The 461,373-nt window shown below is 61.2% G+C and carries 386 protein-coding genes, 3 tRNA genes, 1 other RNA gene, 1 pseudogene and 1 riboswitch (1 of these 392 only partly in view); of the genes and pseudogenes, 192 read left to right on the top strand and 199 right to left on the bottom strand.

Annotated elements, in window-relative coordinates; all coding sequences use genetic code 11:
• Positions 1-156: 156 nt before the first annotated feature.
• Complete coding sequence (locus ACVWYF_RS03880; protein ID WP_457064806.1) at positions 157-660, bottom strand: metallophosphoesterase family protein; 504 nt, start codon at positions 658-660, stop codon at positions 157-159.
• Positions 661-798: 138 nt separating this feature from the next.
• Between ACVWYF_RS03880 and ACVWYF_RS03875 the strand changes: the two genes are divergently transcribed.
• Both ACVWYF_RS03875 and ACVWYF_RS03870 read left to right on the top strand, forming a co-directional pair.
• The gene (locus ACVWYF_RS03875; RefSeq protein ID WP_457064804.1) at positions 799-1,500 is read left to right on the top strand and encodes an NUDIX hydrolase; all 702 of its coding nucleotides are present in this window, start codon (positions 799-801) and stop codon (positions 1,498-1,500) included.
• A 37-nt stretch (positions 1,501-1,537) separates the two neighbouring features.
• Positions 1,538-2,008, top strand: coding sequence for a hypothetical protein (locus ACVWYF_RS03870; RefSeq protein WP_457064802.1), 471 nt, complete (start codon positions 1,538-1,540; stop codon positions 2,006-2,008).
• A 6-nt stretch (positions 2,009-2,014) separates the two neighbouring features.
• Here the strand turns inward: ACVWYF_RS03870 and coaD are convergent, their stop codons facing one another.
• The 4 genes from coaD to ACVWYF_RS03850 all read right to left on the bottom strand — a co-directional run bounded on the left by coaD (position 2,015) and on the right by ACVWYF_RS03850 (position 4,856).
• Complete coding sequence (coaD, locus tag ACVWYF_RS03865) at positions 2,015-2,482, bottom strand: pantetheine-phosphate adenylyltransferase (RefSeq protein WP_457064800.1); 468 nt, start codon at positions 2,480-2,482, stop codon at positions 2,015-2,017.
• A 101-nt stretch (positions 2,483-2,583) separates the two neighbouring features.
• Positions 2,584-3,456 (bottom strand): DUF3822 family protein, encoded by an 873-nt coding sequence (locus tag ACVWYF_RS03860; protein WP_457064798.1) that lies wholly within the window; start codon positions 3,454-3,456, stop codon positions 2,584-2,586.
• 128 nt (positions 3,457-3,584) lie between these two features.
• On the bottom strand, positions 3,585-4,097 hold the full coding sequence (locus tag ACVWYF_RS03855) for an NUDIX domain-containing protein (protein ID WP_457064796.1): 513 nt from the start codon (positions 4,095-4,097) through the stop codon (positions 3,585-3,587).
• Positions 4,098-4,229: 132 nt separating this feature from the next.
• Complete coding sequence (locus ACVWYF_RS03850) at positions 4,230-4,856, bottom strand: DUF4126 domain-containing protein (RefSeq protein WP_457064794.1); 627 nt, start codon at positions 4,854-4,856, stop codon at positions 4,230-4,232.
• Between the two features lie 70 nt (positions 4,857-4,926).
• Here ACVWYF_RS03850 and ACVWYF_RS03845 point away from each other — a divergent pair, with 70 nt between their 5' ends.
• From ACVWYF_RS03845 to ACVWYF_RS03830, 4 genes are all read left to right on the top strand, one after another.
• A complete protein-coding gene (locus tag ACVWYF_RS03845; protein ID WP_457064792.1) occupies positions 4,927-5,370 on the top strand; it encodes a PaaI family thioesterase in 444 nt (147 codons plus the stop codon).
• A gap of 12 nt (positions 5,371-5,382) precedes the next feature.
• Positions 5,383-5,949, top strand: coding sequence for a hypothetical protein (locus ACVWYF_RS03840; RefSeq protein ID WP_457064790.1), 567 nt, complete (start codon positions 5,383-5,385; stop codon positions 5,947-5,949).
• A gap of 18 nt (positions 5,950-5,967) precedes the next feature.
• A complete protein-coding gene (locus tag ACVWYF_RS03835) occupies positions 5,968-7,404 on the top strand; it encodes an ATP-dependent DNA helicase (protein ID WP_457064788.1) in 1,437 nt (478 codons plus the stop codon).
• 166 nt (positions 7,405-7,570) lie between these two features.
• Positions 7,571-8,107, top strand: a complete 537-nt coding sequence (locus tag ACVWYF_RS03830; RefSeq protein ID WP_457064786.1) for a DUF1573 domain-containing protein — start codon at positions 7,571-7,573, stop codon at positions 8,105-8,107.
• A 79-nt stretch (positions 8,108-8,186) separates the two neighbouring features.
• Here ACVWYF_RS03830 and ACVWYF_RS03825 read toward each other — a convergent pair whose 3' ends face one another.
• From ACVWYF_RS03825 to ACVWYF_RS03810, 4 genes are all read right to left on the bottom strand, one after another.
• Entirely contained in the window at positions 8,187-8,564 is a 378-nt protein-coding gene (locus ACVWYF_RS03825) for a DUF423 domain-containing protein (protein ID WP_457064784.1), read from the bottom strand.
• A 59-nt stretch (positions 8,565-8,623) separates the two neighbouring features.
• On the bottom strand, positions 8,624-9,892 hold the full coding sequence (locus ACVWYF_RS03820; protein ID WP_457064782.1) for an aspartyl protease family protein: 1,269 nt from the start codon (positions 9,890-9,892) through the stop codon (positions 8,624-8,626).
• Between the two features lie 107 nt (positions 9,893-9,999).
• A complete protein-coding gene (locus ACVWYF_RS03815; RefSeq protein WP_457064780.1) occupies positions 10,000-11,070 on the bottom strand; it encodes an o-succinylbenzoate synthase in 1,071 nt (356 codons plus the stop codon).
• 39 nt (positions 11,071-11,109) lie between these two features.
• The gene (locus ACVWYF_RS03810; protein ID WP_457064778.1) at positions 11,110-11,373 is read right to left on the bottom strand and encodes a KGG domain-containing protein; all 264 of its coding nucleotides are present in this window, start codon (positions 11,371-11,373) and stop codon (positions 11,110-11,112) included.
• 274 nt (positions 11,374-11,647) lie between these two features.
• On the opposite strand from ACVWYF_RS03810, the gene egtB reads away from it, so the two are divergent.
• The 6 genes from egtB (at position 11,648) to ACVWYF_RS03780 (ending at position 18,141) form a co-directional block, all read left to right on the top strand.
• Entirely contained in the window at positions 11,648-13,012 is a 1,365-nt protein-coding gene (egtB, locus tag ACVWYF_RS03805; RefSeq protein ID WP_457064776.1) for an ergothioneine biosynthesis protein EgtB, read from the top strand.
• Between the two features lie 39 nt (positions 13,013-13,051).
• Entirely contained in the window at positions 13,052-14,026 is a 975-nt protein-coding gene (gene egtD / locus ACVWYF_RS03800; protein WP_457064774.1) for an L-histidine N(alpha)-methyltransferase, read from the top strand.
• Between the two features lie 42 nt (positions 14,027-14,068).
• Positions 14,069-15,181 carry a pyridoxal phosphate-dependent aminotransferase gene (locus tag ACVWYF_RS03795; RefSeq protein ID WP_457064772.1) on the top strand — a complete coding sequence of 371 codons (1,113 nt, stop codon included), beginning with the start codon at positions 14,069-14,071 and terminating at the stop codon, positions 15,179-15,181.
• A gap of 294 nt (positions 15,182-15,475) precedes the next feature.
• Entirely contained in the window at positions 15,476-16,822 is a 1,347-nt protein-coding gene (locus tag ACVWYF_RS03790; RefSeq protein ID WP_457064770.1) for an MATE family efflux transporter, read from the top strand.
• A 139-nt stretch (positions 16,823-16,961) separates the two neighbouring features.
• Complete coding sequence (locus tag ACVWYF_RS03785) at positions 16,962-17,540, top strand: DUF922 domain-containing protein (protein WP_457064768.1); 579 nt, start codon at positions 16,962-16,964, stop codon at positions 17,538-17,540.
• 247 nt (positions 17,541-17,787) lie between these two features.
• Positions 17,788-18,141, top strand: coding sequence for a tRNA-binding protein (locus tag ACVWYF_RS03780; protein WP_457064766.1), 354 nt, complete (start codon positions 17,788-17,790; stop codon positions 18,139-18,141).
• On the opposite strand, the gene ACVWYF_RS03775 is transcribed toward ACVWYF_RS03780, so the two are convergent.
• The gene (locus ACVWYF_RS03775; protein WP_457064764.1) at positions 18,138-18,560 is read right to left on the bottom strand and encodes a DUF4296 domain-containing protein; all 423 of its coding nucleotides are present in this window, start codon (positions 18,558-18,560) and stop codon (positions 18,138-18,140) included. The genes ACVWYF_RS03780 and ACVWYF_RS03775 overlap by 4 nt on opposite strands.
• Before the next feature lie 126 nt (positions 18,561-18,686).
• On the opposite strand from ACVWYF_RS03775, the gene ACVWYF_RS03770 reads away from it, so the two are divergent.
• The 3 genes from ACVWYF_RS03770 to ACVWYF_RS03760 all read left to right on the top strand — a co-directional run bounded on the left by ACVWYF_RS03770 (position 18,687) and on the right by ACVWYF_RS03760 (position 22,104).
• Complete coding sequence (locus tag ACVWYF_RS03770) at positions 18,687-19,589, top strand: DUF58 domain-containing protein (RefSeq protein ID WP_457064762.1); 903 nt, start codon at positions 18,687-18,689, stop codon at positions 19,587-19,589.
• Positions 19,590-19,688: 99 nt separating this feature from the next.
• Entirely contained in the window at positions 19,689-20,945 is a 1,257-nt protein-coding gene (locus tag ACVWYF_RS03765) for a DNA cytosine methyltransferase (RefSeq protein ID WP_457064760.1), read from the top strand.
• Positions 20,946-20,988: 43 nt separating this feature from the next.
• A complete protein-coding gene (locus ACVWYF_RS03760; RefSeq protein ID WP_457064758.1) occupies positions 20,989-22,104 on the top strand; it encodes a hypothetical protein in 1,116 nt (371 codons plus the stop codon).
• Between the two features lie 248 nt (positions 22,105-22,352).
• Here the strand turns inward: ACVWYF_RS03760 and ACVWYF_RS03755 are convergent, their stop codons facing one another.
• Complete coding sequence (locus tag ACVWYF_RS03755) at positions 22,353-22,697, bottom strand: hypothetical protein (RefSeq protein WP_457064756.1); 345 nt, start codon at positions 22,695-22,697, stop codon at positions 22,353-22,355.
• A 378-nt stretch (positions 22,698-23,075) separates the two neighbouring features.
• On the opposite strand from ACVWYF_RS03755, the gene ACVWYF_RS03750 reads away from it, so the two are divergent.
• The 10 genes from ACVWYF_RS03750 (at position 23,076) to ACVWYF_RS03705 (ending at position 36,835) form a co-directional block, all read left to right on the top strand.
• Positions 23,076-23,996, top strand: a complete 921-nt coding sequence (locus tag ACVWYF_RS03750; protein ID WP_457064754.1) for a hypothetical protein — start codon at positions 23,076-23,078, stop codon at positions 23,994-23,996.
• Between the two features lie 80 nt (positions 23,997-24,076).
• Entirely contained in the window at positions 24,077-25,099 is a 1,023-nt protein-coding gene (locus ACVWYF_RS03745) for a VWA domain-containing protein (RefSeq protein WP_457064752.1), read from the top strand.
• 161 nt (positions 25,100-25,260) lie between these two features.
• Positions 25,261-25,929: a YggS family pyridoxal phosphate-dependent enzyme gene (locus ACVWYF_RS03740; RefSeq protein ID WP_457064750.1), complete on the top strand. Its 669-nt coding sequence runs from the start codon at positions 25,261-25,263 to the stop codon at positions 25,927-25,929.
• Between the two features lie 132 nt (positions 25,930-26,061).
• Positions 26,062-27,246: a hypothetical protein gene (locus ACVWYF_RS03735; RefSeq protein ID WP_457064748.1), complete on the top strand. Its 1,185-nt coding sequence runs from the start codon at positions 26,062-26,064 to the stop codon at positions 27,244-27,246.
• A gap of 125 nt (positions 27,247-27,371) precedes the next feature.
• Complete coding sequence (locus ACVWYF_RS03730; RefSeq protein ID WP_457064746.1) at positions 27,372-28,346, top strand: alpha/beta hydrolase; 975 nt, start codon at positions 27,372-27,374, stop codon at positions 28,344-28,346.
• Positions 28,347-28,589: 243 nt separating this feature from the next.
• Complete coding sequence (locus ACVWYF_RS03725) at positions 28,590-29,195, top strand: phasin family protein (RefSeq protein WP_457064744.1); 606 nt, start codon at positions 28,590-28,592, stop codon at positions 29,193-29,195.
• Positions 29,196-29,340: 145 nt separating this feature from the next.
• Positions 29,341-31,023: an ABC1 kinase family protein gene (locus ACVWYF_RS03720; RefSeq protein WP_457064742.1), complete on the top strand. Its 1,683-nt coding sequence runs from the start codon at positions 29,341-29,343 to the stop codon at positions 31,021-31,023.
• Positions 31,024-31,198: 175 nt separating this feature from the next.
• Positions 31,199-33,352, top strand: coding sequence for a hypothetical protein (locus ACVWYF_RS03715; protein WP_457064740.1), 2,154 nt, complete (start codon positions 31,199-31,201; stop codon positions 33,350-33,352).
• Positions 33,353-33,478: 126 nt separating this feature from the next.
• Positions 33,479-35,872, top strand: coding sequence for a TonB-dependent receptor (locus ACVWYF_RS03710; RefSeq protein ID WP_457064738.1), 2,394 nt, complete (start codon positions 33,479-33,481; stop codon positions 35,870-35,872).
• Positions 35,873-36,010: 138 nt separating this feature from the next.
• A complete protein-coding gene (locus tag ACVWYF_RS03705) occupies positions 36,011-36,835 on the top strand; it encodes a DUF4249 domain-containing protein (RefSeq protein ID WP_457064736.1) in 825 nt (274 codons plus the stop codon).
• Positions 36,836-36,922: 87 nt separating this feature from the next.
• Here the strand turns inward: ACVWYF_RS03705 and ACVWYF_RS03700 are convergent, their stop codons facing one another.
• Entirely contained in the window at positions 36,923-38,659 is a 1,737-nt protein-coding gene (locus ACVWYF_RS03700; RefSeq protein ID WP_457064734.1) for a phospho-sugar mutase, read from the bottom strand.
• 120 nt (positions 38,660-38,779) lie between these two features.
• The gene (gene hppD, locus ACVWYF_RS03695; protein WP_457064732.1) at positions 38,780-39,913 is read right to left on the bottom strand and encodes a 4-hydroxyphenylpyruvate dioxygenase; all 1,134 of its coding nucleotides are present in this window, start codon (positions 39,911-39,913) and stop codon (positions 38,780-38,782) included.
• 164 nt (positions 39,914-40,077) lie between these two features.
• Between hppD and ACVWYF_RS03690 the strand changes: the two genes are divergently transcribed.
• From ACVWYF_RS03690 to ACVWYF_RS03680, 3 genes are all read left to right on the top strand, one after another.
• On the top strand, positions 40,078-40,464 hold the full coding sequence (locus ACVWYF_RS03690; RefSeq protein ID WP_168673388.1) for a hypothetical protein: 387 nt from the start codon (positions 40,078-40,080) through the stop codon (positions 40,462-40,464).
• Positions 40,465-40,619: 155 nt separating this feature from the next.
• On the top strand, positions 40,620-40,979 hold the full coding sequence (locus ACVWYF_RS03685) for a DUF952 domain-containing protein (protein WP_457064730.1): 360 nt from the start codon (positions 40,620-40,622) through the stop codon (positions 40,977-40,979).
• 75 nt (positions 40,980-41,054) lie between these two features.
• Positions 41,055-41,900, top strand: a complete 846-nt coding sequence (locus ACVWYF_RS03680; RefSeq protein WP_457064728.1) for a hypothetical protein — start codon at positions 41,055-41,057, stop codon at positions 41,898-41,900.
• Positions 41,901-42,208: 308 nt separating this feature from the next.
• On the opposite strand, the gene ACVWYF_RS03675 is transcribed toward ACVWYF_RS03680, so the two are convergent.
• Entirely contained in the window at positions 42,209-42,598 is a 390-nt protein-coding gene (locus ACVWYF_RS03675) for a GlcG/HbpS family heme-binding protein (protein ID WP_457064726.1), read from the bottom strand.
• Between the two features lie 13 nt (positions 42,599-42,611).
• Complete coding sequence (locus ACVWYF_RS03670) at positions 42,612-43,244, bottom strand: flavin reductase family protein (RefSeq protein WP_457064724.1); 633 nt, start codon at positions 43,242-43,244, stop codon at positions 42,612-42,614.
• A 78-nt stretch (positions 43,245-43,322) separates the two neighbouring features.
• On the opposite strand from ACVWYF_RS03670, the gene ACVWYF_RS03665 reads away from it, so the two are divergent.
• On the top strand, positions 43,323-43,790 hold the full coding sequence (locus ACVWYF_RS03665) for a MarR family winged helix-turn-helix transcriptional regulator (protein WP_457064722.1): 468 nt from the start codon (positions 43,323-43,325) through the stop codon (positions 43,788-43,790).
• 95 nt (positions 43,791-43,885) lie between these two features.
• On the opposite strand, the gene ACVWYF_RS03660 is transcribed toward ACVWYF_RS03665, so the two are convergent.
• Entirely contained in the window at positions 43,886-45,802 is a 1,917-nt protein-coding gene (locus ACVWYF_RS03660) for an ABC-F family ATP-binding cassette domain-containing protein (protein ID WP_457064720.1), read from the bottom strand.
• A gap of 132 nt (positions 45,803-45,934) precedes the next feature.
• On the opposite strand from ACVWYF_RS03660, the gene ACVWYF_RS03655 reads away from it, so the two are divergent.
• Positions 45,935-46,468: a hypothetical protein gene (locus ACVWYF_RS03655; RefSeq protein WP_457064718.1), complete on the top strand. Its 534-nt coding sequence runs from the start codon at positions 45,935-45,937 to the stop codon at positions 46,466-46,468.
• Positions 46,469-46,920: 452 nt separating this feature from the next.
• Positions 46,921-47,277, top strand: a complete 357-nt coding sequence (locus ACVWYF_RS03650) for a hypothetical protein (protein WP_457064716.1) — start codon at positions 46,921-46,923, stop codon at positions 47,275-47,277.
• Positions 47,278-47,379: 102 nt separating this feature from the next.
• On the opposite strand, the gene ACVWYF_RS03645 is transcribed toward ACVWYF_RS03650, so the two are convergent.
• Both ACVWYF_RS03645 and ACVWYF_RS03640 read right to left on the bottom strand, forming a co-directional pair.
• Positions 47,380-51,507, bottom strand: coding sequence for a T9SS type A sorting domain-containing protein (locus tag ACVWYF_RS03645; RefSeq protein WP_457064714.1), 4,128 nt, complete (start codon positions 51,505-51,507; stop codon positions 47,380-47,382).
• Positions 51,508-52,133: 626 nt separating this feature from the next.
• Positions 52,134-54,695, bottom strand: coding sequence for an ABC transporter permease (locus ACVWYF_RS03640; RefSeq protein ID WP_457064712.1), 2,562 nt, complete (start codon positions 54,693-54,695; stop codon positions 52,134-52,136).
• Positions 54,696-54,915: 220 nt separating this feature from the next.
• On the opposite strand from ACVWYF_RS03640, the gene ACVWYF_RS03635 reads away from it, so the two are divergent.
• Entirely contained in the window at positions 54,916-55,950 is a 1,035-nt protein-coding gene (locus ACVWYF_RS03635; RefSeq protein WP_457064710.1) for an OmpA family protein, read from the top strand.
• A gap of 41 nt (positions 55,951-55,991) precedes the next feature.
• Here ACVWYF_RS03635 and ACVWYF_RS03630 read toward each other — a convergent pair whose 3' ends face one another.
• Positions 55,992-56,669 carry an ABC transporter ATP-binding protein gene (locus ACVWYF_RS03630; protein WP_457064708.1) on the bottom strand — a complete coding sequence of 226 codons (678 nt, stop codon included), beginning with the start codon at positions 56,667-56,669 and terminating at the stop codon, positions 55,992-55,994.
• A gap of 271 nt (positions 56,670-56,940) precedes the next feature.
• On the opposite strand from ACVWYF_RS03630, the gene ACVWYF_RS03625 reads away from it, so the two are divergent.
• Entirely contained in the window at positions 56,941-57,645 is a 705-nt protein-coding gene (locus ACVWYF_RS03625) for an arylesterase (RefSeq protein ID WP_457064706.1), read from the top strand.
• Positions 57,646-57,998: 353 nt separating this feature from the next.
• Positions 57,999-59,684, top strand: a complete 1,686-nt coding sequence (locus ACVWYF_RS03620) for a cellulase family glycosylhydrolase (RefSeq protein ID WP_457064704.1) — start codon at positions 57,999-58,001, stop codon at positions 59,682-59,684.
• A gap of 180 nt (positions 59,685-59,864) precedes the next feature.
• On the opposite strand, the gene ACVWYF_RS03615 is transcribed toward ACVWYF_RS03620, so the two are convergent.
• Positions 59,865-60,092: a hypothetical protein gene (locus tag ACVWYF_RS03615; protein WP_457064702.1), complete on the bottom strand. Its 228-nt coding sequence runs from the start codon at positions 60,090-60,092 to the stop codon at positions 59,865-59,867.
• 127 nt (positions 60,093-60,219) lie between these two features.
• Between ACVWYF_RS03615 and murI the strand changes: the two genes are divergently transcribed.
• The 6 genes from murI to pelA all read left to right on the top strand — a co-directional run bounded on the left by murI (position 60,220) and on the right by pelA (position 72,213).
• Positions 60,220-61,068, top strand: coding sequence for a glutamate racemase (gene murI, locus ACVWYF_RS03610; protein ID WP_457064701.1), 849 nt, complete (start codon positions 60,220-60,222; stop codon positions 61,066-61,068).
• Positions 61,069-61,266: 198 nt separating this feature from the next.
• Entirely contained in the window at positions 61,267-64,104 is a 2,838-nt protein-coding gene (locus tag ACVWYF_RS03605; RefSeq protein WP_457064699.1) for a beta strand repeat-containing protein, read from the top strand.
• A gap of 326 nt (positions 64,105-64,430) precedes the next feature.
• Positions 64,431-67,718 (top strand): SusC/RagA family TonB-linked outer membrane protein, encoded by a 3,288-nt coding sequence (locus ACVWYF_RS03600; RefSeq protein ID WP_457064697.1) that lies wholly within the window; start codon positions 64,431-64,433, stop codon positions 67,716-67,718.
• Positions 67,719-67,749: 31 nt separating this feature from the next.
• Positions 67,750-69,537: a RagB/SusD family nutrient uptake outer membrane protein gene (locus ACVWYF_RS03595; RefSeq protein ID WP_457064694.1), complete on the top strand. Its 1,788-nt coding sequence runs from the start codon at positions 67,750-67,752 to the stop codon at positions 69,535-69,537.
• A gap of 154 nt (positions 69,538-69,691) precedes the next feature.
• On the top strand, positions 69,692-70,042 hold the full coding sequence (locus ACVWYF_RS03590; protein WP_457064692.1) for a cupin domain-containing protein: 351 nt from the start codon (positions 69,692-69,694) through the stop codon (positions 70,040-70,042).
• 116 nt (positions 70,043-70,158) lie between these two features.
• Entirely contained in the window at positions 70,159-72,213 is a 2,055-nt protein-coding gene (gene pelA, locus ACVWYF_RS03585) for a pectate lyase (RefSeq protein WP_457064690.1), read from the top strand.
• A gap of 100 nt (positions 72,214-72,313) precedes the next feature.
• On the opposite strand, the gene ACVWYF_RS03580 is transcribed toward pelA, so the two are convergent.
• The 6 genes from ACVWYF_RS03580 to ACVWYF_RS03555 form a co-directional block, all read right to left on the bottom strand.
• Positions 72,314-74,128 carry a hypothetical protein gene (locus ACVWYF_RS03580; protein ID WP_457064688.1) on the bottom strand — a complete coding sequence of 605 codons (1,815 nt, stop codon included), beginning with the start codon at positions 74,126-74,128 and terminating at the stop codon, positions 72,314-72,316.
• Between the two features lie 4 nt (positions 74,129-74,132).
• Positions 74,133-76,418: a hypothetical protein gene (locus ACVWYF_RS03575; RefSeq protein WP_457064687.1), complete on the bottom strand. Its 2,286-nt coding sequence runs from the start codon at positions 76,416-76,418 to the stop codon at positions 74,133-74,135.
• A complete protein-coding gene (locus tag ACVWYF_RS03570; RefSeq protein ID WP_457064685.1) occupies positions 76,415-78,028 on the bottom strand; it encodes a BatA domain-containing protein in 1,614 nt (537 codons plus the stop codon). Before ACVWYF_RS03570 ends, ACVWYF_RS03575 begins: the two co-directional genes overlap by 4 nt.
• A gap of 61 nt (positions 78,029-78,089) precedes the next feature.
• Positions 78,090-78,965: a DUF58 domain-containing protein gene (locus ACVWYF_RS03565; RefSeq protein ID WP_457064683.1), complete on the bottom strand. Its 876-nt coding sequence runs from the start codon at positions 78,963-78,965 to the stop codon at positions 78,090-78,092.
• 74 nt (positions 78,966-79,039) lie between these two features.
• Positions 79,040-80,017: an AAA family ATPase gene (locus ACVWYF_RS03560; RefSeq protein WP_457064681.1), complete on the bottom strand. Its 978-nt coding sequence runs from the start codon at positions 80,015-80,017 to the stop codon at positions 79,040-79,042.
• Between the two features lie 132 nt (positions 80,018-80,149).
• Positions 80,150-80,773 (bottom strand): DUF4159 domain-containing protein, encoded by a 624-nt coding sequence (locus ACVWYF_RS03555; RefSeq protein ID WP_457064679.1) that lies wholly within the window; start codon positions 80,771-80,773, stop codon positions 80,150-80,152.
• Positions 80,774-81,030: 257 nt separating this feature from the next.
• On the opposite strand from ACVWYF_RS03555, the gene ACVWYF_RS03550 reads away from it, so the two are divergent.
• Positions 81,031-81,660, top strand: coding sequence for a porin family protein (locus ACVWYF_RS03550; protein ID WP_457064677.1), 630 nt, complete (start codon positions 81,031-81,033; stop codon positions 81,658-81,660).
• A 121-nt stretch (positions 81,661-81,781) separates the two neighbouring features.
• Here ACVWYF_RS03550 and ACVWYF_RS03545 read toward each other — a convergent pair whose 3' ends face one another.
• From ACVWYF_RS03545 to ACVWYF_RS03515, 7 genes are all read right to left on the bottom strand, one after another.
• A complete protein-coding gene (locus tag ACVWYF_RS03545; RefSeq protein WP_457064674.1) occupies positions 81,782-83,107 on the bottom strand; it encodes a TldD/PmbA family protein in 1,326 nt (441 codons plus the stop codon).
• A 33-nt stretch (positions 83,108-83,140) separates the two neighbouring features.
• A complete protein-coding gene (locus ACVWYF_RS03540; RefSeq protein ID WP_457064672.1) occupies positions 83,141-84,790 on the bottom strand; it encodes a TldD/PmbA family protein in 1,650 nt (549 codons plus the stop codon).
• Between the two features lie 103 nt (positions 84,791-84,893).
• Complete coding sequence (locus ACVWYF_RS03535) at positions 84,894-86,078, bottom strand: carboxypeptidase-like regulatory domain-containing protein (protein ID WP_457064670.1); 1,185 nt, start codon at positions 86,076-86,078, stop codon at positions 84,894-84,896.
• A gap of 198 nt (positions 86,079-86,276) precedes the next feature.
• Positions 86,277-87,611, bottom strand: a complete 1,335-nt coding sequence (locus ACVWYF_RS03530; RefSeq protein WP_457064668.1) for a TldD/PmbA family protein — start codon at positions 87,609-87,611, stop codon at positions 86,277-86,279.
• A gap of 75 nt (positions 87,612-87,686) precedes the next feature.
• Entirely contained in the window at positions 87,687-89,339 is a 1,653-nt protein-coding gene (locus ACVWYF_RS03525) for a TldD/PmbA family protein (RefSeq protein WP_457064666.1), read from the bottom strand.
• Between the two features lie 91 nt (positions 89,340-89,430).
• Positions 89,431-90,750: a TldD/PmbA family protein gene (locus ACVWYF_RS03520; RefSeq protein WP_457065083.1), complete on the bottom strand. Its 1,320-nt coding sequence runs from the start codon at positions 90,748-90,750 to the stop codon at positions 89,431-89,433.
• A 150-nt stretch (positions 90,751-90,900) separates the two neighbouring features.
• Entirely contained in the window at positions 90,901-92,553 is a 1,653-nt protein-coding gene (locus tag ACVWYF_RS03515) for a TldD/PmbA family protein (RefSeq protein ID WP_457064664.1), read from the bottom strand.
• 227 nt (positions 92,554-92,780) lie between these two features.
• Between ACVWYF_RS03515 and ACVWYF_RS03510 the strand changes: the two genes are divergently transcribed.
• A complete protein-coding gene (locus ACVWYF_RS03510) occupies positions 92,781-94,895 on the top strand; it encodes a molybdopterin oxidoreductase family protein (protein WP_457064662.1) in 2,115 nt (704 codons plus the stop codon).
• A 101-nt stretch (positions 94,896-94,996) separates the two neighbouring features.
• On the opposite strand, the gene ACVWYF_RS03505 is transcribed toward ACVWYF_RS03510, so the two are convergent.
• From ACVWYF_RS03505 to ACVWYF_RS03475, 7 genes are all read right to left on the bottom strand, one after another.
• Positions 94,997-95,803, bottom strand: coding sequence for a phosphatase PAP2 family protein (locus ACVWYF_RS03505; protein ID WP_457064660.1), 807 nt, complete (start codon positions 95,801-95,803; stop codon positions 94,997-94,999).
• A gap of 182 nt (positions 95,804-95,985) precedes the next feature.
• Positions 95,986-97,437, bottom strand: a complete 1,452-nt coding sequence (locus tag ACVWYF_RS03500; RefSeq protein ID WP_457064658.1) for an efflux transporter outer membrane subunit — start codon at positions 97,435-97,437, stop codon at positions 95,986-95,988.
• 122 nt (positions 97,438-97,559) lie between these two features.
• A complete protein-coding gene (locus tag ACVWYF_RS03495; RefSeq protein WP_457064656.1) occupies positions 97,560-98,744 on the bottom strand; it encodes an efflux RND transporter periplasmic adaptor subunit in 1,185 nt (394 codons plus the stop codon).
• A 98-nt stretch (positions 98,745-98,842) separates the two neighbouring features.
• Complete coding sequence (locus ACVWYF_RS03490; protein ID WP_457064654.1) at positions 98,843-102,175, bottom strand: efflux RND transporter permease subunit; 3,333 nt, start codon at positions 102,173-102,175, stop codon at positions 98,843-98,845.
• Positions 102,176-102,356: 181 nt separating this feature from the next.
• Positions 102,357-105,551, bottom strand: a complete 3,195-nt coding sequence (locus tag ACVWYF_RS03485; protein WP_457064652.1) for an efflux RND transporter permease subunit — start codon at positions 105,549-105,551, stop codon at positions 102,357-102,359.
• Positions 105,552-105,586: 35 nt separating this feature from the next.
• A complete protein-coding gene (locus tag ACVWYF_RS03480) occupies positions 105,587-106,555 on the bottom strand; it encodes an efflux RND transporter periplasmic adaptor subunit (RefSeq protein ID WP_457064650.1) in 969 nt (322 codons plus the stop codon).
• Between the two features lie 124 nt (positions 106,556-106,679).
• Entirely contained in the window at positions 106,680-108,026 is a 1,347-nt protein-coding gene (locus ACVWYF_RS03475) for a TolC family protein (RefSeq protein WP_457064648.1), read from the bottom strand.
• A gap of 162 nt (positions 108,027-108,188) precedes the next feature.
• Between ACVWYF_RS03475 and ACVWYF_RS03470 the strand changes: the two genes are divergently transcribed.
• The 15 genes from ACVWYF_RS03470 to ACVWYF_RS03400 all read left to right on the top strand — a co-directional run bounded on the left by ACVWYF_RS03470 (position 108,189) and on the right by ACVWYF_RS03400 (position 127,570).
• Positions 108,189-108,866, top strand: coding sequence for a response regulator transcription factor (locus tag ACVWYF_RS03470; protein WP_457064646.1), 678 nt, complete (start codon positions 108,189-108,191; stop codon positions 108,864-108,866).
• A 118-nt stretch (positions 108,867-108,984) separates the two neighbouring features.
• Positions 108,985-110,301: a sensor histidine kinase gene (locus ACVWYF_RS03465; protein ID WP_457064644.1), complete on the top strand. Its 1,317-nt coding sequence runs from the start codon at positions 108,985-108,987 to the stop codon at positions 110,299-110,301.
• 58 nt (positions 110,302-110,359) lie between these two features.
• Positions 110,360-110,797, top strand: coding sequence for a PepSY-like domain-containing protein (locus ACVWYF_RS03460; protein WP_457064642.1), 438 nt, complete (start codon positions 110,360-110,362; stop codon positions 110,795-110,797).
• A 202-nt stretch (positions 110,798-110,999) separates the two neighbouring features.
• Positions 111,000-111,815 (top strand): SDR family oxidoreductase, encoded by an 816-nt coding sequence (locus ACVWYF_RS03455; protein ID WP_457064640.1) that lies wholly within the window; start codon positions 111,000-111,002, stop codon positions 111,813-111,815.
• Positions 111,816-111,966: 151 nt separating this feature from the next.
• Complete coding sequence (locus ACVWYF_RS03450) at positions 111,967-114,612, top strand: MGH1-like glycoside hydrolase domain-containing protein (protein ID WP_457064638.1); 2,646 nt, start codon at positions 111,967-111,969, stop codon at positions 114,610-114,612.
• Positions 114,613-114,779: 167 nt separating this feature from the next.
• Positions 114,780-115,406 (top strand): cyclase family protein, encoded by a 627-nt coding sequence (locus ACVWYF_RS03445; protein ID WP_457064636.1) that lies wholly within the window; start codon positions 114,780-114,782, stop codon positions 115,404-115,406.
• Between the two features lie 149 nt (positions 115,407-115,555).
• On the top strand, positions 115,556-116,032 hold the full coding sequence (locus ACVWYF_RS03440) for a DUF6799 domain-containing protein (RefSeq protein ID WP_457064634.1): 477 nt from the start codon (positions 115,556-115,558) through the stop codon (positions 116,030-116,032).
• 26 nt (positions 116,033-116,058) lie between these two features.
• Positions 116,059-118,263 carry a WG repeat-containing protein gene (locus ACVWYF_RS03435; protein WP_457064632.1) on the top strand — a complete coding sequence of 735 codons (2,205 nt, stop codon included), beginning with the start codon at positions 116,059-116,061 and terminating at the stop codon, positions 118,261-118,263.
• Between the two features lie 211 nt (positions 118,264-118,474).
• Positions 118,475-119,947 (top strand): CoA-acylating methylmalonate-semialdehyde dehydrogenase, encoded by a 1,473-nt coding sequence (locus ACVWYF_RS03430; protein WP_457064630.1) that lies wholly within the window; start codon positions 118,475-118,477, stop codon positions 119,945-119,947.
• 197 nt (positions 119,948-120,144) lie between these two features.
• The gene (locus tag ACVWYF_RS03425; protein WP_457064628.1) at positions 120,145-121,497 is read left to right on the top strand and encodes an aminotransferase class III-fold pyridoxal phosphate-dependent enzyme; all 1,353 of its coding nucleotides are present in this window, start codon (positions 120,145-120,147) and stop codon (positions 121,495-121,497) included.
• A gap of 123 nt (positions 121,498-121,620) precedes the next feature.
• A complete protein-coding gene (gene hydA / locus ACVWYF_RS03420; protein WP_457064626.1) occupies positions 121,621-122,994 on the top strand; it encodes a dihydropyrimidinase in 1,374 nt (457 codons plus the stop codon).
• 245 nt (positions 122,995-123,239) lie between these two features.
• The gene (locus ACVWYF_RS03415; protein WP_457064624.1) at positions 123,240-124,106 is read left to right on the top strand and encodes a nitrilase-related carbon-nitrogen hydrolase; all 867 of its coding nucleotides are present in this window, start codon (positions 123,240-123,242) and stop codon (positions 124,104-124,106) included.
• A 174-nt stretch (positions 124,107-124,280) separates the two neighbouring features.
• Positions 124,281-125,606, top strand: coding sequence for an FAD-dependent oxidoreductase (locus ACVWYF_RS03410; RefSeq protein ID WP_457064622.1), 1,326 nt, complete (start codon positions 124,281-124,283; stop codon positions 125,604-125,606).
• Between the two features lie 141 nt (positions 125,607-125,747).
• Positions 125,748-127,136, top strand: a complete 1,389-nt coding sequence (preA, locus tag ACVWYF_RS03405; RefSeq protein WP_457064620.1) for an NAD-dependent dihydropyrimidine dehydrogenase subunit PreA — start codon at positions 125,748-125,750, stop codon at positions 127,134-127,136.
• 110 nt (positions 127,137-127,246) lie between these two features.
• Complete coding sequence (locus ACVWYF_RS03400) at positions 127,247-127,570, top strand: hypothetical protein (RefSeq protein WP_457064618.1); 324 nt, start codon at positions 127,247-127,249, stop codon at positions 127,568-127,570.
• Positions 127,571-127,652: 82 nt separating this feature from the next.
• Here the strand turns inward: ACVWYF_RS03400 and purU are convergent, their stop codons facing one another.
• A complete protein-coding gene (gene purU, locus ACVWYF_RS03395) occupies positions 127,653-128,486 on the bottom strand; it encodes a formyltetrahydrofolate deformylase (RefSeq protein WP_457064615.1) in 834 nt (277 codons plus the stop codon).
• Between the two features lie 115 nt (positions 128,487-128,601).
• Here purU and ACVWYF_RS03390 point away from each other — a divergent pair, with 115 nt between their 5' ends.
• Positions 128,602-129,522, top strand: a complete 921-nt coding sequence (locus ACVWYF_RS03390) for a DUF6268 family outer membrane beta-barrel protein (RefSeq protein WP_457064613.1) — start codon at positions 128,602-128,604, stop codon at positions 129,520-129,522.
• A gap of 51 nt (positions 129,523-129,573) precedes the next feature.
• Here ACVWYF_RS03390 and ACVWYF_RS03385 read toward each other — a convergent pair whose 3' ends face one another.
• Positions 129,574-130,719 carry an XdhC family protein gene (locus ACVWYF_RS03385; protein ID WP_457064611.1) on the bottom strand — a complete coding sequence of 382 codons (1,146 nt, stop codon included), beginning with the start codon at positions 130,717-130,719 and terminating at the stop codon, positions 129,574-129,576.
• Between the two features lie 123 nt (positions 130,720-130,842).
• Here ACVWYF_RS03385 and ACVWYF_RS03380 point away from each other — a divergent pair, with 123 nt between their 5' ends.
• The 6 genes from ACVWYF_RS03380 to ACVWYF_RS03355 all read left to right on the top strand — a co-directional run bounded on the left by ACVWYF_RS03380 (position 130,843) and on the right by ACVWYF_RS03355 (position 136,175).
• Positions 130,843-131,715 carry a helix-turn-helix domain-containing protein gene (locus tag ACVWYF_RS03380; RefSeq protein ID WP_457064609.1) on the top strand — a complete coding sequence of 291 codons (873 nt, stop codon included), beginning with the start codon at positions 130,843-130,845 and terminating at the stop codon, positions 131,713-131,715.
• A gap of 77 nt (positions 131,716-131,792) precedes the next feature.
• Positions 131,793-132,674: an NAD(P)H-binding protein gene (locus ACVWYF_RS03375; protein WP_457064607.1), complete on the top strand. Its 882-nt coding sequence runs from the start codon at positions 131,793-131,795 to the stop codon at positions 132,672-132,674.
• 122 nt (positions 132,675-132,796) lie between these two features.
• Entirely contained in the window at positions 132,797-133,717 is a 921-nt protein-coding gene (locus tag ACVWYF_RS03370) for a helix-turn-helix domain-containing protein (RefSeq protein ID WP_457064605.1), read from the top strand.
• A gap of 189 nt (positions 133,718-133,906) precedes the next feature.
• Positions 133,907-134,788, top strand: coding sequence for an SDR family oxidoreductase (locus ACVWYF_RS03365; protein WP_457064603.1), 882 nt, complete (start codon positions 133,907-133,909; stop codon positions 134,786-134,788).
• A gap of 206 nt (positions 134,789-134,994) precedes the next feature.
• A complete protein-coding gene (locus ACVWYF_RS03360; RefSeq protein ID WP_457064601.1) occupies positions 134,995-135,495 on the top strand; it encodes a GNAT family N-acetyltransferase in 501 nt (166 codons plus the stop codon).
• A gap of 218 nt (positions 135,496-135,713) precedes the next feature.
• Positions 135,714-136,175, top strand: coding sequence for a hypothetical protein (locus ACVWYF_RS03355; RefSeq protein ID WP_457064599.1), 462 nt, complete (start codon positions 135,714-135,716; stop codon positions 136,173-136,175).
• Positions 136,176-136,298: 123 nt separating this feature from the next.
• Here the strand turns inward: ACVWYF_RS03355 and ACVWYF_RS03350 are convergent, their stop codons facing one another.
• From ACVWYF_RS03350 to ACVWYF_RS03340, 3 genes are all read right to left on the bottom strand, one after another.
• Complete coding sequence (locus ACVWYF_RS03350; RefSeq protein WP_457064597.1) at positions 136,299-137,747, bottom strand: TolC family protein; 1,449 nt, start codon at positions 137,745-137,747, stop codon at positions 136,299-136,301.
• An 89-nt stretch (positions 137,748-137,836) separates the two neighbouring features.
• Positions 137,837-141,025, bottom strand: a complete 3,189-nt coding sequence (locus ACVWYF_RS03345; RefSeq protein ID WP_457064595.1) for an efflux RND transporter permease subunit — start codon at positions 141,023-141,025, stop codon at positions 137,837-137,839.
• Positions 141,026-141,182: 157 nt separating this feature from the next.
• Complete coding sequence (locus ACVWYF_RS03340) at positions 141,183-142,268, bottom strand: efflux RND transporter periplasmic adaptor subunit (protein WP_457064593.1); 1,086 nt, start codon at positions 142,266-142,268, stop codon at positions 141,183-141,185.
• 677 nt (positions 142,269-142,945) lie between these two features.
• Between ACVWYF_RS03340 and ACVWYF_RS03335 the strand changes: the two genes are divergently transcribed.
• Together ACVWYF_RS03335 and ACVWYF_RS03330 are read left to right on the top strand one after the other, a co-directional pair.
• Positions 142,946-143,161, top strand: a complete 216-nt coding sequence (locus ACVWYF_RS03335; RefSeq protein WP_457064591.1) for a hypothetical protein — start codon at positions 142,946-142,948, stop codon at positions 143,159-143,161.
• A 63-nt stretch (positions 143,162-143,224) separates the two neighbouring features.
• Entirely contained in the window at positions 143,225-143,656 is a 432-nt protein-coding gene (locus tag ACVWYF_RS03330) for a hypothetical protein (RefSeq protein WP_457064589.1), read from the top strand.
• Positions 143,657-143,853: 197 nt separating this feature from the next.
• Here ACVWYF_RS03330 and katG read toward each other — a convergent pair whose 3' ends face one another.
• Positions 143,854-146,112, bottom strand: coding sequence for a catalase/peroxidase HPI (katG, locus tag ACVWYF_RS03325; protein WP_457064587.1), 2,259 nt, complete (start codon positions 146,110-146,112; stop codon positions 143,854-143,856).
• A gap of 206 nt (positions 146,113-146,318) precedes the next feature.
• Here katG and ACVWYF_RS03320 point away from each other — a divergent pair, with 206 nt between their 5' ends.
• A complete protein-coding gene (locus ACVWYF_RS03320) occupies positions 146,319-147,245 on the top strand; it encodes a hydrogen peroxide-inducible genes activator (RefSeq protein WP_457064585.1) in 927 nt (308 codons plus the stop codon).
• Between the two features lie 187 nt (positions 147,246-147,432).
• Positions 147,433-147,930, top strand: coding sequence for an ankyrin repeat domain-containing protein (locus ACVWYF_RS03315; protein ID WP_457064583.1), 498 nt, complete (start codon positions 147,433-147,435; stop codon positions 147,928-147,930).
• A gap of 128 nt (positions 147,931-148,058) precedes the next feature.
• Here ACVWYF_RS03315 and ACVWYF_RS03310 read toward each other — a convergent pair whose 3' ends face one another.
• The 3 genes from ACVWYF_RS03310 to ACVWYF_RS03300 form a co-directional block, all read right to left on the bottom strand.
• Positions 148,059-150,299 carry a xanthine dehydrogenase family protein molybdopterin-binding subunit gene (locus tag ACVWYF_RS03310; RefSeq protein WP_457064581.1) on the bottom strand — a complete coding sequence of 747 codons (2,241 nt, stop codon included), beginning with the start codon at positions 150,297-150,299 and terminating at the stop codon, positions 148,059-148,061.
• Positions 150,296-151,321: an FAD binding domain-containing protein gene (locus ACVWYF_RS03305; RefSeq protein ID WP_457064579.1), complete on the bottom strand. Its 1,026-nt coding sequence runs from the start codon at positions 151,319-151,321 to the stop codon at positions 150,296-150,298. Before ACVWYF_RS03305 ends, ACVWYF_RS03310 begins: the two co-directional genes overlap by 4 nt.
• A gap of 84 nt (positions 151,322-151,405) precedes the next feature.
• Positions 151,406-151,939 carry a (2Fe-2S)-binding protein gene (locus ACVWYF_RS03300; RefSeq protein WP_457064577.1) on the bottom strand — a complete coding sequence of 178 codons (534 nt, stop codon included), beginning with the start codon at positions 151,937-151,939 and terminating at the stop codon, positions 151,406-151,408.
• Between the two features lie 343 nt (positions 151,940-152,282).
• Here ACVWYF_RS03300 and ACVWYF_RS03295 point away from each other — a divergent pair, with 343 nt between their 5' ends.
• The 5 genes from ACVWYF_RS03295 (at position 152,283) to ACVWYF_RS03275 (ending at position 157,910) form a co-directional block, all read left to right on the top strand.
• A complete protein-coding gene (locus ACVWYF_RS03295; protein ID WP_457064575.1) occupies positions 152,283-152,963 on the top strand; it encodes a response regulator transcription factor in 681 nt (226 codons plus the stop codon).
• Between the two features lie 87 nt (positions 152,964-153,050).
• Positions 153,051-154,448 carry an ATP-binding protein gene (locus ACVWYF_RS03290; RefSeq protein ID WP_457064573.1) on the top strand — a complete coding sequence of 466 codons (1,398 nt, stop codon included), beginning with the start codon at positions 153,051-153,053 and terminating at the stop codon, positions 154,446-154,448.
• 121 nt (positions 154,449-154,569) lie between these two features.
• Complete coding sequence (locus ACVWYF_RS03285) at positions 154,570-156,216, top strand: SulP family inorganic anion transporter (protein ID WP_457064571.1); 1,647 nt, start codon at positions 154,570-154,572, stop codon at positions 156,214-156,216.
• A 58-nt stretch (positions 156,217-156,274) separates the two neighbouring features.
• Entirely contained in the window at positions 156,275-157,009 is a 735-nt protein-coding gene (locus ACVWYF_RS03280; protein WP_457064569.1) for a carbonic anhydrase, read from the top strand.
• Between the two features lie 160 nt (positions 157,010-157,169).
• Positions 157,170-157,910 (top strand): carbonic anhydrase, encoded by a 741-nt coding sequence (locus tag ACVWYF_RS03275; protein WP_457064567.1) that lies wholly within the window; start codon positions 157,170-157,172, stop codon positions 157,908-157,910.
• A gap of 105 nt (positions 157,911-158,015) precedes the next feature.
• Here ACVWYF_RS03275 and ACVWYF_RS03270 read toward each other — a convergent pair whose 3' ends face one another.
• Positions 158,016-160,475 carry a M1 family aminopeptidase gene (locus ACVWYF_RS03270; RefSeq protein ID WP_457064565.1) on the bottom strand — a complete coding sequence of 820 codons (2,460 nt, stop codon included), beginning with the start codon at positions 160,473-160,475 and terminating at the stop codon, positions 158,016-158,018.
• A gap of 218 nt (positions 160,476-160,693) precedes the next feature.
• Here ACVWYF_RS03270 and ACVWYF_RS03265 point away from each other — a divergent pair, with 218 nt between their 5' ends.
• Together ACVWYF_RS03265 and ACVWYF_RS03260 are read left to right on the top strand one after the other, a co-directional pair.
• Positions 160,694-162,673 carry a TonB-dependent receptor plug domain-containing protein gene (locus tag ACVWYF_RS03265; protein WP_457064563.1) on the top strand — a complete coding sequence of 660 codons (1,980 nt, stop codon included), beginning with the start codon at positions 160,694-160,696 and terminating at the stop codon, positions 162,671-162,673.
• A gap of 218 nt (positions 162,674-162,891) precedes the next feature.
• Positions 162,892-162,984: riboswitch (SAM riboswitch) on the top strand.
• 234 nt (positions 162,985-163,218) lie between these two features.
• Positions 163,219-164,676 (top strand): amino acid permease, encoded by a 1,458-nt coding sequence (locus tag ACVWYF_RS03260; RefSeq protein WP_457064561.1) that lies wholly within the window; start codon positions 163,219-163,221, stop codon positions 164,674-164,676.
• A gap of 41 nt (positions 164,677-164,717) precedes the next feature.
• Here the strand turns inward: ACVWYF_RS03260 and ACVWYF_RS03255 are convergent, their stop codons facing one another.
• Positions 164,718-165,182 (bottom strand): hypothetical protein, encoded by a 465-nt coding sequence (locus ACVWYF_RS03255; RefSeq protein ID WP_457064559.1) that lies wholly within the window; start codon positions 165,180-165,182, stop codon positions 164,718-164,720.
• A gap of 308 nt (positions 165,183-165,490) precedes the next feature.
• Here ACVWYF_RS03255 and ACVWYF_RS03250 point away from each other — a divergent pair, with 308 nt between their 5' ends.
• The 6 genes from ACVWYF_RS03250 (at position 165,491) to ACVWYF_RS03225 (ending at position 174,004) form a co-directional block, all read left to right on the top strand.
• A complete protein-coding gene (locus ACVWYF_RS03250; protein ID WP_457064557.1) occupies positions 165,491-166,363 on the top strand; it encodes a right-handed parallel beta-helix repeat-containing protein in 873 nt (290 codons plus the stop codon).
• Between the two features lie 174 nt (positions 166,364-166,537).
• Positions 166,538-167,251, top strand: coding sequence for a hypothetical protein (locus ACVWYF_RS03245; protein WP_457064555.1), 714 nt, complete (start codon positions 166,538-166,540; stop codon positions 167,249-167,251).
• 356 nt (positions 167,252-167,607) lie between these two features.
• On the top strand, positions 167,608-168,330 hold the full coding sequence (locus ACVWYF_RS03240) for a GAF domain-containing protein (RefSeq protein WP_457064552.1): 723 nt from the start codon (positions 167,608-167,610) through the stop codon (positions 168,328-168,330).
• 75 nt (positions 168,331-168,405) lie between these two features.
• Positions 168,406-169,032, top strand: coding sequence for an HD domain-containing protein (locus tag ACVWYF_RS03235; protein WP_457064550.1), 627 nt, complete (start codon positions 168,406-168,408; stop codon positions 169,030-169,032).
• Between the two features lie 108 nt (positions 169,033-169,140).
• Complete coding sequence (locus ACVWYF_RS03230; protein ID WP_457064548.1) at positions 169,141-171,717, top strand: DNA topoisomerase 3; 2,577 nt, start codon at positions 169,141-169,143, stop codon at positions 171,715-171,717.
• Between the two features lie 94 nt (positions 171,718-171,811).
• A complete protein-coding gene (locus ACVWYF_RS03225; protein WP_457064547.1) occupies positions 171,812-174,004 on the top strand; it encodes a TonB-dependent receptor family protein in 2,193 nt (730 codons plus the stop codon).
• A 26-nt stretch (positions 174,005-174,030) separates the two neighbouring features.
• Here ACVWYF_RS03225 and ACVWYF_RS03220 read toward each other — a convergent pair whose 3' ends face one another.
• Complete coding sequence (locus ACVWYF_RS03220; RefSeq protein WP_457064545.1) at positions 174,031-175,539, bottom strand: SDR family oxidoreductase; 1,509 nt, start codon at positions 175,537-175,539, stop codon at positions 174,031-174,033.
• Positions 175,540-175,679: 140 nt separating this feature from the next.
• On the opposite strand from ACVWYF_RS03220, the gene ACVWYF_RS03215 reads away from it, so the two are divergent.
• Positions 175,680-176,540, top strand: a complete 861-nt coding sequence (locus tag ACVWYF_RS03215) for a DUF2911 domain-containing protein (protein ID WP_457064543.1) — start codon at positions 175,680-175,682, stop codon at positions 176,538-176,540.
• 89 nt (positions 176,541-176,629) lie between these two features.
• Here ACVWYF_RS03215 and ACVWYF_RS03210 read toward each other — a convergent pair whose 3' ends face one another.
• The 8 genes from ACVWYF_RS03210 to ACVWYF_RS03175 form a co-directional block, all read right to left on the bottom strand.
• Positions 176,630-177,973: a T9SS type A sorting domain-containing protein gene (locus ACVWYF_RS03210; protein WP_457064541.1), complete on the bottom strand. Its 1,344-nt coding sequence runs from the start codon at positions 177,971-177,973 to the stop codon at positions 176,630-176,632.
• Between the two features lie 75 nt (positions 177,974-178,048).
• Entirely contained in the window at positions 178,049-178,810 is a 762-nt protein-coding gene (locus ACVWYF_RS03205) for a slipin family protein (RefSeq protein ID WP_457064539.1), read from the bottom strand.
• Between the two features lie 60 nt (positions 178,811-178,870).
• A complete protein-coding gene (locus tag ACVWYF_RS03200; RefSeq protein WP_457064537.1) occupies positions 178,871-179,413 on the bottom strand; it encodes a hypothetical protein in 543 nt (180 codons plus the stop codon).
• A 33-nt stretch (positions 179,414-179,446) separates the two neighbouring features.
• Positions 179,447-180,802: a M20/M25/M40 family metallo-hydrolase gene (locus tag ACVWYF_RS03195; protein ID WP_457064535.1), complete on the bottom strand. Its 1,356-nt coding sequence runs from the start codon at positions 180,800-180,802 to the stop codon at positions 179,447-179,449.
• A 211-nt stretch (positions 180,803-181,013) separates the two neighbouring features.
• A complete protein-coding gene (locus ACVWYF_RS03190) occupies positions 181,014-181,943 on the bottom strand; it encodes an enhanced serine sensitivity protein SseB C-terminal domain-containing protein (protein WP_457064533.1) in 930 nt (309 codons plus the stop codon).
• A gap of 231 nt (positions 181,944-182,174) precedes the next feature.
• Positions 182,175-182,576 carry a c-type cytochrome gene (locus ACVWYF_RS03185; RefSeq protein ID WP_457064531.1) on the bottom strand — a complete coding sequence of 134 codons (402 nt, stop codon included), beginning with the start codon at positions 182,574-182,576 and terminating at the stop codon, positions 182,175-182,177.
• Between the two features lie 150 nt (positions 182,577-182,726).
• Positions 182,727-183,422 carry an SCO family protein gene (locus tag ACVWYF_RS03180; protein ID WP_457064529.1) on the bottom strand — a complete coding sequence of 232 codons (696 nt, stop codon included), beginning with the start codon at positions 183,420-183,422 and terminating at the stop codon, positions 182,727-182,729.
• Between the two features lie 6 nt (positions 183,423-183,428).
• Positions 183,429-183,884: a hypothetical protein gene (locus tag ACVWYF_RS03175; RefSeq protein ID WP_457064527.1), complete on the bottom strand. Its 456-nt coding sequence runs from the start codon at positions 183,882-183,884 to the stop codon at positions 183,429-183,431.
• A gap of 371 nt (positions 183,885-184,255) precedes the next feature.
• Between ACVWYF_RS03175 and ACVWYF_RS03170 the strand changes: the two genes are divergently transcribed.
• A complete protein-coding gene (locus tag ACVWYF_RS03170; protein WP_457064525.1) occupies positions 184,256-185,248 on the top strand; it encodes an aldo/keto reductase in 993 nt (330 codons plus the stop codon).
• Positions 185,249-185,446: 198 nt separating this feature from the next.
• Here the strand turns inward: ACVWYF_RS03170 and ACVWYF_RS03165 are convergent, their stop codons facing one another.
• On the bottom strand, positions 185,447-186,895 hold the full coding sequence (locus ACVWYF_RS03165) for a diadenylate cyclase (RefSeq protein WP_457064523.1): 1,449 nt from the start codon (positions 186,893-186,895) through the stop codon (positions 185,447-185,449).
• Positions 186,896-187,089: 194 nt separating this feature from the next.
• Between ACVWYF_RS03165 and ACVWYF_RS03160 the strand changes: the two genes are divergently transcribed.
• On the top strand, positions 187,090-187,350 hold the full coding sequence (locus ACVWYF_RS03160) for a hypothetical protein (protein WP_457064521.1): 261 nt from the start codon (positions 187,090-187,092) through the stop codon (positions 187,348-187,350).
• A 117-nt stretch (positions 187,351-187,467) separates the two neighbouring features.
• Here ACVWYF_RS03160 and ACVWYF_RS03155 read toward each other — a convergent pair whose 3' ends face one another.
• From ACVWYF_RS03155 to ACVWYF_RS03145, 3 genes are all read right to left on the bottom strand, one after another.
• Positions 187,468-188,742: an NAD(P)/FAD-dependent oxidoreductase gene (locus ACVWYF_RS03155; RefSeq protein ID WP_457064519.1), complete on the bottom strand. Its 1,275-nt coding sequence runs from the start codon at positions 188,740-188,742 to the stop codon at positions 187,468-187,470.
• A 42-nt stretch (positions 188,743-188,784) separates the two neighbouring features.
• A complete protein-coding gene (locus ACVWYF_RS03150; protein ID WP_457064517.1) occupies positions 188,785-190,572 on the bottom strand; it encodes a chloride channel protein in 1,788 nt (595 codons plus the stop codon).
• A 186-nt stretch (positions 190,573-190,758) separates the two neighbouring features.
• Positions 190,759-191,301, bottom strand: a complete 543-nt coding sequence (locus ACVWYF_RS03145; RefSeq protein ID WP_457064515.1) for a TetR/AcrR family transcriptional regulator — start codon at positions 191,299-191,301, stop codon at positions 190,759-190,761.
• Between the two features lie 709 nt (positions 191,302-192,010).
• Between ACVWYF_RS03145 and ACVWYF_RS03140 the strand changes: the two genes are divergently transcribed.
• The 10 genes from ACVWYF_RS03140 to ACVWYF_RS03095 all read left to right on the top strand — a co-directional run bounded on the left by ACVWYF_RS03140 (position 192,011) and on the right by ACVWYF_RS03095 (position 201,490).
• Positions 192,011-192,589 (top strand): TetR/AcrR family transcriptional regulator, encoded by a 579-nt coding sequence (locus ACVWYF_RS03140; RefSeq protein ID WP_457064513.1) that lies wholly within the window; start codon positions 192,011-192,013, stop codon positions 192,587-192,589.
• Positions 192,590-192,591: 2 nt separating this feature from the next.
• Positions 192,592-193,671 carry a 1,2-phenylacetyl-CoA epoxidase subunit PaaE gene (gene paaE, locus ACVWYF_RS03135; RefSeq protein ID WP_457064511.1) on the top strand — a complete coding sequence of 360 codons (1,080 nt, stop codon included), beginning with the start codon at positions 192,592-192,594 and terminating at the stop codon, positions 193,669-193,671.
• 60 nt (positions 193,672-193,731) lie between these two features.
• Positions 193,732-194,682: a 1,2-phenylacetyl-CoA epoxidase subunit PaaA gene (gene paaA, locus ACVWYF_RS03130; protein ID WP_457064509.1), complete on the top strand. Its 951-nt coding sequence runs from the start codon at positions 193,732-193,734 to the stop codon at positions 194,680-194,682.
• Between the two features lie 143 nt (positions 194,683-194,825).
• Positions 194,826-195,113, top strand: a complete 288-nt coding sequence (paaB, locus tag ACVWYF_RS03125) for a 1,2-phenylacetyl-CoA epoxidase subunit PaaB (protein ID WP_457064507.1) — start codon at positions 194,826-194,828, stop codon at positions 195,111-195,113.
• Between the two features lie 11 nt (positions 195,114-195,124).
• Positions 195,125-195,928 carry a 1,2-phenylacetyl-CoA epoxidase subunit PaaC gene (gene paaC, locus ACVWYF_RS03120; RefSeq protein WP_457064505.1) on the top strand — a complete coding sequence of 268 codons (804 nt, stop codon included), beginning with the start codon at positions 195,125-195,127 and terminating at the stop codon, positions 195,926-195,928.
• Entirely contained in the window at positions 195,922-196,431 is a 510-nt protein-coding gene (paaD, locus tag ACVWYF_RS03115; RefSeq protein ID WP_198070356.1) for a 1,2-phenylacetyl-CoA epoxidase subunit PaaD, read from the top strand. Before paaC ends, paaD begins: the two co-directional genes overlap by 7 nt.
• An 88-nt stretch (positions 196,432-196,519) precedes the next feature.
• The gene (locus ACVWYF_RS03110; RefSeq protein ID WP_457064503.1) at positions 196,520-197,305 is read left to right on the top strand and encodes an enoyl-CoA hydratase-related protein; all 786 of its coding nucleotides are present in this window, start codon (positions 196,520-196,522) and stop codon (positions 197,303-197,305) included.
• On the top strand, positions 197,302-198,459 hold the full coding sequence (locus ACVWYF_RS03105; protein ID WP_457064501.1) for a 3-hydroxyacyl-CoA dehydrogenase NAD-binding domain-containing protein: 1,158 nt from the start codon (positions 197,302-197,304) through the stop codon (positions 198,457-198,459). Before ACVWYF_RS03110 ends, ACVWYF_RS03105 begins: the two co-directional genes overlap by 4 nt.
• Before the next feature lie 65 nt (positions 198,460-198,524).
• Positions 198,525-200,588, top strand: a complete 2,064-nt coding sequence (paaZ, locus tag ACVWYF_RS03100) for a phenylacetic acid degradation bifunctional protein PaaZ (RefSeq protein WP_457064499.1) — start codon at positions 198,525-198,527, stop codon at positions 200,586-200,588.
• Between the two features lie 140 nt (positions 200,589-200,728).
• Entirely contained in the window at positions 200,729-201,490 is a 762-nt protein-coding gene (locus ACVWYF_RS03095) for an enoyl-CoA hydratase/isomerase family protein (protein WP_457064498.1), read from the top strand.
• A gap of 93 nt (positions 201,491-201,583) precedes the next feature.
• On the opposite strand, the gene ACVWYF_RS03090 is transcribed toward ACVWYF_RS03095, so the two are convergent.
• Genes ACVWYF_RS03090 through ACVWYF_RS03070 form a run of 5 tightly spaced genes read right to left on the bottom strand, consistent with a single transcriptional unit; the run spans position 201,584 to position 206,055 of the window.
• Entirely contained in the window at positions 201,584-202,036 is a 453-nt protein-coding gene (locus ACVWYF_RS03090) for a nucleoside deaminase (protein ID WP_457064496.1), read from the bottom strand.
• A 27-nt stretch (positions 202,037-202,063) separates the two neighbouring features.
• Positions 202,064-202,483, bottom strand: coding sequence for a hypothetical protein (locus ACVWYF_RS03085; RefSeq protein WP_457064494.1), 420 nt, complete (start codon positions 202,481-202,483; stop codon positions 202,064-202,066).
• A 47-nt stretch (positions 202,484-202,530) separates the two neighbouring features.
• On the bottom strand, positions 202,531-205,551 hold the full coding sequence (locus ACVWYF_RS03080) for a PD-(D/E)XK nuclease family protein (RefSeq protein WP_457064492.1): 3,021 nt from the start codon (positions 205,549-205,551) through the stop codon (positions 202,531-202,533).
• A 45-nt stretch (positions 205,552-205,596) separates the two neighbouring features.
• Complete coding sequence (locus tag ACVWYF_RS03075) at positions 205,597-205,722, bottom strand: hypothetical protein (protein ID WP_457064490.1); 126 nt, start codon at positions 205,720-205,722, stop codon at positions 205,597-205,599.
• A gap of 24 nt (positions 205,723-205,746) precedes the next feature.
• A complete protein-coding gene (locus tag ACVWYF_RS03070; protein ID WP_457064488.1) occupies positions 205,747-206,055 on the bottom strand; it encodes a BLUF domain-containing protein in 309 nt (102 codons plus the stop codon).
• A 190-nt stretch (positions 206,056-206,245) separates the two neighbouring features.
• Here ACVWYF_RS03070 and ACVWYF_RS03065 point away from each other — a divergent pair, with 190 nt between their 5' ends.
• The 3 genes from ACVWYF_RS03065 (at position 206,246) to ACVWYF_RS03055 (ending at position 209,586) form a co-directional block, all read left to right on the top strand.
• A complete protein-coding gene (locus tag ACVWYF_RS03065; protein ID WP_457064486.1) occupies positions 206,246-207,190 on the top strand; it encodes a DUF3078 domain-containing protein in 945 nt (314 codons plus the stop codon).
• 151 nt (positions 207,191-207,341) lie between these two features.
• Positions 207,342-208,763, top strand: coding sequence for a hypothetical protein (locus tag ACVWYF_RS03060; RefSeq protein WP_457064484.1), 1,422 nt, complete (start codon positions 207,342-207,344; stop codon positions 208,761-208,763).
• Positions 208,764-208,785: 22 nt separating this feature from the next.
• Positions 208,786-209,586 (top strand): peptidoglycan recognition protein family protein, encoded by an 801-nt coding sequence (locus tag ACVWYF_RS03055; RefSeq protein WP_457064482.1) that lies wholly within the window; start codon positions 208,786-208,788, stop codon positions 209,584-209,586.
• Between the two features lie 751 nt (positions 209,587-210,337).
• On the opposite strand, the gene ACVWYF_RS03050 is transcribed toward ACVWYF_RS03055, so the two are convergent.
• The 8 genes from ACVWYF_RS03050 to ffs form a co-directional block, all read right to left on the bottom strand.
• Positions 210,338-210,532, bottom strand: a complete 195-nt coding sequence (locus ACVWYF_RS03050) for a nucleotidyltransferase domain-containing protein (protein WP_457064480.1) — start codon at positions 210,530-210,532, stop codon at positions 210,338-210,340.
• A 35-nt stretch (positions 210,533-210,567) separates the two neighbouring features.
• Complete coding sequence (locus tag ACVWYF_RS03045; protein WP_457064478.1) at positions 210,568-211,593, bottom strand: Gfo/Idh/MocA family protein; 1,026 nt, start codon at positions 211,591-211,593, stop codon at positions 210,568-210,570.
• 9 nt (positions 211,594-211,602) lie between these two features.
• Positions 211,603-212,754, bottom strand: a complete 1,152-nt coding sequence (locus ACVWYF_RS03040; protein WP_457064476.1) for a DegT/DnrJ/EryC1/StrS family aminotransferase — start codon at positions 212,752-212,754, stop codon at positions 211,603-211,605.
• A gap of 43 nt (positions 212,755-212,797) precedes the next feature.
• The gene (locus tag ACVWYF_RS03035) at positions 212,798-213,694 is read right to left on the bottom strand and encodes a glycosyltransferase (protein WP_457064474.1); all 897 of its coding nucleotides are present in this window, start codon (positions 213,692-213,694) and stop codon (positions 212,798-212,800) included.
• A gap of 34 nt (positions 213,695-213,728) precedes the next feature.
• Positions 213,729-214,412, bottom strand: coding sequence for a cell division ATP-binding protein FtsE (locus ACVWYF_RS03030; protein WP_457064472.1), 684 nt, complete (start codon positions 214,410-214,412; stop codon positions 213,729-213,731).
• A 4-nt stretch (positions 214,413-214,416) separates the two neighbouring features.
• Positions 214,417-214,620 (bottom strand): fructose-6-phosphate aldolase, encoded by a 204-nt coding sequence (locus ACVWYF_RS03025; RefSeq protein ID WP_168675501.1) that lies wholly within the window; start codon positions 214,618-214,620, stop codon positions 214,417-214,419.
• 107 nt (positions 214,621-214,727) lie between these two features.
• On the bottom strand, positions 214,728-215,384 hold the full coding sequence (gene fsa, locus ACVWYF_RS03020; protein WP_457064470.1) for a fructose-6-phosphate aldolase: 657 nt from the start codon (positions 215,382-215,384) through the stop codon (positions 214,728-214,730).
• 94 nt (positions 215,385-215,478) lie between these two features.
• Positions 215,479-215,576, bottom strand: an RNA gene (gene ffs, locus ACVWYF_RS03015) — signal recognition particle sRNA small type.
• Positions 215,577-215,841: 265 nt separating this feature from the next.
• Between ffs and guaA the strand changes: the two genes are divergently transcribed.
• Positions 215,842-217,377 carry a glutamine-hydrolyzing GMP synthase gene (gene guaA, locus ACVWYF_RS03010; RefSeq protein WP_457064468.1) on the top strand — a complete coding sequence of 512 codons (1,536 nt, stop codon included), beginning with the start codon at positions 215,842-215,844 and terminating at the stop codon, positions 217,375-217,377.
• Positions 217,378-217,555: 178 nt separating this feature from the next.
• Complete coding sequence (locus ACVWYF_RS03005; protein ID WP_457064466.1) at positions 217,556-218,245, top strand: type 1 glutamine amidotransferase; 690 nt, start codon at positions 217,556-217,558, stop codon at positions 218,243-218,245.
• A 323-nt stretch (positions 218,246-218,568) separates the two neighbouring features.
• Here ACVWYF_RS03005 and dgt read toward each other — a convergent pair whose 3' ends face one another.
• A complete protein-coding gene (dgt, locus tag ACVWYF_RS03000) occupies positions 218,569-219,951 on the bottom strand; it encodes a dGTP triphosphohydrolase (RefSeq protein ID WP_457064464.1) in 1,383 nt (460 codons plus the stop codon).
• Between the two features lie 294 nt (positions 219,952-220,245).
• Positions 220,246-223,257: a M1 family metallopeptidase gene (locus ACVWYF_RS02995; protein WP_457064462.1), complete on the bottom strand. Its 3,012-nt coding sequence runs from the start codon at positions 223,255-223,257 to the stop codon at positions 220,246-220,248.
• 164 nt (positions 223,258-223,421) lie between these two features.
• Here ACVWYF_RS02995 and ACVWYF_RS02990 point away from each other — a divergent pair, with 164 nt between their 5' ends.
• Positions 223,422-223,937 carry a DinB family protein gene (locus ACVWYF_RS02990; RefSeq protein WP_457064460.1) on the top strand — a complete coding sequence of 172 codons (516 nt, stop codon included), beginning with the start codon at positions 223,422-223,424 and terminating at the stop codon, positions 223,935-223,937.
• Between the two features lie 34 nt (positions 223,938-223,971).
• Here ACVWYF_RS02990 and ACVWYF_RS02985 read toward each other — a convergent pair whose 3' ends face one another.
• Positions 223,972-224,655: a DUF1361 domain-containing protein gene (locus tag ACVWYF_RS02985; protein ID WP_457064458.1), complete on the bottom strand. Its 684-nt coding sequence runs from the start codon at positions 224,653-224,655 to the stop codon at positions 223,972-223,974.
• Positions 224,656-224,806: 151 nt separating this feature from the next.
• Between ACVWYF_RS02985 and ACVWYF_RS02980 the strand changes: the two genes are divergently transcribed.
• The 5 genes from ACVWYF_RS02980 to ACVWYF_RS02960 all read left to right on the top strand — a co-directional run bounded on the left by ACVWYF_RS02980 (position 224,807) and on the right by ACVWYF_RS02960 (position 230,266).
• A complete protein-coding gene (locus ACVWYF_RS02980; protein WP_457064456.1) occupies positions 224,807-226,675 on the top strand; it encodes an ABC transporter substrate-binding protein in 1,869 nt (622 codons plus the stop codon).
• A gap of 81 nt (positions 226,676-226,756) precedes the next feature.
• Positions 226,757-228,055 (top strand): glutamate-1-semialdehyde 2,1-aminomutase, encoded by a 1,299-nt coding sequence (hemL, locus tag ACVWYF_RS02975; protein WP_457064454.1) that lies wholly within the window; start codon positions 226,757-226,759, stop codon positions 228,053-228,055.
• A gap of 28 nt (positions 228,056-228,083) precedes the next feature.
• Entirely contained in the window at positions 228,084-228,989 is a 906-nt protein-coding gene (locus ACVWYF_RS02970; protein ID WP_457064452.1) for a hypothetical protein, read from the top strand.
• Between the two features lie 59 nt (positions 228,990-229,048).
• Positions 229,049-229,588: a dCTP deaminase gene (dcd, locus tag ACVWYF_RS02965; protein WP_457064450.1), complete on the top strand. Its 540-nt coding sequence runs from the start codon at positions 229,049-229,051 to the stop codon at positions 229,586-229,588.
• Between the two features lie 174 nt (positions 229,589-229,762).
• Positions 229,763-230,266: a hypothetical protein gene (locus ACVWYF_RS02960; protein WP_457064448.1), complete on the top strand. Its 504-nt coding sequence runs from the start codon at positions 229,763-229,765 to the stop codon at positions 230,264-230,266.
• 112 nt (positions 230,267-230,378) lie between these two features.
• Here the strand turns inward: ACVWYF_RS02960 and gldC are convergent, their stop codons facing one another.
• A complete protein-coding gene (gene gldC / locus ACVWYF_RS02955) occupies positions 230,379-230,723 on the bottom strand; it encodes a gliding motility protein GldC (protein ID WP_168674320.1) in 345 nt (114 codons plus the stop codon).
• 137 nt (positions 230,724-230,860) lie between these two features.
• The gene (gene dnaN, locus ACVWYF_RS02950) at positions 230,861-231,985 is read right to left on the bottom strand and encodes a DNA polymerase III subunit beta (RefSeq protein WP_457064446.1); all 1,125 of its coding nucleotides are present in this window, start codon (positions 231,983-231,985) and stop codon (positions 230,861-230,863) included.
• 151 nt (positions 231,986-232,136) lie between these two features.
• Here dnaN and ACVWYF_RS02945 point away from each other — a divergent pair, with 151 nt between their 5' ends.
• Both ACVWYF_RS02945 and ACVWYF_RS02940 read left to right on the top strand, forming a co-directional pair.
• The gene (locus ACVWYF_RS02945) at positions 232,137-232,316 is read left to right on the top strand and encodes a hypothetical protein (protein WP_457064444.1); all 180 of its coding nucleotides are present in this window, start codon (positions 232,137-232,139) and stop codon (positions 232,314-232,316) included.
• On the top strand, positions 232,304-232,597 hold the full coding sequence (locus tag ACVWYF_RS02940) for a type II toxin-antitoxin system RelE/ParE family toxin (RefSeq protein WP_457064442.1): 294 nt from the start codon (positions 232,304-232,306) through the stop codon (positions 232,595-232,597). The genes ACVWYF_RS02945 and ACVWYF_RS02940 overlap by 13 nt, the downstream gene beginning before the upstream one ends.
• Positions 232,598-232,609: 12 nt before the next feature.
• Here ACVWYF_RS02940 and gldG read toward each other — a convergent pair whose 3' ends face one another.
• The 4 genes from gldG to ACVWYF_RS02920 form a co-directional block, all read right to left on the bottom strand.
• Positions 232,610-234,334: a gliding motility-associated ABC transporter substrate-binding protein GldG gene (gldG, locus tag ACVWYF_RS02935; protein WP_457064440.1), complete on the bottom strand. Its 1,725-nt coding sequence runs from the start codon at positions 234,332-234,334 to the stop codon at positions 232,610-232,612.
• A complete protein-coding gene (gldF, locus tag ACVWYF_RS02930) occupies positions 234,334-235,059 on the bottom strand; it encodes a gliding motility-associated ABC transporter permease subunit GldF (RefSeq protein ID WP_457064438.1) in 726 nt (241 codons plus the stop codon). Before gldF ends, gldG begins: the two co-directional genes overlap by 1 nt.
• A 143-nt stretch (positions 235,060-235,202) precedes the next feature.
• Entirely contained in the window at positions 235,203-236,111 is a 909-nt protein-coding gene (gldA, locus tag ACVWYF_RS02925; RefSeq protein ID WP_457064436.1) for a gliding motility-associated ABC transporter ATP-binding subunit GldA, read from the bottom strand.
• Between the two features lie 31 nt (positions 236,112-236,142).
• Positions 236,143-236,835 (bottom strand): SDR family oxidoreductase, encoded by a 693-nt coding sequence (locus ACVWYF_RS02920; RefSeq protein ID WP_457064434.1) that lies wholly within the window; start codon positions 236,833-236,835, stop codon positions 236,143-236,145.
• A gap of 42 nt (positions 236,836-236,877) precedes the next feature.
• Between ACVWYF_RS02920 and ACVWYF_RS02915 the strand changes: the two genes are divergently transcribed.
• The gene (locus ACVWYF_RS02915) at positions 236,878-237,660 is read left to right on the top strand and encodes a GIN domain-containing protein (protein ID WP_457064432.1); all 783 of its coding nucleotides are present in this window, start codon (positions 236,878-236,880) and stop codon (positions 237,658-237,660) included.
• Positions 237,661-237,692: 32 nt separating this feature from the next.
• On the top strand, positions 237,693-238,142 hold the full coding sequence (locus tag ACVWYF_RS02910) for a hypothetical protein (RefSeq protein ID WP_457064430.1): 450 nt from the start codon (positions 237,693-237,695) through the stop codon (positions 238,140-238,142).
• Positions 238,143-238,155: 13 nt separating this feature from the next.
• On the opposite strand, the gene ACVWYF_RS02905 is transcribed toward ACVWYF_RS02910, so the two are convergent.
• Positions 238,156-238,887 carry an SDR family oxidoreductase gene (locus ACVWYF_RS02905; protein WP_457064428.1) on the bottom strand — a complete coding sequence of 244 codons (732 nt, stop codon included), beginning with the start codon at positions 238,885-238,887 and terminating at the stop codon, positions 238,156-238,158.
• Positions 238,888-238,978: 91 nt separating this feature from the next.
• Here ACVWYF_RS02905 and ACVWYF_RS02900 point away from each other — a divergent pair, with 91 nt between their 5' ends.
• Both ACVWYF_RS02900 and ACVWYF_RS02895 read left to right on the top strand, forming a co-directional pair.
• Positions 238,979-239,710: an MlaE family ABC transporter permease gene (locus tag ACVWYF_RS02900; protein WP_457064426.1), complete on the top strand. Its 732-nt coding sequence runs from the start codon at positions 238,979-238,981 to the stop codon at positions 239,708-239,710.
• A 90-nt stretch (positions 239,711-239,800) separates the two neighbouring features.
• Positions 239,801-240,616, top strand: coding sequence for an ABC transporter ATP-binding protein (locus ACVWYF_RS02895; protein WP_457064424.1), 816 nt, complete (start codon positions 239,801-239,803; stop codon positions 240,614-240,616).
• Between the two features lie 75 nt (positions 240,617-240,691).
• Here ACVWYF_RS02895 and ACVWYF_RS02890 read toward each other — a convergent pair whose 3' ends face one another.
• The 4 genes from ACVWYF_RS02890 to ACVWYF_RS02875 all read right to left on the bottom strand — a co-directional run bounded on the left by ACVWYF_RS02890 (position 240,692) and on the right by ACVWYF_RS02875 (position 244,029).
• Positions 240,692-241,228 (bottom strand): YfiT family bacillithiol transferase, encoded by a 537-nt coding sequence (locus ACVWYF_RS02890; protein WP_457064422.1) that lies wholly within the window; start codon positions 241,226-241,228, stop codon positions 240,692-240,694.
• A gap of 119 nt (positions 241,229-241,347) precedes the next feature.
• Positions 241,348-241,980, bottom strand: a complete 633-nt coding sequence (locus tag ACVWYF_RS02885; RefSeq protein WP_457064420.1) for a bifunctional nuclease domain-containing protein — start codon at positions 241,978-241,980, stop codon at positions 241,348-241,350.
• A 217-nt stretch (positions 241,981-242,197) separates the two neighbouring features.
• Positions 242,198-243,175, bottom strand: a complete 978-nt coding sequence (locus ACVWYF_RS02880; protein WP_457064418.1) for an electron transfer flavoprotein subunit alpha/FixB family protein — start codon at positions 243,173-243,175, stop codon at positions 242,198-242,200.
• A gap of 113 nt (positions 243,176-243,288) precedes the next feature.
• A complete protein-coding gene (locus ACVWYF_RS02875) occupies positions 243,289-244,029 on the bottom strand; it encodes an electron transfer flavoprotein subunit beta/FixA family protein (protein WP_457064416.1) in 741 nt (246 codons plus the stop codon).
• Positions 244,030-244,183: 154 nt separating this feature from the next.
• On the opposite strand from ACVWYF_RS02875, the gene ACVWYF_RS02870 reads away from it, so the two are divergent.
• From ACVWYF_RS02870 to ACVWYF_RS02845, 6 genes are all read left to right on the top strand, one after another.
• Positions 244,184-244,522 carry a tetratricopeptide repeat protein gene (locus ACVWYF_RS02870; protein ID WP_457064414.1) on the top strand — a complete coding sequence of 113 codons (339 nt, stop codon included), beginning with the start codon at positions 244,184-244,186 and terminating at the stop codon, positions 244,520-244,522.
• A gap of 255 nt (positions 244,523-244,777) precedes the next feature.
• Entirely contained in the window at positions 244,778-245,557 is a 780-nt protein-coding gene (locus ACVWYF_RS02865; protein WP_457064412.1) for a DUF937 domain-containing protein, read from the top strand.
• A 119-nt stretch (positions 245,558-245,676) separates the two neighbouring features.
• Complete coding sequence (locus ACVWYF_RS02860) at positions 245,677-246,984, top strand: TolC family protein (RefSeq protein ID WP_457064410.1); 1,308 nt, start codon at positions 245,677-245,679, stop codon at positions 246,982-246,984.
• Positions 246,985-247,070: 86 nt separating this feature from the next.
• Positions 247,071-248,150: an efflux RND transporter periplasmic adaptor subunit gene (locus ACVWYF_RS02855; protein WP_457064408.1), complete on the top strand. Its 1,080-nt coding sequence runs from the start codon at positions 247,071-247,073 to the stop codon at positions 248,148-248,150.
• A 113-nt stretch (positions 248,151-248,263) separates the two neighbouring features.
• Positions 248,264-251,422, top strand: a complete 3,159-nt coding sequence (locus ACVWYF_RS02850) for an efflux RND transporter permease subunit (protein WP_457064406.1) — start codon at positions 248,264-248,266, stop codon at positions 251,420-251,422.
• A 189-nt stretch (positions 251,423-251,611) separates the two neighbouring features.
• Entirely contained in the window at positions 251,612-254,761 is a 3,150-nt protein-coding gene (locus tag ACVWYF_RS02845; RefSeq protein ID WP_457064404.1) for an efflux RND transporter permease subunit, read from the top strand.
• 79 nt (positions 254,762-254,840) lie between these two features.
• Here ACVWYF_RS02845 and ACVWYF_RS02840 read toward each other — a convergent pair whose 3' ends face one another.
• The 12 genes from ACVWYF_RS02840 to pseC all read right to left on the bottom strand — a co-directional run bounded on the left by ACVWYF_RS02840 (position 254,841) and on the right by pseC (position 268,229).
• The gene (locus ACVWYF_RS02840; RefSeq protein ID WP_457064402.1) at positions 254,841-256,331 is read right to left on the bottom strand and encodes a lipopolysaccharide biosynthesis protein; all 1,491 of its coding nucleotides are present in this window, start codon (positions 256,329-256,331) and stop codon (positions 254,841-254,843) included.
• An 80-nt stretch (positions 256,332-256,411) separates the two neighbouring features.
• Positions 256,412-257,776, bottom strand: a complete 1,365-nt coding sequence (locus ACVWYF_RS02835; RefSeq protein WP_457064400.1) for a DUF7033 domain-containing protein — start codon at positions 257,774-257,776, stop codon at positions 256,412-256,414.
• Positions 257,777-257,806: 30 nt separating this feature from the next.
• The gene (locus tag ACVWYF_RS02830; protein WP_457064398.1) at positions 257,807-259,114 is read right to left on the bottom strand and encodes a hypothetical protein; all 1,308 of its coding nucleotides are present in this window, start codon (positions 259,112-259,114) and stop codon (positions 257,807-257,809) included.
• Positions 259,114-260,157: a pseudaminic acid synthase gene (gene pseI, locus ACVWYF_RS02825; RefSeq protein WP_457064396.1), complete on the bottom strand. Its 1,044-nt coding sequence runs from the start codon at positions 260,155-260,157 to the stop codon at positions 259,114-259,116. Before pseI ends, ACVWYF_RS02830 begins: the two co-directional genes overlap by 1 nt.
• A 122-nt stretch (positions 260,158-260,279) precedes the next feature.
• A complete protein-coding gene (locus tag ACVWYF_RS02820; RefSeq protein ID WP_457064394.1) occupies positions 260,280-260,927 on the bottom strand; it encodes an HAD family hydrolase in 648 nt (215 codons plus the stop codon).
• A 135-nt stretch (positions 260,928-261,062) separates the two neighbouring features.
• On the bottom strand, positions 261,063-263,027 hold the full coding sequence (locus ACVWYF_RS02815; RefSeq protein ID WP_457064392.1) for an NAD-dependent epimerase/dehydratase family protein: 1,965 nt from the start codon (positions 263,025-263,027) through the stop codon (positions 261,063-261,065).
• Entirely contained in the window at positions 262,999-263,589 is a 591-nt protein-coding gene (locus ACVWYF_RS02810; RefSeq protein ID WP_457064390.1) for a GNAT family N-acetyltransferase, read from the bottom strand. The genes ACVWYF_RS02815 and ACVWYF_RS02810 overlap by 29 nt, the downstream gene beginning before the upstream one ends.
• Before the next feature lie 109 nt (positions 263,590-263,698).
• Entirely contained in the window at positions 263,699-264,442 is a 744-nt protein-coding gene (locus ACVWYF_RS02805) for a class I SAM-dependent methyltransferase (RefSeq protein ID WP_457064388.1), read from the bottom strand.
• A gap of 96 nt (positions 264,443-264,538) precedes the next feature.
• Positions 264,539-265,426: a class I SAM-dependent methyltransferase gene (locus tag ACVWYF_RS02800; RefSeq protein ID WP_457064386.1), complete on the bottom strand. Its 888-nt coding sequence runs from the start codon at positions 265,424-265,426 to the stop codon at positions 264,539-264,541.
• Positions 265,423-266,157, bottom strand: a complete 735-nt coding sequence (locus tag ACVWYF_RS02795; protein WP_457064384.1) for a cytidylyltransferase domain-containing protein — start codon at positions 266,155-266,157, stop codon at positions 265,423-265,425. The genes ACVWYF_RS02800 and ACVWYF_RS02795 overlap by 4 nt, the downstream gene beginning before the upstream one ends.
• A 107-nt stretch (positions 266,158-266,264) precedes the next feature.
• Positions 266,265-266,915 carry a pseudaminic acid biosynthesis-associated methylase gene (locus ACVWYF_RS02790; protein WP_457064382.1) on the bottom strand — a complete coding sequence of 217 codons (651 nt, stop codon included), beginning with the start codon at positions 266,913-266,915 and terminating at the stop codon, positions 266,265-266,267.
• 132 nt (positions 266,916-267,047) lie between these two features.
• Complete coding sequence (gene pseC, locus ACVWYF_RS02785) at positions 267,048-268,229, bottom strand: UDP-4-amino-4,6-dideoxy-N-acetyl-beta-L-altrosamine transaminase (protein WP_457064380.1); 1,182 nt, start codon at positions 268,227-268,229, stop codon at positions 267,048-267,050.
• A gap of 240 nt (positions 268,230-268,469) precedes the next feature.
• On the opposite strand from pseC, the gene ACVWYF_RS02780 reads away from it, so the two are divergent.
• Positions 268,470-270,275: a gliding motility-associated C-terminal domain-containing protein gene (locus tag ACVWYF_RS02780; RefSeq protein WP_457064378.1), complete on the top strand. Its 1,806-nt coding sequence runs from the start codon at positions 268,470-268,472 to the stop codon at positions 270,273-270,275.
• Positions 270,276-270,278: 3 nt separating this feature from the next.
• On the opposite strand, the gene pseB is transcribed toward ACVWYF_RS02780, so the two are convergent.
• Positions 270,279-271,298: a UDP-N-acetylglucosamine 4,6-dehydratase (inverting) gene (gene pseB / locus ACVWYF_RS02775; RefSeq protein WP_457064376.1), complete on the bottom strand. Its 1,020-nt coding sequence runs from the start codon at positions 271,296-271,298 to the stop codon at positions 270,279-270,281.
• Positions 271,299-271,448: 150 nt separating this feature from the next.
• Here pseB and ACVWYF_RS02770 point away from each other — a divergent pair, with 150 nt between their 5' ends.
• Positions 271,449-272,921, top strand: coding sequence for an MBOAT family O-acyltransferase (locus tag ACVWYF_RS02770; protein ID WP_457064374.1), 1,473 nt, complete (start codon positions 271,449-271,451; stop codon positions 272,919-272,921).
• A gap of 2 nt (positions 272,922-272,923) precedes the next feature.
• Positions 272,924-273,853 carry a hypothetical protein gene (locus ACVWYF_RS02765; protein ID WP_457064372.1) on the top strand — a complete coding sequence of 310 codons (930 nt, stop codon included), beginning with the start codon at positions 272,924-272,926 and terminating at the stop codon, positions 273,851-273,853.
• 217 nt (positions 273,854-274,070) lie between these two features.
• Here the strand turns inward: ACVWYF_RS02765 and ACVWYF_RS02760 are convergent, their stop codons facing one another.
• Positions 274,071-277,472, bottom strand: coding sequence for an FG-GAP-like repeat-containing protein (locus ACVWYF_RS02760; protein ID WP_457064370.1), 3,402 nt, complete (start codon positions 277,470-277,472; stop codon positions 274,071-274,073).
• Positions 277,473-277,529: 57 nt separating this feature from the next.
• Positions 277,530-278,849, bottom strand: coding sequence for a glycosyltransferase family 4 protein (locus ACVWYF_RS02755; RefSeq protein ID WP_457064368.1), 1,320 nt, complete (start codon positions 278,847-278,849; stop codon positions 277,530-277,532).
• A gap of 157 nt (positions 278,850-279,006) precedes the next feature.
• Here ACVWYF_RS02755 and ffh point away from each other — a divergent pair, with 157 nt between their 5' ends.
• The 4 genes from ffh (at position 279,007) to ACVWYF_RS02735 (ending at position 284,498) form a co-directional block, all read left to right on the top strand.
• Complete coding sequence (gene ffh / locus ACVWYF_RS02750) at positions 279,007-280,374, top strand: signal recognition particle protein (RefSeq protein ID WP_457064366.1); 1,368 nt, start codon at positions 279,007-279,009, stop codon at positions 280,372-280,374.
• Positions 280,375-280,700: 326 nt separating this feature from the next.
• A complete protein-coding gene (locus tag ACVWYF_RS02745) occupies positions 280,701-282,611 on the top strand; it encodes a CHRD domain-containing protein (RefSeq protein WP_457064364.1) in 1,911 nt (636 codons plus the stop codon).
• 313 nt (positions 282,612-282,924) lie between these two features.
• Positions 282,925-283,650, top strand: a complete 726-nt coding sequence (locus ACVWYF_RS02740) for a cytochrome b/b6 domain-containing protein (protein WP_457064362.1) — start codon at positions 282,925-282,927, stop codon at positions 283,648-283,650.
• A 14-nt stretch (positions 283,651-283,664) separates the two neighbouring features.
• Positions 283,665-284,498 carry a molybdopterin-dependent oxidoreductase gene (locus tag ACVWYF_RS02735; RefSeq protein WP_457064360.1) on the top strand — a complete coding sequence of 278 codons (834 nt, stop codon included), beginning with the start codon at positions 283,665-283,667 and terminating at the stop codon, positions 284,496-284,498.
• Positions 284,499-284,564: 66 nt separating this feature from the next.
• On the opposite strand, the gene ACVWYF_RS02730 is transcribed toward ACVWYF_RS02735, so the two are convergent.
• Positions 284,565-284,873 (bottom strand): hypothetical protein, encoded by a 309-nt coding sequence (locus ACVWYF_RS02730; RefSeq protein WP_457064358.1) that lies wholly within the window; start codon positions 284,871-284,873, stop codon positions 284,565-284,567.
• A gap of 91 nt (positions 284,874-284,964) precedes the next feature.
• On the bottom strand, positions 284,965-285,141 hold the full coding sequence (locus ACVWYF_RS02725; RefSeq protein ID WP_457064356.1) for a DUF2256 domain-containing protein: 177 nt from the start codon (positions 285,139-285,141) through the stop codon (positions 284,965-284,967).
• Between the two features lie 153 nt (positions 285,142-285,294).
• Between ACVWYF_RS02725 and ACVWYF_RS02720 the strand changes: the two genes are divergently transcribed.
• Positions 285,295-286,032, top strand: coding sequence for a class I SAM-dependent methyltransferase (locus ACVWYF_RS02720; RefSeq protein ID WP_457064354.1), 738 nt, complete (start codon positions 285,295-285,297; stop codon positions 286,030-286,032).
• 107 nt (positions 286,033-286,139) lie between these two features.
• Positions 286,140-286,568, top strand: coding sequence for a thioesterase family protein (locus tag ACVWYF_RS02715; RefSeq protein ID WP_457064352.1), 429 nt, complete (start codon positions 286,140-286,142; stop codon positions 286,566-286,568).
• 65 nt (positions 286,569-286,633) lie between these two features.
• Here ACVWYF_RS02715 and ACVWYF_RS02710 read toward each other — a convergent pair whose 3' ends face one another.
• Positions 286,634-287,206, bottom strand: a complete 573-nt coding sequence (locus tag ACVWYF_RS02710; RefSeq protein ID WP_457064350.1) for a DinB family protein — start codon at positions 287,204-287,206, stop codon at positions 286,634-286,636.
• Between the two features lie 157 nt (positions 287,207-287,363).
• Between ACVWYF_RS02710 and ACVWYF_RS02705 the strand changes: the two genes are divergently transcribed.
• Positions 287,364-288,767 (top strand): hypothetical protein, encoded by a 1,404-nt coding sequence (locus ACVWYF_RS02705; protein WP_457064348.1) that lies wholly within the window; start codon positions 287,364-287,366, stop codon positions 288,765-288,767.
• 77 nt (positions 288,768-288,844) lie between these two features.
• On the opposite strand, the gene ACVWYF_RS02700 is transcribed toward ACVWYF_RS02705, so the two are convergent.
• Together ACVWYF_RS02700 and ACVWYF_RS02695 are read right to left on the bottom strand one after the other, a co-directional pair.
• The gene (locus ACVWYF_RS02700; protein WP_457064346.1) at positions 288,845-289,828 is read right to left on the bottom strand and encodes a pyruvate dehydrogenase complex E1 component subunit beta; all 984 of its coding nucleotides are present in this window, start codon (positions 289,826-289,828) and stop codon (positions 288,845-288,847) included.
• An 83-nt stretch (positions 289,829-289,911) separates the two neighbouring features.
• Positions 289,912-291,720 carry a hypothetical protein gene (locus ACVWYF_RS02695; protein ID WP_457064344.1) on the bottom strand — a complete coding sequence of 603 codons (1,809 nt, stop codon included), beginning with the start codon at positions 291,718-291,720 and terminating at the stop codon, positions 289,912-289,914.
• A gap of 162 nt (positions 291,721-291,882) precedes the next feature.
• On the opposite strand from ACVWYF_RS02695, the gene ACVWYF_RS02690 reads away from it, so the two are divergent.
• Positions 291,883-292,101, top strand: a complete 219-nt coding sequence (locus tag ACVWYF_RS02690) for a PspC domain-containing protein (protein ID WP_168674221.1) — start codon at positions 291,883-291,885, stop codon at positions 292,099-292,101.
• Positions 292,102-292,245: 144 nt separating this feature from the next.
• Here ACVWYF_RS02690 and ACVWYF_RS02685 read toward each other — a convergent pair whose 3' ends face one another.
• The 4 genes from ACVWYF_RS02685 to hutH all read right to left on the bottom strand — a co-directional run bounded on the left by ACVWYF_RS02685 (position 292,246) and on the right by hutH (position 297,366).
• Positions 292,246-293,298 carry a glycosyltransferase family 2 protein gene (locus ACVWYF_RS02685; protein WP_457064342.1) on the bottom strand — a complete coding sequence of 351 codons (1,053 nt, stop codon included), beginning with the start codon at positions 293,296-293,298 and terminating at the stop codon, positions 292,246-292,248.
• Positions 293,288-293,626 carry a YbaB/EbfC family nucleoid-associated protein gene (locus tag ACVWYF_RS02680; RefSeq protein ID WP_168674222.1) on the bottom strand — a complete coding sequence of 113 codons (339 nt, stop codon included), beginning with the start codon at positions 293,624-293,626 and terminating at the stop codon, positions 293,288-293,290. Before ACVWYF_RS02680 ends, ACVWYF_RS02685 begins: the two co-directional genes overlap by 11 nt.
• Before the next feature lie 117 nt (positions 293,627-293,743).
• Positions 293,744-295,726, bottom strand: a complete 1,983-nt coding sequence (locus tag ACVWYF_RS02675; protein WP_457064340.1) for a T9SS type B sorting domain-containing protein — start codon at positions 295,724-295,726, stop codon at positions 293,744-293,746.
• Positions 295,727-295,872: 146 nt separating this feature from the next.
• Positions 295,873-297,366, bottom strand: a complete 1,494-nt coding sequence (hutH, locus tag ACVWYF_RS02670; protein WP_457064338.1) for a histidine ammonia-lyase — start codon at positions 297,364-297,366, stop codon at positions 295,873-295,875.
• A gap of 315 nt (positions 297,367-297,681) precedes the next feature.
• On the opposite strand from hutH, the gene ACVWYF_RS02665 reads away from it, so the two are divergent.
• Positions 297,682-299,040 carry a vanadium-dependent haloperoxidase gene (locus ACVWYF_RS02665; protein WP_457064336.1) on the top strand — a complete coding sequence of 453 codons (1,359 nt, stop codon included), beginning with the start codon at positions 297,682-297,684 and terminating at the stop codon, positions 299,038-299,040.
• A gap of 163 nt (positions 299,041-299,203) precedes the next feature.
• Here ACVWYF_RS02665 and ACVWYF_RS02660 read toward each other — a convergent pair whose 3' ends face one another.
• From ACVWYF_RS02660 to ACVWYF_RS02650, 3 genes are read right to left on the bottom strand one after another with little or no spacing between them, the layout of a single operon-like run.
• Complete coding sequence (locus tag ACVWYF_RS02660) at positions 299,204-299,911, bottom strand: LytR/AlgR family response regulator transcription factor (RefSeq protein WP_457064334.1); 708 nt, start codon at positions 299,909-299,911, stop codon at positions 299,204-299,206.
• On the bottom strand, positions 299,908-301,032 hold the full coding sequence (locus tag ACVWYF_RS02655; protein ID WP_457064332.1) for a sensor histidine kinase: 1,125 nt from the start codon (positions 301,030-301,032) through the stop codon (positions 299,908-299,910). Before ACVWYF_RS02655 ends, ACVWYF_RS02660 begins: the two co-directional genes overlap by 4 nt.
• Positions 301,029-302,198, bottom strand: a complete 1,170-nt coding sequence (locus tag ACVWYF_RS02650; RefSeq protein ID WP_457064330.1) for a sensor histidine kinase — start codon at positions 302,196-302,198, stop codon at positions 301,029-301,031. The genes ACVWYF_RS02655 and ACVWYF_RS02650 overlap by 4 nt, the downstream gene beginning before the upstream one ends.
• 259 nt (positions 302,199-302,457) lie before the next feature.
• Here ACVWYF_RS02650 and ACVWYF_RS02645 point away from each other — a divergent pair, with 259 nt between their 5' ends.
• Positions 302,458-302,829, top strand: a complete 372-nt coding sequence (locus tag ACVWYF_RS02645) for a hypothetical protein (protein ID WP_457064329.1) — start codon at positions 302,458-302,460, stop codon at positions 302,827-302,829.
• A gap of 58 nt (positions 302,830-302,887) precedes the next feature.
• Here ACVWYF_RS02645 and hisS read toward each other — a convergent pair whose 3' ends face one another.
• From hisS to ACVWYF_RS02610, 7 genes are all read right to left on the bottom strand, one after another.
• Positions 302,888-304,321, bottom strand: a complete 1,434-nt coding sequence (gene hisS, locus ACVWYF_RS02640; RefSeq protein WP_457064327.1) for a histidine--tRNA ligase — start codon at positions 304,319-304,321, stop codon at positions 302,888-302,890.
• Between the two features lie 353 nt (positions 304,322-304,674).
• The gene (locus ACVWYF_RS02635; protein WP_457064325.1) at positions 304,675-306,345 is read right to left on the bottom strand and encodes a M20/M25/M40 family metallo-hydrolase; all 1,671 of its coding nucleotides are present in this window, start codon (positions 306,343-306,345) and stop codon (positions 304,675-304,677) included.
• Positions 306,346-306,544: 199 nt separating this feature from the next.
• The gene (locus tag ACVWYF_RS02630) at positions 306,545-309,082 is read right to left on the bottom strand and encodes a TonB-dependent receptor domain-containing protein (RefSeq protein ID WP_457064323.1); all 2,538 of its coding nucleotides are present in this window, start codon (positions 309,080-309,082) and stop codon (positions 306,545-306,547) included.
• A gap of 568 nt (positions 309,083-309,650) precedes the next feature.
• A complete protein-coding gene (locus ACVWYF_RS02625) occupies positions 309,651-311,114 on the bottom strand; it encodes a toxin-antitoxin system YwqK family antitoxin (RefSeq protein WP_457064321.1) in 1,464 nt (487 codons plus the stop codon).
• Positions 311,115-311,237: 123 nt separating this feature from the next.
• Positions 311,238-312,422: an acetyl-CoA C-acyltransferase gene (locus ACVWYF_RS02620; RefSeq protein ID WP_457064319.1), complete on the bottom strand. Its 1,185-nt coding sequence runs from the start codon at positions 312,420-312,422 to the stop codon at positions 311,238-311,240.
• A gap of 151 nt (positions 312,423-312,573) precedes the next feature.
• The gene (locus tag ACVWYF_RS02615) at positions 312,574-313,581 is read right to left on the bottom strand and encodes a hypothetical protein (protein WP_457064317.1); all 1,008 of its coding nucleotides are present in this window, start codon (positions 313,579-313,581) and stop codon (positions 312,574-312,576) included.
• Positions 313,578-314,558 carry a VWA domain-containing protein gene (locus ACVWYF_RS02610; protein WP_457064315.1) on the bottom strand — a complete coding sequence of 327 codons (981 nt, stop codon included), beginning with the start codon at positions 314,556-314,558 and terminating at the stop codon, positions 313,578-313,580. Before ACVWYF_RS02610 ends, ACVWYF_RS02615 begins: the two co-directional genes overlap by 4 nt.
• A 228-nt stretch (positions 314,559-314,786) precedes the next feature.
• Here ACVWYF_RS02610 and ACVWYF_RS02605 point away from each other — a divergent pair.
• The 7 genes from ACVWYF_RS02605 to ppk1 all read left to right on the top strand — a co-directional run bounded on the left by ACVWYF_RS02605 (position 314,787) and on the right by ppk1 (position 321,976).
• Positions 314,787-314,874: transfer RNA gene (locus ACVWYF_RS02605), tRNA-Ser, on the top strand.
• Between the two features lie 79 nt (positions 314,875-314,953).
• Positions 314,954-315,027, top strand: a tRNA-Pro gene (locus ACVWYF_RS02600).
• Between the two features lie 21 nt (positions 315,028-315,048).
• Positions 315,049-315,122: transfer RNA gene (locus ACVWYF_RS02595), tRNA-Arg, on the top strand.
• A gap of 438 nt (positions 315,123-315,560) precedes the next feature.
• Positions 315,561-316,874, top strand: coding sequence for a T9SS type A sorting domain-containing protein (locus ACVWYF_RS02590; RefSeq protein ID WP_457064313.1), 1,314 nt, complete (start codon positions 315,561-315,563; stop codon positions 316,872-316,874).
• A gap of 236 nt (positions 316,875-317,110) precedes the next feature.
• Positions 317,111-319,105, top strand: coding sequence for a DNA topoisomerase (ATP-hydrolyzing) subunit B (gyrB, locus tag ACVWYF_RS02585; protein WP_457064311.1), 1,995 nt, complete (start codon positions 317,111-317,113; stop codon positions 319,103-319,105).
• A 66-nt stretch (positions 319,106-319,171) separates the two neighbouring features.
• Positions 319,172-319,552 carry a RidA family protein gene (locus ACVWYF_RS02580; RefSeq protein WP_457064309.1) on the top strand — a complete coding sequence of 127 codons (381 nt, stop codon included), beginning with the start codon at positions 319,172-319,174 and terminating at the stop codon, positions 319,550-319,552.
• A gap of 54 nt (positions 319,553-319,606) precedes the next feature.
• Positions 319,607-321,976: a polyphosphate kinase 1 gene (gene ppk1 / locus ACVWYF_RS02575; RefSeq protein ID WP_457064307.1), complete on the top strand. Its 2,370-nt coding sequence runs from the start codon at positions 319,607-319,609 to the stop codon at positions 321,974-321,976.
• Positions 321,977-322,162: 186 nt separating this feature from the next.
• On the opposite strand, the gene ACVWYF_RS02570 is transcribed toward ppk1, so the two are convergent.
• From ACVWYF_RS02570 to ACVWYF_RS02560, 3 genes are all read right to left on the bottom strand, one after another.
• Complete coding sequence (locus ACVWYF_RS02570; RefSeq protein ID WP_457064305.1) at positions 322,163-323,152, bottom strand: Ppx/GppA phosphatase family protein; 990 nt, start codon at positions 323,150-323,152, stop codon at positions 322,163-322,165.
• 103 nt (positions 323,153-323,255) lie between these two features.
• Positions 323,256-324,479, bottom strand: coding sequence for a BamA/TamA family outer membrane protein (locus tag ACVWYF_RS02565; protein ID WP_457064303.1), 1,224 nt, complete (start codon positions 324,477-324,479; stop codon positions 323,256-323,258).
• Between the two features lie 170 nt (positions 324,480-324,649).
• On the bottom strand, positions 324,650-328,369 hold the full coding sequence (locus tag ACVWYF_RS02560; protein ID WP_457064301.1) for a hypothetical protein: 3,720 nt from the start codon (positions 328,367-328,369) through the stop codon (positions 324,650-324,652).
• Positions 328,370-328,481: 112 nt separating this feature from the next.
• On the opposite strand from ACVWYF_RS02560, the gene ACVWYF_RS02555 reads away from it, so the two are divergent.
• Positions 328,482-329,975: an FAD-dependent monooxygenase gene (locus ACVWYF_RS02555; RefSeq protein ID WP_457064299.1), complete on the top strand. Its 1,494-nt coding sequence runs from the start codon at positions 328,482-328,484 to the stop codon at positions 329,973-329,975.
• A gap of 42 nt (positions 329,976-330,017) precedes the next feature.
• Here ACVWYF_RS02555 and ACVWYF_RS02550 read toward each other — a convergent pair whose 3' ends face one another.
• The 6 genes from ACVWYF_RS02550 to ACVWYF_RS02525 all read right to left on the bottom strand — a co-directional run bounded on the left by ACVWYF_RS02550 (position 330,018) and on the right by ACVWYF_RS02525 (position 334,046).
• The gene (locus ACVWYF_RS02550; protein WP_457064297.1) at positions 330,018-330,575 is read right to left on the bottom strand and encodes a metal-dependent hydrolase; all 558 of its coding nucleotides are present in this window, start codon (positions 330,573-330,575) and stop codon (positions 330,018-330,020) included.
• A gap of 173 nt (positions 330,576-330,748) precedes the next feature.
• Positions 330,749-330,991 carry a hypothetical protein gene (locus ACVWYF_RS02545; protein ID WP_457064295.1) on the bottom strand — a complete coding sequence of 81 codons (243 nt, stop codon included), beginning with the start codon at positions 330,989-330,991 and terminating at the stop codon, positions 330,749-330,751.
• Between the two features lie 78 nt (positions 330,992-331,069).
• Positions 331,070-331,753 (bottom strand): SIR2 family NAD-dependent protein deacylase, encoded by a 684-nt coding sequence (locus ACVWYF_RS02540; protein WP_457064293.1) that lies wholly within the window; start codon positions 331,751-331,753, stop codon positions 331,070-331,072.
• 186 nt (positions 331,754-331,939) lie between these two features.
• Positions 331,940-332,356 carry a pyridoxamine 5'-phosphate oxidase family protein gene (locus ACVWYF_RS02535; RefSeq protein WP_457064291.1) on the bottom strand — a complete coding sequence of 139 codons (417 nt, stop codon included), beginning with the start codon at positions 332,354-332,356 and terminating at the stop codon, positions 331,940-331,942.
• 116 nt (positions 332,357-332,472) lie between these two features.
• Entirely contained in the window at positions 332,473-333,186 is a 714-nt protein-coding gene (locus ACVWYF_RS02530) for a hypothetical protein (protein WP_457064289.1), read from the bottom strand.
• 296 nt (positions 333,187-333,482) lie between these two features.
• Positions 333,483-334,046, bottom strand: a complete 564-nt coding sequence (locus ACVWYF_RS02525) for a hypothetical protein (RefSeq protein WP_457064287.1) — start codon at positions 334,044-334,046, stop codon at positions 333,483-333,485.
• 470 nt (positions 334,047-334,516) lie between these two features.
• Between ACVWYF_RS02525 and ACVWYF_RS02520 the strand changes: the two genes are divergently transcribed.
• Complete coding sequence (locus ACVWYF_RS02520; protein ID WP_457064285.1) at positions 334,517-335,338, top strand: alpha/beta fold hydrolase; 822 nt, start codon at positions 334,517-334,519, stop codon at positions 335,336-335,338.
• Positions 335,339-335,487: 149 nt separating this feature from the next.
• Here ACVWYF_RS02520 and ACVWYF_RS02515 read toward each other — a convergent pair whose 3' ends face one another.
• A complete protein-coding gene (locus ACVWYF_RS02515) occupies positions 335,488-336,198 on the bottom strand; it encodes a pirin family protein (RefSeq protein WP_457064283.1) in 711 nt (236 codons plus the stop codon).
• Positions 336,199-336,360: 162 nt separating this feature from the next.
• Complete coding sequence (locus tag ACVWYF_RS02510) at positions 336,361-337,077, bottom strand: pirin family protein (protein WP_457064281.1); 717 nt, start codon at positions 337,075-337,077, stop codon at positions 336,361-336,363.
• Between the two features lie 168 nt (positions 337,078-337,245).
• Here ACVWYF_RS02510 and ACVWYF_RS02505 point away from each other — a divergent pair, with 168 nt between their 5' ends.
• The gene (locus tag ACVWYF_RS02505) at positions 337,246-337,914 is read left to right on the top strand and encodes an HAD family hydrolase (RefSeq protein ID WP_457064279.1); all 669 of its coding nucleotides are present in this window, start codon (positions 337,246-337,248) and stop codon (positions 337,912-337,914) included.
• Between the two features lie 3 nt (positions 337,915-337,917).
• On the opposite strand, the gene ACVWYF_RS02500 is transcribed toward ACVWYF_RS02505, so the two are convergent.
• A complete protein-coding gene (locus ACVWYF_RS02500; protein ID WP_457064277.1) occupies positions 337,918-338,766 on the bottom strand; it encodes a DUF4846 domain-containing protein in 849 nt (282 codons plus the stop codon).
• Positions 338,767-338,844: 78 nt separating this feature from the next.
• Positions 338,845-341,355 (bottom strand): type I DNA topoisomerase, encoded by a 2,511-nt coding sequence (gene topA / locus ACVWYF_RS02495; protein ID WP_457064275.1) that lies wholly within the window; start codon positions 341,353-341,355, stop codon positions 338,845-338,847.
• Between the two features lie 336 nt (positions 341,356-341,691).
• Between topA and ACVWYF_RS02490 the strand changes: the two genes are divergently transcribed.
• From ACVWYF_RS02490 to ACVWYF_RS02460, 7 genes are all read left to right on the top strand, one after another.
• Positions 341,692-346,017, top strand: a complete 4,326-nt coding sequence (locus tag ACVWYF_RS02490) for a HAMP domain-containing protein (RefSeq protein ID WP_457064273.1) — start codon at positions 341,692-341,694, stop codon at positions 346,015-346,017.
• Between the two features lie 41 nt (positions 346,018-346,058).
• Positions 346,059-346,589 (top strand): chemotaxis protein CheW, encoded by a 531-nt coding sequence (locus ACVWYF_RS02485; protein WP_457064271.1) that lies wholly within the window; start codon positions 346,059-346,061, stop codon positions 346,587-346,589.
• 71 nt (positions 346,590-346,660) lie between these two features.
• Entirely contained in the window at positions 346,661-347,047 is a 387-nt protein-coding gene (locus ACVWYF_RS02480; protein ID WP_168674249.1) for a response regulator, read from the top strand.
• Positions 347,048-347,152: 105 nt separating this feature from the next.
• Entirely contained in the window at positions 347,153-348,793 is a 1,641-nt protein-coding gene (locus ACVWYF_RS02475) for a chemotaxis protein CheA (RefSeq protein WP_457064269.1), read from the top strand.
• Between the two features lie 56 nt (positions 348,794-348,849).
• A complete protein-coding gene (locus ACVWYF_RS02470) occupies positions 348,850-349,482 on the top strand; it encodes a chemotaxis protein CheC (RefSeq protein WP_457064267.1) in 633 nt (210 codons plus the stop codon).
• Between the two features lie 173 nt (positions 349,483-349,655).
• Positions 349,656-350,747, top strand: a complete 1,092-nt coding sequence (locus ACVWYF_RS02465; protein WP_457064265.1) for an agmatinase family protein — start codon at positions 349,656-349,658, stop codon at positions 350,745-350,747.
• Between the two features lie 27 nt (positions 350,748-350,774).
• On the top strand, positions 350,775-351,113 hold the full coding sequence (locus tag ACVWYF_RS02460) for a phage holin family protein (RefSeq protein WP_457064263.1): 339 nt from the start codon (positions 350,775-350,777) through the stop codon (positions 351,111-351,113).
• 75 nt (positions 351,114-351,188) lie between these two features.
• Here the strand turns inward: ACVWYF_RS02460 and ACVWYF_RS02455 are convergent, their stop codons facing one another.
• From ACVWYF_RS02455 to ACVWYF_RS02440, 4 genes are all read right to left on the bottom strand, one after another.
• Positions 351,189-352,079 (bottom strand): DUF4349 domain-containing protein, encoded by an 891-nt coding sequence (locus tag ACVWYF_RS02455; protein WP_457064261.1) that lies wholly within the window; start codon positions 352,077-352,079, stop codon positions 351,189-351,191.
• 148 nt (positions 352,080-352,227) lie between these two features.
• The gene (gene murA, locus ACVWYF_RS02450) at positions 352,228-353,532 is read right to left on the bottom strand and encodes a UDP-N-acetylglucosamine 1-carboxyvinyltransferase (RefSeq protein ID WP_457064259.1); all 1,305 of its coding nucleotides are present in this window, start codon (positions 353,530-353,532) and stop codon (positions 352,228-352,230) included.
• 112 nt (positions 353,533-353,644) lie between these two features.
• Positions 353,645-354,394: a DUF4290 domain-containing protein gene (locus ACVWYF_RS02445; RefSeq protein WP_457064257.1), complete on the bottom strand. Its 750-nt coding sequence runs from the start codon at positions 354,392-354,394 to the stop codon at positions 353,645-353,647.
• 207 nt (positions 354,395-354,601) lie between these two features.
• The gene (locus ACVWYF_RS02440) at positions 354,602-356,851 is read right to left on the bottom strand and encodes an ATP-dependent helicase (RefSeq protein ID WP_457064255.1); all 2,250 of its coding nucleotides are present in this window, start codon (positions 356,849-356,851) and stop codon (positions 354,602-354,604) included.
• A gap of 102 nt (positions 356,852-356,953) precedes the next feature.
• Here ACVWYF_RS02440 and ACVWYF_RS02435 point away from each other — a divergent pair, with 102 nt between their 5' ends.
• Positions 356,954-357,532 (top strand): DUF3109 family protein, encoded by a 579-nt coding sequence (locus tag ACVWYF_RS02435; protein WP_457064253.1) that lies wholly within the window; start codon positions 356,954-356,956, stop codon positions 357,530-357,532.
• Between the two features lie 146 nt (positions 357,533-357,678).
• Here the strand turns inward: ACVWYF_RS02435 and ACVWYF_RS02430 are convergent, their stop codons facing one another.
• Positions 357,679-358,140: a peptidylprolyl isomerase gene (locus ACVWYF_RS02430; RefSeq protein WP_457064251.1), complete on the bottom strand. Its 462-nt coding sequence runs from the start codon at positions 358,138-358,140 to the stop codon at positions 357,679-357,681.
• A 193-nt stretch (positions 358,141-358,333) separates the two neighbouring features.
• Here ACVWYF_RS02430 and ACVWYF_RS02425 point away from each other — a divergent pair, with 193 nt between their 5' ends.
• Positions 358,334-358,969, top strand: coding sequence for a fasciclin domain-containing protein (locus ACVWYF_RS02425; RefSeq protein ID WP_457064249.1), 636 nt, complete (start codon positions 358,334-358,336; stop codon positions 358,967-358,969).
• A gap of 95 nt (positions 358,970-359,064) precedes the next feature.
• Here ACVWYF_RS02425 and rsgA read toward each other — a convergent pair whose 3' ends face one another.
• The 4 genes from rsgA to ACVWYF_RS02405 all read right to left on the bottom strand — a co-directional run bounded on the left by rsgA (position 359,065) and on the right by ACVWYF_RS02405 (position 363,359).
• Complete coding sequence (gene rsgA / locus ACVWYF_RS02420; RefSeq protein ID WP_457064247.1) at positions 359,065-360,039, bottom strand: ribosome small subunit-dependent GTPase A; 975 nt, start codon at positions 360,037-360,039, stop codon at positions 359,065-359,067.
• Positions 360,036-361,289, bottom strand: a complete 1,254-nt coding sequence (locus ACVWYF_RS02415; RefSeq protein ID WP_457064245.1) for a 3-deoxy-D-manno-octulosonic acid transferase — start codon at positions 361,287-361,289, stop codon at positions 360,036-360,038. Before ACVWYF_RS02415 ends, rsgA begins: the two co-directional genes overlap by 4 nt.
• Before the next feature lie 47 nt (positions 361,290-361,336).
• Positions 361,337-361,921, bottom strand: coding sequence for a redoxin domain-containing protein (locus tag ACVWYF_RS02410; RefSeq protein WP_457064243.1), 585 nt, complete (start codon positions 361,919-361,921; stop codon positions 361,337-361,339).
• Positions 361,922-362,054: 133 nt separating this feature from the next.
• Positions 362,055-363,359, bottom strand: coding sequence for an aspartate kinase (locus ACVWYF_RS02405; protein WP_457064241.1), 1,305 nt, complete (start codon positions 363,357-363,359; stop codon positions 362,055-362,057).
• Between the two features lie 217 nt (positions 363,360-363,576).
• Between ACVWYF_RS02405 and fbp the strand changes: the two genes are divergently transcribed.
• The gene (gene fbp, locus ACVWYF_RS02400) at positions 363,577-364,632 is read left to right on the top strand and encodes a class 1 fructose-bisphosphatase (protein ID WP_457064239.1); all 1,056 of its coding nucleotides are present in this window, start codon (positions 363,577-363,579) and stop codon (positions 364,630-364,632) included.
• A gap of 159 nt (positions 364,633-364,791) precedes the next feature.
• Here the strand turns inward: fbp and ACVWYF_RS02395 are convergent, their stop codons facing one another.
• The 3 genes from ACVWYF_RS02395 to yihA all read right to left on the bottom strand — a co-directional run bounded on the left by ACVWYF_RS02395 (position 364,792) and on the right by yihA (position 366,680).
• Entirely contained in the window at positions 364,792-365,394 is a 603-nt protein-coding gene (locus tag ACVWYF_RS02395) for a DUF5606 family protein (RefSeq protein WP_457064238.1), read from the bottom strand.
• Positions 365,395-365,517: 123 nt separating this feature from the next.
• Positions 365,518-365,976 carry an energy transducer TonB gene (locus ACVWYF_RS02390; protein ID WP_457064236.1) on the bottom strand — a complete coding sequence of 153 codons (459 nt, stop codon included), beginning with the start codon at positions 365,974-365,976 and terminating at the stop codon, positions 365,518-365,520.
• A gap of 83 nt (positions 365,977-366,059) precedes the next feature.
• Entirely contained in the window at positions 366,060-366,680 is a 621-nt protein-coding gene (gene yihA, locus ACVWYF_RS02385) for a ribosome biogenesis GTP-binding protein YihA/YsxC (RefSeq protein ID WP_457064234.1), read from the bottom strand.
• A gap of 434 nt (positions 366,681-367,114) precedes the next feature.
• Here yihA and ACVWYF_RS02380 point away from each other — a divergent pair, with 434 nt between their 5' ends.
• The 4 genes from ACVWYF_RS02380 to ACVWYF_RS02365 all read left to right on the top strand — a co-directional run bounded on the left by ACVWYF_RS02380 (position 367,115) and on the right by ACVWYF_RS02365 (position 371,862).
• Positions 367,115-369,367, top strand: coding sequence for an OmpA family protein (locus ACVWYF_RS02380; RefSeq protein WP_457064232.1), 2,253 nt, complete (start codon positions 367,115-367,117; stop codon positions 369,365-369,367).
• 178 nt (positions 369,368-369,545) lie between these two features.
• The gene (ubiE, locus tag ACVWYF_RS02375) at positions 369,546-370,274 is read left to right on the top strand and encodes a bifunctional demethylmenaquinone methyltransferase/2-methoxy-6-polyprenyl-1,4-benzoquinol methylase UbiE (RefSeq protein WP_457064231.1); all 729 of its coding nucleotides are present in this window, start codon (positions 369,546-369,548) and stop codon (positions 370,272-370,274) included.
• The gene (porT, locus tag ACVWYF_RS02370; protein ID WP_457064229.1) at positions 370,223-371,026 is read left to right on the top strand and encodes a type IX secretion/gliding motility protein PorT/SprT; all 804 of its coding nucleotides are present in this window, start codon (positions 370,223-370,225) and stop codon (positions 371,024-371,026) included. Before ubiE ends, porT begins: the two co-directional genes overlap by 52 nt.
• A gap of 89 nt (positions 371,027-371,115) precedes the next feature.
• Positions 371,116-371,862, top strand: coding sequence for an SDR family NAD(P)-dependent oxidoreductase (locus ACVWYF_RS02365; protein WP_457064227.1), 747 nt, complete (start codon positions 371,116-371,118; stop codon positions 371,860-371,862).
• Between the two features lie 57 nt (positions 371,863-371,919).
• Here ACVWYF_RS02365 and ACVWYF_RS02360 read toward each other — a convergent pair whose 3' ends face one another.
• From ACVWYF_RS02360 to ACVWYF_RS02350, 3 genes are all read right to left on the bottom strand, one after another.
• On the bottom strand, positions 371,920-372,573 hold the full coding sequence (locus ACVWYF_RS02360; protein ID WP_457064225.1) for an alpha/beta hydrolase: 654 nt from the start codon (positions 372,571-372,573) through the stop codon (positions 371,920-371,922).
• Positions 372,574-372,596: 23 nt separating this feature from the next.
• Positions 372,597-373,097, bottom strand: coding sequence for a cytidine deaminase (locus ACVWYF_RS02355; protein WP_457064223.1), 501 nt, complete (start codon positions 373,095-373,097; stop codon positions 372,597-372,599).
• 134 nt (positions 373,098-373,231) lie between these two features.
• On the bottom strand, positions 373,232-374,338 hold the full coding sequence (locus ACVWYF_RS02350; RefSeq protein ID WP_457064221.1) for a hypothetical protein: 1,107 nt from the start codon (positions 374,336-374,338) through the stop codon (positions 373,232-373,234).
• 139 nt (positions 374,339-374,477) lie between these two features.
• Between ACVWYF_RS02350 and ACVWYF_RS02345 the strand changes: the two genes are divergently transcribed.
• Positions 374,478-375,824, top strand: coding sequence for a saccharopine dehydrogenase family protein (locus ACVWYF_RS02345; RefSeq protein ID WP_457064219.1), 1,347 nt, complete (start codon positions 374,478-374,480; stop codon positions 375,822-375,824).
• 95 nt (positions 375,825-375,919) lie between these two features.
• On the opposite strand, the gene ACVWYF_RS02340 is transcribed toward ACVWYF_RS02345, so the two are convergent.
• Both ACVWYF_RS02340 and ACVWYF_RS02335 read right to left on the bottom strand, forming a co-directional pair.
• Positions 375,920-376,336 carry a hypothetical protein gene (locus ACVWYF_RS02340; RefSeq protein WP_457064217.1) on the bottom strand — a complete coding sequence of 139 codons (417 nt, stop codon included), beginning with the start codon at positions 376,334-376,336 and terminating at the stop codon, positions 375,920-375,922.
• Positions 376,337-376,428: 92 nt separating this feature from the next.
• Complete coding sequence (locus ACVWYF_RS02335; RefSeq protein WP_457064215.1) at positions 376,429-377,079, bottom strand: hypothetical protein; 651 nt, start codon at positions 377,077-377,079, stop codon at positions 376,429-376,431.
• 160 nt (positions 377,080-377,239) lie between these two features.
• Here ACVWYF_RS02335 and ACVWYF_RS02330 point away from each other — a divergent pair, with 160 nt between their 5' ends.
• Positions 377,240-377,395: a hypothetical protein gene (locus ACVWYF_RS02330; protein WP_457064213.1), complete on the top strand. Its 156-nt coding sequence runs from the start codon at positions 377,240-377,242 to the stop codon at positions 377,393-377,395.
• Between the two features lie 53 nt (positions 377,396-377,448).
• Here ACVWYF_RS02330 and ACVWYF_RS02325 read toward each other — a convergent pair whose 3' ends face one another.
• The 4 genes and pseudogenes from ACVWYF_RS02325 to ACVWYF_RS02310 form a co-directional block, all read right to left on the bottom strand.
• Positions 377,449-378,222, bottom strand: coding sequence for a TIR domain-containing protein (locus tag ACVWYF_RS02325; protein ID WP_457064211.1), 774 nt, complete (start codon positions 378,220-378,222; stop codon positions 377,449-377,451).
• A gap of 31 nt (positions 378,223-378,253) precedes the next feature.
• A complete protein-coding gene (locus ACVWYF_RS02320) occupies positions 378,254-379,018 on the bottom strand; it encodes a restriction endonuclease subunit S (protein WP_457065093.1) in 765 nt (254 codons plus the stop codon).
• 3 nt (positions 379,019-379,021) lie between these two features.
• Positions 379,022-379,528, bottom strand: a pseudogene (locus ACVWYF_RS02315) (restriction endonuclease subunit S); the annotation flags it as partial.
• Between the two features lie 98 nt (positions 379,529-379,626).
• Positions 379,627-381,699, bottom strand: coding sequence for an N-6 DNA methylase (locus ACVWYF_RS02310; RefSeq protein ID WP_457064209.1), 2,073 nt, complete (start codon positions 381,697-381,699; stop codon positions 379,627-379,629).
• 85 nt (positions 381,700-381,784) lie between these two features.
• Here ACVWYF_RS02310 and ACVWYF_RS02305 point away from each other — a divergent pair, with 85 nt between their 5' ends.
• Together ACVWYF_RS02305 and ACVWYF_RS02300 are read left to right on the top strand one after the other, a co-directional pair.
• Entirely contained in the window at positions 381,785-382,846 is a 1,062-nt protein-coding gene (locus tag ACVWYF_RS02305) for a hypothetical protein (protein ID WP_457064207.1), read from the top strand.
• A 38-nt stretch (positions 382,847-382,884) separates the two neighbouring features.
• Positions 382,885-383,577 (top strand): ATP-binding cassette domain-containing protein, encoded by a 693-nt coding sequence (locus ACVWYF_RS02300; RefSeq protein WP_457064205.1) that lies wholly within the window; start codon positions 382,885-382,887, stop codon positions 383,575-383,577.
• A gap of 69 nt (positions 383,578-383,646) precedes the next feature.
• Here the strand turns inward: ACVWYF_RS02300 and ACVWYF_RS02295 are convergent, their stop codons facing one another.
• The 5 genes from ACVWYF_RS02295 to aroQ form a co-directional block, all read right to left on the bottom strand.
• A complete protein-coding gene (locus tag ACVWYF_RS02295) occupies positions 383,647-384,372 on the bottom strand; it encodes a tRNA1(Val) (adenine(37)-N6)-methyltransferase (RefSeq protein ID WP_457064203.1) in 726 nt (241 codons plus the stop codon).
• 64 nt (positions 384,373-384,436) lie between these two features.
• Positions 384,437-384,901: a ribonuclease HI gene (rnhA, locus tag ACVWYF_RS02290; RefSeq protein ID WP_457064201.1), complete on the bottom strand. Its 465-nt coding sequence runs from the start codon at positions 384,899-384,901 to the stop codon at positions 384,437-384,439.
• Position 384,902: 1 nt separating this feature from the next.
• Positions 384,903-385,463 (bottom strand): MarC family protein, encoded by a 561-nt coding sequence (locus ACVWYF_RS02285; RefSeq protein WP_457064199.1) that lies wholly within the window; start codon positions 385,461-385,463, stop codon positions 384,903-384,905.
• Positions 385,464-385,576: 113 nt separating this feature from the next.
• Entirely contained in the window at positions 385,577-386,644 is a 1,068-nt protein-coding gene (locus ACVWYF_RS02280; protein WP_457064197.1) for an aminotransferase class V-fold PLP-dependent enzyme, read from the bottom strand.
• Between the two features lie 241 nt (positions 386,645-386,885).
• A complete protein-coding gene (gene aroQ, locus ACVWYF_RS02275; protein WP_457064195.1) occupies positions 386,886-387,332 on the bottom strand; it encodes a type II 3-dehydroquinate dehydratase in 447 nt (148 codons plus the stop codon).
• 175 nt (positions 387,333-387,507) lie between these two features.
• Between aroQ and xerD the strand changes: the two genes are divergently transcribed.
• The 8 genes from xerD to ACVWYF_RS02235 all read left to right on the top strand — a co-directional run bounded on the left by xerD (position 387,508) and on the right by ACVWYF_RS02235 (position 398,124).
• Positions 387,508-388,407 (top strand): site-specific tyrosine recombinase XerD, encoded by a 900-nt coding sequence (gene xerD / locus ACVWYF_RS02270; RefSeq protein ID WP_457064193.1) that lies wholly within the window; start codon positions 387,508-387,510, stop codon positions 388,405-388,407.
• A gap of 275 nt (positions 388,408-388,682) precedes the next feature.
• Entirely contained in the window at positions 388,683-391,694 is a 3,012-nt protein-coding gene (locus ACVWYF_RS02265; protein WP_457064191.1) for a DNA translocase FtsK 4TM domain-containing protein, read from the top strand.
• 212 nt (positions 391,695-391,906) lie between these two features.
• Positions 391,907-392,551, top strand: coding sequence for a LolA family protein (locus ACVWYF_RS02260; protein WP_457064189.1), 645 nt, complete (start codon positions 391,907-391,909; stop codon positions 392,549-392,551).
• A 148-nt stretch (positions 392,552-392,699) separates the two neighbouring features.
• Entirely contained in the window at positions 392,700-394,001 is a 1,302-nt protein-coding gene (locus ACVWYF_RS02255; RefSeq protein ID WP_457064187.1) for a DUF2851 family protein, read from the top strand.
• The gene (locus ACVWYF_RS02250) at positions 393,998-395,311 is read left to right on the top strand and encodes a hypothetical protein (RefSeq protein WP_457064185.1); all 1,314 of its coding nucleotides are present in this window, start codon (positions 393,998-394,000) and stop codon (positions 395,309-395,311) included. The genes ACVWYF_RS02255 and ACVWYF_RS02250 overlap by 4 nt, the downstream gene beginning before the upstream one ends.
• A gap of 129 nt (positions 395,312-395,440) precedes the next feature.
• Positions 395,441-396,073: a NeuD/PglB/VioB family sugar acetyltransferase gene (locus ACVWYF_RS02245; RefSeq protein ID WP_216688606.1), complete on the top strand. Its 633-nt coding sequence runs from the start codon at positions 395,441-395,443 to the stop codon at positions 396,071-396,073.
• 115 nt (positions 396,074-396,188) lie between these two features.
• Positions 396,189-397,133, top strand: coding sequence for an oxygen-dependent tRNA uridine(34) hydroxylase TrhO (trhO, locus tag ACVWYF_RS02240; protein WP_457064183.1), 945 nt, complete (start codon positions 396,189-396,191; stop codon positions 397,131-397,133).
• A 112-nt stretch (positions 397,134-397,245) separates the two neighbouring features.
• Entirely contained in the window at positions 397,246-398,124 is an 879-nt protein-coding gene (locus ACVWYF_RS02235; protein ID WP_457064181.1) for a nucleoside phosphorylase, read from the top strand.
• Positions 398,125-398,269: 145 nt separating this feature from the next.
• On the opposite strand, the gene ACVWYF_RS02230 is transcribed toward ACVWYF_RS02235, so the two are convergent.
• Positions 398,270-398,575 carry a hypothetical protein gene (locus ACVWYF_RS02230; protein WP_457064179.1) on the bottom strand — a complete coding sequence of 102 codons (306 nt, stop codon included), beginning with the start codon at positions 398,573-398,575 and terminating at the stop codon, positions 398,270-398,272.
• A gap of 107 nt (positions 398,576-398,682) precedes the next feature.
• Positions 398,683-399,696 (bottom strand): acyl-CoA reductase, encoded by a 1,014-nt coding sequence (locus ACVWYF_RS02225; RefSeq protein ID WP_457064177.1) that lies wholly within the window; start codon positions 399,694-399,696, stop codon positions 398,683-398,685.
• Between the two features lie 196 nt (positions 399,697-399,892).
• On the opposite strand from ACVWYF_RS02225, the gene ACVWYF_RS02220 reads away from it, so the two are divergent.
• Positions 399,893-400,243, top strand: coding sequence for a 4Fe-4S dicluster domain-containing protein (locus ACVWYF_RS02220; protein WP_457064175.1), 351 nt, complete (start codon positions 399,893-399,895; stop codon positions 400,241-400,243).
• Positions 400,244-400,322: 79 nt separating this feature from the next.
• Here ACVWYF_RS02220 and ACVWYF_RS02215 read toward each other — a convergent pair whose 3' ends face one another.
• Both ACVWYF_RS02215 and ACVWYF_RS02210 read right to left on the bottom strand, forming a co-directional pair.
• Complete coding sequence (locus ACVWYF_RS02215) at positions 400,323-401,453, bottom strand: hypothetical protein (RefSeq protein WP_457064173.1); 1,131 nt, start codon at positions 401,451-401,453, stop codon at positions 400,323-400,325.
• A gap of 201 nt (positions 401,454-401,654) precedes the next feature.
• Positions 401,655-402,569, bottom strand: coding sequence for a carbon-nitrogen hydrolase family protein (locus ACVWYF_RS02210; RefSeq protein WP_457064172.1), 915 nt, complete (start codon positions 402,567-402,569; stop codon positions 401,655-401,657).
• Between the two features lie 373 nt (positions 402,570-402,942).
• Between ACVWYF_RS02210 and ACVWYF_RS02205 the strand changes: the two genes are divergently transcribed.
• Entirely contained in the window at positions 402,943-405,573 is a 2,631-nt protein-coding gene (locus ACVWYF_RS02205) for a valine--tRNA ligase (RefSeq protein WP_457064170.1), read from the top strand.
• A gap of 72 nt (positions 405,574-405,645) precedes the next feature.
• Here ACVWYF_RS02205 and ACVWYF_RS02200 read toward each other — a convergent pair whose 3' ends face one another.
• The 16 genes from ACVWYF_RS02200 to ACVWYF_RS02125 form a co-directional block, all read right to left on the bottom strand.
• On the bottom strand, positions 405,646-405,843 hold the full coding sequence (locus ACVWYF_RS02200; RefSeq protein ID WP_457064168.1) for a hypothetical protein: 198 nt from the start codon (positions 405,841-405,843) through the stop codon (positions 405,646-405,648).
• Positions 405,844-405,979: 136 nt separating this feature from the next.
• On the bottom strand, positions 405,980-407,365 hold the full coding sequence (locus ACVWYF_RS02195; protein ID WP_457064166.1) for a dihydrolipoamide acetyltransferase family protein: 1,386 nt from the start codon (positions 407,363-407,365) through the stop codon (positions 405,980-405,982).
• Between the two features lie 383 nt (positions 407,366-407,748).
• Positions 407,749-408,144 (bottom strand): hypothetical protein, encoded by a 396-nt coding sequence (locus tag ACVWYF_RS02190; RefSeq protein WP_457064164.1) that lies wholly within the window; start codon positions 408,142-408,144, stop codon positions 407,749-407,751.
• A 60-nt stretch (positions 408,145-408,204) separates the two neighbouring features.
• Entirely contained in the window at positions 408,205-408,810 is a 606-nt protein-coding gene (locus ACVWYF_RS02185; protein ID WP_457064162.1) for a hypothetical protein, read from the bottom strand.
• Between the two features lie 303 nt (positions 408,811-409,113).
• A complete protein-coding gene (locus ACVWYF_RS02180; RefSeq protein WP_457064160.1) occupies positions 409,114-409,521 on the bottom strand; it encodes a hypothetical protein in 408 nt (135 codons plus the stop codon).
• 73 nt (positions 409,522-409,594) lie between these two features.
• On the bottom strand, positions 409,595-409,945 hold the full coding sequence (locus ACVWYF_RS02175; protein WP_457064158.1) for a hypothetical protein: 351 nt from the start codon (positions 409,943-409,945) through the stop codon (positions 409,595-409,597).
• 37 nt (positions 409,946-409,982) lie between these two features.
• Positions 409,983-410,384 (bottom strand): hypothetical protein, encoded by a 402-nt coding sequence (locus tag ACVWYF_RS02170; protein WP_457064156.1) that lies wholly within the window; start codon positions 410,382-410,384, stop codon positions 409,983-409,985.
• Positions 410,385-410,431: 47 nt separating this feature from the next.
• Complete coding sequence (gene accC, locus ACVWYF_RS02165) at positions 410,432-411,778, bottom strand: acetyl-CoA carboxylase biotin carboxylase subunit (RefSeq protein ID WP_457064154.1); 1,347 nt, start codon at positions 411,776-411,778, stop codon at positions 410,432-410,434.
• A gap of 113 nt (positions 411,779-411,891) precedes the next feature.
• Positions 411,892-412,353, bottom strand: coding sequence for an acetyl-CoA carboxylase biotin carboxyl carrier protein (gene accB, locus ACVWYF_RS02160; protein WP_457064152.1), 462 nt, complete (start codon positions 412,351-412,353; stop codon positions 411,892-411,894).
• Positions 412,354-412,436: 83 nt separating this feature from the next.
• On the bottom strand, positions 412,437-413,000 hold the full coding sequence (gene efp / locus ACVWYF_RS02155) for an elongation factor P (protein WP_457064150.1): 564 nt from the start codon (positions 412,998-413,000) through the stop codon (positions 412,437-412,439).
• Positions 413,001-413,137: 137 nt separating this feature from the next.
• A complete protein-coding gene (locus ACVWYF_RS02150) occupies positions 413,138-414,148 on the bottom strand; it encodes a beta-ketoacyl-ACP synthase III (RefSeq protein WP_457064148.1) in 1,011 nt (336 codons plus the stop codon).
• A gap of 150 nt (positions 414,149-414,298) precedes the next feature.
• Positions 414,299-415,240 (bottom strand): phosphate acyltransferase PlsX, encoded by a 942-nt coding sequence (gene plsX, locus ACVWYF_RS02145; protein ID WP_457064146.1) that lies wholly within the window; start codon positions 415,238-415,240, stop codon positions 414,299-414,301.
• Between the two features lie 119 nt (positions 415,241-415,359).
• Entirely contained in the window at positions 415,360-415,590 is a 231-nt protein-coding gene (rpmF, locus tag ACVWYF_RS02140) for a 50S ribosomal protein L32 (RefSeq protein ID WP_457064144.1), read from the bottom strand.
• Between the two features lie 67 nt (positions 415,591-415,657).
• A complete protein-coding gene (locus tag ACVWYF_RS02135) occupies positions 415,658-416,191 on the bottom strand; it encodes a YceD family protein (protein ID WP_457064142.1) in 534 nt (177 codons plus the stop codon).
• A 103-nt stretch (positions 416,192-416,294) separates the two neighbouring features.
• Positions 416,295-417,329: a 4-hydroxythreonine-4-phosphate dehydrogenase PdxA gene (pdxA, locus tag ACVWYF_RS02130; protein WP_457064140.1), complete on the bottom strand. Its 1,035-nt coding sequence runs from the start codon at positions 417,327-417,329 to the stop codon at positions 416,295-416,297.
• Between the two features lie 147 nt (positions 417,330-417,476).
• Positions 417,477-418,934, bottom strand: a complete 1,458-nt coding sequence (locus tag ACVWYF_RS02125; RefSeq protein WP_457064138.1) for a leucyl aminopeptidase family protein — start codon at positions 418,932-418,934, stop codon at positions 417,477-417,479.
• 219 nt (positions 418,935-419,153) lie between these two features.
• Between ACVWYF_RS02125 and rsmA the strand changes: the two genes are divergently transcribed.
• The 5 genes from rsmA (at position 419,154) to ACVWYF_RS02100 (ending at position 423,476) form a co-directional block, all read left to right on the top strand.
• A complete protein-coding gene (rsmA, locus tag ACVWYF_RS02120) occupies positions 419,154-419,987 on the top strand; it encodes a 16S rRNA (adenine(1518)-N(6)/adenine(1519)-N(6))-dimethyltransferase RsmA (RefSeq protein ID WP_457064136.1) in 834 nt (277 codons plus the stop codon).
• Positions 419,988-420,002: 15 nt separating this feature from the next.
• A complete protein-coding gene (locus ACVWYF_RS02115) occupies positions 420,003-420,968 on the top strand; it encodes an NAD(P)-dependent oxidoreductase (protein WP_457064134.1) in 966 nt (321 codons plus the stop codon).
• Positions 420,969-421,069: 101 nt separating this feature from the next.
• A complete protein-coding gene (greA, locus tag ACVWYF_RS02110; RefSeq protein ID WP_457064132.1) occupies positions 421,070-421,546 on the top strand; it encodes a transcription elongation factor GreA in 477 nt (158 codons plus the stop codon).
• A 160-nt stretch (positions 421,547-421,706) separates the two neighbouring features.
• Positions 421,707-422,537: a nuclease A inhibitor family protein gene (locus tag ACVWYF_RS02105; RefSeq protein WP_457064130.1), complete on the top strand. Its 831-nt coding sequence runs from the start codon at positions 421,707-421,709 to the stop codon at positions 422,535-422,537.
• Positions 422,538-422,639: 102 nt separating this feature from the next.
• Positions 422,640-423,476, top strand: a complete 837-nt coding sequence (locus tag ACVWYF_RS02100) for an alpha/beta hydrolase (RefSeq protein WP_457064128.1) — start codon at positions 422,640-422,642, stop codon at positions 423,474-423,476.
• A gap of 61 nt (positions 423,477-423,537) precedes the next feature.
• Here the strand turns inward: ACVWYF_RS02100 and ACVWYF_RS02095 are convergent, their stop codons facing one another.
• Positions 423,538-424,992: a DNA/RNA non-specific endonuclease gene (locus ACVWYF_RS02095; RefSeq protein WP_457064126.1), complete on the bottom strand. Its 1,455-nt coding sequence runs from the start codon at positions 424,990-424,992 to the stop codon at positions 423,538-423,540.
• Between the two features lie 105 nt (positions 424,993-425,097).
• Here ACVWYF_RS02095 and ACVWYF_RS02090 point away from each other — a divergent pair, with 105 nt between their 5' ends.
• Entirely contained in the window at positions 425,098-425,823 is a 726-nt protein-coding gene (locus tag ACVWYF_RS02090; protein ID WP_457064124.1) for a Bax inhibitor-1/YccA family protein, read from the top strand.
• A 355-nt stretch (positions 425,824-426,178) separates the two neighbouring features.
• Here ACVWYF_RS02090 and ACVWYF_RS02085 read toward each other — a convergent pair whose 3' ends face one another.
• On the bottom strand, positions 426,179-427,054 hold the full coding sequence (locus ACVWYF_RS02085) for an alpha/beta hydrolase (protein WP_457064122.1): 876 nt from the start codon (positions 427,052-427,054) through the stop codon (positions 426,179-426,181).
• 190 nt (positions 427,055-427,244) lie between these two features.
• Between ACVWYF_RS02085 and ACVWYF_RS02080 the strand changes: the two genes are divergently transcribed.
• Positions 427,245-429,815, top strand: coding sequence for an alpha-amylase family glycosyl hydrolase (locus ACVWYF_RS02080; RefSeq protein ID WP_457064120.1), 2,571 nt, complete (start codon positions 427,245-427,247; stop codon positions 429,813-429,815).
• A 191-nt stretch (positions 429,816-430,006) separates the two neighbouring features.
• Here ACVWYF_RS02080 and aspA read toward each other — a convergent pair whose 3' ends face one another.
• Positions 430,007-431,413 carry an aspartate ammonia-lyase gene (gene aspA, locus ACVWYF_RS02075; protein ID WP_457064118.1) on the bottom strand — a complete coding sequence of 469 codons (1,407 nt, stop codon included), beginning with the start codon at positions 431,411-431,413 and terminating at the stop codon, positions 430,007-430,009.
• Between the two features lie 236 nt (positions 431,414-431,649).
• Here aspA and ACVWYF_RS02070 point away from each other — a divergent pair, with 236 nt between their 5' ends.
• From ACVWYF_RS02070 to ACVWYF_RS02060, 3 genes are all read left to right on the top strand, one after another.
• The gene (locus tag ACVWYF_RS02070; protein ID WP_457064116.1) at positions 431,650-433,416 is read left to right on the top strand and encodes a DUF885 domain-containing protein; all 1,767 of its coding nucleotides are present in this window, start codon (positions 431,650-431,652) and stop codon (positions 433,414-433,416) included.
• Between the two features lie 107 nt (positions 433,417-433,523).
• Entirely contained in the window at positions 433,524-433,883 is a 360-nt protein-coding gene (locus ACVWYF_RS02065) for a thioredoxin family protein (RefSeq protein WP_457064114.1), read from the top strand.
• 29 nt (positions 433,884-433,912) lie between these two features.
• Positions 433,913-434,677, top strand: coding sequence for a YdcF family protein (locus ACVWYF_RS02060; RefSeq protein WP_457064112.1), 765 nt, complete (start codon positions 433,913-433,915; stop codon positions 434,675-434,677).
• A 140-nt stretch (positions 434,678-434,817) separates the two neighbouring features.
• Here the strand turns inward: ACVWYF_RS02060 and ACVWYF_RS02055 are convergent, their stop codons facing one another.
• A complete protein-coding gene (locus tag ACVWYF_RS02055; protein WP_457064110.1) occupies positions 434,818-436,212 on the bottom strand; it encodes an NAD-dependent succinate-semialdehyde dehydrogenase in 1,395 nt (464 codons plus the stop codon).
• Between the two features lie 274 nt (positions 436,213-436,486).
• Here ACVWYF_RS02055 and ACVWYF_RS02050 point away from each other — a divergent pair, with 274 nt between their 5' ends.
• The 6 genes from ACVWYF_RS02050 to ACVWYF_RS02025 all read left to right on the top strand — a co-directional run bounded on the left by ACVWYF_RS02050 (position 436,487) and on the right by ACVWYF_RS02025 (position 440,851).
• The gene (locus ACVWYF_RS02050) at positions 436,487-437,047 is read left to right on the top strand and encodes an RNA polymerase sigma factor (RefSeq protein WP_457064108.1); all 561 of its coding nucleotides are present in this window, start codon (positions 436,487-436,489) and stop codon (positions 437,045-437,047) included.
• 7 nt (positions 437,048-437,054) lie between these two features.
• The gene (locus tag ACVWYF_RS02045; protein WP_457064106.1) at positions 437,055-437,966 is read left to right on the top strand and encodes an anti-sigma factor; all 912 of its coding nucleotides are present in this window, start codon (positions 437,055-437,057) and stop codon (positions 437,964-437,966) included.
• A 133-nt stretch (positions 437,967-438,099) separates the two neighbouring features.
• The gene (locus ACVWYF_RS02040) at positions 438,100-438,639 is read left to right on the top strand and encodes a heme NO-binding domain-containing protein (protein WP_457064104.1); all 540 of its coding nucleotides are present in this window, start codon (positions 438,100-438,102) and stop codon (positions 438,637-438,639) included.
• A gap of 43 nt (positions 438,640-438,682) precedes the next feature.
• On the top strand, positions 438,683-439,219 hold the full coding sequence (locus tag ACVWYF_RS02035; RefSeq protein WP_457064102.1) for a rhodanese-like domain-containing protein: 537 nt from the start codon (positions 438,683-438,685) through the stop codon (positions 439,217-439,219).
• Positions 439,220-439,244: 25 nt separating this feature from the next.
• Positions 439,245-439,862, top strand: coding sequence for a TIGR04282 family arsenosugar biosynthesis glycosyltransferase (locus ACVWYF_RS02030; RefSeq protein ID WP_457064100.1), 618 nt, complete (start codon positions 439,245-439,247; stop codon positions 439,860-439,862).
• Positions 439,863-439,999: 137 nt separating this feature from the next.
• Positions 440,000-440,851 carry a hypothetical protein gene (locus tag ACVWYF_RS02025; protein WP_457064098.1) on the top strand — a complete coding sequence of 284 codons (852 nt, stop codon included), beginning with the start codon at positions 440,000-440,002 and terminating at the stop codon, positions 440,849-440,851.
• A gap of 130 nt (positions 440,852-440,981) precedes the next feature.
• On the opposite strand, the gene ACVWYF_RS02020 is transcribed toward ACVWYF_RS02025, so the two are convergent.
• From ACVWYF_RS02020 to ACVWYF_RS02010, 3 genes are all read right to left on the bottom strand, one after another.
• Complete coding sequence (locus tag ACVWYF_RS02020) at positions 440,982-442,343, bottom strand: hypothetical protein (protein ID WP_457064096.1); 1,362 nt, start codon at positions 442,341-442,343, stop codon at positions 440,982-440,984.
• Positions 442,344-442,359: 16 nt separating this feature from the next.
• Positions 442,360-443,832: a glycosyltransferase gene (locus ACVWYF_RS02015; RefSeq protein ID WP_457064094.1), complete on the bottom strand. Its 1,473-nt coding sequence runs from the start codon at positions 443,830-443,832 to the stop codon at positions 442,360-442,362.
• Between the two features lie 97 nt (positions 443,833-443,929).
• Positions 443,930-444,628: a glycosyltransferase family 2 protein gene (locus ACVWYF_RS02010; protein ID WP_457065081.1), complete on the bottom strand. Its 699-nt coding sequence runs from the start codon at positions 444,626-444,628 to the stop codon at positions 443,930-443,932.
• Between the two features lie 94 nt (positions 444,629-444,722).
• On the opposite strand from ACVWYF_RS02010, the gene ACVWYF_RS02005 reads away from it, so the two are divergent.
• Together ACVWYF_RS02005 and ACVWYF_RS02000 are read left to right on the top strand one after the other, a co-directional pair.
• Positions 444,723-445,178, top strand: a complete 456-nt coding sequence (locus ACVWYF_RS02005) for a peroxiredoxin (RefSeq protein WP_457064092.1) — start codon at positions 444,723-444,725, stop codon at positions 445,176-445,178.
• Positions 445,179-445,345: 167 nt separating this feature from the next.
• A complete protein-coding gene (locus tag ACVWYF_RS02000; RefSeq protein WP_457064090.1) occupies positions 445,346-446,338 on the top strand; it encodes an alpha/beta fold hydrolase in 993 nt (330 codons plus the stop codon).
• Positions 446,339-446,431: 93 nt separating this feature from the next.
• Here the strand turns inward: ACVWYF_RS02000 and ACVWYF_RS01995 are convergent, their stop codons facing one another.
• The 4 genes from ACVWYF_RS01995 to ACVWYF_RS01980 form a co-directional block, all read right to left on the bottom strand.
• Positions 446,432-446,839, bottom strand: coding sequence for a hypothetical protein (locus ACVWYF_RS01995; RefSeq protein WP_457064088.1), 408 nt, complete (start codon positions 446,837-446,839; stop codon positions 446,432-446,434).
• Between the two features lie 245 nt (positions 446,840-447,084).
• On the bottom strand, positions 447,085-448,443 hold the full coding sequence (locus tag ACVWYF_RS01990; RefSeq protein WP_457064086.1) for a 4Fe-4S binding protein: 1,359 nt from the start codon (positions 448,441-448,443) through the stop codon (positions 447,085-447,087).
• Positions 448,444-448,597: 154 nt separating this feature from the next.
• Positions 448,598-448,828: a hypothetical protein gene (locus tag ACVWYF_RS01985; protein ID WP_457064084.1), complete on the bottom strand. Its 231-nt coding sequence runs from the start codon at positions 448,826-448,828 to the stop codon at positions 448,598-448,600.
• A gap of 26 nt (positions 448,829-448,854) precedes the next feature.
• Entirely contained in the window at positions 448,855-450,186 is a 1,332-nt protein-coding gene (locus ACVWYF_RS01980; RefSeq protein ID WP_457064082.1) for an NAD(P)/FAD-dependent oxidoreductase, read from the bottom strand.
• Positions 450,187-450,565: 379 nt separating this feature from the next.
• On the opposite strand from ACVWYF_RS01980, the gene ACVWYF_RS01975 reads away from it, so the two are divergent.
• From ACVWYF_RS01975 to ACVWYF_RS01965, 3 genes are all read left to right on the top strand, one after another.
• Positions 450,566-451,360 (top strand): DUF547 domain-containing protein, encoded by a 795-nt coding sequence (locus ACVWYF_RS01975; RefSeq protein WP_457064080.1) that lies wholly within the window; start codon positions 450,566-450,568, stop codon positions 451,358-451,360.
• A 73-nt stretch (positions 451,361-451,433) separates the two neighbouring features.
• On the top strand, positions 451,434-451,862 hold the full coding sequence (locus ACVWYF_RS01970; protein WP_457064078.1) for a hypothetical protein: 429 nt from the start codon (positions 451,434-451,436) through the stop codon (positions 451,860-451,862).
• A 288-nt stretch (positions 451,863-452,150) separates the two neighbouring features.
• Positions 452,151-452,864 (top strand): carboxypeptidase-like regulatory domain-containing protein, encoded by a 714-nt coding sequence (locus ACVWYF_RS01965; RefSeq protein ID WP_457064076.1) that lies wholly within the window; start codon positions 452,151-452,153, stop codon positions 452,862-452,864.
• 122 nt (positions 452,865-452,986) lie between these two features.
• Here ACVWYF_RS01965 and ACVWYF_RS01960 read toward each other — a convergent pair whose 3' ends face one another.
• Positions 452,987-454,459, bottom strand: a complete 1,473-nt coding sequence (locus ACVWYF_RS01960; protein ID WP_457064074.1) for an APC family permease — start codon at positions 454,457-454,459, stop codon at positions 452,987-452,989.
• A gap of 80 nt (positions 454,460-454,539) precedes the next feature.
• On the opposite strand from ACVWYF_RS01960, the gene ACVWYF_RS01955 reads away from it, so the two are divergent.
• The gene (locus tag ACVWYF_RS01955; RefSeq protein WP_457064072.1) at positions 454,540-454,953 is read left to right on the top strand and encodes a hypothetical protein; all 414 of its coding nucleotides are present in this window, start codon (positions 454,540-454,542) and stop codon (positions 454,951-454,953) included.
• Between the two features lie 114 nt (positions 454,954-455,067).
• Here ACVWYF_RS01955 and ACVWYF_RS01950 read toward each other — a convergent pair whose 3' ends face one another.
• Positions 455,068-455,229, bottom strand: coding sequence for a hypothetical protein (locus ACVWYF_RS01950; RefSeq protein ID WP_457064070.1), 162 nt, complete (start codon positions 455,227-455,229; stop codon positions 455,068-455,070).
• A gap of 36 nt (positions 455,230-455,265) precedes the next feature.
• Complete coding sequence (locus tag ACVWYF_RS01945; protein WP_457064069.1) at positions 455,266-455,769, bottom strand: hypothetical protein; 504 nt, start codon at positions 455,767-455,769, stop codon at positions 455,266-455,268.
• A gap of 344 nt (positions 455,770-456,113) precedes the next feature.
• Here ACVWYF_RS01945 and ACVWYF_RS01940 point away from each other — a divergent pair, with 344 nt between their 5' ends.
• On the top strand, positions 456,114-457,610 hold the full coding sequence (locus tag ACVWYF_RS01940; RefSeq protein WP_457064067.1) for a DUF6056 family protein: 1,497 nt from the start codon (positions 456,114-456,116) through the stop codon (positions 457,608-457,610).
• 397 nt (positions 457,611-458,007) lie between these two features.
• Here ACVWYF_RS01940 and ACVWYF_RS01935 read toward each other — a convergent pair whose 3' ends face one another.
• Positions 458,008-458,601, bottom strand: a complete 594-nt coding sequence (locus ACVWYF_RS01935) for a hypothetical protein (protein ID WP_457064065.1) — start codon at positions 458,599-458,601, stop codon at positions 458,008-458,010.
• Between the two features lie 134 nt (positions 458,602-458,735).
• Here ACVWYF_RS01935 and ACVWYF_RS01930 point away from each other — a divergent pair, with 134 nt between their 5' ends.
• A protein-coding gene (locus ACVWYF_RS01930; protein ID WP_457064063.1) for a hypothetical protein crosses the window boundary here: on the top strand, positions 458,736-461,373 show its 5' portion. 125 nt of this gene lie beyond the right edge of the window; 2,638 of the gene's 2,763 nt are visible here — the first part of the coding sequence; it begins with the start codon at positions 458,736-458,738; its stop codon lies beyond the right edge, outside the window.

Raw genomic sequence — 461,373 nt, 5'->3', positions numbered from 1 at the left:
TTCCACTGGCCATTAATTTGGGGCCGAAGCAATTCGGCCGGTTTCAGAGGCCAGCCCAAAAATGCGACAAGCCCCGTTTCCTGTTCTGCAGGTCGCGGGGCTTGTTGGCTTTGCTGAAAGCCAGCACAATGGCGGGCGGCAATGCCGGACCGGGCCTCAGCTGCCGCGCTTGCCCAACTCCACGGCCTGCAAGTCCACTACCTTGCCGGCCTCAATGCCGAAGCGCAGCAGCGTGCGTATCTGGTGGAAGCCGTGCCGGCCGGCCGCGCCAGGGTTCAGGTGCAGCAGGTGCCGTCGCGGGTCGGGCATCACCCGCAAAATGTGCGAATGCCCGGTGATGAACAGCCCCGGCCGTACGCTGTCGAGCAAGGGCCGGGCAGCGGGCGCATAGTGCCCCGGGTAGCCGCCAATGTGGGTAATTAAGACCCGCAGGCCCTCAACTTCAAAGTCTTGGACCAGGGGTTGGGTGCGGCGTACGTCCGTGCCGTCAATATTGCCGTACACGCCCCGAAAGCGCGGCGCCAACGCCTGTAATTCGTCCACCACGCGGGCATCGCCAAAATCGCCGGCGTGCCATATTTCGTCGCAGCCGCGCAGATGATGCGCAATTCGCTCGTCGAGGTAGCCGTGGGTGTCGGAGAGCAGGCCAATGTGCGTCATGCCGCAAAGATGGGGGCGGCCGGCAAATCCGTCCGGTCCCGTATCTTGCAGCCGCTGCCACCGGCCAGACTCCTGATTTTTTTCCTGACTTCGGTAGCTTGCTTTTGCCCGAAGTCTTTTTTCAATTCGCTTCTTCCGATGAACATTTTCATCAACGACATTCCGCTGGTTATCAAGAAACTCAGCGAAAAAGTGTACAAACACAAATTTGACCTCATTCTCAGCCCCGACGATGATTTCACGTCGAAGGACCTGGTGGGGGACGTGTTGGTGCGCGACGCCGGCCCGCTATTCATCGACCGTCTGCTGCGCCTGATGGAGGTGAAAAAGCTGAAAAAGCTGAAGTCGCTGACTATGCTGGTCAAAAAGAAAAAATTCATCACCCTGCATTTTAAAGACCAGTTCAAAATCGCCAAAGCCGGCGGCGGGCTGGTGGTGAAAGGCGACCAGGTGCTGATGATTTACCGCCTCGGCAAGTGGGACCTGCCCAAGGGCAAGCTCAAGAGTGACGAGGACCAGGCCGCTGGTGCCCTGCGCGAAGTGGAGGAAGAAACCAACATCAAGCTAGAACTCGGCGAAGAATTACCGAGCACCTGGCACAGCTACGCCTACAAGGGCAACAAAATGCTGAAAAAGACCAGCTGGTACCTCATGAAGTGCTTGGATGATAGCCTGATGAAGCCCCAGACCGAGGAATACATCGAGGAAGTGCGCTGGATGTCGCCCCAGGAAGCCCTGGCCAAGCTGGAAGATTCCTACGCTTCCATTGCGCTGGTGGTGCGCCACTACCTGAGCGAGATGGCCGGCAAACCCACCAAAGAACCAGCGACGGGTAAATAACCGTACGTGTGGGACGATGCGTCATTTCCAGGCACTTTTGATTGGGGTACTTATGGTTGGGGTGGGGGCCTGTTCGGGCGCTCACGAGCCTACCCGTGACCGCGCCGCGCCCGCCGTGGCCACGGCGGCCCTGAAACTGCCCCGGCTGAATGTATCTGGCCTGCTGCCTCTCACCATTGACGAGATAGGCCAGATACTAGGCCCGCGCCTGCCAGTGCCGGATGCCCTGCTGGACCCGACGCGGGTGCCTTCCATCCACACCGATGAGCAGCCGGATTCAACCGTGCTGTTCCAGAGCCGGGGCCTGAATATCGTGGTGGCCTTTGATGCCCACACGCGCCGGGTGAATGAGCTATTGCTGATGGGCACCAACGAAAATGAGCTAATGGTGCGTAGCGGCTTGCAGCTCAACTCGTCGGAATACCTGGTGCTGCCGTTTTTCCAGCGCCAGCGCCCCATGCAGCTCATGGGCCTGCGGGTGCTGGCGCTGGCCCTCAGCCAGAACTAAAAGCAGCTACTGCGGCAAGGGCGGCAGCGAAAAAGGCAGAAACGCATCCACATTGCCCCCGAAGCGGTGGATATCCCGGATAATGGTGCTGCTGATGGCCCCGAGCGTGGGCGAGGTCAGTAGGAATACCGTTTCCAGTCCGGCATTAATATGTTGGTTGCCATAGGCGATGGGCTTTTCGTATTCAAAATCAGGGCTGTTGCGCAAGCCGCGCAGTAGGAATGCGGCCCCGGTTTCGCGGGCAAATTCTGCCGTGAGGCCTTTAAAAGTGCGAACCGAAACCTGGGGCTCGTTCTCAAAAAGCCCGGCAATCAGGCCCTGCATCTGCTCAACCGGCAGGTAGCGCTGCTTGCTGCTATTGGTGCCGATGGCAATGATGACGTGGTCGAACAGCGCCAGCCCGCGCCGCACAATGTCGAGGTGACCATTGGTGAAGGGGTCGAAGGAGCCGGGGAAAAGGGCAATGCGGGGCATTTGAGGGGGAGTTAAGAGTTAATAGTTAGATGTTAAGAGTTAGGGGTTCCCAATCCACATGATGACAACTCCTAACTCTCAACCCCTAGCTCTTAACTTTCCTACGCGAAGTGCAGGCTGAACAGGTCGAAATAGCGGTATTCAAACACGTCGTTGAGCCGGTAGCTGTACTGCACGTTGCCGGGCCGGGTGCCGAAATGCACGTTGCGCACATAGGTTCGCAGCAGGCTGAATACGGCCGAATCGGGCATGAGCTCGCCCCATACGGTCACGTCGTCCTGGTCGGGGTCGAGGGCCAGCTCCTGCATCACGAGGATGGTATAGTACACCACATCCTCGGCGGTGGAGCACGGGAACACGTTGCAGTATTCCAGGTGCTGGCCCAGCACTACGAGCGTCAACTCCTGCGGGCCGGGGTTGAGGTACAGCCGGCGAGGGGCCGCCGCGCCGCGCTGATGCACCAGCCCGGTTAGCAGGGCGCTGGTGTGGTGCAGCAGGCGGCCGGTGGCCCCGTACGTGGCCGTCAGCCACTCGGCCAGGGGGGCGTCGGCGGCAAATACGTTCACCAGCTCCAGGCCGGGGTGGGTGGTGTGGCGCACCACTTCGCTGGGCGTGGGGGTGTGGTGCAGGCGCAGGGCCGCGGCCTCATCGCCGGCCCGGAACAGCGGGGCCGGTAGCAGCGTGAAGGCCCGGCCCGTGACGGCCAGCCGCACCGCGTTCCAGCCCCGCAGGCCCAGGAAATCGTGCTGGGCAGCCAGGGCCGGCACGCCGCCGGCGGGCAGCTGGTAATCCTCCAGCACCACGAATTTGCGTCGTTCTACATCGGCTACGGCCAAGTGCAGGCGGGCCGGGCTGGCCATCAGGTACAGGTTGTAGGCCCCCAGGTTGGCGGGGTCGAACGTTTCGTCGCGCAGGCGCAACAGGGGCGTCAACGCCGTCGACGCAGAAGAAGCTGAAAGAGTAGGAGCAGGCACGAATCGAAGCTAAACAGGCCAACGGCCGGGGCTAAAGATAAGGCTGCGCTTGGGGAAGCCGCGAAAATCGGGACGGACCAGACCCGCTAATTCCCGCCTTGGTTTCGCCTTTATTTCCGCAGGATTAATCAGACAAAGCGTATCTGAGGCACAAACAGGTCGTCGGGGCTGAGCACCATGCGCAGCAGCGGATGCACCTGCGCCGGGGGTAATTGCATGAGTTGCCGGGGCGTAAACCACCTCAGGTCGGTGAGCAGCTGGTGGTCGGCTGCGTGTTCGGGGTCGTGGCCCAGGGTGGGCTGGGCGTCGGCATCGGCCACCACTTCAAAGAACAACTCCAGGGCCTGGAGCTTATCGGTGCTGAATTCGTGCAGGTGCAAAAAGCGCCCCACACGCACCGTCAGGCCGGTTTCCTCCCGAAATTCCCTCACCAGCGCTTCCTTCAGACTTTCGCCAAAATGCCAGCCCCCACCCGGCGGCGACCAGAACGGCGCGTCCTTCGGCAGCAGGCCCCGGTGGGCCGCCAGCAGCATCCCGCTATCGCGCAGCAGCAGCCCCCCCACCCGTACCCTTACTTTACCAGAATATGCATGAAGCAGCGTAGCGGGGGAAATATTCGGCGAATCGGGCAAATCGGACATAGCTCAGGCGGGGCGGTAAGGGAAAAAAGCTGTCGGGCGGTTTGGCAGCAGCATTGTACGGCTAACGCCCGTAAAACGCCATTGTTTCATCGATAATACCTGGCGCACGACAAGAAATTGTGGTCGAGTAGCTTACGAGTCCGCCGGCTGCCGGTTAAGCTCCAGTCGGGATGCGGCGGCCGTACGCCGCCGCATTCGCCAGCGCCGCAGCCGCGTTAGAATGTACACCAGCAGTAGCAGCACCAGCCCCCCCGCTACCAGCGGCAGCAGCAGCGTGATGGTCACCCCGCCCACGGCCAGCGTGTTTTCGGCGGTGGCCAGCACGGGGTTGGCCAGGCCGCCGGTGGTGGCGGTGGCCGCGCCCCGCAACAACGCGGTGCCGGTTTGCACCAGGCCGGCCGTGCCGCCACCCACCAGAATGCCAAGCGTCCAGCGCAGGGTGGGGTCGAGGTGGGGAAGGGCCGAGGTCATGAGAATAGTGCCCGCCACGAAGGAGGCCGGCGTGGTCAGCGTGTCCAGCAGGTGGTCGACCACGGGGATGTAGTAGCCTGCCACCTCCACCACCGTGGCCGTGGCCAACGTGAGCAGCGCCGCCCAGGTGCCCAACCAGGCAAAGCCGGCCGCCGGGGCCAGGTAGCCGGTGTGGTAGGCAATGCTGGCCGCTAGCAACGGCACAAATACCCGGAAGCCGCTGCACGCCGCCAGCCCCAGGCCCAGCGCGCCCGCTACCAGAAACTGCATTGCCGGGACCGGTTCCATCACCATTGCGAAAGCTGAATTGTGCCGCCGAAAGATACGGGCGCGGGGCGCAAGCCAGTACCTTTGGCCCATGGCTTCAGAAAACCACGCTCCCGTTTCCGCTACTACCACCGACCTCGAAATCCGCATCCGCCGCAAGCTGCTGGGCCAGGGCTTTATGCACCTCATCGGGGCCGACCTGACGGTTATCACCCCCGGCCGTGTCGAGGCCGAGCTTACTTTGGCCGGCCAGCACTTGCAGCAGCACGGCTTCGCGCACGGTGGCCTCATTGCCACGCTGGCCGATTTGGTGGCCGGCTTCGCGGCCGTAACGCTGGTGCCCGAGGGCGTGGGCGTGGTCACCTCCGATTTGAAAATCTCCTACCTGCACCCCGGCGTGGGCCGCCGGCTCCGCGCCATTGGCTGGGTGCTGAAACCCGGCCGCCGCCTGCACTTCTGCGAGGCCGAGGTGTGGTGCGATGACCTGATGATTGCCAAAGCCAGCGCCACGATGGCGGTGATTGAGCCGCGGTAAACGATTTAAGTAATGCAAAATGTAGTCAACAAGTATTATCCATATCGTGTGCGCTGGCAGCAAAGCGAGGGGTTTCTTCTGTGGCTGGAACGACCGGAACCGGAAAGAGAATCACTGTGGACTGATGCCCAAAATAAAGTGCCTATTTTCGAGACCTGTCAGCACCTGGGTTCCTTTGTGCTCGGTCTAGGAAAGCAGTTGCAGAATCAGGAAACCTCGCCAACTAATCTTGATGCTGTCGTTGCGTGGTTGACCAATGGCACTGAACAGCCAGCTGAGGAATGTTTGAGTGTCTGGAATCTGTTCGATGATTTGAGTGCGGGCGTTCAAAAGCTATTTGTAGGCAATGAGCACAACCCGGAGCGTGACCTGGTTTTTGACCTGCTTTATGCTCAAAGTGGTCCATACCTCAGCTCGGAAATTGCAGTGCCCTGGCGCATATATGGCCCGATGCAATGGCAACCAGAGCAACTACAGACCTTGCGCCATATCCTGACGCAAGGCCTTGGGTTATGGCAGCAAAGCACCTATTGGCAACGAGACGCTAAAAACTTGCCGCAACCCAGTGATAGCCGATAATTATTTTTCCGAATAACTGTGTCATTACTCTCCCTCCGCACGCCCTCCGTCCGCGACTACTTTCCTTACGAGCCCACCGACGACCAGGCCCTGCTCTTCACGCAGCTTGATGCGTTTTTGCGCGACCAGCTGCCGGGCCGTAAGGTGTTTGTGCTGCGCGGCTACGCGGGCACCGGCAAAACCACCGTGGTGAGCGCCCTGGTGCAGTGGCTGCACAAAATGCAGCGCAAATACACCCTGATGGCTCCTACGGGCCGGGCGGCGAAGGTGATGGCCGGCTACGCGGGCGTGGCCGCCAGCACCATTCACAAAAAGATTTACCGCCAAACCAGCGGCTCGCCCTCCGAGCGGCTCAACTTCCAGCGCCAGCCCAACCGCGCCGAGCAAACGCTCTATATCGTGGACGAAGCCTCGATGATTTCGGACGAGAAAGCCTTCGGTGAGAACGGGTTGCTGGATGACTTGATGGGCTTCGTATTCGAGAAAACCAGCAACAAGCTCCTCGTCATCGGCGATACGGCGCAGCTGCCGCCGGTGGGCCAGTTCCTGAGCCCGGCCCTCGACCCGGAGCTGCTGGCCCACCGCTTCCGCGCCGACGTGGGCAGCGTGGAGCTGCGCCAGGTGATGCGCCAGGCCCAGCAGTCGGGCATTCTGGTGAATGCGACGGAGTTGCGCGAGGAGCTGCGGGAGCAAGCGCCCAATATCCAACTGCACACCAAGGGCTTCCGGGATATTTTCAAGATGGGCGGCGACAAGCTGGAGGACGGCCTGCGCTGGGCCTACCGCCAGTACGGTCACGAAAATACCACCATCATCTGCCGCTCCAACCGCAACGCCAACCAGTATAACCAGCTCATCCGGCGGGCGTTGTTCGATGCCGAGGAGGAGATTGAGGGTGGCGACTACCTCATGGTGGTGCGCAACAACTACTACTGGCTGCCCAAGGACTCCGAAATTGGCTTCCTGGCCAACGGCGACTTCCTGCAAATCACGAAAGTGGTGCGGCGCGAGGAGATGTACGGCTTCCATTTCGCCCAAGCCCAGGTGCGGCTGGTGGATTATCCCGATGAGCCCGAAATCGAAGTCAAGCTGCTGCTTGACACGCTGCACACCGAAAGCCCGGCCCTGCCTTCGGACCGCAACAATGCCTTATACATGGCCGTGAGTGAGGATTATGCCCACCTCAAAACCAAATCCGAGCGCTACAAGGAAATGCGCAAAGACCCCTACCTCAACGCCCTGCAAATCAAATTCGCTTACGCCCTGACGTGCCACAAGGCTCAGGGCGGGCAGTGGCAGGCCGTGTTCGTGGACCACGGCTTTCTGAAGCCCGACGAGCCGCTGGCGGGCGAGTTTGCGCGCTGGCTCTACACGGCCATCACGCGGGCCTCGGAGCGGCTGTTTCTGCTCAACTTTCAGCAGAAGCTGATAAGCGACCCGGTGGAAGAAGACTAAGTGGTTGCGGCGCAGCGGAATTTTCTGGCGAACGTCTTCGTTTAGTTGGCTTCACCGTTTCTTCAGGTGTGGCCGGCTAGTTTGGTCAGAAATTTGCGAGTGCGCCCGAAAGCACTAAATTTGTTCATCCCTCAGCTCATCAACGTTTCATCCCCTTCTGATTTTTATGAAAAAAACCCTGCTTCTCGCCCTGAGCCTGACCGCTGCCGCCTACTCCGCCCAGGCCCAGGCCCCGGCTGCCAAAGCCGCCACTACGGCCGGCCCCGCTATCGTGTTTGAAGAAGTGAAGTACGACTTCGGTTCCGTGGTACAGGGCGGTACCGTCGACCACACGTTCAAGTTCAAGAACACCGGCACGGCTCCCCTCGTCATCTCCAACATTGGCGTGAGCTGCGGCTGCACCACACCGGAGTGGACCAAAGCCCCGATTGCGCCCGGCAAAACCGGTACCATCGCCGCCCACTTCAACTCGGCCGGCAAAATGGGCATGCAGAACAAAGTGCTGACCATTGAGTCGAACGCTACCGCTGGCAGCACCACCGTTTCGCTGGTTGGCGAAGTGAAAGAGGCCAACACGGCCGCTGCCAACGCCGCCCCCGGCATGACCATGACCGACACCACGCCCATGACGACCGTGAAAGACAACGGCAAGAAAGTGAAGGAGAAAATGGGTGACACCAAGCTCAAAGCTAAAGTGAAATAAGCTTTCGCTGAAACCGAAGCCCCATAAAAAAGGCCGCCTGCGAAAGCAGACGGCCTTTTTTTTCGTCTTGGCTAAAAATCTACAGCTCGCGCACGGCCAGCGCCAGGCTCACCCAGCCAGCCAAAAACAGCAGCCCGCCAATGGGCGCCACCGCGCCCAGCTTGGTCACACCCGTGAAGCACAGCGCGTAGAGCGAGCCGCTGAAAACTACGATACCGCCCAGCCAGAGCGCACCCGTGGTGCCCAGGCTACGCAGCTCGGGGCGGCTGGCCCAGAGTACGCCCACGGCCAGGGCCGCCAGGGCGTGGTAAAACTGGTAGCGCACGGCGGTTTCAAAGGTGTCGGCGCGGCCGGCCTTCACCAGCATATCGTGCAGGGCGTGCGCCCCGAAGGCCCCGATGGCCACGCCCAGGCCGCCAAAAATCGCGGCCAGCTGAATCAAAAGTCGAGCTGTCATAAAGAAAAATAGAGGAGAATGGAAGCACGAAGGTAGCCCGCTGGCCCGCAAGCCCGGCGTCAGATTTGCCGTTTGAGGCGCAGGGTGGCGGTGTGGAGGTTGCCATCGGGCCGGCGCAGCAGCAGCAGCAGCACGCGGCCATCTTCGGAATGCAGCATGCGGTCGAGCTGCGTGAGCGAGAACGTGCTGACCGGTAAAAAATTGATGCTGAGCAACTCTTCTTCTTCTTCGATGCCGGCGGTGGCGGCCGGCGAGCCGGGCATGACGCGCAGTATCAGAAACCGGTGGTAGTCCTCGCCGGTCGCCAGCAGGTCAATACCGGACATGTCGTGCTCAAACGGCTCCCGGAATTTGGTGTTGGGGCGGAGCAGCAGCCGGCGGTGCGGGTAGTCGATGACCAGCGAAAACCGTTTCAGCAACTCGTAGCCGATGTTGCCATTGCGCGGCACGTCGATGCGCCGATGCACGTCTTCGGCATCGGGGAAGGAAGTGAGGACCGAGCGCATGGTGTAGCGGCCCAGGTGCAGGATGGGCACCCGCCCCAAAAAGCCCCGCACCGTGCCCGAAAGCCCCCGGCCCAGGTCGGCCGGCAGGCGGTGGGCGGGGGCTGCCATGCGCGGGTCCGAGTCCAGCTCCAGCGACAGGGCATGGCTGGCCCCGGTATCGAGCACCAGCTTGAGCGGCATCGTGAGCGAGTCGTTGAGCTGCACGGGCGCGGTGAAATAGGCCTTGTTGTTTTCCAGCGAAAGCGGCAGGCTCGACCAGCGCTTGCCGCCGGGCGGGCGGTAGGTGGCCGGGTCGGTGAGCACCAGCTTGAACGTTTCCGAATGCACGGCCACCACGAAGCTGCGAAACAGCTCGGAACCCAGAATGCCACTGATGGGGATGCCCACGTAGCCCGAAAGATTGAGCACGTCCTGCGACATCACCAGCCAGCTCATGCGGGGGGCCACCGCGCCCGGTAGCTCCACGCGCACGCTGTCGGTTTGGTAGGCGAGCAGGCCGGTATCGGTGCCCCCCATGCCAATTACCCGGAAATACTGCCCCCGGTGCAGGCGCAGCGAGTCGGCCAGCTGCGGCGCGGTGATGATGGACGTGCCCACGCCCGAATCGAGCAGGAAATTGAAGGGCCCGGCCCCGTTCAGGCGCAGCTTCACCACCAGCAGGTTGCGCTGCACCTGGAAATTCAGGGTGGTCTGATGGTCGTTGGCGCGGGTGAAGCCGAAAGGGCCGGGCGGCAGCGTCACGGCCTGGGCGCAAACGGGTGCCCGCAGCCCCCCGCAAAGGACCCCGGCAACCAGCAAATACACCAAGCGCGGGCTACGCATAACCGGGACAATTCGAGCAGACCGGTAAATAAAGCGAAAAGACACGCCATTATTTACTTAGGGTGCAAATGCCGGCCCGGCCCGGTGCCTCGCCCGCTCGTGCGCGCCTACCCGGGAGCCTCCCATGCCCCCTCAGGCGCGTAGCGCAACGCCCCGCCGCTGATATGCAGCGGCGCAGCTAAGTTGTTGTGGTACAGCTGGCCCGTACCCAGGCCCTGGGCAAAGCCGCGTACGTCGTACTCGCCCGTGAGCTGGGCCACGGCGTTCAAACCCACATTCGACTCCAGGGCCGAAGTAATCCACCAGCCGATGCCGCGCGCCTCGGCCAGCGCAATCCAGTGGCGGGTGGCGGCATGGCCGCCCAGCAGCGTGGGCTTGAGCACGATGTAGGCCGGGCGCACCTCGTCGAGGAGGGCAGCTTGCTGGGCTGGGTTGGTCACGCCAATCAGTTCCTCATCGAGGGCAATGGGAATGGGAGAGGTGCGGCACAGGTCCGCCAGCGCTGCCAACTGGCCCGCCGCAATGGGCTGTTCGATGGAATGAATGTCGAACGCCGCCAACTGGGCCAGCCTGGCCGACGCTTCGGCCGGCGCAAAGGCCCCGTTGGCATCCACGCGCAGCGTGAGCTGCTTGGGCGGCGCTACGGCCCTTATTTCGGCCAGCAGGCCCAGCTCGGTGGTAAAGTCCAGCCCACCGATTTTGAGTTTCAGGCAGGAGTAGCCCGCCGCCAGCTTCTGTTGGATTTGCTCCCGCATAAAAGCCGCGTCGCCCATCCACACCAGGCCGTTGATGGGCAAAGCCGCCTCGCCCCGGCTGAAAGCGTTGGCATAAAGCTGATGCCGGCCGCCCCGCGCCAGGTCGAGCGCGGCGGTTTCGAGGGCAAACGTGAGGGCCGGAAGTCCCAGACCCACAAACGCCGGCGCATCGGCCGCTGTGAAAGCAGTCAATGCGCTGGCGCTGAAGCGTTGGCATAAATCGGCAACGGCCTGGGGAAACCCGGGGCCGTAATCAGAGCTGAGGCCCGCCAGGGGAGCGGCTTCGCCAATGCCCTCCACGGCGGGAAAAGCGTCGTCGGCCAGATGCAGGTACCAGGCGACGTGCTCGGCCAGGGCTCCCCGTGAGGTACGGGCCGAAAAGTTGAAGTGCAGCGCGCGCTGCGAAAAGCGAAGATGAAGCATGGCGCAAAGATGCGCGCCCGGCCCCGTTAGTGGTTCGCGCTAGTCGGCCTGGGCGCTTTTGCCGCGGCGGCTTACGAGGCCACCCTTGCGGCCGGCATCGCGGGCCTCATCGGCCGAGAAGCGGTGGCCCCGGCCACTGGCGTGCGAGGCCTTGCCGCCTTCGCTGGCAATGCGGCGCTGGGTTTCGGGGCTCATGGCGGCGAAGCCGCGGCGGCTTTTGGTGCCCACGCGATTAGCAGGGCGGGGGATGGCTTTTAGCGCTGGGGCAACGGATAACTCGACGGAAAGGGCAGCAGTTTTCATATGAATAAGGAAAGATGGTTTTGTGTGATGCAATGGTAGGATGGTTGGGTCACATTATTACCAATCTTGGCAGTATAAGTTATTTTTATTGCTGAAACGGTGAATAAATACCGCTTTTTACCGAGGAGCTTCTACGTAGTTTTCGCTACTTCTGTGTAATTAATTCCTGCAAACCCGGCTTTCACGCGCCCGGGATTTTTGAGTTTCGGCACAACCTCCGAACTGCTAATCCGGTTAGTGATACAGCCCCGACTATTTCCACGGCTATTTTGCTATGAACCAAGCCCACGTTTCACCAGCCGCCCCCCGCGTGGCCCCGGCCTGGCTGGCCCGCTACCGTGCCGTGCGCGCTCAAAGCCAGGCCCTGTGCGCCCCCCTGCTGCCCGAAGACACCGTGGTGCAGCCCATGCTCGACGTGAGCCCGCCCAAATGGCACCTGGCCCACACCACCTGGTTCTGGGAAACCTTCCTGCTAACGGAGTACGCGCCCGGCTACCAGTTGTTCCACCCGGAGTACGCATACCTGTTCAATTCCTACTACAACTCGCTGGGCTCGCGGGTGAACCGGGCCGACCGGGGCACGCTCTCGCGCCCGGCTCTGGCCGACGTGCTGGCCTACCGCGCCCACGTCGATGCCGCTTTTGCCCAGCTCCTCACCGGGCGGCGCGACCTGCCCCCGGTCTTCTTTGAGCTGCTGGAGCTGGGCCTCCAGCACGAGCAGCAGCACCAGGAATTGCTGGCCACTGACATCAAATACATCCTCAGCACCAGCCCGCTGGCCCCGGCTTATATCGGCGAGGAGTTAGCTGAGTTAAGAGTGAAGAGTGAAGAGTTAGGAGTTGATTCGGTCGATGCCATTGCCCCAACTCCTAACTCTTCACCCTTCACTCTTCACTCAAAAGAAGCGTCCTGGCTGCCCGTGCCCGGCGGCGTGCATCGGATTGGCTTTCAGGAAAATGGCTTTTGCTTTGATAACGAGCTGGCGGCGCACGACGTGCTGCTGGCCCCCTTTGAGCTGCAGAACCGGCTGGTGACCAATGCCGAATTTCAGGCATTCATGGAGGCCGGCGGCTACCGCGATTTCCGCTATTGGATGGGCGAGGGCTGGGACCTGGCGCAGGCCCAGGGCTGGGAAGCGCCCCTCTACTGGGTGCGGCACGCCGATGGCTGGCACCGCTTCACGCACCACAGCCTGCAGGCGGTGCGGCCCGAAGCGCCGGTCACCCACATCAGCTTTTACGAGGCCGATGCCTATGCCAACTGGGCCGGGGCGCGCCTGCCCACCGAGGCCGAATGGGAGACGGCCGCCCGCCATTTTGGGGCCACCACCGATGCCGGCACCTGGCTTGAAAGCAACCTCTTCGACCCGCAGCCCCTGCCCGCCGATGCCGACCCTACGCAGTGCCACCAGCTGCTGGGCGACTGCTGGGAGTGGACCTACTCGGCCTACCATGCCTACCCCGGCTACGCCCGTGCCGCTGGCGCGCTGGGCGAATACAACGGCAAGTTCATGGTGAACCAACTGGTGTTGCGCGGTGGCTCCTGCGCCACGCCCGAAAACCACATTCGCCTCAGCTACCGTAACTTTTTCCACGCCGACAAGCGCTGGCAGTTCACGGGCATTCGCCTGGCCCGCTAGGTGACCGTGGCCCATTCTTTTGTTTCTTCAATTCCCCCTATGCCCATTTCTTCTATCCTGAGCCCCACCGCAACCGAGCTGGCCCAGCACGTAGCCCAGGGCTTGCAGCGTGTGCCCAAGGCCTTGTCGTCGATGTATTTCTACGACGATGCGGGCAGCCGCCTGTTTCAGCAAATCATGGATTTGCCCGAGTATTATCCCACGCGGGCCGAATTTGCCATCTTCCGGGAGCATGGCGCGGCCATTGCGGCGGCCCTGAGCCCGGCCGGCGGCGGCGACTTTGCGCTGGTGGAGCTGGGGGCCGGCGACGGGGCCAAAACCAAGCTGCTGCTGCGCGAGCTGCTGGCCGCCGGCACCCCGTTCACCTATGCCCCGGTGGATATTTCGGCGGGGGCCATGACGGGGCTGGTGGCTGCCCTCAAGCGGGAATTGCCGGCGCTGAACGTGGCCCCCGTGGTAGAGAACTACGCCACGGCCCTCACCCAGCTGCGCACCCGGCCGGGCAGCAAGGCGGTGCTGTTTCTGGGCTCGAACATTGGCAATTTCGGCCCGGCCGAACGGCTCGATTTCCTGCGCCAGCTGGCCGCGCCCCTGGCCCCGGCCGACCGCCTGCTCATTGGCTTCGATTTGCAGAAGGACCCGCGCCGCATCCGGGCGGCCTACGACGATGCCCAGGGCGTGACGGCCGCCTTCAACCTCAACCTGCTCACCCGCCTCAACCGCGAGCTGGGGGCTGATTTCGACCTCGCCCACTGGCAGCACTACACCGACTATAGCCCCCTGAACGGAGCCGTTCGCTCGTTCCTTGTGAGTACCCGCGCCCAGCGAGTACGGGTGGCGGCCCTCGATGAAACCTTCGATTTCGCGGCCTGGGAGGTTATTCACACCGAAAACTCCTTCAAATTCACCCTGCCCCAGATTGAAGCCCTGGCCACCGAAGCCGGCCTGCAGGTGGTGGAATATTTCACCGACCCAGCCACCGATTTTGCCGATGTAGTACTGGCCGCTCAGTAGTGCGAACCACCGGTTCGCACTACATCATTCCTGACTCATTTTATGCTCAGCCTTGCCTCCGGCTACGGAAGTTTTACGGTACCCGCAGTAGCCCTGGCTGCTGCCGACGAAGCCCTGCGCCCTGCCCGGCAGCACGGCCAGCCGCTGCCCGTAAGCCCCGCCGCCGGCCTGCCCGAATTGCGCGAAGCCCTGGCCCACCGCTACCGCCAGCGCGGTGCTACCGGCGTCACGGCCGAGCAGGTGCTGGTGACGGCCGGAGCCAAAACCGGCTTGTTTGCCCTGCTCAGCGAAATGCTGCGGCCCGATGATGACGTGCTGCTGCCCACGCCCAACTGGTTCGGCTTTCACGAACTGGTGCGGCGGGCCGGCGGTATCCTGCGCCCGCTGCCGCTTCGTGCCGCCGATGATTACGCCTTCACCCCCGAAATGCTGCGGGCGGCCCTCACGCCGGCCACGCGGCTGCTCATTCTCAGCAACCCCAACAACCCCACGGGCCGCGTGTATTCACGGCGCGAGTGGGCGGCGCTGCTGGCCGTGACGAATGAATTCCCGGACCTGTGGGTGCTCAGCGACGAGATTTACGAAGGCATCCGCTTCGGGCCGGAGCCGGTGCCCACGCTGCTGGCCCAGCCGGGCCCGCACGAGCGGCATATGGTGGTGAGCGGCTTCTCGAAGTCGCTGGCGCTGGCGGGCTGGGGCGTGGGCTGCCTGGTGGCCCCGCCCGCGCTGGCGCGGGCCGTGGCGGCGCGGCTGTTTAGTACCGGGGTGGCCGTGCCCGTTCCTGCTCAGCGGGCCGCGCTGGCCGCCACGCAGCACGCCGAAGCCATTGGGGCGGCGTTGTGCGCGCAATTGCGGCCCACCCGGCAGCTGCTGCTCGATGGCTTGGCGGCCCTGCCCGGCGCGCCCGCCGTGGTGGCACCCGAAGGCACTTACTACATTTTTGCCGATTTCACCCGCTTCCTCGCGCCCGGTTTGCCAGCGGTGGAGGCCTCGGCCGCGCTGGTGCAGCGGCTGGCCGAAGCCGGCGTGGAAGTGGTGGACGGAGCCACCTGCGGCGCGCCCGGCTTCCTGCGCCTGTCCTACGCCGTGGCCGAAGCTGATTTGCGGTCGGCACTGGCCATTATCACGGCCACGGTGGGGGGTAGCGACGCATAATTGCGTCTCGTCGTTGAACGGCACCAACTGCGCAGCCCCTAAACAACGACGAGACGCAAGGATGCATCGCTACACCGGGCTTGCGAGTTCGTTTCAACGGCCTGCGAGTTCAATTTACATGGCTGCGAGCTCGGTTTACATGGTTGCGAGTTGACTTTACATGCCTGCGACTTCGCTTCAAAGGGCTGCGAGCTGACTTTACATGCCTGCAACTTCATTTAACATGCCTGCAACTTCGATTTAACGCCCTGCGAGCGGGCGGCCCGTACCTTTGCCGGGCTTTTTTAGAGAATTATGCTAAGTAATATTCGTCCTCATTTGCGGCCTACGCTGCTGCTGGCCTACCCGGTGGTGCTGTCGCAATTGGGGCACATCATGGTGAGTTTCGTCGATTCGGTGCTGGTGGGGCGCACGGGCACCGTGCCGCTGGCCGCCGTGAGCCTGGGCGTGAACAGCACCAACGTCATCATGATTCTGGGCATTGGCCTGAGCATGGGGGCCGTGCCCCTGGTGGCCGCCGCCGATGGCCGCCGCGACCTGCCCGACCTGGCCCGCCTCCTGGTGTCGTCTGTGTGGCTGAGCGTGCTGGCCGGGCTGGCCCTGGCCGGGCTGGGCCAGCTGGTGCCGCCGCTCATGCACTACCTCGGCCAGCCGCCGGCCGTGGAAGCCATGGCCGCGCCTTGGGTGCGGGTCATCAGTTGGTCGTTTTTGCCGTTGATGATTTTTCAGGGTTTCCGTGAATTTGCCGAGGGGCTGGGGCTCACGCGGCAGGCCATGTGGCTTTCGGTGCTGGCCAACGTGGTGAACGCCGCCCTGTGCTACGCCCTGGTGTTTGGTCACTGGGGGGCACCCCAAATGGGGCTAATGGGCTCGGCCTGGGCCACGCTCATTGCCCGCACGCTCATGGCCGGGCTCATGGCCGCGTATGTGCTGCTGGCCCAGCGCCTGCACCCGTACCGCGCCGCCGTGCATAGCTGGCTGCCCGACTGGGCCACGCTGGGCCGCCTGTTCGATTTGGGCGCGCCCATCGGCGTGCAGATGGCCTTTGAAGTGGGCGCGTTTGCCACGGCCGCCATCATGATTGGCTGGCTGGGCGCGGTGCCACTGGCGGCGCATCAGGTGGCCATCAACCTGGCTTCGATAACCTACATGGCGGCCAGCGGCATCGCGGCGGCGGCTACCATCCGAGTGGGCAAGCTGATGGGGGAAGGGGACATGCCAGCGGCGCGGCAGGCTGGTTTCGCGGCCTACGTGCTGGGCTTTGGGTTTATGGCCACCATGGCGGCGCTCTTTATTGCCCTGCGGCACCAGGCCCCGCTGCTCTATAGCCACGATGCGGCCGTGGTGGCGCAGGCCGGTACGCTACTGCTCATCGCGGCCCTGTTTCAGGTGTCCGACGGCTTGCAGGTGATGGGCCTGGGCGCGCTGCGCGGGCTGGAAGATGTGAAAGTGCCTTCGGTGGTGGCCCTGCTGGCGTACTGGGCGGTGGCGCTGCCGCTAGGGTATCTCCTGGGTTTCCGGCTGCATTTTGGTGCGCCGGGCGTGTGGTCGGGGCTGCTGCTGGGGCTCACCATCGTGGCGGGCGTGCTCATCGTGCGTTTCCGGCGCGAAACCGCGCCAGGCTACGTGCCCGCGCCGTAGCGCGAACTTTCCAACTCGCGTCCCCGAACGGCCCCCGAACGAATGGCGCGGGGACGCGAACTGGAAAGTTCGCGCTACGGTTCGCGCTGTGGTGGCCGGGCAGTTCGCGCCGGCCGCACGCTTCTCCTTATTTTGCCCCATGCTTTCTCTTCTGACTTCGCTCCTGACGGCGGCTGCGCTGCTGCAAGGCCCGGCCGTGAAACCCCAGCCGGCCCCTGCCACCAAACCCGCGCCCGCGCCGTCCATCCCGTGGTCGGCCACGCGGCGTCTCACGATGGCCGACTTCCAGGGCCACCCCGGCCCGTCGGACCGGCTGGCGGCCCTCACGTCGGCCGATATCAAGTCCAACGCGGCCTGCCGCGACTTCGTGTTCAGCGCCACCGTGGTGGCGGCGTTCGACCCCAATACCTCGTGGTTTCAGCACCCCAAACTGGCTTCCGAAGCCCTGCTGCGCCACGAACAGCTGCACTTCGATATCACCGAAGCTTACGCCCGCCTCATGCGCCAGAAGCTGGCCGCCTTCGCCGTCAAGGCCGATTGCAATAAGCTCCAGCCGGCTTTCAACAACGTGACCAAAGCCGTGTACGCGGCCTGGGACAACGAGCAGAACCGCTACGACGCGGAAACCGGCCACGGCCTGAACGCCGTGCGGCAAGCGTATTGGGAAAAGCAGACGCAGCTGAAACTAGAGCAGCTCAAGGCGTTTGCGGTGGAGTAGGGCAGGGGTGATTACTTGATATAGAACGGTCATGCTCATCTGGCGTCCGCGCAGCCGAAGCGTGACGTTTTTAAGTAGTCGTGCAGAAATAAGCGTATTCAATCTGAACGTCATGCTGAGCTTGTCGAAGCATCTCTACCGCTTCATTGAACGGCCCTGACGAAGCGGTAAAGATGCTTCGACAAGCTCAGCATGACCGCCTTTTTGCTATGGTTACTTCTGCTTGAATACTTATTTATTCCCAACCATGGATTCTCCAACTTCCGCCCCCCTTACCTGGGACGAATTCGAGCGCGTCGACCTGCGCGTGGGCATCATTCGGGAGGCCCGGGCCTTCCCGGAGGCGCGCCGGCCGGCGTATCAATTGCTCATTGATTTCGGGCCGGAAATCGGCCTGAAAAAATCCAGCGCTCAACTAACCCATCATTACACGACGGCAGAGCTGGTGGGCCGGCAGGTGCTGGCCGTGGTCAATTTCCCGCCTAAGCAGATTGGGAAATTCCGCTCCGAAGTCTTGGTGACCGGCTTTGCCGATGCCGACGGACACATTATACTGGCCGCCGTGGCCGGCCCGGTGCCCAATGGGCAGCGGCTGGTTTAGTTGGTTTTGGCCGGGGCAGGCCCCCACTGGTCGGCGGCGGCCTGGGTGGCGGTGGCGGGGTTGAGCCGGGCTTCCCGCTTATTCAGCGTGTCGAGGACGCCGGCGTAGATTTCGTTCAAATCCTTGCCGTGGATGCCGTAGTAGCGGTAGCTGCGCTGGAAGGTGGAGTCGGAGACTTCGTGCTTCCAGAGCAGGTTTTTCTGCTGCGCCAGAAACAGTGCCCGGGCCGAATCGGGCGAGAGGCGGCTGTTTTCCACCTGGGCTTCGAGCTGGTGCAGGTCGGCCAGCACCTGGGCCATGTGCTCGCGGGGGATTAGGTCGAGCGGGATGGGGGCTTCTTCGGGGCGCTGGCAGGCGGGCAGCGCCAGCAGGAGGGGGGCCAGCACCAGGCCCAGGCAGCAGCGGCGGAATGATTTCACGCCGCAAAGTTAGCCCCGCGCCGTAGCTTCGCCATTCAAGAGTCAAGAGTTAAAAGTTAGGAGTTAAGAGTTTTATTGCTTCACCCCTAACTCCTAACCCTTAACTCCTAACCCTTAACTCCTCCCATGAACCCCTCCGTGCCCTCGGCCCTCACCGACCTGGTGCGCCGCCTGCGCCACCTCGAAATCCGCATTCGCAAGGCGGTGGAGGCCCAGCTCCAGGGCGATTTCCACTCCGTGTTCAAGGGCACGGGCTTGGAGTTTGACGACGTGCGCCTCTATCAGTACGGCGACGAAGTGCGCGCCATTGACTGGAACGTGAGCAGCAAGGGCCACGGCACGTTCGTGAAAACCTACAAGGAGGAAAAGGAGCAGCAGGTGCTGGTGCTGCTGGACGTGAGCGGCTCGCTGGACGTGGGCGACGGCCAGCGCCGCAAGCTCGACGTGGCCCGCGACATTGCGGGGCTGCTGGCGCTCTCGGCTGCCCGGCAGGGTTCGGCGCTAGGCCTGTTCGCGTTTTCAGACCAGAAGGAGCTGTACCTGCCGCCCGGCAAGGGGCCACGGGCGGCTTATGCGCTCATCAGCCGGCTGTTTGGGCTGGTGCCGGTTTCGGCCCGTACGGGGGTGGGAGCGGGCATCCGGCAGGCGCTGGGACTGCTCAAGCGCCGCAGCCTGGTGGTGCTGGTGTCGGACTTCATCGACGGCAACTACGAGCGGGAGCTCACCATGCTGGCCCAGCGCCACGACCTGATTGTGGTGCAGCTGCAGGCCCCGCGCGAGCGCACGTTCCCGGCCCTGGGCATCGTGCCCCTGCGCGACGCCGAAACCGGCCAGGTGCGCTGGGTGAACACCTCCAGCCCCGATTTTCGCAACCGCATGGAAGCCCAGGCCGAGCGCCAGGAGGCCGAGTTGGTGAACATCTGCCGCCGCCACCGCACCGGCTTCCTGGCCTTAAGCACGGAGGGTGATTTCGTGCCGCAGCTGGTGAACCTGTTTCGCCACCGTCGTCAATCGGGCCGCAATGGGTAATGGAGGCGAAGAGATTTACATATGATTTGACAGCGCACGGCGCTGATTATTCCGGTAGATTTGTGTAGCTTGGCCAGATTGGCGTGAGTTGTATAGCGCATGAAACAACCAAAAGCAGCCAAAACAGTCCTTGACCTCTTTTGTGGAGCCGGTGGCATGGGACTGGGATTCACTCAAGCAGGATTTAAGATTTCCTTTGCAGTGGATAATTATACCGCAGCAGTAGAAACGTACCAAGCTAATCTTGGCGACCACATCCAAGCGCTTGACTTGGCAAATGAGATTGACTTGCCCAAAACTGATGTAATTGTCGGTGGGCCACCCTGCCAGGGATTTTCTTCTGCTGGTGTGCGGCGCGTCGGCGACGTGCGAAACTCGCTGGTTAGTCAATTCGCTAGCATCATCGTTCGGAACAGACCTTTAGCCTTTGTGTTCGAAAATGTGGAAGGCTTTTTAACTGCGGAGAACGGGGAGTGGGTTTTTGATTTATTAGCCCCACTCATTGACGCAGGTTATAACATTCACCTGCGCAAAATAAACGCCGCAGAATACGGTGTGCCTCAACATCGCAAGCGCGTAATTGGTATTGGAGGCTTGGGTTGGAATCCAATATTTCCCGCCCCAACCCATCGGCCTTTTGGGGCACCGGGGGTATTCGCCAAACACAAAAACCTGCCTCCAACGCCCAGCCTGGCCGATGCGCTAGCCGGCTTATGCGCTCCCGGCGCGAAAGCTCCCGGCCACCCACAAGGACACTTCACGAAGCCGCTTAGCCCAGCTGACGCGGCCCGAGCGGCCGTGTTGCAAGAGGGACAAACCATGCGCGACCTCCCGCCCGAGCTACGCCACGACAGCTACAACCGCCGAGCAAACCGTCGGGTGCAGGATGGCACAGAAACGGCGCGTCGTGGCGGGGCACCTACCGGTATTCGTCGGCTAAGGTTTGATGAGCCAAGCAAAACCATTACTGGTGGGGCACGAACCGAATTTTTGCACCCCACCGAACCTCGTAACCTCACCATCCGCGAATGTGCCCGCATCCAGAGTTTTCCCGACGATTTTATTTTCAAAGGTGCCCTGGCTGACCAAATTCAGCTTATTGGGAATGCTGTACCACCACAGTTTGCTAGGGTGATAGCAGAATCACTAGCCCGCCAACTAAATCAACTGCCTGCTCAACTCCCTTTTGCGATGGGTCCGGGCACGCTCCTTTCCTTCCAGCCTACTGACTCTCCCGGTTACAGCCCGGCCTTACGCAGCGTGACGGACCGGGTGCAACAGCTATTTAATACGCGTCCAGAATTGCCACGGCAAGCAGCTACACCAACTCCCGTATTCAAGCATGCCACCACGTAGCCCAAGAAATCAACCGCGTCGCAGATTTCCGCTGACGATATCATTGCGCACCTACCTAAACGAGGCGCAGGCGGGCGGCACCGAGCTGGGTATTGGGCTCACAACCGACCAATGCACGTATTTAATGCTGCGGATTGCGGAGGACTTGGGCCAGCGCCAACGCCTGGCAAATCCGGGCCCCGCCGAAATAGCGGCATTTTTCACTCCGGCCGACCCCTCAACCCTGGCGATAGCCGGGCGCGATGCTTACGAAGTGGAGGCGTTATTTGATGAGTTGGTAAGGCTGGTGCCAAATGCAGACACATACTTTCATTGTCTGTCGGCGCTGCAAAAGCGCCGGCTCAAGTACGCCCGTATTCTTCAATACCAGCCAATTCCCACCATTCTTCAAGTTGGACCACGGGGGCTGTTACAGTATGGAAGCCTGAGTAGCCGCGCCCTCAGCGCCCTGCTCTTCTGGCGCAAATGGATGTTCGATATTGACAATCGAGCCGGGCAAGAAACGGGTTACGTGTTTGAGCCGATTGTGGTACGTAGCATCGGGGGTACGCCCGCAGCCGCCAAAACGTCCCCCGTTCGTCGCCGGCTCAATCCGGCAAAAGGGCGTCAGGTTGACTGCATACTTGATGGCCGGGCTTATGAAATCAAGCTGCGCATCACGATTGCAGCATCTGGACAAGGCCGGTGGGGCGAAGAAAAGGACTTTCCCGCCGATTGTGTAGCATCGGGCTTTGTGCCGGTGCTCATCGTTTTTGATGATACGCAAGCCGATAAGCTGGATGAATTAACCGCGATTTTTGAGGCCGCCGGCGGCGAAGTGTACATTGGGGCCGCCGCCTGGCAACACCTGGAAGACCTGTCTGGTGAAACTATTGCCGTATTTGTTGAGAAATATGTGCGTGCCCCCTTGGCCGACTTACTGACCGAAGCCCCGGCCCGTGACGCCCTGCCTGACCTTTCAATTAGGCAGACCGCCGACAGGATAGTTATTACCATTGACGGGGAGGAGTTGTCCATCAACCGACCAAAGGACTTGCGGGGTGCAGCCGAAATTGCCAGTGACGATGTTGACGCCTTAGCTGTCCGTGGACAAGAGCAACCTGCCCCTCTTGACTTAAATTCTACACAACTAGGATTTGGCTTTGAGACAACCGGGTAATACCCACAATAGTAAAGAATGCCAATTTGGCAATAAAAATTTGTCATAACCCTTATTTTCTCTGCCATAACCCCCCTCCGAGGTACCATTTCGATGCTCGGAGAACCCACTTCGGAGCTCGGAGGCCCAAAATAGGCTCTTTGAGGTCCGATTCCGGCTTTCCGAAGGCCGGTTTCGGCCAAAAAAGGCCCGGTTCCGACCCTTGGATGGTAGAAGCCGGGCCTTTTTTGGCCGAAACCGGGGCTTTGCTAGCCTTTCAGGGCCTTGGGGGGCCGGCCGCTGCCACCGCCGGGAAAGCGCGTGCTCATGTCATCGTAGGCGGCCTGGGCCCCGGGCTGCTTGTTTTTGGCCAGAAACTTTACATTGTTGTAGATGATGAGTGCGGCGGCGTAGGCATCGGAGCCGGCCATCATCATCGTCGATTCCGTGTCGAGGGCCAGGGCGGCGAGCAGCTGCTGGATGGGGGTGAGGCCGGTGAGGGCAGCCGAGTCGCTGGCAAACTCTTCGAGGTCGAGAAAGCCAGGCACGAAGCTGGGGTTGTAGCTGGCGTGGTCATAGGCCTTCTGCACAAAGTCCACGGTTTTTGCACCCATTTTGAACATATTGGAACGCTCCTCCGGCGTTAGGGCCTCAAGGTAGGGCCGGAGTTCGTCGGCTCCCTACTGGAAATACCCCAGCGCCTTTTTCAGCATGGCCTCAGGAATAGCGGTAGAAAACAGATTCTGCATAAAAAAAGAAAGGTTTTTTTAGTGCCGGCAACGTTGCCGGGGCTTTACGAAAGGTAAGAGTCGGGGGCTTAGTAAACTAGCGCGGGGCTGGGAGAAAGGGGGCCGTAGCGCGACCTTTTCGTTCGCATCCCCGCGCCGTCAGTAAATTGTTGAAACGGTGCGGGAACGCGAACGAAAAATTCGCGCTACGTCGGGCCGGCCGCTACATTTGGGCACCGCCGCTCGTTGCCAGTCCCATTCCCTATGCCTTGTCACTTCCTTCCGCGTTTGGGCCGGCTGCTGCTGGGGCTGCTGCTGCCGGGATGGGTGGCGGCCCAAACCACGCCGCCACCCATCCCGCAGGGCCGTTTTCTGAAACAAACTACCTTGGTAGGCGAGCCGCTGGACTACGAGCTGCGCTACGCCCACGCCCCCGATTTGGAGGTGGTGTTCCCGGATTCGCTGGCCCGGTTTGCGCCGTTTGAGTACGCGGGCAAAACCTTTTACCCCACCCGCACCCGGGGCGGCGTCAGCCTGGACCGGGCCGTGTACCACCTGCGCACCTTCCGGCTCGATTCGGTGCAAGTCCTGGCCCTGCCCGTGGCCGTGCTCCAAGGCCCCGATACCTTAAGCGTGCTGCCGCTGCCCAGCCGGGTGCGGCTGTTGCGCACCGCCGCGCCGCCGCCCGCCGGGGCCGCCGCCCTACCCGCGCTGCGCCAAAACCTGGCCCTGGTGCCCGTCGAGCCTATTTTTAATTACCCGTATTGGCTGGCGGGGGCGCTGGCGGGGCTGCTGCTGCTGGCGGGTGGCGCGGCGCTGTTTCGGCGGGGATTGGTGCGGCGCTACTCGGCCTACAAGCGGCGCAAAAACCACGGCTACTTCCTGGCCCAGTTTGCGCGGCACGTCGAGCGGTTCGAGCTCTCGCGCTCGGCCACCAACGTGGAGCGGGCTGTGGTGCTCTGGAAAAACTACCTCGCCGGCCTGGAAAACAGCGGCCTGAACTCCTTCACCACCCGCGAAATCGTGGCCTATTTCGAAAATGATTCCGACGTAAGAAAGGCCCTGAATGCCACCGACAAGGTGATTTATGGCAACGTGCAAACCGAAGAAGCGGCCGAGGTCGACCGCGCCTTCCAGCGCCTGCGCGGCTTCGCCGAACGGCGGTATGCGTCGGTGACGGAGTAGTAGCGCAAACTTTCAGTTCGTGCCCGTCCTAGGCCGTCCGAACGGCCGCGAACTAAAAGTTCGCGCTACTTTCGCCCCGCTTGAACGACTTTTTCAACCTTCTGCGCTACACCACGCTGGCCGGCTACCAGTGGCAGCAGCCGCAGCTGCTGCTGCTCATCGGGGCCGTGCCGCTGCTGTTTGGGCTGCGTTGGGTGCTGGCCCGGCGGCGGGCGCAGGTGGCGGTGGCCTTTGCGCCCGGACCCGTGCGGCGCGACTGGTCGGCGGTGCTGCGCTTCGGGCCCGACGTGGTGCTGGGCCTCGCTATCAGCTTTGCCATCGTGGCTCTGGCCCGCCCGCAGCGCACCGATGAGCGCGTGGAGCAGTCCGGCCGGGGCATCGATATGGTACTGGCCCTGGATGTGTCGGGCTCCATGGAAATCGAAGACCTGCGCCCCAATCGTCTCGAAGCCGCCAAGCGCATTGCCACCGATTTCCTGAAAACCCGCGCCGGCGACCGCCTGGCCCTGGTGGCCTTCGCCGGCGAAGCCTACTCGCTGGCCCCCCTCACCACCGACTACGACCTACTGCGCGAAGACCTGGCCAGCCTGCGCGTGGGCATGGTGAAGCAGGACGGCACGGCCATTGGCACCGCGCTGGGCGTGGCCACCAACCGCCTGAGCGAGTCCACGGCCAAGTCGCGGGTCTGCATCCTGCTCTCCGATGGCGAGAACAACGCCGGCAGCCTCGACCCGCTGCTGGCCGCGCAGCTGGCCCACGCCTTCGGCATCCGCATCTACACCATCGGGCTGGGCAAGGACGGGTTCGTGCCCTACGGCCAGGACTCGCTGGGCCGTACCCGCTACGTGAGCACCCGCCTCGACGAAACCACCATGCGCCAGCTCGCCGCCGCCGCCGGCGGCCGCTTCTTCCGGGCCACCGATACGGGGGCGCTGCGCGAGATATTCGCCCAAATCAACCGCCTCGAAAAGTCCGAAATCAAGCAGCTGCGCTTTCGCAACACCAAGGATTTTTACCGGCCCTATCTGTGGGCGGGCATTGCGCTGTGGCTGCTGTGGCTGGCCCTGAAAGGCACGTTTCTGAACAACCCGCTGGAAGATTAGCGGGGTTGTATGTTAGTTGGTGGTCAGAAGCCCGTCATGCAGAGCGCAGCGAAGCATCTTTACCGTTTTACTAATCCTTTTGATTGAGTTTATTACTGCGGTAAAGATGCTTCGCTGCGCTCTGCATGACGGCCTGCGTTCGTTTATAAATAGAAAAACCCATGTCCATCGCCGCTAATATCCACCGCATCAACGCCGAGCTGGCCGGGACCGCCGCCCGCCTCTGCGTCGTCACCAAAACCCACCCCGTCGAGCTGCTGCAAGCGGCTTACGCCGCCGGGGCGCGCTGCTTCGGCGAGAACCGGCCGCAGGAAATGGCCACCAAGCAGCCCCAGCTGCCGCCCGATGTGGAGTGGCACCTCATTGGCCAGCTCCAGACCAACAAGGTGAAGCTGCTGGCCCCTTTCGTGCATACCATCCAGAGCATCGACAGCGGGAAGCTGCTGCGCGAAATCGACAAGCACGCTGCCGCCAATGGCCGCGTCATCAGCGGCCTGCTGCAATTCCACATCGCCGCCGAAGAAAATAAGTCCGGCCTCACCCTAGCCGAAGCCGAGGAAATCCTGACCTCTCCCGAGTTCCCGCAGCTGCAAAACGTGCGCCTCACCGGCGTGATGGGCGTGGCCACCTTCACCTCCGACGAGGCCCAGCTGCGGCAGGAGTTCCAGACCCTGCACGGCTACTTCAACCACCTCAAAGCCGCGTACTTCGCCGATGCCCCGGCTTTCCGCGACATCTCGATGGGCATGAGCGGCGACTACCCCCTGGCCGTGGCCGAGGGCAGCACGCTGGTGCGGGTGGGCAGCGCCATTTTTGGGAGTCGGGGGTAGGCGCGTTGGCCTTCCGCGAACCGCTGCGTTTTCCTCCGCGCCCGTTGCGGGAACCGACGCCAGAACAGCTTCCCAGACGCAACGGTAGAAATTCTTCTATCTTCCGTCCCTCGTCCGCCGCAAAATCCCACCATGCCCGCCACCACTGCGTCTTCGCCGCCTCCACCGGCCATTGTGGCCAACCAGCACATCTACGACGATTATTTCCGGGAGGAATTTACCCAGACCCTGGACGAGAATATTCTCCAGCTGCTCGACCGCGTATGGTTCCGCTCCGAACTGGTGGGTTTCGAGAATTATCCGCAGCGCAACAACCCCGACCGGCCGCTCATCTTCGCCAGCAACCATTCGGGCATGGCTTTTCCCTGGGATGCCATCGTGGCGCTGTCGCACCTGTGGCGCCATCTGCTGAATAAAAATGGCAATATCAGTGACTTGCCGCGCCCGCTTTCGGCCCCGCTGCTCTCCCAAACGGCCCTGATGAACCCCTACCTGGTGCGCGAATTCTGGAAGAAATGCGGCAGCGTGGATGCCACGACGCTGAATTTCGAAACCATGATGTACTACCAGGACCACAATCTAATGCTGTACCCCGAGGGGGTGCCCGGCATTGGCAAAGGGTTCAACCGCAAGTACCAGATTCAGCGCCTGGCCACCAGCATGGTCCGCCTGGCCCTGCAGCACGGCACCGACATCATCCCGTTCTACACCATCAACGCTGAATACCTCAATCCCTACGCCTACAGCTTCGAGCCCATCAACCGGCTGACCAAGAAAATTGGCATCCCGTTCCTGCCCCTCACGCTACTGCTGCTGCTGGTCATTATTCAGCCCTGGGCCTTTTACCTGGCTTTTCCGGCCAAGCTCACCTTCGTAATGGGCACCCGCATTCGGCCCGCCGACCTCACCAGCAAAACCGTTGACGAGCTGAGCCGCGAAGAATTCCTGGCCCTGAGCGAACAGGTTCGGCAAAAAATGCAGGCCGAAATGGACGCCGCCGTACTCGCTCACGGCCAAAATCCCTACCGCTGGGCCGAGCTCTGGCAGCGCATCAAAGAAAACCGCCGCTATTTCCCGTTTTTCCTACCCTTCGCCTGGCCAGCCATGTTCACCGAATTCGAGCGCCTCTACGTGAAAGAGGGCCGCCGCAGCTTCCGCATGCAGCTGGACAAGCCCGGCGCGTGGCTGAAAATGCTCTGGCGCAACCCCATAACCCTGGCCTATTTCATCCCGTTGATTGGCTGGATTCCGCTGGCCATCAAAGGCTACAAAGGCAATAAGCTGGGGCAGCAGCACAAGGCTTACCGCAGCAGCTAGCAGTAGGGTGCGGGGCTGGCCCCCGCCCGTCGTCGAACGAAATCGTTAAAACGGCGCAAACGACGGGCGGGAGCCAGCCCCGCACCCTACAAACGCCCACACCCTCCCTCCCAAATCCCACCCGAATGCCCTCTTTTCAACACCTGCTGCTCAAGCAGTTTCTTACGGCAGCCGCCGCGCCGTTGGCCCGCCGCAAGCCCAGCGTAGGCGCTATCCGCCTGGCCATGGAAACCGGCTCGCTCTTCCAGTTCATGCCCTGGAAGGTGAATCTGGAAAGCTTCAAGCTTGATAACCGCCTCGAAGCCGAGTGGCTGCGGCCCCGCGCCGCGCACCCCACCCGGGTGCTGCTCTACCTGCACGGCGGCGGCTACGTGCTGGGCTCCCTCAACACCCACCGCAGCCTGGTGGGCAGCCTGGCCCAGCGTACGGGCCTCAACGTGCTTACCATCAACTACCGCAAGGCCCCCGACCACCCCTTCCCCGCCGCGCTCGACGATGCCCGCCGCGCCTACCGCTGGCTGCTGCGCCACGGCCACCAGCCGCACGACATCGTGGTAGGCGGCGACTCCGCCGGAGGCGGCCTGGCTCTGGCTTTGCTGCTGGCCCTGCGCGACTCCGGCGAAGCCCTACCCGCCGCTGGCATCGGCCTCTCGCCCTGGACCGACCTGAGCCTGCCCACTGCCGCCCTGCGCCGCGTGGCTCGCGAGGAAGGCCTGTTGCTCGAAGCCCTGCAAATGCGGACCTGGGGGCCGCTCTATGCCCACAAAACGCCCCTCACGCATCCGCTGCTCTCGCCCGCACAGGCCAATTTGCACGGCCTGCCGCCGCTGCTCATTCAGATTTCCACGGCCGAAGTGCTGTACCAGGACGTGGTGAAATTCGCCCGCAAAGCCCGTGCCGCCGGCGTGCCCGTCACGCTCCAACCCTTTGAGGGACTGGTGCATTGGTGGCATCTGTTTTGGCGCGTGGTGCCCGAAGCCCGGCAAGCCCTCGACCAGGTGGCGGCCTTCCTGACGGAAATGTGGGCTCAGCCGCACGCCGCGCCCGTACGCCTGCCGCTGGCCGAGCGGCGCGTGCCCACGCGCCGCCGCGCCGCATGAACTGTCGCTGAACGGGTTGCTGAACACCGGAGCGGGCATCAAATATTCAGGAAATGGAAAAAATAAATTCTCTTTTTGATGATTTAAGGCCACTTTTGAGGAAATCCGGCGTACACGGCTCAACTATGTTGGCGAGTGTGCGTAGGTTTGCATCGAATTTAGTCGGCTTGCATACTACTTTGGTATGGCAACTGGCTTTTCCACAGTAGTTTCCCTTTTTTCTTTCACCTCATTTCCAGCATCATGGAAGATTTGTTTAAAAAGTTCGTAAATGCTGGCGTCGGCTACATCGCCCAAGGCAGCAAGTCGGTTCAAAGCACCATCGACAAGCTGGTGAAGGACAACAAGATGACCCAGGCCGAGGGCAAGAAAATCGTAGATGAGCTGCTGAAAAGCGGCGAAACCAAGCGCACCGAGCTCGAAAAGCAGTTCCAGGGCATTGTGGACCGCGCCAAAAGCAGCGTAGGCCTGGCCGACGCCAAGCCCGCCAAAGGCAAATCCACCGCCAAAAAGCCCGCCGCCAAAGCGGCTGCCAAAGCGGCTGCCAAGCCCGCTGCCAAAGCCGCCAGCGTAGTAAGCGCCGCTAAAACCACGGCCAACCAGGCCGCCAGCCGCGCTGCCGGTGCCGTGAAAAACGTGGCCGACCGCGTGAGTGCCGCCGCCGGCACCGCCCAGAAATCTGCCGCTGCCACGGCGGCTGCCGCTGCCAAACCAGCCCCAAAGCCCGCCGCCAAAGCCGCCGCCAAACCAGCCCCAAAGCCCGCCGCCAAAGCCGCCCCTAAGCCTGCTGCCAAAGCGCCGGCCAAGCCCGCCGCTTCGGCCACGGCCAGCGGCGAGAGCAACTCGTAGTTTCTGCTTGAACCAGGAAAAACCCCGTTTGCACTGCGCAAACGGGGTTTTTTTACGCAGTTGAGGCCCAGTGAAGCAGCTGGTACGGGCTTTCCAGCCCGCCAAAATCTGCGGAATCAGTTTAATCTGCGTAAATCTGTGGTCAATGTTTAAAAATACGATTTCCAACCTCTCCCGCATTCGGCAGGTGGCCGAGGTGCTGCTGCGCTACGGCTTCGAGGACGTGGTGACCACCACGCCGCTGCGCCGCCTCGTGAGCCAGGCGCGCCGCCTGAGCTGGCAGCGGGCCGACCGGCAGATATTTGAAACCACGCGCTGGGAGCGGGTGCGCCTCATTATTGAGGAGTTGGGGCCGACGTTCATCAAGCTGGCGCAGGCCATGAGCAACCGGGCCGACTTGCTGCCCGAGGCGCTGATTGACGAATTTGAGAAGCTGCAAAGCAACGTACCGCCCTTCGAAACGGCCCTGGCCCGCCAGATTATCGAGGAGGAGCTGGGGCGGCCGATTTCGGAGGTTTTCAGCGAGTTTGATGACGTGACGCTGGGCTCAGCCAGCATCGGGCAGGTACACCGGGCGCGGCTGCTCACGGGCGAGGAAGTGGTAATAAAAGTGCAGCGCCCCGGCGTACGCGAAAAGGTGCGCTCCGACCTGGCGCTGCTGCACGAGCTGGTGCGCCTCACCGCCGGCTTCCTGCAAAAACATGGCCTCGCCAACCCGCAGGACATCGTGGACGCCTTTGAGCGCAGCATGAGCAAGGAGCTGGATTATACGGCCGAAGCCCGCTCCATGGAGCAGTTTCGCAAGCTCTACGAGGACTACACCACGTTCTACGTGCCCAAGCCCTACCGCGAATTGAGCACGTCGCGCATTCTCGTGATTGAGTTTGTGAGCGGCTGCAAAATCACCGACAAGGCGCAGCTGCAGGAGTGGGGCCTGAGCCCGGCCGCCGTGGCCGAAAACGGCATGGACATCTACCTGACCCAGATTTTTGAGTTCGGGATTTTCCACGCCGACCCGCATCCTGGCAACGTGCTGGTGCGCCCCGACGGTACGGTGGTGCTCATCGACTTCGGCATGGTGGGCCGCCTTACCAAGCAGCAGAAATACGCCTTCGCGGGCGTATTTATCGGCATGGCGCGGCAGGATGCCCGCAGCATGGCGCTGAATTTCCGCCGCTTAGCCCTCACGGCCGAAATCCCCGACATGCGTGCTTTCGAGTCGGACCTCAGCCAGCTGATTGAGGATTTTGCCATGCTCGATGTGAAGGAGATGAGCATGAGCGACCTAGCCGACGCGCTCCAGAACATCATTTACAACTACAAGTTGCAGGTGCCGGGCGCGGTGTTCCTAATCCTGCGGGCGCTGGTGATTCTGGAAGGCATTGGTAAGGTTTTGCACCCCAATTTCAACACCTTCGAATTCGTGGCACCCTACGGGGCCAAGATTATCCGCGAGCAATACTCGCGTGAAAACCTGCTCACCGAGGCTGAATATACCGGCACGCAGCTGCTGGCCCTGCTCCAGACCCTGCCCGCCGACGTGCGCCAGATTGTGCGCAAAATCAGCAAAGGCGAGCTACGGCTCAAGTTTGAGCTGGTGGGCTACCAGACCCTGCTGCGCAAGGCCGACCAGCTGGTGAGCCGTACCATTCTGGCGCTGTTGGGCGTGGGCGGGCTGCTGTTTTCGGGCCTGTCGCTCATGGGCCGCTACTCGCCCGACATGCCCTACCACCGGGGCGTGCCCGAAATAACGTGGTGGAGCCTGGGTGCCACCGGCTTCCTGCTGCTGGTACTGTTGCTGCTGGGCACCCGGCGGCGCGAGAAATAGTGAGGCTGGTCTTTGCTAATGGTGCTACTGGCGCGAGTTTAGCGCAGCGTAACTCGTGCCAGCAGCGGCGCGAGAAGATAAGCTAAGCAGTGAATTTGGACGAAGGGTTTGGTGCCGGGCCTTGTGCGGCCCGACCTTTGCGGCCATGCGGTTGTATTTCGGACCGCCTGCTGCAATGTCTGCTTCCTTCATCGCCCGCGTCACATTTGCTGTTTTTGGGATTTTAGGGGGAGCGCTGCCGCATATTTCCGTTGCCCAGACGGCTCCGGCCGGCCCGCCGGTGCTACGCGAAGCCAGCCTGCGCACCGACACCGCCACTTACTTACTAAGCCGAAATACAGTAGCTGTACAGGGGGGGCCGGCGCTGTATTTCTGGTACCGGCGCGACGATGAAACCGTGGAGCTGCGCCTGTACCCGGCCAACGCCCGACCGCTACGCCTGCGCCGCAACCCTGATTTTCAGCAGCTCGACTCATTGACGAAAGAGGAGGACGGTGGTTTTCGCACCCGCCTCAAGTTCCAGAACCTGACCAGCAGCTGCTTCCTGCGCCTGGTGGTGGAGCAGGCCGCCGACTCGGCCGGGCGCGAACCGCGCCGCGAGGTGGTGCCGCTGCTGCCGCTGGTGCATACCACGCTGGCGCTGCGAATATCTGATAACGAATTGTTTGTGGGCGAGGAAAAGGTATTTGAGCTCACCAGCTCGAACGCGCGCAACGTGCATGCTACCGGCGAATGGGTGCGCGGAGCCGAATTCGACTACCGGCTGGTGGCCGAGGCCAATGGCACCCTGCGCCTGCACGTACTGCCCAACCAGCTGGGCCTGCGCACGCTGGCCGTGAAGCTGCAAACTGAGCGCCCGATATTACTGGCTGGCAACCGCATCAGCTACCAACTGCCGGTGCTGAAGCAGGAGTTCAACGTGAAGGCCAGCCGCTTGCGCTTTCTGTCGCCCGATAAGCGCAGCGTGACCATGGACGACGTGAGCCGCCGCAAAGGCACCGAGCTGATTCTGGATAATGGCCGCAGCTTCGAGCTGCATCGCACCTACCGCGTGGAGGACCAGGAAGAACCCGGCGGGACGCTCATCGCCGAAATATTCACCCGCCAGTTCCTTAGCAACGACCGGGTGCTGTGTTACCTGCGCCCCTACAACACCCACCGCCAGACCGAAGGCTACCTCTACATCAAGGAAAACGACGCGGCCCGCTACCTCACCAACCTTGATATCACGCCCCAAACCGTGATTCGGAACGTGCAGGTGCTGCACCGGGGCGGCGAGTGGACTGCCGGCCTGAGTGTAAGCCCCGGCGAAACCGTGGACGTGCGCATTGAAGGCGAGGGCCTGCAAAAAGCCCGCATCTCGTTCGAGGACTTGCCGGTTATTCCTTCTGATTCGTCGGTGCGGACCGATGCCCGGCTGGTGTACCGCGTGCGGGTGCCGGTGAGCTATGACCGGCGCAAGAGCATTGTTTATAATGCCGGGCAGCCTACCGGCTATACGCTGAACATTAAGGAATTTCAACGGCCGCACCCGCTCGATTTCGTGTCGGTGGCTTACGGCGACGCGGCCCGGCCCATCACCCGGCTCAACGGCCCGGTGCTGTATGACGGCACCATCCGAGACGTGGTGTTTCAGTTCAACCCCAACGCTATTGACACGCCCGATGTGCTGTTTGGCAAGCAATACCTGACGTTCGAAATCCGCACCCTCAACAGCAAGGGCGAGCTCATCGAGCTGCGCAACGTGGAAAGCCTGCTGGTGTGCCCCGGCGACAACTCGCCCCGCGCCACCTTCTACCAGGACAAGCAGTGCCGCACCGACCCGCTCAGCCTCAACTCCTTGCTGGGCCGCAAAACCTACGACCTCGACGAATGGAGCCGCATCGTGGTCACGGTCAAGCATCAATCCAGCCAGTACGCTGAGCCCGGCTACACCCAAACCGTGGAGCTGGTCCTCAAACGCCGCTACAAGTTCGACATCGACGTGAGCTTCCCGGCCGGCCTGCTCACCCGCAAGCAGGGCGATTCGGGCTTCGGCGATTTGGGCGGCATCTCGCTGGCCACGCTGGCCCAGTTCAGCTTCTACAGCCCCAACAAAATCAACCGCCTGCGGCCGTATAAAATCGGGGCCGGCTTCGTGGCCCTCAATGCCTTCAACCTGGGCAGCAGCAGTACCAACCGCGATTTGGGCGTGGTCATTCTGGGCTCGGTGTATCCCACGCGGCGCGAGGCGAAGTTCACATTTCCGCTGTACCTGGGCGGCGGGTTTTTGCTGGGCACCAGCCGGTGGTTCTACATGCTGGGGCCGGGCATTGGGGTGCGGCTGTAGCAGTAGCGCGAACTTTTAGTTCGCGCTACAGTGGCTCCGGTTCCGCTGCCCACCAATCGTCTGCCTTTTCCGGTCATTGGCAGAAAAAGCAGAAGGGTAGGGGCAATTCGGCGGTAATTTTGGGGTATGAAATCAACTCGTTCCGCCGCGCTATCCCTTTTCTGCCTGACTAAAGCCCTCCGCGGCGGCGGGCGCTGGCTGGCGGCCGGCATAATGCTGGCGGGTACCCTGCCGCAAACGGCCCAGGCGCAGGGCCGCGTCACCATCAGCGGCACGATTAAGGATGCGAAAACGGGCGAGGATTTGACCGGCGCTTCCATCCGCATCGTGGAGCTGCCTGGTACCGGCACGGCCGCCAATGCCTACGGCTTTTACACCCTCACGCTGCCGGCGGGCACTTATACGGTGGAGGCCAGCTTCGTGGGCTACAAGGCCCAGCCGCGCAAGGTGACGCTCGATAAAAGCCAGCGGCTCGATTTCAAGCTGGCCGGTGGGGGGCAGGAACTGAACGAAGTGGTGGTGACCGGCCGCAGCAGCCAGGCCAACATCAGCAAAGCCCAGGCCGGCGTGGAGACGCTGGATATGAAGCAGATTGCTAAGGTGCCGGTGCTCTTTGGCGAGAAGGACGTGATTAAAACGCTGACCTTGCTGCCGGGCATCAAAACGGCGGGGGAGGGCAGCAGCGGCTTCTCCGTACGCGGCGGCAACGTGGACCAAAACCTGATTCTGCTCGACGAAGCGCCCGTGTACAACGCCTCTCACCTGCTGGGCTTTTTCTCGACGTTCAACTCCGACGCCATCAAGGACCTCACGGTGTACAAGGGCGGGATGCCGGCGCAGTACGGCGGCCGGCTATCGTCGGTGGTCGATATTAAGATGAAGGACGGCAACAACCAGACGCTGCACGGCAGCGGCGGCATCGGGCTTATTGCCTCGCGCCTGGCGCTGGAAGGGCCGCTGGTGAAGGACAAAGGCTCGTTCCTGGTAACGGGCCGCCGCACGTATGCCGACATTTTCCTGAAGCTGTCGAACAATGAAACCACCAAAAGCGCCCGGCTCTATTTCTACGATTTCAACGCCAAAGCCAACTACACGCTCGATGCCCGCAACCGCATCTTCTTCTCGGGCTATCTGGGGCGCGATGTGCTAGGCATCAGTACTTTCGAGAACAACTACGGTAACCAGACGGCCACGCTGCGCTTCAACCACCTGTTCACCGACCGACTGTTTTCGAACACCTCGCTCATTTACAGCAAGTACGATTACCAGATAAAAATCCGGGCCAACGACTCGGATTTCAGTATCGATTCCAAGATTAAGGACTGGAACCTGAAGCAGGATTTCGAGTTCACGCCCAGCTCGAAGCAGACGCTGCGCTTCGGGGTGAATGCCATTTACCACACCATCACGCCCGGCCACGTCACAGCCGCCGCCGATGCGGCGGTGAATTCCACGGCCGATAAAACTAACTATTCACTGGAATCGGCGGCCTACGTGTCACACGATTGGGCCGCCACCGACAAGCTCGATTTCACCACCGGCCTGCGCCTCTCGGCCTTCAGCCTGCTGGGCGCGGGCACGTATTCGAACTACAATCTGGCCGGCACGGTGCTCAATAGCCGGAGCTATTCGTCGGGCCAGGTCATCAAAACCTACCTGAATCTGGAGCCGCGCCTGGCCGTGAGCTACCAGCTGTCGGACAATACCGCGCTCAAAGCCGGCTACGCCCGCAACGTGCAGAACCTGCACCTGCTAAGCAACTCGGCCGCGTCGTCGCCCACCGATTTGTACGTGCCCACCACCAACAACGTGAAGCCTGAGCTGGCCGACCAGCTCTCAGGCGGCTATTTCCGCAAGCTGGGGGCCAATCAGGGCTATTCGTTTTCGGCTGAAGTGTACTACAAGTGGCTGCAAAACCAGATTGACTACCGCGACGGCACCCAGCTGCGCGGCAACCAGGACGTGGAAAGCACGCTGCTCTACGGCAAGGGCCGGGCCTACGGCATCGAACTGCTGCTGAAAAAGGAAACCGGCTGCCTCACCGGCTGGGTGGGCTACACGCTGAGCAAATCGGAGCGGCAATTCGCCGAAATCAACAGCGGCAGCTGGTTCAACGCCCGGCAGGACCGGCCCAACGACCTGTCGGTGGTGGCCGTGTACCAGCTGTCGCCTGTCTGGAGCCTGTCGGGCACCTACGTGGCCAGCACCGGCAACGCCGTGACCTTTCCCGTGGGCAAATACTACGTGGCCGGCCAGCCCGTGAGCCTCTACGGCCAGCGCAACGCCGACCGCCTGCCCGGCTACCGCCGCCTCGACGTGGGCGCCACCCTCGAAAAGCCGCAGAAAGAAGGCCACCGCTTCCACCACAGCTGGAACTTCTCCATCTACAACGTGCTGGGCCGCGAAAACCCCTACAGCATCACCTTCCAAACCAACCCGGACGACGCCTCCCGCACGCAGGCCCTGCAAACGGCGCTGTTCCGCATGGTGCCCTCGGCGACGTATAATTTTAATTTCTAAAAGACCTATAATGACGCGATACGACTGTCATGCAGAGCGTAGCGAAGCATCTTTACTGCGCAAGTAATTAGAGTTAGTTACGCGATAAAGATGCTTCGCTGCGCTCTGCATGACGGGCTGTTAAATCCGATATTCACAATGAAAAACCGTTTCACCCTTCGCTGCCTCGCCGCGGCCGCTGCCCTACTGCTCGCCGCGTCCTGCCAGAAGGTCGTCACCCTCGACCTCAAGGAGAGCGCCCCGCGCCTGAGCATCGAAGGCAACCTGGCCGATGACGGGCAGCCCTGTACCGTGCTGCTGGCCCGCAGCGTGAGCTACACCGAAACCAACACCTTCCCGGCCGTGAGCGGGGCCGTGGTCACGCTGAGCGACGACGCGGGCGGCCTCGAAACCCTCGCGGAAACCAGCACGCCCGGCCAGTACCGGGGCCGCACCCTGCTGGGCCAGTCCGGCCGGCGCTACACGCTGCGTGTGGAAACCGGCGGCCAGGCCTACGTGGCCTTGTCCACGCTGCCCGCGCCGGTGGTGCCGCTGGCGGGCCTGCGGGCGCAAAAAGCGCCTATTGGTACCAATATTCAGGCCTTGCCGGATTATCTGGACCCAGCCGGCACGCGCAATTACTACCTGTTCCGGCAGTACCGCAACGGCCGCCTGAACAAGAATATTTACCTGCAAAACGACGAATTCACCGACGGTAAGGCCAACGTGCGGGGCCTGGGCGGTGGGGGTGGCGGCAATACCGATGCCGATAAACTAGTGGCCGGCGACAGCCTGCGCGTGGAAATGCAAAACGTGGACGCTGACGTGTACGAATACTTCCGCACCCTCAACCTGACTTTGCAGGGCGGCGGCATGGCCACCGCCTCGCCGGCTAATCCAAAATCGAATTTCACGGGCGACGTGCTGGGGTATTTCAGTGCGCATTCGGTGCGGCGGCGGACTATTCTGGTGCCGGTGCTGTAAGGGCATTTGCGGATTTTTAGTACAGAAATAAGAACGTCATGCTGAGCGGAGCTCAGCATGACGTTCTTTCGTTTGCGTTGAATGCGTTTACGCGAGCTTCATATCCGCAATTATCGCCTTGATTTTCTCGTGGCCCAGGCGGTTGGCCAGGTCATAATCAACGGCTGATTTTAGGGGCTGCTTCACGCTGAAATAGAACTTGATTTTGGGCTCGGTGCCGCTGGGGCGGGCCGAAATCTTGCTGCCGTCTTCGGTGAGGAACTGGAGCACGTTGGAGCTTTCCACGCCGGTGTCGGTGCTGAGGCCGGTGGCCAAGTCGTGGATTTTGCCGGTTTTGTAGTCGCGGATTTCCACCACTTTCAGGCCGGCAATGCTGGCGGGCGGGTTGGCGCGCAGGCCGGCCATCATTTCCTGGATTTCCTCGGCTCCGCGCTGGCCTTTTTTGGTGAGGGAAATCAAATCCTCCACGTATAGGCCATACTGGGCGTACATGGCCACCATTTCCTGGTAGAGGGTGCGGCCCTGGTCCTTGGCCACGGCGGCCATTTCGGCCACCAGCGCGCAGGCCGAAATCGCGTCCTTGTCGCGCACAAAATCACCGATGAGATAGCCGTAGCTTTCCTCGCCGCCGCCGATATATTTCTCCTGCCCTTCGAGGTCGCGGATGAGGCCGGCGATGTACTTGAAGCCGGTGAGCGTGCGGTAACTCTTCACGTTGTATTGACGGGCAATATCGCCCAAGATTTCGCTGGTCACGATGGTGTACACAATGAAATCCTGCGGCGTGCTCTGGCCGGCGCGGTGCCGGGCCGAGAGTAGGTAGTTGGTGAGCATGGCGGCCGTCTGGTTGCCGTTGAGCAGCACCCATTCGCCCTGGTCGTTTTTCACGCCCACGCCCACGCGGTCAGCATCGGGGTCGGTGGCCAGCACGATGTCGGCATTGGTGGCTTTGGCCTGGTCGAGGGCCAGCTGCATGGCGCTTTTCTCCTCCGGATTGGGCGACTGTACGGTGGGGAAGTTGCCGTCGGGCGTGGCCTGGGCCTGCACCACGTTCACGTTGGTGAAGCCGAATTCGCGCAGCAAACCGGGCACCAGCGTGATGCCCGAGCCGTGAATGGGTGTGTACACAATGTTCAGCTCGTGCTGGCGCTGAATGGCGGCCGGGTCGATGCTGAGCTTCTTAGACTCGGCGAAATATTTCGCGTCCATATCGGCTCCGATGCGGATAATTTTCGAATTATCGGCCGCGAATTTTACCTCGCTTGGGCTCGTGATTTTATTGACTTCGATAATAATATTGGCATCGTGCGGGGCCACTACCTGCGAACCGTCGTTCCAGTACACTTTGTAGCCGTTATACTCCTTCGGGTTGTGCGAAGCCGTTATCACACAGCCGCTTTGGCAGCCCAGCTCCCGAATGGCAAACGACAACTCCGGCGTGGGCCGCAATGCGTCGAACAAATACACGATGATGCCATTAGCCGAGAAAATGCCGGCCGCTATTTCGGCAAATTCGGGGCTGTTGTTGCGGCTGTCGTGTGCGATGGCGACTTTGATTTCCTGGCCCGGAAAGCTCTGCAATAGATAATTGCACAGGCCCTGCGTGGCCATGCCCAGCGTGTAGCGGTTCATGCGGTTACTACCCGGCCCCATGATGCCGCGCAGGCCGCCGGTACCAAATTCCAGGCTGCGGTAGAAGGCATCGGTGAGGGCGTCGTCCTGGCCGGCGGCCTGCATGTCGCGGATGGCCTGCTGGGTCTGGGCATCGTACTCGGGCGTGAGCCAGGTGCTGATGGTGTGTTGGATTTCAGGGGTGAGGGGCATGGGAGGGAAGTTAGATTTGGCGGTAAATGGTAAGACGCATATTCGCGCCTCGTCGTTGAACGGCCGGCAGAGCGGCGCGGACGACGAGACGCAAATATGCGTCTCTACGGCAGAAATAAATTACAAATTGCCCCGCAGTGCCTGCTCGCGCTCGATGCTCTCGAACAGGGCCTTGAAATTGCCCTTGCCGAAGCTCTTGGCCCCTTTGCGCTGGATAATTTCGTAGAATACCGTGGGCCGGTCCTCCACGGGCTTGGTGAAAATCTGGAGCAGGTAGCCTTCCTCGTCGCGGTCCACGAGTAGGTTCAGGGCTTTAATGGACGCCAAATCCTCGTCGATGGCTCCAATGCGGTCCAGCAGGTCGTCGTAGTACGCGCCGGGCACGGTCAGGAACTCCACGCCGCGGCGGCGCAGCTCGGTCACGGTGCTGCGGATGTCGTCGGTGGCAATGGCGATGTGCTGCACCCCGGGCGAGTGGTAGAAGTCGAGGTATTCCTCAATCTGCGACTTTTTCTTGCCTTCGGCGGGCTCGTTGATGGGGAATTTCACGAAGCCGTTGCCGTTGGAAACCACTTTCGACATCAGGGCCGAATACTCGGTGCTGATGTCGTCGTCGTCGAATGTGATGAGCAGCTTGAAGCCCATCACATCCTCGTAAAATTTAATCCACTGGTTCATTTCGCCCCAGCCCACGTTGCCCACACAGTGGTCGATGTGCAGCAGGCCCACCGGCACGCCCTGCGGCACAAGGCTGGTTTTAGCCACAAAACCGGGCATGAACGGACCGGTGTAATTGCTCCGCTCCACGAACGTGTGGATGCTTTCGCCGTAGGTGTAGATGCCAGCCAGCGTGACCGAGCCGTGTTCATCCTCAATGGTATAGGGCTCGAAAGCGGACTTGGCACCGCGCTTGGTGGTTTCTTCCCACGACTGGCGGGCATCGTCCACCCACAGGGCCATCACCTTCACGCCGTCGCCGTGCTGGGCCACGTGTTTCGTAATATCGGAATCGGGCAGGAGGGAGGTGGTGAGCACGATGCGGATTTTGCCCTGCTGGAGCACGTAGCTGGCGCGGTCGCGCAAACCCGTTTCGGGGCCGGCGTAGGCCACCAGCTCGTAGCCGAAGGCGGCCTGGTAGTAGTAGGCCGACTGCTTGGCGTTGCCGACGTAGAATTCGACGTAATCGGTGCCCTTGAGGGGGAGGAAATCCTGGGCGGGCTGGGCCAGCACTGCCGGCGAGGTCATGGTTTGCATGGGTGGGAAGGGAAAATGAGCGGGGTGAATGACTGGGTAAAAATACGGCTTTCATTGGTTTGGGGCGATAATTGGCCAAAACCAATCTAAACCCGAAGCCATAACGGCGCGCGTTCGGCAATTCATTCCCATTTTTGTGCCCAATCACCTGCCTTAGCGCTCCCATGAATACCGAAGAACTGAACCTCGCCCTCGTGGCCCTGATTGAAAAAAAGGCCGAGCTGCACACCCTTAAGTACGACGATGCCCGCTACGACGAAGTGGAAGAGGCCCTGCACGACCTCGAAGACGACTTCAACGACGAGTACGGTGACTTCCTCGAAACAGCGCTCGATAAAGTGCATACCGACCTGAAATCGGACACCGACGTGCTGCTGCCCACCGCCTACCTGCCCAGCAACCCCGGCTCCACGCCCACGCCCAAGGAAGGCGTGTGGGTTGACTCCGAGAAATACCCCGGCAAAGAAGCCCGCATTACCCTGATTCCTAATCCGGTTCGCATCATGCTCACCGTGGGCAAGCAGGTGCAGCAGGAGCTGTGGAAAGCGTAGTCTGACGGTTTCGTAATCGAACGAACCGAAAAAGAACGTCCTGCTGAGCGAAGCCGAAGCATCTCGCGTGGGGTAGTAATTCATTTACTATTGCGGTAGAGATGCTTCGGCTTTGCTCAGCAGGACGTTCTTGTTTCAACTTAAAACTCAAAAAAATGCTCTACCGCATTGCCGAGCCTGCCGACTGGCTCCACGCCCAACGAACGGGCTTTTTCGCCAGCGCCGACCTTGTGGCTGAGGGCTTTATTCATGCCTCCGAGCAACACCAGATTCTTGAAACGGCCCGCCGGTACTATGCTGGGCGGGCCGATTTGGTTTTGCTGGAATGGAACGAGGCCGCATTGCACGATGCCGGCGTGCGCGTGGAGCGCGAGTGGGTGGCGAGCCGGGAGCAGCATTTTGCCCACGTTTTCGGGGCGGTGCCGCTGGGTGCGGTGCGCCGTCATTGGCTGTTTGGGACCGATGAGCACGGTGAGTTTCAGCTCCCGCCGGCGCTTCTTGCTTTGGAGGAATAATTTTCCCGAGCCGTGCAACCCTGCCCGGACCGGGCGCATCTTCCGGAAGGAAGCTTTCACCAAATCGTCAGTTTTATGCTGCCTTTTTACATTCGTTCGTTGCGTTGGCTGGTGCTTGCCGGGCTGGCCACGGCCTGCGCGCCCATTTATCAGCTGGGCCTGAAACCCGCCCAGGCTACCGGCTTTTTTGTGGAAGGCCGCGAGCAGGCCCAGGCCGTAGCCGACAGCGTGGAAGTGCGCCTGAGCTTCGTGTGCTACGAGCCCACGCGGGTGGTGTTTGAGGCCGAATACCGCAACCCCACCCGGCGCACGCTGCTAGTGGACCCGGCGGCGTTTCAGTACGAAGCTAGTAGGGTACCCACTTCCAATTACGATTTGAAGGGAGGCCGCCGCCCCAAGCCGTTGCCGGGAACCGAAGTAACAGCCGCCGTGGCGGCGGCCAGCCAGTGGCTCATCTTGCCGCCGCTGCCCCCCGCGCCGGTAAAAGCATTCGACCCTGAGCCCGAGATTACCGCGCTGCACGACCGGGCAGAGAACGAAGCTGCCAAGGCCGCCCGCATCGACTGGTTCGGTATCGCATTGAGCGCGGCCAGCCTCGCCACCGACGTAGCCAGCATCGGCAAGCGCGAAACGCAGGCGCAGTACCAGAGCCGCGCCAGTATCCGCGACGCGGCGTTTACTTACAGCATCGTTTCGGCCGCTAATAAAGTTGAGCACGCCGTAGCCGCCGATGTGCTCCAGCAGCGCGCCGCCATGCTTCAGGACTACGCCCTGCGCAAGGTGACGCTGGAGCCTGGTCAGCAGGTACGGGGCTACCTGTACTTCCCGCGCTACGACGCTGCCGATGGCCTGGTCGTGAAGGCTCCGGTAGGCAGCCGCACGGTACCGCTGGAATTTGCGCAGGTGCGCCGGCGGCAATAAAAATTAATTGCTAAATGCAACGCCATTTGCTGTATCTTTCGATTCCTTTCCACGCTTTACTCTTTTACCAGCATGCAAACTTCGCCTTCTTCGTGGCTCATTGAAAGCGCCCGCCACCAAAAAAAATCTCAAAGAAGCGGATTGATACTGAGCGGAATATTGGTTGCCGCCGCCGTTTTAGTCCAGATATTCGGTTAACAAAAAAGCCCCGGCAAACTGCCGGGGCTTTTTTGTTGGCGGTGGTTTGGGAAAGGGTGATGCGACGAATTTCCAGGCGTCGTACCACCGCATTTTCTGGTATTCAGGGATTATAACCCGGCCAGGGCTGCCTCGCCGATGGTGCGGTCCTGCTCGAAGTTGCCACCGGATATTCCCAATCCGCCCACCACCGCCCCCTGCCAATGAACGGGAAAGCCGCCGGGCAGCCCCAAAATGTCGGGATTTGTCCGGAAAGAAGCTTCGAGCGCGGGAAACTTCTGGCCCAGCTCGGCCACCACATGGCTGGGAATGCGCAACTGTGAAGCCGTGACGGCCTTCCGGCGGCTGCTCTCAAGGGCAAAATAGCTGCAACCTTCCTGGCGCAATACCGCCCGGACGTGTCCCCCGGCATCGACCAGGGTGAGGGTGATGGCGAGGTTTAGCTGCCCGGCGGCTTCTTGGGCGGCTTGCAGAATTTGATTGATGAGGGACTGTTGCATTGTAAATGAAGGGCTAACGGGTGCCAGGAAAGAATTTTTCGTCGTCGAGCACAAAGGTGTCGGTGGTGCGGGCATAGCGGGAGCCGGCCATGCGGCCCAGGGCGCGCAGCTGCGCAAAGTCGATGCGGTAGTGCTCGTCAACCAGCCCGTCCTGGAAATGCAAATGCACCACTTCGCCGATAATCAGGCGCGAACGGCCCACTTCAACCACCTGCACCGTGCGGCACTCGAAGGCAATAGGTGCCTGCGCAATGCGCGGCGGCCGCACAACATGGCTGGCCACGGGCAGCAGCCCCGTCAGGTCAAATTCGGATTCGGTGGCTGGCAGCGGGCGGGCCGTGGTGGCCATGGCCGCCGCGTAGTGCTCGGTGGCGATGTTGACCATGAATTCGCCCGTGCCGCCCTGGGCCGGCAGCTGGGCATTGCGCAGCGAATCTTTCAGCGAGCCATCGGGCTTGGGACCGGCTACGGCGAAGGATAACGCCATGGGGGCATGGCCCACGATGTTGAAGTAAGAAAAAGGGGCCGCATTGAATATACCTTCGGGCGAAACGGTTGAAATAACCGCAATGGGCCGGGGAATCACGGCCCCGGTCAGCAGCTTGTAGCGCGCCTCAACGGGTAGCTGGTTGGGAGAGAAATGCATGGCGTGAGTGAATTAAGAGTGCAATAGTAAGCAATGCTTACCAGATAAGTAAGTACTACTGACTAAATTCGTCTGCCCATGAATCACATCACCCTCACCGACCACATCGGCCAGCGCAATCTGGCCGGCCACTTGCATCGGCTCTCCCGCACGCTAAGCGCCCTGAGCGAGCACCGCTGGGCCCACGACGGCTACTCTGACATGCGCAGCGCCCATGTCCAATTGCTGCGCAATCTGGACGAAAACGGCACCCGCAGTACCGTGCTGGCCCAGCGCGCCCAAGTGACCAAGCAGACCATGAGCCGGCTCGTGAAGGAGCTGACCGCCGCCGGCTACGTGGCCACCGCCCCCGACCCCCACGACAGCCGCGCCGCCCTGGTGGTGCTCACGCCGCGCGGCCAAGCATTTCTGCACTACCTGGCCACCACGCTGGTCGATTTGGAAGAGGCATTCAAGCGGGTATTGGGCGAAACCGGCCTGAACGAATTCGCCGCCGCCACCCAGCAGCTGTTGGCTTTCGCGGAAAAGCGCCAGCAGGAGCTTTAGGCTGCGCTAACTTAACTTCTCTAACCCTGCAAAACGGCAAAGGACCACGCAATGTCGCTGCGTGGTCCTTTGTTACTGCTGGCAAAAGCAGATTCTTACCCCAACTCGGCCAGTTCCAGCCAACGTTCTTCCTTCTCGCCCAGCTCTTTTTCGATAGCTGCCAGGCGGGCACCCCAAGCGGCGAAATCCTGCGGTGAGCCGCTGCCGCCGTTCAGCTTGGCGGTAATTTCCTCCTTCTCGGTTTCCAGCGTCGCCATGGCTTTTTCGAGTTGGTCGTACTCTTTTTTCTCGGCGAAGGTGGCGCGGCGCTTGGCGGGCGTGGGGGCAACGGCCGTGCTCACGGCTACGGGCGCGATGAGCTTGGCGGCGGCGCGGGCAGCTTTAGCGGCTTTTTCTTCTTCAACTATCGCGGCTTCGGCTTCGCGCTCTTCGAGGTATTCGCGGTAGTCGGTGTAGTTGCCGGGGAAGTTAAGGACGGCCCCGCCGGGCTCGAGCACGAAGAGGTGCTCGGCGAGGTGGTCGAGGAAGTAGCGGTCGTGGCTCACGATGAGCAGGCAACCGGTGAAGTGCATCAGAAAGTCTTCCAGGATGTTGAGCGTGCCCAGGTCGAGGTCGTTGGTGGGCTCGTCAAGAATGAGGAAGTTGGGGTTCTTGATGAGCACGCGCAGCAATTGCAGGCGGCGTTTTTCGCCGCCGCTCAGCTTGCTCACCAGCGTGTACTGCTGGGCGGGCGGGAACAGGAACAGGTTGAGAAACTGGCTGGCGGTGAGCACGTCGCCGTTGGCCAGCTCCACCACTTCGGCCACTTCCTTCACGATGTCGATGACGCGCTGGGTGGGGTCGAATTCCAGCTCGGTCTGGGTGTAGTAGCCGAACACGGTGTTGGTGCCCACCTCAATGGTGCCGCTGTCGGCCTGGAGCTTGCCCGTGAGCATGTTCATGAGCGTGGATTTGCCCACGCCGTTGGGGCCGACCAGGCCAATCCGGTCCTTTTTCTTGAACACGTAGTTGAAATCGTCGAGCACGGTGAGGTCGCCGAATTTCTTGGTCAGGTGGTGGGCTTCGATGATTTTGCCGCCCTGGCGGGTGGTTTTCACGCTCAGCTCAATCTGCTGCGTATTGAGGTTTGTGCTGGCCTTTTCCTTGGTGACGTAGAAAGCGTCGATGCGGGCTTTTTGCTTGGTGCCGCGGGCCTGGGGCATGCGGCGCATCCAGTCGAGCTCCTTTTTGAAGAGCTGGCGCGCCTTCTCCACTTCCACGGTTTCGCGCATTTCGCGGTCGGCCTTTTTCTCCACGAAATAGGCGTAGTTGCCCTGGTAGCGGTACATCTGGCCCTTGTCGAGCTCCACGATTTCATTGGCCACCTTGTCGAGGAAGTACCGGTCGTGGGTCACCATCAGCAGGGTGAGGCTGGGCGAGTTGAGGCGGTTTTCGAGCCACTCGATGGTGGCCAGGTCGAGATGGTTGGTGGGCTCATCGAGGAGCAGCACGTCGGGCTCTTCGATGAGGACGCGGGCCAGGGCCACGCGCTTGCGCTGCCCGCCCGAGAGCTGGCTCACGTTGCGGGTGAGCAGCTCGCCGAGGATGCCGAGCTTGCCGAGAATCTGCTGCACCTGGGCTTCGTAGTCCCAGGCGTTGAGGGCGTCCATGCGTTCGAGCACGCGCTGGAGGTCGTCGGACTTGTGGTCGGGGTCGTTCACGACGTGCTCGTACTCCTGGATGGCCTTGAGCGTGTCGTTCTGGCTGGCGAAGAGGACTTGCTCCACGCTCAGGCTTTCGTCGAACACGGGCTGCTGGCCCAGGTAGGTGACGCGGATGCCCTTGCGGGAGCTCACCAGGCCGGTATCGGGGGTTTCGAGGCCGGCCAGCACGCGCATGAGCGTGGTTTTGCCGGTGCCGTTGATGCCCACAAAGGCGATGCGCTGCCCTTGTTGCAGGCCGAAGTTGAGGTTTTGAAACAGCCAGCGGTCGGCGTAATTCTTCGAGATGTTCTCGGCGGATAACAGGTTCATAGGCCGCAAAGGTACGGCTGGGGCGGGCGGGGTTGGGTAGTTTTGAGCAAGCTCCTAGCAGATGCTTGCCTATGGGTGAGTGGTCAAAGAGCAAAGCCAATTCTCTGAACCGCACTTACTATTCTTTGAACAGTGAAAATGAAAACTAAACCGTGTAGGCTCATTGCTTACTGCGAAACGACAGGTGGCCCTGTTTGCATCAGCACTATAGCAGTTGCAGCCAAGTGGCACGGAACCGAACAGGAAGACAGCCTATACTGGGATGTTGTCAATCACATAGGCAAAAACCTGCTTTTTAAGTACAGCGAAGACTATACCTTCTTCAACTCTGAAACAGGAAATTTCGCCTTTTTTAAGTCTGATGATTCACTCGTAATTGCTGAAATTATCACAATTGAAGAAAAAGCTGCGATGCCTTGGAATGGAATAGTGTTCGATATTGAACCACATACCCAAGAGACGTTTAATCTAAAGGGTCTTACTTGTTTCTTCGATTCTGCTCTTTCGATTCAAGATAAAATTTTGCCTCAAGAGTCTCTAAATGATATCAGGCAAGGCTATGTATGGGATACTGCTATCCTAGACTGCGAATACAGCAAAACTTGTGAGGTGTTGTTCAAATCAGTAACGATGCACTTACAGGGCGTTTGCTTTCTGAAAGAATAGAGGAGAATAGAAACTGATGCCCTATCGCCGTTACTTAAGCCCCTTGTGCGGCTGCCGACACGGCCCGTCGCGGCGGGGGCGTGGGGGCCTATGCAAGTGCAAACGGCTTGCGGGTGCATGCGAATGGCTTGTTTGCTTGAGTAAGCAAGCCATTTGCTCAAGCAAACAGTCTATTCGTTCAAGCGAATGGCTTGATTGCTCGAACAAATGTCTTGATTGCTTGAGCAAATAGACTGTTTGTTCAAGCGAATGGTCTGTTTGCTCAAGCAAACAAGCCATTTGCTTAAGTGAATGGCTTGCTTGCTCAAGCAAATAGTTGATGCGGGCGCAGGACGGCGTAATAGCGCTTGTCGCCACGGGCTTAGGGCCGGCCCTGTGGCATCAGCAGCCGAAGAATAGATTCCGGGTATATTGCGGGGGTAAGTTTCTATCACTTCTTTTTTTACTCCCATATGGCCTTAAGAGCCCGCGAATCTGCCCCCATCACCAAAGCCCAGGCCCGCCTCGATGGGCTGGCCGCCATCGACCCCAAACTGGACCTGGGCGAAACCATTTCCGTCGCCGAAGGCAGCACCCGCGTCGCGGCGGCTGCCAAAACGCTCAGCGACTACAACAAGGCCCTGAATACGGCCGATGACCTCCTCAACCAACTGAAAAAGCAGGAAAAGGAACTCGGCACCTGGACCTCGCGCGCCCTGAACGGCGTGAAGTTCAAGTACGGGGCCGACAGTTCGCAGTACGAAATGGCCGGCGGCGTGCGACAGAGCGAGCGCAAGAAGCCCGTGCGCAAGGCCAAGAAGGCTGCATAGCGCGGCCCGGCCCTTCGATACAAACAGCTTCTGTAAGTGACCCAAGAAAAAGCGCCCCCGGAACATCCGGGGGCGCTTTTCTTTGATGCATTGCCTCGGCGGCTATTCCCGCGTCAGGAGTAGCGACTGGTTGATGGCCCCGCCGCGCACGCGCACCACGTAGGTGCCGGCGGCCAGCGGCTGCAAATCGAGCGGGTGCTGGCCCGCGCCGGGCAGCGAGTACAGCGCCACCTGGCGGCCGGTCAGGTCGAGCACCTGCACCGAGTAGTCGCCGGTGGGCAGGCCGCTCAGGTCGAGCGTGGCCGAGGAGCCGGCGGGGTTGGGGTACACCGTGGCGGCACTTTGCGCCCCGAACACGACGGCGCGCACCGGCGAGTAGCTGGTCGTGCCATCGACATCGACCTGCCGCAGGCGGTAGTACACGGGCTTGCCGACGGCCACGCTACGGGCCGCGCCGGCATCCATGAATTCGTAGTCGTTGGGCTTGACGCTTTCGCGCTGGCTGCGCACGGAGCCAATTTCGGTAAAGCGCTGGCCGTCCAGGCTGCGCTCCACCGCGAAACGGTCGCTGTTGTGCTCGCTGGCGGTCAGCCACCGCAGCTGCGCATCGGCGTGGGCGGCCACGGCCGTGAAACGGGTGAGCACCACGGGCAGCGGGGCCTGAATGGTGACGTTTTCGGGGGTGCCCGCGCCGCCGGCGTAGTTGCTGCCAATGGCGGTGCCCAGGCTGGTATCGGTGCCGCCGGCGTAGTTCTCGCCGGGCTGCACGGTGGCCGTAGCCCCGGACGTGCGCAAGGGGTTGTCGTAGCTCACCGTGGCCGAGGCCCGGTACGCAACGCCGTTCAGCGCCGTGGCATCAATCGTGGCCCGAAAAATGAGCGCGAGCGTAGCCCCAGCCGGGATGCTGAAGCCACTGAACACCGGCTGGCTGACGCCGCTGGCGGGCAGCGTGAAGGCGGTGGGGGTGGAGGTGCTGCCATCGGCCAGTGTGAGGGTGGCGGTGGGCGGGTAGGTGCCGTCGTACTTGAACAGGTTGTTGCGCAGGCTGCCCAGCAGGCTGACGCCCGTGGCCGTGCCGCCGGTGTTGGAGACGTTGAGAATGTACAGCGCCGGGGTTACCGGGCCGGCTGCCCCACTGGTGCGCGCCACGTTGGGCGTGGCCGTGCTCAGGGCCACGGTGAGGGCCGGCAGGCAGGCCGTGGTGCCCGAGCCGCTGGTAGCGGCATTGGTCATCACAATGCCGCTGGTACCCGCCGTGGCACCGAAAGCGTTGGTGGTGCCGCCGGTCGTGCCATTGGCACCACCCGCGGTTGAAGAGGCTGCGGCTACCGTGCCATCGGCCAGAATAACGCCGCCGCCGCCGCCGCCGCCGGGGCCGAAGGCCGCCCCGCCCATGTTGGCGTTGCCGCCGTGGCCGCCCCGGGCCGTCACCGTGAGGTTGCTCAGGGTGGGGGCGTTGCTCACCAGCAGCAGCACCGAGCCGCCAGCCCCGCCGCCCCCGGCCCCGTCGAGCGTGGTGGTGGCCGCGCCCAGGCCGTTGGCCCGCACCGCGCCCGTGCCGGCTACCGCGCCGGTACGCAGGATGATGATGCCGCCGCCGCTGTTGCCGCTGCTGGCCAGGCCACCGTCGTTGGCCACGCCGGCCCCGCCGCCGCCGCCCATCGTGAGCCGACCTTGCGAAGCACCGAACGCCGCCCCGCCAATGCCCTGGGCATCGTCGCTCACGTTGCCGGGGTAGCTGTTGCCGTAGCCGCCGAAGCCGCCTTCGCCGCCGTTGGCCCCGCCGCCGCCGCCGGTGTTGCGGGCGTTGTTGCTGGGCGAGAGGTCGGTGCCGCCGCCGCCGGCGTTGCCGGGCGCGCCCCGGCCGTTGCTGCCGTTGCGGTAGCCTTGCAGCAGGGTGTTGATAAGAGCCGTGCCGCCATTAACATAAGTGGGCGTGCCGGCGGTGCCTTCGCCCTTGGCTCCGCCCGCGCCCAGGGTCGTGGGGCTGCTCAGTTGGTTGAAGTCGGTGTTGGTGTATGCTGTGCTGGCTGTGCCGCTGTAGAGTTTGCCGCCGCCGCCCCGGAAGCCCCGGCCGGTCATGGTCAGGCGGGCGTTGGGGCCGAAGGTGGTGCGGCCGGCCACATCGAGGGCCAGCACGCCGCCCGCGCTGCCGTTCCAGGGCGCACCCGCCACCGAGTCGGCCACGGCCAGGGCCGAATACTGCGGTACCCGAACGACTTGGAAGCGCCGCTGCCCGGTGGGGTTGCTGGTAGCGTTGAAATCGAGGTTGTCATATGTATTGGTCAGGGCCTGATTCAGGGTGAGCACGCCGCCGGTAGTGCCCACGGTGCTGGTGGCCACCGCGTATTCGTAGAGGCCGGCCGTGAACTGGTCGGCGCTGCCGGTCAGGTTGCCTTTGCCCTGGCTGCCCCCGCTGCCGTAGCTGGCAGCGTTGGTGGTGTTGAGCACGGCCCCCTGCATCTGCATCACCAGCACCAAATCGCCGGCCGCGATGGGCAGGCTGCCGGCTCCCGTGCCGGTCAGGGCCGGCCCCAGCGTGATGCTGGTGGTACCGCCCACGGTAGTAGCCAGCAGGCCGGGGAAGTAAGTATTGGGGGCCGAAGAGGCCCCGAGGCTGGCCACGCCGTCGTTGCCGGGCGTGGCACACACGCCGCCCACGTTCACCAGGCCGCTCACGAGGGTGGTAATGGCGGCCGTGTTGTTGGCACTCACCGGGTCGGGCTCGGTGGCCGTGTTGGCTGTGGTGCCCGTCACCGAGCCGCTGGCCGGGGCCGTAAAACTGACCGTATTGGTGACCGGAGAAGCACCCGCCGCCAGGTTGGCAATGGCCCCGAACGTGACCAGCCCGGAGCCCGCCGCGTAGCTGCCGCTGCTCACCACCACGCCGGCCAGGCTGGCGGGAAGTTGCAGTTTGGGCACCACGTTGGTAGCCGGCAGCGAGCCTAGGTTGGCGGTGGTCATGCTGTACTGCACCTGGTTGCCGGGGGCCGTGGCCGTGGGGCCGCTGATGCTGTTGGCAATGTCGGCCCCGCGCACAATGACGGTAATATTGGCCGGAAAGCCCGTTTCTCCCAGCACATCGGTGGCCGTGTACGGAATGGTGACCACGCCCGCAAATGTGCCACTGGGCGTGAAAGTGACCACGCCCGCCGCCGTCACCGCAAACGTGCCCTGGCCCGGCACCGTCAGCGTCGGCTGCGTGCCGGCCTGGGTGATGTCCAGGTCCACGCTGCCCGGCGCGTAGTTGGCGTAGGAAAAAATGTCGTTGCTGAGCACGTTAATCGAAACCGCCTGATTGTAGACCGTACTGGCCACGTCGTCATCGAGCGTCGGCGTTTGCCGAATGGCCAGGTTGCGGATTTCATGCACGTTGGTGCTGCCGCCGGTCGAGCCCGCGAAGCCAACGCGCAGGTTGTTGGGCGGGCGGGGCACGGTAAAATTGCGCACGGCCGTTGCCACGGTATAGCCGTGCTGGATACGCACCGTGATGCGGTACGTGCCGTTGGTGGGCACTACATCAATGTAGGCCCGGCGGTAGTCGGCCGCGCCCGCCTGGGCCCGCACCGTGGGCACGTCGAGTTGGAAGGGCAGCGTGGGCGTGCCGGTCAGGTACGGGTATTCGGTCGTTGCGCTGCCATTGCCCGCGCCGCGCAGGGCCACTGCGTTGGGCGTCAACTCGGGCGTGTTGATGCCGCCCACCCGGCCTTCGGTGGCGTTGGAGTAGTTGCCAAACTCATCAATGCCAATGCCGATGTAGCCAAAAGGCACCCCATTGCTGAGCGGAGCCGCCGTTTTCTGGGCGTAGCCCAGCGAGCCGCCCGAGGCCCCCGGCGTAAAAGTGGATGCCGAGGTCTGGTCGGCATCCACGAGAAACACCGAAAAGCCGTCGGCCCCGGTGCCGCCGTAGGCAAAGAACTCAAACGAGATGCTGAAGCCGTTGGGGGCCGGAAAAGCACCTTGGTCGATGGCAAAGCCCGATTGGTTGGTGGTGGCCCCGGTCAGGCGCAGGTAGCCCGCGCCGTTGGGGTCGGTGCTGGTTGCGGCCGTGAGCGTGGCCGCACCGCCCAGCGTAAAGCTCGCCGCCGTGTTGTTCTGGAACGATTCGACGCGCGGAAACTGGGCCTGGGCGTGGTAGCGGTTGCCCAGCAGCAGGGCCAGCAGCAGCAAGGCCCGGGAGTGAATCGGCCGCAGTAGCGACGACCGGTGAATACAGGAGAATTGTTTCATGTTGAGAAGGATTTGATTTAGTACTAAATGCAGTTGAAATGGTAGTCTTGCAAATTTTACCAAGAGAAGCTGCACAAGTATAGGAGGCCAAATCAGTATTGTGTTATATCAGGTGAAAAACACAATCAATAAAAAGGTAATATGCCTGTAGTTCAGTAGTAAGCTCATCTATTCACGAAAGTAATTAAATTTTATATTTTCAATTATTTATGGTGTTTACCATTGATAAGTGGCCGATTAATTCGATTTTTTGACTAATATTTATATTGAATTAATAGTCTTAATCAAAGAACGCCGCTATGCTATTTTTTTGTGAACCTGCCGGCGATTCGGCTTGGCAGCGTGGGGGGCAGGGTGGCCGCGCCCCTGCTTCCTTTCTGCCCGGCAATGCGTTGGAATACCTGCCGCCACCGCAGGAGTACGGGCGCAAAGCCGGGCCATTGCAAAGCCCTGCGGGCGTGCGGTGCAGCTGTTCCCCGAAGTATTTTGGCTTCCTACGATGGTACCCGAAAAGGCACGGAAGCTCGTCCCGGGACCGGCGCAAGCCAGACCGGCGAAGGTAGATTGGGGGCCACGTCGTGCCCCCGTCCCAGACGGTTTGCAGCAAGTGGCAGGAGTGCTGCGCCTTAGCCCTCGGCGCGCAGCACTTCCAGCGGCGAGCGGCGCAGCACGTCGCGGCTATTGAGCAGCCCGATGCCCGCTGTGAGCGCCGTGACCAGTGCCGCTAGCCCCAGCAGCGGCAGCACCGCTGGTCCGAAACTGGCCTCGAACACGAAAACCGCCAGCGCCCAGGCCGCCAGCACCGCCAGCCCGATGCCAGCCAGTGCCGCCAGCAACCCCAGTAAGCCATATTCAACCAGGGTAATCCGCAGAATCTGCGCTCGGCTGGCCCCCAGCGTGCGCAGCAGCACGCTTTCGCGCACCCGCTGGTAGCGGCTGATAACGACGGAGCTACTGAGCACCAGCAAGCCGGTGAGGATGCTGAAGCCCGCCATGAAGCGAATTACGAAGGAAATCTTGTCGATGATGTCGTTCAGCGTGGTCAGAATCAGGCCCAGGTCGATGGCCGACACGTTGGGGTACTGCTTTACTAGTTGTTGCTCCACGGCGGCCAGGGCGGCCGTGTTGGGCGTGCGCGTGAGCACCACCTGGAACTGCGGCGCGCCTTCGAGCACCCCGGCCGGGAAAATGACCAGGAAGCTGGGCTGCACCCGGCTGCGGTCAATCTCCCGCGTGCCGCCGATGATGGTGCGCTGCGGCAAGCCCTGCACGTTGAAATCGAGCGTGTCGCCGAGGCTGAGCTTGACGCGCTCCAGGTAGCCTTTTTCGACCGAGATGCGCGGGATTTTATCGGGCCCAATGGTGGGCAGGGTGCCGGCGGTGAGCTTTTCGGAAGAGTTCAGCGAGTCGCGGTAGGTCACGCGGTACTCGCGGGTGAGGGCCCAGGCGGGGATGCCCCGCGCCGTGTCCTTCTTGATGACGGAAACCGACTGGCCGTTGATGGCCGTGAGGCGCATGGTCACGATGGGTACGCGCTGGAGCACGGGCAGCTTTTGGGCGGTGAGCAGAGCCTCCACGCCGGCGCGCTGCTCGGGCTGAATGTCGAAGAGCACCAGGTTGGCGGCCGATTTCTGCCCGGCTACCTGCACCCGGCCCAGCAGCATGGCCTGGGTGAGGAAGAGCGTGGCCAGCAAAAACGTGCCCAGCCCGATGGACGTGACCAGCGTGAGCGTCTGGTTTTGGGGCCGGTACAGGTTGGCCAGGCCCTGCCGCCACACGTAGCCCCAGCCGGCGGGGAAAAAGCGGCGCACGGCCCCCATTAGCAGGCGGCCCAGGCCGGCCAGGGCCGCAAATGCCACCAGCAGCCCCGCCCCGAAGCCGAGGGTGAGCTTCCAGTCGCGGGTCTGGCCGTAGGCGAAGGCCAGGATAAACAATCCAATCACGCCAATCACGATGCCCCGCACCGGGTCGGGCGCGGCGGTATCGTCCTCAAACGCCGTGCGCAGCACCCGCAGCGGCGATACCCGCCGGATGCTCAGCAGCGGCAATAGCGCAAACAGCACGGCCATCAGCAGCCCCGTGAGCAGGCCCGTGCCAACGGCGGTCCACGAGACGCTCACCTTGATATCCACCGGCAGGAAATCGCCCAGCACGCGGGGCAGCACCGTTTGCACGGCCGCGCCCAGGGCCGCGCCCAGCACCGCGCCCACGAAACCGAGGCCGGCCGTTTGAATCAGATAAATCAATAATGCCTGCTTCCCGCTGGCCCCCAGGCAGCGCAATACGGCCACGGCGGCCAGCTTTTCACGCACGTACAGATTCACGGCGCTGGCCACGCCCACGCAGCCCAGTAGCAGCGCCACGAAGGCCACGAGGCTGAGGTAGCGGGTGAGGTCGGCGAAGGCGCGGCCAGTACTTTGCTGGCGGCTGGCCACGGTATCGGTGTCAATGTCAGCCGCGTCGAGGCGGGTTTGCAGGGGCTTGAGAATGGCGGCCACATCGGTGCCCGGCGCAAACTGATAGCTGCGGGCGTACTTCACCCGGCTGCCGCGCTGCACCAGGCCGGTGGCCGTGACCTCGCCCAACGGCAGGAATACCGTAGGAGCCACTGCCGTGGTAATTCCGGACTGCCCTGGCGTCTTCAACACCCGCCCAATGATAGGCAGCACCACCTGACCCACCTGCACCGAATCGCCGATTTTGGCCCCGAACTGCACTAGTAATGCGTCATCTACCAGCGCGCCGGGGGCGGCCGTGGTATCGGCGAAACGGGCGGTGGCGGCTTTCGGCTCGGTGTCCCAATCGCCGTAGAAGAAGCCGCCGTCCCGCGCCCGCACCTGCGCCAGCCGCGTGCCCCGGCCCGGCCGGAACTGCACCAGCGAGGCAAAAGCCACCTCCCGCGTGCGGGCTGTGCCAAAGTTTTGCAGGGCCGGCTCCAACTTGGCTTCGAAAGGCTGGTTGGCGCTCAGCACGAGGTCGGCCCCGAGCAATTCCCGCGCCTGCGAGCTAATGCTGCGGGCCAAGTTGTCACCGAAGGAATTGATGCCCACCAGCGCCGCGATGCCCAGAATAATACTGGCCATAAAGAGCAGCAGCCGCGCCCGGCTGCGGCGACTGTCGCGCCACGCCATGCGGAAGAGCCAGGAGGTGGCAACTGGGGACGAGGTAGGGATGGAAGAAGGCTGCACGAAAAGAAATTGGTTTGTCAGGAATTGGTAGAAAAGGCTTTATTCAGTGACAATTTATCGTCACTGAATAAAGAAGTAACTGGCAAATGAGGCTGTGACTTCTACTTCATCAATCATTTCTAATGGATAACGAATCAGTTAGGACAGTGATTGAAATTTGAGGTGTCAAATGGCAAAAGTTCTTTTATAGTTTTAGCTTACAGGCCAACTCAAGAGAATTATGACCAATTGTCTGCAACAGGTAAGAGTTGCTGTTATCGTATTTGGCCCCCTTACATGGCGAATACTAAGCTTACTGGTGAAGTTGTTTGGGGCTTGCACTGCACTATTGGCGTGTCAGACTGCTCGCCCACTTTCGTCAGACAATTTCCCGTCTTTACAGCCAGTTACAGTTCATTTGGCTGAGCGGCCTACTACTATCCGCGGTTTTGTTCACCTTTCTAGAGATAGTGTAATTGTTATTCCAGGTACGGAGCTGGCATTTACAAACTGGCAGCGAGACGATGCTACGCAAAGTTGGCGCACCGTTACGCGGCCTGATGGTTCTTATCAGTTAGATGTGCTCTCAAACCACAGCTACTGGGTTGCATTGAATAAGGATGGCCTCAATGTGGATACGCAACGGGTTGACGTGCCCGTAATGCCTTCTGATACGAGCATTCTGATTAAGGATTTCTACATCAACTACATCGACTCCTGTTGTTGGGATGATTTTGGAACCCGAGCTATTTATTTTGATTCCAAGCGCGCTGTGTTACGGCCTGAGTCCTATGCTTCAATGGATGATTTTTTGAGCAGATTCAACCAAGCTTCTGGAGTGGTGATTGAAATCCAAGGTCATGCTGAGCCACAGGAAGTTTCTCGTAGCGAACCCAACCGCAAACAGTATTTGGTGCAGCTCGGCCTGCAACGGGCAAAAGCAGCTTATGATTATTTGATAAATAAGGGTGTGTCACAAAGCAACATAGTGACGGTAAGCTATGGCGGCGACCACCCCGCTGCGCCTAATGACAGCCCTGAGAATGGGCAACTCAACCGTCGGGTTGAAATACGATGGATATTGGTTGAGGACTTGAATTACTGGTATGAAAGTAGGAGCGGAGGTAAGATAGGAGTATTCTCAACCCGTTCCACCAAATCCGGCAAGAGATATACCTCGGGCTCTCAGGCCCGAAGTAAGCCGCGAAGCGTATCGACTAAAGATATTAAAACAGGCATTCAGCAACCTTCAAAAACAACGCAGAAAAAGAAGTGAAACGCAGTGCTCCCGCAAGCTTTAAAGTGTTGTGGGTTGGCTCAACTCAACACTTCCTCCACCACTTTCCCGCCGCGCAGCCGGAGCGTACGCTGCGTTTTGGCGGCCAGTTCCAGGTCGTGCGTCACCAGCACGAGCGTAGTGCCGGCTTCGCGGTTGAGCTCGAATAATAAGTTCACTACCCGCTCCGCGGTGTCGGGGTCGAGGTTGCCGGTGGGCTCGTCGGCGAAGAGCACGGCCGGGCGGTTGGCGAAGGCGCGGGCCAGGCTCACGCGCTGCTGCTCGCCGCCCGAAAGCTGGGCGGGGTAGTGGCCGGCGCGGGCAGCCAGGCCCACGCGGTCGAGCAGGTCGAGGGCGGTTTTAGTGGCCCCGCGCTGGCCGCGCAACTCTAGCGGCACCAGCACGTTTTCGAGGGCCGTGAGGGTGGGCAGGAGCTGGAAATTCTGGAAGATAAAGCCGACGTGCTGGTTGCGCACGGCGGCGCGTTCATCCTCGCTCAGGTTATCCAACTGAATGCCATTGAGCCACACGCTGCCCGAGGTGGCGCGGTCGAGCCCGGCGCAGAGGCCTAGCAGGGTGGTCTTGCCCGAGCCTGAGGAACCCACAATGGCAAAAGTGTCGCCGGCAGTCAGTTCGAAGCTGACGCCGTGCAGCACCGTGAGGGGCTGGCCGGCGCTGGGGTAGGTTTTGGTGAGGTTATCGACGCGGAGGATGGACATTCTTGGTTAGGGTAGGAGGGTGGGGGTAGGCGGGTGGTAAGGAGAAAGACAGAAAAAGAACGTCATGCTGAGCTTGTCGAATCATCTCTACCGCAGTAGTAATCAGGCACTCTCGCGGTAGCGATGCTTCGGCTCCGCTCAGCATGACGTTCTTGCGGCGGCTGTGGTACCTGCCCGCTGCACAACCGCGCCGCTGCCCGTTCGTTACCAAAGACGTGGAAACCTCCGGCATGTTTTCCGGCTTTACGGTTTCGTGCCCAAATCGCTGTATATGAAATTCCTCCATTTGCCCCTGGCTGCCCTGCTCGGGCTGGCCCTCACGGCCTGCAATTCCGGCCCCACGACCGAAAAACCCGCTACCACTTCGGCCGTGCCTGCTACCCCGGTGCCGGCTGCCAAAGCCGCTACCAAGCGCCTGCTCTTCTTTGGCAACAGCCTCACCGCCGGCTATGGCGTGGAACCCGAGCAAGCCTTCGCTGGCTTAATCGGCCAGAAAATCGACTCACTTAAACTGGGCTATGAGGTAATAAATGCCGGCCTGAGCGGCGAAACCACCGCCGGCGGCCGCAGCCGCGTGGGCTGGATTCTGAAGCAGCCCGTAGACATATTCGTACTGGAGCTGGGCGGCAACGACGGTTTGCGCGGCCTGCCCCTCGCCGCTACCCGCGAAAATCTGCAGGGCATCATCGACACGGTGCGCCGCCGCAATCCCGGCGCGCAAATCGTGCTGGCCGGCATGCAGATTCCGCCCAACTTAGGCCAGGTGTATGCGCAGGATTTCAAAGCCCTCTATCAGGAAATGGCCACCAAAAATCACCTCGTTCTCATTCCCTTCCTGCTGCAAGGCGTGGGCGGCGACCGCACCCTGAACCAGGCCGATGGTATTCATCCCACGCCGGCCGGGCACCGCATTGTGGCGCGTACTGTATGGGCGGTGCTCCAACCGCTACTAAACAGAGCCACGCGTCCCGAATAACAGAACGTACCGAAAACGTTGCGCTCAACTGGTTCCGTCAATTTTCTGAATAGCTTTTGTGGCCTATCCCAAATTGGGATGGAGCAATGGGTTTTTGCCAAAAATGGCGGATAGCAATGGGAGCAAGAACGATATTGATTTCCCGTTCTTGTTCTAAAACGATACACTGGTACTGTTGCGGTGGTACAACTTCTGTAATGAACTAGGATTTATAGAAAAATTGTGTAACTTGTTGATTAGTAACAAAAAATAAATTTCTGACGATTTGTATTTGTTGCTGATTGCCTTTTTTAACGCTTACCTAACTTTCTATCAAATCCATGAAAATAACAAATTCATTCCCGATTATTTCCTTGCGGTCCCGGCTGCTTGGCGTGTGGCTGCTCATGGCCGTGGTGGGCGGCTGTTTGCCGGCTGCCGCACAAACTCCCGTGTCCCGCTACGGTGCGCTGCGCGTGCAGGGCAACCAAATTCTGGACAAGACCAACCTGCCGGTGAGCCTGGCGGGCAACAGCCTATTCTGGAGCAACAGCGGCTGGGGCGGCGAGCGCTACTACTCGGCCAACGTGGTGGGCTGGCTCAAAAACAACTGGAACGCCAGCATCGTGCGGGCCGCCATGGGTGTGGACGAAGCCGGGGGCTACCTCGAAAACCCGGCCCGCGAAAAAGCCAAAGTGAAAGCCGTGGTGGATGCTTGCATAGCTGCCGGCCTCTACGTCATCATCGACTGGCACTCCCACCACGCCGAGCAGCACCAGGCGGAGGCCATTGCTTTCTTCCAGGAAATGGCGACCACCTACGGTACCACCCCCAACGTGATTTATGAAATTTACAACGAACCCCTGCAAGTGTCGTGGACGGGCGTGGTGAAGCCCTACGCCCAGGCCGTGACCAACGCCATTCGCGCCATCGACCCCGACAACCTGATTGTAGTGGGCACGCCCACCTGGTCGCAGGACGTGGACGTGGCGGCCAGCAGCCCCGTGACTGGCATCAACGTTGCCTATACCCTGCATTTCTACGCCGCCTCGCACAAAGCCGCGCTGCGCAGCAAGGCCAGCACGGCCCTCAGCCGCGGTGTGGCCTTGTTCGTGACGGAGTACGGCACCTGCGACGCTTCCGGGGGCGGGGCCGTCGATGCAACTTCTACCCAAGAGTGGATGGATTTTATGCGGGCCAACAAGCTCAGCCATTGTAACTGGGCACTGAATGACAAAGGCGAAACCGCCTCGGCGCTGCTGCCGGGCACGAGCCCCAGCGCGGCTTGGTCCGACAGCTACCTCACCGCCTCGGGCCGCTTGGTGAAGGGCTATATCCAGGGTTGGAGTGGCACTGCTACCGCCACGCCGCCCACTACTACCCCACCCACTACCACGCCGCCCAGCGGCGGTGCGGCCACCAAGGTAAAAGCCGAAAGCTACCACATCATGTCGGGGGTGCAAACGGAAACTACGGCCGATACGGGCGGCGGCCTGGATGTGGGTTGGATTGATACCGGCGACTGGATGGTGTACACCGTCACCGTGCCCACGGCGGGCCCCTACACCATCCAGTACCGGGTTTCCAGTCCGAATAGTACCGGGCAAATCCGGCTGGAACAAAATTCAGGCACCAAGGTGCTCGGCACCGTGGCCGTGCCCAACACCGGCGGCTGGCAAAACTGGACCACCATCACCAACACCATCACGCTGGCGGCGGGGCAGCAGGATATTGCCATTGGCGTGCCGGCAGGGGGCTACAACATCAACTGGTGGAGCTTTGCGCCGGCTGCTGCGGCCCGCCTGGCGGCTCCCACTGTTGCTGCCGCACTCTACCCCAACCCCGCCCAGCAGCAACTGCACCTGACGCTGCTCCAGCCAGACCAGGCTGCTACCATCGTCGTCTTCAACGCCCGTGGCAAACAGGTGCTGAGCCGCCAGCTCCCCGCGAGCGCTACCACGGATGCCAGCGTCGCCATTGGCGCGTTGGAGCCCGGCCTCTACACCTTGCGTGTAGTGCAGGCCGGCCAGGCTACATCGACCAGATTTGAGAAAGAGTAATAGCTCAATTCCGCTTAATATTGAAAGAGTCCCACCAGGTCAGGTTCTGGTGGGACTCTTTGCATTTTTGCTTGACCGCAGAGCGGCGCGACCGACTCGCGGGCTGACATTGCGACTGTTTGCGGCCCAAAAGCATGTTCCGCCTCCCCAAAGCCATCAGCAAAACGTGCGTGAAGTGGATTAAATGACCCGCAGCCCGTCAAGGTTTACTTCGTCGCGCAGCAACTCCAGGTGGCGGTAGGCGAGGGGGCGCCCGGCGTCGGTGCTGAGGTCGGGGAGGGGCGCGCGGGCCGCGTCGAGGGTGAGTTGAGTGAGCTTGCGTTCGCCGAGGTAGATGGCCACGGGGCGGCCCAGGCGGGCGTCGTGCGCGGCCAGGGCTTGGTCAATTTCGGCCAGAATGGTGCTCATAATAATTAAAGTGAGCTTGAAGGGAGCGGAAATATAGTGTTTAGTTAGCAGTTGCTCGTGCCTGCGCACAACTGTCTTCATCGTATTGCTAACTACTAAGGAGCAACTCCCCGGCTACCTTTGCCCCATGACTACTGCTGCTCCCACGCTGGCCGTTGCGGCGGCCCTGGCCGCCCGGCCCATTGGCATGTTCGACTCCGGCATTGGTGGGCTCACGGTGGCGCGGGCCGTGGCCCAGCGTCTGCCCCATGAGCGCATCGTATACTTCGGCGACACCGCCCACCTGCCCTACGGCGACAAAAGCACCGCCGCCATCCAGGCCTATTCCGTCAAGATTTGCGACCTGCTGCTGCGCCAAAACTGCAAGCTGATTGTCATTGCCTGCAACTCGGCCTCAGCCGCTGCCTATGAGCTGGTGCGCGAGTACGTGGGCAGCAAAGCCCAGGTGCTGAGCGTGATTGACCCCATTGTAGCGCACCTGGGCCGCGCCTATGCCGGCCACCGCGTGGGCCTCATCGGCACGAAGCAAACGGTGAACTCCAACGTCTATAAAAAGAAAGTCGACGACCTTGACGCGGGTGTGGACCTGCACTCGCTGGCCACCCCGCTGCTGGTGCCCATGATTGAGGAGGGCTTTTTCCGGAACTCCATTTCCGATGACATCATCGGCACCTACCTCGGCAATCCGGCCCTGGCCGACATCGACGCGCTGGTGCTGGCCTGCACCCACTACCCGCTGATAAAAGAACAGATTGCGCGTTTCTACGCCGGCCGCGTCGACGTGCTGGACGCGTCGGATGTGGTGGCGGCGGCGGCCGAAGCGTACTTAGCGGCCCACGGCCTGCTGGCTCCGGCGGCGGCCACGCCGCCCGCGCACCACTTCTACGTGTCCGATTTCACCCGCTCTTTTGAAGAGAGCACGCGGATATTCTTCGAGCGGGAAGTTCACCTGGAACATTACCCGCTGTGGGAGTAAAAAAACGGCTCCCCCAGTTGTAAAGCGCAAGGCCCGGGCCGGCAGCCAATGGCCGGGGCCGTCTGGTTTTGGGTAGGAGATAAATCCATAACTTTCCAACCGCGCCGTCTCTCTCTATCTTTGGGGCGTACTAGCGCGGTTGCGATACTTACGGTACTCACTTTTTTCACCTTCCTTTTTCACTTTTATTTCTTTTCTATGAAGCATTTTTTCACAACGCGGTTACTGGCTTGCCTGGTAGTGCTGCTTGGGCTGTGGCCGTCGCTGACGATGGCTGCGCCTTTCACGCCGGGCAACCTGGTGGTAGTTCGCATCGGCGATGGCTCGGCTACTGCGCCGGCCAGTGGCTCGGCGGTTGCTACCTTTTTGCTTGAGTATACGCCCGCGGGCGTTCTGGTTCAAACGATTGCGTTGCCCGTGGCCGATGCCGGTACCAACCAAACGCTGACCAACACCAGCTCATCCAGCTCGGAGGCCGTGCTTACCCGCTCGGCCGATGGCCGCTATCTGGTTGTAACAGGCTACGATACGGCTCCCGGTACTGCCGCCGTTGTCGCCACGGCTTCCGCTACCACCAGCCGCATTATCGGCCTGGTAGCGGCCGATGGCACCGTGAATACTTCTACCGCCATCAGCGATGCCTTCAGTGCGGGCAACATCCGCTCGGCGGCTACGGTGGATGGCACCAACTTCTACGCGGTGGGCTCTAACACCGGCGTGCGGTACCTGCCCCTGGGCAGTACGGGCACCAGCACGGCCCTCACCACGGCTGCTCCAACCAACAACCGCGCTGTCAATATTTTCGGCGGTAACCTGTACGTTTCGGCTGCTTCGGGCACCTTCCAGGGCGTTAGCCAGGTAGGCACGGGCCTGCCTACCACCGGCCCACAGACCATCACCCAACTGCCGGGTTTTCCTACGGCGACCGGGCCTCAGCCTTACGCCTTCTTTTTTGCCGACCTGAGCACTGCAGTGGCCGGGGTAGATGTGCTGTATCTGACCGATGACCGCACGACGGTTGACGGCGGCATTCAGAAATGGAGCCTGGTGGGCGGTACCTGGGTGCTGAACGGTGTCATTGCCAGCAGCCCCGCCCTCTCAATTCGCGGCATCGATGGCGTGGTTTCCGGCACGGCGGTTTCGCTGGTGGCCAGCGGCAACGGCGGCCTGTATGTAGTAGCGGATAATGCCGGCTACAACGCTGCTCCCAGCACGACCACGCTTTCAGCTCCTATTGCTACGGCTGGTACCAACAACGTTTTCCGTGGTGCCACCTTCGCCCCGGTAGCGGCTGTCGTGATACCCGCCCCCACCATCACCAGCTTCACGCCCGCCACGGGCCCGGCCGGTACCACCGTCACCATCACCGGTACTAACCTGACCGGCGCTACCGCCGTCACCCTCAACGGCGTGGCCATCACCGGCTTCACCGTGGTGAACGGCACCACCATCACCTTCACCGTACCCGCTACCGCTACCACCGGCACCATTGCCGTGACTACGCCCGGCGGCACGGTTACCAGCACCGGCACCTTCACGTTCGTGCCGGCGGCTTCTGCCCCCACTGTCACCAGCTTCACGCCCACCAGCGGCCCCGTGGGCACTACCGTTACCGTAACGGGTACCAACTTTACGGGTGCCACCGGTGCTACGCTCAACGGCTTGGCCGTGGCCAACTTCATGGTGATGAGCGCCACTTCGGTGATGTTCGACGTGCCTACCGGCGCGACCAGCGGCCTGATTGCCGTGACTACGGCGGCCGGCACCGGCACCAGCACTGGCACGTTCACGGTATCAGCCCCGGTGGCAATTCCCACCATCACGTCCCTCACGCCCAATGCGCAGGTAGTGGGCGGCCCGGCCGTCACCATTACCATCGCGGGCACGGGCTTCACGCCGACCTCGACGGTGAACTTCAACAGCGTGAGCTACCCGCAGACGAGCAGCACGGCTACCTCGCTGGTGGTCACTATTCCGGCCAGCGCCGTGGCCACGGTGGGTAACTACGCCGTGACGGTGACCAACACCGCCGGCACTTCCAATATTAACACCTTCACAGTGAGCAACCCCAGCACGGCCGGTGCTTTCGAAGATTTCGAAGCCGGTACCAAAGCGGCCTATGCCGCCGCTCCGGTTACGCTCACCAGCGGGGTGTGGAATTTCTCGGATGCCCTCATCGGCACCGGTTTCTCCGACCGCTTCAACGGCCTGAAATCGGCCCGCATCCGCGTGGGCTTCATCGCCATGAGCTTCGATAAGCCCACTGGCGCCGGCACCGTAATCGTGAACGCCGGCCTGTACGGCATCGACACGGGCGCGACGTTCATCCTCGAGAAATCGACCGACGGCGGCACTACCTACACCACCGTGCCCGGTGCGCCGGCCACGCTCACGGCCACGCTCACGCCTTACACCTTCACGGTGAACCAGGCCGGCAACGTACGCTTCCGCATCACGAGCACCGCCACCCTCACCACGTCGCGCATCAGCATCGACGACATTTCCATCTCGAACTACACGGCCCCCGCCACGCCCACTATCACGAGCTTCACGCCCACCACGGGCGGCCCCGGCACGGTGGTCACCGTCACGGGTACCAACTTCACCGGCGCTACCGCCGTGCGGATTGGCAATTTCAACGTACCCAACTTCACGGTTGTTTCGGCTACGAGCATCACCTTCGTGGTGCCCGCCGGCACGGGCAGTGTTACGGGCGTAATATCAGTCGTAACGCCCGGTGGCACCGCCACCAGCACCGCGACCTTCAACCTGGTGTCGGCCGTGCTGGCCAGCCAGACCCTGCCCGGCCTGTCGGTGTTCCCGAACCCGGCTACCGACCGCATCACCGTGGCCCTGCCCACGGCGGGCGCTGCTACGGTAGCCCTGCGCGACCTCACCGGCCGCGTGGTGCTGGCCCCGACCACGCTGGGTGCCGACAAGCAGCTGGTGCTGCCGGCCACGCTGGCCCGCGGCATCTACCTGCTCGAAGTGAAGCAGGGCGACGTGCTCGCCGTGCGTCGCATCGAGAAGAACTAAGCTTCAGTGTAAGCTGACCAAAACCGGTCAGTAGCTGTGAAAAAGCCCCCGCCTGTGCGGGGGCTTTTTTTGTGCCCGGCATTTGAATAACGGTTTTGGGGTGGATGACGGACGGAGAGAAGCGCGTTGGCATCGTTCCCGGCAACGATTGCACAACTAAAAAAGCCCATTTGCTTGGCGTATGACGAATAAAACCAGACTTTTAGAAGGCTGAAAAGAAATAAAATAGCTATTTGTAGATATTTTATTTGGAAGTAGCGGCATAGCTACTGCCACCAGCCTCGTCCACCTTCACTTTGCCAATTCTCACCCAACCCCTTCCTCTAATGAAAAACCGCTACTTTCTACTATTCTGGCTGATTTTAATCAGCAGCCTGGCCCATGCCCCGCGGGCCTGGGCGCAGGCCACGCGCCGCCTCACGGGCACCGTGCGGGCCTCGGACTCCAAAGAAGGCCTGCCCGGTGTGACGGTGCTGGTGAAGGGCACCAACAACGGGGCCTCGACAGGGGCGGATGGGGGATACGAGGTAACCGTGCCCGCCACGGGGGCCGTCACGCTCAGCTTCAGCTTTGTGGGCTACGCTAATAAGGAAGTGGCCGTGGGCAGCCAAAGCCAGATTGACGTGACGCTGGCCGTGGATGCCAAGCAGCTCGACGACGTGGTGGTGATTGGCTACCAGGCCGTGCAGCGGCGCGACGTGACGGGCTCGGTATCGTCGGTGAGCGCGCAACAGATTAAGGACGTGCCGGTGAACTCGGCGGCTGAGGCACTGAGCGGCCGGCTGGCCGGCGTGCAGGTGACCAGCTCGGAAGGCACGCCCGGCAACCAGAGCGTGAACATCCGCATTCGTGGTGGCGGGTCCGTGACGCAGGACAATTCGCCGCTGTATGTGGTGGACGGCGTGCAGGTGGAAAACGCCCTGAACGTGATTTCGCCCCAGGATATTCAGTCCGTGGACGTGCTGAAGGACGCCGCCGCCACCGCCATCTACGGCGCGCGCGGCGCTAACGGCGTGGTCATCATCACCACCAAGGGCGGCAAGGAAGGCAAGCTGGTGGTGGCCTACAACGGCTTCGCGGGCGTGCGCCAGCTCTCACGCAAGCTGAGCGTGATGCAGCCCGCCGACTTCGTGAACTACCAGTACGAGCGTGCGGTGAACGTTGACCGCGTGGCCGGCAATACCACCACGTTTGGCGGTCTGAACACCTTCAAGCCGTTCTTCAAATCGAAAAACTACAACAGCGACACGCTGAACCAGAGCCGCAACTCGCCCTTTCTCGACTGGCAGGACCAGGTGTTCGGTCGTGATGCTTTTCAGCAGACGCACAATATTTCGCTCTCGGGCGGCGGCAACAATTCGACCTACGCCCTGAGCCTGACCCGCAACAACGAGGACGGCATTCAGCTGGGTTCGGGCTTCACCCGCAACCTGGTGAACTTCCGCTTTGACAACAAGGCCACCGAGAAATTCCGCTTCGGCATCAACGTGCGCTTCAACGACCAGAAGGTGGAGGGCCTGGGCACCTCGTCGCAGCTCTCGACCACCACCACGCGCCTACGTAACTCCATCGAATACATTCCGCTAGCCATCAACCTGCCCGGCGGCTTCGACCCCAGCACGCTGGACGAAAGCTTCTCCACCAACACCTCGCTGGTAAATCCCATTCTGGCCATCGGCAGCGACATTCGGCACGATAAGCAGCGCACCCTGAACCTGGCCGCCAACGCCACCTACAACTTTACAAAGGACGTGGCCTTCCGCTCCACGGTGGGCTTCGATTTTGGCAATTCGACCCTGGAAAACTTCTCGGGGCGCAATTCGCCGGCCATCCGGCAACCGGGCGGCGGCTTCAACCTGCAGCCGTTCGTGTCCATTGCCACCGGCTCGGCGCTGTCCATCAACCAGTCGAACGTGCTGACCTACGCCCACCAGTTTGGCAAGCATTCGGTTGATGCCTTGCTGGGCCAGGAAATCTATCAGCAGAGCAGCCGGATTCTGACGGTTCAAACCAACTTCCTGCCGCTCGACATCACCGCCGACCAGGCCATTGCTAACATCAACCAGGGCGTGCTGCCGTCGGCCTCGTTCCAGCAGCCCACGCCCACCAGCGACAACCCCACGCTCCAGCACTTGCTGTCGGGTTTCGGGCGGTTGAATTATGCTTATGACGATAAATACCTGGCCACGTTAACGTTCCGGGCCGACGGCTCGTCCAAGTTTGCCGCCGGGCGGCGGGTGGGCTACTTCCCGGCCGCCTCGCTGGCCTGGCGCGTGTCGAAGGAGGATTTCATGAAGTCCTTGTCGAACACGATTTCGGATTTGAAGCTGCGCCTGAGCTACGGCCTGGCCGGCAACAACCGCATCAACGACTTCGGTTACAGCGAGTATTACCGCACCGGCTTAGGCCAGTACTCGCTCAACCATTCCATCTCGCTGGGCACTGTGGTCACGGGCCTGCCCAACCCGTTTTTGAAGTGGGAAACCACCACCGCCCGCAACGTGGGCGTGGACCTGGCCCTGTTCAACAACCGCGTGCAGCTCTCCGTGGATGCCTACTACAATTCGACCCACGACCTGCTCGTGAACGTACCAATTTCGCCTACCCTGGGCTACCAGACCCAGTTCCAGAATGTGGGCTCAACCACCAACCGGGGCCTGGAATTCCAGTTGGCCGGCACCGTGCTTAAGACGTCGGACTTCACCTGGTCGGCCAGCGGCAACGCCTCCATGAACCGGGGCCGCATTGAGGAGCTCGGTCCGATTACCGCCATTCCCGGCGTGTATTCGGGCTGGGCCAGCACACTCATTGCCAGTGATTTCCTGGCCCGGGTGGGTGACCCGGTGGGCATTTTCTACGGCTACCAGACCGATGGCTTCTACACCGCCGATGACTTCACCGGCTACAATGCCGCCACCCGCACCTGGACCCTGAAGCCCGGCGTGGCCAACGACGTTGCCGTGCAGGGCCAGCCCCTGGCCCCCGGTATCATCAAGCTGAAAAACGTGGTGGATACGCCCGGCGCGGCCACCAACATCGTGGATGCCAACGACCGCACGGCCATCGGCAACGCCAACCCCAAGGTGACGGGCGGCATCAACCAGCAGTTCACTTACAAGGGCTTCGATGCCAGCGTGTTCTTCAACTTTATTTATGGCAATCAGGTGTTCAACGCCAACAAGGTGGAGTTCACCACGGCCGTGAACCCATTCAGCAACCTGCTCACGATGATGAACGACCGGTACCGCACCGTCGACAACAACGGCGTGCCGATTACCGACCTCGAAACCTCGCGCAGCCTCAACCAGAACGCCACCATCTGGCAGCCTACCCGCACGCTGTTCGTGCACAGCTGGGCCATCGAGGACGGCTCGTTCATCCGCCTCAACAACCTCACGCTGGGCTACTCGCTGCCCAAAGCCCTCATTGCGAAGGCCAAGCTCACGCAGCTGCGCTTCTACGTGACCGGCAACAACCTCTACACCTGGACCAAATACAGCGGCTACGACCCCGAAGCCAACACCCGTCGCGCCTCGCCGCTCACGCCGGGCGTGGACTACGCCGGCTATCCGCGCAGCCGCGTGCTGCTGTTCGGCGTGAACCTGTCGCTGTAATTCTTCCCACCGAAAAAATTCCCATCCTCCGATGAAACCCATATTTTTCCGTTCCACCCTGGCCGTGGCCGCCACGCTGGCCGCTGCCGCCGGCCTGTCCGCCTGCAAAGACTACCTCGACGTGAAGCCCGACTCGCTGTACACCAACGAGCAGGCCTTCAGCAGCGTGGGTAGTGCCACCAGCGCCGTGATTGGGGCCTACGACATGCTCTCGGGCGATACCGGCTACGGCACCCGCCTGAGCACGTATTACCCGTACGACACCGACGAGATGCAGGGCGCGCCCGGTCCGTTCGACGGCCGCTCGCGCAGCATCTCGCGCTACACCGCCGAGCCCTCGAACCCCGAAGTCACCAACCCCTTCAACAACTTGTACCAGGGCGTGGAGCGGGCCAATATCTGCATCCAGAGCATCCCGAAAATGGCGCTCTACACCACCGGCTCCTCGGCCGATACCGCCGCGCTGCACCGCCTGTATGGCGAGGTGCTGACCTTGCGGGCGCAGTATTATTTCGAGCTGATTCGGAACTGGGGCGACGTGCCCACGCCCCTGGTGCCCACCTTCACCACGGCCCTGGCTGGTGGCGAGCTGACCCAGCCCAACACCGACCGCCTCGCCACCTACGACCGCCTCATTGCCGACCTGCTGATGGCCGAGAAGCTGGTGCCCTGGCGCTCGGCCGCTGGCACCACCAACGAGCGCATCACCAAGGGCGCGGTGAAGGCCCTGCGCGCCCGCCTGGCCCTGTTCCGGGGCGGCTACTCGCTGCACGGCCTCCAGGTGACGCGCCCCGCCGATTACCTCGCATCCTACGCCATTGCCCGCCAGGAGTGCCTGGATTTGATGAACAAGCGTAGCGAGCACACGCTGAATCCGAGCTTCCGCGAGCTGTTCAAGAGCATCAACGAGCTGCGGTCGGAATCTTCGAATGAAATCATGTTTCAGGTGGCGATGGGCGGCTCCAGCATCTCGGGCGATAGTAAGCTGGGCTACTATAGCGGCCCGCTGCTGAGCGCCTCACCCATCTACGGCAGCACCCAGGCCCAGATTCGGCCCCTGCCCACCTACTTCTACGCCTTCGACTCGACCGATGTGCGCCGCGACATCACCCTGACCACCTACAGCATCGACGCGAACAATAACCAGAAAGGCGTGCTGCTGAGCGCCCTCACCGACGGCAAGTTCCGGCGCGACTGGCGCGTGCCCACCCTCAACGGCGCGGGCAACTACCTGGGTTACAATTGGCCCCTCATCCGCTTTGCCGATGTGCTGCTGATGTTTGCCGAAACCGACAACGAAATCAACGGGGTCACGCCCGCTGCCCTGGCCGCCCTGCGCGAGGTGCGCCAACGCGGTTTCGGCGGCAGCACCACCCTGGGCCAGCTGCCGACCCCGGCCGACAAGGCGGCGATGTTCAACGCCATTGCCAACGAGCGTTTCCTGGAGTTTGGGGGCGAAGGCATCCGCAAATACGACCTGCTGCGCTGGAACATGCTCGGCACTAAAATCACCGAGGCCCGCGCCAACCTCACCCTGCTCATGAACGGGCTGGCCCCTTACGCCTCCGTACCGGCCAATATGTACTACCGCGTAACTGGCGGGCAGGTGGTGTGGGCGCGCTCATTCTACCGCCCTTCGCCGGCCACCACGCCCGCCAATACCACCGCCGTAACCTGGCGCACGGCCGTAACTGCGGCCCTCATCGCCAACGTGGCCTCGGAGTATGCGCCCGGCAAGGGTAAAGAGCTGCTGCCCTTCCCGCAGGGCACCGTGGACACGAACAAAAATGCCGGCTTCAAGCAGAACGACGGGTACTAAAAGGGTAGGGTGCGGGGTCGTACCCTACTTCGTTTACGCTGTATCAGCCAACATTCTCGGGAACGATTGCGCAATTAAAAAGCCCGCTACCCTTGTCGGCGCTCCAAACAGGTCGGACTTTTAAGGTCCGACCTGTTCTTTTTATTACGATACCATGACGCCACAACCTCCTGCCCAACCCGCCTTCGTGACCGATGCCGACGCCACTTGGGAAACCACCGGTCCCGGCGTGCGCCGCAAGGTGCTGGCCCACGGCCCCGACCTGATGCTCACCCGCGTAGCCTTCGAAACCGATGGGGTGGGAGCCCGCCACCAGCACCCCCACGCCCAGCTCAGCTACGTGGAAAGCGGCGCGTTCAAGTACACCATCGAAGCCGAAACGCAGACCCTGCGCTCCGGCGACAGCTGCTACGTGCCGCCGCTGGCCTGGCACGGCGTGACCTGCACCGAGGCCGGCGTGCTGGTTGATGCCTTTACGCCCCGCCGCGACGATTTTTTGAGCTAACAGTAGCGCGGACTTTGTAGTCCGCGACTCCGTACCGGTCGCATCGGTGCAGGTTTTCCCCACAGGTACGGACTACAAAGTCCGCGTTACAATTTGCCTCAAGTCCTTTCTTTCCAATGAAAACGACCTTCCTGCGTCTGCTGGGCCTGGCCATGCTGCTGTTGCTGGGCCTGTGCCTGCTGCCAGCCCGCGCCCAGACCATCACCGTGGCCGCCGATGGCTCGGGCAGCTTCCGCACCATTCAGGAGGCCATTAATAGCGTGCCGGAAACGGCCGCCAAGCCGCGCACCATCTTCATCAAAAACGGCACCTACCGCGAGAAAGTCTTCATTGATGGCAAGAACAACTTGGTACTCAAAGGCCAGAGCGAAGCCGGCGTAATCCTGACCTACCCGCAGGCCCGCGACGAGTGGAGCTGCGGCCCCGGGGCTACCGCCGGCGACTGGGGCGTGGCCACTCTCAACCTGCGCAACAGCCCCGACCTCACCCTCGAAAGCCTCAGCGTCATCAACAGCTACGGCTTCGATGCCACGGGTGAAGTCACGATTGACTGCCCCACCGCGCCCACCGGCAAAAAAACCGTGAGCAAAACCGGCCACCAGATGGCCCTGCGCGCTCTGCCCGGTGCCACCCGCCTCATCGTGCGGCATTGCACCTTTCGGGCCCTGGGCGGCGACACCGTGAGCCCCTGGGACACGGAGGCCGGCGCGTATTATTTTAAGGACTGCACCATGGAGGGCGGCGTGGATTTCTACTGCCCGCGCGGCTGGGCCTATGCCGAAAACTGCCGCTTCATCTGCCACAGTAAAGAGGCCGCCATCTGGCACGACGGCTCGGGCAACCGCGACTCGAAAACGGTGCTGCGCCACTGCACTTTCAGCGGTGATGACGGCTTCAAGCTCGGCCGCTTTCACCGCGAGGCGCAGTTTTATCTGGTTGACTGCCAGTTCGCGACCAACATGGCCGATGCCGACATCTACCACGCCGTGTCGGGGCCGGGGGCGAAGCTCTGGGGGCGGCGCGTGTACTACGCCGGCTGCCACCGCACGGGCGGCGATTACGCCTGGATGAAGGATAACCTGAGCACCGCTGAGGGCGCGCCGAAAGCAAAGGATATCACCGCCGCCTGGACCTTCGGCGGGCGCTGGAACCCGCTGACCGGGGCCGTGCGCGCTACGCCGCCCATTCCCGCCGCCCAAATCGACACCATTGCCGAAAAGATGCTGCTCTACCAGCGCGCCGTGGGCGGCTGGCCCAAAGCTTTGGGCGAAGTGAAGGTGAATTACGCCGCCCGTCTCAGCGCCGGGGCCCGCGCCGGCCTGCTCGATAGCAGGAACCTGAACGACGCCACCATCGACAACGACGCCACGACCCGCGAAATCAATTACCTCGTCGTCGCCTTCCAGAAAACCAACAACCCCGCCTACCGCAAAGGGGCCGAAAACGGCATCCGCTACCTGCTCAAAATGCAGTACCCCAGCGGCGGCTTCCCCCAGTTTTACCCCGACCTGAGCGGCTACCACAGGGAGATTACCTACAACGACGACGCCATGATTCGGGCCCTGACCGTGCTGCGCAACGTGGCCCGCCAGCAGGGTGCCTTTGCCACCGTCGACCCCGATTTGGTAGCTCTTTCCAAAGCTGCCTTGAGCCGGGGTATTGCCTGCATCCTCCAAACCCAGTACATGAGCAACGGTCAGCCCACCGCCTGGTGCGCCCAGTACGATGAAGTGAGCCTGCTGCCGGCCAAGGCACGCGCCTTCGAGCTGCCCTCGCTCAGCGGCGAAGAATCCGTCAGCATCGTGCGCTTTCTGATGGATATTGAGCAGCCCAGCGCCGCCGAAAAAGCCGCCATCGAAGGCGCTGTTCGGTGGTTCGAGAAAGTGAAAATGCCCAACCTGGCGTTGAAGGAAATTGCCGCGCCCAATGAGCCCCGGGGCCGCGACCGCATCATCGTGGCCGCGCCCGGCGCGGTGCTCTGGGCTCGCTTCTACGAGCTGGGCACCGACCGGCCCATGTATGTGGGCCGAGACAGCCAGGTGCATTATCAGCTCACCGAAATCGAAAACGAGCGCCGCGCCGGCTACCTCTACGCCGGTACCTGGCCCGCTGAGTTGCTGGCCCAGGACTATCCGGCCTGGCAAAAGCGTATGGCCGGCGCGGCGAAGTAGAGACGCAATATTTTGCGTCTCGTCGTTGCTTAGTCTGTGCATTTGTTAATGTGCTGCGTGGTTCCGCTCGTTCAACGTAGAGACGCAAAATATTGCGTCTCTACAGCTTTTCTTCCAGCCACAGATAGCCGGCCGCCAGCAGAAACAACCCGAAAAACCAGCCCGCCGGCCACGGCTCCGTCACCGTTGCTTGAGTGGCCTCAGACACTTTAAGGCCATTGGTTTCGACTGCCAATTGCGCCGCCGCCTGCTGGCGCTCCCGCAGCTCCGGCCCCCGCCAGGCCGTGGGCGGGTACACGTAGAAATTATGGCTGATGCGGCCCGGGCCGCGTACCTGGTACCAGCCCATCTCGCCGGGCCAGAACTGGGCCGTGCTCCACTCGGGCAGGCGGGTGTCCTGGCGCAGGGCGAGGCGCACGGCGGGGCCGCCGGCCAGCGCTGCCACAGTGGGTGGAACGGTGGGAAAAGCCGCCGCCAGATGCAGCGTGAGCGGCTGGGCCGGCCGGGGCCAGCGGCTGCCCGTGTGCCAGGTGGCCTCGGCCGGAGCAGGCGGGACGGCCGCTGTGAGCAGCCGGCTCCAGAACGATGCATAAACAGCAGTGTGTCCCTGAAGCCCCCAGCGAAACGTTTCGGGCACCACCGACACCACCACGAAACCCAGCCCCACGCGCCGGCTGGCCGTCAGCAGCAAGCCCCGTGGTCCGGTGATGATGGTTCGCAGTGCCGGGTTGGCTTGCAGCTGGGCGGGCAAGGCGGCGCGGGCCTCGCCGGGCTCATCGGGCCAGGCGAGGGGCTGTGGAGGTGCGTTGGCCGGCCGGAGCTGCACCGTGAAATCGGGGCGGGCGGGCGCGGTGCGGGGCAAGGGCGCGGCTTCGGCCAGGGTGATGAGGCCGAGGCGGCCGGCCCGGATGGCTGCTTGCAGGGCCTGAACCTCAGCAGCAGTAAGGGCTGCTACCGTAGCAGCATCGGCAATCAGGACCGAATAATGAGCCAGCAATGCGGGCGTGAGGCGGTCGAGCGGCTGGGCCGGCTGGTTCACGAAATCGGTCTGGACCAGGCCCCGGCTCACGCTCGTGCGCAGGGCCACCGGGTAGTGGGCCTCGGCCAGGTAGTTTTTCAGGAACTTGAACTCGAACGACGGCGCGGCCGTGAGCAGCAGCACGGCCGGCAGCGCGGGCGCGGTGATTTCGACCGGCACCGGCTCGGCCAGCAGGGGCTGGCCCGGCCGGCGCAGCAGCAGCTCGTAAGTCGCCAGCCCGGCCGTTTTGGGCTGGTAGCGCAGCCGGAATGGCCCGCCGCCGGTAGGCAGCCGCATCGAATCGCGCCCGGTACCAGCAGCGCGCAGCACTACCCACATGGCGGCCGGGCGGCCCGGCGCAACCGCCGTTCCTTCCAGCCGCAGCGTCTCGCCCAAAGCCAGTTTCGCCGGCCAAAAAGCGGTGCCGATGCCCGCAAATGGCGCGCCCGGGTGCAGCCGCACCGCCAGCGAATTCAGCAGCGGCAGCTCGGCGGCGGGCAGGCCGCTGCCCAAAATGTGCAGGCGGCGCAGGGCCGGCCGCTGCTCGGCCAGCGTGAGCAGGCTGGCCAGTGGGCGCGCATTGGCAGGGAGTTCCGCGTTGCCATAAGCCCACACCGGAGTGCCCGCGCCCAGCCGCTGGCGTAGCTGCCGCAGCGTATCGGACGAGTAGCCGGGGGTGAGCAGAATAGCTTCGGCGCGGGCAGCGGGCAGGTGGCGCAAAGGCGGAAAAGCGATGAACCACAGCGCCGCCCCAGCCGCCACGCTGGCCAGCAACCGGGCCGCCCGCTGTCGCCGCCGGGGCCGCCGCCAGGCCAGCATCAGCAGCCCGAGGCTCAGCAGCAGGCAAAACGACAGCAGGCCGTAGTAAAGAACCGGGTTCGGGGCTAAAATAGGCAACGGCTTAACGGCTTAATTCCTGGAAATAGCGGCGTGCCAGCCGGTCGGGAGCGGGCGGGGCTGCGGGTGTGGGGGCGGGCGCGGCCAGCAGGTCGGTGAGGGCGCGGGCTACGGGCGCACGGCTGACGGCGCGGGTGGGGCGGCCGGCACGCAGGTCGGCCCCTAACTCGCGCAAAGCCCGCAGGGCCGGCAGGTAAAAGCCCGGCCGGGTGAGGGCCGCGCCGGCCAGTACGGTCCCGGCCTGGTCGAGCACGGCGGCATCGGCGGGGCGCGGGGGCTGTCCGTTATCGGCGGCGGCCAGCCAGCGCAGGGCGGCCCGAATGGCGGGCTGGGTAGCCGGGGTGGGCAGTTTTTGCTGGCGCTGGGGCACGGCGGCCCCGGCCAGTTCGCCGGTGAGGCGCAGGGTGGCCTCGGGCATGGGCGGCGGGCTGAAACCGGCTTTTTTGACGAAGGCGCGGGTTTGCTGCTGCACTTGCTTGAGCAGGCGCAGGGCGCGGTACTCGTAGGGAAGGGCCTCGCGGAGTTGGCCGGTGCGCAGGCGCAGTTCGGCCGCCCACATTTGGTCGAGTACGGCGCGGAGCTTGGCCTTCACGGCGGGCTCCAGGAAATCGGCGGTTTCGGCGTCGTCGTGCTTATGGATGTAGGGGTCCATCAGGGCATCGGTTTCGGCGGTGGGCGAGGCCTTGGCGGGCGACACGGAAGCGCCGCCGTGGTCGTGCTCGTCGTGTTCCGGGGCTTCGGCGGTGGGGGCAGCGGGCGCGTCCTCATCCTCGGCGATGGGTGAATGCTGCGCCTCCGCCCCAATGCCGGGCTCCGCTTCCTCGCCCATAAACTTGCCGTAGCGCAGGCGCAGGCTTTGCTGGTCGAAGCCCAGGGCGTTGGCCCGGCTGGCCACGGTAGCGGCGTCGAGCTTCGCTTTTTCGGCGATGAGCTTTTCGGTGTCGATGATAATCTGGCGCTCGCTGCGAAAGTAGGCCGGGGCTACTTTCACGCCCATGCCCATGCCCATGTCGATGGCCCCGTCGGCCACGGCGGTGTCCTGCCACTGCACGAGGTAAGAATCGGTGCGGGCGGTGTGGCCGTGGTTGTCGCGGGCCGTAAGGTAGAAGTAGAGTTCGTCGCCGTAGGTCAGGCCCAGCTTGGGCAGGTTCAGCACGCTGTTCAGGCTGGCTTGTGGCTGCCCGCCCAGGTCCCCGCTCAGGTCCCCGCTCAGATCGCGCCGCAATTCCCGAAACTTCACCGCCTCGCCCTGGCCCTGGGCCACGGTGATGACCAACTCAGCACGGCTCAGCCCATAGTCGTCGCGCATGGTGGCCCGGATGGTCACCTCCGGCCGCTGCCCCAGGGCTGCCACCAGCGTGTACGGCTTCGGTGTAATGATGCGCAGCACCGGGGCGAGGTCGGGCCGCACGTCGACGGCGTAATCGTCCGAAACCGTGCCCGCGTAGCGCAGCCGGTACAGCGTGGAGGCACTCATGACTTGCTCGATAGCAAACGTGCCCGGCTGCCCGGCCACGGGCTGCAAGCGCCGCCGCTGCGTTCCCAGTTCCAGCTCGGGCGCGGGCTGGCGGGGCCTACTCACGCGCACCTGCCACCGCACCCGCGCCCCCTGCGGACATTGGAACGAGGGCTGGGCGGGCGCGAATTCTGCCAAGTGCGTATAGGCCGGAGGCATGACCAATAACGTGGTTTCGGTGATGCGGGGCGCGGCTGCCGAAGCCGTTGCCGGCCGCCGGGCAGCGGGCATAAAATGCATGGCCAACGCCTGAGGCTTTGCTGTTTGTGGCGAGGGAAGCAGCACTACGGCCGCCGCTCCCAGCAGCAGGCTCGCGCTCAGTACCAAGGGTCTCTTAAAGGAAACCGGCAGCAGGGCCGGGCCGTCGGCCGTTAGCTGCGCCAGCTGCCGGGCCACGCGCCGGAACTGCAGCTGCCCCAGAAACGGCAGACTAGCCGGGTGCTCCAAAAGCAGGCCGGTACTGTCCTGCAACTCGGCAAACTGTCGGTCCAGCCGCCGGGCCACGGCCGCACGGTCCAGCCGCCGCAACGGCAGCAGCCCCCAAACTGCCGCTACCACCAAGCCCGATAGCGCCAACCCTGCCCAAATTGCCGGTACGGCCGGCCAGTGATGAAACAGGGCTACTCCCAGCGTGCCGGCCGCTATCAGGGGCAACAGTGCGGCCGTGCCACGGCGCAAGGCGTAGCTCCGTCGCACCGCCAGTAGCTGGGCAGCGGCCGGACCCTGCGCGCTAAGCAGGCTGGTTTCGGATGAGTTATCGATGGTTTGCATCATCCCGCCGCAGGTAAAGAAATTTCTGCTTGCCGCCGGGCCAGCAGGCGTTCAAAGAGCAGGAGCAGCCCCGCCAGCAGCACCAGCCAAGGCCGCAGGTCGGTGGTCCGAAAAGTCGGTTCCGGGGCATTCGTTGCGGCCGTCTTGGGAAGCATGTGCTTGCCGATGGGCAACTGGGCCGGTGCCAGGACCCGACGGTCGTACACGGCTTCGAGTTTGGCCAGCCGGGAAAGGCCGCCGCCGTAATGGGCTACTTCTGGGCGTAGCAGTTCCAGCAAGCGCGCCGGGAGTTGCGGGTCGTCGGCCAGCCCGCTCCACGCGGGGTCCAGGCGGGTGTGCAACTGGTACACGCTGCCCCGGCCCAGCAGCTGGCGCGAAAGAATGGGCCGGCCCAGGCCATCGGCCCACACTGTTGCTAGGCCTACTGGGGGCAGGCGAGCAGCCCGGCGAAACACCGTGAAGGTTGCTGCGCCCGTGGTGGCGGCGGCAAGGCGCGCGGTGTCCGCCATGCCCGGCGCAGCGGCCTCCCGCCACAGCTGGCGAGCGTTTCTGGCCACATCCTCCCGCCAGCCCTGCGGCAACGGCTCATCCGAAAGCCAGAAAATCCAGTTCGCATTCAGGCGTTCCGGCCGTGTTTTTATCCGGCGTAGCACGGGCGGAATGGGGATTCCGGCCGTGGCGGCCCGTAGGCCCGCTTCCAGATAGCGGGCATCGGCGGCGTAGGCTGGGGAGGCATACATTTCGATGACCATTGGCACAACCTCAATTCCAACCCCATTCCCTGCTCGTGGGGAGGCCGCTGGAACTAGCCAGAAGGCTTGCCCACCGCTTGTAGTTGACTGAAGGCGTACCGGGGCCAACCCTGCCACTTGAAACGGCTGGCCGTCGCGTCGAGCAAGTGCTTTTTTTCGCTGGTAAGTCGTCTGCGTTTCGCTGCTTCGGCCCACCAGAAGCTGCAGGCTGTCGCCCACCTGCTCGGCCGCGCCCAGCCAGGAACCAGTCGTGGAATCGGGCAGTGCCTGCCAGCGCACGGCCGCCGGCAGCGGCGCATGGCTGCCCTGGAAGTTACGTAGCGCGGCACTCGTCACCACAACCAGCGGCTGACCCGGGAATACATCAACGGCCTGCTGCACCCGCGCCCAAGCAAACGTCCTGACCCCGTCCGCTACCGAATCGGGGGGCACGCTCGGCCGGGCCGTCGCCAGTGCCCGCCAAGTGGCTCCCGATATCCGAGGAAAACCGGCCGCCAGCCAGCGCAGTGCATAGCCTTTGCGGCGCAGGGAGTCGATGGTGGTTTTCAGCCCCGCCAGCGCCGGCAGGCGCGCCGCCTCGGCACTCAGCAGCACCACGCCCCGGCTGGTGGGCAATGCCGTGCGCCACACCGGCCCGGCCACGGCCACGGCCAGCACCGCCAGCAGCGCGGCCCGTAATAGCAGCAGCCACAGCTGCTCCGGCTTCAGGTTGCGCAGGCGGCGATTGGCACCGGCGGCCAGCCAGCGCAGGCTGCCCACGGCTACCTCGCGGCCCGGCCGGCGGTTCCAGAGATGAATGGCCACCGGTACCAGCAGGCCCAAAAGGGCCAGCAGCGCGGCAGGGGTGAGGAGGGTAAACAAGGAATTACGGAATCAGAATCGGAACGATAGATGGTAAGTCAGGGGTATGGGTGGCTTCGGATTACCTGCTGAGGTTGCGCCGCCGGAGAAATTCCCGCAGCGCCGCATCGAGCGGCTGCGAGGTATCCAGCAGATGATAGTCAAAACCCTGGCGGCGGGCCTGCCGGGCCGTTTCGCTCAGCCACGCTTGCAGCTGCTGCTGGTAAGCGGCGCGTTGCGGCCCAGCATCGATTTGCAGGGTCTGGCCGGTTTCCAAATCCCTAAAAGTAACGGCCCCCTGATAGCTGAATTCCAGCTCGTTATGCGCCATCAGGTGCAGCAGCAGCACATCGCCGCTGGTGGCCCGCAGGCGCGTGAGCAGGGCATTTATTTCGGTGCCTTCCTCGTATAGGTCGCTCACGCACACGGTGAGGGCGCGCTGCCGCCGGGCCGTGAGCGGAGCCAGCGTTTCGGGTGCGGGGAAGTTGCCGGTGGCCTCAGCCGTTTCCAGGGCGTGGTAGAGGCGGGGCAGCTGGCGGGCATCGGCGCGGGGCGCAAGGTGGCGCAGGCCCGTGGTACTAAGGATGCTTAGGCCCACAGCATCACCCTGCTGGGTGGCCAGGTAAGCCAGTGCCCCGAGCAGCAGCCGGGCGTAGTCGAGCTTGGTCAGGCCGTTGTCGTCGCGGTGGTTCATGCTGGCGCTGGCATCGAGCAGCAGATGCACGGTCAGGCTGGTATCGATTTCCGACTCGCGCAGGTAGTAGCGGTCCGAGCGGGCGGCCAGCCGCCAGTCGAGGCGGCGCAGGTCGTCGCCGGGCTGGTAGGGGCGGTACTGGCTGAACTCCATGCCCGCGCCGTGCCGCCGGCTGGCGTGCGCGCCGTTGAGGAAGCCCTCGGCCGCTTGCCGGGCGGCGAGGGAGAGGTTGCGCAGGCCGTGCAGGAGTTCAGGAGTGAGCATGGGGTAGCGCGGACTTTGTAGTCCGCGAATTCAACGATTTAAGGGGGGATATCCTCGGGGACTACAAGTCCGCGCTACACCGCCACCGCTTTCAGCAACGCTACCACCGCGTCATCCGGCGTTATATTTTCGGCTTCAGCGTTGAAATTCAGCAGCACCCGGTGGCGCAGCACCGGCGGGGCCAGCGTCCGGATGTCCTCCAGCGTGGCGGCAAAGCGGCCGTGCAGCAGCGCCCGCGCCTTGGCGCACAGTATTAGCGCCTGGCCGGCCCGTGGCCCCGCGCCCCAGCGCCCGTAGTCCTTGATGAACTTGACCTCCGACGTGGCCGGGCGGGTGGCCCGCACCAGCCGGTTCACAAAATCCATCAGCTCGGGGCTGAGGCTCACCTGTCGCACCAGCGCTTGCAACGCCCGAATATCGGCCCCGCCCAGCACCGGCTGCACCGCCTGGCCGGCCGCGCCGGTGGTGCCGCGCAACACCGCCAGCTCCTCCGCAGCCGTGGGGTAGCCAATGCGCACGTACAACAGAAAACGGTCGAGTTGGGCCTCGGGCAGGGGGTAGGTGCCGCTTTGCTCGATGGGGTTCTGGGTGGCCAGCAGGAAGAACGGCTTGGGCAGCGCGTGTTCCTGCCCGGCGTAGGTGACGTGGCCTTCCTGCATGGCTTCCAGCAGGGCGGCCTGAGTTTTAGGCGGCGTCCGGTTGATTTCATCGGCCAGCACAAGACTGGCGAAAATGGGGCCGGGATTGAACTTGAACGACCGATGACCAGTGCCGTGGTCTTCCTCCAGCACTTCGGTGCCAAGGATGTCCGTCGGCATCAAATCGGGGGTGAACTGGATGCGGCGGAAGGGCAAGTCGGTGGCGGCGGCCAGCGTGCGGACCAGCAGGGTTTTGGCCAGGCCGGGCACGCCCTCCAGCAGGGCGTGGCCGCCGGCCAGCAACGCCACCAGCACTTCATCGAGCACGGTTTCCTGGCCCACGATGACCTTGGCGATTTCGGCCTTCAGCACGGGTAGCTTGGCGAGGAGCGTGGTTACTTCTTGTTCGGTCATTGGGTGTTAAGGTCGTGTCGCAAGAAAGTCATGCAGAGCGCAGCGAAGCATCTTTGCTGCAATGGTAAATGAATTACTTGAGCGGTAAAGATGCTTCGCTGCGCTCTGCATGACATGCTGTTTTATAAATCATCAAGTCAGCGCATACAGCAAAATATTCACCCCAAATTTCGTGTTGTCCTCCGCCAGAAAACGCTTGTTGCGGAAGTCGTAGTCCCACTCGCAGCCGTAGTCTTTGTTGGAGTACAGCACGCCGATGCGGCCTTTAATTTCCACGGCCTTCAGGTAGTCGTGTACAAGGTCATCGCCCCAACCGTTGAGCTCGAAGCCGGTGTTGGGCGGGCCGTCCTTGAAGGTGAAAAACTGGGAATATATCGGGTGAGTTTTGGGGATTTTCTTCAGGGCAGTGGCTCCGAAGCACTGGCGCATCTGCTCCTCGAAGGAGCGGGCGAACAGGCCGTCGATGTCGTGGTTGCAATCGTCCACGAACACGAAGCCGCCGTTGCGCACGTACTGGATAAAGTTCTGTTTCTCAGTGCCTGAGAACTGCACCAGCCGGTGGCCCGAAAGGTAGCAAAAGGGGTAATTGAACAGCTCCGGGCTATCCAGGGCCACCACTTTTTCCTTGGGGTCGACGGGCACTTTGGTGTACTGCACCAGCGAGTGCAGCAGGTTGGCGGGCATGCGCTCGTCTACTGCGTCCCAGTCGCCGGAGTGGTATTTCAGGCGCACAAATGTGAAGGGGGCAGCGGGCACAGCGGAAAAGGGAGCAGCGGAATAAAAACGAAGAAAAGCAGACGGGCGCTAGCCCGATAGTCGGCCGGGAAATAAATCGGTTGCGCCAATCGTTGAAATCAGCGACAATAAAGCAGGGTCTCGGCCTAAACCGCAACCTTTTATCCGCCTCCAACTGTATTGGAAGGGGCTGCTTCCGGTCCCGTCGTTGCCGAAGCTACGCCCGAAATCCCGGATACCTTCGGCTTATTACCCTCATCCAATATCCTTTATTCCCTATGAAAAAGCTGCTGATAATCGCATTGCTGAGTTTTGGTCTGCTGCCGCTGGCGCACGCCCAGTTTGGCATCAAAGGCGGGCTGAACGTGGCCGAGATGACCGGCCGCGACGGCGAAAGCGCCTCGTATAAGCCCTTTTACCATGTCGGGATTTTCTATCAGGCCAATATCCTGGGGCCGCTGTCCATTCAGCCCGAGGTGCAGTATTCGGTGGCCGGCGGCAACCTAAAATCGGCCATCACCAACTACGACAGCGAGTTGCATTACCTCACCGTGCCCATCCTGGCCAAGCTCACCCTGGGGCCGGTGTTTGTGGAGGCCGGGCCACAGTACGGCGTGCTCCTCAGCGCCAACCAGTCAGGCCAGATGCAGGTGGGCTTCACCGCCGATGGCCAGCCGATGTACGGCAACCAGTCGCGGTCGGCCAGCAGCCAGTTTAAGCGCAACGATTTTAGCGTAGTAGGCGGTGTAGGGCTGAAACTGGCCAGCGGCTTCTCGCTGGGCGGCCGCCTGGTAGCGGGCCTCAACGATATCAACGACGCCAAAAACCTGTCCGGCATCAACGACCCGCGCCTGCAAAACCGGGTGTTCCAGGTGTACGCGGCGCTACAGTTTGGCGGGAAAAAGTAATGTAGCGTGGACTCTGCGAGTCCGCGAGCGAGCGTAGCGAGCAATGGGATTCGCGCCAGATGCGCCAGATGCTTGATGTTCGCTACGTTCACTCGCGGACTCGCAGAGTCCACGCTACATGCTAAATCGCGTCCGACAGGCTCGTGAACGTGAAGTCCCGGATTTTCAGCGGCGGAATCAGGCAGCCGGCCAGGCGCTGGGGGCGGCCGATGGCCTCGATATTATTCAGCATAATAATCGGGCTTTCGTTGAAGCGCAGGTTTTTGATGGGGAATTTGATGGCCCCGTTTTCGATGTAGAACGTCCCGTCGCGGGTGAGGCCGGTGTAGAGCAGCGTCTGCGGGTCGACTTCGCGGATGTACCACAAGCGCGTGACCAGAATGCCTTTGGCGGTGCTCTTAATGAGCTCGGCGGTGCTCTGGGTGCCGCCCGCCATGATGAAGCCGCTGGGGAAAGCCGTGGCGGCCTGCTTGTTTTTCTCGGCCCAGAAGCGCGAGTAATACAGCTGCTTCACCACGCCTTTTTCAATCCAGCTCAGGCGCTTGGTGGGCAGGCCGTCGCCGTCGAATGCGCTGCCGGGCACCTCGGCATTCATCGGGTCGGAATATATGTTGATGCGCTCATCGAAAAGCTTTTCGCCCTTGCGGTTGCCGCCGCCTTTCTTGGTCATGAAGCTGCGGCCCTCGTCGGCCGAGCGGGCATCCAGCCCATACATTAGCCCGCCGAGCAACGACAAATCACCGCCGTCCATCAGCGCGGCCGGCTCCAGAATCACGGTGTATTTGCCGGGCTCAATGGCCTTGGCGTTCACCGAGCCCAGGGCTTTGTCGGCGGCGCGCTGCGTCAGGGCTTTGGCGTTGAGCTTGGCCGGGTCCGTCACGTCGGCAATGGCGTAGCCCGAGCCGCGCCCGTCGGCCGTGCGGACCGTCACTGAAAAATCGGTGTTGGTGGACTGTTGGTAGGCCTCTAGGCCCTTGGAGTTGCGCAGGGCCTGGAAGCGGGTGCCGCCGTCGAGGAAGCCGGCGGCGGTGAGGTTTTTGGCGGCGCACAGGGCCATGCTGTCGGCGGCGGCCTGGGCACGGGTGGCGGCCGTGAGCAGCGTGGTGGCCGTGGAGGGCGGGCTCACGTAGGTTTGCGGGCCGAGCAGGGGCACGTATTCGGGGCTTTCGGGGGCGAGCTTCGCGATTTCCTCGGCCCGCTGCACGCAGCGTTTCAGGGTGGCGCCGTCGAACTCGTTGCAGGTGGCAATGCCGCTGCGCTTGCCAAAGCGGCTTTCGACGGCCAGCGACACGGAGTTTTGCGCGCCGGCCGTGCTCACGCTGTTGCGGGCGTAGCGGATGTTGCCGGTGGTGCGCCCGTTCAGTGACACCGCGCACTCGTCGGCAGTGCTGTAGCTGAGGACTTTCTTGAGTAAAGCCTGGGCTTCGTCTTTGGAGAGAATAGCCATGATGATTTGCAGAAATGTGGGGGAAGGAATAGGCTAAACTTTGCGGGCCGTATTAATCACGTTCACGCCATTAAAGCGCGTGGTGGCCGAGCCGTGGCTCACCGACGACACCTGGGCCGGCTGGCCCTTGCCGTCGAAGAAGGTGCCGAACAGGCGGTAATCCGACTGGTCGCACGAGCCCGCGCAGGCCCCCCAGAATTCCTGGGTGTTCGACTGGTAGGCCACGTCTTCCAACTGCTCGGTGATTTTGCCCTTCTCAATCGCAAAAAACAGCTGCCCGCCAAACTGGAAGTTGAAGCGTTGCTGGTCGATGGAGAACGAGCCCGCGCCCGCAATGTAGATTCCTTTGTCCACGCCCTTCACCATTTCGTCGGGACTCATTTTGGCGGTGCCGGGGCGCAGGCTCACGTTGGGCATGCGCTGGAACTGCACGTCTTCCCACGACTGCGCGTAGGCGCAGCCGTCCGATTCCTTCTGGCCCACGATGTGCGCCTGGTCCCTGATTTTCTGGTAGTTCACCAACTTGCCGTCCTTGATGAGGTCCCACTCGCGGGTTTTTACGCCCTCATCGTCGTAGCCTACGTTACCCACCGAGCCGGGCTGTAGCTTGTCGGCCACGATGTTGACTTCCTTCGAGCCGTAGGGCAGGTTTTTAGCCTTCCATTCCAGCGTGGCAAAGCTGGTGCCGGCGAAGTTGGCCTCGTAGCCCAGCACGCGGTCGAGCTCCGTGGGGTGGCCGACGGATTCGTGAATTGTGAGGCCCAGATGCCCGGGGTCGAGCACCAAATCGTACTTGCCGGGCGTGACGGATTTCATCGTCAGCTTGGCCTTGGCCTGCCGGCCGGCCAAGGCGGCATCGGCCAGGATGTCGTAGCGCAGCTTGTAGCCGATGGTATCGGTGCCCTGCGGCCCGCGCACCTGCTCGGCCGCGCTCGGCGTTAGGTATTCAAAACCCAGCCCCACCGGTGCGCTCAGCGACTCCCGCGAGCGGAACTTGCCCGATTTGGTATCCACTGCCGTGGCCGAGAAGGTGGGCCAGAGCCGGTGAATATCCTGGTCGATGTACGACCCGTCGGTGCTGGCGAAATACTTCTGCTCATTCACCTGAAACAGAGCTGAGTTGATGTAGCTGGCCCCGGCATCGAGCGCGGCGGCGTTGGCGGCCAGCAGTAAATCCACTTTCTGCTTGATGGGCACCTCGAAGGCGCTTTGCTGAATGGGCGTTTTCCAGCTCACCTCGCCGTAGCCGGTTTGCGCGGCCAGCTGCACGGGCTCCTTCATTACCAGGCGGTTGGCTTTGGCAATGCTCACGGCCTCGCGGGCGGTGGCGGCCAGGTTGGCCTCCGTCACGACGCTCGTGGAGGCGAAGCCCCAGCAGCCCGCTACCAGCACCCGGATGCCCACGCCGTAGCTCTCGGTGCTCACGATATTCTGCACCTGCTTCTCGCGGGTGAACACGTACTGGTTCAGTGAACGGCCGATGCGCACGTCGGCGTAGTCGGCCCCGGCGGCTTTGGCGGCGTTCAGGGCCGAGTCGGCGAGGCGCTTTTTGATGGCCACGTCGGCGCCCGGCTCCAGCAGGCGGGCGGGGTCGACGGGCGTGTGGCCGAAGCCCGGCAGGCTCGGCAGAAACAGAGCTCCGGCAGCAAGGCCGGTGAGGCCCACAAAGTCGCGTCTTTTCATAGGTTGCAGAGGGAAAAAGGTGTAGCGCGGACTTTCAGTCCGCGAGTGAATGGAATGAATTCAGGCGGCCGCGTACTCGCGGACTAAAAGTCCGCGCTACAAGCTACGGCGTGAGCATGGTGCCAAATGCGCCTTTCTGCTCGAAGGATTTCATGACTTGCTCCTCCAGCGGGGTGCGTTTCACCACCGCGTTGTTTTGCCAGAAAACGGGGTCGTAGGTGGTTTTTTTGATGGCAACCAAATCGACGGTGCCGCCTTTGGCAGGGGTATAGGTCACGCCCGTCTCGGGGATGGGGCGGCCGTTGTAGAAGTAAGTAAAGGACGAGGCATCGATGGGCAAGTTGCTTTTCAGCGGCCGGCTCATCGAGGTCTGGTAGTTGACTTTCAAGTACTCCAGAGCCGCGGCACCACCTGATACGGGCCTAAATACCCATTCCACGCGCGTCAGCTCGTCGTGGAATTTGAACATGGGATTGTTCGACTTGGTGTGCAACTGGGTCGTTTCGAGCCGCAGCCGCAGTACCTGGTGCGTAGCCGCGTCGATAATGATAGTGCCCTGCCGGGTACGGGAGGTGGGGTCCTTGCTCACGCAGCTGATTTCGGCCAATTGCTGTTCGCCATTCTGCGTCAGGCTCAGCAATTTGAGTTGGAACTTATCGGCTGGGTGCAGGCTAATGATGCCCTTATTGCTGGTGCTGTCTTCGGCTGTATCGAAAAAGGTGACTGCTTTGGTGTAAATCGAAAAATCGTTGAAGGCAATCGAGGCCTTTTTCTTCGCGAAGCGCCCCTGCGCGAGTGCCGTACCCTCGACCCGGGCATTGCTGGTTTGGGCGTGCCACACCATCTCCTGCACTTCGGTAGGGTCGCCGTCAAGTTTGGTTATCTGGCGGTAAAAGGCTTGACCGTAGGTTTTCTGAGTGTTGGTGCGCTGTAATTCGCGGTAAGCGCTTTTGATGAGCTCCTCGGTGTAAGTGCCCGTCGTCACTTCGGGCAGCTCCACAGCCGCCGGTTGCAGGCGCACCAGCAGCGGCGCGGCGGCGGCCACGGCCACCGTGTCGCGCCGGTGGCCCAGCTCTGAAATTACCAACCGGCCCGGCAGCAGCGTCTTTAGTTCAAACTCGCCCTCGGCGTTGCTGGTGGTGCCGGAAGTAGAATTAAGCACCGAAATACTGGCGTAAGGTACTGGCTGGCCGGTGGCGGCATCCAGGATTTTGCCGGTCAGGCGCTGCGCGGCGGCGGGTAGGAAGGCAGCCGCCAGCAGCAGGCCGGCTAACAACGGGTACTTCATAGCAGAAAGGAGGAGAGGAGGCCGCAAGATAAGAGCGGAGAGTTAGTAGCCAACCGTGCAGATGCGGCAGGCTGCTGGGAAGTTGCTCACGCCTTATCAGGAAAGTAAAAAGCCACCAGCCTGTATCGACCGGTGGCTTTCAAAAATATGCGTTTTCAACGTCGTTCACGCGCGGACTCGCAGCGTCCACGCTACAAATTACACCGCGTCCGACAAGCTCGTGAATGTGAAGTCCCGGATTTTGAGTGGTGGCACCAAATTCCCGTTCAACCGCACCGGCTTGCCGATGGCCTCCAGGTTATTCAGCATAATGACCGGGCTTTCGTTGAAGCGGAAATTCTTCACCGGAAACTTGATTTGGCCGTTTTCGATGTAGAACGTGCCGTCGCGGGTGAGGCCGGTGAAGAGCAGCGTCTGCGGGTCGACGGGCCGGATATACCACAGGCGCGTGACGAGAATGCCCTTGGCCGTGCCCTTGATGAGGTCGGCGGTGCTTTGGGTGCCGCCTTCCATAATCCAGCCGTTGGGCCGGGGCAGGTCGGGGATGCCGGCCTTCTGCGCCCAAAAGCGACTGGAATACAGGTTTTTCACCACGCCCTTTTCAATCCAGGTGGTGCGCTGCTGCGGCCGCCCGTCGCCGCTGAAAGTCAGGTCGCTGATTTCCGGGTTCAGCGGGTCTGAGTAGATGGTAACCCGCTCATCGAAAAGCTTTTCGCCCTTGCGGTTGCCGCCGCCTTTCTTGCTAAGGAAGCTGCGCCCTTCGTCGGCATTGCGGGCATCGAGGCTCTGCATGAGCGCGCCGATGAGCGAGGTATCCACGTTGGAAAGCAGCGCATTCGGCTCCAGAATCACGGTGTATTTGCCGGGCTCGATGGCCCGCGCCTTCATCGAGGAAGCGGCTTTATCGGCCGCGATTTTTGTGAAGCGGGCCGCGTCCATCTTGGCCGAGTCCACATAGTCGCCCGAGGCATAGCCCGAACCGGTGCCATCCGGCGTGCGCACCGTCACCGAAAACGTGACGTTGCTCACCTGCTGGTAAGCTTCCAGCCCCTTGGAGTTGCGCTTGGCCACGAAGCCGTGCGAATCATCCAGAAAAGCGGCCGAGCTCAGCTTGCGTTGGTCGCAGAGCGCCATGCTGGCTCCAATTTGGGCGGCTCGGTAGTCGGGCGTGATGCCGGCCGTGGCCGCCACGAACGAGCGGCTGCCATCGAGGTACTGCTGCGGCCCAAGCAACGGCATGTATTCCGGGCTTTCGGGAGCGAGACGGGCGATTTCCTCGGCCCGCTGCACGCAGCGGCGCAGCGTGGCCTCGTCGAACTCATTGCAGGTGGCGGTGCCGGCGCGCTTGCCGAAGCGGCTTTCCACGGCCAGCGACACGTTGTCGGAGGCTCCCGCCGTGCTGATGGAGTTGCGTGCCGAGCGCACGTTGCCGCCGGTGTTGCCGCTCAGCGTGGCGTCGCACTCATCGGCGGTGCTGAAGCTGAGGACTTTTTTAAGGATGGTCTGGGCTTCGTCTTTGGAGAGAATGGCCATGAGGAATGTTTGCGTTTTGGGTGTTGAGGGCTGAGTGAATATCAGTCCCCTCCTCAGCTGAGGAAGGGAGACGTTTTACCCAATTTTCCGCGCCGTATTAATCACGTTCACGCCGTTGAACCGCGTGGTGCTGCTGCCATGGCTCACCGCCGAGCTCTGGCTGGGCTGGCCCTTGCCATCATTGAAAGCGCCGAAGAAACGGAAGTCGCTTTCGTCGCAGGTGGCGGCGCAGCTGTTCCAGAATTCCTGGGTGTTGGCCTGGTAAGCCACGTCTTCCAGCATTTCGGTGATTTTACCCTTCTCGATGGCGTAGAAGACCTGGCCGCCGAACTGGAAGTTGAAGCGCTGCTGGTCGATGGAGAAGGAGCCGTTGCCGGCGATGTAAATGCCCTTGTCCACCTTGCTCACCAGCTCGTCCACGCTCAGCTTGGCTTTGCCGGGCTGCAGGCTCACGTTGGGCATGCGCTGGAACTGCACGTCCTGCCACGACTGCGAGTAGCAGCAGCCGTCCGAATGGTCCTGGCCCACGACGTGCGCCTGGTCCCGGATTTTCTCGTAGTCCACCAGCCGGCCTTCCTTAATCAAATCCCAGCGGCGGGTTTTTACGCCCTCGTCGTCGTAGCCCACCGCGCCCAGCGTGCCGGGCGTCACCTTGTCGGCCACAATGTTCACCACTTTCGAGCCGTAGGGCAGGCCCTTGGCCTTCCACTCCAGCGTGGCGAAGGAAGTGCCCGCGTAGTTGGCCTCGTAGCCCAACACGCGGTCGAGCTCCAGCGGGTGGCCCACGCTTTCGTGGATGGTCAGGCCCAGGTGGTGCGGGTCGAGCACGAGGTCGTACTTGCCGGGCGTGACGGACTTGGCGGTCAGCTTCTGCTTCACCTGCTTGGCGGCCGAAGCCACGTCTTCCAGCATGTCGTAGCTGTTGCGGTAGCCGATGATGTCGGAGCCCGCCGGGCCGGCCACCTTGTCGGCTGCTTTGGGCGTGAGGTACTCGTAGCCCATGCCCACGGGCGAACTCATGGCCTGCCGCGAGCGGAATTTGCCGCTGGCCCGGTCAATGGCCGTGACCCCAAACGTGGGGTAAATCCGGTGTACATCCTGGTCGATGTACGAGCCGTCGGTGCTGGCAAAATATTTCTGCTCGTTCACCTGAAACAGCACTGAGTTGATGAACGACACGCCCAAATCCAGCGCCTTGGCGTTCACGCCCAGTAGCAAATCCACCTTGTCCTTGATGGGCACCTCAAACGCATTCTGCTGAATGGGGGCTTTCCAGCTTACCTCGCCGTAGCCGGCCTGCGGGGCCAGTTGCACCTTTTCCTTCTGGACTTTCGAGTTGGCCTTGGCAATCTGCACGGCCAGCTGGGCGGCTTTGGCGATGCCCGCCTCGGTCACGTTGTTGGTCGAGGCGAAGCCCCAGGTGCCGTTGGCAATCACGCGCACGCCCACGCCGTAGCTCTCGGTGCTGGCGATGTTCTGCACCTGCTTTTCACGGGTAAAAATGCCCTGGTTGAGGTAGCGGCCGATGCGCACGTCGGCGTAGCTGGCCCCGGCGGCCTTGGCGGCGTTGAGGCCGGCATCGGCGAGGCGTTTTTTCAGGGCCACGTCGGCCCCGGGTTCCAGCAGGCGGGCGGGGTCCACAAGGCTGCCGCCCAGGCTGGGGAAGCTGGGGAGGAAGAGGGCCCCGGCCGCCAAGCCGGAAAGTCCCACAAAGTCGCGTCTTTTCATAAGGTTGAATGTAGCGCGGACTTTGTAGTCCGCGATTGAAGGCTAATGAATAAGTGAATGATGCACAGGCTCGCGGACTACAAAGTCCGCGCTACACCGCGTCCGAGAGGCTGGTGAAGGTGAAGTCCCGAATCTTGAGCGGCGGTACGAGGCTGCCGTTCAACCGCACCGGTTTGCCCAGTGCCTCCAGGTTATTCAGCATGATGACCGGGCTTTCGTTGAAGCGGAAGTTTTTCACCGGGAATTTAATGACGCCGTTTTCGATGTAGAACGTCCCGTCGCGCGTCAGGCCGGTGTAGAGCAGCGTCTGCGGGTCGACGGCCCGAATGTAGTAGAGGCGCGTCACCAATATGCCTTTGGCCGTGCCCTTGATGAGGTCGGCCGTGCTCTGGGTGCCGCCGGCCATCATCCAGCCGCCGGGGGGCGGGATGTCCGGCACGCCCGATTTCTGGGCCCAGAAGCGCGAGGTGTAGAGGTTTTTCACGATGCCCTTTTCCACCCAGGTCACTTTCTGCTGCGGGCGGCCGTCGCCGGCGAAGGTCAGGTCGGGCACGTCGGGGTGGGTGGGGTCGGAGGAGATGGTGACCCGCTCGTCAAATACCTTTTCGCCCTTCTTGTTGCCGCCGCCTTTTTTGCTCAGAAAGCTGCGGCCCTCGTCGGCGTTGCGGGCATCCATCGCGCCCATCATGTTGTTGAGCAAATCGATGGCGGCGGCCGGCTCCAGAATCACGGTGTACTTGCCCGGCTCGATGGCCTTGGCATTGACTGACGATGCCGCCTTATCAGCGGCAACCCGCGTCAGCCGGGCCGCGTCAAACTTCGCCAAATCGGTATAGTTGGCAATGGCGTAGCCCGAGCCGGTGCCATCGGCCGTGCGCACGGTGATGGAAAAATCGACGCTGCTCACTTGCTGGTAAGCCTCCAGGCCCTTGGAATTGCGCTTGGCCACGAAGCCCGCCGAGTCATTAAAGAAGCCGGCGGAGCTTAGCTTTTTCGTCTCGCACAGCGCCATGCTGGCCCCAATCTGCTCGGCCCGGTAATCCGGCGTAATGGCGGCCGTGCGCGCCGCAAACGAGCCTGGCGACGTCAGGTAGGTTTGTGGCCCCAGCAGTGCCACGTACTCCGGCGACTCCGGCGCGAGCCGGGCAATTTCCTCGGCCCGCTGCACGCAGCGGCGCAGGCTGGCCTCGTCAAACTCGTTGCAGGTGGCGAGCCCGCTGCGCTTGCCAAAGCGCGACTGCACGGCTAGCGATACGTTTTCGCTCGCCCCGGCGGTGCTGATGGAGTTGCGGGCCGAGCGGACGTTGCCGCCCGTGCTGCCGTTCAGGGTGGCCTCGCACTCATCGGCGGTGCTGAAGGCGAGGACTTTTTTGAGGATGGTTTGGGCTTCGTCTTTGGAGAGCATGGCCAGGGATAGTTCTACTGTGGAGTTGCTAAATGAATTTAGACCGTCATGCCGAGCGCAGCCGAGGCATCTCGCGTAGGGAGTAATTCAATTGTAAAAAAGGATTAGTGTTGGCACGCGAGATGCCTCGGCTGCGCTCGGCATGACGTTCAGGTGTTACCCAATTTTGCGGGCGGTATTTATCACGTTTACCCCATTAAACCGCGTCGTGCTGCTACCGTGGCTCACGGCCGAAACTTGGCTGGGCTGGCCCTTGCCGTCGAAGAACGAGCCGAACAGCCGGTAGTCCGATTCGTCGCAAATCGCGGCGCAGGAATTCCAGAATTCCTGGGTGTTGGCCTGGTAGGCCACGTCCTCAATCATGCCCGTAATCTGTCCTTTTTCGATGGCGTAGAACACCTGCCCGCCGAACTGGAAATTGTAGCGCTGCTGGTCGATGGAGTAGGAGCCGCGCCCGGCGATGTAGATGCCTTTATCCACATTTTTAATCAGCTCATCCACGCTCAGCTTGGCTTTGCCGGGTTGCAGGCTTACGTTGGGCATGCGCTGGAATTGCACCGAATCCCAGGAATCGGCGTAGCAGCAGCCGTCTGATTCGGCCTGGCCGACGATGTGGGCCTGGTCGCGGATTTTCTCGTAGTTCACCAGCGTACCATCTTTGATGAGGTCCCAGCGCTTGGTTTGCACGCCTTCGTCGTCGTAGCCCACCGCGCCCAGCGAACCCGGTTGCAGCTTATCGGCCACGATGTTCACCAGCTTCGAGCCGTAGGGAATCTGCTTGGCCTTCCACTCCAGCGTGGCGAAGGAAGTGCCCGCGTAGTTGGCCTCATAGCCCAGCACGCGGTCCAGTTCCAGCGGGTGGCCGATGCTTTCGTGGATAGTGAGGCCCAGGTGGTTGGGGTCGAGCACGAGGTCGTACTTGCCGGCCGTGACGGACTTCGCGGTGAGCTTTTCCTTTACCTGCCTGGCGGCCAGGGCGGCGTCTTCCAGCATGTCGTAGGAGTTGCGGTAGCCGATGAGGCCGGTACCCGCCGCGCCCGGAATCTTGTCGGCGGCCTGGGGGCTGAGGTACTCGTAGCCCAGGCCCATCGGCGCGCTCAGGGCATCGCGGGAGCGAAATTTACCGCTGGCCCGGTCGATGCCCGTGACCGAAAACGTGGGCCAGATACGATGCACGTCCTGGTCGATGTAGGAGCCGTCGGTGCTGGCGAAATACTTCTGCTCATTGATTTGGAAGAGCGAAGAGTTGACGAAGCTCGCGCCGTTGTCGAGAGCCTTCGCGTTGGCGGCCAGCAGCAATTCCACCTTTTGCGCCACCGGCACTTCAAAAGCGTTCTGCTTGATGGGCGTGTGCCAGGTTACCTCGCCGTAGCCGCGCTGCGGGGCCAGCTGCACCTTCTCCTTCTGCACTTTGGCGTTGGCCTTGGCGATGGACACGGCCAGTTGGGCGGCTTTGGCGAGACTGGCTTCGGTTACCACATTGGTGGCCGCGAAGCCCCAGGTGCCGTTGGCCAGCACCCGCACGCCGGCCCCGAAGCTCTCGCCGCTGGCGATGTTCTGCACCTGTTTTTCGCGGGTGAAAATGCTCTGGTTGAGATAGCGGCCGATGCGGACATCGGCGTAGCTCGCGCCGGCGGCTTTGGCGGCGTTCAGGGCCGCGTCGGCCAAGCGTTTTTTCTGGGCGGGGTTGAGGCCGGGCTCTAGCAGGCGGGCGGCGTCTACGGGCGTGCCGCCGAGGCTGGGGAAGCCGGGCAGGAACAGGGCCCCGGCGGCCAGGCCGGACAGTCCTACAAAGTCGCGTCTTTTCAAAAGAGAGTAGGGATTCGGGTGATAGGGAAAGCAGATTCGTAAAGATGGGACGAAATCTTAATGAAAAAGACAGGAAGGCAAGGCGAATGTTGCAAGGGCGTACCGTGGACTCTGCGAGTCCGCGCGTGGACGGTCAATTCCCACTAATCCTATTCTGCCCGTTACCTTTCGCACCATTCCCTTCCCGCCCACACGCGGACTCGCAGAGTCCACGGTACATTCCCGCCATGCCCGTCGAAACCCACTACCGCGCCTGCAACCTCTGCGAAGCCATCTGCGGCCTCGAAATCACCCATGAAAACGGCCAGGTGCTTAGCATCGTCGGCGATGCGCGGGACCCCTTCAGCCGGGGCCACATCTGCCCCAAGGCTGTGGGCCTGAAGGATATTTACGAGGACCCCAACCGCCTGCGCCGCCCCCTGAAGCGCACCGCCGACGGCTGGCAGGAAATCGAATGGGAAACTGCCCTCGATGAAGTGGCCGCCGGCCTGCGCCGCCAGCGCTCCGCCCACGGCCCGCACGCCACCGCCTGGTACGCCGGCAACCCCAGCGTACACAACTCGGGCACGCAGCTGGCCGCGCCGGGCTTTCTGCGGGCACTGGGCTCGCGCAGCCTGTTCTCGGCCTCTTCGGTCGACCAGCTGCCGCACCATTTCGCGGCCTGGCAGCTCTACGGCCACCCGCTGCTGCTGCCCGTGCCGGACCTCGACCGCACCGACCACTGGCTCATCCTCGGCGGCAACCCCTTGGTAAGCAACGGCAGCCTGATGACCGCGCCCGACGTGGCCAAGCGCCTGCAAGCCATTCAGGCCCGCGGCGGCAAAGTGGTGGTAGTGGACCCGCGCCGCTCCGAAACCGCCGCCAAAGCCGATGCCCACCACTTCATTCGCCCCGGCACCGACGTGTTTTTGCTATTGGCCATGACGCAGGTGTTGTATGCGGAGCAGCTGCTGAAACCGGGGCGGCTGGCGGAATTCACCGACGGCATCTCCGAGCTTGGTGCGGCCGTGGCGGATTTTATGCCCGAGCACGTTAGCGCCATTACGGGCATCGCGCCGGTTGATATCCGCACGCTGGCGCGGGAGCTGGCGGCGGCTGAAAGGGGCGTGATTTACGGCCGGGTTGGCGTGTCGGTGCAGGAGTTTGGCGGGCTGTGCCTGTGGTTGATAAATGCGCTGAACCTGCTCACGGGGCACCTCGATGAACCGGGCGGCTACATGTTTGCCACGCCCGCGCTGGATATTCTGGGCAAGCCGGGTATCTACACGAAGTACGACCGGTACCGGAGCCGGGTGCGGCAGGCCCCCGAGTTCATGGGCGAGCTGCCGGTGGCCTGCCTGGCCGAGGAAATGCTCACGCCCGGCGATGGCCAGCTGCGGGCGCTGGTCACGAGCTGCGGCAACCCGGTACTCTCTACGCCCAACGGCGCGCAGCTCGACACCGCCCTGGCCGGCCTCGATTTCATGGTTTCCATCGACATCTACCTCAACGAAACCACCCGCCACGCCCACTACATCCTGCCGCCCGCCACCGGCCTCGAAACCGCGCACTACGACGTGAGCTTCCACGCCCTGGCCATCCGCAACACCAGCCGCTACTCCGAGCCGCTGTTCGACAAAGGCCCGGATGCGCGCTACGACTGGGAGATTTTCGAGGGCCTGCGCCAGCGCCTAGAAGCCGACGAGGCGTTCGATGCGGCCACCGCGCCCGCCCCCGAAAACCCCGAAACCAAAATCGACCTCGGCCTGCGCTACGGCGCCTACGGCCGCACCGGTTTATCCCTTTCAACCCTCCGCGAAAATCCCCACGGCGTTGACCTCGGCGAGTTGCACTCGCGCCTGCCCGCCGCCCTGCGCACCTCAACCCAGCGTATCAATCTGGCTGCCCCGCTGTTCCTGGCCGACCTTGACCGCGCCCGTCGCATGCTGGCCGCCGCGCCCGTGGCGGCCGAGAATCAGCTGCTGCTCATCAGTCGGCGCGAGCTGCGCTCCAACAACTCCTGGATGCACAACCTGCCCCGCCTCATCAAAGGCCGCAACCGCTGCACCCTGCAAATGAACCCCGAAGACGCGGCCACTCGCCAACTCGCCGACGGCCAGCCGGTGCGCGTACGTTCCCGCGTGGGAGAAGTGGAGCTACCCGTCGAAATCACGTCCAACCTCATGCCCGGCGTGGCCAGTATGCCCCACGGCTACGGCCACGCCCGCCTCGGCACGCGGCTGGCCGTGGCGCAGGCCCACGCCGGGGTCAGCATCAATGACCTGACCGATGATGCCCGGCTCGATGAGCTGACGGGCAACGCTGCGCTATCGGCCGTGCCGGTGTGGGTAGAGAGGTGTTGAATGTTGAGGGCTGAATGAGAAATGGATAAGCCCCGGAAAAGCGCCTGTAACAGGCGTTAATCCGGGGCTTATTTAACTCAAAACGCAACCTTCAAAACGTATTATTTCGTGGGCCGCCACGAAAGCGTCATGCCCGAGGCACCGTTGCCGAAGTAGGCCGGAGCCATGCCAATGTCGCGGCCGATGGACTTGCGGCCCCAGCGGTTGCGGTGGCTCAGGTAGGCTAAGTGGGCGGAGAGGATGCCGAAGCCCGCGCCGGCCACCACGTCGCTCTGCCAGTGCTTGTCGTTAATCATACGCAGGGCGGCCACGCTGGTGGCAATGGTGTAGGCACCCACGCCGTACCACTGGCTTTTATCCCGAAACTCGGTATGCACGATGCTGGCCGCCAGAAATGCCTGCGCCGTGTGCCCCGAGGGAAACGACAGGTTGTCCATCTGGTTCGGCCGGGTTTCGCCGCGTAGGTACTTCACCGCAAAAGTGGAGGCCAGCATGATGGCCTCACCCTTGGCAATGATGAGCAGCGTGTTGATGCGGTCGTTGCGAGACTCCACGCCGGCCAATGCTACGGCCCCGAGCTCAAGGTAGGGCAGGAAAATCACGGTGTTGTCAATCATCGTATTGACCGGCCGAAACTGTTTCCGCACGAACTCCTGACTGCTGTGGTTGATACCCCCATCGCCTTGGGCCGTAATGGCCCCGTAGGTTATCAGCACGGCGGGAATGGCCACCGCCTTGAACAGCTTGCTCTTGAAAAAGGGAGCCTTCACCCCCGAAGAAACGCCGCCGGGGTTTTGATATTTTTCGGTCGTATCGGCACGGGTCGGTTTGACCTGGGCCTGAACCGGATGGAGCGCACCGAATAATAGCGTAACGGCGGCAAAGCGGGTAATTAAAAAGGAGCGCATGAAAGAAAAAATGGAGTCGGATAAATGGCGAGTTCGTTATTACGCACCCAATAACATAAACGTAACGTTGGATTCTGGTGAAAATCTTAATCAGCTGATTTGACGCTGATTGTTGTTGCAAAAAAATCCCCGATTGGTTAGCGGGGATTTTCAAATCTGTGCGAAATCTGTTGATTCAGTGGCTATTCCCAGCCGCCGCCCAAGGCCCGTACCAATGCCACGCTGGCCCCCAATAAATTGCTCTGCGCCTGCGTGAGCAGCGTGGCCGCGTCTAGTGTCTGGCGGTCGGCATCCACCACTTCGAAGTAGGTGGTGAGGCCGGCGCGGTACCGCTCCTTGGTGAGGGCGCTGGCGAGGCGGGCGGCGCGGTAGGCCCTCTGGCGGGCCGCCGCCTGGGCTTGGTACTGGCGCACGTCGGCCTGGCTGGTTTCCACCTCCTCAAACGCCACCAGGGCGGCTTGGCGGTAGTCGGCCACCAGGGCTTCGGCTTCGGAGCGGGCCAACTGCTCGTTGGCACGGTTGCGGCCACCGTTGAAAACGGGGATGCTCACGCCGCCGCCCACGTAGTAGGTGTAGTTATCGGCCACGCGGGCCAGGTCACCGATTTTGGCGCTTTGGGGGCCGAGGTAACCGTTGAGGCGCACGGTGGGCAAGCGCGTGAGTTTGGCCACGTCCACGCGGGCGCTGGCGGCGGCGAGGCGGCGCTCGGCCTGCTGCAAGTCGGGCCGGCGGGCCAGCAGCGACGCGGGCAGCGAGGCCGGCACCACCGGCGCGGCCAGCGGCCCGGCCTGCGCCGCCACCGCGAAACCGCTGGCCGGCTGACCCAGCACCGTCGCCAGCGAGGCTTCGAGGCCCAAGCGCTGCCGGCGGGTTTCGATGACGCTGGCATCGACGTTGGCCAACTCGGTTTCGGCGCGATGCACGGCAATCTCATTATCGACGCCGGCCTGGTAGCGGGCGCGGGTCAGCGCCAGGCTGCGCTGGCGGTCCAGGCGGGCGGTATCAAGCACGAGCAACTGGGCATCGAGCCCGCGAATGTTGAAGTAATAAGTCGCGGCATCGGCCGTGAGGGAAAGCAACACGGTGCGGCGGTTGGCTTCCTGCACCTGCGCATCGGCCTCGGCGGCCCGGATGCTGCTGCGAATGCGGCCCCACACGTCGAACTCGTAGCTGGCGTTGATGGGGATGTAATACTGGGTCTGAATGATACCTAGGTTGTTGGTAGCCACCGGAAACGGCAGCGGCCGCAGCCCCGAGAGCCGCGAGCGGTACACCTGCGGGTCCACCGTGACGAGGGGCGAGCGGTAAGAACTGGCCACCCGCACGTTGGCGCGGGCTTCCTCCACGCGGGCCAAAGCGGCTTGCAGGCTAAAGTTCTGGGCGGTGGCCTGCTGCTCCAGCGTGTTCAGACCGGCATCGTTGAAGAGCGTCCACCAGCTGGCGGGCGCGGGCGGGTTGTCGACGGTGGGCGGCGTGCTGCTGGCCACGGCGGCCGGCGGCGTGGCGGCGGTGAGGCTGTCGGCCGTGTTTTTCCAGGCCACGGGCGTGGGCAGGCTGGGCGGCGCGTAGCTGGGCGGCCGCACGCAGCCGGCCAGCAGCGCGATGAGGAGAAAAGGGGAGAGGCGGAGGGTCATTGCGGAGGGGCATTTCGCCCGGTCGGACCGCCCTAAGCGGTCCGACCGGTTATCGTCAGGCGGCATCGTTATTACTTCAACCGGTCGGACCGCTTAGGGCGGTCGGACCGGGGCAACGGCCTCTACTTCACCGGCGACGACACGCGGGGAGCGTCGGGGTCGTTGAGTCGGGGCTTGGCGGGCGGCGGGCCAGCGGGCTTGGCGGGCGGAGTGAAGGCTTTGGTCTGCACGGCTTCGCCTTCGCTGAGGGTTTCGGCGGGGTTCAGCACCAGCAGCTCGCCGCCCTTCAGGCCCTGCGATACTTCGAGCTGGTTGCCAAAATCGCGGCCCGTGGTGATGGGCTGGTAGTGGATTTTGCCGTCCTGCACGGTGGCGACGCGGCTGTCGGTGCCGCCGGGCACCAGCGCGTTGGCCGGGATGATGACGCTGGGCGCGGTGCGCGGCAGGAAGAATTTCACCTGGGCATAGGAGCCGGGCCGCAACTGACCACTTGGGTTCGGAATCTGAACTTCGGTGAGCAGGGTGCGGGTATTGGGGTCGAGGGCCCCGGCGTTGCGCACTACCTTGCCCTTGAAGGGTTTGCCCACGTATTCGGGAACGAGATAGTCGGCCGCCATGCCGCTTTTGATGGAGGGGGCGAAGTTCTGCGGCACCTGTACGAAGGCACGGAGCGTGCCGGTCTGCTCAATCTTGAACAGCTGCGAGCCCGTCGCGTTGCTGCTGCTCACGAGGCTGCCCACTTCCACGTTCCGCTGCGTGACGGTGCCGCTGAACGGAGCCGTGATGCGCCGGAAGTTCTGCTGCGCCAGCAGCTGCTGCAACGCCGCCTGCTGTACCGAAAACTGCGATTTGGCCACATCCAGCTCCTGCTTGGAAATAGCACCGGGCAGGGCCACGCCGGCCAGGCGGTTGTAGCTGGTTTTGGCCAAGCCGAGGTTGGCGCGGGCCTGGGCCACTTGCTGGTCAAGTTCGGGCGTGGTGACTTCGGCCAGCACCTGCCCGGCGTGGACTTTCTGGCCAATGTCAGCGCTCCACGATTTCACGAAGCCGTTGGCCTGGGCAAAAACGAAGGTTTCGCGCAACGATTTAGTATCGGCGGGCAGGGTGACGGTAGTGGTATCGGGAGCGATTTTGGCTTTGGCGACGGTCACGGTCGGTGTGGCGTCGGTGACTTGCGCGGCTTCGGCGTTGCGGGCTTTTTCCTGCTTGTGGCGGGGCATGTAGCCAAGCACGAACAGGCCGGCGAAAACGCCCAGTACAATGAATATTATCAGCCAGAACCGGCCGGAAGATTTGGAATCGGACATGGATTTAATAAAATTTCACGCAGTGTTCCGCAGTATTGTACTTGCATATGAGCACTGCGAGACACTGCGCTTGACACTGCGGAACACTGCGTGAAAAGCTAAGCCGTTTGCGCCCGCACAGGCTTGGCTTTTTTCAAATACGAAAACATTATTGGCACAAAGAACAGCGTCGTCACCGTCGCCAGCATCAGTCCGCCAATTACGGCGCGGCCGAGCGGGGCGTTCTGCTCGCCGCCCTCGCCCATGCCCAGTGACATGGGCAGCAGGCCGATAATCATGGCCAGAGCCGTCATTAGCACCGGGCGCAGGCGGGTGAAGCCGGCATCCAGCGCCGCATCGCGGGGGCTCAAATCCGGTTCTTCCTCGCGGCGTTCATTGGCAAAAGTCACTAGTAGAATAGAGTTGGCCGTGGCCACGCCGATGCACATGATGGCCCCCATCAACGCCGGGACGCTCAGCGTGGTTTGCGTCACGAACAGCATCCACAGAATGCCGGCCAGCGCGCCCGGCAGAGCGGTGATGATAATGAGCGGGTCCATCCAGCTCTGGAAGTTCACCACCATCAGCAGGTACACCAGAATGATAGCCCCGGCCAGGCCCAGGCCCAGCCCGGCGAAGGACGTCCGCATGGAATCGGCCTGCCCGCGCAGGGCCAGCGTGGTGCCTTTGGGCAGCGTTTTCTCGGTGTCGGCCAGAATTTTACGGATATCCTTACTCACGCCGCCCAGGTCGCGGCCCGAGACGCTGGCGTACACGTCCACGGTGCGCTGAATGTTGTAGTCGGAGGCCACGGCGGTGGTCTGGGTGCGGCGCGTGGTGGCGAAGCTGCTGAGTAGCTGGGCCTGGCCCTGGCCGGCCCCGGTCACGCCGATATTGCCTACTTCATCGAGGGTGGAGAGGGCTTTGGGCGGGGTTTGAACGGCTACCGTGTAGCTTACGCCGGTGGTGGGGTTCAGCCACTGGTTGGGACTGGTCTGGGTGCTCGATGAGAGGTTGACCAGCACGTTGTTGGCAATGTCGCGCTGCGAAAGGCCGGCTTCCTGGGCCCGCACCCGGTCGATGTCGACGCGCAGCTGGGGCTGGTCGAATGCCTGGTACACGAAGGCATCGACGAGGCCGGGAATCTTCACGATTTTAGCCTTGATTTCGCCGGCAATGCGCTGGTTGGCTGCCTTGTCGCGGCCAATTACCTGAATATCAATCGGGGCGGGCAGGCCGAAGTTCAGGGTCTGATTCACGATGTCGGCCGGCTGGAAGAAGATGGTCAGGTCCGGGTATTGCTTATGAATCTGGCGGCGGATTTCGTTGATGTAGTCGCCGGTGGGGCCGTGCTCCTCCTTCATGCTCACCAGTATTTCGCCGTCGCCGGCCCCAATGGTCGGGTTGTCGCTCAGCAGCAGGTTGATGGGAATCACGGGCAGGCCAATGTTGTCGAGCACGAGGTCCAGCTCTCCGGCCGGAATCACGCTACGAATCACATTTTCGACCTGCCGGAAGCGCACTTCCGTTTCCTCCAGGCGCGTACCGGTGGGCACCCGGACGTGCAGGCGGAGCTGGCCAGCATCCACGGTCGGGAAAAAGTTCTGGCCGATGAGCGGAAACAGCCCCAGCGAGCCGATGAAGAGCACCGCGAAGGCTAGCACCACCTTCGGCCGGTTGCCCAGCGCCCAGGCCAGCGCCCCGCCATACACCGTCCGGAACTTCTCAAACTGGTGCTCGAAGCCCTTGTGCAGCTTCCAGACCCAGGTTTGGGTGATGCCCTCGGCCGACTTCCGCTCCGAATCGGTAATCTCGTCCTCGGCTTCTTCCTCGGGGGTGCCGCTGGGGTGGGCCTTCTCGAACTGCTCGCGGCGGATGCGCTCCAGGTCGCGCTCTACCTGGCTCACGGGCTGGCCATCGCGGGTGTGCTGGCTGGGCAGGTCGGGCTCCTCCTGAGCGTGGTAAATGGGCAACTCCTTGCGTAGCAGGAACATCACCAGCGTGGGCACCAGCGTCCGGCTGAGGATATAGGAGGCCAGCATGGCGAAAATTACGGCGGTGGCCAGCGGCGCGAAGATGGCCGAGGCCACCCCGCCCAGAAAAAACACCGGCACAAACACAATACAGATGGCCAGCGTGGCCACCAGCGCCGGCGTGGCAATCTGCTGCGCACCATCGAGAATGCTGCGCTTAAGCAGCTTCTTCATGCCCATGTTGCGGTGAATGTTCTCGATTTCCACCGTCGCGTCATCCACCAGAATGCCCACGGCCAGCGAGAGGCCACCCAACGTCATGATATTCAGGGTCTGCCCCAGAATATTCATCATAATAATGCTGACCAGAATCGAGAGTGGAATACTCGTCGCAATAATCAGCGTAGAGCGCCAGGAGCCCAGGAACAGCAGAATCATCAGGGCCGTGAGGGCCGCCGCGATGCAGGCTTCAATGATAACGCCCTTGATGCTGGCCCGCACAAAAAACGACTGGTCGAACAGCAGTTTGATGTTGAGGCCGGGCGGCGCGTTGGCCTGGATGTTGGGCAGCGCCTTCTTGATTTTGTCGATGATGTCAAGCGTGCTGGCCGCCCCGCTTTTCAGAATCGGAATAATGGCGGTACGGCGGCCGTTCTGGCGCACGATGTTGGTTTGCACAGCCGCTCCCTCATGCACAAAAGCCACGTCCCGGATGTACACCGTGGTGCCGTCCGTCGTTTTGATGGGCAGGTCGTTGAGCGAGGCAATAGCATCGGGGCTGGAGTTCAGCTTCACGTCGTATTCGCGGTCGCCGATTTTGGCCGAGCCGGCCGGGATAATGACGTTCTGGGCCAGCAGAGCGTTGACCACGTCGTTGCCACTCAGGTTTTTGCCGGCCAGCTTATCCGGGTCGAGGTCGACCATAATCTGCTTGGGCTTGCCGCCATTCGGCAGTAGCACCGAAGCGCCCTGCACCACCGCGAGGCCCGGCCGGATGAAGGCGTTGGCCGCGTCGAACAGGTCGGACTCGCCCAGCGTTTCGGAGCTGAGCGAAGTCTGCGCAATTGGCACGTTGGAGGCCGAGTAGCGGATGATGAGCGGCGGCGTAATACCGGGCGGCAGCACCCGCAGTAGCGTCTGGGTGATGGCCGTGAGTTGGGCTACGCCGGCATCGGGGTTGGAGCCGGGCTGGAAGAACACCTTAATCAGGCCCACGCCTTTCAGGCTCTGGCTTTCCTGGTGCTCCACATTGTTCACGGTGGTGGTGATGGCCCGCTCTACCGGCACGATGATGCGCTGGTTCATCTCCTCGGGGGCCATGCCCGAGTAGCCCCACACCACGCCCACTACCGGAATCGGAATGTCGGGGAAAATATCCACCGCCATGCGCTGAATGGTGAGCGCGCCGCCCACGAGAATCAGCAGCGCCATTACCACGAATGTGTAGGGGCGCGCCAGCGCTAGTCTAACTATCCACATATTATGTTCGGCTACTTCTGCATTTGCCTTTTCGGCCGCAAGGGTCTTTAACCGGTCGGGCCGATTAATGGTTGGCTTGCAGGGGTAAAATTAACCCCTCATTAATGCAAAAGGCCTTCTTCATCGACCAGCACGGGGTATTTCACCGACTGAAAAGGGGCATTGGAGGACCGGAGCAACCTTAAGCCACCGCCGTGCCTACAGCTGGTTTTTCCGGCAACGTTTTTGGTTCGTAAGCCAGCCGTAACAGACTGGGTAGCACCACCAGCAGCAACGGCAGGGCCAGCAGCAGCCCGCCAATTACGGCAATGGCCAGCGGCTGGTGCAGTTGCGCGCCCGCCCCGATGCCCAGCGCCAGCGGGGCCAGCGCCGCGATGGCCGAAAGGGCCGTCATCAGCTTGGGCCGCAGGCGGGCCGCGATGGCGTAGCCCACGGCCTGCTCCACGGGGTTGCCCTCGGCCAGCACCTCAAAAAACTGCTGGAAGGTGAAAATCGCATTTTCACCGATGATGCCCACCACCATAATCAAGCCGGTGTAGGAGCCCACGTTCAGCGGTGTGTTGGTGAGGTACAGCGCCAGCGAGCCGCCGGCCGGCCCCAGAATTGCAATGAGCAGAATCAGGCCCGCTGCTTTTAAGTCCCGAAATAGAAACAGTGCCACCGCAAACACCAGCAAACAGGCCGTGCCCAGAATCGTGAGCAGCTCCTGAAACGACTGCTGCTGCTCGGCATACGAGCCGCCGTACTGGACGAAGTAGCCGGGCGGCAGCGGCACTTCCTTATCGAGTTTCTGACGAATTTCGCTCATCGCGCCGCCCAGGTCGCGGCCGTCGAGGCGGGCCGTGACGGCGGTCATGGCCTGGAGGTTCTCGCGCTCCAGTTCGGCGTCGCCGGCGGTCACGCGCACGGTGGCCAGCTCATCGAGGCGGCGGCGCTGGCCGTTGGGCAGGAACACGGGCTCGCCGCGCATCTGGGCCAGGGTGGCCTGGGCGGCGTTGGGGTAGCGCATCCGAATGTTGAGGAGCTGTTCGCCTTCGAGCACGTTGCCGGCCGTGGTGCCGGCCAGCTGGGTTTGCAGCTGGGTCTGGAAATCGGTGGCGGTGAGGCCGTACTGGGCCAGGCGGCGCGGGTCGGGGCGCACGTCCACGCTCGGGCCCATCCGCACAATGCCGTCGAATACGTCGGCGGTGCCGGCCACGCCTTCCACCACTTTGGTTACCTGGTTGGCTAAGGCGTAGCGCTTGGTGGCATCGGGGCCAAAAACCTTGATTTCGATGGGCTGTACGGTACTCATGAGGTCGCCCAGCATGTCGCCGATTACCTGGCCGAAGTCGATGGTGAGGGCTGGCTGGGTGGCTTCGATGCGCGTGCGGATGTCGGAAATGACTTCCTCAGTGCTGCGCTTGCGGTCGGTTTTGAGGCGGATGAGGTAGTCGCCCCGGTTGGGCTCAGTGATGAAGAAACCCATCTGGGTGCCGGTGCGGCGCGAGTAGCTGGCCACTTCCGGCACTTTCACAATGAGCTTTTCGGCCTGGCGCAGCATGCGGTCGGTTTCCTCAATGCTGGTGCCGGGCGGCGAGTTGTAGTCGAGCACGATGGCACCCTCGTCCATGTCGGGCAGGAAGCCGGTGGCCAGGCGCGGGATGATGAGCACCATGCTGCCAATAAGCACCAGAATACCGATAATGGAATAGGCTGGGTGGCGGATGACGGCCTTCACCCAGGGGATTTCGTGGTGGGCGGAATCGACTTTAGCGGCCGCTTCGGGGGTGACCGAAGCCGGGGTGGGCGCGGCTGCCAGGGCGTGGGTTTCGTCGGCGAAGTAGGGGTCGTTGGTCGTCGATGGGCTGCCCGTGGCGTGGGGCGTCTCAGTTGCCACCACCTCCGCTTTGCGCTTACGGCTCAGCAGCAGATAAATCACCGGCAGCCCCAGCCACGCCACTAGGAAGGAACACACCAGCGCCACTACCATCGTCGTAGCCAGCACCTTGAAATATGCCCCCGCCACGCCGCCCAGCAGCGCAAACGGCAGGAAAATCACAATCGTACTCAGGCTCGACCCAATTAACGCGGGCAGCAGATGCCCCACCGACCGCCGCACCACTTCGCCGGGCGTGGCATCGGGGTGTTCCTCGCCCACGCGGTGCAACTGCTCCACCATCACCACGGCGTCATCAATCATCAGGCCGATGGCGGCAGCGATGGCCCCCAGCGTCATAATATTAAAGGAGTAGCCCAGGCCGAAATACAGCACCGCGATGGTGAGCGCCAGCGCCACCGGAATGGCCCCGAGAATCGTCATCGTGGCGCGGAAGGAGCGCAGGAACAGCGCCGTGACCACGAGGGCCAGCGCCAGGCCAATCCAGAGCGCATCCTGTACAGACTTCACCACTTCGGCCACGAAATCGGCCTGGTCATAGTAAGGAGCCAGGCGCACGCCGCGCGGCAGGCCCGATTGCAGGGCCGCCACCTTGGCCTTCACGCCATCGGAAACGAGGACGACGTTGGCATCGGGCTGGCGGAGGATGGAGATGAGCACGGCATCGGAGCCATTGGCGTTGATGCGGGTGTACTCGGGCTGCTCGCCCAGGCTCACGGTGGCCACGTCGGCGAGGCGCACGATGCGGCGGCCGTCGTTGCGGAGCACGATGTTTTCGAGGTCCTCTTTTTCAAGGATGGTGGCGTCCGTCACCGTGAGGTAAAGGCGGCGGTAGTCGCTGAGGTAGCCGTTGCTCTGTACGAAATTGGTGGCGGTGAGGGCCTTCGTGATATCATCCGGCCCCAGGGCCAGGGCAGCCAGCTGGTCGGGCAGCAGCTGCACCTGATACTCCTTCGTGCGCCCACCCTGAATCTGCACCGACGACACGCCATCGACCTGCGACAAAAACGGCTTGATGGTATAGAGGGCCAGCTTGCGCAGCTCCAGCGCCGAGCGGCCCGGCGCTTCCAGCGTGTAGCCCATTACCGGCAAAATGGCCGGGTTCATGCGCTCCACCGAGATTTGCACGGTGCCGGGCAGGTCGCCCCGAATCTGGTTCAGGCGCGACTCAATCAGGGTCTGGCTCTTGGCCACGTCCACGCCCCAGTCCAGGAACGCCGAGATTTCGCAGCTGCCCCGGCTGGTGGTGCTGCGCAGCAGCTTCAGCCCCGGCACCCGCTTGATGGCGTCCTCCATGGGCTTGGTCACGGTCACCATCATGCGGTTCACGGGCTCCAGGCCATTCTCAGCAATCACCTTCACCTTCGGAAACGTCACCTCCGGGAACAGGGCCACGTTGATGCGCCGGTAAGCCACCGTGCCCAGCGCCAGGGCCAGGGCCAGCAGCACCGCGATGGGGGCCTTGTAGGCTTGAAAGATGGAAGGACGGTTGGGCATTGGGTTGAACTGGTTGTTACGCTGGCGCGCCGTTGCTACTCTTTTTCCGCCGCTACCGGCCGCGTCACTTTCACGGCGGCCGTGTCATCCAGCCCAAAATTTCCGCTGAGCAAAATTTTGTCTTTGGGACTAAAGGCCGGCTGCTTGATTTCGATGTGGTCCTTTTCCTGCGCGCCTACCGTCACCGGGACCTTCACAGCGGTGGAGTCATTTAGCAGCTTCATCACCCAGAATGTGGTTTGCGTCTCATCCGTGAGCACCGCGCCGCGCGGTAGGGTGCGGGCCAGGTGCGGCGCGGTTTTATCGAGCTCAACCTGCACGGCCAGGTTCTCCGGCAGCTCCGGCACCGGGCCAGTGGGCCGGATGGTGTAGCGCTGGGTCTGAATGCTGACATCGGCGGTGGCCAGCACCTCGGCCACGCGGCCGTTCAGCACGCGGCCGTCGGGCAGGATGATGCGGCAGGTCTGGCCGGTATGCACGTAGCGCAGCTGCGTCACGGGCACGTCGAGGATGAAGCCGAAGCGGTTGCGGTCGTAGGTGAGGCCGAGCTGCTCGCCGTCCTGCACGTAGTCGCCGGCCAGCTTGTCCACCGTGGCCAGGATGCCCGTGCGGGCCGATTTAATCTGAATGATGCCGCTGAATTTCAGGCGCGGGTCGCCGGTAAGCTTGTCGAGGTGCAGGGTTCTCGACTCTTTGGTCTGGATAGTGAACACCGTTTGGCCGGCCCGCACCAGCTGGCCCACCACGGGCGTGGGTTGCAGCACGTAGCCGGTGGTGGTGGCCCGCAGCGCATCCTTTGCCGGAAAGGCCGAAACGGCGCTCAGGCGTAGCACGTCGGTAAGGGTATCGGTTTGCACGGTGCCGATGGTGACCAGGGCCTTCGGTTTCACGGCGGGCTCTTCCTCGCCATCGGCGGGCGCGGCGGCATCGCCGGCGGCGGCGGGGTCTTTCGCGCCGCAGGCCGCGAGAAAGGGGAGGAGCAGGAGGAAGCGAAAACTATTCATAAGGTAAAATAATGTAGCGTGGACTCTGCGAGTCCGCGAGCGCGCGCAGCGAGCATTCGGAATCCTTACGTTTGCTCAACGCCGGATGCTCGCTGCGCTCACTCGCGGACTCGCAGAGTCCACGCTACTGCTCGGCCAGGTAGTCCAGGGCAAACCGGCTTCTCAGTTGGTCGGTCTGCGCCTGGGTCAAACTAAACTGCAAGGTCCGGTAGCTGGTCACTAGGTTCAGGTAATCGAGAATGGCCACGTCGCCCGTCGCCAGCTGCTGGCGGGCCGCGCCCACCAGCGCATCGGCCACCCGCAGCTGCTCCCGGATGCGGCCCAGCAGCGCATCGGAGGCCTGAATCAGGCCCTCCAGCTGCTCGTACTGCTGCTGCCGCTGCACGGTAATGAACTGGCGGTAGCCGCGCCGGCTCTGCTCGCTCAGCTCAATGCGTTGGTATTGCAGCTGGCGCTGGTGCCCATCGAAAATAGGAACGGTAAGCTGCAGGCCGCCCCCGATGCCCACGCTATGGGCCAGCGCCACAGGCAGGTAAGAGGAAGATTGCAGGCCGCCATCGAGCACGGCGCTCACTTTGGGTCGGTAATACGCATCCACGGCCCGCCGGTCGAGCAGCAAGCGGAGGCTGTCGAGGGTGTACTGGCGCTGCGCCGGGGCAAGCAGGCCGGCCAGCGGGCGGTGGGTGGGCGGGGTAGGGGCTTCGATGCTCACCAGCGCCGTATCGGCCACGCCAGCCAAGGCGCGCAGCGTGCCCAGCTCGCGGCGGTAGGCCAGCAGGTTTTGCTCCACGGTCACCTCCTGGGTGCGGACCGAGAGGTAGAAGCTCAGGTACTGGGTTTGCTTGAAAATGCCGCCATTCACCAGCTGGCGCAGCATTTCATCCTGCTGCCGCAGCTGGCCGAGCAGCGTGCGGCTGAAGCTGAGCTGGGTTTCGGCGGCGTAGGCGGTCAGGAACTGGTCGGTGATGTTGCGGCGCAAATCCAGCGCTGACAAGCGCCCCGTATTGCGCAGCACTTGGCCCTGGCTGGCGATAATCTGATAGTCGTTTTGAAGCTGGAAGCGGTTGAGAATGGGCTTGGTGGCCTGGGCAAAGGCCGCGTAGTTACCGCCGTTGGAAATGGCGTTGTCGTAGCCCAGCACGCTTTCGCCTTGGCTATTCGTTATTGAAGGATAATAGAGCGCCGACCCGATGCCCCCCACCTGCACGCCGTTCTGGCGGGCGCGGACCAGGCTGTCGATGCGGTTCTGGCCGACCTGATTGGCGGTTTCGCGCATCAGCGGGCTGTTGCGGCGGGCCACCAGCAGGAACTCATCGAGGCGGCGTGGGCTGGCGGGGGCGGTGGCCACGGCCGGCAGGGGCGCGAGCACGGCCGGGGCGGGAGCCGTCTGGGCACGGGCGGCCCCGGCAAATAGCGTCGGCAGGCCCCCAAGGGCCAGGCACCAAATCAGGCGGGGAAGGCGAGCGAACAACAGAAGGGGGAGGATGGTAAGCGCCACAAAGCTGCGGGGTAATTCTGAAGAAAATCGGCCACTTGCCCGGCAGCCGGCCTTCATACGCATAACCTCACAGAATATATACAAACTTTGGGCCTTCCTTCGCGGCCGGGCCGCCCGCCACTCAGCCTCCTGCTTATGAAAATTCTCCTTGTTGAAGACGAAGCTGCCCTGCGCACGGCCCTCATGGGCTCGCTGAAGCAGGCCGGCTACCTGGTCGAAGCCGCCGCCGACTTTGCCCAGGCCCACGAAAAAATTATGCTTTATCAGTACGACTGCGTGCTGCTCGACTTGACCCTGCCCGACGGCTCCGGCCTCGACCTGCTCCGCGCGCTCAAATCGGATGGTTCGCCGGCCGGCGTACTCATCATCACCGCCCGCGATGCGCTCGACGACAAAATCGCGGGCCTCGACCTCGGGGCCGACGACTACCTCATCAAGCCCTTCCACCTCTCCGAGCTCAACGCCCGGCTGCGGGCCATCATCCGCCGCCGGCAGTTCAAAGGCCAGCAGCAAATCGTGTTCCGCGACCTGCTGGTGCTGCCCGAGCTGGCCGAAGTACACGTCCGTGGCGAAGCCCTCACCCTCACCCGCAAGGAGTACGACCTGCTCCTGTACCTGCTGGCCAATCCCGGCCGCGTGCTCACCAAAGAAGCCATTGCCGAGCACCTCTGCGGCGACGCGGTGGACGCGGCCGACTCCTTCGACTTCATCTACACCCACCTCAAAAACCTGCGCAAGAAGCTTCAGGAGAAGGGGGCCGAAAATTATATTCGAACCATGTATGGCGTTGGGTATAAGCTTAGTCACGACTAAGCAACGTCGGGCTTATCTTTCCGAAGCCGATGAGGTGTACAATCGAAAGATTGCGGGTGGCTGTTAAGCCTTTAGCGGCGCGCCTGCGAAACCGTACCGCCCCTTTGTTTTAGCCTGCATGAACCTGCTCAACGCTACTACCCGCTACTATCTCCTGCTGGCCCTGCTCTTGTTTGTGGGAGGCAGCCTGGGTCTGTATTACGGCATCAATCTGGCGCTGCGCACGGAGGTAGGGGAGCAGCTGGCCGACCGCCGCCGGGAGCTGCTGGCCAAAGCCCGCGCCAACGAGCTGCCGCCCGTGAGCCAGCTGGCCATCCTGCTCGACATCAGCCGCACGCCCCGCCCGCTGGGTTTCCGCGATACGATGCTGCTCGACCATACCGAAAATGAGCTAGTGCCGCACCGGCAGCTCACGTTCCCGCTCACGGTGCGCGGCGAAGGGCCGGTGTGGGTCACGCTGCGCAAGTCGCTGGTGGAGGCCGAGGACCTGCTGGGCGTGGTGCTGGCCGTGATGCTGAGCGTGCTGGCCCTGCTGCTCGGCGGCATGGTGGCGCTGAACCGCTGGCTGTCGGCCCGGCTCTGGGCACCCTTCCGGCACACATTGGCGGCCCTGCGCGAGTACGATTTGCAGCAGCACCGGCCCCTGGCGCTGCCCGCGCCGCCCGTGGCCGAGTTTGCCGAGCTGAACCAGGCTCTGAACGGTTTCAGCCAGCGCTTGGTGACCGATTATGAGAGCCTGCGCGAGTTCACGGCCAACGCCGCCCACGAAACCCAGACGCCCCTGGCCATCATGCAGGCCCAGCTGGAACAGTTGCTGCAAGTGCCCGCCCTGGCCGAAGACCCCGCCGCCGCCCCGCTCGTGGCCGACCTCTACGGGGCTACGCTGCGCCTCTCGCGCCTGCATCAGGCCCTGAGCCTGCTCAGCAAAATCGAAAACCGGCAGTTTGCCCAAGCCCAACCCGTGCGCCTCGACCAGTTGCTGGAAGAGCGGGTGGCCCAGCTCGAACCCCTGTTTGAAGCCCGCGAGCTGCGCTACGGCCTCGACATCAGTAGCGGCCCCGTGGTGGTACAGATGCACCCCGGCCTGGCCGACTCGCTGCTCCAAAACCTGCTGCAAAACGCGGTGAAGCACAACGTGCGCGGCGGCGAGTTGGTCGTTTTTTTATCTGCGAGTGAGCTGAAGGTCAGCAACACCGGACCGGCCGTGGAGGGCGACCCGGCCCGGTTCTTCGAGCGTTTCCGTAAGCACAACGCCGCCTCCGAGTCGCCGGGCCTGGGCCTGAGCATCGTGCAGCAAATATGCGGCTACTATGGCTTCGGGGTCGAGTACTCGATGGCGAAGCAGGGCACCCGCCACACCCTGCGCGTCGTGCTGAAACCCACGGCCGAGGTGCCCGCGAAAAAAAGCAGCGTGGCCGTTGTTGCCACAGAGTAGCTCCAGAATGGCCGGCTAGATTTGGTGAGACATTCACCTTTTTAATTCCTGCAATTCTATGAAAAAGCAACTCTTGCTGGTCGCTACGGCCGTGCTTACTGCTGGTGCCGCCCACGCTCAGAAACTGGCCGCCGCACAAGTGCCGGCTGCTGCCACCGCCACGTTCAAAAAAACCTTCCCCACCGTGAAAACCGTGAAATGGGAGAAGGAGGGAGCCGACTACGAAGCCGGCTTCGACATGGGCAAAGCCGAAATGTCGGCCGTCATCACCGCCGCCGGTGTGCTGAAGGAAACGGAGACGGAAATGGCCGTGGCCCAACTGCCCGCCCCCGTGCAAAAGGCACTGGCCACCAGCTACAAAGCCTATAAAATCACGGAGGCCGCCAAAATCGTAACTGCCGCTACCGGCGCCACCACCTTCGAGGCCGAAATCAGCCAGGCGGGCAAGCACCGCGATGTGCTGTTCAACGCCGACGGCACCGAAGTGAAGAAATAGCGGCTTCCCGTTTTTCTCTGCGCTAACCGCCCGGTTGCCTTTGCGGCGGCCGGGCGGTTTTGTTTGATAATAAACCCCGCCGGATGGGGCGCGTATGCCATTTGTAAGCTTTTCGGCGGCTTCTCGTCTTCATCAAAAGCACAGGCCGCGCCGGTAGCATTACGCCTTCAATCGTTTCTCCACCAATCCCCCATTTCCCCGCATGGCATCTCCCGACCCCCGGCGTCTCGCCAATCAAATTGCCCTCGTCACGGGGGCCAGCTCCGGCATTGGCGTGGCCGTGGCCAAGGGCCTGGCCGCCCACGGTGCCAAAGTAGTGGTGAACTACGCCCACGACGAAGCCGGGGCCAATGCCACCGTGGCCGCCATCGAGGCGGCCGGCGGCAAGGCCCTGGCCATCAAGGCCGACGTGAGCCAGGAAGCCGAGGTGCAGGCCATGTTCAAGCAGGCCATCGAGCACTTCGGCACCATCCACATTGTGGTGGCCAATTCCGGCATTCAGCAGGATTCGGCCTTCATTGATATGACCCTGGCCCAGTGGCAGAAGGTGATTGACGTGAACCTGACCGGCCAGTTCCTGTGCCTGCGCGAGGCGGCCCGCGAGTTTATCCGGCGCGGCGTGCAGCCCGAAATCTCCAAGGCGGCCGGTAAAATCATCTGCATGAGCTCGGTGCATGAAGTCATTCCGTGGGGCGGGCATGTGAACTACGCGGCCAGCAAGGGCGGCATTATGCAGCTCATGAAAAGCGTAGCCCAGGAGCTGGCTCCGCATAAAATCCGGGCCAACAGCATCGGCCCCGGGGCCATTGCCACGCCCATCAACCTCACGGCCCGCGACACGCCCGAAGAGGAAAAAGCCCTGCTCACCCTCATTCCCTACAACCGCGTGGGCGACCCCGACGACGTGGGCAACCTCGCCGCCTGGCTCGCTTCGGACGAAGCCGACTACATCACCGGCCAAACCATTTTCATGGACGGCGGCATGACCCTGTACCCCGGGTTCGCCTCGGGCGGCTGAGCAGGGGAGAAGCAGATAATAAAGACCGTCATGCAGAGCGCAGCGAAGCATCTTTACCGCGCAACGCAATCCAACCAAAAGGGTTAGTGACTGCGGTAAAGATGCTTCGCTGCGCTCTGCATGACGGTCTGTTAATTCAATTAGCCAAAGCATGAACCCCGAACAAACCCGCCTCGCCGAAGCCAACGCCGGCACTAAGCCCTGGCGCAAGTTCGGCCCCTACGTGGCCGACCGGCAGTGGGGCACCGTGCGCGAGGACTACAGCGCTGGCGGCGACGCCTGGAACTTCACCACCCACGACCAGGCCCGCAGCCGCGCCTACCGCTGGGGTGAAGAGGGCCTGGCCGGCTTCTGCGACGATGAGCAGCTGCTCTGCTTCGGGTTGGGCCTGTGGAACGGGCAGGATGCTATTCTGAAGGAGCGGCTGTTTGGGCTGAGCGGGCCGGAGGGCAACCACGGCGAGGACGTGAAGGAGGTCTATTATTACCTCGACGCCACGCCCACGCATTCCTATCAGCGGATGCTGTATAAGTACCCGCAGCACGCGTTTCCTTACGAGTGGCTGGTGCAGGAAAATGCCCGCCGCGACCGCACGAAGCCCGAATTTGAGCTGATGGACACGGCCATTTTCTCGGAGCACCGCTACTTCGATGTGTTCGTAGAGTACGCCAAGGCCGATGCCGAGGACGTGCTCATCCAGCTCACCGTCATCAATCGTGGCCCGGCCGAGGCCACGCTGCACCTGCTGCCGCAGCTCTGGTTTCGCAATACCTGGGCCTGGGGCGAGGATGCCTACCGGCCCCGGCTGGCTGCTACGCCCGCCAACAACATCCACGCCGAGCACCGCGACCTGGGCACCTTCACGCTGTATTGCGACGAAGCGCCCAGCCTGCTCTTCTGCGAGAACGCCACCAACAGCGGCCGCCTTCACGCTGCCCCTTCCACGGAGCAGTTTTTCAAGGATGGCATCAATGACTACCTGCTCCACGGGCAGGCCGGGGCCGTAAACCCCGAGCGTACCGGCACCAAAGCCGCCGCGCACTACGAGCTGGCCGTTGCGCCGGGCGCTACCCGAGTGGTGCGCCTGCGCCTGGCCGCGCCGGACCTGGAAAACCCCTTCGCTGATTTTGACCAGACCTTGAAGCTGCGCCTGACCGAAGCCGACCAGTTCTACCAGGCCCTGCAATGCGACATGCCCAGCGCCGATGCCCGCAATGTGCAGCGCCAAGCTTTTGCCGGAATGCTCTGGAGCAAGCAGTTCTATTATTACGACGTGCCCCGCTGGCTAGCCGGCGACCCTGCCTTCCCGCCCCCGCCGCCGGAGCGCCTCGAAGGCCGCAACAGCACCGGCTGGACGCACCTCAACAACCAGCACATTATCTCGATGCCCGATACCTGGGAATACCCCTGGTACGCGGCCTGGGACCTGGCATTTCACTGCCTGCCGCTGGCCCAGCTCGATGCGCAATTTGCGAAGGAACAGCTGTTGCTGCTGTGCCGCGACTGGTATATGCACCCCAACGGCCAGCTGCCCGCCTACGAATGGAAGCTGAGCGACGTGAACCCGCCGGTGCATGCCTACGCCACCTGGCGCGTCTTCAAAATGGACCAGAAAGCCCACGGCGGCCACGGCGGCCACGGCGACGTGAAGTTTCTGGAAACCATTTTCCACCGCCTGCTCATCAATTTCACCTGGTGGGTGAATCGCAAAGACCGCGACGGCCGCAACATTTTCGAGGGCGGCTTCCTGGGGCTGGATAACATTGGCGTGTTCGACCGCTCGGCTCCGCTGCCTTTCGGCGGCTACCTGGAACAGGCCGATGGTACCGCCTGGGTGGCCATGTACGCGCTCAACATGATGCGGATTGCGCTCCAGCTCAGCCAGACCAACCCGGTTTATCAGGACATGGCCAGTAAGTTTTTCGAGCATTTTCTCTACATTTCTGAGGCCATGACCAACATGGGTAACGAGGAAATGGACCTCTGGGACGACGAGGACGAGTTTTACTACGACGCCCTGAACACGCCCGACCGCGGCCACGAGCTGCTGAAAGTCCGCAGTCTGGTGGGGCTGATTCCGCTGTTTGCGGTGGAGGTGATTGACGAGGATTTGCTGGCCGGCGCGCCGGAGTTTCTGGCCCGTATGAACTGGTTTCTGGACAACCGGCCCGCGCTGGCCGCGCTGGTGTCGCGCTGGCAGGAGCCCGGCAAGGGTGCCCGCCACCTGCTCTCGCTGCTGCGCGGACACCGCGTGAAGCGCTTGCTGGCCAGAATGTTGGACGAAGCCGAATTCCTTTCGCCCTACGGCATTCGCAGCCTCTCGCGCTACCACCAGGACCATCCGTTCATCTTCCGGGGCACCGAAACCCAGTTCACCGTCAACTACGAGCCGGCCGAGTCGCAGACCAGTCTTTTCGGCGGCAACAGCAACTGGCGCGGCCCCGTCTGGATGCCCATGAACTTCCTGCTCATCGAGTCGCTCCAACGCTTCCACCACTACTACGGCGACGATTTCAAGGTGGAATACCCCACCAACTCCGGCCAGACCGTGACGCTGCTCGAAGTGGCCGACGCGCTCACCACGCGCCTCACCCAGCTCTTCCTGCGCGACCCCGAAACTGGCCGCCGCCCCTGCTTCGGCGACGACAAGCAGCTGCAAAACGACCCCAACTTCCGCGACCATCTCTGGTTCCACGAATACTTTCACGGCGACAACGGCCACGGCCTCGGCGCGAGCCACCAAACCGGCTGGACGGGGTTGATTGCGAAGCTCTTGCAGCCGAGAGGCGGGGCGTAATCGAAACCAATATGTAGAACGTCACAGAGAACGTCACGCTGAGCGCAGCCGAAGCATCTCTACCGCAACACTATTCATTACAATTGAAATTAGTTGCGCGATAGAGATGCTTCGGCTGCGCTCAGCATAACGTTCTTTAGTAGTTCTCAATTCCAATCCCAACCCTCATGCCCACCCCCGCCCCCTGGCTCGACGCCACCACGCCCATCCGCGACGGCATGGTGCATTGGCCCGATAACGCCCCCGTCCACGTCAAAAAGACGCTTAGCATCGCCACCGGCGCGGCGGCCAACGTCACCGAAGTATCGATGAGCGCCCACACCGGCACCCACGTCGATGCCCCGCTGCACTTCACCGCCAATGCCGGCGACACCACCACGCTGGACTTGGCCCGCCTCATGGGGCCGGCCCGCGTCGTGGCCATCACCGACCCCAAAAGCATCAGCCTGGCCGAAGTGCAGCGCCTGGCAATTGAGCCCGGAGCCCGGCTGCTCTTCCGCACCCGCATGTCGGATTCGGAGTGGAGCACCCTGCCTTTCCAGCCCGATTTTGTGGCCCTGGACGGCGATGCGGCCGTTTTTCTGCGCGATGCGGGCGTGGTCTGCGTCGGGGTCGATTATCTTTCTGTAGGCAAGGCCGACGCCCACCACGCCCTGCTCGATGCTGGCATCTGCGTGATTGAGGGTTTGGCCTTGCAGCACATCGCGCCCGGCGAATACGAGATGCTGTGCCTCCCGCTGAAAATTGTGGACAGCGACGGAGCCCCCGCCCGCGTCCTGCTGCGCCCTCAGTAACAGCCCGAAACAAACCGGAATATTTCCGGTCGGCGTTTTGGTCAACGCGGGATAATCATGCCCGAAGCAGCCTGGCTTCGTATTTGACGTATACGGCCTGCCGCCGGCTCCCGGGCCGTGCGGCTTCGTCTATTCAGGGTACTTCATTTATGTTTTCGCGCATCTTTTGGCTCTGCGGGGCCGTGGCCGGCCTGCTGGCACTGCACGGTCCGGCGCACGCCCGGCAAACGCCCAACAACGACGGTTTCCAGCGTCGCAACGGCCAGATGCAGGTGATACGCAACGGGCAGGCCCGCTCCATGACCCGCGACGCCCACCTGCCCACCGGCGCTACTGTCACCAAAGACGGCTTTGTGGTGAGCCCCACCGGCCAGCGCACCGAACTGGGCGAAGGCCAGGGCTGCGACCTGCGCGGCCGGCCCGTAGCCGTGCGTACCGCCGCTAATGGCGCGCTGGCGCTGGGCGCACCCTCCGCGCCGGCCTCCGTTCGCAGCGCCCGTCCTGTGCCCGCGCCTTCGCTCCTGGAGCAGGTATTTGGCTCGGGCGATGACGAAGGGGAATTCAAGTTTAAAAAGCATAAAAAGCACCACGGCAAAGGCCACGGCCGGGGCAAGGGCGACGACTAGCGGCCGGCCGCGCATTTCAGTATTTCATGGTTCATTGTTTCCTCGCTTCCCCTTTTATTGATGCGGCCCGGGCGGCGCAGTTTGCCGCCGTGCAAACCACGCTGCAAGCCGAGGCCAGCCCCGATACCCTCCTGCTGGGCAATCTGGTACTGGCTGATGGTGCCGCCCCGCTCGATGCCGTGGTGGTGCGCCCGCACAGCATCACCCTACTGGTGTTCGTGCCCCGTGGCGGCCGACTGAACATTCCCGCGCTGGACTACGGCCGCTGGCTGCTTAATGGCGTACCCGTGCTTGGCTCAGACGATTTCGACAATCCCTACGAGCAGTTCCGGCAGCAGAAAGCAACGCTGACCGACTGGCTCCAGCCGCGTTTCACTGCTGAGCAGGTTGATTTGGGCTTTGTTTCAGGATTGGTGCTGTTTGAAACACTGGTTGAGTTTGGTTCCGATGTAAAAGCTGCTTTGGAAGAAGCCCCGGCTGGCTTCCTGATTGCTAACAGCCTAGCCGACTTGCCGGGCTGCTTGCGGGATTTGGCTACTCCTAAAATTGACCTCACTGCTGATGATATAGCCGAGTGGGCCGCCGAATGGGCGGATTTCGTAGCAGCGCCACTCGCAAGCGAAACCAATGAAGATGCGACCAGCGCCGCCAGCAGTTTTCTGGGGCAGAAAGCCCGCGCCCTCTGGGGCTGGCTCGGGGCCAACGACGTGCCCGACGACGACCTGCCCTACGGCTACGCCAACACCCTGAGCGCCCGCAACGAGGAAAAACAGCAGCTCGAACACCTGCGCCAGCAAATGCAGGCCGACCTCAGCACCCAGCTCCAGGCCCTGGAAGCCCGCGAAGCCGCGCGCGAGCGCAGCATTATCCAGCTTCGCACCGAGTTGGCCCAGGCCCCGCCCGTAGCCGCCGAAGCCACCGCCCTGGTATCGCGCCTCAGCGCCGAAACCCGCGAAAAAGCTGCCCTCGAAGCAGAAATGCAGGCTTCCCGCGCTGAGTTGGCCGCCCGCAACCAGGAGTTGGATGCCAAGATTCAGCAGCTCGGCCAGCTCATCGGGCAGCTAAGCGCCGGTCCGGTCACTGCCCCGCCAGCAACGGTTCCACCAGTAGCAGTCCCGGCCGCGCCAACAACGGCTGCGCTATCGCCAATAAGCCCGGTTGCCACGCCAGTCGCATTTGCCCCGCTAGTTGCTGAAAGCAAGCCCACTGCTGCTATAGCGCCGGTCAAGGCCCCGCCAGTAGCATTCGTTGTTACACCGGCAGCTACAGCGCCGGCCGCTGCCACTGACATACCCGCCGCCATCATTCCGCCGGCTGATGCCGTTATTCCAGCGGCTACTGCTGCCTTCGGGGCGGCCAGGACTGCGCTGGCTGGCAGTGCGCTGGCGCCTACTGGCGCTGCTTCGGCGGCACCAGTTCCGAGCATAGCCGCCTCCGAGGCCCCGTTGCGTGCCGCCATCGCAAGTCGCTTCGAACCGCTGCGCACCCGGGCGCAGGCTGCCGCTACTGCGCTGCGGCCTCGGTTGCGGCAGGTGTGGGAGTGGGGACAGGCCCAGCCTCGGGCCGTATTGGCCGCCGCCGGGGTAGCCGTGGTGGGTCTGGGTATCTGGGGCCTGAGCCACGCGGGCGGTTCGCCGCCCGTTCCTTTCCAGGAAAACGGCCGTTGGGGCTACGCCAATGCCAGCGGCCAACCAGTAATTCCGGCCCAGTTCACGGCCGCCAGTCCGTTTGAAAAAGGGCAGGCCGTGGTGGCGAAAGATGGCGCGTACGGGTTCGTGGATGAAAAAGGCCAGGAGATAATTCCCACTGCCTACGACGCCCTCAACCCTTACGCCGACGGCTACGCCCGCGCCCGGGTGGGCGACGCCTACACTTTCATCGATGAGGACGGCCAGGAGTTCGACCATTATTATTTCAACGCTCTCGACTTCGCCGAAGGCCACGCCGCCGTGCTCGACCACCGGGGCTGGCACTACATCAACGGCCCCACCGAGCCCGATACGCCGCCCGTCGTCTTCAAAGAAGCTTACTCCTTCGCCGACGGTTTGGCTCGTGTGAAGCTGCCTGACGGCTACACCTTTATCGCCGCCGATTATCTCGCTAACCCCGGCCAAGGCACCAAACCCTTCGGCCGCTACCAGCAGGCTGCCGATTTTGCTGATGGCAAAGCGCGGGTGAAACAAGCGGGCCGCAGCTTCACCATTAACAAGGACGGCGAAGAAGTGAAGTGACGTAATCCCCTCCAAAGCGGATAAAATATTCAGGCGCAGGCAGGCTACCATTGGTGGTCTTCCTGCGCCTGATTACTTTAGGTAGATTTTTCAGGCGAAATAGACGGCTGAATGTGAGCTTGTTTGAAAATACTTTCCTCGGAAACGATTGTGGGATTACTCCATATCCCACAAAACCCTTAGCTTGCACCCCGCTTAACAATTAGGTAACATGGAAGTTCAAACCTTGAAGTATCCGGCCATTCGCAACTACGTGGCTGGCCAGTCGGTAGAAAGTGTCGCTACGCCCACCATGGACGTATTCAGCCCCCTTAGCGGGCAATTGATTTCCACCCTGCCGCTCAGCAATGCCGCCGGTCTAGACGCCGCCGTGCAGGCCGCTAAAGCCGCCTTCCCCGCCTGGTCGGCCATCCCGATTAAGGAACGGGTTCAGATTTTTTACCGCTATAAAACCCTGCTGGAGCGCGACATGAAAGCCCTTGCCGACCTCGTACGCGAGGAAAACGGCAAAACATTCGACGAGGCCCGCGCCGAAGTTGAAAAAGCCATTGAGCTGACCGAGTTTGCCTGCTCCATGCCGCAGCTCATCCAGGGCGAATTTCTGGAAGTGAGCAAGGGCGTGGAAGCCCGCGCCGAGCGCAAGCCGCTGGGCGTGGTGGCCAGCATCGCCCCGTTCAACTTCCCCAACATGGTGCCCCACTGGACCATTCCGAACGCCATCGTGCTAGGCAACACCATGATTCTGAAGCCCTCGGAGCAAGTGCCCCTAAGCGCCGTAAAAATCGCCGAGTTGCTGAAAGAAGCCGGCATGCCCGACGGCGTGCTGAACATCGTGAACGGCGACCGGGAAATCGTGGAAGCCATCTGTGACCACCCCGATATTCAGGCCGTGAGCTTCGTCGGCTCCACCAAAATCGCCAAAGTTGTGTACATCCGCGCTACCAGCAACCTCAAGCGCTGCGTAGCCCTAGGCGGGGCCAAAAACCACCTGATGGTACTGCCCGATGCCCACCCCGAAATGACGGCCTCGAACGTGGCTGCCTCCATGTCGGGCTGCGCGGGCCAGCGCTGCATGGCCGGCTCCACCATGGTAGGCGTGGGGGCCATTGATGGCATAGTGGCCAAAATTGTGGAAGAAGCGAAGAAGATTGTGGCCGGCCAGAACCTTGGCTCCGTCATCAGCAAAGAGGCCAAGGAGCGCATCGAAAAGCACATTACCGAAGCTGAAGCTGCCGGGGCCAAAGTCCTGCTCGACGGCCGCAACGCCGTGGTGCCCGGCCATGAGGACGGCTACTACGTGGGGGCCACCGTCATCGACTACGTGACGCCCGATATGCGCATCGCCCAGGAAGAAGTCTTCGGCCCGGTGCTAGCCATCATGCGCACCAATACCTTGGACGAGGCCCTGGCCATCGAAAACGCTAACCCCTACGGCAATGCCGCTGCCGTTTTCACCAGCAGCGGCAGCAGCGCCCGCTACGTCATGGACCACGCCAACGCCGGCATGATTGGCGTGAACATCGGCGTGCCAGTGCCCCGCGAGCCCTTCTCCTTCGGCGGATGGGGTGATTCGAAATTTGGGGCCTGCGATATCACGGGTAAGAGTTCGATTGAATTCTGGACGCAATTGAAGAAAACCACAACGAAGTGGAACCCCGAGTCGCGGGTGAACTGGATGAGCTAAGGTGTTCGAACGTTCGCCTCACCCCCTAGCCCCCTCTCCGAAAAGGAGATGGGGACTAGTTTATAGTCCTAGATTTTATAGTCCTAGATTTTTTTGTTTTTAATAAATCAGCCTGCCTGCATCTAGCCTAAAGCTAGAAACTAGTTCCCCTCTCCATGGGAGAGGGGGCTAGGGGGTGAGGCGAACGTCAGCACATCATGGAAACCACCTACGACCTCGATAAAGACCAAATCCTGCACGACAACCTTGACCACACGCTCTTCTCGTGGTCGAAGCAAACGGGCCTGAACCCCATCAATGCCGAGCGCGCCGAAGGCGTGTACGTGTATGACCGCGACGGCAAGCGCTACCTCGACTTCTCGGCCCAGCTGATGAACGTCAACATCGGCCACGGCGACCAGCGCGTGACCGAAGCCGTGACCGCCCAGATGCGCGAGCTTAGCTACGTGTACCCTGGCATGATTACCAAGGCTCGCGGCGACCTGGGCAAGCGCCTGGCCGAAATTACCGCGCCCAACCTCACCAAAGCGTTTTTCACGCTGGGCGGGGCCGAGGCCATCGAAAACGCCATCAAACTGGCGCGGGTGTACACCGGCCGCCACAAGATTGTGTCGCTGTACCAGTCGTTTCACGGGGCCAGCTACGGCGCCATGAGCGTGGGCGGCGACCCCCGCAAATTTGCCGTGGACAGCCAGGCCATGCCCAGCACCATCCACGTCGAAAACCCGTTTTTTTACCGCTGCCCCTGGCACAGCTCCACGCCCGAGGAGTGCGCCCAGCGTGCTGCCGATGCCATGGAGCGCATCATCGGCTACGAAAACCCCGGTAGCGTGGCCGCCATTGTGCTCGAAGGCGAGTCGGGCACGTCGGGCTGCATCAAGTACCCGCCCGGCTACTGGACGCGCATCCGCGAAATCTGCGACAAGCACGGCATCCTGCTCATCGCCGACGAGGTAATGTCGGGTTTCGGCCGCACCGGCAAGTGGTTCGGTTCCGACCACCACAATGTCAAAATCGACCTCATGTGCGTGGCCAAGGGCATCACCGCCGGCTACCTGCCCCTGGGTGCGGTGATGGTGGACGAAAAAATCGCCAAATCCTTCGATGACAAGCCCTTGCCGCTGGGCCTCACGTATTCGGCGCACCCGGTGTCCTGCGCCGCCGCCGTGGCCGTGCTCGATATTTACGAAGAAGACAACCTGCTCGAAAACACCGTGAAAATGGGCGAGTACATGGATGAGCAAGTGGCCCAGCTCATGCGCCACCATCCCAGCATCGGCGACTGGCGCAACACCGGCCTCTTCGGCTGCATCGAGCTGGTGAAAAACCGCGACACCAAAGAGCCCATGGCCCCCTGGAACGCCACCAACGACCAAATGGCCATCATGAATCAGGTCGCCGCCAAAATCCGCGAACTCGGCATGTACACCTTCGTGCGCTGGAACTACATTTTCATCTGCCCCCCGCTGACTATAAATAAGGAGGAAATTGACGAGGGCTTGGCCATTATTTCGGAGGCTATTAGCATCGCGGATAAATACGTCAACTAACTCTGAACGTCATACCGAGCGCAGCCGAGGCATCTCGCGTGCGGCAGTAATTCTCACAGATTGCAACGAAACGAGCGAGATGCCTCGGCTGCGCTCGGCATGACGTTTTCATAATTCTCTATCATGTCCATCCTTCTCAAAAACGGCCGTGTCGTCACCGCCGATTCGGACGCCGTCTGCGATATTCTGATTGAAGGTGAAACCATCGTTTCTATCGGCCGCAACTTATCAGCCGATGGCGCGGAGGTGATTGACTGCACCGGCAAACTCATCGTGCCCGGCGGCATCGACCCGCACGTGCATCTGGAAATGCCCTTTATGGGTACTTTCAGCAGCGATACCTACGAAACCGGTACCCGTGCTGCCCTGCACGGAGGCACCACAATGGTCATCGATTTTATCCTGCAGAAGCAAGGCAGTTCGCTGCGTTCGGCGTTTGATGAGTGGAGTGGCCGCGCTACCGGCAATGCCGTGGGCGACTACAGCTTCCACATGGCTGTGACGGATTTCAACCCCAGCACTAAGGAGGAAATCAAGGACATGATTGCCGAGGGCATCACGTCCTTCAAAACGTTCATGGCCTACAAGGGCGCGCTCATGATTGACGATGCGCAGATGGTGGGCCTGATGCAGGAAGTGAAGAAGCACGGCGGCCTCGTAACGGCCCACGCCACCAACGGCGACATGATTGACACGCTCATCGCCCAGCACCGGGCGCAGGGCAAACTCACGCCGCTCTACCACTACCTCTCGCAGCCTGAAGTAACTGAGGCTGAGGCATCGGGCCGCTTTGCCGACATTGCAAACTACACCGGCGTGAATGCCTACATCGTACACCTCACCTGCGAGGGCGCGCTCAATCAGGTGCGCCGCGCCACCGAGCGCAACCAGCGCGTGCTGGTCGAAACCTGCATTCAATACCTGCTGCTCGATGCACGACTGTACGAGGACGAGGCCAACGGCGCAAAAGTGGTAATGTCGCCGCCGTTGCGCGAGAAAAAGGACCAGGCCACGCTCTGGGCTGGCATAAACCAAGGGCTGGTGAATGTGCTCGGTACCGACCATTGCCCCTTTTTGTGGGAGCAGAAACTGCTGGGTAAGGACGATTTTTCGAAAATCCCAAACGGCCACCCAGCCGTGGAGCACCGCATGGAATTACTGTTTTCAGAAGGTGTAATTAAAGGGAAAATCACGCTGAATAAATTTGTGGAAATAACTTCCACCAATGCCGCAAAAATATTCGGCATGTTTCCGCGCAAAGGCACCATTAGCATTGGCGCGGACGCGGATTTAGTGATATTTGACCCGAACAAAAAGCATACGATTTCGGCCGATACGCACCACATGAATTGTGACTATTCAGCCTACGAAGGGTGGGAGCTAACGGGTAAGATTGACACCGTGTTGCTACGTGGAAAAGTGGCCGTAGATGCCGGGGAAGCCAAAGTAGGCAAAGGCTACGGACAGTTTATTAAGCGCGGTAAAACCAACTTCTAACAGGCAGTTGTCATTGCCAGCGGGGTATTTGTCATTGCGAGTGCGTGCAGGCATGGCTTTCTTGCTGTGTATTAACGTGTAGCGCGTACAAATACCCAATTTTTTGCTTAATTTAAAGCCCGTTTTGGGCTGTTTAATCCGAATTAACATTCATCACAACTCAAAGCGTTGTGCCTTGCCGGGAATTTCTGCCCTACGACACTCGCAACGACCAAATTCAACTTTATTTACCCTCACCCCGAACCATGCCCAGAATTATTAAATCCGGCCTCATTCAGATGAGCCTACCGATGACCGAAGGCGAAGGCACGATTGCCGAAATCATGCAGGCCATGGAAGCCAAGCACATCCCGCTCATTGAGGAAGCCGGCCGCCAGGGCGTGCAAATCCTTTGTTTGCAGGAAATATTCAACACCCCGTATTTCTGCCCCGGCCAGGACAAAGCCTGGTACGCCTCCGCTGAAGCCGTGCCCGGCCCTACCACTGAGCGCATGGCCGAATACGCTAAGAAGTATAACATGGTGATGATTGTGCCCGTGTACGAGCGCGAGCAGGCCGGTTTCCTCTACAACACCGCCGCCGTAATTGATGCCGACGGCACCTACCTCGGCAAGTACCGCAAAAACCACATTCCCCACACCACCGGTTTCTGGGAGAAGTTTTTCTTCAAGCCCGGCAACCTGGGCTACCCGGTATTCCAGACTAAATACGCCAAAGTTGGCGTGTACATCTGCTACGACCGCCACTTCCCCGACGGTGCCCGCATCCTGGGCCTAAACGGCGCCGAAATCGTGTACAACCCCTCGGCCACCGTGGCCGGCCTCTCGCAGTACCTCTGGAAACTGGAGCAACCCGCCCACGCGGCCGCCAATGGCTATTTCATGGGCTGCATCAACCGCGTGGGTGAAGAAAAGCCCTGGAACCTGGGCCGCTTCTACGGCACGTCCTATTTCGTGGACCCGCGCGGCCAGATTATTGCGCAGGCCGACGAATACAAGGATGAATTACTGATTGCCGAATTCGACCTCGACATGATTGAGGAAGTGCGCAATACCTGGCAGTTCTTCCGCGACCGCCGCCCCGAAACCTACGAGAAACTGGTGGAACTGTAGGTGCCTGAATGCCTGAAGTGACGTCATGCAGAGCGCAGCGAAGCATCGTGCTAGAAGCATTAACTCAATCGTTGAAACGAAATGAATTAGTGGCCGTGGGCAAGATGCTTCGCTACGCTCTGCATGACGTCTTGGCTTTTCCTTTAAATAATTCCGAATAACCCTGCCCATTTCATGGCTGAATTTTCTACACCTACCACCGAGCAGCAATTCGCGGAAAATTTCGCGCAATTGAAACCGGTGATGAACCGCACCGAGGCGCTTTATGAAAGCTCCCGCTGTCTCTTTTGCTTCGATGCGCCGTGTATAAAAGCGTGCCCGTCGGGGATTGATATTCCGCAGTTTATCCGCCAGATAAATTCGGGCAACGATACCGGCGCGGCCCGCACCATTTACGAGGCTAACTACTTCGGTAATGCCTGCGGAAAAGTGTGCCCGACGGAAGTGCTCTGCGAAGGTGCCTGCGTATATAACTTACAGGAAGTGAAGCCGATTGAAATCGGCCGATTGCAGAGTTACGCCACTACCAAGGTAATTAAGAGTGGTGAAAAGCTATTCGGTCCCGGCGCGGATAATGGGAAGCAAGTAGCGGTAATTGGGGCGGGTCCGGCCGGTATTTCGGCGGCCTGCGAATTGCGGGCACTGGGCTATGGTGTTGATGTTTTTGAGGCTAAAGCGCAGCCTTCGGGCCTAACGGTATACGGCGTGGCACCCTATAAAATTACCAACGAAGAAACGCTGGCTGAAATGGCCTATTTGCAGGCGCAGTTCGGTTATAATACGCATTTCAATTCGGCTATTTCTTCGCGCGAGGAGTTGGTGAAACTGGAGGATAAATACGACGCTGTTTTCCTGGGAATTGGCCTTGGTAAAACCAATGAATTAGGCTTACCGGGCGAAGATAAAATCAATTGTACAGGCGCAGTAGAATTTATTTCGGAATTGCGGCAGCATCACCACGAAGTAGCGGTGGGTCGCAAGGTAATTGTGCTGGGCGGTGGCAACACGGCGATGGATGCCGCTTCGGAATCATCCCGACTCGGGGCCGAAAATGTGATTCTGGCTTATCGCCGTGCCAAGGAAGAAATGGGCGCTTATGAGTTCGAGTACGACCTGGCCAAAGGGGTAGGAGTAAAGGGCTTGTTTAACGTGGCACCGGTAGAAATTATCGGCAACGGCTATGTGTCGGGCGTGAAGTTTATCCGAACCGAAACCAAGGATGGCCGGGTGCAGGAAATTGCCGGTTCCGAGTTTGTGGAGGAATGCGACATGGTGATTAAAGCCACGGGCCAGGCTAAGCAAACGGAATTCCTGAGCTTGATTCCGGGTCTGAAGCTGGATGGCAAGGGCCGCATCATCGCCAACGCGCATACCGGACAGACCGGCAATCCGAAGTACTTCGCTTCCGGCGATGCCTGGAATGGCGGCGCGGAAGTGGTGAACGCGGCTGCCGAGGCGAAGCTTACGGCCCGCGGTATTCACGCTTATTTGAGCAAGTAGCTCAAGTTTTTCTAACAAAAAGCACGTCATGCTGAGCGTAGCCGAAGCATCTCTACCGCTTCGGTGCAACAGCATTGATTACTGCTGCACGCGAGATGCTTCCACTGCACTCAGCATGACGTTCTATTGACTCTAATATCCATGCCCGACCTCTCAATAAATTTTGCCGGCATCAAATCGCCGAACCCGTTCTGGCTGGCTTCGGCCCCGCCCACCAATTCCGGCTACCAGGTGATGAAAGCCTTTGATGCCGGCTGGGGCGGCGCGGTGTGGAAGACGCTGGGTGTGCCCGTTGTGAACGTATCGAGCCGCTACGGCGGCGTAAATTACCGCGACAAGCGCCTGGTGGGCTTCAATAACATCGAACTGATTTCGGACCGCTCGCTGGCCGACAACCTGCGCGAGATTGAGGAAGTTAAAAAGCGCTTCCCCAACCACGCCGTTATCGCCTCCCTCATGGTGCAGACACGCCAGGAATGGCACGACATCGTGCGCCAAAGCCAGGACGCGGGAGCCGACGGTTTTGAGCTGAATTTCGGCTGCCCGCACGGCATGTGCGAGCGCGGCATGGGCTCGGCAGTGGGGCAGGAGCCCAAGGTTCTGCAGATGATTGTGGAGTGGGTGATGGAAGTGGCCACCAAGCCCGTTATCGTGAAGCTCACGCCCAATATTTCCGATATCACGGAGCCCGCCCTGGCAGCGCGGCGCGGCGGGGCCGATGCCATTTCGCTCATCAACACGATTCAGAGCATCGTGGGGGTTGATTTGGACCAGTTTGCGCCGTACCCGATTGTGGACGGCAAGGGTAGCAACGGCGGCTACTGCGGCCCGGCCGTGAAGCCCATTGCCCTGAACATGGTGAAGAATTGCGCCCAGCATCCCGACATCAAGCTGCCCATTTCAGGTATTGGCGGGATTGAAAACTGGCGCGACGCGGTAGAGCATATCCTGCTGGGAGCCAGCAGCGTGCAGGTGTGTACGGCGGCTATGCACTTCGGCTTCGGCATTATTCGCGAGATGACTTCCGGGCTGGAGCAGTACATGGTGGAGAAGGGGTTCAACACCATCTACGACATGGTGGGTAAGGCGCTGCCCAACGTGCTGCACTGGGAAGACCTGAACATGAAGTACAAGGTGACGGCCAACATCCATAAGGACAAGTGCATTGGCTGCCAGCTGTGCTATACCGCCTGCGAGGATGGTGCCCACCAGGCCATTCGGCTGAATGCCGGCACGCGGGTACCCGAAATCATCGAGGAAAACTGCGTGGGCTGCAACCTGTGCTCGCTCGTGTGCCCCGTGGAGGACTGCATCACGATGGACCGCACCGACGACGGCACCCAGCACCTGACTTGGAAGGAGCGCACCGCCGCCGGAACCGCGCCCACTGAATTCAACGACGAAAAGGCCGGCGGCCGCCACCACTGGGTACCCGAACCCGGTGCTGCCCTCGGCAAGGAGCGCCACAAAACCCTGCCCGGCAAAGCCCGGCTTTATTCCGGCGAAACGGTATTGCCGACCGAGGCTTAAACAGGGCGCATGCTATGGCGGGCAGGCACTAATTCTGGTCCACATTTTGTTTACAGACGTAGAAGTACATCCACCTGTAAATCGACGTGTTTCGGCACGCTGCCTATATCATGAAGACCAAATCAACCATTTTCGCCTTGAGCATCAGCCTGCTTATGTTGGGCGGCTGCGTTGCTGCCGGCCCGGGCTACGGCCCCGATTACGGCTATTACCCGCCCGCCCAGCCGTATGGCTACGGCTATGCGCGGCCGTACTACGCCCCGCGCCCGGTGGTGGTGCGGCCGGTATACCGGCAGTCTTACCGGCCCGGCTACGGGGGCTACCACGGTGGTGATGGTGGCCGCCGGGGCGGTGGCTACCAGGGTGGTGGCTACCACGGCGGCAATGGTGGTGGTGGCTACCACGGCGGGGGCGGCCACGGCCGCAGCCACTAATTGCAGCAATTAAATTGAAAGGGGGCTACTCGCTGATGAAGCGGGTAGCCCCCTTTTTTACGGCTTTGTGGTAGCTGGCTTCTCAGTCGAAAATCACGGTTTTGTTGCCATGCACGAATACCTGCTCGTCGAATACCATTTTGAGGGAGCGGGCCAGCACAATTTTCTCCACGTCGCGGCCGGCCTGGGCCATTTCGTGGGCGCTTTGGGTGTGGTCGATGGGAATGACGTTTTGGGCAATGATGGGGCCCTGGTCGAGTTGCTCGTTCACGAAATGGGCGGTGGCCCCGATGATTTTTACGCCCCTAGCGTACGCCTGCGCGTAGGGGCTGGCCCCCACGAAGGCCGGCAGAAACGAATGGTGAATGTTGATGAGCCGGTTGGAATAATGCGCTACGAACTCAGGGGTCAGGATGCGCATGTACTTGGCCAGCACCACGAAATCGGGCTGGTAGCGGGCCAGTACGGCCAATACTTCGGCCTCGTGCGTTTCGCGGGAGCGGTCGGCGTGGGGCAGGTAGTGGAAGGGGAGGTTGAACTTGCGGGTGAGGTCGCCGAGCACTTCGTAGTTGCTGATGATGGCCAGCACGCGGGCATTCAGCTCGCCAAACTCGTGGCGCACCAGCAGCTCGCTGAGGCAGTGATGCTCCCTGGTGGCCATTAGCACAATGTTTTTGGGCTGGTTGGTGGTGAGGCGGATGACGGCCGATGGGGGCAAGTCCGTTTGCAAATCGGCCTGGAAGGCTTCCGGGTCGAACGCACCGGCTACTTCGGTCCGCATGAAAAAGTGGTTGCCATCGCGCTCCACAAACTCGCCGTTGCGGATGATGTTGAGGCCGTGCCTGAACAGCACGCCCGTGATTCTATAGACCAGGCCCGGCTCGTCGGGGCAATGAATGAGCAGCAAATGTGCCATGCGGGAAATAATCAGGAGCCAGTGAAACCGGCAAAAAGTGGAGCTGCAAAAGTAGAGTGCCAGCTATTGGATAATTGCGCTTTTATTTGTTGCTGAATTCTGCCAAAATTATTACGTGATTATACCTCTACCCGCCCGGCTGCTGCCGGTTCTGCTGCTAGGCAGCGGCGTTCTCATCCCCGCCATCAGCCGGGCGCAGGGCTACGCCGAAGGCATCGGCCTGAGCTACGAAGTGCTGCCCCTGAAACAAGCCAGCGGTAGTGGAGCCTCGTTTAGAGGCGATGTTTTTCGGGCCAATATCATTGTACCGATAGCCGTGGCCGCCGACACCTCACACGCCATCCTGGCCGGCCTGAACTTCGAAACCCTGCGTTTCAGCGGCAACCGGCCGGGATTTGAGGTGCATAACGTGTACGGCATTACCCCGGTGCTGGGCTACCGCCAGCGCCTCTCGCCGCGCACGGAGCTGACGGCCCTTGTGCTGCCCGCCCTCAACTCGGACCTGCGCGAGGTGCGCGGGGCCGATGTGACCTGGGGCGGCGTGGTGCGGGCCACCTACCGCAGCAATGCCCGCCGGGCCTACCGCCTCACGGTGGGCTACCGGCAGCAGTTCTACGGGCCGCAGTACGTGCTGCTGCTGGGCCTCGACTGGCGGCTGGGGCAGCAGTGGCGGCTATTTGGCGACCTGCCAACTACGTTCAACATCAGCTACGCCGCCACGCCGCGTGTCAATGTGGGCTTTAACCTGAACGGCATCAACACGGCTTACCGACTGCAGGAGCAGGACCGGTATTTTCAATACCAGCAAGGTCATTACGGCCTGTTTGCCGAAACTTACCTGAGCGCCCATTGGGCGCTGCGGGCCACGGCCGCCTACGCCGTGACGCGGCGCATGGAAGTGTACGCCAGGGACGACCAATGGCTCGCCACCATCGACTACATTGGGCTAGAAGCCGCGCCCAAGCCGCTCAGCCCACTTCTGGAGAAAGGCCTTGCATTCCGGCTGGCGTTGAGCTACCGGGTACCAGGCCCGTGATTGTGACATACGCTTTTACTTGTGCATGGCCTGATGGTGCGCAAGCGGAAGCTACACTACATACTCAGTTTTGGGCGAGTCAGCATGAATAGCCGCCGTCGTATCGCGGAGGTGTTGCGGCTGCCGCTTGTTCTTCACGGCTTGGATTTCGGCTACAATGACCAGCGCGATTTCCTCCGGTGTCTCGCCGCCCAGGGTCAGGCCAATGGGGCTGTGCAGGCGGCTTTGCAGCGCATCTGCCCTTTCAGCTTCTGATAGATTCAATTCATCTTCACCCAGCAGTCGCCCCGCTTTGGCACGCGGCCCCAGCAGGCCAATGTAGGGCGCGGCTGTAGGCAGCAGCGTTTGCAGCGCGGCCAGGTCGTAGGCGTAGTTGTGGCTGAGCAGGACGTGGTAAGCCCCCATGTCGGGTGCCTGGGCTTCCAACTCGCGCACCGGCACAACACGCACCTCGGCCGCCTCCGGGAAGCGCGCCGCCGTGGCCAGGTTGGGCCGGCCGTCCAGCACCGTGATGTGCCAGCCGAGCGAGGCGGCCAGATGCACCAGCGGCTGCGCATCGTTGCCCGCGCCGTAGACGACCAACCGCAGCGGCGGCACCAGCACCTCCAGCAGCGCCCGCACCGGGCCGGCATCGGTTTCGATATCGAGCACCCGCGAAAGGCCCTGCACCAGCGTGGAGCGGGCGGCTTCGGCCAGCGGGCTGGCCAGCAGGGGAGTGCCGCGCAGCGCGCCGGTGGCTGACAGTAGCACACGCTGCCCCACGGCCGCTTTCAGGCCCGAGGCATCCGTTTCGAATACCGTGGCCAGTACGGCCGGCTCGGGGTGTTGGGCGAAGCCGCGCAGCAGTTCCACGGGGTTGTTGGGCGCGGCAAAATCCAACGGTTCCAGCAGGATGCGGACCACGCCCTGGCAGCCGGGGCCGAGGCCGTGGCGTGGGTCGTCCTCGTCGCGGGTGTCGTAGGTGACCAGGGCGGGCTGGCCCCGAAAAATAGCTTGGCGGGCCCGCTGGCGGGCATCGCCCTCCAGGCAGCCCCCGCTGATGGCCCCGGTCAGCTCGCCATCCTCGGTCACGAGCATCCGGGCCCCGGGGCGGCGGTAAGCCGAACCCAGCACCTCTACTACCGTGGCCAGGGCGCAGGGGCGGGCCTCGGCGCGGTGGCGGTCGTAGGCGAGGAGCAAGCGTTGGAGTTCGGTCATGGGGTGGCAGTGAGTTGACGGAAATACGCCCTGGGGCGGGGCGGGGTTATGTAAACTCCGGACCGGGAAGCGCGGTTTGGTTTTGGTAGTGAGCCGCCGGCCAGCGGCGCGTATATTGAGCTTATGACCGCCGCAATTCCCCTGTATCAATTAAACACCCTCTCCGAAACGGCGGCAAAGCCGGCGGCAGTTTTCTTTCTGGGGCCGAATTCCGCGCCGTCTCACTTGCCCATCGACCTGCCCTACCGGAGCAATTACTACAAAATCGGCCTCTGCCTGCGCGGTAATGCCCGCCTGAAAGTCAACCTCGAAACGTACGATATTGGCCCCAATTCTTTGATGCTATTATCGCCATACGTCATCAAGCAGTGGCCACTTATGTCGGCTGATTTTGAGGGGTTGAGCATCTTTTTTACCCGGGAATTTATTTCGGCTAATAATAGCCTGAATCTGGATGCTTTCGCCTTTTTTGAGCAGGATGCTAAACACGTATTTCAATTAACCGTTACGCAGACCGAAAATATCGCCGCGCTGCTGCATTCCATCGAGCTGAAATACGAAGCACCGCACGCTTATCGGGAAGAAATTCTGCGCAGCCTCATTCACATTCTGCTGCACGAAACCGCGCCCATCTACAGCGCGCAGCACGTTTCAGCCAAGGCCGTCCAGACGCGTAGCCAGCTGATTGCCGCTGAATTTAAGCAGCTGGTAAACCGCCACTACGCCACCGAGCGCAGCCTGGGCTTTTACGCCGATAAGCTCTGCATTACCTCCAAGCACCTGGCCGAAACCGTGAAAGAAGCCAGTGGCAAGCGCGCCGTGGAGTGGCTGGCCGAAGCCGTGCTGCTGGAAGCCCACGTCCTGCTCCAAAACCCTGCCCTGACTGTCGGCCAGATTGCCGACACGCTGCATTTTGCCGACCAATCTACGTTTGGCCGGTTTTTTCGGAAAAGTGCGGGGGTTTCGCCGGCCATGTACCGGCAGCGCTGGGCGTAGCGCGTTGCCGCACTTTGGCCCAATCTTCCCGCCGTTTCGCCCTTTCGTGGGGTTGAAAGCGGGCAGAGCTTTGCCTTATGAAAATAATCCTTACAGGTTCCCTCGGGAACATTAGCCAGCCCTTGGCCACCGCGCTGGTGCAGCAGGGCCACGCCGTCACGGTCATCAGCAGCAAGCCGGAAAAGCAGCCGGAAATTGAAGCATTAGGAGCCCGCGCCGCCATTGGTACGGTGGCCGATGTCGATTTCCTGACGGCTACTTTTACCAGTGCCGATGCCGTGTACCTGATGGTGCCGCCCCACTTCGCCGTGGCCGATTCGCGGGCTTACCACCAGCAAATTGGCCGCAATTACGCTCAGGCCATCCAGCAGTCGGGCGTGCGGCGGGTGGTGCAGCTCAGCAGCTGGGGCGCGCACCTAGCGGAGGGCACTGGCGGCATTCTCGGTTCGCACGATGTGGAAGTTATGCTACGCGCGGTGCCCGGCATTGCCCTTACGCACCTGCGGCCCACGTCTTTTTACAACAACCTGTACAGCTCGGTGGGCATGATAAAAGGGCTGGGCATGCTGGGCGCTAATTACGCGGGTGATATCAAAGTAGCCTTTGTGCATCCGCGCGACATTGCCACCGCCGCCGCCGAGGAACTGGCGCAACCATTCACGACAGCCGGCCAAAACGTGCGCTACGTGGCCAGCGACGAGCGCACCGCCGATGAAGTGGCCCACGCCATCGGCACGGCCATCGGCCAGCCCGACCTGAAATGGGTGTCCTTCAGCGATGAGCAAATGCGGGACGGCATGGTGAAAAACGGCGTGCCCGCCCACCGCGCCGCCGAAGTCGTGGACATTTACGCCAGCATCAACAGCGGCAGGCTGGGTGAGGATTACTGGCAGCATCGCCCCACTTTGGGCCAGGTGAAGCTAGAGGATTTTGCCAGGGAATTTGCGGCGGCTTTTTAAACGAGTAGGGTGCGGGGCTTACCCCCGCACCCTACTTTTTACAGTCTCGCACACGGAATGATGGCATAAGAATGTATGGGTAACCGATGTTGGTTTACCTTTGATTTTTACAACCAATCGCCATGCCACCCCGCCCGCTCTCCGAACTGTACACCAAGCTGTCTCCCGAGGCGGCCGAAGGCTTGTTGCTGCCGGAGCGCCCCCGCGAAGTCGGCCACTTCAACGTCTTTAACGTGGCCGACCTGATGCTCGCCAACCGCGACCGGCCGCCAATGACCTTCGACCGGCGCTCCTTCTACAAAATCAGCCTGATTCGGGGCCGTAGCCGCATCGAATATGCCGACCAGACGGTTGAAGTCGAAGCCAGTGCCCTGTGGTTTGCCTCCTCGCGCGTGCCTTACCGCTGGCTGCCGCAGAACGCGGACCAGACCGGCTACTTCTGCATTTTCACCGACGAGTTCCTGCTGCCCGCCAAGGGCCGGGTGGCGCTGGAAGACCTGCCGTTTTATCAGCCCGGCGCGTACCCCGTGGTGCAGGTGACGGATGCCGAATTTGCGGCTATTGCGGCTATTTTCCGGAAGATGGAGCAGGAAATTGCTTCCGACTACGCCTTCAAATACGACCTGCTGCGCGCCTACCTGCTCGAGATGATTCACTACGTGCAGAAGCTGCAGCCCTCGCAGACTTGCCCACCGGCCCACAATGCCTCGGCCCGGCTGGCCGCCCAGTTTGCCGACTTGCTGGAACGGCAGTTTCCCCTGGAATCGCCCCAGCAGCGCCTGCGCCTGCGCACCGCCACCGACTACGCCGCCCAGTTGGCCGTGCATGTCAATCACCTCAACCGGGTACTCAAGGAAACCACCGGCCACACCACCACTGCTCTCATTAGCAGCCGGGTAGCGCAGGAAGCCAAAATCCTGCTGAAGCAAACCAGCTGGAACATCTCGGAAATTGCCGACAGCCTGGCCTTTGCCGACGCGGCGCATTTCTGCAATTTCTTCAAACGCCAGAGCGGGCTGACCCCGGGGGATTTCCGGGGGTAGGTACGTCGGGTGAGGACGTTATGGAGCGCCACACGCGAGATGCTGCGCTACGCTCTGCATGACCGGCTCAGTCAAACAGATTAAATTGTTTGAATTGTTCAGCAAACGGTTTGACCTGCGCAATTTCGCTGTAACCTGCCTGCCGGACCTTTGTGGAGTAATCAAACCTCCCATTTAAACGACCATTACATGCGTGTTTTCGTAACCGGCGCGTCGGGCTTCATCGGCTCCGCCATTGTTCAGGAATTACTTGGCGCGGGCCATCAGGTGCTTGGCCTCGCCCGCTCCGATGCCTCCGCGCAGGCGCTTACTGCCGCCGGAGCGGTGGTCCACCGGGGCTCGCTCGACGACCTCGACAGCCTGCGGCGCGGCGCGGCTGCCTCGGAGGGCGTCATCCACACCGCTTACAACCACAATTTTGTGGAGTACGAGGCCGCCGGCCAGACCGACCGGCACGCTATTGAAGCCCTCGGCGTGGCGCTGGCGGGCTCCGACCGTCCCTTGCTCGTCACGGCCGGGCTGGCGGGCTTGGCTACGGGCCGCCTCGGCACCGAAGAAGATACCCCCGGTGCCTCGCCCCGCATGTCGGAAGTAGTGGCCATGGAACTGGCCGTGCGAGGGGTACGTGCGATGGTAATACGCCTGGCGTCATCGGTGCACGACCGTGGCGACCACGGCTTCGTGCCTACGCTCATCGACATTGCTCGCCAAACGGGCGTGGCGGCCTACGTGGGCGATGGCCGCAACCGCTGGCCCGCCGTGCATCGGCTCGATGCAGCCCGCCTCTACCGGTTGGCGCTGGAGCAGGGCACCGCCGGAGCCCGCTACCACGGCGCGGCCGATGAAGGCATCCCGATGCGCGACATCGCCGCCGTTATCGGCCGGTACCTGAACCTGCCGGTCGTATCCAAAACCCCCGAGGAGGCCGCCGACCATTTCGGCTGGATGGCCCGCTTCGTCGGGCTGGACATGCCGGCCTCCAGCATTCTCACGCAGCAGCGGCTGGGCTGGCAGCCCACCCACCCAAGCCTGCTGGCTGATTTAGAGGACGGGGATTATTTTGGAAAGTAAGATTGACGCAAAAGCAACGCCCCGCAACAAATTCGTTGCGGGGCGTTGCTTTTTTTGGCCGGGGAAATGAAGTGTCTTGAATCGGAAAAGCCGTTATTTAGCCAATTTTGGGTAGATTGACCCAACGAAACTACGTATTGAGCGTCGGTATGAATGCCATTTGCTATTCCAGTTTATTGCCAAACGACCCTCGAATTAACAAAACCATGTTAGATTTCAGCGTAATGACAAAACACAATATCACACTGACTGAAACTAGTAAAGCCGACTTAGAAACGCTGTTTTTATTTCAGCTTGACGAAGAAGCAATCCGTTTAGCTGCGTTTACCCCGAAAGACCCGAGCGACAAAAATGCCTACATTGAGAAGTACGCAAAGCATTTAGCCGACCCGACAATAAATAATCAGACAATAAGAGTTGACGGTGAAATTGTAGGTAGCATAGCAAAGTTCGTGATGCACGGTAAAGCTGAAATTACTTATTGGATTGATAAGAAATTTTGGGGGCAAGGAATTGCCACGACGGCCCTGAAGGATTTCTTGGAAATTGAACAAGCCAGACCAATCTATGGCCGTGTAGCCTTCGATAATTATGGTTCACAAAAGGTTTTAGAGAAATGCGGGTTTATAAAAACCGGAGAGGATAAAGGATTCGCCAATGCCCGGCAAACAGAGATTGACGAGTATATTTATAAACTTTCAGATTGAAATAGCTATCCGCATTGGCAATCCTACCAAATCCTGCCGCTCACCGCATGAACTGTGAGTCGCGGGCAAGGCCACTAGTTAGTAGGGCTACTTCCGAAGTAGCTAAACTCCATGAAGGAGCACCTTGAGCAACTGAAGCAACTTGGGATTGTGGCAATTGAGGATTGAGTAAGAATTTAGTATTGGGAATTGAAAAATGCTTATACAACAAGAAAACGATGACAACTCAAGAAGTGAAACAGACTTTGAAAAACCTAGAACAAAAAATGCATGGTCACAATTGCGAAGTGCATTTTGGAATAGAAGTTCTTGATAATTGCATGACAATAGGTGAAGCATGTAGAAAATTGAGTGTAAAATATTCTGATACCAGAATTTATGAAGTAAAGCCCAGATTAATCGATGAGCCGTATTTATGGGATTCCATTGGCTATGGCTTTGCATATCGCGGAGACGATGCAGCAGGATTGAAATTAACTGGTAAGCAAGAAAAATCCTTATCACTAGAAGTGAAAAAATACGAATTACTCATTCGGCAATATCTCACGAAGACAACAGAGCTATTCAGTTATCCAGACGAATCAGGCGTGCCATACGTATTCGTGTTTTGGGGGTATTCATTTATCCTTTTTAATGTCAATGAAAAACCCCTTTTTATTTACAGCTTGTCGTCTGATTAAGTAGCAATAATTCCTTGCGCTTTTGTTGAGTATTTTTCTTCCAACTAAAAACGCCCCGCAACAAACTGTTGCGGGGCGTTTCTCTTTGCGGCAATAGCTGCTACAGCTACTCGTGGGGCTTGATTACTTCCAGCCGCCGCCTAGGGCCCGGTACACGTTCACTGAGGCGTTGAGCTGTTGCATGCGGGTTTCGATGAGGTCGAACTTCGATTCCAACGCGTCGCGCTGGGTGAAGAGAACTTCCGTGTAGTCGGCGCGGGCGTAGCGGAAAAGGCTGTTGGAAATATCCACCGACTGATTGAGGGCGGCCACTTCCTTGGCTTTCGCGTCGTAACTCTGGGCCAGGTTACTGATGTTGGAGACTTGATTCGAAACCTCGACGTAGGCGTTCAATACCGTCTTTTCGTACTTGTACACGGCCTGCGTTTGCAGAGCGTTGGCGTTGTAATAGAACGCCTTGATGCCGTTGCGGTTGAACAGCGGGCCGGCCAAATCGGCCCCCAGCGCATACAGCAATGACTGCGGCGAGGACACCAGCAGGCCGGGCGTGAAGGCCGCCAGCCCAACGCCGCCCGTGAGGCCCAGCGACGGGTAGAAGTTGGCGCGGGCCACCTGCACGTCGATTTTGGCGGCGGCGAGCTGCTGCTCTGCCTGCCGGATATCGGGGCGATTGGCCAATAGCTGCGCGGGCGAGCCGGCCTGCGTCACGAAGGGCGGAAGCTCGTTGAACGACTGCGTATTGCGCGCCACCGGCTGCGGGTAGCGGCCGGCCAAATAGTTCAGCTTGTTCTCGGTTTCGACGATGCTTTGCTGGAGCTTGAACTGCAGGGCGCGCGTGTGCTGCACCTGGGCCTCGAAGCGTTTCACGGCCAGCTCGGTGGCACGGGCCGATTCCTTCTGGAGTTTCACCAGCTCCAGCGCATTGCTCTGGATGCCAATGTTCTGCTGCACGATGGCCAGCTGATTGTCATAGGCCAGCAGTTCGTAGTACGAGTTGGCTATTTCGGCAATCAGGTTGGTGACCATGAAATTTTTGCCCTCCACGGTGGCCAGGTAGCGGATGGCAGCCGCCTTCTTGGCGTTGCGCAGCTTATGCCAGATATCGACCTCCCAGGTGGCAAAAGCGCCCACCTGGAAGTTGGTGAGCGGGTCGGGCGTGCGGCGGCCTTCCTTGATATCGATATTTTCCTCCGTCGCGCCTTGTAGCGTGTATTTGCCTACTTTTTCCACATCGGCCCGGGCCCCGAGGCGCACGAAGGGCAGGTACTCGCCCTGGCGGGCGCGGATTTCGTTTTTGGCAATCTCGATTTCTTGGAGCGTGATGTTAAGCTCCTGGTTGTTTTGCAGGGCGGTTTCAATCAGCCCTTGCAGGTTGGGGTCGGTGAAAAACTGCTTCCACTGCACGCGGGCGGTGGTGGCGCTGTCGAGGGAAGCGGCCGGGGTAGAAGTGGAATAGCTGGCCGGTATGTTGCGGCTTTCATTCTTCACCACCAACTCGGGCGTTTTGCAGGCCCCCACGGCAAGGGCCAGGCTGGCCGCGCCGAGGCATTGATAAATTCGTTTTTTGAGCATACTAGTGCGGTAAGCTTTTGCTTGCCGTAATGGTGCAAATGTTTATTATTCAGCGGGATAAGGTAACGATAAGCTAAAGCTTACCGCACTTATGCGTAAGGCTCCATTTCCTCCAGCGTCACGCGGGGCTCCACGCCTTCGAGGATGGGCGACTCGTTTTCGTCCCGAATCAGTTTGCTATTGCCGGCCAGGGTGCCGAAGAAGTAGTACAGGCCGGGGATGATGATTACCCCGAATACGGTGCCAAACAGCATGCCGCCCAGCGCCGAGCTACCAATGGTCCGGTTGCCGATGGCGCCTGCGCCGGTAGCCACCACCAGCGGAATCAGGCCGGCGATGAAGGCGAACGAGGTCATGAGAATCGGGCGGAATCGCACCTTGGCTCCTTCAATGGCCGCGTCGCGCACCGACATGCCCTCCTCGTGTTTCAGGGCCGCGAATTCCACAATCAGTACCGCGTTTTTACCCAGCAAACCGACCAACATTACCAAGCCTACCTGCGCATAAATATCGTTGGCTAGGCCCGTGAGCTTGATGAACAGGAACGACCCGAACACGCCCGCCACCAGCGAGAAAATAACGGCCAGCGGCAGCAGGAAGCTCTCATACTGCGCGGCCAGCACTAGGTACACGAACACCAGCACGACCAGGAAAATCACGGTCGATTCGTTGCCGCGGCCCACTTCGTCTTTCGACAGGCCGCCCCAGTCGATGTCGTAGCCGTGGGGCAGGGTATTGGCCACTTCCTGCACTGCTTTCAGGGCCTCGCCGCTGCTGAAACCTTCCGCCGCGCCGCCCCGGATGGAGGCCGTGGTGTACATGTTGTAGCGGTTAATCTCGTTGGCTCCCTGCGACTTCACAATTTTCATGAAGGCCGAGAATGGCACCATTTCGCCCTTGTCGTTCTTGGCCCACATATTCAGCACGTCCTGCGGCAGCCGCCGGTATTCGGGCGAAGCCTGCACGTACACCTTGAAAAAGCGCTGGTATTTGATGAAGCCCAGTTCGTAGGTCGAGCCCACCATAATGCTCAGCGTGTTCATGGCGTTGCCGATGCTCACGCCTTTCTGCATGGCCAACTCGTTGTCGATTTTCAGCTCGTACTGCGGGTATTCGGCCGAGAAGAAGGTGAAGAGGCCCGCCAGCTCCTTGCGCTTTTTCAGCTGAACCATGAACTCATTGTTCACTTTTTCCAGCGCCTTGTAGTCGCCGGAGTTTGTTTTATCCAGCAATTGCAGCTGGAAACCACCCGCCGCGCCGTAGCCCGGCACAGCCGGCGGCTCGAAGAATTCGATGGTCGCGCCCGGAATCTGCTTGGCCTTTTTTTCCAGGTTGCCAATGATGTCGGCAATGGATTCCTTGCGCTCCGACCACGGCTTGAGGTCAAGCAGCAGAGTACCGGCGTTCGAGCCCCGGCCTTCGGTGAGTACTTCATAGCCCGCCAGCGAGGAGATATTGGCTACGCCGGGAATGTCTTTGGCCAGGTCGGCTAGCCGGCGCGATACGGCGTTGGTTTGTTCCAGCGTGGTGCCGGGCGGCGTCTGCACAATGGCGTAAATCAGGCCCTGGTCTTCGCTCGGAATAAAGCCGGCCGGCAGCTTCGCCGTGATGGCCCAGATGCCGAGGCCGAAGGCCAGCAGCATTCCAAAGGTGATAAGGCGGTTGGCCACAATGCGCGTCAGCAGGCCGGTGTAGGCGTTGGTCAGCTTCTCGAAGCCCCGGTTGAACCAGTCGAAAAAGCGTTGCAAAGGCGTTTGCTTCTTGGGCTGGCCGTGGTGGTTTTTCAGAATCATGGCGCAAAGCACCGGCGTCAGGGTGAGGGCCACGATGCCCGAAATCACAATGGCAGTAGCCATCGTAATGGAGAACTGGCGGTAGAAAATGCCCACCGGGCCGCTCATAAACGATACCGGAATGAACACGGCCGTCATCATAATGGTGATGCCGATAATGGCCCCGCTGATTTCGCCAACTACTTGCCTGACTGCATTATAGGGCGATAGATGCTGCTCGTCCATCTTGGCGTGGACCGCCTCAATTACCACAATGGCATTGTCGACCACAATACCGATGGAAAGCACCAGCGCAAACAGCGTAATCATGTTGATGGTGAGGCCGAACGCCTGCATCGCCATGAACGAGCCCACCAGCGATACTGGCACGGCCAGCGCCGGTATCAGCGTCGAGCGCCAGTCGCCGAGGAACAGGAATACCACCAGGGCCACCAGAATGAAGGCGTCGCGCAGGGTGTGGATTACGTTCTCAATCGAGGCGTCGAGGAAATTCGACACGTCGTAGGTGATTTTATAGTCCATGCCCGGCGGGAAGGTTTTCTTCAGCTCATCCAGCTTGGCTTTCACCTCTTTAATCACGTCCGACGCGTTCGAGCCGTAGGTCTGCTTCAGCACGATGGCCGCCGACGGGTACTGGTTCAGGTTGGAGTAGATGTCGTAGAATTCCGAGCCCAGCTCCACGTTGGCCACGTCCTTCAAATGCAGGCTTTCCCCGTTAGGATTAGCCTTGAGAATCACGTTTTTATATTCCTCCACATCGTTGAAACGACCCTTGTAGCTGAGCACGTATTCCAGCGACTGCGCCTGCCCGCCATCGGAGCGGCCAATACGGCCCGGCGAGCCAATCACGGACTGCTCATCCAGCGACTTCATCACGTCATCAACCGAGATGTTGTAGGCCCGCATCCGGTCGGGTTTCAGCCAGATACGCATGGCGTACTGCCGGCTACCCAGGATGCTGGCCCGGCCAATACCGCCGAGGCGCTGCAACTCGGGTATCATGTTCACGCCGGCGTAGTTGAACAGGTACTTCATGTCCGTGTTCTTGTCTTTCGAGTACAAGTTCACGTACATCAGCATGTTAGGTACCACGCGGTTCACAATCACGCCCTCGCGCTGAACCAGTATCGGGAGGCGGTTGAGCACCTGCGCGATGCGGGTGTTCACGTTCACCACGGCCTGGTCGGGGTCGGTGCCCAGGTTGAACACAATCTGGATGTTGGCCTCACCGGCGCTCACGGCGTCGGAGGTCATGTACTTCATGCCCGGCACGCCGTTCACGGCCTGCTCCAGCGGAATTAGTACCGACTCGGTGAGCACCTTGGCGCTGGCACCGGGGTAAGCCGCACTCACCATCACGAGCGGCGGCGAAATCTCCGGAAACTGCGACGTCGGCAGCTTCATAATTGCCAAGCCGCCCATCAGCAGAATGACAATCGAAATAACAATGGCAAATACTGGCCTACGAATGAATTTACTAAACATATCAGGACGGTTCGTTTGGGAGGACTATTTGGTAGTCAATCAGCAGTAGTCGTATGCTCCGGTCCGACCGCCCTAGGCGGTCCGACCGGTTGAAAGGCGAACGAGTCGTTATGGCGGCAACCGGTCGGACCGCCTAGAGCGGTCGGACCGGCGGGCGTTACTCGCTGTACACCTTCAAATTCGAGATGACCGACTGCGGGGCGCGGAAGTCGTACTTCACCTTGTCGCCATCCTTCACCTTGCGCAGGCCTTCCAGCAGAATGCGGTCAGTTGCCGTAATGCCGGATTTAATAATGTACAGGTCAGGCATTTCGGAGGCAATGCCCACTTCGCGCTGATGCACCACATTGTCCTTGTCAATCACGAAAACGTATTTCTTCTCCAGAATCTCGAACGTGGCTTTCTGCGGGATAATCAGGGCTCCTTTCAGCGGCACGGTCATGAGCACGCTGCCGGTTTCACCGTTGCGCAGCAGGCCATCGGGATTGGGGAAGGTGGCGCGGAAGGCGATGTTGCCGGTTTCGTTATTGAAGTCGGCCTCAATGGTTTGCACCACGCCAGTTTGGTTGAATACTTCGTTGTTGGCCATCAACAGCTTCACATGCGCTGCCTTGTCGCTGGTCTTGGCGTGCTGCTTATAGGCCAGGTACTCGGCTTCAGGTACGTTGTAGTACACCCACATTTTGCTGTTGTCGGAGAGCGTGGTCAGCAGGTCGCCTTCGTCTACCAGACTGCCCAGGCGGCCCTGGAAGTGGTCCATGATGCCGCTGAACGGGGCCTTTACCGTGGTGAATTGCAGGTGCGTTTGGGCCAGCGATACGTCGGCGTTGGCCTTGTCGTACTTGGCCTGCGCCAGGGCCAGCTCGCTGCCCGACACAATGTTCTTATCGGCCAGCTTCCGGGTATTCTGATATTCCATCTGCACGTAGTGCGCCTCGGCCTGCGACTTTTTCAGCTCGGCTTGGTATATCGTGGGCTTAATCTGAAACATGGTCTGGCCCTGCGAAACGTGCTGGCCCTCGTCCACGAAAATCTTCTCCAGGTAGCCTTTTTCCAGTGCCCGCAGCTCAATGCGCTGGTAGGAATGCACCTGCGCCACGTACTCTTTGGTGATGGTGGTGTCTTTCGCCAATGGACTGGTCGCGACCAGCTTAATCTGTTCTTCGACTTCCTTTTTCTCTTCCTTGCAGGCCGTGGTGTAGAACAAAACACCGCAGCTTAGCAGTATGAACACTCTTTTCATCAGGACATTGGGTAACGTGACAGGCGATTGGTATGGCATAGGGAATAACATTTTTAGTGGATGGCGTGGAGCGGCTGGCCGGACCCGTGATGCGTTAGGAAGGGACACGCGCGCCGAGCGGCGGAATCAGGCAGTGGCGCTGGCCGGTGGCCCCTTGGAAATTCAAGGGGAGCATTTCACAAAAGCCATCGGCCCGAGGCCACTTGATTGGGGGATATTCATACTTCGCGGCAGGCTTCACTCAAACAGCAGAACGCCCTTGGCCCCCAGCAAACCTGCCGGGGCCAAAACAAGCCGAAAGCGCGCATCGAAGGGTGGGAGGGGCGATGCAACGCAGCTTGTGTCGTGGGATTGACAGTACAAACTTGCCCCCACCGGCATGAAGCGTAAATGAAGCTTTCCCGCCATGCGCTTAATTTTCCGGCCCGCATCTGCCGCGTCCAGAGGCACTTTTGGGGCTGGGGGTGGGGCTGGTTGTAAGAGAAATGAAGCCGCTACGAAATGTTTTTGTCACCATTCATAAGTGGTTGCCAGATTCGACATTCCCTTTGGCAACCTATCCAGTAAAAATATATAATAAATAAAATATTAAAAAAATGATTATATTGCTGTCGGATTGTATTGCTTATGGAAATTGCTTGCAGTCAGAATTCTAAAAGACAAATTGCTCATTAATCATGAAAACTGATTTCAAATTAGTAAAAGCTTCTGTTTTAAGAGAAGCCGAACTTATCAAAGCTTTATTTTGTGTATTTCTGATAGCTTTAATAACTGTTCTATTCTATTTTAATTTAAATAATTATGAATTGACGGCAAGCAAGATAACATCGGCATTTAAATCAAAGGATTTACTGCTCGAAGAAAAAATTAAAAGTATTTCTGAGCCTATTTAGGGTGTTGAAAGATTAAAGTCTCAATTTTTTATACTGAAAGAGATTAAAAAACCCTATCTGCAAATGGCTGTAAACGCGAACACTATTCTGTATACAAGTGCAAATCTGTTTGCAATGAGTTCGATTTTAGTAGGTATATTGGGTTTTTTGCTAGCTAAGCAAGGGTGGGATAATAATAATTTTTATTTAAAATCATCCTTTCTGATACTTTCCTTTGCTTCAACTTATTTTGGATTGGTTCCTGTTGTTTTCAATAATAAAGAAATTGGAAAATTTAATACTGCAAAATATCTTGAATGCGACAAATTGCAAATTCATATTTACGGTCTGCTAAATGATGCTAGTATTTTGGCTCAAGATAATAATAATCAATACACTAATCTAGATTCAATTGTATCTGAAATGAATTTAAAAATAGAAAATATAAACAATGTTAGCTTTGATATTTATACTGAGAAAGTGCCTGCTGATTATAAAATAATTTCTAACAAGTAATGTGGCTCTTGTAAAATAAAATGGGTGGCTCCATTGAGTCTACCGTATTTAGAGGGTATTTAAGTATATACTATATACTTTCGCCTATTGCAATCATTTATAAAAGAAACGCCCCGCAACGAATTTGTTACGGGGCGTTTCTTTTGAGGCACTAGCGACTTCCGCACCTCACGGGGCGGAAGCGCTAGCGGGCGGCATTACGCTTGGGCCAGGCCGAAGCGGCCGAGGTTCATCACTTTGGCCCACACGGCTACGAAGTCCTTCACGAACTTCTCCTGCGAGTCGGCGCAGGCGTACACTTCGGCCAGGGCGCGCAACTCGGAGTTCGAGCCGAAAATCAGGTCGACACGGGAGCCGGTCCACTTCGTCTGGCCGGTTTTGCGGTCGCGGCCGTCGAAGAGGTTTTGGGCATCCGAAGTGCTGGCCCAGGTGGTGTTCAGGTCGAGCAGGTTGAGGAAGTAGTCGTTGGTGAGCGCACCGGCTTGGGTGGTGAACACGCCGTTGTTCGAGCCGTCGAAGTTGATGTTGATGGCGCGCAGGCCACCGAACAGGACGGTCAGCTCGGGGGCGGTTAGGGTCAGCAGATTCGCTTTATCAATCAGCAGTTCCTCGGCGGCGGCGCGGTGGTGCGTTTTCAGGTAGTTGCGGAAGCCATCGGCGGCCGGCTCCAAGGCCTGGAACGATACCACGTCGGTTTGCTCCTGCGAGGCATCGGCGCGGCCGGGGGTGAAGGGCACTGTCACCGAGTGGCCGGCATTCTTGGCGGCCTGCTCGATGCCGACCACGCCGGCCAGCACGATGAGGTCGGCCATCGAAACCTGCTTGCTGCTGGTTTGGGCCTTGTTGAACTCCTGCTGAATGCCGCCGAGCTTGTTCAGGATGGTCGACAGCTGCGCGGGGTTGTTCACTTCCCAGTAGCGCTGCGGGGCCAGGCGCAGGCGGCCGCCGTTGGTACCGCCGCGCTTGTCGGAGCCGCGGTAGGTGGAGGCGGCAGCCCAGGCGGTGGACACCAATTGCGGCACTGTGAGGTCGGCGGCGGCAATCCAGTTTTTCAGGGTAGCCACGTCCTGGTCGTCAATCACCTGGTAGGTAACGGCCGGGATGGGGTCTTGCCAGAGCAGCTCTTCGGTGGGCACTTCGGGGCCGAGGTAGCGCTCCTTGGGGCCCATGTCGCGGTGTGTCAGCTTGAACCAGGCGCGGGCGAAGGCATCGGCAAACTGGTCGGGGTTTTCGTGGAAGCGGCGCGAAATCTTCTCGTACGCCGGGTCAGCGCGCAGGGCGATGTCCGTGGTTAGCATGAAGGGGGCGTGCGTCACGGCCGGGTCGTGGGCATCGGGGATGGTGCCGGCACCGCCGCCGTTCACGGGGCGCCACTGGTGCGCGCCGGCGGGGCTCTTGGTCAGCTCCCACTCGAAACCGAAGAGGTGGTCGAAGTAGTCGTTGCTCCACTTGGCGGGCGTGGTGGTCCAGGCGCCTTCGAGGCCGCTCGTGATGGTGTGCTCGGAGTGGCCTTTGCCGAAGCTGTTGCGCCAGCCCTGTCCCAACTCTTCGATGCTAGCCCCGGCGGGCTCGCGGGCCACAAATTTGGCGGGTTCAGCCGCGCCGTGGGTTTTGCCGAAGGTGTGGCCGCCGGCAATTAGGGCCACGGTTTCTTCGTCGTTCATGGCCATGCGGCCGAAGGTTTCGCGGATGTCGCGGGCCGAGCGCTCGGGGATGGGCTCACCGTCCGGGCCTTCGGGGTTCACGTAGATGAGGCCCATCTGCACGGCGGCCAGCGGGTTTTCCAGCTGCCGGTCGTCCACGTAGCGCTTGTCGCCGAGCCACTCGGTTTCGGGGCCCCAGTACACGTCTTCCTGCGGCTCCCACACGTCGGCACGGCCACCGGCGAAGCCGAAGGGCTTTAGGCCCATCGATTCGAGGGCGCAGTTGCCGGTCAGAATCATGAGGTCGGCCCAGGAGATTTGCTTGCCGTATTTCTGCTTAATGGGCCACAGCAGGAGGCGGGCCTTGTCGAGGTTGGCGTTGTCGGGCCAGCTGTTGAGGGGGGCGAAACGCTGGGCGCCCGCGCCCGCGCCGCCGCGGCCGTCGGCAATGCGGTAGGTGCCGGCGCTGTGCCAGGCCATCCGGATGAAGAAGGGGCCGTAGTGGCCGTAGTCGGCCGGCCACCAGTCCTGCGAGTTGGTCATCAGCTCGAACAGGTCCTGCTTCACGGCATTCAGGTCCAGCTTGTTGAACTCTTCAGCGTAGTTGAAGTCCTTGTCCATGGGGTCGACAAGGGGCGAGTGCTGGCGCAGGATGCTCATTTTGAGCATATTGGGCCACCACTCGCGGTTGGTGCGGCCGCCACCGGCCGTTTGCTTCACCGCGCCATTGATAAAAGGACACTGGGCAGCGTCCGCGTTCAGGTCGTGGAGGATGGAGTTGTCTGCGGGGAGGTCGTGCAGGTTGGCGCTCATCTTGAAAGTGGTTTTATGTGTCAGCCTACTAAAAGGCCGGGTGAATTAAAAAGGTCGCGGACTTATCTGGAAAGCAGCTTTAGCGGCTGAAACAGGGCCGTGAATAGCAGCTTTGCACAAAGCTACTTGGTGTAAATGCATAATCAAAATCGATTTTATTTATAACTTTATAATCAAAACCTATTACTGCGCGCTTCTTACCCGCCATGAATCTTCAACAACTCAGCTACCTAGTGGCCCTGGATACGCACCGCCAGTTCGGCCTGGCCGCCGAAAAAAGCTTCGTGAGTCAGCCCGCGCTAAGCGTGCAGGTACAAAAGCTGGAAGAGGAGCTGGGCGTACTGCTGTTCGACCGCACCCAGCGCGGGGCCGAGCCCACGGCCATCGGGGTCCAAGTCATTGCCCAGGCCCGACGCGTGCTCCACGAAGCCCAGCAACTGCGCGAGCTGGTGCAGGTCGCTAAAGGCGAGGTGGTGGGCGAGCTGCGCCTGGGCGTCATCTCCACGCTGGCCCCGTACCTGGTGCCGCGCTTCCTAGTGGGCCTCAGCACGGCCTACCCCAACCTGCGCGTCCACATCGAGGAACTGCGCTCGGAGGAAATCATGCTGCGGCTCAAGGACTACCGCCTAGATGTGGGGCTGCTGGTCACGCCGCTCGATGACCGGCTGCTGCACGAATTGCCGCTGTTGGACGAGCCTTTCCTGCTGCTCGCCTCCGAGGGCCACCCGCTGGCCGACCGCGCCACCGTGAGCCCGGCCGACCTGGCCAGCCCCGGCCTGTGGCTGATGCAGGAAGGCCACTGCTTCCGCAACCAAGTCCTGAACCTGTGCGGCCGAACGGCTTCCACCGGCGCGGTGGCCTACGAAAGCGGCTCCATCGAAACGCTGAAAGAGCTGGTGCGCCACCACCACGGCTACACGCTGGTGCCCGAGCTGGCCGTGCTAGACGAAGTCGATAGCAACCCGCTCCTCAAGCGCTTCGTGGCCCCCACCCCAGTGCGCGAGGTGAGCCTGGTGGTGCATCACGGCTTCGTGCGAACGACGTTGCTCACCGCTTTACGGGATTTGATTCTGGCTAGCGTGCCCGCCCGGTTGCGCGCGGGCAAGGCGGGGGAGAAGGTTAGGTGGCGGTAGGGATTGAGCGGGTAAAGCGGCGTAGTGCCATTGTGCAACAAGCGCAGTAAAGCATCCGGGGAGTAATGGTGGGTATCCAGCCAATGGTGGGTAAATTGCAGCCACTAACCTGCCTGCTAAGCGCCTATTGCCGCTATATGCTGTTGCGGAAATCCGGATGTTGTAGGCAACCAAAACAACCATTCCTATGGCACATTCAGGGAGACCCCGCAAATGCGACCCTAAAGTAGATGAGTTGAGAAGCAACATTAGACAAGGGGACTACACGAAAGCAAAGGCAACGCTATCTGAATTTGGGATTGATGCAGCGGATGGCGACGGCAGAACTGCTCTTATCAGTGCGGTAATTGAAAGTAAAGAAGGCTTTATAGACTGGTTACTTCAAAATGGAGCGAACATCAATCATCAGGACAGGATTGGTTATTCAGCTTTACATTTCATTGCCCAGAACAAGCAATTAGAAATAGCGGCGAAGTTTCTTAAAAGTGGAGCAAACCCTAATGCGACAGATGTTCACGGCAATACGCCTCTTTGGACGGCCATTTTCAGCTCAAAGGATGAAAAAGGTGTGGTGAAGTTGCTATTGGAATATGGAGCCAACCCTGACATCGTTAATAAGCATGGCAAGTCTCCTAAAGAAATGTTTGAAACGTTCTATAAGAACGATATATCCGAAATTGTATAGTGCAGTTGGCCTTCTGTAGACTGTCTACAACATGGCGTTTCTAAAACGTTAATACACAAAAAGGCCCCGCAACCAACCAGTTGCGGGGCCTTTTTGTGTCACTTCAGCGGCACCAGCCGCCAGAGTTTCTACAGTAGCTTGTCAATCGTCACGGGCAGGTCGCGCACGCGCTTGCCGGTGGCGTGGTAGATGGCGTTGGTCACGGCGGCGGCTACGCCCAGCAGGCCCACTTCGCCCAGGCCTTTGATGCCGAGGGGATTGACTTTGTCGTCTTCCTCGCTCACGAAAATTACGTCGATGTCGTGGATGTCGGCATTCACGGGGACGTGGTATTCGGCGTAGTTGTGGTTCATGTAGCGGCCGAAACGGTGGTCCATCACCGATTCTTCCATCAGGGCCGAACTGATGCCCCACACGACCGAGCCGAGGACCTGGCTGCGGGCCGTTTTCGGGTTGATGATGCGGCCGGCGGCCACGGCATTCACCACGCGGGTGACGTGGACAGTCATCAAATCGGGGTCCACTTTTACTTCCACGAACACGGCGTTGTGGGCGTGCATGGAGTATTTCGGCGGCTTTAGCATTTCCAGCTTGGCCAGCACCGTGGAGTTTTCGGCTTCGATTTTGGGCTCGCCGCTGGCCTGCACAAGGTCGCGGAGTACTACGGCTTGCGTTTCGTCGGAGCGCAGACGCAGTTGGCCGTTGGCGAATTGCACGTCGTCGATTTTGACGTCTTTGAAGGCGGGGTGGTCCATTTTCTGTGCCTGTTTCAGCAGGGCTTCGCCGAGCTTGGTGCAGGCTTCCACCACGGAGTTGCCGACGGAGGCAGCCGTCCAGGAGCCGCCTTGAAGGGGCGACTCGGGCAGCGTAGTGTCGCCCAGCACGAAGGTGACGGCTTCGATGGGCAGGCCCATGCTTTCGGCCGCAATCTGCGTCATGATGGTGTAGGTGCCGGTGCCGATTTCGTTGGTGCCGCTGCTCACCGTGAGGTGGCCGTCGGCGTCGAGGCTGGCTTTGACGGTGGCGGGCATCTTGGAAGCATCCCAGATGCCGCCGCCCATACCCCAGCCGACCAGCAGGTTACCGTCGCGCATCGAGCCAGGCTCGGCGGTGCGTTTTTCCCAGCCGAATTTGGCCGCGCCCTCGGCATAGCATTTGCGCAGGGCCTTGCTGGAGTAGGGGAGGTCCTGGTACTGGTCGAAATCGGAGTAGTTGCGGAGGCGGAATTCGAGCGGGTCGAGCCCGGCGGCGTAGGCCATTTCGTCCATCGCAATTTCCAGCGCGATGGAGCCCGAGGCCGCGCCGGGTGCGCGCATATCGAGCGGCGAAAACACGTCGACTTTGGCCAGGCGGTAGCCCAGCTCCACGTTTTTGCAGTCGTAGAGCGTGCCGGACCAGCCCACCACGTTTTCGGTGAAGTCCTCAAACTGCGAGGTTTCGGCTACGGCAAAGTGGTTGATGCCCGTGAGCGAGCCGTCGGCGGCGGTGGCCAGGGCTACGTGCTGCAAGGTTTCGGGCCGGTGGCCGAAGCTGAACATCTGCTCGCGGGTGAGCGACACGCGCACCGAGCGCTCCAATTGCAGCGAGGCCATTACGGCCAGAAACAGCTGGTACTGGGGCCGCAGGCCGGAGCCGAAACCGCCGCCGGTGTACTTTGAAATCACCCGCGCCTGGTCGCTGTTCAGCCCGAAAACCTTCTTCACCACCTGCTGGCTGTTAAAAACACCCTGGGTTTTGTCGTAGATAGTCAGGTTCTTATCCCCGAGCCATTCCACCGTGGTGGCGAACATCTCCATGGGGTTGTGGTGCTGGGCGTGGTGCGAATACTGCGCCTCCATGTGGGCCACGCCCTCCTTCCAGCCCTTGCCGAAGTTGCCGCGCGATTTCGGCGGCTTGTAGCCGGCTTTTCCGCTGCCGGGCTCGTAAGCTTTGTCGATGTGCTTGCTCAACTCAGTTTCGTGCGCTACTTCCTCATACTCGATATGCAGGATGGATGCGGCGTAGCGGGCCAGCTCAAACGTGTCTGCCACGACCAGCGCCACGGGCTGCAGGCTGTACTTGATTTCGGCATCGTGCAGCGGGCGGAAGGGCGAGCCGCCGGGCGCAATCTGGTCCTTGTAGCTGCGGTCGAGAAAGGCGTAGTGCGGCACGTTCTCGTGCGAGAACACCTGCTGTACGCCGGGCAGCGCCAGCACCGGCGCGGCGTCAATTTTCGTGATTTTGCCCTTGGCAATCGGGCTGCTCACCACGTAGCCATAGAGCAGGTTAGGCACATTGAATTCGGCGGCATACTTGGCGTTGCCGGCCACTTTAGCTGGGCCATCGACGCGGTTGGTGGGTTTGCCGATATAGTCGGTGGTATGGCTCATGGGTTGGAATTTTGGAAGGCGTTGGTGTCTACTACCTCGTTCATTTCAGTGGCTTGCTTGAGGGCGCGCACAATGGCGCGCTTGGCCAACTCAATCTTAAACGTATTGGCCCCGTAACCTTTGGCGTTTTCGAGAACTTTAGCCGCCACGCGGCGGAAGGTGTCGGCGGTGGCGGGCTGGCCGACGAGCATCGCCTCGGCCTCCTTATCGCGCCAGGGCTTGTGGGCCACGCCGCCTAGCGCTAGGCGGGCATCGGTGATGGTGTTGCCGTCGAGTTCCAGCGCGGCGGCCACGCTTATCAGGGCGAAGGCATAGCTGCTGCGGTCGCGCAGCTTCAGGTAGCTGAAATTCTGGGCGAAACCCTTGGCGGGCAGGTCGAGGCTGGTGATTAACTCGCCGGGCTCCAGGGTATTGTCGCGCTCGGGGTGGTTGCCGGGCAAGCGGTGGAAATCCTCAAACTTGATGGTGCGCTCGCCGTTGGGGCCGCTCACGCGCACCGTGGTGTCGAGGGCGGCCAGGGCCACGCACATATCCGAGGGATGCGTGGCGATGCACTGGTCGCTGGTGCCCAGAATGCCGCACACGCGGTTGTAGCCGCCGATGGCCGAGCAGCCCGAACCGGGCTCGCGCTTGTTGCAGGGCGTGGCCAGGTCGTAGAAATAGTAGCAGCGGGTGCGCTGCATGAGGTTGCCGCCGTCGGTAGCCATGTTGCGCAGCTGCGGGCTGGCCCCGGCCAGAATGGCCTGGTTCAGCAGCGGGTAGCGTTTCTCCACTTCGGGGTGCCAGGCGGTGTCGGCGTTGGTGGCGAGGGCGCCGAGGCGCAGGCCGCCCTCAGGCAGGGTTTCGATGGTATCGAGGCCCAGCTTTTTGAGGCCAATGAGGTGCGTGGGGCGGGCCACGTTCTCCTTCATCAGGTCAATAAGGTTGGTGCCGCCGCCGATGTAGGCCGCGTCGTCGTGCGCGGCTTTGTCCTGCACGGCGCTGGCCACGGCGGTGGCTTGGGTGAAAGTGAAACTGTTCATTATGTAGAGCTTAGATGTTAGAGCCAAGAACTTAGAGCTCAAATGGCTGATTTTACCAATTCCGAAATCGACTTTGTCTAAGCTCTATGTTCTTGGCTCTGATTTCTGAATATTCACCACTTCCATCACCGCGCTCAAAATGTTGCTGTAGGCCCCGCAGCGGCAGATGTTGCCGCTCATCAGCTCGCGCACTTCGGCTTCAGTTTTGGCCTTGCCTTCGTTAATCAGCCCTTGGGCCGAGCAAATCTGGCCTGGTGTGCAGTAGCCGCATTGAAAAGCGTCGTGGTCGATGAACGCCTGTTGCAGCGGGCTTAACTTGTCCTCAGTACCGAGGCCTTCGATGGTTGTGATTTGCGACTCGTCGTGCATCACGGCCAGCGAGAGACAGGAATTGATGCGCTTCCCATCGACCAGCACTGTGCAGGCCCCGCATTGGCCGTGGTCGCATCCTTTTTTGGTGCCGGTCAGGTCGAGGTACTCGCGCAGGGCGTCGAGCAGGGTGGTCCAGGGCGCGATTTGCAGGGTGTGCGTCTGGCCGTTGATGTGGAGGCTGACGGGCTGGGTGGGGGCCAGGGGCACCGGCGGGCGTCCTAGCGGGGCTTGGGTAACTTGGCTCATAGGGGCGGAAAAGCTAGAGGTTGTGGATACTGCTATTTGCCTACGGCTGCTTTTCGTCTGTGTTTTGTCAAGGGTGGGAATTGATAAAGTCGTGGCATCGGCTAAGCACAACCGGTGCGCGGTGGACGATTAGAAATCAAGGGGAATGAAGCTGGGATGAAATTCTAGTGGGCACTTCAAAACTTAAGCCGCGAGGGATACGGGAAGTGATAAATCGGCTGTATTGCCATAAATACAACGCTTTTAACGGTTGAAAACGTTGGCCTAAATACCCGCTATGCGCTGGCCCGCCAATAGCCACCCACGCGGCCCGTTTTCCGAAACGGCGCTACCTTCCCGTCCCATGAAAATCCTTTTAGTTGAAGACGAACCCTCGGTAGCGGCCTTCCTGCACCAGGGCCTGACGGAGCAGGACTACACCGTCGACCTCGCCGCCGACGGCCTGCTGGGCCTGCGCCGCGCTCAGTCAACCCGCTACGACTGCCTGATACTGGACCAGATGCTGCCCGGCCTCAGCGGCCTCGAAGTGTGCCGGCAGGTGCGCGCCCACGACTCCGGCGTGCCCATCCTCATGCTCACCGCCCTGGGCGAAACCGACGATAAAATCCGGGGCCTCGATGCCGGCGCCGATGATTATCTCGTCAAGCCCTTCGCCTTCGATGAGCTGCTGGCCCGCCTGCGCGCCCTCGTGCGCCGCCGCACCGAAGCCCCCGCCCCCAAAGCCGTCCTCCACCTCGCCGACCTCACCCTCGACCCCAGCGCCAAGCGCGTGGAGCGCGCCGGCCAGGCCATTCAGCTCACGGCCCGCGAGTTTGCGCTGCTGGAGTATCTGCTGCGCAACCAGAACCGCGTGGTTTCGCGGGCCGATTTATTGGAGCACGTCTGGGATTTGAGCTTCGATACGGGCTCGAACGTGATTGACGTGTACATCAATTTCCTGCGGAAGAAAGTGGATAAGGGCTTCGAGCCCAAGCTGATTCACACGCTGGTGGGGATGGGGTACGTAATGAAGAATGAGGGGTGAAAGGTTGATGCATAAATAAAAAAGCAGAACGTCATGCTGAGCGCAGCCGAAGCATGACGTTCTGCTAATCCGTAAGCCACCCCGTCCATGTCCATTCGCCTTCGCCTTGCGTTGCAGTTCGGGTCCATTCTGGCCGTGACGCTGCTGCTGTTTGCGCTGGTAATCTACTTCGCCACCCAGCAGTCGCGCCGGAATGAGTTCACCCAGAGCCTGTTCAAGCGGACGCTGGTGGTGGGGCACGCCTACGTGGCCGGGCAGGAAGGCCGCGCCGATGCCGGCGAAGAAGCTTCCTACCGGCGCTACCTGCGCCAGCTCTACCGCACGCTGCCCGCCGAGCAGGGCCGCGTGTATAACGCTAAAAATCAGCTGGTTTTTCGGGAAGGGCAGGGGGCGGCCCGGCCCGCGCCGCCCGCCTGGCTGGCCGAGGTGCGCCGCACCGGCCAGGCCGTGCTCGAACCCGAAACCAACTACCACGAAACCGTGGGCCTGCTCTACCGCGATGCCAGCCGGGGGCCGTTGGTAGTGGTGGCCTCGTCGGTGGATGAGGACAGCCGCCAGCAGCTCGACGAGCTGCGGCGACTGCTGGCGCTAGGGTTTCTGGTGGCGGTGGCGGCGGCGGGGGCGGGCAGCTGGTTTTTTGCCGGACGGGCGCTGCGCCCACTGCGCCGCATGGTGCGCGAAGTAGACGGCATCACGGCCACCGACCTGAGCCAGCGCCTAACCCGCACCGGCGAAACCTCGGATGAAATCGGCCTGCTCACCCAGCGCTTCAACCGGTTGCTCGACCGCTTGGAAGCGGCTTTCGTGGGCCAGCGCACCTTTGTGCGCGATGCCTCGCACGAGCTGCGCACGCCGCTCACTGCCCTCATCGGCGAGTTGGAAGTGGCGTTGCTGCAAGCCGAGCGGCCGCCCGCCGAGTACCGCCGCGTGCTGCAAAGCACCCTCGATTCGGCCCGACAGCTCAACAGCCTCACCAATGGCCTGCTGCAAATTGCCCGCGCTTCCGATGACCCCTCGCAGGTGCCCATGGCCGCCGTCAGCCTCGATGACCTGCTGCTACAGGCTCACGAGCAGCTGCTGCGCCGCCACCCCACCTGCCGCGTCGACCTCGATTTTGGCGAGGCCGAATCCTTTACCGTGCGCGGCAACGAGGCGTTGCTGCTTTCGGCCATCCTCAACGTGCTGGACAATGCCTGCAAGTTTTCGACGCAAGCCGGCGGCACCGTAACGGCCACGCTGGCCCGCCGCCGCAAGAATCTTTCGCTGCTGGTTAGCGACGAAGGACCGGGCCTCTCCGTTGCGGATTTGCAGCAGGTGTTCGTGCCGTTTTTCCGGGCGGCCTCGGCGCGGGCGGTGCCGGGGCACGGCATCGGGTTGCCGCTGGCGGCCCGCATCATGGCGTTGCACGGCGGTACGGTGCGCGTGGAAAGTGAGCCTGGCCAGGGCACGCAGGTGTGGATGGAATGGCCGATTCCGTCTAATTAGGACCTGTTTTCTGGTTTTAACTTCCTTTTAATTTGCCTTTAATTCGGCCTTAATAACGTCCGCGTAACCTTGTGTCGAGAAAGTCTTCCAGCTGTTGGCGGGCTATCTGTAAACAAAGGTTATGACTCAGGTAATTTCTTCGCCGGCCCGCACCGGTACGCCCATCGCGCCGCCCGGCCCCCCGGCTACCCCCCAGCCCAAGTCGTCGCTGTTCAGCACCATTGGACAGGATGCGCCGGCGGGGCTGGTGGTGTTTCTGGTGGCGCTGCCGCTTTGCTTGGGCATTTCGCTGGCCTCGGGTGCGCCGCTGCTGGCGGGCGTGATTGCCGGCATCGTGGGCGGGCTGGTGGTGAGCTTGCTCAGCGGCTCGGCGGTGAGCGTGAGCGGGCCGGCGGCTGGCCTCACGGTGGTGGTGCTATCGGCTATTTCCACCCTGGGCTCGTGGCCGGCGGTGCTGGCGGCCACGGCGGTGGCGGGCGTAATCCAGATTATTCTGGGGCTGGCCCGGGCGGGAATCATTGCCCTTTACTTCCCGGCAGCCGTTATTCGCGGTATGCTGGCGGCCATTGGCATCATCCTGATTTTGAAGCAGATGCCGCACTTCTTTGGGGCCGATGCTGACTATTTCGAGGACATGAACTTTCTGCAGTTCAATGGGCTAAATACGTTTTCAGCCATTGGCGCGGCCATGAAAGGGCTGAGCCCCGGCTCGGTGCTGGTGGGCGTGGTGTCGCTGGTTATCTTGCTGCTGTGGAATACCGCCCCGATTCGTCGGCAGCCCTGGGCGCGGCTGGTGCCGGGCGCGCTGGTGGCCGTGCTGGCCGCCGTGGGCATCAACCAGCTCCTGAAAGCCGTGGCCCCCGACCTGCAGGTACGCCCCGAGCACTTGGTGAAGCTGCCGGTGCTGTCGTCGCTGGGCCAGCTGGCCGGCGAAATGACTTTCCCCGATTTCAACGCTCTGCGCAACCCCGCCACCTACGGCGTGGCCTTCACCATCGCCATCGTGGCCTCGCTCGAAACGCTGCTCAGCGTGGAGGCCGTGGACAACCTCGACCCGCAGAAGCGCCACACGCCCACCAACCGCGAGCTGCTGGCGCAAGGCGCGGGCAACCTGGTGAGTGGGCTGCTGGGCGGGCTGCCGCTCACGGCGGTTATCGTGCGCTCGTCGGCCAACGTGGCGGCCGGCGCGCAGAGCAAGATGTCGGCCTTCATCCACGGCCTGCTGCTGCTCACGAGCCTGCTGTTTCTGGGCGCGGTGCTGAACCTGATTCCGCTGTCGGCGCTGGCGGCGGTGCTGCTGCTGGTGGGCTTCAAGCTGACCACGCCGGCGCTCTACCGCAAGCAGTGGCAGCTGGGCCGCGAGCAGTTCATTCCCTTCATTATCACCATTGTGGCCGTGCTCTTCACCGATTTGCTGAAAGGCGTGAGCATCGGGCTGGTGCTGGGTTTCTTCTTTATTCTACGCGATAATGCCAAGGCCGGCTCCTATTTGCGCCGCGACGAGGCGGCCGATGCGGCTGAAGGCGAGGAAGGTGGCCTGCTCCACCTGCGCCTGCCCGAACACGTTTCTTTCCTCAACAAAGCCAGCATCGTGACCACCTTGGAGCAGTTGCCCACCAACAGCCGCGTCATCCTCGACGGCACCCGCTCCGACGTGATTGACCATGACGTGCTCGAAGCCATTGAGGCTTTCCGGCAAGCCGCCCCGGCGCGGGGCATCGAGCTGGAGCTGCGCGGCATCCGGCGGGTAGCGCTGGGGGCGCATTAGGAGCCGGGTTGTAGCTGCATTAAAATTACCATTATCACCTCTCACTTTTCCTGTTTCTATGACTGCCATCAATCAGCTGCTGGAAAAAAACCACCGTTGGGCGGCTAAGAAAACCAGCCAGGACCCGGCCCATTTCACCAAGCGCACCGCCGGCTCCGCCCCAAAATACCTGTTCATCAGCTGCTCCGATTTGGGCGTGCCGGCCAGTGAGTTGCTCGGCCTGAAGCCCGGCGAAGTGCTGACCCACAGCAACGTGGCCAACCTAGTGGTGAACTCCGATATGAGCCTGTTGAGCGTGCTGCAATACGCGGTGCAAAACACGGATATTGAAGATGTTATCGTGTGCGGCAATTACGATTGCGCCGGGGTGGCTGCGGCCATTTCGTACCAGCAGTTCGGCCTGCTCGATAGTTGGCTCACGCACGTCCGCGATGTGGTGCGGCTGCATGAGAAGGAACTGCTCCGCATCGGCGACGACGCGGCCCGCCTGCGCCGGCTGGTGGAGCTGAACGTGGTGGAGCAGGTGCGCAACCTGGCCAAAACCAACCTCATCCAGAATGCCACGCAGGACGGCCGCACGCTGCGCCTCCACGGCCTCGTGTACGACCAGACCACCGGCCAGCTCCGCAACCTGAACGTCGATTCGCGGCTGCTCGCCGGCTGGGCCAGCATCTACGAAACGCACCCGGTGGCGGCGGTGCCCAAGCTCACGATTTCGCGCGGGACGTGGCCGCTCATCACCAGCCGCGCGGCCAATGGCAGCCTCAGTGGCTACCGCCGCCGCAGCGCCTGAACGGTGCGGCCGGACTTTCCGTAAAATTCAGGCAAAACGAATTGGCGCTACCTTGCCGTCGCATTAGCCTACTGTGACCGGGCCGCTCAGGCTCGGGCGTTTTCTGAGGCTGGTAGTCTGCCCCGGCGGCGGCCAGCTTTCAACTTACCTACTTTTTACTATGGCTGGCATCAGCGAAATTCTCGAAAATAACAAGCAATGGGTGGCCTCGAAAAATGCCGAGGACCCCGAATTTTTCCAGCGCCTGGCCAACGGGCAGAAGCCGAAGTACCTGTTCATTGGCTGCTCCGATTCGCGGGTGCCGGCCTCCGGCATCACCGGCACGGGGCCGGGCGAGATGTTTGTACACCGCAACATCGCCAACCTGGTGGTGCATTCCGACATGAACCTGCTGAGCGTGCTGCAATACGCCGTGGAAGTGCTGGGCGTGCAGGATATTCTGGTGTGCGGCCATTACGGCTGCGGTGGGGTGGCGGCGGCGGCGGCCAACAAGCAATATGGCCTGATTGACAACTGGTTGGTGAACATCCGCGACGTTATCCGGCTGCACGAAACCGAGTACCTGCGCGAGAAGGACGAAACCTCGCGCCTGCGCCGCCTCGTGGAGTTGAACGTGATTGAGCAGGTGCGCAACCTAGCCAAAACCAACATCATCCAGAATGCCATGCGCGGCGACAACCCGCCCCGCCTGCACGGCCTCGTCTACGACATCGCCGATGGCGTGCTGAAAGACCTGAACGTAGACGGCGAGGATGTGATGACCGACATGGAGCACATTTACGCCACCGAGGCCATCGACCACGACCACGAAGGCGACAGCGACCAAAAAGACGAAGACGCCAATGCCTACGCAGGCCCCAAGCACGACCCGGCCCCGGAAGAATCAGTCGAAAGCAAGTAAGCCAATTCAACGTTCCGTTTTCTCCGATAGCTACCAACTACCCACAAAAAAGGCCTGCCGCGCATTGCGGCAGGCCTTTTTTGATGTTCGGACAGGTGAGCCAGATTACTTGGCGGCTTGTAATTCCTGAGTGGCTTTGTCGACGGCGGCCTGGGCTTCGGCGGCGTGGGCGCGGCCAGCCTGGGCTTTGTTGGCGGTCTGGAGCAGGGTCGTCACCATGCGGTCGGCCCCGTAGGACTTGTATTTCATGCCAAGGTCGCGCAGGCGGGTTACGCCTTCGGCAAAGGCAACCGGGTCTTCGAGGCGGCCCATCATGCCGGCCATGGGCTCGGCTAGGCTGAACTTGGCCTGGGGGCGGGCAGCGTCGAACTTGTCGCGCACGTAAGCCCATTCGGCGGCACCGCCAGCCTGAGCATAAGTAGCCACCACGGCTTGCGCGAGGGCACTTTGGCTGTCATTTTCCAGTGCTTTGGCACGGGCCAGGGCCTGGGCCGGCTGCACCACGGCCAGGGCACGCAGGGCAGCACCCTGCACGGTGTAAGATTGACTATTAAGCTGTTGCGTGAATAGCTTTTCGTCTTTCTTGTCCTTCAGGACGGCCAGGTCCTTCAGCAGCTGAGCTACAACGGCTGGCGTTTTCTCAGTAGCTGCCAGCTTGCGTAAGGCGGGCGTCGTGGCTTTGGCAACGGCTTTGTCGTCGAGCTTCAGCGCTTCCAGGCTGCCAAGACGAAGTCCTGAGAACTTATCGTTGAGGGCAGCCAGTAATATGCCACGGGCGGCAGCATTGGTGGCTTGCTCCTTAGCGCCCGCTACGATGGCTTCCAGCCGGTCCACGAACAGGGGCGCGTGGGCGTACTGGAAGGCGTATTCGGCCACTGATTTATTGTCGGTTTTCAGCCACAACGTTTTCTTGTTGGCGTCCACGTTCACCAGGTCGGGCTTGGCCGAAAGGGGCATGGTGAAGGTCTGGGTGGCCTCCGTCATGGTCACGGGCTGGTGCAGCACCTTGCCGCCCGCGTAGTAGTCGATGGTGAAAGGCAGGCGGAAGGTCTGGCCGGTCTGGGTCTGCTTCACGGTTACGGTTTCGGCCTTCTTGGCCGCATCCCAGGCGTAGTCGATGGTGACGACCGGGTGGCCGGGCGCGAAGTACCACTGGTTCCAGAACCAGTTCAAATCCTGGCCCGATACGGCCTCAAACGCCAGGCGCATCTGGTGCGCCTCGCCGTTGCCGAGGGCGTTATCCTTGAGGTATTTCTGGAGGCCGGCGAAGAATACGTCGTCGCCCAGGTAGGTGCGCAGCATGTCCATGATGGCCCCGCCTTTCTGGTAGCTCACGAGGTCGAAAACTTCCTCCTGCTCGTCGTAATGAAAGCGCACCAGGTTTTTGGTGGCATCACGGGGCGAACTCAGGTAGCGGCGCAGGTAGCGGTAGTAGTGGGCATCGGCGGCATCCTTGCCGTACTTGTGCTCGGCGTAGAGGCCTTCCGAGAAGTCGGCCATCGTCTCGTTCACGGTGATGTTGGACCAGCTTTCGGCCGTCACGTAGTCGCCGAACCACTGGTGAAACAGTTCGTGCGCAATCACCGATTCGGAGCCGTATTCGCGGTCAATCAGCTCGCGGTCGGTCATTTGCACCTGCTCGCCGTGCAGAGTGGCGGTGGTGTTTTCCATGGCCCCGCTCACGTAGTCGCGGGCCACAATCTGGCTGTATTTATTCCACGGATATTCCACGCCGAGGCGGTTGGAGTAGAACTCCAACATGTCGGGCGTATTGCCAAAAATCTGCTTGGCGAAGGGCGCGTACTTGGGTTCGAGGTAATAATTAACCTCCTTGCCGCGCCAAGTATCCTTGTAGACTTTGAAGTCGCCCACCGCCATCATGAACAGATACGGGGCGTGGGGCAGCTCCATTTTCCACACGTCGGTGCGCAGGCCGGGGCCGGCGGGCGTGCTGCTCACCATGCGGCCGTTGCTGAGCGTGACGTACTTGGCGGGTACGGTCATCGAGATTTCCTCGGTGGTTTTCTGGTTGGGCCGGTCGATGGTCGGGAACCAGGCCGACGAGCCTTCCGTCTCGCCCTGCGTCCAGATTTGCACCGGCTTGCCGGCCACTGCGCTGTCGGGATTGATGAAATACAGCCCCTTGGCGTCGGTAATGGCGGCCGAGCCCTTCACTTTCAGCTCGTCGGGCTTCGACACGTAGTCGATGTAAATCGTGTATTCCTCGCCCGGCTTAAATACGCGGCCTAGGCTGATGCGCAGGTTCATCCCATCGGCGTAGTCGTACTTGAGCGGGGTCTGCTGGGCGCCGTTCATCAGCGCCACGGCCTTGATGTCCATGCCTTTGGCGTCGAGGCGAAGCGAGTCAGTGGGGTAGGCGTGGGGCTTGAGCGTGACCCATGCCTTGCCATATAGGTAGCGCTTGGCATAGTCGAAACGCACGTCGAGCTTGGTGTGTACCAGGTCGTTGACCTTGGTTGCCGAGGCGCGGTAGGGAGATTCGGGCTTGGCAGCCGGCGGGGTGGGAGCCTGCGCGAAAGCCGGGGTGGTGGCCGCCAGACCCAATAGGCCTAATGCGAAAAGGTGCTTTATAGAGAAACGAAATGAGAAAAAGTGAGTTTCGCGCGAAGGACGCGGGCGGGATGTCAACGTTGCCTGACGCAAGGGCGAAAGTAGCGCGGACTTTGTAGTCCGCGTCCCGGAACGATACCCGAACGGCGCGGGGACGCGGACTACAAAGTCCGCGCTACGGTAGCTTTGCACCCCCACCAACTCCCTTATGAATGCGACTCACTCGCTACACCGCCCCCCTTTTCTGCTCCCTTTTTACTTTTAACGCCCTCGCCCAGAGCACACTGGCCGACAGCACCCGCGCCCTGAACGAGGTGACCGTGTACGGTACCCGTCTCAACCAGGTGGCGGGCCAAACCGGCCGCTACGTGACTGTGGTGCCCGGCCGCACGCTCGCTCAGTACCCGGTTTCGTCGCTCGATGATTTGCTGCGGCTGCTGCCTGCGATTGAGATGCAGAGCCGGGGCAACTTTGGCACCCAGGCCGATATCACGCTGCGGGGTTCTACTTTCAACCAAGTACTCATTCTTCTGGATGGCATGCGGCTGAACGACCCGCTCACCGGCCACTTCGCCGGCTACCTGCCCATCACGCCGGCCGAAATTGAGCAGATTGAAGTGGTGCGCGGCCCCGGCGCGGCCCTCTACGGCCCCGACGCCGTGGGCGGCTTCGTGAACATCGTTACCAAAACCTTCGCCGCCACCCACCGGCCCGATGGCGTGGAAGTGGGCGGCACGTTCATGGCCGGTGAGTACGACCTGAAAACCACCAATGCTGGCTTCTACGGCCAGGACAAGGGCCTGCGGCTGGCCGGCGGCATCCTCAACAACACGGCCAGCGGCCAGCTGCTGAACCTACCCGGCGGCCTGCGCAACGACTTCAAGCTGAACACCTACTCGCTCTCGGGCGCTTACCAAATCAACAACAAGCTGAGCGCCGCCGCCCGCGCCAGCTTCGACCGCCGCGACTACAACGCCCAGAATTTCTACACGACCAACGCCGGCGACCGCGCCCGCGAAACCACCTCGCGCGACTGGTACCAGGGACAAATACGCTACGACTGGAACGCCCGCGCCCGTACCGAATTGCAGCTGGTGGGTACGTCTAGCACCGACTATTACGTGTACACGCCCACTTCGGCGGCCAGCGACCACCTCATGCACTACCTCAACGTGCAGGCCCAGCACCAACTGCGCTTCTCCGATAAGGTACAGCTGACTTTGGGCGGCCAAGCCGACCGCCGCAGCGTGCGCAGCAACGACCGCGGCGACCACGCCGTGTGGCACCAAGGCGCGTTCGCCGTGGCCGGCCTCATGCCCGCCGCCGGCCTGAACCTGACCGCCGCCCTGCGCCTTGACCACGACCAAGCCTACGGGACCGAGGTGCTGCCCCAACTCACCGCCAGCCAGCTGCTGGGTGAGAAGCTGACGGTGCGCGCCGCCGTGGGCCGCGCCATCCGGGCGGCCAACTTCACCGAGCAGTACAACTCGGCCATCCGGCCCGGTACCGTACCCAACGGCTTCAACGTGGGCAATCCCGGCCTCGAAGCTGAGCGCACCTGGAGCTACGAGGGCGGTCTCGACTACGTGGTGGGCCCGGCCCTGACGCTGCGCGGCACCTACTTCAACCGCTATGGCCGGAACCTGATTGATTACGTGAGTACGCACGGCAGCGAGGTGCAGGCCGGCACCGGCTTCACCAATCTCAACCCTGCCAGCACTTACCGCTACGCCCAAAACCTGTTTGCCGTGAGCACGCAGGGCCTCGAATTCGAAGCCAGTACCCGCGCCCAGTTGAGTGAGGGCCTGCGCCTTGAAGGCAGCGTGGGCTACACCTATACCCACCTGAACGTGGACGGCAACATTGTATCGCAATACCTGAGCAACGTGGCGAAACAGCTCGTTAGCGGCAATGTGAGCCTGGTGCATCGTCGCTTCACGGCCAGCCTGGGCGGGGTATACAAGCAGCGCGCCAGCCAGCAGACTGTAGCCAGTGCCACCGTGAACGATGCCCAGCTCACGCCCGATTACGTGGTCATCAATGGCCGCCTTGATGTGGCGCTGCTGCCCGAGCGCCTCTGGGTGGTGGGCCAGGCCCAGAACCTGTTCGACGCGAAGTATTCCGACCTGCTCGGTGCCCAGATGCCCGGCCGCTGGTTGATGGCCGGCGTGCGGCTGGCGCTGCGGCGGTAGGAGGGGGAGGTCAGCGGGGTGATTCTCACGACCGTCATGCCGGGCGCAGCCGAGGCATCTCGCGTGTGGTAGTAACCTTTTTCAACGATTGGTTTGCTTCTGCACGCGAGATGCCTCGGCTGCGCTCGGCCTGACGGTCTATTTTTTGCCCAAACCGCCGGCGGGGTACGCATCCGGCATTACCTTTGCGGCATCAATTCTTTCTCCCCGAAGGATTGTTTTTATACAGAGGCGCTGAGAGACAGGCTCAATGACGCGCCGGCAACCACCCGCAACCGTGGGTATGGTGCCAACTCCTGATTATATAAAAACAACTGCCGTGCCTGCCGTTCCTGCTGCCTCGCTTGCTTTTCCTGGTGTTTTTTGTGTCCGTTTGTTGATGACAGGACCGATGGTCGCGGGCTGTTGTTGCTGTTGATTGCGGGCCGTAGCGCCGCGTAGCTGAAGCTACGGCCGGCGCATTTTCATTCCTTTTTTACGGGTTTTTTGCTTTGCGGCACGGCTGCTCCGATTGGGGCGGTAGCGTGGCGCGTTTCTATCTCATTATGTTGAAAAAATCACTGGAGCTGCTCCGAGCGGAAGCGGCCGAAACGGGGGCGAACACCCTCAAGCGCAGCCTGAACGGCGTGAGCCTGATTGCCATTGGCATCGGGGTCATTATTGGGGCGGGCCTGTTCTCGCTCACCGGCATCGCGGCGGCCAACAACGCGGGGCCGGCCGTGACGCTTTCCTTCGTGGTGGCCGCCGTGGGCTGCGCCTTCTCGGCGCTGTGCTACGCCGAATTTGCAGCGATGGTGCCGGTTTCGGGCTCGGCCTACACGTATTCGTATGCCACCATGGGCGAGCTGTTTGCCTGGATTATCGGCTGGGATTTGGTGCTCGAATACTCGGTAGGGGCGGCTACGGTGGCCATCAGCTGGTCGCAGTACCTCATCAAGTTCCTGAGTAAATACGGGCTGCACATCCCGGCGCGGCTGGTGATGTCGCCGTTCGAGTCGGCCACGCTGGCCGATGGCAGCACCGTACACGGCTTCGTAAACGTGCCAGCCATGCTCATCGTGCTGGCCATTACGGCCATCGTCACGCGGGGCACGAAAGGGTCGGCGTGGTTCAACGCGCTGGTGGTGGCCTTGAAGGTGGCCGTGGTGCTGGTGTTCATCGCGCTGGGCTGGAAGTACATTGACCCGGCCAACTACCAACCCTACATCCCGGCTAACACGGGCACGTTTGGCGAGTTCGGCCTGAGCGGCATCCTGCGCGGGGCGGGCGTGATATTCTTCGTCTTTATTGGCTTCGATATTGTGGCCACCATGGCCCAGGAAACCAAGAACCCGCAGCGCAATATGCCCATTGGCATTCTGGGTTCGCTGGCTGTATGCACCGTTTTGTTCGTGCTATTCGGGCACGTCTTGACCGGTTTGGCCAACTACACTGAGTTCAAGAACAGCGCCGCGCCGGTGGCCATTGCCATCGAGAAAACGCCCTATGCCTGGCTCAGCTCGGCCGTGATTCTGGCCATTCTCATCGGCTATACGTCCGTGATATTGGTGGATTTGCTGGGGCAGTCGCGGGTGTTTTTCTCGATGTCGAAGGATGGGCTGCTGCCGCCGGTGTTCTCGCGCTTGCACCCGAAATTCAACACGCCGTTTCAGTCCAGCCTGCTGCTGGGGTGCTTCATTGCGGTGTTCGCGGGCTTCGTGCCCATCGCGGTAGTGGGCGAGATGACGAGCATCGGCACGCTGCTGGCCTTTGTGATGGTGTGCCTCGGCGTGCTCATCATGCGCAGGTCCAACCCCGACGCGCCGCGCCCCTTCCGCACGCCGTGGGTGCCGGTGGTGCCCATTCTGGGCATCGTGGTGTGCCTGGTGATGATGGCCTCGCTGCCTTGGGAAACATGGCTGCGCCTCATCGTGTGGCTGGCCATTGGCATGGTCATCTACTTCGGGTACGGGAAGCGGAACAGCAAGCTGCGGCCGGCGCAGGAGGCCGCGAAGCAAGACTAATGCCCCCGGTCCGACCGCCCTAAGCGGTCGGACCGGGGGCATTAGTGCGTGGTCAGCCCGTTGGCGTCCAGCTCCTCATCGTCGCGCACCCGGTCAAGGTCGCCTTCGAGGTCCACTCCGCCGGCGGTGGGGGCGGCGGTGGGGCTGAGGGGGCGCTGCTTGTACACGTCCACGGCCCCACAGCGGTCGAGGACGGCGCGGGCCAACTCGGATTCTTCTCCGGTGGCGGTTTCAATGGTGACTACGGCGTGCTCGGGACCGGTGGCGGCGATGTAGGCCGGCGCATCATCGAGCGTACTGCCGCTGAACAGGTCCGTGAAAAACCGCGTCACGCCCGTGCGGAAGGGTTCGGCGGGCGCGCCGGCGTCGGGCAGGTGCTGGGCTTGCAGGGTTTGCCGGGTGGCCAGGTTGATGCTGCCGGGGGCGAGGCCGGCGGCCTGCGCCTGGGCCACGGCAAACTCGGCTTCGGAAGTGCTGGTGAATAAACCAACGATGATACGGGCCATAAAAATGGGAGGGAAAAGGTGTGCCGGTTCTACGGCGGCCCCGGCGGCCGGTTGTGGGGGCCGTGGGTGGGCACCCGGCCCACAGCGGCGGGGTGGGCCAGCCGGACGGGGTTATAGCTTTGAAATACTGCTATATCACGGAGCAATAATTGAGCCGCCGTCATGCAATCGATACCGGTATCGATGCCGGCATCGATTGCGCAGTTTAATGCCGGAAAACAGCTTGCGGCGCGGCCGGAACAGCCTACGTTTGGCCACCCAATCGGCCCGTTAGTTACGCCTTTTCATCCTAATCAAAACCGTCTTCTATGAAAAGAATTCCCGCCATTCTCTTACTTGCCGCAGCCCTGGCCGCGTGCTCCAAAACCAACGACCCATCGGCCGATGGGAAACCCCTCGCCGCTACCACGGCCAGCGCCGATGTGAGCACCACGGTGACCACCGAAACAGCCCTGAAAAACGCCATTGCCGCCGCCAATCCCGGCGACGTTATCACCGTGAGCGGCACCATTCGGCTCACCAGCACGCTGCAATTGCTGCGCAGCGGTACGTCCAGCGCCAAAATCAACTTCACGGGCGGCACGCTGGATTGCTCCGGGGTGCCCTCGGGCTGGGGCGTGAAGGTGAACGGGAGCTACTGGAACATCACCAACATGACCATCAAGAACGCGCCGGACTGTGGGCTGGTTTTCCAAATTGGCGGCTATAACTACGCCAACAACGTGACCACGACGGCCAACAAGGACTCGGGCCTGCAGGTGTACAACGGCGCGCACGACGACAACATCACCTACTGCACCTCCACCGAGAACTTCGACACGGCCAACGGCGGCGAAAACGCCGACGGCTTTGCCTGCAAGCTCTCGGCCGGGGCCAACAACAAGTTCGACCACTGCACTGCCAACCATAATTCCGACGATGGCTGGGACCTCTACGGCCAGCCCTATACCGTGAAAATCACGAGCTGCACTTCGACCAATAACGGCTACGGTGGCAGCGGCGACGGCAACGGCTTCAAGCTGGGCAGCGCCGGCCAGACCATCGCGCACACCGTCACGAGCTGCACCTCGAACAGCAACAAAGCCAGCGGCTACGACGGCAACGGCAATACCGGCCACATCACCACCACCGGCAGCGGCGGTAGCGGCAACGGCAAAACGCTGTTTTACCGCATCTTTTAACCCCCTACTTGCTGGCCGGCCGGTGGGCGGGCGGGGCGCTTCGCAAGAGGTGCCCCGCTTTTTGCGTGGCGCGGCCGGGGCGGCCGGTCGCAAAGCCACCGGTTTGCGCTACCTTCCGCCCGGCCGGGCAAACTGCCGGGCCGTTGCCTCACCAAACCAACCCCCATCTACCGCATGGCCCAAGCCAAATACGCCGCCCGGTTCGAGAATTTCTTCGAGAACCTGCGCCTCAACCGCGACCAGTTTGCCGACATGGCCGCCTTCACCCTCCAGGCCCTCCGGCAGGCCGCCGGCGGCAAGTACAGCGCCGTGGCCGATGCCCTCGACGTGGCCCTCACCGACTACCGCGCCACCCACGCCGGCCAGCTTTCCGGCGAGGGCCAGGCCAGCACCAGCACCCTGGCCCAGGCCCTGGAAGACTTCAAGGCCTACGTGAAGCGGATGGAGCGCAAGGTCATCAATCCCACCTACGAAGCGGGCAGCCCCGACCTGCTGGCCCTCTTCCCCAAGGGCCGCGCCGCCCTCACCAAAAGCACCCAGACCAAGGTGGAAGATGCCTTCACGGCCTTTCTCGATGCCCTCGATGCCCGGCCTACGGCCTTCACCTCGCCCCAGCGCACGGAGGGCCGCAAGGTGCTCGAAGCCCTCTCGGCCTCGCTGCGCCGCGCCGATGGCATGGCCAAAATCGCCGGCACCCAGCGCATCGACCTGCACGACGGCCGCGAAACCACCTGCCTGGCCCTGTTCCACGTCTACCTCACGCTGCTGCTCGAATTCGCCAAGCAGCCGGAGCGGGCGGCCCCGTTTTTTGATTTCAGCAATGCGCTGGTGTCAAAGTCAAGCGGCCCCAAAGTGCCAAAAGGCATGAAAGGCACGCCGGAAGCTTAGCCGCTGCCAGAAACAAAAAAGCCCGTGGTACGCGCGTACCACGGGCTTTTTTGTGCCGAAATGGCTTCGGTACGCGCGTACCAGAGGCTCCGCCGGACGGAAATGGGCGTGGTACGCGCGTACCACGGGCTCCGCCTCATGGAAATGGCCGTGCTACGCGCGTACCACGGGCTCATCCGGACGGAAATGGGCAGGGTACGCGCGTACTGTGGGCTCCGCCGGCCGTAAACGGGCGCGGTACGCGCGTACCGGCGTTCAGCCATTGCTCATGCCTGGCGCGGTACATTTACGTTTGCACACATCGCCAAACTTATGCCCTGTTCAAGTAGTTGGCGGCAGTATTCCTCCGCTTATCAATGGACACCACCCAGTACCCCGGCCTGATACCTTCGCACGAACACGAGCGCCTGGCGGCCCTGCAGCCCTACCAGGTGCTGGGTACGCCGGGGCAGGAGGTGTTCAATGATTTTGTGAGCATCGTGGCCAAGCTCTTCGACATGCCCATTGCCCTCGTGAGCCTGGTGCGGGCCGATGACGTGGTGTTCATCGGCAACGAAGGCTTGCCCGAAGCCCAAGTGGTGGACCGCCAGGACAGCATGTGCTCGGTGGCCATCCTCAGCGACGACCTTACCGAGTTCCGCGACGTGGCCGCCGCGCCCTGCGCGCTCGTCAACCCCTACGTGGCCCAGCAAATGCACCTCGGCTTCTACGCCGGCCAGGCCCTGCGCACCCCTGGCGGCCTGGCCGTGGGCAGCCTCTGCATCATGGACCGCCGCCCCCGCCAGCTCAGCCCCTCGGAGGGCCACTTGCTACGCGACCTGGCCCAGGTAGCCCAGGAGCTGCTGCGCCTGCAAGCTGCCCTGGCCACCGGCTTCACGGTATCGGAAGCCCTGCTCCCCCGCCTCGATGCCACCGTGCAGCAGTCCCTCACCCGCCTCGCCACCCTGGCCGCGCTCAACGAATGGGAAGCCACCGCCGACACCGCTGAAGCCCAGCGCTACACCGAGTCGCGCCTGGACGAAGCCCGATATTTGGCCCAGGCGCTGCATCGCGAGCTGCTGGCGGTGCTGGGCAAGTAGCCTGCGAGCCACGTAGCCTTAGCCTACGCTTTAGTTGGTGCCCGAGCGCAACGAGTAGAACCATTGAACAACTTGATGACCCCCGACTTCTCCGCCCGCTGGCACCGCCTCACGGCCCCCTTCGTGCCCGACGCGGCCCGTCGCGAAGCCGAATTTCAGCGCCTGGCTGCGGCTTACCAGGCCCCCACGCGCCACTACCACACCCTCCAGCACCTCGAAAACCTATTGCACCGCCTCGATGCCGCCGATTTGCAGGACCGCCCCGTGGTGGAGTTGGCCGTCTGGTTTCACGATGCCGTGTACCACGCGCTGAAATCCGATAATGAAGCCCGCAGCGCCGCCGAGGCGCTTCAGTTTCTCCAGCATTCGACGTTGGAGCCCGCCCGGCAGCAGCGTGTGGCCTTCCTCATCAACCGCACCGCCAACCACACCCTGCCCCAGCCGCCCGATGATGCCGACCTGCTGGCCTTCCTCGATGCCGACCTGAGCATTCTGGGCGCGCCCGCCGACGTGTACCGCGAATACGCCCGGCAAATCCGCCGCGAATACCGCCGGGTGCCGCTGCTGCTTTATCGCCCCGGCCGCCGCAAGGTGCTGGCCACCATGCTGGCCGCGCCGGTGCTATTTCACACGCCCGCCTGGCGGGCCGAGCTGGACGCCGCCGCCCGCCGGAACCTGCAGGCCGAGCTGGATGAATTGTAGCACACGCTAAAGCGTATGCTACAGGCAAACGACCTTTTTGCAGCGTATTTTTGTTGATTCCGCACGCCGAAACCCCCTCGGCGAAGCCCTCCAATCAACCCGAATTACGTGATAGTTTGCATTGCCGAAAAGCCCAGCGTGGCGCGTGAGATTGCCACCGTGCTGGGCGCTACCCGCCGCATGGACGGCTACATGGAAGGCAACGGCTACCAGGTCACCTGGACCTTCGGCCACTTCTGCCAGCTCAAGGAGCCCGACGACTACCAGCCCGAGTGGAAGCGCTGGAACCTGCACAACCTGCCCATGATTCCCGATTCGTTCGGCATCAAGCTCATGCGCCGCGACGACGGCGTGGTGCGCCAGTTCCAGACCATTAAGAAGCTGGTGGACGAGGCCACGGAAGTCATCAACTGCGGCGACGCCGGGCAGGAAGGCGAGGTGATTCAGCGCTGGGTGTTGATGGAGGCAAAGTGCCGCAAGCCGGTGAAGCGGCTTTGGATTTCGTCGCTCACCGAGGAAGCCATCCGGCAGGGCTTTGCTAACCTGCGCGAGGCCAAGGAATTCGACTCGCTGTACCAAGCCGGCAAGAGCCGCGCCGTGGGCGACTGGCTGCTCGGCCTAAACGCCACGCGTCTTTTCACCCTCAAATACACCACCTACCAGGACAAGCAGCTGCTGAGCATCGGGCGGGTGCAAACCCCCACGCTGGCCCTGCTGGTGGAGCGCTGGCACGAAATCCAGAACTTCCGCTCCGAGCCGTATTGGGTATTGAAGACTGAATACCGGGGCACCCTGTTCAGCCACATGGCCGCACCCGACAAGGCCAAAGACGCCGACGCCGCGCCCGATACCAAAAGCCGCTTGCGCGCCCTGGGCTATTTCGTGACCGAAGAAGAAGCAAAAGAAGCGCTGGAAGCCGTGCGCCCCGCCCCGCTACGCGTGACCGATGTGGAAATCAAAAAAGGCCGCGAATCCCCGCCGCGCATGTTCGATTTGACCTCGTTGCAGGTGCAGTGCAACAACCAGCTGGGTTTATCCGCCGAGGACACGCTGAAAATTGTGCAGAGCCTGTACGAAAAGAAGGCCGTGAGCTACCCCCGCGTCGATACCACCTTCCTGCCCGACGACCAGTACCCGAAAATCCCCGGCATCCTGCGCGGCATTCGCGGCTACGATGCGCTGACCGCGCCGCTGCTGGCCGTCAAGATTCCGAAGACCCCCAAGGTTTTCAACAACAACAAAGTCACCGACCACCACGCCATCATCCCGACGGGCGCGGCCGGCCCCGGCGGCGGCATGGAAACCAGCGTCTACGACATCATCACGCGCCGTTTCATCGCCGCCTTCTACCCCGATTGCGAGGTGAGCAACACCACCGTGCTGGCCGAAGCCGCTGAGCGCCCCTTCCGCGTGCGCGGCCGCCAGATTCTGAACCCCGGCTGGCGCGTCGTCTACGGCGACCCCACCCAGCAGGCCGCGCCCAAACCCGCGCCCGTCCCCGGAGCCGCCGGCGCGGCCGCTGAATCCGACGATGATGCCGTTTCTACCGTCCTGCCCAACTTCGTGCAGGGCGAAAGCGGCCCCCACGACCCGCGCCTGGAAAGCAAGATGACCCAGCCGCCCAAGGACTACACCGAAGCCACGCTGCTGCGCGGTATGGAAACGGCCGGCCGCAACATCGACGACGAGGAGTTACGCCAGGCCATGAAGGAAAACGGCATCGGACGCCCCAGTACCCGCGCCGCCATCATCGAAACGCTGTTCAAGCGCAATTACATCAAGCGCGAAAAGAAGCGCATCATCCCCACCCCCACGGGCGTGGAGCTGATTGGCCTCATCCGCAACCCCACCCTGAAATCGGCCGAGCTCACGGGCCAGTGGGAGCACAAGCTGCGCCAGATTGAGCGCGGCGAGCTGTCGTCGGAGGGCTTCCTGGGTGAGCTTTCGGCCCTGGTGCGCGAGATGGTGCAGGAGGTGAAGCAGGACAACCGGGGCCGCATGGTCACGTCGGGCAGCGCGGAACTGGCCGTGCAGCAGGTCCAGGCCGGCACCAGCAAAGTACCCGCCGGCATGACGGGTGCCAATGGGCCGAAAGCTGCTGGCCCGGCCCAGTTGCCCGGTGCCAACGGCCTCGGCTACTGCCCGGCCTGCAAGACCGGCCACGTCGTGCGCGGCAAAACCGCCTTCGGCTGCGTGCGCTTCCGCGAGGGCTGTACGTTCCGGCTGCCCGCTGAGGTACACGGCAAAAAACTGAGCGACCCGCAGGTGAAAGCCCTGCTCGCCAAAGGCCGCACGCCCGTGATGAAAGGCTTCATCGGGGCTGAGGGCCAGAAGTTCGACGCCGCCATCGGGCTCGATACCGCCTTCCAGCCCATGCTGCTGCAAGTGGCCGACAGCAAGCCCGGCGCCGCGCCCGACTCGGGCCTGATTCCGTGCCCGGTGTGCAAGCTCGGCACCATGCTCAAGGGCAAGACGGCCTACGGCTGCTCGCGCTTCCGCGAGGACTGCCAGTTCCGCGTGGCCTTCGAGTGGGGCGGCAAAGCCCTGACGGAGACGCAACTCAAGCAGTTGTTGCGTAAGGGAGAAACGAGCCTTATCAAGGGCTTCCTTTCAGCCAAAACCGGTAAGAAATACGATGCCGCGCTGAAGGTGGAGGAAGGGCGCGTGGTGCCAGTATTTGGGTAGAAGGCCTCCTTATTTAGATTAATTCTTAACAAGCGTTGGTGTAGTCCCGGCCGGACTCTACCTTTGCGGTTGTTTAGAATCAATCCAAATAAGCATGCGCATTTCTTCCATAGCCCTGTTGGGCCTCGTTGTTGGCAGTTTTTCTGCTTTTGCCCAGGAAGCTCCGGCTCTGAAAAGTCAGAAGCTGGATGAAGTACAGGTGCTGGGGCTGAAGTCGAAAAACGGCCTGGGCAATCTGGGTGAAGTGGGCGGCGCGGTGATTTATGCCGGTAAGAAAACCGAGGTGCTGGTGCTCGACTCGCTCGATGCCAACACGGCGCTGAACAACCCGCGCCAGATTCTGGGCCGCATTCCGGGAATGAACTTCTCCGAAACCGAAGGCTCGGGCTTCCCGGCCAACGGCATTGGCCTGCGCGGCCTCAACCCCGTGCAGAGCGTGGAAATGAACGTGCGCCAAAATGGCTACAACATCACGGCCGACCTCTACGGCTACCCCGAAACCTACTACCTGCCCGCGATGGAGGCCGTGGAGCGTATTGAGGTGACGCGTGGCGCGGCCTCGCTGCAATTCGGCCCGCAGTTTGGCGGCACGGTGAACTACGTGATGCGGCGCGGCGCTCAGGATAAAAAGTTTGAATTGGGCCTGCGCCAGACGGGCGGCTCGTTCGGGCTGTTCAACTCGCTGGCCAGCGTGGGCGGACAGGTTGGGAAGTTGAATTACTACGCCTACGGCCAGTTTCGGCGGCAGGATGGCTGGCGGCCCAACTCGGCGCTGCGTCAGGGTACGGCCTATGCGGGCCTGCACTACCAGGCCACCGACAAGCTGACGCTGGGCCTGGAGTATTCGCTCCTGCGCAACCGCATTCAGATGCCCGGCGGCCTCACCGACGAACAGTTCGACCACAACAGCCGCCAGAGTACCCGCGCCCGCAACTGGCTCACCAGCCCCTGGAACGTGCTGACGCTCACGGCCGACTACCAGGTGTCGCCGCGCACGCTTATCAGTCTGAAAACGTCGGGCAACCTCAGTGGCCGCGCCCTGGTGTGGCGCAACGAGGACGGCGGCGCGGCGGCCCCCGACACCGTGGACCGCGCCACCGGCGAGTTTGTGCCGCGCGAGGTCGAAAACGAGCGGTTCCGCAGCCTCACCAACGAGCTGCGGGTACGCACCGACTACTCGCTGCTGGGCCTCGATAATACGCTGGCCGTGGGCGTGCGCTATTTCACCGGCTTCATGCACCGGCAGGGCGGCGGGCCGGGCTCCACGGGCTCGAACTACGATTTGAACCTTTACGGCGGGCCGTACGAGTACGATTTTGAGTTCCGGACCCAGAACTTCGCGCCATTCGCCGAAACTGTGCTGCGGCTCACCGACCGGCTTTCGCTCACGCCGGGTGTGCGTTTTGAGTACCTGCGCTCACAGGCCAAAGGCTATAAGGAGGAGGAGGACGGCGACCTGCTGACCACGGATGAGGCCCGCAGCCGCTCTTTCCTGCTGTTTGGGGTGGGGGCCGAGTTCAAGGCCAGCAGCAGCACGGCGGTCTACGGCAACGTGTCGCAGGCTTACCGGCCCATCGATTACTCGGCTTTGCAGCCTTTCGGGGTCACGTCCAAAATCGACCCCAACCTGAAGGACAGCAACGGCTACAACGCCGACCTCGGCTATCGGGGCACAGTGGGCCAGTGGCTGAATTTCGATGTGGGCGGGTTTTTCCTGAAGTACAACCGCCGCATTGGCACCATTGCGGCCATCGATGCCCGCACGGGCCAGACCTATTCGTTGCGTACCAACGTGGCCGATTCGGAGCACAAGGGCCTGGAAACCTACGTCGAAATCAGCCCCCTGAAGCAGCTGGCCCCCGGCTCGCGCCACCGGCTGAGCGTGTTCAACTCGCTGGCTTATGTGGATGCCCGCTATGTGAGCGGCGAATTCAGCGGTAAGCGGGTAGAGTATGCGCCCAAAATCATCGAGCGCGTGGGACTCACCTACGGCTACGGGCCGTTCAGCATCACGGGCCAGTACAGCTACACCGGCGACTCGTTCGGCGAAGCCAACAACGTGCGTACGCCCGACAACGACAACCCCCTGCAAGGCCTTGTGCCCGCCTACGCCGTGTGGGACCTCTCGGCCGCCTACCATTTCACGCCCCGCATCGAACTCAAAGCCGGCCTGAACAACCTCACCGATGCCCGCTACTTCACCCGCCGCACCGACGAATATCCGGGCCCGGGCATCATTCCCAGCATCGGCCGCTCGGGATATGTGACGGTGGCGGCGCGGTTCTAAGTGCCCGCGCATTTGTGGATGAGCTGCTAAAGCGTGGCCGCCGCTGCCGGTTCATGATTAGCAGGTTGGTCTGATTCCCCATATTCCACCAGGTTCTTCACCATGCCCTTGAAAATAATGCCGTGGAAGGGCAGCACCGAATACCAGTACAGCCGCCCCGCCAGGCCGCGCGGGCGGTAGGCGGCCAGCTGCTCCACGGCGGGCGTACCATCGGGCTGGTCCACGATGCGGAACTGCAGCCAGGCCTCGCCGGGTAGCTTCATTTCGGCGTACAGCAGCAGGCGGCGGCCGGCGCGGTCGGCCACCAGCACGCGCCAGAAATCGAGCGGGTCGCCGGCGCGCAGGCGGGAGGGCGAGCGGCGGCCCCGGCGCAGGCCCACGCCCCCCACAGCCTTGTCCATGAGCCCCCGGATGCGCCAGAGCCAGTCGGTTTTATACCAGCCCCGCTCCCCGCCGATGCGCCAGATATTGTCCATTACTTCCGCTACCGGCCGATGAAAAGGCATGAGCTGGCGGTCGAAGAACATGCCGTTTTTTGGAATCTGGATGGCATCCATGTAGTTCTGGCGCATCACCCCGGAACTCAGGGCGTCGCTCCAGCTGCTCACCACTTCGTTTTGCTCGATGCGCTGGAAGGCCAGGGCCAGGGCGGCGCGGTAGTTCATGCAAGTGTGTGGCACCACGGTGGCAATGCTCTTGGCGGGGTCGCACACGGTGTCGTTTTTCAGGCTCTCAACCAGGCTTTGGGCCAATGAAAAGGTGGTGCTCGTGACCAGATACAGCCACCACGACGACAGCCGGGGCGTGAGCACGGGCACCGTCACAATCCAGCGCTTGTAGCCGCGCTCGGCGGCTAGGCCCAGCAGCATCTGGCGGTACGTCAGCACGTCCGGTCCGCCCACATCAAAGGCCCGGCCGAAGCAGGCTTCATTATCCAGCACTTCGGTGAGGTAGAACATGATGTCGCGGATGCCAATGGGCTGGCAGCGCGAGTTCAGCCAGCGCGGCGTCACCATCACGGGCAGCTTTTCCACCAAATCGCGGATAATCTCAAACGAGGCCGACCCCGACCCAATGATGATGCTGGCCCGCAACACCGTGAGCTTGGCGTGCGTGGCGTGCGTCAGCACGTTCTCCACGGCCCGGCGCGAGCGCAGGTGTACGCTCAGGTTGTGGTCGTTGGCAATGCCGGATAGGTAGATGACCTGCCGGGCGGTGGTGGTGTTGAGGTAGTCGGTAAAATGCTGCGCCGACTGCTGCTCTTGTTGAAAAAAGTCCTCGTTGCCGCCGCTCATGGAGTGTACGAGGTAGTAGGCCGCGTCGATATCAGTGGGCACGGCAGCCAGCGTTTTGGGCCGAAGCAGGTCGCCTTTTACCACGTTTACCTGCGGGTGCAGGGCTTCGGGCAGCGTTTCGGGGAGGGAAAAGCGGCGCGGGTCGCGCACCAGGCAAATGATGTCGTGGCCGGCTTCGGCCAGCAGCGGCAGCAGGCGCTGGCCAATGTAGCCAGTGGCCCCGGTGAGCAGGATTTTCATAAGTCTGCGGCGGGGACGCGGAACGTGTAGCATCGCCCCCACTTGATGTAACGGGCTGGCGGCGGGCTTGTTCGGTCGCGGCCGGGTTGGCGCGGCCCCACTGCCCGCAACCCCGGCGGTGAATCAGCATCTTTGCACTCATGAAACACGCCCTACACCTGCTCGCCGCTGGCCTGCTGCTCCCCCCCGTGGCCCAGGCCCAAACCAAGTTCCGCATTCCGCCGCTGAGCCCCACCACCCACATTCGCCAGGAATTTTCGACCTCGTACATCGACCTGACGTATTCGCGGCCCTCGCTGCGGGGCCGCACGGCCTTCGGGGGCGTGGTGCCCAACGGTACGGTGTGGCGCACGGGGGCCAATACCATCACCAAAGTGCGCTTCGGCGAGGAGGTAAAAATCAACGGGCAGGCCGTGCCCGCCGGTGCCTACGCCCTGCTCGCCATCCCGGATGCCAAGGAGTGGACCTTCATCCTGAACCGCGACACCGCCCAATGGGGCACCTACGAGTACAAGCAGGCCCTCGACGTGCTGCGCGTGAAAGCGAAGCCGATGAAGCTGGCCACCCCCGCCGAAACCATGAGCCTGACCGTGGAAAACCTCCGCCCCGCCTCCGCCGACCTCGTCATCACCTGGGACCGCACGCAGGTGGCGCTGCCCCTCACCGCCGACCCCGACCGCGTGGTAATGGGCCAGATTGAGCAGGCCATGAAGGGCGAAAAGAAGCCCTACGTCACGGCTGCGCAGTATTACTACAACACCGGCAAAGACCTCACGCCCGCCATCGGCTGGCTCGATGAGTACATCAAAGCCAACCCCAAAGAATACTATGGCTACTACTGGAAGGCCAAACTGCTGCAAAAGCAGGGCAAAAACCCGGAGGCCATCGCCGCCGCCAACAAGTCGCTGGAATTTGTGAAGGACGATAAAAACGAAGTGTCAAAAGCCGAATACATGCGCCTGAACCAGGAAGTGCTGGCCGCGGCGGGCGCGAAGAAGTAGCACCGCTGTTATCCTTCGCCGCGCTTCATAACGCCAAAAAAACGCCCCGTAGTAGCTACGGGGCGTTTTTGGTCAGTGTCATCTGGTGGTTATTGCACCACCACTTTTTGCCGGGCGGTGCCGCTGGCGGCCTGCACTTCGAGCACGTAGATACCGGCGGGCTCGCGGCTCAAGTCGAGGGCGAGGGGCGCGGCGCTGGTCCAGGCTTGCTGCTGCACCAGGCGGCCGGCCACGTCCAGCACGCGCACGGTGGCGGGGCCGGCCGTGGTGCGGGCCGCTTGAAGAGTGAAGCGCCCGCCCAGGGCCGGGTTGGGCGCTACCGTGAGGCTGGCTTGCAGGCTGGCATCGGTACGGGTGGCCAAGGCGGTGCCGCTGTAGCGGTTCACCACTCCGGTCACGCCCGTAGACTTAAACTGCAGGCCGGCTGACCAGCCCACCGTGGGACTCACAAACTCAGTGGTGATGTGGTTGATGGTGCTTTCGAGGGCTACCCAGGTCTGGCCGTTGTCGCGCGAGAAAGACGAGCCCTGGTCGCCGTTGGCCAGGTCGCTGCCAGCCGATACGTACTGGCTGGTGCCCGGCACTATGCTCAGGCCGGCCCCGTGTAGTGGGCCGGCGTAGGTCACCGGTATCCAAGTGGTGCCGCCGTCAGTGGTGCGGTAAAGCCCGTGGTTGGTTCCAGCGTCGTCCAAAGTGCTCAGCAGTCCGTTCTGGGCATCGCGGAAGGCGAGAGTGGCGTTAGAATTCAGGTTGGGGACGGCCGTGGCTACGGTCCAGGTCAGGCCTTTGTCCGGCGAGTGAAACACTCGCCCCTTCACGCTGACAAACCAGATGTCGTTACCTACCACCGCCGGCGGGGTGGGCTCCGGGAATTCTCCCACCTGGGCAGCGGGGCTGGTAGTTATCGGCGTCCAGGTGAGGCCGCCGTTGGTCGTGAGGTACATCTCCATTTGGCTGGAGCCGGGCAGCGGGTCGCCCACGGTTACACCCTCGGTAGCTGAGAAAAAGTGAATGAAGTCCGGGTAGCTTCTGGCGCTGGCATACACGCCGGCGTTGTTTTGGATGGTCCACGTCTGGCCGCCATCGGTGGTGCGCAGGATGCGCCCGCCCGCATTGTTGTTCAAAATCGTCGTAATCCAGGCCGTGGACGCACTAATGGCCGAGAGCCCGGTAAAATCCTCCGACGCACCGGCTTGTATTGGCAGGTTGCTTACGGTCCAATTCTGGCCGGCATTCACGGTGCGTGCCACCTGGGGCTGCAAATAGGTGGACCCAATGGCTGTGCCCACGGTCCAGGCAGTGTTCGCATCCACGGCATCAATGTAAAACGGCACTATATCGGCCGCGAAACCGACGGGTTGGCTAACCCATTGTGCCTGAGCGGTGAAACCCAGCAAGCACAAGCCGAGGCAGGAAAGGAGTTGTTTGTTCATAAAAAAAAGTGAAAAGGGTGAATTTGTCCCCTAAATAGAGAACAAATTCACCCTTTCGGTTGCCCGGAACCGCTATTATTTTTCTTGCTGGCTCACCATCTGCGAAAAACTCTTCGCCGCGTTGGTGAACTCCGACGGAATAAGCACCACCGTAGTCGTGTTATTATCGATGCCGATTTCCGATAGCATCTGCATTCGGCGCAGCTCCAGGGCGATGGGGCTTTTCTCCATTTCCAGTGCGCCCTGCGTGAGTTTTATCGAAGCCTCCAGCTCCGCCTCGGCCTTGATGATGCGGGCGCGTTTCTCCCGAATGGCTTCCGCCTCCCGCGCCATGGCTCGCTGCATGGACTCCGGGATTTCCACGTCCTTGATTTCGACCAGCTCAATCTTTACGCCCCAGGCCTCGGTGGCCGCGTCGACGATGGCCAGCAGCGCGGTGTTGATTTGGGCCCTTTCGCGCAGCACTTCATCCAGCTGGTTCTGCCCGATGATATTACGCAGCGCCGTAACCGACAGCTGGTAAACTGCTTGGTTGAAGTTGGCCACCTTGATAATGGCATCGGCCGGGTTCACCACCCGAAACCACAGCACGGCGTTCACCTTAATGGTCACGCTGTCTTTAGTAATGGTTTCCTGCTGCTCCAAATCCACGGTTTTGGTGCGGATGTCAATGGTCTGCTGGCGCTCCAGAAACGGAATTATCCAGTAGATGCCCGGTCCGCGCAGCCCCGTGAACCGGCCCAGCCGAAACACCAGCGCCCGCTCGTATTCCTGCGCCACCCGAATACCGGAAAGCAAAAGCGCTACAATGATGAGGAGAATGATTGTCAGCGACATGGTGTGTTGGTGTTGGTGAGGGTTTGGGGGGGGTATCGCTACGAGTTAGTATGTATTACATTACTTAACCGAAATGATTTCTCCTGTTTTATCTGTAATAACTCTTGCCTTTCCGGGCTTCATATTTTCTAAAATTTCGCCATCCTTAAACATGTGCTTCTTATCGACGGCATACTGGTAATGACCTTGAAATATTTTGAAAGTCTTGACATCGGCCTTATCCATTTTGATACATAGCATTCCTCCGCTTGTTGGTCGGTAGTAGTAAGCAAAACATTTGTCTTTGGCGTACCAACCATCAAGTGCGCAGAAGGTCAGAGGGTCAATATTCTGCGGTATTTTGCCATTGAAATACTCAAAAAATGACTCAGGGCCATCTGCGTCACGTTGAGCAAAAGTTCTTTCGTATAAATGCCCCGCTCTGTTTTTATAGAATTGTCCTCCAATTTTTATTAGTTTAGAACTGTCTGCTAAATCACGTTGCAATGCTTGTTCTGTCTCATGAGGCTTATCAAGTATCTCTATTTTCTTTTGGTCTGTTGACGAATTACAAGATGTAAGCCCTAATGATAGAATGATGGTAGCGCAAAAAGCATTTTCCATATTCGGACAAGTAAAAATGGCTGTTATTAAAACCTACCGCCCCACCACCGGCAGTACCGCCACGCTCTCGTGCCCGGCGGCGTCCACGCTCACCACGCCGAAAATGAAGTTGTCCTTGCTGATGGGAAAATCAGCCGTGAGGCCCGCAACAGGGAAGCGCTGCTGCCACTGCGGGGCGCTGGTTTCGCGCACTAGCACCACGTAGCCGCTGGGCTTGGGGCCGGCGGTGGGGGCCTGCCAGCGCAGCTCGGTGCGGTTGGTGAGGTTGGCGGTGAGGACTTCGACTTTGGCGGGGGCGGCGGGGGCCAGGGCCAGGCTAGCCATGGTGGCGAGGTTGATGCCAGCGTTGCGGCGCAGGTAGGCAAAATCCACGCCTTCGGTCACGTCGCCGTAGGGGCGGGTTTTTTCGGTGCGCAGGTCCTGGTGCTGGTGCGTGTAGTCCTCATTCATCTCGGTGAAGCGGACGGCGGCGAAGCCCTGCTGGTTGAAGGGCGTGTGGTCGCCGCCGCGCAGGAACCGGTCGGGGCGGTACTCCAGGGCCACTTTGTGGCCGCGACCGTAGAGTTGCGCGGTGCGCTGAATGTAGCGGGCCAACTGGCGGCTGGGCGCGTCGTTCTCGCTGCTGAGCTGGCGGCGGGTTCGGGCTTGCTCTGGCGTTTCGTTGGCCGGCACGCCTTCGCTGAACACCCGTACCTGCGTGGCATCGCTGATTTCGGGGTCGAAGCCGTGGGAGTTGCCCACGATGTCGTTGTTGAGCATCGCAATCAGGTTCCAGCCTTCTTTTTTGGCCCGCTCGGCGAGGTGGCCCGAGCCGTAGAGGCCCTGCTCTTCGCCCTGCACGGCCACGAACTTGAGGGTGCAGGGGAATTTCTGGCCGGCCAGCACGCGGGCCAACTCCATCACCAGCACGGTGCCGGAGCCGTCGTCGTTGGCCCCGGGGGCGTCGGCGGTGGCGTTCATCACGTCCGAAACGCGGGAGTCGATGTGGCCGCTCACGAGGATGATGCGCGTGTCGGTGGGGTCGGTGCCAGGCAGGGTGGCCAGCACGTTGGCCATCAGAACGGGCTTGTTGATGCGCTTGCCATCCGGCTTGATGGTGAAAGTGTCCATCTCGACGGTCATACGGCCGCCGCCGGCTTTGCTGTATTTCAGGAACTCATCGCGCACGTAGTTGCGGGCCGCGCCGATGCCGCGGGTGGGGCTCTGCGTGTCGCTCAGGGTATGGCGCGTGCCGAAGGACACCAACTTGCGAATGTCGGCTTCGAGGTTTTTGGCTGAGATGTCATCGACCAGCTTCTGAATGGCGGGGTCGGCGGGCGGAAGGAGTGGCGCGGGCTTTTGGGCGAGAGCGGCGAAGGGCGCGAGTAGTAGAAGTACGGCGAGTTTCATAAGGGGAAGGTAGGGCGGGAGTTGGTTTTGGAAATTAAATCAAGCCCCAGCGGGGTGACATATCGGTAGTAAAAGAAACGTAAATAATGAACAAAGCCCCAGCGGGGCGGCACTCGTTCAACGAATGTCGCCCCGCTGGGGCTCTATAAAGCTGCAGACATCAGTGTTACCACCGATATGTTGCCCCGTTGGGGCTCATTAATGGTCCTGCTTATTTCTGATAAAACGGCTCGATAGTGCGGAAATACGGGTTCACGCCCTCTTCCGAGTTCATGTCCAGCAGCATCAAATCGACGAACTGGTAGACGTTGGTTTTGCCTTCGAGCACGGGGCCGAGCTCCTGCATGAAGCTGGGGTCGGGGGTGCTGCTGATGAAGGCGAGGAGCAGGCGGGGCACATCGGGGTTGTTGGCCAGCTGCATCTGGGCCACGTAGGCGGCTTCGATGTGGGGCTGGGTGGCGGCCCAGGCGGCAATGGCGTCGGTTACGGCGGTGGGGGCTTCGGCGGGCTGGCTGAGCATCACCTCGGCATCGCCGCCGGCGGGCGAGAGCGGGCCGGTGAGCTGGCCGTTGAGCAGGGCCGCGAGCTCATCCTTGGGCAGGAGCTTGCCGGCGGGCGAGAAGGGGTTCAGCACGCAGTCCTGGCCCTGCACCATGTTGAAAAAGGCGTGGCCGGGGATGCGGACGTAGCTCACGAGGCCATTGTCCACGCCGCCATCGGTGAGGCGGGCGGGCGAGGAGAAGATGGGCAGCTTGCCGTCGTTCAGAATCTGGAGCTGGATTTCCTGGCCTTCGGCAAGCACGACTTCGCCGGTGGCGATGCTCTCGGAGGGAGCCAGAATCATCAGGATTTCTTCCTGCAACAGGGCCTGATAGAAGGCGGGGCGGGCGTTTTCATCGGTGGCGGCCAGCAGCAGGAGCTGCTCCAGTACGTTCTGAGGCTCGAAGGGGAAGGGCTCCGGCTCTGGCATCTGGAAGGTGGGCACGGCGGGCTCCGGCTCCACCGGGGCTGTGAATTTGGCCCCTTGGTAGCGGGGGCCGCCAGCGGGCTTTTCGGCCGGGGCCGATGGGGTGGCGGGAGCGGCAGGAGTGGCCGGCGTTTCGTCGCCGGGTTTGTTTTTGAGGAAGTCGAACAGGCCCATGGGGAATTCAGTGTTGCTGGTGGATTGGAGTGCAATCTACGGCGAAAAATGGGTTTTGAGAGGGTGGAATGGGGGCAGGGAAGGCATCAGAACGATTAAAAAGGCCGTCATGCTGAGCGCAGCCGAAGCATCTCTACCGCAACACCATCCCTTACGATTAGAATTAGTTGCGCGGTAAAGATGCTTCGACTGCGCTCAGCATGACGTTCCTTTTTCTTCTTGTTCGCCCACTCAATGGCACTTGTCAATCTGGGCCTGCACGTCATTGATGGTGCGCGGAGCCCCCTCGTTGCCCCAGTGACTTTCGATGTAGTTGAGCAGGTTGGTGAGTTGGGCGGGGCTCAGGCCCTTGTTGCTGGGCATGATGTTGTGGTAGCCGATGCCGTTGACGACGATAACCTCGTTCTGGCCGTTGCGGAGCAGGCAGGCCAGCTCGGCGCGGTGGTCCGTCAGGTAGTCGGCCCCGGCCAGGGGCGGGATGAGGCGGGCGAGGCCCTGGCCTTGGTCGCCGTGGCAGCTGGCGCAGTGCTGGGCGTAGAGCTTTTCGCCCTGGTGGCGGTTGTTGCTGAAGCAGCCGGGGAGGAGCAGGAGGAGCAGGAGGCCGGGTAGGAGGCGCAGGGGACAGAAGGGCATGTTATGGTACGGTCAGGAACAATACAAAAGAACGTCATGCAGAGCGCAGCAAAGCATCTTTACTGCGCAACGCAATCCAATCGGCTGGATTAGTGATAGCGGGCAAGATGCTTTGCTGCTCTCTGCATGATGTTCTATTTATTCCTGCTTCTACTTCCCGGCCACGCCCTTTTTGCGGCTGTCAATCTCGGCCAGCAGCACCGGAATTTCGTCGATGAGCCGCTGCACTTCCTTGGGGTTGAGGCTGTCGTAGAGGCCGCGAATTTGGCCCTGGTCGTCGACGAGGGCGAAGGTGCCGTTGTGGGCGAAGCCGCCGGGGGCCTGCTGGTCGGGCTGGGCGGCGGTGAAGTAGGCTTTGGCCAGCTGGAAGACGGTGTCTTTGGCGGTGGGCTCGCCGTGGGCGCCGGTGGTGGCGAAGTGCCAGCGGCTGGCATCGGTGATGCCCAGGCGCTGGGCGTAGTCTTTGAGGACGGGGATGGTGTCGTGGGCCGGGTCGATGGTGTGCGAGAGGATGCTCAGGCGCGGGTCCTGGCCGTATTTGGCGTACACCTTCAGCAGCTCGGCCTGCATTTTGGGGCAGATGCCGGGGCAGGTGGCGAAGAAGAAATCGGCGATGTAGGCGCGGCCGGCGAAGGTCTGGTTGGTGAGGGTCTGGCCGGCTTGGTCCACGAGGCGGAACCGAGGCACGGTGGCAAATACGGTATCGGCGGGGCCGCCGTCGGCGCGGGGGCGCACGTCGCGCTCGCCCATGATGGGCAGTTTGGCGGCTTCTTTGGGCGGCTCGGTGCAGGCGGTGGTGAGCAGGGTGGCGGCCAGCAAGGGCAGCAACAGCAGGCGGTTGAACATGGGGAGTTACTTGGAAATGGGCCGGACGTCGCCGGCGGCGGGGTGCGCGGTGGTGAAGCGGGTGGCCGAGTCGAGCGTGGCCTTGTACTGGCGCTGCACGGCATCGAGTACCTGCCGCTGCTGCTGGAAGTAGGCGAGGCGGGTGGCGGGGGCGGCCGTAGTGTCGGGGGCTTTGTACTGGTGCATCCAGCTACTCATGGCTTTATCGGCGGCCAGCAGGCCGTGGATGTAGGGCGCGGGGGCTTCAGAATGGTAGCCCGAGAGCTTGGCCTTGAACTCGTAGAGCTGGCTGGTTTGGGCCATCAGGGAGTCGTGCTGGTCCATGAGGGCCATTTCGGCGGCGCTGGCGGGCGAGGCGGGGCCGTTTTCGCTGATGGACTTGTTGGGGGAGGAGCAGGCGGCCACTACCGGCACGGAGGCCACTACGGCGGCACGGAGCGCATTTTTAAAGGAGCTTTTCACGGGTCAAAGGTACGGCCGGCGGCCATGAGGGAACGGTGAGGCGGGAGTTTGGAATGGTGATACTTGGATTTATTTGAGTGAATCTTGGATTAGGAAATCCGTGGCGGGAGGGAGGAAGGCCGGGGCGGCAGAGAGGGAAGCCGGGGCGGGAGGGGGGAACGTCATGGCGTAAGGGAGGAAGGCCGTGGCGTATGCGAGAAACACACGGGCGGGACCAGGGAACATCGTGGCGGCAGGGAGGGAAGCTGGGGCGGGACCGAGGAAAAAAGCGCGAAATCAAAAGCCGGAGTCAGCCGGTTTGGTTGTCCGGCGCGTATTGCCTTGCCGGGCATTGTCTGCGGTTCATAACCACTCAACTACTCTTTCGATTTATGAAAACCCGCCAACTGGGCCGCTCCGGCCTCACTGTATCGGCCCTGGGCCTGGGCTGCATGGGCATGTCCGACTTCTATGCCGGCCAAGACGATGCCGAAAGTACCCGCACCCTGTACCGCGCCCTGGACCTGGGCGTGACGTTCTTCGACACCGCCGACATGTACGGCCCCTTCAAAAATGAGGAACTGGTGGGCCGCGCCTTCAAGGGCAAGCGCGACCGCGTGATTCTGGCCACCAAATTCGGCATCGAGCGCGACCCCAACGACCCCACCCGGCGCGGCATCAACGGCCGGCCCGAGTACGTGAAATCGGCTTGTGAAGCCAGCCTCAAGCGCCTCGGTACCGACCACATAGACCTATATTACCAGCACCGCGTGGACCCTGCTACGCCCATCGAGGAAACTGTGGGGGCCATGAGCCGCTTGGTGGAGGAGGGCAAAGTGCGCTTCCTGGGCCTGAGCGAGGCCGCGCCGGCCACCGTGCGCCGGGCCGTGGCCGTGCATCCCATCGCGGCGCTGCAAACCGAGTATTCGCTTTGGAGCCGCGAGCCGGAGGACGAGATTCTGCCCACTATGCGCGAGCTGGGCGTGGGCTTCGTGCCGTATTCGCCGCTGGGCCGGGGCTTCCTCACGGGCCAGATTAAGCGCTTCGAGGACCTGGCCGAGGACGACTACCGGCGCCATACGCCCCGCTTCCAGGGCGAGAACTTCCAGAAAAACCTCGATTTGGTGGCCCGCATCAATGACTTGGCCAAGCAAAAGCACTGCACCGCCAGCCAGCTGGCCCTGGCCTGGGTGCTGGCCCAGGGCGAGGAAATTGTGCCCATCCCCGGCACTAAGCGCGTGAAATACCTGGAGGAGAATCTGGGCGCGCTGGAAGTGGAACTGACCAAGGACGAACTGGCGCAGCTCGACGAGATTGCGCCGAAGGGCAAGGCGGCGGCCGGCCTGCGGTACCCGGCGGCGATGATGGGCTCGGTGAACGGGTAGAACCACATTCCCCTCCTTACCAAGGAGGGAACGTTGCTGCGCCAGCAGCAACTGGAGTGGTGCCACCGGAGGGTGGCGTTGAACGAGGCGTGCAAGCATCGCCGGGCGATAAGTTCGGGTATCGTTCAACGACTTCAACCACCCCAGCTTGCGCTTCGCGCAATCGTCCCCTCCTCATCTGAGCAGGGGAGTGACGTTCTAGCTCGGCAGCAAGTCAATCCACCCGTCCTCGCTCACCACCACGGCCAGCACGGGGTACTTGCTGCTATGCACGTAGCGCAGGGCCCCGTTGTAGCGGGAGCCGCGGGAGGAGTCGCCTTTTTCGGTGGCTAGGCCGTCGAGGATTACGCCGATGGCGTGGCACATGGCATTGGGCTCGATGAGCACGGCCCCGTCGATGTTGGTGACGAGGCGCAGCACGGAGGGCGTCATGATGCGCGGCACCACGCGGAAGCTTTGGCGAGTGAGGCGCTTGGCCTCGTTGGCCGCCCCAGTGGTGATGACCAGGATGGTGCCATTGGGCTGGCTGGTGGCCTGCTGGGCTAGGTCCCAGAGGTAGCCGATGCTGTCGCGGTCCAGCGCGGGAAACACGATGCGGACGATGCGGGCGAAGTTATCGGCCGCTACCTGGCCCTGGGGCAGGCGGGGCGTGTTGCTCACCACGCGCATGAGGACGTGGCCGGCGTGGCTCACCTCCCAGCTGTAGTGGTTGGTGAAATGCACCGTCACGAGCGGCTCAAACTGCGAGTCGGACTCGGGCACGAGCTGGCCCAGGCCGAAGACGTGCGAGGCATCTGAAATCAGGGCGGTATGGCCCTCACTTAGCTCCAGCAGCTTGCGGATGGAGCGGTGGTCACGCATGGGCACGGGCGTTTCCAAGGTGAGCACGGGCACCACGGCCGGGTGCTGGCGGCGGCTCACCAGCATGGTGCCAATGCCCTCGTCGCCCTCGTGGCGCAGGGCGGCCACGCCGTTGCAGGCATCGTACAGGCCGTGGGTGCCGGCGGGGGCCACGCGCAGCATCAGCCGGCGGCCGGCCGAGCGGAGGACTTCGTTGTAGTCGCGGTCGAGGACGGGCTGGTCGTTATCGGCGGTGTCGGCTTCGCGCAGTGCGCGGGTGCAGTCGTGCATAAACTCCAGCACGGCCGCGTGGGGCAGGTTGGCGGGACGGCCCGCGCCGGGCTTGGGCAGGGCGTAGTAGTTATCGTAGCACTCCGACGAAAGCTGGAGCACCACCGTCACGAGGTAGCCCTGCAAGCTCACCGGCGTGGAGCAGAACGAGCGGCGGCTCTCGTGGCGGCTGGTGTTAAGGCTTTGCAGGGTGGTTTCGGTGGCCTGGCACAGCAGTTCGTACCAGTGCTGCTTCTCGAACCGGTCGTGGTCGTTGGGATGCAGGTGGTACACGGAGCCCTGGGGGCCTTTGTCGGCTTCGAGGGCCGTGGCTTTAAGTTTTATTTCGCGGAAATCAGATGGCGAGTAGCGCACCGAAGTAGGTTCCAGCACCACGGCGTCGGGCTCGTCGCCTTCCTTCGCCGAGGCGAAGCCTAACAGGAAAACCTCGGGCCGCAGGCTGCGGTCGAGGAGATTGAAAACCCCCTCGGCAAAGAGTTGGGCAGAAACGCGAAACAGACTTTGGTGTTCCCACATGGGCAAATACAGAACGGTCGGGTCCCGTCGCGGACCCGGCTTCGCCCCGAACTACGCAAAAAAAAGACGGATAGGGGTCGGCCGAAACAAATTTCCTGCCTAAGTGCTTCAAGGAGTTCTACGAAAGTCGTATCTTCGGTAGCACGCCGCCCGTGGTAGCCGCCTAGCCCTCACCTCTCCATCCTCGCAAGCCTATGCCTTTCATCGACATGCTTTTCGTGGTGGTGATAGCCATATCTTTTATTCCGATTCTGACCGGTTATTGCGCCGATAGTCGTGGTCGGTCGTTCTGGCTGTGGTTTGCGCTGGGTTGGCTGCTGCCGCTGGTGTCGTTCTTCCTGCTCTTTGCCCTAATTGCCCGCGACGAGCTGAATCCCGGCCGCCGCCTGCTCGGCGAAGCCCGCGAAATCCTGCGCGAAGCGGAGGAAAAGGCCAAAATCAGAACAAAGCTGTAAAAGGTATTTACAGTAGTGGCCACCTGCTGTAGCGACGCATACTTGCGTCTTGTCGTAGGGGTGCGTTAGGGTGATTCCGTTCAACGACGAGACGCAAAGATGCGTCGCTACATCGTGCTAACAGTCGCCTGAAAGCCAGCCTTCGCTAATGGCCCGCGCCACCCACGCCCCCGTACTAAAACAGCCCTGTAATAGGTAGCCGCCGGTAGGCGCTTCCCAGTCCAGCATCTCGCCGGCCACAAAAGTGCCGGGCCGCTGCCGCAGCATCAGGTGCTCATCCACGGCCGCGAAGGCAATGCCGCCCGCCGTGGAAATGGCTTCATCCAGCGGCCGCAGGCCCGATACGGGCAGCGGCAGGGCCGTGAGCAGCGCAGCCAGCGCTTCCGGATTCAGGGCCGCCTCGGGTACTACCTCGCGCAGCAGCGTGGGGACGGGCGGCCCTAGGTGCAGGGCTTTTTTCAGAAACTCAGGGAAAGAGGCCTTGCCGCGCGGCTGCCGGAGTTTCTGGCGGAGCGCGGCCGGGGGTAGGTCGGGCTTTAGGTTGAGGTGCAATACGGCCGGGCCGCCCGCCGCCAGCGCCGCTCGCACCTGCGGGGTGAGGGCGTATACCGGCGTGCCTTCCACGCCATAGTCGGTGAGCATAAGCTCGCCGCGTACGGCCGGGCCATCGTTCACGCGCAGGGCAATATTTTTGAGCGGAGCCCGGCCCACTTTTTCCCGGAAGAAGGCCGACCACGCTACTTCCGCGCCGCAGTTGGCCGGCGCGAAAGGTGCCAGCGACACGCCAATCTCCTGTAGCAGCGGCACCCACGCGCCATCGGAGCCGGTTTTGGCCCAACTCGCGCCGCCCAGCGCCAATACCGTGGCGGTGGGTTCGATGATGAGCTCGCGTCCCGCGTCGGTGCTTTCGTCGCGCAGGCGCAGGCCGGTGGCACCCGCAAAGCCCAGCCAGCGGTGGCGGGTATTGATTTCAACGCCCAGCTCGCGCAGCCGCCCCAGCCAGGCGCGGAGCAAATCGGCGGGCTTGTGCGCCGCTACCGGGAAGATGCGCCCGCTGGTGCCCACGAAGGTTTCGATGCCTAAATCAGCCGCCCAGGCCCGCAAGTCAGCGGCCGAAAAGTGTTGCAGCAACGTCCCGAAGCGGCTGCTTTCTGCTCCGTAGCGCTCGGCGAAGGGCGCGGCATCTTCCGCATTACTCAGGTTGAAGCCGCCGTGCCCGGCCACCAGAAACTTGCGGCCCACGGTAGCCTGCGCTTCAAAAAGCCGCACCTTCCAGCCGCGCTCGGCCAAGCGCTGGGCCGCCAGCAGGCCCGCCGGGCCGCCACCGATTATTGCTGCGCTTAATGGGAAATGAGGAATGAGGAATGAAGAATTAATGGCGGAGAGATGCAAATGAACAATCGCACAAAAGTAAATTCCTCATTGAGCGCAGCGTCAAGCTTCGCTCTCCTGGATAAGCTGTTTACGGTAGCGCGCCAGAATGGCCGATTTCAGGATGAAGCCCAGGTAGCGGCCGTCCTCCTCGCATACCGGTAGCGCCCAGGCCCCGTGGCGGTCGAGCATGCTCAATGTGTGCTCCAAATCATCGTTCGGACCTACCACGGCCGGGGCGGGCTTCATTAGCTCCCGCACGCTGGTGGTGGCATAGTGGGCATCATCAAAGAGCGCATCGCGCACCGAATCGAGGCTGACCACGCCCAGCAGCCGCCCCCCGGCCGCCACCACCGGAAACAGGTTGCGCGAGGAGTGCCGAAAAATTTCCACCAGTTCGCCCAGCGTCGTTTTGGGCCGCACGGGAATGAAATCGGTTTCGAGAAGCTTGCGCGGGTCCAGCTGGGCCAGCAGGCCGCGGTCGCGGTTGGCGTACACGTCCACGCCTTTGGCCGTGAGCTTGCGCGTGTACACGGAGTAGGGTTCGAAGTATTTGGTAATCAGGTAGGAGCTGCTCGATACCACCATCAGCGGCACAAACAAGGCGTAGCCCCCCGTGATTTCGGCAATGAGGAAGATGGCCGTGAGCGGCGCATGAATCACGCCGGCCATCATGCCGGCCATGCCCAGCACCACAAAATGCACCTCTGGAATATGCACCAGCCCGCTCAGATTGATGATTCGGGCAAAGAAAAACCCGGCCAGTGCCCCCGAAAACAGCGAGGAGCCAAACATGCCACCATTGCCGCCGCCGCCCACCGTAATGCTCGTGGCCACCACCTTCAGCATCATGCTGAACAGTACCAGCACCAGCAGCAGCCATGGGTTATTGTCCTGATAAACCGAGAAAATACTGCCGTCGGTAATGTTGTCGGCATGGCCGCGCAGCAGCAGCTCCACCGTGTTGTAGCCCTCGCCATAGAGCGTCGGGAACAGGAAAATGAGCCCGCCCAACGTAATGCCCGCCCCTAGCACTTTGCGCCAGTCCAGCCCCGGCCAGCGCTCAAAAAAGCGGTCGAACCAATAATAGGTCCGAATCATGTAAACCGAGAAAAAGGCCGTAAATAGCCCCAGCAGTACGTAAAACGGTACCGCATCAACCGGCCAGCTGGTGGTGATGAGCACGAACGGCTGCCCGGCATACAGGGCTTTCGAAATAACGGTGGCCGTGGCCGACGAAATCAGCAGCGGAATGAAATACTGCGCCGGCAACTCCAGCAGAATGGTTTCGACCGCGAACAGCACCCCCGCGATGGGCGAGTTGAAGATGGCCGCCACGCCCGCCGCCGCTCCGCAACCCGTGAGCAGCCGCCGCCGCCGCCGGTCCAGGTGCAGCACCCGGCCCGCGTTGGAGCCCAATGCTGCGCCCGTCACCGAAATAGGAGCTTCAGTACCCGCCGAGCCGCCAAACGTAACCGTAAAAAAGGCCGTGACCAGCTGGGAGTAGAGCTTGGAACGCGGAACCACGCTGCCTTCACGGGCGGTGTTGTAGATGATTGGCCCAATGCCGCGCCCCAGATTCCCACCCAGAAACAGCTTGGTGAAAAGCACCGTGAGCGCAATGCCGATGACCGGGTACACCGAAAGCGCAAACACCCGGTTGGGTTCCGAGATGCCCATGCGCAGCATTTCCTGGGCCCAATGCACCGAAGTTTTGAGCAGCACCGCCGCCAGGCCAGCCCCTGCGCCCACCAATACGCTCAGAATGAGCATATACATCCGCTCGCTGATGTGGCGTGCCCGCCAAACCAACAGCGGGCGCAACAAGCGGTGGACGGCGTGATGGGGCATGAGCAAGAAAAGCGGGCGGCACTTTTACCAACGCAAAATTGGGACCCGCAGATGTAAAAGGTCCGAATCCGACCCTGACCCGTCCTACCGGATACCTATTGCACCAAGAATTATTGGTGTAATAGATGCTAATAATCAGTTAATTGCGGGAGTGTTATTGAAAGCTTTGTTTTTTATCGCCCCCCATTATTTAGGGAGCGGCAATCCCTGCACATACGTCTTTTTGAGGTGTTCGCCCACGCGCAGCAGGCTTTCGTCGTGCTCATACAACAGGTTGCGCCACAGGCTTTGGATAAGCAGTAGCAGCCGCAACGTCATCATTTCCGGCTCATCGGTACCCAGTTGGATAAAGGCTTGCTTCAAAAGGCTGTCGATGGGACTCATGAAGCGCTGGAAATACTTCTGTACCAGCGGTTTGCTAAATTCCTTGTCCTGTACTTTCCAGAAATCGGGTTCGTCATGCACCAGCTTGTAGGGCAGGTCGATGGTTTTCTCAATCAGCGCCCGCGGGTCCTTCTCCGCAAGGATGCCCCGGTTGGCTTCCACAATGCGCTGGAAACCCTGCTTAATCAGGTATTCAAACAGCTTTTCTTTGCTCAAAAAGTATTTGAACAACAGAGCTTCGGAAACCCCGGCACTCTTCGCAATAAGCAGGGTGGAGGTATTGTCGTACCCTCGCTCACCGAAGAGTTGCAGGGCCGTTTGTTCGATTTTAGAATGACTGGTCATTGGCCAGACCGGATGAAGAGGATGAAAGCCCGAACCAATGGCTCTGGACTCAGGAAAATCGGTGCTTTTAGTAAAGTAACGCCAGCTACACGGGTTAAAGCGTCTATTGTTCAGATTACCCCCAAAAGGTACAGCCGGCTAAATCGAAATAGTTCGACTTAGCCGGCTGTAATAGGCTGATAAACGCGTTGTTGGAACCTTCTAGCGCGAAGGCAACGTCATTTTCAGCAAATGTTTCCAGACGGGGTGGGAGTTCATCTGGTTAAACAGAACGTGGGAATTTGGCTGCCTGGCAAACGGGTGAGATGTTGTTTAGCAGCACGACAAAGGTAAAGAAGATTTTTAGTTGTGAAATGAGTGTTAGCTCACTATCTGTAAGTGTTTACTCACCAAGTTGATAATGAGTTTAATAAATTACGCTAATTTGATTTAGATTTGGCGTCAGTCTGAATAAAATGGTTGGTAACCAGGTATGCAGGCAGCGTTGCGGCCAATAATTAAGCCGTTGCACACTCAGAAGTTAACGAAACCGGGGGTGACTAATAACGAACATTTGTTAGTTTATCAGGCTGCTGTACCTTTGCGCCACCTGATTCCCACCGTCTCCTGCTCTTTCCATGCTTTTCAATTCTGATATTGAGCAATTTGCGCTGTGTTGCAGCGGGACTGCCATGTTCGTGTGCATTAGTGGCACCTGCCTGCCCAGCGCATGAGCAAGAAAGTGAACAAGCGCCAGATTATCCTGGATGAAGCAGCTAAGCTATTCAAGCTGAAGGGCTTTGGCGGTACGTCGATGCGCGATTTGGCGGGCGAGGTGGGCATGGAAGCGGCCAGTATGTACAACCACATCAAGTCGAAAGACGAGATTCTGGAGCATCTGTGCTTTCACGTATCCAATACGTACATCGCGCAGCTGGCCGAGGTAGAGCGGATGCCCGGCTCGAACGGGGACAAGCTAAAGGAGCTGCTACGCCGACACATCAACCTGATGCTGGAAGACGGCGCGGCCGTGTCGGTGGCTAATAACGACTGGAAATATCTGACGGATAATAAGCTGGAGCAGTTCAAGGCTGCTCGCAAGCAGTACGAGAAGGGCTTCGCGGCACTGATTGAAAGCGGCATCGCGGCTGGCGAGTTTCGGCCCGTCAATGCCTCGGTGGCGCTCTTCACCATCTTGTCGGCGGTGCGGTGGGTGGAGCTGTGGTACCGGCCGGGCCGGGGCGTCACGGCGCAGGAGTTGGAGGAAGACATCATGGCCATTCTACTGAATGGCCTGGCAAAGAACTAAAAATGAGCCGTTTCCATAAAGTTAAAATCAAGCGCATTCAGCGGGAAACCCCGGATAGCGTCGTGGTATCGCTGGACGTTCCGGCGGAGCTGCGGGAGACGTTTGCCTTCACGCAGGGGCAGTATCTGACGTTTCGGCGCGAGCACGGCGGCGAGGAATTGCGGCGGTCGTACTCCATTTGCAGCAGCCCGCTGGAAGGCGAGTGGCAGGTGGCTATCAAGAAGGTGCCGCAGGGACGGTTTTCGTCGCTGGCCGTGGATGCTTTGCGGGTGGGCGAGGAACTGGACGTGATGCCGCCCGCCGGGCATTTCCACACGCCGTTGCACCCGGAGCAAGCCAAAAACTACCTGTTTTTCGCGGCAGGCAGCGGCATTACGCCGGTTTTCAGCATCATCAAAACGGTGCTGCTGACCGAGCCGGGCAGCCAGGTGACACTGGTGTACGGCAACCGGGGGCGCAACTCCATCATCTTTAAAGAAGGCATCGAAGGGCTGAAAAACCGGTTTCTGAACCGACTGAGCGTCTACCATGTGCTGAGCCGGGAGCAGGGCGAGTCGGACCTGTTATTCGGGCGCATCGACCAGGCGAAGGCCACGCAGTTTCTGGCGAAGATTGTGCCGGCTAGTCAGGTTGACGAGTGCTTTATCTGCGGGCCGGAGGACATGATAAATGGCGTGCGCGCCGCCCTGACGGAGGCCGGAGTAGCGCCGGATAAGATTCATTTCGAGATGTTTGGCTCGGCCAATGCCGGGGCGGGCGGCGCGGCTAAGCCCAAGCTGCCGCCCGTGGGCGAGGACGACAAGCACAGCCGCGTGACAGTGCAGCTCGACGGCAGCACCCGCGTGCTGGAGATGTCGTATTATGGCAATACCATTCTGGATGCGCTGCTGGAAACGGGCGTAGACGCGCCCTATTCCTGCAAAAATGGGATGTGCAGCACTTGCCGCGCCCGCGTGACGGCCGGAAAGGTGGAAATGGACGTAAACTACTCGTTATCGGATACCGAAGTGGCGAAAGGCTATGTGCTGACTTGCCAGGCCCGGCCCACCACCGAAACCGTGGCAGTGGATTTCGACCAGTAGCAATTGATAAAATTTCTTACTTTTAACTAACGATTGTTAGTTAAACATTGTTGAAAGCGCATGGAAACGTTAGAAATGACCCAGGAAGAGCAGTTTCAGGCCCGCATTGACGCCGATGTGCGCATCGAGCCAAAGGACTGGATGCCCGATGCCTACCGCAAAACGCTGATTCGGCAGATTTCGCAACACGCTCACTCGGAGTTGGTTGGAATGCTGCCGGAAGGCAATTGGATTACGCGGGCACCTTCGCTCAAGCGCAAGTCCATTCTGCTGTCCAAGGTGCAGGACGAGGCCGGTCACGGCCTCTACCTCTACAGTGCTGCCGAAACGCTGGGCACCACCCGTGACCAGATGCTGGCCGACCTGCACTCGGGCAAAGCCAAGTATTCCAGCATCTTCAACTACCCCACGCTGAGTTGGGCCGACATGGGCTGCGTGGGCTGGCTGGTTGATGGCGCGGCTATTCTGAACCAGGTGCCGCTGTGCCGCACTTCGTATGGGCCCTATGCCCGGGCCATGGTGCGCGTGTGCAAGGAGGAGAGCTTCCACCAGCGCCAGGGCTTTGAGATAATGCAGACGCTGTGCGAAGGCGCGCCCGAGCAGAAAGCAATGGCTCAGGAGGCCCTGAACCGCTGGTGGTGGCCCACGCTGATGATGTTCGGCCCGAAAGACGAAGACTCGCCCAACACGGCGCAGAGCATGAACTGGCGCATCAAACGATTCACTAACGACGAGCTGCGCCAGAAATTTGTGGACATGATGGTGCCCCAGGCTGAGTTTTTGGGCCTGACCGTACCCGACGAAAAGGTGCAGTGGAACGAAGCCCGCCAGGCCTACGACTTTGGCGACGTGAACTGGGACGAGTTCTGGGCCGTGGTGAAGGGCAACGGCCTGTGCAACCGCGACCGCCTCGGAGCCCGCGTGAAAGCGCACGAAGAAGGTGCCTGGGTGCGCGAAGCCGCCATGGCTCACGCGACCAAGCGCGCTGAGCGCGAGCTGGTAGCGGCCTAGTGCTGAGGTGAAATGACGAAATAGAACGTCATGCTGAGCTTGCCGAAGCATCTCTAACGCTTCGTTGCAATAGCATTGATTAGTTGAGCACGCGATATGCTTCGGCAAGCTCAGCATGACGTTCAGACAGAAAACCAATTAAGATGACTCAGTCCGAATGGCCTCTGTGGGAGGTCTTTATCCGCAGCAAGCAGGGGCTTGACCACAAGCACGTTGGCAGCCTGCACGCGGCCGATGCCCCAATGGCCATGCAGAATGCCCGCGATGTGTATACGCGCCGGCAGGAGGGCATCAGCATCTGGGTGGTGGAGTCGAAGCATGTCCATGCTTCCAACCCGGACGATGCGGAGGCCTTCTTCGACCCGGCGAATGATAAAGTGTACCGGCACCCTACTTTTTATCAGGTGCCGGATTCTATTAAACACATGTAATGCAGGGTGATATGCAGTTTGCTCCTTCTGAAAACCCGGCTTTGGCCACGTATGCGCCGGCAGTGCGGCAGCAGTTGTTCCAGTTTGTGCTGCAGTTGGCCGATACCAGCTTGATATTGGGCCACCGGCTAAGCGAATGGTGCGGGCACGGGCCGATTCTGGAGCAGGATTTGGCCATGGCCAACATTGCGCTGGATTTGCTGGGCGAAACCCGCAGCCTCTACCAATATGCCGCCGAACTGGAAGGGCAGGGGCGCACCGAGGACGACCTAGCCTATCTGCGCAGCGCCACAGAATACCGCAATCCCCTGCTGGTGGAGCAGCCCAACGGCGACTTTGCCGATACCGTGGTGCGGCAGTTCCTGTTCGATAACTTCCATTATCACTTCCTCAAACAGCTGCTGACCAATGCCGACGAGCGGATGGCGGCCATTGCCGAAAAGTCTTTGAAGGAAGCCACTTACCATTTGAAGTGGAGCTCGGAGTGGATAATCCGGCTGGGCGACGGCACCGAGGAAAGCCGCCGGCGCGTGAAGAAATCCATCGCGGAGCTGTGGCGCTTTTCGGGCGAGCTGACAACGCCTACGGCGTTGGAAAAAGCGCTGCAAATGGCTGGCCTGATTCCGGATTATGCCGACATTCAGGCCAGCATGACGGCTCACGCCGAACGCGTGATGGCCGAAGCTACGCTTGCTATTCCGCAACAGGTGTTCATGCTCACGGGTGGCAAAGATGGTCGTCACACCGAGCATCTGGGATACATTCTGACCGAGCTGCAGTATATGCAGCGCACCTTTCCGGGCCTGACATGGTAGCGCCTGCGCCCCCCATCGAAGCCCACATCTGGCAGTTGCTGGAGGAAGTGACCGACCCCGAAGTGCCGGTGCTCAGCATTCTGGACCTGGGTATCGTGCGGGCCGTGCGCGTGGAGGGCGAACAGATTACCGTGACCATCACGCCCACCTATTCGGGCTGCCCGGCCATGAATACCATTGCCACCGACATCCGGCTGCGGCTGCTGGCCGAAGGTTATACTAAGCTTACAATCAACAACCAGCTAAGCCCGGCCTGGACTACTGATTGGATGACCAAAGCCGGCCGCGAGAAGCTGGAAGCCTACGGCATTGCCCCGCCGATTGACGGGACGGCCAGCGGCCACGTCCTCAATTTATTCGGTAAGGAAACAGCCGTGCGCTGCCCGCTCTGCAAGTCGGAGCATACGCATCTGGTTAGCCAGTTTGGCTCCACGGCGTGCAAGGCGCTGTACCAGTGCGACGACTGCCGCGAGCCGTTCGACTACTTCAAATGCCATAGTTGAGTGTAGTGCGAACTTTACAGTTCGCTTCCCTGCGCCGTTAAAATCGTCCTGACACGCGCACTAAAAATTCGCGCTACTTACCCAATTTATGTCCGAAAACGACCCCCTGATTTTTTCGCTGGAAAACGGCGTCGCCACCATCCGCCTCAACCGGCCCGAGGTGTTCAATAGCATAAATAAGCCGCTGGCGCTGGCGTTTCAGCAGCATCTGCGCGACTGCCAGGCCGATGCCTCGGTGCGCGCCGTGCTCATCACTGGCACCGGGCGGGCCTTTTGCGCGGGGCAGGATTTGGCCGAAATTACTGGGCCTGACAGCCCGGAAGTGGCTGACATTGTGGAGCAGCATTACAACCCGATTATCCTCTTGATTCGGGAGTTGGACAAGCCGGTGGTGGCAGCCGTGAATGGCGTAGCAGCCGGCGCGGGGGCCAACATTGCTCTGGCCTGCGACATTGTGGTAGCCAAGGAATCAGCTTCTTTTATTCAGGCATTCAGCAAGATTGGATTGATTCCCGACAGCGGCGGGACGTACTTCCTGCCACGCCTCATCGGGATGCAGCGGGCCAGCGCCCTGATGATGACCGGCGACAAAGTGAGCGCCGCCGAAGCCGTGCAGATGGGCATGATTTACAAAGCCTTCGCCGACGAAACCTTCGACCAGGACGTGGCCGCGCTGGTACGCAAGCTGGCTGCCATGCCCACTAAAGGCCTCGCCTTCACAAAGCAGCTGCTGAACAGCACCTTCGCCAATGACGTGGCCCAGCAGCTTCGCGCCGAGGGTGACTACCAGCTCCGCGCCGGCAACACCACCGACTACCGCGAGGGCGTCGCCGCCTTCCTCGAAAAACGCCAACCCACCTTCACCGGCCAATGAAAACCATCGGCATCATTGGTTGCGGAGCCATGGGCGCGGGCATTGCGCAGGTAGTGGCCACGGCCGGGCATACCGTGCGTTTGCTCGACCAGCATGCCGGCGCGCTGGAGCGGGCTGTTTCCGGGATTCAGGATAGTCTGCGCAAGCTGGCTGCTAAAGGCAAGCTGACCAGCGAAGCCGCCGAAGCTGCCGCCGGCCGTCTGCATGCTACGGCTGATATGCAGGACTTCGCAGATTGTGAGCTGGTTATCGAGGCCATTGTGGAGGATTTGGGGGTGAAGCAGCAGCTTTTCCGCAAGCTCGAAAGCGTGGTGTCGGCCGATTGCGTGCTAGCCAGCAATACCTCGTCGCTGTCATTGACTTCAATTGCGGCAGCCTGTGAGCGGCCGGAGCGGTTTGTGGGCATTCACTTCTTCAATCCGGCTCCGGTTATGCAGTTGGTGGAGGTGATTCCGGCCGTGCAGACGCGGGCCGGCCTGGCCGAGGAAATGAAAGTGCTGGTAGTCAGCTGGAACAAGCTGGCGGTGCTGACGCAGGACACGCCAGGCTTCATCGTGAACCGGGTGGCGCGGCCGTTCTACGGCGAGGCCATTCGCATCATGGAAGAAGGCATTGCCGACATGGCGACCATCGACTGGGCGATGACCGAGCTGGCCGGTTTCCGCATGGGACCATTCGCGCTGATGGATTTCATTGGCCACGACGTGAATTACCGCGTGACGGAATCGGTGTTTACCGCTTTCTTCTACGACCCGCGCTTCAAACCTTCCTTCACCCAGAAGAGGCTTTTTGAGGCCGGTTACTACGGCCGCAAATCGGGCCGGGGCTTCTATAATTATGCCGCCGATGCGGTAGCCCCCGAGCCCACCCATGACGAAGCCCTGGGCCACCAGGTTGTGAGCCGCATCGTGGCCATGCTCATCAATGAAGCCGTGGATGCGCTGGCCCTGAACGTGGCCTCGGCCGCTGACCTGGAGCTGGCCATGACCAAGGGCGTGAACTACCCCAAAGGCCTGCTGGCCTGGGCCGACGAGTTGGGCCCCGCTACCGTGCTGGCCACCCTCGACGAACTCTACGCCGAGTACCACGAGGACCGGTACCGCGCCAGCCCGTTGCTGCGCCGCAAGGTGCGCGAGGGAAAATCATTCCTGTAGAACACGCTTTAGCTTGTTCATCTCTAATTCTTTACGGGCGCAAGCTAACCCATGCGCTACCTGCTATGACTCCCACCCTCGAAAACTACACCCTCGGCCGCTGGACTTCCGGCGGCAATTCGCCCCAGGAGTTGCTCGATGCCAGCACCGGCGAAGTCATCGCCCTGGCTAACACGGAAGGCTTCGACTTCGAGCAGATTCTCGACTATGGCCGCCGCGTGGGCAACCCCAAACTGCGCCGCATGACCTTCCACGAGCGGGGCCGGATGCTGAAGGCGCTGGCTTTTCACCTGGATAGCAAGAAGGAGCAGTTTTACGAGCTGAGCTACCGGAGCGGCGCGACGCGGGCCGATTCGTGGATTGACATTGAGGGCGGCATCGGCAACCTGTTTGCCAATGCTTCGCTGCGGCGCAAGTTTCCCGATAAGCCGTTTTACGTGGAGGGCGAGCCGGTGGGGCTGAGCAAGGGCGGCACCTTCATGGCCCAGCACCTGCTGGTGCCGCGTGAGGGCGTGGCCATCCACATCAACGCCTACAACTTCCCCATCTGGGGCATGCTGGAGAAAATTGCGGTGAACCTGTTGGCCGGCATGCCCGCCGTGGTGAAGCCCGCCGTGCCCTCGGCTTACCTCACCGAGGCCGTGGTACGCGAAATCATAGCCTCCGGTATCCTGCCAGAAGGCGCGTTACAGCTGGTGGTGGGCTCGGGCCAGGGCTTGCTCGACCACGTCACCTACCAGGACGTAGTGACGTTTACCGGCTCGGCCGCCACGGGCCGCAAGCTGCGCGCCCACCCGCGCATCATTGAAGAAGCCGTGCCATTTACGATGGAGGCCGACTCGCTGAACGCCGCCGTGCTGGGACCGGACGCGAAGCCCGGTACGCCGGAGTTCGACTTGTTTGTGAAGGAAATTCGCAAGGAGATGACGGCTAAATGCGGCCAGAAATGCACGGCCATCCGCCGCGCCATCGTGCCCGAAAATCTGTTGGAGGACGTGCAGATTGCCCTCGGCAAGCTGCTGGCCCAAACCATAGTGGGCCACCCGCAGGCCGACGGCGTGCGTATGGGGGCGCTGGCCGGCCGGGCGCAGGCCGACATCTTCCGCGAGCGAGTGCGCCACCTGGCGCAAAACACGCCTATCGTGTACGGCAACCTTGATAACGTAGAATTGCTGGGCAAGGAGCGCGGCGCTGATTTCGCCAAAGGTGCCTTCACCTCGCCCATCGTGCTACTGAACAAAGAGCCCTTCAAGCACCTCGACAGCCACGAAATTGAAGCTTTCGGCCCGGTGGTGACGCTGATGCCTTACCACGATATCGCCGAAGCCGTGACGCTGGCCAATATGGGCAAAGGCTCGCTGGTGTGCTCGCTGGCGACCAACGACCCAAGCACGGCGCAGGAATTCGTGCTCGGTGCAGCTACGCACCACGGCCGTATTTTGGTGATTAACGGCGAGATGGCGAAGGAAAGCACCGGCCACGGCTCGCCGCTGCCGCAGCTCATCCACGGTGGCCCTGGGCGGGCCGGTGGTGGGCAGGAGATGGGCGGTATCCGGGGCGTAGAGCATTTCATGCAGCGCGTGGCCTTGCAAGGTTCGCCGAGCATGATTACGGCCATCACGGAGGTGTACCAGACCGGCGCGAAGCAGGTGGAATACGACAAGCATCCGTTCCAGAAATACTTTGAGGAGCTGGAAATCGGCGAAACCTATACCACTCACAAGCATACCGTGACCGAGGCCGACATTGCCAACTTCGCGGGCATTTCGGGCGATAATTTCTACGCCCACGTCGATGCAACTTCGTTGGAAGGCACGCTCTTCACCGGCCGCGTGGCTCACGGCTACTACGTGCTTTCGAAAGCGGCCGGCATGTTCGTGGACCCGCGCAAAGGCCCGGTACTGCTGAACTACGGCTTGGACGAATGCCGTTTCACCAAGCCGGTGTACCCGGGCACCACCATCGGCGTGAAGCTGACGGTGAAGGAGAAAGTTGGTCAGGAGAAGCGCGACGAAACCGACATTGCCAAAGGCATTGTGCGCTGGCTGGTGACGGTAACCGATGAAACCAGCGAAACCGTGGCCGTGGCTACCATTTTGACAATGGTGAAGAAAAAGAATCAAGAATAAAATCAATCCAAAAGAACGGTCATGCAGAGCGCAGCGAAGCATCTTGCCCGCCACCACTAATCCTTTCGATTGGATTACTGCTGCGGTAAAGATGCTTCGCTGCGCTCTGCATGACCGTTCTTTTTCAATGCAATTCACCCATGAGCAATACCCTCACCGCCGGCCACGTTCTGGCCGAAACCGATGCCGTCGGCATCACCACCATCACCTTTTTTCACCCTTCGCACAACTCCCTGCCCAGCCGCGTGCTGAATGATTTGGCCCAGGCCATCACCCGTGCCGGGCAGGACGAGGCCACGAAAGTCATCATCCTACGCAGCGAGGGCGACCGCACCTTCTGCGCCGGGGCCAGCTTCGACGAGCTGCTGACCATCGAAACCAAAGAGCAGGGCCTGGAATTTTTCTCCGGCTTTGCGCGGGTAATTAGCGCCTGCCGCACCGCGCCTAAAATCATCATCGGGCGGGTGCAGGGCAAGGCCGTGGGTGGTGGCGTGGGCGTGGCCGCCGCTACCGACTACTGTTTCGCCACCCAGCACGCGGCCGTGAAGCTGAGCGAGCTGGCCGTGGGCATCGGGCCCTTCGTGGTGGGGCCGGCGGTGGAGCGCAAGATTGGTACTTCGGCCTTTCAGCAGCTGGCGCTGGATGCGGGCGAATTTCGCACCGCCGCCTGGGCGAAGGAAAAAGGTTTGTACGCCGAAGTAGTGGAGGATGTAGCGGCTCTGGATGCTGCGGTAGCGGCCTTTGCCGCGAAAATGGCGGCTTACGCGCCGGATGCTACTCGGGCCATGAAACAGGTTTTTTGGCAGGGCACCGAGCATTGGGATATGCTGCTGACCGAGCGCGCCGGCATCAGCGGCACGCTGGTACTGTCGGATTTCACGCGGCGGGTACTACGGAAGTAGCGCTTGCAAACCGGAAGCCGGACGAGAAGAAGCACGTCATGCTTCGGCTGCGCTCAGCATGACGTGCTTCTTAATGCCTGAAAAGACGGGGTCTTATTCCTCCATGATATCCTCGTTCCAGAGGGCGGGCTCCGCTTCGATGAACTCATTCATCATGTCTACGCACTCCTGCAGGTTTAAATCCACTACTTCCACGCCGTGGCTTTCGAGGAAGGCGCGGGATTCGCCGAAGGTGCGCGATTCGCCCACCATCACCTTGGGGATTTTGAATTGTACGATGGTGCCGGCGCACATGTAGCAGGGCATCAGCGTGGTATAGATGACGGTGTCGCGGTAGCTGCGCTGGCGGCCGGCGTTGGTTAGGCAATCCATCTCGCCGTGCTTGATGGCGCTGTCTTCCTGCACGCGCTTGTTATGGCCCTGGCCGATGATTTTGCCGTCGCGCACGAGCACGGAGCCTATGGGAATACCGCCCTGCGACCGGCCCAGGCGGGCTTCGTCGATGGCGGCTTGCATGAATTCGTCTTTGGTGTTCTGGTCTTGCATGAGGTGAGTTGATTGTTATTTATAGCATCAGCTGGCATTTGCCTGATACTGGGTTTCAATTATTAAAAGCTTTTTGCAAATGATGAAGCCATCAAGTCCAGATGTTGAATTTAGATAATAGTACTTGAGTGAATTATCAGCTTTTATACTTTCAAGGGTTCCAACTGAAAAGTAATTATGCATCCTAGCTAGGTATTCTTTTTTATATCTGGCAAAATCTTCAAAACTGTCTCCTACTTCAATGTCAGATAGGCAATTGAAACTATTGAAACCCTCGAAATCCTGCCATTCTACCTCGTCAAACGTTAATTCTGAAATTATGTAATGGTCATCATCAGGTAGATTCCACTGCTTCAACTTCAGGAGCGTTTGTTTGGCTTCGATATCCACTGTCAAACGCTGCAAAATGCCATCATGAAAATTATTAGGCTCCATCACATTAAGCATAATTCAATTTAAATAAAGTATTTCGTTTTGGCGCGCTTTGAGTTTAACTACCGTGCGCAGATGCCTTTGTAGGGGCAATACTCGCACTTGGTGAAGTCGTCGGTTTTGCGGATGGGCTCGGTAGGGTCGAGGATGCGAAGGGCAATTTTACGCACCAAGTCCTCGGAAACGGCCACGAAATCTTCGCCGCCCTCGGTGAGGAAGCTTAGGTCGGCGGAGAGCAGGCCTTCGTCGATGTTGCGGAGCGAAAGGATGGCGGTTTCGGCCGTTTCGCGCCCGGCGGTGTGGGCCAGCATGAGGCGGTAGAGCCAGAGCTGGCGCACCTTGTCGGCGCTGCTGCTGGCTTCGTGCAACAGGCGGTCGACGGCCTCGGTGGGGCTGAGCTTGTCGCGGTAGCCGCGCAGCTGGAGGTCGCTCTTTTTCACGAGGCCGGACTTGTAGTCGACCACGCGCAGGCGGCCGTCGGGCAGCTCGTCCACGCGGTCGGCGAAGCCGAAAAGGCGCACGGCCAATTGCTCGGACTGGCCCGGTACGTCCACGAATACGGTGGCGGCCAGCTCTTTTTCCAGCCCAAATAGGCGAATGGGGAGCAGACCGGGCTGCTCGGTCAGGCTTTCGAGCAGGCGCACCACTAGGCGGGTGGCTACCTGGCCATAGACGTGATTCAGACCTTCATCGGCGCGGGCGTGCTTTTCGGTGGCTTCCTGGCGCAGGGCGCGCTGCACTTCGGCCGGGGCCTGGCGGATGAGTTCGGGAATGTCCTCGGCCGTAATCTGGCGGGCGGCTTGCTCGAAGGGCAGCATGAGGTTTTCCAGCGCCTCGTGTATCATGGTGCCGAAGCTGCTGGCTTCGAGGGTTTCTTCTACCGCGTCGTTTTCATGGAAACGGGCCACTTTCGAGAAGTAGAAGCGCAGCGAGCAAGCCATGAAATCGTTGAGGCGCGAGGGCGAGATGTTGCGCTCCAGCACGCCCCGCAGGGCGGCCAGCATTTCGGGGTCTTTTTCGAGAACCAGGTCGCCTTCGTAGGGATTAACTCCGACTTCGACTTCTGGACCAGCTACTGAAACCGTTAAATCCTCCAGCGTGAGCTGCGGGTTTTGGGGCAGTAAATCGTTCTGCAATTGCAGCAGGAAGCGGCTGCGCTCGCCGCTTTTCATGCCCTCGGCCCCGGGCAGGACGTGCACCAAATCAACTCGCTGGGCACGTTGCAGCAGGCGCCAGAAGTTGTAGGCCGTGATGGCCTCCGCATCGGCGTAGGTGGGCAAGCCGGCGGTGGTGAGCACATCGTACGGAAACAGCGACTGCTGGCGCTTGGGGGCCGGCAGCACGCCCTCGTTGCAGCTGAGGATGATGAGGTGGTCGAAATCCAACGCCCTGGTTTCCAGTAGGCCCATTACCTGCACATCGGCCAGTGGCTCACCGGAGAAGGGCAGTCGGGTGCGGCCCATCTGCTCATACAGGAAGCGGCGGAAGGAGCGCACCGACAGGCGCTGCTCGCGGCAATCAAAGGCCGAATCGAGCTGCTTGACGAGGGTGTAGAACAGGTACAGATATTCGGCACCAATGCTGGTTTCGCGGTCCGTGTCGGCAATTTCGGCCGAATACACCTGGCGCAGCAGGTCGATGACGGTGTAGCAGGCGGCGATGATGTCGTCGCAGTTGTTCCAGGTTTTGAACAGCGCTTCGATGAGCGGGTGGTGCGCGCCCATTTTTAGCAGCTCTTCGGCGGGCAGCAGCACGGCATTCACCCGCACGATTTCGCGGCAAATCTGGTCGAGGATGCCGTGGTACTGGGGCTGGTCGGCCTGCTGGTCTTGCCAGTGCTGGTAGCGGCGCAGGAAGGGGTGCGAGAGTAGCTTCGTGACCGCCAAATGGTGGTAGCGTGGTACCCCGTAGCCCGTTTCCTGGCTGCCCTCGCGGATGCCGGTGAGGTGGACTTCGAATAGCAAATCGACCAGATTGAACAACGGCGTGGCCTGGAAGCTCAGGCCCATGGTCACGTTGTAGTCGGGCACTTCGTTGGGCGGCAGGCCGTGGAGCACGGGCAGGAGCAGGGTCTCGTCGGGCAGCACCACGGCTACGGTGGCGTCGGGGTAGCGCTGGCGGGCTTCGGCCAGGAGCTGGCCGGCCAGCTTGCCCTGCATGCTGGGGTTGGCCACGCCGAGGTAGCGGATGTGGTGGGGCTGGCCGCGCAGGTATTCGACCCAGCCGCCGAAGTTGTCACGGGGTAATTTCCAGTCTTTGAAGTAGCGGCGCAGGTGCTGGCCGGCGCGGTTGGGGGAGCCTTCCTCAAGGTAAAACGGGTCGCCGTCGAAGCGGATTTCGGCGCGGCCGGCCTTGCGCAGCAGTTGAATTAACTTCTCTTCCGAGGCCGATAAATTGCCCAGGCCCACGAAAACGTGCCGGGCCGGCGTGGGCGCGGCTGGGTCTTTCAGCTGCTTCTCAAGCTTCTCCACGGCGCGGCGGTAGGCCAGGCCGGGGTAGGCGAGGTGGTTGGCCAGCATCCGTTTGTTCAACTCGTGGTACACCCGTTCGAGCTGGTTCCAGAAGCTGAAGGAGTGCGCGGCGGCTTGGCTTTTGGGCGGCAGGGCGGCCAGGTCCCAGCGCTCCAGGGCCTTGGCTTCGCTCAGGTATTCGAACACCTTGTGGGTGTTGGCCAGGTTCTGGTCGAGGTTGGAGAAGTCGCTGAGCAGCATCCCGGCCCAGCCCACGAACTTGTCAAAGTCCAGCCCGGTGTCGATGCCCTTCAGGATGTCGAAGAGCAGCAGTTGCAGGGCAATGGGCTCCTCTACCTGCACGCCGGCCAGCTCCACCATGTAGTCTTCCATGGCGGCTACGCGGGGCGCCCACAGCGGCTCACCCAGGGGCAGGGCCAGGGCCAGCTCGTTCTTCAAATACACCACGGCGCGGCGTGTGGGCACGATGACCACGATGTCGGACAGCTCATCGAGCGGACCGGAGCCGTAGTGGTCCAGCAGCTCGCGGGCGGTGGCGGCCAGGAAGGAAACCGGAGCCGCGCCCGGCGTGGCCGGGGCAGCAATTGGGTAGGGGGCGGGCGAAGCAGGCATTGGGGTAAAGATACCAGCCCCGGCAGTAGCACGAAAGCCGCCCCGCTAGATGAGGGGGTGTTCCAGCCAGGGTTCTACCTCACCCTGGGCCACGAAATCGCGCAGCAGCTCCAGCAGCTCGGGGCGGGTGTGGGGGCGCGGCACGAGCAGGGCGGGCGAATCGGGCGGCACGTAGCCCAGCAGGGTGCGCAGGTGTTAGGGCTGCGCCACGCGGAAGCCCATGCGCCAGTCGGCAAAGGCGCGGTGCGGGCAGTAGCCTTCGCTCAATACCCGGCAGCTGAAATGGCGCGGGTCGACGGCGATGTACTGGTGGTATAGCCGCCGCACGGCCTCGGGCGAGCCTTCCAGCACTTGCAGAAATCGTCCGTCGGGCGTGTACAGCAGCAGGCCGGTGATGCCGTCGCGCAGGTTGTTGGCGCGGCACTGCGTGAGTAGCGCGACAAGTTCTGGGGTTTCAAAGGGCACCAGCGATTGGCTCTGATAAATGAGTTGATACAAGCTCATGCGCTTCGGCTAAAAGGATGAAATAACAATGCGCCCGGCAGCGGCTCCCGGCAGCTTTATATTCTTAACCAGTCTTGCGTTATAAATATAGACAAATAGAATAGTATCCGTAATGCCGAGCTTGCGGGCTGAGGCTGCGTGAGCCCGCTACGCCGCCGATATTTACACGCTCAACCAATCCGCTCCTGCCATGAACCAACGTTTCCTCCTGACCCTGGCCGCCTTGGCGCTGGCCGTGCCCACCGCCGTAGCCCAGACCACGCCGGCCGTCATTCCGGCAGCTGCCCCATCTGCCACGCCCGACCCGCTCTGGCACAAGTCCATCAAAACCGGACTTGGCCTCAACGAAGCCATCCTGAGCACCAACTGGCGCGGCGGCGGTGCCAATACCGTCGGTTTTAACGCCCTGTTCAATGCCAAGGCCAACCGCAAAAGCGGCATCCACAGCTTCGACAACGAGGCCGATTTCCTCTTCGCCTTCTCCCAAACAACGGGCCTGGGCTACCGCAAGGGGCAGGACCGCCTCTACCTCGATACCAAATACGGCCGCGCCCTCAATGAGCGCTGGGATATGTTTCTGTCGCTGAACCTGCTCTCGCAATTTGCCCCCGGCTATAAATACGACGTCGACTCCGCCGGCTACGACCGCGCCCAGCTCACCTCCGATTCCTTCGCGCCGGCCTTCATCACGGCCGCTTATGGCTTCGAGTACCATCCCACTACCTACTTCCATGTGCGCCTCGCGCCCTTCGCCCCGCGCCTCACGGTGGTCAACCGCGTCGAACGCTTCGTGGCTGCCCTCGGCGACAAGCCCTACGGCGTGAACCCCGGCCACAGCACCCGCTTCGAGGTGCTGGCCGCGCAGGTGCTGGCCGAATACGACCGCAACATCAGCCCCAACGTCAACCTCAAGGCCCGCTATGTCCTATTTGCCAACTACGAGCACCTGAATTTCCAGGAAATCGACCACCGTCTCGACCTCAGCCTCACCGCCAAAGTGGGCAAGTACATCAATGTGGCCCTCAACGGCATCGTCCTCTACGACTACGACCAGGACCCCGGCGTGCAATACTCGCAGGGCCTCACCATCGGCGTGGCCTACGCCTTCCAGAACTTCGTGGATGCGAAGAAGTAAGTTTCGGTATCAGCGTAATTAAGGGCAAGAGGAAATTTTATCGGATAAAAATGCCATCGGTGTAAAATTGGTGTATATTTCGGCCCCACTTCACTGGGTTTAGTGGCTGAATAAGAAAAATTTAGCCAGTATTCCGCGCCATTTTTTCTGCATGATAAAATCTACCCTTCGCTGGAAACGGCGGCCCGCCGCGTGGCTGGCCGCCGGCTTCCTGAGCCTTGCATTCGCGCTGTGCGCCCGGCCCGGGCAGGCGGCCCCCGGCCCCCCGCCGCGCATTCTGAAGCTCTACAATACCGCCGACCCCAGGCAGGACTCCGTCTTCGCCTTGGACGCCTACATCACGCTGGAGGTGGCGGGCCTGGCCCACTACCTGCACGAAGAGGAAACCCGCCTGATACGGGGCCAGATGGACCCCGCCAAGGCCCGGGCGCAGGCGCGGCGGCTGGTGCTCTACATCGACGATGCCCCGCTGATTGGGATGCCGCCCGAGTCGATGCACACGCTGCCCCCGGCCGATGCGCCGCTCGCTGCCCCGCCCGATTCCGGCCAGGTGGCCGCGCCGGTGGATACGCTCACCAAAATCATTTTCCACCTCACCCGGCACCAAAGCACCAACCCCTACTGGAACGTGGTGTACAGCTCGCCGTGGGAATTTGCCCACCCCGCCAAGATTGGGCTGGGCTACGATGACCGGGTGATTACCAACATGTACCCGCAGGAACCCATCCGGCTGAAGCTGGTGCGGCCGGTGGCGCTGGCCGTGGCCCTGGCGGTGGTGGCGCTGCTGGCGCTGGCCATTGTGCTGCTGGCCCACAAGTCGTGGCTGCTGCGCAACTCGGTGCCCAATTGGAACTCGCCGGTGGGCAAGGAGCCCATGTTCAGCCTGGCCAAGAGCCAGCTGGCGTGGTGGACCTTTCTGGTGCTGGGCTCCTACCTGCTCATCTACTGCGTGACGGGCCAGATGACGAATATTTCCACCACCACGCTGGAGTTGCTGGGCATCAGCGCGGGCACGGCCGGGCTCGGCGGCCTGCTGGGCCAGCCCGCCACCAGTGCGCTGGCCCCGCCGCCCCCGCCCAGCCGCGGCTGGTGGCTCGATATGCTGACCGACGACCAGGGCGTGAGCATCCACCGCCTGCAACAGGTGGCCTTCACGCTGCTGCTGGGCTACCTGTTCATTCGCACCGTGTACAAAACCGTGGCCCTACCCGAGTGGAACGAGAACGAAATCCTGCTTCTGGGCATCAGCAGCGCCACGTATCTGGGCCTGAAATCGCAGGAAAACAAGACGCCGGACAATCAGTTGACAACGGCGGCAGCTACAACGTTTGGCCCGCTGGCCAAAGACGCCGGAATGGCTGCCGCCCCCGCCGTGGTGGTGACGGTGAACACGGACGGAGCCGCCGCCGCGCCGGATGCCGGAATGGCCGGCGAAACTCCCGCCGAGTCATCGGCCGACCCGGTGACCGGAGCCGTGCAGTTCCGGGCCGAGGAGGACATGGGGCCGGATGCGCCCGCCAACGACCCCGACACCTTGGACCCGACCGAAAATCCGAACCAGATTCCCGGCTGATTTCCTTTTTGATTTCCTTGCCATGCGTTTGTTTCCCGACCTCGAATATCCCATTCTGGCCCGCTACCTCACGGCCCCCAGCAAGCGCCGGGCGGGCCTGCTCATGCGCCAGAAAGTGCGGTTTCTGGTGGTACACGACACCGGCAATAGCGGCTCGACGGCGGCCGGCAACGTTAGCTACTACCAAGGCTCGCGCAATGCCGTCAGTGCCTCGGCGCACCTGTTTGTCGATGACCGCCAGATTCTGGAGTGCGTGCCCGCCCTCACCGGCCCGCCCGAAAAGGCCTGGCACGTCCTCTACAGCGTCAGCGAAGACAACCGCCGCTACGGCTGCAATGCCAATGATGCGGCCATTGGCGTGGAATACTGCTTCGGGCCAAACATCAACGCCGACGAAGCCTACCGGCGCTACGTGTGGGTGCTGGCCTACGCCTGCTGGAAATTCAAGCTCGACCCGGCCCGTGACATCGTGGGCCACCACATCCTCGACCCCGCCCGCAAAACCGACCCCAAATCGGGCCTCGCCCGCAGCCACCGCTCCTACGCCCAACTGCTGCTGGACGTGCCCGCCGCCTACGCCCGCTACACCGGGGAAACTGTCACCCCGCCCGCCCCGCTGGCCGAAGTGACGGGCACCGTCACGGCGCGCACGGCCATCAATGTGCGGCGGGGTGAGCCGTTCCGGCGGGCACCCGCCCGGCTCATTCCGGCCGGCACCAAGCTGCCCTTCCTGCGCACGGTGCAGGGCGAGCGCGTGAACGAAAACGCCGTGTGGTACGCCCTGCCCAACAACGAGTTTTGCTGGAGCGGGGCCGTGGTGTGAATCTGCCGTGCCGCCCGTGGCCAAAGCATAACTCTTAGTAGCTGACGAAGCGCCGGGGCTGGGAGGCCCCGGCGCTTTTTGGTGGAGGGCGGCCGGTGCAGTGTGCGTTGCCCTCCAATAGCATAATTAATTCCGAGGCTTCCGTTCAGGATGGTATTTGAAATAATCTGGACGAGCCAACGTGTTCCAAATAAACTTATATCCCGATTCCATAACTTCTATACCAAATGGTCTTTTTAAATAAAATAAATTGTCAGGATTTAGTATGAATAGCATAGATATTCCTGATATAATAATTGTTGGTATTAAAATGACTGTAAGCGCGATTTTCTGAATTGTTTCATTGAAATTCAGATTTAATCGGCTGATTACAAGAACGAATGCCACCCAGAATGAAAAGTATACTGCAAAATCAATTAGAAATTCAATCAAGAAAAATTGCTCAGACATTGAAGTGTGGAATATTTTGCAAGTATAAGGCAATGGGAACCCGTAAAAAAACTCGCCAGTGCCATCAACTACTAACGCATACCACCATTTGTCAAAAGTTATAAATGAAATAAGCGAGAGCAAAAAAGCGTATTTCCATTTTAATTCAATGGCCCGCTGGATATCAAACAGGTGTTTATGTCATTGCGGCGTCATAAATTAATTGTTTGGTGCGTTCGATTTCGGTTTTAAGAAACGGGTTTTGCAAGGAATCCGGCGTGAGTAAATCTACCCGCTGCTGCAAGAGGGTTTCCAACTCTGCTCAGAGAGTGAGCAAGGTTTCGCCTTGTTCCAGCGGGGCCATGGGCAATAGGATAACTAATGCGTCCACGTCGCTCCGTGCGGCATTAAAATGCGCCGTCACGGCTGACCCAAACAAGTACAGCTGCTGCACCCGCAAGCGGTGGCACAGTGCCTGCAAAAGCGGTAGCAGCGGTAGGATAGTGGCGTGTAGCATATGGCTAAGTTACGGAAAATGAACGGTGCGGAGAGCTACCGCAGGGCGTAAATCCGCTCAATTATCTCTACCACTTTCAGGCCTTCCAGCGCGTTGGTGGTGGCGAAGCTGCGGCGTTGCACGGTGTCCACCACGTTTTCGATTACCTGGACGTGGTTGGCGGCCGAGCCTTGGAAGGGGCCGTAGTCGTTGGCGGGGCTGGTGGGGGGCAGCGCGGGCAGCTGGTAGTTTTCGAGGTGGCAGTATTCCACCTTGTCCATGTACTGGCCCGCGATGCGCAGGCTGCCGCGCTCGGCTACTACCGTGAGGGAGCTTTCGAGGTTGCGGTCCCACACGGCAGTGCTGTAGCTGAGCGTACCACTGCCGCCGCGCAACAGGTCGAACGTGACGAGGCCGCTGTCCTCAAACTCGGTCAGGCCCTCGTGCGTGAAGTCGCGGAAGCGGGCCGAAATGTTGGTAATATCGCCAAACACCCAGTACAGTAAATCGACGAAATGGCTGAACTGGGTGAAGAGGGTGCCGCCATCCAGGGCCTGGGTGCCCTTCCAGCCGCCGGGCTTGTAGTAGCGCGCATCGCGGTTCCAGAAGCAGTTCAGCTGCACCAGAAACACCTGGCCCAGGCGGCCCTCGTCGTACACCTGTTTCAGCCAAGCGGCGGGGGGCGAGTAGCGGTTTTGCATCACGCCAAACACCAGCTTGCCCGTTTGCAGCGCCGTATGCACAATGGTTTCGGCATCGGCCTTGTGCAGGGCAATGGGTTTTTCGATGACGACGTGCAGGCCGTGGCGCAGGCCGGCCACCGCTTGCGGGGCGTGCAGGCCGTTGGGCGTGGCCACGGTGAGCACGTCGGCCGCCGGGCCGGATTGCAGGTATTCTTCCAGCGAAGCGAAGAAGGGCACGCCCGCAAACTCGGCTGCGAGGCCGGGCTGAAGGTCGGCGCGCACGTCAATCAAAGCTGCCAGCGCGGCACCCTCGTGGCGCGAAACCAGCGCCGCGTGGCGGCGGCCAATGTGGCCCACGCCGCAAATGGCAAAACGAACTTCAGGGGTAGCGTTACTCACAAAACCGAATTAATTTCCAAAGAAGGACCCAACGCGCCCAATGATATATTCTTGCTGCTCCCCCGTCAGCAGCGGATGAATGGGCAGCGAGAGCACCGCCCCACTCAGCCGCTCGGCCACCGGAAACTGCCCCGCCCGGTAGCCCAGGTAGGCATAAGCCGGCTGCGCATGCACCGGCAGCGGGTAGTAAATCATGGTTGGCACCCCGCACTTGTTGAGAAACAATTGCAGCGCATCGCGCCGGCCGGCCTCCGCCACCTGAATGGTGTACTGGTGAAAAACGTGGCTGCTGCGCCGGTCCCGGGCCGGGATGACGAGGCCGGGGACAGCGGCCAGGGCGGCATCGTAGCGGGCGGCCACGGCCTGGCGGGCGGCAGTGTTGGCGGGCAGCTGCCGGAGCTTCACTCGCAGCAAGGCGGCTTGCAGGGTGTCGAGGCGGGAGTTGAGGCCAATGCGCTGGTGGTGGTATTTGCGGCTCTGGCCGTGGTTGGCCAGCTGGTGAAGCAGGGCAGCGCGGGCGGCGTCGCGGGTGAGGAGCGCGCCGCCATCGCCGAGGCCACCGAGGTTTTTGGAGGGGAAAAAGGACGTGGTGCCGATGTCGCCCACCGCGCCGGCAAAGGCTGTTTCACCGTCCTTAAATTGAAATGTGGCCCCGATGGCCTGGGCATTATCCTCAATCAGGGACACGCCGTGGCGGGTGGCAATCGTACGCAGCGCCTGCAAATCGGCGCATTGCCCGAATAAATGCACGGCCATGATGGCTCCGGTACGTGGCGTAATAGCCGCTTCCACTGCCGCCGGGTCGATGTTGAACGTATCGGGCCGGACATCGACCAGCACCGGCTTCAGGCCCAGCAGGGCGGCGGCTTCCAGCGTGGCCACGTAGGTGAAGGCGGGAATGATAATCTCGGCTCCGGCCGGCAGCGTCAGGCTCATCAGGGCCAGGGTGAGGGCGTCGGTGCCGTTGGCGCAGGGGATGATGTGCGCGCCGCCCAGGTACTCGCCCAGCTCGGCCGCAAACTGGCCCACGGCCGGCCCTTGGATGAAAGCCGCCGTATCCAGCACCTCCCGTATGGCTTCGTTCAGAGCCGGTTGCAGGGCCGCGTGCTCAGCCGCCAAATCGAGCAGATGAATAGGGGAGGGCGGGGCGGGAAGAATCAAAATAAGACCGGGAAAAGAAGGCCGCCAAAGATACCGACCAAACTCAGGCCAGCTCCCGCAGCAGCCAGAAGAGTTTCAGTAAATCGAGCAGCGCCAGGCGCGGCGCGGCCGAAAGTAGCTGCCGCCGCACCGCCGGCACCGCCGCGCCCAGCGTGACGCGGGCCGCCGGGGCCAGCCCCAGCCGGTGCAGGCGCAGGGCCAGTTGCAGCAGACGCGAATCGGTCCCCAACCCGTCCTGACGGTACACCTGGGCCAGGTTGCACACGGCTTGCTCACTTTTGTGCAGGAACACGGCCGCCGGCTCCAGGCCATCGTGCAGCACGGGGTTATCGAGGTGCAGGATGGCGACTTGCGCCGCTGCCAGCTCCACCCCGAATTTGGTGTCCTCGTGGCCGTAGCCGGTCAGGCGCTCATCGAGCGGAAACTGCCGGAAAATGTCGGCCCGAATCAGCGCATTGTTGATGGTGAGCTGGCCGTAAGGCGCGGCCTGGCGCACGGCGGCGGGCCGCGCTTCGCGGGCCTGGCCGTAGTGCCAGCGCAGGTACAATGCCGGGTCGGCGGGCGGCTTGGCCTCGTAACAGGTGCCGCCGATGAGTACGGCTGCCCGGTGGCGGGCAGCGGCGTAGCGGGCTAGAAATCGGGCGTCGGGCAGCAGGCTGTCGTTGTCCAGCAGCAGAAGCCACTCGTGCTGCGCGGCGGTGGCCAGTTGGTTGCGGATGGCGGCGCGACCCACATTCTGTGGCAGCTCGCGGTAGCTCACATTGGCCAAACGGCCCAGCGGCCGGTTCAGCCGGCGAAATTTCTCTCCGGAAAAATCGTCGAGCAGCAGGATTTCTACCGGTCCGGGCCAGGCGGTAAGCTGCGCGAGCAGCGAATTTATTAACTCCCCAACGGCACGATTATAAACCGGAATTAAAACGGATAAACCGGCTGCTGCCATCGCTGAAATAATAGGGCCTGACGACGGAAATTTATCAGCTAATGCGGCGGGTCGAATCCAGCAGCTCGCCGTCCTTGCACGTCAGTACGCGGTGCGGGTATTGCTCAATCAGCTGAAAATTGTGCGTCGCCATCAGAATAGCCGTGCCGGCGTTATTAATCTCGCCAAATAGCTGCATGATGCTAGCCGATACGTCGGGGTCGAGGTTGCCGGTGGGCTCATCGGCCAGCAGCAAAACCGGCTCATTGAGCATGGCGCGGGCAATGACTACGCGCTGCTGCTCACCGCCCGATAGGCGGTGCGGCATGCGGTTGGCGGCCCCGCTCAGACCCACGCGCACCAGCACATCCGAAATGCGCTGCTGCTTCTGCGACTTGCCCTTCCAGCCCGTGGCGTTGAGCACGAACATTAGGTTTTCGGCCACCGTGCGGTCGCTCAGCAGCTGGAAATCCTGAAACACGATGCCCAGCTTGCGGCGCAGGTACGGCACCTTGCTGGCCGGCAGCTTCGGCAGCGAAAAGCCCGCCACGGTGCCCATACCGCTCTGCAGCGGCAGGTCGGCATACAACGTTTTTAGCAGCGAGGACTTGCCCGAACCGGTGCGGCCCACGAGGTAGGCAAACGCGCTTTTTTCGAGCGCAAAACTCACGCCCTGCAACACGGCCTGCTGCTCCTGCATTATCGTGGCATCGTGCAGCTCAATAACGTTCTCGGTCATACGGTTACAAATTCAAAGGCCGCAATTTGCCAAACTCCAGCCCCGAAATCACAGCAGCCAGCTCCGTTTCCTTGCCTTCGAGGCCGTAGCGGTGCAGGTCCTTCAGCGGCCGGTCGGCCCGGAAATAGGCAATGAGCACAAAGGCTTCGTCCCGCAGCTGAATGTAGTCGGGAATTTTGGCCTTGCCTTTTACTTTGATGATGTACATGGCGGGAATTATGAGTTTTGAATTATGAATTATGAATTGGGGTGTTAGCGCATCAGCCTAGTGATGTATAAACTTCTAATTCATAATTTATAACTCATAATTAAGCGTTAAGAATTAACGCGCTTGTGGTCGGCCAGGAACGTGACCAGGCCCTTTTCCGTGAGCGGATGGTTTAGCAACGCCATGATGACACTGAGCGGGCAGGTTACCACGTCGGCTCCAATTTCGGCGCACTGAATGAGGTGCGGAACGTGACGCACCGAGGCGGCCAACACTTCGGTGGGGTAGCCGTAGTTGCTGAAAATCTGTACAATCTGCTCCACCAACTGCAAGCCATCGTGGCCGATATCGTCCAAGCGGCCTACGAAGGGTGACACGTAAGTAGCACCCGCTTTGGCGGCCAGCAGGGCTTGGCCGGCGGTGAAAATCAGGGTGCAGTTGGTCTTGATGCCTTTGTCTGAGAAGTACTTAATGGCCTTCACACCGTCCTTAATCATGGGCACTTTCACCACGATGTTGGGATGCAGCTCGGCCAGTTCCTCGCCCTCGCGGATGATGCCGTCGAAATCGGTGGCAATGACTTCGGCCGACACGTCGCCGTCCACCAGCTCGCAGATTTGGCGGTAGTGGGCCATCACGTTGTCGATGCCGCGAATGCCTTCCTTGGCCATCAGTGACGGGTTGGTGGTCACGCCGTCGAGGACGCCCAGCTCCACGGCTTCGCGGATTTCGGCCAGATTGGCGGTGTCAATGAAGAATTTCATGCGTTTGGGGAGTAAAAAAGTCGGCCCCAAAGCTACTCATTCGCCCGCCAAAATTGCGGAACAGAGCAGCATCGGGGCCGACCGGAAAGGGCAAAAAAAAGCAAGCCAAAATCGCACCGCTACAACCACCTACCCTTGCTACCTTCCGGTCCTGGGGGAGTTCAGCGGGAGCTGGTCGTTCTGACTTGCCGTTGCAAAGATAGTCAGGAAAGCGGCTGCACGACAACTCCCCTCCTTAAAAAAGGAGGGGACGCTGCCGCCCTGCGGCAGCTGGGGTGGTTGGACCCGTTGAACGACTGACGTATGAGCCTTTGAAAATTATTAAAAAACGGCTGCGGGTTATCGCTCAGCCATCGTTCAACGGGTCCAACCACCCCAGCTGCCGCAGGGCGGCAGCACCCCCTCCTTTTTTAAGGAGGGGAGTTTTATCGTTCTATCTGCTCCCTACCTTTGCACCATGGAACGACTCATCATCCTTGATTTCGGCTCGCAGTACACGCAATTGATAGCCCGGCGCATCCGCGAATTGCACGTGTTCTGCGAAATTCACCCCTACACCCACGCCCCGAACCTCGTCCTAAGTGATGATATTCGGGGCGTTGTTCTTTCCGGCTCGCCGTGCTCGGTGCGCGATGCGGACTCGCCCAACCCTGACCTGAGCCACATCCTGGGCCAGGTGCCGGTGCTGGGCGTGTGCTACGGCGCGCAGCTGCTGGCCCAGCAGGGCGGGGGCGAAGTGACGCCGGCCACCATTCGGGAGTATGGCCGGGCGCGCCTGTCGTCGCTCGATGTGGCCTCGCCGCTGCTGGCCGATATGCACCTGGAATCGCAGGTCTGGATGTCGCACGGCGACACCATACAGCGCCTGCCGCCGGGCTATGACATCATTGCCAGCACGCCGGAAGTGGCGGTGGCCGCTTTCAAAATCGAAGGCCAGCAGACGTACGGCATCCAGTTTCACCCCGAGGTGACGCACTCCACCGAGGGCAAGCAACTGCTGCGCAATTTCGTGGTGGATATCTGCGAGTGTGCCCAAAGCTGGACTCCCGACCACTTCGTGGATTCGGCCGTGACCGCGCTGCAAAACACCATTGGCCCCGACGACCAAGTGATTCTCGGCCTCTCGGGTGGCGTGGATAGTAGTGTGGCGGCGCTACTGCTGCACCGCGCTATTGGCCCGCGCCTGCACGGCATTTTCGTGGATAACGGCCTGCTGCGGCAGGACGAGTTTGCCACGGTGCTGAAAGCCTACGAAGGCCTCGGCCTGAACGTGACCGGCGTGAACGCCGCGCCGGAGTTCTACGCCGCGCTGGCCGGCATCAGCGACCCGGAAGGTAAGCGCAAGGCCATCGGCCGCACCTTTATTGAGGTGTTTGACCGCGAGGCGCAGAAGGTGGAGGGTGCCCGCTGGCTGGCCCAGGGTACTATTTATCCCGATGTAATCGAGTCGGTGTCGGTTCACGGTTCGTCCGTCACCATCAAAAGCCACCACAACGTGGGCGGCCTGCCCGAGAAGATGAACCTGAAAATTGTGGAGCCACTGCGCATGCTCTTCAAGGATGAGGTGCGTGAAGTAGGCGCGGCGCTGGAGCTTCCCGCCGAAATCCTGAACCGCCACCCGTTCCCCGGCCCCGGCCTGGGCATCCGCATCCTCGGCGACATCACGCCCGAGAAAGTGGACCTGCTCCAGCGTGCCGATGGCGTGTTCATCAACCTGCTGAAGCAGCACGGCCTCTACGAACATGTATGGCAGGCGGGTGCCATGCTACTGCCCGTGCAAAGCGTGGGTGTGATGGGCGACGAGCGCACCTACGAGCGGGTAGTGGCCTTGCGCGCCGTGACCAGCGTAGACGGCATGACCGCCGACTGGGCGCACCTGCCCTACGATTTCCTGGCCGAGGTGAGCAATAAAATCATCAACCAGGTGCGGGGCATCAATCGCGTGGTGTACGATATTTCGAGTAAGCCGCCGGCGACGATTGAGTGGGAGTAGGAGGAAGGTAGCCGAATAATAGAACGTCATGCTGAGCTTGCCGAAGAATCTCTACTGCGCAATGCAACCCAATTGAAAGGATTACTCTCGCGGTAGAGATGCTTCGGCAAGCTCAGCATGACGTGCTTCTTTTACTCCCTAATCAGACAAGCATATGCGCTTCCACTGCCTCCAACATATGCCTGCTGAAGGTCCCGGCCACGCCGCCGACTGGCTGGCCGCGCACGGCCATTCGCTCACGTTCACCAAGTTGTTTGAGCTTAACCCGCAGTTTCCGGCTTTGGCGGATTTTGATGGCCTGCTGATTTTGGGCGGGGCCATGAGCGTACACGACGAGGAAAGCCTGCCGTGGCTGCGCGACGAAAAGGCGTTTATCCGCGAGGCGCTGCGGGCGGGCACGATTACGCTGGCCATTTGCCTGGGCGCGCAGTTGGTGGCCGAGGCGCTGGGCGGCGAGGTGCGGCCCAACCACGCGCCGGAAATAGGCTTCTGGACGGTGCGGTTTTCGGTGAAGTCGCTGGAGCACCCGCTGCTTCGCGGGTGGCCCGAGAAGGCGGCCGTGCTGCACTGGCATCTGGACACGTTTACGGTGCCGCCGGGGGCCATGCGGGTGGGCATGTCGGCGGCCACGGCGACGCAGGGTTTCGTGTGGGGCGATGGGGTGATTGGCCTCCAGTTTCACCCTGAAATGACGGTGGCGATGGTGGAGCAGCTCATGGCTGATGAAAACCACGCGCAGGCTGAAGAGCAGGAATTCGTGCAGACGGCGGAGCAGATTCAGGCCAGGCTGAAATCGGTCTGGAAGGGGCGCAAGCTGCTGGAGGCGCTACTGGAGAATCTGGTGGCGGTGCATGAGGGGGAGAAATAGATTCTCTGAAAAATTAAGCCTCAAAATAGTAGAGCATCAAAAAGCCGCTTCGGGTTACTGAAGCGGCTTTTGATGCATTAAAAAAGCAATGTCAATAGGGCCGCAATACTACTTGATTCCAGTTGTTGCCTTCGCAGCATTTATTGTCTGTATCTGGTTCGCGCACCGTTTTATTAAAACGCAAACGAAAACCTGGGGTGTTTGAATAGCGCTTTGGACTGGCGCGCTACTATTCAGTGGCGGGTTATTCTTGGGCTTGGGATTTATTCTGATATTCGTGTTTCTGGCCCAGCACCCGATGGACCCGCCGATGAAGTGATGTTTTAGAACCCTTTCGGCAACTCAATCCCCTTAATCGTCTTATACAAGCTCAGCGCGTTCTGGTCGGTCATACCGGCCACGAAATCGGTGAGCAGGAGAATTTTTTCATAAGCTGACACGCCCGCTTGGTGGCCTTCGGCGCGGAACTGCTCGGGGAGCAGCAGGAGTAGCTTGCGGCTGCGGTGGCCCTGGCTGTGGTCGAACACGGCGCAGAGGAAGGCATCGAGCAGGCCGCCGAGGACTTCGAAGCCGGCGGCTTCAATTTCGAGGACCGGGCGGCTGCGGTAGAGCTGGTTGATGCTCAGGCGCTGCACTTCCTGCAAATCGGCCCAGCAGCTAAGCTCTTTGATGAGGGACTGGTCGTATTCGCCGCGCAGGATGGCGGGGGCGTGGTGGGCAAACAGCGCCGCCAGTTCCGTGACCAGCTTGCCAATGAGGCGGGCGCGGACGTAGCCCAATTCCTCCCGCCAGTCGTGCCACTGCACACTGCCGACGCGGCCGGCTGCGTCGTTGAGCATCTTTTTGAGCAGCGGCAGGCCGGTTTCGGGCGCGATGAGGCCCAGCTTGAGACCGTCCTCGAAGTCAATGATGCGGTAGCAAAGGTCGTCGGCGGCTTCGACGAGGAAGGCCAGCGGGTGGCGGTGGTAGAAGCCGGCTCCGGCGTCTTTGGCCAGCAGGCCCAGCTCGGCGGCGACGTGCTGAAAACGGGCGCTTTCGGTTTGGAAATGGCCGTATTTCTTTTCGGAAACGCCGCCGGTTTTGGCCTCGTCCGGCACCAGGCTTGGCTTGGGGTATTTGGTGAACGCGCCCAGCGTGGCATACGTCAGGCCCAGGCCGGCGGTGCCGGTGCTGTGCGCCGCGTAGGTGTGCGTGAGGATGCGGAAACCGGCCGCGTTACCCTCGAAATGCTGCAAATCGGCCACTTCGGCGGCGTTTAGCTGCGCCAGGTAAGGCGCGGCGGCGGGGCTGAGGAAGTAGCTGCTGATGGCGTCCTCGCCGGAGTGGCCGAAGGGCGGGTTGCCGATGTCGTGGGCCAGGCAGGCAGCGGCCACGATGTCGCCGCAGTCTTGGTCGAGGTTGGGCAGTTGCGCGGCTAATTCGGCATCATTTTCCAGCAGATGGCGGGCGGCGAGGCGGCCCAGCGAGCGGCCCACCACGGCGGTTTCGAGCGAGTGGGTGAGGCGGGTATGCACGAAATCGGTTTCGGGCAGGGGCATCACCTGGGTTTTGCGCTGCAAGCGCCGGAAGGCGGAACTGAACACCACGCGGTCGTAGTCCTGCACGAAGGCCCCGCGCACGGGGGCGGCGCTGGCGGGCGGCAGCTGCTGGTCGGGGAAACGGCGCTGCGAGAGCAGGCGCGGCCAGAACATGGGAGGCGTAGGCATAATGAGAGAAAAGACCCGGCTGCATGGTAGCAAGCCAGCCGGGCTAACCGAAAGAGAATCAAATGATGGTCCTACCAGCGTTGGTAACAGCACCTTTGGCCTTAAAGCAAGCCCTACCAACGTTGGTAATGCCCTTTTGGCTTTAAAGTAAGCCTTACCATCGATGGTAACGGCATCTTTGGTCTTAAAGCAAGCCTTACCAACGTTGGTAACGGCAACATTAGTCTTAAAACAGGCGTTACCAGCGGTGGTAATACGGAGTTGAGTCGCGCTAATTCGCCACTGCCCGCGTCGCTACCGCGCCAGTTGCTCATCGAGCTGCCGGAAGGGGTTGAGCGTGTTGAGATTCAACACGAAGCGGATGCGGTCGGTGAAATCCTGGCGGCTGCTGGGGAAGCCGTTGGCGTATTGCGAGCCGGCCACGGGCAGGTAGAAGTTCAGGATGTCGCGCAGCACGGGCACCACCAGGCCGGCATCGTAGTAAAGGCGCTGGGCGGCGCGGGAAGTCGATTCGCTGGGACGGAAGTAGTCGTGGGTGGCCCCGAAATCGGCAAATACGGCGAGGCGCGTGACCGGCAAATCGGCTTGCAGGTTGAGGGTGCTGAGCCATTTGGTATCGGCCACGGGCAGGAAACCTTTGAAGGCACCGTCGCGGTCATCGGTCTGGTGGAGCTGGGCCGTGACGCTGTGCGAAGTCTGCTGGCGGTCGAGGAAGGCGGTTTGGCGGCGGTAGTCGGGGCTGCCGCTCAGGCCGAGCACGAACTCCGGGTTGGTGGGCTGCTGCAAGAACCGGCCGCCGAACAGGCGCACCTGTACTCGTTTTTTCTGCGAGTAGAAGCGGAAGTAGCTGGCGCTGGCCCGCAGCAGCAGGGCCTGGCGGTTGTTGGCATCGTCGGCACCGCTGGCAATCATGCGGTTCAAATCCATGCCAGCGCTCCAGCCTTGCAGGCCGTTGGCGTGGCCCACGACGTAAGTCACGGCCTGGAATACGCCGGTGCGGTCGCGGTCCTCGTCGGCCACGATGGTATTGGCCAGGGTGAGGCGCTGCTGCGGGGCCGCGCCCGGCGCGTGGGGCCACACCAGGCTCACGCTGGGCTCGTATTTCACGTAGCGCTCGAAGCGCTGCACGCCGAAGGCAATGGTAGCCTGCCGCGAGAAATGCTGCGGCAGCACATTCAGCTGAATTTGGCCGACGCCGTTCAGCTCATTCCGGCTGAAGCTGTACATGGGCATGGCCAGGTATTGCAGGCGCTTGGGTGCCAGCGGGCTGTTGTAGAACGCCGCGCCGAGCATGAATTTATCGGACGTATTGGCCCCCAGCACCGGCAGCCAGCTGATGGTGGCCTTATCCCAGCGCTCCACGCTGGCCAGCGGGCGCAGGCGGATGGGCGTGAAGCGGGAAGGATGGTCGGCCACGGTTAGGCGGTCGTTGCGGCGGTTGAGCTCGGGGCTGACGTAGTTGGCATCCACCACCAGGGCGGCCACATTGGCCCGCTTGAAGTTGAGCTGGCTGGTGGCTTCCTCTTCGGCGTTGGGGTCGGTGTTGCCGAAGGGCGCGGTCCAAAGGGTTTCCAGCACCCGGCCGCTGGCATCCACGGACGACACCGGCACGGCCCAGGGCGTGGGCGAATCGGTGCGGACCAGCACCTTCACTACATCGTTGAAGGTGGCCAGGGTCTGCAAATCGGCATCATAATGCTGCGTGTTGGTCATCATGCCTTGGAAGAACCAGCCCAGCTTCTGGCCCGTGCTTTCCTCAAACACGGCCTGCATGTCCTCGGGGTAAGGGTGCTTAAACTGCCACCGCTCGTAGTAGAGGTGCATGGCCGCATCGAACTTCGCCTGCCCGAGGTAGCCGGCCAGGTATTTCAAGAGCGAGCCCGTTTTTTGGTACACGATGATGCCGTAGTTCAGCATCGTATAATCGGCGGAGGTGAGGCCCTGCACCGGCTGGTCGAGTCCCCGGCTGGCCTCGGCCTGGTAGGGCAGTTGGTCGAAGGCGGCGCGTGGCAGCTTTTCCAGGCCGAAAGTGCGGGCAATGCGCGGACTTTGGGCAAAGCCCATGAAACCGCCGGGCTTCACGGTATCCAGCTCGCTCACGCGGCCTTCCACGTAGGTGTTCACGCCTTCGTCCATCCACGGAAAATCCCGCTCATTGGAGCCCAGGATGCCGTAGAACCAGTTGTGCCCCACCTCATGCACGATGGCCTCGGGCTGGGTCACGGTCACCATCGGATATTCCATGCCGGAGCCCGCGCTCAGCGCGCCATCCACGGCCGTAGCGGCCGAATAGGGATACTCGCCCACCCAGCGCGAGTAGTAGGTGAGGGCATCGTTCACGTCCTGGAGGCCCTTTATCCACTTCGTGGCCTCCTTATTGGTGAAGAGCACCCACGACGTGACGGTGCGGCCCGAGGCCAGCGTGACGCCGCTTTTCAGCACGTTGAAGCGCTTGTCGGCAAACCAGGCGAAGTCGTGGATGCGGTCCTGCTTGTAGCGCAGGGTTTTGGTGGTGGCATCAGAGGTCGGGAATTTCAGGTCGGTGCCGAAATCCTGGGCGGTTTTTTTGCTGGCGGCGGTGGCGGCCAGGGCATCCATGCGCGCGCGCTCGTCGGGGTTTTGCAGCTCGCCGGTAGCGCCCACGGTGTAGTTGGTGGGCAGGGTGATGGTGACGTCGAACGCGCCGTATTCGGAGTAGAACTCGCCCTGGTCGAGGTAGGGGATGGGGTGCCAGCCGCGCCGGTCCAGCACCGCCGGCTTGGGGTACCACTGCGTAATCTGGTAGCTCTGCCCGACGTGCCCAAACCGCGAAAACGAAGCCGGAATCTTCACCCGAAACGGCGTGCTGATGCTGGCCGTGGCCCCCGCCGCCAGCGGCTGCGGCAGCACCAGCTTGGCAATGTCGGCGTTTTTAGAGTCGAATTCCAGCTTGGCCGGCTGGCCGTTTACCTTGAAATCGAGCCCATCAATAAAGCCCCGGTCCTCCGCTTTGGCAAACTCAAACCGGCGCTTGCCATCGCGCAATTGCTGCTTCGCAAAAGCCGTCGAATTATCCCGGTAAGCATTCGGCCACAGGTGAAACCAGATGAAGGTGAGGGCCTCCGGCGAGTGGTTGGTATAAGTCAATTCCTCGCGCCCGGTGAGGAAGTTGGTCTTGTCATCGAGCGCTACGTCGATGGAATAGTTGACTTCCTGCTGGAAATATGGGCCGGCCGCTTTGGGCGGCGCGGGCTTGGGCGTGTGACGTTGGGCCAGGGCGAGGCCGGGGAGGAGGGCCAGCAGGCCGAGTAGTAAGGGTTTGGTCATTCCGAAGGTAGGGCGGCGGGGGTGGGGCCGCCAGCCGCCGCGAAGCTACGGCGCACGCACTTGTTCCAGGACCAATGAAAGGATATGCCCATTCCTGCGTCAGTCGCCGCACCGCTTATTCGCCTCTCAAATCACAGCCCCCATTAATAACCCGACTACCCGTTATGCCGCGAAACCTGGAACTATTGCAAGAGCTACGCCTCGAAGCCGCTGTCACGAGAAGACACCTGGAACGGGTACCGTTTGAGCACGCCGCGTTCAAGCCCCATGAAAAATCAGAAACCCTGGGCCGACTCAGCATTCACGTAGCCGAAATTATGGGCTGGTGGCGGGCCTGCCTCTACCAGGACGAACTGGACTTCCTCGATTTTAAGCCAGTGGATATCCGGTCAGTCCCCGAGTTGCTTGCCTATTTCGACGCATTGCTCGGAGAAGCAACTGCCGCCCTGGCCCAAGCTCCCGACGAAGAATTTGACCGGGAGTGGTCGATGAAGCACGGGGCCGACACGTTGTTTGTCTTACCCAAAAAGCAGGTACTGCGCCTGTTTTGCTTTAACCATCTGGTGCATCATCGCGCGCAATTAGGCGGGTACTTGCGGTTGCTGGGTGTGCCGGTTCCGGCTACCTATGGACCGTCTGCCGACGACGACGATGTACTATTGATTGAGCCTTTTGGGTGAGGGCCAGAGCCACTGCCCTCGGTTAGCTGGCTTTTCATTCCCGGCCCTGCGCCTGCCCCATCAGCCGCACCGTGCCGTAGCCCACCAGCAAAAACACCCCAAAAACCAGCGTTACGCCCCAGGTTCCGGGGAAGGAAAACGGGTGCAAAATCCGGTTCACAATGTCGAAAAACAGCGCGAGTGGGTTGGTGAGCACGTTCCAGGAATTGAAGCGCAGGTAGCGGCCCAAGTAAATGCCGAAGCTGCTGAGCAGCAGCGCCACCGTGGCAAAGCCCCAGCCGGCCCCGAAGCCCAGGCGTTGCTGCACCAGCCGCTGCATGTCGGATAGCGAGGCGTAGGCCAGCATCAGGCCGTTCCAGGCGCAGCTTAGTATAAGGGCCAAATCGTACCAGAGCGGCACGCCGGGGCGGGTGTCGAGGTGGAATAAATCGGTGAGAATGTAGGGCGCGTTGGGGAAGAACAGCAGCCACGCCGCGCCCACCGGCACCAGCATCCGCGCCCGCAACGGCCCCTTGGCGGTGCCCAGCATGGTGCTGAGCGCAAACGGCACGACGGCCAGAAACAGGTTCCAGAGCATGAATAGGAACGTGAAACGGCCCGTCATCAGCACGCGGCCGGCCACCAGCAGAATGCTCAGGGCCACGGACGCGGCCAGCGCGAACACCAGCGTGAGCCGGGCGCGGGTGAAGGGCTGGCTGGAAAGGGTGGTTGCTTGCATAAGGTTAAAGTTAACGCCGAAGTGCCGGGCAATGGTTGTTCCGATTCCTGGCAAACGACAACGCGCCGCCCGGCGGGCTGCGTGCCCACCCCCGGCATTTATGGCTAATTTTGCGCGGCTTACCACAGGGGCAAGCGTGTTTTCTGGTTCAATGACGTTCATTTCTTCGCTGTGGCGGCCACTTTGGTGGTTGGCAGCCAGCCTGCTGCTCACCAGCCCCGCGCTGGCCCAAACGCCGGCCCGGCCCCAGCCCGCCAGCCCTGCGCCCGCTGCCAAGCCGCCAGTCGCTAAGTCGTTGCCCGCCGCCGCGCCGCCAGCTAAGCTGCCGTCCGCCGCCGCGAAAACGCAGCCCGCCAAGCCCCAGCCGGTCAAACCCAAGCCCACCGCCATCCCGCCCGCCGAAGCCAGCGTGCGCTACCGCAGCGGCAAAGCCCAGCTCGACCAGGGCAACTACGCCGCCGCCCTCGCGCAGCTGGAGCCGCTGGCCCAGCCCACCGCCCGCTTCGCCCGCGCCGCCGATGCCGCCTACCTGGCCGCCGTGGCTAACGCTCGCCTGAAACAGTGGCCCGAAGCCGAGCAACTCCTCAACCTGCTCCGCACCGAGTACCCGACGTACCCAAACCTGCCCGATGCGCTGTTTCTTCAAGCGCAGGTTTCGTTCGAGCAGGAAGATTTCGATACTGCCCTCAAAGCCCTGACCCAGCTGCCGGCCGATAGATTGGTAGCCGAGCGCGAGGCCATGAAGGCCACCTACCTGCCGCGTATCAAGGAGCGCAACACCTGGCAGCGCAACCTGCGCCGCTACCCCGACGACGCCACCCTGGCCCACACCTACGCCGACCACCTCATCGCGGGCGGGGCCTACACCGATGCCGACCGCCCCCAGCTCGACGAGATAATCACGAAATTTAGCCTCGACCCCGCCCGCTATACGCCGCGCCCCCGGCCGGCTTCCGTCAAGAAAACCAGCTACAATGTGGCCGTCCTGTTGCCCTTCGAACTGGCCGACCCCAGCTGGCAGACCCAACGCAAAAACCAGTTCGTGACCGACCTGTACGCTGGCCTGCGCCTGGCCCAGGACAGCCTCCAGCGGGCCGGCCACCCCATCCAGCTCTTCGCCTACGACACCGGAGCCGACACCCTGACCCTGAAGCAAACCCTGGCCCTGCCCGAGCTGGCTGGCATGGATATGCTCATCGGCCCAGTCTATAAATCAGGGGCCAAGCTGCTGGGCCGCTTTGCCCGCGAGCATCAGATTATCTGCGTCAACCCCCTCTCGCAAGACGGCGATTTGGTGCTCGATAATCCGTGGCACTACCTGTTTGCGCCCAGTTCGGCTACCCAGGGGCGGGTGGCGGCGCAGTTCGCCCTCAGTACTTTCGGGGCCGGCCGGCCGGGCCTTGTGCTGTATGAGGACAGCAAGGACGACGCCGATTTTGCCACCGCTTACAAGGCCACATTTGAGGAGCAGGGCGGCAAAATCAGCGCCCTGCGTCGCTTCAACCCCGATGTGGACGAAAGCCTCGCCGCCGCCTTTGCTGGGCCGGAACTGGCCGCCGCCAGCCACGTTATGGTTGTGTCCGATAACCGCCGCATTGGTCCCTACGCGCTGCGGCTGGTGCAACAGCAGCCCGCCGCCACGCGCCCCGGCGTGCTGGCCCCCGGCTCCTGGCTCGACAACCCGCGCCTCGACGTAAGCCAGCTCAACGGCCCCGCCACCTACTTCATTCAGCCCAAATATTACGACGAGCAGGGGCTGGGCTACCGGCGATTCCGGCAGCTGTATTTGCAGCGCCAGCACCTGCCGCCGTCGGTTTTTGCCAACCAGGGCTTCGAAATGCTGTTGTATTTCGGCAACGTGTTATTTCAGTACGGCCCAGCATTCCAGCCCAACCTTTCGGGGGCACCGCAAGCCACGGGAGCCATTTTTGAAGGCGAAAGCTACCCTGGCAGTTCGCACGATAATCAGGTGGTGCCCATCGTCAAACTCAGCGGCCTGGAGTATCAGGTGATGCGCTAAAACAATTCGCAATTGATAAAACGTCATGCTTCCGCTGCGCTCAGCATGACCGTTCTGAACAGACCCAATAAAATCACTTTAATGCTCAACCTCACTACTTCCGCTGCCCTTTTCGAACGTGCCAAAACCCTCATCCCCGGCGGTGTAAACTCGCCGGTGCGCGCCTTCCGCTCGGTGGGCGGCTCGCCGGTGTTTATGCAGAGCGCCCACGGGGCCTGGCTCACCGACGTGGATGGCAACCGCTATGTGGACTTCATCAATTCCTGGGGGCCGATGATTCTTGGCCACGCGCCGGAAGTGGTGCTCGATGCCGTACGCGCCGCCCTGCCCAACTCGCTCAGCTTCGGCGCGCCTACGCACCGCGAGGTAGAAATGGCAGAATTGATTCGGACAATGGTGCCCGGTGTCGATAAAGTACGCCTCGTGAACTCTGGTACGGAGGCCTGCATGTCGGCCATCCGGGCGGCGCGGGGCTACACCGGCCGCGCCAAAATCATCAAGTTTGAGGGCTGCTACCATGGCCACGGCGATGCCTTTCTGATTGCGGCCGGTAGCGGGGCCCTCACCGCCGGTGAGCCCGACTCGGCTGGTGTGACCCAGGGCGTGGCCCAGGACACCCTCACCGCGCCCTACAACGACCTGCCTGCCGTGGAGGCGCTTATTGCTGCCAATGCTGGCCAAATTGCCGCCCTCATCCTGGAGCCCGTCGTGGGCAACATGGGCTTGGTAATTCCCGCCCAAGGCTTCCTGCAAGGCCTGCGCGACCTATGCACCCAGCACGGCATCGTGCTCATTTTCGATGAGGTGATGACTGGTTTCCGCCTTGCGCCGGGCGGCGCACAGCAGCTCTACGGCATCACGGCCGATATGGTGACGCTGGGTAAAATCATCGGTGGCGGCCTGCCCGTGGGCGCTTACGGCGGCCGCGAAGACATCATGAACTGCGTGGCCCCGGCCGGCAAAGTGTACCAGGCCGGCACGCTCTCCGGCAACCCCATGGCCACCGCCGCCGGCATGGCCCAGCTCCGCTACCTGCACGAGCACCCCGAACTCTACACGGCCCTGGAAGCCAGCAGCGCCCGCCTCGCTGATGGCACCCGCCAAATCGCGGCCGAACTGGACTTGGACTACACCGTGAACCGCGTAGGCTCCATGTTCAGCCTGTTTTTCACCAGTGAGCCGGTGACTAACCTCGACGATGCCAAGAAGTGCGATACTGCTGCCTTCGGCCGCTATTTCCACGCCATGCTGGACCGGGGTATCTACCTCGCACCCTCGCAGTTTGAAGCCCTGTTCGTGTCCACGGCCATCACCGATGAGCTGGTGGAAAAGTACCTGACGGCCTGCCGCGAATCGTTGAAAGAAGCCCACGGCTTGTAACGCGCGTTAAATCTGCGACCTTTGCCCGATGCTAAAATTCCGTCTGCTAAGCCTGCTTTTGTTATTTGCGGCGTTTGCCCACGCCGAAACGCCCGCCCAGGCCAACAAGCGCCTCTTCGATAAAACCGTCGATGAGCTGAATTTCCGCACCATGGAAACGGTGTACGACAAGTCGTTCACCAGGGGCAAGTTCCCGCTCACGCTGCGCACCGCCGCTGCCCGCCGCGCCTTTGATGGCTTTGGTAGTAATTCGGGGCTTAAGCAGCTGTTCCTGAATTACAATGGCATTGCCGAGCGGTATAAAAACCGTTTCGGCAACGGCCCGCTCACGCTGGCAGAGTTCGATAAACAGCTTAAATCGGTGCTGCTGGACAAGAACTTCGAGTTCTTCATCCACAACCTGCCGCGCGATGAGCGGGTGTCGCTCATCCGGGCCGAGCAGCGCCTCATTCAGCAAGCCAGCGCCCAGTTCAACGACTCCGGCGCGGCCGCTGGCCCCACCGTGCCCGTTGCCGATAACGGTGCCCAACCCGAAGCCCCCGTCACGGCCCCGCTCACCACCAACGACGCCGACGGCCCCCAGCCGGAAACAATGCCCGCCGCCGTGGCCGACGAGGCCCCGCTCACCAGTGCCCCCGTGGGCCCGGCCGGCCCGGCCCCGCGCCACGACTGGCTCGACTACCTCACCCTGCTGCTATGCCTGGCCAGTGCCGGGATGCTTTTTCACCTTATTACCAATGTGCTGCCGTCCCTGAACCGCCGCATCAACAACCTCAGCGCCGAGCCGGAGCCTGAACCGGAGCCCCTCAGTCTCGCCAGCCGCCTGCGGCCCAACCGCAACCCCGGCGGCCTGCGCGAAGACCGGTACGAGGACGATGACGATGAAGAAGCCGAGGGCCAACCGGCTGGCCCTTACCGCCACGACGACGACTAATCAGCGGCCGAACGATGTCCTAAACCGGCCATCCCTTTTGCCCATTACCACCCCATTCAATGATTCTTACTGACCAGCAAATCCTCGCGGAAATCGAAAAAGGCACCATCGTCATCGAGCCCTACGACCGCAGCTGCCTGGGCACCAATTCCTACGACGTGCATCTCGGCAAGTACCTCGCCACCTACCGCGATGAGGTGCTGGATGCCCGCAAGCACAACGAAATCGACACCTTTGAAATTCCCGAAGATGAGGGCTTCGTGCTGCAGCCCGGCCGCCTCTACCTCGGCGTGACGCAGGAATACACCGAAACCCACGCCACCGTGCCCTTCCTCGAAGGCAAGAGCAGCGTGGGCCGTCTCGGCATCGATATCCACGCCACCGCTGGCAAGGGCGATGTGGGCTTTTGCAACCATTGGACGCTGGAAATCAGCGTGTCGGTGCCCGTGCGCGTGTACCGGAATATGCCCATCGGCCAGCTGATTTATTTCACCGTGCAGGGCAATGTGAATACCCTCTACAACCGCAAGGAAAACGCCAAATACAACGATAAAACCGATAAACCGGTGGAGTCGATGATGTGGAAAAATAAGTGGTAGAATATAGCGTTGGGGTAATGCAGAGACAGTAATTGCGAACCGTGCCGCGCTTTTTTGCGTTGAATTCGGTGACTGCGCCGCTTCGGGCTGGCCCGGTCCTTGCGTAAGTGTGCAACTGAAACCCATACGACGATGACGACGAAAACCGCTTTTGCTTCTCTTTTCCTGGCGCTTTTGGCCGGTTCTGCTGCCGCCCAGCAAGGGCCGAACAGCACCGTGGCCGTGCAGGATAAAACTCAGTCCAGCCCGCGCCTAAACCCTGTGCAGGCCCGCGCCGACCGCCTGAGTGAGCAAATGGTGCGCGACTTGCACCTGAACAACTACCAAGCCACCAAACTGCGCGCGGTTAACGCCGATAAAGTCGCCAAAATGGCGGCCATTGAACGCAAAAATGTTGGCAACCAGAAGCTGATTGACGAGCAATGCAACGGCGTCTGCAAGGAGCGGGACCAGGAATTCCAGGCCTTCCTTAGCAACGACCAGTACAGCAGCTATTTCGGCTCCCGCGGCGTTTACAATAAGACTGACCGGGATTTCGCTAGCCAGTCGGCCAGCATTCTGCTCACCAATTCGGTTCAGAATCCATCGCCGGCCCGCGCCAATGACGCCTCCATTGCCCCAACCAGTACTAAACGTGTCAGCCGCCCCGCCGGTAACCTGGGCCGCAATGCGCGATAAATTATAGCGCACGCTCCCGCGTGTGCCCGGATACAAAAAAGCCCCACCGGAGATATCCGGCGGGGCTTTTTAATTGCATCTCTGGTGTAAACTGTACAAGCTAAAGCCTGTGCTACAGGCGCTCCTGGGTTTGCTCTTGCTTATCGAGGTACTCCGATAGCTCTTTGCATAGTGCGCGCATCTTGTTAGCCATCTCCTTATCGTCGGTAGCCGTCACGATGTTCTCAGCCATCGAGCCAATGTTGTCGACTACGAAACGCTTCATTTCGTCCACGGGCATATCCTTGGTCCAAAGGTCAATTTTCATGGTGCCGGCCTGCTCCCGGTCCCACAGCGCTATATTGATGGCCTTGGCGAAGTGAATATCCGGCCCTGCATCGGTGGCCGTCCAGCTGATAGCCTCGGGTACTTTGTTGTCATCGAGGGCAATGCTGAAGCGTATTTCTGATTTTTTCATCTTAAAGGGTATCGAAACGATAAAAGAAGAACGTCATGCTGAGCGAAGTCGAAGCATCTCTACCGCGCAAATAACCCATTTACTTCTGCGGTAGAGATGCTTCGAATTCGCTCAGCATGACGTTCAAAAAGCGTTATTTAAACGTAGTTATTCAGCATCACTGGCATCACCAGCATCAGGATGCTTTCGTTATCGTCTGGGGTGGTGGGCATGAGCAGGCCGGCGCGGTTAGGCGTGCTCAGCTCCAGGGTGATTTCCTCGGAGTCGATGTTCGAGAGCATTTCGAGCAGAAAGCGGGCGTTGAAGCCAATTTCCATGTCTTCGCCGTCGTACTGGCAGGTGAGGGTTTCTTTGGCTTCGTTGCTGAAATCGAGGTCCTCGGCCGAAACCACCAGCTCGGAGCCGGCCAGGCGCAGGCGCACCTGGTGGGTGGTTTTGTTGGAGTAGATGCTGATGCGGCGCACCGAGTTCAGCAACTCGGCGCGGTTGATGATGAGCTTGTTGGGGTTGCTCACCGGAATCACGTTCTCGTAGTCCGGGTACCGCTCGTCAATCAGGCGGCACACGAGGCGCATCTGGTTGAAGGAGAAGAAAGCGTTGCTCTGGTTGAACTCGATTTTCACCGGTGTGGCCTCCGAGGGCAGCGTGCCTTTCAGCAGGTTGAAGGCTTTGCGCGGGATGATGATGTTGGCGGTCTGGCCCGCGCCCACGTCCTGGCGGCGGTAGCGCAGCAGGCGGTGCCCGTCGGTAGCCACGAAAGTCACCTGCGAGTCGGCTAGCTGCACGAGGATGCCGGTCATGGCCGGGCGCAGCTCGTCGGTGCTCACCGCGAAGATGGTTTTGTTGATGGCCCGGGCCAGCGACGACGACGGCATTTCAATTGGGGCCGAGCCCTTCACCACCGGCACGCGGGGGAAGTCGGCGGCATTCTCGCCGGCTAGCTTGTAGCGCCCGTTTGCCGAGCTGATTTCGATGGTGTAGGTTTCCTCGTCCAGCGTGAAGGTCACGGGCTGGTCGGGCAGGTTCTTGAGGGTGTCGAGCAGGATGCGGGCGGGCGCGGCAATGCGGCCAGTGTCGCGGGCCTCCACGGGCAGCTCGGTTATCATGCTCGTCTCCAGGTCGGAGGCGGTGATGGTGAGCTTACCGGCCTCAATTTCAAAGAGAAAGTTCTCCAGAATGGGCACCACGGGGTTGTTCGTAACCACGCCGTTGATGCTTTGCAGCTGCTTGAGCAGCGCGGAGGATGATACGATGAATTTCATGGTGCGAGGGGAGGGATGGGGGTTGGCGGGGGGCAAAGATAGGGGGTGGGGTCGGGGTTTGGAAGGGAGATTTTGGCCAGCTTGGTGCATTCGTTGAACCAACCTATTCGTGGCGGGCGTATCTTGCTTTACATACCATTGCTATTACGCCATGACCCAGGAAGCAGCTATCGAAACTATTAAAGGTCTCCCGCTCAACTTTGAGTTAAATGAGCTAGTGGAGCGTTTGATTCTACTGGAGGAGCTTGATAATCGCCGTAAGCAGGGTGAGAATGGTGAAACGGTGTCCTTCGAAGACATGAAGCGCGAGGTAAGCTCATGGCGAAAATAACTTTTGCCAACGGCGCTCGCGACGACCTGCACCTGTTGCACGAATACCTTTCGCAAAACTCGCCAGCTTACGCGAATCGTCTGCTCGACAAAATTATCGGCCGTGTTGATGTCTTGCACAGCTTTCCACAATCTGGTCGCAAGTTGCCTGAGGCTCCCAATAACGAATCATTGCGGGAGTTACTGGAAGGCAACTATCGCATCATCTACGAATTGCTACCAGATGAGCGAATCTTGATTTTGAAGATTCACCACACTTCGCGGCCTTTGAACTTGGGTTAACGCGAGCTTTTTTCACCCTATAAACCCCGCATAGCGCCGCTTGCGCCGCCACGCCCGCACCGCCCCGAACACCCCAAGCAGCAGCAGCGGCGCGCCAAGGTTCAGCAGCTGCCAGTAGCGGCGCTGCTCGGCCAGCTTCACTTTGTCTAGGGGGCGGAGGGTGATTTGCTTGCCGCGCACGGCGATGAGGCCGGTTTCGTCGAGCAGGTAGTCGGTGGCGTTGAGGACAAGCTCGCGGTTGGCGAATTCGGTGTTGGCGAGGCGGTCGAAGCCCAGGCGGTAGGGGTTGCCGGTTTTGGGGTCGATTTCGGAGCGGATGAAGTCGCCGTCAGCCAGCACCAGGATTTTGCTGGGCTTAGCGTTGGCGGGCTTCTCGGGCTGGAATTGCAGGGTGCCGGGGCGGGCGCGGTTGGCGAAGAGCGAGGTAAAGGGACCTTCGAGCAGGTAGGCCACCGGCTGGAAACCCTTCTGGTAAAGCTTGGGATTGGGTTCGAGGCGGGCGTCGTTGAAATTGATGGGCACCGGGGCGGGCAGCACGCGGGTGTAGCGCGAGGTGGCCATCAGCGCGGTTTTGCGGATGCCGGTGGCCTTTACCGTATCGAGGCTGCCCGTAAATTTCAGGTACACCGCGTCCAAGTTGCGGGTGATGGGGTGGGGGCTGAACTTGTTGATGAGTGGGTAGAGCTGCCAGGGCATGGGCTCGATTTTGGGCTTATTGCCGTCCATGCCGGTCACGAGCGGAATCTGGCCGCTGTTCAGGTCGAGGAGCAGGTTCTGGTTCAGCCGCAGGCCGTATTTGAAGAACAGGTCGTCGAGGTTGAGGTTGTAGGGCGTGGCCAGTGCCACGCCATTGCGGGCTACGCTGTCAAGGTCCACGCGCAGGGCATCGACGAAGAACATGGCCCTGCCGCCCTGCGTGATGAACTGGTCGAGCTTGAACTTGTCGTCTTCGGAGTAGGGCGTTTTGGGCTGGGCTACCACGATGGCATCGAGCGCGCTCAGGTCCTTCACCTTGCTCAGCGTGACGCGAAACACGTCGTATTGCTGCTGCCAAGTGCCGAGCATGTCGCCTGCCTGCACGTTGGTGAGCTCGTCGTGGCCTTCCACCACGCCTATGCGTTTGCGCAGCGCCGGTACCAGCGTGCGGATGGTGCTGGCCAACTCATACTCCAGGCCTTCGATGCTTTGGTTGAGGCGCACTTCGGCCGGGGCGGCTTGGTTGCCGCGCAGCAGCAGTACCGATTTGTCGTGCCCGCCCACGCTAACTACAGCGTAGGGAAAAATGATTTTTTCGACGCGCTTACCATTTTCGGTGGCTCCGAGGTTGGTGGGTTTCAGGCCTTTTTTGAATAGGGTTTGGTAAAAGGCGTTGCGGGCGGCTTCGGTGCTGCCAGCGCTGGGGTCGATGAAAATGTAGTTCAGGTTGGCCCCGCCGTAGACCTGGAATTCGGTCAGCGTTTCGCGCACGCCCTGCTCCAGGCGGCGGAAGGCGGGCGGGAAGTCGCCGGTGAGGTACACCGTGATGGTGACCGGCTGCTTGAGGTCGCGTAGCAGCGTTTTGGTGGCCGGCGACATGGTGTAGCGCTTTTCCTCGGTCAAATCGAGCCGGAAAAAGAAGCGCTGAGCCGTGAAATTGAAGAGCAGCAACAAGCCCAGAATTGCCGCAAACTGCAACAGGTCGCGCTGTTTGCGGGAGGATGGGACAGGGACCGGAGGAGTAGTCAACTTATTTTCCATTACCAGTTACGACTCCGTAAAGCCAGGCGCGTGGCCTGCAACGCTACCGCCACCACGCTGAAGAAATAAACCAAATCCCGTGAGTCGACCAATCCCTTGCTCAGGTCGCGGTAGTGCGCTGCGATGCCGAGCTGGCTCACGTAGTAGGCCGAGCTGCCCTGTAGCACCGAGGCCAGCGAATCGAAGCCCGAATACACCAGAAAGCAGCCCACCACAGCCACTAAAAATGCGATAATCTGGTCGCGGGTAAGCGCCGAAGCAAGCACGCCAATGGCCGCAAACACCGCCGCCAGCAGCGCCAGCCCCAAGTAGGAGCCCACCGTGGCCGCCGAGTCAATATTGCCTTCGGGGCTGCCCAGCTTGTACACCGAGTAGTAATAGAGCAGCGTGGGCACCAGCGCCAGCAGCGCCAACAGCAGGCAGGCCAGGTACTTGCCGCCGATAATCTGCCCATCCGTCAGCGGCCGGGTCAGCAGCAGCTCGATGGTGCCGGCCTTCTTCTCCTCAGCAAACGTGCGCATGGTGAGGGCCGGAATCAGGAACAAGAAAATCCACGGTGCCAGATTAAACAGCGTTTGTAAGTCGGCGTAGCCGTAATCGAGCACGCTGCTATCGGGGAAAACCCAGACGAATAGGCCCGTCGCAATCAGGAAAACCCCCAGCACCACGTAGGCCACGGGGGAGTTCAGGAAGGCGTTGAATTCTTTTTGGAGGATTGTTAGCATAGTGTCTGAACGTCAGGTAAAAGCACGTCATGCAGAGCGCAGCGAAGCATCTTTACCGCGCAAGTAATTAATTAATATTGAGGTGAAGATGCTTCGCTGCGCTCTGCATGACCGTTCTTTTTATCGTTGCCAATCGTTGCTATTTACTTCGTCAGTTCCCCAAACACCTCTTCAAGGCTCTGCTGCTCCTGCCGCAGACCCAGCAAAATCCAGCCTTCCTGCCCGGCCAGGCGCGACACGGCGGCGCGCACATCGGTGCCCGGCGCGGTGCGCAGCAGCACCGCTCCATCGGGGGCGGCCTCTACGTGGCGCACGCCGGGGAGCTTAGCCAGCTTGGCGGTGTCCACGTCGCCTTCGAACTCGGCGCGCACCACGGTCTCGCCGGCGGCGCGGGCGGCCAGCTCGGCTACGGGGCTGTCGGCCACCAGCTTGCCCCGGCTGATGATGAGTACGCGGGAGCACAGGGCCGTGACTTCGGGCAGAATGTGGGTGCTGAAAATGACAGTTTTATCCTCGCCCACCTCGCGAATGAGTTGGCGGATTTCCAGAATCTGGTTGGGGTCGAGGCCGGTGGTGGGCTCGTCGAGGATGAGCACGTCCGGGTCGTGGATGAGGGCTTGAGCCAGGCCCACGCGCTGGCGGTAGCCCTTGCTGAGCGCCCCGATTTGCTTGTTCTGCTCGCGGCTCAGGCCCACGCGACGCACCAGCTCGGCCACGCGAGTGCGCAGGCCGGAGCCCCGCAGCCCGTGTACCGACCCGATGAATTCGAGGTACTCATGCACGTACATATCCAGGTAAAGCGGGTTGTGCTCGGGCAGGTAGCCCACATGACGGCGCACGTCGAGGCTGTTGGTGAGCACGTCGTAACCGGCTACGCGCACGGTGCCGGCGGTGGGGGGGAGGTAGCCGGTAGCAATTTTCATGGTCGTACTCTTGCCCGCACCGTTCGGCCCGAGGAAGCCCACGATTTCACCCTTGCCCGCCGTGAAGCTGATGTTGTCCACGGCATTTTGGGTGCCGTAGGTTTTGGTCAGGTGCTCTATTTCTACCATGTGGAACTGAGTGTCAGAAAGACGGTCTAGGTTACTTCACCTGCGCCGGCCGTAGTTGAATTTCCGAAATCATCGTCGTGTCCGGCGCTTCGATGGCGTGTACAATGGCGGCCGCAATGTCTTCGGGCTGCATCTTGTGCGGGTCCGGGGTATTTCCGGGCTGCTTGCCGTTAAAGTTGGTTTCGACCGAACCGGGCATCACGCAGGTAACCCGAATGCCGGCCGGTCGCACTTCTTTGAATAAGGAATCCGAAAAGCCGCGTACCGCAAATTTGGTGGCGCAGTAGCCCGACATGCCGGCTGTGCCCGCCGTGCCGGCCAGCGAGGCCACGTTCACAACGTGCCCTTGTTTCTGCTGCTTCATTTGCGGCAGCACGGCGCGGGTGCAGAGGAAGGTGCCCAGCACGTTGGTATCGAACATCGTCTTCCAGTCTTCGGCCTTAAAACCGTCGACTTCGCCCATAATGCCCAGCCCGGCGTTGTTCACCAATACGTGGATTTCGGGTCCTAATTCGCGCTGGGTATTGGTAAAGGCTTCGGTGATGGAGTGCTCGTCCTGCACATCGCAGGCGAAAAACTGGAACCGGTCGTGCGTCAAATCTTCGGGGGCCGAGCGCGCCCAGCCGGCCACCGCCGCGCCACGCGCCAGCAGGGCTTCGACGGTAGCGCGGCCAATTCCTTTGCTCGCGCCCGTGACGATGGCAACTTTACCGGTGAGGTCCATTTATCTTTGGGAAAAGTAAGGCTAAATATGCGCAATACGAGTTTGCGGCCGCAAGTTAGCGGCCTGGGAGGGTTTGGGGTACTGCGTGGGCTGGGCCGCATCGGATTCGGCCTCGCGCTGATGGCTGGTTTGAGCACCTGCAGCCCCGGCCACGGCACCGATTGCCTGAAGAGCACGGGCACCATCGTCACCCAGCGCCGCGAGGTAGAGGCCGGCCTGGTCACCGTCACGGCCTTCGACAACGTGGACCTTCGCCTCGTGCAGGACGCTCAGACCTACGCCGAAGTGCGGGCCGGCGAAAACCTCATCAGCGACATTGTCCTCACCCGCAAGGGCAACGCGCTGGAAATCAACAATACCAGCACCTGCAACTGGGCGCGCAGCTACGACACGCCCCGCGAAGTGACGCTGCACGTCCCGCGCATCCTCAACGTGTTTTTGCGCGGCCAGGGCAATACCAGCACCGTGGGCCAGTTCGAGCAGGACACCATCTTCTTTCACCTCATCGGGGCCGGCGACATGGACCTGAACGTGAAAGCGCGCCAGCTTTTCCTCGACCAGTACGAACTGGGCGACATGACGCTCCGCGGCACCACCGAGGGCATGAACTTCACCCTAGGCGGCTCGGGGCGGCTGTTTGCTCAGGGCATTACCCCCAAGCGCTGCTATTTCAACCTGACGCGCGACAGCGACGGCAGCGCCCATGTGCGCGCCACGGAGGCCCTGGCCGGCACCGTGGCTGGCAACGGCACGCTGTACTACGGCGGCGCGCCCACGTTCACAGACATCAAAATCACCGGCAACGGCAGCAAGAAAGCCGAATAACCCGAGTTGAAACCACGCGCTAGCCCCAAAGGATGAACCTCTTTGATTTCCAGTATTCGTCAGCCCCTCTACTGGTAATCGGGGTAGTAAAATGGCTGTTGATAGGACTCCTAATTGCCGCCAGCACCATTCGGCAGCGCACTCCGCTGGTCATTCTACTGATTACCGGGATTGCATCAGCCAGCATTGGCGCACTATTCAAAATAGCGCATTGGGCCGGAGCCGATGGGCTATTAATCGGAGGGGCGGCCCTGCTCTTGGGCACGTACGGCTGGTGGTTTAAAGCCAAAGTGACTTCCGGGCTGCTTGATTACCTCAAGCTAGCATGGGTGAGCGGGGCAGCAGCTTGTTTGGTTGTCGTGGCATTATCTCACCCTTTGGTACGGCTGGTGGCCGGCGTCACCGATGCGCTGTTCTGGGCCATGGCCCTGCTATTCGTTTATCGGCGCTGGATTCGCCGGCCCGGTCCGGTTGCTGAATAGCTGCACCCAGCCCTTACAAATCACCCAGCTGCGGCCGAATCAGCAACTCCTCCACCACGGCGTGCGGTGACAGGGAAAAAGCTGAAAACACGGCCTCGGCCACGTCCCCGGCCTGTACAAACCGCTCGGCGGGCAGCTCCACCCCGGCCCAGCTGGCCGTGAGCGTAGGGCCGGGCAACACGGCCGTCACGCGTATACCGCTGGCTTTCAGCTCCTCGCGCAGGTTTTTGGTAAAGCCCAGCAGCGCGTGCTTGGCAATGCCGTAGGAGCCGCCGTTGGGATAAGCCGTGATGCTGGCCGTGGAGCAAACCGTGAAAATGTGCCCGCGGCCCCGCGCAATGAAACCCGTCAGCAGCGGCAGCGTCACATCGTAGGCGCTCAATAAGTTCACGGCCAGCATCTGGCGCAGCTGCGAGCCATCGGCGGGCTCGTCCTGCAAGCGGCCGGGAGTGAAGGCTCCCGCGTTATTCACCAGCACTTCAATGGGTAAGCCCAGGCCCAGCACGAAAGCCGCGAAGCGGGCACAGTCGGCTTGCTGGCTGAGGTCGGCGGGCAGGGTATGCAGCACGGCTCCGGGAACATCGGCCCGCAAATCGGTTGTAAGCGCGGCCAGGTCGGCGGCCGAGCGGGCGCAGGTGGCCACCGGGTAGCCCGCCCGCAGAAAGCGCACCACCACGGCGCGCCCAATACCTTTGCTGCCGCCGGTCACAACAATTAATTTTTCGCTCGTTTGGGCTCTGTTCATCTGATTTTACGTAAGGTGGCGAAGCCCCTGAAGTTTCGCCAGCGGCAACAGCTTCGCCCGAACTTCGGTTTTTATTCCCCAATAAATTTTTATGCTTAAAACTTTCGGCTCGTTCGTCCTCTTCCTGCAGGGCATGGTCACGCGCACGGAGCGGTTCAGCGTCCTCTGGAACCGCACCATCGACGAAGCCATTCTCATCGGGGTCGATTCCATTGTCATTGTGTCCATCGTGTCGGCCTTCATTGGGGCCGTTACCTGCGTCCAGATTGCTTATAACCTCACCAATCCGCTCATCCCGCAGTCCACCATCGGCTACATGGTGCGCGAGATGACTATTCTGGAGCTGGCCCCCACCATCACCAGCATCGTGCTGGCGGGCAAAGTTGGTTCCAGCATCGCCGGTGGCCTGGGCACCATGCGCATCACCGAGCAAGTGTCGGCGCTGGAAGTAATGGGCATCAATTCCACGTCTTACCTCGTGCTGCCGCGCATTCTGGCCGCCCTGCTCATGTTCCCGCTGCTGGTTATTCTGGCCATGCTGCTGTCCATTCTGGGCGGCTACCTGGCCGGCACCCTCACCGGTGTGATGACGGCCCAGGACTACATCGAAGGCATCCGCACTGATTTTATTCCCTATAACATCGTTTTTGCCCTTATCAAGGCCGTGGTATTTGCCTTCCTGGTTTCGGGTATTTCGGCTTTCAAAGGCTACTACACCACCGGCGGTGCGCTCGAAGTAGGCGCGGCCAGCACCGGTGCCGTGACCAACTCCATCATTGCCATCCTCATTGCCGACTTCGCCCTGGCGGCCCTGCTGCTGTGATTTAGTTGTCAGTTGCTTGGTATCAGTTGTTAGCCAGCGGATAACAAGCAACCATTACTAATACCTGACAACGACCAACTGAGAACTACCATGATTGAAGTATCCAACATCGAAAAAGCCTTCGACGGCACGCCCGTGCTGAAAGGCATTTCGTGCGTATTTGAAACCGGCAAGTGCAACCTGCTGCTCGGCGGCTCGGGCACCGGCAAAAGCGTGCTCCTGCAGTGCATCGTGGGTTTGATGAAGCCCGACATCGGCTCCATCACCTTCGATGGCACGGTGTACACCAACAGCAAAATCGATATTCGCCAGGAAATCCGCCGCAAAATCGGGATGCTGTTCCAGGGCTCGGCGTTGTTCGACTCGATGACGGTGGCCCAGAACGTAGAATTCCCGCTGCAAATGCTGACGCCCGAAATGTTAGCCGAAGAGCGGCGCGACCGGGTCGAGTTCTGCCTCAAGCGCGTGGGCCTCGAAAATGCCGGAAACAAGATGCCCGCCGAAATTTCGGGCGGCATGAAAAAGCGTGTGGGCATTGCGCGTGCCATCGCGCCACAGTGTACCTACCTGTTCTGCGACGAGCCCAACTCCGGCCTCGACCCCGCCACCAGCATCAAAATCGACAACCTGATTCACGAAATCACCCACGAATACAACATCACCACCGTCATCGTAACCCACGACATGAACTCGGTGATTGAGATTGGCGAGCACATCATTTTCCTGCACCAGGGCAAAAAACTTTGGGACGGCACCAAGGAGGAAATCCTGAATGCCAAAGTGCCCGAGCTGCGCGATTTCATCTTCAGCAGCAGCCTCGTGCGCGCCGCCAAGCGCATAGATGACGAAACCGAAGGTGGCATGGCCGCTTTCGCCGAGGAAAGCGAGTCGGGCGGCGGTATCTGAATCCCGGATTCTCTTGGCAAATAAAAGTCCCGTCTCTCAGTAGAGACGGGACTTTTATTTGCCAAGAGAATAGGTTTATTCTTTTGGCAGCAGCAGTTCCAAATGCGCTAGGTGGTGCCGGCCGTGCCAGGCGTACAGCGCCAAGGCTTGGTCGAGGGTCGACTTGCGCTGGTTGCCGGGGTGGTAGAACGTGCGCTGCCACTGCTCCTCCGTGAGGTGGTGCAGCAGCGTCACCCAGCGCGAATGCAGGGCCTCCAGCAGCGTGAGCGACACTGTTATGGGCGTGGAGGTCACGTCGGGCAGCTCGGCCCAGGCCTGCTCGTCGTAGGGGCAGATGGTGGGGTTTTCCTCCGTCAGGGCCAGGCGGTAGCGCACGTAGCTGTTTATATGCGAGTCGGCTACGTGATGGATTACCTGGCGGCCGGTCCAGCCGCCGGGGCGGTAGGGCCGTTGCAGGCCTTCGCCGCCCACCCGGCGCGCCATGGACGTAAGCTGGGCCGGCAGTTCCGCCAGCTGCTGAATAAGCGCCGTGCGCTCGGCCGGGGTGAGGGAGCCGGTGGGCAGCTGCGGTCGGCCAACGGGATACTTCAGAGAGTCGTTCGGTTCATTCATAGCTACAAAGAAAACAAAAACGCTGCCCCGAATAGAGGCAGCGCTTTCAAAAATATCAACAACGGAAACGAGAAAGCGGAACCACAAAAAAACTGTTTTAATCCGTTAAATCTGTGGTCCTAGCCGTTGCGCTTGTTCAATTCGTCGCGGATTTTGGCGGCTTTCTCGTAATCTTCTTTTTCGAGGGCCTGAGCCAGCATTTTGGTCAGTTCATCCAGCGAAACCTGGCCGCTGGGTTCGCGGGGCTCGGGCTGGGTGCGGCTGGCGCGGGGCGAGTCCGTATCGTTTTCGTCGTCCTCATCTTCGTCGTCCTCTTCGGCTTCGCTTTCGGCCTCATCAAGGTCAGAAAGAATAATGCCGGCTTCGCTCAGCACACTCTCCACCGTGTAAATGGGTACGCCGAAGCGCAGGCCGATGGCAATGGCGTCGGAAGGCCGGGCGTCGATATCGAACGTCGTGGCCCCATCGGAGCACACGATGCGCGAGTAGAAAACACCTTCTTTGAGGTCGGAAATCACCACCTCCAGAATCACGACATGCACATGCTCGGCAAATGACTTGAACAGGTCGTGCGTGAGCGGGCGGTTGGGGCTAATCTTTTCTATCTGAATGGCAATGCTTTGTGCTTCAAACATGCCAATAATAATGGGCAAGCGGCGGTTGCCGCCCTTCTCGCCCAGAATCAGCGCGAAGGAGCCAGATTGCGACTGGCTGGACGAAAGCCCCAGGATTTCAAGCTGGATTTTTTTCAAGGGAATAAGGAACTGGGTGTCTGGGAAGCGAAGGAAAGGAGGGAAAGGGCCGGGCCGAAGCCAGTAGACAGGATGTACGTGCAAATAAAGAAAAGTCCGGGCATCTACGGTCAAAACCTGCCCTAGAAACCGGAAATGCTGAAAAAAGATTGGGGACCCGGGCCGGGGCTTCTTGCGAAAACCACCGGACCGGGTCCCCAATGCCTGCCCGTAAGCCTTAGTTAAGGGCCTTTACGGCGGCGGTTAGCTTGGGTAGTACGTCAAAAACGTCGCCCACGATGCCGTAATCGGCCGCTTTAAAGAAAGGAGCTTCCGGGTCTTTGTTGATGACCACAATCACCTTCGAGCTGTTCACGCCGGCCAGGTGCTGGATAGCCCCCGAAATGCCGCAGGCAATGTACAGGTTCGGCGAGATGGTGATGCCCGTCTGGCCCACATGCTCGTGGTGAGGGCGCCAGTCCACGTCCGAAACGGGCTTGGAGCAGGCCGTGGCCGCGCCCAGGGCTTTGGCCAGGTCCTCAATCAGGGTCCAGTTCTCGGGGCCTTTCATGCCGCGGCCACCCGATACCACGAGTTCGGCTTCGGGCAGGAGCACGCCGCCGGCCTGGTCCTGCATCACAACCTGCGTGGGCGCGTCGGCAAAGTCCGCGTCCGACAGCTGCGCCGCGAAGCTGGTTACTTCGGCCGTTTTGCCGGCATCGTGCTTGGCTTCGGTCGAATTTTTCTTCACGACAATTATTTTGCGGTCGCCGCTCAGCACCACGTCCGAAAACGCCTTGCCCGAAAACGCGCCACGCTTCACCGTGAACTGGTCGCCGCTGATTTTAGGCAGCTCCACTACGTTAGTGGCCAGGCTGGCCTTCAGGCGTACCGACAGGCGCGAACCTACCGCCGCGCCAATGTTAGAATTGGCCAGCACAATGATTTTGGCCTGCTCCTGCTCGGCTGCCGTGGCAATGAGCTTCGTGTAAGCATTGTTCACGAAGTCCTTCAGGCGGGGCTCGGCGTCATACAGCACTTTCGTGATGCCCTGCTCGCCGAGCTTGGCCAGGTTGGCCTCATTGGCTTCGCCCACGGCAATGGCCGTGGCCGTAGTGCCCAACTGGGCGGCCACCTGTGCCCCGTAAGAGGCGACTTCGAGCGACGACTTCTTTACTTCGCCGTCGGCGCATTCAACTACAACTAATACGGACATAATTATGGGGAATTATAAATTATAAATTATGAATTATAAATTGGTGAACAAGCATATACGGCATATTCCGTGCGCTCATTTATAATTTATAATTCCGAATTTATAATTCAGGTTTAGATTACTTTGGCTTCGTTGCGCAACAGCTTGATAAGCTCGCCGGCATTTTCGGCATCGATAAGCTTCACGCCCTGCTTTTTGGCGGGCAGTGCGTACTCGGCCACGGTGGTGCGGGCGGGCTCACCCACGGCGGGTACCACTTTCAGGGGCTTGGTGCGGGCCGTCATGATGCCGCGCATGTTGGGGATGCGGGGCTCGCACATGGGCTGCTGGCACGAGGCCACAAAGGGCGTGTTCACGGTCACGATTTCCTTGCCGCCCTCAATTTCGCGTTCCAGGGTAGCAGTGTTGCCGCTCATATCCAGCTTCATGGCCGGGGCCACAGTCGGGATACCGAGCATTTCGCCCACCATGCCATGCACCTGGAAACCGTTGTAGTCGATGCTTTCCTTGCCCATCAAAATCACGTCATACGCGCCTTCTTTGGCGACGGCGGCAATCTGCTCGGCCACAAAGTAGGCATCCTGCGGCACGGCATCCACGCGGATGGCGTCATCGGCCCCAATGGCCAGGGCCTTGCGAATATTGGGCTCGGTGTCGGCCTGGCCCACGTTGAGGACGGTGACGGTGCCGCTGCCGGCGGCTTCCTTCAGCTCGATGGCGCGAGTGAGAGCGTACTCATCCCAGGGATTAATCACGAATTGCACCCCGGCCTTGTTAAACTCCTTGTTGTCAGGGGTAAAGGCAATTTTGGTGGTCGTGTCGGGCACGTTGGAAATACAAACCAGAAACTTCATCTAAGCGGGATTAGGGTGGCGAAATCGAATGAAAAAGGCTGCATGCATAACAACCTATAGTAGCTGGCCGGTTTCCGACAGCCAATCTTTAGCAAGGGATATGCGGTAGAAAAGCCGCAATTTTGCCCCAAAGGTAAACAAAACTCCCGCCCTGATGAACACTCCCGCCGCGCGTTTGCAACAGTTATTGGCTTTCTACGCCGATGACCCCACCGATGCCTTCACTATATATGCCCTGGCAACCGAATACCGCGCCCAGGAGCCAGAGCAGGCATGGGAATTTTATCACAAACTCTTAACCGAACACCCCGATTATGTGGGGACTTACTACCATGCCGGCAAGCTGTTGGAACAATTTGGCAAGCAGGAAGAGGCCGAAAAGGTTTACCGCACCGGCCTGAAAGTGGCCCGCGCCGCCGGCCAGCAGCACGCCGCCAGCGAGCTACTCCAGGCGCTGAATAGCTGCCTCGGACTTGACTATGAGGATGACTAGCACACAGGCAATTGACAGAAAAAAGGCCCGGCAAACTGCCGGGGCTTTTTTCGTTAGTCAAAACATGGGTTTCTACGGGAAATTGGCGGCCTGTATATGGAAAAAGCAAAGGCTTGATTTCATTCAGCAGGTGATAATTGAGGTTGGTCGGCGAAAATTCGAGTTCCGCCGCATACATAATGCATATACTATTACTATTTAGCTACTTTGTAATGATGCCGCGAGTAAGTTTCTACCCCATCCTCCTGTTCTGCCATGACTGCATTGTTTTCTGCCATTGCCCGGGCCTTCCCCCGGGAGCTGATTAGCCACCTGGCCGCACGCCTAGGCGAGGGCGAAAACGGGATGAAGCGTGCCCTGGACGGCGTGCTCCCCGTGATGATGGGCGGCATGGCCCGGCAGGCCGAAAATTCCGACGCGCAACTGCTTTTTGAGTGGAGTAATCGGGCTTATCAGACCATGCAGTACGGGCTGGGGAGTGTGACCGGAATGCTTGGCATTTTGGGCAGTGGCAGTGGGGCCGACAGCGCCATGATGCAGGGCGAAACGTTGCTGCTAGTGTTATTCGGCAATTCCTGGCAGACCATAGCGGCTTCGGTGAGCCGCTATGCGCAGGTGAAGCGCACCACGGCCAGCACCTTACTCACGCTGGTGGGCGCGGTGCTGCCGGGCCTGCTGGGCCAATACGCCGAGCATAACCGACTGTCGGCGACGGCCGTTTCGGCGAATTTAATTGGCATCAAAAATCAGCTGAATAGCTTGTTGCCCCTGGATTTGCGGGCCGTGGCCGATTCTTTGGGCCTGACGGCCGTAACCCAACCGGCTAAGGGCCGGAAGCAGGAAGGCCGGATTATCTCCTGGGTCCTGATGCTGACGGCGATGCTGGGCCTTTCCGGCACGCACCCGGACCTGTTGGCCCATGTGCTGCCGGCAGTTTCCTCGCAGCTGGTGCAGGGGTATCTGCTGGCGGTGCAGGGGGGGCAGCTTGATGAGTGGAGGCCTGCAAGCCGTGTGGTAGCCGCCCGGCACATGTAGAGATGCCCCCTTGAAAATGGGCGTTCACCGAGGTTTTGAGGGCGTTCGAGGGGTAAATGGAACATTCATTTTATCCTCATACAGGTACCGGCACCTTTGTCAGGAAATCAACGCCAATTATGTCCCGCTTTCCTTTTCTGGTTCTTTTTGGAGCGTGGTGCCTGGCCGCCCAGCCGGCAGCCGCTCAAAGCATGACGGCTACCCCGGTCACCCCAACTGACACCGTACGCCTCACGCTGCCGGCTGCCGAGCAGCGCTTCTTCCAAAACAACCTGGCCGTGCTGGCCCAGCAGTATAATGTGACGGTGGCGCAGGCCCAGGCTGTGCAGGCCCGCCTCATCGACAACCCCACGCTCTACGTGGAGCAGGACGTGCTGCGCCGCCGCATTGCCCGCCCCACGGTGCCGGAAGGCACCGCCAGCAGCGAGGCCGTGGTGACGGTGCAGCAGCTTTTTTCTCTGGCCGGGCGGCGCAAGGCCGCCGGCCAGGCCGCCCAGCAAGGGGCCGTGGTGGAGCAATACAACCTGCAGGACCTGCTGCGTAACCTGCGCTATCAGCTGCGCACCACGTTTTACGACCTGTATTTCAAGCAGCAGACCCTAACGGCTTATGCTACGGAAATCACTTCGCTGACGCGCACCGTCGGCCTGTACCAGACCCAGTTTGAGAAGGGTAATATTGCGCTGAAGGAGGTAATTCGCCTGCGGGCCTTCCTCTTCACGCTGCAAAGCGAGCGGCAAGCCCTGCTCAATGACGTGGCTTCGGACCAAACCGACCTGCATGTGCTGGTGCGCGATGCTACCGGCACCCAGTTTGTGCCCGTGGTGAACGTGAATAGGACCCGCGACCTTAGCCTGAAAAACTATTCGGAGCAGCAGCTGGCTGATACGGCCCTCGTGCTGCGCACCGACCTGAACGCCCGTCGCGCCACCGTGGAGCAGCAAAACCTGAACTTACGCCTCCAGCAAAAGCTGGCCACGCCCGACCTGGCCGTGGGCTACACCTACGACAAGGCTGGCTCCTACATCAACAACTACAGCGCGCTAACGCTGGGCATTGCCGTGCCGGTTTTCAACCGCAACCAGGGCAGTATTCAGGTGGCGAAGGCCCAGATTGCCGGCAGCAAGCTGCTCGTGGACCAGCAGCAGTTGGTGGTGCAGAACGAAGTACACCAGGCCTATCAGTTGGCGGCCCGCAATGATGAATTGTTCCAGAATACCGACCGCGACACGGCCCCGTTTGCGCGGCTGATGGTGGGCATCGAGCAGAGCTACGCCAAGCGCATTCTGAGCGTGGTGGAATACCTGGATTTTTTTGAGTCATACAAGAATAACCTGGTGCAGCTGAATACCTTGCGGGCCAACCGCGTCCGGGCTTTCGAGCAATTGAATTTTGCCGTGGGCAAGCCCATTTTCCGCGCCGAATAGTCTCGGCTCAGCCCCCGAGCATCCGTCTTAATCCTGAAATATCATAAGCTGCTGGCCCAAGGCCACTGGCTAACACCTGCCTCCTAATGAACCGCTCCTTTCTGGCATTGCTGACCGCTGTAACCCTGGTTGGCTGCTCCAAACCCGAAGTCAAAGAAGAAAAGAAGGAGGGCTTCCGCCTGTCCGACACCATGATGCAGCAGATTGTGCTGGATACCGTGCGCCTGCGCCCGGTGCAGGACGAGCTGGTGCTGACCGGCGAAATCGCCACCGACGGCGACAAAACCGTGAAAGTGTACCCGCTGGTGGGCGGCGTGGTGGAGCAGCTGAAAGTGCAGCTCGGCGACAAGGTGACCAAGGGCCAGGTGCTGGCCGTCATCAAGTCGGGCGAGATTGCCGACGTGCAGAACCAGACCACCGCCGCCAGCTCCGACCTCGACATCGCCCGCAAAAACCTGGCCGTGGCCGAAGACATGTACAAAGCCGGCCTGAACTCGGAGCGCGACGTGGTGCTGGCCCGCGCCGAGGTGACCAAAGCCCGCGGCACCGTGGGCAAAAACGTGAAGCAGCTCAGCGTCTACGGCATCGGGGCCGATGGGATGTACACGTTGCGCGCGCCGATTTCGGGCTTTATCACGGAGAAGAATGCTACGGACCACGAGCAGTTCAACAACGACAACGTGGGCAACCTGTTCACGGTGAGCGACCTGGACGATGTCTGGATTATGGCCAACGTGTTTGAGTCGGACATCTCGAAGGTGAAGGAAGGCTACTCGGCTGACGTCACTACGCTGAGCTACCCGGACAAGCATTTCCGGGGCAAGATTGACAAGGTGTTCAACGTGCTCGACCCCGACAGCAAGGTGATGAAGGTGCGCGTGCGCCTCGAAAACCCCGGCTACCTGCTGAAACCGGAGATGTACGCCCAGGTGCGCGTCGAGAATACGGAAGGGGCGAAGGCCCTGGCCGTGCCTGCCAAATCGGTCGTTTTTGACAAGGACCGCAACTTCGTGATGGTGTACAAGGACCGCACCCACGTCGAAACCCGGCCCGTGACCATCAGCAAAACCGTGGGCGACTACAGCTACATCACCAGCGGCCTGAAGCCCGGTGACGTGGTGATTGCCAAAGACCAGCTGCTGGTCTACGACGAGCTGAACGACTAACCAGACAGGACACGGACTGACTCCGAGCAAGCGCATTTTCGCCTTGCTCCGGGTCAGTACTGCCTTTTAAATCCGCCCCTAATTCACCGTTTCTTCACCGTTAGGAACTGAAAATGAATAAGTTCATTCAAGGCATCATTGCCTTTTCGCTCAAGAACAAGGGCTTCATCTTCCTCATGACCCTGGTGGTGATGGTGATGGGCGTGGTGAGCTACCGGAACACGCCCATCGAGGCGTTTCCGGACGTGACCAACACCGAAATCACCATCATCACGCAGTGGCCCGGCCGCTCGGCCGAGGAGATGGAGAAGTTCGTGACCGTGCCCATCGAAATTGCGCTGAACCCGGTGCAGAAAAAGGCTTCGGTGCGCAGCACCACGCTCTTCGGGCTGTCGGTGGTGAAGGTGATTTTCGACGATGGCGTGGACGACGCCTTCGCCCGTCCGCAGGTGAACAACCTGCTGCGCGAAGTGGACCTGCCCGACGGCATCACGCCCGACGTGCAGCCGCCCTATGGCCCGACTGGCGAAATTTACCGCTACACCCTGGAAAGCAAAACCAAAACCGTACGCGAACTCAAAACCCTGCAGGACTGGGTGATTGAGCGCAACCTGAAAGCCGTGCCCGGCGTGGCCGACGTGAACAGCTTCGGCGGTGAGGTGAAGGACTACGAAATATCGGTGAACCCCGGCAAGCTGCAGGATTTCGGCCTCACGCCCCTCGACCTGTATAATGCCGTGCAGCGCTCCAACATCAACGTGGGCGGCGACGTGATAAACGAGGGCCAGCAGAACTACGTGGTGCGCGGTATCGGCCTGCTGAACAACATCTCTGACATCACCAACACGGTGATTAAGAACGTGAACGGCGTGCCGATTCTGGTGCGCGACGTGGCCCGCGTAACCGAAAGCGCCCTGCCGCGACTGGGTCAGGTCGGTCGCGGCCTGGAGGACGACAAGCTGGAAGGCATCGTGGTGATGCGCAAGGGCGAAAATCCTTCGGAAGTCATTGCCCGCCTGCACGATAAGGTGGACGAGCTGAACTCTAAAATCCTGCCGCCCGATGTGAAGATGAAAACCTTCTACGACCGGCAGCAGCTCATCGATTTCTCGACGGAAACGGTAATTCACAACCTGATGGAAGGCATTGTACTGGTCACGCTCATCGTGTTCTTGTTCATGGCCGACTGGCGGACGACGGTGATTGTGTCGGTGATTATTCCGCTGGCACTGCTGTTTGCCTTTATCTGTCTGCGGCTGCGGGGCATGAGCGCCAACCTGCTGAGTATGGGCGCGATTGACTTTGGCATCATCATCGACGGCGCGGTGGTGATGGTGGAAGGCCTCTTTGTGGCGCTCGACCACAAGGCGCACCAGGTGGGCATGGAGCGGTTCAACAAGCTCTCCAAGCTCGGATTGATTAAGAAGTCGGGCCGCGAGATGGGCAAGTCGATTTTCTTCGCCAAAGCCATTATTATCACCGCGTTGCTGCCGATTTTCTCCTTCGAGAAAGTAGAAGGCAAAGTATTCAGCCCGCTGGCCTGGACGCTGGGCTTCGCGCTGCTGGGCGCGCTGGTTTTTACGCTCACGCTGGTGCCGGTGCTGGTGAGCATCCTGCTGAAAAAGGACGTGCGGGAGAAGGACAACTTCTTCGTGCGCGGCGTGAACAACGGGGCCAACCGCTTCTTCCGCTTCACCTACGCCCGCAAAACGGCCACGCTCATCATCGCCTTCGTGGTGACGGCGCTGGGGCTGTATTCCTTCTCCTTTCTGGGTTCGGAATTTCTGCCAGAGCTGAACGAGGGCTCGATTTACGTGCGGGCGCAACTGCCGCTGAGCATCAGCCTGGAATCATCGAACGAGCTGTGCAACCAGATGCGGCGCGATTTCCTGAGCTTCCCCGAAGTGAGCGACGTAGTGAGCCAGACCGGCCGCCCCAACGACGGCACCGACCCCACGGGCTTCTACAACAACGAGTTTCTGGTGCAGCTCAAGCACACGCCGGAAGTAGAGAAAAAGATGAAATCAAAAGCTTACCGCGAGGATTTGGTGGAGCGGATGAAGACTAAGCTCGACAAGTTTACGGGCGTCGATTTCAACTTCTCGCAGCCCATCACCGACAACGTGGAGGAAGCCGCTTCGGGCGTGAAAGGCTCCATTGCGGTGAAAATTTACGGCACCGATTTGGCCACGCTGGAGGCCAAGGCCCGCGAGGTATATGAGATACTGAAAACGGTGAAAGGCATTGACGACCTCGGCGTGCTGCGCAACATCGGCCAGCCCGAGTTCCACGTCGACCTCGACGAGCGCCGCATGGCCAGCTACGGCGTGAGCAAGACCGATGCCGCCTCGGTGCTCGAAATGGCTGTGGGTGGCAAGGAGGCCACCCAACTGTATGAAGGCGAGCGCAAATTCCCCATCCGGGTGCGCTACGAACCGCAGTTCCGCCAGACGCCAACCGAAATTTCGGCCCTGATGGTGCCCACCCAATCGGGCAAAACCATCCCACTCACCGAAATCGCCAACATTGGCTCCGTGACCGGCCCAAGCCTGATTTACCGCGACGACAACCGTCGCTTCGCCGCCGTGAAGTTTTCGATTCGCGGCCGCGACATGGGTTCCACTATCAAGGAGGCCCAGGAAAAAGTGAACCGCCACGTCGTGCTGCCCAAAGGCTACGAGCAAAAATGGACCGGCGACTTCGAAAACCAGCGCCGCGCCCAGCAACGTCTCTCGCAGGTGGTGCCCATTTCGCTGGGCCTCATCTTCTTCATCCTGTTCATCCTGTTTGGCAACCTGAAAGATGCCGGGCTGGTGCTGCTCAACGTGCCGTTTGCCATTATCGGCGGCATCGCGGCGCTGCTCATCACGCACACCAACTTCTCGATTTCGGCCGGCATCGGCTTCATCGCGCTGTTCGGTATCTGTATTCAGAACGGCGTGATTCTGATATCCGTCTTCAAGCAGAACCTGGTCAAAAAGCACCCCCTCGACCATTCCATCAACGAAGGCGTGATTTCGCGGGTGCGCCCCGTGGTGATGACGGCCCTCATGGCCACCATTGGCCTGATGCCGGCCGCCATCTCTACCGGCATCGGCTCGGAAACGTCGAAGCCACTGGCCATCGTGGTAATCGGCGGGCTGATAACGGGTACTATCCTCACACTCTTCGTGTTTCCGCTGGTGTTTGAGCGTTTCTACCGTTCGGAACACACCAAGTACGTGCCGCTGCCCGGCGAGCCTGGCTACCACGAGATGGTGGCCACGCACTAGCCGCCGCTTCATTCAATGCAAAAAGCCCGCTGCCTTATCAGGTAGCGGGCTTTTTTGTCGCCTGCACTTCATAAAACCCTCATTGTTTTCTCATCAACTTTTCAACAGATTCTCATTTCCCGGCCGGTTTCGATTCAATTCAGTCGGAATAGCAGCCGTCCGCTACCCAACCTCCCACCCCGCATTGGCATGAATAAGTTTATTTCCGGCATCGTTGCCTTTTCGTTGAAGAACCGCTTCTTCATCTTTTTCATGACGGCGCTGCTGGTGGCGGGCGGCACTTACAGCTACGTCCACACGCCCATCGAGGCGTTTCCTGACGTTACGAATACCCAGATGATTATCGTGAGCCTCTGGCCCGGCCGCTCGGCCGAGGAGGTAGAGCGGTTCGTAAGTACGCCCATTGAGGTGGCCATGAACTCGGTGCAGATGAAGAGCAACATGCGCAGCATCAGCATGTTTGGTCTGTCGGTGCTCAAGATAAACTTCGAGGACAACGTGGAGGATTTCTTCGCCCGGCAGCAGGTGAACAACCTATTGAGCGGGGTGAACCTGCCCGTCGGTTGCGAATCGCATGTGCAGCCTCCATACGGCCCCACCGGCGAGATTTTCCGCTATACAGTTCAGAGCCGCGCCGGCCGTAGCACTAATGAATTGCTCGCCATTCAGGACTGGACGGTGGAGCGGCAGCTGAAATCGGTGCCCGGCGTGGCTGACATCGCGGCCTTCGGCGGCACGCGTAAGGTTTACGAAATCAGCGTGAACCCTGCCATGCTGGCCAAGTACGACATGACGCCGCTAGAGGTGTTCGAGGCCGTGCAGAAGTCGAACATGAACGTGGGCGGCGATGTGATTGAGAAGAACTCGCAGAGCTACGTGGTGCGCGGCATCGGTCTGCTCACCAAGCCCGAGGACATCGGCAACATCATCGTCAAGGACATCAACAACGTGCCCATTCTGGTACGTAACGTGGCCCAAGTGAACGAGAGCAACGCGCCCCGCGTGGGCCAGGCCGGGCTCGATGACCAGAGCGACGTGGTGGAAGGCATCGTGATTATGCGCAAGGGCGAAAACCCGGCCGAAGTGCTGGGCCGCGTGAAAGCTAAAATCGCGGAGCTCAACGAAAAGGTGCTGCCCAACGACGTGTACCTCAAAACGTTCTACGACCGCGACGTGCTGATGGACCACTGCACCCACACGGTAATCCATAACCTCATCGAAGGCATTATTCTGGTGACGCTCATCGTGCTCATCTTCATGGCCGACTGGCGCACCACGCTCACGGTGGGCGTAGTGGTGCCGCTGGCATTGCTGTTTGCCTTCGTATGCCTGCGCCTAAAGGGCATGAGTGCCAATCTGTTGAGCATGGGTGCGATTGACTTCGGCATTATCATCGACGGGGCCGTGGTGATGGTGGAGGGCATCTTCGTGGTGCTCGACCACAAGGCCCACCAGGTGGGGATGGAGAAGTTTAACAAGCTGGCCAAGCTGGGCATGATTAAGAAAACCGGCGGCGAGCTGGGCAAGGCCGTGTTCTTCGCCAAGCTCATCATTCTGACCTGCCTGATTCCGATTTTCGCCTTCGAAAAAGTGGAAGGCAAGATGTTCAGCCCGCTGGCCTACACGCTGGGCTTCGCGCTGGTTGGAGCCCTGATTCTGACCCTGACGCTGGTGCCGGTGCTGTGCTCGCTGCTGCTTAATAAGAACGTGAAGGAGAAGAACAACCCTGTGGTGAACTTCTTCGACCGCATCGTGACGAGTGCCTTTGGCTTCACGTACCGCAACAAGCTGCTGAGCTTTGGCGTGACGATGGCCGTGGTGGTGGCCGGGCTCTATTCGTTCAACTTTCTGGGTTCGGAGTTTTTGCCGGAGCTGAATGAGGGCGCACTGTGGGTCGAAACCAAGCTGCCGATGTCATCATCTTTGACCGAAACCAACAAGATGGCGGCCAACTACCGCCGCATCCTGCGCTCGTTTCCGGAGGTGACGTCGGTGCTGAGCCAGACCGGCCGCTCCAACGACGGCACCGACCCGTCGGGCATCTACTACGTGCAGGCGCAGGTCAACCTCAAGCCCAAGGAGGAGTGGAAGCGCGACATTACGAAGGAGCAACTGATTGACGAAATGGACAAAAAGCTGAAGGAGTACCCCGGCATCATTTTCAACTATTCGCAGCCGATTATCGACAACGTGGAGGAAGCCGTGGCGGGCATCAACGCCGCGCTGGCAGTTAAGATTTTTGGCAATGACCTCAAGGAGCTTGACGGCAAGGCCAACGAGGTGATGAAGGTGCTCGGCAAAGTGCGCGGCGTGAAGGACCTGGGCATTCTACGCAACCTGGGCCAGCCCGAAATGAGCGTGCGCCTCGACCAGACCCGCATGGCGGCTTACGGCGTGCAAACGGCTGATGCCCAGACCGTGGTGGAAATGGCCGTGGGCGGCAAGGCCGCCACCCAGATTTACGAGGGTGAGCGCAAGTTCGACGTGACCGTGCGCTATCCCAAGCAGGACCGCGACACGGAAGCTAAAATCGGCGAGTTGCGCGTGCCCACCATTCGCGGCGGCAAAGTGGCGCTCAAGGAAATTGCCACCATCAAAACCGAGAATGGTCCGGCCTTCGTGTACCACGATAACGGCCAGCGCTTTATCGCGGTAAAATTCTCCATCCGCGACCGCGACATGGGCTCGACCATTGCCGAGGCGCAGAAGAAGATGGACCAGACCATCAAGCTCGGCAAGGGCTACCGCATCGAGTGGGCCGGCGAGTTTGAGAACCAGGTGCGGGCCACCAAGCGCCTCACGCAGGTGGTACCGGTATCGCTGGTCATCATTTTTATCCTGTTGTTCATCACCTTCGGCAATGGCAAGGACGCCGCGCTGGTACTGGCCAACGTGCCGTTTGCCCTCATCGGCGGTATCGCGGCGCTGCACATCACGGGGGTCAACTTCTCGATTTCGGCGGGTATCGGCTTCATTGCGCTGCTGGGAATATGTATTCAGAACGGCATCGTGCTCATCACCGTGTTCAAGGAAAACCTGCGCAAGAAGATGAGCTTGGCCGACAGCCTGCGTCTGGGCGTGGCCTCGCGCGTGCGCCCCGTTGTGATGACGGCCCTCATGGCCATGATTGGCCTGTTCCCGGCCGCCCTGAGCACCGGCATCGGCTCCGAAACCCAGAAGCCGCTGGCCATCGTGGTTATCGGTGGGCTGGTGACGGCCACGGTGCTCACACTGCTGATTTTCCCACTCATCTTCGCCTTCTTCTACCGCGAGATGCACCAAGACGGCCCCGCGCCCAAGCGGGTGGAGGAGGAGCGGCCAGTATTGGTGGGAGCATAAGCGGAATTTCAACCGCGCCACAATGGCCGCCATTCCGAAATCGGGATGGTGGCCTTTTTTTGGTAAGCCGGAGGTGATGCTACCGCCGTCTCAGCCGCTGGCGGATGGTCGGCCAGGCAGCCGTGAGCTCGGGAGCAGTGCCAGTAGCCAGCACCCCAGCGCCATAAAGCAGCGTGAGCACGCCACCGCGCAGCAACAGCGTGAGCCAAGCATTGCCGGTGTCGGGCAGCACCCACGCTGCAAAACCAGCTACGGCCGCCACCGCCAGAATCCGAACCGTGCTGCCATCAAACGGCTGCATCCCGTAGTTGCGCCACACAAACCACGTCCGCACAGTGTTGATGCTGACCAGGGCAATGCAGTAGGCAAGGGCCGCGCCAGCCAGTTCCAAGCGCGGAATTAGCAGCCAGTTGAGTGCCACCACGGCGGCGGCAAGGGAGATATTGAACACCAAATCGAAGCGGTAGCGCGGCGACGTGGCCACGATGATGCCGTTGACACCCGTGATGCCGTCGAACAGCCGGCCAGCCAGCAGCAGGAGCACGGCGGTGGTGCCCACCGCGTACTCGGGCCGATGGATGAGGCCGTAAATGAAGTTCAGGTTCAGCCCAATACCCAAAGCTAAGTAGCAGCCCAATAGCGTGTTGATGCGGGTGCTGCGGCGGTAGAAGTCGGCCATCTTGGCCATGTTGCCTTCCTTCCAATACTCAGCAATCAGGGAATATGCCGTTTTGTAGAGTGCCCGGAAGGGCAGGACCAGGGCCGTGCTCACGTTGGTGGCAATGAGGTAGATGCCGGCCGCCGCCAGGCTGACCTTGGTACCCACCATCAGGCTGTCGATGTTGAGCAATACCGTGCCCGAAATGTTGCTCAGCAGCACAAACGCGCCAAAGCCCAGCATCTCGCGCAGCGGCTTGATGCGCAGTGCTTCCCGCGTGGGCCGCAGGTGCAGCTCGCCAATGGCGGCCAGGTAAATGGTCAGCAGCACGGCCACCACCGCATACGCTCCCACGTAAGCCAGTATGAATCCGTGGAAGCTGATAACGTTCTGGCTATAAGCTATGGCCGCGCCCACCAGCATCAGCCGGAGCAGGATTTCCTGGCAGAACGAGGAAAAGGAAGTATGATAGAGCGAGCGCAGGTAAGCATCCTGCAACGAGCCCAGCATGATGCAGCCTGCCAGCGCAATGGCCGCCACATAGTGTGGGGAGAGCAGGGCCGCATCACCCTTTGCGTACCAGTGCAGCAGTAGCGGCTTGCCCACCAGCATGGCCAGCGCCACCACCACAAACCCCAGCAGCGGCGGCCCCAGCAGCAGCGGAAAGAAGCCCGCGTGGTTGCGCCCCTGGTTCCGAAAAAACGGAAAATACCGGATGCCCATATTGGCAAAGCCGAAGGAAGCCACCTGAGCTCCAATAGTAGCCAGTGGCAGCAACACGCTGGCTGTGAGGCCAATCTGCGCCGGCGAGAACAGGCGCGGCAGCACCAGAATGGTATTGGCAAAGCCAATGGCGAGGCCGACGTAGGAAATCAGGGTGTTGCGGATGCCCTGTCGCTGAACGATGCCCAAACTGTAAATGAGTAAATGAGTAATTGATTACCAGCGGTTTATACTGGGAACAACCTAAGCAGAATCCGGTGCTACGTACTTCAAAGTTCGGCTACAATCTGGCTTCCGGTGAGAAAAGCAGCCCCGCGCTGCTGTAAATAGTCCATAATTTCGGCAAACTGCTGCGGACCCGTCACGAGGTTCGCTGGGTCGAAATGGTCGTTGTGCCAAAGCACGGTGGCTACCCCGCCAAACCGTTCAATTTCCATGAACATGGGCCGCAACGCTGGCATAACTTCCTCGGGTTGCAGTTGCAAGTAGTTGGGATGGTGCAGGGTGGCATCCATTACATTGAGCGGGATTTCCAGGAAATCACATGCAGTACCCGTTGAGAAATTGAAGGGGAAAAATGGTAGACAATAGGAATTGCGAAAGCCAAAATGCTCGGCAAAGCCCAGGGTCGAATCGTAGGCGCAGCTACCACTGGCCTCGACCAATGCGGGTGTCGTGCGGGGATCCCAGCACAGGTAGTGGAAGCGCAGGCCTTCACTGCCCGGTTGTAGCGCTGCCATTTCCTTATTTAATCGGGAAGCCTCCGTCGAAGTACCAATGCTGCCATGCAGGCCAATTTCGCAGCCCTGTTGCTGGAGTTGATGCAGACGCTGGCGCAGGGCTGTGTCGAGGGCATAGTCGGCATTTGGCGTGCCATTAGTGCCCTTCCGAAGCTCTGGCAATATGAAAAAGGTAGAGGCCGCGCCATGTTCCGCCACGGTGTCGGCCACGGCTTCCAAGTTGTCCCAGGCATCGGGCTGCGTCAGATGCTGCCACACCTGCTGGCCGAAACGCAAAAGCTGGCCTTGCTTCAGCGCGGCTTTGGCGGGCGCTTTCCAGGCACTGCGCAGGTTGTCGATATCATGCGTGATGAAGGCCGCGAAAGGCGACGTGCAGTTCCAGCGCCGGGGTTGCAACGGCTGACTCGTGACATGCTCCACCGCCGTTTTCAGTACGTCGAAGTAATAGTTTACCACCGGTAGGGCCACAAAATCAAACTGCTTCTGCACGCTGGCCGCGTAGGGAAACCGCCCGTGCCGGTCGCGTTCATCAGTGAAATATTCCTGCCAGCCGCTGAGCAGGTAGAAGGCCGCCGAGATAAGGTCCGCATTGATGACGACGCGGTCTGCACGTCGTTCCAGCAGCGGCGCTGCGGGCTGGCTGTCGAAGAAAAACGGCACCAACTGCCCCGCCCAGTCACGCCGGTTCGGGGCGGTCGGGTAGGGGTTTTGGGCCTGGAAAAATCTGCCCGCCAAGTCGGTCACTTCGATGGGCCGTCGGCTTCCGGCGTAGCCAATCAAATCTGCTGGCACGTCCACATACGCCAACTGAAAATGCCGCAACACATAGACCAGTCGCATTTCGGCCGAAACCGGAACGGCATTTATCGCAGGCAAAGAAGTGGCAGGCTGCATTACTGATAATCTTCTAAAAATACCCGAATATCAGATGGTTACATCAGATTGATTCAGCCAGTCATTTAATATTGTCGCGGTGCGAACCTGACTGCGGCCTTCATCGGGAGTGCCCAGCGTTGCGTTGTAGTAAGTAGCCCGCAGGTAGAGGTCGGCGGGCTTGTGTGAGGCATAGCGGCGCAGGGCTGCCGTCAGTTCGGCGGGCGTGTCGGCCCGCGCCACGAGGCCCTGGGTAGCGTAGCCGTAGTAATCGTTGGTGAGGGCAAAAGTGCCGAAACGGAAATAGATGCTGGCTACGTTCAGCAGCGTGGCTTCGAGGTGAGTGGAGGTGTCGGCGGCCACCAGCGCATCCTGGCGCAACAGAAAATCGAACACGTTTTCCTGGCGGGCGCTCGACCATTGCAGGGCGGGCAGCCGCTGCCGTAGCGGCTCGAAATCGCGGCCGTCGCTGGGGTGCGGGCGCAGCGTGAACGTGAGGTCCGGCAACTCGCGCAGCAGGTACACCAGTGTGTCGACCAGGGCCGGCATGGGGTCGTGAACATTGCAGGCGATGCCTACCCGTTTCACCTGTGCATTGGTGTTTTTCTGGTTGAGGTAGGCGTCGGCTTTTGGCATTCCCACTAGCTCTACGCGGCCTTGCACGGGGCCGCAAAGGCGGTATTTATCCAGCGCGTCCTGGCCTTCCAGCAGGCTTAGGTCGAAGCCCAGGGGCGGGAAGTTGGCACTCACGCTGGCGTGCTGCACGTAGGCCGTGGGCACGCCCTCGGCGCGGCAGGCCAGCAGCAGGGAGCGGGTGTCGTCGTTGTGGTCGTTGGAGAACACCACGGCGCGGGGCCGGTAGTGGCGCAGCGCCCGCCGGTACACTTCATAATAGCCGATGGCGTAAAAAATGAAGTCGAAAAACCGCCACGCCCGGCCGCCATCGGTTTTCAGCAGGCCAAAGAAAGCCAGCGGAAACTGCCAGTAATACAGCAGCTTGTGACGCAACGACAACCGGTTCACGGCCGCGTTGTAGCGCCCGATGTTCTTGGCCTGGCCGGCCACCAGCACGGCATCCGGCCGGGCTTTTTGGATGAATTCCAGCGCGTCGTAGTTGTTGGCGCTCACCACGTAAAGCCACACTTTGCCGTGCAGGTCGTCGTGGTTTTTTATCGGCTGGAAGATGTTGCCCACCAGTCGCAGGCCCGCGTAGCCCAGTACCCGCGCCAGCCGCTTCACGGGGTTGGCCGGCGAAATATCGGCCAGCGCCGCCGGGGGCAGCGCAGCGAATATGGCCGTGAAGCGCAGCTGCAAAATGTCGCGCAGGCGCGGGATGAGCGGCAAGGTTTGGGTTGGCATTACAGCGCTTCCCAGGTCAGCGGGGTGCCGGGTTTTAGGGCCTTGGTGGCCTTGCGGCCCAGTACCACTTCCCAATGGCGAGGCCACAGGCCATCGCCGGGGCGAATGATTTTCAGGTTATCCGTGGTAAATTCCTCGCCCGCCGCAATGGGCTTTGCCACATAAATACTGCGCTTATAGAGCCGGCTTTTTTCCTCACCGGTCTGGATGCAGAGCTGCACCGTGCCCAGTGCCTGATGCGCGCGCTCGGTTTCTTCCACCAGCATCTTCAACTCGTGCGGCTCCAATGAAAATGCTGAATCCACGCCGCCTTCGGCGCGGCTCAGGGTGAAGTGCTTTTCGATAACGCAGGCGCCCAGCGCCACGGCGGCCACGCTCGCGCCCACGCCCATGGTGTGGTCGCTCAGGCCGATGGGGCAGCCAAAGGTTTCGGCCAGCACCGGGATGGTGCGCAGGTTGGTATTGGCCGGTGAGGCGGGGTAGGTGCTGGTGCATTTCAGCAGCACCAGCTCGCGGCAGCCGGCTTCACGCAGCACCCGCACGGCATCGTCAATCTCGGCCAGGGTGGCGGCACCCGTGCTCACAATCACGGGCTTGCCGGTGGCGGCTACCTTGCGCAGCAGCGGCCAGTGAGCGTTTTCGAAAGAGGCAATTTTGTAAGCCGGCACGTCCAGCATCTCCAGGAAATCAACCGCCGTCTCATCAAACGGCGAGCTGAAGGCCAGCATCCCGTGCTGCCGGGCGCGGGCAAACAACTCGGCGTGCCACTCCCACGGCGTGTGCGCTTCCTGGTACAGCTTGTACAGGTTCTTGCCCTCCCACAGCGACTGGCCTTCCTCGTCGATAGCAAAGCCGGTGTCCATCGTAATGGTGTCGGCGGTATAGGTCTGAAGCTTAAGGGCATCGACGCCGGCGGCGGCGGCGGCATCTACCAGGGCCAGGGCACGGTCGAGGCTCTGGTTGTGGTTGCCGGACATTTCGGCGATGATAAACGGCTTGTGCGCGGGGCCAACCGGACGGCCGCCGATGGTAATTTCGGTCATGATTTGATGGATGCGAAACGGAAGCGCAAAGGTACACGGGCCGTAGCGCGATGTAGCGCGAACTTTTAGTTCGCGTCCCCGAACGGTTTTAACGGCGCGGCGACGCGAACTAAAAGTTCGCGCTACACCAACTCATCCAGCGTATGAATGCTCCGGTCGGCCTCGTGCGCCGCATCGGCTTCCAACTGTGCGTAATTCCCGCGCAGAATACGTACAGTATTAAACCCCAGTGGCTTAATGCCCACAAAGTCTTTCTTCACATTGTCGCCCACGTAGGTCACTTCTTCCGGCATCACGCCTTCGCGCCGGCAAATCAACTGGAATACGTGCGGGTCGGGCTTGGCGCGGTGGCGGCCGTAGCGGTTGGTGAGATAGGCGTGGCGCACCCGGCCGGCCAGGTGCAGCGCCGCCACTTTGCGGGCCTGCACCTCCTTGTGGCCATCCGTCACGATGTAGAGCGGCCAGGCGGCGAAGCGGGTAAGGCAGCGCTCGGCATCGGGAAATAAGCTCAGCGTGGGCTTGTGCTGCCGGTAGGTGCGCAGGCAGGCCGCCACCAGCGCCTTGCTCCACCGGCCGTGCCGCCGCAGCACGTTATCAAAGACTTGCCCCCGGCCCTGCACGGCTTCCTCGGCAATCATGCCGGCTGCCAGGGTTGCGGCGGCGACGCTAAGTAGCGGGCTCAAAAACTCCGCTACCGCCCGAAAACCACTGTGTACGTAGCTCAGTTCGGGGTACAGCGTATCGTCAAGGTCGAAAACGAGAACGGGCATAAGTGAGAACGAAGCAGAGACGCAACATTTTGCGTCTCGTCGTTGCTGAGGTTGTTTAATTTGCACCGCAATGCGCGGTTCCGGTTGTTCAACGACGAAACGCACAACAGTGCGTCTCTACTTCGTTCAGGTGCGCTACACTGCCACAACCACATCGGTTGCCATGCGCACCTGACGCAACAGTTCTGCCGCCGGCCGGAAGGGAAACTGCTGCAAATCAGCCCCTGCTGCTTCCTGCAAAAACCAGAAAAACGAATCGACCCCTGCCGCGACGCCCAGCGTGGAGGCTCCGCCAAACCGACTATTGCACTCAATGATGTGCAGGCCGCCATCCGGTGTGAGCAGCGCTTGCAGCACAAACGGACCATAAAGGCCCAGTTGCTCAACAGTGGGCATGAGGCGGGCCAGCAGTTCCGGGTCGTGAAAGGTGGTGGTCACCTGCGACTCGCCGCGCACCACCACGTCGCGGGTACGGGCCACCATTCCATGCACGCGGCCGGTGCGGCTCACGTAGCCATCCACGCTGATTTCGCGGCCCTGGATGAAGGGCTGGAAGATGGGCTCCATTAGGCTTTGAGCGTGCGCCACGGCGGCGGCGTAGGGCAGGTTGAGGCCCAGACTGAGCGAGCCGGCCCCGTGCCGCTCCTTCACCACGAAGGCGGCACCGGGGGCGGACTGGTCGCCCGCCAGCGTGTCGATGCTGAGGCTGGTGGGGATGATGGGCAGGCCGGCTTGCTGACCGAAGGTGCTGAATTCGAGCTTGTCGAGGCAGCGCTGCACGGCTTCGGGCGGGCTTACCAGCACGGCAATACCGGCAACGGCCAGGGCTGCGCAGTGCCGGCTCCAGAAGGCCAGCTCCCCGTCGCGGGTAGGAATAACGCGGGTGATACCCAGGGCCTGACACTGGCTGATGATGGCGGGCAGGTGCTCGTCCATGGTCATGGGCATCACCCAGCTTTCATCGGTGAAGTGAAAGCCGAGGGCCTGCGGATTAAGGTCGCCGCCCACTATTTTGATGCCAGGGTCCAGGCGCTTGGCGGCATTTTTTACCGCGTGGGCCAGCGGCACCTTGGCCGAAATACTGCTGATGAGCACATGCCCTGGTCCCTTGGCCGCCGCCTTTTCAGCAGCGGCCAAGGTGGGTTGACGGCTGCGCTCGAAGGCGATGATTTCAGGAATGGCTACTTCAAGCGTAGTTGGGGGCAGCCAGTCTATCTGGCTCGACCACAAAGCCATATCTGCCTGCGAGGCTTCAAAGGGAATGTCAGAAGCCACGTAGTTGGCCCGCATCCCGGGAAAGTTCTGCTTCAGCACGTCCACCACTTCTGAAACGCGGCGGGCCCGGCCGGTGCCCAGGTTCACGAGGCCGGTAACGGTTTCGGCGGCGGCCAGGCGGAGCAGGCCTTCGGCCGTATCGGCGGCGTAGAGGTAGTCGAAAAACGACTCCGCGCCATACACCGTGATTTCTTGGCCGGCCAGCAGCATCCGCACCCAGCGCGAGGTGATGTCGCGCCCGTTGCGCCCGTAGCCCCGGTAGATGCGCGGGGCCACCGTGCTGAACTGCCGCGCCCGAAACGTATCGAGAAAGCGCAGCTCGATTTCGTGGGCCAGCTTGGCCATGCCCGTCAGGTTGCGGGGTAGGATGGGGTCGGTTTCGCGCAGGCTGCGGGGGGCGGCCGGGACCTCGGCGAAGTTGTAAAGGGCCGGGTCGTAGATGAGGTAGCTGGAGGCGAACACCACGCGGCGCAGCGAGGGCAGGTCCTTTTGCACCGTCATCAGGTGGTGGCTGAGCTGCACATTGTGCCGGAAATTCTCTTCCCAGAAGCCGTAGGTTTCGGTGGAGCGCTCGAAAGTAGCGGCGAGATGGACGAACAGGTCGGGCGCAAAATCCGCGATTTCCGCTTCGGTGAGAAAGTTCAAATCGCCCTGCCGATACTGGAACCGGGCTGGAAAGCCGGCCGGACGCGGCTTCAAATCACCCGCCAGTACCTGAATGTCTGCGTCGAGCGAGGCCAGACGGCGCACCATTTCCTGGCCGATGACGCCGGCCGCGCCGCTGATGAAAATTCGCTTAAAGGGCAGTTCCAAAGGCTGTGGCATAGTCGGCGGCCAGCTGGCCGTGCATCAGTGAGTCGGTAAAAGTACCGGGCGCGAGCTGGATGTGCTGCCGCAAACGGCCTTCCAGCTGAAATCCGGCTTCTTCCAGAATGGCAATATGGGCGGGCCGGATGTCGTAGGTTTCGGTGAAAAGGCGGTTAAACTTCAGGTTATCAAACGCGACCTGGCCCAGCAGGCGCAGGTGCGCCCGGAAATCGGCGCGGTACGTAGTCGCATCGGCCGCACGGGCGGGTTCTGCCAGGAAAGAGACTTCGGCGCGCTTATCGGGCCAGGAAAGGTGGACGAGGCCGCCGTAGGCCACCAGCTCATCATTACACAGAAGCGAAAAAAGCAGCTGCCCCGGCTTTTCCTGCTCGAATAACGGCAATACAACGCGCTGAAAATAAGTATCTTGCTGCTCAGCGCTCAGCGGCGCAGCCTGGCGCAATACCTCCAGCTGCGCGTTGCGCCAGGCCCGGATGGTCTCCCGGTCCTCGTAGCGAATGGGGACGAGGCAGTAAGCCTTGTGGCGGTATTCCGCTTGCGGAAGAGGGCGGTAGGTCAATTTAGTGGTTAATGATTAGCGGTTAATAGTTAACGTGCAGGAGTAAGCATCTGACGGCATGTGCGCAGGGCAGGAATTAAACGTTAACTACTGACCATTAACCACTATTCTACACCACCAGATACGAAATTAGCGGGTTGAGCGGGCTGCGGCGCAGGGCGTAGTTGGCCACACCAAATACCTCGTCAAACGCCAGGGTTTCGCCGGGAAACTCGGGGCAGTTCAGCTCATCGAAGGCCACGATGGCTCCCTTGGTTAGGCGCGGCCGGATGGCTTCGAGGCAGGCCTTGGTGGGGGCGTAGATATCAAAATCGAAATAGGCGAAGGCGATGACGGTTTCGGGGTGGTCGCGCAGGTAGCGGGGCACGGTTTCGGAGGCATCGCCGGCCACCAGCTCGAACTTGCGCTTGTGCGGGATGGGGCTGTCGGCCTCGTGCAGGGCCAGGATTTGGGTGAGGTAGGCCTGGTACTCGGGCGTCACGCCGTAGTCGCCTTCTTTCACCAGGTTGCCGTCCTTGGCATCTACCGACGGGAAGCCGCCGAAGGTATCAAACCCGATGATTTTGCGGTTGTAGTTGAACGGCTCGTAGATGCCGCGCAACGCGTGCATCAGCGCCAGGTTCTGGCCCCAGCGCACCCCGAATTCCATGGCCACGCCATGCACCGGAATGATTTGCTGGTAGAGCTCGGTGAAGAACAGCAGGCGCGAAAACGTCTGCCGGTTCAGGTACAGGCCTAGGTTGTTGAGCAGTTCGGTGTTCGGAATCGGCGACTCGCGCAGGGTTTGGGCGAAGCCTTCGCGGCGCGACTGCTCGGGCGCGGAGGCCCCGCTGAGCACGGAAATAGAGGACATATTTAGTGGTTAATGATTAGTGGTTAGCGGTTGGTGATGTTCGTCAGGCAGTAGTTGAACGGCATTAACCACCAACCACTGACCACTAACCACTGGCTAATCTGGCTGCAAAAATGCAACAATACTGCGGCCCAGCCCAACGCCGGCCAGGGCTTCATAATAGGCCGCCACGGCCGGCAGCGGGGCCATGCGCAGTAGGAAGTTGTCCTGCGCCAGGCGGGCGCGGTGTGCTCCTTTGCCGGCAGCGCGGTTCATTACGTAGTTGGTGCTGGGGTTTAATAGGTTGAGGTCAATGGGTTGGTCGCCAATTGTTTTTGCAACGTACCAGTTGGTAGCTTCAGCTAAGTTGCGCAGGCCAGGCTGGGTGAAATAGGAGAGATGGTCGGGCAGCACTACCCAGAAAGGCCGGTCAATTTGGCCGGTGTCGAGCAGGTGCTGTTGCAGGGCCGAGAAATCGTTGGGCACGTCCACCACCAGCACGCCGTCGAGCTTGATTAGCTGCCGGCACTGGCGCAGCAAGTCGGCTGGTTCGAGCACATGTTCCAACACGTTGTCGAGCCAGAGCACGTCGAACTGCTGGCCGGTTGCTACCAGCTTTTGCACCTCCTCATACAGGTCGCCGGTGCGCAGTTTTTCCCGCAACCGGGGATGAAACTTCTCCACGCTGAAGCTGCTGAAATCCAGCCCCAGCACCTCCCAGTGCTGCCGCTGGAAGTAGTCCAGCGCCCAGCCCTCGCCGCAGCCGATGTCGAGGAAGGAGCCGGGGCCTTTAGCGTCTCGTAGCTGCTCCAGCACCCAGTGGCGCAGGCGCAGCTTGCCTTCGATGTGCTCCAACTCCTCGGCCGGGTACTCGGGCTGGTAGGTCGTCAGGTTTTCCTGGTAGTAGCGTTTGGCGTAGTAGTCGCGCAGCTCGGCCGGGGTTGGCTTGTCCTTGATTTCGTAGAAGCCGAACTCGTTCTGGCGCAGGGTATCGGGCAGGGTCATGTGGTTTTTTGCTCGATGTGCGCGTTCAGGGCCATTATTTCGGGGTGGGCTGCAAGCAGGGCTAGGAGGTCGGTTACATTCAAATCCTGGGCGTGGCGCTGTTCAATCAGCGCTTTCAGTACCGCGTAGTCTTCGGCCGTATCCAGCGTGATGCGGAAGCGGCTGAAGTCGCCGCCGGGCCACACTTCGTCGCGGTAGATGACGCGGCCCGCCGTGGCCGGGTTGGCCTTGAGGTAGGGCGTGACGTGCTCCCGCTCATAAGGCAGCGTGGCGTTGGCGTAGGCTTCGGCCAGCATTTCCATCGAAAAAATCTCGAAATCCAGCCCGCGCGGGAAGGTCCGGACGATGGAATTGGAGCGGTATACCAGCGGGTTGCCCTCTTCCAAGTAGCGGCCGACTGCCGCGCCAATCAGTGGGCCGTCCACCAGCGGGCAGTCGGAGGTGACGCGCACGATGACATCGAGGCCAAATTTCTGCGCCGTTTCGTAGTAGCGGGCCAGCACATCGGCCTCGCTGCCCCGGTGGCAGGGGATGCCGTTGGTTTCGGCGTAGGCGGCCAGCACGTCATCGGCCGGCTCGGTGGTGGTAGCCAAGTAGATGGGCAGGCCGCTTTGCCGGGCGCGGGCTACGTGGTAGTCCAGCAGCGGCCGGCCGGCGGCGGGCAGCAGCACCTTGCTCGGCAGCCGGGTGCTGCCCATCCGCACCTGCGAAATGATGCCGGCATTTGTCATGTGATTAGAGCCAAGACACTAGAATCAAGAACCAAGATGATAGAGTCAAGAACTAAGATATTGGCAGCCAAATCCTGGCTCTTAGTTCTAACGTCCTGGCTCTACTATTAAGAAACTTTTTCGAGCAGGTACACCACGTCTTGGTTGCCGCGCTCGGCGTCGTTGACGTAGGGGTAAAGCTGTTGTTTGACCAAGCGCAGGTTGGGAAAGTTGTTCAGAAACACCTGGGCGAAATCGGTTTTCCAAAGGAAGCCGTCGTTGCCGCGGTACTTAATGGACGTGGTTTCGGGGGCATAATACTCGTAGCCCATGATGTAGCGGCGCGAGGTCCGCACCATTTCGCCCATGATGCGCGGCAGGTCCTCGGGCGCGATGTGGATAAGCACGCCGTTGGTGCAGGTCACGTCGAAGTAGTTGTCCTTGAAAGGCAAATCGAAGCCGCTGCCTTGCAGGATGTTCACGCCGCGCACGAAATCGCGGGCTTTTTCCACGGCGTATTGTTGCAGCTCCACGCCGTACAGGTTGGTGAAGCCGGCGGCTTGCAGGCCCACCAGCTGCATGCCGGTGTTGCAGCCCACTTCCAGAATCCGGGCCTCGCGGGGCAGCTTGCCGAGAAATTCGGCATTCATTTCCAGCTTGGTATGGCCGTAGAGGTCGCGGTAAAAGGCGTTCCACTCATCGAGCGGGCGGGAGTTGCGGTCGGTGTATTCGCGGCCAAAATCGCCGGACCAGAAATCTTCTTGTTGGGTGTGCTGCAAGGGGGAGGGAACTGTTAGAAGAGAAGCAAATGGAACGTCATGCTGAGCTTGCCGAAGCATCTTTACCTCGATACTAATTAGTTACTCGCGCGGTAGAGATGCTTCGGCAAGCTGAGCATGACGTTCTTTTATTTATTGCTGCCTGCTGGTTAAAAATTCATTGATGCACGCCACCACGTAGCTCTGTTCCTCGTTGGTCAGCGTCGGGAACATGGGGATGCTCAGGCAGTGGGCGTAGTATTCTTCGGCCAGCGGAAAATCGCCTGCGCGCCAGCCCAGGCCTTCGTAATAAGGCATGCGATGCACCGGGATATAATGTACCTGCGCAAATATCTGTCTGGTTTTCAGAAAATCGTACAGGCCCTTGCGGTCGGCAACTTCGATGACGTAGAGGTGGTAGGCGTGGCCGGGGCGGCCGGGGGCCAGCACCGTGAGGCCGGGCACCTGGGCGAAGGCGGCATCGTACTGCGCGGCCAGCTGGCGGCGGCGGGCCATGCCCTCATCGGCGCGGGCGAGCTGGCTGAGACCGAGGGCGCAGTTGAAATCGGGCAGGCGGTAGTTGTAGCCGAGCTCCTGCATTTCCATGTACCAGCCGCCATCGGGCTCGCGGATGAGGTCGGCCGGGTCGCGGGTGATGCCGTGGGTGCGCAGGCGCAGCAGGTGATGAAACAGCGCCTCAGAATTGGTGGTAATCATGCCGCCCTCGCCGGTGGCAATGTGCTTCACGGGGTGGAAGCTGAAGATGGCGAGGTCGGCAAACCGGCCGTTGCCGCAGCGCTGTTCCCGGCCTTGAGAGTCGATGAAAAAGCCGCCGGGCGCGTGGCAGGAATCTTCAATTATCCAGAGACCAAACTCGTCGGCCAATTGCCGGGCCTGTTCCAAATCCACGGCCAGCCCGGCGAAATCCACCGGAATCAGGCCGGTGAAATGACCATGTGGGTGGGCTGCCAGCAGCTGGCGCACCTTCCCCAAATCAATCAGGCCCGTGGCCGGGTCGATATCGGCAAAGTGGACCTCGCCGCCGCAATAGCGCACACAGTTGGCCGAGGCCGAAAAGGTAAGCGGCGTGGTGATGACGCGCTGGCCGGGCTGCACGTTCAGGGCCAGCGCACAGAGGTGCAATGCCGCTGTGCCGTTGCTCACGGCCACGGCGTAGCGGGCTCCCACGTAAGCGGCAAACTGCTTTTCAAACTCGGCCACGGTGGGGCCTTGCGTGAGGTAGTCGGCGTGCAGGGCGGCGGTGACGGCCGCGATGTCGGCGTCAGTGATGTTTTGGCGGCCGTAGGGGAGCGGCCGGGTGGGTTCAAAGCTCATGCAACCCAAAGATAGGCGGCCGGCTCATAGCGGTAGCAAAGCCGAGCCATGACTATGTTCGCACCTCCATTGCAGCTACCCGCTATGAAACACGGTTTAGGGTTGATTGTCGGCCTGTTAATTTGGCTTTTGCCGATAGGAGCCCAGGCGCAGGGCGAATATTCCAATTGGTTTTTTGGCCAGCAGGCTGCGTTGCATTTCGCGTCAGGCGTGGCTCCGCAGCCGCTAACTACAAGCGCCATGACTGCTCCCAGCGGCTGCGCCACCCTGAGCGATGCGGCGGGGAGCCTGCTGCTCTATACCAACGGCGACCAGGTTTGGAACCGGCAGCACCAGCTCATGGCCGGTGCTCCGGCATTGGGCGGCGACCCGCAAAACCCGGAGGGCTGCGCGGTGGTACGGGTGCAAGGAGCCCCCACGGCCTACATCCTCACGCAGCGCGTGGCCTTCGCGGCGGCTCCCACGGTGCGGGGCGTACCCGTTGCGGCAGAGGTGTCATTGTCCGGAGCCGGTGGCCTGGGACAGGTAACGCAAGTGAATTTGCCCGTGGTGGCCGATACCATTCTCACTCGCCTGGGGAGCAGCGATTTTGCCTTTTACAAAACACTGGTGCGCCATGCCAACGGCCGCGACTGCTGGCTGGTGACCCGGCTGAGCCAGCAGGGCGTGTTTCTGGCCTCTTTGCTTGATGGTTCCGGCCGCTGGCCCTGCGCCCGCACGGTGGTGAGCCGGGTTTTCTCCTTTGGCGGCAGCGGCGTCTATGCCGAAAGCGGCACCATCGTGGCGTCGCCGGATGGCCGCTCACTGCTCTATAATGATATAACAACCAGTTATTTGCTGCAATTTGACCCAGCCACGGGCCAGGTAAGCAGTCCGTTGGTGCTCAATTCCCCGGCCCCTACTATTACGCCCGATTTTACCCCGTATGTATTGGGCGCATGCTTTTCTGCCGATGGCTCCCGTGTTTATGTAAGCCGGCATTACCCGCCCCCTAGTGGTTTGGGCATGGCCATCCAAGTGGTGCAATTTGATATGGCGGCGGGCACCCCGGGCGCAATTGCTGCCTCGGGGATGCAGGTGTATAATGTGCTCTCGGCGGACGGTTCCGGCATTGTGCCGTGGTATATGCAGCGTGGCCCCGATGGCATTATTTATTTTGCCATGCGAAATTCCCCGACGTTGGATGCAATTCTCTTGCCCAATGCCCGTGGGCTGGCCTGCCGGTATTCTGCGGGCTACCAGACGCTGGCCGGGCGAAAATCGACCAACGCCTTACCCATGCAGCCCAATGATGTGAACCTGGGGGCGCTGCTGCAAACGGAGGCCGTTTTTGGCTGCGCCGGGCAGCCCGTTACTTTGCTGGCGAACACCGGGGGCAGCAGTACCACCACCGATTCGTTGCGCTGGGACCTCGGCGACGGCCGCTTCGCAATCAGAACGGGGCTGGCCTCCAGCAGCCTCAGCGTGACTTACCCGACGGCCGGCACCTATTCATTGCGCATCGAGCGTCGCCGGCAGGGCGCGGTGGTTGCCACGGCATTGGCCACGGTACGCATCGTGCCCGCGCCCCGCGTGCGGTTGGCGTCGGGGCCGGATACCACCGGCTGCGCCCCGTTGAATTTGCGCCTGTCGGTGGGCAATCAGCCGGCAGGCAGCCTCTTTAGCTGGAAGGGTGGTAGCTCGGCGGCTACCCTTCTGGCCACCACGCCCGGCGAATACTGGGTTGATGTTCAGAACCCGGCCGGCTGCACAGTGCGCGCCACCGTGCAGGTACGGGAAAAACCCTGTGCCGCCCCTACGGTCACCATCCCCAACATCATCACCCCCAACGGCGACGACCAAAACCAAGCTTTCGCCCTCCAGGGTCTCAATGCGGCGGATTGGACCCTGCACCTCTACAATCGTTGGGGGCGCGAAATCTACCAGCAGGAAAAATACGACAACGCCTGGGCCGCCACCGGCCAGCCCGATGGCCTGTATTATTACCTGCTTACCAGCGCCAAAACCAGCCAGCAGTACAAAGGCTGGCTGGAAGTGCGGCGCTAGCTGCTATACCGCAAACTCGGGGTCGACATGCAGGCGGATTTCGTCCCGAATCTGCTCCGCGCTCAGCCATTCCTCGTTGTTGAACGAGTCGTACTGGAAGCCCAGCGGCACGCGCTTGCCGTCGAATTCTGCAATGAACTTATCCACGTCCCAAGTGGGCATCGAGGGCAGGATGACGTAGTAGCGGTCCAGCTCGACAGTGCTTAGGGCGTCGGTTTCGGTAATCATGGCCTCGTGTAGCTTCTCGCCGGGGCGGATGCCCACGATTTTCTGCTCGCACTCCGGGCCGATGGCGCGGGCCACTTCCGTGATTTTGTAGGAAGGAATTTTTGGCACGAAAATCTCGCCGCCCCAGGCGTGTTCCAGCGCATACAGTACCAAATCCACGCCTTCTTCGAGCGAGATGTTGAAGCGCGTCATGTCGGGGTGGGTGATGGGCAGCACGCCGGTGTGGCGCTGCTGCAAAAAGAACGGCACCACCGAGCCGCGCGAGCCGATTACGTTGCCGTAGCGCACCACCGAAAAGCGCAGGTCGCGCTTGCCCTTCATGTTGTTGGCCGCCACAAAGAGCTTATCCGAGCACAGCTTGGTCGCGCCGTAGAGGTTGATGGGGGCGGCGGCCTTGTCGGTGCTCAGGGCCACCACGTCCTTCACGCCGCAGTCGAGGGCGGCGTTAATCACGTTTTCAGCCCCGAAAATATTGGTCTTGATGCACTCCATCGGGTTATACTCGGCGGCGGGCACCTGCTTGAGGGCGGCGGCGTGAATCACGATGTCGATGCCTTCGCAGGCGCGGTGCAGGCGCTCGCCATCGCGCACATCGCCAATGAAATAGCGAATGGCCGGGTATTTGGCCGGGCTGAATTCCTGGCTCATCTCATACTGCTTCAGCTCATCGCGCGAGAACACCACGAGGCGCTTCACCAGCGGAAATTGTTCGAAAACGGTGCGGACGAATTGTTTGCCGAAGGAGCCGGTGCCACCCGTAACGAGGATGGATTTGTGGTTGAGGTCGAGAGCCATGAAAATTGTTAAGCCGAAATCAGGACTGCAAAAGTAGGTAAAATGTAGCCTGGACTCTGCGAGTCCGGGTCAGGGCGGGGCGGGCGATACCAGGCCCGGACTCGCAGAGTCCAGGCTACATTTCCCTTCGGCGCTACTTTCGCGTTGCGAATGCTATTTAATTCCCTTCATTTCCTCGTCTTTTTCCCGGTAGTCGTCGGGCTGTACTATGGCTTGCCGCCGCGCTGGCGCAATACCCTGCTGCTGCTGGCCAGCTACTACTTCTACATGAGCTGGCGGGCCGTGTATGCGCTGCTGCTACTGGCCACCACGCTGCTCGACTACTACAGCGGCTACCGCATGAGCCAGCTGCCCACCAAGGCGCAACGGCGACCGTGGCTCTACCTCAGCCTGGCCAGCAACCTTGGTACGCTGTTCATATTCAAGTACTTCAACTTTTTTCGGGATGGCATCAGCGAGGTGGCCAGCGCATTGCACCTGCCCTTCGGCACGGGGCCGGCGCTGGGGCTGCTGCTGCCGGTAGGGGTGTCGTTCTACACGTTTCAGTCGGTGGGTTACATCATTGATGTGTACCAGGGCCGGCTGGCGGCAGAGCGGAATTTCGGGCGGTTTGCGCTGTTCGTGGCGTTTTTTCCGCAGCTGGTCGCCGGGCCAATCGAGCGCGGCGGGCACATGCTGCCGCAGTTCCGGCGCACGCATGCGTTCGATTACGCCCGCATCGTGAGCGGGCTGCGCCTCATGGCCTGGGGCTTATTTAAAAAAGTAGTGGTGGCCGACCGGCTGGCCCTGCTCGTCAACCCCGTGTTCAACAGCCCGCGCCAGCACCCCGAAGGGCCGCTGCTGGTGCTGGCCACGCTGGCCTTCACCTTCCAGATTTACGGCGACTTTTCGGGCTATACTGATATGGCGCGCGGTGCCGCCCGGGTGCTGGGCTTCGATTTCAACCTCAATTTCCGGCAGCCCTACCAGTCGGCCTCGGTGCCGGAGTTCTGGCGGCGGTGGCACATGTCGTTGTCGAGCTGGTTCCGGGATTACCTGTATATCCCGCTGGGTGGCAGCCGGGTAGGGCAGTTTCGGGCGTATGGGAATTTGCTGGCGGTGTTCTTCATCAGCGGCCTCTGGCACGGGGCCAACTGGACATTTCTGGTTTGGGGTGGCTTGCACGGCGTGTACCTGGTACTCAGTACCTGGGCGCGGCCCTGGCGCGAGCGGCTGGCGCAACTCACGGGGCTGGCGCAACACCCGTCCCTTCGACGGACCTTGGGCGTACTCATCACGTTCGGGCTGGTGGCCTACGCCTGGATATTCTTCCGGGCCAATACGCTAAGTGATGCCCTATTCATCAGCCGGCATCTGTTCAGTGGCTGGCAGAACCTGCACGGCCGGCAGCTAGCCACGCTGCTGCTCGATTTTTCCCAGCACTACCGCCCCGAACTGGCCGTGGCCGCCCTCGGCGTGGGCCTAATGCTATTGGTAGAATACTTCTCCAGCCAGCGCAGTCCGCAGGCGTGGCTGGTCGCGCAGCCCTTCGCTACGCGCTGGGTGGGCTACGTGGGTCTGGCCCTGCTCATTCTCTACCTGGGTATTTTCAACAGCACTTCGTTCATCTACTTTCAGTTTTGAAAATGCCTGTCCGAACTGCCGTTGCAAAGTTGCTGCTGCGCCTGGGGCTGCTGGCCGGGGCGGGCCTGTTGGGCGCTACGCTGCTGGCCCCGGTGGTACTGCGGGGCGGGGTCGATGCGTTCTATGGCCGCTTCACGAGCCCGCTGGCCGGCTCGCTCATTCTGGGCACGTCGCGGGCGGCGCAGGGCATCCGGCCGGCGGTGTTGGCGGCGCGGCTGGGCGGGCAGTTTGAGGGGCCGCTGCTGAACTATGCGTTCACGCTCACGCACTCGCCTTACGGCCCGGCCTACCTGGCCAGCATCCGGCGCAAGCTGCGGCCCGAGGTGCGCCACGGTCTGTTCATCATTGCCGTGGACCCGTGGTCGCTGTCGCTCACCGGGCCAGAAGGTGTGTTTCCGGAAGACCAGTCCTTCATCGGCCAGCTGCACCAGGTCAGCCAGAACCCCAACCTGCCCTACCTCACCCGCTACCAGACCAAGCCGCTCTACCGCCTGCCCCTCGACTACGCCACCACCACCGAGCGCCTGCACCCCGACGGCTGGCTCGAAGTCAACATCGGCACCGACAGCGCCCAGGTGCGCGCCCGCACCGCCCGTAAGTTGCAGGACTATCGCCGGCTGGCCGCCAGTCAGCACCTGTCCGAAGGCCGCCTGCTGGCGCTACGTCAAACCATCGAATTCCTCAAACCGCACGGCCGCGTGGTGCTGGTTCGCCTGCCCGTGGGGCCGGCATTGCTGCAACTGGAGCAGGTTTATCAGCCCGACTTCGACCAGCAAATGCGCCGGTTGGCCACCGACTTCGTATTGCCTTACTTCGATTATAGCGCCCAGCCCTACGCCACCACTGATGGCAACCACCTGCAACGGGCAGCCAGCGCAGTGTTTAGCCAGCAGCTGGCCGATGATTTGACCGACAGGCTTCGGAAGAAATGATTTAAGTAATCACGCAAAAGTAAATGAGTAAAAGGTTGTCATATCAGAGCACAGTATCTTGACTGCAACAGTAAATCAATTGTTTAGCGATGTGGGCAAGATGCTGCGCCGCGCGCTGCATGACGGTCGTTTTTGCGCGACTACTCAACGTAATAGAAAACTAAAAAGGCTTTCCAGAAGCCTGGAAAGCCTTTTTGGGGTGATATGAGAGAGGGTTTTATTCCACCACCACTCGCTTGGCGATGGAAGCCGTACCCAACTGAATACGCAGCGTGTACACGCCTTTGGCCAAGTCAGCTACGTCAACAGTGGTGGCCGTGCCGCTGGCCGAGAGTTGAATATTGCCCCGAACCTGCTGGCCCAGGCTATTGAACAGGGTTGCTTGCGCGGGAGTGCCGGCGGCCATCTTCGGAACCAGCACCGAGAAAGTAGCGTGGGCTGGGTTGGGATAAAGCACCACATCGGCCGCCGCAAATGCCGTGCTGGTGGCTAACGGGCCAGCCGCGGGACCAAACCGCAACTCAAAGCGTCCTACCTGCGCCTGCGTGGCTTGCTGCGCGGTCACCGTGAATGAATAGCTGGCCTGCCGGCGCAGGTTGATTTGCTGGTTGGTCTGGGCATCGACCAGGTAAGCATCCAGGCCGGTGGGCAGGTTGAGCAATTGCCCGGCGCGCAACGTGTAGCTACCCGCGGCGGGTACGCCAATACTCAGCGGCACTGCCGTGGCAGTGGTGAACTGGGGCAGGCCCGCAATGGCCTGGGCCGGGCTGCCCACGGCCAGCGCCCCCAGGTTCAGGCCGCTGGAGTTGAGCAGCTTCACGGCATCGTACTGCGAATCGAGGCCGGGAGTGGCCCCGGTTTCAGCGTATACAAACAGGGCATCGGCCGGGCCGGTCGTGCCTTGCAGCGCCAGCTCCACCAGCGGGCGGGCATCGGCCGTGCTCCGGCGCACGGGCACCTGCGCGGTGTAGCTGGTCACGCGCTGGGCGTTGCGGAACGTGAGGCTGCCCGCCGACTGGCCCGCGCTCACGCGCACGAAAAAGCCCTGGCTACTGCCAATGAGCGGGTTGCCGCCCATGCCGTTGGTATAGGCGCGGTAATTACCCTGGTATTGGCTGCTGCTTTCGAACACGTACATGGCCGCGTCGAGGTTGGGTCGGTCGGTACTGCTAACCAGGCTCCAGTCGAGGGGCGCGGGGTAGGGGTTGCCCACGAAGGCCCAGCCTGCATCGGCGGCCGTGGTGCCCGTGTTGCGGGCCAGCGGCACGGTCAGGTCACCGGTGTTGAGGTTGCCATTGAAATCAACGGTTTCCGAAGCCATAATATTCACGGTGTAGCCGCGGCCCGGAATCAGCGCATCGGTGGTGCTTACCGGCGAAAACCAGCCCTTATCAAAGGTGCTGGAGGTGTTGGTCAGCGTGGCCAGACGGCCCTGGTCGTAGCCATACACCGTGGGGAACGGCTTCACCAGCCCCGGCGTGGGCGAGGTATTGTAGGTGTCGTTCAGTACCGGCATAAAGCCCGAGGTTGCCAAATCAGCCACCGTAGTGGCGGCCACGGGTGAACTGTAATGCCGGTAACCCAGGGCATTGTTCACGCTGGGGTCGAGGTAGCGCTGCACAAAGGCCGTGCTGCCTTGCACTACGCCCGTGCTGCTGTTCACCGCCAAAGCCGTGCCGACGGCCCCCGAGGGCAGCGTCAGGCGCTGGCCATTGAGCACGATGTTACCGGCCCCGCCCACCGTGAGTACCTGCATCACGGTTTCGGCCGTGTTCAGGGTCACGGTATTGGCATTGGTGGTGGTCAGGTTGCGAACCTGGCCGGGCAGCGCCCCGCCGGTCACTTGGGCCACGGTACCGTTATAAATGTAGCTGGCATCGTTGCTGAAGCTGCGGGAGCCCGTCACTTGCACCGAGCCGACGTTGCCCGTGGCCTCAATCCCCGCCGCGTCGCAGATGCCCAGGGTGCCGCCCGTCGCCAGCACAAAGTTGCCCGTGCCCGTGAGCGGCTGGCAGTTGGTCAGCAGCGTGCCACCATCCTGAATCGTGATAGTGCCCACCACCGTGAGGCCGCCGGTGAGGGTGGCCGTGCCCGCCCCGCCGGTGGCCGGGCCGGTTATGGTGACGTTGCCGTAAGTGCCATTCACGTCTTGCGGAGTGCTCACCACAAGGTCAGGCAGCGCCGAAAGCTGATTAAGCCGGACGCTAATCGTTGAACTAGCAAAGTTTGCCGCCAGGAAATCCAGGTCGCCGTCGTTGTCGACGTCGGCCGCCGCCACGCCATTGGGGTTGGTGCCCACCAACACGATGCTGCTGCTACCAAAAATGCCAGTCCCGTTGTTCAAACGGATAGTGACATTACCCGAATTAAAGTTAACCACGACCATGTCCAGGTCGGCATCCCCGTCGAGGTCGGCGGCGGTAATGCTGGTGGGGCCGGCCCCGGTCGAATATTCGGTCCCGCCCCCAAAGCCGCCACTGCCATTGTTGAAACGCACGCTGGCGTTGTTGCTGCCGAAGTTGGCGCTCATCAAATCCAGGTCGCCATCCCCGTCGAGGTCACCCAGCGCCACCCACCGCGGGCGGCTATCCAATATCGGGTCCGACCCGCCGGTGAAGGTGCCATTGCCGTTATTCAATCGGATACTGACCGTATTGCTGAAAGTGCCCCAGTTGGCCGTCAACAGGTCGAGGTCGCCATCGCTATCCACGTCGCCGGTTTGAATATTGAAGGGCAGCGTACCGACGTTAATGGTTGAGCCGCCGCTGAAGTTGCCCGCCCCGTCGTTCATTCGCACCATTGCGTTGTCGCTGGCTCCATTAGCCACCAGGAAATCGAGGTCGCCATCGCCATCCAGGTCCGCCGTGGTCACGCTCTGGGGCTGGCTACCTACCGTATAGTCGGTGCCGCCACTGAAAAGGCCACTTCCATTGTTGAAGCGCACACTCACAGAGTTGGCGTTATAGTTAGCCGTCAATAAGTCTAGGTCGCCATCACTATCGATATCAGCCGTGGTCACGCTGCGGGGCTGGCTCCCCACATTGGGGTTCGACCCGCCGCTGAAGCTACCGCTGCCATTGTTGAGCCGCACGCTTACCGAGGAGCCGCTGAAAGTGGGTGATAGCAGGTCCAGGTCGCCGTCGTTGTCCACGTCGGCCACGGTCACATTATAAGGACTAACGCCAACGTTGGGGTCCGAACCGCCGCTAAAGGTACCATAGCCGCCGGTTGCCGCCGCCGTAAACTGGAACAGGCGCGGCGTGGCCAGTGCCCCGGCGCTGCTACGGGCCGCCGTGGTTATGCCCACACGCACGGTTTCGCCCGGCCGGAAATCGGAACCCGGAGCAAACGTTAGTTGGTCGTTGTTGAGAGTGGTGGTGCCACTGTTGTTTGTCCGCAACCCGCCGCGCTGGCTGCTGAAAACCTTCAGGGCCGCCTCCGAACCAGCCACAAGCGACTGGCTGAAGCGAACAGTTACCGGCGAGGTCCGAACCGCCGCCTTTTGGTTGGCGGTCGGCGAAACGGCAGTGATAGTGGGCTGCGCCGCCGCCGACAGCAGCAGCAAATAGGGTAGCAGTGTTAATCCCGCAATTTTAACGTGGTAGAAACGTGTTGCCATAAAAAATGAAAGGTGAGAATAAAATGGAAAATGAAGCCAAAGTAAGTGGCTTCCAGCTTAATTCCTGTCAGGTTTCACAATCACCGCCAATTCCCCCGCCAACGCCCGCCGCGAATACCGCGAATGGCTCACGGCCGGCAAATCCAGGTTGGAGTTGATGCGCCACCGGGCTACCATCGCCTCCAGCGTATCGCGCATCAGCGCGGTATCTTCGTAGGGCAGGGCCTGGCCCGCGCCGCATTCCTGGAGCAGGTTGTCGGCATCAGAGCCGGCGGGGCCAACGCAGAGGATGGGCTTATTGGCGGCCAGATACTCGAATACCTTGCCGGGCAGAATGCCGAAATTGCGCGGCACGTCCGGAATGGCCATTAAAAGTACAGAAGAACTCAGCAGGTATTCCACCGACTTGTCGTGCGGCACGAAGCCGATGAATTCGGTGAGCGATAGCAGGCCGGCCAGCTCAATCTGCCCGCGCAGCTGGGCCGATACCTGCCCTACGAAGCGCAGCCGCAAGGGCACATCGGGGTTGGCGGCGGCGCAGGCGGCTACGGCTTCCAGCAGGCGGTTGATGTGGTATAGCTCGGTGATGGTGCCGGTGTGGGTGATGCGCAGGCAATCGGTGGGCGGCTGCGCGGGCTGGCGAAAATCCGACTCGTCGTAGCCATTAGGCAATATGTGGAACTTAGCGGCCGGCACCGCCGGCAGCTTGGCCGCAAATAGCCGCTTGGTTTCGGGTGAGGTCACCAGCACGGCATCGGCCTCGGTCAGCACGCGGCGCTCGTAACGCGCATCCAGCCAGGCGGCCAGCGGCGTGTGGTGCAGGTCTTTATAATAATAAATGTCCGTCCAGGGGTCGCGCAGGTCGGCCAGCCAGCGCAAGCCGTGGCGGCGCTTCAGCTCCAGCCCGATGAGTTGGGTGGAGTGCGGCGGCGAGGACGTGAGCACGGCGTCGAACTGCTCGCCGGCGGCCAGCAGCTGCTCCACGGCGGCCAGGGCGTGTCGGTTCCAGCCCCGGCGCGGGTCCGGGATAAACAGGTTGCCGCGCACGAAACGCAACGCCTTCTGCATCAGGCCCGGCTTGCCCTCGTTGGCGAAACCACCGTAGGGCACGGCCCGGCCCGTCAGCTTCTTGTAGCTCTCGAACGGCTCCGAGGTTTTGGTGCGGATAACGCGCACATTATCTGGCACTTCAGACATTAGGCTTTCATCGAGCACGGGGTAGGTGGCCTGGTCCACGGCCACAGTTATCACGGTGGGCTCCACGTTGAAATGGCCCAGGTGCTTCACAAACTTGAGGCAGCGCTGCACGCCGGCCCCGCCCGACGGCGGCCAATAGTAAGTGATAACGAGCAGGCGCAGAGGGCGGGATGATGACACAGCAACCGAAAACAGAAAGCGGGCCGCGAAGGTACGCCCGCTGCCGGTTTTCGGCCTTTTATGGTTACTTTTGGGGTTCCGTTGCAGCCTGATTCCGAGGGGCCGTCCCGCACCTAATCAGCGTAATCAGTTCAATCAGCGCTAAATCAGCGATTCAATGTTCGATAATCTCTCCACCAAGCTCGACCGGGCCATTAAAACCCTCAAGGGCCAGGGCAGCATCTCCGAAATCAACGTCGCGGCCACCATCAAGGAAATCCGCCGGGCGCTGGTTGATGCCGACGTTAACTACAAGGTTGCCAAGGATGTAACCGACAAGATTAAAGAGGCTGCCATGGGCCGCGACGTGCTCACGGCCGTTTCGCCGGGCCAGCTCATGGTCAAAATCGTCTACGATGAGCTCACCGAGCTCATGGGCGGCGAGAAAAAGGACATCACCATCAAGGGCGACCCGGCCGTGATTCTGCTCTCGGGCCTGCAGGGCTCGGGCAAAACCACCTTCGCCGGTAAGCTGGCCAGCTACGTTAAGAAGCAGGGTCGCAACGTGTTATTGGTGGCCTGCGACGTGTATCGCCCGGCCGCTATCGACCAGCTGAAGGTGCTCGGCGAGCAGATTGGCGTGGAAGTGTACTCGGAAGTCGAGAACAAGAACCCCGTCGAAATCTCACGCAACGCCATTGAGTACGCTCGCAAAAACGGCAAGAAAGTAGTCATCATCGACACCGCCGGCCGCTTGGCCGTGGACGAGCAGATGATGCGCGAGATTGAGGCCGTGAAGGCGGCCATCAACCCCAGTGAAACGCTGTTTGTGGTGGACTCGATGACCGGCCAGGACGCCGTGAACACCGCGAAAACCTTCAACGACCGTCTCAATTTCGACGGCGTGGTGCTCACCAAGCTCGACGGCGACTCGCGCGGTGGCGCGGCCCTCAGCATCCGGGCCGTGGTGGAAAAACCCATCAAGTTCATCTCAACCGGCGAGAAGATGGACGCGCTCGACCTGTTCTACCCCGACCGCATGGCCCAGCGTATCCTGGGCATGGGCGACGTGATTTCGCTGGTGGAACGGGCGCAAATGCAGTTTGATGAGGACGAGGCCAAGCGCATCAACGCCAAAATCCGGAAGAACCAGTTCAACTTCGACGATTTTCTCTCGCAATTGGAGCAAATCAAGAAGATGGGCAACATCAAGGATTTGATGGGCATGATTCCGGGCATGAGCAAGGCTATGAAGGACGTGGAAATCGATGACGACGCCTTCAAGCCGGTTGAGGCCATCATCAAGAGCATGACCAAGCAGGAGCGGGCCAATCCTGACCTCATCAATGGCTCGCGCAAGAAGCGTCTGGCCAAAGGCTCGGGCACTGACATTCAGCAGGTAAACGCGCTGATGAAGCAGTTTGAGGACATGCGCAAAATGATGCGAACCATGAACAAAATGAGCCAGACCAAGGGCGGCATGGCCCAGATGGCCAAGATGATGGGCGGGATGGGCAAAGGGGGCCCCGGCGGAATGATGCGCTAAGCCCGCGAACGCGGAAATCCTTCGCATGCTAGTCACCAAAAAAGCCCTGGCGATTCGTCAGGGCTTTTTTTGGGTTCTCGCGTGCTGATTCAGCGCGTTTGAAAGCCGGCTCGGGAGCGGGGTGACGCGGCAGTACAGCATTGGCCGTTAGCGGCTTATTGCCGGGAGTCATTAAAACATTGTGGCGAATTCTGAGCTTACTTGGTAACTGAGAAACCCCAGGTATATCAGGCAACCTGGCGGCTGTCGGCTCCGAGTTAGAGAAGCAGGCCAGGCTGCCGGCTTTTTCCGCCTTTCATCAATCCAACCACTTCATCCCAGCCCCCATGTTTAAAAAGCTACTTCGTTCGTTGGCCGCTGCGGCCTTGCTGGCCGCCCCGCTGGCGGCTTCGGCCGACCACCTGCGTCCTCACCTGTTGCTGACGGCCCGGCTCAGCGGGACCCAGGAAGTGCCCGCCGTGGCCACCACCGCGCAGGGCGTGGCGGCTATCACCGTCAACGCCACGCGTGACACCATTTTTATTCAGGCAGCTTTCAGCGGTCTGAGCGGGCCCATTACGAGCGCACACTTTCATGATGGTCCGGTGGGCGTGAGCGCGCCGGTGAGTGTGGACCTGTTCAGCATGGTACGCGGCAACCGGATGTCGGGCTATCTGGCCGGAGCCCAGGTGACGCCTCTGCGCATTGCGCGGTTATTACGTGGGCTGGTGTACCTGAACGTACACACTGCGGCCAACCCCGGCGGCGAAATCCGGGGCCAGGTCACGGTGGAATCGGATGATGCGCTGGCGGGCGTGCTGAGCGGGGCGCAGGAAGTGCCCGCCGTGGCCACCACCGCCTCCGGCCTGGGCGTATTCACCCTGAGCCAGGACCAGGAGCGCCTGAAATTTCGGGTGGTGGTGAACGGCCTGAGCGGTACCATCACCGGCGCGCACTTCCACATTGGCGGCCCCGGCACCAATGCCCCGGTGGCCCTGAGCCTCTTGCCTTTTCTCACGGGCAACGTATTGGAAGGCGAAATTTCGTCGCAAGGCGCCAACCCCATGCTCACACCTACGCTCCTGGCCGCGCTGGTGCAGGGCGGGGTGTACATCAACTTTCACACAACCAACAACCCTGGGGGCGAAATCCGGGCGCAGGTGCTGCTTGAGCGGCGCGTGCTACCCCTGGACGCCCGCTTCGACGGGGCGCAAATGGTACCCGGCGTCATCACCGCTGCCTCGGCCGTATCTGTGGGCCGGCTCGTCGGTACTCTCGATACGGTGCGGGTGCAGGTGGCCTACACCGGCCTGAGCGGCCCGCCCGTGGACCTGCGGTTTTACGCCGCCAACGCGGGCGTTGCCAACACGGCTGCCAACCTTGTCGGCATAGTGCCCGTGATACCCGGCACCGGGGGCAACACCGTGGGCAACGTCATCACCTTCGAGATTGCGGCCCCGACCCTGACGCCCGCTTTGGCAAACCTGCTGCTGAACACGGGCATGAATGTCGTGCTGACCACGGCCGCCAAACCGAACGGGGAAATCCGGGGCCAGGTTATCCGGCTGGCGCGCGAAGGCTACACCATCGTCCTCAACGGAGCCCAGGAACGGCCCAACCCGGTGGTTAGCAACGGCTATGGCGTGGGTTTTGTGAGCATCGACCGGGACCAGACCAACGCCCGTTTCGCGGCCGTGTGGGGTGGCCTGAGCGGCCCGGCCACCATGGGCCACTTTCACACCGGCACGGCCGCGCAGGCGGGCCCGGTAGTATTCAGCCTGATTCCGTACTTCGACAATGCCACGAATCCTACGTCCCTCGCCGGCTACTGGAAAAGCGACAACACCGTGCCGTTCACCACGGCCCGGTCGTTGGACTTTCGCAACGAGAACTTCTACCTGAACCTGCACACGGCCGCCAACCCATCGGGCGAAATCCGGGGGCAAGTATACCGGGGCGCGCGCAACCTGCAGGCAGTGCTGGCCACCAGGCCCGCCGCCGTGCTGGCCGAAACCTTTGGCACGGCCCCCAACCCGTTCAACTCCGCTCTCACGCTCTCGTTTGAGGCCCGCGCTACCGGCCCCGGCCAGCTGCGCATCACCGACCTGTTGGGCCGCGCCGTGGCCACGCAGCCCGTGGCCGTGCGGCTGGGTGCTAACTCTTTGCCCGTTGTTCTGCCCGCCATTGCCCCCGGCCTGTACCTGCTCACCCTGGAAGTTGGCGAAACCCGCCTGACTTCCAGAATCGCCAAAGAATAGGGAACGGTTAACGAACCGCTTGCTGGATAATTTTAAGGTTGTATTAGCTCTAAAGTATTTACACTGAAGCACTTTAGAAAAAAGTGGAAGCTGCGGAATCTTTTGGTGCAGTTCTTGTTGGCATCTCTGTGAAAGAATAGTTTTTTAAGGTGTTTTGGTATGGATAGGCTGGCCTCAATGGGACCAGCCTATTTTTTTTTCTTTGCAGCAAGAATTATTGTAAGGATGGCTTGGTACGAGCGTCAGGCCGGGTGATATGCAGGCCCGGAGCCCGGTGTACCTTGCATCGGTTTCCATAACGAATCGTGGTTTTATGAAGCAGCTTGTCGAAAAGCACCCGCTGGCCATTCGGTGGTTTCACTGGGTCAACTTCCCCGTTCTCAGCCTCATGATTTGGAGCGGAATGTGGATATACTGGGCCAACGACGTGTACCGTCTGGGCTGGGGCAAGACCACGCTGGTCAAGTTCTTCCCACAGTCGTTCTACGAGGCCTTTCACGTCGACCACAAGCTGGCGCAGGGCATGAGCTGGCACTTTGTGCTGATGTGGGTGTTTTTCCTGAACGGCCTGCTATACGTGGGCTACACCATCTTCTCGGGCGAGTGGCGCTATTTGCTGCCCACCCGGCACTCGTTCAAGGAAGCCGTGCTGGTAACGCTGCACGACCTCGGCCTGTACAAAGAGCCGCTGCCGGTGCGCAAGTTCAACGGCGCGCAGCAGATTGCCTACACTTCGGTCGTCATCATGGGGCTGGGCTCGGTGCTCACGGGGCTGGCCATTTACAAGCCCACGCAGTTTGGCTGGCTCACGCAGTTGCTGGGCGGGTATGAGTTTGCGCGCATCATTCATTTCGCGCTCACCATTGGCTACGTGCTGTTTTTCATCGTGCATATTGCTCAGGTGGTGCGGGCGGGCTGGAATAATTTCCGCGCCATGGTAGCTGGCTTCGAGCTTGAGGAAGTCGACCCTGTCACGCATCAGGTAGTGGCCGGCCCCACCGCGCTGCCCGCCGCTGATGCTTCCCTTTCGCCCAAATAACCGCCGCTTTCGGTATGACTGACCATTCTTCCGCGCCCGCGCCGCTCGACGGCCCCGGCGCTCCGCTGCAATCTGAAGCGGCCGTTTTGGCTGAGGCCCGCCGCCGTTCGCGCCGGTCGTTTATTGGGCTGGGCCTGGCTGGCTTAGCCGGCATCGGGGGCTGGAATTGGCTGATTTCGCAGCCCGCCGACGAAGGCATCCCGCGTCCGCTGCGCAAGGTGCTCAATGCCAATAGCCGACTCACCAGTGCCTATTTCAAAGAAACCCGCCTGGCCCCCGAGTTTGCCCGCAGCCGCGCCAAAACGCCCCGCGAAAACGGTGACGTAGGCCTCGATGGCGAAGTGGACCCCGCCACCTGGCGCATGCGCGTGCAAGGCTACGGCACCAATAAGATTCAGGAATTTACCCTGGCCGATATCAAAGCCCTGCCCAAAGTGGAGATGACGACCGAACTCAAGTGCATTGAAGGCTGGAGCGTGGTGGTGCATTGGGCCGGGGCACGCCTCTCCGATTTCCTGGCGCGTTACCCGCTGGCCACCCGCAGCGGCCGCCCTGCCGACCCGCTGAACCCGCCCGCCGACCTCGCCCCCTACGTGGGCATGCTCACGCCCGACGAACTATATTATGTTGGCCTCGACATGGCCAGCGCCCTGCACCCGCAAACGCTGCTGTGCTACGAGATGAACGGGGAGCCCCTCACTGCCGCACACGGTGCGCCGCTCCGCCTCGTCACGCCCCTCAAGTATGGCATCAAACACCTCAAGCGCATCGGCACCATCGCCTTTGCCGATGCCCGCCCCAAAGATTATTGGGCCGAGCTGGGCTACGACTGGGATGCCGGGCACTAAACGCTTCGCTTAATGAGGAATTTCGTACCAAACGGTCAATTCCTCATTCTTCGTCAAGCGCAGCGCCTAATGTACTACGCGCAGCTCATAGCGCTCGGGCTGGCCGTTGAGGGCGGGTACATGCCATGCGCCTACGCGGCTGGGGCCGTAGCCCAGGTTCACTTTCACCCATTCGTCGCGGGTGGGGAGGAGGGCGATAATTTCCTGTTCGAGGCGGGCCAAATCGGTGGGCGAGTGTTGGGATTGGGATGGCTGGGTGACGCTGTTGGGGTCGTGCGCGGCACGGCGGAGCTCTTTTTCCATTTCGAGATAGGAATTAACCTTTGCTTCGAGTGGAATGAGGGCGGGGTCCAGATAGTCGAGGTTGGAGGCCATGGGAAAGCGGCTGGAAAATCAGCAGATTGGTAAGTAGTAAGGGGCTTTTCAACGCAGCCCCGGCCCCAAAAGATACGGCCGCGCTGGGCGGCTATGCCGGATTGGTGCCGGTGGCTCCGGCAGCGGGGCGGTTGCGCTGGCATTTTTCGCCGCAGTATTTCACGTCGTCCCAGTTGGCGCGCCACTTTTTGCGGTACTCGAATGGGCGGCCGCAGGTAACGCAGATTTTGGTGGGCAACTGGCCTTTACGCAGTTTGGCGGGAAGCATGATGAAGGGTTGAGCGGGAGATTAGTATCCAAACGCCCGGTTGCGGCGCGAAGTTTTGGGTAATTTTGGCCCTTGCCTGCTTGGGAAGCGTAATTGCTTCGCCCCTCGGCCGTAGCACGGCCCGATTGACCGGAATGCGCTTTTAAATTCTCTATGACCACAACCACCGCTCCTGACGTGCTGGGCCGGGCCCTGCTCGACTACCACCACGGCACTGCCGCCGCCACCGTCACCGTGCATTGCAGTGCCGCCGATGACGAGCCGCTGCCCGCCGCCTACTTCTTTCGCACCGTGCTCCAGATGCCGGAGCTGGAGCGCCTGGCGCTCGACGAAAGCCGGGGCCGCGTGCTCGACCTCGGGGCCGGGGCAGGCTGCCACAGCCTGGAGCTGCAAAACCGGGGTTTCCAGCACGTAAAGGCCGTAGATGTATCGGCCGGGGCCGTGCAAGTGATGACTGAGCGGGGCATACAGACCGTGGCCCGCCACGATTTATTCGCCCCGCTGCCGCCCACCGAGCCGCCCTACGACACCATCCTGCTGCTCATGAACGGCCTCGGCCTGACCGGCACCCTCGATGGCCTCGACAAATTCTTGGCCCACGCCCGCACCCTGCTGGCCCCCGACGGCCAGATTCTGGCCACATCCTCCGACGTGCGCTACCTCTACGAAGACGAGGACGGGGCGCTGCTCATCAACCTCAACGGCCCGTACTACGGCGAAGTCGAATACACCCTCAGCTACGCTGGCCGCACCGGCGAGCCCTTCCCGTGGCTGTTTGTTGATGCCGCCCTACTCAACGACGCGGCCGAAACTGCCGGCTACACCGCCGAATTTCTCAGCGAGGACGAAAACGACCAATACCTGGTGCGCCTCATGCCGATGGGGAATTAATGCGTCAATTATTATCAATAACATTGGCTGATTCGAAACCCAGCAGCCATAATCTGACTAGCCAACTCATAACTCATAACTCATAACTCATAACTCATAACTTAATCTTGACCAACGCCATTACCTACCGCACCCGCTGGGCCGACATGGACCCGAACGGCCACATGCGCCACTCCGCCTATGCGGACTATGCCGCCGACCAGCGACTGGTCTTGCTGGCCGAATGGGGCTACGACATCAAAGAATTTGCGCGCCTGCGCCTGGGACCCATCCTGTTCCGCGAAGAAACCACCTTCCTCAAAGAAATCCACATCGGCGAAGAAATCCGGGTGGACAGCCGCCTGCGCAGCGTGAACGATGATGGCACGCGTTGGAGCATTCTCCACACCATCTACAAAGCCGATGGCCGCGTGGCTGCCACCGTGGCCGTGGATGGCGCGTGGCTCGACCTCGACAAGCGCAAGCTCACCACCCCGCCCGCCGAACTCACCATGGCCTTCCGCGAGCTGCCGCTCTACGAAGCGCCGGTTAAGTAGCAACACACAACAGCGAGGCCCCCGAATTATCAATTCGGGGGCCTCGCTGTTGTGTTTATCAGGCTCTATGCCTGGGCATCGGCCCGGACTCCGGCTGCGGGCCGCAGGGCTTTGGTGATGCGCGCTATTTGCTGTTGGTGGTGCAGGAGGTGGTCCACTAAGTGCTCCATTACCTGATAGATGGTGATGCGGCCGGAACGTGGATGCGGAAAGATGGCCCGGTTCTGCTGCCGGCTCGGAAACTCATTGAGCAGCCGCTCCAGCTGGCGGCGCGAGGCTTCCCAGTTCTTGCGCATTTCGGGCAGGGTGGGCACCGCGCCGGTATCGGTGAGCGTGGCCACGCCGCGCGGCGCTTTGAACCTGAGGCCGGGCAGGCGCAGCATCAGGCGCACAAACTGCACCTTTAGCCGGGTGATGAAGCTGACCTTCGGCAAAAGCTCGTCTGCTTGCAGCTTCTTCTGCATGTATTTGAGGATATTTTCCTCAATGAAAAACAGGTGATGCACTACCTGCACCGCCGACCACTGGCCCGGCGCGGGCGCGGTATTCTGGTCCGGCCCCAGTGCTTCGGCCGAAGCTAGGAGGCGCTCAGTGGACCGTTCGAGCTGTTCGAATTTGAGGTGCAGGCGATGATTCATGCGGGTGGGGAGGATGAAAAAGAGCCTTACGGCAGAGCAGGCGTAAAAGGTACGGCAACAATCTGGTTGGTTCCGTGGCCGGATTCGGGCGCGGTGGCTGGCCTGATAATTAAGAGCAGTGCGTTTGCTCCGGTCGGGACCTAGTTTTGTGCCATCCATGCCCACTATTTCATCGTTTCTTTCGGCTCCGTGGCCCGCCCGCTGGCGGGTGCTGGCGGTATTGGCCCTCTATGCCGCCTACCTGCCGCTGAGCGGCTACACCGTGGGCCAGTTCCGCTTTGACGCGGCCGAATACTGGGAGTTATCCTTGAAATTCACGCAAAAAGGCGGCTTTTCCCTGCTGGCTTTCGATGCGCCTTTGCGGGGCTACCTGGGGCCGCTGCTGGTGCTGCCGGCGCGGCTGCTGTGCCATTTTACGGGGTGGTCGATGCTCACGGGGGCGCAAGTGCTGGGGGCGGGCTGGGCGGCGGTGCTCTTCGGAGTGGCCGTGCCGCAGCTGTGGGCACAGGCCACGGGCCGGGCCCTGAGCGGCAGCCGCTGGCTGGTGTTGCTCGGGCTCACGTTTATCTTCTGGCGCGACTACTTCAACTTCACCCTCAGCGACATGCCTGCAATGGCCCTGCTGTTGCTGGGGCTGGCCGCGCTGGCACGGCGCGGCTGGGGCTGGGCGGCGGTAGCGGGCTTGCTGCTGGCGGCGGCCATCAATATCCGGCCCATTTACCTGGCCAGCGCGCCGGGTTTGCTCTGGCTACTGCTGAAGAATTCTCAGCCGGCCGCCAGTTCGTCAATCTGGCGGCGCGGCGCGGCACTGGCGGCCGGGCTGGCGCTGGTGTGGCTGCCGCAGCTGCTCATCAACCTGCGGCATTTTCAAACGCCCACGCCGTTGGTGCTGGCCCGGCTGCCCGGCACCGCGCCGCTCTATTTAAAGCAGCTGACCTGGGGCACGGCTTTCCAGCGCTATGAATCCAGCCTGATTCCGGAAAGCTTCCGCTCACTGGTGTACGCGGATTCCGCTGGGCAGCGTACCCTCACGAGCGAGCCTGGCCACCGCTTCGGTAGCTACGGTCAGTACGTGCAGTTTGCGCTGCGTCAGCCAATTGCCACCGGCGGGCGCTACCTGCGCCACTTGTTCAACGGCCTTGATATCTGGTTTCCCACGCCCTATCCCCGGCAGCTGCACCCGCCGGGCCAGGCGGCGCTCCGGTTGCTGAACTACGTGCTGCTGGGCCTAGGCACATGGCTGGCCTTGTCCGCGTGGCGAAAAAACCGGCGGGCTGCGTGGAAGTCGGTTGTAGTGGGTACGCTTCTCGCGCTGCTGCTGCCGTGCCTGCTGGTGCTCCCGACGCTCGTAGAGACCCGGTTTCTGCTGCCGCTCCACCTACTGGTGCTGACTTTAGTGGCGACGATGTGGCAGCCGGGTGCCGGGTGGCGCGGGTTGGGTGCGCCCGTGCGCCGGGTAGCATTTATGGCGGTAGCGGTAGGCTGGTTGTGGGGCTGCTGGCACTTATCCGAAGCCACGGCCGGACAGCTACGGCCGCCGAGCGAGGCTCCACAAGAGTAGCGCCGCCGGCTGCATCAGCACGAAAAAAGCCCCGCTAGCTTTCGCTAACGGGGCTTTTAGATTATTGCGGTTCGGCCTTACACCTTGGCGTAAGTCACTTCCTTGACGGCTTTCACCACGCGGGCCACGTTGGGCAGCGAGGCTTCAATGAGGGTGGGGGCATAAGGCAGGGGCACGTCGGCGCAGGTGATGCGGATGACGGGCGCATCGAGGTGGTCGAAGGCGCGGCGCTGCACGATGTAGGCCAGCTCGCCCGAGATGCTGGCCAGCGGCCAGGCTTCTTCGATAACCACCATGCGGTTGGTTTTCTTCACCGAGGTGATGAGCGTGTCGTAGTCAATCGGGCGCACCGAGCGCAGGTCAATTACTTCGGCTTCAATGCCTTCCTTGGCCAGTTCGTCGGCGGCGGTGTAGGCAATTTTCATCATTTTGCCGAAGCTCACCAGGGTTACGTGCTTGCCCTGGCGCACGATGTTGGCTTTGCCGATTTCGAGCAGGTACTCCTCTTCGGGCACTTCGCCCTTGTCGCCGTACATCAGTTCCGACTCCATGAAAATTACCGGGTCGGGGTCGCGGATGGCCGATTTCAGCAGGCCTTTGGCGTCGTAGGGGTTCGAGGGAATCACTACTTTCAGGCCGGGCGTGTTGGCAAACCAGTTCTCGAAATTCTGCGAGTGCTGGCTGCTGAGCATGCCGGCGTTGCCCGTCGGGCCACGGAACACGATGGGGCAGGAGTACTGCCCGCCCGACATCGAATAAAGCTTGGCGGCCGAATTAATCACCTGGTCGATAGCCACCAACGAAAAGTTGAAGGTCATGAACTCGATGATGGGAATCAGCCCGTTGGCGGCCGCGCCCACGCCGATGCCGGCGAAGCCCAGCTCAGCAATCGGGGTGTCAATCACGCGCTCGGGGCCGAACTCGTCGAGCATGCCCTGGCTTACTTTGTAGGCGCCGTTGTACTCGGCCACTTCTTCGCCCATGAGGAACACCCGCGGGTCGCGGCGCATTTCCTCGGACAGGGCCTCGCGCAAGGCCTCACGGAATTGAATTTGACGCATGGTTTTCTTTAGGGTAAAGCCGGTTTTCAGCCGATAGGCAAAGCTACGACAGGCACGGGCGTTGGGCCAAAGCTAATTGGCGCTTACTTGAGGGCGTCGCGAAAAACCTTGCCCTGGGCATAATCCTGAAACTCCAGGTCCTCCACGGCGCGCTGGGCGTAGCTGCGGTCGAGGGTTATGGCTTGCTTGAGGAAGGTGCCCACGGCAGCTTCGTTTTGCTGGCGGGCGGCCACCACGGCAAAGCCGTAAACGGGCGCGGCGGCCGTGGGGCGCAGGGTTTGGGCCAGCTGGTACTGTTCCCGGGCCAGCTCGTAGTGCTCGCGGCCCACTTCGATGAGGGCGCGGTTGAGGGCGTTCTGATAGCTGGGACCGGCGTATTGCAGGCTGCGCAGGGCTTCGTCGGGCTGGCCGACTTCGATTTCGAGCGCGGCATGGTCGGAGAATATTTTGCGCAGCAGTGGACGCGGGCCGCCCAGCTTGATGGCGTAGTCGTAGTTCTGGAGGGCTTCGAGGCGGTCGCCGGCGCGGTGGTAGGCGGTGGCGGCGTGGTAGAAGAACTCAGCGGTGGGATTACGGTGGGCGGCCAGCGTGAAGTTGACGGCGGCACGGCGGTAGTACGCCTTCTGGATTTTGTCGGTGGGCTCCTTTTCGGCCCGCATCAGCAGCACCACGCCCAGGTTGTGGAAGGCTTCCCAACTGTTGGTGTTAGCGGCCGACACTTCGTAAATGCGCTGCTTTTCAGCTAATAAAGGCGTGAGCGTGGCTGAATAGCGCAGCTCCTCGGGCGTAAGTGCGTCGGTTTCGACCTGCTTCTCCACAATCTTTTTCGAGAGCAGGTACACTTCCGAATCATAGCGCTTAGGGGCGGTGTAGGTCACGGCCACGGTGCCGAAACGCAGCACGGGATAGATGTACTGCTCGATGTAATCGAAGGAAGAAAGCCGGTGCAGGGCCTTTTCCTTCTGCTCGAAGGTGCCCTTGGTGTCGTTGATGAGGGTGACGACGGAGTCAATCTGGTCGGCTTTCAGGGCCGAGGTCGTGACTTTTTGCAGGAAGGTGTCCCACTTGCGTACGTAGGCCAGCGTGTCGTAGTGAATCTCCTCGTTCTTATTGAGATACGAGAAGTTTTTCACCCGCTGCTTATAGTAGTAAAGCAGCATTCGCACGCGCTTGCTGGCCAGTAGACGGTTATGAGCATCGGTAGAATCGGGCGAGTGGCCCGCGATGATGAGCACCTGCCGGGTATGTTGGTTGGCGTCAATCAGGTCTTCGAGGGCGGCCACGTTGGTGCCCAGGTAGCCCCGGATAAACCACTTGTCCTCGTCGAAAAAGAACGGCAGCACGCGGGTGCCGCCCATGGTATTGTTGGCGCGCTCGGGCAGTAGGGCCAGGGCGGTGTCTTCGCGCACCACGAGGCGGGCGGGGTCGGCGATGCCGCGGGCCACGCGCACATCGGCGGGGGCGCGTAGGATTTTGCCGTTCTTTTTCAGCTCGCGCATCTGGGCGTGGGCCAGCAGTTCGCCGGGGTTGCGGCCAGGGGTGTTGGGCAGGGTGAACTTTTGGGTGGCGAAGAGCTGGCCCTTGTGTTCATCGTCGTACACGAAGTTGCCCGACGTGAAAGTGATGCGGCCGAGGGTGTCTTCACGCAGGCCGTGCTCGTAGCGGTAGCGCAGCAGCAGCTCGTAGGCCACGCCTTTGTGCAGGTGTTGGGCCGGTACGCGAGCTTCTACGGCAAATGGCACGGCCTCGCCCGAGGCCGTGAGCACGGCGGGGCGGGCCACCACGGTGCGTCCGGCTTCGGCCTGCTTCAGCACCCGGGGCAGGGTGCAGGCCGAGAAAAATACGGTGGCTGCCAGCAGCCCGTGGGCCACTGGCCGCAAAAAGTTACGCATTAAAACACCTGAGGTGGGAGAACAAAAACTACCCTTTCAAACGTAGAAGTCCCGAAATTAGTCGGCATCCGGGGCGCAAAACTACACCAGAGCTGTTGCCTTTGCCCGGCAAATGCCTTATCTTAGCCCAGAGAAACTGTTTTTCGCTAGCCGCTATTGCCCATGAAACGCTTCACCGACTACCTCGAAACGCAGTCTTTCGGCCTCTGCTCGGCCCTGGCCGGGAAATGGGGCTTCAGCACACGCAGCGTCCGGCTGTCGTTTGTGTACGCATCGTTCTTCACGTTTGGCTCGCCCATTGTGCTTTATTTCGCCGGGGCATTCTGGATGAACGTGCGGCGCGCCATGCGCCAGCAGCGCAGCACGGTTTGGGATTTGTAATCGAATAAACTGTCCTTGCGAGGGGAGCTCAGCGGAACGCAGCAACCAAAGGTCAGCCGTTGCCAATCCGTCCTGTAAATGCCAGACACACGATAATATTAGAAGCCCCGGCTCTGGATTGGAGTCGGGGCTTTTTTGCAAAATTCATTTCAGCCCCAAATCGCTGAACTTGCGCTTGCTTTTTCCAAAATACGCCCACACCAGACTACCATTATACACGCCGGCGCGGTCCCGGACGCGCAGGTGTGGCCGGGTAGCCCGCCGCTTCTTACGCCAGTAGCCAAAGCTGCCGTAGAAGCTGAAATGCGCCCGCAGCACGGCCCAGAAATTGCCAACTTCCCCGCTCAGTAAAAACCGCAGGCCAGCTACGCCATCCAATACGAGGCGCTGGAACATGGGACCGTACAACTCGTCGGGCGCGGCATTTTTGTAGAGCAGGGCCAAGCCGTTGCGGAAGTTCAGGTAGGTTTTGCGGGGGTTGGATTTGTGCAGTGTGCCGCCGCCGACGTGCTGCACGGCGCTGCCACCGTGGTACCAGACTTCGTGGCCCGCATTCTGGAGCCGCCAGCAGAAGTCGATTTCCTCCATGTGCGCGAAAAAGGCTGGTTCCAAGCCGCCGAGGGCTTGCCAGGCGGCGCCCCGCACCATGAGGCAGGCCCCGGTGGCCCAGGCCACGGGGCGTGGGTCGTCGTACTGGCCCAGGTCCTTTTCGAGGGTGTCGAAGAGGCGGCCGCGGCAGAAGGGGTAAGCCAGCCGGTCGAGGTAGCCACCGCCGGCTCCCGCGTACTCAAACAGCGTGGGGTCGATTTGGGACAGGATTTTGGGCTGCACGGCGGCGATGCGCGGGTTGGCTTCGAGCAGGCCGCGCAGGGGGCGCAGCCAGCCCAGCGTGACTTCCACATCGGAATTAAGCAGCACGAAGAATGGGCTGTCGACTTGCGCCAGGGCTTGGTTGTAGCCTTCGCAAAAGCCCCAGTTGCGGTCGAGCAACAGCAGTTCTACGGTCGGGAATTCGCGGGCCAGCAGTTCCACCGAGGTGTCGGTGGAGGCGTTATCGGCCACGATGACGCGCGCTCCGTCGGCGTGGGCGAGCACGCCGGGGAGGAAGCGGTGCAGGAATTTCGCGCCGTTCCAGTTCAGGATGACGATGGCCACGTCGGCGCAAACGCCGGCCGGGGCTGCAGCGTTAGGCCCCAAAGCCGCTCAAATCGAGGCCGGGCACGTTGGGCATCAGGCCGCTGGTTTTGCGCTGGAGCTCCTGGCGGGCCAACTCGGCGGCTTCGTCGAGGGCCTTGTTCACGGCGGCTACCACGAGGTCGGCCAGCATGTCGCGGTCCTGCGGGGTGAGGAGGGATTCGTCGATTTCGAGCTTGAGGATTTTGCGGTGGCCGTTGGCCGTGGCGCGCACGAGGCCGCCGCCGGCTTCGCCCGTGGCGGTGATGTGCTGGATTTCCTGCTGGGCCTGCTGCATCTTATCCTGCAGTTCTTTCACTTTGCCCATCATGCCGGTGATGTCGAATGCCATTTTATATTTCGGTTAACAGTTTTCAGTTAGCAGTGAACAGTAAGTAGGGCGAAAAGGATGCCTTCTCATGCTTTCACCGGCTAAAATTCCTAACAAAGGTGGCAAGAGGGCGCGGGTTTATTTCAGAATAGTGACCGCGCCGGTGGCCGAAAATGGCTTGCCGTCCTCGTTGTTCTGCTGGAAGCGCCACACGTACGCCCCCAGCACCGGGGCGTGCCCTTTAATGGTGCCGTCCCAGGTTTCGCTGCGCTGAGTGCCTCGGAACACTTCTTGGCCGTTGCGGTCCACTACTACGAAGGTGTAGTTATTCAGATACCTGCCCTTCACTTCGAGCACGTCGTTGAGGCCGTCGCCATTGGGCGTGAAGGCGGTGGGAATGGCGAGCGTGAGTTGCCGTGTGACGCTGGCCAGGTTGGAGTAGCTGAACGTGCCGGCCGGCAAGCCCGCGCCGCCGATTTGCAGCCGGTAGCGCAGCACCTGGCGGTCGGTGGGCGGGGTGAGGTCGGTGTAGGTGTTGCCGGTTACGGCCAGGGTGCTAAGCACGGTGCCATCGGCGGCGAGGCGCTGGAGGGTGTAGACAGCGGGAACGGCCGGGTCGGGGCCGGTGAAGGCCGTCCAGGTGAGGGCGGCGGTGCTGCCGTCGGCATCGGCGGCGCTGGCTGAGAGGATGGCCGGGCAGGTAGCGGGGCTGGTGGGCGAGATGTTGCCGCAGGTATCCACGAGGCACACCGAGTAGCAGGGCGGGCTGGCTCTGAGAGTGGTCAGGTCGGTGGAATCGCGGGATGCACGTAGCGAAGCGACGGGTTTGCCGAAATTAGCCGGTACGCCGCTGCCGGCCGTGCGACTGTATTGCAGCGAGCTGCCAACGGGCAGGGTGGGCGTGGCCAGCGTTGGCGTCAGCACCACCACATTATTGAGGTTGAAGCTGGCCACCAGGCGGGGCTGTGGCGGCGGCAGGTTTGATACCGTGGGGATGGGAAATGAATTGGAAATAGCCACCCCACCGCCCGGCTGGGTGGCCGTTACTACGTAAGTGTAGGTGCTGCCGCAGAACACGTCGGCATCCTCGAAGCCATCGGCCGTGCGGGTGAGGGTGTTGATGGGCGTGCCGTTGCGGGTGACGGTGTAGCTGATGGCGGGGCCGGCATCTTTGAGCAGCAGCTGGTTGCGGTTGCGGGCCGACGTTCCGGTCAGGCTCAACGTGCCGATGGGAAATGAGGTGTCCGGGCTGCCGCCGCAGTAGTCGGTGCGGGCAATGCGGTAGCGGCCGTCCACCGCGCCGGGCACGCTGAGGCTGGTGTTGCCGGGCGCTGCGGTCACGCCGGGCACGTTACGGAAGCCGGTGCCGGTATCAACCTGCAGGGTGTAGAGGTAGCCGGCGGGCAAGTTGCCCACCGCCAGAGTAGCCGTACCGCTGGGCAGCGGGCCGCTGAGGGTGAGGCTGGTGAGAATGGGTTTTACCGGGGCAGCCAGCGTGAGGGGCTGCACTGAAGGCCGGCTTTCGCACAAACCGTTGGTGGTGTAATGGCCGGTGAGGGTGATGGAGGTGGCCCCGCTCGGTACGGGAATGACACCCGGCCCACGGCTAATCGGGGCTGACCCAGTAGTACCGGTGGGTGTTTGAAAAGTGTAGGTGTAAGTGTCATAAACGGCGTCGGTTATCGTGACCAGCGCTTGGTTGGTGGGGCAAGGCGCGACGGTGAAGGCTGGCGGCGGGGTGTCGTAAACGCGATAAACTCGGAAATAATAAATCGGATTGCTAATCACTGCATCCAACTCCGACACAGTTACCATGCCCACCTCGGCCAATGTGGGGATGTAGGTGTAGGGCAGGTAGTTGGGGGGGAAGCAGATGGGCGTAGTGTTGTAAAACGTACTACCCACGCCCGGCCGCACTCCATAGCTCAGAACTCCAGTAGTAGGCCTAGCGTGAACGAAATGCACTGGCTGGCCTACGCAAAAAGATTCTACTACTACTCCATTGATGTCAAGAGCAAAGAAGGCTGTGGGGTCGTTCGGTTTGGTTTCGCATTGGCTCCAAGCCAACTGGCCCGGCAGCCACAGCAGCAGAAATAAGAAATAGCGGTTCAGCGGCTTCATGGGTTATCGACTTCATTCGCCTTTTCATCGGGCAGCACTCGTAACGCGGGATAAAGCATTATCGCGCCCGAAAATGGTCATCAGCCAAACACTCTTTGTTAGAAAAGATTTTGCCAACAACGTGCCCCAGGCCTGTTGAGCAGCTTTTACTGCCAGTCAAACTTACGGACGAAGGCGGCGGCTTTGTGCAAATCCGGGTACAGCACCCGGTCGCGCACCACAAATTTTACTTCCTGCCCGAAAGCTTCCACCACGCGCTCCAGCGCTTCGGAGCTGCGGCCGGGGCGGCGGAAGGCTAGTGCCTGCACGGCCGTCATTAATTCAATACCCAGCACCTGTTCCACGTTTTCGATGACGCGGCGGGCCTTGGTGGCGGCGTTGGCACCCATGCTAACGTGGTCTTCCTGGCCGTTGCTACTCACGATACTGTCTACCGAGGCGGGCGTGCAGAGCTGCTTGTTCTGGCTCACGATGCCGGCGGCGGTGTACTGCGGAATCATCAGGCCGGAGTTCAGGCCGGGCTCGGCCACGAGGTATTGGGGCAGGCCGCGCTGGCCGGAAATGAGCTGGTAGGTGCGGCGCTCCGAGATGCTGCCCAGCTCGGCCATCGCAATGGCGAGGTGGTCCAAGGCCAGGGCCAGGGGCTGGCCGTGGAAGTTGCCGCCGCTCAGAATCAGGTCTTCGTCGGGGAAGATGTTGGGGTTGTCGGTCACGGAGTTACACTCGGTTTCGACCACCTGGGCCACGTAGGCCAGCGCATCGCGGCTTGCCCCGTGTACCTGCGGCTGGCAGCGGAAGGAGTAGGGGTCCTGCACGGCCAGGCGGGGCTGGGTTTGCAGCTCGGAGCCGGCCAGCAGCCCACGCAGGCGCTTGGCCACCTGCACCTGCCCGGCGTGCGGCCGGATGCGGTGCAGGTTTTCATTGAAGGGGTCGGCGCAGCCCCCGAATGCTTCCAGCGACAGCCCCCCGATGACATCGGCCGCCGCGGCTAGGCGTTGGGCGCGCAGCACGCCATCCACGGCGTAGGCCAGCATGAACTGGGTGCCGTTGAGCAGGGCCAGGCCTTCCTTGGCCTGCAGTTTCAGCGGCTCCCAGCTGAAAAGGCTCATGGCATCTTCGGCGCTGAGGCGGTAGCCTTGGTAGTTTACTTCGCCCAAACCTAAAAGCGGCAGGCAGAGGTGGGCCAGCGGCGCCAAATCGCCGGAGGCCCCGAGGCTGCCCTGCTCGTACACCACGGGGAGCATCTCGCGGTTGTACATGGCCACGAGGCGCTCGGCGGTGGCGGGCTGCACGCCGCTGTGGCCGTAGCTCAGGCTCTGGGCCTTGAGGAAAAGCATGAGGCGCACGAGGTGCTGCGGCACTTCGGCCCCGGTGCCGCAGGCGTGCGACATCATCAGATTTACCTGGAGCTGGGCGCGCTCCTGGGGCGCAATGCTCACATTATATAGGGAGCCGAAGCCGGTGTTGATGCCGTAAATCGGCGCGTCGTCGTGGGCCAGGCGCTGGTGCAGGTAGGCGTGGCAGGCTGCTATTTGCTGGCGGGCATCATCGCCGAGCTGCACGGGGCGGCCGTCGGCGAGTAGGGTGGCCAGCGCAGCCAGGGTGAGCGGCTGCGCGGGCGAAATGAGGTGGGTGGGCATTAAAAGTGCGTGGGTGGTGAAGATGGGGGCAGCAAAGAACGAAAAAACTCCCCTGCTTTTTTGAGGAGGAGCGTTTTCGCGTAGCGGAAACGGGGGGTGACAGGCGTTGAACTGAAAATTGGCGTAGCCAACGCCAGCCGCGCACGCTGGCCGCCGTCGCTGGTCGTTTCTCAGATGCTGTCTGTCTTCACCAGCGCGTTACCGGGCGATAAACCGAGCAATGTTCAGGAGTTGCCCGCACTTTTGGAGGGAACTCGCGCCTCGTTTTTACCCGCGCGGGTTCAGCCGTTCGTGCCATTTGTTCCCGTTTTAGTCATGAAAAACGCTTCAACCTTGCATCATTCGGGCCGGGCAGCCAGCCTCCTAGTGCTGCTGATTTTCAGCGCCTTGCTGGGCATTACTTCCTGCTCCGATTCCGACAGCCCCGCGCCCGCTGCCAACCCCTCGCCGGATGCCGCCACCTACCGCGCCGACGTAGCCCTGAGCTGGATGAACCTGGAATTGCGGCTGGTCCGCACCACGCCCGTGGTGCCGGCCATCACCTTCGGGCGGCCCTTTGCCTACGCCGGAGTGGCCGGCTACGAAGCGGCCGTGCCCGGCATGGCCGGCTACCGCTCCCTGGCCGGCCAGCTCAACGGCCTGAGCGGGCTGCCCACTGCCGACCTCACCCAAGCCTACAACTGGGCCCTGAGCGCCAACGCCGCCCTGGCCGCCATCAACCGGAGCCTATTTGCCAATGCCTCGCCGGCCAACCTCGCGACGCTCGATTCGCTGGAAGCCGCCAACGTAGCCGCGTTTCAGGGCAGCCTGGGGGCCGAGGCCAGCCGCCGCTCCGTCGATTTTGGCAAGCAGGTAGCGGCGGCCGTTTTTGCGTGGGCGAATACTGACGGCTATAACAACACCACCCCCTACACGCCGCCCACCGGACCGGGCCTGTGGGTGCCCACGGCCCCGCAGTTCAGCCCCGCCGTGTTCCCGAACTGGGGCGCCAACCGCCCCTTGGTGGCCGGCAGCGGCGAGGGAGCCGACCCCGGCCCGCCGCTGGCCTACAGTACCGTCCCCGGCTCGCCCTTCTACACCATGGCCAGCGAAGTGCTGAGCATCGCCCAAACCCGCACCCCCGAGCAAACCGCCATTGCCCTGTTCTGGAACGACGTGCCCAGCGGCCGCAGCTTCACGCCGCCGGGCCACTGGGTGTCCATCCTGGCCCAGGTGCTGACCAAGGAAAATACCCCCCTTGATAAGGCCCTGTTCGCCCACGCCAAGCTCGGCGTCTGCCTCAACGATGCCCTCATTAGCTCCATGAAAACCAAGTTTACCTATAACGTGCTGCGGCCGGTAACCTACATTCGGGCCACGCTGGGCGAGCCCACCTGGCTGCCGCTCATCCCCACGCCCGCCTTCCCCGAATACAGCGCCAACCACGCCACGCTGTCGGCGGCGGCGGGGGAGGCCCTCACCCAAATCTACGGCCCCAACTACGCCTTCACCGACCAGAGCTACGTGCCTTTTGGCCTGGCCGCCCGCTCGTATACTTCCTTCGAGCAGGCTGGTAGCGAGGCCGGCCTGTCGCGCCTGTACGGCGGCATTCATTACCGGCCTTCGGTCGAAAAAGGCACGATTCAGGGCAAGAAATTAGCCCAGAACATCGATGCTAAGCTGCGGTTTAAGTGAGTTTGGGGATGGAATGATGAGGAAGGAATAGGGGATAAAAACAACGGTCATGCTGAGCGCAGTCGAAGCATCTCTACCGCACCAGTAATCATTTACTATTGCGGTAGAGATGCTTCGACTGCGCTCAGCATGACCGTTCCTTTTACTGCAAATCAACTTGACTTCACCCCAGCACCTCCTCCACCCGCGGGCGAAACAGGCGGCCGATGGGCAGCTCCTCGTTGGCCACTTCGATGTGCCGGGCGCTGTAGGTCCGAATCTTGTCCAGGGCCACAATGAACGAGCGGTGGATGCGCAGGAAGTTGCTTTCCGACAGCTTTTCTTCCATGCTGCACACGGTTTGCTTCACCACCAGCGGCGGCCCCGTAGCCCGGTGAATCTTCACGTAATCCTTCAGACCCTCCACGTAGAGGATGTCGCGGAGCGTCACTTTCACCATTTTGCGGTCGATGCGGAAGTAGAGGAAGGCCTCGGGGGGGGCGATGGGCGGGGCCTCGGCGGGGGCGCTGGACGTGCCGTCGGGCCGGGTCGCTTTGGCCACGGCCTTCAGAAACCGCTCCAGCGACACGGGTTTGAGCAGGTAATCGACCGCGTCGAGCTCGAAGGCTTCGTAGGCGTATTCGCGGTAGGCCGTGGTGAAAATAACCTGGGGCGGGTGGCGCAGGCTGCGCAGGAAATCGGTGCCCAGCATCTTGGGCATTTTGATGTCGAGAAATAGCAAGTCGATGGGCTGCTGCTGGAGGAAGTCAAACGCCTCCAAGGCGTTGGCGCAGGTGCCCACCAGTTGCAGCTGCGCCACCTCGCGCACGTAAGATTCGAGTACTTCGAGGGCCGGGGGCTCGTCGTCGACCAATAGGCAGCGGGTTTTCATGGCTGGGGCATCAGGTGGGAAGAATGGGCAAAGGCGGGGGCCGGCGGCGCGGTGTGGGCCGCCGCCAGCGGGGCCGTGGCCAGGTGCAGGGCCACCACGAAGGCATCGGGCTCTACCATTATTTTCAGCGCGTGCCGGCCGGCGTAGAGGCGGGCCAGCCGCTGCCGCACGGCCCGCAGGCCCAGCCCCTCGCGGAGGGCAGGGGCGGCCGGGGGCTGGCTGTTGATGATTTTGAGCGTGAGGCCGGCCGGCCGGGCCACCAGGTCGATGCTCACCCAGGCGCAGTCGAGGCCCGCGCCGGTGCCGTGCCGGAAGGCGTTTTCCAGAAACGGCAGCAGCAGCAGGGGGGCAATGCGGTGGGCGGCCAAGTTGCCGCTGAAGTTGAGCGACACCTCCACCCGGGCGCCCAGCCGTAGCCGCTCCAGGGCCACGTAGTCGCGCAGCATGGCCACCTCGTCGGCCAGCGGCACGTTTTCGTGCGGGCTTTCGTAGAGCAGGTAGCGCAGCAGCGCCGCCAGGTGCAGCACGGCCGCCGGGGCCTCGGGCGCACGGGCCGCCGTGAGACCGCGCAAGGTGCGCAGCGTATCGAACAGAAACCCGGGCTGCAACTGGGCCTTCAGCAGCTCCAGCTCGGTGTGCAGCTTTTGCTGCTCCAACTGCTGGCTCAGCTGCCGCTGCTCGTACCAGTGGTTCACCACCTGGATGGCGCTGGCCGCGCCGGCCACCATCAGCAGGGCAAAAAAGCCGAAGTTCAGGTCGGCAACCATTTCGGCCCAGCCCAGCTTCAGAAAGGCCTTGCCCCCGAACCAGCGCGGGGTGAGGTAGGCCCCATACGTCAGCCACAGCAGGTTGGAGAGCAGGGCACTGCCCACCAGCCACCCGCCCAGCAGCGCCAGAAACCGCCCCGGCCGCCGCTGCTCCAGCAGGCGGGGCAGCACCCCGTACAGCAGCAGGTAGGTGGCCGGCAGCATCAGGGGCAGCACCGTGAGTGCGTACGTGCGCAAGTACAGCCGCGTGCCGATGAACAGCGGATTTGGCAGCTGAAGCAGCAGCAGCAGCCCCGAGGCCACCACCCAAAATGCCAGGTGCCGCAGGAGTCGCTGAAATGGCCAGGGTTTCATGAGTACGACGGAAAGGCCAGCGACGCGGAATGCACGGCTGCCGGGGTGGCCACGCGCCCGGTCCGCTGCGGAGCTGGGGCGGCCACTTCGGCCAGCGCCAGCGTCAGGCGCACGGTGTAGGTGTCGGGGCGGGCTTCGGTTTCGAAACGGTGCCGCTCGGGGTAGAGCAGCTGGAGGCGGTGGCGCACGTTGCGCAGGCCAATGCCGGGCGGCGCCGCCGACGGGGCGTCGGTTTTCGTGTTCGTGATGAGGCAGGTGAAGCAGCCATCAGCCATGCCCAGCACCACGGCAATGCGCGCCGCCCCTACCTGCTCGGCCGCGCCGTGCTTGAAGGCGTTTTCGACCAGCGGTAACAGCAGCAGCGGCGCGATGCCGCCCGTGGCCGGCAAGCCCTCGGCCCGAAAATCGAGCGTGAGGCGCGGGCCGTAGCGCAGCTGCTCAAGGGCCAGGAAGTTGCGCAGCAGGGCCACTTCGGCGGGCAGCGGCACCAGCGCAGCGTGGCCCTGCTCCACCACAAATTGCAGCAGCCCGGTGAGGCGGTCCACCACCTCGGGGGCCTGGGCCGACTGCCGCAACGTGAGGGCGTAGAGGTTGTTGAGGGTGTTGAAGAGAAAGTGCGGGTGAATCTGGGCCCGCAGCAGCTGGAGTTCGGACCGGTAGTTTTCCTGCCGCAGGTGCCCATTGGCCAGTTCTTTTTGCCGCCACCGCCGGTATACGTGCAGGCAGGCGGCCACCCCGGCCGTCACGGCCAGCAGCACATACGGGCCGGGGGCCAGCGCCAGGTGGGCATCGGGGATGGGCGTTTGCACGCCCACGTAAAGCGGCACCAGCACGAAATGCCGGAAGCCGTGATGCAGCACCACGCTCAGCGGAAACCACGCCGCCAGCAGCCCCACCAGCCGGGCGCGGCGGCCCTGCCACAGGGCGGGCAGCACGCCATACAGCAGGGCGTAGGTGGCCAGCATATGCGGTACGAGCAGCAGCGTCATGTCGCGCAGGGCCAGCCGCAGGTTCAGGGCTACGTGTACCACGTACAGCACCAGCCACGTCAGCAGCACCGTTCGCACCAGCCAGAACAGGCCGTGCCGCAGCCACCACCGCTCGTCTATTGCCCGCAGCAACCGGGCGGGCCAGGGTTCCCGCAAGTGCGTGTTTATGTGTGCCATGCCGGTATACGAGTGGGATGTGCTTGCCTAAATATACCGATTTATGAATGGATGCCGCGCTGGTAACAGGTTTTGTAGACCAACGGCCGCCCCCCGGCGACCAACGACCAAACCGGCCGTTGGTCGCCGGGGGGCGGCCTTGTTGCCCACCGGGGGCCGCCCCGGGCGATTAGGCCAGCAAGGACTTCGCGGCCCGGCCATATTGGGGTACCTCAGCGGCGCACCGCCGCCAATCCAATTCACTTCAAGCCCCCAAACCATGAAAAATCTCCTCATTTTCCGCCTCATCCTCGGGCTGTTCCTGTTGCTTTCAACCCTGGCCCATGCCCAGGTCCAAACGCCGCCCGCGCAAGCCGGCTACTGGAACGTCGAAACCAACCGCACCACCCGCGACCACACCATCGTGCGCTTCTACAACGCGCAGGACCAGCTCGTGTACGAGGAGCGGCTCGACGAGCTGAACCTCGACCTGCGCAAAGGCAACCGCTGCTGCCGCCGCACCACCCAGCAGCTCAACGTGGCCCTGGCCACCGTGCTGCGCGACCCCGCCGCCGCCCGTTCCGACGCCGGCCTGCTGGCCCAGCAGTTTGGGCAGGACCGCCGCGTGCAGCGCGTCTACGCCGTCCGGTAAGTGCCAAAGTCAATTCCCCTCCTTAACAAAGGAAGGGAGTTGACTTTAGCTCAATTCATTACTCCACGGTAAGGGCCGCCACTACTTCGCCCAGCGGCAGCACCTTCTCTTCGCCGCTCTGCATGATTTTGACCTTCACCACGCCGGCTGCTATTTCTTCCGGCCCCATGATGAGGACCAGCGGAATGCCCTTGGCATCGGCATACTTGAACTGCACGCCCAGCTTCTTGGCATCGGGATACAGCTCGGCGGGGATGCCGGCGGCGCGCAGCTGCGCCAGCAGGGGCAGAGCGGCCCGGCCACTGGCCGCGTCGAAATGGGTGAGGAGGCAGCGGGTGGGCGTTTCGGCCGTGACGGAGAACAAATCCAGCGCCTCCAGGCAGTCATACAGCCGGTCCACGCCAAACGAGAAGCCCACGCCCGACACGCCCGGCAGCCCGAAGGAGCCGGTGAGGTTGTCGTAGCGCCCGCCGCCGCTCACGCTGCCCATCTGCACGTTGTTGATTTTGACTTCAAAGATGCAGCCCGTGTAGTAGGAAAGGCCCCGCGCCAGGGTGGGGTCAAATTCGAGCCGGTCGAACTCCCGGAAGCCGGAAGCCACCAGCAGGTCGCGCACTTCGGCCAGTTCCGTCAGGCCGCGGTAGCTGGCCGTTATCTCGTCCATCGCGGCCCCATCATCGGCCGTGGTGGGGCGGGTGCCGTCCGGCTCCACGCCGGCCGTCACGAAGCCCGCCAGCAGGCGTTGGAGCTTCTCTTGGTAGCTGCCTTCCACGCTCAGCAGCGCAAACAGCGTCTCGATGGTGGGCTCCGAGAAGCCGCGCTCCAGCAGCTCTTTGGTCACGCCCTCGCGCCCGATTTTATCGAGCTTGTCGATGGCCACGAATAAATCCGTTTCGCGGCCCTCGCCGTCCAGCGCCTGGTAAATGTTGCGCAGCACGCCGCGGTGGTTGATTTTGATGGTGAAGTCGTGCAGGCCGAGGCCGCCCAGTACCTGCGCTATCATCAGCACGATTTCGGCTTCGCAGAGCAGCGAGTCGGTGCCCACTACGTCGGCATCGCACTGGTAAAATTCGCGGTAGCGGCCGCGCTGGGGGCGGTCGGCGCGCCACACGGGCTGCATCTGGTAGCGCTTGAAGGGGAAGGTGAGGGTGCCCCGGTTCATGGCCACGTAGCGGGCAAAGGGCACGGTGAGGTCGTAGCGCAGGCCTTTTTCGGCCACTTTGGGTAGCAGGGCTTTAGAGCCGGTGGCTAGGTCCTCGGCCGTCACGTCCTTGGCGAAATCGCCGGAGTTCAGCACTTTGAACAGCAGCTGGTCGCCCTCATCCCCATACTTGCCAGTGAGCACGGAAAGGTTTTCCAGCGTCGGCGTTTCGAGCGGCGCAAAGCCAAACGACTCAAACGTGCGGCGGATTACGTTGAAAATGTGCTGGCGGCGCGCCACCTGCGCGGGGCCAAAGTCGCGGGTGCCCTTGGGAATACTCGGTTTTTGCATAACGGGGCAAAGGTAGGGGCAGACGGAAAGACAAACCGCCGACGGGTACCCCGCCGTGCCGCGTCCTCCCAAGTTGCTGCCCCTAGTTCATCCAAACCATTCCTCCGCCTCCCCGAAGCACTTCCCGGCACCTTCGAAACAGTGCCCGGCCGGCCCGAAACATTCCCCTGCTCATCAGAAGCATTCCCCCGCTCATCCGAAGCACTTCCCCGCCCGACCAAAGCACTTCCCCGCGCTAATTCCGCCGTTTCAGCCGAGCGGGGAGATGGGTTGGGGCCTCGGGAAACAATAAGCCCCGCCCCTGGAAGTACCAACGGCGGGGCTGTTGCCCAAAGCGGCAGGGGCCGCCCTTCTTAGGGTTTCCCGGTATCCACGGCCACGCGGGAGTCGCGGTTGGCCAGGGCCCAGGCGGTGTGAAATACCAGTTGGGTGCGGCGGGCCAGGGCCGGAAAATCGATTTTCTCCACGTCGTCGGTGCTCTTGTGATAGTCGGCGTGCAGGCCGCTGGTGTAGTAGATGACCGGCACGTTGTGCTTGGCGAAGCTGAAGTGGTCGGAGCGGGTGTAGAGGTGCTCGGGGTCTTTGGGGTCGTTGTATTTGTAGTCGAGGGCCAGCGGGGTATACTGCTGGTTGGTGGCCTCGCTCAGGGCGTGCAACCCGATGGAAAGGCGGTCGTCGCCGATGACGTACACATAGTTGCTTCGGCCGGTGTGAAGGGTGTCCACGCGGCCCAGCATGTCGATGTTAAGGGCCGCCACGGTGTTTTCGAGCGGCAGCACCGGGTGGTCGGTGTAGTAGCGGGAGCCCAGCAGGCCGATTTCCTCGCCTACATTGGCCAAAAACAGGATGCTGCGACGCGGGCCATGTCCGCTCTTTTTGGCCTGGGCAAAGGCGCGGGCCATCGCCAGCACGCTCGCCGTGCCCGAGCCGTCGTCGTCGGCCCCATTGAAAACCACGCCGTTTTGGGTGCCCACATGGTCGTAGTGGGCCATGAGCACCAGCACTTCGTCCTTCTTATCGGTGCCTTCGAGGTAGCCCAGCACGTTTTCCGTAGTGAAAGCCTCCTTCAATTCCATTGGCTGCATTATCACTGGTTGGAAGGGCGCGGCCACGGGTTTGCCGGCGGCGGCCACAGCTTGCTGGTAGCGGGCCAGCCCGGCGGTCGTGGTGCCCAGGATGGCGGCCCCCATCTCCGGCGACACGATAAATACGTTTGAGCCCGACCCCGCTTCGGCCGGCTCGCCGGGGAAGGTGATGCGCTCATAGTGCTCAAACATGGGCTTATACAGGTCGGGCACCTGCGCGAATACCGCCGCGCTGGGCGCGATGCGAATGGTGGAACGCGGAACCAGTGCCCGGATGGCAGGTGAGCGGGCCATCATTTCGGTGAAGCCCGAATTGCCGTAGTCGCTGGCCTGCCCGGCTTTGCCCAATAGTGGCTGGCTCGCCTGGTTCAGCGGCTCGCCGAGCAGCATCACCAGGTCCTGGCTCTTCAGGGCGGCGTTGGTGGGAGCAAAATCAGCATAGCCCGCCGTGCTGATGCCATAGCCGATGAAGGTGGGGTGCAGCTCGGCGGTGAGCGTGGCGGCATCCCGCAGGAGCAGGTAATAGTCCTTGTTCACGAAGAAAGTCCGGTTGCCAACCTTCATAGACGCGCCGGGAGCTACTCGGTTCAGGGTGAACTGCTGGAAGTAGGGGCTGGCGGAGCCCGGAACCGGGCCGGCCAGGCCGTCGGCCGCGAAGGCCTGGCGGAGGTAGTCGGCGGCCATTTTTTGGCCTTTCTCGCCGGTTTTGCGGCCCTCGTATGCATCCGAGGCCAGCACGCTCAAATCCTGCTGCAAGCCGGCAGGCGTGATGTTCGCGGCGTAGTGCAGCGACCAGTCGGTGGCTTTGGTTTCAGCCCGATTGCCTTTGCCGAGCTTGGTTTTGAGCTTGGTTTTGCCCGCGTCGGCCGGGGTAGTAGGTTGTGCTGCGGTGGCCCCGGCCGCGAGCAGCAGGGCAATAACCGATAAAGATTTCAGCATAAAAAGAAGGTAGGGAAAGGAATAATGCCGGCTGGAGCCCGATGATGAAAACGATAGACGCAAGCTACCTCCCACAGACGCACTGCGACCTTATCAAACACAAAACCCCGCCGCTGGACCAAGCCGACGACGGGGTTTTTCGCAGAAAGAAGAAGGTGAGAAAAGCGGGGTGGCAAACAGAAGGGAAACGGTAAGAAACTCAGCCGCCGAAGCCGCCGCCGCCCTGGGGCGCGGCCTCGATGCGGCCCGGCTTGGCCTTGCTGGCCCCGATGTACCAGGTGAAGCCCAGCCAGCCCACGCGGCTTTCGTCTTTGGAGTAGCGGGTGCTGCTCAGCGCATCGGTGGCGATTTCGTTGCGGTACTGCTGGGTGTTGAGCAAGTCGGCGATGCGCAGGGTAAGGGCGGCGCGGTCCGAGAACAGGCGCTGGCGCAGGGCAATATCAACCTGCCCAGAGGCCAGCTGCCGGCCCTGGGCCGTGAGCTGGGCCGAGCGCACGTTGCCGCTCAGCTGCAAGTCGAGGGTGGGGCGGATGGTGAAGTTGTTGGTGAGGCGGGCCGTGGCGATGAAGGCCGTGCGGTTGCTGGCAATGCCGTTGCCGGCCAGCTGGGCGCGGTAGAGGCTGGTGCTGGCATTCAGGCGCCACCACTTGGCCAGGGGCTGGTTGAGGCTGAATTCGGCCCCGACGTTGGTGGTGGTGCCCAGGTTGTCGTAGGTTTCGGCAGTCACGAGGCCCGCGCCGGCCCCGGCCAGGCGGGTGGCCACAGTGTCCACGAAGCGCAGGCGCTGGATGGAATTGGTGGTGATGCGGGCAAACGCGGTGCTGGTAATGGTGGCCTGCCCGATGGTGAGCTGGTGGCCCAGCTCAATGTTGTGGCTGAATTCGGCCTGCAAACGCGGGTTGCCGAGGCGGTAGCTGCGCGGGTCCTGGTAGATGGCCAGCGGCAGCTGCTGCATGAAGTTGGGCCGGTTCAGGCGGCGGGCGTAGCTCAGCTGCAAGCGGTTCTGGCCCGCTTCCTTGCCAAACTCCCGGCTGATGAGGGCCGAAGGGAAAAAGCTCAGGTAGTCCTGATTGAGGCTGCCGCGCTGGGCAATGCCCTCGCCACCGGCTATGCTGCCGCTCAGGTAGGTGTATTCGGAGCGCAGGCCGGCCTGTGCGTTCCACTTGGTGCCGAGGCTATGTTGGGCGGTCACGTAGGCGGCGGGCACCACCTGGTTGGAAGTGTAGGTGAGCGAGCGGGCGGGGTCGTTCTGGAAGTCGTCGGGGCGGGTTTCGCTCACGGCGTAGCCGAAGCCATTGCTGCCTTTGTTGGTCTGGCGCTCCACTTTGGCCCCCACTTCGAGGCGGCCTTTGCCATCAGCCAGCGGATGCACGTAGTCCACCTGCCCGTACTGGATGTTGGCCACCAGGTCGAGCTGCTGCCGGGTGCCGGGCTGCGGCACGCTGCCCGAGCCGGCCTCGGCGTACTGCCGCTGCACCACCGGCACGTTGGCATCAATGGTCACGCTGCCGAAATTAGCCGTTAGCTCGCGGCCCTTGTGGGCGTCCCAGGTGCGGCGGTAGTTGCCGTCGGTTTCCAGTATTTTTACCTTCACGTCCAGGTCCTGGCGACCCAGGGTTTTCTGCACCGGGCCGTTGTTGGTTTGCTGGGTCAGGTCCTGGCTTTCGCCTTCCAGGTTGCGCTCCATGCTGGGGCTCACGTTCAGGCTCAGAGTCTGGTTTTTGGGCAACTCCAGCTCCACGCCCACGCGCATTTCGTGGTTGCGGTGAATTTCGCTGCCCACGGCCACCTGGGTGGTGCGAATGGTTTCGCCGGGGCCGAGCAGGGCGGTTTGCTCGCTGTGGCCGTGGCTGCGGTAGGTCACGTCGCGGCCGTCGTAGCCGGCCGTCCAGGTGGCCTTGCCCACTTTGCGGCTTAGGCTCAGGTTGCCGCTGTACTTGTCGGCGGTGCCCAGGTTGAAGGCGGCGGTGCCACTGGTGCCAGCGCGGGTTTCTTTTTTGGTAATCAGGTTGATAACCCCGCCACCACCGGCCGCGTCGTACTTGGCCGACGGGTTGGTAATCACCTCAATCTGGGCAATGCGCGAGGCTGGAATCTGGTCGAGGCGGGGGCCGCCGGTGCCGCCGTTGCTCACGCCCGCCGGCTTGCCATCAATGAGAATGGTTACGTTCGAAGTGCCGCGCATCGAAACCGTGCCGTTCACGTCCACGCTCACCGAAGGCACGTTCTGGAGCACGTTGGCCGCCGTGCCGCCCACGCTGCCCAGGTCCTTCTCCACGTTGATGATGCGCTTGCCCAACTCCACCACCACGGCCGCTTTCTCGCCCGTCACCACCACTTCGCTCAGCTTGGTAGACGTGGCGGCGCTCATTTTCAGGCCCGATAATTCCAGCGATGGCGCGGCCGCCGTGAGCGTAAAGCGGCGGCGCAGCACCCCGTAGTTCAAATCCTGCACCCGCAGCAAATACGTGCCCAGCGGCAGCGCAGCCGCTTTAAAAGTGCCCTGCTCCGCGGTCTGGGCCACGGTCACGAAGGTGGAATCGGCAGCGCGGAGCAGCAGCACATCGGAGAAGGGCACGGCTTGGCCGGAGCCAGCCTCCACCAAGCTGCCGCTCACACGGCCGGGGCCGGTGGCCTGGGCCATTGCGGCCCCAACGGGCAGAAAGAGCAGCGTAGCCGAAGCCAGCAGCAGGCTGCTAAAAGAGAACGAAGCGAGCGGTGTGAAAAGGGTTTTCATGGTGATGCAGTGAAAGAGGTGAGGTCGGGCGAGGGGCGGCTCAGGTCCGGCAGCGGCCGCGGTTCCGCTGGGAAGGTGAGGAGTCCGGGTCCGAATCCCCGGTGAGTGAGAAGCTGCGCCAGGTAGCAGGCCGTCTTTGGTACACGCTGACAACAGCTACCGGGCGTTGTATAGAACAAATGTAAAGCAGGTACTTTGTAACGCAAGGTACTGTTTGAATAAATTTATCTTAAGCAAAGCTTTCGAAATTGTTACCAGTTGAAATTCAGGGAATAAGCGCCAAAAAATAATTTTGGCGTATAGGCCTCAGAGGCCGTGGCGGAAGGGTGGGGTTCGGAATATCAGATGCAAGGTTGCCTCCGGCGGTTGCCTGCGTTGCTTGGAATTAACTCAGGAGCACAAAAAAAGCCCCGCTTGGTAGGGCGGGACTTTATGATTTGAGGCAGAAAGCAGGTCATGCCGAGCGCAGCCGAGGCATCTCGCGTGAGGTAGTAATCAAATCGAAGTAACAAAGCGAGCGAGATGCCTCGACTACGCTCGGCATGACCTGCTTTCAGAGTACAAGCGGCTATTTCCGCTTCAGCGGGGGCCGGGGTTGTACCCGGTAGGGCTTGGTTTTGGGCTGCCGGATGGGGTCGGTGACCTGCTGGCCGTTGCGGTAGGTCACGGTGCGGTCCACGGTGATGCCGTCCGCTTTGTAATAGGTCCACAGGCCACTTTGGCGGCTGTTGCGGTACAGCCCGCTCACGGCCAGGGTGCCATCCTCACGGTATTCTTTAAACGGCCCCTGAATCTGGCTGCGCACGTAGGTGGTTTCCTTGCGCAGCTTGCCCGAGGGGAAATATTCCTGGCCTACGCCGCCCAGGAAGCCATTTAAATACGGCTGGCGGTTCTGCACCTGGCCATTCTCGAAGTAGGTAAGCCGGTCGCCCACCAGGCGGCCGCTGGGGCCGTAGGTTTCGGCTTTGCGCACGGCCTTGCCGTCGGGGTAGTAGTCGCGCCAGGTGCCGGCGGGGCGGTTGTTCTTGTACTGTTCCTCGGCCTGCACCACCTTGCCGGGGGCATCCTGGTAGCGCGTGATTTTACGGTCCTTGCCGCCGTTGCTATAATCGGTTTCCTCGTGCGGGTTGCCGGTCACGAAGTACTCGATGCCCTTGCCCGTCGGCGTACCGTTGCGGTACGTCAGCTTGCTCTTGATTTGGCCGCTCTCGTAGTAGCTGGTGGCCGGCCCGTCGAGGTTGCTGGTGCCGGTGGGCGGCAGCACGCTCTTGGTCAGGTCGTCGCCGAGCCGGTTCTTCACCGGGCGCTGCACCAGCGGGGCGGGTGCGTAGGTGCTCTCCGTCTGGAGCTTACCGCTGGGGTAGTAGCTGCGGTAGCGACCGCGCCCGTTCTTGTCGGCCAGCACTTCCACCTCCACCTGATTGTTGGGATAGCGCGTGATGTAGGGCCCCGACAACAGCCCGCGCGTGAAGCTGCCCTCGCTCTGCACCACGCCGTTGGGGTAATAGAATTTCACCGCGCCGTTGGGTTGGCCATTGTCGTAGTTTACTTCGGCCTGCACTTTTCCATCGGGATATACAGCCCGTAGCGCACCGTTGGGCTGGCCCTTTACCAACGTGGTTTTCAGCCGAACGGAGCCGTCGGGGTGGAAGTAAGTTAGCTCACCATTGGGCTCATCATCTACAAAAAAGCCGTTCTGGGCCGGTTTGCCGTCGTCGTAGTACGTCGTGAATGGCCCCTGTCGGATGCCGTCGCGGTAGGTGGCTTCCAGTCGCCGCTTGCCGCTCGGGTGAAACTCCACGTAGGCCGAATCACGCTTGCCCTGCCGGAAGCTGGTCTGCTGCTCCAACTTGCCAGTGCGGTAGAACCGCTTGTAGCTGCCCTGCGGCACGGTATCGGCCGCCACCAAAGCGGTGTACACCTCGCGTTTGTAAACTTTGGTTGAGTCGTAATAGGTAATAAATCGTTTCAGCCGCTGCCCGTGCGAGGGGAGGGCCAGCAGCAACAGCAACACAGGCAACAGGTATTTCATAGGCGAAAGAACGCAGGAATTGGTGTTTCCGTGCTGATGGGGCTTCGTGCTAAATTTCGGGCCAAAAAAAGCCCCGCCGATTTTCAACGGCAGGGCTTCCTGAAATAAATAATAACGCAACGGTTACAGCGCCTCTACCACAATTGCGCTGGCTCCGCCGCCGCCGTTGCAGATGCCCGTCACGCCGATTTTACCGCCCTCATTCTTGAGCACGTTCATCAGCGTGGTCACGATGCGCGCGCCGGAAGCCCCCAGCGGGTGGCCCAAACTCACGGCTCCGCCGTACTTGTTCACCTTGCCGCCATCCAGGTTCAGCAGCTTATTGTTGGCCAGACTCACCACCGAAAACGCCTCGTTGATTTCGTAAAAGTCTACGTCGGCAGCCGTCTTGCCGGCATTTTTCAATGCCTTCGGAATGGCCAGCGAAGGCGACGTCGTGAACCACTCCGGAGCCTGCTCAGCATCGGCGAAGCCCAGAATGCGGCCGATGGGCGTGAGGCCCAGCGCGTCGGCTTTCTCGCGGCTCATCAGCAGCACGGCGGCCGCACCGTCGTTCAACGTCGAGGCGTTGGCGGCCGTCACGGTGCCGCCCTCTTTAATAAAGGCCGGTTTCAGGCCGGGGAATTTGGCGAAATCCACTTTCAGATATTCCTCGTCGTCCTCAATCACCGTGGTTTTGCCGCGGCTCTCAATGCTGACGGGCACAATCTCGTCTTTCTTTTTACCGGCCTTGGCGGCGGCGGCGCTGCGGGTGTAGCTCTCAATGGCGAAGGCATCTTGCTGCTCGCGGGTGATGCCCATTTCTTTGGCCGTGTGCTCGGCCGCGTTACCCATGGCGTAGTCGTTGTACGGGTCCCAGAGGCCATCGCGCACGAGGCCGTCAATCATCTGCCCATGACCGTACTTAGCGCCAAAACGCGCCTTGTCAAGGTAGTAGGGCACGTTGCTCATGCTCTCCATGCCACCGGCCAGCACCACATCCGACTGCCCCAGCATAATGCTCTGAGCCCCCATCATAATGGCTTTCGAGCCCGAAGCACACACCTTGTTCACGGTCGTGCATTCCACGGTGTCAGGCAGACCGGCTTTTTTGGCCGCCTGCCGGGCCGGAGCCTGGCCCAGGTTGGCCGAAATCACGTTGCCCATAATCACTTGGTTCACTTCCGAACCGGCCACACCAGCCTTGTCCAACGCGCCTTTCAAGGCAATGGCCCCCAGCTCCGTAGCCGACAGCGAAGCGAGAACTCCGCCAAACGAGCCAATCGGCGTGCGAACGGCCGAGATGATGACAACTTCTTTAATCTGCATAATTCAGGAAAATAAGAGGGTTGGGGTGGGATGTTGAATCAGGCCGCAAAAGTACGGAATTCAAACGCCCCGGCCAGCAGCTTGCCTAACAGGTGTTAGCCCTGTATGAGTTGCGATGACGATTGACTTTTCAAAAACCCGAAGCAAAGGCCTACCACGTCGGCTTGCTGGGGTCCGGGTTCTGCGCGGCCGGCCGTGTGAGCTGTTGCAAATACTGCTGCTCCTGCGCCCTTAGCGTTTCCAGCAGCTGCCGGGCCTGGGCCGGGCTCAGGTTCATGGCTTGCAGGCGCTCGCGCTGGGTTTGCAGGCTGAGGTCGGCGGCCGTGGCGGCGTCGGCGCCGGGCCGGTTGCTGCGGCCCCCTGCTGCCGACTTGGCGGTGCTGTTGGTGCGGTCTAGGCCCCGTTGGGTACCGGGCGTGGCCCCGCTAGCTACGGGTTGCGCCGGGCCGGTGCCGGGCGCGCGGCCGCCGTTGGCCGCGTTGCCCGGGTTTTCGGCGGGGCGCTGGTTGTCCGGCTGGCCGGTCGCGTCGGGCCGGCTGGCCGGGGGCGCGGCCGGGGAGGGCGGTGCGGGCTTGTTGTCATCAGCTTCGCCCTTGCGGTCCGTGCCCGCCTTTTCTGCCGGCTTGTTTTTTTCTGCTGAATTTTTCTCGTTCGGGTCCTTCGGCTTGGCAGGGGCTGACGCTTTGGGCGGGGCCACAATCTGCGGGCTGTTGGGCCGGCGGGCTAGGTAGTCGCTCACCGCTTCGTAGTCGAACCGTGCTCCGGCATTGGTGGGGTCCAGCAGCAGTGCCTGCCGAAGCAGGCCCAAGGCCTGCGCCAACTCGCCCCGCTGGGCCGCCAGCACGGCCAGCTGCTGCCTCGCGATGCTGCCCAGCCGGGCCGGCGTGCCCGCCAGCAAGCGCCCGTAAGTAGCCTGCGCAGCCCCCGGCTGGTTGGCCAGTACCTGGGCATGGGCCAGGTTGAGTACCAGGCGCGGGTCCGGACTTTTCTGGCGCTGGGCCGCCAGCGCCGCGGCAAATGCCTGGGCCGCGCGCCCGGCATTGCCTCCCGTGTAGGCCGCCGTGGCGTCGGCCACGGCCACGTTCCGGTCGCGTACCCCCGTCAGCAGGCTCCAGGCCGGGCCGCCCAGCAGCAGCAGAACTAGCGTGAGCTGCTTCATGGCCGGATAATGGTAATGGTGAGTACCACATCAAGGGCCAGCAACAGCAGCGCTACCACCAGCGGGTAGCGGTAGCGGTTGTCGGCCACGGCTACGGTGCGTACCTGCTCAGCGGTGCCCTGCATGGCGCGCAAGGAGCGCAACAGCGGCCCAAACCCATTCTGCTGGTTGGTTAGCTCCCCGTACTGCCCACCGGTTTGGGCTGCCAGTTGCAGCAGCGGGGCTTCGCGCAGGCGGGTTTGCACGGCCCGGCCCCGGCCATCCGTTACGAAGCCGCCGTTGGCCTTCGGAATTTTGGCTCCCGCCGCCGTGCCCACGCCCACCGTGTATATGCGGGCTCCGGTGCGGCCTAGGGCGCGCAGCGTCGGCTCCAGGTTTTCGCCAAAGTCCTCGCCGTCGCTTACCACTACCAGGGCCGTGGCGCGGGGCGGGGCAGGGTTGCTGGTAGTAGGGGCCACCGTCAGCCTGCTCAACAGCAATTCCAATGGTGCCTGCAACGTAGTGGGGCCGGCGGGCAGCAGGCTGGTGCGCAGCGTGGCAATAAAGGTTTGCACGGCCGCCTGGTCATACGTGAGCGGGCATTGCACCACTGCCTCCGCCCCAAACACCACCAGTCCCAACCGGTCGGCCGGGAACTGGGCCACCAGGTCCTGCAGCTCGGCCTGGGCGCGGAGCAGGCGGGTGGGGGCCACATCGGCAGCGTCCATTGAGCGCGATACATCCACCAGCAGCCACACGTCTTTGCCGGCCGTGCGAACGGGCCGCTGGCTCACGCCCAGCGACGGCCCCAGCCCGGCCGCCAGTAGCAGCCCACCCGCTACTATGCGCAGCAATGCCTTCCAGCCACGATGGCGCGGCCGGCTGCCCAGCAGGTGCGCCAGCCGCCCGCCCCGCCGCCAATGCCACGCCAGCAGGCTCAACAGCAGGCCCAGGACCAGCGCCGCCACTACAAAATCAGGATAAGCCCAGGTCAGCACAATTGGTCAGAATGAGCACCAATATTACTACGCCCGGCCGGGCTACCCATTTTTTTACGCTTATCAGCCAGCGCAAATCAAGGGTCTAACGGCCTGAGCCGGTTGAGAAAACGGCCCGTTTGAAATCCTTATTTTTTAGCGGCTCAGAGATTTTTTTTTGCAAAAGCATGGCTCTTTCAGTTCTGCCCGTATATTTGCACCCGCTTCAGACGGAAGCGAACAACAGCCGGAGAAGTGGGTGAGTGGCTGAAACCAGTAGTTTGCTAAACTGCCGTAGCTCTAAAGGTTACCGGGGGTTCGAATCCCCCCTTCTCCACTATAATGTTGGGTTGCGAAAGCAGCTCGTTGGGGCTCCACCCAATAAGTCGTTTTTTAAACTCAGCATTATTTTTTTTCGGGGTGTAGCGTAGCCCGGTATCGCGCCTGGTTTGGGACCAGGAGGTCGTAGGTTCGAATCCTGCCACCCCGACATTTTTTTTTGCCCCGTTTCGACCCCGTAGCTCAGCTGGATAGAGCAACTACCTTCTAAGTAGTCGGTCTTTGGTTCGAATCCAAACGGGGCCACTGTACAAGGCCCTCCCCACCACGGGGAGGGCCTTTTGCATTTCCAGGCTGGTGATATCAGGGAAGACTCCAACAGTGGCAGGAGGCAGCAGGCTGTTTGGAGAAATACCGCCAACACCGATTTTCTCCAAAGCTCATCCGCTATTTTGAGGTAAAATCCATAACCCTTCTTATCTTGGACCCCGAAAGCAAATCCCCTCAATTTATGCGTAGTAGCCTGAAGGCCGCTGCCTGTTTCCGCTGGCCACCCGTTTTTACATCCTTCACCCCCTCAATCTTCACCCCGTTACCATGAAAAAATCCTTACTCTTTTTGGGCCTGCTTGGGTTTACCGGTCATGCTCATGCGCAAACTAATCCCTGGACCCTTGTTAATACCCCTACCAGCAACATCCTGAGCGAATCCAGTATCGTTAGCCTCAATACGTTATCAGCAACCATGGTTTGGGGGGTAACTTCCAACCGGGTGGCCGGTGCCATTCCGACCACGTACATCCGCAGCAACAATGCAGCCGGTGACCAGTTTGACTGGGGCGATATTTCGGTAACTCAAGGCCCGTCCAACAGCGCCACGGTTGGCAATATCAGCGGGATAAGTGCTACTACCGCAGTCGCCTGCGCCTATCCGGGCAGCACTTTTGACAATGCTCACACTTCCCTCTACGGCGGCGAGATTGTGAAGACTACCAACGGTGGTCAGACTTGGACTAAGAAAACGACGCCCGCGCAGTTTCAGGGTGGTTTTTGCAACTGGGTACACATGTTCGATGCCACCACGGGCGTCGCTTTGGGCGACCCTACCGGTGGAGCCTTTGAAATTCTGCGTACCACCGACGGTGGTGATAACTGGGTGCGTCTCACCAGCAACATTCCCACTCCGCTCACCGACGAGTACGGCAACGCTGGGGCGTTCTTCTCGATAGGTAACACCATTTGGGTGGGAATGGCTTCGCAAAATCAGACTTCGCAGGTTCGAGTGTTCAAATCGACCGATAAGGGCTTGACTTGGACGGCTTCAACCCCAACCCCGATAACGTACCTTGTTGATAAAATCGCCTTCAAAGATGCCAACAATGGCATTGCGTATGGCTACAATACTTCGGGTACGCCAGCTACTATCTCGTCCATAACTTATGCCCGTACCAGCGATGGTGGCGCAACTTGGACGCAGATAGCGCCCAATAATACGCCTACGGGCAGCCTGTTCCGTTTCGACATTGACGCAGTAAACGGTGTGTATTACAGCGTAGGCCAGCGCTTCCCCGCTTCTGCTCCGGCAATCGCGGAAGATTTTGGCTCATCTTATAGCACTGACGGCGTTAACTGGACCAACATGACAACCAGCCAGGGCTATTTTTCGGCTGATTTTATCGCAGGCACCACTTCGGGCTCCGTGGTGGGGTATGGCGGTGCCGCTACGGACGTTAACGGCGTAGGTGGCATATACAAATTCTCGCGCACCAGCCCTTCAACTGCTACCCGCAACGCGGCCCTGCAAAGTGCCCTGAACGTGTACCCCAACCCCAGCGCTTCGGGCGTGTTCAACGTGGACTTGGGCTCGGAGCTGAAAACGGGCGCATTGCTCACCGTTTCGGACGCCTTGGGCCGTCTGGTAAAGTCGCAGACCCTCAACGCGGCCACTATCGGCTCGCACAAAATCAGCCTCGACCTGAGCGGCGAGAAAACCGGCGTATATACCCTGCAAATCCGCACGGACGCTGGCCTGGCCACCCAAAAAGTGGTGATTGAATAAGTGGCTAACTTGTTTCGAAAAAGGGCCTTTCTCTCCGGAGCAAGGCCCTTTTTTGTGCCGGTTTACCGGCCCTGGCAGCCCCCGACGAATACCCGTTTCCGGGGCAGGGGGAAATGAAAAAATCCGAGGATAAATACCGCGAAAAATACTCAAAATGGGATTAAATATGTACTTTTGAGTGTTCAGTACCTAGCCGCCCGTGGGGCGGTTTTATGACCTGATTTAATCCCGCCCTCATGAGCGAAACGAAAGAGAAAATCCCCCAGTCGGATTATTCCGCCGACAGTATTCAAGTACTCGAAGGATTGGAGGCCGTGCGCAAGCGGCCCAGCATGTACATCGGCGACACGGGCCTGAAAGGGCTGCACCACCTGGTGTGGGAGGTGGTCGATAACTCGATTGATGAAGCCCTCGCCGGGCATTGCGACCTGATTAACGTGACCATCAACGAGGACAACTCGGTGACGGTGCGCGACAACGGCCGCGGCATTCCCGTGGACTGGCACGCCAAGGAAGGTAAATCGGCCCTGGAAGTGGTGCTCACCGTGCTGCACGCCGGCGGCAAGTTTGACAAAGGCTCATACAAAGTATCCGGCGGCCTGCATGGCGTGGGCGTGAGCTGCGTGAATGCACTCAGCACCGACCTGAAAGTGACTGTGCGCCGCAATGGCCACATGTACGAGCAGGAGTATAAAATCGGCTTCCCGCAGTACCCGGTGAAGGAAGTGGGCGACACCGACGAGCACGGCACCGAAGTGCAGTTCCTGCCTGATGCCAGCATCTTCACCGAAACCGTGTACCAGTACGACAAGGTAGCCGGCCGCCTGCGCGACCTCTCGTATCTCAACAAAGGCATCCGCATTACCCTCACCGACCGCCGTGAAACGGTGGAAGACGGCAGCTTCCGCGGCGACGATTTTTTCTCGACCGGCGGCCTGCGCGACTTCGTGCAGTACCTCGACGGTGAGCAACGGCCTTCGCTGCTCTCGGAGCCCATTTACGTGGAGAGTGAGAAGGGCGGCACGCCGGTAGAAGTGGCGTTGCAGTACAATACCTCGTACCAGGAAAACGTCTATTCCTACGTCAACAACATCAATACCATTGAGGGCGGCACGCACGTAGCGGGCTTCCGCTCGGCCGTAACGCGGGTGCTGAAATCGTATGGCGACAAGAACAAGCTGTTCGAGAAAGCCAAGGTGGAAATCACCGGCGACGACTTCCGCGAAGGCCTCACGGCCGTTATCTCGGTGAAGGTGATGGAGCCGCAGTTCGAAGGCCAGACCAAAACCAAGCTGGGCAACTCCGAAGTGAGCGGCGCGGTGAACTCGGTGGTGGGCGAAATCCTGACCCAATACCTGGACGAGAACCCTAACCAGGCCAACCGCATCATGGAGAAGGTGATTCTGGCCGCCAAGGCCCGCATCGCCGCCCGCAAGGCCAAAGACATGGTGCAGCGCAAAGGCGTGCTGTCATCGAACAGCCTGCCGGGCAAGCTGGCCGACTGTTCGGAGTCGGACCCCGAAATCTGCGAACTGTACCTTGTCGAAGGAGACTCGGCTGGTGGCACGGCTAAGCAGGGCCGCAACCGGGCGTTTCAGGCCATTCTGCCGCTGCGCGGCAAAATCCTGAACGTGGAGAAAGCCCAGGAGCACCGCATTCTGGAAAATGAGGAAATCAAGAACATGATTACCGCGTTGGGCGTGAGCTTCAACGAGCGCAAGTCGCTGGCTTTCACCACGGAGGACGACGGTACCGAATCGGGGCCGCTGAACTTCAGCAAGCTGCGCTACCACAAGGTCATCATCATGACCGACGCTGACATCGACGGTTCGCACATTCGGACGCTGATTCTGACCTTCTTCTTCCGCTACATGCGCGAGCTGGTGGACCGGGGCTACATCTACATCGCCCAACCGCCGCTCTACCTCGTGAAGCGCGGCAAAGAGGAGCGCTACTGCTGGAACGAAGAGGAGCGCATGGCCGCCCAGGCCGACCTGGGCCGCGGCAAGCCCGAAACGGTGAACGTGCAGCGCTACAAAGGCTTAGGCGAAATGAACGCCGAGCAGCTCTGGACCACCACCATGCAGCCCATGACCCGCACCCTGAAGCAGGTAACCGTGGAATCGGCGGCGGAAGCCGACCACTTGTTCTCGATGCTGATGGGCGACGAAGTGGCCCCGCGACGGGACTTCATCGAACGCAACGCCAAGTACGCGAAACTGGACGTATAGCTTGCGTTTCAGTAAAAAGGCCCGCTGCAAAGCGGGCCTTTTCTTTTACCCTTTTTTGCTTGGGCAATGCGACAATTGATTTCTTCCGGGGCACCCTGGGAAGCCGTGGTGGGCTACTCCCGGGCCGTGCGCGTGGGCAACGTGGTGGAAGTGGCCGGCACTACCGCGCAGGACGGTGACACCGTGACCGGTGCCGATGCCTACACCCAGACCAAGCGGGTGCTGGAAAAAATAGGAGCGGCACTTAATGCGGCCGGTGCATCGTTTGAGGATGTGGTGCGCACGCGCATGTTCGTGACCGACATCTCGCAGTGGGAGGCCGTGGGACGGGCGCACGGCGAAGTTTTTGCGGCCATTCGGCCCGCGGCGTCCATGCTGGAAGTTAAGGCGCTGATTGACCCGCGATTGTTGGTCGAAATTGAGGCCACCGCTATTATTTCCGCGTAAAGTGTTATTCACGGGGCATATTTCACGTATTTTGCTCCGTCATCTTTATCCATTATGAAGCTCTTCAAGTCCGCCGACCTTATCCGCAAAAGCAAATACATCAGCCGCGATTTGAGCTGGCTGCGCTTCAATTACCGCGTGCTCGACCAGGTGCAGGACGCCAGCCGGGGCCTGTTTGATAAGCTCAAGTTTCTGGCCATCACCAGCTCCAACCTGGACGAGTTTTTCATGATTCGGGTGGGCTCGCTGTACAACTACCTCGATTACGGTAAGGAGCGGATTGACTATTCGGGCCTGCGCGAGCTGCCGTTTCGGCGCAAGCTGCTTGATTTCGCGCACCGTTTTGTGAACGACCAGAGTCTGACGTATCTGAATGAGCTGAAGCCCAACTTTGAGAAGAACGGCTTCAACATTCTCAAGATGAGCGACCTGACGGAGCTGGAAGTGAAGAAGGCCGACGGCTACTTTAAGAACACCGTGTTCCCGCTGCTCACGCCGATGGTGTACGACTCGTACCACGGGTTTCCGCTGATGATGAACCAGATGCTCATCTACGGGGTGGTCACGCGCATTGGCAACGGCATTGCGGTGGGACTGGATGGCGAGGCCGAGAAAGGGCAGGAGCGCCTCACCTTCGTGCAGATTCCGCAGAACCTGACCCGGTTTTTTGAGCTCACGCGCAAGGATAAAGTCATTTTCGTGCCCATTGAGGAAGTGGTGCGCGAGTTTCTGCCGCGCCTGTTCCGCAACGTGGAGATTGTATCGGCCGACCTGTTCCGCATCACCCGCAACGGGGATTTCACGCTGGAGGAATCGGATGACATTGACAACGATTTCATCAAGGAAATTCAGGTGGGCCTCAAAACCCGCAAGCGTGGCCGTGTAGTGCGCGTGGAGGTGGAGCCCAATGCCTCGGTGGTGCTGATGAACGTGCTGCGCGAGCGGTGGAATATCGACAACGGCAACGTATTCGTTATCAATTCACTGATTGACTTGAAAGGGCTGTGGCAGATTGTGCGCCATCCCAATTTCCGGGGCCGCGCCACCAAAACGCCGGCTTCGGTGCAGCCGTTGAGCCTGCCCGAAGGAGCCGACGACAATCTGTTTGAATACCTCAAGCACCACGACGTGCTGCTGCACCACCCCTACAACAGCATCGAGCCGATGGTGCGGCTGCTGGAGCAGGCGGCCGTAGACCCGCACGTACTGGGCATCAAGCAAACCATCTACCGCCTGGCCGATGATTCGCGCGTATCGGCGGCGCTGCTGAAGGCAGCGGAGAACGGCAAGCACGTTTCGGTGCTGTTTGAGGTGAAGGCGCGCTTTGATGAGGAGAAGAACATTCGGGAAGGCGCGCGGCTGGAAAAGGCCGGCTGTTTCGTGATTTATGGAGTGAGTAAGTACAAGACGCACACCAAGTTGCTCATGATTATCCGCAAGGAGGGCGAGAAGGTGACGCGCTACGTCCACATCGGCTCGGGCAATTATAATGAGCAAACCTCGCGCCTTTACACCGATGTTAGTTTGCTGACCACCAACGACGTGTATGGCCACGACGTGTCGGAATTCTTTAACGTGATTACCGGGCACTCGCAGCCTGACGACTATGAGTACCTCATCACGGCGCCAAAGGACATGCGGCAGCAACTCATCCACCTCATTCGGGAGGAAGTGAAACACGCCAAAAAAGGCTTGCCCAGCGGCATCGTAATGAAGATGAACTCGCTGGAAGACAAGGAGATTATCGATGAGTTTTACAAGGCGGCGAAGGCGGGCGTGCCCATTCGGTTCATCGTGCGGGGCATTTGCTGCCTGCGGCCGGGGCGGCCGGGCCTGAGCGAGAACATTGAGGTGCGCAGCATCGTGGGCGAGTACCTGGAGCACACGCGCCTGTTCTACTTCCACAACGGCGGCGATGCCAAGGTGTACGCCGGCTCGGCCGATATTATGGTGCGCTCCTTCGACCGTCGCATTGAGGCGCTGTTTCTGATTGTGAATCCGCAGCTGAAGCGGGAAGCCATCAATATTCTGATGATGAATATGATGGATAATCAGAATAGCTACGTGATGCGGGAAGACGGGGCTTACATCCGGCAGCACCCCGCCCCCGGCGAGCCGGTGGTAAACGTGCATAAGGACTTTTTCAAGCGCGATGAGGCCCAGCTGGCTACCGCCACGGCCGAGGGCCTGCTGGCCCTGCTGGGCGTGCAGGCTCAGCGCCGCGCCGATGTGGCCGCCGCCCTGGAGGCCTCGGAAGCCGCAGCGGCACTCAGCGTGGTAGAGGCCCTTGAAGCCAGTGCGCGGGACGATTCCTTCGGGGAAGGCGGCGAGAATGGCGACTGTGAGCCCGATGAAGCCTGTGACGATGATGCCACGCCCGTGGGCCATATCGACGAAGCGGCGGTGAACGCGGCAAAAGTGTAAGCATCCGCTTGCCATTGCGAGCGCAGAGCGGCAATCCATTCGCTCGAAGCAACCGGACCTGAGAGGTGACCAAGCTGTTGTTAAAATAGAAAAGCCCCGACACTGTATCGTGTCGGGGCTTTTTGCTGTATAGAACGCAAGCGTTAAAGTGGCTTTATCACCTATCAAGAATGGTCGCTTTAACTCTTATTCCATCTCGGCCGGGCTGTTCTGCATGTCGGGCACGGGGAGGATGGCGGGGTGGCCACCTTCGGGGCTGAGCTCGTCGAAAAACTCCTCGAACAGGGCTTGCAGCATGCCGTCTTTCAGGCCGATGTCGGGTACGACCATTGTGGTAACGTTGGCCCACTGCATGGCCGAAAGGTAGATGTGGCCGGCGGGGATGATGACGTCGGCGCGGTCGGGGTTGAGCATGGCCACGTTCACGCGCTCGGTCATGGTGAGGCCGGCGAGGCGGTTGAGGGTGGCCTCGATGCTGCGGCGGGTAATGTGCTTGTCGGGGGCCGAGGACGTGAGGCTGTAGATTTTGTTGATGTTGCCGCCCGTGCCGATGGCGCGGGTGACGTGGTATTTGCGGGCGTTGTGACGCACCCAGGCTTCCATGCGGGTCCAGAGCTCGGCCTGGGCTTCGGTACCAGCCAGGCCGCTTTCTTCCTGCTGCATGCGGCGGATGGAGCCGATTTCGAACGACTGCGCAGCCACCTTGCGGCGGTCGTGGTAGATGTTGAACTCGGTGCTGCCGCCGCCCACGTCGATGTGCAGGTAGTGGCGCTTGTCCTCCAGTACGTGCTCGATGACGCGATTGATATAGAACGCTTCGTCCTCGCCGTCGATTACCTTGATTTCCATGCCTAGCTCCCGGCGCACGCGGGCCACGATGGCCGCGCCATTGGCCGCCGAGCGCATGGCCGAGGTGGCGCACACGAGGTAGTGGGCCACGTCATGCACTTCCATCAGCAGGCGCAGGGAGTGCAGGAATTTGACGAACTTTTCCTCCTTGGCGGGCGAAATCTCGCCGCTGGCAAATACGTCCTCGCCCAGGCGCATGGGAAAGCGCACGTATTCCACGCGCTTGAGGCGATAGCGGCCTTCGTAGTACAGCACGGCCGATATCTGACAACGAACGGCGTTGGACCCAATATCAATGGCGGCGAGCTTGCGAAGGGGGAAATTCATGCAGGGCGGGGAAATAAGTAAAAGCCAAAGGTAAGCCGCCGGGCGGGGCTTTAGGCATCGATTCTGGCAGCCTGGCGGGCATTCTTGTTGAACCCGTACTTACTCAAAAAACCTCGCCCAGGTTCAGCGACAAGCCACTGGAACCGTCGGCCCCGAAGCCGTAGTCGATGGCCAGGTTGGTCTGGGAAACCTTGTTGAGACGGATGCGCAGGCCGGCTCCCGCGGCCGGCACTATTTTCTCGAAGCGCCGGCTTTCCTGCTCGGTCACGCTTTGGGCGTTGGCGAAGACCACGCCGCCCAGCAGGCGGTTGCGGCTGATGCCGTAACGGTATTCGACCTCGCCGTATAGCAGGTCATCGCCCCGAAACCGGCCCTGGATGAAGCCCCGGCCAGTATTGCTGTACGTGTCCCAGCCGGTGCTGGGCAGGTCGAGGAAGGGTGGATTGCCGGCGATGGTAACGGCGCTGTAGGACCAGAAGGCCAGGATATTGGCCGAGCGGGGCGACGGGTGCAGGTAGGTGCGGGCATCCACGAGCAGCATTTCGGAGGCGGTGGTACTGCCGAAGGCTTTCAGATTGGTGCGCAGCTGGGTGTTGAGGTAGCCGCCGCCCTGAGGGTTGATGGCGTTGGCGCGGCTGTCGTGCAGCAGGGCCAGCACCGGCCCCGATGACACGGACGTGCCCTCGACCCCATAACGGTAGCGCGAAATCCGGCTCACCTCCCGAAAAGCATTGCGGCTCACGATGTTCCAGTGGTAATCGAGCTGGTAGCCCAGGCCGGCGTACCAGGCGGGAGCCACGCGGCGCAGGGCGCTTTCGTAAATGCGCAGGTAATCGTAGTTCATGCTCACCACGCGGTCGGTGGTGGAGGTATACATGCCCAGGCCGTAGGTGCTTTGCGGGTAGCGCATCAGCCGCCAGTCGCCCACGAAATACCAGCGGTTGTCGGGCAGCCAGATGGAGGACGTGGCCGTGATGATGAGCTGGTCGTTGGCGGTGTAGGCCGCCCCGGCCAGTACCGTCGACACATTAGCGCCCGGGCGGGCAAAGGCCAGGCTGAAGGCCAGCTGCGCAATGCCGCCGGTTTGCTGGGTGTAGCCGAGCACGGGCACCACCAGCAGGGCTTTCTGGCCGCGCTGCATCGAAAGGGAATCGTGCGCTTCCAGGCGTGGGAAAGCCAGCCGGGCCACGTCCACCATATCGGCGGACGACGGCAGGGGCGGAGCATTCTGGGCAGAACCCGTCCGGGCAAAGCTTAGGGCAAGTAGTAATCCGGCGACCCTGGGTTGGTTGCGCAATGGAGACAAGGCGCGAAGCCGAGAGAACATATGAGAGGAGCCGGAAAAGACCGGGCAGGTTTTGCCCGACCATACCAGCATAGACCCCTAAGGTACCCGAAGGTTACATCGGACGGCCCGGCACTCGGCCAATGGCCGGTACTGGTCAGCAGTATGGCAGCTGGGGCGGTTGGAGAAGTTGGCCGCCCCGGTAAATTCCACTACTTATCCAAGCGGAAGCCCAGGCCGAACTGAATGAGCGAGCTCTCCACTGACTTCTGGTAGGACACGGCGAAGGCCAGGGTTTCAACCACCGGGGCGATGTAGAAACCCGCGCCGTAACCCGAATGCCAGCCGCCGGGCGAGGCGCCCTGGTAGTACACACGGCCCTGGTCGTAGAAGCCGAACACGCCGTAGTAGAAGGGCAGGAAGCCGTTTTTGACTTGGCCGAGGGCGAGGCGCAACTCCGTGTTGTAGTACAGGCTGGCGTCGCCGCTGAAGCGGTTGCGGTAGTAGCCGCGCAGGCCTTCGTTCTGGCCGATGCTGGCGAATTTGTAGAAGGGAATATCGTTGTCGGGACCGTAGTTTTTCGCACCGCCACCTTTGAGTACCAGCGTAACAGGCAGGCCAATTTTGGCCGTGCCATAGTATTCGGCGAAGCCCTGGGCGAGGCCGAAATTGCTCTTGGTGTTGGTAAGCTGGTAGTAGCTGTCGTGCTGCACCCGGATGCGGACGCCGCGCTGGGCGAAGCTGGGGCGGTTGCGCAGGTCAAGGTCGAACACGCCGTTCAGGCCCACTAGCTGCTGCTGGCTGGTATTGGGGCGCACGTCGGCGGGGCGGGTGTTGATGGTGCCGAGGTAGGTATTGTCGCCGAAGCTACTGGTGTAGTTCTCGTAGGTGGGGCCGACGCGGATGACGCTGCGCTGGAGGAAGGTGCGCTCCAGAAACGCATTCACGGTGTAGCCCTGGTAGCGGGCGTTGTAGAACTTATTGTCGTACAGCGTCTGGTCGAAGCCGGTATTGTTGCCCAGCCCGAAGAAGCGGTAGAAGGGGAAGTAATTGCCGTAGCTGGCCGTCGCGCCCACATCAACTTTGCCGATGGCGTAGCGGTGGCGGGTGCTGGCCGTGAGCTGGAACAGGCCATTGGCGCTGCCCTGCACGTCGAACGAGTACATGTTCTTGTAGCCCGGCTTGCGGAAGCCCTGGCGCAGGAACGTTATGCCCGCGCTGGCCCCGAACCCATCGTTGGCGTTGTAGAACAGGCCGATGCTGGGCTTGTAAGAGTTGAATTCAAACTGCTCGCGGTCGTACTCATTCACGCCGGGGCGGGTGCTGGTGCGGTTATCCGACTCGGGGCCGAGCTGCATTTCGGTGTCGGGCAGGTCGTAGATTTTGGTGCGGGCGCGCAGGCCGGTAGCGGTGGAGTTGTCGGCGATTTTATCCTTGCCGTCGCCGCCAATCACGCGCACCAGAATGCTATGCTTACCGCCCTCGCCGGTGACGGTGATAATATCCTTGCCGCCGAGGCCGTACAGGCACACCTCTTCGGTTTCCCTGGGCTTGAAGGTGCGGTCGAACAGAGCCGCGCCTTTGGGGTTTTCGGTGTCGCCGGCGCGGTCGAACATCTGCACGCGCACCTGGCCGTCGGGCATCCGGTTCACCTGAAACACCTCGCCTTTATTCGAGCCCACGACATCTACCCGCTTGGCCAGCAGCAGGTAATACTCGTCAATGGCCTTGGGCAATTCTTGGATGCGGGCTTTGAGCTTGCGGTTGATATCCTGCGCCGACAAGGACTGGATTTCGGCCGGAAGCTGGGCCGTGGCCCCGTCGATAACGGTGGGGGTGATTTTAGCTTGCAGGTATTTGGCGGTTTCCTGCCATTGCTCGCGGGTGAGGTTTTGCAGTAGGAACCTATCCAGGTGGCGGGCGGGCCAGTTCAGGCTTTTCATATCCTCGAACTGGTCGTTGAAGCCTTCGATGCTGGGCACGGCCCACTCGCGGTTGGCGAGGTAGGTGAGGAAGCCGTTCCAAAGGGTGAAGCTTTGGTCACGGTCTCGCGGAATGGGGCGGTAGAGGGTGCCGCCGTCCTTCTGCTTGTAGCCGGCCCACTTCCAGTTGTCTTCGTGCTTGCCGAAGTCGGCCACCAGCATGTCGAAGGCACGGGCGCGGGCCAGAGCGGGAGCGTCCACCTTGTTGTCGTGGTCCTTATAGAGCTTGCGGAACAGACCGAAGCTGCGCGTCACCTCATCGGAGCCGCCAAAGCCGGGCAGGTTGGGCTTGGGGTCTTTGGGCGAGTCTTCGAGGGTGCCAAGTAGGTTGGCGTAGTCGGCGCGGTAGGGGCCGAGTTGCTGGTTATCGGGCAGGCGGAACAGGCGCGGGCGGGCGTGCAGAATGTCCGTCTGGTCCAGCATGTAGCTGATGGGCAGGTTGGAGTACGGGTTGGCCGTGGCCGTCACGTCGCGCAGAATATCCGAGGCAATGGAATTGCGCAGCTCGGGCGGCAGAATCTTGGTCACGTCCTTGTCCACGGAGCGGAAAACGTATTCAGCGCTGTCGGCCGCGATGAGCTTGAGCGAAGTCGTCTGGCGTCCACCGCCCTTGCCGGTGGGGCGCAGGCCGCCTTTTTCTGTGTTCAAATCCAGCGTTTTCACCGTCACCGGTTGCAGCCAGGAGGAGCGGTAGATGTCGCCGATGAAAAACGTCTTGCTACCGGTAGGCTTGTACTCCGGGCCGGGCACTACGGTGGTCGTGGCCTGAAAAGGAGCGTCGGACTTGGCTTCGGCTACGGTTTTGGTCGAGCCGGGGCAATTGGTGATGAACGGGTTGGCAGGCGCTTTCTGGTCGCCATCGTCGGCGCAGCCTGAGCGGAAGAGGGTGGCGGTGTAGGCGTCCTTAGCCGCCGTACCTTTGTCATCGAAGTTGAAAACGTGCGTCTTCACGGTGCCGTCGGCAAAGTATTCGAGGGTGGTGTAGCCTTCCTCACTTTTGCTGTAAAGCGACTGGCCTTTTGCGCCGACATGCTCGCTTTCAACAAAACTGCCGCTTACGATGTGGTAATTGCCCTGGAAGGGCGTGACTTGCAGGCTGTAATCGTGCGCGGCGGCGTAAATCACACCGGGGTTGCTTTGTAGGGTGTTCAGCAACTCCTTTTTCAATTCCTGGTAGCGCGGGTTGGCTAGGTCGCGCGGGGTGCCCACGTTCTGGCGGTAGGCAGCGTAAATGGTGCCGAAAACGGGCGGGCTGAGGTGGCGCGAAAGCGGCTCGTGGCCGCCGTACACGCCGTTGGTGACGACCGGGTGGTGGCCCAGTAGCAGCACGTTCTTGTTCTTGGTTTCGTCGATGATGTCCTGGAGTTGCTCGCGGAATTCCTCTTTGGTGAGGGTTTTGCAGTCGGTATCGGGGGCTTCGGGGCGGTCGAAGGGGTGCGTGAACCAAGGGGTGTTGATGGCCACGAGGCGCACCAGTGGGGCCACGTCTACTACTTCGGGGCCGGGGCAGCCGTTGGTGGGGATGAAGGCATTCTGGCCGGGCAGCTGCTTCTCGATGTATTTTTCGAGGCGGCGCACGGCTTTGAGGCCGGCGGGGCCGGAGTTGGCCCAGTCCTTATCGCCGGGCAAGAAATAGATTTTGCCCTGCGGCAAGCCCTTCACCAGCGCAATTAGGGCATCGGCGCGGTCACGCTCGACCTGGGCCAGGGCGGTGTCGCCCTTGGCTACGAGGCCGGTGTTGCCCACAATGTCGCCGAGGTGGACCACGGTGAAAGGTCCCTTTTGCTGCTCCAGCGCGGCGCGCAGCAGTTTGAAGCGAGTGGCGGGCAGCTCGGCCTGGGCGGTGTTGCCCAGCAGGAAAACGGTGTGGGCCGGGGCTTGGGCGAAACCGGGGGCCGAAGCAGTAAGAAACAGCCCGGCGAAGAGGGCGCGAACGTAGCGAAAAGGCATAAGCGAGGAAGATATAACCCTCTTCTACGGCTGAAAAGCAAGGTGAGGCTAATTATAGTCGCCTGAAAGACGCATTTGGCTATATTTACCTGCCAACCCGCCGAATTTGCCGATGAATCCAACCGCCGCTAATGTGCTGATTGCCGGGGCCGGCCCGTCGGGGCTGATGCTGGCGCTGGAACTGTGCCGCCACGGCGTGCGCCCGCGCATTATCGACCCGCTGCCGGGGCCTTCGCCCCTTAGCCGGGCCCTGGTCATGCACGCCCGCACCCTGGAGCTGCTCGACCGCCACGGGCTGGCCGATACGTTCGTAGCGCAGGGCGAAATCGTGCGCGGCGCGGCCCTGCGCCGGAAAGGGCGCGTGGCGGCTGTGCTGGCGTTGGGCCGCATCGGGGAGGGGCTGAGCCCGTTTCCCTTTTCCCTGATGATATCGCAGGACCAGACTGAACGGCTGCTGCGCGAGGCACTGGCCGCCCACGGCGTGGCCGTGGAATGGAACACCAGCCTGACGGGCCTCGCGCAGGACGCGGGCGGGGCCTCCGCCACGCTGCAAGCCCCCGGCCATCCGCCCGAAACGGTGCTCGCAGCCTACGTGGCGGGGTGCGATGGGGCTCACTCGGCCGTACGGCACGCGCTGGGCATCGGCTTTCCGGGTGGGACGTACGAGCAGGTGTTTTTTGTGGCCGATACCGTGACCGAGGGCTTGGATGAGGATGCCCGGCTGGGGCGGCTGTTGGAAGTGTCGCTGGCCCCGCGCACCTTCAACGCCTTTTTTCCAATGCCGCAGGGGCGCATGCGCGTCATCGGCCTGCTGCCCGATGGGCTGGCCCCGGAAGCCGCCACCTTTGCCGCCGTGCAGCCCGGGCTGGAAGCGGCCGAGCACGTCCGGGTGCAGTCGGTGAGCTGGTTTGCGACTTACCGGGTTCACCACCGGGTGGCCGACCATTTCCGGCAGGGCCGGGCGTTTCTGGTGGGCGACGCGGGCCACATCCACAGTCCGGCCGGCGGGCAGGGCATGAACACCGGCCTCGGCGATGCCGTGAACCTGGGCTGGAAGCTCGCCGCCGCATTGCAAGCCGCTGCGCCCGAGGCGCTGCTCGATACCTACGAAGCGGACCGCATTCCCTTTGCCCGGCAGCTGGTGGCCACTACCGACCGCGCCTTCACCGGGGCCACGCGGGCCACGGCTTGGGCCAGCTTCGTGCGCAGCTGGGTGGCCCCGCTGGTGCTGCCGCTGGTCGTGCGCGTGCCCGCCATCCGCCGGCTGATGTTTCGAGCCATTTCCCAAATCGGCATCGCGTACCCGCATTCGCCCTTGAGCGAGGGGCGGGCCGGGAACGTGGCGGGCGGCCAACGGCTGCCCTGGGCCGCCGGGCGCTACGAGGCGCTGCGGCCCGTGGGCTGGCACCTGCTGCACGTTGGCCCGGTACTGGCGGCCCGGGCGTGGGCAGCCGCGCACGCAGTGGCCGCCACGGAAGTTGCTCCTGCTGCGGCTGAAACGCCGGGCACCGTGTACCTCGTGCGGCCCGATGGCTACGTGGGGCTGGTATCGGCTGCTTTCAATGAAGCGGAATTTACCGCCTATGCCCGGCAGTGGCTGGGATAGTAGGGGGCTCAAATTTGAGGATTGAGCCTGGTGGTTGAGCGGCTATCGCCGTGCCGGGCGGGCTTGGGTTTGGGAAGGCCAAAATGCCTGCCAGCCCAGTAGCAGCAGGCACGGCAGCCCCACCCACAGGGCTTCGCTGGCCAGCACCCGCAGCCCCTTGGTTCCGAAGAACCCCCGAATGCTCAGGGGCGATACTTTGATGGGTCGGAAGGGGAAGAAATAGCGCTCCGGGTGCCAGGGGCTGAAAAAAGCCACGCCGAGGCCGCCGGTCGTCATGGCATCAAGCAGGCCGTGCGAGGCGGTGGCCAGAAACAGCAGCAGCGCCAGCCGCCCGGCCGCTGGACGGTGGGTTGGCCGGGACAGTCGGGCCAGCAGCATGCCCACGGCGGCTACAATAGCCGCTGCCAGCAGTGAATGCGTGAGCCCGCGATGGCCCCAGAGGCTGTCGTACGGCACGCCCAGGCGGTAGCCCACCGAATCCACATCGGGCAGGGCGGCACAGAGGGCGGCGGCCACCCAGTAGGGCCAGTGCCGGCGGTTGGGGAGCAGGAGCTTGCCCAGGGTGACCCCCAGGGCAGCGTGGCCGAATGCGGAAGCCATGAAAGGCAGGAAGGGGAAAACGCGACTGGTCCGCCTGCCGGGAGCAGGCGGACCAGTCGCAAGAAGGGAGTTACCAGCGGCGAATGAAGCCGTAGTGCTCAAGCAGCCACAATCCAGCGACGATGGCGACGATAATAAGGGCTTTGGGCCAGAACTCACCCCAAAAGCCGCCCTTAGAGGGGGGTGTCATCGGGCTGCCAGGTGAGCACCATGTGATGCACCGGCATCACCACAAACTCGGGGTGGTGGCGCAAGTCTTCGTGGTTGGCGAGGGCCCAGTCGAAGGCCGCCTGTTCGGTTTCGAAGTCCTCGGATGCCTGCGCAATGGGCCTGAGCATCATGTGATGGTGCTGGTGGTCGGCGTCGTGCTCGTTGCGTAGGCCGAGCAGCTTGTATTTGGTGACGATTCTGTACATGTCGCGAAGGTAGAAAAGAGAATTTATTTGGAAGGCAGATTTTTCCGATAGTGGCCCGTTGTGTGTTGGCCTTCCTGCTTAGCCCGCCAACTCCTTCAATACCTTGGGCACGCCGGTGCTGGCGGCTTCGGCCACGTAGCGGACGCCACGCCGGCCGGCTTCGGGCTGGTGCGGGTCGATGACGAAGACGGGGCAGGTGGCGGGGGCGTAGTGCAGCAGACCGGCGGCGGGGTACACTTGCAGGGACGTGCCCACGATGAGCAGGGCATCGGCGGTGGCCACGGTTTCGGCGGCTTCTTCGATGGCGGGCACCATCTCGCCAAACCAGACGATGTGGGGGCGCAGTTGGGAGCCGTCGGGGGCAAGGTCGCCGAGGTGGATGTCGCCGGGGCAGTCGTAGGCGGTGGTGTCGTCGGCTACGGAGCGCATCTGGTTTAGCATGCCGTGCAGGTGCAGCACGTCGGTAGAGCCGGCGCGCTCGTGCAGGTCGTCCACGTTCTGGGTGATGATGCTGACGCGCCAGCCGGGGGCTTCCTCGAAGCCGGCCAGGGCGAGGTGGGCGGCGTTGGGCTGCACGGTACGGGCCTGGGCGCGGCGCTGGTTGTAGAAGTCGAGCACCAGGGCGGGGTTGCGGGCAAAGCCTTCGGGGGAGGCCACGTCTTCGACGCGGTGGTCTTCCCAGAGGCCGTTGGTGTCGCGGAAGGTGCGGATGCCGGACTCGGCCGAGACGCCGGCACCGGTGAGGACGACGAGGTGTTTCATGGGTTGGGATAGGAGGGTGTGGGAGTGGAAGAACCCCCGTTGTAGAACGTCATGCTGAGCGCAGTCGAAGCATCTCTACCGCAATAGTAAATCCGTTCGATTGGATTAGTTACGCGGTAGAGATGCTTCGACTGCGCTCAGCATGACGGCCTTTTTGAGTGATTAACGTTCTACAATTCCTGACGGCTACAGCGTCACTTCGCCGTCTTCTTCGCCGTGCCAGAACTTGATGCGCCGGGCCTGCACGCGGATGAGCACGATGCCGGGCGTATCAATCCCGTCTTTGAACCAGCGTTTCAGCTCGGGGAGCCAGTGTTTTTCGAGGGTGGCTTTTTGGCGGATGAGGGTGGCGGTGCCTACCACGGACACGTAGAGGTAGTCGGGGCCGGAAAAGCCGAGGCTGACGTGCGGGTTCTCGGTGATGTCGGCGACGGTGCGGGAGCCTTCGTAGCTGAAATAGTAGGAATTGCCATCGTATTCCACGTCACCGTTGTTGCTCATGGGGCGGGTGCTGAGGTGGCCGCGGCTGGTGTGGGTGGTGAGCAGGGCGATGTCGAGCTTCGCCATTTTGGCGGCGACGGCTTTGAGGGTGGTTTCGGCCATGAGATGTTGGGGGGGGAAGGAGTGAGCGCGGAGTACGTGGAGCAGGCGGCGGTGGTTCACGAAAAAAGCCCACTGCGGGGCAGCGGGCTTTGAAACGGGGGACGAATTGGGCCGGGTTAGGGCTTGGTGGGGGCCACATCGCCGCTGGGGGCAGAGCCGGGGCGGTCGACCACGGCGCGGGCATCTATGACGCGGTTGTAGAATTCGGCATCGCGGCGCTTGTACTTGCGCATCAGGCGCTGGAAACGGTCTTTGAGCAGGGTGCCAAGCTCGGCAAACTCGGCGCGGAGGCTGGTGCGGGTGGCCTTGCCGTCGACCTGGGCCTGGCGGGGGGCAGTTTTCAGGCCGTTGAAGGCACCGATGGCGTCCTGCAATTCCTGGATGCGGGCTTTGTCGATGCCGTATTCGTCTTCGAGCACGGCTTTGTGGTTGGGCAGCTCGGCGAGCAAGGCGGTGGCCACGTCGGAGAGGCGGGAGCCGCGCAGGTTGAGCAGGTCGGCTTCGCTGTAGTCGGACAGGGCTTGCAGGGTGGGCTGCTTCTTGTGGGGGTCAGAGGCGTAGGCGAATACGTCGCCGGCAATTTCGCCGGCAATCATTGCCAGGGTGGCGCGGGCGTTTTCCTTGTCGGACTTGCCGCCGGCGGGGGCTCCGGGGTTGGCCGTGCGCTGGGTAGCGGTGCGCAGGGGCTGCATGTCGGCAATGATTTCGTCGAGGCGCTGGGCTACGGTTTGCAGGGCTTTGTCGGCGGCGTAGGGGGTGGGGTTGGCTTTGAGGGCGGCAGAGAGGTTTTCGGCGGCAGTGAGGCGGTTGTCCTGTTTGGCGGTAAGCATGTGTGTGGGGTAGGAAACAATGAAAAAGTGGGAGACGCAGCAGGGGCCGGGGTTTGGAAAGGCGCGGCCAGGGTTTGGAAAGGCGGGACTAGGATTTTTCTACGCGTGACTTGGATTAGGGAACCCGTGGCGGGGGTTTGGAGCGTCGTGGCGTAGGTTTGGGAAGGTGAGGCGGGGGTTTGGGAAGGCGTGGCCGGGGTTTGGAGAGGTGAGGCGGGGGTTTGGGGAGGTGGGGCCGGGGTTTGGGTGAGCGTGGCGCTAGTTAGGGAAAATTGTTGGGTTTAGGGTAGAGGGTTTTAATATTTTACATCAAACCGACCCTCTGAAATTGTTGCCGATTGGCTGCGGTCAATAGTGCCTTGTAAATACCCCTCAAACGTGCCGGAAATCACGCGCGCAATGGTATCAAGACGGGTAATTTCGATGCGGGTGCGAGAGGGGTCGAAACTATCATAAGTGGGGTCGCCGGGTTGTTGTGCGAGGCCATAGCTAATACCCCCGGAGCGTGCTCGGTACTTCGGGCCTCGTGGTGGAATGACAAAGATTCCGGTCTGGAATAAGCTGTCACAGCTGAGCTCGAAATTCTCGCCTCTTTTTGAAGTCGTCAAAAAGGCAGTTATGATAAATTGCCCGCGCTTGAGATTGTAATAAGCATCCAATGGCACCTCAATGCAAGGGCCTCCACCAAAGCCGAAGCAACGCCTGCCATAGGGCTGCCAAACTCGGCCGTCTACTCGAAAGCTGACGGTATTGGCACCAGTCTGCGTAGCGGGCGTAAGCTCAAAACTGGGTTCGGGGGAACCTGATTTGCAGGCCGCCAGCAGTAAGGAAAGCGACAGTAACCAAGTGGCGTTTTTCATGATTTGAGTATCAGCGTCCTGAATGGTGGTTGAGCCAGTAATAGATACTGATAAACCTACTTCCTGCCAAACATAAGCGCAACGTAACTTTTACATAAAGTGGACTTGATGCCTGCTGTTCTAGGGTAAATAATGCGCTTAAAGCAAGTTAGTTGGCCTGTTTTAAAAGGACTCTTGAATTTCTTGGGTCATAGCTGTTCATTCAGAATCTGCTACAACTATGGATAGTCAATAGAAATGCGCCGCCGCTCCCGTAACCGGAGCAGCGGCGCGTTTTTCGTTTCTGGCAGGCGTTAGCCGCATTGAGGGGAACTGGCGCACAGCTGCGGATGCTAGTGAGAAAATAGATAATATTTAGAAAACATGATATTTAGCCGCTTGGCCGTTAGTTTTACAAAACAGGGCCACCGGGCGGCGCACCGCCGCCGGGGCCCTGGCGCTTTTTCTCACCTCCTTTTCTGCAGCGTACTATGGCGACAATTACGGTAAAAGACGGCACTGAAATCTATTACAAGGACTGGGGCACGGGCCAGCCGCTGGTGTTTCATCACGGGTGGCCGCTGTCGAGCGACGACTGGGATGGGCAGCTGATGTTCTTCCTCAACAAGGGCTACCGGGTTATCGCGGCCGACCGCCGGGGGCACGGCCGCTCGGGGCAGGCCGCGACCGGCCACGACATGGACACCTACGCGGCCGACATCGTGGAGCTGGCCGACCACCTCGACCTGAAGGATGCCATGCATATCGGGCACTCCACGGGCGGAGGCGTGGCCATCCACTACGCCGCCCGCGCCGCCCAAGGCCGCGTGGCCAAGGTGGTGCTCATCAGCGCCGTGCCGCCCCTGATGCTGCAAACCCCCGCCAACCCCGACGGTGTACCGATGGCGGTGTTCGATGAAATCCGGGAAAACACGGCGACCAACCGGGCGCAGTACTATCACGATTTCAGCATCCCGTTCTACGGCTACAACCGGAAGGGCGCGCAGGAAAAGCAGGGCATCCGCGACAACTGGTGGCGGCAGGGCATGAATGGCGGGGCCAACGCCCATTACCTCGGCATCAAGGCCTTCTCGGAAACCGATTTCACCGACGACCTCAAGCGCGTGGCCCTGCCCGTGCTGGTGCTGCACGGCGAGGACGACCAAATCGTGCCCTTCGCCAACAGCGCCGCCAAGTCCATCAAGCTGCTGCAACACGGCAAGCTGATTGCCTACCCCGGCTTCCCCCACGGCATGCCCGCCACGGAAGCCGCCACCATTAATGCCGATTTGCTGGCCTTTATTCAGGGGTAGGGGCGTTGGCCTCTTTTTGCAAAGCACTAAAAAAGCTGCCTCGGTATGGGGCAGCTTTTTTGCGTTACCAGTAGCGCGGACTTTTAGTTCGCGTCTCGGAGTGATGCGGTAGGTGCGGGGACGCGGACTCACAGAGTCCACGCTACATGCTAATGATTAATCGGGCACTCGATGAGCAAAAACCGCGTGCCGGCCGCCGCTTCGATGCTCACGCTGTCCGTTTCCCAGATGCCAAGGCTGTCGCGGGTGCCCACTGCCTGACCGGCCACCGTCACGCTGCCGCTGATGACGAACAGAAACAGCAGCTTGTTCAGCGGCTTGAAGGCGTAGTCCACCGTTTGGGCCTCGGGGTAGTAGCCGAGGGAGAGCTTGGCGTTTTGGTTTATCCAGCAGTGGGCCGCGCCTTCCTCGTTGCTCACGATGGTGGTGAGCTGGTTTTCGCGCTTGGCTTCCGGGAACTGGCGGCGCTGGTAGCGCGGGCCCACGTTCTGGAGCTTGGGCTCAATCCAGATTTGCAGGAAATTCACGTCGGAGTCGCCCATGTTGTGCTCTTCGTGGCGCAGGCCCGAGCCGGCGCTCATGATTTGCACCCAGTCCTGATGCACCACTTCGGTGTAGCCGAGGGTATCCTTGTGGTTCATGCTGCCGGCCAGCATCACCGAAATAATTTCCATGTTGGCGTGGCCGTGGATGCCGAAGCCGCCGCCGGGCTGCACCACGTCATCGTTGAACACGCGGAGCAGGCCGAAGCCCGTGCGCTCGGGGTCGGGGTAGGGGCCGAAGCTGAGCGAGAGGTGGCTTTTGAGCCAGCCGATGTCTTTGAGGCCGCGCTCGGCGGCGCGGGTGAGGCGGGTTTTCATGGGGCGAAGGATTGGCTTGGTAGTCGGTATCAGGTACTCAATAATCGGATGGATTCTTCGTTTGAAGGCAGTTGGTATTGGGTAATCGGTGGATGGACTTTACCCTTGGTGAGTTTCCCCGCCGACTATTGATTACCCAATACCGACTACTTACAAACAAAATCAAAATGCCATCGGCACTTCCATCAGCAGCAGCTCGGCGTTGCTGTCGGCGCTGATTGCGAGCTTATCGGTTTCCCAGATGCCGAAACCGTCGCGGCGGTGCAGGGCTTGACCATTGATGGTCACGTCGCCTTCCAGCACGAAGGCATACACGCCATTGCCGGCTTTTTTCACGGCGTAGTCCGTCGTGAAGCCCTTATCAAGGTTGCCGAGGTGGAACCAAGCATCCTGCTGGATGTGCGGGTTGGTGCCATCGCCGGCGGGCGATACCACTTGCAGGAGCTGGTTGTGGCGGGCCTCCGGGGCAAAGGTTTCCTGGCCGTAGTTGGGCTTGATGCCGCGCTGGTTGGGGATGACCCAAATTTGCAGGAATTTCACTTCCTGCTTGTGGTTGTGGTTTTTCTCGGAGTGGGCCACGCCGGTGCCGGCGCTCATCACCTGCACGTCGTTTTGGCGGATAACGGTTTTGTTGCCCATCGAATCCTGGTGCTCCAGGTCTCCGGACAGCGGAATGGAGATAATCTCCATGTTGTCGTGCGGGTGCTTGCCGAAGCCCATGCCGCCCGATACGGTGTCATCGTTCAGCACGCGCAGGGCACCGAAATGCACGCGCTCGGGGTTGTTGTAGCCGGCGAAGCTGAAGGTGTGGAAGGAATTGAGCCAGCCATGATTGGCGTGGCCACGGGTATTGGCGAGGTGCAGAACGGTGTTGGCCATGATAGGGGCGTTGGTTAGGTGCGTTGGGATGTCAAATGTATGTACATTTGATGTATATACATCATTGATGGGAAAAAAGTTTTCGAGCTTTGATTATTTTCACTGAGAGCAGGAGGCCGGGCAGCCAGCCGGTACCTTTGTCCCCGTTAATCTTCCGTTTCCGCATTCATGATTCGCACGGTAATCTTCGATATGGACGGCGTCATCATCGACACCGAGCCCATTCACCACCAGGCTTTCCTAGCGGAGTTTGCCGAGCTGGGCATTCCCGTTTCGACCGCCGAGTACGCCACTTTTCTGGGGAAGTCGACGCGCAACGTGTTCCAGCTGCTCAAGCAGCAGTACGGCCTGCCGCAGGACGTGGAAGCCATGGTGATGCGCAAGCGCGAGCTGTTCAATCAGTCCTTTGACGAAGACGCCACCCTCGACCTGCTGCCCGGCGTGCGCGTACTCATCGAGGACCTGCGCCGGCACGATATCCAGTTGGTTGTAGCCTCATCAGCCTCCAAAGCCACCATTTCCCGGGTGTTCGACCGCTTCGGGCTCGGGCAATACTTCACCCACCGCGTCAGCGGCGAGGATTTTGCTGAATCCAAGCCCAACCCGGCCATCTTCCTGCACGCTGCCGAGTTGGCCCGCACGCCCGTCACCAAGTGCATCGTTATTGAAGACGCGGCCAACGGCGTAGCGGCGGCCAAAGCGGCCGGCATTTACTGCATTGCCTACGTCAGCCCGCATTCCGAAGGCCAGAACCTGCACCAGGCCGACCGCATTATTCGAAATTTCAACGAGTTGAGCGCGGCCAGCATCGAGGCTATTGAGCCCGCGCAGGCATAGCGGCTACTCAAACCGCTTCAATTCCTCGCGGGCAAACGTCCATTCCGGCGTATCGAGTTCGGCCTCGGCTGGCCCGGGTACCGCAAACCATGCGCCGAGTGCGGGCGCATCAACATTGCGTAGCACGTGGATGCTCTGGGCCGGCATATAGCTCTGGGCCAGCAGCACGTATTTCTGGTGCGTTGCCGGATTCTCAGCTACCTCCACCACCAGCACCGCGTGCCCGGGCGCGCCGCCGTGAATGAGCACGTCGCCGGGCTGCACCTGCGCCAGCGGCACCGGGCGTAGCTCCCGGCTCAGCGACTTTGTGCCCGCGTAGCCGAACGTGGGCACCAGATAGCGGGCCAGCGCCGCATGGGTGGGCGCTTCGGCCGGCCGGGTGGCGGGTAACACTTCCTCATTGGCCACCCGAAAGGTGCGGCCGGCCACGAAATCCGAAAACCAGAAATCGTAGCCCGTCGTGAGGTGAAAATGCACCTTGTTCGGGTCGTGGCTGAATATGTACTCGGCCCGCAGCCGAATCACGGCATCGGCGCACTGCTGCAAATCCTGGGGTGGCACATCGATGTCGACCACGGCGGCAACTACGTCCTGCCGGTTTTTCAACTGGCCATTGTAGAGGCGCGCTTTGGTGCCGGCGGGCTTCAGCGGCAGACTGCGCAACCACTCGCCCCACGAGCCAGCGGCCACGGGCACGCGCTGGCAGCCGGGCGGGGGCAGAAAGCGGGCCGCCAGGGTTTGACTGGCCCGGCCCGGTACCTCCAGCCACGGGTAGGAGAGGCCGGCCAGGTGCCCCACCGGAGCTGGTGATGCGCCAGCCAGCACGAGAGGCAGGGCGAGTGGAAGCAGCAAGCAGCTGAGCAGCATAAGACGCCAAAAAGCCCGCGAAGTGCGGGCTTTTTGGATATTCGGAACGCCAGGTAGCGGAAATTATTTTGCTTTGGCGGCAGGCTTTTTGGCGGCGGTGGTTTTGGTTGCCGGCTTCTTAGCGGCTGTGGTTTTGGCCGTCGCTTTTTTGGCTGCCGGTTTCTTGGTAGTAGCGGCTTTGGCGGTCTTTTTGGCCGGCGCGTCGGTGTCTTTCTCCTCCTTCGCCGGGGCCGCTTTCTTACCGAAACGGCCACCCTTGGCGGGCTTATCCGGCGTTGCATCGGCCAGCTCCACGCAGCGCTCCAGGGTCAGCTCCGTGGGCTCCTCGCCTTTGGGAATCTTCACGTTCTTCTTGCCCGCCACGATGTAGGGACCGAAGCGGCCGTTTAATACCTGGATATCAGGATTTTCGGGGAAGCTCTTGATGAGGCGCTCCGCGTCGGTCTTGCGCTTCAGCTCAATCAGGGTCACGGCTTCTTCGGCCGTGATGGTGTGTGGGTCCTGCTCCTTGGTGAGGGAGAAAAACTTGCTGTCGTGCCGGATATAAGGGCCGAAGCGACCCAGCGCCGCCGTCATGGCCTTTTCCTCGAACTCGCCCACCACGCGGGGTAATTTGAACAGTTCCAGCGCATCTTCCAGCGTAATGCTCTCGATGAACTGGCCCTTGCGCAGGTTGGCGTAGGCGGGCTTGGTTTCACCCTCAGTGTCGCCCAAGGCCACATAGGGGCCGTATTTGCCCAGGCGGGCCGAGATGCGCTCTCCCGTTTCAGGGTGTACGCCGAGTTCGCGGGTCGCGCCCACGGTGTTGCGGTCGATGTCCTGCCCTGCCTCAATAGTCGCGTGGAACTTGCCGTAAAAGCCGGTCAGCATCTTCGTCCAGTCCTCGTGGCCGTTGGCAATCTGGTCAAACTCGTCCTCCACCTTGGCGGTGAACTGAAAGTCGACAATCGTGGGGAAGTGGGCCACCAGAAAGTCGTTCACCACCATGGCCGTATCAGTTGGGAACAGCTTGGCTTTTTCGGCTCCGTAGTTTTCGGTTTTAACTTCCGTCTGCACCGCGCTGCCATCCAGCGTCAGCACATGGAACTTGCGCTCCTTGCCTTCGCGGGTGTCCTTTTCCACATAGCCGCGCTTCTGCACCGTGCTGATAGTGGGCGCATAAGTGGAAGGCCGGCCGATGCCCATTTCCTCCAGCTTCTTCACCAACGAAGCTTCGGTGTAGCGCGCCGGGGGCGACGAAAACCGCTCCGTGGCGCTAAACCGCAACAGCGGCAAATCCTGCCCCACGCTCAAGGGTGGCAGGCCGCGCGAGAAGCTCGATTCGCCGTCTTTGGCGTCGTCCTCATCCTCGTCGTCCTTGCTCTCGGCATACACTTTCAGGAAGCCTTCAAACGTAATCACCTCGCCCGTGGCCGACAGCGTAACGCCCGGCTGCGTGCTGATGCCAATCACGGCCGTGGTGCGCTCAATCACCGCCTCCGCCATCTGCGAAGCCATGGCCCGCTTGCGGATGAGGTCGTACAAACGCTGCTCCGACGCATCCGAACCCGCTTTCACGGTGCTGAAATCCGTGGGCCGAATGGCTTCGTGCGCTTCCTGAGCCGAGGCCGATTTGGTTTTGAACGTGCGCAGGTGATGGTACTCCGCGCCGTAGGATGCCGTGATGGTCGCCTGCGCCCCCGCCAGGGCCTCGCCTGACAGGTTAACCGAATCCGTCCGCATGTAGCTGATTTTACCGGCTTCGTACAGCTTCTGGGCCACGCTCATCGTCTGGGCTACAGAGAAGCCGAGCTTGCGCGAGGCTTCCTGCTGCAACGTTGAAGTGGTGAACGGTGCCGCCGGGCTGCGCTTGCCGGGCTTCTTATCGAGGCTTTCAATCTGATAAGAAGCCCCCACGCAACGCTCCAAGAAAGCCTCCGCTTCGGCGCGTACCTTATAACGAGTCGGCAATTCGGCCTCCAGCACCGCGCCCCGGCCGGCATCGAAGCGGGCCACCACGCGATAGGCGCTGGCCGAAAGGTGGTTAGCAACTTCCCGCTCTCGCTCCACTACCAAGCGCACGGCTACCGACTGCACGCGGCCGGCGCTGAGGCCGGGCTTCACCTTTTTCCAGAGCACGGGGCTCAGCTCGAAGCCTACGAGGCGGTCGAGTACACGGCGGGCCTGCTGAGCGTTCACCAAATCCTGATTCACCGTGCGCGGGTCGGCGATGGCGGCCAAGATGGCGTTTTTGGTGATTTCGCGGAATACGATGCGGCGCGTTTTGGCTTCGGGCAGGTTCAGCGTTTCGGCCAGGTGCCACGAGATGGCTTCGCCCTCGCGGTCATCGTCACTCGCCAGCCAGACGGTTTCGGCCTCCTTCGAAAGTTTTTTCAGCTGCGCGATGAGCTCGCGCTTGTCCGGCGAAACCACGTAGGTGGGCTTGAAACCATTGGCAATGTCGATGGCATTGTTGTCCTTCGGCAAGTCGCGGACGTGGCCGTAGCTGGAACGCACCACGAAATCCTGGCCGAGGTAGCCTTCAATGGTTTTGGCCTTGGCCGGCGACTCGACAATAACTAAATTCTTGACCATGTGGGCGGGTAAGGGGTGCGGCAGTAGGAATGGGGAGACTGTGGGGGTGAAACGACCAGCTGCGGCGAAAAGTTAAAATTGGCCGCAAAGATGCCGCTTAATTCTTAGCAGTCGCATTCGGAGCAATAATCCGGCCGGAGCCGGGCCTCGGGAACGAGTCCGCATCCCGGCGGGTTCAGCGCCGTACCGGGCAACGTTACCTTTGCTTATTCGCGGCTAACCCCCGTACTTCGCCCTCCCGATTAGCTTTCCCCTTCCTGAATCGATTCCCATACTATTAATATGGCTTCCCCCCAGAATCCGCGACCCAAGGCTCGGCGTGCGCCCGCAACCACTATGGATGTCATTGACGGCGCAATGCCGGACGCCGGCGCGGTTTCGTCGCTCGACGTGGTGCGTACCAACAACGACCTGACCCGCAAAAAGGGCGGTTCGCGCGGCTCCGTTGATACCCAAGACCCGGGCTACGTCAACGACCAGCTCAACCGGGTGCTTTATGCCCTCGATGCCTTTAAGAAGGGCGACGTGTCGGTGCGGCTCACCAAGCAGAACGACGACATCTTCGCCGAAATCGCGGAAGCCTACAATTCAATGGTGGACATGATTGCCGGGGTGGGCGGCGAGGTGTCGCGTATCTCGAAAGTGGCCGGGGTAGAGGGCAACCTCAAGGCGCGGGCTTCGGCCGACGGGGCCGCCGGCTTCTGGCGCGACATGATTAACAACATCAACGGCTTGGTGGACAGCATCGCCGTGCCGGTGTTGGAAGTGGGCAAAGTACTGAAGAACATCAGCCGGGGCAATCTGGACGAAAGCTTCCAGATTCCGGTATCGGGCGACTTCAAATTGATGGCCGAAACCATCAACAAAACGATTGACAACCTGAACATCTTCGCCGGCGAGGTAACCCGCGTGGCGCAGGAAGTAGGCACCGAGGGCAAGCTCGGCGGCCAAGCCAGCGTACCAAATGTGGGCGGTATCTGGAAGGACCTGACCGACAACGTAAACAACATGGCCTCGAACCTCACCGTGCAGGTGCGGGACATTGCCAACGTGGCCACGGCCGTAGCAAAGGGCGACTTGAGCCAGAAAATCACCGTCGATGTAAAAGGTGAATTCCTGCAGCTCAAGCAGAACCTGAACCAGATGGTGGACTCGCTCAACCTGTTTGCCGGCGAGGTAACCCGCGTGGCGCAGGAAGTAGGTACGGAAGGCAAGCTCGGCGGCCAAGCATCGGTACCCAACGTGGCCGGCGTGTGGAAAGACCTGACCGACAACGTAAACAACATGGCCAGCAACCTGACTTCTCAGGTGCGGGACATTGCCAACGTAGCAACTGCGGTGGCTAAAGGCGACCTGAGCCAGAAAGTTACCGTCGATGTAAAAGGCGAGCTACTCCAACTGAAGCAGAACCTAAACCAGATGGTTGACTCGCTGAACCTGTTTGCCGGCGAGGTAACCCGCGTGGCCCAGGAAGTGGGCACCGAAGGCCGCCTCGGCGGCCAGGCCTCGGTGCCCAGCGTGGCCGGTGTGTGGAAGGACCTGACCGACAACGTAAACTACATGGCTAGCAACCTGACCAGTCAGGTACGAGACATTGCCAACGTGGCCACGGCCGTAGCCAAAGGTGACCTGACTCAGACGGTTACCGTCGATGTAAAAGGCGAATTCCTGCAGCTGAAGCAGAACCTGAACCAGATGGTGGCGTCCCTCAACCTGTTTGCCGGCGAGGTAACCCGCGTGGCGCAGGAAGTGGGCACCGAAGGCAAACTTGGCGGTCAGGCCTCGGTACCAAACGTGGCCGGTGTGTGGAAAGCCCTCACCGACAACGTGAACGACATGGCAGCGGCTCTGACCTCGCAGGTACGAGACATTGCTAACGTGGCCACGGCCGTAGCCCGCGGCGACCTGAGCCAGAAGATGACGGTAAACGTGAAAGGCGAAATCTTGGAGCTGAAGAACATCCTCAACCAGATGGTGGACTCGCTCAACATCTTCGGCGACGAAGTAACCCGCGTGGCCCGCGAAGTAGGCACCGAAGGCAAGCTCGGCGGCCAGGCCGTGGTGCCCCGCGTTGGTGGTACCTGGAAAGAGCTGACTGACAACGTAAACACGATGGCCAGCAACCTGACCTCGCAGGTACGGGACATTGCCAACGTAGCCACAGCCGTATCGAAAGGCGACCTTTCGCAGAAGATTACGGTAGATGTCAAAGGTGAGCTGCTGGACCTGAAGGACAACCTGAACCAGATGGTGGACTCGCTCAATATCTTCGCCGGCGAGGTAACACGCGTGGCCCGCGAAGTGGGCACCGAGGGTATCCTCGGCGGTCAGGCCAACGTGCCGAAAGTATCGGGCACCTGGAAAGACCTGACGGACAACGTGAACACGATGGCTAGCAACCTGACCTCACAAATGCGGGACATTGCCAACGTGGCAACGGCCGTGGCCAAAGGTGACCTGAGTCAGAAAATCACGGTAAACGTGCGCGGCGAACTGCTCCAGTTGAAGGAAAACCTCAACGAAATGGTGGACTCGCTCAACATCTTTGGTGACGAAGTAACCCGCGTGGCCCGCGAAGTAGGCACCGAAGGCAAGCTCGGCGGTCAGGCCAAGGTGCCCAACGTGCGCGGGACCTGGAAAGACCTGACCGACAACGTGAACACGATGGCCAGCAACCTGACCTCGCAGGTGCGGGATATTGCCAATGTAGCTACCGCCGTATCGCGCGGCGACCTAAGCCAGAAGGTTTCGGTAAACGTCAATGGCGAACTGCTGGACCTGAAGGACAACCTGAACCAGATGGTGGACTCGCTCAACATCTTCGCCGGTGAAGTAACCCGTGTGGCCCAGGAAGTGGGCACCGAAGGCAAGCTCGGCGGCCAAGCATCGGTACCCAACGTGGCCGGTGTGTGGAAAGACCTGACCGACAACGTAAACTACATGGCTTCAAACCTCACCACGCAGGTGCGGGGCATTGTAAAAATCGTAACGGCCGTATCGAAAGGCGACCTTACCCAGAAGCTGACCCTCGAAGCCAAAGGCGAAGTAGCCGACCTGGCCGACACCATCAACAGCATGGTGGACGACCTTAACCGCCTTGCTTCCGAAGTAAGCCGCGTGGCAAAAGTGGCCGGGGTAGAAGGCAAGCTGACCGAGCGTGCCACGGTAGGCGGCGTATCGGGTTCCTGGAAAGAACTGGTGGATACGCTCAACGCCCTGATTGAGAGCATTGCCTCGCCGGTACTAGAAGTGTCGCGGGTGGTGCGCGCCATCTCCGAAGGCGACCTGACTCAGCGCGTTGAAGTACCCACGACGGGCGATATTCTGGCCATGTCGAATGCGCTCAACCTGGCAGTTGAAAACCTGAACGAGTTGCTCGGCGAAATCAACGACTCGTCTCAGATTGTAGGTACTTCTTCGGAAGAGATGGCCGGCAAGGGCCAGGAAATGAGCCGGGTGACGGTTGACGTGGCACTGGCCATGCAGCAGATGGCCGAAGGTGCTCAGAACCAGGCCTTGAAAACCGACCAGGCCTTCAAACTGATTGAAGAAATCATGCAGGCCACCAAGGAAACGGCCAATAAGGCTGACGTGGTGAACAAAGCGGCTATCCTGGCCGAACAAACCTCCCAGCTCGGTCTGAAAACAGTGGCCGAAGTGGTGAAGAACATGGAGGAAATCTCCAGCGCTTCGTCGCAAACCTCACGCACCATCGAAGTACTGAGTACTCGTTCGGGTGAAATCAGCAAGTCGCTGGGCGTCATTACGGACATTGCTTCGCAGACCAACCTGCTGGCCCTGAACGCCGCCATCGAAGCCGCTCGTGCGGGAGAGGCTGGCCGTGGTTTCGCCGTGGTAGCCGAGGAAATCCGCAAGCTGGCCGAAGGCTCCCGCAAGTCGGCCAACGAAATTGCCACACTGGTAGAAGACGTGAAAAAAGACACGACTTCGGCCGCAACGGCTATTTCAACCATGGAAAACCGAGTGCTCAAGGGCAAGAACGCCACGTTTGAAGCCAGCTCGGCCTTTAAGAACATTGCCACCAGCTCGGGCGAAACGCTGCGCACTTCGCGCGACATTCTCACGGCCACTGAGGTGCAGAAAACCTCGATTGGCGACGTGGTGAAGTACGTGGAAGAAGTGGTAGCCATTGCCGAGCAAACGGCTACCGGCACCCAGCAGGTGGCTGGTACGGCCAAGCAGCTCTCCACGGCCATGCAGGAGCTGACCACCAGCTCGCAACGCCTCACCGACATTGCCGACGACCTGCAGGCCGGCCTCGAAACCTTCCAGCTCAGCTCCTACGAGCCTGAGCCCGAGCCGGAACCCGTACGCCGGGGTGCCCGCGATACCTACCGCGCCCGCGAATCGTACGCCCCCGAGCCGCAGAATGGCATGGTTGCCCGCCGCTCCCAGAGCCGTGCCGAAGCCGCGCCGGCTGCCGCTGATACCAGCCGGCAACCTAATACCACCCGCCGGAATCGTCCCGAGGCAGCAGCGCCGGTAGTGGTTTCGGCTCCGGCCCGCCGGGAGCGTCCCGCCCGGGCGCAAACCGTAGTTCGGACTGAGCAGGCCCATCCCGAGGCAGCGGTTAATGGCAAAGCTGCTAAGAACAGCCCGGCCACCAAGGCTGCGGCTAAGTCGAAAGCCAAAACCAAATAGTTCTCAATCCCTTCGTTTAGCCCTTTTTCGACTAATCCCGCATGGCTGAGACTGAAATAACCGCTCCCATTGCCAAAGCTGAACGCGCCAAGCCCGCCGAGTTAGTGCAGCTCATCGTGTTTCGCTTGGGCGATGAGGACTACGGCATTCGCATTGAGCAGGTGAAGGAAGTGACCGTCACGCCCGACGTGGCCCGCATGCCCAAAACCCCGCCTTTCATCAAGGGCATTGCCAACCTGCGTGGCGACATTATTGCCATTCTGGACCTGGAAGAGCGGTTCCGGCTGCGGCCGGTGGGCCGGCCCATCCCCGAGCGCAGCTACACCATTGCCGTCGAAGCCGCCGACTATGTGCTGGGCCTGATGGTGCGCGAAGTGCCGCGCCCCTTCACCATGCCCCTGAGCCAGATTGAACCGGCCCCGGAGTTCGTGCAGGATTCCAGCACCCGCGATAAATACCTCGAAGGCATCGCCAAGCTGCCGGCAGGCGGCATTATCATCGTGCTGGATATGCGCAAGCTCCTGACCCCAAGCGAAGTGATGCGTTTGCCGGGCAAAACGGCATCTTCGTAGGCTCGGCCCCGTACAAGAGTAGCCTGCAACTACGCTCGGCTACCCGTTAAATCTTAACGTTCCCCAATTCCATGAATAAGCGCATCCTCATCGTCGACGACTCCTTTTATATGCGTACGATGCTCAAAAACATGCTCACCGATGCTGGCTACGAAGTAGTAGGCGAGGCAGCAAACGGCGCACAGGCGGTAGAAATGGCCGCTTCGACTTCCCCTGACCTTATTACCCTCGACGTCATTCTGCCCGACAATACTGGCTTGGACGTGCTGAAAAGCCTCCGCCAGATTCAGCCTTCCGCCAAAGTAGTGATGTGCAGTGCTGTGGGACAAGAGGTTATCGTGACCGAAGCCATTGAAAACGGTGCGCTGGCTTACATCGTAAAGCCCTTCTCGGAAGAGAAAGTGCTGGAAATAGTGGGTGCGGCGCTGCAAAACGACGCCTCTGAGCAGGCTGCGTAAGGTGCTGCCACAACGTTCCGTCTCCCTGCCACTGCCTTTCGGAAACGATGGGAAGTGTCTGCGTGCGCCGGAAAGTTGGTTTATTTACTCAATTTCTAAGGCCTAATGAAAACGCGCGACCAGGAATACCGGGAGCTTTTCATGGCCGAAGCGCTGGAGTATTACGACTCCATGAGCCGCCATTTGAGCGAGCTTGAGCGCAACCCTAATGCCGGCCCGGCCCTGAACGAGCTATTCCGGCTCATGCACAACCTCAAGGCCAATGCCCGCGCCATGGGCTTTGCCGATTTGGGCGAAGTGGCGCACCATCTCGAAACCCTGTTCGGGCTGATTCGGGACCAGGAACGCACGTTCAGCGGTTCGCTTATTAAAGTGGTTTTTGCCGGCGTTGATGCGTTGGGCAATATGATTCGGGCAGTTGGTGCTAACCAGCCGTTGCCCGATGCCACGGCTTTGCTTGACAACCTCGACCGTTTGGTGCGGGGCGAAGAGCCGATTCTGGACGAAGCCGAGGAGGCGGAAACGGAGGAGGAGTCGGGTAAGAAAATGGAGCTTTCGGACCTAGTATATATCCAGGTCAAAAAGCTTGATAACCTGCTCAATCTGGTGGGGGAACTGGTTATTGACCGCGACCGGATTATGACGCTGGCGCAGGAAATAGGCAATCCCGCATTGCTGGCTACCGCCCAGCACCTGTTCCGCATTTCCGACGATTTGCAATACAGTGTGATGGATGCCCGCTTAGTAGGCGTGGGTGTGCTGCTGAACAAGTTTCCCCGGGTAGTGCGCGACGTGGCCTCCGCCGAAAGCAAAGAAGTTGAGCTAACCCTCAGCGGGCAGGATGTGCAGATTGACCGTAACATCCTGCAAATCATTACCGACGCGCTGTTGCACCTGGTACGTAACGCCGTCAGCCACGGCCTCGAAACTACGGCCCAGCGGGCGGCGGCCGGCAAGTCGGCGGTTGGCCATCTTACCCTTTCGGCCCTGACCGAGCGCGATGATGTGCTCATTCAGGTGCGCGACGATGGACGGGGCATAGATACCGAAGCCGTGCGCCGTAAAGCCGTGGAGCGCGGACTGACCACGGCCAGTGCCGCTGCCAACCTGGATGAGCAGGCGGTGTGGGCCTTTCTTTTTGAGCCCGGCTTTTCCATGGCCAGCAAGATTACCGACATTTCAGGCCGTGGCGTGGGCCTCGATGTAGTGAAGCTGGCGCTCGACTCGCTGGGGGGCCAGCTGCGGGTCGAATCGCAGCTGGGCCAGGGCACCACGTTTACGCTGGTGCTGCCCACGTCTATTGCCGTGAAGGGCGCGCTGCTGGTTGAAGTAGAGGAACGCCCCTACGCCATCCCGCTGATGCATACCGATACGGTGCTCGCTTTGCAATCCGACGAGATTTCGGTGGTTGGCGGCGTGCTGGTGACGCATGTGCAAGGCCAGGCCGTGCCGCTGATAGCGCTGCGGATGCTTTTGCACGACGAAGGCGACGAAATGCTGCCCTTCGCTGACAAAGCTGACCTGATCGGTGCCCAGCAGGTATTGGTCGTGAATTACAATAACCGCCGACTGGGCTTGGTAGTTGACCGGTTTATCCGGCAGCAAAACATTGTCATCAAGCCCCTTAGTAAACCCTTGGATACCATTGACCTGTTTGGGGGAGTTACCCTGCTCGGCAGTGGGCAAGTGTGCCTGGTACTCGATGTGCCGGCCCTGACTCGCCTGTTTCTGACCAAACGCCCCTAATTTTCCTTTCTTTCACCCCAGTCCTCGCAGCTGCACTTTCCCCTATCTTTGACGTTATGGATTTATCGATGACTGAGTTAGAGCGTGATATAATCCGCGAGATTCTAAACATCGGCCTGGCTCGTGCCGCCGATTCATTCGCCGTAATCGCCCAGGAACGGGTGCTACTTGAGGTGCCAAATATCGACTTGCTGATGAGCGATGATATTCTACACCGCGTACGCGATTATCAGACCCGTCATGTGCCCATTCAGTCCGACATTCGGGGTGATTTTAATGGGACAACGCTGATGTTCTTCTCAGGCCAGCACATCCAGCGCCTCTCGCGGGTGTGCCTGCGTATGCAAACCACTGAAGCGCTGGAGCTGAACGAGTTGCAGGAATCCCTGTTGCTTGAAATCAGCAATATCATTACCGGAGCTCTGGTTACGCAGCTGGCCAATATTCTGAAGGCCAACATCTATGGTGCGCCGCCTGTGGCTCCCAAAGGCGATATCGCTGAGAACTTGCAGAGCCTGCTACCGGAGCAGCAGCTACAGCCGCTTATTTTTTCGGTTATCACGCAGTTTTCGGACCGCGACAACACGGTGGAACTGCCATTGATGCTGTTTTTTGACCGCGTGACGTTCCAGAAAATTCTGGAAATCATTCGCAGCTACGATTTTCTGGGTAGCCAGATGTCGGCCTAATAACCCGTTTAGGAATGCTTAACTGTGTTCCGGCCCGTCATGCCGCGTCGGCCGTTGCAACTTTCCTGTGAGCCTGTTCGCTGAACTGGGCTGGTGCCGGGAACTGCAGCGGCCGTTGCGGCATGACGTTCTTTTTTGCATTCAATTTACCATTTACCTACGCCTCAACTCCAATGTCTAAAGCGGACGCCTTAGCCCAGAAAATAGCTTCTTTCGACCCCAACGCGCCCGGCGATGCGGATAGCGGCCTGTTCGGCCTGCCTTTCACGCCCGAGGAGGCGCAGGTAGTGGTGGTGCCCGTGCCGTGGGAAGTGACCGTGAGCTACCGCGCCGGCACGGCCGCTGGCCCGGCCGCCATCCGCGAGGCCTCGCTGCAAGTGGACCTGTACGATTCGGATGTGCCCAATGCCTGGAAGCTGGGCCTGGCCATGGAAGAGGAGGACGAAACCATTGCCGAGGCGAGCCGCCAGTTGCGCCCCCTGGCCGCTGATTACATTGGCTGGCTGGAAGAAGGCCAGCCCGAAGCCGACCGCAAAAAGCACGAAAGCGTGCCCGCCCAGGCCACGGCCGGCGGCGATAAGATGGTGCAGTGGCTGAAAGCCAAAACCGGGGCCCTGCTCGATGCCGGCAAAGGCGTGGTGGTGCTTGGCGGCGACCACAGCACGCCGCTGGGCTACCTGCACGCGCTGGCCGAGCGCCATTCGGAATTTGCTATTCTGCAGTTTGACGCGCACTGCGACCTGCGTCCTACCTACGAGGGCTTCAAGTATTCGCACGCCAGCATCATGCACAACGCGCTGGAACTGCCGCAGGTGAAGAAACTGGTGCAAGTAGGCATCCGGGACTTTTGCCAGCAGGAGGCCGAATTCATCGATCAGTCCAACGGCCGGGTGGCGCTGTTCAGCCAGCGGTTTCTGAGCGACGAGAAATTTGCCAAGAAGTCGTGGAAGAAAGTCTGTGGCAAAATCATTGCGCAGCTGCCCAAAAAGGTCTACATCAGCTTTGATATCGACGGCCTCGACCCCAAGCTGTGCCCCGGCACCGGCACGCCCGTGCCCGGCGGCTTGGAGTATGAGGAAGCCACTTACCTGCTGCGCTCCATCGTGCGTGAGGGCATCCAAATCATCGGATGCGACCTGAACGAGGTAGCGCCCGGCGACACCGAGTGGAACGCCATCGTGGGCGCGCGCCTGCTCTACCAACTTTGCAACTGGATGGCCGTATCGCAAGGGCGGCTGCCGGCCAAAGGCATGCACGCCGAGTAACCTTCTTTCACTTTTACCCTTGTTGCCATGTTAGGATTCATTCTCAAATTCATTCTCACCGCCGTATTAGTATACGGCCTTAGCATGGTGCTACCAGGTGTGGTGCTGAGCGGCGTGGGCAGTGCGGCCATTCTGGTCATCGTGTTGGGTATTCTAAATGCCATCGTGAAGCCCATTCTGCAAATTCTAGGCTTTCCCATCACGGTACTCACGCTGGGTCTGTTTCTATTGGTTATCAACGTCATCATCGTGAAAATGGCCGATTATCTGATGAGCAGCTTTGATGTACACGGTTTGCTCAACGCCCTGTTATTCAGTCTAGCCCTGTCGGTGGTCAATGCCGTGGTGGATTTGGTAATGGATTAAATTTGGCTTCGGCCCGAAACGAAATGCCCCGCCGCGGTACCATCATAGGTGCTGCGGCGGGGCTTTTTTCTATCGCTAGCCTTGGGCTTGTGCAACACTGCGCCGCCAGCGCCGCACGGCCCACCACCCGGCCCCACCAAGCAACAGGAAGGGCCAGATAGCCACCATACCAATCAGCAAGCTGGTAATCAGGGTCCAGCCGGTATAGAATGACTCCACGAGACGGCTGGCGAATGATACCACCGGCGCTTCGGGTACGGACTGGGGTAGGGGTTGGTAGCAGGTGAGCGAGATAGTGGAATAGGCCACCTCATCGTTAAGCGTTTTAAGGCGGCTTTCGGTGCTCTCGATTTCCTCGCGTACTTCCCCGATTTTGCCCTCTACTTCCAGCACTTCGCTGATTTTGCGGGCGCGGACCAGCAGGTCGATATAACGCTTTTCGACGGCGCGCTTGGTGGCGAGGCGGGCAGCCACGTCGGCGTGTTGCGCCGTGACATCGTCAGTAGTCAGCTTTTTTTCCTCCACGGTACCCAATCCGCCCAGCGCAGCCATCAGCGGCTGAAAACGGGCCGGAGCCACCCGAATGGTAATTGCCTGGCGCCATTCGCCCTCGGCCCGCACTTCGGTGGCGGCGCTGAGGTAGCCGCCGTTGCGATGCACGAGGCTGTCGAGACTGGCGCTGGCGCGGGGCAGACTGGCCACTTTCAGACGTAAATCGGCGTGGTAGATGAGCAGACGTGAGGGCGCAACGATGGATTCGGTGTAGGGCCGGGGACCCGGAATTACGTCGGCCGTGGCCTCTTTGTCATCCGAATCCGGGCTTTCCTGTGGCGCGGGCGGCGCACTCATCATGTACTGCGTCGACGGCGGGGTGATGTCCGCAACAGCGGCTTCTTCTTTGTTGACGTGGCTACAACCGCACAGCAGGGCGGCCAGCCCCAGGGCAATACCGAGGGAGGATTTCATGATTCATTCCGTAGTAAAGTGAAACCAGAAACAGTAGCTGCGCAGCTCCTTTTATGCCAACGCACAATCAGAAGTAACCCGTATAGCCGACAACAAAAAATGCCCGGCGGGATGGCCAGGCATTTTCGTAAATCAAGAGGCGACGATATTACATGCGCCGAATATCAGCCCCCAGCGCCTGAAGGCGCAGGTCGATGTTCTGGTAGCCCCGGTCAATCTGCTCCACGTTTTCGATGGTGCTTTTGCCCTCGGCCGACAGGGCGGCGATGAGCAGGGCCACGCCGGCACGGATGTCGGGCGAAGTCATGGTGATGCCGCGCAGGCGGGTGCGCTGGTCGAGGCCGATGACGGTGGCACGGTGCGGGTCGCAGAGGATGACCTGCGCACCCATATCGATGAGCTTATCGACGAAGAACAGCCGCGACTCAAACATTTTCTGGTGAATGAGCACTGTACCCTTAGCCTGGCAGGCCACCACCAGCACAATGCTCAGCAAATCGGGCGTAAAGCCCGGCCAGGTGTGGTCGCTCACCGTGAGGATGGAGCCGTCGAGGTACGTGGCGATTTCGTAGTGCGGCTGGGCCGGAATGAAGATGTCATCGCCCCGGAATTCAAGCTGAATACCCAGCTTGCGGAAGGTGTCCGGGATGAGGCCCAACTCGGGAATCTGGCAGTCCTTGATGGTGATTTCGGAACCCGTCATGGCCGCGAGGCCGATAAAAGAACCGATTTCAATCATGTCCGGGAGCATGCGGTGCTCGGTACCGCCTAGTTTCTCCACGCCCACAATGGTGAGCAGGTTCGAGCCGATGCCTTGGATATTAGCCCCCATGCGGACCAGCATGCGGCACAGCTGCTGCAAGTAGGGCTCGCAGGCGGCGTTGTAGATGGTTGTAGTCCCTTCGGCCAGTACGGCGGCCATCAGGATGTTGGCCGTACCAGTCACCGAGGCTTCGTCGAGTAGCATGTGGGTGCCCTGCAACTTGCCTTCCACTTTGATGCGGTAGAAATCGGTGCCCTCAAGCGTGAGCTTGCCGCCCAGCTTTTCGAGGCCCAGAAAGTGCGTGTCCATCGGCCGGCGGCCGATTTTGTCACCGCCCGGCTTGGGCAGCTGGCAGCGGCCGTAGCGCCCCAGCATGGGGCCGAGAATCATGACCGAGCCGCGCAACGCGCCGGCCTGAGCCACGAACTCAGGCGTATCCATGTAGTCGAGGTTAACGTCCTCGGCCTGGAAAATATAGGTGTCGGAAGCCAGCTTGCCCACTTTCACGCCCATGTCGCGCAACAGCTCGATGAGCTTATTGACGTCGCGGATGTCGGGGATGTTGCTGATGGTTATGGGTTCCGGAGTCAGCAATACCGCGCAGAGAATCTGGAGGGCTTCGTTTTTGGCACCCTGGGGCGTGATTTCGCCGCGCAATGGTTTGCCGCCGCGTACTTCAAATGCAGCCATTTGTTTAATCGTAAGTAGTCCGTAAAAAGTAGGCAGTAGTCGGATAACGACAACCGTATGCGGGCCAAATAGTCTGACTATCTGCTACGGAATACCGACTACCGGAAATAAATTATTGTGGAGGCTGCTGTGGCTCCTGGCTGCGGCCTTTTTTGCGCTTCTTCCCGTTTTTGTTACTAAAACCGTTACCACGGTTGTCGCGGTCGCGGTTCTGGCCTTCGCGGCGGTCGCGGTTCTGGCCTTCGCGCGGCTGCGGCTGGGGCACGACGAATGCCTTGGTAGCGCCAGTCGCAGTGCCGGCCGGCATCTCAAACAGGTTTTCGCTGTCGACCAAATCCGCGTCGAGCTTGAGCTGGCCGCCCGACAGCTCGCCCAAATGCCGCAGAATGGTCACATCCTTGGCATTTTCCTTGTTGTGCTGGCGATAGAGAAATTTCATCGTCCGGCCAATCTGGATGGTGGCCTGTTCGCGCTCGGCCGCATCCTCCAGCGTCAGGGCCTTGGCAATCAGAGCTTCGATGGCCGCACCATAAGCGCGCAGCTTGGGAGCCGTGCGGGGGTAGGGCACGCGACCGGGCTTTTCGGTGCGCACCGTGAGGCTGCGCAGGGCCACGGGCGCTTCCAGGGCCACGTCTTCGCCGGCCATGGCGTGAAGGTGGTTCCAGAGGCGGGTCTGGATTTCGGGCAGGTCGCGCAGGGCCGGTTGCAGGCGCAGCATGAGCTGCACAATGGCGGTGGCGCGCTTGGTGCGCTCTGCCACGTCCTCAATGTCTTTGAGGCCTTGGATGAGCTGGTAGGTGCTGTGCCCGTATTCGCGCACCAGCAGCTGCAGGTGGAAGGGCAGGGAATTAATATCGGTCATAAAAAGCAGGAGGGAGGCCGCCGGGGGCGGAGCTCAGGCCAAAGATACGGCGTGAGAACTGCCGCGTGTTACAGAAAAGAACGCCATGCTGAGCGCAGCCAAAGCAACGCTACCGCTTCGTTGCAACTTCTGAGACGAGTCGCGCGGTAGAGACACTTCGGCTGTGCTCAGCACGACGTGGCGGAAATAGCCCAATGCAGTATGCTGCTAATGCACCCGCAGCTTCGCAAAGCTCAACAGCAGCACTTTCTCGCCCACTTCCTCAAACTGAATAGTGGCCTTGGTGGTGCCCTGCTGGGTTTCGAGCGCGCTCACCGTGCCGAAACCGAACTTGGCATGCTCCACGCGCTGGCCGGCTTGCAGCTTGGACGTGTCGGAGGGCGTAAAGTCGGCAGGGGCTATATAGTTGGTAGCCTGCACTTTGCGCGGTGGTGTAGGCACCAGGTTCGAGCGCCGCTCGAAAACATGCTGGAACGGAGCCGCATCGCCCGCGCCCGGCCCGGCGGCAAACTTAAAGTTGACGTACTGCGGGTCAATCTCGTCCAGAAAGCGGCTTTTCTCGCAGCTGCGCAGGTTTCCCCACTGGTAGCGCGAAGTGGCGTAGCTCAGCGTCAGCTTCTTCTCGGCCCGCGTGATGGCCACGTAGAACAGGCGGCGCTCTTCCTCCAAATCGGCCCGCGAGGTAATCATCATCTGGCTCGGAAACAGGTTTTCCTCCATGCCCACGATGTACACGTTGCGGAATTCCAGCCCTTTCGCGGAGTGAATGGTCATCAGCGTCACAGCCTCGCCCTCTTGGGCTGCGTCTTTCAGGTCCGAATCCGTCACCAGCGCAATATCCTGTAGGAACGCGCCAAGACTCTTGTCCTCGCGCTCGTGGTCATCCACGTATTCCTTGATGCCGTTGAGCAGTTCCTGGATGTTTTCGTAGCGCGAGAGGCCTTCAATGCTCTTATCGGCATACAGTTCCTCCAGCATTCCCGAGTTTTTGGCGATGAACTTGGCCGCTTCAAAGGCATCCTCCTTCTCGGCAACCACGATATAGCTTTTGATTTTCTCGGCAAATCCCACCACCGGATTGCTCACCCGCGCCGCCATAAACTGGTCGGCATGGGCCACCACTTCCCACAGCGTATGGTTGGCTTCGTCGGCTGTCGTAATTAATTTGCTGATGGTGGTATCACCAATTCCGCGCTTCGGATAATTAATTACCCGGCGAATAGCCTGCTCGTCGTTTTGGTTAACCGTCAGGCGTAAATAGGCCACCAAATCCTTGATTTCCTTGCGCTGATAAAACGACAGGCCCCCAACGATTTTGTATTTGATGTTTAATTTCCGCAGTGATTCTTCCATCGCGCGGCTTTGTGCGTTGGTGCGGTAAAGAATGGCGAAATTGTCGTACGACAAATGCCCATTCATCTTATCCTCGAAGATGGAATTTGCCACCAGTTTGCCTTCCTCATTATCTGAAGCGGCTTTCAGGACTTCAATCAGCGTGCCTTCCTCGTTCTCCGAAAAGACATCTTTACGCAATTGCGCCTGGTTATTTTTAATGACGGAATTCGCCGCCCACACGATATTTTTCGTGGAACGATAATTCTGTTCCAGTTTAAATACCTGTAATTCGGGGTAATCTTTTTCGAAATTTAGAATGTTGGAAATATCCGCGCCCCGGAAGGCGTAGATGCTCTGCGCATCATCGCCTACCACGCAAATATTGCGCTCCTTTGCCGCGAGTTTGCGGGTAATTAGATACTGCGAATAGTTGGTATCCTGGTACTCGTCCACCATCACGAACTTGAACATGTTCTGATACTTGTTCAGCACGTCGACGTGGTCGCGGAAGAGGACGTTGGTATTGAAGAGCAAGTCGTCGAAATCCATCGCGCCGGCCTTGAGGCAGCGCTGGTAATATTGCTGGTAAATGACCCCGATTTTGGGCCGCAACGCCGCCTCGTCGTCGGCCTTGATGGTCGTGTCATTGAGGTACTGGTTGTGCGAGATAAGCTTGTTCTTGGCGGCCGAAATGCGGCCCAGCACCAAGTTGGGCTTGTAGAGCTTGTCGTCGAGCTCCAGCTCCTTCACAATCTGGCCAATCAGGGTTTTCGAATCCTGCGAGTCGTAGATGGTGAAGCTGCGCGGGAAGCCGATTTTATCGGCCTCGGAGCGCAAAATTTTGGCGAAAACCGAGTGAAATGTGCCCATCCAGAGGCTGCGGGCGGCGGGGCCGACTACCTTTTCTACGCGGGCGCGCATTTCCTTGGCGGCCTTGTTGGTGAAGGTGAGGGCCAGGATGTTGAACGGGTCGACGCCCTTTTCGAGCAGGTTGGCAATGCGGTAGGTAAGCACTCGGGTTTTGCCCGAGCCAGCGCCGGCAATAATCATGCAGGGGCCTTCGGTTTGCATCACCGCGGCCCCTTGCGACGGATTCAGGAGGGAAAGATAATCTAGTGCCATGTGCGAAATAAGCCGCCTTTTGGGCGGGTCTACAAAGGTACGGAGCCCCGGGCAGGGGTGGGCCATCATTTCCGGCCCGCGCCGCCGGGGTTACCTTTGTGAATGATTATTATCCAGGAAACGGTCATTTCCGATGACATCGCCGACAACTTTTTCGTCTGCAACCTCGACGCCTGCAAAGGGGCCTGCTGCGTGGAGGGCGACCTCGGCGCGCCCCTCGAAGAGCCCGAGCTGAAGATTCTGGAGCAGGAATACGCCAATATCAAACCCTTTTTGACGGAAGCAGGGCAAGCCGCCATCGAGGCCCAGGGCCTCTACATCAAGGATTGGGAGGGCGACTTCAGCACCACTACCATCGACGATAAGGAGTGCGCCTATGCCCTTTGGGACGAGCGCGGCATCCTGAAATGCGGCATCGAGCAGGCCTATCTGGCTGGCGCTACCACGTTTAAAAAGCCCATCAGCTGCCATTTGTATCCAATTCGCATTACGAAGTACGAAGGGTTCGACGCGCTGAACTACGACCGGTGGAACATCTGCAACCCGGCCTGCGACTTCGGCGGCAAGCTGGGCGTGAAGGTGTACCAATTTCTCAAGGAGCCGCTGATTCGCAAGTACGGCGAGGGCTGGTACGGGCAGCTGGTGCAGGAAATTGAGAATCCAACGCCCGAGAAGAAATAGGGCTGGGCACGGTAAAAAAAGACCGTCATGCTGAGCGCAGCCGAAGCATCTCTACCGCAATAGTAAATCCTGTCGATTGGATTACTACTGCGGTAGAGATGCTTCGGCTGCGCTCAGCATGACGGTCTTCTGTTTCCAGCGTGCGATTACGCCTGCTCCGTCACTACGATTTTCTCAATCTCATCGTTGGGCGTAATTTGGTCGATAACATCGACTCCCTCCACCACTTTGCCGAACACGGTATGCACGCGGTCGAGGTGGGCGGTGTTGTCGCGCGAATGCACGATGAAGAACTGCGAGCCGCCCGTGTTTTTGCCGGCGTGGGCCATGCTCAGCGCGCCGCGCTCGTGGTACTGATGGTCGCCGCTGGTTTCGCAGTCGATTTTGTAGCCGGGGCCGCCGGTGCCGGGCTGGCCTTTGGCACCTTCGCGGGTGTTGGGGCAGCCGCCCTGAATCACGAAATTCGGGATGACGCGGTGAAATTTCAGGCCGTCGTAGTAGCCTTTTTCGGCGAGGTCGGTGAAGTTTTTAACGGTTTTCGGAGCGTCCTGCTCGTAGAACTCAACTTTCATAACACCCTTCTTAGTGTGGATTTCGGCAGTTTTCATGAATCGCGGATTTTTAGCGGATTAAACAATATTCCCGATAGCAGTTGCTGCTTTCGGCGGGCGAAGGTAATAATTTGATGGGCTTACGAAACATCCGGGGCGCACTATTGCTTCGTAAGCTCATATTCGTAAGCTTACTTACGGCTGTAATTACTTTTCGCTTACCTGTATTTCTTTTCACCACCACCGTTTCATGAAAAAATCTTTTGCTCCCCTGCTAGTTGCCCTTGCTACCTCTCTCATGCTGGCAAGCTGTGGCAACGACAAGCCCGCTACCACCGAAACCGAAACCAACAGCACCGTAAACCCGGCCGACTCTATCGCGGCCGTGGCCGGCGACTCGGCCCGTATGGGCAAGCCCGAAGGTGTGATGGTGGACGGTGTGGCCATGACGGCTGATAAAAACATTGTGGAGAATGCTGCCGGTGCCAAAAGCGTGAGTACGCTTGTAGCTGCTGTGAAGCAGGCAGGCCTGGCCGAAACCCTGAGTGGCCCCGGCCCCTTCACGGTATTTGCCCCTACCAACGCCGCCTTCGACAAACTGCCCAAAGGAGCCGTGGCCGGCCTGATGGACCCCGCTAGCAAAGCCAAGCTGGCCGGCGTGCTCACCTACCACGTCATCCCCGGCCGCCTCGTGGCTGCCGACCTGAAAGACGGCCAGGAGTTGACCACCGTGAACGGTGAAAAACTGCACATCACCGTGAAAAACGGCCAAGTAATGGTCGGCAACGGCAAAGATGCCCCGGCCACTGTGCAAATCGCCGACGTGATTTCGAGCAACGGCGTGACCCACGTAATTGATACGGTGGTATTGCCTACGGCTAAGTAAGCCCCGTTTGCACTGCGCTTAATGAAGAATGAGGAATGAAAAATTGCCGATTGGGTAATTCTTCATTCCTCATTCTTCATTAAGCGCAACGCTCATTAATGCCGATTGTCCTCGCCGGCCAGCATGCTTAGGTAGCTGTCGTAGCGCGGCAGGGCAATGCGGCCCTGGTCCACGGCTTCGCGCACGGCGCAGCCGGGCTCGTGGGTGTGCTGGCAGTTGTGGTAGCGGCACTGGCCCAGCAGGGCGCGGAACTCGGGGAAGTAGCCGGCCAGCTCGGCGGGCGGCAAATCTACGAGGCCCAACTCTTTGATGCCGGGCGTGTCGATGATGAACGTGCCGGGGCGCACTTCCAGCATTTCGGCGAAGGTGGTGGTATGCACGCCTTTGTCGGAGAACTCGCTGATTTCGGCGGTTTTCAGGTCGAGGTCGGGCACCAGGGCGTTTATGAGGGTGCTTTTGCCCACACCGGAATGGCCGGCCAGCAGGCTCACTTTGCCATCGAGCAGTTGGTCGATTTCGGGCACGCCCTCGCCGGTAGTAGCGGCGCAGGTGCGGCTGGGGTAGCCCAGGCTGGCGTACATGCCCGCAATCTGAGCCTGATACTCAAAGCCGTCCTCGTCGTACAAATCCGTCTTGTTGAAGAGCAGCGTGACGGGAATATGGTAGGCCTCAGCCGTGACCAGAAACCGGTCGATAAAACCAAACGACGTGGCCGGCGATACCAGCGTAACCACCAGCAGCGCCTGGTCCAGATTGGCCGCTACGATGTGAACGTGGCCGGTTTTATGCACCGAGCGGCGTACGATGTAGTTGCGGCGTGGCGCGATGTGCGAGATAACGCCCGCACCCTCAGTCTGGGCTTCGATACTGAAATCGACCACATCACCCACGGCCAGCGGGTTGCTGGCTTTCAGGCCCTTTATCTTGAATTTGCCCCGCAGGCGGCATCGGTACAGCTGCCCGGTTCCGAGGCCGCGCACGATGTACCACGAGCCCGTGGATTTTACCACGATGCCGTGGAGCAGGCCGGTAGGGCCATCTGGCAGGTAAGTATCGGCGGTTGTCGTCATGATGCAGGGGTGAGGGTGCGCAGGGCGGCCATGATGGTGCGCGTGGCCCCGGCCTGGTCATGCACATAGTCGAGAATCGTGTCCTGGAGGCGCAGGCGGGCCTCGTCGGTGTTCCAGAGATAGGTGAAGGCAGCTTCCAGCTCTGCGCCATTATGCACAGGGAACGCGCCCTTCATGGCCACCAGCTCCACGGCTTCCTGAAACTTGCCATACGTTGGCCCGAAAAACAGCGGCAGACCAAATGCAGCCGCTTCCAGCGTATTGTGCAGGCCCTTGCCGAACGCGCCGCCCACATAGGCATATTCGCCGAAGCGGTAGAGTTGGCTCAGCAAACCCACGTTATCAAACAGCAGCACGCGGGCCTGGCCCACCGTAGTCGCCTCGGCCAGCGAATATCGCTGCACCGGCCCCGGCAGCGTGGTTTCAACCAGACGCAGGTTGGTTTCCGTCACTTCGTGCGGGGCGATAAGCACGCGCAGCTCCGCGCCGTAGCGCACCAGCAGCGGGCGCAGCACGGGTAGGTCTTCGGCCCAACTGCTGCCCACCACCAGCACCGGCGCGCCATCGGCCACGAAGGCATCGACCAGCGGCAGCGAGCGGGCCGGGGTCAGCGCAGTCGCTACCACGGTATCGAAACGGGTGTCGCCGGCTACGCTCACCTGCTGAATGCCGATGCCGCGCAGCAGCCGGGCCGAGGCTTCGTTCTGCGTGAAAATATGCGTGAAGCGCGTCAGAATATTCCGGAAAAATTTGCCCCAGGGCTTGAAAAATACCTGTTCGGGCCGAAAAATAGCCGATACTACTATGGCCGGAATACGCCGCTGAAATGCCTCGTTCAGGAAATGATACCAGAACTCATACTTCACAAACACCACCAGCCGGGGCTGCACGGCATCCAGAAAGGCCCGGGCGTTGGCGCGGGTATCCAGCGGGAGGTAGAAAATATAGTCGGCCCCCGGCCAGTTTTTGCGAATTTCGTAGCCCGAAGGGGAAAAAAACGTGAGCACCACCCTGGTGTCGGGGTGCGCCTGCCGGTAGGCATCAATGAGCGGGCGGCCCTGCTCAAACTCGCCCAGCGAGGCGCAGTGAAACCACACGCGGGGCGCGGCATCGGCCCCAATAGTCTGGCGGATGTAGGCCAGCAGCCCACGCCGGCCTGCCACCCAGGCGGCGGCCTTGGGCACAAACGGCGCTAACAGCCGGAGCAGCAGGCCATACAGGCCCAGGACGATGTCGTAGAGGAAAAGCAAGCCCCAAAATTACGCACTGCGCGCCCAGTCGATGTTTCGGCCCATGATTAAAGCGCCTTGTCGGCCTCCCAATCCACGGGGCAGGCCTCGCCGTTGTTTTCGTAGAACTGCAAGGCGTCAATCATGCGCAGGGCTTCGGTGAGGCTGCGGCCTAGCGGCCGGTCGTTCACCAGCTGGTGCCGCACGATGCCGTCCTTATCAATCAGGAAAAGGCCCCGATAGGCCATCGGTGAGCCCACAAAGGTTATTTCGGCCTGCTCGGTGTAGTCGTAGTGGCCGCCTAGTACGTCGTAGTTGGCCGAGATGGTTTTGGTGGCATCGGCCACCAGCGGGTACGTCACGCCGGCAATGCCCCCCTTATCACGGGGCATTTCCTGCCAGGCCAGGTGGGCATAGTGCGAGTCGGTGGAGCAGCCCACCACAGCCACGCCCCGGTGCTCAAACTCCGCCAGCCGGTCCTGAAACGCCAGGATTTCGGTGGGGCAAACCCGGCTGAAATCGGCGGGGTAGAAGTAGAACAGCACGTGCTTCTTGCCCAGGTAGCGGTCGAGCGAAAACTCTTCTTCGGTCTTGCCGTCAATCACGGCCGTGGCCTTGAAGGAAGGGGCGCGCTTGCCCACGAGAACTGCCATGTCGGTATAGATAAGGTAGGAGCGAAGCGGCGCTTCGCTCGCCATGAAGGAAATGAAATAAGGAGCCCGCCCCCGCCGGCCGGGCCTGCGCTTTACTGCATTGGCGGCGCGGAGGTTGTGCCCGCCGCCGGCCTCAGCCCTGGCACACGAACTGAAACGTGTGGCGCGTGCGCTGCTCCAGCAGCAGGCGCTTGCCGGCCGTGAGGCGCGCAATGCTGGCCGCGTCGTAGTTTTTGATGGTGAACAGCGTGAGGCCCGTGTTGTAGTGCAGCGTGAACTGCTCGCGCAGCAAATCGAGCAGCTGATGCACCCGCCGCTCCGAGTAATCGACGCACACCGAGAAGCTGATGGCTGAGTTTTGCATCACGTTAATTTTGAGCTTGGCCTGCGCCAGCGCCCCAAAAATCACCGCCATGTTCTCCTCCGAGATAAACGAAAAATCCTTGCTCGTGAAGGACAGCAGCGCCTGGTCGGTCTTCCGGATAAAGGCCGGGGCCAGCGCTGGGTGCTGGCAGTCATGGATAAGTGTGCCCTGGGCCGCCGGGTCCAGAAACGACTTCACGCGCAACGGAATGTTGCGGTCGGCCAGCGGTTTCAGCGTTTTAGGATGAATGACGGACGCGCCGTAATACGCCATCTCAATGGTTTCGCGGTAGCTGATTTCGGGGTAGCGCACCGTGTCGGGGAAGATTTTGGGGTCGGCGTTCAGCAGGCCCGCCACGTCTTTCCAGATGGTCACCGACTCGGCCCGCAGGCAGTAGGCCAGGATAGCGGCCGTGTAGTCAGAGCCCTCGCGGCCCAAGGTGGTGGTGCGGTGACTGTTCTGAACCTGCCCCGTAAATCCTTCCGTGACTACGATGCGAGCGCCGCTACCAAAGGGGGGACCTATTTCTTGTTGAACACGTTTTTCAGTTTCCTGCCAGTTTACTTTTCCTTCCCGCCAAGTATCATCTGTGACAATCAGCCCCGCCCGGGAATAGATGTCTTCTTCAAAGTGTCCTAGCAAAGCAAGATGGACTAAATAGCAAGAAAAGGACTCACCGAAGCTCACTACTTGGTCGTATCCTTCATCATAACTTTTGGAAGGCGAAAGATTTTCCAATCGATAGGCCAGGTCGAGAAAACCGTTTTCTAAATCAGGGTCTGGGGCTGATGGGTCAATACCAGGGAAAGGCAATGCCCGAATCAGGTCTTCACCGACCTCTCTATGATATGCTGCCAGCGTCGCCAACTGCGCTGAATAGTCCCCGCCCCGATACGCCAAATCATAAATCTCCTCCAGCGCATTGGTCGTCTTGCCCATCGCCGACACTACAATCACCAGCGGCCCCTTCGGCCCAAAGTCCCGCACGATGCGGCAGAGGTTGAGAATAGCCGCCGCATCCTTCACCGACGCGCCGCCGAATTTGTACACCTGAAGTCCTTGTCCCTGTTCCATAGGCCCCAAAAGTAGCGCCGCCGGCCGCAAATGCGGTTTTCCGGGCGCTCCAATGCGCATTGCGAATGGCCCAATGATGTCTTTAGGCAATCAGCCGGCAGCAACCTCAGCCGCGCCTGTATCACCCGCCACCAAAGCAACCGATTGCACTTCGCCCCCGCTAGAGTAGCTTTGTTGGGCATTCCCGCCATCTCCATTCGATATCCCAACCTGCTATATGGACCACAATAAACTGGCCCTGCCCGTCGGCACTACCCTCGACCGCTTCATCATGCGCAAGCAGGAGGATTTTCCCTATGCCACGGGCGAATTATCCCAACTGCTGCGCGATATTGCGCTGGCCGCCAAGATAGTTAACCGCGAAATCAACCGCTCCGGCCTCATCGACATTGCCGGAGCCTACGGCAGCCAGAACATCCAGGGCGAGGACCAGCAGAAGCTCGACGTTATTGCCAACATTCGCTTCATCCGCGCCCTGCGCAACGGCGGCGAAGTCTGCACCATCATCTCCGAGGAAGACGACGAGATGATACAAACCGGCAATAATCAGGGCAAATACGTGGTGGCCATCGACCCACTCGACGGGTCGAGCAACATCGATGTGAACGTGAGCATCGGCACCATTTTCAGCATCTACCGCCGCGTGTCGCCCACCGGCCGCGAAGGCACCGTGGCCGACTGCCAGCAGCCCGGTACCCACCAGGTGGCCGCCGGCTACGTCATCTACGGCTCCAGCACCATGATGGTCTATACGACCGGCAACGGCGTTAATGGCTTCACCTACGAGCATTCGCTGGGCGAATTCTTTCTCTCGCACCCCGATATCCAGACGCCCAAAACCGGCACCGTCTACTCCATCAACGAGGGCAGCTCCGATTCGTTTGAGCCCGGGGTGGCCGCCTTCGTGCGGCAGTGCAAAGACCAGAATTTCTCGGCCCGCTACATTGGCTCGCTCGTGGCCGATTTCCACCGCAACCTACTCAAAGGCGGCATCTACATCTACCCCGCCACCGCCAAAAACTCCAACGGCAAGCTGCGCCTCATGTACGAGTGCAACCCCCTGGCCTTCATCGTGGAGCAGGCCGGCGGCAAAAGCAGCAACGGCCACCGCCGCACTATGGAAATCGAGCCCCAGGCCCCGCACGAGCGCTGCCCTGTCTTCATCGGCAGCAAAGAGCTGGTCGAGCAAGCCGAAGCCCTCATTGCCCAGCATCTGCAGCCCAAAGAGCAGCCCGCCAAAGAACCCAAAGCCAAAGCCGACGCTACAAAATAATGAGAACGTCATGCTGAGCGCAGTCGAAGCAGCTCTACCGCAGTAGTAAATGATTTGCATTGAACGGCAGAGATGCTTCGACTGCGCTCAGCATGCCTGACAACAAAAAATACGCTCCTGATTCCAGGAGCGTATTTTTTGTTGTCATGCGAACCGAAACTACTCGGCCTTCTTGCGGCTTTTCTTAGCTGGGGCGGTAGCTTCCGGGTTACCCTCAGCAGCCGGGGCTTCATCAGTCGCCCCAATCAGGCCGCCGGTGCTCAGGGGCTCATCGGCGCTAGGCTCGGTGGTCGCTTTAGCCGCTTTGACTTTGGCCTTGGGAGCATCTTCCGTAGCGGCCGGGGTTTCCTCGGTGGCAGCAGCCGCTTCCTGGTAGGGGCGGTGCTTGCTCACGATGCCGTACCAGCTGGCCAGCTTCTTGATGTCGGACAGGTACACGCGGTCGCGGTCGTAGTCGGGAATCACGCCGGCCAGGAAATCAGTCAACTCACCTTCGCTCGACTTCGGCGTTACGGGCGATGCCGCGCCGTGTTTCTGGTAAATGCGCTCGAATACTTCCGTCAGCGGCACCGTCTCTTCGGGGTCCTGGGTATAGATGGAAATCTCCGACAGCAGCGACACTTTGTTGCGGGCCGGGGCCAGCGTGCGGGTTGCCTTTTCGTCGAGGCTTTCGACCAGCACGCCGTGGCGGGCGGCGCGCACCAGGCGGTACAGGCCGGGCATGCCGCTGATAGCGGCCAACTCTTGCAATTCGTAGGGCATTTTTGGGAATATTGAGAATGAAGAATGAAGAATGAAGAATGAGGAACGAGGATGAGAAAGCCGTTTGGCAATTCTTCATCTCTCATTCCTCATTCTTCATTGCTATCAGGGCAAAACTACGGATTATTGTGCTTCCAGCGCGTTCGAGCCCGTCACGCCGAGCTTGAACACGATGGGCAAGCTGGCCCGGATGGGCAGCTCCGGCTTTTTGAACTTCAGCAGCCGCACCACGCGCAGGGCTTCTTCGCCCGTGCCGCCGCCCAACTGCTTCACAATGCGCAGGTCCTGCATCGTACCATCGCCGTTGAGCTGGAAGCTGATGATGCACTGGCCCTGAATGCGGTTGCGCTTGGCCATGGGCGGGTAGTGCAGCTCCTTGGCAATAAACTCGTACATGGCCACCTGGCCGCCTTCGTAGTAGGAGGCCACGGGAATGGTTTTACCCACCGTGCCGATGCCGGTGCCTTGCTCCGTCTGGGGTTTGGGCGGCGCGGTATTCGGAGTGGTTTGGGCAGCAGCCGGCGCGGCCGCCGCCAGCAACAGGCCCAGGGCCAACTGCGGAATGGAAATGTTTTTGGTCATGATGTAAAGTAAGGGGCGGGGGAAAACACAAGGCAAACGCAGCCCATACGGGCCACAGGGCGGTTGGCAATTTAAGGGCCAATCTACGCATTGGCGGCGGCATCAGCCACCCACTCCTTATTTACGTCGGTAATAAAGTCCAGTACCTCGTCGCGGCCCAAGCCGGTTTCGGCCGAGGTCAGGAAGTAGCGCGGCAGCTCGTCCCAGATTTCGCTCATCTTGCGCAGGTACTCGGTCAGCAGCGCCTTGGTCTGGGCCGTCGACTGCTTGTCGGCCTTCGTGAATATCATCACAAACGGAATGCCTTCTTCGCCCAGCTTTTCCATGAACTCCAGGTCAGCCGCCTGCGGCGTGTGGCGCGAGTCAATGAGTACGCACACGCACATCAGGTTGGCCCGGTTGCGCAGATAGTAATTAATCATCTTCGCCCATTCGGCCCGTGAGGTTTTGCTCACTTTGGCGTAGCCGTAGCCCGGCAAATCGACCAGAAACCAGTTGTCGTTGATGACGAAATGATTAATTAATTGCGTCTTGCCCGGCGAGGACGATGTTTTGGCCAGCCCCTTGCGCTCCGTCAGCATATTGATAAGCGACGATTTCCCCACGTTGGAGCGGCCGATAAAAGCATATTCGGGCAGCGTAGGAGCGGGGCACAAATCGGCCCGCGAATTACTGGTCAGAAAGTGCGCGTCGTGAATAATCATGGATAAGGCGGGAAATAAACGGGGAATTAACGAGCCGCAAAATTACGCCGGAATGCAACCCGACGATGAATAAATAAAAATGCACCAATGATGGCTATTTCATTGGTGCTTCTATATTTGCGCGGCATGCCAGCCAAACCAGCGGGCCACTGCCGCCGCACTCGACCACACCCGAATGGCCGAAATTTTGCTAAAAACCGCTTTTCGTACGCAAACAGCCTATCTTTGCCCTTCATTGGCGTTGGTATGACGTGGCTGCGTGTGGGCTTTTATGTCTGGAAGTCGGTTACCTTCTGCCCAAAAGCGCATTAAAGCCTAACCCTATCGTGGTTTTTCAGTATAAGCCCAAAATATAGTTGCCTGCTGCTGCCTCCGGCGTTGCATTTCCACTTACAATCCCTTCAGAAATTTCTTTTTTTCAAACCTCTCCTCCAATGGACAACTTATCCAGAAGGTTACTGCAAGCGTCGTGCGCCGTTGCCCTCACCGCCGCAATCGCCTCCCCGGCACAGGCGCAAAGCACGCGTAAGGACCTTAAAACCGGCAACAAGTTCTTCGAGCAGGAAAACTACCGCGCTGCCCTGCCTTACTACGAAAAGGTATTGGCCAAAGACCCGAACAACGCCAAAGCGCTGTTCAACGCCGGCATCTCCTATATGTCGTTCGACAAGGAGAAGGCCAGCGACTATATCTATAAAGCGCAGAAGCTTAAGCCGAAGGTTTCGAAGGACGTGGAATACTGGCTCGGCCGGGTTGACCACCTCAACTATAACTTCGACGAGGCCGTGGCCCACTTTCAGGCCTACAACGCCACGCTGAAGAAGAATGACCAGCGTAAGGAAGAGCTCGCGCAACTCATTCAGCACAGTAAGAATGCCAAGGTGCAGTTCAACTCGCCTAAGGACATCTTCGTGAAGAACCTGGGTCCCACCATCAACACGCAGTTCTCGGAGCACAGCCCCGTAATTTCGTCAGATGACAAGTTGCTCATCTTCACCTCGCGGGGTGAAAACGTGACTGGTGCTACCGGCAGCGTGAGCGATAAGAAGAACAAGAGCGTAGCCGCCGACGGTGAATACTACGAGGACATCTTCGAATCGACCCGCGTTGATGATGAGAATTGGCAGAAGCCCCGCTCGTTGAGCGGCGTGCTGAACGGCAAAGGGCACGATGCATCGACCCAACTGTTCGATAACGACACCAAGCTGCTGATGTACCGTAACGATAATAACGGAGACATCTTTGTTTCGGATAAATCCGGCGGCGATTGGAGCGCCCCGAAGCCTCTTGATGGCAACATCAACTCGAAGGCTTACGAAGGCGACGCATTCATCTCGCCAGATGGACTGACCCTAACTTTTGCTACCGGCAAATATTCGGAAGACGGTACGCTGGACTTGTATCAGTCGACCCGCACGTCCATGGGTTCTGACTGGGGACCAGCTAAGTCGCTCGGTGCCAATATCAACACCAAGTACGACGATGACAGCCCATACATGAGCAAGGACGGCAAGACGCTGTACTTCTCGTCGCGCGGCCACAACACGATGGGCGGCTACGACATCTTCAAGTCGGACTACGACGAAGCTGGTCGTAAGTGGGGACCGGCTCAGAACATGGGCTACCCCGTGAACACGCCGGATGATGACTCCTACTACCGTCTGAGCCCCGATGGCTCGTATGCTTACCTGAGCTCGTACCGCATTGGCGGCTACGGCGAGAAGGACATCTACACCATCAACTACATCAAAAATGCCAACATCGTTGGTAAGGTGTTCTCGTCGAAAGACAGCACCACGGTAATTCCGGGTGTGGAGCTGGTGTTCAGCGGTTCGCAAGCAGATAAGACGGCCCTGAGCTTCCGTGACATTACGAAAACGCCGGGTGGCGACTATAAAGTAGCCGTGCTTTCGGGCCGTACCTATCAGGTGGCCGTGAGCAAGGACGGCAAGCCGATTGAGACGCAGGAATTTGCCGTGCCGGTTTCGACGAATGACTCGACGACCATCACGAAGAACTTCTACATCAATTATGTAGACACGACGCAAACGAACATGTTTGCTACCAAAAATATCTACTTCGATACCGACAAGTACAAGCTGCGTCCGGAGTCGATTACGACTCTGAACGAAATCAGCCAGGTGCTGACGGCTAACCCCGGCATCAACATCTCGGTAGAAGGCCATTGCGACTCGCGCAACACCGACGAGTACAACATGGTACTCGGCCAGAACCGCGCCAATGCAGCCTTCAACTACCTGAAGAAGCAGGGCGTTGCCGAGGCCCGTATGACGACCGTAAGCTACGGCGAGCGTCGTCCGGCTGCGCCGAACGATTCGCCCGAGAATATGCAGCTCAACCGCCGCGACGAGTTCAAGGTGGTACTGAAGGAAGGCGAAGCTATGCCGACCATGACGGCTCCGACCAGCACGACCGATACCGGCACGAGTGGTTCTTCGATGACCACGACCACTACGGCTGCTCCGCTGAACCCCGGCAAGAGCAAGGTGAAGATGGCCGATGGCACCAAGGTGAAAACCAAAGTGGATGAGGATTCGGATAAAGTGAAAGTGAAAACCAAAGGCAGCGCTGGCGAGAAGTCGAAGACCATCACCAAAGACGGTGAGCTCGACGCGAAAGCCAAAGACGCCAACGGCGAAAAAACCAAAGTGAAAGCCAAGAACTAATTATCGTTCAGGCTATTAGATTGGGAAGCGGGCCGGGCAATTTGTCCGGCCCGCTTTTATTATCACGAGTTATCAGGCACCGCCATTCTTTTGTGGGAGTGCTTGCTAACAAACCAGCCCAATTGGGCGTTGGGGGAGAACAATTTTCCCGCTTCATTAACGTTCTTTGCGCCCGCACATGGCCGTCGTACCCTACAAAGACAATTCCGCCGATAAAAAATCGCAGGTTGCCCAGATGTTTAACTCCATCGCGGGCAAATACGATTTCCTCAATCATTTTCTCAGCGCCGGCACCGACATTTACTGGCGGCGCAAAGCGGTGGATGAGCTGAAAGCCCTGCGCCCGGCCCGCATTCTGGACATTGCGACTGGCACCGCCGATTTCGCTATTGAAACGTTGCGAGCGTCTGCACCCGATGCCCAGGTAACGGGCGTGGACATCTCGGAAGGCATGCTGGAGGTGGGGCGGCGTAAGCTGGCCGCCAAGGGCCTGGGCCACCGCATTCAGTTGGAACTCGGTGATTCGGAAAACCTGCCGTTTAAAGACGGTGAGTTTGATGCGGTGACGGCTTCGTTTGGGGTGCGCAACTTTGCCCATCTCGAAGTGGGCCTTGCAGAAATGCGCCGGGTGCTGCGGCCGGGCGGCAAACTTGTTATTCTGGAATTCAGCAAGCCCAGTGCTTTTCCCTTAAAGCAAGCGTATAATTTTTATTTCCGTCGGGTACTGCCGGTCTTTGGCAAGCTGATTTCCAAAGACCAGTCGGCATACACTTATTTGCCGGCCTCGGTGCAGGCCTTCCCCGACGGCCCCGATTTCCTGGCTATTCTGGCCAAGGTCGGCTTCAAAGAACCTGCATGGCAACCCCTCACCTTCGGAATAAGCTCCATCTACACCGCGCAGAAGTAAAGCGCCTGCTGCTGCTGGGCTTGCTGGTGCTGCTGTTGCCCACGGCCGCCATGGCGCAGCGCAAAGCGCAGTCGCGGGCCAACCGAGGCAAAAATGGCACGCTCAAATCCATCACGGTAAACAACCTGTCGAACTATGATGACCGGTGGTTTCATCCGGGAATGTATATCAGCGGCTCGGCTTCACGGTTTGTAATTGAGCAGTCGAGCGCCTACATCAACAACCAGTTTGTGACGGCCAATTCTATCTATAGCCCCAGTCTGGGGGTGGGTTTTATTGGCGATGCGCGGATTGGAGGGCCTCACTCTCCGTTTATTTTCCGCTTTGCGCCCGGGGTCAACTTCCTGACGCGGAAAGTGGAGTTTACGCCGCGCAATTATCGGGCACCGGACTCGGTGGTGACGCAGGAAGTGACCTCGACGGTGGTGCAGTTTCCGCTGCTGATTAAGTACCAGTCGGACCGGCGGCGCAACTCGCGGATGTACATGATTGCCGGCATCAGCCCCAGTCTCACGGCCAGTAACCGCCGCAGCGACCCGTTGCGCAATCAGCTCCAGGCGCTCAACAGTGACCTGACGCTGGAATATGGCGTGGGCCTGGATTTGTTTTACCCGTTGTTTAAGCTGGCCCCGGAGCTGCGGTTTTCGCACGGCCTGAAAAACCTATTGGTGGGACACAACGACGTGTTCAGCAACAGTCTGCAAAGCATCAGCACCAATTCGGTGACGCTGTACATTAATATTCAAAACTAACGCCTTGGTAGTCGGTATTGGGTAGTCAGTAGATGGACAAAGGTGTTCCAACTACTGACTACTCAACACCGACTACCTTTTTTAACCATATGAAAACTGCATTTGTAACCGGCGCTTCGTCGGGCATTGGCCGGGCTACGGCGGTGGCGCTGGCCAAGTCCGGCTACCAACTGGTGGTGACTGGGCGGCGGCGCGAGCGGCTGGATGAGCTGGTTGCAGAGCTGGCTCCGGTACCGGTACACGTCCTCACGTTCGATGTGCGTGACCGGGCGGCGGTGGACGCGGCCGTGGCTACCTTGCCCGAGGCGTTGCGGGCGCCCGATGTGCTGGTGAACAACGCCGGCGGCGCGCACGGGCTGAATCCCATTCAGGGCGGCGACCCGGCCGACTGGGACCAGATGCTGGATGCCAATGTGCGCGGCCTGCTGAACGTGACCCACGCGCTGCTGCCCGGCATGACGGCCCGTCAAACGGGCTTCATCCTGAACATCGGCTCCATTGCCGGACAGGAGGCTTATGCCAACGGCAACGTGTACTGCGCCACCAAAGCGGCCGTGCAAATGCTCACCAAAACCATGCGCCTCGACCTGCTGCCCACCGGCGTGCGCGTGGCCGAGGTGAACCCCGGCGCGGTGGAAACCGAGTTTTCGCAGGTGCGCTTCAAGGGCGATGAGGCGCGGGCCGCCAAGGTGTACGAAGGCTTCGAGCCGCTGAAGCCGGAGGATATTGCCGATGTTATCGTGTTTATGGTGACCCGGCCGCCGCACGTAACCATTGCCGAAGTACTGGTGCTGGCCGGCGCGCAGGGCGCGGCTACCACGATTAACCGGAAGTGATTTTTTCAAATAGAAAAGGCCCGCCGGCTGCGCCAAAGCGTAACGGGCGGGCCTTTTTTATTGCCATAAAACAGCTATTTTTTCCAGAATGGCGCGGTTTAGTTCGTGCTTTCCAGGAAAAGTAAACAGCTGGGAATTGGCCCCGAGCTGCTGTAACTGATGGTGTTGCTGCTCGGCCTGGGCGATGGAAATGTAGGCATCATCGGAGCCGATGACGACGGCTACCGGCAGGCCTCGCAGGAGCTTTTGAGCCGCGGTGGGGGCAAGGTCATCGGGGAAGCCGCCAGCCCAGAGGACGAGGTGCGCCGGGCGAAAGGCTGCCTGCGCCAGCCAGCGACTCACGGTGGCGGTGCCCTGCGAAAAGCCCAGTACGGTGACTTGTACCCCGGGCGGGCATTGCGGCAGCACGGTGGCGGCCAGCTGGTTGAAAAAATTAACGTGGTCCTCGATTTCGTGCAGGCGGTCGTCGCGGGTCATCCAGCTGGCTCCTACGCGGCCGCCGTTGCCGCTGAGGTAGAAGCGTGAGAGGCCTTCGGGCGCGATAATGACGGTGGTGGGGTCGGCTGCGGTGAGAAAGGCGAAATGCCGGACGAAATATGCCGCCAACTGCCCATAGCCGTGACAGACGAACCAGACGCGCCGCGTTCGGGACGATAATTCGCCCAACTGCTGGTAGCGGGCCGTGCGGGCAACGGTGAGGTGGCGCTCCATGAAACTGGAAGAACGGCTATTGGCTAAGCAACGGGTGGCAAGTCATCGGCCGAGAAACAGAAAGGCATGAGGGCGCTAAGGCTATTGAAGCGCAGAATGGTACCCCCGCGGCTGGGCAGCATCAGCGGAATGGGCTGGCCCTGGCGGGTTTCGTACTCCAGCATCACCTGGCGGCAGGCCCCACAGGGCATGGCCGGGCCGAACTCGCCGTGGCCGGGGCGGGCGGCCACGGCCATGCCCACGATGGGCGCGTGGTCGGGCTGGGCGGCGGCGAGGCCAAACAGGGCCGTGCGCTCGGCGCACAGGCCCGAGGGGTAAGCAGCGTTTTCCTGGTTGGTGCCCTTGAAAATGGTGCCGTCGGCGAGGAGCAGGGCGGCCCCGACGTGAAAGCCAGAATAGGGCGCGTAAGCATGCGCGGTGGCATCGCGGGCAGCCTGCCAGGTGGTTTGCTCGGCGGGGGTGAGGTCGGTAGCGGCGTCCAGCTCTTCGAAGTCAATAAGCTGCTGGCGGGAGATGCGGGCCATAAGGTTGGGATTAGGGGGCGTGAAGATAGGGGGAAGTCTTCAGCCGTGGACCCGATTGCTGGTTAAATAGCGGCCGCGCCGTTGTTTTCGGGCCTATTTCCCGGGCAGTAGGTGCCGTTCCTGAAGCAGGGCCGTCAGGGGAGAGTTGGGGCGGATGATGGGCAGCAGCGTTTCGTAAGGGATTTCAACATCGATACTGCGGTCGGCGTGGTAGGGGCCGGGGTTGCCCAAGCTCTCGTCGTCGCGGTCGTCGTAGCTGAACTGCAGGCCCGTGCCGGTGACCAGGAGCCCCCGGCGGGTAGCTTGCCATTGGCCCCTACGCCGTCGTAGTAGGCGTTGCCGGCCCACAGCGGCTTGAGACGCTGGAGCAGCCAGCGGCGCAGGGGTATCTGGTAGCCGGGCGTCAGCAAATCGGCCAACTGTAGGTGGCGGCCGGTGCGCAGGTCGTAGGTGCAGTTATGGCCCCATTCGTGCGTCCCCATGCCTTCGTCTTCGGTCGCTGTAAACTGTTCGAACTGCACGACCGAGAAGAGGTAGTTGCTGTTGTACTCGACGTACGTATCACCATGAAAGAAGTAGTCGTATTGACCGGTACGTCGGGTGCGGAGCAGTGAGTCGAGGTAGCGGTTCATGCGCGGCGGGGGCACGGGCAGGCCCAGGGCGGCTTGTATCGGCCGGGTAGCGGGGGAGAGAGGTGGGCGGAAGTGCAGATAGCATTGGCGCAGCTCCGCCGAATTGAGCCGGGTGCTGTCGTAAAAGTCGTCGCGGGTGAAGCGTTTTACCTCCCAGTTCTCCTCGTCGTAAGCCAGGGCATCGGCGTAGGTTTCGCGCAGGGCCACAGGTAGGATGCGGCGGCCATCGGCGCTGTGCCAGGTGCCGGTGAGCCGGGGGCGGAGGGGGCCGGCAAATAGGAAATAGCCGGTTTCGTTATCCTGGCCCGCTTCGTCAGTAAATGTTTCGTCGAGTCGGGTTGGGCCCTTCGGCTTAGCGGGCTTTTGTTGGCTGATGCGCAGGGGCCGGGCACGGCGGTCGTAGTAATAGCTGCCGGACCAGCCCCAGCAGCCCGAATCCAGCTCCAGCGTCACGGGTTGCGGGCCGATGGTGCCCCGCCAATGACGGGGAGAAGGCCGGGTGTCGTAGCCGAAGCGCGGAGCGGGGACGGCGGAGGGAGCCGGCTGGGCCCATGCGCCGATCGCGCAGAGCAGCAACTCCGGGAGTAGCAGCCAGAAAGTATAGTGCATGAGCGGTAATTAAGGGGCCGGCCTTGAAGGGAATGAGCGGTAAAAGTATGGATACTGGAATAGCAGCACGGGCTCGCCCGCCCGCCGCAGCTTTACCGGCCCACCGGCGGGGACTAAAAGTCCGCGCTACTTTTGCCGCATGACTTCCCGCCTTTTGCTCCTTGGGGCCGGCCGCTCGGCCTCGTCCCTCATTCAGTACTTATTGCGCCACGCGCCCACCGAAAATTGGTTTCTGACCGTGGCCGACGCGAACCCGGCGCACCTGGTGCCGGTGCTGGCTGCCCACACCGAGTACGCCCGCGCAGTACCGTTCTCCACCGATAACGAGGTGCAGCTGGAGGAGCTGGTGAGCCAGGCCGATGCCGTGATTTCGATGCTGCCGGCCGCCCTGCACCCGGTGGTGGCGCGGGCCTGCGTGCGCCACGGCCGCCACCTGGCCACGGCCAGCTACGTGAATTCTGAGATTCGGGAGCTACACGAAGAGGCGGTGGCCGCCGGCGTGACGCTGCTCATGGAATGCGGGCTCGACCCGGGGCTCGACCACATGTCGGCCATGCGGGCCATTGCGCACATCCGGGAGCGGGGCGGGGTTATTACGAGTTTCAAAAGCTATTGCGGCGGCTTGCTGGCCCCGGCGGCGGAGGGCGACAATCCCTGGAAATACAAGTTCACTTGGAACCCGCGCAACGTAGTGCTGGCGGGCCAGAGCACGGCTAAGTTTCTGGAAAACGGCTTGCTGCGCTTCATTCCGTATCAGCAGCTTTTTGCCCGTACCGAGACGCTGACTTTGCCCGAATACGGCGACTTTGAGGGCTATGCCAACCGGGATTCGCTGAGCTACCGTGCGCCGTACGGGCTCGATGAAATTCCGACCATCCTGCGCGGCACGCTGCGCCGGCCGGGCTACTGCGCCGCCTGGCACGCGCTGGTGCGCCTGGGCCTGACCGATGACGCGGTGAGCCTCGACAACCCCGAAACCATGACCTGGGCCGAGCTGGTGGCCGCTTACCTGCCCGCCTCGCTCATCCCGCACCTCGACCTGGCCCAGCGCACGGCCGCCTACCTCGGCCTGAACCCCACCGGCGAAGAAATGGGCCGCCTGCACTGGCTGGGCCTGTTTTCGGACCGGCCCGTGGGCCACGCCCACGCCACGCCCGCCCAGCTGCTGGAGCGCCTGCTGGCCGAAAAGTGGCAGCTCCAGCCCCACGACCACGACCTGATTGTGATGCAGCACCTGTTCGAGTTTGAGCTGAACGGCACCACGCACCGCCTCACGTCTTCACTGGCCGTGGAGGGCGACGATGCTACCCACACCGGCATGGCCAAAACTGTGGGCCTGCCGCTGGGCATGGCCGTGCGCCGCCTGCTACGCGGCGAAGTGCCCCAGCGCGGCGTGCTGATTCCGGTGCAGGCCGATTTGTACGAGCCGATTCTGGATGAGCTGGCGGCCGATTACGGCATCGTGTTTCGGGAGGAGGAGGCGTAGGGGGGCGATAAAACCGGAACGTATCAAAAGCAAAAACCCGTCCGGCGGCGACTGGCGCTACCGGACGGACTTCTTTTGCCAGCTCCCAGCGCGGGCTAGGCGGCCAGGGTGGCGCGGTGCGCCTGCACGGCCGTTTGCAGGGCGGTGGTTTCAGTGATTTGCACGTCAATCTGGGCGGTTTCCAGCTCCCGGATGACGAGGGCCACCGGGCCACGGTCGCCCTGGCGGGCCACCAGCTCGTCGCGGCGGTCGGTGTTGCGGCGCAGCTCGTTTTCGCGCTCCGTGCGCTTTTTGCTCGCCGGCAGCGTGGGGATGAGCGGGGTCATGTAGTCGATGTCGGCGTTGAGGCTCTGGAGCTCCGCCGACAGCTCGTCGGCGGCCGTGCTGGCGTTGTCGCGGCGGTAGGTGAACTCGCTCAGGCGCTGGTTGAGCACCCGGAGCTCGTCGGTGCAGTAGGCCAGCACCAGGTCGCAGTCGGCTTTTAGGGGTAGGTCGGCAACGGAATAAGCCATGTGGTTTGTGGGGTAAAATGGGTTAAAGGATGCGCCAAAGCTAACGGCTATGGTTCAGCTTTGCGCCATGCTTACGCCCTTTTTTTAGCTTTTTATTCCGGGGCCGGGCCGGGGGCGGCCAGCAGGGTTTCCAGGGCGTCGGCCTCGGCCAGCAGCAGGCGCAGGCGCAGGGCCAGCAGGGCGTGCTGGCTGGGGGTGAGGGGGACCGGGGCGGCGGCGGTATCGGCGTGCAGGCGGGCCAGCCAGCGGGCGGCGGCGGCGGGGTCGGCGGTCAGCACTGGGTCGGGGGCGAGGGCGGCGGGGGTGGGGGCGGTGCTGGGCGGCGGGGCCAGCAGGGCGGCCAGCACGGCCAGCCCCCAGGCGCGGCGGGCGGCCAGCCCGGCCAGGCCCTGCCGCCCTTCCAACTCGAAGCGGGTGGTACCGGCCAGGTGGCGCACGCGCCGCAGCCGCGCCCGCAGCGGGGCGGCAGCGAGGGGGCCGGGCGGGGGCGGGGCGTTCAGGTCCAGGGGGTCGGGGCGGGGGGGCGGCTCCGGCCCCAGGCCCCCGGCGGCGGGGGGCAGCAGCAGCGCCAGGGGCCGCAGGCGGCGGCCGAGGGCGGCGGTGAGGGGCTTGCGGCCGGCTTCGAGGTGGCCCACCATGCCGGCGCTCACGCTCAGCCAGCGGCCCAGCTCGGCCTGGGTGAGGCCGAAGTGCGCCCGCACGGCGGCGCACAGGCTGTTGGAGGGCAGGGAGGGGTTGGGCATGGCGGGGGCAAGGTAGGTAGGGTTCAGTAAAAAAATAAATCCAACGCTACCAATCGGTAGCGTTGGATTTATTTTTTTAATGAACCCTACCAGATTTAGAGGCTAGCCTTTTTGGGCTGCTTTTCGTTAGCAGCCCGTACCCTTTCATCATCCCCCTGACATGGCCAAGAAAGCAGCCTCCGAACAAACCTCGCCCAAAGTCGCCTCGAAAGCCTCGAAGCAGCTCAGCAGCGACAAAACCTCCGCCACCGGCAAAAGCGTGGCCGGCTCGGCCCTGACCCAAACGGCGGACAAGGCAACGAAAAAAGGCAAGTAGCCGCTCTGCCGCGCCGTAAAAAAAGCACCCGCCAATGGCAGGTGCTTTTTTGGTTATAGCTTTTTGCGCACGGCGGGGTCGATGTAGAAATCCACCGCGCTTAGCTCGTCGGCCAGGCGGCGCTTCCAGGCATTAGCCTTGTCATACGGTTCATACACGACGCCGCTGAAGTCGCTGGGCATTTCTACGCTGCCCGCCATCAGCACGAATACATAGCGGCGGCCCAGCAGGGCTACAAAATACCCGAGTTCCAGAATCACGTTCTGGCGGGCGCGGGGAGTTGTCGGGGCCGGGGCTTTACCGGTCGGTTTCAACCCGCCCACGTCATCGGGACTGCATAGCACGATGGCGTAGCCGCAGGCCCGCGCCTCCTCGTCAAACTTCTCGATGATGGTTCGGCCCTGGTTGAGCGCTTCGCTGAGCACGACATCATCCAGGCCTACCTGATGCAAAAAACCTTGCACCGCCAGGCGCATCGCGTCGTCGCGGCCATGCACGATGAACACCTTGCGGCTTTCGGCCGCCACGGTTTTCAGGGTCCTGAGCAAGGTGGTGCGCGCCGTGCGCAAAGCGGCCATGTCCACCAACGAGTGGCTGAACGCGTTGCCGGTTACTTTTAGCTTGTCGGCCAGCGCCACTACTTTCTGCTGGTGGCTGGCCCCGCGCACGAGCTTGGCTTTGGCCAGCAGGCCCACGGCCGTAGCCGCCGCCGCGGCCAGCTCCTTTTGCAGCTTCTCATCCTGGTAGTGTCGGCCGTAGCGGTCGGCGGCGGGCAGGACAATGGCTTCTACTTTGTCGCGGAGGGCCTGGAGTTTCTTGCGGTCCATGAAGGAGGGGAGGAATGAAAGGAGAAAAAGGTTAGCCCAGCAGCCGCGCCTCGAAGGCGGCTTTGGCGGCGGCCCAGGTGGTGTCGGCGGTTTCGCGCAGGGTGCGGGCCAGGGTGCGGCGGCGCTGCACCTCGGCTACTATTTCGCGCTGAATGGGGAGCGGGGGCACGGGTAAAATGAGGTCGGGCACGTCCTCGTTGGCCAGTCGGGGGTGGGTGTTGCCGGTCATCATATGCACCGTTTGCAGCAGCATAAGGCGGCTGCGGAGGGCCACCGCTAAATAAGAGGGCAATATGACGGCCTCGTTCTGGACGCGCAACACATGAAATTCCGGCGAGCAGCAACCAGCGGCTTCGGCCCGGTACACTTTATTGAGGTAAGGCCGCAAGCGCATAAACAGCACGTCGTCGGTTTGAAATAGATAGCAACTGCCGCTTGACGTTTCCGAAGAAGCAGCTAATTCGCCCGTCTGACTTTCGACGTGGCCCAGGCTGAGGTAGTTTTCGCCGGGCGTTTTGATTTGGTCCCGTACGAAGGTTATCACTTCGCCTAATCGCGCATAGCTCACCCCGGCTTCTTCGATGGCCCGTAGGGTCAGTAGGCGTTCCGGGTGAAAATATTCTGGATTGATGCGCCCCTTCGCCAGCGCGTCGCTCGTGCGAACGGCGAAAATGCGTCGCTCATCTTTGGCCGGGGGCACGATGCCCAACGTGTCCAGCAAATACGTATCAAAACCCGCCAGCAGCGCCTCGGCTTCGGCCAGTTGCTGCCGCCGCTGGGCGCGGGCCGCGTTCATGGCCGCGACGAGTTCTTGCTGAACTTCTTCGCTAGGAATCAGAAGTGGAATTTCACCTATCTCTTCCAAGTTGATATTCGCACGAGCCACTGGACGCTTGAAGAAGTCGAGCAGATGCTGACCTAACGCAGATTGTAAATACCAGCAGACGTACTCCCGAAACAAATTGGAACCAGGCAACCGTACCCCAGCAATGGCTTGATTGATATTTGCATGGGCTTCTTGGTCATATACCCCAACCGAACCGATGGTAGCCCCTACAATAGCAACAAGTAGGTCGCCGAAATTTAATTGCGACCGTTTCATTTGCCCCTCGTGGATATATGCGCTAAGGTGAACGTCGCTAGTAGACGAAACTCCACCGTCCTCAGTAATTTCTCCACTTCGCAGGAAACGTATTCCCGCAGGGGGTTTCACATAAGCTGGCCCGCCCGAAGTAGGAGTAGTACCCGAGAAAATAACCGTTGCTATTTGTCCAAGAGTAGTTAATGTTATGCCACTCGCCCGCATTTTCTCGAACAATAGGGCAAAATGCGGCTGAGTTGAGTAAGCGTCGATTCTCTTTTTTAGGTCGCCCCGGTACACGGCAAAATACCGTGTGCCGGGGCCTAGACGAAAAAAGGCGCGGGGTTCCTTTGAAAGCTGCGGTATTGGCCCACGAGGCCGGTGTCGGGAATGATTTCGCGGTGGGTTTCGGTCCAGCCGGTGTTTTTAGGGTCCAGGTCGTCCCAGTGGTAATACACGCGGTAGGTAAACAGGTCGCAGGCGTGCTGCTCCACCTTGGCGGTTTCGGCGGTTTCGCTCTCCACGCTCACCACGTAGGTGGGGCGGCCGGTGGCATCGTAGCCAATGTTTTCGGCCAGGGCCATAAACAGCGGCTCTTTAGCGGCCACGGTTTCGCCGGGCCGCAGCTTGCGCAGGAACACGATGCTGGTTTTCACGCCCGCGTCGTAGTGGGCAAAGGCAAACTGGGGCAGGCTCACCACGGCCAGCACCTGGAAGTGGAGCAGCAGCCAGTCGCGCACACCCTGCAACGACGAGTTGGTGAGAATGCCATCGGGCAGCACCACGGCCGCCCGCCCGGTGCCGGGCTTGAGGAAGGTATGGAGGCGCTCCAGAAACAGGATTTCGGTTTTGATGCTAGCGCGCTCTTTCAGGCTTTTGGCCCCGCGCTTGCCGGCGGGGTCGTCGTCGTTCACGTCGGCGGGGTCGCCGCCGTAGGCCCCGGCGGCGTTCTTGCTCAGGTAGTGGCGCAGCTCAAACTGCTCGATGTAGTTTTCGGCCTTGTCGGCGCGTTTCACCACGGCCCCAAAGGGCGGGTTGGTGAGCACGAGGTCGAAGGCATTGGGGGCGAGGCCGGCGTTTTTGGCCGTGAGGCGGTCCAGGAAGTCCAGCGCGTCGTTGCCCACCACGTTGGTGTGGCCGTCGTCGTGGATAATCATGTTCATTTTGGCCACCCGCGCCAGCTCTTCGTTTATTTCCAGGCCAAAGAGTTTCTTCTCGGCGTAGTCGTGCCAGTAGTTGAAGTGCTTGGTGTGCTGGACGAGGCTGGTTTTGTGGTTCGGAAACAGCTTATCGGCTTCGCGGCGCACATGGTCGAGGGCATAAAGCAAAAAGCCCCCGGAGCCGCAAGCCGGGTCTAGCGTCAGGTCGGTATGCTTGGGGTCGAGCAGCGCCACGGCGAAGGCAATAGGTTCGCGGGGGGTGAAATACTGCCCAAAGTCGCCCTTGAAAAAGCCGCTCATAAATTCCTCAAACGCCACGCCCTTTGTATCAAGGTCGGTGCGGCTCAGGCTGATGCTTTCCAGGTGTTCCACTACCCGCGCCAGCGGCCCATCCTCCACCCGAATCTGGTCCGTGAACACGTCCGGCTCGTCGGCACGCTCCTTGTCATACAGCTTGTGAATGCGCTTGGCCAGGTCGGCATCGGCCTCGCCGCTGCCCACCTGAAAGGCGTAGGGTTCGCCGGCGGGTCGGGCGGCCTTCTCGTCGCGGTGCTTCACAAACACGAGCTTGCAAAACTCGCCAAAGGCCACGATGGGCGAGCGTTTGCCGCCGCCCCACAGCGTTTGGTGGCACTTCCTGATGGCCGAGCGCAGGGCCTCGCGGGACACGGCCCGCAGGTCGTGCCGGTCGTCTTCGCGGTAGAAGCGCCACTTGGGCGGGTCGCCGTAGCCGGTCGGGATGTCGGCTATTTTGTTGCGGTCGCGTTCCAACGGCGAGAACAGCTTGTCATCATCGAAGCGCAGCAGGCGGTGCGTAGTGCTGCCCGACACGGCCCCGGCAAAGGCGGCGCTGAGGGCGGCGCGGTAGCCGCAGGCTTGTTCGAGGGCCTGCAACAGGGCCGAGTCGGAAGCGTCGGCCGCTTTGGTTTCGAGCACGAAGTAGGGCTTCTTGTGGTCGTCGTCGCGGAAAATCACGAGGTCGGCCCGCTTGCTCGCCAGCCGGTCCGGGATGGCAAACTCAATGCGCAGGCGCGTGGCCGGGTACTCGTATTGGTAGATGAGGGCGGCCCAGAGTTCGGCCCGCACCTTTTCTTCGGGGTTGGCCCACTTGGCTTTGTAAAGGAGGGCACCGCCCTTGGCGGCGTAGTAGTAAATGTTTTCGGTTTTGCCGTCGGTGATGAGGGCGGCGAGGCCGTCGTCAAACGCTTGGGGCAGGTAAAGAACAGGTTCAGACATGGAGCGGAGAAATGACTAGCGCGGAAAAGCCCCGAAGGTAAGGCCCCGCCGCACCCCGCCCAAGGCGGCCCCCTCACCACGCAGGATGAAACACCCCCTCCCCGCCAAAACACGGCCGGAGGCAATAGCTTCGCCGCCGCCGTCGTTGCTGCCGCTCATGTCGCCCCTCAACTCTTATCTCACGCTACGCGTCCGTCTGCTGGGCCGGCTGCTCCGCGAAATCGGCGGGCTCCGGCTGGCGCTATTGGTGCCGGTGCTGCTGGCGGCCGTGGGCCGGGGCTTGGTGCTGGCCGCAATGCACCCGGTGGGGCAGTGGGCTGTGCCATTGGTGACGTTTCTGACGCTGGCTTCGGCCCATCGGCATCGGACCGATTTGCAGTTTCTCTTCATCAGCGCGCCGCACTTTCGGCGCTGGCTGGCGGTGGAGTACTTGCTACTGGCGCTGCCTGTAGCGGTGGTGCTGGCCGGTTTTCACGACTGGAGCGCGGCTTTGCTGACGCTGGCGCTGGCCCCGCTGGCGGCGCTGCTGTCTGCGGCCCGTGACAACCGGAGCACCCGGCACCGCGCCCGCAGCCTGTTTCGGAGCGAGGCGTTTGAATGGGTGGGCGGCCTGCGCGCCGGGGGGCTGTGGGCCTGGCCGGTGCTGCTGGCCGGGGCAGTGTGGCAACACGCCTCGCCGCTGGGGCCGGGCGTGGCGCTGGTGGGATGGCTGCTGGTGCTGCTGGCCAGCTACGGCACCCCCGAGCCGGTGACCATGCTGGTGCTGGCGGCCCGCACGCCGGAGCAGTTTCTGCGGCGGCGGCTGGGGCTGGGCGTGGGCTACGCGGCGCTCACGGCCGCGCCGTTTTTCGGACTGCTGGCGGCGGGGCCGGCGGGCGTGGGCGGGGCGGGGGCGGTGGCCGCGTTCTGGCTGGGTCTGGTGGCGCTGCTGATTCTCACTAAATACGCTTTCTATCCCAACGCCACGCACATTCGCACCACGCAGGCGCTGGTGGTGGGCGTGGCGCTCACGCTCTTTGCCCACCCCGTGTACCCGGTACTGTTGCTGGTGGCGGTGGGTGGATTGACTTGGCAAAGCCGAAGGCGGCTGCGGGCGGTGCTGGGGGAGTTAAGAGTTAGCAGTCGAGAGTTAGGAGTTAAGAGTTAAAAACTCCTTCCAATTTTAACTCTTAACGGACTTGCGGTATGCTGGAAATTCTTAATCTGCGCAAGGCTTATGGCCCGCATGTCGTGCTGCATGATGTCAGCCTGAACCTGCTTCCCAGTACCATTCACGGGCTGGTGGGGGCCAACGGCGCGGGTAAAACCACGCTCATCAACTGCCTCTACGGCCTGGAAAACGACTTTGCCGGCACCATCCGCGACACGGCTGGCCCAGCGGTGCGCGAGCATTGCGGGCTGCTGCCCTACGAGCCATATTTCTACCCGCGCCTCACCGGACGCGAGTACCTGGAATTCTGCCTGCAGGCGCGGGGCCGGCCCGTGGTCGATTTCACCGGCTGGAACCAGCTACTGGAACTGCCCCTCGACCAGTATGCCGATGAATACTCGGCCGGCATGCGCAAGAAGCTGGCCCTGCTCGCGCTGCTGGTGCAGCAATTCAGCTACCTCATTCTCGACGAGCCTTATAATGGCCTCGACCTCGAAGCCAACCTGCTACTAAAGGCCATTCTGAAGCGCCTGCGCGAGCGGGGCACAGGCATTTTGCTCACCTCGCACATCCTGGGCGCGCTCACCGAAACCTGCGATGAAATCTCGGTGCTGGTGGATGGGCGCGTGCAGCGGCACTATCTGGCGGCAGAATTTGGGACGTTGGAGGCTGATTTGCTTGATAGCCTGCACCGCGAAAAGCTAGGCCTGCTGGCCGGGCTCATTTAGCGCGTGAAGTAGCGCGGACTTTGTAGTCCGCGAATCCAACGAGCTTACTCGCGGACTACAAAGTCCGCGCTACAGCGCCAAATAAAACCCCGCGAGCAACGCCCGAAACTCCGCCGAATACTCGGCCTCGTTTTCCGCTGTTCGGATAATCAACTCCGTTTCTCGCAAAGCCCCCGCCCCGCGCCGAAAGCCGGTGATGTGCCGGAGTGCTTTGCTGCCGGGCCGGTGCCGCACCACCAGCCGCGTGGCCGGGAGCAACCCCACTGCGGCAGCCGCCTGCTCAAACGCCCGCATCTCCGGGGGCGGCAGCAGCACGGTGAGCAAGCCTGCCGACGATAGAAACTCCGCCGCGAAAGCCACTACTGCTTCAAAAGAAAGGGAGCCGGCCGCCTCGTGGCGGGCCGTGGTGCGGGCCGCATCCGGCGAGCGCAGCGACTGCCGGAAAAACGGCGGGTTGCAAATAATGTGGCTAAATGGCGCGGGGTGCGTGGCGGCATACTCGGCCAAACTCATGGCCCGTATTTCGATGCGTTCAGCCCACGGGCTACCCGCCGCATTGCTTGCCGCCTGGGCTGCCGCCACCGCATCAATCTCTACCGCTTCGATTTTGACGGTGAGGTAGCGCTGGGCGGCCATAAGGGCCAGCAGCCCGGTGCCGGTACCGATGTCGAGCAGGCGCGTGGCCCCGGTGAGGTCGGCCGCCGCGCCCAGCAGGCAGGCGTCGGTGCTCACCTTCATGGCGCAATTGGCCTGCTCGATTCGGAACTGCTGGAACTGGAAGTAGTCGTTGGGCATAAAGTAGCGCGAACTCTGTAGTCCGCGTCTGGTGTGGCAATAGCGAACTGTGCAGGGACGCGGACTACAAAGTCCGCGCTACTGCTTCATACCCCTCATCCACCAGCAGCCCTTTGCCCAGGGCGCTTTGCACGGCCAGCACGTCGCAGCGTTCGTTTTCGGCGTGTCCGGCGTGGCCTTTTATCCAGTGGAAGCTGACGGTGCGCTGCTTGTAGATGCGCAGGAAGCGCCGCCACAGGTCCTCATTGGCCTTTTTGCCGAAATCGGCTTTGGCGGCCCAGCCGAACACCCACTTTTTCTCCACGGCATCGACCACGTATTTGGAATCGGAGACGACGCGGATGGGCAGGGCGGGATTGGTCACGGCTTCGAGGCCGACTATCACGGCCAGCAGCTCCATGCGGTTGTTGGTGGTGTGGCGGAAGCCCTGGGTGAGCTCCTTCTCGTGGGGGCCGTAGCGCAGGATGGCGCCGTAGCCGCCCGGGCCCGGGTTGCCGCGCGCCGAGCCGTCGGTGAACAGGTGAATCATCTTAAAAATTAGCCTTGAATAACTTGATGGCAATGGCCAGCAGAATGACGCCGAACACCCGGCGCAGCACGTCCTCGCCGGCTTTGCCGAGCTTGCGCTCAATCCAGGGGCTGGTTTTGAGCACGGCGTAGACAAATACAAGGTTGAGCATAATGCCGACCAGGATGTTGGGCAGCGTGTAGGCGGCGCGCAGCGAGAGCAGCGTGGTCATGGTGCCGGCCCCGGTGATGAGCGGAAACGCCAGCGGCACAATGGAGCCGGTGCTGGCCGTGAGGTCGGAATGAAAAAGCTGGATGCCAAGTATCATTTCGAGTCCGATGAGGAAGATAATGACCGCGCCGGCCAGTGCAAAGCTCTCGTTATCGACCCCAAACAACCGCAGGATGCTCTGGCCCAGGAACAGGAAAGCCACCATGAGGCAGCCCGCCACGATGGTTGCCAGCTCGGCTTTAATCTGTCCCTCGCGCTGCCGAATCTGAATGATAATCGGGATGGAGCCGATGATGTCAATAACGGCAAACAGCGTGAGCGTGACAGAGAAGATTTGCTGGAGGGAGAACATCTGATTTAATTATGATTTACGAATTATCAATTATGAATTAGGTGCTGAACAGGAAGCCCGCGAAGCAAGCCAAACCCCAATTCATAACTCATAATTTTTAATTCATAATTATTTTATCCCGGATACTCCTTGGCGAAAAACTGTACCAGGGCTTCCATGGCAGCATCGGGCACGGCGGGGAAGTTGGCGATGCGGATGGTGGTGTTTTTCAGCGGGCCGTAGCCGCTGCCCAGCTGCAGGCCGGCTTCCTTGGCTTTGGCTTTGATTTCTTCAATCAATCCGGCCTCGCCGCGCAGGCCGATGACGGTGGTGGAGCGGGTTTCGTAGTTGTGGATGAGGGGCGTGAGCGGGGTGGCCTGCTCGAAGAAGGCGTAGAGCTTTTCGGCGCGGTCGGCGAGGTGCTGATGCACGGTTTTGATGGGCTCGCGGTCGGCCAGCACGCGGCTGAGCAGGTAAATGCCCAGCACGTTGGGCGTGTAGTTGGTTTGATGGTTGAGCATCTGGCTCAGCATGGCGGGCAGGCCGTTGTAGTGGGCGCGGTCGTTCACGAGTTTGGCCTGGGCCACGGCGCGGGGCGACAAAATCATCACGCCCAGGCCGGCGGGCAGCCCAAAGCACTTTTGCACCGAGCCGTACCAGATGTCGGCCTTGATGTATTTCAGGTTCAGGCCGGCCAGCGAGCTGGTGGCATCCACGGCCAGCAACGCCCCGCCGAGGCGGTTGTAGAGGTTCAGGATGAAGCCTTCGCGGAGCTGGGTGGCTGTGCTGGTTTCGTTCTGGGTGATGCACACCAGGTCGGTATCGTCGGGGGCGAAGGGCAGGCTGGCCACGTCGGGCAGTTCATCGAGCCCGAAGCTCAGGCCTGTGCTGGCCGGCCGGATGGCCTGGGCGTACTTGAACCACTTCTCGCCAAAGTCGCCGTTATAAAGATGGAACGAGCGGCGCGGGGTGAGGCTCTGGGCCAGAATTTCCCAGCACTCGGTGGCCGAGCCCGTGAACAGGACCGTGTAGTCCTGCGGCACGTTGAGCTTGGTTTTGAGGTCGGCCACGGCCTGGCGCACCAGGGCGGTCACCTTTTCGGAGCGGTGCGGGGCCGAGAGCCAGCCCTCGTCAAAGGCATCGGTGAGGTACTGCCGAACGGCGGGATATACGGCCGAAGGCCCGGGATTGAAAGTATACATGAACGAGAAAGGCTAAAGGAGAGGGGCACCGCCACCGCAAAGGTAGCGGCTGGGCCAACCGCCGGAAGAACGATTTTGGAACCGGCGGGCGCACTGCTCAACGGTTCGCTACTAGCTTTCGGTGTATCGAACAACTTGCCCGGTCCTTCAAACACTTTCCCCACCCTTCCGAACATTATCCAGACTGTTCGTAACGGTGGGAAGACCGTTTGCAGTACCAGATGGGGTGTTCGGAAGCTTTTTACACCCGAAAGCCCACGCGCTTGGGCGTCTGGTTCACGAACCACTGCACGGCCAGCCGGTAGCTTTCCAGCCCGAAGCCGCTGATGCTGCCCGCGCAGTGCCGCCCAAACAGGCTTTTCTGGCGGAAGTCCTCGCGGGCGTGCAGGTTGCTCAGATGCACCTCCACCACGGGCGCACTGATGGCGGCCACGGCATCGGCCAGGGCCACGCTGGTGTGGGTGTAGCCCCCGGCATTTAATATAATGCCGTGGTGAATGAAGCCGACTTCGTGCAGCTTATCCAGTATCGCTCCCTCGTGGTTGGATTGAAACTGCGTGAGCTTCACTTGCGGGAAGGCTTCTTCAAGCTCGGGGAAAAAGTCTTCGAACGAGCGGTTGCCGTAGATGCCGGGCTCGCGGCGGCCGAGCAGGTTGAGGTTGGGGCCGTTGATGATTAGGATGTCCATGCGTAGGGGCGGGGAGAAGGTATGGGGGTTGAATACAAAAGAACGTCATGCAGCGCGCAGCGAAGCATCTTTACCGCAGTCAGTAATCCAATCGAATGAGTTAGTGCTGGCGGTAAAGATGCTTCGCTGCGCGCTGCATGACGTTCTTTGAACCTCGAAAATCCTCCCGCAACCCATGACCTGGCCCCTTGCCCTCAAACAATTCGACGGCTACCTGCGCCTCGAAAAATCCCTCTCGCCCAATTCGGTAGAAGCTTACGTGCGCGACATCACCAAGCTTCAGCAGTTTCTCATCATCCAGAAATTGCACCTCGGCCCCACGCAGGTGAGCACCGAGGTGCTACGCGAATTTCTCAACACCCTGCAAGGGCTGGGCCTGAGCGCCACCTCGCAGGCCCGCACCCTCTCGGGCCTGAAGGCGTTTTTCAGCTTCCTCATCATGGAAGACCTGCTCAAGCTCGACCCCACCGACACCCTAGAAGCCCCCAAAACCGGCCGCCACCTGCCCGACACCCTCAGCTACCCCGAAGTGGAGCAGCTGCTGGCCGCCATCGACCTGAGCACCGACGAAGGCCTGCGCACCCGCGCCCTGCTCGAAGTGCTCTACTCCTCCGGCCTGCGCGTGAGCGAGCTCTGCGACTTGCGCCTGAGCAACATCTACGTCGACGAAGGCTTCATGAAAGTGGTGGGCAAGGGCAACAAGGAGCGCCTCGTGCCCGTGGGCCGCGAAGCCCTCAAGCACCTCAACTTCTACCTCAGCGGCGTGCGCGGGCATTTGGACATCAAGCCCGGCAGCGAAGATTTCGCCTTTCTGAGCAAGAATGGCCGGCCGCTCTCGCGCATCACCGTGTTCACCACCCTCAAGAAGCTGGCCGAGCAGGCGGGCCTGCGCAAAACCATCAGCCCGCACACGCTGCGCCATTCCTTCGCCACGCATTTGATAGAAGGCGGGGCCGACCTGCGCGCCGTGCAGGAGATGCTGGGCCACGCCAGCATCACGACTACCGAGATTTACACGCACCTGGACCGGGACTTCCTGCGGCAGGTCATCACCGAGTTTCATCCGCGCAGCTAGGGTGGGGTGGGGTGGGGGAGGGAGCGAAACTCTCCTCCTCATCTGAGGAGGGGATGTTCAGCCACCAAGCTGAATGAGGGTGGTTGAACTCGTTGAACGATACTCGAACAACACCGCCCCAAGTCGTTCAACGAATTCAACCACCCCCGTTTCCGCTGCGCGGAAACATCCCCTCCTTATCTGAGGAGGGGAGTTGTCGTTCCGATACCCCGATTTAACTCATCCGTCCGTTTACCGCCCGCATTGTGTAAATTTGACCTTTCTGCACCCGTCGAATGGCCGATAATCGTTATACAAACCCTCCCGCCGGCCCCTCGGCTAACCGCCCGAACGAGCCCCGGGCCAACCGCCGCAACGAGCCGCGCCCCAACGCGCCGGCCCCCGAGCCCGCCCCCGCCGCCCGCCCGGAGCCCCGCCAAGCCGCCGCCAACGTGCCCAAAGCCGCCCGCGCCGCCCAGGCCCCAGCGGCTAAACCCGCCAAGCCGCCCCGCGCCCCGCGCGGCACCCTGCCCGGCGTAGGCAACCTGCTGAGCCTGCTGCGCGACCGCCGCTTTCATCTCTTCGTGGGCTTCGGGCTGCTGCTGGGCAGCCTCTACCTCACCATCGCCTTCACCTCCTTCCTCTTCACCGGCCACGCCGACCAGAGCGTGGTGGGGGCCATGAGCACCCTGCCGGTGAAGGAAGCCGGGGCCGAATCGCACAACTGGCTGGGCCTGCTCGGGGCCTGGGCCGCCGAGCTGTTCATCTACAAGCTGTTTGGCGTGGCGGCGTTTGCCCTAATTCCCATCGTGTTTTTTCTGGGGTATAAGATTGTGTTCCGCACCGCGCCGGTTTCGGTGAGCTACGTACTGGCCCTGGGCCTGTTCACGATGGCCTGGCTGAGCGTGTTGATGGGCTACGTGGTGGTGTCGCTGGCTGCGCCGGGGGCCGACCCCGGGCTGGCCCACCGCCTCGATTTCTTGTGCGGCGGCGTGGGCTTTGAGGCCGCTTCCTGGCTCGATAGCCTCATTGGCTGGGGCACGGTACTGCTGCTGGCCTTCGCCCTGATTTCGTTCGTGGTGTTTTTCTTCAACGTTACCAGCCTCAACCTGGGCCGCTTCCGCAGCCTCAGCACCGAGGACGATGCCGACGAAGACGCCGAGCTGGAAGCCGAAATCGCCGCCGAGCAGGCCGCCGCGATTCAGCTCACTCCCGCGCCCGCCGCCCCGGCTATGACGCTCAAGACCCGCCCGGTCGCGCCGGAAGCTACGGCTACGTCTTCCGCTACGGTTGCCGCTGGAGGAATGCAGGCAACCGGTCCGGCTCTGGAGCTTAATGCGGATGACGAGACGGATGAAGCCCAGGCATTCGTAAAGGAATACGAGCCCGCTCCCCGGCCCGGCGCGGGCCTGCCGCTGGCCGTGGCCGGCGCAGTAGTTACGCCGGCCGCTATGGCTGCTGCGGGCGCGGCTACTGCTGCCGCTACTGCCGCTTCAACGGTAGGCGCCGCGCTACCGCTGGCCGTCTCCGGCCCGTCGTTTTCCATCGAAATGCCCACGGCAGAGGAAGAACTGGCCGTCGCGCCGAGCGTGCCCGCGTCCACCATTCCCACGCCGCTTTCGCTGGCTGATTTGGCCGATGGCGACGCACCCTTGCCCGCGCCCCGCGTCCCGCTGCCCACGCCGCGCCCGCTGGAGCTCGTAACGCCCGGCCGCGACGACCTCGACCCCAACGCCGGGGCCGACATCGCCGCCGTGGCCGATGAGGATGAAGACCCCGACGCCATGCCCGCCGGCAACTACGACCCCACCCTGGAGCTTTCCCGCTTCCAGTTCCCCACCTTGGAACTGCTCAACGACTACGGCATCGCCAAAGCCCAGGTAACCAAGGAGGAACTCGAAGCCAACAAGGACCGCATCGTGGAGACGCTGGGGCACTACGGCATCAGCATCGCCAGCATCAAGGCCACTATCGGGCCCACGGTCACGCTCTATGAAATCGTGCCCGAGGCGGGGGTTCGCATCTCCAAAATCAAGGCACTGGAAGATGACATTGCCCTGAGCCTGGCCGCTTTGGGCATCCGCATCATCGCGCCCATTCCGGGCAAGGGCACCATCGGTATCGAGGTACCGAACGCCAAGAAAGAAATGGTGAGCATCCGCTCAGTGCTGGGCTCGGAGAAGTTCGCCCGCACCGAAATGGACCTGCCCATTGCCTTCGGCCGCACCATTACCAACGAGGTGTTCGTGGCTGACCTGGCCAAGATGCCCCACCTGCTCATGGCCGGGGCCACGGGCCAGGGCAAGTCCGTTGGCCTGAACGTAATTCTGGCCTCGCTGCTCTACAAGCGCCACCCGGCCACGCTGAAGTTCGTGCTCGTGGACCCCAAGAAGGTGGAATTGAGTATCTTCAACAAGATTGAGCGCCACTACCTGGCCAAACTGCCCGACACCGACGAGGCCATCATCACCGATACTAAGAAGGTGGTGAACACGCTGAACTCGCTCTGCATGGAGATGGACCGGCGCTACGACCTCCTGAAGGAAGCCGGCTGCCGTAACCTGAAGGAATACAACGCCAAGTTCATCGAGCGCCGACTCAACCCCAAGAAAGGTCACCGCTTCCTGCCCTTCATCGTGCTGGTCATCGACGAGCTGGCCGACCTGATGATGACGGCCGGCAAGGAAGTGGAAACGCCCATTGCGCGCCTGGCCCAGCTGGCCCGCGCCATCGGCATTCACCTCATCGTGGCCACCCAGCGCCCCTCGGTGAACGTGATTACCGGCATCATCAAGGCCAACTTCCCTTGCCGGATTTCCTTTAAGGTGACCAGCAAAATCGACTCGCGCACCATCCTGGACACCGGCGGCGCCGACCAGCTCATCGGCCAGGGCGACATGTTGTTCTCGGCCGGTTCCGACCTGATTCGGGTGCAGTGCGCCTTCATCGACACGCCGGAAGTGGACCGCGTCTGCGACTTCATCGGCGAGCAGCAGGGCTATTCCGATGCCTACCTGCTGCCCGAAGTGGCCGGGGCCGACGGCGACGCTGGCAGCGGCAACGAAGAAATGGACCCCTCGGAGCGCGACTCCATGTTTGAGGACGCGGCCCGCTGCATCGTGCTGCACCAGCAGGGCAGCACCAGCCTACTCCAGCGCAAGCTGAAGCTGGGCTACAACCGGGCCGGCCGCCTCATCGACCAGCTCCAGCACGCCGGCATCGTGGGTCCGTTTGAGGGCAGCAAGGCCCGCGACGTGCTCATTCCCGACGAGTACCAGTTGGAGCAGTTGTTGAACTCGATGAAGTAGCACAAGCTTGAGCCTCCGACGAGCGGAGCGGATAAAGACGCAGCCAACAAAACGGTTACCGATACCCGCTCCGCTCGTCGGAGGCTAAAGCTTACGCTACTTTTTTCCCTTCATCGATGCTTCATTGGGATTTTGGCCGGACGTTTGTTAAACGAAATCCGTATCAGGCTTTCCAAGCCCCGCACAAGCGCCTTTTGAACTCTCCTCTTCTAATGAAAAAATCAATTTCCTTCCTGCTGCTCGCGGTTTCGCTGGCTTTGCCCGCCGCCGCCCAGCAAGACCCCAAAGCCGGTAAAATCCTCGACCAGATGAGCGCCAAATACCAGGCGCTGAAAGCATTTCAGGCTACTTTCACCCAGACGCTGGAAAATCCCAGCGCCAAAGTGAAGCAGAACATCAACGGCGATATCGTGGTGAGCGGCCAGAAATTCCGCCTCAAAATCAGCGGCCAGGAGGTCATCACCGACGGCAAAACTACCTGGACCTACTTGAAGAACGAAAACGAGGTCAATATCTCCGACGCAGACCCCGACACGCAGGAAATGTCGCCCTCCCAGATTTACACGATGTATAAAAAGGGCTACAAATACACCTACGTGCAGCAGGTGACGGAAGGCGGTGAGCCGCTCGACGTGATTGAGTTAGCCCCCGAAAACCGCCAGAATGACGTGTTCAAAGTGCGCCTGAAAGTGCGCAAAAAAGATACCTCAATTAAGAGTTGGCAGGTCTTCAAGAAGAGTGGCAACCAGTACACTTTTCTCATCAAGAACTTCAAGCCCAATCCGCCCACCGATGCCAGTACATTCGCCTTCGACAAGGCCAAGTACAAGGGTGTGAAGGTGGTGGACCTGCGCTAATTAATTAGTTATCAGTTGTTGGTTGTCGGCTGTTGGGCCGATGAATGCTGCGGCCCGCTTCGAAAGAGGCGGGCCGCTTCTACTTTGTGCGGTAGTCAGTTTTACCGCCGACAACGGATAACCAGCAACTGACAACTAATTTGCAGCCATGCACGAAGATTTCCTCCACTACGTCTGGCAGCACCAGTATTTTGATAAGGCCGACCTGCGCACGGCCGAAGGCGAGGAAATCCAGGTGCTGAAACCCGGCCACCGCAACGCCGACGCCGGTCCCGATTTCCTGAACGCCCGCCTGCGCGTGGGCGAAGTAGAGTGGAATGGGGCCGTGGAAATCCACCTCCGCGCCTCCGACTGGTCCCGCCATAACCACCAAATCGACCCTAAATACGACCAGGTAATTCTGCACGTAGTGGGCCAGCACGATGCCGATGTGGCCCGCACCAACGGCAGCCTGATTCCCGCCCTGGCCCTTCAAACCCGCCTCGCCCCCGAGCTGCTGGCCCGCTACCAGGCCTTGGTAGAAGCGCCCGCCGCCGCGTCCTTGCCCTGTGCGCCGCTGCTGCATCTGGTGCCCGAAATCACCCGCACAATGATGACCGAGCGCGCCCTGCTGGAGCGCGTGGAGCGCAAGGCCGACGACGTGATGGCCCTGCACCAGCACCTCGGCCAGGACTGGGAAGCCACCGCCTACCACGCGCTCATGGCCGCGTTCGGCTTCCAGAAGAACAGTGAACCGCTGGCCCGCCTGGCCAAAGCCCTGCCGCTAAGCGTGCTGCGCCGCCACCGCCACGACCAGCGCCAGCTCGAAGCCTTGCTGTTCGGGCAGGCCGGGTTTCTGATTGAAAATGAGGAGACTGCCGCCGATGACTACATCCGGGACCTGAGGCAGGAATACGAGTTTCTGCGGCATAAGTACAAGCTGGCGGATGCCGCGCTGGTCGTACACGAGTGGAACTACCTGCGCCTGCGGCCGGCCAATTTTCCGCCCGTGCGGCTAGGCCAGTTGGCGGGCCTGTTGCACGCCCGGCCGGCATTGTTCGATGCCCTGCTCACGGCCCAAAGCGTGGCCGCGCTGGAGGAGTTTTTTCAGGCCCCCGCGCCGGCCTATTGGCGGGCGCACTTCCGGCCCGGTCGGCCGGGCAAGGTGCCGGGTTTGGGCAAAACTAGCATCGACCTGCTCATCACCAACGTGGTGGTGCCGCTGCGCGTGGCCTACGCCCGGCACGTAGGCCAGCCCGCGCTGGTTGAAAGCAGCGTGGCCCTGCTGAGCGAGCTGCCGGCTGAGCACAACCAGTACACCGACGTGTACGAGGCGCTGGGCTTCGCACACCGCACGGCCGCCGACTCCCAAGGGCTGCTGGCACTGCACAAAAGCTACTGCGCGCCGCGCCGCTGCTTGCACTGCGCCATCGGCAGTCGCTTGGTGCAACAACCTCGCGTGGCCCGGTGAAAATAATGCTGGCCATTTTGCTCAATGCGGCCCTGCTGGCCAGCCTGCTGCCGTGGCTGCGGCGGCAGTGGCGTGAGGCTCCGGCGGGCTGGTGGCGGGCCGCGCTCGTGGCCGGCCTGGGTGTGCGCGTAGCCGTGGGGCTGGCCCGGAACTGGCATTTGCAGCTCGATGCCAAATTTATGAGCGACCTGAGCCAGCCCATCACGGCGCAACTGTGGGCGCACCCGGGCCGGGCGTGGCAGACGCTTACGCAGGCCGTCACGCTTATCCATTTCAAATACTACACGGCTGTCTACCAAGGGCTTTCCAACACCTGGTTCTTCATCAAAGTGCTGGCTTTTTTGAATCTGGCCTCGGGCGGAACAGGCTGGCTGAATGGTTTGTATCTGAGCCTGTTCGCCTTCGTGAGCTGCTGGCAGCTGGTGCGGGTGCTGGCCCGCGTATTTCCGCATACGCCGGCCGGGGCCGGCGCGGTGGCATTTCTGCTGTGGCCATCGGTGTGGTTCTGGGCCGCAGGGCTGAGCAAGGAGTCGTTGCTGGTGGGCAGCGGGGCGTGGCTGACCGCGTTGGTGCTGGAGCGGCTGTATGGTGAGCCGGGGGGGCGGCCGCCCGCCGCTTGGTGGCACCGGGCCGGCTGGTGGCTGGCGGTGGTGGCATTGGCTTTTGTCCATTTCAAAATGCGCTACTTTTTTGCCGCGCCGCTGCTGGCGGTGCTGGTGGGGCTGGCGCTGGTGCGGGGCCTGCAAGTGCGCGGACTGGCGCGGCCCCGCTGGGCGCAGGCTCTGGCGCTGCTGGCTGTGCTGGGCTCTGGCCTGTGGCTGGCCCAGCAGCTCAGCGTGGCGTTCAGCGTAAATAAATTCACCAATCAGGTGGTGCGCGTCTATACTTCCGACCTGCCCAACCTGGTGGGGCGGCCCCATTTTGAGTACCCCGACCTGCGCCCCACGCTGGAGAGCGTGCTGAGCTATGCCCCGCTGGCGGTGGCCAATACCCTTACGCGCCCTTATCTGGGCGAGGCCCGCGAGCCACGGCTGGCCGCCGCCGGAGCCGAAAACCTGCTCTTGCTGCTCTTGCTGATAGTGGCCGCCGTGGGCGCGGTGCGGGGCCGGGCGGGGCATCTGCCGTTTGTGCTGGGGCTGGGGCTGGTGATTTTCTGCGTCGTGCTGGCTGCTTTGATGGGGCTAACCACGCCCAACCTGGGCTCCTTGCACCGCTACCGCAGCGACCTCATGCCGTATCTGGTGCTGCTGCTGCTGCAAAACGACTACGCGGCCGCAGCGCTGCGGCGGCTCGGGTTTCGGGAGAAATAACCGTCGGCCCGGCCTGTGCATTCTTGCGAAACTGCCCCTGCGGCGCATGCCGTACCTTTGCACCGCCGGGCCGGGCAGCGGCGCAATTTGCGGCCGGCCGGCCCGGCCTTCCTCATCTGAATTCCCTCCATGGAAAACCCCGTTATCATTCTTGGTGCCCAAACCGTGGGCACCGCCGCCCTCGACGCTTTTCTCTCCAACGACGTGGTCGTGTACTGCATGCTCGACGACGATAAGAAGCTGCAAGGCACCGAGCTGCTCGACGTGCCCGTGATGGGCAACACCGACGACGGCGAGCTGCTGAAGCTGCTGGGCAAAAAGTGCGAAGTTTTCGTGGCCACCGAAGACACCGCCAGCCGCCGCAGCCTCACCCAGATGCTGCGCACCGAGTACGAAGCCGTGCCCGTCAATGCCATTCACGAGCGGGCCAGCGTGTCGAACCATGCCACCCTGGGCCACGGCAACTACATCGGCCCCAACGCCGTGGTGGCCGCCACCGCCACCCTCGGCGATGGTTGCCTGGTGGGGGCCAATGCCGTGGTAGAAGCCCGCGCCACCGTGGGCGATTACGCCCAGTTGGGCAGCGGTGCCCTGCTCGGGGCCGATGTGAAAGTGGGCGAGCAAGCCTTCATCGGAGCCGGCGCGGTAGTAGTGGCCGGCGTAAAAATCGGCGACAAAGCCCGCGTTGGGGCCGGCTCCGTGGTAGTGGCCGACGTGGCGAACGGCCAGACGGTGTTCGGCAACCCGGCGGTTAAAGTGTAATTAAAAATAAAGAATTATGAATTAAAAATTGGCAGGCGGTACGGAAAGTAATGAAGCCGCAGCTAGTGAAAAAATTCTTAATTCTTAATTCATAATTTTTAATTTTTAATTGAACATGTATCAGGTTCTTCTTTATTACTGCTATACGCCGCTCGACAACCCCGAGCAGTTCCGCGACGAGCACCACCGCTTGTGCCTGGCGCTGGACTTGCGCGGGCGGATCATCGTGGCGGCCGAGGGGCTGAACGGTACGGTATCGGGCACGCACGAAAGCTGCGCCGCCTATATGGCGGCCGTGAAAGCCGACCCACGCTTCGCCGCCCTGGAGTTTAAGGTTGACGAGGTGGCAGCCCACACCTTCCAGAAGCTGCACGTGCGGGTGAAGCCGGAAATTGTGCATAGCAGCCTGCACACCATGAAGCCGCACGAAAAAACCGGCCAGCACCTTTCACCCGAAGAATTCCGGGCGCTGAAGGACCGCGACGACGTAGTGGTGGTGGACGTGCGCTCGGACTATGAGTACAACCTCGGCCGTTTTAAGGACGCCGTGACGCTGGATATGGAAAACTTCCGCGACTTCCCCGAGCGCGTCGAGCGCCTCAGGGAATTCAAGGATAAGAAAATCCTGACTTACTGCACCGGCGGCGTGAAGTGCGAAAAAGCCAGCGCCTACCTTCTGGAGCAGGGTTTTGAGAACGTGTACCAGTTGCACGGCGGCATCATCAAGTACGGCATCGAGGCCGGGGGCGAGGATTTTGACGGCCAGTGCTACGTGTTCGACAACCGCGTGGCCGTGGACGTGAACCGCGTGAACCCCACCGTGATTTCGCGCTGCCACCACTGCCAGCAGCCCAGCGCCCGCCTCATCAACTGCGCCAATCCGCACTGCAACGCCCACCTGCCGCTCTGCGAAGCCTGCGGCACCACCCTGCAAGGGGCCTGCTCCGATGCCTGCGCCGCCCACCCCGACAAGCGCGTGTACGACGGCACTGGCACTTACCCCAAGCTCAGCAACCACTACAACCCCGCCCAGGGCCTGGCTTCCTACGCTAAGGCTTAATTATGCATTAAAAATTAGTAATTGTGAATTCACACTCAGTCAATGGAATAGTCCGGCTGCCTGGTGCATTCTTAATTTTTAATGCATAATTCAACATTTATAATTCCCTCCCATGATTCCCAATTCCGAACTCATCCTCAACCCCGACGGCAGCATTTACCACCTCAACCTGCTGCCCGACCACATCTCCGACACCATCCTCACCGTGGGCGACCCGGCGCGGGTGGCCCAGGTGAGCCGGCATTTTGATTCGGTGGAGTTTGAAACCACGCACCGCGAATTTGTGACCCATGTGGGCTACTACCGCGGCAAGCGCCTCACCGTGCTCAGCACCGGCATGGGCACCGACAACATCGACATCGTGATGAACGAGCTTGACGCGCTGGTCAACATCGATTTCATGGCCCGCGAAGTGCGTCCCGCCGAGGAGCGCCTGAGCCTGCGCATCATCCGGCTGGGCACCAGCGGCAGCTTGCAGGCCGATGTGCCCATCGGCACGATGCTGGCCACCGAGCACGCCGTGGGCCTCGACAGCCTCATGCAGTTCTACCCCCTCATGGAAACCGGCCTCGAAACCGAAGTGGCCACCGAGCTGCAAAAGAGCCTGGGGCTGCCCTTCACGCCCTACGTGGTGCGCGGCTCCGACCTGCTGCGCGAGCAGCTGGGAGCCGGCATGACGATGGGCAACACGCTCACCTGCCCCGGCTTCTACGGGCCGCAGGGCCGCAGCCTGCGCCTGCCCCTGCGCCAGCCAGATTACATCTCACGCCTCCAGAATTTCCGCCATCAGAGCGGCGAAGGCGAATTCCGCCTCAGCAACTTTGAGATGGAAACGGCGGGCTATTATTCCCTGGGCCGCCTGCTGGGCCACGAAGTATTATCGCTGAACGCCATCGTGGCCAACCGCGCCACCGGCGAATTCGCCGAGAATGCCGGGGCCGTGGTCGATACCATGATTGAGCGTACGCTCCAGCACCTGGTGGCGAAATAAACGCGGAAGCTACAAATAGAAAACGGTCATGCCGAGCGCAGCCGGAGCATCTCTACCGCAAGAGTAATCATTTACTCCCCCGGTAGAGATGCTCCGGCTGCGCTCGGCATGACCGTTCCTTATTCTAATGCAGTATAATTGTTGGCTAGTAAAAATCGAACCCCAGCACGGCTCGCAACGGCAGCGAGGACCCCGATTTCAGTGTGAGATGCTCCGCATCGGCGGCCCAGATGGTGGTGGCCACACGCTTGGTAGCGCCGTCGGCCGTCTGGAAATAGATGTCAAGCTTGCCGTGGTAGGCATTGCCCAGGGTCACGGCACGGTCGGCGTCGGCGCGGCGGCGTTGGCGGTCAGCTTCGTTGGACAGCACATCGGCTGGGCCGAACTGCATGCTGGTTATTTCTTCCTTCTCAATAATCTCAACGGTATCAGCGGAATAGGTAAAAGACATGGCGATAAATGGAAATCGGGTGGGTGGAGGAGCCGGAAGCAAAGAGGCTTCCTTAGTCTATCCAAACGATAAATTACCTGCTTAAGTCTGATTTTTGGATGAAATTCCTAGGGTAGCTGGGCCAGAAATTCCATCGTGTCCACGCGGTCAGCGTACTCGTCCACACCGGGGGCCTGGGCTTTGCCAAACGGCACGCTGCCCGCAAACCGCCCGCTGGCCGATACCACGCACTGCGTCTGGGCCGCCACGTCGGTAAGCTGGTCCACGAGGTCAATTTCGCTGGCGTACTCCGTGTAATGCACCACCGAGATGGGCGACACCAGCGCCGCGCTGCGCGTGAGCAGCAGGAAACCCGTATCGTAGTGCGGCACGGCATTCACCAGCAGAATGCTCTTGTTGTAGTCGTAATTATTGTTGTATTTGTGGTGGTTAAGTATGCCCTCAAACCCTTGCAGGGCATCGAGCAGGGGCACAAAATCGTAGCCTTCGGGCACGAACAGCTTGCTCACGTTGCGGCAGCCCAGGCCGTAGTACTGGAAAATATCCGGCCCCAGCAGAGCCAGCTCCGCGCTGGTTTCCTGGCCCGTGAGCACGGCCACGCTGGTCCGGTTGCGCCGGATAAGGTGGGGCCGCTGGCCAAAATAAAATTCAAAATAACGCGCCGTGTTATCCGAGCCGGTGGCAATGAAGGCGTCGGCCGCGTTCAGGCGCGGCAGCACTTTGATAATGTCCGTAAAGCGCGGCTCGATGCTCGTCAGTTCCTCCATCAGCCAAGTCATCAGCGCCGCGTCGTCGGCGCTGAGCTTGGCCAGCAGCACATGGCCGCTGAGCAGCACGCACAGCAAGTCGTGGAAGCCGACCATCGGAATGTTGCCGGCCATCACCACGCCCACCTGGCGCACGGTGGTGGGCTCGGCCGGGTAGCGGGCGGCCCAGTGGCGCAGCGGTGCTTCGGCCAGCAGGTGGGCGATGCCGGCTACGGCGGCCGTCACGTTGGGCAGGTCGAACCAGGCGTTCTGGTTGCGGGCGCGGGCTGCCAGGGCGGTCAACTCGTCGGCAGAAAGGGTGGAGAGGCGCTGGCCGAGGGCCACAAAAGCCGCTAAGCGTTCGGAATGATTCATGAGAAAAGGGGAGGGCGCGGGCCACCAAAGCGGCCCGTGCGGAAGATTACCCGGCAAAATTGGCTGAAACCGTGCAAACCCAGTCGTTGTTGATTAATTTTGCAGGCCCAAAGAACGGCGCGGGGCGGGCGTTTTACGTAAAGCTCCCTCGTTCTGCTTTGGTTTCCTCACTTCACCTCCCGAACCCCGACGCCCCATGGCCATCATGATAACCGACGAGTGCATCAACTGTGGTGCCTGCGAGCCGGAATGCCCCAACAACGCTATTTACGAAGGCGGCGCGCAGTGGCGCTGGGCCGATGGCACCTCGCTGAAGGAAGTGGCCGCCGCCGATGGCACCGTGGTGGCGGGCACGGCCCCCCAAACCCCGGTTTCGGACGAGTACTACTACATCGTTTCGGATAAATGCACCGAGTGCGTGGGTTTCCACGAAGAGCCGCAGTGCGCCGCCGTGTGCCCCGTGGACTGTTGTGTGGACGACCCCGACTACCGCGAAACCCGCGAGCGCCTGCTCGAAAAGAAAGAGTGGCTGCACATTGCCGCCTAACGTGGTCAACAGTAATGTTTGCGCAAAAAGAAAGGCCGGTTCCCACGCAGGAACCGGCCTTTCTTTTTGCGTTTGTGGCTCAGGTGCCGCAGTTAAAGTATTTATCATAAGCCGATTCGGGAATCAGGTTGAGCCGGCTCATGAGCTTGATGGGGCCGCGCAACAGCTTGAGTAGCGCGTAGTTGTTGGGATAGTCGTGGAAGGTTTTCACCGGAGCAGTCACAATGGCATCGAACTCATCGCGCGTGAGCCCCAGGCGCTTGATGCAGAGCGCAATCACCGATTCTTCCTCGATGGAGTTGAGGCCGGAAATGCGGTGCAGGGCCATCTCGCGGCTCATCTGGCCCGAGCGCACCAGCGCCGAATAGTTGAACAGCCGCCGGTCGATGTTGAACTTGATGCGGTTGAGGTAGTAAATCAGGCTCTGGTAGAGGTCGTCGGAATAATGGGCGCCGGGGCTTTTCCAGGCCAGCTCGCGCACCAGTAGCTCGTCAATCTCGGTACGCACGTAATCAAGATGATACAGCAACGTCACGGTTTTGATGCGTCGCACGAAAGCGTAGTAGAACATCTCCTTGACACCCAGATTGAAGCCAGGGTCGGCGGGCTGCCAGCGCCGGAGCGGCACCGTGCCGAACTGCTTATGCACGGCCCGCAGGTAGCGGCCATCCAAAAAATTCCAGCTCAGCGGGGCAATGCCTTCGGTGCGGAACGACTGGCCGATAATCAAGTGCCGGATGCCTTCTTTGGCGGCCACGCCGTAGAGGGCCGTGGCAATGCCGAGGTCGGTGCCTTCCTCCATATCGGGCACGGAGGCTTTCAAAAAAGCAATTTTCAGGTCCTTCGACTCGCGCCAGTCCGAGGTGATGGTGCGCAGCTCCACGTTCAGGCGCTGGCAGGTTCGCACCATGTTTTCGCCGGCCACGGGGTTGCCGAAACCGTCGTTGAAATGCACCGCCAAGGGGCGCAGCTTGAGCTGGGTGACGCAGTACCAGAGCGTGTAGGTGCTGTCGCGGCCACCGCTCACGCCCACCACGCAGTCGTAGCGGCGGTTGCGGCCGGCTCGGCGCATCTCCTCGGCCTGCTGCCGCACGGTGGCGCGGCCGGCTTCGCCGAGCGGGAAAGCCTTTTCCATGCGGTCGTGGACGTCGCAAAAAGAGCAGGTGCCCTCGGCATCGAAGGTGATGCCCGGCGCAGTTGTGTCCATCACGCACCGACCGCAACGCTGATAATCAGCCGCTAAATCTGTGGTGGCCAGAGAATCGTGAGAGCGTACTTGTGTTAGCAATGGCGGTGGAAATAAGGGGGCTGTATAAAGGAATTGGGGCGTACAGCAAGGGCAGATTGTGAGGCACCGCGGGTGGGTTGGTAGTCAAACGGAAAGGAAATATTGCGGAAGGAAATAATAATTTTAAGGCAGTTGGTCGAAGCGGTAGCCTTTGCGCAGTAGCATGAGGCCGATGTCGGTGCCGCGCTCGGGGCGGTGAGGGCGGGCAAGGTCGGCCACCACCAGCTGGCCGGCAAATTCATTGAACGTGCCCTGCGCACGCACCCCGTGGGCATCGACGGCGAGGGAACAGCCCACGCTTTTTTTACCCTCATACGGCCCGCCCACGATGTAGCCAACGGACGTAACGCTGACTACCACTACGTTGTAGAGCTTGGCAAGGATTGAAAAAGGCTTCACCCATTTTTCCTGGTAGGGGTCGTGCTCCTCAGTGATGGAGTAGTCCACGGTCCAGGAGGCCGGCGCGATGATGAATTCGGCCCCCATTCGGGCCAGGGTGTGGCCAATAGGCAACCCGTCGAGGTAATTATCGGCGCAGATGTTCACCCCGATTTTGCCCAGCGGCGTGTCCACTACATTTAGCGTCTGCCCCACGGCGTAGTAGGGTTGTTCCACATCCAAGAGGTTTATCTTGTGGTATTTAACGATTATGTTGCCCTGCGGGTCGATGAGAATAGCCGCGTTGAAATTGCGCCCATCGGCCGCCCGCTCGGTGAGGCCGGCGCACACGTAAATTTTGTGAAGCGCGGCCGCCTCGCACAGCAGGTTACTATACACACCGGGGATGGGCTGGGCCTCGTAGAGGGCACTGGGGTGCGTCCAGGCAAAATCCAGGGTTTCCGGCAGCAGGACCAATTCGCACTGCTGGGCGGCGGCCTGGGCAATCTGCTCCACAGCCCGGGCGAGGTTACGGGCGGGTTCGCCGCCTTCCACCAGCAACTGCCCCAGGCCAATGCGCAACGTGCCAACCGGGGCCGGCACCTCGGGCAAGGGCGGGGCCGCAGGCGCAGGTTTGCGAAAAGAAAAGAGCGAAGCCATGGAATTATTATGGAAGAGCAGTCAGAATCATTCGGAAGGTACAAAGAGCGGATTAAACTTTAAGCGCCGAATACAGTCGGCGACGCTCAAAAAGCTGGTCGTTTATTGACCTTAGCTAGTAGGTTTTTGAATTGTTTTGATATTCGTAATTCAATATGTTATTGACATTCAGTATAAGTGCCTGCTCAATGAATGGCCTTTGACAAGGCTTGAATGCGGGGAGCAGAAGCAGGATGAGGAGGTTGTGGTTCGTGAATTTTCTGTGAAACATGGGAAGGTCCCTTTGATGACGAACAGCAGTTGGGCCGAAGGGGCTATTCTGCCGCAGTTCTAATGCCTATTTTTGTTGCTTCTGCTACTTGCACACTCCCCCATGTCGCTCGCCACCACCTACTCGCCCACCGACGTTGAAGCCAAATGGTACCAACGCTGGCAGGAGCAGGGCTTTTTTAAAGCCAAACCCAACCCGAAAAAGAAGCCCTACACTGTCGTCATCCCGCCGCCGAACGTGACGGGCGTGCTCCACATGGGGCATATGCTCAACAATACGATTCAGGACGTGCTGGTGCGCCGCGCCCGCATGCAGGGCAAGGAGGCCTGCTGGGTACCCGGCACCGACCACGCCAGCATCGCTACCGAGGCCAAAGTGGTGGCCTTGCTCAAAGAGCAGGGCATCAACAAAACCGACCTCACCCGTGAGGAATTTCTCGGCCACGCCTTTGCGTGGAAGGACAAATACGGCGGCATCATTCTGGAGCAGCTCAAGCAGCTTGGCGCTTCGTGCGACTGGGACCGCACCCGCTTCACCATGGAGCCGGATTTGACCGACGCCGTGCTGCGCGTGTTCGTCGACCTGTACAATAAAGGCCTGATTTACCGCGGCGTACGCATGGTGAACTGGGACCCCGAAGGCCGCACCGCCATCTCCGACGAGGAGGTGATTGCCAAGGACGTACAGGCCAAGATGTATTATCTGAACTATGCCGTGGTAGGGCAGGAGGGCCAGTTCCTGACCGTGGCTACGTCGCGCCCCGAAACCATCATGGCTGATGTGGCCGTGGCCGTGAACCCGAACGACCCGCGCTTCAGCCATCTGGCCGGCGCAAAGCTGCGCATCCCGCTGCTGGGCCGCGAAATCCCGGTGATTTTTGATGAGTACGTGTCGATGGATTTTGGCACGGGTGCGCTGAAAGTGACGCCCGCTCACGACCTGAACGACTACGAGCTGGGCGTGAAACACAACCTGCCCGTTATCGATATTCTGGCCGACAACGGCACGCTCAATGAGAAGGCCGTGCTTTACGTGGGCCAGGACCGGTTTGCCGCCCGCAAGCAGATTGCCAAGGATTTGCAGGAAGCCGGCCTGCTCGAAAAAATCGAGGAGTACGCTAGCATCGTGCAAACGTCGGAGCGCACCAAGGCCGTAATTGAGCCCAAGCTCAGCCTGCAATGGTTCATGAAAATGGAGCACATGGCCAAGCCCGCGCTCGACGCCGTGGAAAACGACACCGTGCGCCTGCACCCGCCCAAGTTCAAGAACATGTACCGGGCCTGGATGGAGAACGTGCGCGACTGGTGCATCTCGCGCCAGCTCTGGTGGGGCCAGCAGATTCCGGCCTACTACCTGCCCGATGGTACGTTCGTGGTCGCCCTCACCACCGAGGATGCCTTGCAGCAGGCCATTGCCCAAACCGGCCGGGCCGACCTGCAGCTGAGCGACCTGCGCCAGGACGAAGACGTGCTCGATACCTGGTTCTCGTCGTGGCTGTGGCCGATTTCGGTGTTCGACGGCTTCAAAGACCCCGACAACGCCGACATCAATTACTTCTACCCCACCAACGACCTGGTAACGGGGCCGGACATTCTCTTTTTCTGGGTGGCCCGCATGATTATGGCCGGCCTGGAATACCGGCAGGAAGTGCCCTTCAAAAACGTGTACCTCACCGGCATCGTGCGCGACGCGCAGGGCCGCAAGATGAGCAAGCAGCTCGGCAACTCGCCCGACCCGCTCGACCTCATTGCCCAATACGGCGCCGATGGCGTGCGGACCGGCATGCTGTTCTCGGCCCCGGCCGGCAACGACCTGCTCTATGACATTAAGCTGGTGGAGCAGGGTCGCAACTTCAGCAACAAGCTCTGGAACGCCTTTCGCCTCGTGAAAGGGTGGGAAGCCGACGCCATGCTGCCCTTTGTGAATGAAAAGGCCGTGACCTGGTTCAACGCCAAGTTGCAGGCCGCCATTGTGGAGATGGACGACCATTTCGAGAAGTTCCGGATGTCGGATGCCCTGATGACCATCTACAAGCTGGTCTGGGACGATTTCTGCGCGCTGTACCTAGAAATGGTGAAGCCCGCTTACCAGCATCCCATCGATGCCGAAACCCTGCGCCACACCACGGCCTACCTCGAAACGCTGCTCAAGCTGCTGCACCCCTTTATGCCCTTCATCACCGAAGAGCTATGGCACGAGTTGGCCGAGCGTGGCCCCCGCGACTATGTGACCGTGGCCCCTTGGCCCCGCGCCACCTCCCCCGCCAACAGCGCCGAAACCCTGGCCAGTATGGACAAGGCCCTCGCCATTGTGGCCGGCATCCGCGCCGTGCGCAACCAGAAAAACCTTGGCCCCAACAAGCCGCTAACGTTGGTAGCCAAAACCGACGAGCCCACCTTGGTGACCGACTACGACGGCATCATCCGCAAGCTGGGCGGCATATCGGAAGTAACGTTTGCCGATGCCGGCCCCGCCGCCTCGGTAAGCTTCGTGCTGGGCGGCAGCGAGTTCTTTATCCCGCTCGAAGGCCACATCGATATGGCCGCCGAGCGCACCCGCCTGGAAAAAGAACTGGAATACGCCCAAGGCTTTCGCGACTCGGTGCAGAAGAAGCTCGGCAACGAGAAATTTGCCCAGAACGCCAAGCCCGAAGTGCTGGAAAAAGAGCGCCAGAAACTGGCCGATGCCGAAGCCAAAATCGCCGCCCTGGAGCAGGCGCTAAAAGGCTTGTAACCCGATTTATTCAAAGTAAAAAAGCCGCTCCCTGATTCAGGAAGCGGCTTTTTTTATGTCATGAATTATGCATTACTGCGGAACGCCACCCGGCTGCTTTTTCTGCAACGGGGCCAGCTGGTTTTGCAATTGAAAAGTGACTTTCTCGCAATCAGCAAAGCGCTTTTCAGCCAATTGCAGCGCCTTTTCGGTGGCCGTTAGCTGTTGGTATAAGTAGCCGATAAGACCCAGCGCTAACACCAGCGCCCCGAGGAAAATAATATTTTTCATGAGTAAACAGCGAAAATAAAAACGTCATGCTGAGCGAAGTCGAAGCATCTCTCGTGCAGCAGTAAATAGTTACTTGTGCGGTAGAGATGCTTCGGCTGCGCTCAGCATGACGTTCTTTGAATAGTCAAAAATGGCCTTAAATAGCCGTGTTCGGGTCGAACTGCTCCAGGTAGTCAGCCACTTTGCGCACGAACATGCCGCCGAGTGAGCCGTCCACCACGCGGTGGTCGTAGCTGTGGCTCAGGAACATGAACTGGCGAATGCCGATGAGGTCGCCCTGGGGCGTCTCAATTACGGCTGGCTTCTTCTTGATGGCCCCTACGGCCATGATGGCCACCTGCGGCTGCATGATGATGGGCGTGCCCATCACATTGCCGAACGAGCCCACATTGCTCAGGGTGTAGGTGCCGCCTTCGAGGTCTTCGGGCTTGAGCTTGTTGATGCGGGCGCGGGCGGCCAGGTCGTTCAGCTTTTTGCTCAGGCCATTCAGGTTGAGCTGGTCGGCGTTGTGGATGACGGGCACAATGAGGTTGCCGCTGGGCAGGGCCACGGCCACGCCGATGTTGATGTCGCGCTTCTTGATGATGTAGTCGCCGTCGATGGAGACGTTAATCAACGGGAAATCCTGGATGGCGCGGGCCACGGCCTGGATAAAGATGGGCGTGAAGGTGAGGTTCTCGCCCTCGCGCTTCTTGTAGGCGTCCTTGTGCTTGTTGCGCCAGTTCACGATGTTGGTCACATCAGCCTCTACGAAGCTGGTGACGTGCGGCGAAATTCGCACCGAATCCACCATGCGCTGCGCAATCATCTTGCGCATGCGGTCCATCTCAATCAACTCCTGGCCGCCGCTCACGCTGGGCACGGGCTTGACGCTGGCCGAGGATGCCGGTGCAGCTGCGGGCACGGGCGCTGGGGCGGCCGGAGCAGCTTGCGGCTGCGGAGTAGCGGCCGGAGCCTGCACCGAAGCCGTGGCGGCGGCCACCGCTGTGAGCGAAGGCTTGCCAGCGGCCACGTAATCGAGAATATCCTTCTTCGTCACGCGGTTTTCCTTGCCGGTGCCGGGAAGGTATTCCAGGTCGGTCATGCTCACGCCTTCTTCGCGGGCAATGCTCAGGACCAGCGGCGAGAGGAAGCGGCCGGGCTGGTGCTCGGTTCCAACGGCGGCCGGGGCGGCCTGCGGCTCGGGCAGGTAGGGCACGGCGCTGCCGTTGCTCGAAGGCGCGGGGGTGGCTTGTGGAGCAGCGGGAGCGGCGGCCGGAGCAGCGGCACCAGCGGCGGCGGCATCGGTTTCCATGATGGCAATGGGCGCGCCCACGGCCACCACTTGGCCTTCCTGCACCAGAATTTCCGTCAGCACGCCGGCGTAGATGGCCGGCACTTCGGTGTCAACTTTATCGGTGGCTACTTCCAGCACTGATTCATCCTGCTCAATTGCGTCGCCAACTTGCTTGAGCCATTTCAGGACGGTGCCTTCCATGATGCTTTCGCCCATCTTGGGCATAGTCATTTCCACTCGTGCCATATTATAGGAGGGGGATTTGGGGAATTAAGGGTGGGGTGGGAGTTTGGTGGGGCAAAGGTAGCCAGAAAGCCGAACGCCCCCGGCGCATTGGGCGGCGGGGGCGTTTTTTAGTAAAATGTAATTTGATGCTCTTTCGGAGTTGTACTCCGAAAGCCGGGCTGTTGCGGCGTTGCACGCCGCCCCGTCGGCGGTTGGTCGGGCGGGTAGGTGGTGGGGAGTGCAACTCCCCAGCCGGCGGGCTTTCGGAGTGCAACTCCGAAAGAGCGGCGAGTTTCGGGAGCCGTACAGGTAGCGGCAGAAGCAAAACGCCCCCGCCGCACGGGGCGGCGGGGGCGTTTTGTGTTTTTTGCAAAAACAGCGGCTGGCAACGAACATCCAGCAGATTAGCGAATGATAAACCGGAAGGTATAAAAGCCCGTGGCGCGTCCCGGTGCGCCGTTGATAGCAACGAAGCGGGCTGTTTCCAACGCCATGCGACACAGGGCTTCCTGCCGGGCCGATACCGTGCTGCTCACCGTGACGACGGAATCCAGGGTGCCGGCCGCATTGACCACCAGCTTGAAGCGGGCCTCCCCCGATTTCTTATCTAAGGCCGCAACCCGCGGCATTGCTTCGAAACGCCAGCCCGTTTTGTCCAGTTCGCTGGCGGCAGGTCGGCCGCCCTGCATCGCTGGCGCACCCGATAAAGCCAATTTTGGTCCTTGGTCCAGTGCCACCTGCGCGTGGGCATTCGGCGCGAAGCAGTAGAGGCAAAGACATAAAAGAAGAACGTTTTTCATCGGAAAAAAAAAGGGCGGTTGGTGGTCCGGAGGCGCTAGCCGTTGTCGTTGCAGGTCCATCTACCGCCCCCCGTGCATCGCCGCCACGATATCCGAGGCCTGCCCCACGGGCCGGTCGTCCTTCATGAGCTGCACGTAGTACTCGAAGGAGCCGCTGAGGCCGGTTTCGGTGTCGATGTAGGGCGAGCGCGAATCGAAGGCCAGCATGCGGCCCCACTCCTTGGCGCCGGCGGCGCGGCGGAATACCTGTACGCCGTCCTGGTCGTTTTTGCTCCATTTCAGGACCAGGCCCTCGGCCGAATCGCGGATTTCGAGGCTGGGCTGGAGGGTGGCGCGGTCGGTGGTGCCGGCGGCACTGAGCCACTGGCAGTCCTGGCCGATGGCATCGGTGTAGCCGGGGGCGGTTTTGGCGCGGGCAATGTCGGCGCGGGTTTGCGTTTCGTAGGTGCGGATGGCCGTGTCGCGGGCCGCCACTTTGGCGGCGGAGGTGGCCAGGGCATCGGCCGCGTCGGTGGTGGCTTGCAGCACGGCGGCATCGGCGGCGGCTCTGGCCGTTACTTCGGTAGGCGTGAGGCCGAGGGTGGTGGCGTAGTCGGGGCGCTTGCGGGTTTGCAGGCCCACCCAGTCGGTGAACTTTGGTAGCGTGTTGGGAAAGAAATCAGCCATGGGTAAAAAAAGAGTTTGTGGGTTAGGTACGGCACAATAGTAACTGAATTTTAGCGGATTTCGGGTGCGGCTATTCCCGGTTTCTCCGTGCTGGGGCGGGATTCAATCCGGCCGGAACCGGCCACTGTCCGGCCCCGGCCGGATTGAATCCCGCCGGGGCCGACTACCGCCGGGCCGAAGCCGGATTTATTCCAGTCGGGGCCGACTACCGTGCGGCCGGGACCGGAATAAATCCGGCCGGGGCTGACTACCGCGTGGCCTTGGTCGGGGCAAATCCAATCGGAACCGGGCCAGCCTCTGGCCTTACGGCCGCACCGCCAGCGCCTTAAAATGCCGGGGTCGCAGCCGCCGCCGAATCCCGGGCGGCAGCGGCCAGCCCTGCTCGTACTGCCGCACCAAGCTGCCTTCCCGCTCCGGGCTGTAGCGTCCGTATTGCCGGACCCCCAATGCCGTGGGCACCGCGCCAATGAGGCCCAGTAGCACCCACGCACCCGTTTGCCCGTGAACTAGCTCGAAGCCGGTCGCCGTCAGGCCGGCGGTGCCGTAGCCGGCCTCGCGCAAGCCCTTGAAGCGGCGCTCCCGAAATAAATTATGCACGGCGTAGGCCGTATCGCGGGGCGGCGGCGGGGCCGCAGCCTGGGCCGCAACGCGGCGCGGCAGGCCAGAAGAGAGAACGAATAGCAGGCAAGCCGGGAGAAGCCGTGGACGCATGAAGCAACAAAAAGGGCCGAAACTCTCCGTAAGAGTTCCGGCCCCGGGGGCAGGGTTGCACAGCAGACGAGTCCTATTTCTCCACCGTGATTTCGGGGATGCCCTCCTCGTTCAAATCGCCGCCCGTGGCCGCCGCCTCGGCCCGAAACGTGCTGAAACAGATTTTGCTGTTCCGGGCAAACCGGCTTTCCGGGTCGTTGATGATGACGACGTGCTCGAAGGTGCCGAATTCCTTGCCCTCGTACATCAGCGTTTTTTTGATGCCCATACCGGGCTTGTTCAGCACGTCCACGTAGGTGGCGCGGCCCACGCCCTTCGGCCCCGGCTTGGCGTAGAGCACCAGGGTTTCGATGTTGCCGTTGCAGGTATCGGCGCAGGAGGAGAGGGCGATACCAATGCCTGCAACGACGACATAATGGAGCAAGCGAAAAGCGAAATGTGAGTTAATGAACATAAAAAAACTAACGCTTTTGCTTTCTGAACTGCCAAATGGCCAGCCCCATCATTACCAAGCCACCTACCAAAGCAATTAGTCCACCGGTTCTGTTTTGCCCGGTCAACAACGCTTTATCAATTACAATTTGGCCGTTCTTTTCAACCTGATACACTTGAGTATTCGCAGTCTGACTATTGACGAAGTAGACCGTTATGCTATCACCAATACTAAGCTTTGATGCTAAAACGGTATAATCTTGACTGGGCTGGTAAACTTTAAATTCCTGGGGTGAATCGGAAATGGTAAAGGTGAGAAATTTTCCAACCTGCCTATTGCTAATTCTTCCCGAAGCTTTTTGAACATCAGCCAAATCAATTTCCGATTCATTAAGCATCGACCAGCCAACTAAAATAACGGCAGTACTCAAGATTGTGCTGAAACCTAGCTAAACGAAATGCTTAATATTTCGCCAAATCATATCGTCGAGAAATCGAACGACTGCTCCAGAAAAGCCGTCGTGAAATTTCCCGCCTTGAAATCCTCATTGTCCATTAGCGCGAGGTGGAAGGGAATGGTCGTTTTCACGCCTTCCACCACAAACTCGCTCAGGGCGCGCTTCATTTTCACGATGCACTCCTCCCGCGTTTGGGCCACGGTGATGAGCTTGGCAATCATCGAATCGTAGTTGGGCGGAATCTGGTAGCCAGCATACACGTGCGTATCCACGCGCACGCCGTGGCCGCCGGGGATGTGCAGCGTGGTGATTTTGCCGGGCGCGGGCCGGAAGCCGTTGCGCGGGTCCTCGGCGTTGATGCGGCACTCCATGGCGTGCATCTTCGGGAAGTAGTTTTTGCCCGAAATCGGGATGCCCGCCGCCACCTTGATTTGCTCCTTGATGAGGTCGTAATTAATGATTTCCTCCGTCACCGGATGCTCCACCTGAATTCGGGTGTTCATCTCCATGAAGTAGAAATCCCGGTTGGCATCCACCAGAAACTCAATCGTGCCCACGCCCTCGTAGCCAATGGCCGCCGCGCCCGCAATGGCCGCCTTGCCCATTTTCTCGCGCAGCGCGTCCGTCATAAACGGCGACGGCGCTTCCTCCACCAATTTCTGGTGGCGGCGCTGAATGCTGCAATCGCGCTCCGACAAGTGGCAGACGTGCCCGAACTGGTCGCCCACAATCTGCACCTCAATGTGGCGCGGCTCCACCACGTACTTCTCCAGGTACATCCCGTCGTTGCCAAACGCGGCCTTCGATTCCGTGCGCGCATCGTCCCAGGCTTTCTGGAATTCATCGTCGCCGTGAATGATGCGCATGCCGCGCCCGCCACCGCCGGCCGTGGCCTTGATGATGACGGGGTACTTGATTTTGTTGGCGATTTTCTTGCCTTGCTCCACCGATTCGAGCAGGCCCACCGAACCCGGCACCACCGGCACGCCGGCCTTAATCATGGTCGCCTTGGCCGTGGCCTTGTCGCCCATCTGGTTAATCATCTCGGGCGAGGCCCCGATAAATTTGATACCATTCTCGGCGCAGATGCGCGAGAATTCCGCATTTTCCGAAAGGAAGCCGTAGCCGGGGTGAATGGCGTCGGCGTTGGTGATTTCGCAGGCCGCGATGAGCGTGGGCATGCTCAAATAGCTGTCCTTAGAAGCCGGCGGGCCGATGCACACGGCCTCATCGGCAAACTTTACGTGCAGGCTTTCCTTATCGGCAGTCGAGTACACGGCCACCGTTTTGATGCCCATTTCCTTGCAGGTGCGGATAATGCGCAGGGCAATTTCGCCCCGGTTGGCGATGAGTATTTTCTTGAACATTGGGGTGGGAATGAAAAAGAGCTTAGAACGGAGAGCTTAGAATTTAGAACAAACGGCTTAAATAATGCCATTTAGTCTAAGTTCTAAGCTCTCCGTTCTAAGCTCTGCGATAATTACTCAATCAAAAACAGCGGCTGGTCGTACTCCACCGGCGTGGCATTGTCCACCAGCGCCTTCACGATGCGGCCGCTTTCTTCGGCTTCAATCTCGTTGAACAGCTTCATGGCCTCGATGATGCAGATAACCTGGCCTTTCTCCACCATATCACCCACCTGCACGAAGGCCGGCGATTCGGGGCCACTGCTGCGGTAGAAGGTGCCAATCATGGGGGCCTTTAGCGGCTTGTAGTTGCCAGCGGGTGCTTCGGCTGCGGCCGCCGGGGCTGCCGCAGCGGCTACCGGAGCCGGGGCTACCGGAGCGGGCGCATGAGCCACCGGGGCTGCCATCGTCGTCACGTGCTTGGTATTAGGGTCGCGCTGCACCGAGATTTTAAATTCCTCGGTTTCAATGTTAACCTTATTCAAGCCCGATTTAGCGATAAAATCGAGCAGTTCCTGGAGTTCTTTGGCTTTCATTGCAGCGTCCTTTTTGGGCGGGTTTGACATGTTCAATAAGCGGTTGGTTGCGCACTATCAGTTATTAACTAACGGATTAGGGCCTATTTCACGCGCTCGACGTAGCTGTAGTCGCTGGTCTTGATACGGATTTTGGTGTCCACATCAACGAACAGCGGCACCTGGATGCGGGCCCCGGTTTCCACGGTGGCGGGCTTCAGCGTATTGGTGGCGGTGTCGCCACGCAGGCCGGGCTCCGTGTACGTCACCACCAGGTCCACGGTGGTGGGCAGTTCGGCCGTCAGGGGCTGCTCGGTTTCGGCGTGCATGAGGATGGTCACCTCCTGGCCTTCCTTCATAATGTCGGCGAAGGGCACCAACGCCTCCGACAGCACTACCTGTTCGAAAGTGCTGTTATCCATAAAGTTATAGCCGTAGTCATCCTTATACAGGAACTGGTGCGGGCGCTGCTCCACGCGGGCAGTTTCCACTTTCACACCCGCGTTGAAGGTGTTGTCGATGGTGCGGCCGGTTTTGATGTTGCGCATTTTGGTGCGAACAAAAGCGGGACCTTTGCCGGGCTTCACGTGCTGAAACTCGGTGATGACGTGCAGCTCGTTGTTGTAATTAAGAACGAGCCCGTTGCGGAAGTCGGCGGTTGATGCCATGGTTTTGAAGCTTTTAGCTGATAATCGTGGGCTACCAGCCTTTTTTGTGGGTGTTTTTGTAAGCAGTTGTTTAAACGCTGTCAGCTATTAAACAACCGGAAATCCAAAGGAGGTGCAAAGCTAACAGCTAATGGCCATTAGCTAACCGCAACGCTTTCGCCATCATACGCCCATTTGAGGTAGATGGAGCCCCAAGTGAAGCCGCCGCCGAAGGCCGCCAGAATCAAATTGTCGCCGCGGCGCAGCTGGCTTTCGTAGTCGGACAGGCACAGCGGGATGGTGGCGTTGGTGGTGTTGCCGTAGCGGTCGATGTTCAACATCACCTTCTCCGGACCCACGCCCATGCGGTTGGCGGTGGCGTCGATGATGCGCTTGTTGGCCTGGTGGGGCACCAGGAAGGCCACGTCGTCCTTGCTGAGGTGGTTGCGCTCCATGACCTGGGCGGCCACATCGGCCATGCTTTTCACGGCAAACTTGAAAACTGTCGCGCCTTCCTGGTAGATATAATGCTCCTTGGCATCCACGGTGGCGTGGGAGGGCGGGCGGCGGCTGCCGCCGGCTTTCTGGTGCAGGTAGGCTTCGCCGCTGCCGTCGGTGCGCAACACCTGGTCGAGAATGCCGAAGCCGTCGGTGCTGGGTTCGAGCAGCACGGCGGCCGCGCCATCGCCAAACAGAATGCAGTTGGCGCGGTCCGTGTAGTCCACGATGGCCGACATTTTATCGGCCCCCACCACAATCACCTTCTTGTGCGTGCCAGCCTGAATGTATTGCGCGCCCGTGGCCAGCGCAAACAGGAAGGTCGAGCAGGCCGCGTTCATATCAAAGCTGAACGCCTTGGTAATGCCCACGCCGTTGGAAATGATGTTGGCCGTGGCCGGAAACAGCAAATCGGGCGTGGTCGTGGCGCAAATCAGCAATTCCACATCTTCGGGATTGGTGCCGGTTTTCTCCAATAACCGCTGCACTGCCTTGATGCCCATCACGGAAGTACCCTGGTTCTCGCCCTTCAGAATGCGTCGCTCCCGAATGCCGGTACGCGACATAATCCACTCGTCGTTGGTATCCACCAGCTTTTCAAGCTCGGCATTGGTTAGCACGTAGTCGGGCACATAGGAGCCCACACCAGTGATGGCGGCAGTAATCTTCATATTGGGCAAAAGTAGGCGGGGCAAGCGAAAAAAGGGAGTGCGGGCAGCGGCGCGGCCAGTTACGGCCACTCAACGCTCCGGCAATGAGCGCCCAAGCGTCTAAAAAAAATCCGGCCGAAGCCGGAGGTTTTTTACCGCCGGGAACCGGGGCTAGGACTTAAAAGTAGCCTTTATTTGGTCAACAATCCCGGAGTCGGCCATATTGAAGCCCTGCACCAGCATGTTGCCGATGGCCAAAGGCGTGCTGCGCCCGTGCCCGATGATGGCATTGTCGTTGATACCCAGAATGGGTGAGCCGCCCACGGCCTCGTAGTTAAACTTGTCGAAAAACGGGTCGTGAATGTGCTTTTCCTCCATCATTTCGTAGATGGATTCAGCCATTTTTAGCAGGATATTGCCCGTGAAGCCGTCGCACACAATCACGTCGGCCTTCTCGTTGAACATGTCGCGGCCTTCCACGTTGCCCACGAAATTGATGTGCGGGTTAACCTTCAGCAGCTGGTGCGCGGCCTGGGTGATGGGCGTGCCCTTGCCCTCTTCCTCGCCCAGGTTTACAAGGCCCACTTTGGGCTGCTCAATGCCCAGCACGTAGCGGGCATATAAAAAGCCGAGCTCACCAAACTGCTCCAGCATTTCGGGCTTGCATTCGGCATTGGCCCCTACATCAAGCAGGATGCCGAACTGGCCCGTCATTTTGGGAACGAAGTTGGCAATGGCCGGGCGGATTACGCCGGGCACGGCCTTCACCGTGAGCATGGCCCCCACCAGCATCGCGCCCGTGTTGCCGGCCGAGCAAAACGCATCGACTTCGCCGGCGAGGAGCATCTTGTAGCCCACGGCAATGCTCGAATCCTGCTTCTGCTGGAAAGCTTTGGCGGGGTGCTCGCCCATGTCGATAACCTGCGACGCGGGAACGAACTCAAGCGCGGCTCCGGCTGGGCCGGCAGCCTGGAGCAGGGGACGCACGGCGTCTTCCTGGCCGATGAGGACAATGGTAGCCTTACCGGCGAGTTGTTCGGCGGCCAGCAGGGCACCCGCCACGGCGGCTTGGGGGGCGAAATCGCCGCCCATTGCGTCGAGGGCTATTTTCATGAAAGAGGTGTTTGGAGGGAGGTCAGCGGAAAGTCAAAAGTACCAAAAATCCGGCCCCGCTGGCTTAAAAAAGGAGCGAAGCCGGACCTAGTGGTGCCGCGAAGTAACAACCAAACGCGCTATTCGTCGTCGCCGGTAGCATCAACCGCAGGAGCGGCGTTGGTCTTCGTGTAGTTTTTGATGGCCAGCTGGCCGTTGTGGTACAGGTCGCCATCTACTACGTACGCCTTGTGGCGCAGGTGCAGCTCGCCCGTGTTGGGGCAAAGGGTCACGGCCTTAGGAGTCAGCTTGTAGTGGGTACGACGCTTGTCGCGAACGGAGGAAGAGGTGCGGCGCTTAGGATGTGCCATGGGTTAGTTGAAATTAGGGGATTGAAGTTGCGATAACGAGTGGGGAGCGACTCGGGGCACTGACGGATTAATTCAGGTTGCGCAGCGCGGCCCAGCGTGGGTCGGCCGGCTCGTCGTCGTCGGGCGCATCATCGGCAGGACGGGTGCTGAAGATATGCTTGGTCGGCGCGTCGGGGTTGTCGTCGGCCTCGTCCTGGAAGCGCGGGTGCAGCTTCTTCATGGGCAGGGCCAGACCAATGTAGTCGTAGAGGTGCTGGGCGAGGGGCAGGGTCTGGGTTTCGGGCGTGATTTGCAGCACGTTGTCGTCCAGCTCTTTGGCCTCATCGCCGAAGCGTACCAGCAGTTGCTCGTCAATGTCCAGCGGCTGGTCGAACTCATCGAGGCTCCGGTCGCAGGTGAGCTGCACAGTGCCGGTGATGTGGAAGTTGAGCGTCATCAGCCGCTCGGTTTTAATGAGCTCCACGTCGGCGTGCAGGTCGCCTTGTTCCACCAGGGGCTGGTCGAATAAGGCGAAGAATTCGGGACCCAACTCAAACTCAAAGTGGTGCGTTTTCAGCGCCAGCTTGGCAAGGTTGAGGTCGTATTTGCTTTCTTTTTTCACGGTCGGCTGGATAGCAGGGGGCAAAAGTAGTGAAAATCCGGCTTTTTGCCAAAAAAAGCGCCCAACTTTCTCTGCGGTAGCCGCTTCAGAAAGCCTTTTTTGGCTACCTCGCCGAGCGGGGCTCCGCGTTTTCCCGGCGCTGTTTCCAAATGTCGCAGGCCAGATACACGGCGGCGCGGAAGGAGGATTCGTCGGCTTTATATTGGCCGGCGAGGCCGTAGGCAGTGCCGTGGTCGGGCGAAGTGCGCACCACGTTTAGGCCGGCGGTGAAGTTTACGCCGCGCTCGAAGGCCATGAGCTTGAAGGGAATCAGGCCTTGGTCGTGGTAGAGGGCGAGGGTAGCATCGAACTGGCGGAACTGCTCGGTGCCGAAGTAGCCATCGGCCGGGAAGGGGCCGACGACGAGGTGGCCGTCGTGGGCAAACTGCTGAATGACGGGCGAGACGATGTCGCCTTCCTCCTTGCCCAGCAGGCCGTTCTCGCCGGCGTGGGGGTTAAGGCCGAGCACAGCGATGCGCGGCTTGAGGATGCCGAAGTCATTCTTAAGCGACTTGAGCAGCAGCGTGATTTTGGTGCGCAGCAGCTCGGCGGTGAGCCTGACGGGCACGTCCTTGAGCGGAATGTGGCCGGTGACGGTGGCAATGCGCAGGCTGGCATCCTCGTCAACTAAAAACATGAGGCTTTCCGGAGCCTCGAAGAAGCTGGTGAGAAACTCGGTGTGGCCGGGGTAGCGGAAGTCGTCGGCCTGGGTATTGTCCTTGCTGATGGGAGCCGTCACGATGCCGTCGAGCTTGCCGGCTTTGAGGTCGCGGGCGGCGCAGAGCAGGCTTTCGCGGGCGGCCGCGCCAGTGGCGGCGGAGGGCTGACCGGGGGCAAGTACGAAATCCTCATCCCAGCAGGTTACGGCGTTGAGGCGGCCGGGGGCGATGTCGGCGGCGTCGCGCAGCTGGCGAAACTGCAGGTGCTCGGAATCGGCAGGAGTGGGGAAGTCGTCGAACAGCGCCGTGGCCGTGCCGTAGATGACGGGCGTGCAGATTTTGAGCAGGCGCTCATCGAGCAGGGTTTTGTAGATGACTTCGGGGCCGATGCCGGCGAGGTCGCCCACGGAAAAGCCGAGGCGGGGGAGGTTGTAGGGCATTGTTAGAAAAATACGGTCATGCTTAATCTAGCGTCCGCGAAGCGCAGCGGAGTCGAAGTATCTCTACCTCATTAGTATTCAAACTGATGGCAACGAAGCGGTAGAGATGCTTCGACTCCGCTGCGCTGAACTCAGCATGACGTTCTTTTAAGCAAGCTGCTTGGTCAGGAACTCATACAACAGGCGCACGCCGGTGCCGGTGCCGCCTTTGCCACGGTAGTTCTCGGCAGCCGTGAGGTAGGCGGGGCCGGCGATGTCGAGGTGAATCCAAGGGTAGCCGATGGCGAAACGCTCCAGGAACTTGGCGGCCGAAATGTGGCCGGCTTCGCCTTTGCCCAAGTTGCTGAGGTCGGCAATGTCGGACTTGATGTGGTCGGCGTACTCTTCCCAGAGCGGAAACTCGACGAGGCGCTCGTGGACAGTGTAGCCAGCTTCGGAGAGCATTTGAAGGGTAGCGGGCTCGGCAGTGCCCATCGAGGCGGAGGCTTCGGTGGCCAGCGCGCGCACGGCGGCCCCGGTGAGAGTGGCGAGGTCGATGACCAGCTCGGGCTCGTAGCGCTTGGCGAAGCTGAGGGCGTCGGCGAGGAGCAGGCGGCCTTCGGCGTCGGTGTTTTTTACTTCAACGGTGAGGCCGGAGTGCATCGTGATAACATCGCCGGGGGCGTAGGCGAGGCCGCCGGGGCGATTGTCGGTGGCGGGCACCAGGCCAATGACGTGCAGCGGCACCTGGTTTTTGGCCAGAGCGAAGAGCGTGCCGGCCACAGCCGCGCCGCCTGCCATGTCGCACTTCATCATGTCCATGCTGTTGGGCGTGGGCTTGAGGCTGAGGCCGCCGGTATCGAATACCACGCCTTTGCCAACGAGGACGTAGGGCTTGGCATTTTTGGCGTTAGCGGGCTTGTATTCGAGGATGCTGAAGGTGGGCGGCTCGGGCGAGCCGAGGTTGACGGCGAGTAGGCCGCCCATGCGCAGGGCTTCAATTTTAGCCAGGTCGAGGATGTCGGTGGTGTAGCCGGCCTCGTCGCCGGCCTGGGCCATGCGCTCGGCAAACTGCACGGCGTTGAGTTTATTGAGCGGGGCGTTGACGAGGTCGCGGGCCAGCATCACCCCTTGCAGCAGGCCATCCAGCTCGTGGATTTGAGCGGCGGTGGCGGCGTTGCCGACCAGGTAAACTTCTTTCAGGGCCGGGGCTTTGCGCGACTTCTCGTCGGTTTTGTAGCCTTCGAACTGGTAGGCGGTCAGGGCCAGGCCTTCGGCCAGCAGCAGGGCGGCGTTGGTGGTTTCGCTGTGGTTTTCGATGAAAACTTCGGCCACTTTTTCGGCTTTCAGCAGGCCGTTGAGGGTGTGGCCGGCGCGGCGCAGCTGCTCGGCTACCTGGGCGGCGGTGGGCTTGTCGGCCAGCACCACGAAGTAGTGGTGATGGCTGAAATGGTTGAGGTGAACGAGCTTCTGGTCGTCGGCGAGGGCGGCGGATACGTACTGGCGGGCGGCGGCGGAGAGGTCGCCGGCGGCGGCATCAGGCAGGGTGGTGGTGCCAGCGGGCAGGATGAAAACCTGGGTGGACTGGGCCGGCGCGGCGGCCGCGTGAGCGAGGGCTAAGGACATAAGCGGGGATGAAGGCCGTAGATTTGAGGCCGCAAGGTACTGTTTAGGTTGCGAGGTTGGATGATATGCTATAATAGACCGTCATGCAGAGCGCAACGAATCATCTTGCTCGAAGTAGTAACCCAATCGTTGCAATGTCATTAATCAGCTACCCGAGGCAAGATGCTTCGCTACGCTCTGCATGACGGTCTGTACTTACACCTTGCCCTTACCACTCCCGTGAATACCGTTCGCCCCAAAAAGCACCTGGGCCAGCACTTTCTGGCCGACCCCAACATTGCCCGCAACATCGTGGGCGCTTTGCAGCTGCCCGATGCAGTAAAAGAAGTGCTCGAAATCGGCCCGGGCATGGGTGTGCTCACGCAGTACCTGCTTCAGAACCCGGCCTACCAGACCAGCGTGGTGGAGATTGATACCGAATCGGTGGCCTACCTGAAAGTGCATTATCCGGCTCTGACCGAGCGCATTTACGCTACCGATTTTCTGAAGCAGAGCCTGGCCGTGATGTTCCCGGACCAGCCGCTGGCCATCATCGGCAACTTCCCCTACAACATCAGCAGCCAGATTTTCTTCGCCGTGCTCAACAACCGCCAGCAGGTGCGCGAAGTGGTGGGCATGATTCAGAAGGAAGTGGCCCAGCGCTTGGCCGAGCCGCCCGGCTCGAAAACCTACGGTATCCTGAGCGTGCTTTTGCAGGCCTTCTATAAGATTGAGTATCTGTTCACGGTGCCGCCGCACGTCTTTAACCCACCGCCCAAGGTTGAATCGGCCGTGGTGCGCCTCACGCGCAACGACACGCTGCAACTGGACTGCGATGAGAAGCTGTTTTTCCGGGTGGTGAAGCAGGCGTTTCAGACGCGCCGCAAGACGCTGCGCAACGCGCTGAAACCGTTTGGAATGCCGGCCGAAGCTACCACCGACCCCATTTTCGAGAAGCGCGCCGAGCAGTTGGGCGTGGCCGATTTCGTGCGGCTGACGCAGCACGTTGGTCAGCACATGGCGGGCAGTAGCGCCAGCCTGCCGGATTTGGATATGAATGACGTGGCCGAGTAAATGTCTTTGAAGTCCATGAGCACCTGCCTAGTCATCGACGAAATGCACCCCTCGCTACAACCGCTGCTCCAAAGCATCGGGGTCGAAATTGATTACCAACCCAACCTAATCGCCGCGCAAGTGCCTGCCGCCTTGGCCGCGCAGCCCTATGAAGGCCTGGTGGTGCGCAGCAAGCTGCGCGTGACGGCCGCCCTGCTGGCCCACGGCCCGCACCTCCGCTACGTGGCCCGCGCCGGGGCCGGTACTGATAATATTGATGAAGCCGCGATGGCGGCGGCCGGCGTCACGCTGCTGAACGCGCCGGAGGGCAACCGCGACGCGGTGGGGGAGTTTGCCGTGGGCCTGCTGCTGGGGCTGCTGCGCAACATCGTGTGGGCCGACCACGAGGTACGCCAGGGCCAGTGGCGGCGCGAGGCCAGCCGGGGCGAGGAAATTGGGGGCAAAACAATCGGACTGCTGGGCTACGGGCATATGGGGCGGGCGTTTGCGCGGCGATTGGGAGCGTTTGGCTGCACCGTGCTGGCGCATGACCGCGACCCGGCCGTGACCACCGACGGCCACGCCGAACTGGTGCCGCTGGCCGTGTTGCAAGCCCGCGCCGACGTGCTCAGCCTGCACATTCCGTATTCGCCGGCCAACCACCATTTCGTTGATGAGACGTTCTTGGCTGCTTTTGATAAGCCGGTTTGGGTGATGAACACGGCGCGCGGCGAAGTGCTGGACCAGGCCGCGCTGGTGCAGGCCCTGCGGGCCGGCATGGTGCGCGGCGCGGCCCTCGACGTGCTCGATAATGAGAAGCTCCAGAGCCTCAGCCCGGCCCAGCAGGCCACGTTCGATTTCCTGAGAACTGCTCCGAATGTGGTGCTCACGCCGCACGTAGGCGGCTGGACGTTTGAGAGCTACGCCCGTATCAACGAAGTGCTGGTAGAGAAAATTCGGGCTTTTCGGGCGGGTGCGATGGGGGCAAACGCGGGGAGCTAATTCGTTTTGCGTATCTTTGTCGGGAACCTAAGAAGGGAGAACGGTTGGCAGTGCCAGCCGTTCTCCTTGCTTTTTAGCCAAACCGTTAAGCATCTACTACCATGGCCACCACCATCAATTATTACACTCCCGAGGGCCTGCAAAAACTGAAGGATGACCTCCAGGACTTCAAAGTCCGGGGCCGGGCCAAGGCCGCGGAAGACCTGCGCGAAGCCCGCGACAAGGGCGACCTGAGCGAGAACGCCGAATACGACGCCGCCAAGGACGCTCAGGGCCTGCTGGAACTCAAAATCTCCAAGCTTGAAGAAGTGCTGGGCAACGCCCGCCTCATCGACGAGACCAACATGGATTTCAGCAAGGTGCTCATCATGAGCAAGGTGAAGCTGAAAAACCTGAAAAATAATATGGTGCTCGACTACACGCTGGTGGCCGAGGAAGAAGCCAATCTGGCCGCCGGCAAAATCTCGGTGAAGTCGCCCATCGGCAAAGGATTGCTGGGTAAGTCGGCCGGCGACACGGCCGAAATCACGGTGCCCGCTGGCAAGCTGCAATTCGAGATTCTGGAAATTACGCGGTAAGGTTCTAGCGGTCAGGTGCTCGTTATCAATTGTTAGGGCAGCGCCGTGAGGTGTTGCCCTACTTCTTTTTAGGCTCTTTCCGGCGTTAGCTTATTGGTTCTCGTTTATTTGCATCAGCTAATTAACAACTGACAACGAGCACCTGACAACTAACCCGCCCATGCCCTCGATTTTCTCCCGCATCGTTTCTGGCGAGCTGCCGGCCTATAAAGTGGCCGAGGATGGCCGCCACTTGGCTTTTCTCGATATCACGCCGCTGGTGGAAGGCCACGCCCTGGTGATTCCCAAGAAGGAAGTCGACTACATTTTCGACATGCCGGCCGATGAGCTGGCGGCACTGCACGTTTTCGCGCAGCGCGTGGCCAAGGCCGTGCAGGCGGCCGTGCCGTGCAAGCGCATCGGCGTGGCCGTGATTGGGCTGGAGGTGCCGCACGCGCATATTCACCTGATTCCGATGAACAAGGTGTCGGACATGAATTTCGCCAATCCGAAAATCAAAGTTCCCGAGGACCGAATGAAGGAGCTGGCCGCCGCCATCGCGGCCAAAGTGGAAGGCGGCAGCGGCCTGACCGAGGCCAAACCCGCCGGGGCCGACGCCAGCGCGGCCGTGCCCGCCGAGCTGCAAAAGCAGGTGGCCGGCCTGCACTTTATGAGCGAATCGGACGCGCCGCTCGAAGCGGTGGCCTACGCCGCGCCGGGCGGCGAGCTAAGCAACGCCTTGCTGCTGAAGCTGCTGGGCGAGCCCGCCGATGCCAAAGTGGAAACCGTGGAGCTGACCCGGTTCCTGCGAAACCACACGGCCGACGACGGCGTGCTGAACGACTTGGCGCTCTCGAACCGCTACAAGGCGCTGCAAATGTTTATGAAGCAGGACATGGACGGCGTGCAGGTGTACCGCGTGGGCGCGGGGCCGCAAATCCACGCCTACGCCCTGGGCCGGATGATGGACGGCACCCTGGCCGGCTTCAAAACGGTGCTCACGGAGACGTGATAGTCGCTGGTTGGCACTGCCTATTTTAGTTCAGGCTGCAACGATGGGGGTGAAAAGCTGTCTGTGGCGACAGTCTTTTATCCCTGTTTTTTTGTTCTGACCATGCGTAGCCTTCTACTTCTCGCGTTTCTATTGCTGCAAACTGCCGCCACATGGGCCCTCAAACCCAGCCGCGAGTGGGTGGCCACGCCCGACTCGCTGGGCCTGCGCTACCAAACCACTGCCCTTGCCACGCCCGACCATGCGCAACTGGCCGGCTGGATTGTGGAGCCGGCCGCCAATGTGCCCGACCAACGCACGACGCTGGTAATGGCCTACGGCGACGCCAACAATATGTCGTATTTCCTCAACCAGGCGCGGGCCCTGAGTCAGGGCGGCTACCGCGTGTACCTGTTCGACTACCGCGGCTTCGGGCACAGCAGCGACTTTGCCATCGACCAGCGGCGGCTGTACTACCCCGAGTTCACCACCGACCTGCGCACCGTGCTGGCCGATGCCCGTCACCGTTACCCGCGCAGCCGCACGGGCATCATTGGCTTTTCGATGGGCACCATTATGGGTTCGGAAGTGGCGGCCACGAGCAAGTGCGACTTCCTCATCGCCGAAGGCTACGTGGCCAGCCCACAGCTGCTGGTGGACGGCATTTTCCAGCGCAGCCGGAAAGTGGTGACTTTGCCCGCCGAGGCGGCCGACTATGCGCTGGTGGCGCGCCGCGTGAACTGCCCCTGGCTGCTGGTGGGCGGCACGGCCGATAAAAGCATGCCTCTGGCCGACTCGGTAGTGGTGGCGCGTCAGGCCCGGTGGCGGCAGCGCCGGCAAGTGCTTTGCTTCGAGGGTGGGCACCTGGAGGGATTTTACAAACTAACCGAAGCCGGGTACGGCGACAAGTACGTGTGGGAGGTGACGCGCTTTCTGGTTGGGAAGCGGGGTCGGGTTTAGCCCGGAAGGGGGAGGGCGTCGTTCTATGTGCGGACTCGCGGACTAAAAGTCCGCGTTACGGCTACTCGGCCCGGCCGGTGTCGACCAGCTTTTGCAGGCGGGCTTGGGCGTCGCGCGGCAGGGCGCTGAGGATGTCGAGGCCGGTAGCGGCTTCGATTTTATCGACCGAGGTGAGGTACTGTCGCCAGTCGGGGCTTACGGTGTTGTTGTCATTGGGCGTGTCGATGGCCAGGATGCGGACGGTGGGGTCGGTGGCGATGCGCTGGAGGTCGTTGGTGCCGTCGGGCAGGATGACCATGATTTTCCAGATGCGGGCCGGCACCGTGACGCGGCCCTGGTCGAGTGTTTGGACGAAGCCGTTGCTGCCGGTGCCGCCGCGCCCGTAGCTGCCCATGATGACATAGATTTCCTGGCCGCGCTGGATTTGGGAGCGGCCGTACTCTTCGAGGTGGGCCCAGGTTTGCTGGTTGTTGTGCGGGGCCTGGGGCACCATGTTGGTCATCAGGAAGGTGTTGGAGTTGGCGTCGAGGTCGGCGGTGCGGTCGCCGCTGGGGCAGTTGTGGCCTTTGTCGAAGCCGGAGCGGGCATAGCTGGCGGGCGTCACTTGGTAGAAGGGACGGGGCAGGGCGGCATCGGGCCGGAAGTTGTTCTGGCGGGGGGCTTGGCCGAGGTCGGCCTTGTCGATGTGCCAACTCACCCAGGTGGGAATGCCGCGCAGGGCGTTGTAGCCGATGGTGAATTCGGGGTGGACGAGCAGGTAGTTGGCCGCGTTGTTGGGGTCGGAAGTCGCGCCGCTGGGGTTGCCCAGGGCCAGGTTGGCATCGTTGGGGTCCTGCGCGGTGCCCGTGCCGGTGCCGGCCGGGTACTGCGGGGTGGCCGGGGCTTGCGGGTTGTTACGATTCTCAAAATAGCCGCCAGTGGCCCCGGCCCCCGTGGCTACGGCGGGGCCGGCGGCAGTTTCGAGCACGATGTCGTCAATATCAAGCCGGTTTTTGGGTCCGCTGGTTTTGCGGATTTCCAGGCGCAGCGGCTCGTTGGCCACGCCGGCGAAAACGTGGGGCGTAAGCGTGGGGCCGGTGGTGACCACCGGCGCGCCGGTGCGGGCGTAGGTGCGGCCGCCGTCGCGGCTCAGCCACAACTCCCAGGTGCTAGGGCCGTCCTGGCCGTAGGCGGCGGCCGAGATGGTGATGCGCCGCACCCCGGCCTTGGCATCGAAGCGCATGGAAACGCGGCCCAGGTTGCGCAGGCGGGCGGCCCGCTCGCCGGATTTGTGGTCCTGGGGGCTGCTGCCGATGAGGGCATCCTGGAAGTGCCACGCACCGGTGGCCAGCGGCTCGTCGGCCTCCTCATACGCGCCTTTGCTGCCAGCCTCGAAGGTTTCGGGGAACGGGGCCGGGGCGGGCTGCTGGGCGGTGCGGGTTTGCGGAGCGTGGGTGGCGGTGGCCGTTTCGGTGGGCTGCTGCCCGCAGGCCAGGAGGCCAAACGCGGCGAGGGTGAGGTAAGCGGAAGCGTGCATGAGGCGAAGATATGCGCCGGCCCGGCCCCGGCTGGCCCAGTGAAAAACCATTGCGTAGCTTCGCCTCACTCATTCATCTTTCCAACCTTTCGCTTACCTGTTTTTATGGAAGACAATCAATTCACGCCGCAGCCCCGGCAGATTCAACTCTCGGCCGAAGAAGCCGCCGAAATTCAGGCTCGGTTCTTTGCGCAGGTGTACGGCTGGATGGCCGCCGGCCTGGGCCTGACGGGCGGCATTGCTATGTTCGCCTCCACGTCGCCGGAGCTGATAAACTTTGTTTTTGGCACCCGATTCGTGTTTCTGGGACTGATTATACTGGAGCTGGTGGTGGTGGGCTTTCTCTCGGCCCGCATTTTTGACTGGAGCCTGGGCAAGGTGCAGGCGGCTTTCGTGGGCTACGCCATGCTGAACGGCGTGACGCTGAGCTGCGTGTTTCTGGCCTACACTTCCTCGTCCATCGCCTCCACGTTCTTTGTTACGGCGGGCACGTTTGGCGTGATGAGCCTATTCGGCTACTTCACCAAAACCGATTTATCGGGCTGGGGCAAGCTGTTGAGCATGGCCGTTATCGGGTTGGTTATCGCCCTGCTGGTCAATTTTTTCCTCCGCAACCCCGTAATGGAAATTGTCACTTCCTTCATCGGCGTGCTGATTTTCACGGCCCTCGCGGCCTACGACACCCAGAAGCTGAAGCAGCTGGCGCTGCTGGGCGTGACGGAAGGCGAGGAGACGAGCCATAAGGCTTCCATTCTGGGCGCGCTCACGCTATACCTCGATTTCGTGAACCTATTCCTGTTTCTGCTGCGAATTTTCGGCCGTCGGCGGTAGGTCGTCGCGTCGGTGCGGTTATTCGTACGGAGCCAAAAAGGCCCGCTGGCATTGCCAGCGGGCCTTTTTGCTGTGCGGCGGGGTGGGGCATGAGCGTACTACGTCGGGCCTTAGCCGGGGCCGGGGTTTGGATGAATGGAACTAGGAATTTTCTACGTGAATCTTGGATTGGGAAATCCGTGGCGGCAGTTTGGAAGCTCATGGCGGGGAGGTGGAGCGCCGTGGCGGCAGTTTGGAAGCTCGTGGCGGGGGGTGGAGCGCCGTGGCGGTAGTTTGGAGAGTCGTGGCAGAATTTGGGAGAGGCGTGGCGTAGGTAGGGGAGGTTGGGGCGGGGGGTTGGAAGAATCGGCTGAGATTAGCGCGGCACCGCCACGCCATTTACCTGCAATACCTGGCTCAGAAAAAGTACTTGGTAGGGCAGCGCCGTTTGCCAATATTCCCAGGTGTGGGCGCCGGGGCGCTCGGTGTAGTCGTGCGGGGTGTGGTTGTAGAGCAGGCGGCGGTGTACCTCCCGGTTGATATCGATGAGGCCGTCATCCACGCCGCAATCGATGATGAGCGGCAGATTGTTGCGGTGCATGAGGTCGACCAGACTGATAACGGAATTGGCGGCAAACCGCTCGGGGTTGTCGGCTTCGGAACCGAGGATGGGTGCCCAGAGCTTGGCGCGGGCGGCGGCATCGTTAGGGGAAAGCTTGCGGTTGAAGCTCATCAAATCGAGAGCACCGCTCATACTGCCGGCGGCGCAATACAGGTCGGGGTGGCGGGCCGAGAGGTAGAGCGCGCCGTGCCCGCCCATGCTCAGGCCGGCAATGACGCGGCCCTTGCGGTCGGCCACGGTGCGGTAGGTCTGGTCGATTTTGGAGATGATTTCCTGGGTGAGGTAGGTTTCGAACTGGCTGTCCGGGCTCACGGGGCTGTTGAGATAGAAGCTGAAGGTTTCGCCTTCGGGGTTCACGATAATCAGGTTGTACTGGTCGGCTAATCGGTGGAGGAGCTGCTTGTCGGGCGTCTTGTTCAGCCAGTCGGAAAAGTGGCCATACGCGCCGTGCAACAAGTAAAGTACCGGGTAATTAGCCTTCTTATTCTTCGCGTAAGAAGCCGGCAGCACCACGGCGGCGCGGTAGGTTTTGTGCATGGCCGCGCTGGGGATGGCCAGGGTATCGACGCGGGCGGCGCGGGCCGCAGTGGTGGTGGCCAGCAGGAGAAGGGCCATTAGGAGGGAACGCATGGGTGGAATGGATGAAGGGGAAAAAAAGAACGTCATGCCGAGCGCCGCGGAGGCAGCTCGCGTGCAATAGTAATTCAATCGTTGGCTAAAATGATTACGGCTGCCCGCGAGCTGCCTCCGCGGCGCTCGGCATGACGCGGGCACTCATTAGAAGGCGTACCTTTATTCTTCGTTTTTAGCAATTAGCCTGATGGAATTCCGCTTACTTATCATTGCGCTGCTGGCCGGTTGGGGCAGCGCCCAAGCCAATCAGCTTACCTTTCGGGTTGATATGGGCACCACGGCCGTGCCCGCCGGGGGCGTCCACGTAGCCGGCAATTTTCAGGCTGCCGCCGGCTTTCCGGCCGACTGGAACCCCGCCACCACGGCCCTGGCTGACCCCGACGGCGACCACGTCTGGGAAGCTACCGTGAACGTGCCGGCCGGCACCTACCTCTATAAATTCGTGAACGGCAACGCCTGGGGCCGCGACGAGCTGGTGCCCACCACCTGCGGCATCAGCGACGCGAGCGGCAACGTGAACCGGCAAGTGGTGGTGGGCGGCTCGGCCGTGCGCCTGCCCATCGTGGCCTTCGCCGACTGCGCCCCGCAGCTACGCTTTGCCGTGGACATGACCGGCCAGACCGTGGCCCGCACCGGCGTGCATGTGGTGGGCAATTTTCAGGCCCTGGCCGGCTACGGTGCCACGAACGACGCCACCGCCCTGCCCCTGACCGACGACAACAGCGACGGCATCTACGAAGTGACGATTGCGCTGCCGGCCCCCGGCATGTTCCAGTACCGCTTTGTGAACGGCAACACCCTGGCCGGGGCCGAAACCGTGCCCGCCGCCTGCGGCACCGCTGATGCCAGCGGCACCCTGCTGCGCGTGGTGAACGCCACCGCCGCCGTGAACACCACGGCCAGCTACTGCTTCGGCACCTGCACGGCCTGCAACGGGACCCCGCTCACCAATTACCCAACCTATTGGTGGAATGACGCGGTGTTCTACGAAGTATTCGTGCGCAGCTTCTACGACAGCAACGGCGACGGCAAGGGCGACTTTGTGGGCCTGACCCAGAAGCTGGACTACCTCAACGACGGCAACCCCGCCACCACCACCGACCTGGGCGTAACCGGCCTCTGGCTGATGCCTATTATGGACTCGCCCAGCTACCACGGCTACGACATCAACGACTACAAAGCCGTGGAGCCGGACTATGGCACGATGGCCCAGTTCGATGCTTTCCTGGCCGCCGCCCACCAACGCGGCATCAAGGTGATTCTGGACATGGTGCTGAACCACTCCTCCAGCCAGCATTCGTGGTTCACGCAGTCGGCGGCCAGCACCACCAGCCCGTACCGTAACTGGTATCTGTGGTCGCCCACCGATTTAGGCTACGGGCCGTTTGGCGGCAGCGGCTGGCACCCGCGCAACGGCCAGTATTTCTACGGCGCTTTCTACGAAGGCATGCCCGATTTGAACTGGCGCAACCCCCAGTTGCGGGCCGCCATGTGGGACGCCGACCGGTTCTGGCTGCGCAAGGGCGTAGACGGCTTCCGTCTCGATGCCGTGCGCTACTTGGTAGAAACCGGCACCACCACGGCCGACACGCCGGAAACCCTCGGCATTCTGGAGGAATTTCATGACTCGCTGAAGGCCGTGAACCCGGCCGCGCTGTCCGTGGGCGAGGCCTGGACCAATACCAGCGCCGTGATTCCCTACGTGAGCAACCGCCGCCTGGACCTGTGCTTCGAGTTTGACCTGTCCAGCAGTATTACCGGGGCTGTGAGCCAAGGCAGCCCCACGGCGCTGCGCACCCAGCTCAACCTCGTGACGAGCCTATACCCGCGCCTGCAGTACGCCACCTTCCTTACCAACCATGACCAGAACCGCGTGTTCGACGGCCTGGGCAGCAATGTGGCCCGCATGAAACAGGCGGCGGCGCTCTACCTCACCATGCCCGGCGTGCCGTTCATTTACTACGGCGAGGAAGTGGGCATGGCCGGCACCGGCCCCGACGAAGACAAGCGCAAGCCCATGCAGTGGACGGCCGGCACGCAGTCGGGCTTTACCACCGGCACGCCCTGGCGCACCATCAACGCCAACTTCGGCACCTACAACGTCGCCACCGAGCAGGCCGACCAGAACTCGCTGCTCAGCCACTACAAGAAGCTCATCGGCCTGCGCACCGCCAACGAAACCCTGCGCAAGGGCTACTACCTGCCCGCCACCTCGTCGGCCGCTTCGGTACTGGCCTACGCCCGCGTTTTCAACCAGGAAGCCACCCTGATTGCCGCCAATCTGGGCAGCACACCGGTTAGCGGCTCCACGCTTTCGCTCAGCATGTCGACGCTGGCCGCCGGCACCTATCAGGTGACGGAGCTGTACAGCGGCCAGGCCGCCGGCACCGTCACGGTGAACGCGCAGGGCGGTTTCAGCAGCTTCGCCACGACGCTGCCGGCCCTGGCCGCCAACCAAACCTGGGTGCTAAAACTGCGCTCCACCACGGCCACCGGCACAGCCAGCGCCTGGCCTGCCTTCGCCGTGGCCCTCTACCCGAACCCCACGGCCGGCGCGGTGCGCCTGGCGCTGGCCGCCGCCCCGGCCGCCCAAAGCGAGCTGCAGGTATTCGACCTCACCGGCCGCCTGCTGCAAACCCGCAGCTTCAGCGGCAGCAGTTACGCGCTGGAAACGGCCGGCTGGGCTGGTGGCACTTACTTCGTACGGGTACAGTCGGGCACGGCCGTGGCTATGCAGCGGCTGGTGGTGGAGCGGTAAAGCCGAGGGCCTGAACTAGGCCAAGCCAGCCAAAAAAGAACGTCATGCTGAGCGAAGTCGAAGCATCTCGCGTGTGGTAGTAAATCAATCGTCAGACGAAAGAATTACCATGGCACGCGAGATGCTTCGACTTCGCTCAGCATGACGTTCTTTTTTATTGACGTTCAGTGCCGAGACGCAATCATACGTCTCTACTTCATAAACACCGGCCGAATCAGATTCTCGAACGTGAAAATCTCGTCCCATTTTTCCTGCGTGAGCAGACCGCGCTCCGTCACGGCAATGTCGTGGACGGACTTGCCGGTTTTCAGCGCCTCCTTGGCAATCTCGGCTGAGGCTTCGTAGCCGATAACTGGGTTGAGTTGGGTCACGATGCCGATGCTGTTGCGCACGAGGCTTTCGGCGTGTTCCTTGTTGGCCGTGATGCCGATGACGCACTTGTCGCGCAGGGTGCGGCAGGCATTGGTCATGTAGGAAATGGAGGTGAACAGCGCGAAGCTGATGACCGGCTCCATCACGTTCAATTGCAGCTGACCGGCCTCAGCGGCCATGGTCACCGTGAGGTCGGCCCCGATGACGTAGAACGCGGTTTGGTTCACCACTTCGGGCACCACGGGGTTTACCTTGCCGGGCATGATGCTGGAGCCGGGCTGCAAAGCCGGGAGGTTGATTTCGTTGAAACCAGTGCGCGGGCCGGAGGAGAGTAGGCGTAAATCGTTGCAGATTTTGGAGAGCTTCACGGCCGTGCGCTTCAGCACGCCGGAGAGTTGCACGTAGGCGCCCGTGTCGTAGGTGGCTTCGAACAGGTCGCCGGCCAGGCTCAGGTTGAGGCCGGTGATGGTGCGCAGGTGCTCGGTCACCAGCTCGGGGTAGCCGGTGGGGGCGTTGATGCGTGAGCCGATGGCAGTGGCCCCCATGTTGATTTCGTCAATCAGCCGGCGCGAGTCGTCGATGCGCAGCAGCTCCTCGCGCAGGTTGGTGGCGAAGGCGCGAAACTCGTCGCCCATGCTCATCGGCACGGCGTCCTGGAGCTGGGTGCGGCCCATTTTGAGGATGTCGCGGAATTCTTCGCCCTTTTGGGCAAAGGCATCGGCCAGCGCGCCCAGGGTTTCGCGGTAGCCCACCAGCTTGTTGTTGAGGGCGATGCGGAAGGCGGTGGGGTAGGCGTCGTTGGTGCTTTGTGAGCAGTTGACGTGGTTGTTGGGGTGGCAATATTGGTAGTCGCCCTTGGCGTGGCCCATGATTTCCAACGCGACATTCGCAATGACTTCGTTGGCGTTCATGTTCACCGACGTGCCCGCGCCGCCCTGAATCATGTCGGTGAGAAACTGGTTGTCGAACTCGCCGGCAGCCACGCGGTCGCAGGCGGCGGCAATGGCATCGGCGATGTTGGCGGGCAGCACGCCGAGCTCCTTATTGGCCAGGGCCGCGCCCTTTTTCACGTAGGCCAGGGCCTGCACGAAGAGTGGCTCGTTCCGGATGGGAATGCCGGTGATGTCAAAGTTCTCCATGCCGCGCAGGGTCTGGATGCCGTAGTAGGCGGTATCGGGCAGGCTGCGTTCGCCGAGGAAATCGTGTTCGATGCGGGAAGTGGACATGGGGGATTTTTGGGTGGGATAGTGGAGCTGGTACGGAATGGCCGGATGGCGGCACAAACCTACGGCGGCGCATTGCAACGTGGCCGGTTTTTGCGTGTGTGTGGGTTTATCGTCTGTCATGCAGAGCGCAGCGAAGCATCTTTACCGCTTCGTTGCAATGGTATTAATTACTATTGAGGTAAAGATGCTTCGCTGCGCTCTGCATGACGGGCTTTTTCAACCGCCAAAATCCACCCATGAAACTCCGCTACCTGCCCCTGCTGGCCCTGGCCCTCGCCAGCTGCTCCCAGGCCGATAAAACCGCTACCGCTACCGGCCCCGATGCCCGCTTTGATGCCTTCAAAAGCCAGTTCATTGAAGCCCTGTGGAAGCAAAGCCCCGATTTCGCCACCGGAGTCGGCTACCATAAATACGACTCGCTGCTGTTGATTCCCAATGCTGCCCAACGGCAGGCTGACGATGCTTTCGCCCAAAACAACCTGACCCGTCTGGGCAAATTTACCCTCGACAGCCTCTCGCCCAACAACCAGATTGACCTGCGCCTGCTCCGCAACGAGTTACGCGCCGAGCGCTGGTATGCCGACACGCTCAAATCCTGGCAATGGAACCCGGCCAGCTACAACCTCGGTGCTGCGGTGGGCGAACTGCTCAACGGCCGCCATTTCCCGCTCGACCGCCGTCTGCGCAACATATCCGAGAAAATCAGCCACGCGGCCGAGTTCTACGCCGCCGCCCGGGCCAACATCAGCAACCCGACAAAGGAGCACACCGCGCTGGGCATCAAGCAAAATGCGGGTGGCCTGGAAGTGTTCGGCTCTGCGCTGGCTGATTCAGTGCGAAAATCAGGCCTGACCGAGGCCGAGAAAAAGACGCTCACCGACCGCGTGGCCGCCGCCCGTACCGCCGTGCAGGGCTATATGGCTTTCCTCAAAAACGACGTGCTGACCAAGGGCCAGTTCCGCTCATTCCGCATCGGCAAGGAGCTGTTCGACCAGAAATTTGCCTACGATATTCAGTCGCGCTTCACGGCCGCCGAAATCTACCAGCAGGCCCTCAAGCACAAGGCCGAGCTGCTGCACGACATGGGCCACCGCGCCGCCCGGCTCTTTCCCAAGTACCTCCCGGGCCAGAAAGCGCCCGCCGATACGCTGGCCCTCATCACGGCCGTCATCAACCAGCTGACGCTGAAGCATGCCCCGCGCGACGGCTTTGTGGACGCCGTGAAGCGCCAAATTCCTACGCTCGTGGCGTTTGTGAATGAGCATAAATTACTGACCCAGGACCCCAGCAAGCCGCTGGTAGTGCGCGAAACCCCGCTCTACATGCGCGGCAGTGGGGCAGGAGCCAGCGTATCGGCCCCCGGCCCCTACGACAAGGGTGCCAATACCTACTACAACGTGGAGCCCCTGCCCGCCGAGTGGACCCCCGCCCAGGCCGAAAGCTACCTGCGCGAATACAACGACTACACCCTCCAGATTCTCAATATCCACGAGGCCATTCCGGGCCACTACACGCAGCTCGTGTATGCCAACCGCTCGCCCTCGCTGGTGAAAAGCATTTTCGGCAATGGCGCGATGGTGGAAGGCTGGGCCGTGTATTCGGAGCGCATGATGCTGGAAAGCGGCTACGGCAACAACTCCGACGAAATGTGGCTGATGTGGGACAAATGGAACATGCGCTCGACCCTGAATGCCGTCATCGACCACGCCATTCAGGCCGATAACATGAGCGAAGCCGACGTGGTGGCCCTGCTGCGCCGCGAGGGATTCCAGGAAGAAGCCGAGGCCCGGGGCAAGTGGCTGCGCGCCACCCTCAGCCAGGTACAACTCAGCAGCTACTTCACCGGCTACTCCGAGATTTATGCCCTGCGCGAAGAGCTGAAGCAGCAGGAAGGTAAAGGCTTCGACCTGAAAGCATTCAATGAAAAATTCCTCAGCTACGGCAGCGCCCCGGTGAAATATATTCGGGAGCTGATGCTACGGCCAAACCAAGCCGGCCGGTAGATTAGCGGGAACGGCCCGAAAGCGGGAATCTTTTCGCTTTCGGGCATGTCTGGGCCGCATGCTGGCTTGTGCGGCCCCCTTTTTTTCCTGCAAATACGGTTTATTCAATGTCCGATTTATTACTTCCTAATCCGGTACTCGACACCAACGATGAAGGCCTGCGCCATTGCATCTACGAGCACCAAAAAGTCTTTGCCAAATTCACGGCCGAAGACTGCGCCATTTGCAAGCTGTTGGGTCCGGGCTTCGCCAAATTTTCGGAGAACGAAGAATACCAGGACATTCAATTTGTGCGCCTTTCGTCGGAAGAAAATCCCGTGGCCAAGCAGCTGATGGATGAGCGCGCCACGCCGTTCTTCGTGAGCTACTGCCAGGGCCGGCTTCTGGAGTGCGACTCGCTCACAACCGATGCCGCCGTGCAGGCTCAGCTTGACCGCCTGCGCGCCTTCGTGCCCGACAACGGGTAGACCGTCCCGGGTGGGCGCTACCTTTGAGCGTGTTTTTTCTGCTCTCGAAGGTTCTCGACTTTGTGCTGCTGCCCACCGTGTGGCTGGTAGCTTTACTGCTGGCGGCGCTGCTGGCCCGGCCGCCGCGTCAGCGGCGCTGGTTGCTGGCGGCGCTGGTGCTCACGCTTTTAAGCACCAATCCATTCTTGGTGAATGAGCTGCTGCTGGCTTGGGAGCCGCCGCCCCTGGCCCTGGCCGCCCTGCCCCGCCACGCCGATGCCGCCGTGCTGCTCACCGGCATCACCAGCGTTGGCAAGTCGCCGCATGACCGGGTGTACCTCGGCCCCGGAGCCGACCGCGTCACGAGTGCGCTATGGCTGTACCGGGCGGGCCGGGTGCGGCGCATCATCATCTCCGGCGGCTCGGGCACGGTGCAGGCGGTGGCCCACACTGAGGCCAGCGACCTGGCCACGCTGCTGCGTCTGGCCAGCGTGCCCAACTCGGCCATTCTGCTGGAAGACCAGAGCCGCAACACCCGTGAAAACGCACTTTTCACCCGGAAGCTAGTGGCCGCCCGGCCCGAGCTGGACACGCTCATCCTCGTCACGTCGGCCTTTCATCAGCGGCGAGCCATGGGCTGCTTCGCCAAGGTTGGCCTGCATCCCATCGGCTTCCCGGCCGGCTACCGCAGCGCCGACCATCGCCTCTCGCCCGACGCCCTGCTGGTGCCCAACCCCGACGCAATGGCCAATTTCAGTCTGCTGATGCACGAAGTGACCGGCTGGCTGACATACAAGGCGTTGGGGTATTTGTAGAGCGCGGGGATAGAGGAACGAAAATAAAAGGAATGTCATGCAGAGCGTAGCGAAGCATCTTTACCGCAATAGTAAATGAATTACGTTGCGTGGTAAAGATGCTTCGCTGCGCTCTGCATGACGGCCAAAAGGCTGCCTTTCTACTCCGTTTTCGCCACCGGCGCTACCTCCTTGCCAATCCAAATCGACTTCTGGTTGACGAACTCGCGGATGCCCAGATAAGAAAGCTCGCGGCCGTAGCCCGATTTCTTCACGCCGCCAAACGGCAGCTCGGACATGGATTTCACCAAACCGTTCACGAACACGGCCCCGCTTTCAATCTGGCGGGCCATTGCCTCGCCTTTTTTCGGGTCCGAAGTCCATACGGCCGCGCCCAGGCCGAAGCGTGAGTCGTTGGCGAGGCGCACGGCATCGGCAGCGTTTTTGGCTTCGAGCACCAGCGCCACCGGGCCGAATAATTCTTCGGCGTAAGCACGCTGGCCGGGCTTGATGTTCGACAGAATCATGGGGCGGAAAAGGGCGGTGCCGGGCTTGGCCTGCCCGCCGAACAGCTCCACTTTCGCGCCCTGGGCCACGGAGTCGTTCACCTGTTCGCTAAGCTCGTCGGCCAGGTCGGGGCGGGCCAGGGGACCATATTGGGTGGCCGGGTCGAGCGGGTCGCCGGGGCGCAGGGCCAGCAGGTGGGTTTTGAGATGGCTGATGAACTCCTTCAACACCGGCTTTTCTATGATGAAGCGCTTGGCGGCAATGCAACTCTGGCCGCTGTTTATCATGCGGCTTTGGGCGGCAGTTTTGGCGGCCAGGGCCACGTCGGCATCGGCCAGCACGATGAACGGGTCGGAGCCGCCCAGCTCCAGCACGGTTTTTTTGATGTGCTGCCCGGCGGCGGCGGCCACGGCCGCGCCCGCGCCCTCGCTGCCCGTGAGCGTCACGGCTCGTAGCCGGTCATCAGCAATGAGCTTCTCCACCAAATCGGACCCGATGAGCAGGGTGCGGAAGCAGGCCGGCGGCAGGCCCGCATCGTGGAAAATCTTCTCCAAGGCTAGGGCGCACTGCGGCACGTTAGAAGCGTGCTTGAGCAGGCCCACGTTGCCAGCCATGAGGGCCGGTGCGGCAAAGCGCACCACCTGCCAGAAGGGAAAATTCCAGGGCATCACGGCCAGCACCACGCCAATGGGCTGGTAGCTGATGAAGCTGCGGCCGGCATCGGTTTTGATAATTTCGTCGCTCAGGAATTCCTCGGCGTGGTCGGCGTAGTAGTCGCAGCAGGTGGCGCACTTCAGGGCTTCGGCGCGGCCGTCGGTGATGGGTTTGCCCATTTCCAGGGCCATGAGGCGGGCCAGCTCGTCCTGGCGCTCGCGCAGCAGGGCGGCGGCGCGGCGCAGCACCCCGGCGCGGTGGGCAAACGTGGTGGCGGGCCAGGTGGCCGCCGCCCGGTACGCCTGGCCCAAAATGCGCTCGGTTTTGGCCCAGCTGAAAGCGGGGAAGCGGCGCAGCACGCAGCCGGTGTAGGGGTTGTAGGACTCGATGGGCATTGCGAAAAAAGAAAATCGAGGGGAAGAAAAATTAAAGGGAAAGCAGGGAGGCGGTCAGCGGCCAAAAACGGCGACTACGTACTGTTGGTAAGTAGCTGGTCAACATCATAGCCCCGGCGGTGGTTGTGGCGGCAGCCAGGCCGCAGGATGTAGTTTCCGACTTCGGTTGCGGCCCGCAAAAGACCGTATACGGGCAATTGCGCGGCATACCGTATTTTCGTGCGCTTCGTAAGGCCTCGCCTTTCCGCTTTATTACTCACTTTCAGTCACTCCCGTGTCCGATAATCCGTTAATTTCCCTCCCACCTGCCGCCGAGGAGGACTTGGTCCGGCGCCTCCAGGCCCGCGACCAAACGGCCATGACGCTGTTCTATGACCGGTATTCGGCCGCGCTCTACGGCGTTATTTTCCGCATTGTGAAGGCCGAGGACGAGGCCGAGGACGTGTTGCAGGAAGCGCTGGTCAAAATCTGGAATGCCTTTGCCAGCTACGACCCCGGCAAGGGCCGCCTATTCACCTGGGTGCTGAACATTTGCCGGAATCTGAGCATCGATAAAATCCGCTCACGACAACACCGCGTAGGTAGCAAAACAACGGGGCTGGACGATAGTCTGACGGCGCAGCGCCAAGCCGCGCCCACGACCTTCCGCCCCGAGCACATTGGCCTGCAGGAAATTACCCAAAAGCTTATTCCCGAGCAACGCCAGATTATCGACATGCTCTACTTCGAGGGCTTCACCCAAAGTGAGGTGGCCGAGGAGCTCAACATCCCCTTGGGGACGGTGAAAACCCGCGCCCGCACCGCCATCAAAGTCCTAAGCAAACTTATTCGCTGAACCAACCGTGGAAAACTTCCAAGACTATATAGAATCGGGCATCCTGGAGCAATATGCTCTCGGCGAGCTCTCGGCCGCTGAGCAGGCGGCCGTGGAAGCTCAGGCCGCCAGCCACCCCGAAATCCAAGCGGAGTTGGAACAGGTTCAGGCAGCATTAAGTTTTTATGCCGAAGCCCACGCCATCACGCCCCCCGCCGCAATGCGCGAGCGGGTACTGAATAACGTACTGGCCCAGATAGCCGGCCCCGCCGCCAACTCCAGCCTCCGCGCCGATGTGGACGCCGTGGCCCAGACAACCAGCCGCCCCGTAGCCAGCGCCCCGCAGACAGTTGCTGCTACTAACGAAGCCGTGATTCGGCCCATGTCTTCCGCGCCCGTGGTAGTGCCGGCCAGCCGTTCGGGCTGGGCCATTGCCGCCTCGGTAGCCTTGCTGCTGAGCCTGGGGGGCAATATGCTGCTGTACTCCAACTGGAAAAGCGCCAGCTCGGAGCTGGTGGCTATGCAAAACGACCAGTCCCGCTTCGCCGCTACCACGCAGGTTGTGGAGCGCAAGCTGGGCGCGCTGCAACAGGAAAACCAGGTGCTGCGCAACGACGAGTTCCGGGCGGTGGCCTTGGCCGGCACCAAAACCGCGCCCTCGGCCCACGCCCGCGTGCTGTTCAATGCCGCCACCCACAAGGTGTACGTGGACGTGCGCAGCCTGCCCGCCCTGCCCGCCGACAAGCAGTACCAGCTCTGGGCCCTCGACAAAGGCAAGCCGATTGATGCCGGCGTGCTCACCGTGGCTACGGCCACCGGCGAAGGCCTTCAGCACATGAAGGATATTGCCAGCGCCCAAACCTTCGCCATGACGGTGGAGCCCGCCGGCGGCAGCGCTGGCCCCACTCTAAGCACGATGACGGTGGTAGGCAATATTTAGCCGGTGCCTACTTTGTGATTCAGCCTGCGAAAACCAGTTGCATTTGGTTTGACCGAAAATAAACATTGCCGTCTGTTGGCCGTTTGGGCTGGCAGGCGGCTTTGTTTTTCACACGAAAATCTTCTGCAAGTTCATGCATGGTACCATTCTGATATTGCTGAAGCGCTATGTGCAAACCCAATACGACCACAGTACCTGGGTCAAGCTGATGGAATTGTCGGGCCTCGATAAAGCAGCGTTCGACCATAAAACCGTGTACCCCGACGCACACATTTATGCCCTCGTGGGCCACGCGGCCGAGATGACCGGCCTCTCGGCGGGCGAGCTGCACGAGAAGTTTGGCGAGTACCTCGTGCCCGACCTCATGTACATGTACCAGCGCCTGCTCAAGCCCGAGTGGAAAACCCTGGATATGCTGGAAAATACCGAGCTCACCATGCACAAGCAGGTGCGGCAGGAGCACACCGAAAACTCGCCGCCCGTGCTCAAAGTCAGCCGCCTCGGCCCCGACGAGCTGATGATTGACTACGTGTCGCCGCGCCGCATGGGTGGGCTGGCGGTGGGCATCGTGCGCGGCGTGGCCGCGTATTACGACGAAGCCGACCGCATCGACGTGATGCCCACCACCAGCGAGGATGGCGAGCGGGTGCGGATTCATGTGCGTCGGCATTAGCTTATCTTGCCCCGATTAATCCGCTTCTGATTTTTTCACCCCCATGCGCTGGCCCCGTTTCGTCCCCATCAGCCTGAGTGCCGCCCTGCTCACGCTGAGCGCGTGTGGCAGCGGAACGGCCGACGAAACCGCTTCCTCCGGTATGGTCTATAAGCAGTTGTTGCGCACCTTGTACCGCAACACCGTGCCCACGGTGCCCGCCGCTGCGCTGGCGGCAGAGCTGGCCGCGCCCGCGCCGCCGCTGCTGCTCGACGTGCGTACGCCGGCCGAATACCGCGTGAGCCACTTGCGCGGGGCGCGGTTCGTAGCCTTCGACTCCATCGCCAGCACGCAGTTTGCTGACCTCGACCGCCGCCAGCCTGTGGTGGTGTATTGCTCCGTGGGCGTGCGGAGCGAGCGGCTGGGAGAGCGCCTGCACGCGTTGGGTTTCCGCAACGTGCGCAACCTGTACGGCGGCCTGTTTGAGTGGGTGAACGAAGGCCACCCCGTGGTCGATGCTGCCGGCCCCACCACCAACGTTCATCCTTATTCCCCGTTCTGGAGCCCCTGGCTGAAGCGGGGGCGAAAAGTCTATGAGTGAAGTTCCCGCAACTGAATCTGCCCAATTGGACAACGACGCCCATCTGCTGGTGTTTGCCCGCGTACCGGCCCTGGGCCGGGTGAAAAGCCGGCTGGCCGCCGGGGTGGGAGAGCCCGCCGCCCTGGCCATCTACCACGAGTTGCTGGCCATTACCAACGCCGCCGTAGTGGCCGCCGGCGTGCCGGCCACTGTCTGGCTGGCCGATGCCGCCGGCATTGAGCCCTCCGCTGCCGAAACCCGCGAATGGGCCGCGCACCGGGCCAAATGCCAGCCCGAAGGCGACCTCGGCGTGCGCATGACGGCGGCCTTTGCAGCGGCCTTTGCCGCCGGAGCGGGCCGCGTAGCCATCATCGGGACGGATTGCCCGGGGCTGCGCGATACGCACCTCAGCCGGGCCTTTGCGCTGCTCGAAACCAACGACCTGGTGCTGGGGCCGGCCACCGATGGCGGCTACTACCTGCTCGGCCTGCGCCAGCCCCGGCCCGAACTGTTTCAGAACAAGCCCTGGAGTACCGACTCGGTCCTGGCCGATACGCTGGCCGATGCGGGGCGGCTGGGCCTGCGGGTGGCCTTTTTGCCTACCTTGCGCGATGTGGACAATGCCGACGACTTAGCCGTATGGCGGGCTGAAAGCGGGAGCTAGAGCTGTTTTGCACGGTTGGCTTTGCCCTTGGTGCTTTCGGGGTCATCCATAGCGTGCGGCTCCTATATTCGCTACTCCAAATCCCGCCCGATATTATGCGTTGCCTGCTGCCAAACCGGTTCATGCCCTTACTGCTTATGGGCCTGCTTATTAGCAGCTGCACTCCCGACCACGACAACCCGGTAAAGGCCCGAACGCCGGTTTCGGCCCAGGCCTTGCAGGCGGTGATGCCTTATTTCGACCAGAACTGGGCCATGCGCAAGCTCTGGGAAGATGGCCTGGCCGAAGTAGCAACCTACGATGCTGAGCGGGTGATTTACAAGAAGAAGCGCACGTTTGACTACACCCAGATTACGGTAAAGGAGGAGTTCAACCAGCAGTTCAACGTGAAAACGGATGACTACAAGCGGGATGACCTGTTTCCGGTGATGAAAATCAACCAACTCTGCAGCATCCAGGCCGACGAGTACCCGTACCATTACCTCACGTCGCTGTTTTTTCGGCGCGACCAGCCCGTGTCGCTGTTCAAAATGTCTTTGTCGTCGCAGGAATGGTGCGGCAACACCTTCAAGTCCATCATCGACGACGGGGTGAATTTCGAAATGTGGTTTCATTCCTACTGGGACGGCCAGGGCGATAACAGCCGCGACCTGCGCCGCGATATTTTCCTCGAAGATGCGCTGCCGTACACCCTCCGGGCCCTGAAGTTCGACCAAAAACCCGCATTTAACCTCGTAGTGCTGGATTTACAGCAGACCAACAAAGCCACGCCGCCGGTCTACTATCAGGCCCGCCTCACCACCGCCGAAGCTCCCGCCGCCGATGCCCCCGAGCCGGCCTGGCGCGTAGCCATGACCCTGGCCCCAGGCAAGGAAAACGTGTACTGGTTCGCCAAAAACTACCCCAACATCCTGCTCCGTCAAACCACCTGGGACGGCCGCACCCTGCGCCTGAAATCGATGCGCCGCTACGCGTACTGGCCCAAGTAGGACATATATTTATTATGTAGAAACGGTCATGCTGGGCACCATCCAAGCATCTCTCCCGCGCAATTAATCAATACCGATTGCAACGAGGCGGTAGAGATGCTTCGACTGCGCTCAGCATGACCGTTCTCTATTATTCTGTTAATTCTGTATTGTTGCTTGACCGCCGCGTCAGCTCCCAGGCCAATACCCCGAATACAACTACGTATTCCAGCGCTACCAGCCATAGGTTTTCGGTGTAGGTGCTGGTGCGGTAGGTGGCGTAGGAAAGCACCGCCAGCCCGCCCCATACCAGCGGAAAGCGGAACCGCGACAGCGCTCCCAGCCCGATGAGCAGCGTGAGGTACCACGGATGCACGGTGGTGGCCAGAGCATAATACGCGGTGAGCATGAGCAGCAGTGTCTGGGCCAGCGAGGCTACAGTGAGGCGGCGCTCGCGCCACGCCAGCCCCAGCCCGAGCAGGCCGCTGCTAAGCGCCAGCGCCGGCCCGATGCGGGCAATTTCATTATAAGTAGTGAGCCGGTAGCCAATGGCTCGTAGTACGTAATAAATGCTGGCGTTGAACTCGAAGCTGCGGAAGTACAGATTTAGGCTGCGGCTGACGTTGACGACCAGCGCCACCGATAAAAACGGGCTGAACAGCACCAGCAGCGTGCCCGCCACCACGCCCACATACGCCAGAAACCGCCGCCAGCCCAGCCGCCTGATTAGCAGCGGCAGCACCAGCAGCGGCAGCAGCTTGGCGGCCACGCCCAAGGCCAGCGCCCCCGCCGATTTGGCCCATTGCTGCCGGCTCAGCAGCCAGATGGCTAATAGCAGAAAGCCCAAGGCCAGCGCTTCAAAGTGCAGGTTGCCGGTGAGCTCGACGATGGCCAACGGGTGTAATAAATAGCGCAACGCCCGCGCCCGGGGCCAGCCCATTACGGCCAGCAACGCCAGCAGGAGCCAGGCCGTGCCGGCTTCGGCAGCCAGAATGACCAGGCGCAGGCTGATGATGAACCCGCGCTCGGAAGTGGGAAACAGGCGGGCCGCGCCGCCGAATACCGCCTGGCACACCGGCGGGTACACCGAATAGTAGTGCGGCGAATTGAGCTGCCGGTACAGCTGCTGGAACTCGGGCAGCACGGCGTTGCGCACGGCGGCAGCGGGCAGGGCGGTGCGGGCCCCGTCGGCAATGATTTCATCGGGCCGAAACCGGAACGGATTCACGCCGTGCGCCACCAGCAGCCCATCCCAGCGGAAGCGGAAAATATCGTCGGATAAAGCGGGGGTAGCCGGTAGCCACAGCAGCCGGAAAGCCAGCGCCGCGCCCAGTCCCCAGCGCAGCGGCAAGCGGCTGTGCAGCAGCCACGCATACGCCCCCAGCGCCACCGCAAACAAGCCCGCCAGCTGGCCAAAACCGGCCCTCGGCGTGGCAAAAGCCAGGCCCGCATACGCCGCGCCCGACAGCAGCAGCGCCACAACCTGAGAAACCGAAGGCAGCTTGGGGGACAAGGGATTCAGGGGGCTATTATTTATCGTCGCGGATGGAATAGTAGCAAATCGCCGCGAAGCCAATGGTGAGCAGCGAGTGGAACGGCAGCAGCCCGAAATCATCGAAGTAAATGCCGGCCGCGAGGCCAAACGCGAAGTAGACCGCCAGCACGCCTTCCAGAACTACGAGGCCGCCCACGCCGCCGGTGCGGTAGCGCCGCTGCCGGGCGGGGGCGTACCCGGTAGGGCTGCCGGTGCCCGCCTTCGGCGTACGTATGAATGGCGTGCGCTTGCCCCGCCAGCCCAGCAGTACGGCCCGGGCATTGTGCAGCGCCAAGCCCATCGAAACCGACAAAAACAGCAGGAAAAAGCCCGGGTAGCGCCACAGCGGCTTGCCGGGATGGGCCAGCCGCCAGGCGGTGTAGTAGTAGTAAATGAGCGGCGTGAACCCAATCAAAAACACCGAAGCCAGCTGGAATACCGCCTTGAACTCGTGGTGCTGCGCCCGCACAAAAACCAGCGGCACGCTCAGCAACGCCATGAGCATGATGACGACGTACACGCTGCTGTTGAGCAGATGGAAAGTGGCATGGAGCTTCACGGCCAGCGGCTGCTGGGAGCGCCACACGTTGCCGAGGTGCTTGTGGGCGGTTTCGGCCGCGCCCTTGGTCCAGCGGAACTGCTGCGATTTGAGGGCGTCCATCACGGCGGGCAGCTCGGCGGGGGCCACTATTTCGGGACGGTAGATGAAGCTCCAGCCGCGCAGTTGGGCGCGGTAGCTCAGGTCGAGGTCTTCGGTGAGGGTGTCGGTGTGCCAGCCGCCGGCATCGTCGATGCAGGCGCGCCGCCACACGCCGCCCGTGCCGTTGAAGTTGATGAAAAAGCCCGCCGCCGTGCGCCCCACCTGCTCGATGAGAAAGTGTGCGTTCAGCCCGAAGGCCTGTAGACGCGTGAGCAGCGACTCGTCCTCATTCAGATGGCCCCAGCGGGTTTGCACCACGCCCACTTTTTTATCCTGCAAAAAATAAGGGATGGTGCGCCGCAGAAAGTCCGGGTCGGGCACGAAATCAGCATCGAAAATGGCTACGAACTCATCCGCATTTTCTTCCAGGCCGTAGCGCAGCGCGCCGGCTTTGTAGCCCGCCCGGTTAGGCCGGCAGACGTGGCTGATGCGCAGGCCCTGCGCCGCGTAGTGGGCCACGCGGGCCTCGGCCAGGGCCACGGTGGCATCGGTGGAATCGTCGAGGACCTGAATGTGGAGGCGGTCGGCGGGGTAATCGAGGGCGGCGGCGGCGTCGATGATGCGCTCCACCACGTTCTGCTCATTATAGAGCGGCAGTTGCACCAGCACGCGGGGCCAGGTGGCCGGGGCGGGCGGAGCGGGGGGCAGCCCCTGGGCGTAGGCGCGCAGGGCCAGCCGCGTGAGCTGCCACTGCCCCGCGCTGAACCCCAGGATGAACAGCAGGCACAGGCCATACAGCACCACCAGCAAAATGGGCAGTACCGCCATCAGAAACAAAGAATAGAGACTCGCAACACAGCAAAAAAACAACTCCACCGACCGGGCAGACGCGGGCCGGGCCACATACTTACCCGCCGGAAAAAAATTACCAGTACTTAAAAATCGTCCATAGAATCTTGTAGCCCGCCCCGAGGGTGCCGCGCACCGTGCCCGACACCTTGCTCGTGCCGATGCGCTTGCGGTAGCGCACGGGCACTTCCACGGTGCGCAAGCCCAGGCGGGCGGCTTTCACCTGCATTTCCACGGTCCAGCCGTAGGTTTTATCCTCCATGCCGATGACCAGCAGGGCCGGGGCCGTAACCGCCCGGAACGGCCCCAAATCGGTGACGGTGCCGCCGTAGCGCAGGTTGAGCAGGCGGGCGGCCAGCCAGTTGCCAAACCGCTGCTGGGGCAGGAGGGAGCCCTTTTCGCGCACGCCCAGGGCCCGCGAGCCGATGACCAGGTCGGCCTCCCCGCGCAGGAGCGGGGCCAGTAGTTCGGGCATTTGTTCGGGGAAATCGGAATGGTCGCCGTCGAGAAATACGACGATGTCGGGCTGTTCGGATTGCGGCCGGCCGAAGGCGTGGGCCATGCCCGCCAGGCAGGCGTAGCCGTAGCCGGGGCGGGTTTCGCGCAGCACGGTGGCCCCGCCGGCCCGGGCAATTTCGCCGGTGTTGTCGGTCGAGTTATTGTCGACCACGATGACTTCCCGGGCCAGTCCGGCCGGGATTTCGGCCAGCACCAGGGCAATGGCCCCGGCCTCGTTGTGGGCGGGAATGATAACGCTGACGCGGGGCTGGGGCATGAAGCTGGAGGAGTAACGGCCCACAAAGATGCCGCCGCCGCCGTAAAGCCGCACCGTGCCGCTACCTTGCGGCTGTTTTTCAACCCCCATTCGTATGCTCCAGGTAGGCCAGCCCGCTCCCGATTTCACGCTCACCACCACTTCCGGCGAAACTTTTCGCCTGGCCGACCAGCGCGGCCGGCACCTGGTGCTGTACTTCTACCCCAAAGACGACACCCCCGGTTGCACCGCCGAGGCTTGCTCGTTCCGCGACCAATACGAGGATTTCAAAGACCTCGGGGCCGAAGTCATCGGCATCAGCTCCGACAGCGAGAAGTCGCACCAGAAATTTACCCAGAAGCACCGCCTGCCCTTCGAGCTGCTGGCCGACACCGACGGGAAAGTGCGCAAGCTCTACGAAGTGCCCCGCGCCCTGCTGGGCCTGCTGCCCGGCCGCGTCACGTTTGTGATTGACAAAGAGGGGATTATTCAATACATCTTCAACTCCTTGAGCGGCGCGACTGACCATGTGAGCAACGCTAAGAAAGTGCTGGAAGGACTGCCCGCGTAGGGCTGAAAAATGTCGTTTGTCATCCTGAGCACAGCGAAGGACCTTATCACCGCTGAGCCGCTTGCAGTAGAAATGATTGCTGCGAACCGTTTAGGCGTGATAAGGTCCTTCGCTGTGCTCAGGATGACAAACTTTGCGTAGAAGCAACCTCACCAACTGCTTCCCCGATGCCCCGTTTCCTGCTGCTGCTCTTGCTGTCCCTGCTGCTGGCCGCCACCGCCGCCCCGGCCCAGACCACGCCGCTCAACGCCACGCTCGATGGCTACGAGTACCCGTTTCCGGTGCGCTACCTGCTACTGAAACTGGAAGGCCAGGCCCTGCGCATGGCTTACATGGACGTGCCGCCCACCGCCCGGGCCAACGGCCGCACCGTGGTGCTGCTGCACGGCAAAAACTTCTTCGGGGCCTACTGGCGCGAGACGATAAAAACGCTGGCCGCCGCTGGTTTCCGCGTAGTGGTGCCCGACCAAATCGGCTTCGGCAAGTCGGATAAGGCCGATATCCACTACTCGTTTCATCAACTGGCCCGCAATACCAAGCAGCTGCTCGATACGCTGGGCGTGAAAAAGGCCGTCATCGTGGGGCACAGCATGGGCGGGATGCTGGCCACCCGCTTCGCCCTGCTCTACCCCGCAACCACCGAAAAGCTGGTGCTCGAAAACCCCATTGGCCTGGAGGATTATCGCGTGGGCGTGCCCTTCCAGACCGTGGACCAGGCCGAAGCCAACGAGCTGAAAAGCACCGAAGCCAGCATCCGCAAGTACCACGCGACCTATTACCCCAATGGCTACCCGGCGGCCCACGACCAATGGCTTCTGCCCCTGGTCGCCCAAACCCACAGCCCCGACTTCCCCAAAGTAGCCCGCGCCAACGCCCTCACCTTCGAGATGATATACCAGCAGCCGGTGAGCTACGAATTCAGCCGCATAACCATGCCCACGCTACTCATCATCGGTCAGGCCGACCGCACTGTAGTGGGCAAGGGCCTGATAAAAGACCCCAAAGTCCTCGCCCAAATGGGCCAGTACCCCGCGCTAGGCCGCCGCACGGCCGCTCAAATCAAGGGCGCGAAACTGGTGGAGATTCCAAACGTGGGCCACATCCCGCATCTCGAAGCGCCAGCTCAGTTTTACAAAGCGCTGCTTGGGTTTTTGGGGTAGGATTAAGAATGTGAACCGTCTTTAGCAGTACGTGAATAATCTTTCCATGAAAAGCCCCGCAAGTGCGGGGCTTTTTTTAAGTCTAATACCAGCTTACCGCGAGTAAGTGGAGGTAAGTGTTGTGTGGATGCCAGACTGAACACCACCATCATCTAAGTTCCTGAACAGGACCATACGCGAGGCGGAAAGCTCTACTATTTCTTCGTTATAATTATATCTGGGCGAGTACGATAAGTAGGTAATCGTGCGACCACTTAATGAGTAGTCGGACTTGCTGTCCACGCCCGAGCCCGGGTTTACCACCGTTAGACAGGTGCCATCGGCGGCAAATATCACCTGACGATTAACATGGTTGTGCGTGAAATCACTGTTGCGACTGGGGTCGGCATCGAACGTGCTTTGGATACGAGTAGTTAGGTGCTGCCAAGTGCCAATCACGGTTGGCTCCGGGTCTTTTTTCTTAGAGCAGGAAGCAAGCGGAGCCAGCAGGGTCAGCGCCATAAGGAATGAATAGAGGAATCTGAATTTCATGGCAGATAATTGAGTGGTCGAAAGTAGCCACAAAAGATGCTCTATTCAGTGAACAGTAAACAGCTGACTGAAAATTGTTAGCAGCAAGCCTCTGCTGCGCACGGTGAGTTTAAGAAACTCGTTCACCTTTCAAAGTTTAGGAAATAGCATGAGGCCATAAGTTCCATGAACGCTGCGCCCTCAAGCCGGTACAACGCTGTTATATCCAAAATTAGCTAGCTCAATATCCGCAGCGAATCCGCGTGAATCAATTGCGACGCCTGGTACCGGCCCTCGTGCGGGCCATTTTCCAGGTTGAGCACGCCGCGGGGGCAGGCCGTGCTGCACATGCCGCAACCCACGCACGAGGCCCGGATGATGGGCTCGCCGCGCTGGGCGTATTGCTGCACGTCGATGCCCATTTCGCACACGTTGGAGCAGTTGCCGCACGAGATGCACTGTGCGCCGTTGGTGCTGATGCGGAAGCGGGAGAAATGCTTTTGCAGCAGCCCCAGGTAGGCCGCCATGGGGCAGCCGAAGCGGCACCACACCCGCGCGCCCATAATGGGGTAGAAGCCCACCCCAATCACCCCCGAAAACACCGACCCGATGGCGAAGCCGTACCACTTGGAAGCCACGTTGCCGGCCTCGCCTAGGAGGGTGCCGCCGGTGGTGTAATGCACCCACAACAGGGCCGTGATGGCAATTATCAGCCCCAGCACGGTGTAGATGATGCGGACTTCCCAGCGCCAGGCGGCGCGGCTTTTGTCGGCGAGCTGGCGGTAGGGGTCGCCGGCGGTTTCGGCCAGGCCGCCGCAGCCGCACACCCACGAGCAGTACCAGCGCTTGCCGTAGAAATAGGTGAGCACCGGCGTGGCCACCAGCGACATCACCGCCCCCCAGAACACCATAAATACGCCCAACCCGCCCTTCTGGAGCAGCGAGGTAACCGTGCCAGGGAACAGGTAGTCGTACTTCAGGGGCCAGAAGTAGCTGAAATAATACTCCGGCTGCTGGAAAAACTGTAGCAGCCCGGGAATCAAAAACGAGAAGCCTAACTGAAAAAACATCACCGAAACGGTGCGAATGACCTGATACCGCGAGTGCCGGTATTTCCACAGCGCGCGGCTGCCCATCAGCAGCACCGCCAGCGTGTAGAAGGTGCCGTAGAGAAACCACTGGTCGGCCGGCCGGGCGCGCAACGCCTGGCTGAGGCCGTCGAGCGGGTGTACCAGGTTGTTGAGCAGGCCGAAATTGCCCTGGCCATCGGGGTTGCTAAACCAGTACAGCACCACGTAGAAACCCGTGAGTACGAGGCCCGTGACCCAGGCCACGGCCCCGCGCCCGGTACTGGCCCGCAGCCAGAGGTTGTTTTGCTGCACGCCGGCGGGGTGCCGGCCGTATTTCAGCCCGCTCCAGGCCAGGGTGCCGGCGCTCACCAGGCCCACGGCCAGCCAGAACCAGGTGTGGCGGCGGGCAGGGTCGGCATCGGCCAGGGCCAGGAGCAGGGCCAGCAGGCCGCCGGCCACCACGGCCAGCGTGAGCTTTTCGGCGGGCGACGACACGGGCAGGGGCGGAGTTAGGGTGGGCGTCATTGTGGAAAAAGTAGAACTTAATGATACAAGGCCGTCATGCTGAGCGCAGCCGAAGCATCTCTACCGGGAGAGTAAATGAATTACTGCTGCGGTAGAGATGCTTCGGCTGCGCTCAGCATGACGAACGACTTAAAAAAATGACCATCACTCTTCCCTAATGGTGGTGATGGTGGTGCGGCTCGTCGGGCTTGCCGAAGAGGTTAATGAGCGTGCCGACGAGGTAAAAACCCGTCCAGCACACGTAGAGCCAGTTGAAGCCCGCCGGGAGGCGGCCCACGAAGAAGTGCAGAATCAGGTGCGCGCCGGCGCTCATCAGCAGGCCCGTGAGGGCAATGAACTGGAAGCTGTTGAGGGCCGAGGGACGGTATAGCTTGGAGAAATCCACAGAAAAAAAGTTGAGTGAGCAGGGGGCTAAAGGCGCGCAAAAAGTCCCTTGCGCTGCTTCAGGGTTACGGGTTGCCCGGGAAACTGCCGGTTGAAATCGGCCACGATGGCCTTTTCGTGCTGCGGAAAAAACTCGGGGTCGAAGTTGGCCGCCCCGAAATGGCTCATTACCGTGGCCACCGGCGTGCGTTGCGCTATCCACTGCGCGCATACGGCGTGGCGCAGGCGCAGGCCCAGCGCGTTGAAGCCCACCACGGCGTGCGGGGCCTCGCTCCGGAAATACACCCGCACCGCCGCCCGGCTACCTGGGTGCTCCCAGTAGAAGCTGGTGAGGCCGGGCGCGGGGCCGGCCGGGGCTTGGCCGTAGGTCTGGTATTCGAGGTTGAAGAACTTGGCCGAGTTGAACCAGCTGCCGCGCCGGTAGGGCGTGGCCTGCCCGGCAATGGTGTGGGCCACGGTTTCGCCCTGCATCCGGCCGGTGTACCAGAGCTGCTCGATGGGCACCTCGCCCGCGCCGGGCTGCCGGTGCTGGGCGCAGTCGCCGGCCGCGAAGACGTTGGGCACGTTGGTGCGCAGGAATTCATCGACCAGAATGCCCCGGTCGGTTTCCACGTTCGAGGTGCTGGCCAGTGTGAGGTTGGGCGTGACGCCGGTGGCCAGCCCCACCCACTGGCAGGCAATTTCTTCGCCGGCCGTGGTCACCACGGCGCGCACGCGGCCCTGCGCATCGCCCAGAATCTCGCGCAGCTCGGTGCCGTAGCGCACCGAAACGTGGTTTTCCTGGAACTGGCGGTCCACTAAATTAGCCTCCTCGGGTGGCAGCACCGAACCCCAGTAGCGGGCGTCGCGCACCAGCACCACGGGCTCGATGCCCCGGGTATGCAGCATTTCGGCCAACTCCACGCCAATGAGGCCGCCGCCCACCACCACGCCCCGGCTGATGCCGTGGGTGTCGCGGGTCATGGCTTCCAAATCGGGCAGGTTATACAGGCCCTGCACGCCGGCCAGGTGCTGCCCGGGCCAGCCGAACAGCTTGCTTTCGGAGCCGGTGGCCAGCAGCAGTTGGTCGTAGGCGAGGGCGGTGCCATCGGCGAGGATGAGCCTATTTTCGGCGGTGTGCAGAGCGGTGGCGGTGGCATGCACCAGGGCCAGCCGGTTTTCGTCCCAGAACCAGTCTTCGTAGGGCTTGATGTCCTGCGCCCGCAGGTGGCCCATGTACACGTACATGAGCGCGGTGCGGGAGTAATGGTGGGCGCTTTCGCTCGATACCAGCGTGATGCGGGCCTCGGGCCGCAGCCGGCGCACGGTCAGGGCGCACGTCACGCCGGTAATGCCGTTGCCGAGAATGACGAGGTGCATGGGCAGGGAGGGGAAAAGTCTGGTGTCAAATGTAGCGACAAGGTAGGCCGGGCGGGCGCACCGGAGCTTCTGGAGGGCAAGGCCGCCGTGCGCCGCCTGCCACCACCGGCAGCCGCTCAATAATGCTGCGCCAGCCTGGCTTTGGGGAGCTGAACAGAACGGCTTTCAGCCAACGAACCAGCCGAATCGAATGACTGAACCCCAAAATGCCAGACTATTTTTTGGAAAAAAAATGACCTCAACCCGCACTGCACTGCAAGACGCCGGAAACGGGAAAACCTGACTGTTTCAAAATGGGAAAGTTGAGAATGTGGAAATCTGATGCTCCGGTACGGCAGTAAGTTCCGGGTCTTCCAACAGTTGTTAAGCCTTTCATTTCATGAAATTCATCTACTCCACCTGCGAAAAAATTTGGGCCGTGCTGCTGCTGAGTCTGGTCCTGGGCAGGACGGCCACGGCCGGTGCGGGCGCGCCGCTCACGGCCGCTTCCATCACCACGCAAACGACGGCTTTCCTGCAAAAATTCGTGAACAAGGAAGGCAAAGTGAACTACGAAACCTTGCAACGCAACCCCGAAATGCTGGACGCGCTGCTGAGCAATATTGCCGATTTCGACGTGCCGCAGGCCGAAATGGCTGACCAGTACGCCTTCTACCTGAACGCCTACAATACGCTGGTAATTGGTGAAATAGTGAAAAACTATCCGCTTGCCTCCGTGCAGGACATGCCCGGCTTTTTCAACCGCACGCGGATGCGTATTGGTCACGAAATGCTCACCCTCGACCAGATTGAAACCGACAAGCTCCGCAAAATCTACGACGACCCGCGCCTGCATTTTGCCCTGGTGTGTGGCACTAACAGCTGCCCCCGGCTGAGCCGCGCCGCCTACGTGGGCAAAGACCTGTTTGTGCAACTGAACAACCAGGCCCGGTTTGCCCTGCTCGACCCCAGCTATGTGAAGGTGGACGAAGCGAAGAAAATCGTGCGGCTGCCCGAAATATTCCAGTGGTACGAGAGTGACTTCAGCACCAGCGGCAAAACGGGGGTGGTGTACGTGAACCAGTTCCGCAAAAACGGCCGCATTCCTACCTGGTACACCGTTGAGTATTACCCCTACAACTGGACCCTGAACGACCAGAAGCGTACCGATGCCGAAACCGTGGCCAGCAAATAAGCTCCCGCCGGGCGTAACGCATTGCCGGGGCCTGCGTAAGCCAAAGACACTTCATGCTCAGTCTTCCCAGCTTATGATTCCCGATAATATCTCCGGCAACGGCACCGACCCCAACGAAGGCGAACACGCCGACATCACTGAAAACAAGAAGTTTACGAAAAATGAAGAGCTGGAGAAACAGAAAGAATACCAGCAGGACCAAAGCAATGACAAGGCCAGCAGCGACCCCACCGCCCAGCGCAACATAGGGGCCAACGGCTACACCCAGCGCAGCAACCAGAAGGACCAGCTGGAAAACCTGCACATCGGCGGCTCCGAAACCAGCCCCCAGGGCGGCAACGACCACACCACGGCCGGCGAACAGGCCCAGGGGCCGGGCTTCGAGGCCGAAGGCAGCTACGAACTCGATATGTTGCGCACGAGGGAGCAGAAATTTGGTGAAAAAGCCCCCAGCGGCCCCGCTAAGCCCGCCAGCGACGGCGAAACGTCCGGCAGCGAATAAGGGTATGGCAAGGCGATAATTAACCGGCTGGGCCGGAGCCCGCTGCGACCACGGTCCGGCGGCTCCGGCCCGGCTTGTTTATTGCCCTAACTACCAATGCGCTAGGGGCGATATAGGGCACGAATAGTGGTGGTTGAACAACTACGCCAATTTATCGAAGCAAAAAAAAAGGTTAGCCGAGGGAGATAACGCCGCAAAAGCTTAACTTGCGCAGCCTATTTGGAATGGTGGCTTTGGCCAGTAAATAAATTCCGCGCAAGCTTTAACCCACAGTTTACTTTTTTAACGATGAATTCAGAGAATCTACCCAAGGTTGAAAACGAGCCTTATAATCCAAACCTGGAAGCTCAGGACGAGGATGTTGTGTCGGGTGGCAACAACAAGCTCACATACATTCTGGTGGGCGTAATTCTGGCGCTGGTGCTGGGCTACGTGGCCCTGCCCAAAGGCGGCGGCACCGGCCTGGCATCGGTCACGCCCACGTTTATGCTCGATGATGCGGCCGTGACGGCCACGGCTCCCACCTCGGCCGATAGCATTGCCGCCGGCCTCAAAGCTGCCCCCGCCGCCGCTGAGGAAGAAACCGTTACCAAAACCACTACTAAAACGGTAGCGAAACCCACTACCACGGCCTCAAACGTTGCCGTGCCTGCCGCCGCCCCGGCCGTAGCTGCCGTTGCGCCCGCCCCCGTAGAAGCCGCCCCGGCCCCTGCGCCTGTGGCCGCCCCCGAGCCTGCCGCGCCCACCACCGTCACCATGTCGGGCAAGATTGAAGACGAGAACGGCCGGCCCCTGGTGGGTGCCACTGTACTGCTGAAAGGCAGCAGCAAAGGTACCAGCACCGACGCCAACGGCAACTACACCATGGAAGTACCCAGCGGCGACAACACCCTCATTTACGGCTACGGCGGCTACGACGACGAAGTGGTGCGCAATTCCGGCAGCAAGCCCGTGAACGTGACCCTCACGCCCCGCGCCAAAGCCGGCCGCAAGCGCCGCTAAGTTATTAGTGGTTGTTTATCGACAGCTGCATCATCAAGAAAAAAGGGCCTCCCATGGTTGGGAGGCCCTTTTTTTGTTCTTGCAGTCAGTAGCGCTGTGGCAAACTTGTTAGCCACTCACCACTAGTCAACTTTGCTCATGCGCTTGCCGAACAGGAAGTAAACCGGCAGGCCCAGCGCTACCAGGCCCAGGCCCCGGCGCGAGAATTCGGCGGTGTCCGGGGCGATGAGCAGGATGATGCAGAAGGCGCTGGCCAGCAGCACGTAGAGGCCCGGCACCAGCGGGTAGCCCCAGGCGCGGTAGGGGCGCGGGGCGTCGGGCCGGGTGCGGCGCAGCACGAAAATGCCGATGATAGTCACGACGTAAAACAGAATCACGGCAAACATGACGTAGTTGAGCAGCTGGCCATAGGAGCCGCTGAGGCAGAGCAGGCAGGCCCACAGGCACTGGGCCCACAGGGCGCGGCCGGGCACGCCGGCCCCGTTCAGCTGGGCCAGGCCGGGGAAGAACAGGCCGTCCTTGGCCATGGCAAAGTAGGCGCGCGAACCGCTGAGAATGATGCCGTTATTGGCCCCGAAGGTGCTGAGCATGATGAGCACGGCCATGACGTAAGCGCCGGCCTTGCCGAGTACCGATTCGGCTACGGCCGTGGCCACGCGGTCGTCGGTGGCGTACTGGATGCCGCGGCCGGCCAGCGTGGCAGCTTCGGGCGCGCCGTGCAGGGGCAGCACCAGCAGGTACACGATGTTGATGAGGATGTAGAGGGCCGTAACGATGGCCGTGCCGATGGCCATGCTGCGCACCAGCGTGCGCTCGGGGTTCTGGATTTCCTCGCCCGCAAAGCCGATGTTGTTCCACGAATCGGAGGAAAAGAGCGAGCCCGTCATGGCCATGCCGATGGCGATGACCAGCGAATAGCCGCTGATGGGCAGCGGCGCGGCGCTCACGCCGGGGGCGGGGTAGCGGGTGGCCGTCCAGAGGTCGGCAAAGTTGGCGGCGATGGCTTCGTGGTTCAAGCCCAGCGCCACGCCGAAGATGATGAGCAGCGCCAGCGCCACCAGCTTAGTGCTGCCCAGCACGTTTTGGATAAGCTTGCCGGTGCGTACGCCCTGCGCATTGAGGGCGGTGATGCCGATGATGAGCACAATGGCCAGCAATTGCACGCTGCTGAATTCGAAGCTGCCGGCTTTAAACAGCAGGTTCTTCACGCTGAAATAAGGCAGAAGCACGCCTGTGAACTTGGCAAAGGCCACAGCTACGGCCGCAATTACCCCGGTTTGAATAACGAGAAACAGCGTCCAGCCATAGAGGAAGGCCGTGAGCCGGCCGAAGGCTTCGCGCAGGTATACGTACTGGCCGCCCACTTTGGGGAACATGCTGGCCAGCTCGCCGTAGCTGATGGCCCCGGCCATGGTGATGAAGCCGGTGATGAGCCACACCACCAGCAGCCAGCCGGCGCTGCCCACCTGCCGGGCAATATCGGCCGAAACGATGAAGATGCCCGAGCCTATCATGCTGCCGGTGACCAGCATAATGGCGTCGAAAAGATTGATGGCCCGCTTGAAATGCGGCTGGTCGGGTTGAGGTTCGGTCATAAAAGAGGTGAGAGACGCACAGAATTGAAGCTGGGAAGATAGAGGGCGGCGAAAGAAATAGCTTTGGTTGAGCCCGCGAAGTGGCTTTTCAGCAAAGCCAACGGGCGGGTGGGAAATACATTGAACAGGGGGTAATCGGCGTCAGGTACGTATCAATTTATAATCTATATTTGGGCAGCATTATAAATGAAAATTGGCTGTTTTCTGCCTTTGCCGGACCAACTTTATCAAAGATGAAATCAGTGCTCAATTATTTGAAAATCATTGTATTGGTACTGTTTGTGCCTTTTGGTCTAAGCCAAAGCGGCTGCGCCAAAGCAAATGTTGAATGCGGGCATGGAGTACCCTATTCGCTTCTGCGCTTCCAGATTGTTGACGACCGTACGGGGCTGGACTGGTTTGGGAAGGCTAGTAAGGCATCGTTGGATTCGGTAGTGCGCCTGAACCCTGGGCGTTACTTCACTATTACCCTGAGCAATAATCAAGCGCAATGATACCCTTTCTTCATCGGAGGTGGCGAAAACAATCTTCCTGATGCAGGGGGTGACCTGACCGATACCTACCTCATTCACCTAAGCGCAACGGACACTGATACCTTAGAACTGAGCTCACATTTTGGCGCATTGCGTGTTGACCAGTGCCTGCACCAGCATTTTCTGGAAACAATCGAGTTTCGCTACAATGGTCGGCTTGACGGCCGCTATCCGCAGCCGCAGGTTCCCATTAGTAATTTCTACTGTTTGAACTGCGAACCCGTAGTCGTATTCCACAAACACCGTTGAATTGGTGCTGCATTAACCTGGTAATCAGAATTCGCTCCTATCGTACCAGCTGCGCATGCGCCACGGGTCGTTGCGGTTTTTACGCACCAGCACCAGCCGGGCCGTGCCGGAGCCGGAGAATCGCTCGTCGTCGCGCTGCTCGATGGTGAGCAGGAAGGAGCGTTCCACGCTGGCCAGCGTGTCGGAGGCCAGCGTGTCGGAGCTGGGCAGGTACTGCGTCCATTGCAAATTGATGGAGCGGGCGGCCCGGAAGAGGCGGTAAGTGGTGTTGGCGTCAACGTCGCGGGTCCAGGAGCGGTCCAGGTTGGCAGCGAAGTCGCGGTAGGTGAACTTGAACTTGGGCGAAAGCAGCTGGCCGTAGAGCGTGGAATCGCGCAGCTGGTAGGCCGAGCGGAACCGGTCGAAGAAGCCGCGTACGTACACGGGGTTGCCCAGCAGCTCGTTCTGGTCGGTGGGTACCTCATCCAGGGCCGGGGCGAAGGGATTGCACGCGGGCACCGTCAGCATCAGCACAATGCCCAAGAGCATAATGGTTGGACGGGACGGGCGGGACGGCAATTTCATGAGGCGAAATATACGAAGCGCTGGGGTGTGAAATAGTGAGATGGTGATTTTAAGGACTGTTGGTGTTAAGAATGCTCCTTGCCGCGCCAGCGCTTTGCCTGATGGTATTCGACCAATATGCCATACGCTCTAGGTGTACAGTCCCGGGGCGGGGTAGTGTATTTAGCGCTAATTCGAAAGATTAGTGGCCGTGGTTCCGGTCTTATCGGAACAACGGCTACTAATTCCCTTTTTTGCAACCTGCCAAAGCAGAGCTAGGTTGGCCGATTACTTTTGCCGGGAATATCCTCCGCCTCTATTTGCCTCTTATGTTAGTATGCTTTTGGAGTAAGCTTGTTTCACGCAGGGTTACGCTATACAAGGCTTTTTTTTTAACGCTGACCTTTGCGAGCGCACTGCCTTTTTTTGTGCTGGCGTTTTACAGCCATCCGGCAGCCGACGACTACGATTGTGCCGTGGTTTATAGGCGGCTGGGCTGGCTCGGCTCTCAGCACTACTTCTACCTGCACTGGCAGGGCCTGTACACGACCATCGCCGTGATGTGCAGCCCCCTGACTCCAATGACACACAGCCGGTTTGACCTGTACTGGCTACCCTGCTGGCTGAGTATCGGGAGCCTGTTGCTGAGCGTGGGGCTGCTGATGCGGTATCTGACGCGGAACAAGCTGGCTACCATGGCCTTAGCCTGCACCTTCCTGATAGTATACCTCTACCAGGTACCTAACCCGGTCGAAGCCATGTACTGGATGAATACCACGCTGAATTACCAGTTGAGCGCTAGCCTGGGGGCGCTACTTCTGCTGCTGGTGCTGAAAACCTTCGAGCAAGAGCAAGTGCGCCGGGTGTATTGGGCCGTCGCCGCCCTGCTGACCATTCTGCTGATAGGCACCAATTTTATTGCCTCCATGCTAACCGCCTTTGGTATAGGGGTTGGCTTTCTGTTCAGCCTGCGTAACCGGGCCACCCGGCTGTGGTGGCTGGGGCTACTGGGGCTGGCGGTCATCGCGCTGGCGGTGGTGGTGCTGGCCCCCGGCAATAGCATTCGGATACAAAAAGAGGCCAGCAATGCGCCGGCCCTGGCTACACAAGTAAGTGCTGCCTCGAAGCTGGTGCATGGGCTGATGCAGGGAGGGGTGCTGCTGGTATACAGCCTGATTAACTGGCTGGGCAACGGGGTGTTGCTGGCGTTTTCGGTGCTGCTAGTGCCCTTGCTGGCGGCGGTAAGCACCAATCCAGAGGCTCCGATAAACGTCTTTTTCAAAAACCGGGTGGCGTTGCTGCTCGCAGGTGCGGCAATGGTCGCGCTGCCGTTCGTGCCCACCTACCTGGTGCAGGGTAGCCCGCCCGCCGGGCGGATTATCAATGTAGCGTACCAGGTATTTATTTTAGTCTGGATTTTTGGGCTTTATGCTGCCGTAGCCTCATTGCGCCGGGCCGCGCCGGGGGGGCTTCGGCAGCCAGCGTATATGACGCTGGCAATGGCGGTTTTTCTGCTGTTTGCCCTGCTCACTGATGCCAACCACGCGCTGACCTACCAGAGCAAAGGCCGGAACCTCAACAACATTGCCGTGGCTTACCGCGACTGGCTGGGCGGCGCGGCCAGCCAGTTCGACCAGCAGCAGAAAAAGCGCTACCAGCTTATGCACACCCCCGGCCACGTGGGTGTCGTGCTGGATTCGCTATCGGCCACGCCCCCTACTATCTTTCTCAGCGACCTGCGTTCCGATACCACCTACTACACCAATAGGTCCTACGCCACGTTTTTTGGCAAGGATTACGTGCGGGTAAACAAAAAAACGCACTGAAGCAGCCTGATGCCTGCTGGTGCCAAGCCGTCAGTACCACGTAAATACATGCAGGTAGCAGAACCGGGCCGACAGCGGAAGTTTCCGTTTCCATCGTGAGCCCGGATACCGGGCCAACCTGGTAGCGGCTGAGTTGGTGCGGCACACAAAAGTGGCCATCAAGTCCTTGGGAATGCGCTTTAGGATTATTCTGGTTGGCGGCAGCTCCGACAACTCCTAAAAAGCCATTGTGCCGCAGGATGAGCGGGTGCGGGAAGAAGCTGTCGCGCACTAATTTGGTCAATATTGGCCACGAACGCACAGATAATTGTCCGTGCAACCTCGAGCAGTTATCGGGTGGACTGCTCGCGCCAACAGAATATCAAACTCACCACTTCGCCATTTCACACCTCACCACTCAATGCGAGCTGAAGTATTTCTTCAAATCCGTCCAGCAGAGGCCGGGGGTGGTGCGCTGGTCGCGCCAAGCCACAATGCGCCACTCGTTGTTGCGGCGGCGCAGGACGAGGCGAATGTTGCCCTGTAGTAAGCCAGCGTGGAAAGCCGTGTCCTGCTGCGTGATTTTGAGTTGGTACAGGGCCGAAACTTCGGCCGAATCGGTGGTGTAGAGCTGGTCGCGCCGGCCACTCAGGGTGAGCATGTTGGTGGTGCCGGCGGGCGTGCGGCGGCGCAAGCTGCTGAAGTAGGTGGTTTCTTCGGGCACGCTCCAGTTGGCAAACAGGGCGGGCGAGGAGCCGGTGCTGGTGGGGTCGGGCACGAAGCGGTAGTCGGGGCCGCTGAAGGTGCGCTCGTAGTTGCCCACGTTCACGTTTTGCACGGCGGTGGTGAAGTTGGCCAGCAGAATATCAATCTGGGTGGGCTGAATCCACTCGCTGGCCGTGGCCGAGGGCTCGGGCTCGCGCAGCTGGAAACAAGCCGGCAGGGCCAGCAGCGCCAGCCCCGCGAGGAGGCGGACGGCATTACCAGCGAGTGCAGCGGACCAGTTGCTCATGACGAGGCAGGGAGTGGGATTCTGCAGAAAGATACGCGGCGCAAGGCGTTTCCGAAACCGGCCGGTGCCGGGCCGCCCATCGGCCAAGCCGCATCCCGCCGTACTTTCGTCGCCCGTCATCCGCTGCCCCCTGCATGTCCCGAAAGCTTCTGGCGTTATTTACCGCGCTGCTGTTGCTGCTCACGCTGGCCACGTTCGTCTACTACCGGCGCACGCTGGCGGCCGTGCCCGTCGACCCCTACGCCCTGGTGCCCGACGATGCCGTGCTGGTGCTCAGCACCCACGACCACCCCGCGCTGGTGCGCCACCTTCAGGAAACCGAGCTGTGGGATAACCTCACGGCCGTGCGCTACTTCCAGCAGGCCGCCGGCCACCTGGCCCTGGCCGACAGCCTGGCTGGCGGCAACGCCCGCCGCCGCAACGCCCTGCTCAACCTGCTGGGCCGCAAGCTGGTCATCACCTCGGTCCACGTCACGGGGCCGGGCGAGTTCGACGTGCTCTACCAAGTGCCGCTGAGCCGCGTGAGCGAGTACCGGCAGGTGCGCGGTCTGCTCGAAACCCTGGGCCGCGACCCTCGCTACCGCCTCACCACCCGCGACTACGAAGATCAGGAGCTGACCGTCCTCACCGAGCAAAGGACCGAGCTAAGCCTTACCGTTTTCAACTACCGCAACCATCTCCTCATCAGCACCAATGCCGGGCTGGTGGAAGCGGCTGTGCGCCGCTTGGCCCACCCCGATGCGCCCACCGTGCTGGCCAACTTCGGCACCACCGATTTGCTGAAGCTGCGCGGCGTGGATGGCTCGCTGCTGATTAACTACCGCCGCCTGCCGCAGTTTCTCGACGTGCTGTTTCGGCGCGATGCCCACGGGCAGGTCGACCAGCTCACGGGGCTGGTTTCGCAGGGGCTGCTGGGCATGAAGCTGGGCGGCAGCCGGGTGCAACTCCAGGGGTTTTCGAATACTGAAACGGCCCGGGGCACCCTCCAGCAGCGCTTGAGCGGCCAGCCCGCGCAGCCGCTGGGCCTCAGCGAGTTGATGAGCACGCGCACGGCCCTGCTGCTGCACCTGGCCGCTCAGCCGGCCCGCACCTGGCCCCGGCCCGGCACGCCGCTGGTTGATTCGTTGGGGCGCACTGCCGCGCTGGACAGCCTGCGGGCCACCTTCGGGGGCGAAATGGCCATTGGCTATCTGGCCGCCGTGGCGGCGGGGAGCCGGCCGGGGCGGCTGGCCTTCGTGCGCTGCCCGGGGCCGGCGCGCACAGCCCAGTGGCTGGCCCGCCTGCGCCGCATAGATGGCAATTCGCCGGCTTTTACCAAAGTGGGGCCTTATGAAATTCACCCCGTCGGCTTCCCAGAAGCGGCGGTGCTGGGGCCGTTGCTGGCTCTGGCCCGGCCCGGCGCGGTGGAGGTGACGGCCAGCGCGGGCGTGCTGGTGGGCAACTACCTGGTGCTTTCGGATGAACTGACCCTTAACGGCTACCTCGCCGACGTGGTGGCCGGCCGCACCTGGGCTCAGACTCCGGCGCAGGTGTCCTTTTTGCAAGAAACGCTGCCCCGCGCCCGCCTGAGCATTTTTGTGGACACGCGCAACAGCTGGAACGCCCTGCTGGGCGTGCTCACGGAAGACCGCCGGGCCGGCCTATTGCGCAACGAGTCGCTGTTTAAGCGCTTCCCACAGTTCGCCTTCCAGCTGGTGCCGCCCGAGAACGAGGCCGCGCCCGATGCCCAATATTACACCCAACTGCTGCTCCGCCACCCCGACCTGGGCCCGGCCACGGCGCAGGCCGGCGGCGCGGCGGCCAACGGCCGGGTGCTGGCATTCAAGCATCTGCTGGTGGGAATGCCCACGGTGCTGCCCGCGCTGGGCACCCGCATCCCGGCCGTGGTGGTCCAGGATTCGGCCAATGTCCTGCACTTCGTGACGGCCGATAACGCGGTGCTATGGTCCGATACGCTGGCCGGGCCGGCCGTGGGGCAAGCCCTGCTGCCCAGCGGCGGCGGGGTGCCAGGCGGCCTGCTGCTGGGGGCCGGCCACCGCCTGCACCTGTTGGCCAACGACGGCAGCGAGGTGCTGCCGTTCCCCCTCAACCTGCCCGATACCGTGCGCGTAGCCGCGCTACTGCCCGCCCCCGCCGGCCCCGACGCGCCCGCCCGCCTGCTGGCCCGCACCGCCGGCCACGACCTGCTGCTGCTCGATGCCAAGGGCCACCTCTTCGCCGGCTGGCAGCCCAAGCGCCTCGATTTCCCGCTGGCCGGCGAGCCCGCGCTGCTCAGCGTGAGCGGGCGCGACGTGGTAGTGGCCCCCCTCCAAAACGGCTACGTGTACGCCTTCGACGGGCAGGGCAACCTGTTTCCCGGCTTCCCGCTGAGCCTGGGGGCGCGGCTGGCCGGCAACCTGCTGGTGCAGCCCGGCAGCACCCTGGGCCGCACCCACCTCATGGCCGTGAACCAGCACGGCGAGTTGCTGACCTTCACCCTCAGCGGCGATATCCTGACCCGCCGCCGGGTAGCTACCTGGAGCCGCAGCGCCCGCTTCCACCTGGTGCCCGATGCCCGGGGCCGCAGCTTCGTCATTACCCGCGAGGATGGGAATCAGCTTGATGTGTACCTGCCCAATCAGGCGGCCCCGCTGCTCACCCAACGCTTCGTGACCTCTGGCGACAAGCCGGTGCAGTTCTTCGATTTCGGCAATGGCCGGCGGCTGGTGGCCGTCACGGAGCCCGGCCCGGGCCAGGTGTCGCTTTATAACAGCAAGGGTCAGCGGCTGGGCG

This window comes from Hymenobacter sp. UYAg731 (assembly GCF_054061335.1).
This window is presented reverse-complemented; position numbering and strand designations above follow the sequence as displayed.

Bases quoted from the DNA above. Each gene is read 5' to 3' on its own strand.
- ACVWYF_RS02710 (WP_457064350.1), bottom strand. From the start codon at position 287,206: ATGAATCATCGCCTGCACCTCAAATTCGAACAGCTCGAACGGTCCACT.
- ACVWYF_RS03735 (WP_457064748.1), top strand. From the start codon at position 26,062: ATGCCCGCCACCACTGCGTCTTCGCCGCCTCCACCGGCCATTGTGGCC.
- ACVWYF_RS02280 (WP_457064197.1), bottom strand. From the start codon at position 386,644: ATGTATACTTTCAATCCCGGGCCTTCGGCCGTATATCCCGCCGTTCGG.
- ACVWYF_RS03060 (WP_457064484.1), top strand. From the start codon at position 207,342: ATGATAAAATCTACCCTTCGCTGGAAACGGCGGCCCGCCGCGTGGCTG.
- hydA (WP_457064626.1), top strand. From the start codon at position 121,621: ATGTCCATCCTTCTCAAAAACGGCCGTGTCGTCACCGCCGATTCGGAC.
- ACVWYF_RS03765 (WP_457064760.1), top strand. From the start codon at position 19,689: ATGAAACAACCAAAAGCAGCCAAAACAGTCCTTGACCTCTTTTGTGGA.
- ACVWYF_RS03035 (WP_457064474.1), bottom strand. From the start codon at position 213,694: ATGGCAGCAGCCGGTTTATCCGTTTTAATTCCGGTTTATAATCGTGCC.
- ACVWYF_RS03875 (WP_457064804.1), top strand. From the start codon at position 799: ATGAACATTTTCATCAACGACATTCCGCTGGTTATCAAGAAACTCAGC.
- ACVWYF_RS03590 (WP_457064692.1), top strand. From the start codon at position 69,692: ATGACGCCACAACCTCCTGCCCAACCCGCCTTCGTGACCGATGCCGAC.
- ACVWYF_RS02540 (WP_457064293.1), bottom strand. From the start codon at position 331,753: ATGAAACACCTCGTCGTCCTCACCGGTGCCGGCGTCTCGGCCGAGTCC.
- ACVWYF_RS03235 (WP_457064550.1), top strand. From the start codon at position 168,406: ATGACCCCCGACTTCTCCGCCCGCTGGCACCGCCTCACGGCCCCCTTC.
- ACVWYF_RS03340 (WP_457064593.1), bottom strand. From the start codon at position 142,268: ATGAAAAGAGTGTTCATACTGCTAAGCTGCGGTGTTTTGTTCTACACC.
- ffh (WP_457064366.1), top strand. From the start codon at position 279,007: ATGTTCGATAATCTCTCCACCAAGCTCGACCGGGCCATTAAAACCCTC.
- ACVWYF_RS02105 (WP_457064130.1), top strand. From the start codon at position 421,707: ATGCCCTCGATTTTCTCCCGCATCGTTTCTGGCGAGCTGCCGGCCTAT.
- ACVWYF_RS03330 (WP_457064589.1), top strand. From the start codon at position 143,225: ATGGCTGTAAACGCGAACACTATTCTGTATACAAGTGCAAATCTGTTT.
- ACVWYF_RS02300 (WP_457064205.1), top strand. From the start codon at position 382,885: ATGCTGGAAATTCTTAATCTGCGCAAGGCTTATGGCCCGCATGTCGTG.
- ACVWYF_RS03205 (WP_457064539.1), bottom strand. From the start codon at position 178,810: ATGTCGCTGACAATCATTCTCCTCATCATTGTAGCGCTTTTGCTTTCC.
- ACVWYF_RS02065 (WP_457064114.1), top strand. From the start codon at position 433,524: ATGTCCGATTTATTACTTCCTAATCCGGTACTCGACACCAACGATGAA.
- ACVWYF_RS03605 (WP_457064699.1), top strand. From the start codon at position 61,267: ATGAAGCATTTTTTCACAACGCGGTTACTGGCTTGCCTGGTAGTGCTG.
- ACVWYF_RS02080 (WP_457064120.1), top strand. From the start codon at position 427,245: ATGGAATTCCGCTTACTTATCATTGCGCTGCTGGCCGGTTGGGGCAGC.
- ACVWYF_RS03625 (WP_457064706.1), top strand. From the start codon at position 56,941: ATGAAATTCCTCCATTTGCCCCTGGCTGCCCTGCTCGGGCTGGCCCTC.
- ACVWYF_RS02185 (WP_457064162.1), bottom strand. From the start codon at position 408,810: ATGGCTGATTTCTTTCCCAACACGCTACCAAAGTTCACCGACTGGGTG.
- ACVWYF_RS03575 (WP_457064687.1), bottom strand. From the start codon at position 76,418: ATGATGCAAACCATCGATAACTCATCCGAAACCAGCCTGCTTAGCGCG.
- ACVWYF_RS03400 (WP_457064618.1), top strand. From the start codon at position 127,247: ATGAAGACCAAATCAACCATTTTCGCCTTGAGCATCAGCCTGCTTATG.
- ACVWYF_RS02695 (WP_457064344.1), bottom strand. From the start codon at position 291,720: ATGCGTAACTTTTTGCGGCCAGTGGCCCACGGGCTGCTGGCAGCCACC.
- ACVWYF_RS03715 (WP_457064740.1), top strand. From the start codon at position 31,199: ATGTCTGCTTCCTTCATCGCCCGCGTCACATTTGCTGTTTTTGGGATT.
- ACVWYF_RS02800 (WP_457064386.1), bottom strand. From the start codon at position 265,426: ATGACCCTGCCCGATACCCTGCGCCAGAACGAGTTCGGCTTCTACGAA.
- ACVWYF_RS02150 (WP_457064148.1), bottom strand. From the start codon at position 414,148: ATGAAGATTACTGCCGCCATCACTGGTGTGGGCTCCTATGTGCCCGAC.
- ACVWYF_RS03545 (WP_457064674.1), bottom strand. From the start codon at position 83,107: ATGGCTATTCTCTCCAAAGACGAAGCCCAGGCTTTACTCAAGAAAGTC.
- ACVWYF_RS03095 (WP_457064498.1), top strand. From the start codon at position 200,729: ATGAGCAATACCCTCACCGCCGGCCACGTTCTGGCCGAAACCGATGCC.
- ACVWYF_RS02475 (WP_457064269.1), top strand. From the start codon at position 347,153: ATGAAAACGCGCGACCAGGAATACCGGGAGCTTTTCATGGCCGAAGCG.
- ACVWYF_RS02035 (WP_457064102.1), top strand. From the start codon at position 438,683: ATGCGCTGGCCCCGTTTCGTCCCCATCAGCCTGAGTGCCGCCCTGCTC.
- ACVWYF_RS03450 (WP_457064638.1), top strand. From the start codon at position 111,967: ATGAACCCCGAACAAACCCGCCTCGCCGAAGCCAACGCCGGCACTAAG.
- murA (WP_457064259.1), bottom strand. From the start codon at position 353,532: ATGGCTGCATTTGAAGTACGCGGCGGCAAACCATTGCGCGGCGAAATC.
- ACVWYF_RS02190 (WP_457064164.1), bottom strand. From the start codon at position 408,144: ATGAAAAACGTTCTTCTTTTATGTCTTTGCCTCTACTGCTTCGCGCCG.
- ACVWYF_RS02260 (WP_457064189.1), top strand. From the start codon at position 391,907: ATGAAAAAATCAATTTCCTTCCTGCTGCTCGCGGTTTCGCTGGCTTTG.
- ACVWYF_RS02580 (WP_457064309.1), top strand. From the start codon at position 319,172: ATGCGACAATTGATTTCTTCCGGGGCACCCTGGGAAGCCGTGGTGGGC.
- ACVWYF_RS02230 (WP_457064179.1), bottom strand. From the start codon at position 398,575: ATGTCTTTTACCTATTCCGCTGATACCGTTGAGATTATTGAGAAGGAA.
- ACVWYF_RS03435 (WP_457064632.1), top strand. From the start codon at position 116,059: ATGGTTCATTGTTTCCTCGCTTCCCCTTTTATTGATGCGGCCCGGGCG.
- xerD (WP_457064193.1), top strand. From the start codon at position 387,508: ATGACCTGGCCCCTTGCCCTCAAACAATTCGACGGCTACCTGCGCCTC.
- ACVWYF_RS02295 (WP_457064203.1), bottom strand. From the start codon at position 384,372: ATGCCCAACGACTACTTCCAGTTCCAGCAGTTCCGAATCGAGCAGGCC.
- ACVWYF_RS02875 (WP_457064416.1), bottom strand. From the start codon at position 244,029: ATGAAGTTTCTGGTTTGTATTTCCAACGTGCCCGACACGACCACCAAA.
- ACVWYF_RS03455 (WP_457064640.1), top strand. From the start codon at position 111,000: ATGGCATCTCCCGACCCCCGGCGTCTCGCCAATCAAATTGCCCTCGTC.
- paaC (WP_457064505.1), top strand. From the start codon at position 195,125: ATGCAGTTTGCTCCTTCTGAAAACCCGGCTTTGGCCACGTATGCGCCG.
- ACVWYF_RS02980 (WP_457064456.1), top strand. From the start codon at position 224,807: ATGACGTTCATTTCTTCGCTGTGGCGGCCACTTTGGTGGTTGGCAGCC.
- ACVWYF_RS03795 (WP_457064772.1), top strand. From the start codon at position 14,069: ATGCTCAGCCTTGCCTCCGGCTACGGAAGTTTTACGGTACCCGCAGTA.
- ACVWYF_RS03730 (WP_457064746.1), top strand. From the start codon at position 27,372: ATGCCCTCTTTTCAACACCTGCTGCTCAAGCAGTTTCTTACGGCAGCC.
- ACVWYF_RS03365 (WP_457064603.1), top strand. From the start codon at position 133,907: ATGCGTGTTTTCGTAACCGGCGCGTCGGGCTTCATCGGCTCCGCCATT.
- pelA (WP_457064690.1), top strand. From the start codon at position 70,159: ATGAAAACGACCTTCCTGCGTCTGCTGGGCCTGGCCATGCTGCTGTTG.
- ppk1 (WP_457064307.1), top strand. From the start codon at position 319,607: ATGAAGCTCTTCAAGTCCGCCGACCTTATCCGCAAAAGCAAATACATC.
- ACVWYF_RS02535 (WP_457064291.1), bottom strand. From the start codon at position 332,356: ATGGCCGAAACCACCCTCAAAGCCGTCGCCGCCAAAATGGCGAAGCTC.
- greA (WP_457064132.1), top strand. From the start codon at position 421,070: ATGGCCACCACCATCAATTATTACACTCCCGAGGGCCTGCAAAAACTG.
- yihA (WP_457064234.1), bottom strand. From the start codon at position 366,680: ATGATTATTCACGACGCGCACTTTCTGACCAGTAATTCGCGGGCCGAT.
- ACVWYF_RS03445 (WP_457064636.1), top strand. From the start codon at position 114,780: ATGCCCACCCCCGCCCCCTGGCTCGACGCCACCACGCCCATCCGCGAC.
- ACVWYF_RS02650 (WP_457064330.1), bottom strand. From the start codon at position 302,198: ATGGCACACATAAACACGCACTTGCGGGAACCCTGGCCCGCCCGGTTG.
- ACVWYF_RS02335 (WP_457064215.1), bottom strand. From the start codon at position 377,079: ATGCCCAACCCCTCCCTGCCCTCCAACAGCCTGTGCGCCGCCGTGCGG.
- ACVWYF_RS03320 (WP_457064585.1), top strand. From the start codon at position 146,319: ATGAATCTTCAACAACTCAGCTACCTAGTGGCCCTGGATACGCACCGC.
- ACVWYF_RS02365 (WP_457064227.1), top strand. From the start codon at position 371,116: ATGAAAACTGCATTTGTAACCGGCGCTTCGTCGGGCATTGGCCGGGCT.
- ACVWYF_RS03830 (WP_457064786.1), top strand. From the start codon at position 7,571: ATGAAAAAAACCCTGCTTCTCGCCCTGAGCCTGACCGCTGCCGCCTAC.
- ACVWYF_RS03440 (WP_457064634.1), top strand. From the start codon at position 115,556: ATGTTTTCGCGCATCTTTTGGCTCTGCGGGGCCGTGGCCGGCCTGCTG.
- ACVWYF_RS03630 (WP_457064708.1), bottom strand. From the start codon at position 56,669: ATGTCCATCCTCCGCGTCGATAACCTCACCAAAACCTACCCCAGCGCC.
- ACVWYF_RS02635 (WP_457064325.1), bottom strand. From the start codon at position 306,345: ATGCTGAAATCTTTATCGGTTATTGCCCTGCTGCTCGCGGCCGGGGCC.
- ACVWYF_RS02395 (WP_457064238.1), bottom strand. From the start codon at position 365,394: ATGCCCTACGAATTGCAAGAGTTGGCCGCTATCAGCGGCATGCCCGGC.
- ACVWYF_RS02040 (WP_457064104.1), top strand. From the start codon at position 438,100: ATGCATGGTACCATTCTGATATTGCTGAAGCGCTATGTGCAAACCCAA.
- ACVWYF_RS02440 (WP_457064255.1), bottom strand. From the start codon at position 356,851: ATGGCACTAGATTATCTTTCCCTCCTGAATCCGTCGCAAGGGGCCGCG.
- ACVWYF_RS02990 (WP_457064460.1), top strand. From the start codon at position 223,422: ATGCCGCGAAACCTGGAACTATTGCAAGAGCTACGCCTCGAAGCCGCT.
- ACVWYF_RS02730 (WP_457064358.1), bottom strand. From the start codon at position 284,873: ATGGCCTCCAACCTCGACTATCTGGACCCCGCCCTCATTCCACTCGAA.
- ACVWYF_RS02490 (WP_457064273.1), top strand. From the start codon at position 341,692: ATGGATGTCATTGACGGCGCAATGCCGGACGCCGGCGCGGTTTCGTCG.
- ACVWYF_RS02070 (WP_457064116.1), top strand. From the start codon at position 431,650: ATGAAACTCCGCTACCTGCCCCTGCTGGCCCTGGCCCTCGCCAGCTGC.
- ACVWYF_RS03535 (WP_457064670.1), bottom strand. From the start codon at position 86,078: ATGAAGTACCCGTTGTTAGCCGGCCTGCTGCTGGCGGCTGCCTTCCTA.
- ACVWYF_RS03560 (WP_457064681.1), bottom strand. From the start codon at position 80,017: ATGACCGAACAAGAAGTAACCACGCTCCTCGCCAAGCTACCCGTGCTG.
- ACVWYF_RS01980 (WP_457064082.1), bottom strand. From the start codon at position 450,186: ATGCACCTCGTCATTCTCGGCAACGGCATTACCGGCGTGACGTGCGCC.
- ACVWYF_RS03170 (WP_457064525.1), top strand. From the start codon at position 184,256: ATGAAAACCCGCCAACTGGGCCGCTCCGGCCTCACTGTATCGGCCCTG.
- gldA (WP_457064436.1), bottom strand. From the start codon at position 236,111: ATGGTAGAAATAGAGCACCTGACCAAAACCTACGGCACCCAAAATGCC.
- ACVWYF_RS02745 (WP_457064364.1), top strand. From the start codon at position 280,701: ATGTTTAAAAAGCTACTTCGTTCGTTGGCCGCTGCGGCCTTGCTGGCC.
- ACVWYF_RS02325 (WP_457064211.1), bottom strand. From the start codon at position 378,222: ATGGACCGCAAGAAACTCCAGGCCCTCCGCGACAAAGTAGAAGCCATT.
- ACVWYF_RS03595 (WP_457064694.1), top strand. From the start codon at position 67,750: ATGAAACCCATATTTTTCCGTTCCACCCTGGCCGTGGCCGCCACGCTG.
- ACVWYF_RS02970 (WP_457064452.1), top strand. From the start codon at position 228,084: ATGCTAAAATTCCGTCTGCTAAGCCTGCTTTTGTTATTTGCGGCGTTT.
- ACVWYF_RS02310 (WP_457064209.1), bottom strand. From the start codon at position 381,699: ATGTCTGAACCTGTTCTTTACCTGCCCCAAGCGTTTGACGACGGCCTC.
- ACVWYF_RS02720 (WP_457064354.1), top strand. From the start codon at position 285,295: ATGACCACAACCACCGCTCCTGACGTGCTGGGCCGGGCCCTGCTCGAC.
- ACVWYF_RS03770 (WP_457064762.1), top strand. From the start codon at position 18,687: ATGAACCCCTCCGTGCCCTCGGCCCTCACCGACCTGGTGCGCCGCCTG.
- ACVWYF_RS03635 (WP_457064710.1), top strand. From the start codon at position 54,916: ATGACCAATTGTCTGCAACAGGTAAGAGTTGCTGTTATCGTATTTGGC.
- hisS (WP_457064327.1), bottom strand. From the start codon at position 304,321: ATGCAAAAACCGAGTATTCCCAAGGGCACCCGCGACTTTGGCCCCGCG.
- ACVWYF_RS03005 (WP_457064466.1), top strand. From the start codon at position 217,556: ATGCCTGCTGAAGGTCCCGGCCACGCCGCCGACTGGCTGGCCGCGCAC.
- ACVWYF_RS03645 (WP_457064714.1), bottom strand. From the start codon at position 51,507: ATGAAACAATTCTCCTGTATTCACCGGTCGTCGCTACTGCGGCCGATT.
- ACVWYF_RS03415 (WP_457064624.1), top strand. From the start codon at position 123,240: ATGCCCAGAATTATTAAATCCGGCCTCATTCAGATGAGCCTACCGATG.
- dnaN (WP_457064446.1), bottom strand. From the start codon at position 231,985: ATGAAATTCATCGTATCATCCTCCGCGCTGCTCAAGCAGCTGCAAAGC.
- ACVWYF_RS02905 (WP_457064428.1), bottom strand. From the start codon at position 238,887: ATGAACAGAGCCCAAACGAGCGAAAAATTAATTGTTGTGACCGGCGGC.
- ACVWYF_RS03380 (WP_457064609.1), top strand. From the start codon at position 130,843: ATGACCGCCGCAATTCCCCTGTATCAATTAAACACCCTCTCCGAAACG.
- ACVWYF_RS02125 (WP_457064138.1), bottom strand. From the start codon at position 418,934: ATGTCCTTAGCCCTCGCTCACGCGGCCGCCGCGCCGGCCCAGTCCACC.
- ACVWYF_RS02725 (WP_457064356.1), bottom strand. From the start codon at position 285,141: ATGCTTCCCGCCAAACTGCGTAAAGGCCAGTTGCCCACCAAAATCTGC.
- plsX (WP_457064146.1), bottom strand. From the start codon at position 415,240: ATGAAAATAGCCCTCGACGCAATGGGCGGCGATTTCGCCCCCCAAGCC.
- ACVWYF_RS02000 (WP_457064090.1), top strand. From the start codon at position 445,346: ATGCCCCGTTTCCTGCTGCTGCTCTTGCTGTCCCTGCTGCTGGCCGCC.
- ACVWYF_RS02305 (WP_457064207.1), top strand. From the start codon at position 381,785: ATGAAACACCCCCTCCCCGCCAAAACACGGCCGGAGGCAATAGCTTCG.
- ACVWYF_RS02445 (WP_457064257.1), bottom strand. From the start codon at position 354,394: ATGACCGATATTAATTCCCTGCCCTTCCACCTGCAGCTGCTGGTGCGC.
- ACVWYF_RS02890 (WP_457064422.1), bottom strand. From the start codon at position 241,228: ATGAATGAACCGAACGACTCTCTGAAGTATCCCGTTGGCCGACCGCAG.
- ACVWYF_RS02285 (WP_457064199.1), bottom strand. From the start codon at position 385,463: ATGTTCTCCCTCCAGCAAATCTTCTCTGTCACGCTCACGCTGTTTGCC.
- ACVWYF_RS03465 (WP_457064644.1), top strand. From the start codon at position 108,985: ATGAACCTGCTCAACGCTACTACCCGCTACTATCTCCTGCTGGCCCTG.
- ACVWYF_RS02760 (WP_457064370.1), bottom strand. From the start codon at position 277,472: ATGGCAACACGTTTCTACCACGTTAAAATTGCGGGATTAACACTGCTA.
- murI (WP_457064701.1), top strand. From the start codon at position 60,220: ATGACTACTGCTGCTCCCACGCTGGCCGTTGCGGCGGCCCTGGCCGCC.
- pdxA (WP_457064140.1), bottom strand. From the start codon at position 417,329: ATGCCCTACAACCTCCCCCGCCTCGGCTTTTCCGTGGGCGACCTCGCC.
- pseB (WP_457064376.1), bottom strand. From the start codon at position 271,298: ATGGCTCTCGACCTCAACCACAAATCCATCCTCGTTACGGGTGGCACC.
- ACVWYF_RS02225 (WP_457064177.1), bottom strand. From the start codon at position 399,696: ATGAATCATTCCGAACGCTTAGCGGCTTTTGTGGCCCTCGGCCAGCGC.
- ACVWYF_RS02945 (WP_457064444.1), top strand. From the start codon at position 232,137: ATGACCCAGGAAGCAGCTATCGAAACTATTAAAGGTCTCCCGCTCAAC.
- ACVWYF_RS02220 (WP_457064175.1), top strand. From the start codon at position 399,893: ATGGCCATCATGATAACCGACGAGTGCATCAACTGTGGTGCCTGCGAG.
- ACVWYF_RS03425 (WP_457064628.1), top strand. From the start codon at position 120,145: ATGGAAACCACCTACGACCTCGATAAAGACCAAATCCTGCACGACAAC.
- ACVWYF_RS02735 (WP_457064360.1), top strand. From the start codon at position 283,665: ATGACTGACCATTCTTCCGCGCCCGCGCCGCTCGACGGCCCCGGCGCT.
- ACVWYF_RS02910 (WP_457064430.1), top strand. From the start codon at position 237,693: ATGAACCTCTTTGATTTCCAGTATTCGTCAGCCCCTCTACTGGTAATC.
- ACVWYF_RS02820 (WP_457064394.1), bottom strand. From the start codon at position 260,927: ATGCCCGTTCTCGTTTTCGACCTTGACGATACGCTGTACCCCGAACTG.
- ACVWYF_RS03460 (WP_457064642.1), top strand. From the start codon at position 110,360: ATGAAAAAGCAACTCTTGCTGGTCGCTACGGCCGTGCTTACTGCTGGT.
- ACVWYF_RS02940 (WP_457064442.1), top strand. From the start codon at position 232,304: ATGGCGAAAATAACTTTTGCCAACGGCGCTCGCGACGACCTGCACCTG.
- ACVWYF_RS03490 (WP_457064654.1), bottom strand. From the start codon at position 102,175: ATGTGGATAGTTAGACTAGCGCTGGCGCGCCCCTACACATTCGTGGTA.
- ACVWYF_RS03540 (WP_457064672.1), bottom strand. From the start codon at position 84,790: ATGAAAAGACGCGACTTTGTGGGCCTCACCGGCCTTGCTGCCGGAGCT.
- paaE (WP_457064511.1), top strand. From the start codon at position 192,592: ATGAGCCGTTTCCATAAAGTTAAAATCAAGCGCATTCAGCGGGAAACC.
- ACVWYF_RS02740 (WP_457064362.1), top strand. From the start codon at position 282,925: ATGAAGCAGCTTGTCGAAAAGCACCCGCTGGCCATTCGGTGGTTTCAC.
- ACVWYF_RS02085 (WP_457064122.1), bottom strand. From the start codon at position 427,054: ATGCGTTCCCTCCTAATGGCCCTTCTCCTGCTGGCCACCACCACTGCG.
- ACVWYF_RS02845 (WP_457064404.1), top strand. From the start codon at position 251,612: ATGAATAAGTTTATTTCCGGCATCGTTGCCTTTTCGTTGAAGAACCGC.
- ACVWYF_RS03530 (WP_457064668.1), bottom strand. From the start codon at position 87,611: ATGGCCATTCTCTCCAAAGACGAAGCCCAGACCATCCTTAAAAAAGTC.
- ACVWYF_RS03665 (WP_457064722.1), top strand. From the start codon at position 43,323: ATGAATCACATCACCCTCACCGACCACATCGGCCAGCGCAATCTGGCC.
- ACVWYF_RS02245 (WP_216688606.1), top strand. From the start codon at position 395,441: ATGGAAAACCCCGTTATCATTCTTGGTGCCCAAACCGTGGGCACCGCC.
- ACVWYF_RS02510 (WP_457064281.1), bottom strand. From the start codon at position 337,077: ATGGCCAACACCGTTCTGCACCTCGCCAATACCCGTGGCCACGCCAAT.
- ACVWYF_RS02485 (WP_457064271.1), top strand. From the start codon at position 346,059: ATGGCTGAGACTGAAATAACCGCTCCCATTGCCAAAGCTGAACGCGCC.
- ubiE (WP_457064231.1), top strand. From the start codon at position 369,546: ATGGCCGTCGTACCCTACAAAGACAATTCCGCCGATAAAAAATCGCAG.
- pseI (WP_457064396.1), bottom strand. From the start codon at position 260,157: ATGACCGAAATTACCATCGGCGGCCGTCCGGTTGGCCCCGCGCACAAG.
- ACVWYF_RS03690 (WP_168673388.1), top strand. From the start codon at position 40,078: ATGAATACCGAAGAACTGAACCTCGCCCTCGTGGCCCTGATTGAAAAA.
- ACVWYF_RS02590 (WP_457064313.1), top strand. From the start codon at position 315,561: ATGGTTTGGGGGGTAACTTCCAACCGGGTGGCCGGTGCCATTCCGACC.
- ACVWYF_RS03430 (WP_457064630.1), top strand. From the start codon at position 118,475: ATGGAAGTTCAAACCTTGAAGTATCCGGCCATTCGCAACTACGTGGCT.
- ACVWYF_RS03840 (WP_457064790.1), top strand. From the start codon at position 5,383: ATGCAAAATGTAGTCAACAAGTATTATCCATATCGTGTGCGCTGGCAG.
- ACVWYF_RS03790 (WP_457064770.1), top strand. From the start codon at position 15,476: ATGCTAAGTAATATTCGTCCTCATTTGCGGCCTACGCTGCTGCTGGCC.
- ACVWYF_RS02410 (WP_457064243.1), bottom strand. From the start codon at position 361,921: ATGGCAGTTCTCGTGGGCAAGCGCGCCCCTTCCTTCAAGGCCACGGCC.
- ACVWYF_RS02355 (WP_457064223.1), bottom strand. From the start codon at position 373,097: ATGGCCCGCATCTCCCGCCAGCAGCTTATTGACTTCGAAGAGCTGGAC.
- ACVWYF_RS03850 (WP_457064794.1), bottom strand. From the start codon at position 4,856: ATGGAACCGGTCCCGGCAATGCAGTTTCTGGTAGCGGGCGCGCTGGGC.
- ACVWYF_RS03190 (WP_457064533.1), bottom strand. From the start codon at position 181,943: ATGGGCCTGTTCGACTTCCTCAAAAACAAACCCGGCGACGAAACGCCG.
- rsgA (WP_457064247.1), bottom strand. From the start codon at position 360,039: ATGACGACAACCGCCGATACTTACCTGCCAGATGGCCCTACCGGCCTG.
- ACVWYF_RS02985 (WP_457064458.1), bottom strand. From the start codon at position 224,655: ATGCAAGCAACCACCCTTTCCAGCCAGCCCTTCACCCGCGCCCGGCTC.
- ACVWYF_RS03055 (WP_457064482.1), top strand. From the start codon at position 208,786: ATGCGTTTGTTTCCCGACCTCGAATATCCCATTCTGGCCCGCTACCTC.
- ACVWYF_RS02690 (WP_168674221.1), top strand. From the start codon at position 291,883: ATGAAACGCTTCACCGACTACCTCGAAACGCAGTCTTTCGGCCTCTGC.
- ACVWYF_RS03600 (WP_457064697.1), top strand. From the start codon at position 64,431: ATGAAAAACCGCTACTTTCTACTATTCTGGCTGATTTTAATCAGCAGC.
- ACVWYF_RS03345 (WP_457064595.1), bottom strand. From the start codon at position 141,025: ATGTTTAGTAAATTCATTCGTAGGCCAGTATTTGCCATTGTTATTTCG.
- ACVWYF_RS03360 (WP_457064601.1), top strand. From the start codon at position 134,995: ATGTTAGATTTCAGCGTAATGACAAAACACAATATCACACTGACTGAA.
- rpmF (WP_457064144.1), bottom strand. From the start codon at position 415,590: ATGGCACATCCTAAGCGCCGCACCTCTTCCTCCGTTCGCGACAAGCGT.
- ACVWYF_RS03710 (WP_457064738.1), top strand. From the start codon at position 33,479: ATGAAATCAACTCGTTCCGCCGCGCTATCCCTTTTCTGCCTGACTAAA.
- egtB (WP_457064776.1), top strand. From the start codon at position 11,648: ATGAACCAAGCCCACGTTTCACCAGCCGCCCCCCGCGTGGCCCCGGCC.
- rnhA (WP_457064201.1), bottom strand. From the start codon at position 384,901: ATGATTCACCTGTTCACCGACGGCTCGGCGCGCGGCAACCCGGGCCCG.
- ACVWYF_RS02675 (WP_457064340.1), bottom strand. From the start codon at position 295,726: ATGAAGCCGCTGAACCGCTATTTCTTATTTCTGCTGCTGTGGCTGCCG.
- ACVWYF_RS02920 (WP_457064434.1), bottom strand. From the start codon at position 236,835: ATGGACCTCACCGGTAAAGTTGCCATCGTCACGGGCGCGAGCAAAGGA.
- ACVWYF_RS02830 (WP_457064398.1), bottom strand. From the start codon at position 259,114: ATGCCAACCCAAACCTTGCCGCTCATCCCGCGCCTGCGCGACATTTTG.
- ACVWYF_RS03080 (WP_457064492.1), bottom strand. From the start codon at position 205,551: ATGCCTGCTTCGCCCGCCCCCTACCCAATTGCTGCCCCGGCCACGCCG.
- ACVWYF_RS02655 (WP_457064332.1), bottom strand. From the start codon at position 301,032: ATGAAACCCTGGCCATTTCAGCGACTCCTGCGGCACCTGGCATTTTGG.
- ACVWYF_RS03470 (WP_457064646.1), top strand. From the start codon at position 108,189: ATGAAAATTCTCCTTGTTGAAGACGAAGCTGCCCTGCGCACGGCCCTC.
- ACVWYF_RS03310 (WP_457064581.1), bottom strand. From the start codon at position 150,299: ATGAGCCATACCACCGACTATATCGGCAAACCCACCAACCGCGTCGAT.
- ACVWYF_RS03165 (WP_457064523.1), bottom strand. From the start codon at position 186,895: ATGTGGGAACACCAAAGTCTGTTTCGCGTTTCTGCCCAACTCTTTGCC.
- trhO (WP_457064183.1), top strand. From the start codon at position 396,189: ATGTATCAGGTTCTTCTTTATTACTGCTATACGCCGCTCGACAACCCC.
- ACVWYF_RS03160 (WP_457064521.1), top strand. From the start codon at position 187,090: ATGCCTTTCATCGACATGCTTTTCGTGGTGGTGATAGCCATATCTTTT.
- ACVWYF_RS02425 (WP_457064249.1), top strand. From the start codon at position 358,334: ATGAAAAAATCTTTTGCTCCCCTGCTAGTTGCCCTTGCTACCTCTCTC.
- ACVWYF_RS03110 (WP_457064503.1), top strand. From the start codon at position 196,520: ATGTCCGAAAACGACCCCCTGATTTTTTCGCTGGAAAACGGCGTCGCC.
- ACVWYF_RS02435 (WP_457064253.1), top strand. From the start codon at position 356,954: ATGATTATTATCCAGGAAACGGTCATTTCCGATGACATCGCCGACAAC.
- ACVWYF_RS03140 (WP_457064513.1), top strand. From the start codon at position 192,011: ATGAGCAAGAAAGTGAACAAGCGCCAGATTATCCTGGATGAAGCAGCT.
- ACVWYF_RS02855 (WP_457064408.1), top strand. From the start codon at position 247,071: ATGAACCGCTCCTTTCTGGCATTGCTGACCGCTGTAACCCTGGTTGGC.
- ACVWYF_RS02665 (WP_457064336.1), top strand. From the start codon at position 297,682: ATGAAAAACGCTTCAACCTTGCATCATTCGGGCCGGGCAGCCAGCCTC.
- ACVWYF_RS02645 (WP_457064329.1), top strand. From the start codon at position 302,458: ATGAAAAATCTCCTCATTTTCCGCCTCATCCTCGGGCTGTTCCTGTTG.
- ACVWYF_RS02700 (WP_457064346.1), bottom strand. From the start codon at position 289,828: ATGCGTCAAATTCAATTCCGTGAGGCCTTGCGCGAGGCCCTGTCCGAG.
- ACVWYF_RS02005 (WP_457064092.1), top strand. From the start codon at position 444,723: ATGCTCCAGGTAGGCCAGCCCGCTCCCGATTTCACGCTCACCACCACT.
- aroQ (WP_457064195.1), bottom strand. From the start codon at position 387,332: ATGGACATCCTAATCATCAACGGCCCCAACCTCAACCTGCTCGGCCGC.
- ACVWYF_RS02210 (WP_457064172.1), bottom strand. From the start codon at position 402,569: ATGGCTTCGCTCTTTTCTTTTCGCAAACCTGCGCCTGCGGCCCCGCCC.
- gyrB (WP_457064311.1), top strand. From the start codon at position 317,111: ATGAGCGAAACGAAAGAGAAAATCCCCCAGTCGGATTATTCCGCCGAC.
- ACVWYF_RS02615 (WP_457064317.1), bottom strand. From the start codon at position 313,581: ATGAAGCAGCTCACGCTAGTTCTGCTGCTGCTGGGCGGCCCGGCCTGG.
- ACVWYF_RS02660 (WP_457064334.1), bottom strand. From the start codon at position 299,911: ATGAAAACCCGCTGCCTATTGGTCGACGACGAGCCCCCGGCCCTCGAA.
- ACVWYF_RS02055 (WP_457064110.1), bottom strand. From the start codon at position 436,212: ATGCCCATCGAGTCCTACAACCCCTACACCGGCTGCGTGCTGCGCCGC.
- ACVWYF_RS01990 (WP_457064086.1), bottom strand. From the start codon at position 448,443: ATGACGCCCACCCTAACTCCGCCCCTGCCCGTGTCGTCGCCCGCCGAA.
- ACVWYF_RS02555 (WP_457064299.1), top strand. From the start codon at position 328,482: ATGAATCCAACCGCCGCTAATGTGCTGATTGCCGGGGCCGGCCCGTCG.
- ACVWYF_RS03550 (WP_457064677.1), top strand. From the start codon at position 81,031: ATGAAAAAGCTGCTGATAATCGCATTGCTGAGTTTTGGTCTGCTGCCG.
- ACVWYF_RS02895 (WP_457064424.1), top strand. From the start codon at position 239,801: ATGATTGAAGTATCCAACATCGAAAAAGCCTTCGACGGCACGCCCGTG.
- ACVWYF_RS02100 (WP_457064128.1), top strand. From the start codon at position 422,640: ATGCGTAGCCTTCTACTTCTCGCGTTTCTATTGCTGCAAACTGCCGCC.
- ACVWYF_RS03105 (WP_457064501.1), top strand. From the start codon at position 197,302: ATGAAAACCATCGGCATCATTGGTTGCGGAGCCATGGGCGCGGGCATT.
- ACVWYF_RS03065 (WP_457064486.1), top strand. From the start codon at position 206,246: ATGAACCAACGTTTCCTCCTGACCCTGGCCGCCTTGGCGCTGGCCGTG.
- ACVWYF_RS03510 (WP_457064662.1), top strand. From the start codon at position 92,781: ATGCCCGTCGAAACCCACTACCGCGCCTGCAACCTCTGCGAAGCCATC.
- ACVWYF_RS03185 (WP_457064531.1), bottom strand. From the start codon at position 182,576: ATGCCCTTCTGTCCCCTGCGCCTCCTACCCGGCCTCCTGCTCCTCCTG.
- ACVWYF_RS02380 (WP_457064232.1), top strand. From the start codon at position 367,115: ATGGACAACTTATCCAGAAGGTTACTGCAAGCGTCGTGCGCCGTTGCC.
- ACVWYF_RS02460 (WP_457064263.1), top strand. From the start codon at position 350,775: ATGTTAGGATTCATTCTCAAATTCATTCTCACCGCCGTATTAGTATAC.
- ACVWYF_RS03275 (WP_457064567.1), top strand. From the start codon at position 157,170: ATGGCTGGCATCAGCGAAATTCTCGAAAATAACAAGCAATGGGTGGCC.
- ACVWYF_RS03215 (WP_457064543.1), top strand. From the start codon at position 175,680: ATGAAACACGCCCTACACCTGCTCGCCGCTGGCCTGCTGCTCCCCCCC.
- ACVWYF_RS02320 (WP_457065093.1), bottom strand. From the start codon at position 379,018: ATGAACGCGGCCCGCGCCCAGCGGCGGCAGCAACTGGCCGAAGCCGAG.
- ACVWYF_RS02015 (WP_457064094.1), bottom strand. From the start codon at position 443,832: ATGGCGGTACTGCCCATTTTGCTGGTGGTGCTGTATGGCCTGTGCCTG.
- ACVWYF_RS03290 (WP_457064573.1), top strand. From the start codon at position 153,051: ATGTCCATTCGCCTTCGCCTTGCGTTGCAGTTCGGGTCCATTCTGGCC.
- ACVWYF_RS02835 (WP_457064400.1), bottom strand. From the start codon at position 257,776: ATGCAGCCTGCCACTTCTTTGCCTGCGATAAATGCCGTTCCGGTTTCG.
- hppD (WP_457064732.1), bottom strand. From the start codon at position 39,913: ATGCAAACCATGACCTCGCCGGCAGTGCTGGCCCAGCCCGCCCAGGAT.
- ACVWYF_RS03220 (WP_457064545.1), bottom strand. From the start codon at position 175,539: ATGAAAATCCTGCTCACCGGGGCCACTGGCTACATTGGCCAGCGCCTG.
- ACVWYF_RS03305 (WP_457064579.1), bottom strand. From the start codon at position 151,321: ATGAACAGTTTCACTTTCACCCAAGCCACCGCCGTGGCCAGCGCCGTG.
- ACVWYF_RS03495 (WP_457064656.1), bottom strand. From the start codon at position 98,744: ATGTCCGATTCCAAATCTTCCGGCCGGTTCTGGCTGATAATATTCATT.
- ACVWYF_RS02520 (WP_457064285.1), top strand. From the start codon at position 334,517: ATGGCGACAATTACGGTAAAAGACGGCACTGAAATCTATTACAAGGAC.
- ACVWYF_RS02795 (WP_457064384.1), bottom strand. From the start codon at position 266,157: ATGACAAATGCCGGCATCATTTCGCAGGTGCGGATGGGCAGCACCCGG.
- ACVWYF_RS02630 (WP_457064323.1), bottom strand. From the start codon at position 309,082: ATGAAAACCCTTTTCACACCGCTCGCTTCGTTCTCTTTTAGCAGCCTG.
- ACVWYF_RS03355 (WP_457064599.1), top strand. From the start codon at position 135,714: ATGACAACTCAAGAAGTGAAACAGACTTTGAAAAACCTAGAACAAAAA.
- ACVWYF_RS03820 (WP_457064782.1), bottom strand. From the start codon at position 9,892: ATGCGTAGCCCGCGCTTGGTGTATTTGCTGGTTGCCGGGGTCCTTTGC.
- ACVWYF_RS03335 (WP_457064591.1), top strand. From the start codon at position 142,946: ATGAAAACTGATTTCAAATTAGTAAAAGCTTCTGTTTTAAGAGAAGCC.
- ACVWYF_RS03705 (WP_457064736.1), top strand. From the start codon at position 36,011: ATGAAAAACCGTTTCACCCTTCGCTGCCTCGCCGCGGCCGCTGCCCTA.
- ACVWYF_RS02870 (WP_457064414.1), top strand. From the start codon at position 244,184: ATGAACACTCCCGCCGCGCGTTTGCAACAGTTATTGGCTTTCTACGCC.
- ACVWYF_RS03180 (WP_457064529.1), bottom strand. From the start codon at position 183,422: ATGTTCAACCGCCTGCTGTTGCTGCCCTTGCTGGCCGCCACCCTGCTC.
- fsa (WP_457064470.1), bottom strand. From the start codon at position 215,384: ATGAAATTCTTCATTGACACCGCCAATCTGGCCGAAATCCGCGAAGCC.
- ACVWYF_RS03050 (WP_457064480.1), bottom strand. From the start codon at position 210,532: ATGCTACACGCCACTATCCTACCGCTGCTACCGCTTTTGCAGGCACTG.
- ACVWYF_RS03525 (WP_457064666.1), bottom strand. From the start codon at position 89,339: ATGAAAAGACGCGACTTTGTGGGACTTTCCGGCTTGGCGGCCGGGGCC.
- ACVWYF_RS02560 (WP_457064301.1), bottom strand. From the start codon at position 328,369: ATGCCTTTTCGCTACGTTCGCGCCCTCTTCGCCGGGCTGTTTCTTACT.
- ACVWYF_RS02430 (WP_457064251.1), bottom strand. From the start codon at position 358,140: ATGAAAACTGCCGAAATCCACACTAAGAAGGGTGTTATGAAAGTTGAG.
- ACVWYF_RS02455 (WP_457064261.1), bottom strand. From the start codon at position 352,079: ATGAAATCCTCCCTCGGTATTGCCCTGGGGCTGGCCGCCCTGCTGTGC.
- ACVWYF_RS02255 (WP_457064187.1), top strand. From the start codon at position 392,700: ATGCACGAAGATTTCCTCCACTACGTCTGGCAGCACCAGTATTTTGAT.
- ACVWYF_RS02705 (WP_457064348.1), top strand. From the start codon at position 287,364: ATGCCCACTATTTCATCGTTTCTTTCGGCTCCGTGGCCCGCCCGCTGG.
- ACVWYF_RS03255 (WP_457064559.1), bottom strand. From the start codon at position 165,182: ATGGCCCGTATCATCGTTGGTTTATTCACCAGCACTTCCGAAGCCGAG.
- ACVWYF_RS02180 (WP_457064160.1), bottom strand. From the start codon at position 409,521: ATGCGTCCACGGCTTCTCCCGGCTTGCCTGCTATTCGTTCTCTCTTCT.
- ACVWYF_RS02815 (WP_457064392.1), bottom strand. From the start codon at position 263,027: ATGCCACAGCCTTTGGAACTGCCCTTTAAGCGAATTTTCATCAGCGGC.
- ACVWYF_RS02115 (WP_457064134.1), top strand. From the start codon at position 420,003: ATGAGCACCTGCCTAGTCATCGACGAAATGCACCCCTCGCTACAACCG.
- ACVWYF_RS03480 (WP_457064650.1), bottom strand. From the start codon at position 106,555: ATGAATAGTTTTCGCTTCCTCCTGCTCCTCCCCTTTCTCGCGGCCTGC.
- ACVWYF_RS03755 (WP_457064756.1), bottom strand. From the start codon at position 22,697: ATGGGTGCAAAAACCGTGGACTTTGTGCAGAAGGCCTATGACCACGCC.
- ACVWYF_RS02625 (WP_457064321.1), bottom strand. From the start codon at position 311,114: ATGAAATACCTGTTGCCTGTGTTGCTGTTGCTGCTGGCCCTCCCCTCG.
- ACVWYF_RS03025 (WP_168675501.1), bottom strand. From the start codon at position 214,620: ATGTACATCATCAAAGTAAAAGGCAAGGCCAAAATTCCCGACTACATT.
- ACVWYF_RS03780 (WP_457064766.1), top strand. From the start codon at position 17,788: ATGGATTCTCCAACTTCCGCCCCCCTTACCTGGGACGAATTCGAGCGC.
- aspA (WP_457064118.1), bottom strand. From the start codon at position 431,413: ATGTCCACTTCCCGCATCGAACACGATTTCCTCGGCGAACGCAGCCTG.
- ACVWYF_RS02465 (WP_457064265.1), top strand. From the start codon at position 349,656: ATGTCTAAAGCGGACGCCTTAGCCCAGAAAATAGCTTCTTTCGACCCC.
- ACVWYF_RS03825 (WP_457064784.1), bottom strand. From the start codon at position 8,564: ATGACAGCTCGACTTTTGATTCAGCTGGCCGCGATTTTTGGCGGCCTG.
- ACVWYF_RS02345 (WP_457064219.1), top strand. From the start codon at position 374,478: ATGACTTCCCGCCTTTTGCTCCTTGGGGCCGGCCGCTCGGCCTCGTCC.
- ACVWYF_RS03240 (WP_457064552.1), top strand. From the start codon at position 167,608: ATGGACACCACCCAGTACCCCGGCCTGATACCTTCGCACGAACACGAG.
- ACVWYF_RS03410 (WP_457064622.1), top strand. From the start codon at position 124,281: ATGGCTGAATTTTCTACACCTACCACCGAGCAGCAATTCGCGGAAAAT.
- ACVWYF_RS02860 (WP_457064410.1), top strand. From the start codon at position 245,677: ATGTCCCGCTTTCCTTTTCTGGTTCTTTTTGGAGCGTGGTGCCTGGCC.
- ACVWYF_RS02900 (WP_457064426.1), top strand. From the start codon at position 238,979: ATGCTTAAAACTTTCGGCTCGTTCGTCCTCTTCCTGCAGGGCATGGTC.
- ACVWYF_RS01975 (WP_457064080.1), top strand. From the start codon at position 450,566: ATGAAATTCATCTACTCCACCTGCGAAAAAATTTGGGCCGTGCTGCTG.
- ACVWYF_RS03855 (WP_457064796.1), bottom strand. From the start codon at position 4,097: ATGTCCGATTTGCCCGATTCGCCGAATATTTCCCCCGCTACGCTGCTT.
- ACVWYF_RS03670 (WP_457064724.1), bottom strand. From the start codon at position 43,244: ATGCATTTCTCTCCCAACCAGCTACCCGTTGAGGCGCGCTACAAGCTG.
- ACVWYF_RS02405 (WP_457064241.1), bottom strand. From the start codon at position 363,359: ATGGAACAGGGACAAGGACTTCAGGTGTACAAATTCGGCGGCGCGTCG.
- ACVWYF_RS03085 (WP_457064494.1), bottom strand. From the start codon at position 202,483: ATGCTTAATGTGATGGAGCCTAATAATTTTCATGATGGCATTTTGCAG.
- ACVWYF_RS02525 (WP_457064287.1), bottom strand. From the start codon at position 334,046: ATGAAAAACGCCACTTGGTTACTGTCGCTTTCCTTACTGCTGGCGGCC.
- ACVWYF_RS03680 (WP_457064728.1), top strand. From the start codon at position 41,055: ATGCTGCCTTTTTACATTCGTTCGTTGCGTTGGCTGGTGCTTGCCGGG.
- ACVWYF_RS03315 (WP_457064583.1), top strand. From the start codon at position 147,433: ATGGCACATTCAGGGAGACCCCGCAAATGCGACCCTAAAGTAGATGAG.
- gldF (WP_457064438.1), bottom strand. From the start codon at position 235,059: ATGCTAACAATCCTCCAAAAAGAATTCAACGCCTTCCTGAACTCCCCC.
- ACVWYF_RS02550 (WP_457064297.1), bottom strand. From the start codon at position 330,575: ATGGCTTCCGCATTCGGCCACGCTGCCCTGGGGGTCACCCTGGGCAAG.
- ACVWYF_RS03280 (WP_457064569.1), top strand. From the start codon at position 156,275: ATGACTGCCATCAATCAGCTGCTGGAAAAAAACCACCGTTGGGCGGCT.
- ACVWYF_RS03660 (WP_457064720.1), bottom strand. From the start codon at position 45,802: ATGAACCTGTTATCCGCCGAGAACATCTCGAAGAATTACGCCGACCGC.
- ACVWYF_RS02095 (WP_457064126.1), bottom strand. From the start codon at position 424,992: ATGCACGCTTCCGCTTACCTCACCCTCGCCGCGTTTGGCCTCCTGGCC.
- ACVWYF_RS03265 (WP_457064563.1), top strand. From the start codon at position 160,694: ATGCGACTCACTCGCTACACCGCCCCCCTTTTCTGCTCCCTTTTTACT.
- ACVWYF_RS03650 (WP_457064716.1), top strand. From the start codon at position 46,921: ATGGCCTTAAGAGCCCGCGAATCTGCCCCCATCACCAAAGCCCAGGCC.
- ACVWYF_RS02570 (WP_457064305.1), bottom strand. From the start codon at position 323,152: ATGAATTTCCCCCTTCGCAAGCTCGCCGCCATTGATATTGGGTCCAAC.
- ACVWYF_RS03210 (WP_457064541.1), bottom strand. From the start codon at position 177,973: ATGAACAAACAACTCCTTTCCTGCCTCGGCTTGTGCTTGCTGGGTTTC.
- ACVWYF_RS01940 (WP_457064067.1), top strand. From the start codon at position 456,114: ATGTTAGTATGCTTTTGGAGTAAGCTTGTTTCACGCAGGGTTACGCTA.
- ACVWYF_RS03720 (WP_457064742.1), top strand. From the start codon at position 29,341: ATGTTTAAAAATACGATTTCCAACCTCTCCCGCATTCGGCAGGTGGCC.
- hutH (WP_457064338.1), bottom strand. From the start codon at position 297,366: ATGCCCACCCACCTCATTTCGCCCGCGCAGCCGCTCACCCTGGCTGCG.
- ACVWYF_RS03350 (WP_457064597.1), bottom strand. From the start codon at position 137,747: ATGCTCAAAAAACGAATTTATCAATGCCTCGGCGCGGCCAGCCTGGCC.
- ACVWYF_RS02205 (WP_457064170.1), top strand. From the start codon at position 402,943: ATGTCGCTCGCCACCACCTACTCGCCCACCGACGTTGAAGCCAAATGG.
- ACVWYF_RS02010 (WP_457065081.1), bottom strand. From the start codon at position 444,628: ATGCCCCAGCCCCGCGTCAGCGTTATCATTCCCGCCCACAACGAGGCC.
- ACVWYF_RS02265 (WP_457064191.1), top strand. From the start codon at position 388,683: ATGGCCGATAATCGTTATACAAACCCTCCCGCCGGCCCCTCGGCTAAC.
- ACVWYF_RS03565 (WP_457064683.1), bottom strand. From the start codon at position 78,965: ATGCTCACTCCTGAACTCCTGCACGGCCTGCGCAACCTCTCCCTCGCC.
- ACVWYF_RS03815 (WP_457064780.1), bottom strand. From the start codon at position 11,070: ATGCTTCATCTTCGCTTTTCGCAGCGCGCGCTGCACTTCAACTTTTCG.
- ACVWYF_RS03090 (WP_457064496.1), bottom strand. From the start codon at position 202,036: ATGCAAGACCAGAACACCAAAGACGAATTCATGCAAGCCGCCATCGAC.
- ACVWYF_RS03375 (WP_457064607.1), top strand. From the start codon at position 131,793: ATGAAAATAATCCTTACAGGTTCCCTCGGGAACATTAGCCAGCCCTTG.
- ACVWYF_RS03750 (WP_457064754.1), top strand. From the start codon at position 23,076: ATGCCTTGTCACTTCCTTCCGCGTTTGGGCCGGCTGCTGCTGGGGCTG.
- ACVWYF_RS03295 (WP_457064575.1), top strand. From the start codon at position 152,283: ATGAAAATCCTTTTAGTTGAAGACGAACCCTCGGTAGCGGCCTTCCTG.
- ACVWYF_RS03500 (WP_457064658.1), bottom strand. From the start codon at position 97,437: ATGACCCTCCGCCTCTCCCCTTTTCTCCTCATCGCGCTGCTGGCCGGC.
- ACVWYF_RS02620 (WP_457064319.1), bottom strand. From the start codon at position 312,422: ATGCAGATTAAAGAAGTTGTCATCATCTCGGCCGTTCGCACGCCGATT.
- ACVWYF_RS02200 (WP_457064168.1), bottom strand. From the start codon at position 405,843: ATGAAAAATATTATTTTCCTCGGGGCGCTGGTGTTAGCGCTGGGTCTT.
- ACVWYF_RS02680 (WP_168674222.1), bottom strand. From the start codon at position 293,626: ATGGCATTCGACATCACCGGCATGATGGGCAAAGTGAAAGAACTGCAG.
- ACVWYF_RS03675 (WP_457064726.1), bottom strand. From the start codon at position 42,598: ATGCAACAGTCCCTCATCAATCAAATTCTGCAAGCCGCCCAAGAAGCC.
- guaA (WP_457064468.1), top strand. From the start codon at position 215,842: ATGGAACGACTCATCATCCTTGATTTCGGCTCGCAGTACACGCAATTG.
- ACVWYF_RS01970 (WP_457064078.1), top strand. From the start codon at position 451,434: ATGATTCCCGATAATATCTCCGGCAACGGCACCGACCCCAACGAAGGC.
- ACVWYF_RS03505 (WP_457064660.1), bottom strand. From the start codon at position 95,803: ATGCGCTCCTTTTTAATTACCCGCTTTGCCGCCGTTACGCTATTATTC.
- gldG (WP_457064440.1), bottom strand. From the start codon at position 234,334: ATGGAAAATAAGTTGACTACTCCTCCGGTCCCTGTCCCATCCTCCCGC.
- ACVWYF_RS03615 (WP_457064702.1), bottom strand. From the start codon at position 60,092: ATGAGCACCATTCTGGCCGAAATTGACCAAGCCCTGGCCGCGCACGAC.
- ACVWYF_RS03880 (WP_457064806.1), bottom strand. From the start codon at position 660: ATGACGCACATTGGCCTGCTCTCCGACACCCACGGCTACCTCGACGAG.
- ACVWYF_RS03685 (WP_457064730.1), top strand. From the start codon at position 40,620: ATGCTCTACCGCATTGCCGAGCCTGCCGACTGGCTCCACGCCCAACGA.
- paaD (WP_198070356.1), top strand. From the start codon at position 195,922: ATGGTAGCGCCTGCGCCCCCCATCGAAGCCCACATCTGGCAGTTGCTG.
- ACVWYF_RS01995 (WP_457064088.1), bottom strand. From the start codon at position 446,839: ATGGCGCTGACCCTGCTGGCTCCGCTTGCTTCCTGCTCTAAGAAAAAA.
- ACVWYF_RS03785 (WP_457064768.1), top strand. From the start codon at position 16,962: ATGCTTTCTCTTCTGACTTCGCTCCTGACGGCGGCTGCGCTGCTGCAA.
- ACVWYF_RS02350 (WP_457064221.1), bottom strand. From the start codon at position 374,338: ATGCACTATACTTTCTGGCTGCTACTCCCGGAGTTGCTGCTCTGCGCG.
- dcd (WP_457064450.1), top strand. From the start codon at position 229,049: ATGATTCTTACTGACCAGCAAATCCTCGCGGAAATCGAAAAAGGCACC.
- ACVWYF_RS03700 (WP_457064734.1), bottom strand. From the start codon at position 38,659: ATGCCCCTCACCCCTGAAATCCAACACACCATCAGCACCTGGCTCACG.
- ACVWYF_RS03195 (WP_457064535.1), bottom strand. From the start codon at position 180,802: ATGAAACTCGCCGTACTTCTACTACTCGCGCCCTTCGCCGCTCTCGCC.
- ACVWYF_RS03030 (WP_457064472.1), bottom strand. From the start codon at position 214,412: ATGACCGAGAACGTTATTGAGCTGCACGATGCCACGATAATGCAGGAG.
- ACVWYF_RS02530 (WP_457064289.1), bottom strand. From the start codon at position 333,186: ATGCTTACCGCCAAACAGGACAACCGCCTCACTGCCGCCGAAAACCTC.
- ACVWYF_RS02780 (WP_457064378.1), top strand. From the start codon at position 268,470: ATGACTGCTCCCAGCGGCTGCGCCACCCTGAGCGATGCGGCGGGGAGC.
- ACVWYF_RS02865 (WP_457064412.1), top strand. From the start codon at position 244,778: ATGACTGCATTGTTTTCTGCCATTGCCCGGGCCTTCCCCCGGGAGCTG.
- ACVWYF_RS02770 (WP_457064374.1), top strand. From the start codon at position 271,449: ATGCTATTTAATTCCCTTCATTTCCTCGTCTTTTTCCCGGTAGTCGTC.
- ACVWYF_RS03285 (WP_457064571.1), top strand. From the start codon at position 154,570: ATGACTCAGGTAATTTCTTCGCCGGCCCGCACCGGTACGCCCATCGCG.
- ACVWYF_RS02195 (WP_457064166.1), bottom strand. From the start codon at position 407,365: ATGGCACGAGTGGAAATGACTATGCCCAAGATGGGCGAAAGCATCATG.
- porT (WP_457064229.1), top strand. From the start codon at position 370,223: ATGGCAACCCCTCACCTTCGGAATAAGCTCCATCTACACCGCGCAGAA.
- ACVWYF_RS03810 (WP_457064778.1), bottom strand. From the start codon at position 11,373: ATGAAAACTGCTGCCCTTTCCGTCGAGTTATCCGTTGCCCCAGCGCTA.
- ACVWYF_RS03260 (WP_457064561.1), top strand. From the start codon at position 163,219: ATGTTGAAAAAATCACTGGAGCTGCTCCGAGCGGAAGCGGCCGAAACG.
- pseC (WP_457064380.1), bottom strand. From the start codon at position 268,229: ATGAGCTTTGAACCCACCCGGCCGCTCCCCTACGGCCGCCAAAACATC.
- ACVWYF_RS02025 (WP_457064098.1), top strand. From the start codon at position 440,000: ATGGGCCTGCTTATTAGCAGCTGCACTCCCGACCACGACAACCCGGTA.
- ACVWYF_RS03070 (WP_457064488.1), bottom strand. From the start codon at position 206,055: ATGAGCTTGTATCAACTCATTTATCAGAGCCAATCGCTGGTGCCCTTT.
- efp (WP_457064150.1), bottom strand. From the start codon at position 413,000: ATGGCATCAACCGCCGACTTCCGCAACGGGCTCGTTCTTAATTACAAC.
- ACVWYF_RS03385 (WP_457064611.1), bottom strand. From the start codon at position 130,719: ATGACCGAACTCCAACGCTTGCTCCTCGCCTACGACCGCCACCGCGCC.
- ACVWYF_RS03740 (WP_457064750.1), top strand. From the start codon at position 25,261: ATGTCCATCGCCGCTAATATCCACCGCATCAACGCCGAGCTGGCCGGG.
- ACVWYF_RS02545 (WP_457064295.1), bottom strand. From the start codon at position 330,991: ATGTACAGAATCGTCACCAAATACAAGCTGCTCGGCCTACGCAACGAG.
- hemL (WP_457064454.1), top strand. From the start codon at position 226,757: ATGCTCAACCTCACTACTTCCGCTGCCCTTTTCGAACGTGCCAAAACC.
- ACVWYF_RS02090 (WP_457064124.1), top strand. From the start codon at position 425,098: ATGGAAGACAATCAATTCACGCCGCAGCCCCGGCAGATTCAACTCTCG.
- ACVWYF_RS03225 (WP_457064547.1), top strand. From the start codon at position 171,812: ATGCGCATTTCTTCCATAGCCCTGTTGGGCCTCGTTGTTGGCAGTTTT.
- dgt (WP_457064464.1), bottom strand. From the start codon at position 219,951: ATGCCTACGCCTCCCATGTTCTGGCCGCGCCTGCTCTCGCAGCGCCGT.
- ACVWYF_RS02340 (WP_457064217.1), bottom strand. From the start codon at position 376,336: ATGGCTTATTCCGTTGCCGACCTACCCCTAAAAGCCGACTGCGACCTG.
- ACVWYF_RS02480 (WP_168674249.1), top strand. From the start codon at position 346,661: ATGAATAAGCGCATCCTCATCGTCGACGACTCCTTTTATATGCGTACG.
- ACVWYF_RS02805 (WP_457064388.1), bottom strand. From the start codon at position 264,442: ATGTCCTCTATTTCCGTGCTCAGCGGGGCCTCCGCGCCCGAGCAGTCG.
- ACVWYF_RS03370 (WP_457064605.1), top strand. From the start codon at position 132,797: ATGCCACCCCGCCCGCTCTCCGAACTGTACACCAAGCTGTCTCCCGAG.
- purU (WP_457064615.1), bottom strand. From the start codon at position 128,486: ATGGCACATTTGCTGCTCATTCATTGCCCCGACGAGCCGGGCCTGGTC.
- ACVWYF_RS03250 (WP_457064557.1), top strand. From the start codon at position 165,491: ATGAAAAGAATTCCCGCCATTCTCTTACTTGCCGCAGCCCTGGCCGCG.
- ACVWYF_RS01965 (WP_457064076.1), top strand. From the start codon at position 452,151: ATGAATTCAGAGAATCTACCCAAGGTTGAAAACGAGCCTTATAATCCA.
- ACVWYF_RS02505 (WP_457064279.1), top strand. From the start codon at position 337,246: ATGATTCGCACGGTAATCTTCGATATGGACGGCGTCATCATCGACACC.
- paaB (WP_457064507.1), top strand. From the start codon at position 194,826: ATGACTCAGTCCGAATGGCCTCTGTGGGAGGTCTTTATCCGCAGCAAG.
- egtD (WP_457064774.1), top strand. From the start codon at position 13,052: ATGCCCATTTCTTCTATCCTGAGCCCCACCGCAACCGAGCTGGCCCAG.
- ACVWYF_RS01960 (WP_457064074.1), bottom strand. From the start codon at position 454,459: ATGACCGAACCTCAACCCGACCAGCCGCATTTCAAGCGGGCCATCAAT.
- ACVWYF_RS03725 (WP_457064744.1), top strand. From the start codon at position 28,590: ATGGAAGATTTGTTTAAAAAGTTCGTAAATGCTGGCGTCGGCTACATC.
- ACVWYF_RS02330 (WP_457064213.1), top strand. From the start codon at position 377,240: ATGGCCAAGAAAGCAGCCTCCGAACAAACCTCGCCCAAAGTCGCCTCG.
- ACVWYF_RS02515 (WP_457064283.1), bottom strand. From the start codon at position 336,198: ATGAAAACCCGCCTCACCCGCGCCGCCGAGCGCGGCCTCAAAGACATC.
- ACVWYF_RS02565 (WP_457064303.1), bottom strand. From the start codon at position 324,479: ATGTTCTCTCGGCTTCGCGCCTTGTCTCCATTGCGCAACCAACCCAGG.
- ACVWYF_RS02470 (WP_457064267.1), top strand. From the start codon at position 348,850: ATGGATTTATCGATGACTGAGTTAGAGCGTGATATAATCCGCGAGATT.
- preA (WP_457064620.1), top strand. From the start codon at position 125,748: ATGCCCGACCTCTCAATAAATTTTGCCGGCATCAAATCGCCGAACCCG.
- ACVWYF_RS03200 (WP_457064537.1), bottom strand. From the start codon at position 179,413: ATGGAAAATGCTTTTTGCGCTACCATCATTCTATCATTAGGGCTTACA.
- accC (WP_457064154.1), bottom strand. From the start codon at position 411,778: ATGTTCAAGAAAATACTCATCGCCAACCGGGGCGAAATTGCCCTGCGC.
- ACVWYF_RS03300 (WP_457064577.1), bottom strand. From the start codon at position 151,939: ATGAGCCAAGTTACCCAAGCCCCGCTAGGACGCCCGCCGGTGCCCCTG.
- ACVWYF_RS02765 (WP_457064372.1), top strand. From the start codon at position 272,924: ATGCCTGTCCGAACTGCCGTTGCAAAGTTGCTGCTGCGCCTGGGGCTG.
- katG (WP_457064587.1), bottom strand. From the start codon at position 146,112: ATGAGCGCCAACCTGCACGACCTCCCCGCAGACAACTCCATCCTCCAC.
- paaA (WP_457064509.1), top strand. From the start codon at position 193,732: ATGGAAACGTTAGAAATGACCCAGGAAGAGCAGTTTCAGGCCCGCATT.
- gldC (WP_168674320.1), bottom strand. From the start codon at position 230,723: ATGAAAAAATCAGAAATACGCTTCAGCATTGCCCTCGATGACAACAAA.
- ACVWYF_RS02995 (WP_457064462.1), bottom strand. From the start codon at position 223,257: ATGACCAAACCCTTACTACTCGGCCTGCTGGCCCTCCTCCCCGGCCTC.
- ACVWYF_RS02235 (WP_457064181.1), top strand. From the start codon at position 397,246: ATGATTCCCAATTCCGAACTCATCCTCAACCCCGACGGCAGCATTTAC.
- ACVWYF_RS02360 (WP_457064225.1), bottom strand. From the start codon at position 372,573: ATGGAGCGCCACCTCACCGTTGCCCGCACGGCCCGCTACCAGCAGTTG.
- fbp (WP_457064239.1), top strand. From the start codon at position 363,577: ATGGACCACAATAAACTGGCCCTGCCCGTCGGCACTACCCTCGACCGC.
- ACVWYF_RS02880 (WP_457064418.1), bottom strand. From the start codon at position 243,175: ATGTCCGTATTAGTTGTAGTTGAATGCGCCGACGGCGAAGTAAAGAAG.
- ACVWYF_RS01945 (WP_457064069.1), bottom strand. From the start codon at position 455,769: ATGCTCTTGGGCATTGTGCTGATGCTGACGGTGCCCGCGTGCAATCCC.
- ACVWYF_RS02850 (WP_457064406.1), top strand. From the start codon at position 248,264: ATGAATAAGTTCATTCAAGGCATCATTGCCTTTTCGCTCAAGAACAAG.
- ACVWYF_RS03150 (WP_457064517.1), bottom strand. From the start codon at position 190,572: ATGCCCCATCACGCCGTCCACCGCTTGTTGCGCCCGCTGTTGGTTTGG.
- ACVWYF_RS03485 (WP_457064652.1), bottom strand. From the start codon at position 105,551: ATGCCCAACCGTCCTTCCATCTTTCAAGCCTACAAGGCCCCCATCGCG.
- paaZ (WP_457064499.1), top strand. From the start codon at position 198,525: ATGACTCCCACCCTCGAAAACTACACCCTCGGCCGCTGGACTTCCGGC.
- topA (WP_457064275.1), bottom strand. From the start codon at position 341,355: ATGGTCAAGAATTTAGTTATTGTCGAGTCGCCGGCCAAGGCCAAAACC.
- ACVWYF_RS03245 (WP_457064555.1), top strand. From the start codon at position 166,538: ATGGCCCAAGCCAAATACGCCGCCCGGTTCGAGAATTTCTTCGAGAAC.
- ACVWYF_RS03145 (WP_457064515.1), bottom strand. From the start codon at position 191,301: ATGACCAGTCATTCTAAAATCGAACAAACGGCCCTGCAACTCTTCGGT.
- ACVWYF_RS02390 (WP_457064236.1), bottom strand. From the start codon at position 365,976: ATGACCAAAAACATTTCCATTCCGCAGTTGGCCCTGGGCCTGTTGCTG.
- ACVWYF_RS01935 (WP_457064065.1), bottom strand. From the start codon at position 458,601: ATGAGCAACTGGTCCGCTGCACTCGCTGGTAATGCCGTCCGCCTCCTC.
- ACVWYF_RS03845 (WP_457064792.1), top strand. From the start codon at position 4,927: ATGGCTTCAGAAAACCACGCTCCCGTTTCCGCTACTACCACCGACCTC.
- accB (WP_457064152.1), bottom strand. From the start codon at position 412,353: ATGAAAGCCAAAGAACTCCAGGAACTGCTCGATTTTATCGCTAAATCG.
- coaD (WP_457064800.1), bottom strand. From the start codon at position 2,482: ATGCCCCGCATTGCCCTTTTCCCCGGCTCCTTCGACCCCTTCACCAAT.